This is a genomic window from Trinickia sp. EG282A, assembly GCF_040965455.1.
GTDB lineage: Bacteria > Pseudomonadota > Gammaproteobacteria > Burkholderiales > Burkholderiaceae > Trinickia > Trinickia symbiotica.
The window spans coordinates 455,018-908,819 of record NZ_JBFRCC010000003.1 but is presented as its reverse complement, the minus strand read 5'-3'; the positions used below and the strand labels follow the sequence as shown (position 1 = coordinate 908,819).

The following is a 453,802-nucleotide window of genomic DNA, read 5'->3' as shown; positions in this document are numbered from 1 at the left end:
TCGAACGCGAGCGTCGTGAGCGAGTCGAGCACGCGGAAGTTGCCCATGTAGCGGCCGTACATCGTTTCGACGCCGATGATGCCGACGACGATCTCGGGCGGCACGCCGTACTGTTCGTAGGCGCGTTGCAACGTTGCCTGGTTCTCGCGCCAGAACTTGACGCCCGCATCGATCCGGATCGGATCGAGAAAGCGCGACTGATAGGCGGCCCAGTTCTTGATGCCCGGCGTAGGCGCGGGCGTCACGAGCTTCACGATCGTTGGCGAATAGTTCGCGCTCGCGAAAAGCGCGTGCAAGGCTGCCGGGTCGAAGTCATAGCGCGCGACCATGTCGTCGACGAACGAGTTGACGTCTTGATTGTTCGCATAGCGCTGCGGCTCGATCGGCTCCTCGCTCGTGCCGTTGCTCGGCCCCTGCGGCGGCTGATTGTTGGACGCGAGTGTGACGCGCTTCTTGGCGAGCGTGTGGGCGGCGGCGATCTGAGGCGCGCTGCCGCAAGCCAGGGCGGCGGCAGCGATCAGGAGCGCGGCGGCTCGATGCAACCTCTTGGTGGGGCTCGTTGCGATGTTGACGGTCATGTTCTGTTAGGGAAAAGCGGCTCGGCGCAGTATAGCGAACGGGCGTGGCGCGCGAAACCGCGATTTGGCGTGCCCAATCGCCTCTGATCGCCGCCATGTGCGGTGTGGTAACGTAGTTGCTGAGCCGATACAGGAGACATGCCGTACGCGGCAGGCAAACGACCATGGCGACAGCTGTCTATTCACATCCCGACTGTGCCTGGCACATGATGGGCCGGGGGCACCCCGAGTGCCCGGAGAGGCTGCAGGCGATCGAAGACCAGTTGATTGCGAGCGGCATCGCGCCGCTGATCGTGCACGAGGAAGCACCGCTCGCGCAAATCGAGGATCTCGCGCGCGTGCACAGTGCCGAGCACATCGCTTACATCGAAGGCTGCGCGCCGAGCGAAGGCTACGCCTGGATCGACCCCGATACGGCGATGAATCCGCACAGCTGGAAAGCAGCGCTGCGTGCCGCAGGGGCGGCGGTCGCGGCGACCGACGCGGTCATCGAGGGGCGCTACGACAATGCGTTTTGCTCGGTGCGGCCGCCGGGCCACCACGCGGAGCCCGCGCGCGCGATGGGATTTTGCTTTTTCAACAACGTCGCGATCGCGGCGCGCCGCGCGCTCGACGTGCACGGTCTCGAGCGCGTCGCCATCGTCGATTTCGACGTTCATCACGGCAACGGCACCGAGGCGGCATTCGCCGGAGACGAGCGCGTGCTGATGTGCAGCTTTTTTCAGCACCCGTTCTACCCCTTTTCAGGCGCCGAGCATCAGGCGCCGAACATGCTCAATCTGCCGATGCCGGCGCGAACGAAGGGCGACGTCGTCAGAAGCGCGATCGAGACGACCTGGCTGCCGCGTCTTGCGGCGTTCAAGCCGCAAATGATTTTCGTCTCGGCCGGATTCGACGCGCATCGCGAGGACGACCTCGGCAATATGGGGCTCGTCGAGGACGACTACGCGTGGATCACCGACCAGATTCGGCTCGTCGCCGAGCGTGACGCGCGCGGACGGATCGTGAGCTGCCTCGAGGGCGGCTACAACCTGTCGGCACTCGGGCGAAGCGCCGTCGCGCACGTGCGCGCACTGGCGGGCATTTGAAGAAAGGCGCCGTGCCCGAGCCCGCGTGATCGACGGTCGCGAGCACGGGCGCGGATGCGAAGAGAAGTCGGCGGGGAAACGCCAACGCGCAACGGACGAGACGCAAAGGAGCCGCATATGGATGCGAACCAACCTCTATCGTCATCTTCATCGTCGTCGACGCCGGCAAGCGGAGCGGGCGTCCTCATCGTCGAGCATGGCGCCTACGGCCTGCCGGGTGTCGTCCGTCTCACGCTCAATCGCCCCGACGCGTTCAACGCGCTGTCGGAGCAGCTTATCGCCGAGTTGCACGCGGCGCTCCGGACGATCGAGAAGTCTGACGCACGCGTCGTCGTCATCGCGGCCGCGGGTCGCGCTTTCTGCGCGGGGCACGACCTCAAGGAGATGCGCGCGGCGCCGTCGCTCGAATACTATCGAGCGCTTTTCGCACGCTGCTCGGAACTGATGATGACGATCCAGCGCATGCCGCAACCCGTCATCGCGCGCGTGCACGGGATGGCAACGGCGGCCGGGTGTCAGCTCGTGGCCATGTGCGATCTCGCCGTGGCGGCCGACACCGCGCGTTTTGCCGTCTCCGGCATCAACTACGGTCTCTTCTGCGCGACGCCGGCCGTGCCGCTTTCTCGCAATCTTTCACGCAAGGCCGCTTTCGAAATGCTCATGACGGGCGATTTCATCGACGCGGCGCAGGCTCGTGAAAAGGGGCTCGTCAATCGGATGGCGCCGCTCGATGCGCTCGATGCCGAAATCGCCGGGCTGGCCTCGAGCATTTGCGCGAAGCCGGCCGCGGCGGTTCGCGCGGGCAAGACGCTGTTTTATCGCCAGGTCGAGCTGGACATCGAAGCCGCCTATCAGCTGGCCGCGCAAACGATCGCCTGCAATGCGATGGATGAGGCCGCGCTCGAAGGCATCCAGGCATTCATCGAGAAGCGGAAGCCGAACTGGCCGACGAACGGTGCTTGATCCAATCGATCAACGCTTCGATGACGCGCTCGCGATCGAGATCGTTCATCGTCTCGTGGTAGCTGCCTTCGTAAATCGTCAGGGTGCAATCGGGCGAGCCGACTTGCGCGGCAAACGCGCGGCTGCCCTGCGGCTCGGTGAGCTCATCTTCGCTGCCATGATAGACGAGCACCGGTAGCCGCAGCGCGGCGCGGCCACGCTCGATGCGCGCCATCGCGTCGAGAATGCCGGCCCCCGTGCGAGCCGGTATATTGCCGTGATGGACGAGCGAGTCGCGACGATTCGCTTCGACGACGGTTTCATCGCGCGCGAGCAGCGCCGGTTCCACTTTCATCGCCGGAAAGCTCGGCCAAACGCGGCTGATGAAGCGGCTCGCCGCGATCTTCCAGCGCGGCAGGTCACGGCCCGGCGCCAGAGCCGGGCTCGAGAGGATCAGGCCGGCGAGCGGCCCGTTGCGCTCGCCGAAATCGGCGAGCCGCTCGACGGCGAATAGCGCCGCGATCGCGCCACCCATGCTGTGGCCCATCAGGAAGAGCGGCGGCTCCGAGCCGTCGCTACGCTCGGGGTCGCCAGCGGCGTCGAGCAGCGCCTGCGCATCGGACAAATAGTCGTCGATCCGAGCGACCCACGTGCGCTTGCCGGGCGAACGTCCGTGGCCGCGCAGATCGATCGCCACGAGCTCGATGCCGGCCGCGTTCAGGCATTCGGCGAGCGGGGCATAACGGCCGGCGTGCTCGGCGAGGCCGTGCAACAGCGCGACGGTCGCGCGAGGACGCGGCTCCCGGGAAGCAGCGGTGGCAGCAGCCGAGGCTGCGGGCCAGCGGTAGCAGGCGAGTTCGACTCCGTCGGCGGTGCGAACGGTGCCCGTGTGTCCGCGTCGCCCGGCTTGATGCGGCGCTCCGATTTGATGGGCGGGCGAGCGCTCGACGCTGCTGACCATGGGGCAACCTTTCAAGTGGTGCTTGGGGAACAGATATTAGTCGGGTTCGCGCGGGCCGACGCGCACACGCCTCGGACGATGGCCTCTAATTACTCATAGTTATTTTGATCGAATGATTACTTATTAATGGTCATTTGCCGCATTGCGATAAAATAAGCGCCTTTACCAGTGAGCCACGGCGGCCGGCTGTCGACAAGCGCGAGGCACGCGCTCCGACAGTCTCCGCCGTTTTACTTTTTGATGATCGAATTACGCAACGTTTCGCAGCGCTACCCCGGACCACAAGGATGGGTCGATGCGCTTCAAACCGTCAATCTGACGATCCCGGCTGGCGAGATCTTCGGCATCATCGGCCGCAGCGGCGCCGGCAAGAGCACGCTGGTGCGCACGATCAATCTGCTTTCGCGGCCGAGCGAGGGGGAGGTCATCGTCGCCGGCCGTACGCTGACGGCGCTGCCGGCCGATCAGTTGCGCGAGGCGCGCCGCGAGATCGGCATGATTTTCCAGCATTTCAACCTGCTCAACTCGCGCACGGTCTTCGAGAACGTCGCGCTGCCGCTCGAGCTGGCCGGCATGAAGCGGGCCGCGATCGAGGCGGCCGTGCTACCGCTGCTCGAACTCGTCGGGCTCTCCGCTCAGAAGGACCGCTACCCGGCGCGAATCAGCGGCGGGCAAAAGCAGCGCGTCGGTATCGCCCGCGCGCTCGCGAGTAAGCCCAAAGTCCTGCTTTCCGACGAAGCGACGTCGGCGCTCGATCCCGAGACGACGCGCTCGATCCTCGAGCTGCTGAGAAGCATCAATCGGAAGCTCGGCTTGACCATCGTCCTGATCACTCATCAGATGGAAGTCATCAAGCAGGTGTGCGACCGCGTCGCGGTGCTGGACGCGGGCCGGGTCGTCGAGCAAGGCAGTGTCGTCGATGTATTCCTGAAGCCGCGTCACGAAGTCACGCGCGCGCTGCTCGGCGACGTCATCGCGCACGAGCTCCCCGACGCCGTGAAAGCGCGCGTCGCCAAGCATCTCGAGACGGGCGAGGGGCGACTGTTGCGGCTCGCGTTCGCCGGCGCGAGCGTCGATCGGCCCGTGCTCTCTGAGACGATCCGGCGCTGCGCCGTCGACATGAACATCCTGCACGGCCAGGTGGACGACATTCAGGGCCGCGCATTCGGCTCGCTTGCCGTGCTGGCCGGCGGCGAGCCGGCGCAGCTTGGCGCTGCGCTCGACTTTCTGCGTGAGCAAGGCGTGGTCGTGGAGGCACTCTCGCATGTTTGACGAAATGCTCTCGATGTTTCTCCAGTCGTTCTGGGAAACGCTCGTCATGGTCGGTATCTCGGGGACGCTCGGCGCGCTTGTCGGACTACCGCTCGGCGTATTGCTGCACCTGACCGAGCGCGGCGGAGTGCTGGAAAACGTCTCGGCCAATCGCGCGATGGGCTTGACGGTCAACGCCGTGCGCTCGACGCCGTTCATCATCCTGCTCGTAGCCGTGATTCCCCTCACACGCCTCGTCGTCGGGACCTCGATCGGCACGGCCGCGGCCGTCGTCCCGCTCACGATCGCGTCGGCGCCGTTCATCGCGCGCCTCGTCGAGACCGCGCTGCGCGAGGTCGATCGCGGACTCATCGAGACGGCGCAAGCGCTCGGGGCGACGACGCGACAGATCGTCTTCAAGGTGCTGCTGCCCGAAGCACTGCCGGGCATCGTCGCGGGGCTCACGATCACGTTCGTTTCGCTCGTCGGGTATTCGGCGATGGCGGGTGCGATCGGCGGAGGCGGGCTCGGCGACCTCGGCATCCGCTACGGCTATCAGCGCTTCCTGCCGCAGGTGATGCTCGCCGTCGTCGTCATCCTGATCGTGTTCGTCCAGCTCGTTCAGTCGTTCGGCGATTGGCTAGTGCGGCGGCTCAGCCATCGCTGAGCGAGCGCCGCAAGGCAGAAAAGCGGAAAGACCGGATACGCCGGCTGCGGCCGGCGTCGGTGCACGTTAGTAGAGGCGTTCGTCGACTAACGGGACTTGGCGTCCAGGTCCTCGTCTCATTAAAATAAAACGATCGTTCGTTATTGCCGCGTGCACCATCGGAGGAGAGACCCTTCGGCTTCGCAGGCCGGCGCGGTGGCTTGAAGCGCCGTCGTTATAATGGCCGCTAGGTTAACGTAATCGTCACTTTGGAGCGTGTGCATGAAAGTTCTGGTTCCAGTCAAGCGCGTGGTCGACTACAACGTGAAGGTCCGGGTGAAGTCGGACGGCACGGGTGTCGACATCGCGAACGTGAAGATGTCGATGAATCCGTTCGACGAAATCGCCGTCGAGGAAGCGGTGCGCCTGAAGGAAGCGGGCGTGGCGACCGAGATCGTCGCCGTCTCGTGCGGCGTGGCGCAGTGCCAGGAAACCTTGCGCACGGCGCTCGCGATCGGTGCGGACCGTGCGATTCTCGTGGAATCGAGTGAAGAGCTGCAGCCGCTCGCGGTGGCGAAGCTCTTGAAGGCGCTCGTCGAGAAGGAGCAGCCGCAGCTCGTGATCCTCGGCAAACAGGCGATCGACGACGACTCGAACCAGACGGGTCAGATGCTCGCCGCGCTGGCAGGCCTGCCGCAGGCGACGTTCGCGTCGAAGCTGACCATTGCCGATGAGGGCGGACAAAAGCGGGCGACGGTGGCGCGTGAAGTGGACGGCGGCGCCGAGACGCTCACGCTGACGCTGCCGGCCGTGGTGACGACGGACCTGCGTCTGAACGAGCCTCGGTACGTGACGCTGCCGAACATCATGAAGGCGAAGAAGAAGCCGTTGGAGACGATCAAGCCCGAAGACCTCGGTGTCGATGTCACGCCGCGTCTGAAGACGCTGAAGGTGACCGAGCCGCCGAAGCGCAGTGCCGGTGTGATGGTGCCGGACGTGAAGACGCTGGTCGAGAAGCTGAAGACGGAAGCCAAGGTGCTGTAAGCGCGAGCGGAGCAACGAGAAATGACGATTCTGGTAATTGCCGAACATGACAACGCGACCGTCAAGGGCGCGACTTTGAACACGGTGGCCGCGGCTCAGAAGATCGGCGGCGATATTCACGTGTTGGTGGCGGGGCACGACGCGCAAGGCGCGGCCGATGCGGCCGCGAAGATCGCCGGTGTCTCGAAGGTGCTGCTGGCCGACGCGCCGCAGCTGGCCGAAGGGCTCGCCGAGAACGTCGAGGCGACGGTGCTCGGCATCGCGAAGGACTACTCGCATATCGTCGCGCCGGCGACGGCGTACGGCAAGAACATCGCGCCGCGCATCGCGGCCAAGCTCGACGTGGCGCAAATCAGCGAGATCACGGCGGTGGTCTCGCCCGATACGTTCGAGCGCCCGATTTACGCGGGCAACGCGATCGCGACGGTGCAATCGAGCGATCCGATCAAGGTGATCACGGTCCGTGCGACGGGCTTCGACGCGGCAGCGGCGGAGGGCGGCAGCGCGCCGATCGAAAAGATCGAGGCGAGCGCCGATCGCGGCATTTCGCAATTCGTGAACCGCGAGGTGACGAAACTCGATCGGCCGGAGCTGACGAGCGCGCAAATCGTCGTCTCGGGCGGACGCGGCCTCGGCAGCGGTGAGAACTACGAGAGCGTGCTCGTGCCGCTCGCGGACAAGCTCGGCGCGGCGTTAGGCGCCTCGCGCGCCGCGGTCGATGCGGGCTACGTGCCGAACGACTATCAGGTCGGGCAGACGGGCAAGATCGTGGCGCCGCAGCTCTATGTGGCCGTGGGTATCTCGGGCGCGATTCAGCACCTCGCGGGCATGAAGGATTCGAAGGTGATCGTGGCGATCAACAAGGACCCGGAGGCGCCGATTTTCAGCGTGGCTGACTATGGCCTCGTCGGCGATCTGTTCTCGCTCGTACCCGAGTTGGTTGCCGCGCTTTGACGTGACGCGTGAAGCGCTGCGATGAGCGGCGCCTGACGGAATAGTGGGGGCGCGACGCGCCCCTTTTTTTTATACGCTTGGGACGGAGGAGACAATGAGCTACATCGCGCCTATCAAGGACATGCTGTTCGTGATGAAGGAGCTGGCCGGCTTCGACGAAATCGGCAAGCTGCCGGGCTTCGAAGAAGCGACGCTCGACACGGCGCAGGCTGTGCTCGGCGAATCGGCCAAGCTTTGCGAAGAGGTGCTCGCTCCGCTCAACGTCGAGGGCGACCGCAATCCGAGTGTCTGGAACGAAGGCGCCGTCACCGCGACCCCCGGTTTCAAGGAAGCGTTTCGTCAGTTCGTCGAAGGGGGCTGGCAAGGGGTGCAACATCCGCTCGACTATGAAGGTCAAGGCTTACCGAAGCTCATCGGTACGCCCTGCATCGAGATGCTCAACGCGGCGAACCTCTCGTTTTCGCTTTGCCCGCTGCTGACCGACGGCGCGATCGAAGCGCTGCTCACCGCCGGCAGCGAGGAGCAGAAGCAGCGCTATGTGCCGAAGCTGATCGGCGGCGAGTGGACGGGCACGATGAACCTGACCGAGCCGCAGGCCGGCTCGGACCTCGCGCTCGTGCGCACGCGAGCCGAGCCGCAAGGCGACGGCACTTATCGGCTCTTCGGCACCAAGATTTTCATTACGTGGGGCGAGCACGACATGGCCGACAACATCGTCCATCTCGTGCTTGCGCGCACGCCCGACGCGCCCGAGGGTGTCAAAGGCATTTCGCTTTTCATCGTGCCGAAGTTTCTCGTCAACGACGACGGTTCGCTCGGTGCCCGCAACGACGTGCATTGCGTTTCGATCGAACACAAGCTCGGCATCAAGGCGAGTCCGACGGCCGTGCTCCAGTTCGGAGACCATGGCGGCGCGCTCGGCTATCTTGTCGGCGAGGAGAATCGCGGTCTCGAATACATGTTCATCATGATGAATGCCGCGCGCTTCGCCGTCGGCATGCAGGGCATCGCCGTTGCCGAGCGCGCTTACCAGAAGGCCGTCTCCTACGCGAAGGAGCGCGTGCAGAGCCGGCCTGTCGACGGTTCGGCGAAAGAGGCGGTGACGATCATTCATCATCCGGACGTGCGCCGGATGCTCGCGACGATGCGTGCGCTGACGGAAGGCGCGCGTGCGCTCGCCTATGTGGCGGCCGCCGAGAGCGACATCGCGCATCGTCATCCCGACGAAGCGAAGCGCGCCGAACACCAAGCCGTCTATGAATACCTCGTGCCGATCGTCAAGGGATGGAGCACGGAGCTTTCGATCGAGGTCGCGAGCCTCGGTGTGCAGGTGCACGGCGGCATGGGGTTCATCGAGGAAACCGGCGCGGCCCAGTACTATCGCGACGCGCGCATTCTGACCATTTACGAAGGCACGACGGCGATCCAAGCGAACGACCTCGTTGGTCGCAAGACGCTGCGCGACGGCGGCGCCGTGGCGAAGCAGCTGATCGACCGCATCGGCGAGACTATCCAAGCCCTTTCGGCGCACGATGGCGCCGCCTTCGTGTCGATGCGCGATCGACTCGAGGCCGGTGCGCGCTCGCTTGCGGCCGCCGTCGACTTCGTCCTATCCAATGCGAAGCGCGATCCCAACGCGGTGTTTGCCGGCAGCGTTCTCTACCTGCAACTCGCGGGAATCGTGCTCGCCGGTTGGCAGATGGCGCGCGCGATGCTCGCGGCGGCCGCGAACGAATCGACCGATCCTTCGTTCTATGGCGCGAAGATAGCCACGGCGCGCTTCTATGCGGAACATGTCTTGCCGCGAGCCGCGGCGCTCGAGGTGGCTGTCTTGAGCGCGAAGGGCGGCGAGGGTGTGCTGGCGTTGTCCGAAGATCAGTTTTGAGCGCCGCGCGGCGGAAATGAAGAGGACGCCTCTTGGAGGCGCCTCCTGCCGTTACGCGTAGGCGGGACGCGGCGTGGAGCTGAGATCGCCGATGTATCGATGCACGGACAGATCGTCGGCCTTGATCGCGGGCCGCTTGCCCGAGATCAGGTCGGCCAGCAATTGCCCCGAGCCGCACGACATCGTCCAGCCTAGCGTGCCGTGGCCCGTGTTGAGGAAGAGGTTCGGCAACGGCGTGCGGCCGACGATCGGCGTGCCGTCGGGCGTCATGGGGCGCAAGCCCGTCCAGAACGGCGCCTGCGACGTGTCGCCGGCGCCCGGAAACAGATCGTTCACGCACATCTCGAGCGTCTCGCGGCGGGCTTGGCGCAGCTTCTTGTCGAAGCCGACGATCTCGGCCATGCCGCCGACGCGGATCCGATTGTCGAAGCGCGTAATCGCGATTTTGTAAGTCTCGTCGAGCACGGTCGAGACAGGCGCGGCCTCGGCGTTGACGACAGGCGCGGTGATCGAATAACCCTTCAGCGGATACACGGGAATCTTCACGATGTCGGCGACGAGCTTCGTCGAGTACGAGCCGAGCGCCACGACGTACGTATCGGCGCGCAGCACTTCGTCGCCGCAGCGCACGCCCGCGATGCGACCCGACGCCATCAGCAGTTCGTCGATCGACGTGCCGAAGCGGAACTTCACGCCAAGCCCGGCGGCCATCGCGGCGAGGCGTGTCGTGAAGAGCTGGCAGTCGCCCGTTTCGTCGCCGGGCAGCCGCAAGCCGCCCGTCAGCTTGTGCGAGACGGCCGCGAGCGCCGGTTCGGCGCGCGAAAGCTCGGTCGCGCTCAAGAGCTCATAAGGAACGTTCGCCTCTTTCAGGACGGCGACATCCTTTGCTGCGCCGTCGAGCTGCTGCTGAGTGCGAAAAACCTGCAGTGTGCCGCCGGTGCGGCCTTCATATTGAATGCCGGTCTCGGCGCGCAGCGCTTGCAGGCAATCGCGGCTGTACTCGGCGAGGCGGACCATGCGGCCCTTGTTGGTCGCATAACGCTCGGCGGTGCAGTTGCGCAGCATTTCCCACATCCAGCGCAACTGGAATTGTGTGCCGTCGAGCCGGATCGCGAGCGGCGCGTGTTTCTGAAACATCCACTTGACGGCTTTTAGCGGCACGCCGGGCGCGGCCCACGGCGCGGCGTAGCCGGGCGAGATCTGCCCGGCGTTGGCGAAGCTCGTTTCCAGCGCGGGCCCTGCCTCGCGATCGACGACGGTGACTTCATGACCGGCGCGCGCCAAATAATAGGCGCTCGTCACGCCGACCACGCCGCTGCCCAGAACGATGACTCGCATAGCTGTCCCTCAAGACGGAAGATCCAGTTCTTGGCGCTATACTATTGTGACAAAAGCAGTTTTTGTTACTGTAATTTTTCAAATTTTGGTGAAAAACATGCGCACGCAACGGCAACCCGTACGCAAGCTGGACAAGCTCGATCACCATATCCTCAAAGTGCTGCAGGAAGACGGTCGCATCGCGATGAAAGACCTCGCCGAACGCGTCGGCCTGACGGTGACGCCTTGCATCGAGCGGGTCAAACGGATGGAGCGCGATGGCGTCATCACGGGCTATCACGCGCGCGTCGATCCGTTGCAACTCGGTGCGGCGCTGCTCGTCTTCGTCGAAATCACGCTCGATCACAAGAGCGGGAACATGTTCGACCAGTTTCGCCGTGAAGTGCAGAAGATTCCCGAAGTCCTGGAGTGTCACCTGGTGTCGGGGGACTTCGACTACCTGATCAAGGCCCGCATCGGCGAAATCGCCGACTACCGCAAATTGCTCGGCGACATCCTGCTGCAATTGCCGGGTGCGACGCAGTCGAAAAGCTATGTCGTCATGGAAGAAGTCAAGGAGACGCTCACGATATACGTCGGCGATTGACGCGAACGGCCGTGCTCGTCGGCCGTCCGGCGCGGGTTGCGGCGCGCGCGCATTTCCTCCGACTTTCCCGCTTGATCGGTCACTCGTCCGGGAACCGCTTTTGCTGACCCTTTGATCGGGGATGCCGGCGCCGTCGACTGGCGGCATCCCGCCGCGTTGCCGCGTGCGAGATGGGCGAGATGCTTTCCATCCGCATCGACATTCGCCGCGCCGCCGTCATCGGCCGATACAACAGGGAGGAAGTGATGAAACGCAACTGGTTTTTGGCGCTTTTGCTGCCGTTTTTTATCGCGGGCTGCTTCTCTTACACCAAGAGCCAGCCACCGAAGGAGAATACGACCGTCGTGGTGCCACAGGGAACGCAGACCGTGCCCGAAGAACGCAACACCATCGTGACGCCCCCGGGCACGACGACATGCGTCGCGCCCTGCTGAGCTCGCTCACCCCCGCGTCGTATTGAGGCTCGAGAAGTCGGCACCGCGATCGACGAGTTCGACGATGAGCGGTGACGGCTTCCAAAAGAGGGGGTCCTCCTTCTCGAAGCGACGCAAACTCGCGAGCACGTTCGCGAGGCCGAGCGTGTCCGCATATTTCATCGGGCCGCCGCGATAGCGCGGAAAGCCGTAGCCGTGCACGAGCGTGACGTCCACGTCCAACGGGCGTAGCGCAATGCCTTCACGGACGATGTTCGCCGCTTCGTTGACGACGGCCGTCATCAGGCGCTCGACGATTTCCTCGTCGGTGAAGCTGCGGGGCGTGATGCCGCGCAGCTTGCGCTCGTCTTCGATGAGCGCCTCGACCTCGGGATCGCGTACGCCCGTGCGTGCGCCGTCAGGATAGAGGTAAAACCCGCGCCCCGTCTTCTGTCCGAACCAGCCGCGCTCGCAGAGGCGGTCCGCGATCTCGACGTAGCGCAGGCGCGGATCGCGCGTCGGCGCGCGCCGCTTGCGAGCGGCCCAGCCGATGTCGCCGCCCGCGAGATCGATGACCTGGTACGGTCCCATCGGATAGCCGAACGCGCGCATCGCCTCGTCGATCTGATAGGGCGATGCGCCGTCCTCGAGCAAATAGTCGGCCGCGGTCCGGTAGACGGCGAGGAGCCGATTGCCGATGAAGCCATCGCAGATGCCGGCCCGCACGGAAACTTTCGACAGTCGCTTGGCGAACTCGAACGCGGTCGCGACGACATCGGCCGCGACGCGCGCGGGCACGACCACTTCGAGCAGCTTCATCACGTTGGCCGGCGAGAAGAAATGCAAGCCGATGACGTCGGCGGGCCTTGAGGTCGCGCCGGCGATTTCGTCGATGTCGAGATACGACGTGTTCGTCGCCAACACGGCGCCGGGTCGGGCAACGCGGTCGAGCTCGGTGAAGACGGCCTTTTTGACGGCCATGTCCTCGAAAACCGCCTCGATCACGAGGTCGACGTTCGCCAGCGCCTCATACGAAGTGCTGCCCGTGAGGCGCGCCATGGCATCCGCCTTCGCTTTCGCGTCGATGCGCCCTTTCGCGACGAGGCCGTCATAGACGCGCTCGACGTGTGCGCGCCCGCGGCCGAGCGCGGCTTCGTCGCGCTCGATCAGCGTGACGGGCAGGCCCGCATCGAGCACGGCGACGGCGATGCCGGCACCCATGGTGCCGCCGCCGACGATACCGACGCTCGCAATTGCACGCGGCTTAGCCGCGCTCGCCTCGGGCACCTTCGCCGCTTCACGCTCGGCGAAGAAGGCGTGGACGAGCCCGGCGCGCTGCGGGCTGTCGAGGCATTCGAGAAAGAGTCTGCGCTCGAGTGCCAAGCCTTCGTCGAATGGCCGCTCGAGCGCGGCTTGCACGGCCTCGACGATCTTCAGCGGCGAAAAGAGCCCGCGTGAGCGCGTTGCCGTCTCCTTGCGTGCCGCTTCGATGGCGGCACGGCTCGCCGCTTCGTCGGCGAGTCCGTTCGCCGCGCGCGTCGGCCGCGTGCCCTGGCGCGTGGCGACGAGCTCGCGCGCGTAGGCGAGCCCCTCGATGAGGATGTCGTCGGTCTTGGAAAGACGATCGACGAGGCCGAGCGTCAGCGCTTCGTCGGCGCTCGCGTGGCGGCCGGAGAGCATGAGCTCGAGCGCCGCTCGCGCACCGATGAGCCGCGGGGTGCGCTGCGTGCCGCCCGCGCCCGGCAATAACCCGAGCTTCACTTCGGGCAGGCCGAACTTGGCACCCGCCGCGGCGATCCGATAGTGGGCCGCGAGCGCGACTTCAAGCCCGCCGCCGAGCGCGGCGCCGTGAATCGCGGCCACGACGGGCTTGGTGCTTGCCTCGATGCGATCGCAGACGGCTGGCAGATGAGGCGGCTGCGGCGGCTTGCCGAACTCGCGAATGTCGGCGCCGGCGATGAAGTTCCGGCCGACGCCGACGATGACCACGGCTGCGACTGCGGCGTCGGCGTCGGCCGCTTCGATCGCTTCGAGAAGGCCGCGTCGGACTTCGACGCCGAGCGCGTTGACGGGCGGATTGTCGATGGCGATGACGAGAACGTCGCCGTGCAGCGTTCGAGTGACGGCGTGCGAGTCTCCGCCAGCCGAGGAAATCGGGGAGGGGGAAGACGCGGAGGCGGCTGAATGGGTCATGTCTCTCTCTCTGCGGATTTTGTCGATGCGAATGAGCATGCGCGCGCTTTCGCGCTTGTCGTTGTCGCGCGATTGTCGCATGCATCGCCGACGGGGCTCGCCGCTTTACGCAAGCGGCGGCCCACCCGGCATTCACGAGGGAGAGGCGGTCTTGACGATGGAAGGGGTGGGGGAGGCGGCGTCTTCTCCGTGCTCGGCGGCCGTGCTGGTCCGCTCCTCGTGCTCGATGAGCGGCGCGAGCGTCGGGCCGAGCGACTTCAAGAGCTGCACGGCCATCGCACTCGTGTAGCTGTAGCGCGCCGCGTACGGCTCGTGCGTGAAGGCGGTCAAGGAGCCGAAGAAGCGGTTGTCGATGACGAATACGAACGTCGCCGTGCGATTGACCTTGCGCGATTCGATGAGCCTGTGACCGCTCGCGTAGACTTCGAAGCGCTGATCGCCGGTCCCGGTCTTACCGTACACGGTCAGCGTGTGACCGTCTCCGAGCGGCAGGCCGCTCGCGAGGCGCGCGCCCGTGCCGCCCTGCACGACGGAGGTGAGCAGACCCTGGACGACCTCGGCAATCTCGGGCGATACGACCGGACCCTGCTTGCTCGGCACATGCGCGAAGTGCGTCTCGAACGGTGTGCCGGCCGCGAACTCGAGCGAGTCGATGCTTTGCAGCGGCAGCATCCTGCCGTTGCTCGCGATCGTGCCGATCAGCTGCGCCAGGGCGTCGGGACGATCGCCCGAAGCGCCGACGGCCGCGGCATACGAAGGCGTCACCGTCTCGAACGGATAGCCGAGCGCGCGCCACGCCTGCGTGATCCGCCCGTACGCCTCGAGCTCGACCATGCGACGGATGCGGCGGTCCTGCGTCAAGTGATGCCGGGTCTTGAAGAGCCACGCATAGGACGTGAATCGCGCATCTTTGCTCGCCGCGCGCAATTCGTTTTCGGATGCGTTCGGGTGCTTGCGCAGATAGTTGAGCATCCAGAGCTCGATCGGGTGAACCCGCGCGATGTAGCCTCGATCGTTGAGGTTGAACTTGTCGATGCCGTACTTGGCATAGAGCGCGGCGAGGTCGCCATCGGTGAGCCACTGATCGGGCGTGCCTTTCAAAGCGGCGCGCATGCGCCCGCCGAACCACGGAAGCGGCTCCTCGGGCGCGACGCTGCGCAACGCTGTCGCGACCTTCGGCGCGGACTTGTGCATGCCCGCGATCAGCGTATCGAGCGCCGCATCGGGCGTCTTGCCCTCGTACTTCTTGTAGAAGCGATGCAGATAGACGAGGCTCTCCTGATCGACGAACTGCTTGAGGTAGCGCTGCCTCAGCGCGGGATCGTCGGTCCAGCTCAGCGACGGCCCGGCGGCCTCGATCATCTCGTGGTGGACGATGTCGCGCATGAGCCTCACGAAGACGAGGTTCACCGAGTGCTGGAACGCCTGGCTGACCGTGAGGATGCGGCCGTTGTCAGACTTGTCGAAATTCGTGAACGCCTGCATTCCGCCGCCCGTCGAGAACAGCTCGCCGGGGCTCGCCGAGTACTTGCGCTCGACGGCGGCATCGAGCATTGCCGAAAGCGATCGGTCGTTCGTATGCGAAAGGTAATCGACGGCCCAGCGCGCGAGATTGTCGAGCGGGTCGGGTTGCACGCGCTTGAGCTCGGCTGTCGACATCGACGCATAGCGCGCATGCAATCTCTCGACGATCTGCAGATACGTGACGATCGTGCGCAGCTTGGCCGTCGAGCCGAGGTTGAGGCGCGCGCCGTGATTGATGTCGAACGGCTGATTGACGCTGTCGGTCTGCACGCGCAGCAGATTCTCGCCGCCGCGGCGCTCGAATAGCGTGAAGCTGAATGCGATCTTCGACGGATCGTCGCCCGGGCGCAGCATTTCGAAGCCGTAGAGGCCCGCGGCCTTCGCGCCATCGACGGTGGTCGCGCGCGCGAGCGCCTCGCTTACGCTTTCCTGCAGGCTCTTGTCGAGCGTGGCATGCGCCGTCAGGTCGAGCCGGTCCAGATCGTAGTAGCTCGCGACGCCGAGCGCATTCATAAGATGCGACCGCAAAAGCGTGACGGCTTTGCGCGCGACGTACGATTCGCCGACCGGCTGCGGCGCGGAAGCGCGATTGAGCACGAGCCGTTCGGCGAGGGCGGCGTCGCGCAGCGGCTGCGAGATCACGCCGTTGGCCGCCAGCACGCGCAAATAGCTGTCGGTCAGTCGATCCAGCGCCGCGGGATTGCGCACGAGGTAATACGAGGGGGCGCGCTGCGCGATGAGCAACGACAACGTTTGCTTGAACGCGAGCGCCTGCTTGGCGAGGGTCTCGGGCGATACCTCGCCGCTCGGGCCTTGCAGGCTCGCCTGCGCGAGCAGATTGTTGACCTCGTTGAAGTCGCGGCCGTACCAGGCGGTGAGTCCGTCGCCAAGACCGGAAATTTCGCCGACGCCCGGCTGCGCGGCAAGCGGCACCGTGTTCAGGTAATGCATGACGATCGTCCGGCGCGCCGGCATCGTATCCTCGCCGCCGAGATAAGCGCGTACCGATGCCGATGCGATCTGGCGCAGCTTTTCGGGCGGCGTCGCGGTGCGGCCGCCCGGCGAGTGGCGAAACTTCTCGATCTGCGTGGCGAGCGTGCTGCCGCCCGGCGTCGATTGATGGGGATTGACGAAGCGCAGAGCTTGATCGCCGAGTGCGCGCGTGAAGCGCCCCCAGTCCATGGCGGGATTGCGGTAGGGCTCGCGCGTATCGAGCAGGTACCGATCCTCGATGAACGTGAGCGCACTCACGACGAGCGGCGGAATCGCATCGAAGCTCGGGTAGGCGAGCGCCGGATAGCGCGCGCTGAAAAGCGGCTCGTCGTTCATCGCGAACAATTTCAGGCCGCCTTGATCTTTCTCCGCATAAGGTACGAAGAGGCCATGATCGGCGATCGAGGTCATCGTCGATGAATCGCGCGCCTGCTGGGTGACGACATAGCCGCGAGCGAGGAGGCGCTTTTCGAAATCGGGGAGGCGCGCGTAGCCGAGCCGGATGTCGTACGGCCCGCTCAAAGACGCCGAAGGAAAACGGATGCTGTTGCTCGGGCCGGGCTCGAGCGAGAATGAGACGTCGCGATCGAGCCGGGCGAGGTAGCGTGCCTGCAGCCGCGAAGTTTGTATTTCAATCGAGGCGAAATAGGCGAGGACGCCGAGTAATCCTGCCGCGACGAACCCGAGAAGCCACTTCCAGCGGGCACCGGGCGACATCGTCGTGATGACGCGCAGCGGCATCATGCGGCCGAGCGGGCGATTCATTGTTAGGCTCCTCTGGTGCCTCTACGTGACGGCGCTTGAAACACTGCGGCCACCACGATTAGTTTAACCACAGCAAATGGTTTGCGCATTAAAACGGCGTGGCGTGACGCACGAATTGCCGACACTCGCGCCACACGAATGCAAAACGTCTGACGTCTTCTGTCAACACTGCAGAACGAGCAATGAGCCTGCCTGAAAACGTCGGTAATTTATTCATTTTTCGACCCTACTTATTTTGCGCGCCATTCGCTAGCTGCTTTTAAGGTTTTCGGCTGCGCCGATGAATTCTTTAAGCTCAGACGAATATCGACTGCCGGGCGGCACCCGCAGTCATAAACGATAATTGCGGCGAATCGTGGCAATGTCGTTACGGAACGCCGTAACAACGCTTCTCTTTACGCCGAGAGGGAGAGAGGACGATCAAAGGGTGGGGTTTCGCGCGGGCGCATCTTCATCTCGCAAGACGTCGAACGATACGGTCGCGCTTGCGCCCTGGGCGGGCGCCCGGGCGCCGCTTGCCGAATTCCATCGGGCAAGCGCTCGTCAAACCGCCGATTCATGGATTCTCGAAAGGCGGCATGCTCGGGGCGAGGTGCCCGAGAGGCTTCATGAATCGCCGCTGTCGGACCCCTCTTTCTCCGGCTCTTTGCGGACCGCGTCGGCAAAGCGCGCGAGCGCGGCGAGCGAGCCGCTCACGCTCACGTACTCTTCCCGGCCGATCCTGGCGTCCAACAGCACGGCCATGCCGGATTCTCTTGCAAGTTCGATCAGATCCATCTGTCGCTGTCCTTGAATTTCTCGAGTCTCTCGCGTTTTAGTCATGATCAAGCGGTTCGTTTCATTCGATGGAGGTGAGTTGCGGCGATGGCCGCGACGCTTCCTCTCGGCAGTCGCAGCACGCGCCGCGTCGATCGCTTTGCCGCGTCCTGCCTTTGCCTCTAACAAAGCACACCTCGTACCTAGCGTTGTTTCCACTCATTCGATGCCCGCGCGCACGCCGGTAGTGCGCACCGTTCATCGTGTCTCCGCCAAACCACCCATTGCAGTGCGCCACGCTCGCCTTTTTGGTGCGGCTCGCGGCTCCTCGGTAGCAGTCCGGTTCGCCGATTCGGCCATTCTCTTGCATATGTCTAGACAACCTCAGCCCTCGCGGTTCAACGAAGCCTGCTAGGTCGAGGACCTGCGGAGCCGCCAACAACGATCTGTCACTTGAACGACCATGCGGGCGTCCGTATGCCGTACAGGTCTGCCGCACGCGCTTCGCCGCATGTAATGGAAATCCCTTACATGCGGCTTGTAAAAACGAGTTGTATATACAAGGCGGCCGGACTAGACTGCCACGTCATCGACGAACGACTGATGCAACAGGAACCTTTCATGATGATTCTCACGCCTGGCCATTTGAATCTGGCCCAACTGCGTCGCATCGCCCGTGAGCCCGTCACACTCACGCTCGACCCGGCAAGCCATGCCGCCATCGACGCCGGTGCGCGGGCGGTGGCCGAGATCGCCGCCAAAGGCGAGCCCGCCTATGGAATCAATACGGGGTTCGGCCGCCTCGCGAGCACGCACATCGCGCACGATCAGCTCGAACTGCTGCAGCGCAATCTGGTGCTGTCGCACGCGGTCGGTGTCGGCGAGCCGATGGCGGCGCCCGTCGTGCGGCTCTTGATCGCGCTGAAGCTCTCGAGCCTCGGCCGCGGTCACTCAGGGATCCGGCGCGAGGTCATGGACGCGCTCGTCGCGCTCTTCAACGCCGACGTGTTGCCCGTCATTCCCGTCAAAGGCTCGGTTGGCGCCTCGGGCGATCTCGCGCCGCTCGCGCATTTGTCGGCCGCGCTGCTCGGCATCGGCGAAGTGCACGCTCGCGGTGAGCGGATGAGCGCGGCACAAGGACTCAAGCTGGCCGGCCTCGCGCCGCTGACGCTGCAGGCGAAGGAAGGGCTCGCGCTGCTGAACGGCACGCAGGCGTCGACGGCGCTCGCGCTTTACAACCTCTTCGCGATCGAAGACCTCTTTCGCACCGCGCTCGTCACCGGTGCGCTGTCGGTGGATGCCGCGGCCGGCTCCATCAAGCCGTTCGATGCGCGCATTCACGAGTTGCGCGGCCATCGGGGACAAATCGACGCGGCGGCCGCTTATCGCGCGCTGCTCGAAGGCTCGGGCATCAACCTCTCGCATCGCGACTGCGGCAAGGTTCAGGATCCGTACAGTCTGCGTTGTCAGCCGCAGGTCATGGGCGCGTGTCTCGATCAGATGCGTCACGCAGCCGACGTGTTGCTCGTCGAAGCGAATGCCGTTTCCGACAACCCGTTGATCTTCCCGGATACCGGCGAAGTGCTCTCGGGCGGCAACTTCCATGCGGAGCCGGTTGCGTTCGCCGCCGACAATCTCGCGCTCGCGGCCGCGGAGATCGGCGCGCTCGCCGAGCGACGGATCGCGCTGCTCATCGACGCGACGCTTTCGGGCTTGCCGCCGTTCCTCGTCAAGGATGGCGGCGTCAACTCGGGCTTCATGATCGCGCACGTGACGGCGGCCGCGCTCGCTTCGGAGAACAAGACGCTCGCGCATCCGGCGTCCGTCGATTCGCTGCCGACCTCGGCGAATCAGGAAGACCACGTCTCGATGGCGACGTTCGCGGCGCGCAAGCTCGCCGACATCGCCGCGAATACGGCGAACATCCTTGCGATCGAGTTGCTCGCGGCGGCTCAGGGCATCGATTTGCGCCTGCCGCATCGCACGAGCGCGCCGTTGCGGCGCGTGATGGAAACGCTGCGCGCGGCGGTGCCGCACTATGAGCTCGATCGCTACTTCGCGCCCGACATCGCCGCCGTCGAGCGGCTCGTGCGTGACGGCACGATCGCCGCGGCAAGCCCGTTCTCGTTCGCATCCGAGGGGCCGGTGCCCAGAGCGAAATGAACGCTTCCGCTCCCGCTTATCAGGGCATCAAGGACTTCATCCTCGCGCGCATCCATTCGGGCGAATGGGCCGAGGGCGATCAGGTGCCTTCCGAGAACGAGCTCGCGCGCGAATTCAAAGTCGCGCGCATGACGGTGAACCGCGCGCTGCGCGAGTTGACGGCCGAGCAGGTGCTCACGCGCGTGCAGGGCGCGGGGACGTTCGTCGCACGGCCCAAATACGAATCGACGCTCGTTGCGATCCGCAGCATCTCCGACGAGATCGGCGCGCGCGGTCACCAGCATCGCGCGAGCGTGCTCGCACTGGGCGCGGCCGTTGCCGATGCCGCGCTGGCCGAGGAGATGCAGGTCAGCCCGGGCAGCCCGATCTTTCATTCGCGGCTGCTGCATTTCGAAAACGACGAGCCGGTGCAGCTGGAGGAGCGTTGGGTGAATCCCGCTGCCGCGCCCGAATACGCGCTGCAGGACTTCACGAGAATCACGCCGAATCAGTACCTCGTGCGCGTCGCGCCGCTCTCGCGCGTCGAATATCGAATCGAGGCGGCGCTGCCCGAGCCCGAGACGCATGCGCACCTCGCGATGGCCGAGGGCGAGCCGTGTCTCGTGCTGCATCGACGCACCTGGACGCGCACGCTCGTCGCTTCGGTAGCCAATCTATGGCATCCAGGCAACCGTTATCGATTCACGGGCCACTTCTGACTTCTGAACTGACGCCGACCGAATCAACGCATACGAATCCCCGAGGAGGACCGCATGAACGACCCGAAGTTTTCCGATCCGCGCTTCGATCCGACGCGCACCGTGCGTGCACCGCGCGGCACGGAGAAGACCTGCAAGAGCTGGCTCACCGAAGCGGCCTACCGGATGATCCAGAACAACCTCGATGCGGAAGTCGCCGAGCATCCGCATGCGCTCGTCGTCTACGGCGGCATCGGCCGCGCGGCGCGCGATTGGAATTGCTTCGACCGGATTCTCGAGACGTTGAAGGACCTCGGCGACGACGAGACGCTGCTGATTCAATCCGGCAAGCCCGTCGGCGTGTTCCGGACGCATGCCGATGCGCCGCGCGTGCTGCTCGCGAACTCGAACCTCGTTCCGCATTGGGCGACGTGGGAGCACTTTCACGAGCTCGATCGCAAGGGGCTCATGATGTACGGCCAGATGACGGCCGGCAGCTGGATTTATATCGGGAGCCAGGGCATTGTGCAAGGCACCTACGAGACGTTCTATGCCGTTGCGAACCAGCATTTCGGCGGCAATGCGAAAGGCCGCTGGGTCTTGACGGGCGGCCTAGGCGGGATGGGCGGCGCGCAGCCGCTCGCCGCGACGATGGCGGGGTTCTCGATGATCGCCGTCGAATGCGATGAGACGCGCATCGACTTTCGCTTGAAAACGCGCTACCTCGACAAGAAGGCAACGACGCTCGACGAGGCACTCGCGATGATCGAGGCGGCGAAGGGGAGCGGCAAGGCCGTTTCCATCGGACTGCTGGGCAATGCGGCCGACGTCTTCGCCGAATGCGTTGCACGCGGCATCACGCCCGATTGCGTGACCGACCAGACGAGCGCGCACGATCCTATCAACGGCTATTTGCCGCAGGGCTGGACGGTCGCCGAATGGCGCGAGCGCCAGCGAGTCGATCCGCAAAGCATCGTCACCCCCGCGAAGCAATCGATGGCGGCCCAGGTGCAGGCGATGCTCGCGTTGCAAAAGCGCGGCGCGGCGACGCTCGACTACGGCAACAACATTCGTCAGATGGCGCACGACATGGGCGTCGAAGACGCATTCGACTTTCCCGGCTTCGTGCCAGCCTATATCCGCCCGCTCTTTTGCGAAGGCAAGGGGCCGTTCCGCTGGGTGGCGCTATCGGGCGACCCCGAGGACATCTACAAGACCGATGCCAAGGTCAAGGAGCTGATCCCCGACGACGCCCATTTGCACAACTGGCTCGACATGGCGCGCGAGCGAATCGCTTTTCAGGGATTGCCCGCGCGCATCTGCTGGGTCGGCGTGAAAGACCGCTATCGGCTCGGCCTCGCTTTCAACGAGATGGTCGCGCGCGGCGAGCTGAAGGCGCCCATCGTGATCGGCCGCGACCATCTCGACACGGGCTCCGTCGCGAGCCCGAATCGCGAGACCGAGGCAATGCAGGACGGCTCCGATGCCGTCAGCGACTGGCCGCTCCTGAATGCGCTGCTGAACACCGCCGGCGGCGCGACCTGGGTGTCGCTGCATCATGGCGGCGGGGTCGGCATGGGCTTCAGTCAGCATGCCGGTGTCGTCATCGTCTGCGACGGCACCGAAGCCGCCGCGCGCCGCATCGAGCGCGTGCTGTTCAACGATCCGGCGACGGGCGTAATGCGACATGCCGACGCCGGTTACGACCTCGCGCGACGCACGGCGCAAGACGTCGGGCTCAAGCTGCCGATGCTCGGGCGATGAGGTGAGGGCGATGGTTGCACTTCAGACTAGTGCGTTGGATTTGATCGTCCCAGGGGCGAATTTCGCTTCGGGGAGCGTCGTGCGCGGTGCCGAGGTCGTCGCTTCGCCATGGAAGAATGGCGGCGGTCTGACGCACGAGATCGCTGTATACCCGCCGGGCGCCGGGTTCGACGAGTTCGTCTGGCGCGTGAGCGTCGCCGATGTCGAACGTTCGGGGCCATTCTCGCGTTTCTCGGGTATCGATCGGACGCTCGTCTTGCTGTCGGGCGCCGGCATGCTGCTCGCCGACGAGCGCGGCATGGCACAGACGGCGTTGAGCGAGCCGTTCGCGTTCGCTCGCTTCGCCGGGGAGCTCGTCGTCAATGCTGAACTGCTCGACGGGCCGACGCGCGACTTCAATCTGATGGTCCGGCGCAGCGAGGCGAGCGGCACAGTCGAGCTCTGGCGGGCAGGAGACGAGCACCGGCTCGATGCCGATGCGGCGCTCGTCTTTTGCGCCGAAGGGATGGTCGACCTGACGGTCGCCGGGGCGGAGCCGGTGCGCCTCACGGCGATGGACTCGCTGCATCTCGATCGACCGCGTGGCTTGTCGTGCATCGTGTCCGGTGAAGGCACCGCGCTCGCCGTCGGCATTCGCTATTTCGATCGACGGGTCGATAAAACATGAGCGAGCGGATCTGGCGGCATCTGCATCTTTGCCCGAGCGGCGACCCGGACGGCACGATCGTCGATGCAGCGCTCGCCGTGCGCGACGGCAACATCGAATGGTTCGGCCCAGCGTCGGATCTGCCGGCCGAGCTATCGTCGTGGCCGAGCGAGGATCTCGGCGGCGCGTGGGTCACGCCTAGCCTCGTCGACTGTCATACCCATATCGTTTTTGGCGGCCATCGCGCCGATGAATTCGCCATGCGGCTCGCGGGCGTCGGCTACGAGGAAATCGCGCGGCGCGGCGGCGGGATCGTCTCGACGGTGCGCGCGACGCGGGCCGCCGATGAGGCGACGCTACTCGACGATGCGGCTCGCCGGCTCGAGCCGCTGATTGCGGAAGGCGTCGCGGCGATCGAAATCAAATCGGGCTATGGCCTCGATCTGGCGACCGAGCGCAAGATGTTGCGCGTGGCACGCGAACTCGGGCGCCGCTATCCCGTATCGGTCTACACGACGTTTCTCGGCGCACATGCGTTGCCGCCGGAATTCGCTGGCCGCCCCGACGACTACATCGACGAGGTCTGTGAGCGGATGCTGCCGGCGCTGGCCGATGAAGGGCTCGTCGATGCGGTCGACGTCTTTTGCGAGCGCATCGGATTCTCGCTCGCGCAAAGCGAGCGGGTGCTCGATGCGGCGGCTCGCCGCGGCTTGCCAGTCAAGATGCATGCCGAGCAGCTGAGCGCCAACGGAGGGACGGCGCTTGCAGCGCGCTACGGGGCGCTCTCGGCCGATCATCTCGAATTCCTCGACGAAGCCGGCGTGGCAGCGATGAAGGAGGCGGGCACGGTCGCCGTGCTTTTGCCGGGCGCTTACTACTTCATTCGCGAAACGCAGCTGCCGCCCGTCGATTTGTTGCGGCGATACGGCGTGCCGATCGCGCTCGCGACCGACTGTAATCCGGGGACCTCGCCGTCCACGTCGCTGCTCGCGATGTTGAACATGGGCTGCACGTTGTTCCGGCTGACGGTCACCGAAGCATTGCAAGGCGTAACTTGCCATGCGGCACGCGCGCTTGGACGGAGCGACCGCCACGGCGTGATCGAAGTCGGGCGGCGAGCGGATTTCGTCGCGTGGTCAGTCGAAACACTCGCCGAGCTCGCTTATTGGATCGGACGGCCGCTTGCCTCGCGCGTTGTGCGCGCGGGCGTCACGGTGTTCGAACGCGGTTCCTTTCTTCCCCGCGCCATCGGCGACGGGCCATGACGGATTCGATGCAAATGAGCATAACGCCCGATTCTCGAACGCCGCGCGCGTTGTTCGCCGAGAACGCCTGGCTTCCAGCCGGGTGGCAACGCAATGTGCTGCTCGAATGGGATGCCGGCGGCGCATTGACTGCCGTCACGCCGAATACGCTGCCATCGCCCGATGTTGCACGCGCGGCGGGCCCGCTCATGCCGGGTATGCCGAACCTGCATTCGCATGCGTTCCAGCGTGCCATGGCGGGGCTGGCCGAGTATCGGGCGAATGCGAGCGATACATTTTGGAGCTGGCGCGAGCTCATGTATCGGTTCGCGGCGCGCGTCACCCCTGAGACGCTGGCGGCCGTCGCATATTGGCTCTATGTGGAGATGCTGAAGGCGGGCTATACGTCGGTCTGCGAATTCCACTATGTTCATCATGCGCCCGATGGCGGCCGCTATGCGAATCGTGCGGAGCTTGCCGAACGCGTCGTCGATGCGGCCATGCGCGCGGGTATCGGCATGACGATGCTGCCTGTGCTCTACCAATACAGCGGGTTCGGTGCGCGGGTGCCGCGCGACGACCAGCGGCGCTTCATCAGTACTCCCGACGAGTTGCTCGATTTGATCGATGGGCTTCGCAAGGCGAGGCCTGAGCATGGCGCGCTCGCGTATGGCGTTGCCCCGCATTCGCTGCGGGCGGTCTCGGAGCAGTCGCTGCGAGCGCTCATCGACGGGCTTTCGAGCGACATGCGTGGCGCACCGGTGCACATCCATATCGCCGAGCAGACGGGTGAAGTCGACGAGTGCATCGTTGCGACAGGGGCGCGCCCCGTTGCATGGCTGCTCGACCGCTTCGATGTCGATGGCCGCTGGTGCCTCGTCCATGCGACGCATGTCGACGCCCGGGAAGTCGCCGGGCTTGCGGCGAGCGGGGCCGTCGCCGGATTGTGTCCGACGACGGAGGCGAATCTTGGGGACGGCATCTTTCCCGCGCGCGATTACCTCGACGCGGGAGGGCGCATCGGCATCGGATCGGACAGCCATGTGGCCGTCGACTGGCGTGCCGAGCTGCGTCTGCTCGAATACGGACAGCGTCTCGCGCGTCGCGAGCGCAACGTGCTCGCGGGCGAGGCAAGGCCGCAAGTCGCCGATCGACTCGTCGAGGCGGTGCTCGCGGGTGGTGCTGCCGCGACCGGCCGCCTCACGGGGGCTTTGCGCGCGGGCTGCCGGGCCGACTGGATCGTGCTCGATCCGAGGCATCCGTGTATCGATGCGCACCCGCGTGAAAGCTGGCTCGCCGGCATCGTATTCTGCGAGCACGGCGCATCGCCCATTCGCGAAGTCTATGTCGGTGGTCGATGCGTCGTGCGGGATGGCAGGCACGCCGACGAGGAGCGGGCCTTTGCGGCGTATCGGGAAGCGATGGGGGAGCTGCTGCGCTAAGATGGGCGGCTGTTCCTTCTCATATTGACACTCCATCAAATGAACACCTCGCATGAGCGGCCCGTTTTCTCGGTCCACCGCGGGCACTTGCCGCTGCTGATTTCGATGCCGCACGTCGGTACTGAAATTCCCGAAGAGATCCGGGCAACGATGACGGATGTGGCCGAGTATGTCGACGATTGCGACTGGCATCTCGAGCGCCTTTACGGGATTGCGGCGCGGCGCGGCGCGTCGCTGATCGTGCCGACCTATGCACGCTACGTGATCGACCTCAACCGCCCGCCCGACAACGCGAGTCTCTACCCGGGACAGGACACGACGGGCTTGCTGCCCGTCGATACGTTCGACAAGGAGCCGCTCTACCATCCGGGCGGCGAGCCGACGGACGAGCAGGTCGCCCGGCGCCGCGCGAAGTACTGGCAGCCGTATCACGATGCGCTCGTCGAAGAGATCGCGGCATTGAAGGCGCGGCACGGTAAGGTGCTGCTATGGGAGGCGCATTCGATTCGCTCCCGCGTGCCGCGCTTCTTCGAGGGGCGCTTGCCCGATTTCAATTTCGGCACGGCGGGCGGTGCGAGCGCGGCGCCGGGGATGGCCGAGGCGTTGGCCGAATGCGTGACGCGGGACGGGGCTTTCACGGCCGTCGCAAATGGGCGCTTCAAGGGTGGCTATATCACGAGGCAGTACGGAAAGCCGGAGGAGGGGATCCATGCCGTGCAGCTCGAGCTGTCGCAGATTACGTATATGCAGGAGACTCGTCCGTATGCCTATGACGAAGCGCGGGCCCGGAGGGTAGAGCCGTTGTTGGAAGCGTTGATCGACGAGGCGCTCGCGCGAATCGGCTAAAGCGCGTCTTTTCGCCGTGCATCCGGCGCGACAACCGCCACTTGTCGGTTGACGAATCCCCGCTTCGTCGATAAGGTTTCGGCCCATGGCCGATTCCGACTTCATTCATCCCGGCGCTATCGTGCGCCAGACTTGCCTCGAGCGGTTCAACCTGACCGTGACGCAGGGGGCGACGGCGCTCGGTGTGAGCCGCCAAGCGCTGACCAACCTGTTGAGCGGCAAGGCAGGGATCTCGCCCGAAATGGCACTGCGGCTCGATAGAGCATTCGGCGGCGGCGCCGAGACATGGCTGCAAAGGCAGCTGCTGCACGATCTCGCCAAGGCGCGCGAGAAGTTCGATGGCTTCGATGTCGTGCCGGTGAGTCAGCAGCGGCAAAAGTCGTTGTTTTAGGACTTTGGCGTCGACCACATCGTTGTACTTGCGACCGCCGCAGCCAGGCAGAGGCATAATAGAGCGCTTGAACTAAGCTGGAGCTGTACGCGATGGCAGCACTACCGATCGAAAGACTGGAAGACATGACCCCTGCCGGACTGCATCGGCGCCTGCTGCTCTCCCGCGAGGATGGCATTACACGTCACGTCTCACGGAATTTGACTCGTTGGATGATCGAGGCGTTGCCTGCGGCGATGCTTCGCCGATAGCGGGACTAGACTGGGGCATCGAGCGATGCGCATTCTCGGTAGTCGCTCTGGTACGATTGAGTACTGGATTGCTGCCACTCAAACCCGCAGTTCTCCCAGAATCTGCTCGGCCAAGAAATCGCATTCCGCGCGATTGGATCCGGCGCTGCGTGCGAGCACGATTTCTAGCGGCGGCAACGGCGGCAGCCCTTGCGGTCGACCAAGTTGAACGAATCGCTCGGGTAGCGCGCAACGCGCGACGGGCGCCACGGCGAGTCCCGCTTCGACCATACTGAAGAGCCCAAGCAAGCTCGGACTCTCATACGAAGTCCGATAGGCGATGCGCGCACGCTGCAGCGCGCGGATCGCGTTGGCGCGCGCGACGCTGCCGGCTGCGAAGACGGCGATCGGCAGTGGCCGCTCTTTCCATATCGGGCCGCCACGCGCCGCGCCGGCCCAGACCGTCGGCTCGAGGCGGATTAGTTCGCCGCGCACGCCTTTCATGCGTGTCATGCAGGCGAGATCGATTTTGTTGTCCTTCACGAGCGGCACGAGCGCATGGCTCGGCAGGCCGACCACCTGAATCTCGACCTTCGGATAAGTCGCCGAGAACTTTCGCAGCACGCCGGGCAGCAGCGATGAAGCATAGTCGTCGGGCACGCCGATCACGACGCGCCCCTTGATCTCGGGATGCACGAGCGACGCCCACGCCTCATCGCGCAGCGCGAGCATTCGGCGCGCGTACTCGATGAGCAGATACCCCTCTTGAGTCGGCACGACGCTGCGCGCCCTGCGCACAAAAAGCGTCTTGCCGAGCGCGCCTTCGAGCGCTTTCACCTGCATGCTGACTGCCGATTGCGAGCGATGCACGAGTGCGGCGCCACGCAGGAAGCTACCGGCATCGGCAACCGCGACCACCATCGAGAGGACATCGAGATCGAGGGTCTTCATCGCGTCGTATCTATCAGAAAAGCTGAACGAAATGTTCAATATAACGCGTTTGTCTGAATCCTCCCATATCGGCATACTTCACTCGTCAGCCCCCATTTCATTTCGGAATGACTCGCGGAGAGAACACATGCCGATGACTTACGACGACTTTGCCCGCTTGGGCCTCTCGATCGATATGACTCGCGGCAAGCCCGCACCCGAGCAGCTCGACCTATCTCGCGGACTGATCGACGAAGCCGGGACAGTCGGACATCTTTCACGCGACGGCATCGATTGCCGCAACTACGGTCATCTGCTGGGCCTACCCGAAGCGCGCGAGCTCGGCGCAGAGCTACTCGGCCTGTCGCCGAGTCAAGTGGTTTCGGCCGGCAATTCGAGCCTCGAGCTGATGCACGATGCGCTCTCGTTCGCGATGTTGTTCGGCTTACCGGGCGGTGAACCGTGGCACAAACTGCCAAGGGGAGCAGCCGTTCTTTGTCCAGTGCCCGGCTACGATCGCCACTTTGCGATCTGCGAGGCGCTGGGCGTCCGGATGATCGCGGTGCCCCTCGGCGACGACGGCCCCGACATGGATTTCGTGGAGGCGCAGGTTGCGGCCGATCCTTCGATCAAGGGCATCTGGTGCACGCCGCTTTACAGCAATCCTACGGGAACGATCTATTCGGAAGACGCCGTGCGGCGCCTCGCCTCGATGCCGACTGCCGCGCCCGATTTCAGGCTCTTCTGGGACGATGCTTATCGTTTCCATCACCTGACCGAGCGCAGGCACGCTAGCCCCGATATCGTCGGAGCCACGCTGAAGGCGGGCTATCCCGATCGCGCGCTCGTCTTCGCGTCGTTGTCGAAAGTGACATTGGCCGGCGGCGGGGTCGCCTTTCTCGCATCGTCGCCGCGCAACATCGATTGGTGGCAGCGCCACGTATCGGTGCGCACGATCGGCCCTGACAAGCTGAATCAGTTGCGGCACGTGCGGTTCCTGCGCGATCGCGCGGGGCTCGAGCGATTGATGGAAAGGCATCGCGCGCTGTTACGGCCGAAGTTCGATGCGGTCGCGGCGACTTTCGAAGCGATGCTCGCCGATGCCCCCGGCGTTTCGTGGTCGACTCCGCAGGGCGGCTACTTCGTGAGCCTCTACACCCCGGATGGACTCGCCAAGCGTACGGTCGCGCTTGCCGCCGAGGCCGGCATCGTGTTGACACCCGCGGGCGCGGCGTTTCCGTACCGCATCGATCCGCGCGATACGCATCTGCGCATCGCGCCGAGCTTCCCGAGCCTCGCGGATATCGAGCGTGCCGCAAAGGGCATCGCGCTCTCGTTGCGGCGGGCCATCGATGAGCGCGAGTGATGCCCTACGGGCAATGACCAGAGGCGCATAGAGCCGCCGAACGCGCACGTGCTCGCCGCCTCGTTCAACCCTCCACGCGCGTCGCAAGAAATTCGCCTTCGACGAACCAAGTCGCCCCATCGCGATCGAGCGCTTCGCCGATCCAATGAAAACCGCGGGACGTGATTTCGGTGAAGCGCCAGCGCGTGGCTTGACCATCGGGACGCGCCCCCGTTTGCACAATCTCGTTTCCAACGCGCCGGCCGATCTGCGTTTCGCGGTGACGTCGCGCCGGATTCGTCCATGAAATGCGCCAGGCGCGCAAATCCGGATCCCAGCTGCGCAGCGTCGTCCCATACATGTTGAATTCCGGATCTTTCGGCGGGGGGGCGCCAAGCGGCGGCATGATCCATACGTCCCCGATGGCGCGGCCCTCGAGCACCCAGCCGAAGTGCGCTTCGGCCATCATGCCTTTGCCGCGCAAATCGACGCCGCGATAGCGCACTACTTCGAGCGACCAGCTGCCGACGAGCCAGCCGTAGAGATCGTCGGCCTCTCCGATGTCGGCGGCGCGGCCCGGAGCGGCGAGGGCCGACAGGAATGCACGCGATGCCTCATTTTCGATACGATTCACGTTGAGTCTCCTTTCTAGATCGAATTCGCTTACCGGCTGACCGCGCCTGATCGTGCCGGCGCGGTCTTCGGCACAGCGGGCGACGGGTCTGCGATCCGCCCGCTCGGCCACGAGGACGATACTAGGCAACGCGGCGAGGTGAAGCTTGGCAAAAATTGCGGCCGGTCTGGATGAGGCGCTCGCGCTGCGGCGCGAGGCGGGCGCGCGCGGACGTGTCGCGCCGCGTGTCATCGCGGCCGGTCCGGGCTGGGACGTCGCTGACGTGCTTTGTACGCATGGGCCCGGCGACTGGCCATTCGAGGAGCGCCATCAGCGGGTACTGATCGCGCTCGTAGCGGCCGGCGCGTTCGAGTACCGATCCGTGCCTGGAAGAGGGCTGATGACGCCCGGTTCGGTCATGCTGGGCAACGCGGGCGAATGCTTCGAGTGCGGCCATCACCACCGCGCGGGCGACCGTTGCGTCGCGTTCCGCTTCACGCCCGAGTGCTTCGAGCGAATCGCCGAGGATGCCGGGCTGCGCCGAGCTCGCGCGAGGTTTTGCACGGCGCGCATCGCGCCTTCGCGAGCGCTCGCGCCGTTCGTCGCGGCGGCCGCGGCCGGTGTTGCCGCGCGTGCCTGCGTTGCCTGGGACGAACTGGCCTTTGCACTTGCCGCCGCCGTGCTACGAGAGACGACCGAGCAACGCGTGCAAGCGGGCAACTCCGTTCCGGCCGCGGCGCTCGAGCGCGTGATGCAAGTGCTCCGGCTGATCGACGAGTCGCCGGACGGCGATACCAGGGTCGATGGTCTGGCCCGGCACGCGGGTTTGAGCCCTTATCATTTTCTGCGCACGTTCGAGCGGGTGACGGGTACGACGCCGCATCAATACGTCGTGCGCGCGCGATTGCGCGCCGCTGTGGAGCGCCTGGTGGATGGCCCCGCGAAGGTCATCGACATTGCCCTCGATTGTGGCTTTGACGATGTCTCCAACTTCAATCGCGCGTTCAGAAACGAGTTCGGAATGAGCCCTCGCGCCTATCGCGCGCGGATGGGAAGCCGCGGTTCCTGAACCGCAGCCCCGGTCGGGCGAGCTGCGACGGCGGGCCGTTGTTGCTCGCCGCGCGGCGCTCGCGCCGACAACCGCATCAAATGCCGCAGGGCCATCATCGCCCCGATCGCTTCGAGCACTGCCGCCGGCACCCACATGATGAGGCCGCCGAGGCTCTGGTCGAGCACTGGCGGGATCGACGTGAACGCGCGGCCGCACAGCGTGAAAACCGGATAGAGATCTTGCGACGAGAACGTGATGATCGCGCCGACGAGAATCTGCGGCGTCATCGTGATGACGGGCGACAGGACTCTCAAGCCGGGACGCGTGCGGCTCGGCGGGGCGGGACGGTGATCGAGCAGCATCCACCAGTAGAGCAGTCCGCTCGCGGCCACGGACCAGTTCATGAACGTATAGATGCGCCAATCGAGCATCGCCACGAACTGTATCGACGGAACCAGCCAGAACACGACCGAAACGACGAACGCGAGCGAAATGAACGTTGGGTTGAGCAGGACCGCGGCGGCCATGCGCGCGGCCGTGCCGCGTTGCCATCGCCGCAGCGACATGCGCCAGCGCAAGGGCAGCCCCGCGCGGAGGACGCCGCCCGGATAGCCGGCCATCACGATCAACGGCGCGAGATGGTGCAGCACGAGATGCTGCAGGCGGTGAACGAAGAACTGGTGCTCGGCGTAGTAGTCGAGCCGCGTATGCAATGCCATGTAAAAGAGAGCAAGACCGGACCAGAACGCGGCCCGCCGCGCGAACGTCACGGAAATGCGCCGCGCGCCGCGCGCATAGAGCAAGGCGGCGGCAATGAAAACGGCCACGAGCGCGAGGGAGGGCTCCCACGGATCGAGCAGGCTGAACAAAGACATGACGAATCGTTGGACGGTGATGCGGCGTTGAGCGAGCCCTGTGGGCCGGCGGATTGGAGTCGGATGTTATCAGGTGCGAGGATGCGGCGCCGAGCCGTCCGGCCATTGAAGCCGCCGGTTAATTGCGTACGCTTTGCGCGAGTCGGGCATCGTTCGCGCGGCGAGCCGTCTCGTGCACGAGTAGAATCGACCGACTAGCTCGAGGGATTGAGAGATGTTGAGAGTGCTCGAACCGGGTGACTACTTCGGTAAGAACATTCCGCGGCACAGCGGCGCGGGGCTGTCGATCGTCGAGACGGATTTTGCGACGGACCTGATCATTCCTCGCCACGAACACGTCAATGCGTTTTTCTGCTTCGTGCTCGGGGGCCGTGCGACGCGCGCGTGGCCGGGGCGCACGGGCGACGAAGCGCCGATGTCACTGACGTTCTTTCCCGCTGCGCTGCCGCACGAGAACTGCTGGCATGGGCCGGGCGGCCGTGTCCTGCATGTCGAGTTTGCTTCATCCTGGCTGGAACGGCTTGGCGGCCGCGCCAATCTCTTGCTCGATCCCGGTGATTTTGCAGGCGGGGCGCCCTTGTCGCTGATGCGGCGACTCGTCTATGAATGCAGAGAACCCGATGCCGCCACCCCGCTTGCCGTCGAAGGGCTGGTGCTCGAATTGCTCGCGGCGTGCCAGCGCACTGGCATGGGAAGGAGCGCATATGCTCACATTCTTCCGTCGCCGTCCGCGACGCCTGTCGGCGCTCAGGGCGTGACCGCGAGCCGGATGGTTGGCGGCGCTCGCACGCGCCGCTGGCTCGACCGGGCCGAGGCGTTGCTGCGCGAGCGATGCTGCGAGCCGCTTTCGCTGGAGGCGATCGCAGCCAACTGCAATGTGTCGGCGGACCATCTGGCGCGCGCTTTCAGGAAGCATTTCGGCTGCACGGTAGGCGAGTACGTGCGCCAATTGCGGCTCGACGTCGCGAGCCGGCTGCTGCTCGACGTCGATCGGCCGCTGGCGCAGATTGCCGAAACCACGGGCTTTGCCGATCAAAGCCATTTCACGCGCGTCTTTCGCCGCCAGTTCGGCGTGACGCCTGGGGCGTACCGCGCGCTCCGCGCACAAGGCCGTTTCCGTTCCAACAGTTGACGGTCTCGTTCAAGACGGCCTCGGCGAGCGGCGCATACAGTTGTCGCGGTGTTGCGCGTTCCCGTTGCGCAACGTTCTCCGGAGACGCTCGTGAGCACTGAAACGCATCCTTATCTGACTCGCCTCGACGTACTGCACGCTGCTGGTGAATTGATCGATATCCCCTCGCTCGTCGCGGCAAACGCCCATCCCTGGTACAACCAGACGCTTTGCCAGGTGAACGATTCAGTGGTGCGTCTGGGCGTCGTCCAGGGCGAGTATCACTGGCACAAGCACGATTCGCTCGACGAGTTTTTCTATGTTGTCAGCGGACAGTTTTTGATCGACCTCGAGCAGCGATCTGTCGACCTGCGCGCAGGCCAGGCGTTTGTCGTGCCGAAGGGCGTGCTGCATCGCCCCCGTGCGCCGGAGAAGACCGTGATCCTCATGGTGGAGGGGGCAGATATCGTCCCGACGGGAGACGCGTGAAGCGCGTCGGGCAGGCCGCACGCCGAAGCCGCAACCGTCGCCTCCTAACGGAGCCCCTTGCTTGGGGCCCCTCAGGAAGCAATGCGGTGTGTGAATGAGTCGCGGTTAGCTCCGCGAGATCACTCCGCGCTCTTCGTGACGACCGTCACCCATTGGCCGTTCTTGACTTGATACATCGTCGACGAGGCGCCCTTCAGCGAGCCGTCCGGATTGAACGCGATATGTCCCGTGATGCCATCGAAGCTGATGTCTTTCAGCTTCGCACGGTAATCATCGGGCTTGGCTGAGTTCGCCGCCTGCATCGCCTTGATTGCGGTCCAGGTCGCGTCGTAGCCGAACGGCGCATAGGAGAGCACATCCACGCCGAACTTCTTCTTGAAGTTGTCGGCGAAGGTCTTGCCGACGGGCGTGCTGTCGAGCGGGCGCCCATACTCCCATGCCTCGGCGTTTTCGGCGTCGTCGCCAGCAAGCTTGATGAAGTCGATATCCTTCACGCCGCCGCCGCCGACGTACTGCGCCTTCATGCCGAGCTGGCGCATCTGCTTCATGATGCCGGCGGCCTGCGGATTGAGCGCGCCCACGAAGATGAGATCGGGATTCTTGCCTTTGAGGCTCGTGAGTTGCGTCTTGAAGTCGGTGGCGGAATTGGTCGTGTATTCGCGCCCGACGATATTTCCGCCCGCCTTCTTGACCGCCTTGGCGAACTCGTCCGCCTCGCCTTGTCCGAACGCCGTGCGGTCGTCGATGATGGCGATACGCTTGGCCTTCGTCACCTCCACGGCATACGTGCCCGCCGTGCCGGCGTTTTGGGCATCGTTGGAAATGACCATGAACATGTTCTTGAATCCGCGGCCGCTGATGGTCGGATTCGTCGCGGCGGGATCGATATCGGGGATGCCGGCCTTCTCGTAGATCACCGAGGCAGGGATCGTCGTGCCGGAGTTGAAGTGGCCGATGACGACATTGACGCCTTCATCCACGAGCTTTTGCGCGACCTGAGTGCCGGTGCGCGGGTCCGCCTGGTCGTCTTCGGAGACGAGCTGGAAGTCCACTGTCTGACCATTGATCTTGATACCTTGGGCCTTCGCGTCGTCGAGGGCCATCTGCACGCCGTTCTTGAGGTCAGCGCCGTAGTTCGCGTTGGGGCCCGTAAGCGGCGCGGCAAAGCCGATTTTGACTGTCATGTCCGCCGAAGCGGTGAGCGGCACAGCGGCGAGAAGCGTTCCAACGGCAACTGCGATAGGGGCGATCGTCTTCGCAATACGCATGTTCTTTCCTTTGTCGGCAAACATGGAAAACGGCTACGGCGTGCATGCCGGCTCTCGCAAAGACACTCCCAACCCCGATCCGAGTGGACCCGAGCCGGCGCACGGCTCTAATGTGTTTCTAGTTATTCGATGACGCGCTCGTGTGGCGGGACCTCCTGGCGTTCGTGGTTTTCCTCGACATGCCGCAGGCGCCCAAGGGGCGGTTCGGGCGCGGGTTGACGCCCGGCGGCAGCCATTCGACGCGAATATAGGAAGCCAATATGCGTGCGTCTTGACCGTTCGCGTCGCTCCGCATGCGCATTTCGGCACAGGCGACCGGCGCGGGCAATCAGGGCAAACACGCTCGCCACGCCGGATTTTGGCGAGATAAGGGATTACGCTAAGGGCGTCTCGAGGGGCTTTCCGCCGGTGGCGGTGATTCAGCGGTCTAGCAACGGTTCGGCGCGCAAAGCCGCGCGACGCTAGGCCGTTTCGGCGAGCCAGGCACCGAGCCACTCGCGCGGCTTGGCGATATCGTCCTGCGCGGCGACGAGCTCGAGCTCGTAGCGACCGGCGTCGAAGGTCGCCTTCAGCACAGCGTGGACGGCGGACACCGTGTGTTCGAGTGCCGTGCGCACCGTGTCGCCGAGAAGCCGGCGCGCGACGAAGATCGCGCTCGTCAGCTCAGCCACGCCGACAGGCTGCCGCGCGAAAGGGTAGCGCGTATGTTGGCACAGCCATGCTTCGTCATGCGTCACCGCGAGCAGATTGATGCGGTCGGCCGGGCTGTTGCGGTCGCGCAACTGCTTGACGCAGACGACCTGCGGCCCGCGCCGGATCAGCTCGCGGCACGCCACGACGGCTTCGTCGACGGTCTCGATCGTGCGGCCGGCCAGCTTCTGCAACGCATCGTGCGTGGGCGCGAGGCCGTCAGCGATGTCGGGGATCTTCTCGAGCAGATACTCGTCGACGCTCGAGCCGGCGCCCGCGCCGATGACAGGGGTCGCGAAGTGCCAGGCGGCGGGGTTCGTCGCTTTGACCGTGCGCACGATCTCGACGACGGCATCGATTTGCGAAGTCGAGCCGAGATAGCCGGACAGAACGGCGTCGCAGCGCCGCAGCATGCCGATCGTGCCGATGCCTTCGACGAGCTCGGCCATTTGCGGCGCGTCGATTGCGCTGCCCGCCCAGTGGCCATACTGCATATGATTCGAAAATTGCATCGTCTCGAGCGGCCAGACGTTCACGCCGAGGCGCTGCATCGGAAACACCGCCGCACTGTTGCCTGCATGGCCGAAGACGACATGCGGCTGAATGCTGAGGACGTTTTTCATGATGGGCTTCGGTTCGCGCGTCATGCAGATTTGGAATTACGATACATGAGTTGTTGCGTCGCGTCATCGTGCGATCCCGCCCCCTGGCGCGAAAAATCGCCGCGGCAGGCGCGCTTGTTGCATAAATGCTGCTTTCCGGCGACGAGATCCCTTGCGGGAGCCCGTTTCAAAGCGCTTTGCGACTCTCGCTGATACAATTGCCCGTTTGCAAAACAGATTACGGTTTGCGTACAGTCGGCCGATAGCGCCAATCGCAAGGGCGGCGCGCGCGATCGACGATAACAACGCACGGGCAGTGCGTCGGGTGCGGTTCTCGAGCGGTATTCGGGGGACTTCCGGAGTCCGCCGGGATACCTTCGTTCCCGTTTCCGCCGTCCGAGCGAACGCGAAAGGCCCGTACCGGACCCGTGCGGCGAGCGCCACTGACCGATCCGCGCGCGCCGGGCTGGGCGGCGGCCCGGGCAGCCCGGTGGCCGCTCGGGGATGAACGAAGGAGTAAGAAACGTGCCAGCTAGTGTCTTTTCATTCCGGTCGTCCGCGATCCGAACGGCCGCGCTCGGCTTTCTGGCCGATTCCATGCCTTCGAGCGGCGCCGCACGGTGACGATCGTGACGACAATGACGACATCGCTGATTTCGGATTGGTTGCTCGTCGCGCTTTGCTGCATCGCGGCGGCTTATGCGCTGGTGGCGGCGGTCGCCATGCCGTTCGCACCGAGCGCCAGGCGGCGCCGCGACACGCACTGCGCGCAGGGCGCCTCGCGGCCGGTATGGCCGTGGGGCGAAGCGGTCAGCGTGCTGAAGCCGCTTTGCGGCACCGAGCCGCGGCTCTTCGAAAATCTCGCGACGTTCTGCGAGCAGACGCATCCTTGCTATCAACTGCTCCTCGGCGTCTCCTCGCCGAAGGATCCGGCCATTGCCGTCGTGCGGCGGCTCCAGGCGGCTTATCCGCAGCGCGAGATCGAACTCGTCGTCGATCCGCTCGTGCACGGGCACAACCTGAAGGTCAGCAACCTGATCAATCTCGCCGCGCACGCGAAGCACCCGCTCATCGTGCTGGCCGACAGCGATATCGCAGTCGAGCCCGACTATCTCGAATCGGTCACGGCGCCGCTGGCCGATCCGCGGGTCGGGATCGTCACGTGCCTTTACAAGGCGCGCAGCGTCGGCGGCTTCTGGACGCGCGTCGGCGCGCTCTTCATCAACGAGTGGTTCGCGCCGTCGGTGCGCATCGCTCATGCGGCCGGCTCGCGTCAGTTCGGCTTTGGCGCGACGCTCGCGCTGCGCGCCTCGACGCTTGCCGAGATCGGCGGTTTCCACGCGCTCAAGGACTGTCTCGCCGACGATTACTGGCTCGCCGAACACACGCGCAAGCTCGGCTTGACAACGGTGCTCTCCGAGGTCGTCGTCGATACGGACGTCATCGAATCGGAGTTCTCGTCGCTTTGGACGCGCGAGACGCGCTGGCTGCGCACGATCCGTTCGATCAATCCGCTCGGCTTCGCATTCCTCTTCATCACGTTCACCTCGCCGTGGCTCGTGACGGCGGCGCTGCTCGCGCTCGGGCACGGCGGCGCATTCGTGCACGACGCCGCGCTCGTCGGCTCTGCGGCCGTCGGCACGCTGGCGCGGCTCGGCTTGCATGCGCGCGGTTCACGCAATGCGCGTGAGTTCTGCCTGGACTTGCCGCTCGTGCCGTTGCGCGACGCTTTGCTCGCGGTGCAATGGCTCATCGCGGTGTTCGGCTCGCACGTCACCTGGCGCGGCGCGCGCATGCCGGTCGTCGCGCGCGTGGCGGAGGGGTCCGATGGCCCCTGAAAGAATCGGTTTGGAAGCACATCGTCGGGAGCGCACCGCTTCACGCGCTCTCCCCATTTGACATCAGCATCCATACAGGTTGCCGGAGCATTCATGAAAACCCTGTTCTTGCAGGCCCCCTCGTTCGACGGCTTCGATGGCGGAGCCGGCTCGCGCTATCAAGCCAAGCGCGAAATCCGTTCGTTCTGGTATCCGACGTGGCTCGCGCAGCCGGCGGCGCTCGTGCCGGATAGCCGCGTGCTCGACGCGCCGGCCGACGGCGTTTCGGTCGAAGCCACGCTCGACATCGCGACGCAGTACGACCTCGTCATCATCCACACGAGCACGCCGTCGTTTCCGAGCGACGCGCTCTTCGCCGAGCACCTCAAGAAGAGGAAGCCTTCGGTGCTGATCGGCATGGTGGGCGCGAAGGTCGCCGTCGATCCGCACAACTCGCTCACGGCCACCGAGGCGATCGATTTCGTCTGCCGCGAAGAGTTCGACTACACCTGCAAGGACGTCGCGGACGGCAAGCATTTCTCCCAGATCCTCGGCTTGAGCTACCGCGCGAAGGATGGCTCGATCGAGCACAACGGCGCGCGTCCGATGATCGAGAATATGGACGAGCTGCCGTTCGTCGCGCCCGTCTACAAGCGCGACCTGAAGATCGACAACTACTTCATCGGCTACCTCAATTATCCGTACGTGTCCATCTACACGGGCCGCGGCTGTAAATCGCGCTGCACGTTCTGCCTTTGGCCGCAGACCGTGGGTGGCCACCGCTACCGCGTGCGCTCGGTCGAGAATGTCCTCGCCGAAGTGAAGTGGATCAAGGAGAACATGCCCGAGGTCAAGGAGATCATGTTCGACGACGACACGTTCACCGACGACGCACCGCGCGCCGAAGCGATTGCGCGCGGGCTCGGCAAGCTCGGCGTCACCTGGTCGTGCAACGCGAAGGCGAACGTGCCGTATTCGACGCTCAAGGTGATGAAGGAAAACGGCCTGCGCCTCTTGCTCGTCGGCTACGAGTCCGGCGACGACCAGATCCTCGTCAACATCAAGAAGGGCCTGCGCACCGATTTCGCGCGGCGCTTCAACGCCGACTGCAAGAAGCTCGGCATCAAGATCCACGGCACCTTCATTCTCGGCCTGCCCGGCGAGACCGAAGAGACGATCAGAAAGACGATCGAGTACGCGAAGGAAATCAACCCGCACACGATTCAGGTCTCGCTCGCCGCGCCGTATCCGGGCACCTTTCTCTACAACCAGGCGGTCGAGAACGGCTGGCTCGAGGAGAACAAGACGATCAACCTCGTCAGCAAGGAAGGGGTGCAGCTCGCGGCGATCGGTTACGACCATTTGTCGCGCGAGCAGATCTATCACCATCTCGAGAAGTTCTACAAAGAGTTCTATTTCCGTCCCTCGAAGATCTGGGAAATCGTGCGCGAAATGCTGACGAGCTGGGAGATGATGAAGCGGCGCCTGCGCGAGGGCGTCGAGTTCTTCCGTTTCCTGCGCGCGCACGAGGCATGATCAATTGACCCCACCGGCGGCGCGCGCGCTCATCTTCACGGCCGACGATTTCGGGCTCGATGAGCGCGTGAACGCGGCCGTCGAGCGCGCGTATCGCGACGGCGTGCTGACGTCCGCGAGTCTCATGGTCAGCGCGCCGGCCGCGCGCGATGCTGTCGCGCGGGCGCGCTGGCTGCCGGGTTTGCGCGTGGGTCTTCACCTCGTGCTCGCGGACGGCCGCGCGACGCTGCCGGCTAACGAGATCCCGGCGCTCGTCGGCGCCGACGGCCGCTTCGGCGATGCGATGGTGCGCGACGGCTTTCGCTTCTTCTTTCTTCCGACGGTACGCGCACAGCTCGCGCGTGAAATCCGCGCCCAGTTCGAAGCATTTGCGGCGACGGGCTTGCCGCTCGATCACGTCAATGCGCACAAGCACTTCCATGTGCATCCGACGGTACTCTCGCTGGTTCTCTCGATTGGCCGCGAGTATGGCCTGCGCGCCGTTCGCCTGCCGTTCGAGGCGCACGCGCCGTGGTGGCTCACGCCGTGGATCGCGCTCATGCGCTCGCGCCTGGCGCGGGCCGGCATTGCCCATAACGATTACGTCGTCGGTATCGCCCGCACCGGTGGCATGGACGAGGCTGCGATGCTCGACGCGCTGGCTCGCTTGCCGGCCGGCGTCGGCGAGATCTACTGTCACCCGGCCGAAGGAGGCGAGGCGCCGCTCACGCCGTCGATGCGCGACTACCGTCACGCCGATGAGCTCGCCGCACTCGTTTCGCCCCGTGTGGCGGCGGCGATCGCGGGCATCGCGCGCGGCGGTTTCATGGACGTCTGCGGCACGGGCGATGCTCGTTTTCCCCGTGGGGTCGAGCGAGGGGGCGGCCGGTTATGACGAAATGGCTGAAGTGGGCCGGATGGCCGATCGGCGTGGCGATTCTGCTTGCGCTCGTCGTGCACGAGGGCGTGGGCGACGTCGTTCATGTGATCGGGGAAGCCGGTTTCGCGTTGCTTTGGCTCGTACCGTTCCATGCGCTGCCGCTGCTGCTCGATGCGGTCGCCTGGTACGTATTGCTGGGCCGGCGTGCGCCGCTCGCCTTCCTCTGGTGGATCGCATCGGTGCGTGAGGCGGTGAGCCGCCTCTTGCCCTCGGTCGGCGTCGGCGGCGAAATCGTCGGCATTCGCCTCGCGCGCTGGCGCGTGCACGATGCAAGCGTTGTCAGCGCATCGGTGATCGTCGAGGTGCTCATCACGATCGCCGTCCAATATGCGTTCTCCGCGCTCGGGCTCGTGCTGATTCTCGCCACGACCGACGGCGGCGGCGTCAAGACAATCGCGCTGGCGCTCGGCTTGTCGCTGCCGTTGCCTGTGCTCGCGGTCGCCCTTTTGCGGCGCGGCGGCGTCTTCCATGCGATCGAGCGTTTCGCGGCGCGCGCGCTCGGCAACGAGCATCAATTGCTGCAGGGGATCGACGGCAAGCGCCTCGATGGCGAGATCGACGCGCTGATGTCCCACCCCGGCACATTGCTGCGCGCTTTCCTCTGGCAGTTCGCGGGGTATCTGCTCGGCGCGCTCGAGACATATTGGGCGCTCACCATGCTCGGGCATCCCGTCTCGGTGAGCGGCGCGGTCGCCATCGAAGCGCTCACGCAGGCGGTCCGTCATGCTGCGTTCATGGTGCCGGCGGGCCTTGGCGTGCAGGAAGCGGCCGTCGTGCTGCTTGCGCAGATGTTCGGTGTCGATCACGAAGTCGCGCTTTCGCTCGCGCTCGTCAAGCGGATGCGCGAGGTCATTTTCGGCTCCATCGCGCTCGGATCATGGCAGCTCGCCGAGCTTGGGCGGGCTCGCCGCCAGATGCATCTTCGGCGCGCACCGGCCGTGGCCAATTCAACGACCGAAGCATCGGCGCATGGGGATGCCATGCGCGAGCACGAACCAGACAAAGCGCGCGATCAGGACCTCGTGCGATAGCGCTTTGGCGCGCCGCGCATGGCGTCGCGCCTCATAAAGAATTGCCGGCCGGCCGATCATTGCAAGGTGACGGCCGGTTTTTCGCTTTTCTGCTCCAAGCGAGAACCACGTCGTGTTCTTGTCCGACGATACCAACAGGTCGCCACGCGAGCGTCGGCCGCCGAATATCGAAAAAGCGACGCGAAATTTGTGCAATGGCACCTGGCCGATCGGCTGGCGCGCGGCGACGATGCATCAGGAAACCCGGCTTGCCGCGGCATCGAGCTTCCGGCCATCGGATATTGCAGTGCAACAGACTGCGACGCCCCCATTTGAACAAAGTTTTTGCGATTGCGACGATCGGCCCCGAATGACGAACGAGTCAAGAAACGGAGACGCGTGTGTTCCTTTACGGTTTCGGCCCAATCCTCCTGGCGGGCGCGCTGCGAACGGTCGAGCTTTCGCTGCTGTCGCTCGGCGTTGCCGTCGTGCTCGGACTGGCCGGCGCGCTAGCTAAGCTTTCTCGTAGCCGGGCCATGACGGCTGTTGCAACGGCCTATACGACATTGATCCGTTCGGTGCCTGACCTCGTGCTGATGCTGCTGCTTTTCTACAGCATCCAGATCGGCGTCAACCAACTGACCGACGCGCTCGGGATGGCGCAGATCGACATCGACCCGTTCGCGGCCGGTGTGTTGACGCTCGGCTTCATCTACGGGGCCTATTTCACGGAGACGTTTCGCGGCGCATTCCTGGCCGTGCCGCGCGGCCAGCTGGAGGCGGGCATGGCATACGGCATGAACGGGGCGCGCGTCTTCGCGCGGATCCTCTTTCCGCAGATGATGCGCTTTGCGCTGCCCGGCATCGGCAACAACTGGCAAGTGCTCGTCAAGGCCACGGCGCTCGTTTCGATCATCGGCCTCGCCGACGTGGTGAAGGCCGCGCAGGATGCGGGCAAGAGCACGTTCAACACGTTCTTCTTCCTCCTCGTGGCGGCGCTCATCTATCTGGCGATCACGACGGTTTCGAACGTCGCGCTCGCGTGGCTCGATAAACGCTATTCGATTGGTGTCAGGCAGGCGGATCTATGATTGAGATTCTTTCCCAATTCGGCCGTGCCTTTCTCTATTGGGACGGCCAGAGCGTGTCCGGCCTCGCCATGACGCTGTGGCTGCTCGTTGCCTCGCTCGCGATCGGCTTCGTCATGGCGGTGCCGCTCGCGGTGGCCCGGGTGTCGAAGAACCGCTGGCTCTCGCTCCCCGTGCGCTGCTATACCTACGTCTTCCGCGGCACACCGCTCTACGTACAGTTGTTGCTCATCTATAGCGGTGTCTACAGCCTCGCGATCGTGCGCGCGCACCCGGTAGCGGGCGAGTTTTTTCGAAGCGGCCTGAACTGCGCGATTCTGGCGTTCGGGCTCAACACGGGTGCTTACACGACCGAGATCTTCGCCGGCGCGATCCGCTCGATCACGCATGGCGAGGTGGAGGCCGCGCGCGCCTACGGCATGAGCCGCATGACGATGTACCGTCGGGTCATCCTGCCCTCGGCGCTGCGACGCGCGCTGCCGTTGTACAGTAACGAGGTCATCCTGATGCTGCATGCGACGACGGTGGCATTCACCGCCACGGTGCCCGACATCCTGAAGGTCGCGCGCGACGCCAACTCGGCGACCTACATGTCGTTCCAGGCGTTCGGCATCGCCGCGCTGATCTATCTTGCGGTATCGTTCGCACTCGTCGCGGCGTTCAGGCGCGCCGAGCGGCGCTGGCTTGCGTATTTGGCCGTCGGCCGTCACTGATCAGGCTCCAGGGAGAGCATCGTGCTCCAACAGACTTCTCAATCCGCCGCCGCCAAGCTCGCGGCGCTCGACGTCCACAAGCGGTACGGCGACAACGAAGTGTTGAAGGGCGTCACGCTCGAGGCGAAGGCCGGCGACGTCATCAGCATCATCGGCGCGAGCGGATCCGGCAAGAGCACGTTCTTGCGCTGCATCAACTTCCTCGAGCGGCCGAACGCGGGCCAGATCGTCGTCGACGGAGAAGCGGTGCGGACGAAGCCGAATCGCTCGGGCGATCTCGAAGTCGCCGACCACAAACAGCTTCAACGGATTCGCACGAAGCTCGCGATGGTCTTCCAGCACTTCAACCTGTGGGCGCACATGACCGTGCTCGAAAACGTGATCGAGGCGCCTATTCATGTGCTCGGACTCTCGCGCCGCGAGGCCGAGGAGCGCGCGCGAACGTACCTCGAAAAGGTGGGCCTGGCGCCGCGGCTCGAGAAGCAATACCCGTCGCATCTGTCGGGCGGGCAGCAGCAGCGCGTGGCAATCGCGCGCGCCCTCGCGATGCATCCCGACGTCATGCTCTTCGACGAGCCGACCTCGGCGCTCGATCCCGAGCTCGTCGGCGAAGTGCTGAAGGTGATGCAGAAGCTCGCCGAAGAAGGCCGCACAATGATCGTCGTCACGCACGAGATGGGCTTCGCGCGCAACGTATCGAATCACGTCATGTTCCTGCATCAGGGGCGTACCGAAGAGGAAGGCGATCCTTCGATCGTGCTGACGCAGCCGAAGAGCGAGCGCTTGAGGCAGTTCCTCTCCGGCAGCCTCAAGTAAGGCGAATGCGCGCGCGCGAGGCCGCCGTGCTTCCCGCGGCCCCTTCCTCCACGCGGACGTTCGACCGTTCGTCTGCCCCGGTCCGTGCAACCGAAGTCGCGATCGTCGCGTTGCCGCCGGTCTCGATGTCAGGCATCGGATCGATCGTCGACGCATTGACGCTCGCGAACGAAATCGACGGCCGCTTGCTCTATCAGGCGCGAGTCTATTCGTGGGACGGACGCCCGGTGCCGCTCTCCGGCGGCGCGCTGTTGCCGGCCCACGGTGCGTTTGGCGATGGCGTCGCCTGCGACTGGCTCATCGTCGTGACCGAGCGCTTTCAGCAGTTCGCCGATTACCGGCTTTTTCTGGCGGCGCTCTCGCGCGTCGGTCAGCGCACGCCGTTCGTCACCGGCATTCATCACGGCGTCTGGTGGCTTGCGATGGCGGGCCAGCTGTCGGGATACCGCGTCAGCGTGAACTGGGAGACCTTTCAGCAGTTCGCCGAGGAGTTCGAGCGCTCGATCGTCACGCAACAAATCTTCGAGATCGATCGCGACCGCGCTACTTGCGTCGGCGGGCAGGCGAGCGCCGACTTCATGCTCGCAATGATTGCCCGCGATCACGGTCCCGAGCTCGCCCACCGGATCGCGGATGCGCTCGGCCTCGGGGCGCTGCGCGCCGGCGAGGAACGTCAGCGCATTCCGTATGTGACGGCTCCGGGCGAGCGCCATCCGCGGCTGAACGACGCGTTGAAGCTGATGGAGGCCAACATCGAGGATCCGCTGACGACGGACGAGATCGCCGAGCTCGTCGGGGTTTCGCGCCGGCAGCTCGAACGGCTCTTCCGTCAATACCTCGCGGCCATGCCGTCGAAGTACTACCTCGGTCTGCGCTTGACGAAAGCGCAGATGCAGTTGCGGCGCACGAGCAAATCGATCGTGCAGGTAAGCCTTGCCTGCGGGTTTTCGTCGGCGGCGCACTTTTCCAATGCCTATCGTGAGCGGTTCGGCATCACGCCGCGCGAGGAGCGCCGCAGCTGGATCGCCAAGCAACAGGGGACGGGTGCGCCTTTTGCGGCGGAACCGCCTGTCGGCGCCCTCATCGAGCCGCTCGATGCCGAGCCGCGCGGGGCGACGCGGAACGAATAGGGTGCGGCGAACCCCGATAAATCGCGTCGCGCATGAGCAAGACGGAGCCGCGAACGTTTTCTAAACTATCGCCATTACCTCAACGAGGAATCTGCCATGAACGAATTCGCTGTGGACCGCCGGACGTTCGACGACGTCATGGTGCCCGTGTTCTCGCCCGCGCCTTTCATTCCCGTGCGCGGCCAAGGTTCGCGCGTATGGGACTCACAAGGGCGCGACTATGTCGACTTCACGGGCGGCATCGCGGTGACGGCGCTCGGCCACGCGCATCCCGAGCTCGTGCGCGTGTTGCGTGAGCAGGGCGAAAGGCTCTGGCACGTCAGCAACGCCTATACCAATGAGCCGGTGTTGCGCCTCGCGAAGCGCCTCGAGGCGCTCACGTTCGCCGAACGGGCGTTTTTCGCCAATTCGGGCGCCGAGGCGAACGAGGCGGCGCTGAAGCTCGCACGGCGCGTGGCCGTCGAGCGGCATGGTGCCGAGAAGTTCGAAATCGTCTCGTTCGCGCAGTCGTTTCACGGGCGCACGCTCTTCACGGTCAGTGTCGGCGGCCAGCCGAAGTACGCGGAAGGGTTCGGCCCGGTGCCGCCCGGCATCCGCCATCTGCCTTACAACGACATTGCGGCGGCGCGTGAGGCCATCGGCCCGCAGACGTGCGCCGTCATCGTCGAGCCGATTCAGGGCGAGGGCGGCGTGATCCCGGCCGATCCGGCGTTCTTGCGTGCGCTGCGCGAGGCTTGCGACGCGCATGGCGCGCTGCTGATTTTCGACGAAGTGCAGACCGGTGTCGGCCGCACGGGGCATTTCTATGCCTATATGGACACGGGCGTGACGCCGGACATCCTGACGACGGCCAAGGCGCTCGGCAATGGCTTTCCGATCGGCGCGATGCTGACCACGAAAGAGCTCGCCGCGCATTTCAAGGTCGGCGTGCACGGCACGACATACGGCGGCAATCCGCTCGGCGCCGCGATCGCGGACAAAGTCGTCGAACTCGTCAGCGACCCGGCGCTGCTCGAAGGCGTCAAGCGGCGCGGTGCGACGCTGATCTCGCGGCTCGATGTGCTCGGCAAGCGCTTCGGTCTCTTCAAGGAGATTCGCGGCAAGGGCCTCTTGATCGGCGCGGAGCTGACTACCGCCTACGAAGGCCGCGCGAAGGATTTCGTCAACGCAGCGGCCGAGCACGGCCTGATGCTGCTGATCGCGGGGCCGAACGTTCTGCGCTTTGCCCCGTCGCTCATCATTGCCGACGCCGACCTCGACGAGGGGCTCCGGCGGCTCGAGAAGGCGATCGAGCAGGTTGCCGGCGCGAGCGCCGAAGCAAGCCAAGCCGCGAGCGCGACGAACGTCGCGGCGCGTTGACCGGGCACGCCACCGAGACTGGAACGACGATGCTTTTCGTACGCCCCGGAAGACTCTCCGACCTCGACGCGCTCGAGAAAATGGCCCGCGCGGCGCGCCCCGTGCTGCATTCGCTGCCGCACGATCGGCAGGCACTGGAAGCGCGTGTGGCGCTCTCCGAGGATTCGTTTCGCGCGGACGTGGACTTCCCGGGCGAGGAGTTCTATCTCTTCGTGCTCGAAGACAGCGCGACGGGCGAACTGCTCGGCACCTCGAGCATCGTCGCCTCGGCCGGCTACGCGGCGCCGTTTTACGCCTTTCGCAACGACGCGTTGATCCATGCGTCGCGAGAGCTTCATGTGAGCCGCAAGGTTCATGCGCTCACGATGTCGCACGAGCTGACGGGCAAGAGCCGGCTTGCCGGGTTCTATCTCGACCCGTCGGTGCTGGACGGCGGTCACGCGCGAGCGGAAACGCTCCCCCCGCGAGCTGCCGCCGCGGCGGCACATCTGCTCTCGCGCGCACGAATGATGTACGTCGCCGCGAATCGCCGGCGCTTTACATCGGAGGTGTTTTCGCTGCTGCTGGGCGTGACCGACGACGCGGGTGTGTCACCGTTTTGGGAGGCGGTGGGCCGACGGTTCTTCGGCCGCGACTTTCCTGAAATCGAGAAGATCTCGGGCGGACGCAGCGCGACGTTCATTGCAGAGGTCATGCCGTCTTATCCGCTTTACGTGCCGCTTCTGCCCGAAGCCGCGCAGCGCGTACTCGGCGAGCCCAACCCGAAGAGCTTGCTGGCTTACGACATTCACCTCGAGGAAGGTTTCGAGCCGGATCGCTTCGTCGACATCTTCGATGCGGGGCCGGTGCTGACCGCGCACGTCGATCGCAGCGCGTGCGTGACGCACAATGAAACGCGCATGGTGCGCGAGACGGCCGAGCCGAGGCATACGGACGGCGCGCCGCGGGCGCCCGAGACGGCGGCCGAGTCGGCGGGCGCAGCCGCGGCTGCGGCCGGCGCGCCCGACACTACGACCTATCTCGTCGCCAGCAACCGCGAAGGCGAGTTTCGCTGCCTGTTGGCCGAACTGCCCGCCGACGAAAGCGAGGGCGCGACGCTCGCGTCGGCGGCTCGTGCCGTGCTCGAGGTCGTGCATGGCGATTTGGTTCGCTGCGTGCCGCTGCATCGGCGCGCGGCCGATCGAGGCGAGGCGGCGGACGATGACGCCGATCTCTATGAAGAACCGGCTTCCGGTCGCGGTTCATCCAGTTCCGCATCCGCTGCGCAAGGAGCTCGCCGATGATCGTCGTTCGCGCCGTCACGACTGGTGACATCGACGCGCTCGTCGCGCTCGCGCAGGAAACGGGCCCCGGCCTCACCACGTTCAAGCCCGATCGCGATGCGCTCGTCGCGCGCATCGAGCGATCGAAAAGGACGATCGAGGGCCGCGCCGCGCCGCAGGAATCGGGCTACTTCTTCGTCATGGAGGATTCCGCGACGGGCGATGTGGCCGGCGTCTGCGGGATCGAGACAGCAGTCGGCCTCGATCAGCCGTTTTACAACTACCGCGTGAGCACGGTCGTGCACGCGAGCCAGGAGCTCGGCGTCTGGACGAAGATGTCGCTGCTCAACATCGCGCACGATCTCACGGGCTATGCCGAGGTTTGCTCGCTGTTCCTCTCGCCGCGCTACCGCGCGCACGGCGTGGGCGGGTTGCTGTCACGTTCGCGCTTCATGTTCATCGCCCAGTTCCGCGATCGCTTCCCCGATCGTCTTTGCGCCGAGTTGCGCGGGCATTTCGACGCGGAGGGCACGTCACCATTCTGGCGCGCCGTGGGCGTGCATTTCTATCAGATCGACTTCAACGAAGCCGACTATTTGAGCGCGCACGGCCGCAAATCGTTTCTCGCCGAGTTGATGCCGCGCTATCCGGTCTATGCCGATCTGCTGCCCGAAGAAGCGCGGCTCGCCATCGGCAAGACGCATCGCGACACGGCGCCCGCGCGCAAGATGCTCGAAGCGGAGGGGCTGCGCTACGAGAATCATGTCGATATTTTCGACGCCGGCCCCGTGCTCGAATGCCACATCGACGACTTACGCACGATGCGCGAGAGCGTCGTCGTACCGGTCGTCATCGATGACTCCGCGGCCGCACGCCTGAGCGACTCGGAGGGCGTTGCCGGAGCACCGCGCGCGCTCGTGTCGAACACCGTGCTCACCGATTTTCGTGTCGGCACGGTGCCGGGCGCGGCCGAAGGGGGCGCGATGCGTCTCGCGGCCGCCGACGCCGCCGCGCTACATGTGCGCGACGGTGATGCCGTGCGCGTGCTCGCGCTCACAAGAAACAAGCAGGGATGATCGAAATGACAGGACTCTTCATCGATGGCGCATGGGTCGCGGCGAACGGCCACGCGTTCTGCTCACGCAATCCCGGGACGGGCGAGATCGTCTGGGAGGGCAAAAGCGCGACGGCCGACGACGTCGAGCGCGCCGTCATGAGCGCGCGGCGCGCGTTCGCGAGCTGGTCATCGACGTCGCTCGAAGCGCGCTGCGAGATCGCGCGCCGTTTCGCCGCGATCCTCGCCGAACGCAAGGAAGCGCTCGCTCACGCGATCGGCCGCGAGACTGGCAAACCGTTGTGGGAGGCGCGAACCGAAGTCGCGTCGATGGCGGCGAAGGTCGACATCTCGATCGCGGCCTATCACGAGCGCACGGGCGAGAAGCGCACGGCGATGGTCGACGGCGTCGCGGTCTTGAGGCATCGCCCGCATGGTGTCGTCGCCGTTTTCGGCCCCTACAACTTTCCCGGCCACCTGCCGAACGGACATATCGTGCCCGCGCTGATCGCCGGCAACTGCGTCGTCTTCAAGCCGTCGGAGCTCGCGCCGGCCGTGGCGCACGCAACGGTCGAGGCGTGGCGCGACGCCGGGTTGCCCGCGGGCGTGCTGAATCTCGTGCAAGGGGAGAAGGAGACGGGCATCGCGCTCGCCCAGCATCGGCAGATCGACGGGCTCTTCTTCACGGGCAGTTCCGATACGGGCACGCTGCTCCATAAGCAGTTCGGCGGACGGCCCGAGATCGTGCTCGCGCTCGAGATGGGCGGCAACAATCCGCTCGTCGTCGCTGAGGTGGCTGACCTCGACGCGGCCGTTCATCACACGATTCAGTCCGCGTATCTGTCGGCCGGACAGCGCTGCACCTGCGCGCGTCGAATCTTCGTACCGCGTGGAGCGTTCGGCGATCGTTTCGTTGCTCGCTTCGTCGACGTGACTTCGCGCATTGCCTACGGACGTTACGACGCTGAGCCGCAGCCTTTCATGGGCGCCGTCGTATCGGCGCGAGCGGCCGCGCGCCTCGTCGCGGCGCAAGACAAGCTCATCGAGCGCGGCGCGCATGGATTGTTGCGGATGGAGCAGCGCGACCCGGAGCTCGGTTTCGTGAGTCCCGCCGTTCTCGACGTCACGGAAGTGCGCGATCTGCCCGACGAAGAGCACTTTGGCCCGCTTGCGCAGATCGTCCGTTATGCGACGTTCGACGAGGCGATCGAGCGCGCGAACGATACGGTCTACGGCCTCTCGGCCGGTCTGCTGGCCGATGACGAGGCGGCGTGGACGCAGTTTCACCGCACGATCCGTGCGGGCATCGTGAACTGGAACCGGCCGACGAACGGTGCGTCGTCCGCGGCGCCTTTCGGCGGCACGGGACGCTCCGGCAATCATCGGCCGAGCGCCTATTACGCGGCCGATTACTGCGCGTATCCGATGGCCTCGGTCGAGAGCGCGCAGCTGCGGATGCCGGCGAGCGTGCCGCCGGGGCTCCATTTCTAGAAAACTGGATAAAACGGAACGACGAAGGATCGACGATGCAAGCACGGGAAGCCAATTTCGACGGGCTCGTGGGGCCGACGCACAACTACGCGGGACTGTCGTTCGGAAACGTCGCCTCGCAAACGAACGAGAAGACGGTCGCCAATCCGCTTGCCGCGGCAAAGCAGGGTTTGCGCAAGATGAAGCGGCTTGCCGATCTCGGCTTTTTGCAAGGCGTGTTGCCGCCGCAAGAGCGGCCGTCGCTGCGTCTTTTGCGCGAGCTCGGATTTTCGGGGAGCGACGCGCGCGTAATCGAGCGCGCGGCCAAAGAGGCGCCCGAGCTCCTTGCCGCGGCGAGCTCCGCGTCCGCGATGTGGACGGCCAACGCCGCAACGGTCAGCCCTTCGGCCGATACCGAGGACGGGCGCGTGCATTTCACGCCGGCCAATCTGACGAGCAAGCTGCATCGCGCGATCGAGCACGAAGCGACGCGCCGCACCTTGGCGGCGATCTTCGCTGACGAGCGGCACTTTGCCGTGCACGAGGCGCTGCCGGGTACGCCCGCGCTCGGCGACGAGGGGGCGGCCAACCATACGCGTTTTTGCTCGCAATACGGCGAGCGCGGCGTCGAGTTCTTCGTCTACGGCCGCAGCGAATATCGGCGCGGGCCCGAGCCGCGGCGCTATCCGGCGCGCCAGACGTTCGAGGCGAGCCGCGCCGTCGCGCAGCGCCACCGTTTGCGCGAAGACGCGACGGTCTATGCGCAGCAGAACCCCGAGGTGATCGACGAGGGCGTGTTTCATAACGACGTGATCGCCGTCGGCAATCGCGAGACGCTTTTTTGCCACGAACGCGCGTTCGTCGATCAGGCGGGCGTATACGATCGGTTGCGCGCACAACTATCGCCGCTGGATGCGACGTTCAATGTGATCGAGGTGCCCGAGGCGCGCGTGACCGTATCCGACGCCGTCTCGTCGTATCTCTTCAACAGCCAGCTCCTGACGCGGCCCGATGGCCGCGACGTGCTCGTCGTTCCGCAGGAGTGCCGTGAGAACCCGCGCGTGTCGGCCTATCTCGACGACCTCGTCGCCGGTGGCGGGCCGATCGGCGAAGTGCTCGTCTTCGAATTGCGTGAAAGCATGAAGAACGGCGGGGGGCCCGCTTGCCTGCGCTTGCGCGTCGTTCTGGACGAGGCGGAACGCGCGGCGGTGAAGCCGGGCGTCTGGATCGACGATGCGCTGTTCGCGCGTCTCGATGGATGGATCGGCAAGCATTATCGCGACCGGCTCGCGCCCGACGATTTGTCCGATCCGGCGCTGATCGTCGAATCGCGGACGGCGCTCGATGAGCTCACGCAGATTCTCGGCGTGGGATCGCTCTATGACTTCCAGCGCTGAATCGAAGCTGCCGCCGATGCTCGCCGATTTTCTCGGCTTCACGCTGTCGGGAGCGCAGCCCGGCGCGGGAGAGGCTGTCGGCGAGTGCGCCGGCCTACGGTACACGTGGCGCGGCGGCGGACTGCTCGAGCTGGAACCGACGTCGGCGGATCCGGCGGCACGCGCGGAATGCGTTCCGGCGAGCGTGCTCCTTTCGGCCGGTATACATGGCGACGAGACCGCACCGATCGAGCTCCTTTCGCGGCTCGTTGCCGATCTGGCGGCCGGGGCGCTGCCGCTCGCCTGCCGGCTTCTCGTTGTACTCGGCAATCTCGACGCGATGCGCGAGGGTTGCCGCTATATCGACGATGATTTGAATCGGCTTTTTTGCGGGCGGCACACGCTCTTGCCAGAAAGTCACGAGGCGCCGCGCGCGATGGCGCTCGAGGCGGCGGCCGAACGGTTTTTCGAGCCGGGCGCCGACGCTGCCGCACCGCCCGCTCAGGCGCGTTGGCATATCGACATGCATACGGCCATCCGCGCCTCCGTCTTCGAGCAGTTCGCGCTGCTGCCGCACACGGAAGCGCCCCGTTCGCGGGCGATGTTCGATTGGCTCGCGCGGGCACGAATCGCCGCCGTATTGCTGCATACGGCGAAGGGCAATACCTACACGCAGTTCACGGCCGAGACTTTCGGCGCAACGGCTTGCACGTTGGAGCTCGGCAAGGTCCGGCCGTTCGGGCAAAACGACTTGACGCGTTTCGCCGCGGCCGATGACGCCGTGCGCGCATTGATATCAGGCGCGCCGTTCCGCGGCGAATCGCCGATGCCGCGCGCGTTTACCGTCGTCGATCAGATTACGAAGTTGAGCGACGCGTTCGAACTGAACCTCGCCGCCGACGTGCCGAATTTCACGCCGCTTGCGAAAGGGACGCAGCTTGCCGTCGACGGGGACTATCGCTACGTCGTATCGCGCGACGAAGAACGTATCGTCTTCCCCAATCCAACCGTGAAGCGTGGATTGCGCGCGGGACTGATCGTCGTGGAAACGACCTCGGAGACACTCGCTGAGCTAACGTCCGATAACGGCTGAGAGAAGTCCGACTATTTATAAATGCTTTCTGTAAATGGTTCTGTGTCGGGTCGCAGGATTGAGCCGATTGCATGCAAAATAGTCGGACTAGTTAAGGGTATACATCGATTATTAGACGATACTGGGCTGAGATAGCATTTTCAGGCCCCGCCGCCTGCTGCGGAACCATCTGGCGCGTACGTAGCATTCACGGTGGCGCACGGTTGTGACGCTGAGCGCTCGCGTTCTCCGCGGGCGCTTTCTTTCTCGACTTGAGGTGACGTTCAAGAAACAAAAATAGGAGGCCGTCATGGCGGAAAAGCCCGAAGAGATGGAAGAAGTAAGCGGTACACGGCGCGGACTACTACAGGGCGCAGGTCTGGCGACGGCCCTGGCTCTACTGGGCGGAGCGATCACGCCAGCCCAGGCGGCCGAGGGCGAGCCTTTTCCCGCCCACAAACGTTGGAAAATCGTCTTCGTCAACCATGTGACGACGAATCCATTCTTCGTGCCGACGCAATACGGCATCCAAGACGCCTGCAAGATGTTCGGCATGGACTATCAGTGGACGGGATCGGCCAACGCCGATGTCTCCGAGATGGTGAACGCACTGAACGCAGCCGTCGCCGCGAAGGCCGATGCGATCGCCGTGCCGATCGTCGACCCGAATGCCTTCAACGCGCCGATTCAGAAAGCGCTCGACGCCGGCATTCCGGTCTTCGCCTACAACGCCGACGCTCCCGCAGGCAAATCGAATCCGCGCCTCGCCTATATCGGCCAGGATCTATATCTGTCCGGCTACCAGATGGGCGAGCGGATCGCCAGCATGATCGATAGCGGTCTCGTCGCGCTTTTCATTGCCACACCGGGTCAGCTCAACATCCAGCCGCGTCTCGATGGGGCGAAGGACGCCATCAAGAAGTCGGGCAAGAATATCGATGCGCAGCAGATCGCGACGGGCGCGACGGTCAACGAGGAGCTCTCGAAGATCAAGTCGTTTTACCTCGGGCACCAGGACCTGAAAGGCATGTTCGCCGTCGATGCCGGCAGCACGCAGGGCGTCGCCGAGGTGATGAAGGAATCGAACCTCAAGTCGAAGGGCGTGCATGGCGGAGGCTTCGATCTGCTGCCGCGCACCGTGCAGCTCATTCACGAGGGCGTGCTCGACTTCACGATCGACCAGCAGCCTTATGTCCAGGGCTTCTATACTGTTCTCGAGGCATTCGTGTTCCTGGCGTCCGGCGGGCTCGTCGGGCCGGCCAACATCAACACGGGCCTCAAGTTCGTGACGAAGGACACGGTCGAGCCCTACCTCAACACTTCGACGCGCTATGAAGGCAAGAGCACCAAGGCGCAGATCGTGCCTCACAGTGGGGCGATCAAATCGTGATGTCTTCCATCGCTGACTCCCGCAGCGCAGGCCAGCGCCTGAAGCTGCGGGCGGGTAAAGTCGCGCGCTCGGCCGAGCTTCGCATCCTCGTGGTGGCGCTGCTGCTCGGCGCTTACTTCGAGGTCGTCAATCACGACTTTCTGCTCACGTCCGCGAGCCTCACGAACCTGTCGCAGTTCATCGCGCCCGCCGCGATCATCGCCTGTGGCGAGATCATGCTGATGATCGGCGGCGAAATCGATCTCTCGGCGGGCATGGTGTTCGCCTTCGCGCCGTTCATCATGCACTTCGCGAACGAGGCGGGGGCGCCCGCCTGGGCGGCGCTGCTGATCGGCATTCTCGCCGCTGCGGTCGTGGGGTTCGTGAACGGCGCGCTGACGGTTTATCTGAGGATTCCGTCGTTCGTCACCACGCTCGGCACGCTCTTCTTCGTCAACGGCTTCACCCTGACGATTTCGCAAGGCACGCCCGTCACGCCGCCCGAAAACGAGGCGTTCGCATCGTTCATGGGGGCCTGGGGCTATAGCGAAATCCTCTGGGCGGTCGTCATCGCCGCCGCGATGCACGTCTTGCTGCGGCACACGCGCTGGGGGCTCCATACGATCGCGGCGGGAGCGAACGCGCTGGGCGCCAGCGAAGCGGGCATTCAAATCCGCACCCTCAAGCTCGGCAACTTCATCCTCGCGGCCGTCCTTGCCGGCTTCACGGGCATACTCGAAGGCTTTCGTATCACGTCGATCGATCCGCAGGCGGGCGGCAACCAGATCATGTTCCTCGCCGTCGCCGCCGCCGTGATCGGCGGCACGCCGCTCGCGGGCGGCTCGGGCACGATCATCGGCGGGTTCATCGGCGCCGCGGTGCTCGGCATTCTGAACGATGGCTTTACGCTCGTCGGCATCAATGCGTTCACGTTCAACATGATCCTCGGCGCGGCCATCGTCGTCGCGATGATCATCAACATTCACCTCATGCGTCTCGCGCGCAAGGGAGAGCCGTGATGTCGGGGGCAGGGGGGGAGGAAGCGCTGCGCGTCGAGAATATCGTCAAGCGCTTCGGCGCGGTGACCGCGCTCGACGGCGTGAGCATCACCTTGCGGCGCGGCGAGATCCTCGGGATCCTGGGCGACAACGGCGCGGGCAAGTCGACGTTGATGAAGATCCTGACGGGCTTCCATCAGCAGACGAGCGGCAAGCTCTTCGTGAACGGCGCCGAGACGATGCTGCGATCGGTCGATCATGCACGCGCGCTCGGCATCGAGTGTGTCTACCAGGACCTTGCGCTCGCGAACTCGCTCAGCATTTATCACAATATGTTTCTCAACCGCGAGATCGTCCATCGCGGGCCATTCCGACTCTTGAACAACCGAGCGATGCGGCAGCGCGCGGCGGAATGTCTCGAGGACATCGGGGTGCATGTTCCGTCCGTCGATCTGCCCGTCGAGCAGCTTTCGGGCGGTCAACGGCAGGCGATCGCCGTTGCGCGCGCGGTCAACTCCGACGCGCGCATTTTGCTGCTCGACGAGCCGCTTGCCGCGATGGGCGCGCGCGAAGCGGGTCTCATCATCGACCTCATCGTCCGTCTCAAGCAGAAGGGCGACCTGTCGATCGCCATGATCATGCACAACTACGCGCAGACGCTCGATATCGCCGACCACATCGTGCTGATGCAGCGTGGCCGCGTCACTTACGAGAGCGAGGCGGCGAGAACATCGGTGCCGGAGTTGATGGACATCGTGCGGCGCGAGTATCGAGACCTGCGTAACGGCCGGCAGTGACGGGCGCGAGCCGGGTTCAGTTCGCGGCCGGCACGGGACGCCAGCCCGCGGGGCAGGTGGTGACGTACGGATAGTATTGCTCGGCCGACTGGCAGTAGTACCAATAGCGCCCGCCGGCCGGCGGGCGCGCCACCAGCGGCGGCACGAACGGGTCCGGGTACGGATGGACCGGCCCCGGATAGTAGTACCAGAGGCTGCCGACCACCCACCACCATGCGAGGCGGCCGCCGTGCCTGCGGTGGCGCCAGTGGCCGCTTTGCCACAGACGCATGTCGTGCTGGCGAAACTGACTGATGTCGCCATGCCAGTGGGGCCCTAGCGCCACGCTCGGCGCGCCATGATCCGCTTCGTCCGGCTGGCTCGCCGAGGGAGCGCCATGGCTGCCGACGAGCGCAGCCGCGGCAAGTGCGGTCATCGTCCGTCTCGGGGTGGACGGCATGAGAGGTCTCGCAGTCTTCTTCGGTCTTTCAGCATACGCGTCGCGAGCAGGCGGCGCTCCAACAGGCTGCTGCGTTGTGTGCGCATTCGCGCGGTCCCGTTCGCCCTATCGCCATCGCCGACCCCATCGTATAATCCGCCGAAATCCGCTCCGGTTTTGAGCTGTCGCGGCCGGAAGCGATAAAAAGAACGTAAGCGCATCGAAAGGGGCAGAGGCTGATGGGGATCACGAACGATACGGGGGTGAGCTTGCAGGCGGGCGGCCAGGCGCGGCTGGCTGAGGGGCACCCGCAGATCTTGCATCCCGCGCGGCAGCCTCTGGTCGACGCCGATGGCCTCTTGCACGGTTTCGAGCTGATCGCGCGCGAGCCGAGCCGCGTGGCGGACACCGCCCTCGACGATGAGGGCGAGCGCAAGCCCCACGCCGAAGCCGATGCGGCCGCGGCGCAAACGTTGGCCATGCTCGGCGCGAGCGGTGTGCGCGCCGCGCTCGGCGCTCACCGCGGCTATCTGAACGTCAGCCGTGCATTACTTTTGTCGGATGCGTTCGCGCGCATATCGCCCGATCGCTTCTTTCTCGAGCTGCCGCCCGACATCGAGGCCGATACCGAGCTCGTCGCGCGCCTCGTCTCGTTGCACGCGAAGCGTCACCGATTCGTGCTCGATCACGTGACGCAGCCGACCGCGACGTTCGCGAAGCTCTTGCCCTACGCCTACGCGATCAAGGTCGAGGTCGACCGAACGGACCCGGAGTTGCTCGCCAAACTGTCCGGCGCGCTGAAGTCGGCCGGCAAGATCCTGATCGCGCTCGGCGTGGAATCGCAGGAGACGTTCGAGCGGGCGAAAGCGGCGCATTTTGATCTGTTCCAAGGGTATTTTTTCGCGCGCGGCCACAAGCAGGCCACGCGGCGGGCTAGCGCGCCGCGCCAGGCGCTATTGAACCTGCTGCGCCTCTTGACGGCGGATCCGACCGTGACCCAGCTCGAAGCCGAACTGAAGCTGAACCCCGTTCTCGTCATGCATCTCATGCGTCTCGCGAACTCCGGGGAGGCGAGCATCGGCCGCAAGGTGGAGACGCTGCGCGATGCGATCACGGCAACGGGCACCAACCGCATCGCGCGCTGGACACAGTTGCTGCTCTATGCCGACGGCCGCAAGGTACGGCTCGAAGACGACCCGCTCGTGCAGATGGCCGCGACGCGCGCACGATTCATGGAGATGTCCGTTGCCCGGCTTGCAAAGGCGGATCGCAAGGTCGTCGACGGCGCGTTCCTGACCGGCGTGTTCTCGCTCGTCGATGCTGTTTTCGGAGGCTCGCTCGAAGAGACGCTGGAGGCGCTCACGCTCTCCAGTCACATCCGCGCGGCCATCCTGCATCGGACGGGCACGCTCGGCACATTGCTCGATGCGATCGAGGCATTCGAGCGGGCCGACTGGGCCGCGCTCGATCGCGCCAGTGCGACGCTCGCGCCGTTGAGCGCGAGCGAGCTCGCGGAACTCGCCACGGCCGCCGCGGCATGGGCGAGCTCCGCCGACCAGAGCGAGGAGCACGCGGGGCTCGACCATTTCGAGGATTGAGAGCGCTCCCGAATCTGGCGCCTCGCGTCACACCCCCCCGAGGGACGCACGCAAGGTTGCGGTGCGTTGCTCAGAGCGTTTCAACCTCGCGTGTCGGCGCGCGGTTGAAGAAGCGGCCGAGTTCGCGCGCCAGCTCGTTGAGCGCGCTCATTTCGACTTGCGAGATCTTGCGCGGCTCCTCCTCATGGAGCCAATCGCCGTAGAGCAGCGCGACAGTCGACTGGTTCGCCGCGACAGGCAGCAGCACGAACGCGCGGGCGTCCGCGAACGCCTCGCGGTACCACGCGGGCAATCGCACGACGATCTTCGAATCGTGCGCGTTTTCGATGAAGATCCCGACTGAATTCGCGATGGCGAGATGGAAGACGTCCGGTTCGAAGGCCTCGTCGAACTGGAGCATCGGCAGGACCTGATCGACGTTGCGCCCGAAGCCGAGCCGGGCTTTGAAAACGCCCGTGGTCTGGCGCACGAAGACGACGGTGCGCGCGAAGCCGAGGCTCGCCAGCACGGTTTCCGAGGCGAGGGCGAGCACGGGCGCGAGCGCATTCTCCGAAGGTAGCGCGCGCAAATCCTCGATGCCGGCCGCGATGCGCGTCTCGGCGTCGACGGAGGCCCGCGCGATCGTCGCGGCGCTCGCCCGCAGCTCGTCGATCTCGCGCATGACGCCTTCGCCGGCTTCTTCGCGCGCAAGCGCGATACTCGTGGCGACGAGCGCTTCCGGTTCGGTCGACAGTGCGTGACCATAGCGCTGCGCGAGCTGCGCGAGCCGCGCTTCGACACTATCCGCAGCCGTGCTCGGCGCGGTGAGCGCGTCGGCCACTTCGGTCGAGAAGTTGGTGACGGCGCGCAGCCACTGAACCTGCGGCGGTTCATCCGCTTCCGGCTCGTAGGTGCCCATGCCGGCGCGAATCATGTCGGGCAGCCGCCAGCGCGTGGCGGCCTCCAGGCCGATCTCCTCGAAGCTCACGCCGAGTACGGCCGAACAGGCCGCGCTTTCGTCGAGCGTGCCGCTCTCGGCCTCGCGGCGGATCGCATCCCATTCGGCTTCCAGGTAGCAGACGACGAGCAGCTTGCCCACCTGCCGCATCAGCGTGCAGACGACGGCCTCTTCGCCGGCGCGCAAGTCGATGCGCTCGGTCAGCTTGCGCGCCACGCAACCCGAAAGCATCGTGCGGCTCAACTCGAGCTTGGCGTCGATGCGATGCGGCGCGCTTTGATGAAAATGATCGACGATTTTGAGACCGACGACGAGATGGCCGACGGCATCCATGCCGAGCACCATGAGCGCTCTCGTCACCGTGGTGATGTTGCCGCCAAACGCCATGTACATCGCCGAATTGGCGAGCCGCAGGACTTTTTGCGTCAGCGCGAAGTCGGACAGCACCACCTGCACGAGGGCCGTCAAGTCGAGATCGTCGTTCTTCATCGCGGCCATCGTCGTGCGCAACGACTGCGACAGCATCGGGAAGTCGCCGCGCTCGCTCATGCGCGCCCACAACTTGTCGAGCAGCGCGGCCTTTAACATGTCGTCGATCTCGTCAAAACCATATGCAACTTAGTGTTATATGAGGCAACGCTCGCGAACCGCTCGCGCGCGTTGCCGCGTGACGCCTTTATATCAACGCGTCGGCTTCGTGCAGGCGCAACGTCCGCGATGTGAAGCGCTGAGCGAGCTCCTCGGAAGGCAGCGCCTTGCAGATGAGCCATCCCTGGATATGGTTGCAGCCCATCTCGGTGAGGAGTTCCCGCTGCGCTTCCGTTTCCACGCCCTCGGCCACGAGCTCGAGTTCGAGCGTTTGCGCGAGCCCCACCAAGGCCGATACGATCGCCTGATCGTTGCGAGAGGTTAGCAGGTTCTCGACGAAGCTGCGGTCGATCTTCAATTTGGCGAGCGGAAAACGTTGCAAATAAGCAAGACTCGAGTAGCCCGTGCCGAAATCGTCGACGGCGAAGCGGATGCCGGCCGTGGTCAACTCCTCGAGCAGCACCTTCGCATGGGCGGGGTCCTGCATCAGCAGGCTCTCCGTGATTTCGAGCACGAGCCGGCGAGCGTCGAGCCCGGTGAGCGCAAGCGCGTCGCGCACGTTTTGCGTGAAATTCGGGTCGCGGAACTGCTGCGGCGAAACGTTGACGGCGACGTATTTCAGCGCGATGTCTTGAGCGTCCCATTGCACGAGCTGCATGCAGGCGGCCTTCAGCACCCAGTTGCCGAGATAGTTGATGAGGCCGATCGATTCGGCGAGGGGGACGAACGTCGAGGGCGGCACGAGCCCATGCACGGGATGATGCCAGCGGATCAGCGCCTCGACGCCCACGACGCCGCCACTCGTGCTGCTCGTGATCGGCTGAAAATGCAGCGCGAACTCGCCGTTGCGCACGCCGTCGTAGAGGTCGGCCTCGAGTTTCAGGCGCTCGGCATCGGCCGGATCGGCGCTCGGCGCATGGAACGCCAGGGTGTTGCTGCCCGAAGCCTTGGCCTGCACGAGGGCATGATCGGCACGACGCAGGAACTGGGCGTGATGGCCGGGCCGCGTATCGTCGGCGCCGGGTTCCGGATAAAGCGCGATGCCGATGCTCGCCGAGAGATGCACGGGCTGGCCGTCGAACGTGTAGGGCTGCTGCACGGCCGTCATGAAGCGGCGACCGAGCGCCTCGGCGGCGGCCGCGGCGTCGTCGCGCGTGGCCGCGCGCAACAGCACCGCGAACTTGTCGCTCGTCAGGCGTGCGAGCGTCTCGCCCGGCGAGACGAGCCCGGCCAGCCGCTGCGCCGTATCGCGCAGCAGCGCGTCGCCGGCGTCGTAGCCGAGCGCGCGGTTGACGCGCTGATAATCGTCGAGATCAACGAGCAGGAGCGCCGCGGCGGTGCGCTTAGCGTCGGCTTCTTCCTGCGCGAGCCGGATCCGTTCGGCGAGGGCCGTGCCGTTCGCCAAGCCCGTCATGCGGTCGTTGTGGAGCTCGTAGATGAGGCGCTCTTCGTTGGCGCGCCAACTCGTCACGTCGAACGCGCAGACGGCAAAGCCGGGCGTGCCTTCGTGCGTGCTCGGCACGATGCGCAGCTCGACGGAGATCGGGTACGTGAGCGACTTCATCAGGTGCAGCGTTGCCCGCTCGACCTGGCGTGTCTGCGACGCGCGCGCGACGAGCGCGTCGAACACCGCCACATCGCCCGCCGCGACGAGCTCGTGCAGCGTCACGGCTCGCAGGTACTCGCGCCGGTAGCCGATGAAGCGCAGGCTTGCCTCCGAGACGTAGACGAAGCGCAGATTCGAGTCGACGTGGGCGAGAAAGTCGACCGTACCGACGATGTGCTCGAGCCTGGCCACGAACGCGTTGCCCTGATCGCTCCCGCTCGTCTCGCCGCCACGGGCGACTATCCGCGCCGCGCCGCCACGGCGCAGCAGCAGATCGATCGCCGCGCGCAGCGTTGGGCGGCGGGGGGCGCTGGTGTTTTTCTCTTGCATTGGTTCTCGTAGACGACTGGGTCCGGGCTGGGGGCGCGAAGTCGAGCGCTCGACGCGATGCCTTCCAACAGCGGAATTATCGGCGCTGTGGCGGGTTTCTTTAGAGATTTTGCCCGAATGGAAGGATTTGTAAGGCTAATTCGGCCCGGAGTTCGCTCCGGAGTGCGCTCCGCAGTCGAGATGCCAGCGAAGCCTCATGACCGGTAGATGCGCTGGCGGTGATCAAGCAGTGGGCGGACAAGCATCCATCGTCGGCCCCTGATCGTTGACGCGCAATAAAGTCCCGCGCCGACGGGCGTGAGAGCCGCCGGGCGCGTGACGGGGAGGGGGCGTGCGGTCAGTATCCGCGTGGCGGAGGGGGCGGCGGCGGAGTATCGGGGGGCGGCGGCACGTAGTTCGGCGGCACGGCCGCCTGCGGGGGCCCTTGATATTGTTCCCGGTAGGTGACGGCGCCGCGCGGCATCGGCACCCGATCGCCGGCCGCGTACATGCATTGAACGTACGCGTAGTCGTAGCGGCGCTGGATGCCGTAGGCGGAACCTTGGGCATTGCCGGCGCCGATCGCGCTGCCGCCGAGCAGCCCCGCGCCCGCGCCGATCGCAGCGCCTTGACCGCCGCCGAACGCCGCGCCGGCCGCGGCGCCGACCGCCGTGCCCACAACGGCGCTGCCGACGGCGCTGTTGTTCGCGGCTTGTTGCGTGCTCACGCCGCCGACTTGCTGAAACGCATATTGACGGCACGACGCGTCGTCGGCCCGGAATTGATCGAACGTCTTGCCCGTGCCGGGCAGGGCCATGACGGTCGGACCGGAAGGCATGACCGTACAGCCGGCGAGGGCCGCAAAGCCCGCTGCGCCAGCGAGCATGGCGAGCGCGACCGGTGGGGAGCGCTTCGCGCGCGGGGCCAGGGAGTGCATGGTCGTTTTGCTCATGTCAGCGGGTCGGTGCGGGCGGCGTGGCGGGCACCTCCTGCCAGTCGCTCGCACACTCCTTCACGTAGGGATAGTACTTTTTCGCGGTCGGGCAGTACCACCAGGTCCCCGACGACGAGCCCGGTGCGGCGCCCTCGTTCTGCGAGCGCTCGACATAAACGTCGGGCTGCTGCTGCACGACTACGGGCGGTCCGTAGACGACGGGCGGCGGGTAGTAGTAAGGCGGTGGCGCGTAGTAATAAGGTCCCGGTCCGTACCAGACCGGCCCGCCCACGAAGACCCCGACACGCCAGCGCGCCGCTTCCGCCGTTCCGCTGAGACATACGGCCGCCATGGCCGCAAGCGTCAGCGCAGCGATTCGCCATCGCACGATCCTTCTCCTTTTTCGATGAGCTGTGCGCTTTCACGTCGCGCACCCAATGCTTAGGCAGGCGTATCGAGCCGAGAATTCCCGATTTTTGTCGGGGGACGAACCTCGAGAACAGCCGCCTGGCACAGTTGAAGGCTATGCCAATCTCCCGAGCGGCGCCATAACCGGCCGCTTCACAATTGTTTCAACTGCTTACTTTTTGAGAAAACGAACGAGTGCGCTGGGAAATTCCGTGCGGGTTCAGCTCGTTTGCCCGCGCGCGAGCGAGCCGCCGCGGCGGCTTTGCCGCCAGACGCGCAGGCGATCCATGTAGAGATAGACCACGGGCGTCGTATAGAGCGTGAGGACCTGACTGACGATGAGCCCGCCGACGATCGAGATGCCGAGCGGCGAGCGCAGCTCGGCGCCTTCGCCATTGCCGAACGCGAGTGGCAGCGCCCCCAGAATGGCCGCGCAAGTGGTCATGAGGATCGGCCGGAAGCGCAACAGACAGGCGCGATGAATCGCGTCGCTTGACGAGAGCCCTTGGCGCGACGCTTCGATCGCGAAGTCGATCATCATGATCGCGTTCTTCTTGACGATGCCGATGAGCAGAATCACGCCGATGAGCGCGATGATGCTGAACTCCGTGCGAAAAAGCAGTAGCGCGAGCAGCGCGCCGACGCCGGCGGAGGGCAGCGTCGACAGAATCGTGATCGGGTGGATGTAGCTCTCGTAGAGGATGCCGAGCACGATATAGACGGCGGCGAGCGCGGCCAGAATGAGCAGCGGCATATCGGTCAGCGACTGCTGGAACGCCTGGGCCGTGCCCGAGAAGCTGCCATGGATCGTCTGCGGCATGCCAATGGCGACCATCGTTTCGTCGATGGCGCGCGTCGCGTCGGAGAGCGACTTGCCGGGCGGCAGATTGAACGAAATCGTCGCCGCGACGAACTGGCTCTGATGGTTGACCGCGAGCGGCGTGTTGCCGGGACCGAACGAGGCGATGGCCGATAGCGGAACCATCGTCTCCTGTGAAGTCGAGACGGCCGCGCCCGTCGACGCGCTCGAATGGCCGCTCGCCGCGATCGAGTTGTTGGCGAGATTGCGCGCCGTGTCGGCCGCGATCGAAGCGGCCGACGTCGAGCTGCCGCTTGCCGACGACGACCCCGCCACCGTGCCGGCGACGAATCCGCTCGACTGCGTGCCGCTCGCCTGCCCGCCAGAAGTGCTGACATAGATCTGGCGGAGCATGTCGGGGCTTTGCCAATAGCGCGGCGCCACTTCCATCACCACGTGATACTGGTTGAGCGGATTGTAGATTGTCGATACCTGCCGCTGGCCGAACGCATCGTAAAGCGTGTTGTCGATCTGCGACGGCGAGACCTTCAGACGCGCGGCGCTCGTGCGATCGATCTGCACGAGCGATTCGAGCCCCCCTTGCTGCTGGTTCGAGTTGACGTCGGCAAGCTCGGAGCGATGCTTGAGCGCCTCGGTGAGTAGCGGCGCCCACTTGTAAAGTTCGGCCGTCGAGTCGCCGAGCAGCGTGAATTGATATTGCGCATTCGATTGCCGGCCGCCGACGCGAATGTCCTGCACGGCCTGCAGGAACGTCTGCGCGCCCGCCACGTGCGAGAGCGGCCCGCGCAACTGGGCGATCACCTCGTCCGCGGAAAGCTTGCGCTGGCTCTTGGGCTTGAGCGAAATGAACATGAACCCGGAGTTCGTCTGGCGGCCGCCCGTGAAGCCGGTGACCGTGTCGACGGCGGGATTGCGCTTGATGATCTGCATCATCTCGCCGAACTTGACCTTCATGAGCTGGAACGATGTCGCCTGATCGGCGACGAGGCCGCCGATCAGGCGACCGGTATCCTGCTGCGGGAAGAATCCCTTCGGCACCGCGACGTACAGATAAACGTTCAACGCGATCGTGGCGAGCAGAATGGAGACGACGAGGCGCGGGTGCGCGAGCGCCCAGCCGAGCGTGCGCGCATAGCCGCGCGCGAGCCGCTCGAAGCCGCTCTCGAGCCGGCGCGCGAGCCGACCCTCCTCTTCGCGCGGCCGCGGCGCGCGCAAAAGCCGCGAGCACATCATCGGCGTCACCGTCAGCGAGACCAGCAGCGAAACGCCGATCGCCAGCGAAAGCGTGACCGCGAACTCGCGGAAGAGCCGGCCGACGATGCCGCCCATCAACAGAATGGGCAGGAAGACGGCGACGAGCGAGATGCTGATCGAGAGCACCGTAAAGCCGACTTCCCGCGCGCCGAGATAGGCGGCCCGCATCGGCGGCACCCCCTCCTCGATATGCCGCGAAATGTTTTCCAGCACGACGATCGCGTCGTCGACGACGAAGCCTGTCGCGATGATGAGCGCCATCAGCGAAAGGTTGTCGAGCGAGTAGCCGACGAGGTACATCGCCGCGAATGTGCCGATGATCGAGATGGGCACGGCGACGCTCGGGATCAGCGTCGCGCGCCAGTTGCGCAGGAACAGGAAGACCACGGTCACGACGAGCGCGACGGCGATGAGCAGCGTGCGCTCGGTGTCTTTGAGCGACGAGCGGATCGTGATCGATCGATCGGAAACCGGCGTGACGTCGATGGCCGCGGGCAGCGAGGCCTTCAGCTGCGGAATCATGCCGATCACCCGATCGACGGTCTCGACGATGTTCGCGCCGGGCTGCCGGTAGATGATGACGAGCACCGAGCGCTGGCCGTTCATGAGGCCGAGATTGCGCAAATCTTCGACCGAATCGACGACTTCGCCCAAATCCGACAGCTTGACGCCCGCGTGATTGCGATAGGCGACGATGAGGTCCTTGTATTGCGAGGACTGCGAGGCCTGATCGTTCGTGTAGAGCTGCACGCGGCGATCGCCGAAGTCGATCGAGCCTTTCGGGCTGTTCGCATTGGCGGATGCGAGCGCCGCGCGCACATCCTCGAGGCCGATGCCGTAGTGAAAGAGGGCCTGCGGCTCGAGCTCGACCCGCACCGCGGGATTCGCCGAGCCCGAGACGTCGACCTCGCCGACGCCGTCGACTTGCGAGAGCGCCTGCTGCAGCACGGTGGAGGCCGCGTCGTAGAGCTTGCCGGCCGGCAGCGTCGGCGAGGTGAGCGCGAGAATCAGAATCGGCGCGTCCGCCGGGTTCACCTTGTGATAGGTCGGATTGCTGCGCAGGCTCGTCGGCAGATCCGCGCGCGCGGCGTTGATGGCGGCCTGCACGTCGCGCGCGGCGCCATCGATATTGCGGTTCAGGCCGAACTGCACGGTGATCCGCGTGAAGCCGACCGAGCTTTGCGACGTCATCTCCGAGACGTCGGCGATCTGCCCCAAATGTCGCTCGAGCGGGCTCGCGACACTCGTCGCCATTGTGTCGGGGCTTGCACCGGGCATCTGCGCCTGCACCGAGATGGTGGGGAAGTCGACCTGCGGCAGTGGGGCCACGGGCAGCTTGCCGAATGCGAAGATGCCCGCGAGCGCGACGCCGAGCGCGAGCAGCGTCGTCGCGACGGGACGGGAGATGAAAAGCCGCGAGAGGTTCATGGCGTCGCCTCGCGCTAGACGTCGCTCGCACCGGCCGCGGGCCGATGGCCGAATCGCTCGCGCAGACGGCGTGCGACCGAATCGAAGCCGAGATAGATGACGGGCGTCGTGAAAAGCGTCAGCAACTGGCTCACGACGAGGCCGCCCGCGATCGCGATGCCGAGCGGATGACGGAGCTCGGAGCCGACACCGGTGCCGAGCATCAGCGGCAGCGCGCCGAGCAGAGCGGCCATCGTCGTCATTAGGATCGGCCTGAAGCGCAGGAGACACGCCTGGTAGATCGCTTCGCGCGGCGACTTGCCTTCCTCGCGCTCGGCTTCGAGCGCGAAGTCGATCATCATGATCGCGTTCTTCTTGACGATGCCGATCAAGAGCACGATCCCGATGATGCCGACGATGTCGAGGTCGTGCCCCGAGACGATCAGCGCGAGCAGCGCGCCGACGCCGGCCGAAGGCAGCGTCGAGAGGATCGTGATCGGATGCACGAAGCTCTCGTAAAGTACGCCGAGCACGATGTACATCGTGACGACGGCCGCGAGGATCAGGAATAGCTCATTCGAAAGCGACGCCTGGAACGCGAGCGCCGCGCCTTGAAAGCGCGTCTGGAACGAGGCGGGCAGGCCGATATCGCGCTCGGCTGCCTCGATCGCTTTGACGGCGGCGCCGAGCGACGCGCCCGGCGCGAGGTTGAACGACACCGTCGTCGCGGGGAATTGCCCGAGATGCGAGACGAGCAGTGGGGCGGGGCGCTCGATGAACTTGGCGATCGCCGTGAGCGGCACCTGGCCGTTCGCCGCCGTCGACGAAGGCAGGTAGATCGATTTGAGCGCATCGGTGTAGTGCTGCATGCGCGGGTCGGCTTCGAGAATCACACGGTATTGGTTCGACTGCGTGAAGATGGTCGAGACGATGCGCTGGCCGAATGCGTCGTAAAGCGCGTTGTCGACCGTGGCCGGCGTGATGCCGAACCGTGCCGCGGTGCCGCGATCGATCTCGATGTAGACGGACTGGCCGCTTTGCTGCAGATCGGTGGCGACATCGGCGAGCTCGGGCGCGGATTGCAGGCGCTGCACGAGCTTCGGCACCCAGGCCGCGAATTCGTCCGGGTTCGGGTCGGTCAGCATGAACTGATACTGCGTCGGGCTCACCGTCGAATCGATCGTCAGGTCTTGCACGGGCTGCATGTAAAGCGTGATGCCCGTCACGCTCGAGACGTCGCCCTCGATATCGCGGATGATCTGCGTCGCGTTTTCGCTGCGCTCGTTGTGCGGTTTCAGATTGATCAGCATGCGGCCGCTGTTCAGCGTGATGTTCGTGCCGTCGACGCCGATGAACGACGTCAGGCTTTCGACGTTCGGATTGCGCAGGATCGCGCTCGCGAGCGCTTCCTGCCGCTCGGCCATCGCGCCGTACGAAATCGACTGTGGCGCTTGCGTGATGGCCTGGATGACGCCGGTGTCCTGCACGGGGAAGAAGCCCTTCGGCACGAAGACGTAAAGGATGCCCGTGAGCACGAGCGTGAGCGCGAAGACGACGAGCGTCGCGCGTTCGTGCGCGAGCACCCATCGGAGCATGACGCCGTAGCGCGCGATGATCGCATCGATGACGGCATGCGCCTTCGCCTCGAATCGGCGGCTTTCGGGCGGCGGCGTATGGCGCAGAAGCTTCGCGCACATCATCGGCACCAGTGTGAGCGAGACGACGGCCGAGATCACGATCGTGACGGCGAGCGTGATCGCGAACTCGTGAAAAAGACGGCCGACCACGTCGCCCATGAAGAGCAACGGAATCAGCACCGCGATCAGCGAGACCGTCAGCGAGATGATCGTGAAGCCGATCTGCTTCGAGCCCTTCAGTGCCGCCTCGAGCGGCGTATCGCCGTCCTCGACGTAGCGCGCGATGTTCTCGATCATGACGATCGCATCGTCGACGACGAAGCCGGTCGCGATCGTGAGCGCCATCAGCGAGAGGTTGTCGAGCGAGAAGCCGCAGAGGTACATCACCGCGAGCGTGCCGATCAGCGACAGCGGCACCGAAAGGCTTGGGATGATCGTCGCATAGACGTTCGCGAGGAACAGGTACATGACGAGCACGACGAGCACGACCGACATCGCGAGCTCGAACTGCACGTCGCGTACCGACGCGCGAATCGTCGTCGTGCGGTCCGTCACGACCGAGACATCGAGCGAGGCTGGCAACGACGCCTGCAGCTGGGGCAGCAGGCGCTTGATGCTGTCGACGACCTGAATCACGTTCGCGCCCGGCTGTCGCTGCACGTTGAGCAGCACGGCCGGCTCGACGCCCTGCGGCGTGCCGACCCACGCGCCGAGCTTCGTGTTCTCGGCGGCATCGACGATTTTCGCCACATCGGTGAGCATGACGGGCCGGCCGTTGCGGTAGGCGACGACGGCATCCTGATAGGCGTTGGCGTCCGTCAGCTGATCGTTCGCGTTGATCGTGTAGTTGCGCGTCGGGCCGTCGAAATTGCCCTTCGGCGTATTGACGTTCAGGTTCGAGATCGTCGTGCGAAGGTCATCCAGGTTGAGCCCGTAGGAGGCCAAGGCGAGCGGATTCGCCTGGATCCGCACGGCGGGGCGCTGGCCGCCGCTGATGCTGACGAGCCCGACGCCCGCCACCTGCGAGATTTTTTGCGCGAGCCGCGTGTCGACGAGATTTTCGATGTCGGTGAGCGGCATCGTCTTCGAGGTGATCGCGAGCGTCAGGATCGGCGCGTCGGCCGGATTGACCTTCGCATAGATCGGCGGGGCCGGCAGATCGGAGGGCAGCAGGTTGCCGGCCGCATTGATCGCGGCCTGCACTTCCTGCTCCGCCACGTCGAGCGGCAGGTCGAGACTGAACTGCAGCGTGATGACGGACGAGCCCGCCGAGCTTTGCGACGCCATCTGATTGAGCGACGGCATCTGGCCGAACTGCCGTTCGAGCGGTGCCGTCACCGACGACGTCATCACCTCCGGGCTCGCGCCCGGATAGAACGTCTGGACCTGGATCGTCGGATAGTCGACCTCGGGCAGCGCCGAGATCGGCAGGAAATGGAGCGCGACGAGGCCGACGAGCATGATCGCCGCCATCAGCAAGGCGGTGCCGACCGGGCGCAGGATGAAAGCGCGGGAAGGGTTCATGCGGCGACGGCGCTCACTTTACTGACCGGGTGGGTGCGCATGCCGGCGCTGGCCGTGCGCGTGCGACGCACCCGTTTCGGCCGCGGCGCCGGAAGCGGCTCGCACGCCCGATGCCCCCGATGCCGCGGGCGGATGCTCGGCGGGGATCGTGATCTTGGCGCCTTCGCGCAGACGATCCGAGCCGTCCGTGACGACACGCTCGCCGACGGCAAGTCCCGAAGCGATGCTCGTGCGCTCGCCGTCGACGGGACCGACCTTGACGGGGCGCACGGTGACGGTTTCGTCGGGCTTCACGACGTAGACGAACTGTCCCGACGCGCCGTTCAGCACCGCGGACGTCGGCACGATGACGGCGTCATGGAGCGTATCGACGAGCAGCCGCGCGTTGACGAACTGGTTCGGAAAGAGCAGTAGATCCTTGTTCGGAAACATCGCGCGCAGCTTGATCGTGCCCGTCGACGTGTCGATCTGGTTGTCGAAGGTATCCAGGTAGCCGGTCTCGAGCGGCGCCGTGTTGTTGCGGTCGTAGGCCGTCGTCGAGAGTTTCACGCCGCCCCTCATCTGCTTCACGATCTGCGGCAGGTTGTCTTCGGAGGTCGTGAAGATGACGCTGATCGGCTGCAACTGCGTGATGACGACGATGCCGTTGGCGTCCGAGGGCGTCACGTAATTGCCGGGATCGACCTGGCGCAGGCCGACGCGGCCCGAGACGGGCGCCGTGATGCGCGCATAGGTGAGATCGAGCTTGTAGGTGTCGATGTTCGCCTGATCGGACTTGACCTGGCCCTCGTACTGTTTGACGAGCGACGCCTGCGTATCGACCTGCTGACTCGCGATCGAATCCTGGGCGAGCAGCGTCTGGTAGCGCTTCAGATCGATGCGCGCTTCCTGAAGCAGCGCCATGTCCTTGGCGAGCGCGCCTTGGGCGTTGGCGAGCGAGTTCTGATAAGGGCGCGGATCGATTTGCGCGAGCACGTCGCCTTGTTTGACCATCTGGCCTTCGCGGAACTCGACGGCTTGCAGGTAGCCGGCGAGCTGCGTCTTGACGGTGACGGTCGCGAGCGGCGTCACGGTGCCGAGCGCGGTCAGCACGATCGGCATTTCGCCGGCCTTCGCGGTCGCTACTTGGACAGGCTGCGGCATGTTCGCGAGCCGGCCGGGGCCGCCGCGGCCCGCGCGCGCGCCACTCGCCGCACCCGGTCCGGCTGCGTTCGGGCTCGTGCGGCTCCACGGATGCCACCAGAAGAGCAGCAGCAGGGCGATCACGATCGCGGCGACGAGCGCGCCGAGCCTGCCGCGCGTCGGCCTCGCGCGGGCGGAGGCGGGCTCGCCTTCCGGCTGCTGCGTGGGGCGTGCGGGAGCAGGGCGGGTGTCGGTCGGATTGTCTTGTTCGGCCATCGATTGAGCGAGCGCAATGGTATTGAGGGGGGCGCGGCGGATTCAACGCACCGACAAGCCACCTGCCCCGCGCCGCTGACCGCGCGTCGTTCATGAGGCGCCGTGGCGCCGCTGCGAATGCAAGATGCTACGTCGCGCCGCGTTCGATCGTCCAGTTACGTTTCTTTCGACAGGTTACGGATACGTTTCGATCGTGGGCGCGCGTGCGGTCGTTTGGCGAGGCTACGAGTCGCGCAGCCGACGCGCCTCGCCGATTCGGGCAATGCTAGCGGTGAGCCGAAAGTGGGGCAAGGCAAAAGCCAGTGGGCGGTTTATTGCATCGTCTGCCAATATGGGCGATGGCTCGTTGCGTCATTGGGTAAAAATTACCGAGTGCCGCGAGTGTAAACGTTTCCTTAAAGCCTATCCCTGTCAGCAATTCGGTAAAATTTTTCTTGACTTAGCGGACGGAAAGAGAAAAAATGGAATCACATTTCGGAGCGACGCCTCGTCAAGGCGAAGTGCGATGGTTCCGAAATACCGTCTCTCAGGTTCTAGCACGGCCCTCGGAATGGCTAGAACTTCTTTACGACGCCACTTCGGTGGCGTCTTTTTTTTGTCCGCCGTTTGCGAGTGGTCTCGCCGGCGGGTGGCGTGGCGGCCGTCTCGACGACGGACGGATGGACGCGTGAGCGAAGGAGGCGGCAGTTTTAGCGCGCTTCTGCTATCGTCGCTGTCCATGCAACCCATTCTGACCATCACTCACCTCTCGAAGACCTATGCGACGGGCTTCACGGCGCTGAAGGACGTGAACCTCGAAGTGCGTCGCGGGGAGATCTTCGCGCTGCTCGGCCCGAACGGCGCGGGCAAGACCACATTGATCGGCATCGTCTGCGGGATCGTCAATGCCACGAGCGGGAGCGTGGTCGTCGACGGCCACGACAACGTCCGGGATTTTCGGCGCGCCCGCGCGATGATCGGCCTCGTGCCGCAGGAGCTGACGACGAACGCGTTCGAAACCGTCTGGGCGACGGTCTCGTTCAGCCGGGGGCTCTTCGGCAAGCCGGCCAACCCCGCGCACATCGAGAAGGTGCTGCGCGCGCTCTCGCTCTGGGACAAGAAGGACAGCCGGATCATTACGCTTTCGGGCGGTATGAAGCGGCGCGTCCTGATCGCGAAAGCGCTCGCGCACGAGCCGTCGCTGCTCTTTCTCGACGAGCCGACGGCGGGCGTCGACGTAGAGCTGCGCCGCGACATGTGGGAGCTCGTGCGTACGCTGAAGGAAAGCGGCGTGACCATCATTCTCACGACGCACTATATCGACGAAGCGGAGGAGATGGCCGATCGCATCGGCGTCATCAACCGTGGCGAGATCATTCTCGTCGAGGAAAAGACGCAGCTGCTGCGCAAGCTCGGCAAAAAGCAGCTCACGCTGCAGCTCGATGCACCCCTTGCGGCCGTGCCCGCGCCGCTCGCCGGCTACGCGCTCGAGCTTTCGGCCGACGGTTCGTCGCTGACTTACACGTACGACGACACGCGCTCCGAGCGTGCGGGGATCGTCAGGCTGCTGAAGGATCTGGAGGACGCGCGAATTCGCTTCAAAGACCTTCAGACGACGCAAAGCTCGCTCGAAGATATCTTCGTCGACCTTGTCAGGGACAAGGCGGCGGCGCGAACGGAGCAAGAAACGCAATGAATATCTACGCGATCCGCGCGATTTACTTCTTCGAGATGGCGCGCACGTGGCGCACGCTGATGCAAAGCATCATTTCGCCCGTCATCTCGACCTCGCTCTACTTCGTCGTTTTCGGCGCGGCGATCGGCTCGCGCATCCGCGAGATCGACGGCATCAGCTACGGCGCCTTCATCGTCCCGGGGCTCGTCATGCTTTCACTGCTCACGCAGAGCATCACGAATGCCTCGTTCGGGATCTACTTCCCGAAGTTCACGGGCACCGTCTACGAACTGCTTTCGGCGCCGGTCTCGTATCTGGAGCTGATCGTGAGCTTCGTCGGGGCCGCCGCGACGAAATCGATCATGCTGGGGCTCATCATCATGGGCACGGCCGCGCTCTTCGTGCCGCTGCGCATCGCGCATCCGGCCTGGATGCTGCTCTTTCTCGTCCTCACGTCGGTGACGTTCAGCCTCTTCGGCTTCATCATCGGCATCTGGGCCGACGGGTTCGAGAAGCTGCAGGTGATTCCGCTCTTGATTGTCACGCCGCTCACGTTTCTCGGCGGCAGCTTCTATTCGATCGGCGTGCTGCCGCCAGTCTGGCGCACGGTCGCGCTCGCCAATCCCGTCGTCTATTTGATCAGCGGCTTTCGCTGGAGCTTCTACGACGTGGCCGACGTCCACGTCGGCGTCAGTTTCGCCATGACGGCATTGTTTCTGCTGATCTTCACGGCCATCGTCGCGTGGATCTTCAAGACCGGGTATCGGCTGAAGTCCTGACGACCGAACGCGAGTCGATTCGCCGGCCGATCGCCTGAGCGGTCGATGCCGGCGCATCGGCGCCCGCCTCTCCGTATTAGTCCCTATCTCGCGGCGCTTGCCATTCCAGTCGTCATGCATCAAGAATGTAGCGGCTAGATGTAATCGATTACATCCGGAGACGCGCCGATGGCCCGCAAGCAACGACCCGAAAACGGAGCGGTGGTGGACGACGCAGCGGCCGACGTCTCGATCGGCGACGTGGCCGCGCGGGCCGATGTCTCGGTCGCGACGGTCTCGCGGGTGCTGAACGGACACGCCAACGTGCGGCCGGCTACGCGCGAACGCGTGCTGGCGGCCATTGCCGCAAGCGGCTATCGCGTGAACGAGCTGGCGCGCAATCTGCGGACGGCCGAGAGCCGTCTGCTGCTGACGATGGTGCCGGACTTCGGCAACCCGTTTTATGCCGAGATCGTTCGCGGCATCGACAGTGTCGCCCGTCAGCACGATTACTTCACGTTGCTCTGCGATACGGGCGCCGATCCGGGTCGTGAACGCAATTACTTCGATCTGCTGCGCCGCCGCCGTGCCGACGGTGCCATCTGCCTCGATCCGGCCACGGCGCAACGCGCGTTCGCCGAAGAATCGGGCGCGCTTCCGTGGATCTCCTGCTGCGAGTTCGATCCCGAAATCGGCGTGCCTTACGTCGGCATCGACAACCGTCGCGCGGCCGGCGACGCCGTACGACATCTGATCGCGAGAGGGCGCCGGCGCGTTGCGCTGATCAATTCGGACACGACCTACCTCTACGCACGCCAGCGTGAGCAGGGCTATCTCGATGCACTCGTCGAGGCAGGCATCGCGCCCAATGCCCGCTTGCAAGCCGAAGTCGGCGGGCTCGAATACGACGCCGGCGCGCGCGCGGCCTGCGCGCTGATGCAATCGAGCGATCCGCCCGATGCCATCTTCGCCGTATCGGACACGCTCGCGATCGGCGTCATCGCGGGACTGCGCGCTTGCGGCAAGCGGGTGCCCGACGACGTCGCCATCGTCGGCTTCGACGATATCTCCCTCGCCGCACAGATCGATCCGCCGCTCACGACCGTGGCGCAACCGATGCGCGAGCTCGGCGAGACGGCGGCGCGGCTGCTGCTGACGCGCCTCGCGAATGCGGGCAAGGCGGTGCCCGGCGTGCTGTTGCCGCATCGTCTCGTCGTACGGCGGAGCGCCTGAGCGATGGACGACATGAACAGCCCCCGCGCTCACGATCGTTCGCTGCCCCCGGACGGGGCGCCTGCTTCACTTGGGGCTGAACCGGCCCCCGGAGGAAGTCCCGTTGGGGGACGTGAAGCCGTCTCTGTCCGATTCGAAAACGTAGTCAAAGACTTCGGCCCCGTGCAGGTGCTGCGCGGCGTGAGCTTCGAGCTTGCGCCGCGGCGCGTCCATGGTCTGCTCGGCGAGAACGGCGCGGGTAAATCGACGCTGATGAAGATCCTCGCCGGATACGAAGCCGCGACAGCGGGCGAAGTAAGGGTGAACGGCGAGCCGTGCCGCTTCTCCGGCTCGCGGGAGGCGGAAGCCGCAGGCATCGTCCTGATCCACCAGGAGTTCAATCTCGCCGAGCATCTGTCGATCGTGCAGAACATGTACCTCGGTCACGAAAAGCGCCGAAGCGGCGCGCGCGGGTGGCTGCTCGACGAAGCGGCGATGCGCGCCGAAGCGCGACAGTATCTCGCCGAGGTCGGCCTCGCGCGCGATCCCGATACGAAGGTGCGCGATCTGATCGTCGCGGAAAAGCAGCTCGTCGAGATCGCCAAGGCGCTCTCGCGGCGCGCGCGCTTGCTCATCATGGACGAGCCGACGGCCACGTTGACCCCTTCCGAAACCGAGCGCCTTTTCGTGCTGATCGCGAAGCTCAAGGCCGACGGCGTGACGATCGTCTACATCTCCCACAAGCTCGACGAGGTCGAACGCGTGACCGACGAGGTGATCGTCATGCGCGACGGCCGCTTCGTTGCTCAAAGCGCGACGGCGGACCTTTCGCGTCGGCAGATGGCGAACCTGATGGTGGGGCGCGACGTCCTCGACATGTTTCCGGAGAAGGTGCCGCCCCGGGCCGATGCGCGCGTCGCATTAAAGGTGGAGGGGCTCGTCGTGCCGGGCTGGGTGCAAGCCGACGGCGGGCTCGGCTTCGAGGTCCGAGCGGGCGAAGTGCTTGGCTTCGCGGGGCTCGTCGGCGCGGGCCGCACCGAGGCGTTCGAGGCCATCGTGGGGCTGCGGCGCCGTACGGCCGGCACGATCGAGATCGAGGGCAAGCCCGTGACGCTGAAAAGCCCCCGCGACGCGATGCGCCACGGTCTTACCTACCTCAGCGAAGATCGCAAAGGCAAGGGATTGCACGTCGATCTGAGCCTGGAGGACAACCTCACGCTGATGACGCTCGAACGCTATGCGCGTCCGCTCATCGACGTGAAGGCTTGCCGCGCGGCGCTCGAAAAGTCCGTGCGCGAATTCGGGATTCGCACGGGCGACCTGGCGAGCCGCGCGCGCATGCTATCGGGCGGCAATCAGCAGAAGCTCGCGCTCGCCAAGTTCCTGCATCCCGATCCGCGCGTGATCGTGCTGGACGAGCCGACGCGCGGCGTCGATGTCGGCGCGAAACGCGACATCTACTTCCTGATTCACCGGCTCGCTGCCGAAGGGCGAGCCGTGATCGTGATCTCGTCCGAGCTGATCGAGCTCATCGGGCTCTGCCATCGCGTTGCGGTCATGCGCGCAGGGCGGCTCATGGCGACGCTCGGCATGGAGCATCTGACCGAAAAGGAGTTGATCGCTCATGCAACCGGTACGCAGTGAAGCGGGGAAAGCGGGCGAGACGGGCCGCGCATGGCGCTTCGCACGGTACGCCGCCGGCCTTGGCCCGGTCGCGGGACTGCTCGCGCTCTGCGTGCTCGGCACGCTGCTCAACCGCGATTTCGCCACGGTCGACAACCTGATGAACGTGCTCACGCGCACGTCGTTCATCGGCATCATCGCGGTGGGCATGACCTTCGTCATCATCTCGGGCGGCATCGACCTGTCCGTGGGCTCGATGGCCGCGCTGATCGCGGGCACGATGATCTGGACGATGAACGGGCTCGCCACGGGCGCGCTCGGCCACCTGTTGCCGCCGCTCGCGATCGTGCTCGTCGGCATATTCCTTGCGCTGGTGCTCGGCGCCGCGTTCGGCTGCGCGCATGGACTGCTCATCACGAAAGGGCGGATCGAGCCCTTCATCGTGACGCTCGGCACGCTCGGCATTTTCCGCGCGGTGCTCACCTGGCTGGCCGATGGCGGCGCGCTGACGCTCGACAACTCGCTCGCCGATCTCTACGGTCCGGTCTATTACGCGAGCTTGCTCGGTGTGCCCGTGCCGGTCTGGGTCTTCCTTGCCGTCGCCGCGGGGGGCGCGCTGATTCTCCAGCGGACCGCGTTTGGCCGCCACGTGCAGGCGATCGGGTCGAACGAACAGGTCGCGCGCTACGCGGCCATTCGCGTCGATACCGTGAAGATCGTCACCTATGCGCTGCTCGGCGTCTGCGTGGGGGTGGCCACGGTGCTCTACGTGCCGCGTCTTGGCTCGGCCACTCCGACCACGGGCTTGTTGTGGGAGCTCGAGGCGATCGCATCGGTGGTGGTGGGAGGCACGGCGCTCAAGGGCGGCGAAGGCCGCGTGCTCGGCACGGTCGTCGGCGCGGTCCTGCTTTCGGTGATCGCCAATATCCTCAACTTGACGAGCATCATCAGCGTGTATCTGAACGCGGCGGTGCAGGGCATCGTGATCATCGTCGTCGCGTGCTTGCAGCGTGGGCGGCGGTGAACGGCGGTAGTTGACGGTAAGCGGCGGTAAGTGGCGGTCAGCACTGGCAATCGATGGGAAACGGCTTCACGACAACGGGCGAACATTCGCGCCCTCACAATCAGGAGACACGACCATGAAGCAGGTTATACGAGCGTTTCGCAGCATCGGCGCCGGCATGCTGGCGCTTTCCGTGGTGGCCGCGGCGCTCGGCGCCGGGGCGGCGCGCGCCGACGAGAAGGTGACCCTCGGCGTCGCGATTCCGACCGCCGATCACGGCTTTACGGGCGGCATCGTCTGGTGGGCGAACAAGGCGAAAGCGGATCTGGAAAAGGCGCATCCCGATCTGAAGATCATCGTGAAGACGGCGGCGAACGCGCCCGAACAGGCGAATCAGCTGCAAGACCTCGTCACGGTCAACAAGATCAACGCGCTCGTGATCTTCCCCTATGAATCGGCGTCGCTCACGCAGCCCGTCGCACAGGTGAAGAAGAAGGGCGTCTATGTGACGGTCGTCGACCGCGGACTCACGGACACAAGTGCTCAGGATGCCTATGTCGCGGGCGACAACACGGCGTTCGGGAAGATTCCGGCCCAGTATCTCGCGAAGGAACTCGATGGAAAGGGCGACATCGTTGCGTTGCGCGGCATCCCCACCACGCTCGATAACGAGCGATGGACGGCATTTACGGGCGTAATGAAGAACTATCCCGGCATTCACATTCTCGATGCGAAATATGCGAACTGGAATCGCGACGATGCATTCAAGGTCACGCAGGACTATCTGACGCGGTTCCCTCACATCGACGCGATCTGGGCGGCCGATGACGACATGGCCGTGGGCGTGTTGAAGGCGATCGATCAGGCCAAGCGATCGGACATCAAGATCGTGTTCGGCGGCGCGGGTTCGAAGGGGATGGTGAAAAACGTCATGGACGGCGCGCCGCTCATCAAGGCTGACGTGTCGTACTCGCCGAAGTTCATCTATGACGCGATCAAGCTGACGGCCGAAGCGCGGCTCAAGGGGGAACGGCTGCCGGCCACGACGATCATTCCGTCCGTGCTGATCACGAAGGACAACGCGAAGGAATTTTATTTCCCGGACTCGCCGTTCTGATTGCCGACGGTTTCCCGGACTAGCATCGGAGCGGCGCGCGCGGTCGGCGCGATGTCGCTTGCGCGCTCCCGTTCCCACACCTTCAAAGGAGCTCTCGCGGATGAAAACGATCAAGGGGCCGGCGATCTTCCTCGCGCAGTTCGTCGGTGACGAAGCGCCTTTCGACAGCCTTGCGAATCTCGCCGCATGGGCCGCGGGACTCGGCTTCGAAGGCATTCAGGTGCCGGCCGATCCACGCCTTGTCGATCTCGAGCGCGCGGCGTCGAGCGACGCATACTGCGACGAGCTTCGGCGAACGACCGAGGATGCGGGCGTCGCGATTACCGAGATTTCGACGCATCTGCAAGGGCAGCTCGTGGCGGTGCATCCCGCGTATGACGCGCTCTTCGACGGCTTTGCGGCTCCGCCGGTGCGCGGCAACCCCGAAGCGCGCACCGCGTGGGCGATCGAGCAATTGAAGCTGGCGGCGCGCGCCTCGCGGCGCCTCGGGCTCGATACGCACGTCACGTTCTCGGGCGCGCTCGCGTGGCCTTATTTCTATCCCTGGCCGCAGCGGCCGCGGGGCCTCGTCGAAGCGGCTTTCGCCGAGCTCGGGCGCCGCTGGACGCCGATCCTCGATGCGTTCGACGAGGCGGGCGTCGACGTCTGCTACGAACTGCACCCCGGCGAAGATCTGCACGACGGCGTGACGTTCGAGCGCTTTCTCGATGTGGTCGGCAACCATCCGCGCGCGAACATTCTTTTCGACCCGAGCCACTTCGTGCTGCAGCAGCTCGACTACCTTGCATTCCTCGACACGTATCACGAGCGCATCCGCGCGTTTCACGTCAAGGATGCCGAGTTCCGCCCCGACGGGCGGCAAGGCGTCTACGGCGGTTACAGCGACTGGATCGAGCGAGCGGGGCGCTTTCGCTCGCTCGGCGACGGACAGATCGACTTCGGCGCGATCTTCTCGAAGATGGCGCAATACGACTATCCGGGCTGGGCAGTGCTCGAATGGGAGTGCGCGCTGAAACATCCGGAAGACGGCGCGCGCGAAGGCGCCGAGTTCATCCGGCGGCACATCATCCGCGTCGCCGATCGCGCGTTCGACGATTTCGCGGGCAGCGGTGCCGAGCCCGAGCAGATGAGGCGCATTCTCGGCATTTGAGGCTTCTCTTCCCGGAGATGAGACAGCATGGAGCGGAAACTGAGGCTCGGAATGGTAGGTGGCGGACAAGGCGCGTTCATCGGCGCCGTGCATCGTCTGGCTGCACGCGTCGACGACCGGTTCGAACTGGTGGCGGGCGCGTTGTCGTCGGATCCGCAACGGGCGCGTGAGAGCGCGCTCGAACTCGGCATCGGCATCGACCGTGCATATGCCGACTGGCGGGAGATGGCGCGCGCCGAAGGGATGCATGAGGACGGCATCGACGCCGTCGCGATCGTCACGCCCAATGACCTGCATGCGCCTGTCGCGACGGCGTTTCTCGAGGCCGGCATCCACGTCATCTGCGACAAGCCGCTTGCCGTGTCGCTTGAAGAGGGTGAGGCGCTCGCTAAGCTCGCGCGCGAAAAACGCAAGCTCTTCGCGCTCACGCATGTCTACTCGGGCTATCCGCTCGTTCGCCACGCGCGCACGCTCGTCGAGGACGGGGCGCTCGGCGAGATTCGCATCGTGCACGTGGAGTACGCGCAGGACTGGCTCGCCGAGCCTGTCGAGGCGGGCGGCGCGAACCGTCAGGCCGCGTGGCGCACCGACCCGCGGCGGGCGGGCCCGGCCGGCTGCCTCGGCGACATCGGCACGCACGCCTACCATCTTGCATCGTTCGTGTCGGGCATGATGCCGAACGCCGTATCGGCCGAGCTGCACACGTTCGTGCAAGGGCGTCAACTCGACGATCACGTGCAGGCGCTGCTGCGCTACCCGAATGGTGCGCGCGGCATGCTATGGGCGAGCCAGGTCGCGAGCGGCGCCGAAAACGCGCTGCGCCTGCGCGTCTATGGCACGGAGGCCAGCCTCGCGTTCGACCAGGAAATGCCGAACGAGCTCTGGCTCACCATGCGGGGCGGGGCCGCCCAGCGGCTCACGCGCGGCCGCGTCGACAGCATGGACGCCTTGCATGCCACGCGTGTGCCGGCGGGACATCCGCAAGGCTATGCGGAAGCATTCGCGCAGCTCTATCTCGACGCGGCGTTGCAAATCGAAGCGATGGACGCTGGCCGGCCGCCGCCTGCGGAAAGCCGGTTGTTGACGACGGTCGACGATGGTGTCGCCGGCCTGCGCTTCATCGAGGCCGTGCTGGCGAGCAGCGCCGCCGATGGACGATGGCGCGACCCTTCGATGATTGCCTGTGCAAGCGTCCTCCGAGCTCGCGCGCTTTGTCATTCGGGTCAAACGCCGACATAATGCTCGGACTGCCGCGCGCTTTGGCGCCGGGCTCCGAAATCGATAGCACTACCGAGCATGAGACTGACAACCAAAGGGCTGTTGCTTATTGCGATTCCGACGGTATTCGAACTCGTGCTGCTCTCAGGGCTCGTCAAGGCGCAGGCCAACGCGGAGCAGGCGGAGCAATGGGCGCTCCATAGCAAGGATGTGCTGCGTCAAACAAGCGCGATTCTCGAGCCCGTGCTGATCGAAACGGTACGCATGCGCGGCGCCGTGCTCAGAAACGATCGCGATGCGTCGACGCCGGTCACGCTATGGGTCGACGTCGATCGCAACATCGACAGACTGGTCGATCTCGTCGCCGACAATCCCGCGCAAGTCGAGCGCGCGGCCCAGATCCGCCAGACGGTGCAGTCTTATCGGCAATGGTCGGACCGCGTCCAGGATCTGATGCGCACGGGCCGCACGGACGACGTATTCGAGCGCTTTCGCGCTCAGGCGGACGCCGACGTGATCGACCGCTTCCGTCAGCAGGTGGCCGACTTCGGCGCCGAAGAGCTGCGCATCGATACGATGCGATCGGACGCGGCGGCTGCGGCGCTGCTCCACGAACAGCGGCTCACGGCCGCGGCGGTCGTCGGCTCATTGTTCTTGACCGCATTGGCGGTTTTCCTGTTCACGCGCGGCCTGCAGGGCCGACTCGCGCGCCTTTCCGAGAACGCGGCGCGGCTCGGCGACAATGAGCCGCTCGCGCCGCCCGTGCCCGGTCATGACGAGATTGCGCAGCTCGACTCGATTCTGCACGAGACGAGCCGGCGCCTGCGGGAATCGGAGCGCTTGCAAACGCGCTTTCGCAGCGACCTGGAGCGCCGCGCCGACGAACTCGCGCGCACGAACGAGACGCTGCATCAGCAGACGCAGGAAAACGAGATGTTCATCTATAGCGTCTCGCACGATCTGCGCGCACCGCTCGTCAACCTGCAAGGCTTCTCGAAGGAGCTGACGCATGCCTGCAACGAGCTGCGCGAGGCCGTGAGCGGATCGTCGCTCGAGCCGCACGAGCGCGAGCGCGTCGAGCGCGTCATCGAGGAGGACATCGGCGAGGCATTGCGCTACTTGCAAAGCGCCGTGCTGCGCGCGGCGCACATCATCGATTCGCTGCTGCGTCTGTCGCGTGTCGGGCGCGTCGAGTATCGCCGCCAGGAGGTGGACATCGGTACGGTCGTGCAGCGCGTGCTCGACGCGATGCAGGCCTCGATACGCGCTCGCAACGTCGAGATCGTCGTCGACGGGCTGCCACCCGTCTGGGGCGATCCGACCGCGCTGGAGCAAATCTTCGCGAATCTGATCGGCAATGCCGTCAACTATCTCGATCCGGGACGCCCGGGGCGCGTGGAGATCGGCGTGCTGCCCGCGCCGCCGGGCGTTCAATCGCTGCGTATTTTCTTTGTGAGGGACAACGGGCTCGGCATTCCGGCCGTCGCGATGCCGCGCCTTTTCAACGCTTTTCAGCGGCTTCACGGCAACGTGGCGGCCGGCGAGGGCATCGGGCTCGCGCTCGTGCGCCGCATGGTCGAGCGGCATGGGGGCCGCGTCTGGGCCGAATCGAAGGAGGGCGAGGGGACGACCTTTTATTTGACGCTTCCGGAGGCGACGGAGCAGGTCGCCGCATAGCGCATCGGCAGATCCGAGAAAGTTGAGAGGAACGAACAATGCATACAGGACTGGGACCGGCGGGGGGGCAGACCGTCAGCATCATCCTCATCGAGGACGACGACGGCCACGCGACGCTGATCGAACGCAACTTGCGCCGGGCGGGGCTGACGAACGGCTTCATACGGCTCGCGGACGGTCAGCAGGCGCTCGATTATTTCTTCGGGGACGATGCGCGGTTCGTGCTCGAGCCGCCGCCGGCGTCCGTCATCCTGCTCGACCTGAAGATGCCCCGGATCGACGGGCTCGAAGTGCTGCGGCGTCTGAAGGCGGACAAGCGCACGGCCTCGCTGCCCGTCATCGTGCTGACGACGACGGACGACCCGCGCGAAATCGAGCGCTGTTACGAGCTCGGCTGCAACGTCTACGTGACGAAGCCCGTCGAGTACGACGCCTTCATCGAGGCCGTGCGCCGGCTCGGCTTCTTCCTGCAAGTCGTCAAGCTGCCGACGGGAGCGGGCGGACAATGAATCCGCACGCGCTCGTCGTCGACGACGATGTCGGCCTGCTTCGGCTCGCATCGCGTTCGCTGGCGCGAGCCGGCTATCGAGTCAGCATCGCGGCGAACACGGCCGAGGCCCGGGCGGCGACGGAGGGCGACACGCCGTACGGCATGCCGGACGTGCTCGTCGTCGACTATGCGCTCGGCGGCGCGGAGACAGGTCTCGACTTCCTGCGCGCGCTGCGCGCAAGCGGGCTCGCGTTGCCGGCGATTCTTTGCACGGGCTTTGCCGACGAGGCGCGCGTCGTCGAGGCGATGCGCTCGGGCGTCGCGGATGTGGTTCCGAAGAGCGAGGGCTACCTCGACTATCTGCCCGAAGCGATCGAGCGTGTGCTGCGCGAGCGGCGCGTCGAGCGAGAACTGGCCGAGGCGATGCGCGCGCGGGAGCGCGAAGCGCACTTTCGGGCGCTCGCCGAAGAGCGCGAAGGGCTGCTGACCGCGGAGCGGGCGGCACGCGCGGAGGCCGAGCGCGCTTCGAAGATGAAGGACGAGTTCGTCGCGATGCTTTCGCACGAGTTGCGCACGCCGCTCAATGCGATCGTCGGCTGGACCCAATTCCTGCTGCGCGATGCGAGCGCTTCCGAGTCGATCCGCAAGGGGCTCGACATCATCGATCGCAACGCGCGCGCTCAGGCGCGCATGGTCGACGAACTGCTCGACTTTTCGCGCATTCTCGCAGGCAAGTTCAGGCTCGAGGCGGAGCGCGTCGATCTGGTCGATATCGTGGAATATGTGATCCGCTCGGTCGGACCGGCCGCCGAGGCGAAGGATATCCGCATCGTCTCCGCGCTGGAGCCGGGCGGTGTGGTCTTCGCCGATCCGGCGCGGCTGCAGCAGATCGTCTGGAACCTGATGTCGAACGCCGTCAAGTTCACGGGCAAGGGCGGCACCGTGGAGGTGACAGTGCGCCGCGCGGCCGGCGAAGTCGAGCTGATCGTCGCGGACAACGGGCAGGGCATCACGCCCGAGTTCCTTCCGCACGTCTTCGAGCGGTTTCGTCAGGAAGACGGCAGCATCGCGCGTCAGCACGGCGGCCTCGGGCTCGGTCTCGCGATCGCCCGGCAACTCGTGGATCTTCACGGCGGCTGCATCGAGGCCAGGAGCGCCGGCGCGGGGCTCGGTGCGACTTTCATCGTCAAGCTGCCGGCTACCGAGGCCGCCGCGCTCGTGCGCTCGTCCGACGAGCCGTTGGCGGGCGTCACGCCGCCCGAGCTCGCCGGCCTGCGTATCGCGATCGTCGAGGATGAGCCCGATGCACGCGAGCTGGTGCGCAGCGTGCTCGAGGAGCGCGGCGCGAAGACAGCTGTGTTCGACGCGGCGCTCGAGGCGCTCGAAGCCTGTACGGCCGTGCCGCCCGACGTCATCGTCAGCGATATCGGCCTGCCCGGGGTCGACGGCTATGAGTTCATCCGCCGCTTGCGCACGTTCGAGGCGCCGCGCGGACGCAAGACGCCAGCGGCTGCCCTGACCGCGTTCGCGCGTGCCGAAGACCGGCGCCGCGCGCTACTCGCGGGTTTCCAAGCGCATGTGTCGAAGCCGATCGATCCCCTCGAGCTCGTCGTCGTCATCGCGGCCCTCGCGGGGCGGACGACGACGGATGCGGGTGCCGACGCTGCCGAACGATGAGCGGCCGCTTGTCAGTCACATTGCATAAAGCGACAGTGAATCGCGATGCAAAGGGTTCTAAAAATAGTGTTCTCGTGCGAGAGGCATGATCGGTTCACGTCCGTCGCTCATCGATGGGATACACGCACAACATCGTTGACGCGCGTTGACACCTCGTCGCCGGCCACACCGTACACGTGCAAGGATATCGCGCGCGCCGGGCCGGCATTGCCGAGGCGATGAATACCGCCGAGGCCGGCGCGCGTGTACGAGATTGCGCCGGGTGCTCGAGCGTGCGTTCGCACCGGCTTTGCCGAGCCGAGCGACTCCTCCCACTGGTAGAGCGTTTCGGTCAGCGTGCCCGAGAGGATGGCATAGCCGCACCATGCATGATGGCCATGCACGGGGCTCGCCTGCCCCGGGTGCCAGACGAGCGCGACGACCGCGTAGCGCCCCGAAGGATCGGCGGCCAACAGGTGTCGACGGTAGCACTCGGAGGAGCCTTCGCACTGCGCGGGCGCGAGCAGCGTTTCGTTCGCCGCGGCCTCGGCAAGCGCCGCGCGCACGCGGCGGACGAACGCCGGACAGTGCGATGGCTCGGTGGCGCCGCCGCCAGCTTCGAACGCCGCATCGAGCGCATCACACAATTGCGCGACACCGTCGCCGCGACGAGTCTCGATCGCGAACCGGTCGAGGACCGGACCCGCGTCGCGCCGGAAAACGACATGGGTACCGCGCGCGGCAGGGCTGAGAAGGTTGTTTTGTTGTTCGTGGCTCATGGCGAAGAAGGGGCGGTGACCGGCGGCGAATTGCCACGGTCGACGTCTTATTTATAGCGAATCGCGCGCGAAAAGAGTTTGCGTCGTTTGCGCTGATCTCGCCGATGAGTAGAAAATTTTTGCGGGTTTTGCTCACAATCCGGCGATAGGATCGCGCCAGAACGGCCAGTCCTCGACGCGCGTAGAATGCCGGCTTCTCTCACCTCGTCATTCGCCCGAAGCCGTCGTGGCTTCGCTTGGGAACGCGCCATGAACACCCCCCGCAACAAACCCAATCCCACTACGCGAGTCGCGGCGATCATCGTCGTCGCCGTCCTGATCGCGGTCGCCACGTTGGTCTACAACGCGCTCAAGAGCAAGCGCGAGTACGACGCGGAAAAGGCGTCGGCGCCCGCGAGCGGGGCGTCGATCGGCGCCGCCAGCTCCGCCGCCCCCGGAGCGGGCGCTTCGCAGTAGGAGCAGCGTAGCGCTCCGCCGCGGCGCTTAAGCGGGCAAGCGGATCGCCCCTGCGTCCTTGCGAATCAGAAACGACGCCGCCAGCATCTGCTTGCACTGAAGCACGAGCATCTTGATTTCGTGAACGAACTCGGGCGGCCGCGTTCCCGCCTTTTCGATTTCCGTCACCATCGAATCCAGCTCGCGCGTGAGCTGCTTCGTCGTCTCCGCTTGATCGGCGGGAGGAGGCTCGCCCGCCTGCGCGCGGGCGAGGTTATCGCGCACGGTGGAGAGCGCGCGTGCCAGCGCCGCCGGCGCATCGTTCCCCTCGTCTGCGAAGTTGCGCACGAGCGCCGCCGCCGTCGCGATCTGCGCGGCGAGCACATGGCTTTGCACGAGCAGGTCGTTGATCTCGGGCACGAACTTCTGCTGTGGCTTCGGCTCGAGCATCATGCGGCGGAATGCCTGCCCCAGGTTCGCGAATGCGACATGCGCGTTCTTGCGCGCCAGCCGGAAGCGGATGTCGGGATCGGCGGCGCTCGTGCTCGTATCCGGCGCCCTCGTCGCAGACGCACCCGACGCATTCCCGCCGTCCGCGCTCGGCTTGCCGCCGAACGACAAGACAGTTTCGAAGTATTGGCGCATCGCCGACAGCAGGTCCGCGACGAGCTTTCCCATCACGCGATATTCCCAATACGGGAAGAAATGGCTGGCCGCGATGGCGAGGGCGCATCCGATGACCGTATCGATCGCGCGCTCACCGATGATGCGCAGGCTGCCCGGCGCCAGCAGGTGAAAGAGCATCAGCACGTAGGACGACGTAAAGACGACGCTCGCCGCATAGTTGAAGAGCAGCAGGCTGTAGCTCATCACCATCGAGCCGAACATGACGGCGAGCAGGATCTTGGGCGAATGCACGGTGAAGATCAAAGCGACGCTGACGGCGCAGCCGATCGCGGTGCCGACGATACGCTGCGTGTTACGTTGCTTCGTCAGCGAATAGCCGGGCTTCATGATGATGAGCGTCGTCATGACGATCCAGTACGCATTCGTGAGCGGCAGAATGCGGCCCAGCCAGAAGCCGATGGCGACGGCGATCGTCACGCGCAGCGCATGACGAAAGCTCGGGGACGACATCGTCAGATTCGAGAAGATCTGCCGCAACGGCACGCGCCGCCCCGAGAGAAAGCGCCTCAGGCCCGGGTCGATCCGTATCTCCGTGCTGCTTGGCGCCGCCTCGCTCGACAGGCTTTTCTTCATCTTGTCGATGAGACGAATGCCGCTCCAGATGCGCCGAAACGAAGTCGTCGCCGCCGCATAGGCCTCGGGGTTCGCTTGCGCGCTGTGCCCTTTGCGCACGAGCTCGAGCTCGTATTCGATCGCGCGCAACTCGGCCTTGACGTTGATGCGCGAGTCCGGCGCACGGTTCTGCAGGACGGCAAGCCCGACTTCCTCGAGATCGCGCGCCGCTTTGCGGATCAGGTCGCGATAGAACATCATGAGGTCCGCATTGCCGAAGGTCCGGCGCAGCAGCGGGTAGTCGGTATGGGCGCCGACGAAAAGCTCGTGCAAGTCGACCGAATTGATGAAGAGGTTAAAGAGCGCAACGCGGCGCGGGTCGAGCTTGCCGCGCCTGAGCTTCGGCAGGTTGCGCAAAACGATCGCGCGCGCGGCGTCCTGCATTTCGATCGCCGCGATTTGTTTTTCGACGAGGTTGGCGTAGCAGGCGTCGAGATCGGCATCGACATCATAGAAATCGGCGCGCGCGAGCAGATAATCGGCACCAGCGAACACGCACTCGGCGAGCGCTTGTTTCTCGACACGGTAGGCCTGCCATTGCAGCAGCAGCGTGGCCCAATAGGTGTACCAGAGGCCGCCGGCGAGAATCCATGCGGCGTTGACGAGCGCATGCACCGGCGTCAGGTGTTCCTCGAGCGTCACGACCATCATGAACAGCGTCGCGAATCCGATTTGCGGCCAGCGATTGCCGTAGACGACGGTCAGCGAGAGCGCGAACGTCAGCGCGACGACGGTCGCCCAGAGCACGAACACGTTGAATGTCGCGAGACCCGTTGCGAGCGCGGAGAGAAAGCCGAGCACGCTGCAAACGAGCATCTCGTTGTGCTTGTACTTGAGCGGGCCGGGCATGTCGACGACGCAGGCGCCGAGTGCGCCCGTCGCGATCGTGAAGCCGAGATCGGCGTTATGAAAAACGATGAGACAGAGCACGGCCGGCAGCGAGATGCCGACCGCCATGCGCAGTCCACCGAAGAAATATTGGCTATAGAGAAATTTCTTGATTTCGATCGAATAGCGCATCGGGACCATACGGGCGGCGGGTGGGGCCGTCGGGCCCATCGGTTCGGATTTTGCGACGAGTCTATCGTATTCTGTTTGTTTTGTTACCAGAGCGCGTCCCATGATGTTTCGCCATACCGTTTCGCCTGCCGAGGTCGAGCTGACGGCTGTGCGCGCGCAAGGCGCCGGCGGCCAGAACGTGAACAAGGTATCGAGCGCAATCCATTTGCGCTTCGATATTCGCGCTTCGTCGCTGCCCGAGCCCATCAAGATGCGACTGCTCGCGCTCCATGATCATCGGATCACGCGCGACGGCATGGTCGTCATCAAGGCGCAGGAGTATCGGACTCAGGAAATGAACCGCGCCGCCGCGCTCGCGCGGCTCAACGAGTTGATCGCGAGCGTCAGCGTCGCGCCGCGCGCGCGGATTCCGACGAAGCCTACGCGCGCCTCGGCGGTCCGGCGGCTGGAAAGCAAGACGCGCCGCGCCGGCATCAAGGCAGCGAGAGCGCGGATCGTCGACCGCGAGCGCTGAAGGGGCGTACTCAACTCTCGTCGAAGAGCCGCACGGACGATCCGTTCGGCGCGAAATCGACACAGAAGACTTGCGTCACGCCGCCGACTTCGATGGCGACGGCCGCCGTATAGCAGTCTTTCCCTTCGGTCAGCGAGTAATGCGGGCCCATCACGGCGACGCGCCCGGGGGCCGCCAGCGCGCGCCGAAAATAAGCGCGGCGCGACCAATTGCTGTAGGTGTCGGGGAACAGCGGCCAAAGGCGCGCGGGTTTCGGCGCGGTCTCGTGCGCAATCGAGGGCTGATGCTGTTCGCCGTCCGCATCGAGGACGAACACGCGGCGCGCCGGCGACCGTGCGAACGTTTCGCGGGCCGCGAGCGCGAGGTCGCGCGTGTCCGCATAGACGCGAGCGCCGGCGAGCACGGTCGCCTCGAATTCGGCGAAATCGGCGGGCACGCGCGGCACTGTGCCCGCGTGCGCGCGAAATCGCTCCCACATGGCATCGATCGCCGGCGCCGCCGCGCGGCCGGCCGCATCGAGCGAAGCGCCCGGCTCGCCGAGCCAGTACCCTTGGATGAAGTCGGTATCGGCCTCCATCAGCGTCAGCATTTCCGCTTCGTTCTCCACGCCTTCGCCGAGCACGAGCGTTCCCGCGCGGTGAAGCATCGTGACGAGCTGCGTCGCGAACTGCGGATCGGCTCCGGGCGTCGCCATGCGCGCGACGAGCGAGCGATCGAGCTTGACGATGTCGGGCCGCACGTGCCAGATGCGGTCGAAATTCGAGAACCCGGTGCCGAAATCGTCGATCGCGATCAGCAATTGGCGCTCACGCAACGCCTCGACGGTGCGCATGAAGAGCCCCTCGTCGGCGGCGGGCTCTTCGATCATCTCGATGACGACGCGCCACGGCGGCAAGCCGAAGTGGTCGCAAAGCTCGTCGATGAAAGACGTGTAGGACCAGCCGGTGCGGAAAAGGCGCGGCAGCGCGTTGACGAATAGCCAGCCGCCATCAGTGCGCGCCGGGCCGCCCCAAGCGCACTGATCGCCCCCTTGGGGGGCAGCGAGCGAAGTGAGCGTGGGGGCTACTGTTCTAGTGTTCTGCTCGGCAAAATTGGCGAAATGGACACAGCGTGCGAGGCGTTCGAACGCGAGCGCGGCGCCCTTGCCGGGGGCGCGCGCGAACACCGTATCGGGCCGGAGCGCACGGCCGCTCTGGTCCGTTGCGCGCAGCAGCGCTTCATAGCCGACGATGCGCTTGTGCGTGATCGAGACGACGGGCTGGAATACGCTACGCAGCGTCAAGCCTTGATAGACGATGTGCCAACCCGCGTCGTCGCGTCGCAGGTGGGACAGGATGCCGCCGAGCGTCAACTCCCGTTGCGATGCCATGGCGATAGCGCGATCAGCGCGAGTAAGCGTTGCGGAGCCGGCTCGGCGGCGCGCAAGACGTGGGAACGGATCGTGTCCGCCGCGCACGCGCGGTTGCGCGGGGCGGGGCGAACGGGGAGGCCGGACATGCCTGACTGTACCCATACGAAAGAATGCCAGTGTAGCAAACGCGCGGATGCACCTTGGTCGCGAGCCTATGCCCGCGACCGTGCACCGCTATGTTCGATGGGGTACGGTGGGAGGGAGTTGGCGTACGCACGCGGTCATCCGGCGTGAGCCGCCGAACATTGCCGACGCGCGAACGCCACGTGCGCGTTGACTGGCGCTATTGCCGCTGATAAATCTCCGCGCCGCTCTTGACGAACTCGACGGCTTTCACTTCCATGCCCTTCTTCAACGCGGCGTCTTCGGATACGCCTTGCGCCGCCGCGAACTCGCGCACGTCCTGCGTGATCTTCATCGAGCAGAAATGCGGGCCGCACATCGAGCAGAAGTGCGCGACCTTGGCCGATTCCTTCGGCAACGTTTCGTCATGGAATTCGCGCGCCTTGTCGGGATCGAGGCCGAGGTTGAACTGGTCGTCCCAGCGGAACTCGAAGCGCGCCTTCGAGAGTGCGTTGTCGCGCACCTGCGCGCCCGGATGACCCTTCGCGAGATCGGCGGCATGAGCCGCGAGCTTGTACGTGATGATGCCTTCCTTGACGTCGTCCTTGTTGGGCAGCCCGAGGTGCTCCTTCGGGGTGACGTAGCAGAGCATCGCCGTGCCGAACCAGCCGATCATCGCCGCGCCGATACCCGAGGTGATGTGGTCGTAGCCGGGCGCGATATCGGTCGTGAGCGGTCCGAGCGTATAGAACGGCGCTTCGTCGCACCATTGCAGCTGCAGGTCCATGTTCTCCTTGATGAGCTGCATCGGCACGTGACCCGGGCCTTCGATCATCACCTGGACGTCATGCTTCCACGCGATCTGGGTCAACTCCCCGAGCGTCTTGAGCTCGCCGAGCTGCGCTTCGTCGTTCGCGTCGTAGATCGAGCCCGGACGCAGGCCGTCGCCTAGCGAGAAGCTCACGTCATAGGCCTTCATGATTTCGCAGATTTCCTCGAAGTGCTCGTAGAGGAAGCTCTCCTTGTGATGGGCGAGGCACCACTTCGCCATGATCGAGCCGCCGCGCGAGACGATGCCCGTCATCCGGTTCGCCGTGAGCGGCACATAGCGCAGGAGGACGCCCGCGTGGATCGTAAAGTAGTCGACGCCTTGCTCGGCCTGCTCAATGAGCGTATCGCGGAAGATTTCCCAGGTGAGCTCTTCGGCCTTGCCGTTGACTTTCTCGAGTGCCTGATAGATCGGCACCGTGCCAATCGGCACCGGGCTGTTGCGGATGATCCACTCGCGCGTTTCGTGGATGTGCTTGCCCGTCGACAGGTCCATGACCGTGTCCCCGCCCCAGCGGATGGCCCACGTCATCTTGTCGACTTCCTCGCCGATCGACGACGTGACGGCCGAGTTGCCGATGTTCGCGTTGACCTTCACGAGGAAGTTGCGGCCGATGATCATCGGCTCGCTCTCCGGGTGGTTGATGTTGGCGGGAATGATCGCGCGGCCGCGCGCCACCTCCTCGCGCACGAACTCGGGCGTGATCTCGCGCAGCGCATTCGCGCCGAACGCCGCGGCACCGAACGCCTGCCCCGGATGCTGCCGGCTCATCATCTCGGCGAGCTTCGCGCCGTTCGGGCCGCTCGCGCGCAGGCTCTCGACGTACTCGGCGCGGCGCTGGTTTTCGCGGATCGCGATGAACTCCATCTCCGGCGTGATGATGCCCTGGCGCGCGTAGTGCATTTGCGTGACGTTGGCGCCGGCCTTCGCGCGCCGCGGCTTGCGATGCAGGCCGGGAAAGCGCAGCGAGGCCGTGTTCGCATCGGCGGCACGCTCGCGGCCGTACTCGCTCGTGAGGTCGGCCAGGACCTCCGTGTCGCCGCGCGCCTCGATCCAGCGCTGGCGCAAGGCGGACAGGCCCTGACGGATGTCGATCTTCACGTCCGGATCGGTGTAGGGGCCGGACGTGTCGTACACGAAGATCGGCGGATTCTTCTCGCCGCCGAAGCCGCTTGGCGTATCCGACTGCGTAATCTCGCGCATCGGCACGCGAATGTCCGGCTGCGAGCCCGTCACGTACACCTTGCGCGAGTTCGGTAGCGGCGCGACGGCGGCGGCATCGACGTGCGCGTTGGCGGAAATGAACTTGGGGTTGGCATTCATATTCGAATCTCCTGGCTTGAGGCGCTAATGCAGGAGCAGGAGACGGGGAAGGAGGCCGGGCGGCGAAGGATTGCCTGAAACCCGTACGCTTCCCTGCGCTGGCATTATCCAGATCAGGTTCAAAGGGTGTTTCTCACCCGCGCGGCGCTACTCGTACGAAAGACTGGAAACGACGATCGTCGAGACAGCGCAACGCAGGACCCCCGCGTTAGCACCGGAGAAGATACACCGGCATGGCGGACCTGGCAACCGCGCAAGAAGCGCGCCGCGCGCCAGGCTTTGCTGCGTGGCGCACGTTGTCCGACGAGACGGCCTTCGGGGCTACGCCGGTGCGTCCCGGCAGGGCATTACCCGGCGAGCCCCTTGGGGCGCCGGCCTTGATCGGGCAGGTGCCGGAGCAGGGCGAGCAAGGCGAACGCGAAGCCCGCCGCGCTGACGCCCGTCCAGCCGAAGTGGCGCCACGCAACCGCGCCCACGGCCGAGCCCGTTGCGCCGCCGATGAAGTAGCAGACCATGAAGACCGTGTTGACGCGGCTTCGCGCCTCGGGCTTCAGCGCATAAATGCGCGACTGATTGGAGATCTGCGCGGCCTGCACGCCGATGTCGAGAACGATCACCCCGATCACGAGCCCGACGAGGCTCGTTGCTGAAAGGGCGAAGACGACGAACGAGATCGCGACGAGCACGATCGAGAGCGAGACCACGGCGCGCGGCCCGCGCTTATCTGCCGAGCGCCCGGCGAGCGGCGCCGCCATCGCGCCCGCCGCGCCGACGATGCCGAAGAGGCCGGCCGCCTGCGGCCCGAGGTGGAACGGGGGTCCGGCGAGCAGCAGCGTCAACACGGACCAGAACGCGCTGAATGCCGCGAAGAGCGCGGCGCCCGTGAACGAGGCCTGGCGCAGCCCCGGAAGCTCGACGGCGAGGTGCCACATCGACGCCAGCAGCTTGCCGTACTGCAGTGTCGACGTCGGCTGGCTTTTCGGCAAGCGCAGCACGACGACGGCGGCGAGCGCGAGGAGCGCCGCGACCGATGCCGAGAAGACCGTGCGCCAGCCGAAGTACTGTGCGACGACGCCCGCCGCCGTTCGCGCGAGCAGAATGCCGAGCAGGAGTCCGCTCATCACGGTGCCGACCGCATGACCGCGCTCAGCGGGCGGTGCGAGCTCGGCGGCGAACGGGACGGCTTGCTGCGCGATCGTCGAGAGAATCCCGATGGCGAGGCTCGTGCAGGCGAGCACCGCGAGCGTCGGCGCAATCGCGGCGATCACGAGCGCCAGCATGAGGCCGGCCGTTTGCAGCAGGATGATGCGGCGGCGGTCGAACCGGTCGCCGAGCGGCGCGAGGAACAACATGCCGGCGGCATAGCCGAGCTGGGTCGACGCCGGCACGGCGCCGACCCAGGCCGCCTCGGCCGGATAGCTCGCTCGCAGACTGTCGAGCAACGGCTGGTTGTAGTAGATGTTCGCGACCGAGACGCCTGCCACCGTCGCGAGCAGCAACAACATGCCGCGCGAATAGTGATCCGCCTGTCCGGCGGCGCTCGAACGGCTATCGGCGGAAGAAGACACGATTGGCCTGACCTAAGAAGCGGTGGCGAGAGAGAAGGAGGTGCCCGTCAGTCGATGAGCTTGCCGTCCGGCTCGTAGAACGGGTAGGGCCCTTCCCCTTCGTCGACATAGGCGTGGTGAGTCACGAACCCCGTGGCCTCGTCGTAGCGATGCAGCGCGAAGGCGGGCGGCTCGAGGCGGAATGCCGAAGGCCCGTCCTCGCGCAGATCGAGCGCGACCTGATGCGCCGGGGCGGGCACGGCCGATGCCACCGTCCCGCCGAATCGCGTGAACATCGGCCGATGAACGTGCCCGCAGATCACGCGCTCGACGTTGGGATGCTGTCTCACGATCGTGGCCAGCTGCTCGCTCGAGGCCGCGTCGAGCCGCTGTCGGTCCATATGGCCGATTCCGGAGACGAACGGCGGATGATGAAGCGCGATGACGACGGGCATGCCGCGGGCTTTCTCGAGCTCGGCCGAAAGCCACGCGAGCCTCGTCTCGCAAAGCGCCCCCGCGCTGGCTCGCGGCACTTGCGAATCGAGCGCGACGAGGCGAAGCGGGCCGACATCGACGGAGTACTGAACGAACGCTTCACCCGAATGCAACCACGGCTGCTCGCCGAAAGCGTCGCGCAAGGCGCCGCGATCGTCATGATTGCCGACGAGTAGATAGTACGGAATGGCGAGCGGCGCGAGCAGCCCGCGCAGATGCTGGTATTCCTCCGCGGTGCCGTAGTCGACGAGATCGCCGGTTATGACGACCGCATCGGGGCGTGGCTCGAGTGCGTTGAGCCGCGCGATGCAGCGCGCGAGGGCAGCCGCCGTATCGACGCGCCGATAGGCGAGCGCGCCGGGGCGCTTGATATGCAGGTCGCTGATTTGTGCCAGCAGCATGAACGATTCCGTAGTAGTCGAGGTTGTGTCGTTGTATCGATGCGTGTCCAACATGGGTGCCGGCGCGAGCCGGAAACGGTGCGCCCGCCGCCCGTTTGAACGGGCGGCGGGCGCGGCCGTCGCGGCCGATCAAGCGAGCGCGATGAGGCCTTCGAGCGCCACGTCGATGCCGACGGCTTGGCCGCGCGTCAGCTCAATGCGCCCGGGCGCGTCGATGACGAGCGTATCGGCGGCCGCCCCGCTCACCGTCACGCGCGTGCGCTCGCCGAGGAACGAGATGCCTTCGACGGTGCCGACGAGCGAGGCCGCGGCCGGCTCGACGAGCCGGGCGTCCTCCGGCCGGAAGAAAAGCTCGCTGCCAGCCGCCGGCACGAGCGCGGGCGGCAACTTGATCGTGCCCCCGGCGGTCGCGAGCGCGCCGTCCCGCCATTGTCCCGCGAGACGGTTGATCGTGCCCACGAACTGCGCAACGTGCCTCGACGCCGGCCGATAGTAGATCTCGCGCGGCGTGCCGACTTGCTCGATACGTCCGGCGCTCATGACGACGATCCGGTCTCCGAGCTCCATCGCCTCGGCCTGATCGTGCGTCACATAGACGGTCGTCACGTTGAGCCCGCGCAGCAGGGCGTTCATCTCGCGGCGCAGCGTATCGCGCAGGCGCGCGTCGAGCGCCGTAAGCGGCTCGTCGAGCAGCAGCACGCGTGGCTCGCGCGCGAGCGCGCGGGCGAGCGCGACCCGCTGACGCTGCCCGCCCGAAAGCTGATCGATCGGCTTATCGCCATGCGCTTCGAGCCGCATCATCGCGAGCAGCTCGTCGACGCGCCGCCGTGCCTTGGCGGGCTCCGCCTTTGCGATCTTCAAGCCATAGCCGATGTTCTCGCGTACGTTGAGATTCGGAAAGAGCGCATAGCTCTGAAACACCATGCCGACCTGCCGGCGTTCGATCGGCAGCCGCGTCACGTCGTCGTCGCCGAACGAAACCGTGCCGCCCGCATCCGGCGTCTCGAGGCCGGCGATGATGCGCAGCGTCGTCGTTTTGCCGCAGCCCGAAGGGCCGAGCAGGACGATCGTTTCCCCGGCGCCGATCGCGAGGTCGAGCGGCTCGAGCACACGCGTGCCTTGAAACGTTTTCGCGCAGCGCGACAGGGTGATGGGAACGGGAGTGAGCTTCATGGCATTTCGGCGAGAGAGACGAAGAAGGTCGGCCGACGCACTAGCCGCGCTTGCGCCGCAGTGCGCGCTGGCCTGTCGCATCGACGCCGAGCCACTGCATGGCGACGAGCAACGGCATCGTCATGACGAAGAAGACGATCGTGTAGGCGCTGCCGATCTCGATGCGCAGCGACGCATAGGTATCGGCGAGCCCGACGGGGAGCGTCTTCGTATCGGGAGTGTGGAGCATCCAGGTGAGATTGAACTCACCGATCGAAAGCGTCACGACGGCGAGCGCGCCCGCGAGGATGCCGGGCCGCAGATTCGGCAAGACGACGGTTCTGAATCGTTCGAGAAACGTTGCGCCGAGGCTGGCCGCCCCCTCCTCCAGCGTGCGCAAATCGACGCTTGCGGCCACGGCCGCGACCGCGCGCACCATGAACGGCAGCGTGAAGACGACGTGACCGGCGACGATGAACCAAAGGCTCATGCGAAACGCCGTGAAGCCGCCGTAGACGACGATGAGCGCGAGCGCCGAGGCGAGGCCGGGCAGCGCGATCGGCAGCACGAGCAGTTCCTCGACGAAGCGCGCCGCCCGGGTCTTGCTGCGCGCGAGCGCGTATCCGGCCGGCACACCGGTGATGAGCGTGACGACGAGCGTGGCGGCCGCGACTTCGAGCGAGAGCAAGACCGACGCGTGGTATTGCGTCCAGACTTCGACGAGCCAGCGCACCGTGAGACCACTCGAGACGCCGCGGAAATAGTTGACGGTGAGGCCGGCCATCACCGACATCACGACGGGAACGATGAGGAACGCGCAAAGCGCGAGCGTGACGGCCCATTGGCCAAGGGCGATGAGGCGCCGCGGCATGAAGAGATGGGCGATGCGTCGAGCCCCGTGCCCGTTGCCGGCGGTCGTATCGACGATGACGTTCATGGCGAAATCCTGACGCGCATAGGGAGGCTCATGCCGTTGCAGCGACGGCCGAGCCCGTCGCGCTGCGTGCGAGTGCCAGCACGATCCATGTCACGATGCCGAGCACGACCGAGAGCCCGGCTGCCGTCACCATGTTGGCGTTCAGCGTGAACTCGGTATAGATCGTCATCGGCAGTACGTCGATGTCGGTGGCGAGCGTGAACGCCGTGCCGAACGCACCCATCGCCGTCGCGAAGCAGATTGCGCCGGCTGCGACGAGCCCCGGCGCGAGCGCGGGGAGGATCACGTCGCGCATGATCCGCCACGGCGACGCCCCGAGCGAGCGCGCCGCCTCCTCGAGCGAGCGATCGAGTTTCGAGGCCGAGGCCATCACGGTCACTATCACGCGCGGAATCGAGAAATAGAGGTAGCCGCAAAAGAGCCCGGCCATCGAGTAGGCGAAGACCCACTTGTCGCCCGTGAGCTTTTGCGTGATCGCGCCGATGAGCCCTTGCCGGCCCGCGAGCATGATGACCATGAAGCCCACGACGACGCCCGGGAACGCGAGCGGAAACGTGAGCAGCGCGACGAGCGTGCGCTTGCCGGGGAATTCCCGGCGCGCGAGCAGAAGGCCCGCGATTACCGAAAGCACGAGCGTTGCGATCGTGACGGCCGCCGAGAGCGCGACGGTCGCGCCGAGGCTGCCCATATAACGGGCATTCGTGACGAGCGCGCGATAGGTCGCGAACGCATGACCATTGCCGCTTACGTCGACAAGCACGCCCATCGGCAGCAGCCAGAACGCGACGAAGACGGCGAGCGCGGGCGCGACGAGCGCGACGCGCCAGCGCAGCGGGAAGGTGATGTCGTGCATGGTGAAAACGGGCCGGTTGCCTGGCGTCAATGCATGATCTTCAAATATTCCTGGCCGAACTGCTGCTGCTGAGCGGCCATCTTCGCGAAGTCGACGGGTTTGGCGCGCGCGTACTCGCTCGCCGGCAGGAACTTCGCGGACGCTTCCTTGCTCATCGCGCTCGCGCGCACGGGGCGCAAGTACGCATTGGCCCAGATCTTCTGCCCCTCGTCGGAGAGCACGAAGTCGAGCACCTTCTTGCCGTTCGCTTCATGCGGCGCGCCTTTGACGAGACTCATCACGTAGGGCACGGAAATCGTGCCTTCCTTCGGAATCACGAACGCGACGTTCGCGTGATCCTTGTACTCGGCGCGATAGGCGTCGAAGTCGTAATCGATGAGGATCGGAATCTCGCCCGACAGAACGCGTGCATAGGCCGTCTGCTTCGGCACGATCGGCGCGTTCTTCTTGAGCGCCTCGAACCATTTGAGCCCCGGCTCGAAGTTGTCGAGCGTGCCGCCCAACGCCTGGTTGACGGCGACGGCGCCCGCATAGCCGACGAACGCGCTCGACGGATCGAGGTAGCCGATCATCCCCTTGTATTCGGGCTTGAGCAGGTCGGCCCACGAGGTCGGCACAGGCTTGCCCTCGAGCGCGTCCTTGTTGACGAAAAAGCCGAGCGTGCCGGAATGGATGGCGAACCAGTAGCCTTGCGGGTCCTTCAGGCCGGCGGGGATATCGTCCCAGTTCTTCGGCTTGTAGGGTTGAATGACGCCCTTGTCCTTCGCCTGGAACGCCGACGAGACGCCGAGGTACACCACATCGGCTACGGGGCTCTTCTCCTCGGCGATCAGTTGCGCGATGGCTTGCCCGGAGTTCTTGTTGTCGGACGGCACGTGAATGCCCGTCTTCTCCTGGATGGCTTTGAGCTCGCTGGCCCAATCGGCCCACTCCGGCGGGCAGTTGTAGCAGATCGCGGTGTCTTCGGCATGGGCCGTGCCGGCGAACGGCAGGGCCGCGGCGAGCGCCGCCGCACTGGCGCAGACGAATCGCGCAAAACGCGCGCGGACGGAAGATGAACGGCGTGTCACGTGAGGGTCTCCTTCGGTGCTGGGATGGGACGTCGGCGGACGGCGCCCCGCCGAGGGCGGAGTCGCCGTCCGAAGTACGGATTGCTACGGTTGTTCGCTGCGCCGCGCTTTTTCGATCGGCATTCAGACGACAGGCTGCGCGGGCAATGCCGGGTCGGCCGCGCCCGACAGCGCCCCGATCGTCGCGCCCTGGCGCAGCGTGTGGGGCAGCCTGAACGACAGCGATTCGCCATCGTCGGCGCCTGCGATGCGGGCCATCAGCCGCCGCCACGCGGAGCAGCCGATCTCGCGGTTCGGCGTCGCGACGCTCGCGAGCGGTGGCGAAAGCAGCTCGCTGACGGCGAGGCCGTCGAAGCCGAGGATCGACATATCGTCGGGGACCGAGTAGCGCGCGCGGCGCAGGCCGCGCATGACGACCATGGCGAGCAGATCGTTGCTGCAAAAGAGCGCGGTGGGGCGCTTCGGGCCCGACGTCAGATGAGCGAGCACGGACGGGGCGAGCTCGTCCGCGTTGAAATCCACTTCGAGCGCCGGCACCGGCTCGAGCCCCGCTTGCTGCATGGCTTCCGCGTAACCGCGGTAGCGCAGTTGCGCGCGATCCGATTCGGCGAGGGTGCCTGCGACCATCGTCACGCGTCGGTGACCGTGCTCGATCAGCATGCGCACGCCGTCGAACGCGGCACGCCGATTGTCGACCGAGACCGACGGGCGCCGCGCGGTATCGTTGTGCATGAGAACGTAAAGCATGCCTTCGCGCTCGAGGTCGTCGAGCAGCGGATGCGTGTTGGCGTCGGCGACCGTCATGATGAGCCCTTCGACTCGCTGCGCAAGCAGCGTCTCGATCGCATGGCGCTCGCGTGCGGCATCGTACTGGGTCGTCATCAGCATCAGGCGATAGCCCTCGCCCGAGGCGAGGTCGTCGATGCCTTGCAGGCATTCGGCGAAGACCGGGTTCGCGAGCGTCGGCAGCATGACGCCGATCAGACCCGTGCGTTCGCCGCGCAACTGGCGGCCGAGCGGACTCGGGCGGAACTGCAGCGCTTCGATCGCATCGCGGATCTTCGCGAGCGTCACGCGGTTGACGGTGTGCGGCGCGTTGATGGCGCGCGAGACCGTCGCGATGGAGAAGCCGGCATAGGCGGCGACATCCTTGATGGTGTGTTTCATCGCAGTCTGTACAGTCCGGTAGTGCTGGGAATGTAAACGTTTACGTCGCAACGATTATCCTGGCCGATTATGACTGACACATGACACTTTTGCCCACATTGCGGGCTGAAAAAGTCTACCTTGCGGCTTGGCGAGTCCCGTGCCCGTAGGCATAATCGTCGCGGTTCGGCGCGGCGGCCCCGGGTGGGTGAGCGCTTTTTTTCTTCGAACCCCACTTTCATAGCAAAAAAGGATCGACGCGTGAGCCTTTGGTTTTTGGTTTTTCTAAGCGTACTGCAAGGCGTGACCGAGCTTTTTCCCGTCAGCAGCCTTGGGCATACGCTGTTGGCGCCCGCGCTGGTCGGCATGCATATCGATAAGCATGCGCCGCAGTTGATCCCGTTTCTCGTCGCACTCCATTTGGGCACGGCCCTTGCGTTGTTATGGTATTTCAGGAAGCGCTGGATCGAGCTCGTGAGAGGGTGGTTCGGCACGCTCGCCGGCCGGCCGAGCGACGAGGGCCACATGATGTGGGCGCTCATCATCGGGACGATCCCGGCGGGGCTCGTCGGTCTTCTGCTCGAAAAGCGCCTCGAACAGGTGTTTCACGACCTGCGCATCGTGGCGCTGGCGCTGATCGTGAACGGCGCGTTGCTTTGGTTCGGCGACAGGCTCCAGCGCATGCGTGCGCACCGTCCGCCCGAGAAGCTGACGTTCAGGCAGGCGTTTCTTGTCGGGCTTGCCCAGGTCGGGGCGCTCGTGCCGGGGTTCTCGCGCAGCGGGCTGACGATGATTGCGGGCAATGCGGCGGGGCTGACGGCGGAAAGCGCGGCGGAGTTCGCGTTCCTGCTCGGCACGCCGATCATCTTCGCGGCCGGTGTGCTCGAGGTGCCGAAGCTGTTCAAGGGGGCGCCAGGGCAGCTCGCCGACGCGGTGCTCGGCGGGGTGCTGACGGCGGTCGCCGCCTATCTGAGCGTGCGTTTCCTGATGCGCTACTTCGAGGGGCGCGGCCGGCTCGCCGCGTTCGGCGTCTATTGCATCGTGGCGGGCGCGCTTTGCCTCGTTTGGTTCATGACGCATACGCAGCCGGTTTGAGGGCCTGTTTCAGAAAGCCGGGGTCTTCCAGGGGCATGGCTCGCCGGACGGCGCTTAGCCCGACGCTGTGCCGACCGGCGAAAGGCGATCGGTTATAATCCGGCCCCCGGCATGAGCGGGTGACGCGTGCTCCGTCAGCCCGCCCGCCGTACAATTTCCGCGATGCCTCCCCATAGTTCAACGGATAGAACACGGGTCTTCTAAACCTGAAATCGAGGTTCGATTCCTCGTGGGGGGGCCAACAGCTTTTGCAGTGATGCAATAGCTGCCCTCAATTCCCCGCCAATCATCATTCGGCGTTGCGATCGGTCGATCGCGGAGCTTTCCTCCCAGACTACTTCTTCGATCCGGGCATCGGCCAGTCCGGCCGGTATGGCTTGGGCGTCCCAGACGCGCCGAGCTATCCCAAATGGCCAGAAATCGACGAGCACGGGCCTAAGGGCGCTTTTAGTCAGAGAAAATGAGGCTCGCTTCGCCGACGTTATTCGACGTCGGCGCAATTTCTCTGTTGCTAAACCCTACGCAGTTAGCGTATAGTCACCATGAAAGCAATCTTCGTCGAGCTTCCCCCGTTCCGTAGGGTTCGCGAGAACTATCTCGCGGATGATGAGTATCGCGCTCTCCAGGTCGAACTCATGGGCAACCCGGAAGCAGGCGACGTGATTAAGGGAACCGGTGGTCTGCGCAAGCTGCGATTTGGCGACAAGCGCCGCGGCAAAGGCAAGCGTGGTGGGCTCAGGGTGATCTATTACTACTGGGTCAAGGGCCCCGAATTCTGGTTTTTTACGCTTTACGGCAAAGACGAGATGGACGACTTGTCGGAGGCTGGACGCGAGGCTTTCTCTGAGCTTCTGCGGGATGTTCTCAGGCTGGTGGATCGCTGATGGGAGTGCATGATGAAACGTAACTTGTTTGCCGAGCTGAAGGAAGGCATCGACGAACTGAAGGCGGCGCATGAGGGAAAAGCGACGCTTCGAACGGTCAGCGTCGAGATTCCGGACCGGGTTGAAGTGACCGCGGAAGAAATCCGGACTGTACGAGAGGCCATCAAGGCGTCTCAAGCCGTCATGGCCCGCCGCCTGCGGGTGAATGAGCGCACATATCAAAACTGGGAACAAGGTCGAGCCAAGCCGAACGCGCAGGCCGCCGTACTGATCAAGTTGGTCGAGAAGCACCCGGAACTGATGCAGATGCTCGAAACCCTCTAGGCTCGGCTAAATTCACGTCCGCCCGCCCAGCGCGGGCTCGCTCATGTTGTCGTGTAAGTCCTTCTCCTCACCCCGCTTTCCGGTCGGCTGCCTATTGACACCGGGCATCGATCCGGGCCGCCGCCGCGCCGAACTCGACGCGCACTTCCAGAATATCCTCGGTTGAGTTGCCCCTAGCGAGACACAGGCGCATGCGCTTGCGCCACGAAAGACGCCTACAAACCGGTTCCTATCCCCATCGATATCGATACCAGTCACTACCCTAGACAAGTTTCGCTGTTTTTGACAAGCATAAAAACTCGCCGAATTGAAAATTAACACCAAATTTTAGGACTAAAAGAAGTGCCATCCGTTGGCTTCTTATTTTTGAGATAAACGTCGCTGGTCAGCCTGTTGTTCGCCACTTCCCCATCGGCTAGAATCGATCGCCCGAGGAGGGGCGATGGAGGCGTATCCCGCGATGTTCGTTGTCGGTCTTACGCAAGGCGCATGTGGGCGCAGACGGAAGCAGGATCAGCAATTTATCGAATCCACGGTGCGGATGGTTTGGCATTCATCCGCTATCGACAATTCCAAGAAAATTCTCATATCAATTAATAGGTATTTGAATGCCCGATCGTCGTCATCGAATCCTCACGGAGATCGATTGAATCAAAAAGACAATACAGAGAGGGCCGATTTGCATGAATTCCCGGAAAATCCTTTTGTTGTCCCGCCCCAAGCATCGCATCAACGTGGCGATGCTGGACGATCATCCGATCGTCGCGCTGGGCGTGGCAACCTTCCTGCACGGATTTGCCGACTTCGATGTCACAGCGACTGTCACTGCGGCCGAGGATCTGATGACCGAGCTCGCAAACAAGTCATACGACGTCGCGATCGTCGATTACTACTTGCCGGAGGATCGTGTCGACGGCGCCGCGTTCGTCAGGCGTCTGCGCACGGCTTTCCCGTCTCTCTCGATCGTGGTGCTTTCCGCCGCGCGCGCGGTCGATGCGGAATGTATCTGTCATCGCGCCGGCGCCAATGCATTTCTCGAGAAAGCCACGCCGTTGCCGTTGATCGCCGAAGCAATTCGCAATACGGTCGCCTGGCCGCGCAAATTCTTCGCCGTGCGTGATGGAGAAGTCGTACCCCTCGTGCCGATTCCACGCGAAGACACGCTGTCCTCGGCGGAACTCGAGATTCTGCGCTACATCGCCGAGGGGTTCTCGGTATCCCAGACCGCGCAACGTTTGCGCAGAAGCAAGAAGACCGTCAGCACGCACAAGCGAAGCGCGATGCGCAAGCTGCAGGTCGCGGACGACCTCGGCCTTGCACTTTATCTCAGGGAAAAGTTTCGCAGTTGAGTGACCACCGATGCTGCTACGTCTTCTAGCCGCGATTGCCTTCGCCGCCAGCGTTGGCGCGACGGCCGGTGCCGGCACCGCGATCAGCGCGACCCGCACCGAAATCCCCAATGCGCGAGTGACCGCTGATTCGGCGGCAGCGACCGCACTCGGCAACGGAGTTGGGACCGCTGACTTCGCGAACGTCCTGCGCGTCGGCACCTACACCGGCGATGAAAGCCTCCTCGACCACGTCGACCGTTTCGGCATACGGCATGGCTTCGCGGCCAGTGCGCTGCATGCGATCGCCGATCCCCACGGCGTCATCCTCGTTTATCGCCGCTTCGCCTCGATCGGCGCGGCGTTGGCTGCATTGGACGCCGGCCGCATCGACATCTTGCCCGCACGGTGCACGGTTGCGGTCGAAGACAGGCGCTATTGGGTCTCCGATCCTTATGCGTTGCCGCGGGCCGGCGCAGTCGTCAGGCGCGAGCGTGCGAAGCCTCGCGCGTTGGACGACCTGGCGGGGCTGCGGGTGGCGATAGAGCAGGGCGAAAGTGGCCGCTTTGTGAAGCCGTGGCTGCCTGGCTCCGAAATCGTCGAGGCCGACGGTCTACGAAGCGGCGTGCGGATGGTGGCGCGCGGGAGCGTCGACGCGTTCGTCGGCATTCACGAAGCAAACGCGGAAATCATTCAAACGCGGGGTCTTCACGCGCTCGAATCCGTACCGTTGCAACTCGCCGTGCCGCTCTGCTTCATCGCGCATCGAGAGAATTTCGCCGCGGCTTCCTTCATCGCGCGCGGCCTTGCGCGGCTTTCTCCGGCGCAACGGCGAGAGATCGAACTGCAGCCGCTACCGTCTTCGATGCCGGCGATGCCCGTGCGGACCTTCTCTCTGACCGACGAGGAGCGCGCCTGGGCAAGCGTTCACCCCGTCGTTCGTGTCGGTATGGAGCGGCTTCACCGTCCTTACGACTTCCTCGACGAAGAAGGCGAGTGGCAGGGGGTGGGCGCCACGCTGCTGAAAGGTCTGGCGCCGATTGCGCATATCCGCTTTGAGCCGGTGCTGATCGGCGATGCACAAACGTTGGCCGACGCGCTGCGCGAAGGGGCGATCGATCTCGCGGCGTCGTTTCCACTCGGCTCCTCGGCAACGGAGCCGCGGGATCTTGTTTTGACTGGACCGTACGACACCTTTCCGTGGTCTCTGGTCCGATTCGGCGATGCGGCGGCGCCGCCGGGTCGCATCGCAGCGAACGCATGGCGTCTGCGGCAAGTAGTGCCCGGCGACGCCTGGGCCGACGCGGCGATCGTCCCGCGCGAGCGCGCCGTCGATGCGCTGCGCGCCGTACTTGCCGGCAATGCCGACGCGGCGCTCGTGAACACCATCGCGGCCGACGATCTGCGCGACCGCTACCCCTATGGCCGCTTGAGCACCGACGCCGCCATCGCCGGCGTCGAGCGGATCGGCTTCGCCACGGCCGCGAGCAATGCCGTGCTGACCGACATGATTGACCGCTATCTGACGTCTCACACTCCGCGCGAGCTGGCGCGCCTCGCTAGCCGTTCGCGCCACGTCTCGCTGCAAATCGGCTACGACAAGAGCATGGTGATTCTGCTTTCGGTTTGCGCCGCGGCAATCGTCGTCACGGTGCTTTCGACGCTGCTCATGGCCTATTGGCGCACGCGGGCGGCGCGCCATGCGGCCGACGCCGCGCGTCTCGACGCAATCGCATCGCGCGAGCGTGCCGAGACGGCCGATCGCGCGAAGTCGGCATTCGTCGCGATGATGAGTCATGAGATTCGTACGCCGATGAACGGTGTCATCGGCGTGCTGGACTTGCTTGAAACCACGACGCTCTCGGAGCAGCAGCGGCGCCATATCGAGACCGCGCAGCGCGCCGGCCGGCTGATGCTGCGCGTGATCGACGACACGCTCGACTACCTGAAGCTCGAGCAGGGTGCGATCTCGCTCGACGCATTGCCGTTCGACATCCTCGGCCTCGTCGGCGCGGCGGTCGAACTTCATGCGCCGCTCGCCGATCGCAAGCGCTTGCCGGTCCATCTGGCCGCGATGCCTCATTTCGACCGATACGTGGTCGGCGATGAGGCGCGCCTCAATCAAATCGTCACGAACCTGCTCAGCAATGCTATCCGCTTTACGGATGACGGTCATGTGCTCGTCGAGTTGCGGCACTGGCTCGAACGCGGGCGCAGCCAGCTCGAGCTGGTCGTGGCCGACACGGGGCGGGGCATTGCCGAACATTATCGATCGCGGCTTTTCACACCGTTCACGCAGCAGGACAGTTCGACGACGCGCCGCTATGGCGGTACGGGGCTGGGGCTCTCTATCGTCAAGCGGCTCGTCGACGCGATGGGCGGCACGATCGACGTCGCGAGCGTCGTCGGCGTCGGCACGCGCATTGGCGTGCGCGTGCCGATGGAATGGGGGGAAACGGTTCGTCGTTGGCCGAACCTCTCGCCGATGCGCGCGCGGGTCGCTGTGCCGGTACGGGCGATGGCGGCGTCGATCCGCGCGATGCTCGCGAAGATGGCTGTGGTGCGCGTGCGTGGCGACTGCGCCGAATATGATGTGGACATCGCCCTCGAGCCGGCCGGAGCGATCGTCGTCAGCGCACCAGGGCGCCTCGAGCGGCGCGTGCGGTCCATCGACGAATTCGTCGATGCCATGGAGCGAGTCGATCCGCGTCGTTCTCATTTCGCCGACGCAGGGATCTCGCCTGCCGCTTTGGACGAGATTGGCTTGCCAAGCGTGCCGTATAGCTGCGGCGGCAACCGCGGCGTCGGTGCGGCGCTTGTCGTCGAAGACAACGAGATGAACCGCGACATCATCGTGCGTCAGCTCGCCTTGCTCGGCGTGCCCGCGAGCGAGGCGTCCGACGGCATTGCCGGATACGCCTCGTGGGAGCGGCTCCGCCCCACGTTCCTGTTCCTCGATTGCCACATGCCGGGCATGGACGGTTACGAGTTGGCACGACGCATCCGGGCTCGCGAAGCCGGCGAGCGGTGTCGGGGCCATGCCGTGGCGCGCACGGCGATCGTCGCGATCAGCGCGAATGCAACGATCGAAGACCGCGACGCATGCCGCGCGGCCGGCATGGATGAATATCTGACCAAGCCGATCACGCGTGAAAAGTTCGTCCGCCTGTTCGAAAAGTGGAAGGAGTCAAACCACGATGTCGCGACGCCGGAATGAGCAAACGGGGCACGCAGCGATTCACTTCGATCTGTGCGAGCTTCTCCCGCTATACGAGCGCGCGGACTTGCGATGCTTGATCGTCCGCGCACTCGCGGAATTCGACAACACCATGAGCGATTTCGACGCATACCTTGCCGCGGGAGCGTACGCAAACGCGGCTGGCGCGTTGCATCGCATGAAGGGCACGGCGTCTTTCTTTCGTGGCGCCGAGGAGGCGATCGTGGTGCTGCATGACGCGGAGCGCGCATTGAAGCTTTGCGATGCCAACGTACTGCCATCCATCTTGCCGCAAGCGCGCTCAATTCTTGCTGTCCTGTCCACTGCGCTGTCCGGGGCGCTCGCCGATCTCGACGGCGCCCGGCCTTCGGAGACAAAGCGTTGAGCGTCGAGCACAGCTCGGCGGCACCTGAGCACGTTATTCACGACGTAATCTCGTCCGGAATTGAGATCCGCCTCGCATCGACCGAACGGATTTGAAGCACTGTTGCGGCTCCGTTTCGATCCGCCCAGGCGGGTGTCAACAAGGAGAGTCAGCATGCGCATTGCGATCACAGGAGCGTCCGCGTCGGGATTGGCGTCGAACGCAAATTTCGAGGAGGTCGATCAGGAAACGGCTGCGGCCGAGCCCGCCGTCGAACGTTCCGATGCGGGCGGCGTGCCCCCCGAGCGCCACCAATGGGCCGACCGCGCGATAGCGGACAGGCTGCGCCGCTCCATCGCGACCGAGACCGCGACGGAACTGGTCCGCGTCGCTGTCCCGCCTGGCGACTCCGCCTCGGCTTCAGGCGCGCGAGGCGAAGCCCTGCAGCGGCAGGCAATCGACTCGACGCTGCGCGAATGGGTCGATCTCGAAAAGGCGGTACTCTATACCGAGAGCCCGAGCCAGCTGCTTCGCGCCGTTTCCGACCACGACCATCGACCGATTTCCCCCGAGTTCGAGCTGAGCCTCGATCCTTCGCTGCTTGAAGACGAGCGCGTCATCGACATCGCTGCCGTGCTCTACCATCAGCTGCGAAAGGGCGCCGGTGCCGGCCAGGGCGGGTCCGCGGCGACAGTTCCGCTTGCCACGTTGCGATCGGAGTTCGTCGCGGCGTTGCGAGAAGACTATGCGAAGCGGCGCGCGCTGGACGCGCTCGCCGCACCTCCCGCAAAGACCGGGCACAAGACGCCGTTTTTCGACGGCTTCGCGATTCGTCACGCACGGCACAAAACTTTCGATGAGCTGGCGGCCCTGCCGAGCATATCGGCCGATCCTGCGTTCGCTTTGCTTACTGTCGAAGAGAAGCGGCGCCTCCTCGAAAAGAAGTTCACGCAAATGGGCGAAAGCACCGCTTACCCGATCGGTACGCCGGAGCATTCGCTCGCCACGGCGCTGCTTCGCCTGCAAAGCTATCGCGGCAAGCCGTCCCCGATGCGATTCGAGAGCCCTGCGGCCTTGCTGAAGGCGTTTCAACAGGCAGAGCGGGATTGGGCCGCGGATCGCTCCTATCCCTATCATCCACGGCTTCTGTATGCGGCCCATCTCGCCCGCACTGACGGTATCGAACTGATGAGCCCCGGCAACGACCAGCGGTCGCGCCTGGATGCGCTGATCGCGTATGGCAACGAGCGATTGCTCGCGGTGTTCGGCGCGGCCCCGCGGTTCGCTCGCCACGAGGCCGCGGCCGAGATCTTGCGCGGACACGGCCTGACCGACGACGAGATCGACGAGTCGCGCAACTATGTCATCGCGGGGGACAACCCGAATCTGACGAAGACTGCGTATGGCGATCGGATCGACGAGTTTCTCGATCGGGCCGACTGGAGTGGGCTCGTCGGATCGCGGATGAGGCTGGCCGCGGACGTCCAGATCGTGCCGCGCGACGAGCTGCAGCGTGCCGAAGAGCGGTTCAACGAAGGCCTCGCAACCGATGCGTGGGTCGTCGCGAGAGCTCGCGAGAACCTGTGGGCGAAAGACCTGCGCCCTACCGCGCAAGCGCTGGGTGAGGAGGTGCGGCGGATCGCGAGCGGCCTGCAAGCGGAGACGGAATCGCACCGTGCGTGGGTGAGGGGGGCGGAGACCTGGATCAACATGGTACCCGTCGCAGGGCCGATCTATAACATCGAAGAGGGAGTGCGTCATCACGACGCGGCGCGTGCGGCGTTCGGGGTCCTCTTCCTCGGCATCGATCTGTTCGACTTGGGCATGGGGGCTGGCGGCGATGCCGCCGCATTGCGTCGCACGCATCCTGTCGTTCCGAAAATGAGGCATGTCGTATCGCGACTCGATGGTTCGATGGTGGATGTCACCACCCATCCGCTCATGGTCGACGCCGCGGCGGATCCGGTCGACATCGCTGTCGAGGACGGCGACATTCCCCTCGTTCATCGAAGCCTCGCGAAGCGTGTTCGCAACGGAGAACGACATGTCAAATGGCGCGACTACGACGTGGTTCATCTCGAGTATGAGAACCGCATCGTGCCGGTGACGAGCGATGGCGACGCCTCTTACGAAGTGGGATGGCGCTCGGGCCGTCGCCTGCACACGCGCGCGCCGCTCGAACGCGATCCGCTGTCGGGCAAGCTGAGGCCGCGTAACGAACCGGTCGAGCGCATGAGCGGCGACACAACCGCGATTCGTGGTGCCGATCCCGAAGCGCGACTGACGGTCAACAGCGTCAAGGATATCGTCAAAAGGGCGAACAGTCTGGAGCCGCGCCACTTCGACCGAATTTTCGATTCGAACTTCGAATATCGATCGGCGGGCTCGCAGGCTTCGGCGTTCGACTTCAAAGCGTTTTGCCGCAAACTGTACGACAGGAGTCCTACGTTCAGACGACTCGTGAACCGGTTCGACGATGTGAATGGCCGCGCGAGCAACAACACGCGCAACGCCTTCACAAAATGGGAGGTACGGGTCGGTGAGGTCGGCCCGCTTGGCTCGCCGACGAAGGCTTATACCGACTTCGAACATAAGCGGATCTACATGCCGAGGGACGAGACGCTCGAGACCATGGAATACATGACGGCAAGCGGGCTTCGGCCGATGTCCCGGGAGCAGATCTATCTGCATGAAACGATCCATGCGCTGACCGAAGCGCGCGATCCCGAGCGCATGCTCGACATGCTGAACCGGGGCCCGGTCGTCTATTTGACCGACAAGATCCTCAGCGAGGGCGGCTATGCATTCGCCGAGCAAGTCATGTATCGTCGGCAGAACTCGCTGCCCGGCATGGAGCCGCGCGAAACGATCGAATACCATCGCGACACAGCCATGCATGCGGCGCATGCGGAGAACCGCTATCTCGATCCGTTGCTGGACGGCAAGCCGCGGTCGGTGCCCGAGGACAGTCTCGTCGAGGGTGTGCCGGTCACTTCGCGTGTGACCGTGCGCGGGGCGAGAGAAACGGTGCTCGACGTCGCGGCGGGGGAGGACGATATCTTTTTCTTGATGGATGAATTCGAAGCGAAGTTTGCGCGCAACTTCGGATTCTTTGCCGACCCGAGCACCTCGGTCGAGGTAGCAGCCTCCGACGCCAAGACGGTGATCGACTTCTATCGGCGCCTTTACCACAAGAGTCCCACGTTCCGCCACTTGTTCGATCGGATGCCGGTCATCGATTCGGCGGCGGACGCGCCAGCGATCTGGCGAATCATGCTCGACAGCCATGTGCCCGCCGATACGATCGCGCAAGGAGCGTCGCGTCAACCCGTGTCTGCCGCCGCGAAGGAGATCTATATGCGCGACGGCGAGATGCGGTATTTGAGCTCGCTCGGAGTGCGAGACGTCGAGTTCGAGCGCAAGCTGACGTACGACATGGTTCGCGCAATCGGCGGCTTCGACACGTTGGCGCCCGGCGAGACATATACGAATCGCGGCGCGGCCGTCTATCTGACCGATGCGGTGCTGGCGGAAGCGGGTTTCCACTACCCGCGGCAGCTCGCGGCGGCGCTCGCGACCGCCGGCGACAGCGCTGCCGAGGCACGCTTGGCTGCTTATCAAACGTCGGCTGCGCGTAGTGCGGCGATCGAAGACAAATACCTGAATCGTGGCTGATTCCGGTCACCGCCGAACGATGAGGGCGCACGTTCCCGCCTTCGAATGGGCCGCGCGCGTCTTCGAGCCGGCGAGCCGCTGGCTCGCTCGCATCGGCGAGCGCAGCGATGCGGTCGTCGCCGTTCTCGTTGCGCTGGTGATATTCATGATGGTCTTGCCATTGCCGACGCTCGTCATCGATGCGCTGATCGCAGTCAATGTCACCGCAGCCGTGCTGCTGGTCGCTCTGGCGCTTTACGTGCCGAGCGCGGTCGCGTTCTCGAGCTTTCCAGTGGTGCTGTTGTTCACCACGCTCTTTCGTCTCGGAATCGAGATCAGCACGAGTCGCTCGATCCTGCTCTCCGCGGACGCGGGCGCGATCGTGGAAACCTTCGGCCGGTTCGTTGCGGGCGACAACGTCGTCGTCGGCGCGATCGTCTTTCTCGTCGTTGCGGTCGTGCAGTTCCTCGTCATTACGAAAGGCGCGGAACGCGTGGCCGAAGTCGCCGCGCGTTTCTCGCTGGACTCGATGCCGGGCCGACAGATGGCGATCGATGCCGATGTGCGTGCGGGATTCGCGAGACCGGAGACGGCGCAGCAGCTGCGCGGCGAGCTCGCGCGGGAAAGCCGCATGCACGGCGCGATGGATGGCGCGATGAAGTTCGTCAAAGGCGATGCGCTCGCGGGATTCGTCATCGTCTTCGTGAATTTGACCGCCGGCGTGACGATCGGTGTCGCGCAGAACGGCCTCGCCCTCGCCGACGCCTTGCAGCGCTACGCGATTCTGACGATCGGCAACGCGCTCGTGGCGCAAATACCGGCGCTATTGATTTCGATCGCCGCAGCCGTGTTGATCACGCGCGGCGGCGAGGACGCGGCGCGGTCGCGGACGGTGGGCGGCGAAATCGTCGAGCAGGTTCGTGCGGCCCCAGCGGCCTGGATTATCGCGGGCTGCATCGCCGCTCTGTTCGCCGTGGTGCCAGGTATGCCATGGCCTATGTTCGTTGCACTCGCGGCGGCGCTGTTGCTCGCGGGGGCGGCACGCCTGCGTCGCGACGCGGCCGCGCGCCGGCGCGTCGCCACCGCGTCCCAGGCGGGGCTCGGGGCGGCGAGCGCGGCTTCGGCCGCGAGCTTGGGGCGTGCCGAAATGCCGATTCCCGACGAGTACGATGTGCGCGAGATCATCCCGATCCGCCAGATCGTCGTCTCTTTCTCGCCCGCGATCTCGCGCGACGAACGCTTTGCCGCGCTTATCCGCGCGGTGCGCCGCACGCGCAATGAGGTCGTGATGCGCTACGGCTTGACCGTGCCCCAGCTCGAGTTCCAGGGGGTGGCTCGACTCGACGGCGATGCCTACGAAATCGCCGTTCAGGAGGTCGTCGCGGCGCACGGGTGGCTACGGTGGGACTGCCTCTGCGTGTCGGAAAAGAGCCTCGACGAATCGCTTCGCGCTCACGCTCAGCGCCAGACCTACCCGCTCATCGAAGGCGCCGTGTGGGTCGAGCGAGCACGTCTTGCCTCTCGAGAATCCGTCGCCAATGAGAGCATCGGCGCCATCGAATATTTCTCGCGGCTCGTCGCGCAGCTTTTGCAACGCCACGCGGCGCAGTTCGTAGGCGTTCATGAGGCGCAGCTCTTGTTCGGTTGGCTTCAATGCGAGATGCCGGCCGCCGCCAAGGAGCTCGCGCAGGCACTGTCGCTGCCTCGTTTCGCCGAAGTGCTGCGCCTCCTCGTATCGGAGCGCGTTTCGTTGCGCAACGTGAAGCAGATCGTCGAAACACTCGTGAGTTGGGCTCCGCGGGAAAAGGAATCGCCGATATTGGCCGAGCATGTACGCCAGGCGCTTTCCGGTCAGATCTGCCAGGAATTCGCCGAGAACGGTGTACTTTACGCGCTGCTTCTCGAACGCGATCTGGAGGACAAGCTGCGCGCTTCGCTGCGGCAAACGGCGCAGGGAGCCGTCCTTGCCGTGGACCACGAGACGTTGGAGTCGCTGTCCATGCAGGCCAGGACGTTCGCGGCCGCGGCCGGCCGGCATCGCTCGGCTCCCGTCATCCTGACGGCGCAGGAGCTGCGGCGCCCGCTGCGTCAACTGGTTCGTGACACTTGGTTCGATCTGCACGTGCTCAGCTATACGGAACTGACGGCGACGCAGCGAGTGCGCTCGATCGGCATGCTCAAGGTGGACAGCAACGAGTCGGCAACGGAGGGACAATAACCTGTGCGGTGAGCCGGCCGCGGCATCGCCCCTCAGCCCGCACCGCAATCCGAGCTCGCGAAATCGACGGTTGGAACGCCATCATCGAAGAGCGCATCGTCGATTTCGACCGGATCGACGGCGCGCACGCCTAGCGATCGCATTTCGTCGGCGAGCCGATAGACGATTGCGATGGTCCGGTAGCAGTCGGGCGGGATCATCGAGTTCGTCGTGCCATGCTCGTAGAGATGGCGGGCAAGCTTTCTGAAGCGGAAGATGGGCACGTTCCGCGTTCCAGCGGCCTCGGCCATGCGCTCGGCTGCGGCGCCGGCGCCCTTCTCGAGGATGACCGGGGCCGCCCGCTCGTCGCCTTGATAGTAGAGCAAGACCGCGAGGTGCTCGGGATTCGTGACGAGTACGCAGCCCGTCATCGTGTTGGTATCGACGGGTTGCACTGCCGTTGCCGATTCGAGCCGCGACGCGCGTTGACGTGCGCGCACGAGGGGATCGCCGGCAGTCTGCTTGAGCTCCTCGTTCGCCTCGTGATACGACATGCGCAACCGGCGCAGGTAGTGGCGCTTGGCGACGAGCGCACTGATGGCCGCCGGCGCGACCGATACCGCGAGCAGCGTGCGCACCAGCGCGTGCAGGGTATCGATGCCCGCTCGCCAGCCGTGTTCGGCCGATTGCCAGTCGAGCATGGCGAGGAATAGCGGCATCCGATGGACGAGAGCGGCGTACGCGACGAGACCGATCGCGAGCGCGGTGATAAGTGACAACAGGACGTCGATCAGATACTTTGCCGAAAGCATCTGTCTAAAGTGCGTCAGCGGGTTCATGCGCTTTGACGAAGGCTTCAACGCTTTCGGGGCAAAGCGAAGGCCGCCCCCGCTTACCCATGCCGCGACGATAGCGCCGATCACGGCGGAGCCGGCTACGACGGCAAGCGCGCTCGCGAGGAGTCGCGCGCCGTTCGTCGCTGATCGCGCAACGGCAACGACGATGTGAGGCTCCTCGAGCGCGTCGAACGTCGAATGCATGATGTCCAACAACGCGCCGCAAGCGATGTCGAGCGAGGCGAACACGGCCTCGATGGCCAACGCCATGGCGAACCACGCCGTGAGCGGCTCGCTGCGCGGTACGTCCCCCTTGTCGCGAGCATCCCGCAGCCGCTTTTCGGTTGGCGGAAGAGGTTTTTCGCTCATTTCGAGGTGGCGTCTCGAGCGGCTCGATCGATTGCGCCGGCCTGGCCGGCGACGACGTCATGCACGGCTTGTAGCGCCGTTGGCAGGCTCAACGCGACGAGCAACAGCGCCGCGACGCTTTTGAACGGCAGCGCGGCCACGTACGCGGGAAAGCGCGGATTCGCGCGCGCGAGCAGTGCGAAGGAGCCCTCGATGAGACCGAGCGCGAGCAAATAAGGCAGCGCGAGCGTCGCCGTGAAACCGACAAGGGCGCGCAAGAGCGGCTCGACCGTTTGCGATAGGTTGTCCGGGAACGAAGGCACAAGCTCGAGCGGCGGCCAAACGGCAAAGCTGGCATAGACCGCGCCGAGCAGCGCATGAAAGGCGCCCGCCTGCATCAGGTAGACACACGACGCCCGCTGCAGGATAAGCGCTGTCGTCGACGCGTCGGGCGATGCGGCTGGGTCGAGCGCTTGGGGATTGGCGCCGCGCTGATAGTCGACATAGACGCCGACTGCTTCGATGGCCCATAGGGGGATCGCGAGCGTCACCGCAAGGAGGAAACCGAGGGCGAGCTCTTTTCCCGCAAGGAGGGCGAGCAGCACCGATGGCGGTGGCGCTGCTTGGAGCAGGGGCAGCATCGACGGTGCGACAGGCAGGGCGAGCGCGAGGGCGATGGCGCCGCGCGTGGATACCGACAACGCTTGCGGCGAGAAAGCGGGAACGAGTATCAGCGCCGGCACCCAGCGCGCGGCGGCGAGGCCGAGCGAGAGGACGTAGGGAAGAGCGACGGCCGCGAACTCGATCATCATGGCGAAACACCCGACGAGGCCACGAGCGCGAACGCCTGCTCGACGATGCCGAGCATTTCGTAGCCGACCGACCGGGCCGCGGCCGCGAGCCCCACGCACACGACGATCAGCTTCACCGCGAACGGCAACGCCTGATCCTGGATCTGAAACGCGGTCAGCACGACCGACGTCGCGATTCCCGCGCAGGCGGCTCCCAGCACGAGCACGAGCGAGACCTTGAGCGCGAAGAAGAGTGACTGCTCGAGAAGCATGAGTGTCTCGGACAAGGGCTCAACTCCGGTAAGAAATCGCGAGCGCGTGCAGCAGCTTGCCCCAGCCGTCGGCGACGACGAAGAGCAGCAGCTTGAGCGGCAGCGAAACCATGATCGGCGGCACCATTTGCATGCCCATCGCCAATAACACGTTCGAGACGAGCAAATCGACGACGAGAAATGGCACGAAAAGGAGCAAGCCGATCTCGAATGCCGCCTGAAGCTCGGATACGACGAAAGCCGGTACAAGGATGCTCCAGTCGTCGGCGCGCGCGGATGGTTTCGTCGAGGCGGGCGAGCCACGGCGCGCGATGTCGAGAAAGCGCTCGCGTTGCTCGGGCCGCGTATTGCGCAACATGAACTGGCGTAGAGGCTCCGCGACGGCGAGCGCATAGGCCACTTGCTCGCGGCCCGTCGATTGCGGTGCCCCGCCGCGCGCGATCGCGAAGGACGCCTCGAACGTCGGCGCCATGACGAACATCGTGACGGCGAGCGCGATCGCGTTGAGCGCCATCGTGGGCGGCGCTTGCTGCACGCCGAGCGCATGTCGAACGAGGATCAGCACGACCGATATCTTAAGAAAGGACGTCGTCGTGATCGCGATCAGCGGCAACAGCGATAGGACGCCCAACAGAACGAGCAGGCCGAGCGGATGCTGGTCGAATGTCATGGCGATTGCGGCCCGGAATCCACCCGCGGCCATTCGACGATTTCGACGGCGAGCCGGCCATCGAGGTCGACGAGTTCTCCGTAGCCGAGCGGCACACCGTTTGCCTCGATGCGCACGCTCGGCGGCAAGGCACCTTCGAGACGCAGCACGGTACCGGCGCGAATGGCCGCGACTTCGCCCATCGGCAATGACAATGCGCCGAGCGAAAACGAAAGGCGTACCGGCAGAGCGGTCATGTCGGCACCGGCGTCGGCCGGCGCTGTCTCGGCGTGGTGAGCCGGAGGGGAGGGGGTGTCTTCTGGCGACATTCGTTGAACCTCGAAGCAATGGCGGTCGTCGAGCCACCGGACCTCGGCAAGACGATCGAAGATGCGAATCCGACCGTTGCCTGCAACGTCGAATGCGCTGTCAGGCAGGACGATCACGTCGGCGCGTCGTAGCTGCGAGAATCGCGTGGCTGGCAGCGTCAGCTCGCCCGCGACGACGCGCGTGCGACTTGGAAGCGCGATCAGCCAGGCGGGCGGCGTCGTCGGTGCGGGACGCCATGGCCCATGTTCGATCAACGCGAGCAAAGCGTCCGCGCGGATCAGGAGCCGCATCGCGAGGCGGATCGATTTCGTTTCACAGCGCAGGCTCGCGACGATCGGCGCGTCAGGAGGCAGGCCGTGCGCGTCGCCTTCGACGAGCGGCTCGCCGAGGGCGGTGAATAGCGATTCAGGTAGCGACGCGACCGCATAACGGACGAATGCGGTGCGCGCGGATGGAGTGGGTGCGGCGTCGATGTCGATGCCCGTGAGGGCTAGCAACAGCGCGCGATAGTCGAGCCAGATCGTCGGGCCGAAGCGCGTCGACACCGGCAGGCCGGGATCGTGCGCGGTGCACTGCGCACGATCGGTGGACAAATGCCACCGGGTGATCGTGCCGTCTTCGAGCGCGAGCTCGGTCCAATACGTCCGCAGCAGGCGGCGCGCCGACAGCGTTGCCGTATCGACGCGTCGTGGCGCGAGCCGTCGATAGCCGGTCGTCCTCATGATGCGACTCCAACACGGAGTCGGCTCAGCGCCAATCGATATTTCTCGCGGCGGCGCAGCAGCGGAGCCAGCCTTGCCCGCGCGTCTTCCAGCGTCCGGCACGCATTGTCATGAGCCGTCCGAGCGTCGGCGAGCTTCGCGCGAGCGGCATCTCTCATCCGCTCGAGGCTCGCGTAAGCGTCAGTGGCGCGATACAAGTCGGCGCGCTGAAGGAAGTCGCGGCGCGCACGCATGCCGCGTTCGATCTCGCGCCGCCGCTCGCTCGCTTCGTGCGCGGCTTGCTCGAATGCGGCGCGCGCCGCATCGAGTGAGGCGAGCGCGGCTGCTGACGCGCGCGCGGCCGCCGCCACGCTTTGGCGTGCTCGGATCAAGCGCGCCTCGTTGCGTGCACGCAGGGCTCGCCAGCAATGAATCTCAGCGACGGAGTGCGGCATCCAATCGCTCCAGTGTGTCGTTCCAGGAAGACGGACTGCCGAGGTCTTGCCGCAGAAATTCGATGAGGCGAGGATGCCGCGCTATGGCCTCGTCGTTTTGATCGTCGTGGCCCACCTCGTATTCGCCGAGCGCCAGCAGCAACTCGAGCTCGTGATAGCGCGCAAGCAGCGCTCGCAGACGTTCGGCATCGCGCCTTTGCGCCTCGTCGACGACCGCGTTCATCGTGCGGCTCAGGCTCGCGAGAATGTCGATCGCGGGGAAATGACCCTTCGCGGCGAGCTCATGCGAGAGCACCAGGTGTCCGTCGAGCAAGGACCGCGCTTCCTCGGCGATCGCGTCGGACGCATCCGATTCGACGAGCACGGTGTAGATCGCCGTAATGGAACCGCTTGGCGTATTCCCCGCTCGTTCGACGAGACGCGGGAGCATCGAGTAGACGGAGGGCGGCAATGCTTGACGCCCGGGCGGCTCGCCGGCGGCGAGGCCGATTTCGCGTTGCGCGCGGGCGACGCGCGTCAGCGAATCGACGAGCAGCAGCACCTGCTTTCCCTCGGCGCGAAAGCCGTCGGCGATGGCCGTCGCGGTGAATGCGGCGCGGACCCGCTCCATCGGCGCACGATCGGCACTCGCGCAGACGACGACGGAACGCGCGGCGAGCGCGGTATCGACTTCACGCTCGACGAATTCGTTGAGCTCGCGGCCCCGCTCGCCGACGAGCGCGAATACGACGATATCGGCCTCGATCCCGCGCGCGAGCGCGCCGAGCAGCGTCGTCTTGCCGCACCCGGGGCCCGCGAACAGGCCGACCCGCTGGCCGCGTCCGAGCGTCAGCAGGGCATCGATCGCGCGCACACCCGTCGTCACGCGCTCGGCGATAAGCGGACGCGAGCTTGCGAGGGGTGCGTCGGCGAGCACGGGCACGCGTCTGCATGGGCAGGCGGAGACCGACTCGATGCAGGGTTCGCCGAGCGGACGCCCGAATCCGTCCAGCACGCGCCCGATGAGGCCCGCCCCGACGGCGACTTCATGCGGCTTGCGCAGCGAGTGTACGAGCGCATTCGCGGCGAGGCCGTCGGTCGACGCGAGCGGAGCGAGCTTTGCGTGCGGACCGTCGATCCCGACGACTTCCGCGAGCATTGGCTCGGCGCCGCCGCGTGGCGAACCGATCAGTTCGCAGAGATCTCCGATCCGGGCCCCGGGCATGCGTGCGACGATCAGCGTGGCACTCGCGCGCTCGATGCGGCCGAACGCCTCGATCGGGCAGGCGCTGTCGAGGCGTCGGCGCGCGGACGCGGTCCACGCGGCGAGCCGCGGTTCGACGTCGAGCGTCGGCGGGAGACGTGAAACGGTGACCCCGAAGGGCGTCAGATCGCGTGTCACCATGACAGTTCGGCAGGATGTGGACCGGAGAAGACAATGCGGTGCGACTCGATCCGGTCGAGCGTGAATTGGCTCAGGACGTTGCCCGGCACGAGCACGTGCCCGTCGTCGGTCACGATGAACCCGTGAGCGCCGCCGCGCACGCTGACGACGCCGAACGGCGGCGAGGCGGCGCTCGCGGGTGCCGGATGGAGGACGGCCCGCACTTCGCGCACGGCGGGCCGCGACGCCGCGGCCGCGGCGTCCTGCCCGCCGGAGCGGCTGGCCGATTGAGGGGCGACGGAGCCATTGGCGGCGGGCCCACTGAGGATGGCGACCAGCGCCGCCGCAGCAGCGAATGCGAAGAGCGCGGCGAGGCTCGCTAGCCGCGCGGCCGTCCGGTTTGGAGCCGCAGCACCATCGATCGAGATCGATAGCGCCGCATCGCTGCGCCAGGGATCGTTCTCCTCGGCGAATCCGACGAGCACGGGACCGACCTCGATCTGCATCCCGGCGCCGATCGCGGCGGCCGACTCATGGCTTTCGTCGAGACGGCGCAAGGTCCATCCTTCTTCGGCTTGCCTGCGAAGCTCGATGCCATGCTCTGGCATGCCTGGGTCGGTCAGGATGATGTCGTTCGCGCTCCCGCTGCCGAGGCGGATCGAGTCGCCATCGAGCGGCAAGGCGGCTCCGCGATGCAGGCCGCTGAGTATTCTGAGTTCGAGCATGGGTTCGGGGTTCGTCGCGTCGTGCTGGCGGTTATCCGTGGTGTTGGCCGTGTCCGTGCGCCACTAGAGCGCGCCGGCGCTGATGAAAATCGCGCGCTGCCGGTCGCGCGACGTCGCCACGGGGTAGCTCGTGAGGAGCCGCGGCGCGCCGCCGCCTTCGAGGGCGACGGCCGTTCTCAGCCGGACGCTCGTCGTGGTGCTCCACTCTTGCCCGGGCAGGCCGGTCGGCTGTGCCATGAGGAGTCTCACATCGACGGCAATGGCCGAAGGCCCCGACGGCTGCGCCGGCAACGGGCGGGCGACCAGATCGAGCGCGTCGCCGCGATGACCTGCACGGCCGCTGGCGTTGTCGTCGAATTCCCCGGCGGCGTCTCCCCCGCGCAACGGCGAGCGGCGATGCGATTCCTCCGCACCGAGAGCGAGCGTGACGTGTTGATTGGCGAAGCCGACAAGGGTCTGGCGATTGAGCACCTTGGCGCGTTGAGCCTCGAGCGCATGCGATAGCTTCGCGTCGAAACCGGCTCTCGAGCGTTCGGTGTCGATTTCGTCCGCGTCGGCCCAGCGGTGCGCGGGGCCTTGCGCGAGTGAACGTAACGTCTCATCGTCGGTCTCGAGCACGAGCACTTCCATCGAGACCATCGGCATGGGCTGATCGAGCGCTTCGACGATGCGCTCGAGGGGGCCGCGCAACGCCGGATCGCCCCATACGATGACGGTGTTGCTGCGCTCGTCGCCAATCACGACGGCATCGGCGTCGCGCGCGGCCGTTGCGCGCGTCGCCGGGAGCCGCATCGACGGGGAGCGCGACGACGGCAGCGGCGGCAAAGCCGGCAAGGGCGGCGAGACGCCGAACAAGTGGGCGAGCCCGTCGACGCTCGCGGACGCTGGCTGGCGGGCACCGGCCGCGGACGCCGGTTCGAGCAACGGCATGAAAAAGGCCGGGGCGTCGTCGGCTGCGTCGCGACCGACGAGCTGCCGGATGATCGACGCGGCGCCGGGTCTCGTTCGGTCGCCTGCATCGAAGCCGTCCGCGTCCGTCGCGGGCGCGTAGCGCAGCGGGAAGATCATCGGCTCCGCGCGCGCCGCGGCCGCGCTCTGCGCGGATCGAACGGAGAGAAAGCGCCTCACGAGCGCGACATATTCGCGAGGACCGGAGACGAGCACCGCGTCTTGCGCGGCCAGCGCACCCCAGCCGAAGCGTTCGTCGTAAAGCCCGACGGCCGCGAGCGCTGCCCGCGCCGTCTCGGCCGGGATGCCGTGAAGTGGGATCCGCTCGACGATCGAATCGGCGCGCGCGCTGACATACAGCGTCCGGTTGGCGACGAACCAATCGAATCGGTGGGCGCTCGCGAGCTGTTCGAGAAAGTCGCGTCCGCTTTCCGCGCGAATCCAGCCGTCGAGACGGGCACCGTTCCATGCTACTGGCGCGCGGCCGTTCGCCGCTGGCGCGACACGCAGTGAAAGAGCGTGATCGCCGGCGAAGTGCCGCAATATCTCCAGCGGCGAGCGGTTCGTTGCCCGATAGGCATAGGGCGCCGACAGACCGGCGCTTGCCGTGCCGGCTGTATGCGTCGATTCGGTCGCGCTTGCGATCCCGGCCGTCATGCCGAATGGAGCGACCAGCAAGACGGCGACAATCGCGGCGAGCCACCAGGCTGACCAGCGCGGCAGGGAACGCGTCATGTCGTGCGCCAGCGCCATGTTCAGCGGATCTCGTTCAATACGCTGCGCAGCAGCGCGAACCGCATCTGCACGTCCGTCGTCGCGCTCCAGTTCGCGAGCGAGACGCCGCGCAATGCTTCGACGTAGCGCTGCCACTGCCGGACGTCGGTCGGCGACATCGAGTGGCGGACGCGATCGGCGTGCTGCATCGCGCGTAGCAGTTGAAGTTCCGTGAGATTGATGTCCATGGTCGACGAGAGAGAAAAGAAGTGGAATGTGCGAGCGCGGCCGGCCGGGCGATCGATCGAGCCGGGCTTGCTCGCAGCTCAGGCAAAGTGCTTCTCGAACTTGGCGCGCAACCTCGAAAGTCGCGAGCGAACCGTGCCGACGGGGATCCCGAGCATGGCGGCGACTTCGACATAGCTGACGTCGTCGAGAAAGAGCAGCTCGATCATCCGTTGCTGCTCTGGCGGCAGAGACTGCGCGAATTCGAGAAATCTGGCGAGGCTCTGTTTGACTGACAGGCGCAGTTCGGGACCGCGCGTATCGACGAGCGCTTCCTCGTGGTCGTCGATGCGCTCGACGACGAACCGATAATCCGAAGCGCGGCTCACGTGGTTGCGCGCCACGTTTAGCGCGATGGCGATGAGCCATGTCCTGGGCTGCGCCGTGCCGCGATACGACGCGCGATTCTCCCAGGCGCCGAGGTAGGTGGACTGAAGGATGTCCTCCGCGTCCTCGGTGCTTCGCACGCGCCGCGCGATGAACCGGTAGATCGCCTGCCGGTGCGCGCGGTACCAGTCGTCGAATTCGACAGACGCGTCAGCGCCGGCAAAGCGACGGGTCCCATCCGAAAGCGTCGAAATCATGTTGGATCGAGCCTCGATCAAGCTGCAATGGCGCAATGATCGAGACGTCGCGCTCTCGTGCGTCAATTTTGATATAAAAATCGGACGACATTACGTTCGGCTCGCCGTTCAGCTCGCCTTTTGGATCGCCGCGCCGGATCGGGCTCGCGCGATCGGCCGAAGTGTTTCGCCGCTATGCGGAACCGCTCCGTCATCTGCCGTTACTAACGCTCCAATTCCGCGCCGGTATCGCGCCGGCGTCGGAAGAGTGCCGAGTTTTCTCTTTCGTCAAGGGGGTCCATCATGACCATTGCAGCCGTTGTTCCCGCTTTGCAGACGGTCGGCGCGTTGGCGTCGCTGGCCGGTACGGTCGTCTCGGCGATCTCGGGATCGTCGCAATCGGCGGCGTCGACGCATGCCGCCGGTGCCGATTCCGCGAAGGCCCTGGATCAAATGCAGGGCCTGTTGCGACGTCAGCAGGAAACGCAATTGCAGACGATGGAAATGCAAACGGAGGCCAATATTCAAAAGATGTTGGCCGACACCGCGAACAGCATCGCGAGCGGGCACCTCGATTCGGGCAACAAGGTGCAAAACGCCGTCCATAAGGCGGCCCAGGGCATTCAGTTCTAAGGCAGATTCGGCATGACATCGGCGGATGCATGAACTCGAGCATGCATCCGTCATCGACGGATGGGTTGGAGGTTCAATGATGATCGACAGTTTGCAATCGATGGCCGCGCGCAGCGTCGGCCAGGTGTATGCGGTGGACGAAACGATGCGGGCGGGTCTCGAGTTCGCGCTCGAGAAGCGGCGAGTCGACGCGGGCAACGCACTCGAATCGGCGCACGGCCGGATGACGACCGAGCTCGTCAATTCGCTTCGTCAACTGACAGCGCAGCTCAAGCCCTGAAGGCCGAAGAGGCAACGCGTGGACCGTCTTCGACTTTTCTCGCCGCCGTTATCCGGAACATCCACGGACGCTGGCGTCTTGGCGGGCGCGGCTTTCGCCGACGCGCTGACATCGATCGATGAAGCCCCGGCTTTGCAGATGCTCGTGCGCGGCCTCGACGAAATCGAGCGCGGCCGTCGACGCGCAGCCGAGCTGCCTGGCCAAATCGCCCATGCGCACGCGCACGGTGCGTCGGGCCCCGAGGTCGTGCTTGCCATGCACAGGCAGGCGCGCCTCATGGCCGCCTACCAGATCGACGTCATGTGCGCGGCGCGAGTCGTCGGCGCGACCGCCGCGGGACTCAAGCAGTTGGTCACGGCGGCATGACGCGCCGGCCGTTCGCCGCGCGCTGCCGGCGTCGTGCGATTGCGACCGCCGTCCTGCTGGCGCTTTGCGCGTGCTCCAAGCGCATCGATCTGCATATTGCGCCGGACATGCAAAGCGCCAACGAAACGGAAGCGGCCCTGCGCCAGCGCGGCATCGCCGTCGCGCGCAGGCAGGGCAAGGAGGGCGTCGTGCTCTCGGTGGCCGACGCCGATTTCGTCGATGCCATCGCGGCGCTGCGCGACGCGGGGTTGCCGCGACACGCGCGTTCGCGGCTCCCTGATGCTTTCGGCAAGAAGGGCGCGATGTCGACGCCGCTCGAAGACCGTGCACGCTACATCCATGGGCTCGAGAAGGAAATCGAAAACACGATGCTCGACATCGACGGCGTCGTGGCGGCGCGCGCTCGCGTCGTGCCGCAAGAGCGGCCCGCGCCCGGCATGCCGCTGACGCCGGCATCGGCTTCGCTGCTGATCAAGCATCGAAGCAACATCGACCTGGCTCCGCTCGTGCCTGGCATCGTGCGGTTCGTCAAGAACGGCGTGCCGGGGTTGGCCGGCGAAGACGACGGCCGGATCGCGGTGGTCCTCGTGACCGAGCACGAAGGCTCTGGGGCGGTCGCAGCGGCGCTGGTGTCGTCGCGTCGGCCGGTGTGGCTGTTCGTCGGTGTGCCGGCGCTCCTTGCGCTCCTATTCGGCGCGGCGGCTTGCGTCCTGTACTGGCGGCAAAAAACATGAGCACTGCTTGGCCGCGATTCTGGTTCGAACCTTGGCATTGGGCCGATCACGGTTGGCATCTTCGATACGGAGCGCCAGTCGCGCCCGCAGGTAGTCCGGCCGCGCGTCTTGTCTTTGGCGGTTGGATCGGCGCGTTCGGCCTCGAACGAGAGTGGGACGCGCCGCCGGACCCGCGCTGGTTGCAGCTCGTCAGCTTCTCGCCGGCTCTGCTTCGTGAACTGGCAGGCGTGCTCGGCTGGATCGCGGTGCTGCGTGCCTCGGGAGGATGGCGTTTCGCTCGCGGCTGCGAAGGCCCACCCAGGCGTTGGCCGACGCACGATCCGTTGTGGCAGTGCGCGCTTCGTTATCGAGACGTCAACTGCCTCGAGTCGCGGATCGTCGAATCGCGCACCACGACCGCCTACGACGCACGCACGGCAGGCTTGCGCCTATTGCAGCAGGCAGCCGCGATGCAATGGCCCGATATCTCCGGCCGCCTTCTGATGATGCGCTCGCCCGATGAACGGCACGGCGAAGAGCCCTCGACGATCGCGTGCGCCGCCGGCGGACATTCCTGTTCCGGCGATCCGCCCGAACCGGTTGCCACGGCTCCGCTCGCGATCGCTCGCATCGATGTTGGGCTCTGCCTGGCCGTCGCCCTTGCAACAGCTCGGCGGCTCGCCGCTACCCACGCCGCAGCCGGCTAGTTTCGCAATGACTTTCGTCGCCCGCCGCATTTCGCGCGCACCAGGACTCGATGCTTGGCCCGTGCAGCTAATCTATCGAGCGAGTGAAGTGGCACAACTGCATGAGCTTGCCGCGTATTTGGAGGCGGCAAGACGGACCGCGGACGCCGTCGTCGAGCGTGCGCATCGTACGGCGGCAGAACACGAAGCGCGCATTGTGCGCGATGAGGCGCAGCGTCGCCGCGACAGTGATGCCGCATTGCTGCGTCGAGCCGTTGCCTTGGAAGCCGCCTACCGTTCTTGCCGGCAAGCGCTGCTGGCTCGCCTCGAGCCGGTGTTGGATGCTGCTTTGGAGGCTGCTTTGCAACGAATAGCCGTGCGCATGCCGGCAGATCAGCGCGTTGCGATCGTCGTCGATGAGTTGCGCAAGCAAATCGACCCGGGGCTGGGGGCTCAGCTCCATCTGTCGGCCGGCGACGAAGCGGCGACGCGGGCCATGGGTCTCGCGTTCGCATGGCCCATCGAAGTCGACGAGGCCCTTGCGGCGGGAGCGTGTCGGCTTTCGTCCGGGGAAGGCGAGTGGCTGCTTTCGTTCGACGCCCTCATCGAAAGCATATCGAACGCCGCTCGCTGAATGCGCGAAACACGCCTCTTTTCCCACACTTTGACGATTCGGCATGGAATGCGAAATAGCATGCCGTGTGCTCGATGGAAGTTCTTTGCAATTCCAAGAATTTTCGTATTATCGAATGCAGTCCTTCTCGCTAGCATTTCGAGTTTCCTCGAACGCAAGCAATTAAAAGAATGCTGCGCGCAACACCGCGTTCGAGTCGTCGTCGCGTCGTTGTTGTTGGCATCGGATCAGGGGCACAGGGGCACCATGAACAAGCTGCTGCGTATCATCATCGCGGACGATCACGCGGTCGTCCGCTACGGCATCCGCACTGCGCTCGAGGCCAATGGGATGGCCGAGATCGTGGGGGAGGCCGGCACTGCCGACGAGCTCATAGCCGCGGTCAAGGCCGTGCCCTGCGATCTGATCGTCACCGACTACGCGATGCCGGGTGGGCGCACGCAAGACGGCGTCGCGCTGATCGATCGCCTGAAGAGGATCAAGCCGGATATGCCCATCGTCGTCATTACGGCGCTGCGCAATGCGGCGATTCACAACAAGCTGATGGCGAAGGGCGTGAAGGCGATCGTCGAGAAAGCGGGTGGCGTACAGGAGTTGAGTTTCGCCCTGCTTGCGGCTGCCCAGGGCCGCACCTATCTGAGCCCGGGGCTCGAATCGTTGCTGGCGAGCGCGAGCATCGTCGGGCCGCGCGTGGGCCACGTCGCTGAGCTGACGACGGCCGAGCTCGAGGTGATTCGTCTTTTCGCCTATGACGGCCTGACCGCGACGCAAATATCGCAGCGCTTGAACAGGAGCCCGAAGACGATCAGCCGCCACAAGATCAATGCGCAGCGCAAGCTCGGGCTTTCGACGAACCAGGAACTGCTCGAATACTGCCGCAATAACGACCTTTCTTCGGCATGAGTCGTATGGCGCGCGGGAGATCGTCGAACAAACAGATGGGGTTGCCATTGCGCTCGCGCGCGTTCGCGGCAGTGCTCGCGTGGCTGCTGGCTTCGTCGCTGCTCGCGGCGCTGGCCGGTTGCGAGGCCTCCGACGAAGCGCCGCGCTTGCCGCGCGCGAGCTGGGACTTGCACCTGTCGCTCTCGCCCGAAGAGCGATCGTATCTTGCGTCGCTGCCGGAGCTGCGCATCGGCACTGACCCGCGCTGGGCGCCGATGGCCTTTGTCGACGATACGGGCCATTTCGAAGGCATTTCCGCCGATTACCTCGATTTCATACGCGAGACGCTCGGCGTACGAGTCCGTATGGTGCCGACTCAGTCATGGAGCGAAACGATCCGGCTCGCCAACAGCGGCGGGCTCGATCTCGTCGTGGCGGCATCGCGTTCCGATGGCCTCGTCGCGGGCTTCAACTATTCGCGGCCTTACGTCCGCTATCCGCTCGTCATCGTAACGCGCGAAACGGCACCTTTCATTGGTGGGCCGAGGGATATCGCCGGAGCTGAAGTGGCCCTCGTCAAGGATTCGGAGGGCATGCGCGCCGAAATGCCGGGCCTGGACAAGATGCGGACGATCACCGTGGCGCGGACAGCGGATGGGCTCGACGCCGTGGCGAGCGGCCAAGCGTTCGCGTACATCGGCAATCTCGGCGTCGTCGATCGGCTGGTGCGGGAAAAATACGCCGGAATCCTGCGCATCGCCGCGCCGACGGGGCACTTCGAGGACCTCTCTTTCGGCGTCGCGCCGCGTTTCGCGGCCCTCGTGCCTTTGATCGATCGCGTGCTTGCGTCGATCCCTGAGCGCGAGCGCGAACACATCCAGCATAGTTGGCTGTCGACGCGCTTCACGTTCGGCATTCCGCCGCGCACGCTATGGATCGTCCTGACCCCCGTCGTCGCCGTCACGATCATTTTTCTGGCCGTGCTCTGCGGCTACATGCTGCGGCTGCGCAATGAGGTCAGGCAGCGGCGCTGGACCGAGCGTCAACTCGTCCTGGAGAAGGCCGCGCTCGTCGCCGCCAAATCCGATGCCGAAGAGGCCTCGCGCGCGCGCGATGCTTTCCTTGCCACCGTGAGTCACGAGATTCGCACTCCGATGAGCGGCGTGGTCGGCATCTTGCAACTGCTCGATCACGGCCGGCTTTCGAGCGACGACCAGTATCTGCTCAACATGGCGCGCAACGCCGCCGAAATTCTGCTCCGGATCCTCAACGATATCCTGGACTTCGCGAAGAGCGAAAACGGCGATCTGACGCTGACGTCCGCGCCGATGAACCTGAGTGAGCTCGTCGAGCGAACGGCCGGCATCGTCACGCCCGAGATGGAACGCAAGGGCTTGCGTTTCAACGTCGATGTATCGCCGGCGCTCGCGCCTCGCCATATCGGCGACGGCCAGCGGCTCGGCCAAGTGCTGTTGAACCTCCTCGGCAATGCGTCGAAGTTTACGGATCGTGGGGCCGTCTCACTGTCGGTCGACGTGCTTGCCACGACCGAAAACGGGCAGCGCATCCTCATTCGCGTGGCCGATACGGGCATCGGCATCGCTCGCGAGGACATGGCGCGGCTCTTTTCGCCGTTCGTCCAGGCTCGCAGCGCGGCGACCGCCGGCTATGGCGGCACCGGCCTCGGGCTCGCGATCTGCAAGCGACTGGTCGAATCGATGGGCGGATCGATCACGCTCGAGAGCGAGGCCGGGCGCGGCACGACGGTGTCGATCGAGCTGCCGTTGCCCATCGACCGAAGTGCTGCGCCACGCGGGGGTGAAGCGCTCGTCGCCACCCCCGACGCGGCCGCGCCGGCACGAGAAGGATCGTCGCGGCGCATTCTGCTCGTCGAGGATCAGGACATCAATCGCGAGGTCCTGAAGCGTCAGGTCACGAATCTTCGTGTCGCCGAATGCGATTGCGCGAGGAACGGCCTGGAGGCGCTCGAGGCGCTCAGGCGCCGGTCCTATGCCATGGTCATCACCGATTGCGCGATGCCGGTCATGGGCGGAGTCGAGCTGATGCGGCAGATTCGTCAGCGTGAAGCCGGCACGGGCGCACGCACTGTGCTCGTTGCGCTGACAGCGAATGCCCTGCAGCAGCAACGTGACGAATGCTTTGCCGCCGGCGCCGACGAGGTATTCGTCAAGCCTGTCGAACCTCAGCAATTGCGTGCGCTGCTCGAACGCTACGGCACGACGGCGCCGCCCGCTTACGCGCTCGAGCAGGCGGGCATTCCGGCCGAGCGGCACGCCGACTTGTGGGAAAGGCTGCGACAAACGCTGACTGACGAGACTGCCGAGCTGTCGTCGCTATCGATCGATGAGGACGCCGAGCAAATGAGGGAGATCGTCCATCGCATCGTCGGCACTGCGTCGTGGTTCCACCTCGAAGAGATCGCAGGGGTGGCGCGTCGGCTCGAGCAAAGTCTGCTGAACGGAGAGGCGACGTGGCCAGACGTGAAGGCGCTGCAGTCGGCCGTGGCGCGCGTCGCGGGCGAATCGTCGCCGCCGCGCTCAGCGCGCGCTTCGTAGAACGGGTCCCGAGCGCGATAGGCCGGCGGAACACGTAGCCCGAGCGGTAACAGTCCGTCGCTGCAATCATTCCGCGCTCCAATAGAATAAAAAAGGCCAATTTTCAGCAAAGCTTCAAATATTGTTAAATCGAGTGGAAACAAGCTTAATTCGCCTTGAATTGCGGTTTCGCCTCGCTTAGTATCCTCGTACCTCATTACCTGGGAGAGGGCTCATGTTCAGGCGACTCGCGGCCGAAGCATTCGGCACGTTCTGGCTCGTGTTCGGCGGTTGCGGCAGCGCGGTGCTTGCCGCGGCATTTCCTCAATTGGGTATCGGCTTTGTCGGCGTGGCTTTGGCGTTCGGGCTCACCGTGCTGACGATGGCCTATGCGGTCGGTCATATTTCCGGAGGGCATTTCAATCCCGCCGTGACGGTCGGTCTTTTTGCGGGCGGGCGTTTTCCCGGTCAAGAAGTCGTCCAATACATCGTGGCGCAGGTGATTGGAGGCATCCTCGCAGCTGGTGTGCTTTATTTGATTGCCAGCGGCAAGGCGGGATTCGATGCATCGGCGAGCGGATTCGCGTCGAACGGCTACGGGGAGCATTCACCTGGCGGCTATTCGTTGCAAGCGGCCATCGTCGCCGAATTCGTGCTCACCGCTTTTTTCGTTTTCATCATTCATGGCGCCACGGACAAGCGTGCGCCAGCGGGTTTCGCGCCGATCGCGATCGGGCTCGCTTTGACGCTGATTCACCTCATCAGCATCCCGGTCACGAACACGTCGGTGAATCCGGCGCGCAGCACGGGCGTCGCTCTCTTTCAGGGCGGCTGGGCGCTCGGCCAGCTCTGGGTTTTCTGGGTCGTTCCGCTCATGGGCGGCGCGGCGGGGGGTGCCGTGTATCGGTTCTTGCTCGAGGAGCGGCCGGCGGCGATCGCGGCGAGTCGTCCCGCTACCACGTGATCGCGGACTTGGGCCATCACGTTGTTCTTGGGTGGTAGCGGCGAGAAATACGGATTCGCCCTCGTATCCCGCTTGATTGCCTGCCCCCGCGTACGCGCGTTCCGCGGTACGCTCGGGGAGTGCGAGAGAGGCGAATACGATGAGCGAGCGAACAGTTTCATGCGGGGTCATCCTGCTCGATCCGAATGGGCGTGTGCTGCTGGCGCATGCCACGGATACAACACATTGGGACATTCCGAAGGGGCAGGGTGAGGAGGGCGAATCGCCGTGCGACGCGGCGCTTCGCGAATTGCGCGAGGAGACCGGCATCGCGCTTGCGCCCGAGCGTCTCAAGGACCTCGGGCGTTTTCCTTATCGGCGCGACAAGGACTTGCACTTGTTTGCCGCGCGTGTGGCCGAAGGCGAGGTCGATCTCGCGCAATGCGTCTGTACATCGATGTTTCCGAGCCGCAAGGATGGATCGATGATTCCCGAGATGGACGCATTTCGTTGGGCAGCGCCGCTCGAATTGCCCCAATACGCGAGCAAGAGCCTCACGCGGCTTTTCGAGACGGCGTTGTCGCTGACTGATCTGCACGGATCGCTCCAGGGCCGGCCGTGACTCGAGTCGATCACCCGCACCGCGCCGGGGAGACAAGCGAAGCCGAGTGGCTGGAGGCCGACGGGCTCGGCGGCTTTGCGTCGGGGACGGCGGGCGGAGAGCGGACGCGGCGCTATCACGCACTGTTGCTCGCGGCGACGCGGCCGCCGACTGGCCGTGTCGTGCTGGTCAACGGCATGCAAGCATGGATCGAGTCGGCTGGCGGAGCCCACTATGCGCTCACGCGGCATCTATACTCGCCGCGCACGATGTATCCGGACACCACGATCGAACTCGCGGAGTTCGATACCACGCCGTGGCCCACATGGCGCTTTCGGATCGACGACTATTCATACGTTACGGTCGAGATCTTCGTCGTACGCGATTCAGCGGAGACTGTCTTGCGCTGGCGGCTGCAAAGCAGTGCGCCGATTAGCCGAGCGCTGATGCTGCACGTCCGCCCTTTGATTTCCGGGCGCGACTATCACGCGCTCCATCACGAAAATCCCTTATTCGACTTTACGCCGCATCAAGCGGACGGCCGCGTCTGGTGGCGGCCGTACGGCGATCTTCCCGCGATCGCCATGCGGCACAACGGTGCGTACACGCATGCGCCGGATTGGTATCGCAACTTTTGCTATGTGCGCGAACAGGAACGCGGGCTCGACTACACCGAGGATCTCGCGACGCCGGGTGTTTTTTCGTTCGATCTGACGCGCGGTGAAGCCGTGATGATTCTGAACGCATGCTCGGGCGACGCGCTAGAAGCGATGGTGCCTGCCGTCATGCCTGCCCTCGATTCCGTTGTCGATCTCGCGGACTGCGAGCGGCGGCGCCGAGCCGCATTCGCGAGCCGCCTGGAACGATCCGCCGACGCCTATCTCGTCGCGCGCGGCGACGGTCAAACGATCATCGCGGGCTATCCGTGGTTCACCGATTGGGGCCGCGATACCTTCATCGCCATGCGCGGGTTGCTGCTTGCAACTGGGCGATATCGCGAAGCGGAATCGATTCTGCTCGAATGGACAGGAACGATTTCGGAGGGCATGCTACCCAATCGCTTTCCCGACGACGGCGCCGCACCCGTCTACAACGCAGTCGACGCATCCTTGTGGTTCGTCGTGGCAGTCCACGAGTACCTCGGGAAGGCGTGCGCGTCGGTGGCGACACGCGAGCGCTTGCGGTCCGCGATCGACGCCATTCTCGAAGGCTATGCGCGCGGAACGCGCTTCAACATCGCGGCCGACGGCGACGGCCTGCTGCGCGCGGGCGAGGCCGGCGTGCAACTGACGTGGATGGATGCGAAAGTGGGCGAGTGGGTCGTCACGCCGCGGATCGGCAAGCCGGTCGAGGTGCAGGCGCTGTGGATCAACGCATTGCGCATCGCGCTCGAATGGGATGGGCGTTGGCGCGAACTGGAAGCGCGCGCCAGCGCTTCGTTTGCCGAGCGCTTCGTGAATCCGCTGACTGGTGCGTTGTATGACGTCGTCGACGTCGACCATGAGCCGGGCCGCGTCGACGCAAAAATCCGCCCGAACCAGATCTTCGCGGTAGGCGGTCTGCCGTATGCCATCTTGGACGGCGAGCGCGCGCGCGCTGTCGTCGAGCAGGTCGAAACGCAACTGCTCACGCCGCTCGGCCTGCGTTCGCTTGCAGCGAGCGACCCCGATTATGTCGGCCGGTATGAAGGATCGCCGCTCGAGCGTGACGGCGCCTATCATCAAGGGGCAGTCTGGTTGTGGCTGATCGGGCCGTTCGTCGAGGCCTGGTTGCGCGTGCAGCGGGACGCGGGCATTTCGGACGCGACCCGCTTCGATCTGGCGCGCAAGCGCTTTCTCGCGCCGTTGCTTGCGCATCTCGAACGAGTCGGGCTCGACCACCTCAGCGAGATTGCGGACGGCGATGCGCCGCACGTTGCTCGGGGCGCGCCGTTTCAGGCGTGGTCGCTCGGCGAGCTGTTGCGAATTGAAAGGATGCTCGCGGCATAATAGGCGAGAAGCGGCGTGCCGTTGCAGCCATCGCGGCGAACCCGCGCTCGTGCGCCGAACCCGCCGCGCTCGGACTTTCGATCGGAGGTCTCATGTCGCCACCGCGTACCGTGGATCCGCTGAAATCGGCTGAATGGGCTCGCCTTCATGGTCCCGAGCGCGATCGATGGCGGCGCTGGGGGCCCTACCTGAGCGAGCGGCAGTGGGGAACCGTTCGCGAGGACTACAGCGAGAACGGCACGGCCTGGGACTACTTTCCGCATGACCATGCGCGCAGCCGCATGTATCGGTGGGGCGAGGACGGCCTGGCCGGGTTCGGCAACGATCCGCTCGATTGGTGCCTATCGCTCGCGCTATGGAACGGGCACGATCCGATCATCAAGGAGCGCCTCTTCGGCTTGAACAACGCCGAGGGCAATCATGGCGAGGATGTAAAGGAGCTCTACTTCTACCTCGACGGCACGCCTACGCATTCCTACATGCGGATGCTCTACAAGTATCCACATGGCGCCTACCCCTACGACGATCTCGTCGAGGAAAACCTGCGGCGCGGCGCGGACCAGCCCGAATATGAAGTGCTCGACACCGGTGTATTCGACGACGACCGGTATTTCGACGTTTACGTCGAATACGCCAAACGCACACCCGACGATGTCGCGATGCGCGTTACGGTCGAAAACCGTGGAGCGCAGCCGGCGGCACTGCGCCTATTGCTGCAATTCTGGGCGCGCAATCGGTGGGCGTGGTCGGGCAAGGGCGGCAAGCCGACGCTCACGCTCGAGCCGCAAGAGGGCGGCGGCATGTGCGTTTCCGCGCGCAACCCGGCGCTCGAACCGTTGATCGTGACGGCGGCGGCGCAACAGCCGATCGAATGGTTGTTCTGTGAGAACGAAACGAACGTGCGCCGCATCTTCGGCATCGATGGTAATGGGCCGTTCAAGGATGGCTTCAACGACTACATCGTCCACGGCGACGAGCGGGCAATCAGACGCGACGCGGGCACGCGCGCGGCGGCGCATGTTCGTCTCGACCTTGCCCCGCATGAGCGCTCCGTGTCGTACCTGCGCTGGCGTCCAACGCCGCTCGTCGCCGAGGCGCCGCTCGACATGGAGGCGCTCTTCGCGCGCCGGCTCGCCGAGGCTGATGAATTCTATGCGGCGTTTCAGCACGATATCGCCGATGCCGATGCTCGACTCGTTCAGCGGCAAGCGCTTGCCGGGATGCTCTGGTCGAAACAGTATTACCAGTTCGACGTGACACGCTGGCACGATGGCGATCCGGGGCAACCGAAGCCGCCCAAAGCGCGTCGGCGTGGCCGCAATGCCGACTGGCGGCATATGTGCAACGGCGACGTCGTATCGATGCCGGACAAATGGGAATACCCGTGGTATGCATCGTGGGACCTGGCGTTTCATGCGGTTGCGCTGGCACTGGTCGATCCCGAGTTCGCCAAGAATCAACTGCTGTTGCTCGTCAAAGAGCGGTACATGCATCCGAATGGACAACTGCCGGCCTACGAGTGGGCGTTCGGCGACGCCAACCCGCCCGTGCACGCCTGGGCGGCATGGCGCGTGTACGAGCTCGATCGCGAGCAGACGGGCGTCGGCGATCGCGAGTTTCTCGAACTCATCTTCCATAAGCTGCTGCTGAATTTCTCCTGGTGGGTGAATCGCAAAGACGCCGAGGACCGCAACATTTTTCAGGGCGGCTTTCTCGGTCTCGACAACGTCGGAATCTTCGACCGGTCTTCGCGATTGCCGGCGGGCGACCGCATCGATCAGGCGGATGGCACGGCCTGGATGGCGGCGTACGCGCTCGATCTCATGCGGATCGGACTCGAGCTGGCCACGACGAATAAGGCCTATGTCGACATCGCCGTGAAGTTCTTCGAGCATTTTCTCTATATCGCGGAGGCGGTGAGTTGCTCCGACGGCTGCGATACCGGCTTATGGGACGAAGAGGACGGGTTTTTCTACGACGTATTGCACTTCGCCGGCGGTTGCCGCTTGCCGATGCGAATCCGTTCGATCGTCGGGCTGATCCCGCTCTTTGCCGTTCACGTTCTCGAGGAGCGGTTGCATGGACATTTGCCCGGATTGCGCGAGCGGCTCGATTGGTTCCTCGGTCATCGGCCGAATCTGGCGAAGCTTGTTTCGCGCTGGACCGAACCCGGCTCGGGCAATACGACGCTGCTGTCGCTGCTGCGCGGACATCGCATGAAGGCGCTGTTGCGGCGCGTGCTCGACGAAAGCGAATTCCTTTCCCCTCACGGCGTGCGCGCGCTGTCGCGCGTGCATCGCGATGCACCCTATGTTTTCGAGCATGACGGCGCGAGCTTTTCGGTCAAGTATCAGCCGGCCGAATCGGACTCCCGTGCGTTTGGCGGCAATTCCAACTGGCGGGGGCCGATATGGATGCCGGTGAACTACCTGCTGATCGAGTCGCTGTACGAGTTTTATCGCTATTACGGCGACGACTTCAAGGTGGAATGCCCGACGGGTTCGGGAAAGAACGTCTCGCTGAAGGAGGTCGCGGACGAACTTGCGCGACGCATGACGACTTTATTTCTGAAGGATGACGCTGGGTTGCGCCCCGTCATGGCGGCCTACCCGATGCTGCAGGCGGATTCCCGTTCGCAGGACCTCGTCCTGTTTCACGAGTATTTTCACGGAGACAACGGCCGCGGTGTGGGCGCCTCGCATCAGACTGGCTGGAGCGGACTTGTTGCGCTGCTGCTCCAGCCGCATCGGATGATGCCGTCGGGCATGTTGCCGGCGATGGCGCCGACGGCCTTGGAGAGCGCACCGACCGAAGCGGCGACGCGCTAGCGCCTGGACTCGAAGACTCGATTCGATCGAGATGCCGCCTCGCGACGACAGGGGCGCCTTGCGCGCCCCGTCATTCAGGCCGGCTTGCCCCAACTATCGCGCAGGCCGACGATCCGGTTGAACACCGGCTTGCCCGGCTTCGAGTCGTAGCGATCGGCGACAAAATATCCATGCCGCTCGAATTGACACCGGTCCTCGGGCTGCATCGTCTCGGCGCCCGGCTCGAGATAGGCCTGCACCACGCGCTTCGAGTCGGGGTTCAGCGCCTCGAGGAAGTCGCGCCCGCCCGCGTCAGGCTGCGCTTCCTTGAAGAGGCGATCGTAGAGCCGCACTTCCACGGGCAGCGCATGCGTCGCGCTGACCCAGTGAATGTTGCCCTTCACCTTGTAGTTGTTCGCGCCTTCGGTGCCCGACCTGCTGTCGGGGAAGTAGTTGCAGTGAACGGCGACGACGTTGCCGTGCTCGTCCTTCTCGGCACCCGTGCATTCGATCACGTAGCCGTAACGCAAGCGCACCTTGTTGCCCGGGAAGAGCCGGAAGTACCCCTTGGGCGGTGTTTCCATGAAATCGTCGCGCTCGATCCAGAGCTCGCGCGTAATCGGGAACGTGCGCTCGCCGCGCTCGGGATGGTGCGGATGGACGGGCGCCGTGCAGGGTTCGGCGAGATCGGCCGGGAAGTTGTCGATAATGAGCTTCACCGGATCGAGCACCGCCGCCGTGCGCGGTGCCTTGTCGTCGAGGTCGTCGCGCAGCGCGCCTTCGAACACGCTCATGTCAATCCATGAATCGACCTTCGTCACGCCGATGCGATCGCAGAACAGCCGGATGCTGTCAGGCGTGAAGCCGCGCCGCCGCACGCCGACGATCGTCGGCATGCGCGGATCGTCCCAGCCGTCGACGTGCCCCTCGGTCACGAGTTGCAGCAGCTTGCGCTTGCTCGTGATCGCATAAGTCAGATTCAGCCGCGAAAACTCGATTTGCTGCGGCAGCGGCCGCGTGAACACGCCGGCGTCCGCGAGTTCGTCGAGGATCCAGTCGTAAAGCGGGCGATGGTCCTCGAATTCGAGCGTGCAAAGCGAGTGCGTGATGCCCTCGAGTGCGTCCGAGATACAGTGCGTGTAGTCGTACATCGGATAGACGCACCAGCGGTCGCCCGTCCGGTAGTGATGCGCGAAGCGAATGCGGTAGAGCACCGGGTCGCGCATATTCAGGTTCGGCGAGCTCATATCGATCTTCGCGCGCAACACGTGCGCGCCTTCTTCGAACTCGCCGGCCTTCATCCTGCGAAAGAGGTCGAGGTTTTCTTCGGGCGTGCGATCGCGATAGGGCGACGGTGTGCCCGGCTCGGTCAGCGAGCCGCGCGTTGCGCGCATTTGCTCCGCCGACTGGCTGTCGACGTAGGCCTTGCCGCGCTCGATCAGCAGCTCGGCGTATTCGTAGAGCCGGTCGTAGTAGTCGCTCGCATAGTAGAGATGGGTCTTGCCGTCCTTCGCCCAGTCGAAGCCGAGCCAGCGCACGGCGTCGACGATCGACTCGACGTATTCGACGCTCTCCTTCTCCGGGTTCGTATCGTCGAACCGCAAATGACATACGCCGCCGTAGTCGCGGGCGATGCCGAAGTTCAGGCAGATGCTCTTCGCATGGCCGATGTGCAGATAGCCGTTCGGCTCGGGCGGAAAGCGCGTCTCGACACGGCCGCTCCACTTCGAGTTGCGGTTGTCTTCGTCGACGATGTTTCGGATGAAATTGGACGGTGCTGCCGCCGCGGCGTCGTTACGTTCGGTGTTCATGCGCAAGAGTTTGGTCGGCTTATACAACGCGGGACGCGCCCGCTCGATCCAGCCATTCTACCTGAGCGGCTTCCGAGGCGGCCCTGTCGGGCGCCTGCCGCCTTTCGCGCGCGCAATCCGGCCCTGGCGATGGCTTACAGGCATTGCGACCCTGTTAGCGGCGTAACAGGCGGTAAATCGGTTTGCGCGCGGGGCGCAGTGGTCTTTACGATGCGACCCGTATTGCATCGAGCGCCGCAAGCAGGTTGCCAAGCATGCTGCGGCGCTCATTCGTCAACTCGCGTATCCGGTCAAAAAATGAAGACTTCGACCATTGCCAAGCTCACTGTCGTCGCCGCGCTCGTATCGAGCATGACGGCCTGCGGATCGATGTCGCGCACGCAAACACACGCCGCCGTCGGCGCGGCCGCGGGCGGCGCGCTCGGCTACGTGCTGACGGGCGGCCCGATCGGCACGATCGCCGGCGCGGCCGCGGGCGGCCTCATCGGCGCGGGCACCGCGCGTCGCTGAGCTCAAACGACGCCACGCGCCCGTAGTTCCGCGATCTTGGCGTCGTCATAGCCCAACAGCTCGCGCAGCACGGCGTCGGTATGCTCGCCGAGCATCGGCGGCGCCGAGCGCACCTCGGGCGGCGTGGCGCTCATGCGGATCGGGCTGCGCACGAGCGCGGCCGTCCCGCCGCTCGGATGCGGTACCTCGACGCGCAGGCCGCGGGCCTCGACCTGCTCGTTTTCGAAGACTTCGCCGAGATCGTTGATGGGCCCGCACGGAACGCCGACCGCTTCGAGCGTCGCGATCCAATCGTGCTTGCCGCGTGAGCGGACCATCTCGGCGATGATCGGGACGAGCGTATCGCGATGGCGGACGCGCTCGGGATTCGTCGCGAAGCGCGCGTCGTCGGCGAGCTCCGCGCGTCCGCCGGCCTCGACGAACTTGCGGAACTGCGCGTCGTTGCCGACCGCGACGATGATCCACCCGTCGCTCGTCTGGAATGCCTGATACGGCACGATGTTCGGATGGGCGTTGCCCCAGCGCACGGGCGGCTTGCCGCTCGCCAGATAGTTCGAGCCCATGTTGGCGAGCATCGCGACCTGCACGTCGAGCAGCGCCATGTCGATGTACTGGCCCACGCCGGTGCGGTCCCGGTGCGCGAGCGCGGCCAGTACGGCGACGGTCGCGTACATGCCCGTCATCAGATCGGCGATGGCCACGCCCGCCTTTTGCGGACCGCCGCCCGGCTGGCCGTCTCGCTCACCCGTGATGCTCATGAATCCGCCCATGCCCTGGACGATGAAGTCGTAGCCGGCGCGCTCGGCGAGTGGCCCGGTCTGGCCGAAGCCCGTCACCGAGCAATAGACCAGATCGGACTTGATCGCGGCGAGCGACGCGTAATCGAGGCCGTATTTCCTCAGTTGGCCGACCTTGTAGTTCTCGAGCACGACGTCGCTCACGCGCGCGAGCTCGCGAACGATGCTCTGGCCTTCCGGCGTGCCGATATCGACTGTCACCGAGCGCTTGTTGCGGTTCGCGCAGAGGTAATAGGCGGCCTCGCGCGTATCGGCGCCGTCGGGCGTCTTGAGGTAGGGCGGCCCCCAGTGTCGGGTGTCGTCGCCCGCGCCGGGGCGCTCGATCTTGATCACGTCGGCGCCGAGGTCGGCAAGCGTCTGCGCGCACCAGGGACCGGCAAGCACGCGGGTCAAGTCGAGCACGCGGATGTGGCTGAGCGCTCCCATAGGGCAATCTGTCTCCTGTTAACGGTGGCCATGGGCCGGCGTCGCGAGCAGCTCGAGCGCTTTTCGCGGGCCGGCCACCGGCGGGCGCGGCGGGCGCCCCACGGAACGGGGCGCCCGGCCGACATTTCCGTATAATGACTCGTTTAGGGTAAAAACGGCTGAGGCCCGCGCATCGCAGCGCGGGGCAAGCCGGATTCCTGTCGAGACCGTCTCCCAGTCCTTTATGAAAGCCGCCGAAATCCGCGAGAAATTCCTCAGGTTCTTCGAATCGAAGGGCCATACGATCGTCCGCTCGTCGAGCCTCGTACCCGCCAACGATCCGACGCTGCTCTTCACCAATTCGGGCATGGTGCAGTTCAAGGACGTGTTTCTCGGCGCCGAGTCGCGTCCCTATCGGCGCGCGACCACGGCGCAGCGCAGCGTGCGCGCGGGCGGCAAGCACAACGACCTCGAGAATGTCGGCTATACCGCGCGGCACCATACGTTCTTCGAGATGCTCGGCAACTTCTCGTTCGGCGACTACTTCAAGCGCGATGCGATCCACTACGCGTGGGAATTGCTGACGTCGGTCTATCACCTGCCGAAGGAGAAGCTCTGGGTCACCGTCTACCAGGAGGACGACGAGGCCTACGACATCTGGGCGAAGGAAATCGGCGTGCCGCCCGAGCGGATCGTGCGCATCGGCGACAACAAGGGCGCGCGTTATGCGTCCGATAACTTCTGGCAGATGGCCGACACGGGCCCCTGCGGTCCCTGCTCGGAAATCTTCTACGATCACGGGCCCGAAGTCTGGGGCGGCCCGCCCGGATCGCCCGAGGAAGACGGCGACCGCTACATCGAGATCTGGAATCTCGTGTTCATGCAGTTCAACCGCGACGCGCAGGGCAACATGACGCCGCTGCCGAAGCCGTGCGTCGACACGGGCATGGGGCTCGAGCGGATCGCCGCCGTGCTCCAGCACGTTCACAGCAATTACGAGATCGACCTCTTTCAGGCGCTCATCGAGGCCGCCGCGCGCGAAACGGGCGTCTCCGATCTCTCGAACAACTCCCTGAAGGTCATCGCCGACCATATCCGCGCCTGCTCGTTCCTCATCGTCGACGGCGTCATTCCCGGCAACGAGGGGCGGGGCTACGTGCTGCGCCGGATCGTGCGCCGCGCCATCCGCCACGGGTATAAGCTCGGCTGCAAGCGGCCGTTCTTCCACAAGCTCGTGGCCGATCTCGTCGCGCAGATGGGCGGCGCATATGCCGAGTTGCGCGAAGGCGAGGCGCGCGTCACCGACGTGCTGCGTCAGGAGGAGGAGCGTTTCTTCGAGACGATCGAACACGGTATGTCGATCCTCGAGGCGGCGCTCGCCGATCTCGAGAAGAAGGGCGGCAAGGTGCTCGACGGCGAGGTGGCGTTCAAGCTGCACGATACGTACGGTTTCCCGCTCGACTTGACGGCCGACGTCTGCCGCGAGCGCGGCGTGTCCGTCGACGAAGCGGCGTTCGACGAGGCGATGTCGCGCCAGCGCGAGCAGGCCCGAGCCGCCGGCAAGTTCAAGATGGCACAGGGGCTCGAGTACTCGGGCGCGAAGACGACGTTCCACGGCTACGAGGAAATGATCTTCGACGATGCGAAGGTCGTCGCGCTCTACGTCGACGGCTCGTCCGTCGATCAGGCCGAGAACGGCCAGCAGGCCGTCGTCGTGCTCGATCACACGCCGTTCTATGCGGAGTCGGGCGGCCAGGTCGGCGACACGGGCCTGCTCGCCAACGCTTGCGTGCGCTTTGCCGTGCATGATACGCAGAAGGTGCAGGCCGACGTGATCGGCCATCACGGCGTCGTCGAGCAGGGCACGTTGAAAGTCGGCGACGTCGTGAAAGCCGAAATCGATGCGATCCGCCGGGCGCGCACGGCGCGCAATCACTCGGCCACGCACCTGATGCACAAGGCGCTGCGCGAAGTGCTCGGCTCGCATGTACAGCAAAAAGGTTCGCTCGTCGATCCCGACAAGACGCGCTTCGACTTCGTTCACAACGCGCCGATGACCGATGACGAGATCCGGCGCGTCGAGGACATCGTCAACGCCGAGGTGCTGGCCAACGCGCCCGGCGTCGTGCGCGTGATGCCGTTCGACGACGCCGTGAAGGCCGGCGCCATGGCGCTCTTCGGCGAGAAGTATGGCGACGAGGTGCGCGTGCTCGATCTCGGCTTTTCGCGCGAACTCTGCGGCGGCACGCACGTGCACCGAACGGGCGACATCGGTTTGTTCAAGATCGTCGGCGAGACCGGCGTGGCGGCCGGCGTGCGGCGCGTCGAGGCGATCACGGGCGACAACGCCGTGCGCTATGTGCAAACGCTCGAAACGCAGCTGCAGGAAGCCGCGGCCACCCTGAAGGCGCAGCCGTCCGAGCTGACGCAGCGCATCGGCCAGGTGCAGGATCAAGTCAAGTCGCTCGAGAAGGAGCTCGCCGCGCTGAAGTCGAAGCTGGCCTCGAGCCAGGGTGACGAGCTCGTCGCGCAGGCGGTCGACGTGGCCGGGCTGCAAGTGCTTGCGGCGACGCTCGAAGGCGCCGATGTGAAGACGCTGCGCGAAGCCGTCGACAAGCTGAAGGACAAGCTCAAGCACGCCGCGATCGTACTGGCCTCCGTCGACGGCGGGAAGGTGAGTCTCATCGCCGGCGTGACGCCCGACGCGAGCAAGAAGGTGAAGGCCGGCGAGCTCGTCAATTTCGTCGCTCAACAGGTGGGCGGCAAGGGCGGCGGGCGACCCGACATGGCTCAGGCGGGCGGTACGGACCCGGCCAGGCTGCCGGCCGCGTTGGCTGGCGTGACGGAGTGGGTGCGGGCTCAAGTCTGATCGCCGCGCGGTGCCGGTGCCGGGAACGCGCAGGGCGAAGGCGAAGCCGATAAAATGAGCGGGTTTCTGCCTTCGCGAGCGCCGCTGCCGCACTCCCGTCACGACCCATGATCGACTATCAGTACTGCCCGCGCTGCGCGACGCCGCTCGTCGAGCGGTCCGATCCCGCCGAGGATGGCGGACGGCTTCGGCGGATCTGTCCCGACCAGGGCTGCGGCTTCGTGCACTGGAACAACCCCTTGCCTGTCGTCGCGGCCATCGTCGAATACGAAGGCAAAATCCTGCTTGCCCGCAACGCGGCGTGGCCCGAGGGGATGTTCGCGCTGATCACGGGTTTCCTCGAACACGGGGAGACGCCCGAGGCCGGCATCGCGCGCGAAGTGCGCGAGGAGACGGCGCTCGAGGCCGATACGATCGATCTCGTCGGCGTCTATGAATTCATTCGCAAGAACGAGCTGATCATCGCCTATCACGTGCGCGCGCATGGCACGATCGCGCTTTCGCCCGAGTTGCTCGAGTATCGGCTCGTCGAGCCGGCCAAGCTGCGTCCGTGGCGCGCCGGCACCGGCCAGGCGTTGGCCGAGTGGATGCGGCGGCGGGGCCTGCCGTTCGAGTTCGTCGATAGGCCCGGGCAATAGGCTACCGGCCGCCGGCCGCCTTCACTCTTGATCTCTTAACGAACGGCTGCACGCGCATGAACAAGCCCCTCGCACAACCGCGCTCCGCCTATCGCCACTTCCTTCCCATCACGACGCGCTGGATGGACAACGACGTCTACGGACACGTCAACAACGTCGTCTATTACAGCTACTTCGATACGGTCGTGAACGAGTACCTGATCCGCACCGGTGTGCTCGATGTCGAGCAGGGCGCGACGATCGGGCTCGTCGTCGAGACGCAGTGCAATTATTTCTCTCCGCTCGTCTTTCCCGAGCGCGTCGAAGCGGGGCTGCGCGTGGCTCGGCTCGGCACGTCAAGCGTGCGCTACGAGATCGGGCTCTTCAAGGAGGGCGCCGACGAAGCTGCCGCCCAGGGACACTTCGTGCATGTTTATGTCGATCGCGCGACGCGCAGGCCGGCCGCATTGCCCGAGGCATTGCGCGCGGCGCTCGCGCCGCTCGTCGTCGAAGACCAAAGCTGAGCGGGCATGCAGGCCTTCGTCGTCGATGCGCTGAACGGCATCAGCTATGGATTGCTGCTGTTCATGCTGTCGTCGGGGCTGACGCTGATCTTCAGCTTTCTCGGCGTGTTGAACTTCGCGCATGCAAGCTTTTACATGCTGGGCGCTTATATCGGCTGGTCGCTCGCCGCGAGCGTCGGCTTTTGGCCTGCGCTCGTCGTGGCCCCGCTCGCGGTAGCGGCGCTCGGCGCGCTCGTCGAGCGCCGGCTGCTGCGCCGAGTGCGCGCGCACGGCCCGCTGCATGAACTGCTGCTGACGTTCGGGCTGGCCTATCTTCTCGCCGAAGCGGTCAAGCTCGTTTGGGGACTCGGTGTGCTCGCGACGCCGGTACCTCCCGCGCTCGACGGCCCTCTCATCGCCCTACCGTTGCTTCCTGGCGCGACGCTGTCGCGCTATCGCCTCTTCGTGATGCTCGTTTCCGTCGCGACGCTCGCGGTGCTCTATGCCGCCTTGCGCTTGTCTCGCGCGGGCCTCGTATTGCGCGCCGCGCTGACACACCGGGCGGCCGTCGAGGCGCTCGGCCACGATGTGCCGCGCATCGGCATGCTCGTCTTCGCGCTCGGCACCGGGCTGGCGGCGCTCGCAGGCGTGATCGGGGCCCCACTGGCCGTCGTCGAGCCCGGCATGGCGGAGGCGGTCGGCTCGATCGTCTTCGTCGTCGTGATCGTCGGCGGTCTCGGCTCGCTCAGCGGCGCATTCGCCGGGTCGCTCCTGATCGGGCTCGTGCAGACGTTCGCCGTCGGCAGCACGCTTTCGCTCGGCAGGCTCGCGGCGGCCCTCGGCGTGCGCTTGCCCGTGGCATGGGCGGCGCTCAGCGTATCGCAGATCGCGCCGCTCGCGCCTTACCTGCTGCTCGTGGCAATGCTCGCCTGCCGGCCTGGCGGGCTTCTCGGGACGCGGGCCGACGATGCCTAAGCTCGCTCGCGAAGATGCGCCGATCGATGGCGGCGATGGCGAAGATCTCACGTCCGCAGTCAGCGCCGCGGCACCGTGGATCGCCCTCGCCGCGTATCTCCTCCTGCCGGTCTTCGTCGTGCATGACAGCGCGCTTTTCGCTTTCCTTGCGCAAAGTGCCGTCATGATTGTCCTTGCCCTCTCGTACAACCTGCTGCTCGGCCAGGCAGGTCTACTATCGTTCGGCCACGCGGCCTATGCGGGGCTCGCCGCGTTCGTCGCCGCCCACGTGTTCAATCGTGGCGGCATCGCGCTACCGTGGCTCCCCCTCGTGGGCGGTGCGGCGGGCGCCGCGTTCGGAGCGGTGTTCGGCTTCGTCGCCACGCGGCGCGCGGGAACCGCCTTTGCCATGATCACGCTCGGTATCGGCGAGCTTGCGTCGGCTGCGGCATTGACGCTGCCAGCCGGATTCGGCGGGGCTGCGGGCGTTTCGATCGATCGCGCGAGCGGGCCACCCTGGGGCGGATGGACGTTCGGGCCGACGCGCGAGGCGTTTGCGGTCATTGCCGTATGGGCTTTGTTGTCGGTCTTCGCCATGTTCGCGCTCACCCGCACGCCGTTGGCGCGCCTCTCGAATGCCGTTAGTGACAACGCGGCGCGTGTGGCGACGCTCGGTGTTGATCCACGCCGTGTCCGGTTTATCATGTTCGTCATTTCATCGTTCTTCGCAGGCGTCGCGGGGACGCTAGGGCTCATCGACATCGAGCTCGCGTCGGCGGATGGCGTCGGCATGGCGCGCTCGGCAAGCGTGCTGATCGCGACGGTGATCGGCGGCTCGGCGACCTTCTTCGGGCCTGTTGCGGGCGCACTCGTTTTGTCAATCTTCAGCGTCGTATTGGCAGGCTTGACGCGCGCCTGGCCGCTCTATCTCGGGCTCTTGTTCGTCGTGGTGGTGATGTTTGCGCCGGACGGCATTGCCCGATGTCGGGGCAGGTCCCGCTCGCGCGTCGCGCGGTATGGCTGGCGGAGGTCGTCCTTCGCCTGGATGCTGGCGATCATTAGCGCGCTTTCCTGGATAGCCGCACTGGTGGTAACGGTCGAGACGGTTTACGCACGCCGTTTTGCAGCCGATAGCGGGGGCCACTGGTCATTGGGATCAGTGGCGTTCGACATTGCCTCACCGTCGACGTGGGTGGCTGTGGCGGCCCTCTGTTGCCTCGGGGCCTTTGCTCGGCATAATGCGCGCCGACAACTGCCACAGCGAGAGGACGTTCGATGACGACAGGCGAGGCATTGCGGCTCGATGGCATTACGTGCCGGTTCGGCGCGACGCGGGTGCTTTGCGGGGTCGACTTGTCGGTTGCGGTGGGGGAACGGCGCGCATTGATCGGTCCGAACGGCGCCGGCAAGTCGACGCTCTTCAACGTGATCGGCGGCACCTTGCGGCCGGACTCAGGGCGCGTCGTGATCGCCGGCGACGATGCGACGGACAAGAGCCCTGATGCGCTCGCGCGCATGGGGCTCGGACGCAGCTTTCAGACGACGCGAATATTCGCCCGGCTCACTGTGCTCGATAACTTGCGCTGCGCGGCGCTATGCGGGCGCAGCGGTCAACGTGGCCGACTGCCAGGGCCGGGTGGGCTAGGGCGACTGTTCGCGTTATTGAGATCGTGGAGCCGCTCGCCGCCCGATATTGAGGAGCGCGCGCAGCACACGCTCGAGGCACTCGAGCTGAAACATGTGGCATTCGCCTTGGCGGGGACGCTCGATTATGGCACGCAGCGCCGGCTCGACCTCGGCATCGCGCTCGCGAGCGGCGCTCACACGTTGTTGCTCGACGAGCCGACTGCCGGCATGAATCTCGAAGAAGCCGCCCATGCGATCGCGCTCATGCGCGAGGTCAGCGTCGGCAAGACGCTCGTGCTGATCGAGCACGAGATGGATGCTGTTTTCGCTCTGGCCGACCGTGTATCCGTACTCGTCGCGGGCCGCGTCATAGCGACGGGAACGCCTGCGGAGATCCGTGCCGACGAGGCGGTGCAAGTCGCCTATCTTGGTGCCGCGAGCACAGGGGAGCCCCAGTGAACGCGCTCATGGATGCGCGCGGCGTGCGCGCCTGGTACGGCGAGGCGCAGGTTCTGCAGGGCGTGGACATGGGCATCGACGCGGGCGAGATCGTCGCCTTGTGCGGCCGTAACGGCTCCGGACGTTCAACGCTCGCCAAGGCGCTCGTCGGCCTCGTGCGGCGTGCGGGCTCGATTCGGTTTGCGGGCGAAGAGTCGATTGAGATGCCGACATTCGAGATCGCGCGGCGCGGGATGGGTTATGTGGCCGAGCAGCGCGATGTGTTTCCGACGCTGACGGTTGAAGAAAACCTTCGGCTGGGCGTTAAGCCGAAGGGTGCCGTGCGTGCGAATGTGACCCGTCTGCTCGATCAGGCATTCTCGCGGTTTCCGCTGCTTGCACAGCGGCGTAAGACGAACGCTGGTGCGTTGTCGGGTGGCGAGCAGCAACTGCTTGCGCTGGCGCGGGCGTTGATGGGCGAGCCGCGGCTCTTGATCGTCGACGAGCCGACAGAAGGGCTTGCGCCGCAGGCTGTCGCCGCGATGGCGGACTGCTTGCTGAACGTGCGGAAGCAGGGCGCATCTATTTTATTGATCGAGCAGCGATTGATGCTGGCGAGGGCAATTGCTGACCGCGTCGCCGTCATGGGGCATGGGCGCATCGTCCACGACGGGCCCATCGAAACGCTCGACGCCCGCATCGTCGAAGAATGGATCGCATTGGGCGGCGGTCGTTAGGAGCCTTCGGTCGCGGTGCGTGTCGATCCGTAGAAAGAGGGGGCTGGACCTTTATGGCGACGCATCGACGACTGCGCGAGGCCGCTGCAATGATTTCACCAAATCTTGTCCGCTTTCGATCAACTCGCGTGCGATCGGCGAGAGCAGGCCGTGCTTTTTAACAGTGGCAAACCCGTCATCCACGCTCGAGTGGTAGGTCCGGAGCAATGCGATGATTTCTGAGCGGTCGGCGTCAGTTAACGATGCATGCCCGAGCAGATGTGTAAGGCCGACGATGAGCCGCTGGATGACGAATGTTGCATGATAGATGCCGACCATATCTCGTGCGTCTTTTCGCAGTGGTGATGCGTGCACGGATCCTTCGGTATTCAGTACGAGCTCTTCACGGAGATTTATCGCGTAGAGGTAGGTGTGAGCGGCCTCGTGAATGATCTTGTCGATTAGGAACACCCAGCCCGGGTCGATCGTCCCGTTGATGAGGATCAGCGACTGAAATCGGTCGCACGTCAGTGACAATGCTCGTTCGTTGGTGGGGCCCGCTGAGTCGAAGAAGAGTATTGATTCGACAAGCGTGTCGACATGTGAGGCTAGTTGGGGATGCACTTCGGTGAGCTTCTCGATACCTTGCGCAGCCTGCCTTGAAACAATGAGCTCTGTTTCTTGATTGACCCGAGTCAGCGCGATGTGACTGTGGGTGGTACCCTTCTTTACTTGGTCGAAAATTACCGAAAGCAGGCTTGCGTCGATCGCGCCGCTTGCGACGAACTTTGGAAGGCACTGATATGCCTCGCTGGCGACCAATTTAACGAGACGGGCAGCCTCTTGGAAGTTGCTCTTTTCTGCCAGTTCGATACTGTAGTGGTAGACGAAGCAGTGGAAACCGTTGAAACGGCTGGCGTCAATGTCGTGAAAAAATTCAATCAATGGGTCCGAAAACAAACGGTGGTCATGCGAGTTTAATTGAACGAGCATGTCCACGTAGCTTTCTTTTAACTGTCGCTTGAAGCATTGATGCAGATCAGTTGTAACGTCTTGATTGGGTAGGAATTCGTATTTCATTGATCGGCTCTCATTTGAAAAGATTTTTGTTTGTTATCTTGTAGTAAGGGCTCGTGACGCTGCTGCCGGCATTAAGCATTTCGCGGAGCGATTTCGAAAAAATGATCGTCAGAACAGACGGCAAGAACAGCTGGCCACCTATCATTACGGTGTAATTGGGCGAAAAACGAGCTAGGGCGACGTTCGCCAGGAGGAGGCCGATTGGCACCGAAGCCGTGCAAAAGAAAAGCAATGTGGCCTCCATAGACGAACGGTACCCGTCCGGAATGCAAACGGCCCGTCGGACGTTGACCGTAACGTTGAACATTGTTAGCCCGGCACCCGCGACGATCGCCAAGGCGATGGAGGATGCGAGAGCGTTGGTCTTTGCAAAGGCAATCAGCGCAACACCAAGCGAAGCGATGCCAAGGCTAGCTATGCCATGCTCGGTCAGAAATTTCTGGCATGCCCGAATGACAAGGCTCGATGCGATCAAAACACCGACGCCAAAGAAAACTTCGACAATCCCCAGTTCAAGCATGGTAAACCCGTCACCAAGCAGCTTTGCAGGAAGTATCAGGTAAATAAACGGAACAAATAGCATGTTGGCTGACATGGAGGCGATCGCAATCGTTCTTTCTGCCTTTATGTTCAGCAATCGGATGATGTTTGTGCGAAGTCCTTGCATGACGCTGTTGCCAAGCGCACGTTGAGCAATCGAGATAGTCCTGCGCGCAAACGACATGGAAAACGTGACGGACAGGAGACACCCTATAACTGCGCTAGCTACGCAGAGAATCAACGCGGAGCTTCCACCGAAGGCTCCGATCAATAGGCCAGCAGAAGTCGGGCCCAGCAGCATATTCACGACAAACATGGCGGACTTCAGTCGCATGCCGAAGTGAATCTCCGACTCAATCTTGGTTATCTCGGGTAACAACGGCGTACCCAACGGAAACAGCAGCGCGGTAGCCGCGCTAGAAAGTATGCTGACGAGGATGAGGCTAAGTAAATGATGGAAACCTTGTGCTCGAATACCGAATACCGTCTGAGTGCCGACGGCGATGACCGCCGCTGCGATGGTAAAAATGCCCGCCATCACAAGGATGCGATCCTTTCTGATGCATTCTGCTACTGCTCCACATATCGGCAACAGCGCGGTACTGACGATCCATCCCGTGAGCAGAATGCTCGTTAGTGAATGTGTAGCAGCCGTGGCCTTCAGGAAAAGCCAGGTGCAGTATATTTGGAAAACGCGGGATGATACGTTCATGGCTGCATCAGCCGCAATGTATGTGAGGATCTGTTGGCGCGGTGTCAGGTACATTTGTCGTCTGACTTTATAAAATTGTCAGTGATAGATTTGAATATTCTCGCTGCGTTGAAGGCGCGAGCATTACCGGCAAAAACGGATACCTGAATAAATGCCTCGCGAACTTCGGTGGGGGTGATTCCAAGATGAAGCGCTGCCTCGAGTTGAAATCTCAATTGATTTTCGCAGTCACCGATTGCGCTGATTACTCCGAGGCTGATCAGGTGTCGGGTTTTAATGTCCAAGCCCGTGCGGCGGTAGGCGTACCCATAGATATCTGCGGCAATCTTCTCGACTAAATCCGGAAAGACCGGGAGAACCTTCTCCTGTGCTATGCGAACCGCGTCTGGATTGAATTTCTCCATCAAATCTCTATTTTCAATGATAGAGCTCATTTGCAAGTCCGTGAGGCATATCGACGAGCCAAGGCTCGTCGATATGATTAAAATAACGTTATCTTTTTACTTCAAGGCGATCGTGATGGCGTGAACGCTCGTTCCGGCCGATTTTAGTTGCATTTTGTTTTGAATCTTCATTTCGCGTTCTCCTATTGATGGGTTGGGTTATGCGGCTTGGCTTGTTGCGTGTGCGAACTCGAATTGCACACGTAGTTTCTGTGTTTGTAATGAATGTGTCAACACCATTTTTTTGTGAGATAAAATATGCGTAATGATTATTTTGATTATGCGAAATGGGTGATTGACGATTGGTGATGCTTGATAGGCTGAAAAGGTTTTTTCGGCAAAATGATATGCGGCCAGCGGATCACGCCTGCGTCTGAGCGTGTAGGGGATAACGGCAACCGCGATGCGACCGCGCGAACTTTGCGCCTTCCGATAGTCCGAATCTCGTCGCGATGATGGCGGCGAGACTGTCGGGCGGCCTAGGATCGTTCCGCTGCGTGAGGCGGCAGCGTGGATGCGACGACAGGCCTCAAGGCCGTGTATCGCCCCTCAACCTTCAAAGGAGAAACGCAATGAGCGATCCCACCTTGCATGTCACCAACCATTCGACCCGAGACGTCTTCATCGCGGGCGATCCGAACTGGGACGATCAGGAATTGATGGTCGACGGACGGCGAGCGAAAGGCGCGCAGCGTTTGGCCCCCGAGCAATCGGCGACGGTGAGCGTCCAATGGGGGCCGCAGGAGAATGGCGATGAGCATATGATGGGCGTCATCTTCGCGGACGGCCGCCGGTACCATTATGGCCCCGCGGGCGCCTATCAGATGTCGATCGGACAGCACGCGGAAACAGGCTTGCTCGGTGTCAGCGACGAGCACGTGGTCAAGCGTCCCGCGTTTCAATACGCGGCGACGAACCAGACGCCCTGGTCGATGGACGTCGAGTTCGTCGATGCCCGTGTGAGCGAGTCGCCGCGTAATCTCGCTTTTTAATTCGCCTAACGCGCATCCCGCTGCATGATCCAATCATGCGCGGGATCGTTCTTGAAATGCCAGACGCGCTGCGGGCCGGCCATGACGTTGAGATAGTAAGAGTCGTACCCATACGGCACGACGACCGGATGATAGCCGCGCGGCACCATCACGACATCGTGATTCTCGACCGCCATCGATTCGTCAATGTCGCGCAAATCTGTATAAACGCGCTGGAAGGCGAATCCTTGCGACGGATCGAGCCGATGGTAATACGTCTCTTCCAGCGCGCTCTCGAGCGGAATGTTGTCGGCATCGTGCTTATGCGGCGGATAGCTCGACGAGTGGCCGCCCGGCGTGCGCACCTCGACGACGAGCAGCGATTCCGCCGGCTCGGTCTGAGGCAGGATGTCGCAGACGTAGCGCGTATTGAGGCTCTTGCCGCGCACCGAGCGCTTTATCTGCGACGGCTCGATGAGACGCATACCGTAGCGGCCTTCCGCCGGCGCGCTGGCCACGCCGAGCTCGGCGTCGCGTTCCGCGCGCACCGTGGCGCGCACGTTCGGTGGCAGGTAGAGCGCATAAGGCGCCGCATCCTCGAATACGCTGTCGCGCGCGCCCAGGCTCGAGAAACGCTGGCCGTCGGCTTCGATCGCGACCGCACCCGTCAGCACGACGATGCAGGTTTCGCGCGCGGCTTCATGCACGTACAGCAGCTCGTCGCGGCCGAGCCGATACGCGGCGAACCCGACGTACCGCCATCCCGCCGATTCGGGCGTCACGCGCGCGATGGTCATGCCCTCGCGTTGGGCTTTGACTAGCAGAGTCATGCGTCCTCCTTGATGGCTTCTCGCTGTGCAAGCGGTGCATCGACGAGCGTGCGCAGGGTCCTGTAGCCCTTTTCCGCATACTCGTAGCTTGCGGCAATGACCGGGTCCTGTTCGGCTTCGACCACGAGCCAGCCGCGATAGCCGATCTGCTTCAGCCTGTCGATGACGGCGGCGAAATCGACCGCCCCGTCGCCGGGCACCGTGAACGCGCCGTTGATCACGGCCTCGAGAAAACTCCAGTCGCGATTGCGCGCGAGCTTGACGACGGCCGGGCGCACGTCCTTGCAATGCACGTGGCAGATGCGCGAGGCATGGGCATCGAGCGTCGCCAGCGGATCGCCGCCCGCGAACGTGATATGGCCGGTGTCGAGCAGCAGGCCCACGGCTTCGCTCGTGCGCCGCATCAGTTGATCGACGTCGGCCGGCGTTTCGACATAGGCGCCCATGTGGTGATGATAGGCGACGCGCACGCCCTGCGAGAGCGTGTAACGCGCGAACTTGTCGACGCGCTCCGCGTACCTTTCCCATTGCGCCTCGTTGACGAACCTGGGGCGCTGAAAAAGCGGTACCGGCGAGCCCTGGATCGTGCCCGAAACTTCGCCGTAGACCATGACGGTCGCTCCGTTTTTCGCGAGCAACTCGAGATGCGGGCCCACGGCTTCGATTTCTTCCTCGGCGCTGCGCTCGGCGAGCCGGCCCGAGTACCAGCCAGAGACGAGCGCGAGATCGTACTGGGCGAGCAGCGTCTTGAGCGCCTGCGGTTCGCGCGGGAACTTGTTGCCGAGCTCGAAACCGGCATAGCCGATCCGGCGCCCCTCGGTCAAAGCGACCTCGAGCGGCGTTTCGCCGCCGAGCGACGGCAGATCGTCGTTCATCCACGACAGCGGGTTGATGCCGATGCGGACTTCGAAGGCGGTCATGCTCAATCCTTTAATCAATGACGTGATGTTGCGTAGGGTGTCATGGCGGCGGCTTGCTGCCTTTCGTCAGCCTCGCTTGCGCTCCGCCACCTTCGTTTCGTATGTCGCACGGGCATCGCGCACCTGTTCGCGCGTCGATACGGCAGGAACGGCGACTTCCCACCACCAGCCGCCGTCCTCGGTCGTGCGGGCGGGATCGGTATCGATGACGAGCACGCTCGTCCGGTCCGATGAGCGTGCACGATGAAGCGCGGCCTCGAGCTCGGTGACGTTCGCGACGTGCTCGGCATGGGCCCCGAGCGAGCGCGCGTGCGCGGCGAAGTCGATATGGGGCGCGCCGAGCGGGCCTTGCAGACAATCGTCGAGCAGGTTGTTGAACGGCGCGCCGCCGCAAGCCTGCTGCAGCCGGTTGATGCAGCCGTAGCCGCGGTTGTCGAGCACGACAATGATCAGCTTCGCGCCGAGCATGACCGATGTGGCGATCTCGCTATTCATCATCAGATAGCTGCCGTCGCCGACGACTACGACGACCTCGCGCTCGGGCCGGGCGAGCTTGGCGCCCAGGCCGCCCGCGATCTCGTAGCCCATGCACGAGTAGCCGTATTCGACGTGGTAGGCCCCGGGGCGGCCCGCGCGCCACAGCTTATGGAGCTCGGCGGGGAGCGTGCCCGCCGCGCAGACGACGATGTCGTTCTCGGGCGAGCGTGCCGCCGAGCGCTGGATTGCGCCGATCACGTCGGCGTCATAAGGCAGGTTGCCCGGTTGCGGCTCCGCATGGGTGCGGCGTCGCACCGTCTCGCGCCAATCGATCGCGAGGGTGCGCGCCCGCTCGGCCCACGCATCGCTCGCGGTCCAATCGGCAAGACAGGCGCTCAGCGCATCGAGCGCGGCGCACGCGTCAGCCACGACGGGAAGCGCGCGATGCTTGATGCCGTCGAACAGGTTCGCGTTGACGCAAACGACATCGGCGTGCGCAAACAGCGTATTCGAGCCCGTCGTGAAATCCTGCAACCGCGTACCGATCGCGAGCACGCAATCGGCTTCATGCGCGAGCGCGTTCGCCGCGCTCGAGCCCGTCACGCCGACCGCACCGACGTTGAGCGGATGATCCCACGGGAGCGCGCCCTTGCCGGCCTGCGTTTCGCCGACCGGCACACCGTGGCGCTCGGCGAACTCGCGCAGCGCTCGCGTGGCGCCTTCGCTGTAAAGCACGCCGCCGCCCGCGACGATCATGGGGCGCGAGGCGCGCGCGAGCCGCTCGACGGCGACATCGAGCTCGACGGGGCTCGGCGCGGGAGCCGCGAAATGGGCGACGCGTGTTTCGAAGAACTCGACGGGATAGTCGAACGCCATGGCCTGGACGTCTTGCGGCATGGCGAGCGTGACAGGGCCGCACAGCGCGGCATCGGTCAGCACGCGCAGCGCGCGCGGCAGCGCTGTCAAGAGTTGCGCCGGGTGAACGATACGATCGAAATAGCGCGAGACAGGCTTCAGCGTATCGTTCGCCGAAATGCCGCCGTCCTGAAAGTCCTCGACTTGCTGCAGGACCGGGTCCGGCGCGCGCGAGACGAAGATGTCGCCCGGCAGCAGCAGGACCGGCAGGCGGTTCACGTGCGCGAGCGCCGCGGCCGTCACGAGATTGGTTGCGCCGGGGCCGATCGAAGTCGTCACGGCCATCATGCGCCGCCTGAAATGCGCCTTTGCGTACGCGATCGCGGCGTGCGCCATCGCCTGCTCGTTGTGCGCGCGCAGCGTCGGCAGCACTTCTCGATGTTGATAGAGCGCCTCGCCGAGGCCGGCAACGTTGCCATGGCCGAAGATCGCGAACACGCCGCCGAAGAGGGGGACCGTCTCGGAGGCGCCGCTGCAGTCGCCGAGCGCGACGCGCTGCGCGGCGAGATAGCGGACGAGCGCCTGCGCCGCCGTCAGGCGGACCGTGGTGCCCGCCGCCGCGGCCGCCACGCTTGTCGTGCCCTCGCTCACGGAGATGGCTGGACCGTTCATGCTGCCTCCTTGCGGACGCTGGCAGAGTGCGGCGGCGTGCCTGCGCGCGCCGCGCGCCATGCGCCTATCAGCGTTTCGAACGTGCCGCGCACGCTGGCGACGACCTCTTTGTCGTCGATCTCGCCGGCAAGCCACGCGCGGCTCGGCTCATGAAAAATCGTACGGCCGACGGTGAAGCCCCTGCAGGTCGTCGATGCGGCCGCTGCACGGAAGCCCTCGCTCAACTGATCGACAGCGGCGGACAGCCCAAGCAGCACGACACCGCGGCAATACGGATCGCGTTCCGCGATCAGCGCATCGATCGCTTTCCACTGCTGAGACTCCATCGGCGCGAGCTTCCACCATTCGGGCTGGATACCGAGGTTATAGAGCCGCTTCAGCGCGCGATAGACGGTGTCCGGCGCATCGGGCAACGAGGGCCGCTTCGGCGGGATGACCTCGAGCAGAAGCTCGTGGCCGCTTGCCTGGACGGCGTCGTAAAGCGCGCGCAGCTGCGCTTCCTGCTCGAGCCGTTCCTCGAGCGGGTGATCGGGGTGATAGTGAACGAGGCACTTGACGACATGATCGCGCGGCCAGCTGGCAAGCGTCGTGCCGATCGAACGGCCGTGATCGAAGACGAGCGGCATCGAGCCCGGCAACTCGACGGGTCTGCCGATCCACCATCCGCGGCCCGTGGCGGCATTGAGCGCGTCCTGGCCGTAGCGATCGTCGATGAGGACGCCGATACGGCCTTCGAGACCGAGCGAGCGTTCCGTTTCGCCGACGGCTTCGACGAAGAGTTGCTTCAGCCGCGGAATCCGGTCTTCGCTCGCGCCCGTTTGTTGCGCGAGCTCGAAGAACTGATTGCGATGATCGAATGCGAACCCGAGCACTTCGTCCCAAGCGCGGCGCTTCACGCTCACGCGATGCAGGCGCGCGAGCGTTGCATCGCGATCGGGCCTGCGCATCTTGAGCGGATCGCGCTCGGCCGCCGCGCGGAAGTAATCGAGCTCGGCCGGTGTCGGCATGGCCGGCGCGCAGCCATGCCGCGAGACGACGAGCGCGCCGCAAATGTTGGCGGTATGCGCGCAACGCTCGAGCGGCGCGTCGCGCAGCCACTCGGACAGAAACCCGGACGCGAACGCATCGCCGGCGCCGAGCACGTTGAGCACTTCGACTTCGACGCCGCGATGGGTCGGCGCGTCGTCGATCGAGGCGGGCACCCTGCCGTCGATGATCGTGCACCCGAGCGGCCCGCGCTTGACGACGAGCGTTGCGCTCGTCACCGCGCGCACCATCGTCAGCGCATCGATGAGTTCGTGCTTGCCGCCCGCGATGCGGAACTCTTCCTCGGTGCCGATCACGAGATCGAAGAGCGGCAAGATCCCCTGCAGGTGAGCGGTCACGCTTTCGCTCGCGACGAAGCGGGTTTCGCCGTCGGCCTTTCCGGTCAGGCCCCAGAGCACGGGGCGATAGTCGATGTCGAGCACCGTGCGCACCTGATTGCGGCGCGCGTACTCCAGTGCCCGGCGGCTTGCGCGGTTCACGCGCTCGGTGGAGAAGTGCGTGCCTGTGATCAAGAGTGCCTTGCTCGAGGCGATGAACGCTTCATCGAAGTCGCTTTCGTCGATCGCCATATCGGCGCAATTCTCGCGATAGAAGATGAGCGGAAATGTATCGCGGTCCTTGATGCCGAGCAGGACGAGGGCGGTCAGGCGGTCGGGATCGATGCGCGTATGGCTCACGTCGCAGCCTTCTTGCGTGAGCGTTTCGGTGAGGAAGCGGCCCATGTGATCGTTGCCGACGCGCGCGAGCATCGCCGAGGCGAGCCCCAGGCGCGCGCAGCCGAACGCGATGTTCGCCGAGGAGCCGCCCAGGTACTTCGCGAAGCTCGAGACGTCTTCGAGACGCGCGCCGATCTGCTGTGCGTAGAGATCGACAGCGAGCCGCCCGAGGCAGATGATGTCGCGCGTCCGGTTGGGCGCGAAGCGGCTCGCGTTGGGGGTCGCACCGGCAGGGGAGTCGTGGGAAGCAGCCATGGAAAGTCCTGAGTAAGCGGTATGCTTTTATCGCGCCGAAGCGTCAAATCGTGGCGCCGTCGAGCTCGGCGATCATCTTTTGCATCTCGGCGCCGCCGGCCATCATGTCGAGCACGGCGTCCTTGCTGATCGTTTCCTTCGTGAACGTGCCCATCGAGCGTCCGCGATTGAGCAGCGTGAACGAGTCGCCGATCGGGTAGGCGTGATGGACGTTGTGCGTGATGAAGATGACCGAGATGCCGCGCTCGCGCGCCTTATGAATCAGCTTCAGCACATTGAAGCTTTGCTTGACGCCGAGCGCGGCCGTCGGCTCGTCGAGGATCAGCACGCGCGCGCCGAAATGGATCGCGCGCGCGATCGCGAGGCATTGACGCTCGCCGCCCGACATCGTGCCGATCGGCTGGTTGGCATCGCGCACGTGAATGCCCATTTCGGCAAGCTTGTCGCGCGCCGTCGTCGCGGCCGTCTCGATGTCCATGACGTTGACGAGGCCGAAGCGCTTCTTTTGCGGCTCGCGGCCCATGAAGAAGTTGCGCGCGACCGACAGCAGCGGCACGAGCGCGAGGTCCTGATAAACCGTGGCGATGCCGCGATCGAGCGCGTCTTTCGGCGAGGCGAAATGCACGGGCTCGCCGTCGACGAGGTAGGCGCCTTCGCTCGGCTGATGGACGCCGGCGAGCGTCTTGATCAGTGTCGATTTGCCCGCGCCGTTGTCCCCGAGCAGGCAATGCACTTCACCGCGGCGCAGCCGCAGCGTCACGTCTTTCAATGCAATCACGTTGCCGAAATAGCGGCTGACGCTCTCGAGGGCGAGGATGTAGTCGGCTTGTTCAGGCACGGCTTCGACCGACGTCTTCGCCTCTTTCGCGGATTCCGTGTTCGGTACGGTGGTGGTCATGATGTTCTCCGTTACGTTCGACGTTCAACGTTCGGCGTTCAGCGCGAGGCGGCCACGCGGCTGCGGACGTAGTGATTGAAGAGCACGGCGAAGAGCAGCATGATGCCGAGGAAGACGCGGAACCAGTCTGAGTCAATGTTCGTGTAGCTGATGCCGATCTGCACGACGCCGAAGATGAGCGCGCCGAAGGACGCACCAACGACGGAGCCATAGCCGCCCGTGAGCAGCGTGCCGCCGATGACGGCCGCGATGATCGCCTCGAATTCCTTTTGCAGTCCGCGGTCCGCGGCGGCCGAGCCGATGTCGCAGACTTGCAGCACGGCGAACAGGCACGAGCAGAATGCAGTCAGCACGAAGAGGCGGATCTTGACGCTCTTGACGGGCACGCCGACGTTCTTCGCGGCATTTGCATCGCCGCCCACCGCGAAGATCCAGTTGCCGAAGCGGGTTTTGGCGAGCGTGAAGGCGCCGATCGCGGCGAGCGCGAACCACCAGACGATGACCTTCGGCACGCCCGGCACGAGCGGCTGGCCGTTGTCGAGCAGCTTCACGAGACCGATGTGGCCGAGCCACGTGAAAAAGCCGTGAAAGGCGACGCCTTGGAACAGCGCATGGGCGAGGGCGCTCTTCGCGGCCACGTCGCCGACACCCGAAATGATCGTGCGGTCGGCGAACATCACCGAGAGGGCGAGCGTGAGTCCGCGCAGAATGAAAAGGAACGCGAGCGTCACGATGAACGAGGGCAGTCTCGTGCGCATGACGAGGTAGCCGTTCAGCGCGCCGAGCGCCATCGATCCGGCGAACGCGAAGAGGATCGCGAGCTCGATCGGCCAGTGAAAATACATCGTCGGCAGCGCGACCATCATGCCCGCGAAGCCGATCATCGAGCCGATCGATAGATCGAACTCGCCCGCGATCATGAGCAGGCACGCGCCGACGGCGAGGATGCCGAGATAGGCCGCGACCTGCGACCAGTTCATGATCCCGTCGAGGTTGAACATGCCCGAATCGCCCGCGCCGATCGCGAAGACGATGAAGACCATGACCGTGCCGGCGAGCGCCGCGAACTCGGGGCGGCCGAGCAGGTGCTTGAACCACGATTCGCGGCGCAAGCGCTCGTCGGCGGCGGTTGGGACGGCAGGCACGCTGCCCGCCGGGGGGCTCGACTGCTCGGGCTTGCTCACGTTGCCGTGGTGGAAGTGGTCGACGACGCCCATCGAATGTCTCCTAAGCGCGCGGCGAACCGGAAGAGGCGCTCCCCGGCCGCCCGGTCCTCGCCGCGCTAAAGCTGGTTCAAAGTTGAAACTACGCCTGGCGGGCAAGCATGGCTGCCTGCTTCCTGCTTCAGCGGTACTGGCCGGCGAATTTGACGACTTTGTCGATGTTGTCCTTCGTGATGAAGCCGGGGCCCGAGCGGATCGTCGTCGGGTCATAGACGGGCTGGAGCCCATACTCCGCAAGGCGCTTCTTGAATTTCTCGTTGCCTTGCAGAATCTTTTCGATCTTGGCCGGGTCCGTCACGTGGTCCTTCTTCACGATCGCGAGCACGGCGACGGGGATATAGCCTTGCAGATACGGCTGCTGATCAATCGCGAACTGGATCGTGCCATCCTGAATCCCCTTCGCGATGTCATCCGAGAAGTCGAACGTCGCGAACCAGAGCTTGCCGGCCTTGCCCATGTTCTTGAGCGCCTTGATCGTCGGCTCCGCCGAATTCGGCCCGAGCGCCAGGACGCCGCCCGTGTCCGGGTGGTTGCGCAGATAGGCTTCGACCTTCGTCTGGATGCCCGTCGGGTCCGTGCCCGCATCGAGGGTCGAGCTCTTGAAGTCGACGCCGAGTGCCTCCGCAAAGCCGCGGCAACGTTCGAACGATGCGGGGTTCGTCGCGTAGTGGTTGACGCAGAGGAACGACTTCACGCCGGCCGCCTTCGCCTTCTCTCCGGCCGCATGACCGGCAGCATATTCGGGCTGGCCGATGTGCATGATGGCGCCCAGTTCCTTGCTCTGCTTCTCGGTGCCCGAGTTGATCGTCACGAGCGGGATGTGCTTGTCCGTCACCTTCTTGATCGCACTTTTCAGCACGTCGTAATCGGCGATCGTCACGATCACGCCGTCATAGTTGCGCGCGGCGGCTTGCTCAATCAGTCGCGACATATCCGAAAGATCGCCGTTCGGCGGGTTCCGGTAATCGGTCTGAACATTGAAGTCCTCGTCGGCCTGCTTGATCGCGTTCTTGATCGTGTTCCACCACGAATCGGAATCGGGCGCATGGCTGATCAGGACGAAGTGCGCGTCGGCAGCTTGCGCGGCCGGTGCGGTGAACGGGCCGAATGCGAGTGCGAGCCCCGAAACGAGCGTTGCGGCGAGCGTCTTCAGCGCGGCCTTGCGGTTGCCAAGTCTCATTTGTCTCCACCTGTTGGAAGTTATGTTGTCTCGAACGGCACGGTGAAACGGTAGGTGAGCCGTTCACGGAAAGAGTAGGCGAACTTCCGGTGAATTGCAAAGAAAATTTCATCGCGGAAAGAAATGGAAAATCCATTCCATTTCGTCGTGCCGTTGCCTATAATCGGCATCAATCGCTTCTCGCATGAGCGCCTTGCCGCGCGGTCCGAAGCGCATCGCGCGGCGAGCGCGACCGGGAACGGAGGCAATGGCGGGAACGATGGGGGCATATCAGCTCGGGCACCCAGGCGCGAGCGGACTGGCAGGGAAAGACGGGGAAGGGAAGCCATGCAGGAAGACAGCACCGACGAATTGCCGAGCGTCGACGAACTGATGCAGCGTGTCGCCGATTCCTACGAGTCGCTGCCGCGTCAGTTGAAGAGCGTCGCCTCGTATCTGGAGCAGCATCGCTCGAGCGTGATGGTGGACCGCACGAGCGATATCGCGGCGAGTTGCGGCGTGCACCCGTCCGCCGTCGTGCGGTTCGCGCAGCGCTTCGGCTTCTCCGGCTTCTCCGACCTGCAGGCCGTCTTCAAGCAGGCGTATACGGGGCAGAGTCCATCGGGGCAGACCTACAAGCAGCGCATCCGCAAGCTCATTGACGACAAGCCGGGACGCCTTTCAGGTCGCGCCGTCGCGCGCGAGTTCATCGTCGCGTGCAAGAACGGCCTCGACGAACTCGATTCATCGCTCGACGACGAGCTGTTCGACCAAGCCGTGACGATGCTCGAGCAAGCCGAAAACATCTATGTGGTCGGCGTGCGGCGCTCGTTCGCGGTGGCGAGCTACATCGCCTACGCACTCCAGCACACGGCCAAGCGCGTGCATCTCGTCTCGGGCTTCGGCGGCATGTATCGCGAGCAGATCCGCAGCGTGAAAAAGGGCGACGTCGTCATCGCCATCAGCTTCGAACCTTATGGCCGCGAGACGCAGTACTGCGTGCGTCTCGCCCATCATCACCAGGCGCAGACGCTCGTCATCACGGACAGCCGTCTGTCGCCGCTCGTGCGCTACGCAAGCGCGCCACTGTTCGTGAAGGAAGGCAGCGCATTCGCGTTTCGCGCGCTGACGAGCACGATTTGCCTGTGCCAGGCGCTCTTTATCGCATTGGCGTACAGGCTCGAACTCAAGGTTGAAGAGTCCAAGGACACCGGAGGATACGATGACTGAGAAGGGACACGGCGCGATGGACGTCGTGGTGTTCGGCGCCGGCCGCATCGGCCGCATTCATGCAGGCAATCTCGCGCGGCAGCCCGGCGTGCGGCTCAAGTACGTCGTCGACGTCAACCGCGAAGCGGCCGAAGCGCTGGCTCGCGAGCACGGCGCCGAAGCGGTCGAGGCCGAGGTTGCGCTCGCCGACCGCGCGGTTGGTGCGAGCGTCATTTGCTCGAGCACCGATACGCATGCCGATCTCATCGAGCGTTCCGCGGCCGTCGGCAAGCACGTTTTCTGCGAAAAGCCCGTCGACCTGACCGTGGCGCGCGCCCAAGCGTGTGCGCAGGCCGTCGAGCGGGCCGGGGTGGTCTGCATGATCGGCTTTCAGCGCCGTTTCGATCCGACCTTTGCCGCCGTGAAGGCCCGGCTCGATGCAGGCGAAATCGGCACGCCTGAAATGCTCGTCGTCACGAGCCGCGATCCGGGCGCGCCGCCGGTCGAGTACATCAAGCGCTCGGGCGGTATCTTCAAGGACATGCTGATTCACGACTTCGACATCTTCCGCTGGATTCTCGACGACGAAGCCGAGACCATCCACGCGACGGGCAGTTGCCTGACGGATCCGTCCATTGCGGAGGCCGGAGATGTCGATTCGACGGCGGTCACGATCCGCACGAAGCGCGGACGCCTCTGCCAGATCAATACGACGCGCCGCGCCGCCTATGGTTACGACCAGCGGTTCGAGGTGCTCGGCAGCGATGGAATGCTGCAGGCCGGGAACGTGCGGCCCACCGAGGTGACGGCGTATTTGGCGAAGGCGGTTTCCACCGATGTACCCGAGCCGTTCTTCCTGGAGCGCTATCGCGCGGCCTATGCGCACGAGATCACGCATTTCTTCGAGGCGGTGACGCGCGGCACGCCCGTGCGGACGACGATCGCCGACGGCGTCAAGGCGCTCGAGCTCGCCGAAGCGGCGACGCGTTCGTGGCGCGAAGGACGCGCCTTGCGAATCGGCGAAGGGGCTTGAGATCCATCTAGCCGGAAGACGAGAGACAAGACGAGGAGTGAGACGATGACGACGTCAGCCAAGCGCGCGCCCGTGCGAATCGGCGTGGTGGGGCTCGGCCGCCTGGGCAAGCGGCATGCGATGAATATTGCGTACCGTGTGCCGGGCGCGGTGCTCGCGGCGGCGTGCAGTCCGGTCGACGAGGAGCGCGCGTGGGCGCGCGATGCCCTGCCGGAGCCGCGCATTTATGAGGACTACGAAGCGTTGCTGGCCGATCGCGACGTCGATGCGGTCTGGCTCGTCACACCGTCTTCTCTCCATGCGGAGCAGATCGTGGCGGCTTTGCGTGCGGGCAAGCATGTGTTTTGTGAGAAGCCGCTTTCGCTCGACGTCGCCGAATGCGAACGTGTGATCGCCGTCGCGCGCGAATACCCGCATTTGCAGGCGACGATCGGGTTCATGCGCCGCTTCGATCCGAGCTATGTCGATGCCTATGAGAAGATGGCCGCCGGCGCGATTGGCCGGCCGTTCATGATCCGCTCGCAAACGACTGATAAGAACGATCCGGAAGGTTTCTTCGTCCGTTTCGCGCCGACTTCGGGCGGCATTTTTCTCGACTGCACCGTTCATGACATCGACGTGGCGCGCTGGTTCTTCGGCAATGCGCGCGCCACGCGCGTCTATGCAACGGGGACGATCGCTCTGCACGAAGGACTGCGCGAGTGCGGCGATGTCGATAACGGCGTGGCGGTGGTCGAGTTCGAGGGCGGGCGGTTGGCCGTCTTCTACGCATCGCGGACGATGGCGCACGGTAACGATACGCACAGCGAGGTGATCGGCACGGCGGGGGCGCTGGCGATCGGGCATTACCCGCGGGCGAACCGCGTCGATATCTACGATGCCGACGGGATCAAGAACGAGTGCACACCGACGTTCTTCGAGCGCTTCGAGGAGGCGTTCCTGCGGGAAGCGCAGGCTTTCGTCGAATCGGTGCGACGGCGAGGACGGGAAGGCGGTGCAACGCTCGGCGAGAACGATACGCAAGTCGGCGCGACGCTCGCTGACGCGCTTGAGGCGACCCGCATTGGACATGCGCTGCGCGAGGCCCTAACGACGGGTCGGCCCTCCTCGCTGTAGCCGTCGTGGGTTAATGAGTCCTAGATCCGCGAAGGTCGGTGCAGCGGTTCGGCGGCGCGCGTAGTTTCAAAACTTGTGCGTTTACAGGTTTTTGTAACTACGATAACATGGCAAGTGTCGAATTCGACTCAGGAAAGAGCGAGGCCAATTGGCGCAAGCACGGTATTCCACTGTCGCTGGCTGAAGTCATCGATTGGTCGGCCGTTTGGTGCAGGCCTGACTGCCGGCGCGACTACGGCGAACTGCGCGAGGTCGGCTACGTCCCGATTGAGGGGCACCTGTATTGCGTCGTCTTCACTCAGCGAGGCGATGCGTTCCGAGTAATCAGCCTGAGGAAGGCGAATTCACGCGAGGTCAAGCGCTATGTCCAACAAGCCTAAACTGTATGTGCCAACGCCGGAGGAAGATGCTGCGATCTTGCGCGGCATCGCAGAAGACCCGGACACGTACATCCCATCCGACGAGGAATTCGCTCAAATGAAACCGCGCGGCGGACGGCCTAAGCTCGCCAACCCGAAGGTCTCCGTGACGATCCGATATGACGCGGACATCATCGAGCGCTTTCGCGCGAGCGGTGAAGGTTGGCAAACGCGGATGAACGACGCACTGCATGATTGGCTCCGGACGCATCGCCTGCGCCCCTCGGAGGGTTGATCTGAGCTGTTCCGTGAGCGGCCGGCCAGCTGTGCCGGCGCGGTGCACGTGCCTGCGGTAAAATCAACGGTTCGTTCTTACCGCGCCAACCGTCAGTTTTCGGTGCAGCGGCAAGTCTCTCTTCGAAGGTCGATCGCCGATGGAAATTCACAAGGAAGTCGATGCGCGCGGACTCAACTGCCCGCTGCCGATTCTGCGCGCCAAAAAAGCGCTCGCCGACATGCAAAGCGGCCAAATCCTGAAGGTGCTCGCTACCGATCCGGGCTCTCAGCGCGACTTTGCGGCGTTTGCCAAGCAAACGGGCAACGAAATTGTCGAGAGCTCGACTACGTCCGACAAGACGTTCGTCTTTCTCATGCGTCGTCGCTAAGGCCGATTAGCGCCCCGGCGGGCAGTCCGCCCCCGGGGCTCTCGACATCAGCTATCCATTACGGGCGCGCGCGTGCGCAGGTAGTTCGCGAAATCTTCCGAGACTTCGGGGTGGCGCAACGCGAACTCGACCGTCGCTTTCAGATAACCGAGCTTGCTGCCGCAGTCGAAACGCGTGCCGTGATACTTATAAGCCAGCACTTGTTCATCGGAGAGCAGCGACTGGATCGCGTCGGTCAGCTGGAGCTCGCCGCCCGCGCCAGGCTTGATCGAGCGCAGATGCTCGAAGATGCGCGGCTTCAGCACATAGCGGCCGACTACGCCGAGATTCGACGGCGCCACGTCGGGCGCCGGCTTCTCGACGATGCCCGACATTTTGATGATCGCGTCTTCCCATTCCTTACCATCGACGATCCCGTACGATTTCGTTTCCTGCGGCGGGATCTCTTCGACGCCGATGACGGAGCTGTGGTAATGGTCGAAAACGTCGACCATCTGCTTCATGACGCTCGGCACGGCATAGAGCAAGTCGTCGGCGAGGATCACGGCGAACGGATTGTCGCCGACGAGCTTTTCGGCGCAGAGCACCGCGTGACCGAGCCCAAGCGCTTCGGGCTGGCGCACATAGAAGCAGTCAACGTGGCTCGGCTTGATGCTGCGCACGAGTTCGAGCAGCCGCTCCTTGCCGCGCGCCTCGAGCTCCGCCTCGATCTCATAGGACTTGTCGAAGTGATCCTCGATTGCCCGCTTGCTGCGTCCCGTCACGAAGATCATTTCGGTGATGCCGGCCGACATCGCCTCCTCGACGGCGTACTGGATCAGCGGCTTGTCGACGATCGGCAGCATCTCCTTGGGACTCGCCTTGGTGGCGGGAAGAAACCGTGTGCCGAGACCGGCCACGGGGAAGACTGCCTTGGTCACTTTTAGCATGGCATTACCCTGGTTTGTCGATTGCTCAGTCGTGTCGAATGCTCGGTTGGAATATATGACTCTTCTACCCTGCGTTATGCGGGCAACCGTGCCAGCTGCGCGCTCAGCTTGGCGACAGTATCGCGGTATTGTGACAGCCTTTTCTGCTCCTGCTCCACGACCGCAGCCGGTGCTTTTGCGACAAATGCCTCATTTCCGAGCTTTGCCGCACACTTGGCGATCTCGGCATCGAGACGAGCAATTTCCTTGCCTAGCCGTTCGCGCTCGGCGGCCACGTCGATCTCGACCTTCAGGACGAGCTTGTCGGAACCGGCAATCGCGATCGGCGCGCCATGCGCTTCGGCATCGAGCGTGGCTTCCTCGGCGATGACCCGCACTTCCGAGAGCCGCGCGAGCGCTTGCGCGTAGGGCGCGAACGTGCGCCATGCCTCGGCGTTGCCATGCACGAGCAGCGGTACCTTGGTCGCCGGCGAGAGGCTCATCTCGCCGCGCAGGTTGCGGCACGCATCGATCGCGGCCTTGAGCTCGTCGGCCCAGCGCTCGGCCGCCTCGTCGATCTTTTTCTGTTCCGCGCGCGGATAGCGCTGCACCATGATCGACGCCGCGCCCTCGGCAGTGTCTTGCGGCCATGCGTCCGTAAGCGGTGCAACCTTTTGCCAGAGCGCCTCGGTGATGAACGGAATGATCGGATGGGCAAGACGCAGAACGGTCTCGAGCACGCGCAAGAGCGTGCGGCGCGTGGCACGCTGCTGTTCGGGCGTGCCGCTCGTCAATTGCACCTTGGCGAGCTCGACGTACCAATCGCAGTACTCGTCCCAGACAAACTTGTAGATGGCGTTCGCGACGTTGTCGAAGCGGTAGTCGGCAAATCCTTTCTCGACTTCGGCCTCCACGCGCTGCAGCAGCGAGACGATCCAGCGGTCCGCCTGCGAGAAGTCCGTGTAGCCGCCCGGTCCGCAATCGCCGGGCGCGCACGGTCCCGGCTTGCTGAAGCCGCAGTCGTGTCCCTCGCAGTTCATCAGCACGAAGCGCGTCGCGTTCCAGAGCTTGTTGCAGAAGTTGCGGTAGCCCTCGCAGCGCGCGAGATCGAAGTTGACGTTGCGCCCGAGCGTCGCCATCGATGCCATCGTGAAGCGCAGCGCATCGGTTCCGAAAGAGGGGATGCCGTTCGGGAACTCCTTGCGCGTCTTCTTCTCGATCGAACTCGCCTGTTTCGGATTCATGAGACCCGTCGTGCGCTTGGCGACCAGCGCTTCGAGCTCGATGCCGTCGACGATGTCGATCGGATCGAGCGTATTGCCCTTGCTCTTCGACATCTTCTGGCCTTCGTGATCACGCACGAGGCCGTGCACGTACACCGTATGGAACGGTACCCGGTCCGTGAAGTGGGTCGTCATCATGATCATGCGCGCGACCCAGAAGAAGATGATGTCGAAGCCCGTCACGAGCACGGACGACGGCAGGAAGCATTCGAGATCCTTCGTCTGCGCCGGCCAGCCGAGCGAGGAGAACGGCACGAGCGCCGACGAGAACCAGGTGTCGAGCACATCCTCGTCACGCCTCAACGCGCCCGTGTAGCCACGCGCGGCGGCTTGCGCGCGCGCCTCGTCCTCGGTGCGCGCGACGAACACCTCACCGCTCTCGCCATACCAGGCCGGGATCTGATGGCCCCACCAGAGCTGGCGCGAGATGCACCAATCCTGAATGTTTTCGAGCCACTGATAGTAAGTGGCCGTCCAGTTCTCGGGCACGAATTCGATCTCGCCTTGCCGCACCACTTCGAGCGCGCGCTCGGCGATCGACTTGCCCGGGTGGAAGGTCCCTTCGGGCGCCGGCTTGCTCATTGCGACGAACCACTGATCCGTGAGCATCGGCTCGATCACGACCCCCGTGCGGTCGCCGCGCGGCACCATGAGCTTGTGCGGCTGCACCGATTCGAGGACGCCTCGCGCCTCGAGATCGGCGACGACCCGCTTTCTGGCCTCGAACCGGTCGAGCCCCCGGTAAGCGGCGGGTGCGTTGTCGTTGATTTTCGCGTCGAGTGTGAGGATCTCGATCTGCGGCAGACCGTGGCGCTGGCCGACCTGGTAGTCGTTGAAGTCGTGCGCGGGCGTTACTTTCACGACGCCCGTGCCGAATTCGCGATCGACGTAGTCGTCGGCAATGATGGGGATTTCGCGATCCGTGAGCGGCAGTTTCACACGCTTGCCGACGAGATGGCGATAACGATCGTCTTCCGGATGGACCATCACGGCGACGTCGCCGAGCATCGTTTCAGGGCGCGTCGTCGCGACGGTCAGGTGTCCGCCGCCCTCGGCGAGCGGATAGCGGATGTGCCAGAGGTGGCCGTTCTCTTCTTCGCTCACCACTTCCAGATCGGATACGGCCGTGAGCAGGACCGGGTCCCAATTCACGAGCCGCTTGCCGCGATAGATCAGCCCTTGCTCATAAAGGCGCACGAACACTTCGACGACGACTTTCGACATCTTCTCGTCCATCGTGAAGTACTCGCGCGACCAGTCGATCGAGGCGCCGAGCCGCCGGACCTGGCCCGTGATCGTCGAGCCCGATTCGCGCTTCCACTCCCAGACGCGTTCGAGGAACTTGTCGCGGCCGAGGTCGTGCCGCGAGACGCCCGCCTTGTCGAGCTGCCGCTCGACGACGATCTGCGTCGCGATGCCCGCGTGATCGGTGCCGGGCAGCCAGAGCGTGTTGTCGCCGAGCATCCGGTGGTAGCGCGTCAGGCCGTCCATGATCGTCTGGTTGAACGCGTGGCCCATGTGCAGCGTGCCGGTGACGTTCGGCGGCGGCAACTGGATCGAGAAGCTGGGGCGGCCCGGCTCGAACTTCGGGGCGGCGTAGCCGCGCTTCTCCCATTCGGGACCCCAATAGGCCTCGATCGTCCGAGGCTCGAAACTCTTCGCCAGCGTGGTGTCGCTCATGGTTCAAATCCGCCGAAAGATGCGTATAAAGATCGTGAAAAATGCGTCGAAACCTTGAATTATAAGCGCCCGGAGCCCGCATGAGCCGGGTCGGCCGTTCGGCCAAGGGCTTCGCGCGGCATCGCGCCGTATAATGGGCGCCGCGCCCCGCTTATCCGCTCTCCGAATGCCCGATCTGCTCGCCAACCTGAACCCCGAACAACTCGCCGCCGTGACGTTGCCGAACGAGCCGGCGCTGATTCTGGCCGGCGCCGGCAGCGGCAAGACGCGCGTGCTCATCACGCGCATCGCCTGGCTGATCCAGCAGCGCTTCGCCACCCCCGCGACGGTGCTCGCCGTGACGTTCACGAACAAAGCCGCCCGCGAGATGATGGGGCGGCTCACGGCCTTGTTGCCGATCGATACGCGCGGCATGTGGATCGGCACGTTCCACGGCCTTTGCAACAGGATGCTGCGCGCGCATCACCGCGACGCCGGCTTGCCCGCGACGTTCCAGATTCTCGATACGGCCGATCAACTCTCGGCGATCAAGCGACTCATGAAGGGCCTCGGCGTCGACGACGAAAAATGTCCGCCGAAGAACGTGCAGTACTTCATCAACAACGCGAAGGAACAGGGCCTACGGCCGGATCAGGTCGACGCGACGGACACTTTCAACCAGAAGTTCGTAGAGCTTTATCGCGCGTACGAGCAGCAGTGCCAGCGGGAGGGGGTGGTCGATTTCCCCGAACTGCTGTTGCGCTGCTACGAATTGCTCACCCACCACGCGCCGCTGCGCGCCCACTATCAGGCGCGCTTCAAGCACATCCTCGTCGATGAGTTCCAGGACACGAACAAGCTGCAGTATGCGTGGCTCAAGCTGCTGGCGGGGCCGTCGAACGCGATTTTCGCGGTGGGGGACGACGACCAGTCGATCTATGCGTTTCGCGGCGCGAACGTCGGCAACATGCGCGACTTCGAGCGCGAGTTCAACGTACGGCATCTCATCAAGCTCGAGCAGAACTATCGCTCGCACGGGCACATTCTCGACGCGGCGAACCAGCTCATCGCGAACAACGCGCGCCGGCTCGGCAAGAATTTGCGGACCGACGCGGGTCATGGGGAGCCCGTGCGCGTCTACGAGGCCGCGACCGATACGCAGGAAGCAGCCTGGGCCGTCGAGGAGATTCGCGCGCTGATGAACCAGGGCCTGGCGCGCGGCGAGATCGCGGTGCTCTATCGCAGCAACGCGCAGTCCCGCGCGATCGAGCACACGCTCGTCAGTGCCGGGATTCCTTATCGCGTCTATGGCGGCTTGCGATTCTTCGAACGCCAGGAAATCAAGCATGCACTCGCCTATTTGCGCCTGATCGACAACGAGAACGACGATACGGCTTTCGCGCGCGTCGTCAATTTTCCGACGCGCGGCATCGGCGCGCGCACGATCGAGCAATTGGCCGATGCGGCGCGGCTTTACAACTGTTCGATGGCCGCGGCCATCACGTATGTGACGGGCAAGGCCGGATCGAGCCTCGCCTCGTTCGCGAATCTGATCGCGAAGATGCGCGCGGAAACGGAGCGCATGAGCCTGCCCGAGACCGTCGAATACGTCGTGCGCACGAGTGGGCTTGCCGAGTTTTACGAGGGCGAGCGCGAGGGGCAGGACAGGCTCGAAAACCTGCAGGAGCTCGTCAACGCGGCGACGGCGTTCGTCAGCGAGGAGGGCTATGGGCTCGATACGCCCGCTCGCTCGATACCGCTGTCGCGCGGGGCGAGCGCCGCGCCCGAGATCGGCTTTTCTCCCGACGAAGGCGGCGATCCCGCGACGACGGTGCTCGATGCGCCCGGGCTCGACGAGCCCGCGCAGAATCCCGATCTCATGACGCCGCTCGCGGGCTTCCTTTCGCATGCGTCGCTCGAAGCCGGCGAAAGCCAGGCGCAGGCCGGCGAAGACGCCGTGCAGCTGATGACCGTCCACGCGGCGAAGGGGCTCGAATTCACGGCCGTCTTCATCACCGGGCTCGAAGAAGGTCTGTTCCCGCACGAGAACAGCGCGATCGAGCCCGAGGGGCTGGAGGAGGAACGCCGGCTCATGTACGTGGCGATCACGCGCGCGAAGGAGCGGCTCTACCTGTCGTTCGCGCAAAGCCGGATGCTGCATGGGCAGACGCGTTACAACATCCGCTCGCGGTTTTTCGACGAACTGCCGCAGGAAACGTTGAAATGGCTGACGCCGAAGGCGGAGGCGGGAGCTCGTTGGGGCGGCCGCTCCGACAATGCGGGCTGGGGGCGCGACTGGTTTGCGCGCCCCGATCGGCAGCAAGCGCGCTACGGTGGGAGCTACGGGGGCTATGCCGCCACGGAAGGCGCCGCGGCCGCGCTGCCCGCGTTCGCGAACGAGCAGCGCGAAGCCGATACAGGCTTTCGCGTCGGTCAGCAGGTGTTCCACACGAAGTTCGGCGAGGGTGCGATCACCGCGCTCGAAGGCAGCGGTGCCGATGCGCGCGCGCAGGTGCGGTTCAAGCGGCACGGCGAGAAGTGGCTTGCGCTGGCAGTGGCGAAATTGCAAGTGGTCGAGTGAGGATCGAGTGAGCGAGAACGACGGTAAGGCTAAGGCGACGCCCCCCTTGGGCATTTTGGCGGCGCTGCCGCAGGAACTCGGCGATCTCGTCGATGCGATGCGTGCGGAAGGAACGATGCGCACGGTCACGCTCGGCCGTCGTGACTACCATACGGGCACCGTGCACGGCGTGCCCTGCGTCGTGACGCTCGCGCGCGTCGGCAAAGTGGCGGCCGCGGCCACCGCCGGCGCGCTGATCCATGCGTTCGGCGTCGGCAAGATGGTCTTCACGGGCGTCGCCGGCGGCGTCGGGCGCGACGTCCGCGTCGGCGATATCGTGGTAGCGGATTCGCTGTTGCAGCATGATCTCGATGCTTCGCCGATTTTTCCGAAATACGAGGTGCCGTTGCTCGGACGTGCGCGGTTCGACGCGAACGGCGCTCTGGCCGACCGCCTCGCGGCAGCGTGCGAGCGATTCGTGACCGACGAAGGCGCGATACTGACCGAGCGGTTTCGCCTCGATGGCGTGCGCGTGCATCGTGGAATGATCGTGAGCGGCGATCGGTTCGTGTCGAGCGAGGCGGAGGTTCGAGCGCTTGCGCTGGCGCTGCCCGATGCGCTCGCCGTCGAAATGGAAGGCGCTGCGATCGCGCAGGTCTGCTACGAGCACGATGTGCCGTGCGCGGTCGTGCGCACGATTTCGGACACGGCAGACGATCATGCGCACATGTCGTTCACATCGTTTCTGACCGATATCGCCGGCACTTATTCTTCCGGCATTCTCCGGCGGTTTCTCGACCTGTACGCGGCGGCGTAAGACAAAACGGGCGCCGCCTGGCGCCCGTTTGCACGGATAGGGGCCTGACCAGAAGGCCTACGCCTTCGCGCGCTTGCTCTCGATGTTCGGCAGGAACACCGTCAGTATCCCGAGCAGCGGCAAGAACGAGCAGACCTTGTAGACATACGAGATGCTCGTCGCATCGGCGAGATCGCCGAGCACGGCCGCGCCGACGCCGCCGAGACCGAACGCGAAACCGAAGAAGAGGCCCGCCACCATCCCGACGTTGCCGGGAATCAGCTCCTGCGCGTAGACGATGATGGCCGCGAAGGCCGAGGCCAGCACGATACCGATCACGACGGTCAGCACACCCGTCCAGAAGAGGTTTGCGTAAGGCAAAAGCAACGTGAACGGCGCCACCCCGAGAATCGACACCCAGATCACATACTTGCGGCCGATTCGATCTCCGACCGGCCCGCCGATGATCGTGCCTGCCGCGACGGCCGCGAGGAACACGAACAGATGGATCTGCGCGGCCTGCACGCTCAGATGGAACTTGTCGATCAGATAGAACGTGAAGTAGCTGTTGATGCTCGCGAGGTAGAAGTACTTCGAGAATACGAGCAGCACGAGCACGCCGATCGCAAACGCAACGCGTTGCTTCGAGAGCGTCGGATGCGTGGCCCGGGCGCCGCTCTTCTTCTTCGTGGCCGGATGGCGGCTGTACCAGCGGCCGATGTTCGCGAGCACGACGATCGCGACGAGCGCCGCGGCCGAGAACCAGGCGATGCTGCGTTGCCCGTGCGGAATGACGATCATCGCGGCAAGCAGCGGGCCGAGCGATGTGCCCGCATTGCCCCCGACCTGGAACAGCGACTGCGCGAGCCCATACCGGCCGCCCGAAGCCATTCGGGCTACGCGCGACGATTCGGGATGAAAGACCGACGAGCCACAGCCGACGAGCGCGGCCGCCAGGAGCAACACCGGAAAATTGGGCGCAACCGACATCAGCACCAGGCCCGACAGCGTGAAACCCATGCCGACAGGGAGCGAGTAGGGCTGAGGCCGCTTGTCGGTATAGAACCCGACGAGCGGCTGCAGAAGCGACGCGGTGATTTGATAGGTGAGCGTGATGAGGCCGATCTGAGCGAACGAAAGCGAGAAGTTCGCCTTCAGCATCGGATAGATGGCGAGGATCAACGACTGAATCATGTCGTTCAGCAGATGCGAGAAGCTGATCGCGCCAAGCACCGGATAAACGGTGCGCTGAACGGTCGAGGCGCCAGCCGCGGACTGAGGCGGCATGGAGGTCGCGGCATTCGCCGCAAGGGCGTTTTTCTGCATTGCGAGCTTTCCCGATAGGAGAAATATGAATTTGACGCAGCGGCGTGGCAGTCAGGGTCACCCCATCGGCACTGCCCATGACCCGAAGCAAGCGCTGACGCGCCAACCACGGTGGCTATTGCGATCAGTTTAGTGTGTCGCGTGCGGACGTCTCAGACAATTTTTGTCGAGATCGAGACATCAGCATCATTCAGCAGATGATTTCGCGAAGCCGTTGTCCGGCCGGAAACGAAATCGAAAGCGTCGCCTTGGCCGGCGCCTTTTTGAGCCAATCGTTTTTTGTTTAGCTATAACCGTGCTCGCACGCGGCGAATGCACGTGGCTGCCAACGATTCGCATGCGGGTTTTACCCGGGGCCGCGGACACTAAAGCGGGCTGCGCCGCATGCCGTTAATGGAGGATAAGGCCGTATCCAGGCCGTCTGCGCGGCTCATGAGGCTGCGCGTCATAAGAAGGGGGTTCATATGAAGGCAGTTTCGCTCGGCAGGCGTTCGGCAGCCGGCTTCATCCCGAACGGCGCGGCGGCCGGCGGTCAATCGGGTCAATCGGAAGCCGGTGCGCAAAAAGGGGCGGTCAAGGCGTGGCAGGCCGGCCTGTCGGTAAAGGCATCGTTGCGGCTCGCTTTTGCGGTGCTGCTGGTGGGCACGCTCGCGATCGGCATCTTCGCGCTCGCGCAGATCAGCCGCCTCAATGCTTCGTCGAAGTCGATCTACGATCAGGGTCATGTCGCCAGCCGCGCCGCCGAGGAAGTGCGCGCGGGCGTTCTGCGCGCGAGCCGGGCGCAGAAGACGCTCGTCACCGCGACGACCGCCAAGGAGCGCGACGAGCTCGGCGCCGACATCGACAGGGGCCTCGCCGCGATCAACGGGGAGCTCGATACGCTGAAGCAGTACACGGACGCGTCGGACAGCGTCGCGCTCGCTCAACAGAAGAAGTTGGCCGATGCCGTGGCCGCCTGGGCGGGGCATCTGCGCGAGTTCGTGACGCTCGTGAAGGCGCAGCCTCTCGATCTCACGCAGATGAACTGGCAGGTCGGGACGCAGGACGTTTCGCTCCTCGTCGAGACCGGCAAGCTCGAGAAACTCGTCGACGAGCTCGTCGCGCAGCGCGGCGTCGAGGCAAAACAGACGATGTCGGCCGCCGCGTTCATCTTCAAGTCGTCGTTCGTGATGATGGCCGTCATGACGGCCGCGCTCATCGTCGTGGCGTTCGTCATCAGCGAGTGGGTCGTGCGACGGCTCACGCGTCAGCTCGGCGGCGAGCCGGCCTATGCCAAGGACATCGCGAGCCGCATCGCCGCGGGAGACCTCGCCTATCCGATCGCGCTCGGCAAGAAAGACCGCTCGAGCATGCTCTATGCGCTCGCCGAGATGCAGACGGGCCTGGCCGCGACGGTCGGCGAGATTGCCGCGAGCGCCGAGGCGATTGCTTCGGCCGCCGGCGAAATCTCGATGGGCAACCTCGATCTCTCCAAGCGCACCGAGGCGCAGGCCGTTTCACTCGAGCGGACCGCTTCGAGCATGGAAGAGCTGACCTCGACGGTGCGCCAGAACGCCGACAATGCCAAGCAGGCAAGCTCGCTCGCGAACAATGCGTCCGAGATCGCGTCGACGTGCGGCGAGGTCGTTTCGCGCGTCGTCACGACGATGGCCGACATCAACGACAGCGCGAAGAGCATCGGCGACATCATCGGCGTCATCGACGGCATCGCGTTCCAGACCAACATCCTCGCGCTGAACGCGGCGGTCGAAGCCGCGCGCGCGGGAGAGCAGGGGCGCGGCTTCGCCGTCGTGGCGGGCGAGGTCCGGTCTCTCGCGCAGCGCAGCGCCGGCGCCGCGAAGGAGATCAAGACACTCATCAATACTTCGCTCGAACGCGTGCAAAACGGCTCGGGCCTCGCCGAGGACGCGGGGCGGACGATGGACGAGGTCGTGAAGGCGGTCAAGCGCGTCACCGACATCATGGGCGAGATCTCGGCGGCCTCGTCGGAACAAAGCGCCGGCATCGAGGAGATCAATCGGTCCGTCACGCAAATGGATGCGGGCACGCAGCAAAACGCGGCGCTCGTCGAAGAGGCGACGGCCGCGGCGCGCTCGCTCGACGATCAGGCCAAGGCGTTGAAGCGCTTAGTCGGCCAGTTCAAGCTGCGCGGGCAGGGCACGTTCGCGAGCCTCTAGTCGCGGCGAACCGGCGAAAGGACCACGGTGCAGGTCGTCCCCGCCGCAAGCACGAGCCCGTCCGGCACTTCGTCGATATGGATGCGCACGGGCACGCGCTGGGCGAGCCGGACCCAGTTGAAGGTCGGATTGACGTCGGCGACGAGCTCGCGGCTTTGCGGATTGTCGCGATCGTAGATGCCGCGCGAAATGCTTTCGACGTGGCCTTTCAGGACGCCGCCGCTCATCAGCCGCATTTCGGCCTTGTCGCCGATCTTGACGCGCTCGAGCCGCGTTTCCTCGAAGTAGCCGTAGACCCAGAACGAATGGCTGTCGACGATGGCGAGCTTCGGCGTGCCTGCCGTCGCATAGTCGCCGCGATAGACCGAGAGGTTCGTCACGTAGCCGTCGACGGGCGAGACGACCGTCGTGCGCGACAAATTGAGCTTGGCCGCATCGAGCGCGGCCAACGCCTGCCGGTATTGCGCCTCGGCGCTCGCCGACGCCTGCAGCGCGTTTTCGCGGCTTTCCTTCGAGACGACGAGACTATCCATGTCGGCGCGCCTTTGCGCATCGGCGCGGCGCATCTGCCATTCCGCCTTGCGCGCGGCGACCGCGGCCTCGGCCTGCTCGACGGCGACTTGATAGTGCGACGGGTCGATGCGCATCAACACCTGGCCCTTGGTCACGAGCTGATCGTCGGCGACGGGTAGCTCGACGACGGCGCCCGAGACATCCGGCGCGATCGTCACGATCTGTGCACGCACGCGGCCGTCGCGCGTCCACGGCTCGTCCATGTAGTGGATCCAAAGCGCGCGCCCGATCGCGAGCGCGGCGACGAATATGATCGCCGTCGCAAGAAAGCCTATGAGTTTTCTCAGTATCATGGTTCAGCTCGAATGATTGGCTCGATCGGTGAAGGTCGATGTCAACGGTAGACGGCGAGCCCGAGCGTCCCGCAGACGATGACGAGCAGGCTCGCGCGAAAGAGCGCGGGGTGCCACACGACGCGATAAAGCCCCAACGCGCCGAGCAGCCGGTCGATGGCCCAGGTGAGTGCCGCGCCGGCGATCGATAGCGGCACCATGGCGGGGATGTAGGCGCCGAGCAGGGCAATGTCACGAGGCATGGGAAGCTCCGGTCTCGGATGCGCCGGCGCCAACGTCTTCATGGGCGGCCGGCGCGAAAGCGGCGAGCGGCGAATGCGGATCGATGAGCGCCGTGCGCACGAAATGCAGATAGCTGAGGATGCGCTGCAGCCGGTGGCGCTCGTCGCGCGGCGGCTCGAACGTGATCAGCGCCTGCTGCACGGCGGCGATCGCGTCGATGGTCGCGGCCAGCGCGGCGTCGAGGCTGCGCGCGCTCGGACGCTCGAAGAGCGCCACGAGCGCGCCGCGTGCCCTCGAAATGCCGCGCCGCCAGGGCATCGAGGCCGCGTAGCGCGGATCGGGCGGCAACGCCTCGAGCTCGCCACGCAAGTCGATGACGGCATGGCCGAACTCGAGCACGACGACGAGCCAGGCGAGCGCCTCGCGTGGCGCATCGCTCGTCTGCTGCTCGATCGCATGCGCCTGAAACGCGAGATCGCGCGCGCGGCTTTCGAACCGTCCGCGGACCCGCGCGAGCGGCGCGCGGCATGCGAGCACCACCTGGCGTCGCAGATCGGCGATGAAATGAGCGCGCAGCCACGGCGTCGAAGGCGGCACGATCAGCGCGAACGCAAGCGCACAGGCGAGCATCGACAGCACGAGCGCGAACGCGCTGTCGGCATAGCCGGAGGGATCGTAGCGCATGACGTTGTCGGGACCGGCCAGCGTACAGAAGAAGATGCAATAGCCGGCGCCGATACCCGCGATCTTGGGCCGGGTCGTCAGGAAGACGCCGAGTGCGAGCGGAGGCGTCAGCGCGACGCAGAGCATCGGCAAGCCGTCGATGTGCGGATAGATGCCGAACTCGACGACGAAGCCGACGATGGCGGCCAGCACCGTGCCGATGCTCATCTGCGTCGCCATCCGTGTAGGTGTCGGCGACGACGATGCGAGCGCGGCCGTCGCCGCGGCGACGAAGACGAGCGTCCCGCCGTTCGGCCAGGCCGTCGCGATCCAGAACGCGCTCAATGCCGCCATCAGCAGCGCGCCGCGTACGCCCGCGATCGCGGTCGCGACCGCGTTCGTCTTCGGCTCGTAGCGCTCGGGCGAGCGCTCGCGCTCGTGCGTCGCGGTGGCCAGCGACGCATAGGTGAGCGTGTAGGCATGCATGTCGTCGACGAACCGGTAGAGCAGTTCCGACGCGGTATCGAAGTCGAGCAGCGCGCAATCGGGTCGCGTTTCGATGAGCACGGTACGCGTTTGGCGCACGCGTCTCGGCAACTCCGACTTGTAGGTCTGCAGCGTTTGCGCCGCGCGCGAGGCGTCGGCCGCCCAAAGCACCGGTTCTCCCGGCGTTTGCATGAGCGTGCCCAGCTCCACGAAATAGGGTTCGAGCGCTTCCGTCGTCTCTGTCGCCTCTTGCGCGCGCAGGCGGTTCATGAGCTGATGCAACGCATGAAGCCGCGTGGATGCGGTCATGAACTCGCTGTTCAGCCGGGCGAGACGGTTGCTGCGCAGGCGCGTCTCGGGTCCTTCGAAGACGGCGATGCTGCGCATCGCCTCGAAGCCGACGAACTCTGCCAGAAACTGAGCGTTGGTGCGTTCGACGTGAGCGGGCTCGATGCGCCTCGCAAGCACGGCCGCGACATAGTCGACGAACCGTGAGAATCGCGCGCGCACGGCGCTGCGCATCTGCTCGCTCGCATGCTGCGGCATGACGAGCGCGCTGACGAAGCCGGCGCAGAGCACGCCGAGCGTGACTTCCGAGACGCGCGTCATGGCCGAAATGAACGCGCCGTTGGGCTGCTGCGCGGCTGGAATGCCGATCAGCGCCGCCGTATAGCCGGCCAGCAGGAACCCGTACGAGCGGAAGTTTCGATTGCGCGCCGCGCCGGCCGTGCAGATGCCGGTCCAGATCGCGAGGGCGCCGAGGAAAAGCTCAGAATGCTGCGAGAACAGCGCGACGAGCACGAGCGTCGCGACGAGACCGACGAGCGTACCGCCGATCCGGTAGAAGCTCTTCGCGAGCACGGCGCCGCTTTGCGGCTGCATGACGATGAAGACCGTCGTCATGGCCGTGCGCGGCTGCGGCAGGTCGAGCCGCATCGCGATGGCGAGCGCGAGAAAAGCGGCGGCGAGCGCCTTGAACAGGTAGATCCAGGTGAGGCCGTCGGTACGCCACCAGTCGACGAACGCCGCGCGCACGCCGGTGGCGGTCGAAGAGGCGGCACTTGCCGTTGCGGTGTCCGACATCGTCCGTGCCCTCCGTTCAGTGCGCGCCGGCGGCGGCCGACCCGGCCGCGGCCGGCGCGGCGCCGCCTGTTGCGTTCTTTGTCGCCGCGTCCGCGGAACGATGCGCGCCGAAGAGTCGCTGCGACGGTTCGAGGCCGGTCTCGTCGGGGCCGTCGGCGGGAACGGTGAGGCCGCCGCCGAGTGCGCTCATCAAAGAAGCATAGGCGGCGAGACGATCGGCGTGCACTTGCGCGATACGTTGCTTCGCATCGAGCCAGCGTGTTTCTTCGACGATGACGTTGACGTAGTCGGTGAGGCCACGCTTGAACCCGAGCGCCGAGAGTTGGTAGCTGCGTTGCGCGGCATTCACCGAGCGTTCCGCGTCGCTTTGCTGCTTGGCGAGCGAGCGCAGCGTCACGATCGCGTCGGAGATTTCCTTTAGCGCTTCGACGACCGACTGATCGTAATGGGCGACGGCTTCGTCGTAGCCGGCCGTCGCCGCGCCGAGCCGGCCGCGCAGCGCGCCGCCGTCGAAGATCGGCAGCGAGAGCGCCGGACCGCCCGTCCAGCCGCCGTTGGCGGCATGCAGGAATTGGAACAGCGGCCCCGCCACCGCGTAGCCGCCGAGCGAAGCGACGAGATCGATATTCGGATAGAAAGCCGCGTGCGCCACATCGATCCCGCGTGCCTGCGCCGCCACGGCCCAGCGTGCCGCGACGACGTCGGGCCGGTGGCCGATCAGCTCGGCCGGTACCGTGGACGGCAACGAGGCTGGGGCGGAAAGCGAGAGCGTGGGGCGAGCGAGTGCCGCACCCGCCCCGGGTCCTTTGCCGAGCAATGCGGCAAGCCGGTTGCGGGCGAGCTCGATCGCTTCGCGCCGGGCTTCTATCTGGCGCTCGTACTCGGGCAGCGGCGCCTCCGCTTGCGAGAGATCGAGCTGCGTGCCGATTCCGCCGGCGAGACGCCGCCGGGCGAGATCGGCCAGTTGCTTCTGGCGCGCGAACACATCGGTCGCGATGTCGAGCAGCTCATACTGCTCGGCGAAATCGACATAGGCGCGCACGACGTTGACTTCGAGCTCGAGCTGGGCGGCGCGCGCATCGGCCGCGCGCTGATGCGCGACGTCCAGGGCGCGCTCGGTGTCGTTCTTGTCCTGCCCCCAGAGGTCGAGGCGATAAGTCAGGCGCAACGCGCCCACGTTGTTCCAGGTAGTGGCGTTGGCGAGCGGGCCCGGGCCATAGTAGACGTTGTCGGGCCAATGCTCGCGCGTGACCGACAGGCTGCCTTCCAGTTGCGGCGATTCGGCGGCCTCGGAAACGCCGGCGAGCGCGGCGGCCTGGCGTACGCGCGCCGAGGCTGCGGCGAGTGTGGGGCTGCCGGAGGTCGCCGTCTCGATGAGCGCGTTCAATTGTGGATCGCCGAATGCCCGCCACCAATCGCTCGCGGGCCAGTGCGCGCTCGCGTCGGCCTCGCGTATGGCATGGCCGACGTCGAACGAGGTCGGATCGGGAAGGCGCGATTGCGGCGCGATGCCGTGAGTGCTCGCACAGCCGGCAATTATTATCGGCAGTGCAAGAAACGCGAGCACGACGCTTCGTTTCCGGGTGAGCAACTGCACGACTGTTCTCCTTGGGCGGCGGTATCGACTACCGCCGATTATATTTTTCGGCTGATTGTCGAATAAGTCGTAACGGTGTAAGGGATCTTTACAGTAATTGAGATAATCGACATTGCCGATCGTGCAACAATCTGCTTGCGTGGGATCAACAGGGGATAGTATGGACACGCTGCAAAACATGCGCGTTTTTGTGCGTGTCGTCGAGTCGGGAAGCTTCACCGCGGCGGCACAACACTTGAATACGACGACGGCCTACGCCTCGCGCGCGGTGTCCGATCTGGAAGCGCATCTGCACACGCGACTTTTGAACCGGACCACACGGCGTATTGCATTGACCGAAGCAGGCAAGCGCTACTTGCAGCGGTGCGAGCAGATCCTTGCCTACGTCGAGGAGGCGGAGGCGGAAGCGAGTGACGCGCATGCTCGTCCGTCGGGCAGATTGCGCATCCACGCCATGGCGAGTTTCGGCGGTCATTACATCGTTCCCGCCGTCGGCCGATACCAGCAGCGGTATCCCGACGTCTCGGTCGAGCTGACGCTGTCGCAGCGAATCCCGGATCTGCTCGACGAGGGTTACGACGTTTCCGTGGTGCTCGGCTACCACCTGCCCGACTCGGGGCTCGTCTCGCAGCGGCTCGGCAGCGCGTTCAGCATTGCCTGCGCGTCACCGGCCTACCTCGAGCGGCATGGCGTGCCGAAGACGCCGGGCGAGCTTTCGAATCATGTCTGCCTTCGGCTCGTCACACCGGGCTCGGTGTTCGACAAATGGAATTTCGACGGACCTCATGGCGTCGAGTCCTACACGCTGCCGCCGGCACCGTTCCAGGTCAACGGCGCCGATGCGATGGCGATTGCGGTGCGCGAGGGAATGGGCATCGCCATCTTGCCGACCTATACGGCCATGCGCTGGCTCGCCAATGGCGACTTCCTCTGGATCATGCCGGAATATACGACTGAGCCAATGACGATTCACGCGCTCTATTCGTCGCGCGAATACCTCGACGCGAAAATCCGCACGTGGGTCGATTTTCTGCGCGAGCAACTCCCTCAGACGCTCGCGGCCGAGGAGGCCGCATTGCGCCGGCATACGCGCGTCTAAACGACCCGCGGGTTCGAGAGAGAAGGGCGATCAGTGCTTCGTCCGGTGCCAGTCGAACATGTGATGGGCCGCGAGCCAGTGATGGATGAAGCCCTCGCCGTGTTCGCGCTTGTATGAGAGCGACTCGAAGACCGTCAGTGCAAAGAGTACGAGCAGCCCCACCGCGAGTCCGACCAGGCCGGCGATCGATTCAGCGTCCATGGCAATTCCTCCTTCCGCCATTGCCGGTGACGAAAATGCACGCCACCGCGGGCGACGAATACATATTAGGACACTCGGGGCGAGCTTTGCGGGCGACAGGAATCAGCATGAAAGCGCCACGCCGGATCGACCCGGACGACGTCGGCGCCTGATTCGATCTCTCCGCGCAGCGGCCCTTTCACGCGATGCCTTGACGGCGGCGTGAGGCGCATTTCGTTTAGACTCGCGGTTTCCCTTTGCGCGGAATGCTCATGAAACGATTCACTGTGGCGGCCGCGGCCGCCGTCTCCATGCTGGCCGGCTGTGGAGATGCAACCATCCATCACCATCGCGCTCCGCAGGATCCGCCCGATTATCAGGGCGTGCCGACGGACACGCGCCCGCCGGCGATGATCGATGCCCCCGGTGCGCCGGGCGCGACCCCACCGCAATAAAAGCGGTGCGATTGCGGTACGATGCGGCTCTCTCCTCCTGGCCGCTCGCCCGCGCGGCATCGGTCAGCGTGCTCGCGTAACGAATGGCAACGCCGCGCCATTACGTCGGTGGAATGCCGTGCGTTAAAATCGGCGCGTTTTCGCACCGACCGATCCACGAAACCGAGTACCTGCCGATGAGCTCAGCCGCCCTTTCCAAATACGATCCCTTCGCACGCCTGCTGCACTGGCTCATCGTCGTTCTGCTGGTGGCCCAGTACGTCGTTGCCTGGACGATGCCGGACATTCATCGCGGCACGCAGCCCGTCGGGCTCATTACCTGGCATCTGGAGCTGGGGACCGCCATCATCGCCATCATGATCGTGCGCATCGTCTGGCGCTTCATACGTCGTGAGCCCGATGTCGTCGAAGCGACGCCGTTCATGCGTCAAGTGGCGTGGCTGACGCACATCCTGCTCTACGTGCTCCTGTTCGTGGAGCCGGTCTTGGGCTGGATCAATGCTTCGTCGCGCGGCTGGTCCGTGACGCTTTTCGGCGCGATACCGCTCCCGCCGCTGTCGGCGACCGGTTCCGCCCTCGGTCACGCAATGGGCGATGTGCATCAGGTCGTCGCATGGGCGCTGCTGGGGCTGGTCGGGCTGCATGTGGCCGCCGCGCTCTTCCACCACTTCTTCCTGCGCGATGGCGTGTTGCGCCGGATGGCGTGAGCGCACGACCCGTCTTTGGTCCAATCGGGGATTCAAATCAATATGTGGGAATTGCTCCGATTCAATCCTCGGGTGTTTGAAATTCAGCCCGGACGCAGCGTCCTTTAGACCGGCTCCGCGAGGAAGTACTCGCGGACTGCGCTGACAAAATAAATCTGTAAATCCAGAAGAATCGCCGGCAATAAATCTGAAAATCGGGAGAATAACGATCGGCTCGGCTCGCGCAACCGTGTGTCTGCCCCAACAGACAAGGCAGAGCGCCGATGCGAAAGTGCATTCGAGTCAGTTGTCCGTTATGTGCGCTTTCCTCCATGAGTCTCTGACATTAGTTCGTCTCTGCCGGCCATTGGGTTCGAAAGACGAATTAATCGATTGTCGATTCCGTGCGAAGCGGCTAAATTCCTAATCGGCGCATGGCGAACCGGTCCTTTGCCTTAATGCGCCGAACCCCCGTTGGCCCGGCCTCGCCGGGCTTTTTTTTGCGCTGCGCCAATGTGTAACGAAACGCTGACACTTTGCGCAACGGCGTGCCCCGCGCAAGCGCTCGACGGCTCGGGGCGCCAATCGCTCCCTCAGCGAATTTTCCCATCCCGCGCGGCATTCCGAGCGCGGCGCGCCGCCGTTAGGCGCCCGGCACTTTCCTTGCGTGTCGCCGTCCCTTCCAGCAACCCAACCCTCCCCCACACTTTCGAAGGAGATTTCCCCATGGCAGTCGATCTGACCTTTCGCGCCGGCGAGGCGACCGTACTGGCCGCCGAAGGCCAAGCGACCGATGCGATGCCGGAGATATTGATCGGCCGCGTCGACGGCCCGGTCGGCCATGCGTTTGCGAGCATGATGGCGCAAAGCAAAGGGCACACGGCGATGTTCGCGATTCGCGCGTGCAATCAAATGGTACGGCCCGCCACCATGATCGTTCCCAAGGTCACGCTAAAGGATATGGCGACCGTCGATCTTTTCGGCGGCGTGGTGCAGTCCGCCACCGCGGACGCCGTCGTCGATTGTCTGATCGAAGGCATCCTGCCGAAGGATCTGGCGAACGAGCTCTGCATCATCAGCCTCGTTTGGATCGATCCGCGATGCGTGACGGACCCGAATCTCGACAAGAAGGACATGTACCGCACGAATTACGAGGCGACGAAACTCGCGATCCAACGTGCGATGAACAACGAACCGAGCGTCGAGACGTTGATCGCCAACCGGCATACCATCAAGCACGACATGGACGATTGGAGTTGATCGGCGGCGGCGAACGCCGCGGGCCGCTTGCGCGGGTTGTCCTTAGCAAGCGGCGCGTGTTGTCCGAATCGCGGCGGCCTCGAGCCTTGCCCTCAACGAGCGGGCAGATAGCGCGCCGGATCGATCGACTGCCCCTTGTAGCGCAGCTCGAAGTGCAGCGCGACGCGATCGTTGTCGGTATCGCCCATTTCCGCGATCTGCTGGCCCTGCGCGAGCGCTTGTCCTTCCTTGACGAGCAGCTTCCGGTTGTGCGCATAGGCCGTGAGGAAGTCGGCATTGTGCTTGACGATGACCAGGTTGCCGTAGCCGCGCAGGCCGTCCCCCGCATAGACGACGGTACCCGGTGCCGCCGCGACGACGGGCGAGCCCGCCGAGTTCGCGATATCGATTCCCTTTGAGCTGCCGCCGTCGAAGCCGCGCACGGTCGTGCCTTGCGTCGGCCAGATGAGCTTGATCGCATTGGCCGGTGCCGCCGGCACTGACCCGAACGCGGCGCGCGCCGCGTCGCGGTTTGCCGCGCCGGCGTTGGACGTCGTGCCGCGCGGCGTTGCTTCGGCCGACGCGCGCGGCCCGTTGGAGTTCGTCGACGCGACGTTGCCGGGCGGCTCGACGCGCAAAACCTGGCCGACTTCGATGGCGTTCGGATTCGACAGGTTGTTCCAACGGACGATGCTCTGGACCGACTGGCGATGCTCACGCGCGATTTTCGTCACGGTATCGCCGCGCTCGACGCGGTAGTACCCCGGTTCGACAGGCGCCGTGCCACATGCGGCGAGCACGGCCGCGAGCGGCAGGCAGGCGAGCCGCTTCATTGTTGTTCTCAGCATTGAACCTCGCTTGGACTTCGACTTCCACGATTGCTTAGATTTCGCTTCGCGCGCAAGAAGCCCGGGAGGGCGCGGCGAGAAAAAAACGTCTGATTTTAGCGGGTGCGAGCGTGCCGCCGCCGTTTGGGCCGAAATTTACCGGGCGCGGACGGGCGGCTCGAGCGGGCGCGCTCGGTTTTCAATCGATCGAACCGCCGAATGCCGGAACCGTCGGTCAAAAGACGCGCTCCAAGGGCCGTCAAAAAGCGACGCTCAAGGCTTAGCAGCCGTCAGCGAGACGCCGATTCTGAGCGCTGCCCGATCCTGCTCGCCGGGCGCGAGCCAGCGCAGGCCGAATCCGTTGTGAATGGCGTCGGGCAGCCCGAGCCACGGCTCCACGCAGTAGAAGTCGGAACGCTCGTTCTCCGTCCAGCTCGTCACGGCGTACCAAGGCATCGAGCCTGGCCGGTTCAGGTCGATTTCGATTCGCTTGCCGAGCGGCGCGCAGGTGAGCCGCACCGGTTGCTCAGGGACGCCTTGCAGACAATGAAAGCGGTCGTGGATGCGCGCTTCGTCGAGCGTATATCGCGGCTCCCCCGCCTCGGGCGCGCTGATCGACCCGTCTTCGAGCTGGCGGCGCCGCTCGGTCGGCGGCAGCTCGAGCGTCGTTTCGCCGCGCAGCGCGTGCGGCACGGCGAAATAAAAATGGTGGCCCGCGTAGTAGGGCAGCGGCGCATCGCCCGTGTTGGCGGTCGTCAGCGTGACGTCGAGCGTGCACGCATCGACGAGCCGGTACTCGGCTTCGAAGCGAAAGCCGAACGGGTATTGCTTGCGCGTTTCGTCGGTGTCGGCGAGCGTCATGCGGATGCCGCGGCCGTCGGCGTCGAGCGCCGGCAAGAACGGCAGGTCGCGGGCGAAGCCGTGCATCGGCAGCGCGCGGACCACGCCCGCCTTGTCGCGCCACTCGCCGATGCGGCCGTCGACGCGGTGACGCGCCAGAAACGGAAAGAGCAGCGGATTGCCGCCGCGCACGCGCGCGAGCTGGCTCCAGTCGGCTTCGTCGGGCCAGAAGACGATGGGCTCGTCGCCGATCGTCCACGAGAGGAGGCGGCCGCCGAATTGCGGAGCGACGCGCAGCAGCGAGTTGCCGTCTGCCAGTTCTACGATGTCGTGCTGTTGAAAGAGTGTCATTCGGTTCGGTTCTCGCGCGAAGTGGGTGATGGCTCGCTTCGGCCGTCCGCCGGACGCTCGGGCCGAAACCGTGATTGTGCGCGAGGTTGGGCTCCGGAAAAACCCTTGGTGGGGAAATCGTGGGTTTTATCCCCGGCGCGGACTCGCCGATAATGCGCCTTCGCGCCCGCTGTCTGTTCGCCGGGCCGCTTTTCTCGTTCACGCGTCCGCAAGGGCCGCGCCTCGTCAGGGGAGATGCATGGATCTGGCAATGGCAATGGGGCTCGCGTTGTTCGGCATGTTCGCCGGCAGCACGGTGCTCTTCTTTTATCGGGTGGGCCGGTAAGATCCCGGTTCGCGGGTCGCCTGGTTTCTCTCGGGCGAGCCCCTTGATCTCGCCGTCGGCGCTGCGATCGACAGGCGCGCTCGAGTCGCGTCTCTTTCTCGCTCCTTTCGTTTCCTTTCGGTTCGCGCCGAGCCGCCCGTCCCGAGCGATGCTCGATAGGCCAATTCGCGCGATTTCGGTGACAGTCTGTCCTGCGCGCCCGTGACAACCGACGGCTCTCGCGCTGCCCAGGTTCGCCATGCACCGGCGATCGATTCGCCGCGTGCCGGGGCGTGCCCGTCTGTCCTCGACGACGATCCGCATCGCGGCCCGTTGCGTCGTTGTACCCGCTCGGCATGAAGCCTGCTTAGCGCGTGAGAAGCTCGGCGGGCGGCCGGCGAGGAGACCGATCGATGGCATTGGGCGAGAAGCTGCAAGACTGGCGCGGCAACGCATTGCGCCTCGAGGACGAAGTCGGCAAGGTCGTGATCGGGCAGCAGCAGACGATCCGCCTCATCAACGTGGCGCTTTTCGCACGCGGCCACGTGCTGCTCGAAGGCGGCGTCGGTGTCGGCAAGACGACGGTGCTGCGTGCGTTCGCGCGCGCCGTGGGCGGCGAGTTCGAGCGCGTCGAAGGCACGATCGACCTCATGCCGGGCGATCTCGTTTACCACACCTACGTCGACGCCGAGGGCAAGCCGCGCATCGACCCGGGACCGCTTTTGCGTCACGGTGAGCGGCTCACCACGTTCTTCTTCAACGAAATCAACCGCGCGCGCCCGCAAGTCCAGTCGCTGTTGCTGAGGGCAATGGCCGAGCGCTCGGTCTCGGCATTCGACCGCGAATATCGCTTCCCGCACATGACGGTGTTCGCCGATCGCAACAAGGTCGAAAAGGAAGAGACGTTCGAGCTCGCATCGGCCGCACGCGACCGGTTTCTCTTCGAGCTCAACATGCCGACGCCCGCCGACAGCGCCGTGCGCCGCGCCCTCGTGTTCGATACGGCGTTTCACGATGCCGATGCGCTGATCGGCGAAGTGCGGCCCGGCGTTGTCGCCTGGGAAGAGCTCAATGCGATCGGCGCCGCGATCCAGCAATCGATCCAGGCGAGCGAGACGATCGAGCGCTATGTGCTCGACATCTGGGAGGCGACGGAGAATCCGCGGCGCTTCGGCATCGCGCTCGAGGGCGTCGAGATGGATCGGCTCGTTCTCGCGGGCGCGAGCCCGCGCGGCATGAGCGCGCTCTTGCGCGCGGCGCGTGTCAGCGCATGGCTCGCCGGACGCTCGCATCTCACGCCCGAAGATATTCATGCCGTGCTCGCCGCGGCACTCGGTCATCGCGTCTTCTTCACGCCGATCTACGAGTTTCGCCGCCAGGAGCTCGCACAGGCGCTGATCGAGCAGATCGTCGCCCGAGTGGCCGCGCCATGACGCAAGTGGGATCCTCGATGAGCGGACGATGAACGGAGCGCGCGAATTCCACTACCGGTTGCCGGTGCGCGCGAGCGGCGTTCGACCGGGGTCTCATCCGGGCACGAGCTTCGGCCCTGGCCAGGAGTTCGCGATGCACGCGCGCCTCGTCGACTATCCGGATCCGCGCCGGCTCGACTTGCGCGCGAGCGTGCAATCGGTGCGCAGCGAATGGCTTGTGCGGCTTCATTTGCAGCGCGTGGCGGTGCCCGTGCATGTGCTCGTCGATGTATCGGCTTCCATGTGCTTCGGGAGGTCTCGGCCGAAGCTCGACGTCGTGGCCGACTTCGTCGAGGCACTCGGATTCAGCGCGTTTCGCAGCGGCGATCGCGTCGGCATGACCGCCTTCGACGACGACGAGCGCGACGATCTCTTCGTGCCTGCCCGGTATGGCCGCGGCGCGGGCGAGGCCATGGCCGCCCTGTTGCGTGGGACGGCGGCTCGGCAGGCCGAACCGGCTGCCGTCGCGGCACGGGTACGCGGCGATGGGGCGCGCGGTCTCGCGCGCGCAGTCTCGAAGCTCGCGGGCCGCCAGGGGCTCGTCTTCATCGTCTCGGACTTCCATTGGCCGCTCGATGGGCTGCCCGCGACACTCGACATGCTCGTCCATGCGTGCGTCGTGCCGATCGTCGTTTGGGACGAGGCGGAACTCGCGCCGCCCGGCGACGGCGCGCTGCTCATGGTCCGCGATCTGGAGTCCGGTGCGAAACGCACCCTGTGGCTCTCGAAGCGCGTGCGCGCCCAGTGGCGGGACGCCGTCGCGCAGAGGCGCCGCGCGCTCACCGACCTGTTCGCGAAGCATGCGATGAAGCCGTTTTACCTCGTGGGCGACTTCGATCCCGACGAGCTCTCGCGCTATTTTCTGGAGCAAGGCGCATGATGCGGTGCGATCGATATCCGCTTCATGTACCTCGTCTTGCGCGCGCCATAGCGTCGCTCGCTTGCGCTTTCGCGCTTGCCGGTACGCCTGTGCGCGTCGCCGCGGCGGACCTGCAGGCGAAGGTCGATGAACCGCGTGCGTTCGGGCACACGATCGGCGACGTATTGACGCAGCGGATTCTGCTCGACGCCGGCGATCATGATCTCGGCCGCGTGGAGCTTCCGTCGGCCGGCCGGGTCGACGTCTGGCTGGAGCGCCGCGCCGCGCGCCTGGAGAAGGATGCCGAAGGGCGCCGCTGGATGATCGTCGATTATCAGGTCACCAATTCGCCGCGCGATATCACGCGGATCGCACTGCCCGCGCTCGCCTTGAAGACGGCCGCCGGCGACGTGCTGCACGTGCCGGAGTGGCCGGCGAGCGTCGGTCCGCTCGTGCCGGACGCCGGGACCGACGCCGCGGCGTTGCGCACCATGCAGCCGGATCGCGCGGCGCCGCCGACGGCGCTCGCGCCGATCGAGCGCCGGCTCGCCGTGACGCTCTCATTGCTCGCCGCCACCCTTGTCGCATGGGCCGTATGGTGGATTCTGCGTAACCGGCGCGAGGCCGCGCGGCTGCCGTTCGCGGTTGCGTGGCGGCAGATGCGGCGGCTGGGCCCGAGCGAGAAAGAGAGCGATGCCGCCTGGCGCGCACTGCACCGGGCGCTGAACGAGACGGCCGGGCGCGTCGTCCATGCGCGATCGCTGGCGGTTCTCTTTTTACGCGCCCCATGGCTGCTGCCGTTGCGGCCGCGCATCGAGCAGTTCTATCGGCACTCGGAAGCGCGTTTCTTCGCCGTGGTGGGGGCAGGGGACGACACGCGGCGAAGCGGGCACGCGCAGGCGAACCCTGTCGTAGCGAGCGATGCAGGTCGCAACGTCGAAGCAGGATCGAGCGGCGACGTCGGCGACATCCGCCCTATCAGCGAAGTCGGCGACGGCATCGGGGGCTCCCGCGACGGCGCCTCGCGCGGGCTGATGGCGCTCAGTCGCGCGCTGTTTCTAGCCGAGAGGCGCCGACACCCATGAGCGCGCCCATCGACTTCGCCTCGCCGTGGATGCTGTGCCTGCTGCCGCTCGCACTGCTGCCGCTCCTGCCGCGACGCGACGAAGCGCTGCCGTTCTCATGGTCGGCCTGGTTGCCGCCCGATCGCATCGGCCGAACGCTCGGCTGGGTCGCGCGCGCCGCGGCGGCGCTCGCGATGGCCGCGATCGTCGTCGGGCTCGCTGGGCCGGGTCGCTCGCATCTCGAGGCGCGGCGCACCGGGCGCGGCGCCGAGATCCTGATACTGATGGACCGCAGCGGCAGCATGAACGACGTGATGGCGAGCCGCGGCGTCAATACGACGGGCGATTCCAAGAACAAGGTGGCGCGCGTCGCGATCGGCGAGTTCGTCGACGGACGGCCGAACGACCGGTTCGCATTCATGATGTTCGGCATCGCTCCAATCCTCGCCGTGCCATTCACGTTCGATCACGCGATCATCCGCGCGGCGATCGACGGCACGCAAGTCGGCCGCGGCATGCCCGATACGCAGCTCGGACGAGGGTTGCTCGCGGCGATCCGCCAGTTCGACGGTCTGCCGTGGACGGGACACCGTGCGATCGTCATGGTGTCCGATGGCGGCGCGCAGCTCTCGCCCGATGAACGCCGGCTCATCGCCGAGGGGTTGGCGCGCAACCGGATCGCGCTCTACTTCATCTATTTGCGCAGCAGTATCTACAGCGCCGAGCTCGGTGCGGCGGTCGGCGCCGGCGACACTTCGCCCGAGGCGCAGCTGCATCGTTACTTTCTGACGCTCGGGACACCTTATCGGCTCTATCAGGCCGGCGATCCCCGCGCGATGGCCGAGGCGATGAACGAAATCGGCCGGCAACAGAGCTTTCCGATCGCATTCGACGAGCGTCTGCCGCGGCAGGATCGCAGCGACGTTTGCTACGCCGTTGCGCTGGCCTGCTGCCTGATCCTGCTCGCCTCGCGCATCGTTCAGGTACGGAGTTGGGCTTGAGACGCATATCGGTTCATACCGCATTTGCCGCCGTGGCGACGATCTGCGTCGCGCTCGCGGGTTACGACGCCGTGCGGCTCGGCACGGCAAGCCGCATCGATGACGAAGTGCGGGCGATTGCGAACTCGAAGCGCCCGACGGTTCACAACGAGCCCGTGGTTTCCGCGGTCTCGGCGAAAGGGCCGGCATTGGCGTCCGATACGGCGGGCGATCCCCCAGCCGGCGACCACGCGCCGCGCGCGGTCCAGCTCGCTCAGGCGATCGCGCTGTCGGCGGCCGGACAATATGCAGCCGCTGGGCGGCGCTTCGAGGCGCTCGTCGAAGATGGGCCGCGCGATGCGATCGGGCGCGCGGCGCTTTTCGATCTCGGCAACATGTACCTGCGCGAGGGGGCGGGGGAGACGGCCGATGCGGTTCGCTCGCTGCCGATGATCGAGCAGGCGAAAGCGCGTTACCGCGCGCTGCTGCGTGTGGCGCCCGACGACTGGGATGCCCGCTACAACCTCGAGCGGGCGCTGCGGCTTGCACCGGAGACGCAGGAAGACATGGATGCCTCCAAGGCGGTCACGAAGCATGGCGTCCGGCTGCGCGGCGCGCAAAGCGAGGATCTGCCGTGAAGCCGGGCGGGCTCGCGCGCGCACTGCTCGGGGGCCGCAACTGGGCGGTGGGCGCCGCATTCGCGCTACTCGCGGTCGCACTGGCGTTCCCGCGTGTCGAGCTGCCGCGCGACACGTTCGACTACATCGTGACGTTCGATATCACGCAGAGCATGTACACCGAGGACGTGAGCGTCGCCGGTGCACCGCTCAGCCGGCTCGCGTTCGCCAAGTCCGCCATGCGCGAGGCGCTCGGCACGCTGCCGTGCGGGTCGAGAGTCGGCTGGAGCGTCTTCACGGGACAAAATACGTTGTTGCTGGTGCCGCCGATCGAGGTTTGCCGCAGCTATGACGCACTGCTTGCCTCGCTCGACGCCATCGACGGGCGCATGCGCTGGACCAACTGGAGCCGTATCGCCGAGGGCGGCGTCTACTCGGCCGTGCGCGTCGCGCGCACCGTCGGGCGCAATGTCGACGTCGTCTTCATCACGGATGGACAGGAGGCGCCGCCGATCAGTCCATCGAACGCGCCGTCGCCCGACATCGCTTTGCCCGGCGTGACGGGCTGGCTCATCGGTGTCGGCGGGGATCAGCCCGCGCCGATCCCGAGGACCGACGCGAACGGCAATCGGATCGGCTACTGGAGCGCGTCCGAAGTGATCCAGGTGCCTCCCGCGCCGGGCGCTCCCGCCTCGTCGTCGAGCGGTTTGGATTCGTCTCGCGCGACGGCCGAAACCCACGAAGAGCTCTCGGAGCTGCGCGGCGAGTATCTGTCGGCGCTCGCCGAGCGCATCGGGTTCGGCTATCGTCGGCTCGTCGATGCCGCCTCGCTCGCCGCGGCGTTGCGCGACGCGCGCTTCGCTCACCGCACGCGCGTGCCGACCGACGTGCGCTGGGTGCCGGCGCTCGCCGCGTTGCTGCTGCTGGCCTGGCGGTACAGCGGCGGACTGAGGCGGCGCCGCGCCGCCGCGCTCGATTCGGGAAATACTCCCGGGCCCGCCACGGCCGGGCAGGTTCGCGATGGGCTAAGCTTTGTCAGATCCCATTCCGAGATCGATGGGGCTTAGCACACCGCGTGACGGCGCGCGGTCCCCGTGGCGCCGCTCGAAATACAAAGGAGAACTAACGATATGGTGGGGACATTCTTGCGAACCGCTCACCGAGAAAGGCGTGCGCCTCGCTTCCAGTGCCCGGCGAGCGGGTTGGCGCGTCGTTGCCTGCGGCCGATGGCGCTCGCCGCCGGCGTGATGCTCGCAGCCGGCGCGGCGCACGCTGCCTCACCCGTCGCTTACGTGACGAGTGAGAAGGCCGGCATCGGCGTCATCGATCTCGACAACCTGACACTCGAGAAAACTTTCTCGATCGGCGCGAGCGGTCCTCGCGGCCTGAGCCTCAACGAGGACGGCACGCGTCTCGTCGTCGCCGACAAGAACACGGGCGAACTCGCCGCCGTCGATACGCGCACGGGCAAGGTCGTCGAGCATGTCAAGGTCGGCAAGAACCCGGAATACGTCCGTGTGCACAACGGATACGCGTACGTGACGTACGAACCGGGCGAAACCGGGAAGCCGGAGGGCAAGCCCGGCGGCAAGCCGGGCGCGGACGACGACGATGCGGCGAAGCCCCCGGCCGAGATCGCGATCGTCGACATGAAGAGCTGGCGCGTGATTCACCGCGTGGTCAGCGGGCACGAGACGGAAGGCGTCGAATTCTCGCGCGACGGCAAGCAGATGCTCGTGACGAACGAAGGCGACGATACGGTCTCGGTCTACGAAGCGCGCAGCGGCAAGCCCATCACGGTCGTCAAGCTCGCGGCGGGCGGACGTCCGCGCGGCATCAAGGCCTCGCCCGACGGCAAGGAATACGCCGTCACGCTCGAGTCGCTGAGCAAGCTGGTGGTACTCGATGCAAACGACTTTCATGTGGTGAAGACGATCGACACGAAGCTCGGGCCTTACGGCGTCGTCTACGGGCCGTCCGGCAACCGGCTCTTCGTCGCGGCGGGGCGCGACAAGACGCTGCAGGTCTTCGACGCGCATACCTATGACCATCTCGCCGATGCGCCGATCGGCCAGCGCTGCTGGCACTTCAGCTTCACGCCGGACGACTCGAAGCTGATGTTCGCGTGCGGCCGCTCCAACGCCGTCTACGTGCTCGACGCGAAGACGTATGCGCCGGTCAAGCAAATCGGCGATTTGCCGCTCGCGTGGGGGATCGTCACCTATCCGCCGAGCGACGGGTCGATCGAATCGCGCTGAACCGAATCAATCCCATCGATAGCGCAGGCCGACCCAGACGCCGCGCGGCGCGCCGACGCCGACGAACTGCTCGGCGACGGGGCTCGCGCCGTTGAACGTCTGGTTCGGTCCCGTGAAGACGTTCTCTCCGAGCACGCCGAAGCTCGCGTAGCGTTTGTCGAGCAAGTTGGTCACGCGTGCGTAGACCTCGAGCTGCTTCGTGACGCGATAGGTCGTGTCGAGATCGATCAGGAAATAACCGGCGAGCTTGCCGTTCACGTCCTCGTTGTTTTCGTCGCCGCGCGCGAAAAAGGCGCTGCGATAGCTCAGGTTCGCGCCGATGTCCCATTGATGCGTCGCGCTGTAGTCGAGGCGCAGCTTGACGGTATGGGCCGGAATGCCGGGGATGTGATCGCCGGGCTTGACGGTGATGTCGCCGGCGGCATCGGCGCTCGAATTGGCCTCGACATGTTCGGTCCACGACGAGCGATAGGTGGCGTCGATATAGCTGTAGCTCGCGCCGACGGCGAGCGGGCCGAACTGCGTGCGGCCGGCAAGCTCGATGCCCTGGCGGCGCGTTTTGCCGACGTTCTGGAAGAAGCCCTGCGTACTCGCGGCGCTGCTGATGAACTCGATGTCGTCGTCGAGCGTCGTACTGTATGCGGCGGCGCTCCATGTCGTCGACGCGCCGATCCGCCCGCGCGCGCCAATTTCGAACGTCTTCGAAATGACAGGCTTGAGCGCAGGGTCGGCCAGGAAATCGTTCGGCAGCGAGCAGGGCGCATTCGGATCCGCGCAGGCGAGCTCGATCGCGGTTGGCGAGCGCATCCCTTCGTTGTAGGTCGCGTAGGCCGTCAGCGTCGGCGTCGGGTTCCAGTTGACGCCGACGGCCGGATTGAAGCGCGAGAAAACATGGCGTGCATTCAGCAGCGGCTGAGCCCCCGTTTGGTCGGCAATCTGCGCGCTCGACCAGTTGTAGCGTCCCGATAACGTAAGCGCCCATTGCTTCGTCAGCGAAAGCGTGTCCGTGAAATAGACGCCGTAGCTGGCGTTGCGCGTCTTCGCATCCGTGTTCAACGTGAAGTCGTCGATGCCGATCGCTCCGCGCGACGCATTGAAGACCGCATCTTGCGAGGATGCCGTGTAGCGCGAATTGGCGATATCGGCGGCGATGCCCGTGACGAATTGATTTTCCATGCCGGCGAGCTTGCCGAGCAGCGTCAACTGGAGGCTGCCGCCGTAGCTGTCCGTCGTCGCGACGGCTTGCTGGTTCGTCGCCTGGACGGTATCGACGGCGCCCGTCGCCGGGTCGATCGTGCCGAAATCGGTGTTCTGGTTGCTGGCGAAATTGCTGTTGCGATAGTGCCGGTAATAAAGGTTGCCCGAGAGCTCCACGTTGTCGCTGATCGTACGGTCGCCCGAGAACGTCAGGTACCCCACGCTGTTCTTGTTTTCGTCGGGGTAGGTGTACGGTTGCGAGGGATTGCCGAGGAACGAGCGCGGCAGCGTCTGCGCGCCGGAAAGCTGGTTGTCCGCGCCGCCCGCCGACAACGAGAGCGTCGTATCGGCGTCCGTATAGCGCAGCTTGCCGAATGCCTGGCGAACGCGGCTCCAGTTTTGTTGGGCCCACCCGTTGTCGTTCTGGGCGTTGGCCGTGAAGTAGTAATCGAGATTCGAGCCGATCGCGCCGCCTTGTGCGATCTGCGCGCTCTTGCGGCCCCATGAGCCCGCGCTCACTTCGGCTTCGCCACCGGGGCTCGTCTTGCCGTTTTTCGTCGAGATCGCGAGCGCGCCGCCCAACGTGTTGAGACCGTAGGTCGGATTCGAGCCGGGGATCAGTTGGATCGTGTCGATCGCTTCCTGAGGAATGAGGTCCCAGTTCACGACATCGCCGAACGGTTCGTTCACGCGAACGCCGTCGAAAAACACCGACAGGCCCTGCGGCGTGCCGAGGAGCGGCGAAGCGGTGAAGCCGCGGTAGTTGACGTCGACTTGATAGGGATTGCCCTGCGCCTCGTTGATGTCGACGCTCGGCAGGTTTTTCTCGAAGTAGTCGGTGATCGTCGCGCGATGCTGCCGATCGAGATCGCGCGCACGCACGGTCTGGACGTTGGCCGGCACCTGCGCGAGCGGCGTGCCGAGGCCGAGCAACGGTGTGGTGCCGATCACGACGACGGGCGCGAGGACATGCGCTGTATCCGCGCTCGAGGTGGGAGCCGGTGCGGCTTGGACCGATTGCGATGGCGTTGCCGTCGCGGGAGCCGGCGCCGAAGTCGAGGAGGCGGCGGTCATCGCGGACGCCGCGCCGGGTTGCGTCTGCGCGGAAACGGCGGCGGGCATGCCCGCGAGCGCGCCGCCGACAAAAAGGGCGACGCCGGCGCGTCGTTTGAACGGAGGCCCGCTGCGCTTGATACCCATTGTCTCCACTCCTGCCGGTTTGTTTTGGTCGTGCCAAGTTCTTTCTTCGTCGGCTTCTCGCAGGACATCTTGCGATGAGGCTGGCAATCGCTATGTTCGAAGCTTCGCATGCAGGGGGCGTAACAGACCCAGGAGGTTTTCCCGATCTGACGAGAGGGCGTCTCCCGCGTTGGCGATGGCCGTGTCCCGCGCCGCCGAGGCTCGGTACAATCGGCGCGTGAGCCCCTCCGAACGCGACCGCCCGAGCGCACCGCCGCCCCGCACGTCACCGCTGCCGCATGCCGCGGCCTGGCGCGATCTCGCCTGGGTCGTCGGTGCCACCGTGCTGACGCTCGCATTCAGTGCGATCTTCAACCTCGGCGAGCACCTTTACCGCTGGACGCGCGGCGTGGAGCGCCTTCAGCTCGACGAGATGCCCGTCGTCCTCTGCGTGCTCGCGGTCGGTCTCGCCTGGTTCGCGTGGCGACGCTATCGCGACGCGCAACGAGAACTCGCGTGGCGGCATACGCTCGAGCAGGAGGCCGAGCGCCTGCTCGCTGAAAACCGTCAGCTCGGCAGAGAGGCGCGCGATGCCGAAGAGCGCGAGCGGCGTCGTCTCGCGCGCGAACTTCATGACGAGCTCGGCCAATACCTGAACGCGATTTCGCTCGATGCCTCGCGCATTCGCGACTTGTCGGCGAGCGCGCAGCCCGAAATTCATCGGCTGTCGCTCGCCGTCGTGGAGAGCGCGATTCATGTCTATCGACAGATCGGCGGCATGATTCGCCAGCTAAGACCGGTCGGCCTCGACGAATTCGGCTTGCCGACCGCGATCGAGCACTGCGTCGACGGCTGGCGCGAGCGGCTGCCCAACGCTTCGTTCTCGCTCACGATCGACGGCGACTTCGCCGGGCTTTCCGACGCCCTGAACATCACGCTGTACCGGTTCGTGCAGGAGGGGCTCACGAACGTATCGAAGTTCGCCCGGGCGGCGAACGTCGAGATCTTCGTCGTGCGGGGAACACGCGAGACCGACGAAATCGTCGTTACGCTGACCGACGACGGTCCCGGCACGGACCTGAGCAACCCGCGCGGCGGGCTTGGGCTCATCGGCATGCGCGAGCGCGTCGAAGCACTCGGCGGCGAGTTTCACGTCGCGAGCCGGCCCGGCGGCGGCTTCTTCGTCTGCGCGCGCATCCCGGCTCAGGCGGGGCTGGCCGAACCGGTCAGGTGAAGCCCGAGGCGGCTCGCAATCTGGGCGAGCTGCACGCCGTTGTCGGCTCCGAACTTCTGCCGGATCGCCGACTGGTGATTGGCGACCGTCTTCTGCGAAAGACCGAGCTTTTCGGCGATCGTCGGCAGCGTATAGCCTTGCGCGAGCATGCGCAGCACTTCGAACTCGCGCGCCGAGAGCTGCCGCCCGGGTGGGCCGGCGGTGAACGAACTGCGCATCGCGAGCGCGCGCGACACGTCGGGGCTCAGATAGCTGCCGCGCCGAGCGACGGTGTCGACTGCTTCGACGAGCACGTCGGGAGCACTGGCCTTCGTCACGTAGCCGAGCGCTCCGGCATCGAGCGCGCGGCGCACGAAGAGCGCATCTTCATGGACGCTGAAAATCAGCACGCGCGCGTCGGGCTCGCGCGCGTGCATCCTGCGCATCGCCTCGATTCCGCTTGCGCCCGGCAGCGAGACGTCCATGACGACGACATCGGGACGCAGCGCGCAAAACCGCTGGTAGGCCTGCGCGGCGTCGGCGGCCTCGCCGCAGACGCGCACGTTGCCGCTGACTTCGAGCAGCCGGCGGTAGCCTTCGCGGACGACGGCGTGGTCGTCGACGAGCAGCACTGAAATGTCCTTGTTCATCGCCGTACCTCCGGCGTGGGCTCAATCGGGATCTCGCCTTGCGAGGCGAGCTTGCGCGAGTTGCTGTCGTTGCGGAAGAGGATCGGCTGCTCGTTGGGGGCGGCCGTCCCGGTTGCTTGTGCAGCGGCGGCTTCGCTCGCATCGCGCGCGCGTTCGACGAAGCGCACGACTTGCTCGTGCGCGGGCGACTTGTCGCAGACCGGATCGGCGTTCGCCGCATCGCCCGTCAGCAGATAGGCCTGGCAACGGCAGCCGCCGAGATCGTTCGTTTTCTCGTCGCAGCTGCGGCACGGCTCCTTCATCCAGTCGAAGCCGCGGAAGCGGTTGAACGCCGCGCTTTCGTACCAGATTTCCGAAAGCGGCATGTCCCTGACGTTCGGGAACGTGAGCCCCGGCAAACCGCGCGCCGCATGGCAGGGCAGCGCGGTGCCGTCCGGCGCCACGCCGAGGAATACGGCACCCCAGCCGTTCATGCAGCGCTTCGGACGCCGCTCGAAATAATCGGGTACGACGAAGAAAATCCGGCAGCGCTCGCCGTGCGTCTTGCGATAGCGCTCGACGACGGCCTCGGCGGCCTCGAGCTGCTCGCGCGTCGGCAGGAGTTGTGCGCGGTTGGCAAAGGCCCAGCCGTAGTACTGCGTGTTGGCGAGCTCGAGATACTCGGCGCCCATCGCAAGTGCCATCTCGATGATCTTGTCGACGTGCGGCAGGTTGTAGCGATGCAGCACGCAGTTCATCACCATCGGGAAGCCGTGCGCTTTGATCGAAGCCGCCACACGCCGCTTGAGATCGAACGTGCGTGTGCTGCTGAGAAAGTCGTTGAGCTGTTGCGTCGAGTCCTGAAACGAGAGCTGAATGTGATCGAGGCCGGCGGTCTTCAGGTCGTCCAGCCGTTTGTCGGTCAGACCGATGCCCGACGTGATCAGATTCGTGTAGAAGCCGAGTTTGCGCGCCTCGCCGACGAGGATTTCCAGATCGTCGCGCATGAGCGGCTCGCCGCCCGAGAAGCCGAGCTGCGCGGCGCCGAGCGCTCGCGCCTCGCGCAGGATACGGATCCATTGGTCGGTATCGAGCTCGCGCGCGTTCGTCGCGTAATCGACCGGGTTGTAGCAGAACACGCAATGGAGCGGGCAGCGGTACGTGAGCTCCGCGAGCAGCCAAAGCGGCGGGGCGACGCCTTCGGGCTTGCGCTCGGCGCTTGCGGTTGCCGCGGCGGTGGGAGAGGAGAGATCGGTCATGGCGCCTACTCCAGCCAGCCTCGAGTGCGCGCCTCCGTCACGAACGCGCGCACCTCGCCGCCGATGCCTGTCGTTTCGAACGCCTTCTCGAGGTCGGCAATCAGCATGTCGATATCCCGTGTGCCGTCGCAGCGCTTCAGAATCTCGGCCGCGCTCTGGTTGAGCTTCACCATCCCTTCAGGATAGAGCATGACGTAGGCGTTCTGCGCCTCTTCCCATTGCAGGCGGAAGTGCGATCGGAGGCGCAGGTGCGCCGATGGGGGCGTCGACGGCGCCGCATCGTCTGGCGTAGGGGCGTTCGGATTCGTCACGGGAAAGCCTTCTCGATAGAGTCGAGCATCGACCAGAGAATGTCGAGCTTGAACTGCAGGATCGTGAGTGCGCGCTCCTGCTGATCGCGCCGCCGGAAATGATCGAGCGTCACCTTGAGCCCGTGCTCGACGTCGCGTTGCGCGAGCGCGATGCGCGAACGGAAATAGGCGAGCCCTTGCGGCTCGATCCACGGATAATGCTCGGGCCACGATGCCAGGCGGTCCTTGTGAATCTGCGGCGCGAACATCTCCGTCAACGACGAGCAGACCGCCTCTTGCCACGGCGCGCGGCGCGCGAAGTTGACGTACGCATCCACGGCGAAGCGCACGCCGGGCGTCACCAGCTTGAGCGACCAGAGATCGTCGCGCGAAAGCCCGACCGCGTCGCCGAGCCGTGCCCATGCCTCGATGCCGCCCTCGTTGTCGCCGTAGCCGTCGTGATCGAGGATGCGCAGCACCCAGAGCCGACGCGTCTCGCGATCGGGGCAGTTGGAGAGAATCGCCGCATCCTTCAGCGGGATCTTGATCTGGTAGTAGAACCGGTTCGCAACCCAGCCGCGAATTTGCTCGGGCGACGCGCCGCCCGTATTCATCCGCACATTGAACGGATGATGGATGTGATAGGCCGCGCCCTTCGCGCGCAATTGCGCTTCGAATTCCTCGCGGGTCCAGGCCGGCTCGGTGGGGGCGACATCGCGCACGGGGGCGGTGCCGAATGTGTCGTTGAGGTCCATTGTTGGTTGTCTCCTCACAACTCGAACGTCATACCGTCGTAGGCTACTTCGATGCCGTGCTCGTCGAGCACGCGTCGCTCCGGGCCATCTTCGATCAGGATGGGGTTCGTGTTGTTGATGTGAATCAGCACCTTGCGGCGAGGCCGCTCGCGCGCGCCCGAAATCGAATCGAGCACGGCGATCATGCCGTTCTCGCCCGACTGCGCGAGATGCCCCATGTCGGCCGCCGTCTTCTTCGAAAAGCCGAGGCGGATCATTTCGTCGTTGGTCCACGTCGTGCCGTCGACGAGCAGCAGGTCCGCCCCGCGCATCGCCTCGAGCACGTGCGGCTCGAGCTGGCCCAAGCCCGGCGCGTAGAACGCGCGCCTGCCCGTTGCGAGGTTCGTCACGACGAGACCGATGTTGTCGCCGCGCTGCGGCGCCGCGCGATGCGGAGAATAGGGCGGTGCCTTGCTGAGGAGCGGCAACGGATCGATGCGCACGCCGGGCAGGGCGGGAATGTCGAGCGGGCGGCCGTCGAGCGCGATCGGACGATGCTCGACGCCGCAGTAATGCGAGAGGATCGGCCCGATCGGGAAGCCCGTGCCGAGATCGCCCCAGACGGCGTCGGTCGCATAGAGCGGAAGCGGCGCGCCGCGCTCGCGCAGCATCAAAAGACCGGTCACGTGGTCGATCTGCGCATCCATGACGAGCACGGCCGCGATGCCCGTGTCGCGCGCTTGCCGAGCCGGCTGCAGTTCCGGGTTCGCGGCGATTTGCGCGAGCAGGTCCGGCGACGCGTTGACGAGGAGCCAGTCCTCGCCGTTCGCGCTGACGGCGATCGACGACTGTGTGCGTGGCGTCGCTTTGACGGTGCCGCGTCGCACGCCGTCGCAGTTGCTGCAGTTGCAATTCCACTGAGGGAAGCCGCCGCCGGCCGCTGAGCCGAGCACACGAATCTTCATCGCGGCTGCCCCCGCATGTCGCTCGCAGTCGATTTCGCCCCGCGCGGCAACATTCTCGCGAGCGTGCCGTCGTGATCGATCAGCTCATGCTTCGCCACCCCGGCGATATGGAGCGCGATCAACGCGATCAGCGCGAAGGCGATCACGTGATGCGCGCCGAAGAAGATCGCGCGCAGCCCCGCATCGTCCCAGCCCCACTTCGGCAGCAAGATGCCCCAAAACCGCGTGCCGTAAGTGTTGAACGAGGAGCCGAGATAACCGGTGACCGGCATCGCGACCATCCCCACGTATAAAAAAACCTGCGTCGTGCGCGCGGCGGCGCGTTGCCACGGTCGCATCGGCGGCAGCGGCGGCCGGTGAACGGCCGCGAGCACCACGATACGGATAAGCACAAGCAGGAAAACTGTCAGCCCGAGCGACTTGTGCAGATTGATCAGCGTCGCTTTGACGGGCAGGCCTTTCGGCAGGCCGACCATATAGAGGCCGAGCGCGATCAGCGCGAGGATCGCGATTCCGATCAGCCAGTGCAGCAGGATGAGGGCCAGCGCGAAGCGCGCGGTGCCGCCCGCGTCTCTGTCGTCACGCGTCCCCTCGCGCTCCGGGCGCGATCCGCTTTCTCGCTTGGCGCGCGGCGCCGAATCGAGAAAGTCATGAGTCCTTCCGGCGGAGTTATCCACGTCATCCTCCTCGATCACTCGATTCCTTCGACTGTCACCACCGTATATGCTTACCTCATTGAGCGCCGCGGCGCACGCGAGTTCGATGCGCGGGCTCACTCCACGATCAGTATTTCCCCTCGTCCGTCCACCGCCAGGTCGCCCGCATAGCGGGTGGGAAGCCGGTTCGCGGCGAAGCGCGAGAACGGCGCCGGCGCGGTGGCGAGGCTACGCACGAAGAGCGCCCAGAACACCTCGAATCCGCGCCCGCCCTCGACGAACGTCGCCGGCAACGCGGCCGGCCGCGTGGCCAGCACGAGCGTGCCGCGCCGCATCCCATACGCATAGTGTGCGCCGAGCCGGCCGCCGATGCAGATCGTGCCGGCGACGAGGCGCGAGGCCGCGAACGCGCCGCAATCGCCGCCGACGAGCACGAGCCCGCGCCGCATCCGGTCGGCCAGCCGTTGGCCGGCGCTGCCGCCGATCGTGAGCGTGCCGCCCGTCATGCCTTCCATCTCGCCCGCGCGCGCGCCGGCCGCGAAATCGCCGCAGTCGCCGGCCACGGCGAGCCGGCCGCCGCGCATTTCACAGCCGACGAAGTCGCCGGCGTCGCCTTCGATCGTCAGCGTCCCACCGCGCATTTGCGCGCCCGCGTAGTCGCCGATCGCGCCGCGCACCGTGATCGTGCCGGCATCCACGCCTGCGCCGAGCCGATCAAGCCAGCGCGCGTCGCCTTCCATGACGACGGCCGGTGCCGCGGCCCCGCCCGCATGGGCGCCCGTCGTCGCCGGCGCGCCCCCTTCGGTGCGCGAAACGTCGAACAGGTCGGCGACGGCAAGCGTCTGCGAGCCGGCTCGCAGGGCGAGCCGCTCCACCGATGCGAGCGGCAGCGCATCGAGCCGCTCGGGCGTGAGCGGCGAGCCATCGACGGGAAAGGGGGGCGACGCCTTGACGCGCAGGATCGTCGTGCTCATGCGCGGTTGCCTCCGACGCCGGCGGAAAGGCGCCGCAGCGGAAAGTGATAGGGCCCGAGCTTGCCCCCGTAGTTGCCGGCCGAAATCCGCAGCACGCCCGCGTCGCGGCCGAGCGCGGTCGCGGCGACGATGCCGGCCGTCATGGCCGCGCCGACGTCGGCCTCGGTCAGCCCGTCGATCACGATCTCGAGCACGCTGCCGACTTCCGTCGTCAGCTCGGTGCGCGTCGTGAGCCCCGCCAGCGTCGGGCAGAACGCGTCGTTGGTCGACGCCGTCGCGCCCGCGTACTTCGAGCCGACCTTCGAGCCCGAGCGGACGATGCCGCCCGGAAACGGCATGATCACGTTCGGCAGCGCGCGCATGGCGGCAACGGCGGCTTCCGTCGCCGTGAGCGCCGCCTCGGTGTCGCGCGCGATGAGCAGCAGATTGCCGCCGCCGACGGCCTTGACCGTGGGCACCGTATCCTCGCAGACGAACTCGCCGTCCATGACGGGCACGCGCCAGTAGCGGCGGCCCTCGATCATCTTCGAGATCTGCCAGCCGTCGCCGAAAAACCGCAGTTGGCTGCCGAGATCGGCGTTGTCCGAGAGCGGTGCCTGGCTCGTGGCCGGGTCGATGCCGGCATAGACGGCCGTAGTCGGGCACGTGAGGACGCACTGCCCGACGCGGCGCCCGAGCTGCTTGGCGAGTTCCTTCGACGAAACCGCGAACAGCAGCACGGCGACGCCGGGCCGGCCGTCGGGCGTCTCGTCGGCGGCGCACTCGCGCTCGATGCCGGCCTCGCAGCCGCAACCGATCACCGACGTCGCAAAGCCGGCGAGCGAGTTCGCCGCGTGGCGCGCCCAGGTCGGCGTGTGCGCGGTAATGACGAGCCGCGTCGCCTTCATCGGGAAGGCTTCGGCGAACGTGTCGTCGATGACGGTGCCGTTGATTTCGAGGGGGCTCGTCATGGAAGAGTTCAACGCGAAGGTTGCGCCGTGCGTGGATGGGCGAGACATTCGACGGGCAGCAGGCGGCCGCCGCGGCAGCAGACGCATGCCTCATCGTCGCTGATCGCCGCATGCGCGAAATTCGTCGTCAAATGACGCTCGCTATAGGCGGCGATCGTCTTTTCGATGCCTCGGTCGAATTCCGGTGTGACGAAATGGATGCCCCCTGTCGGTGCGGCGGTTAGCGTGCCGTCGCGCGCGATCAGCTCGCCGTCCTTGAAGACGTAGGCCGGCATCGAGAACATGCGCTCGCGGTCGGCTTCGTCGCGATAGACGGCGATGTCGGCCGCCGCGCCCGCGCCGAGGTGTCCGCGATCGGTCAGGCCCAAGAGCCGCGCCGGCCCGGCGCGCGTGATAATCGCGATCTCGTAGAAAGAGAACTCGCGCGTCAGCTGCGGCAGTGTGCTCGCGACCTGCGCCTCGGGATGCAGCTTCGCGAGCTGCTCGGCGCGAAACGAGCGATCCATCAGCAGCCGGATCAGGTGCGGATAGCTCGTGAACGGTCCGCCGTTCGGGTGATCCGTCGTCATCGCGACGCGCCACGGGTCCTCGACGAGCAGGAAGATCTCGAGCCCGATGATCCATTGCAGCGCGTTCACATAGCTCTTTTCGCGATAGCGGAACGGCACGATGCCGCAGCCCGCGTCGCATTCAATCTCGCCGAGGATCCATTTGCGCGGCTTCGCGAGCGGCGCGTTGCGGAACTGCATCATCGTGTCGCCCGACGCGGTCACGGTCTGGCCGAAGATGACTTGCCCGACATCGATCGAAACGTTCGGCCGTGCGTTCACGGCTTCGGCGATCGCGTGCGCCCCTGAGGAAAACTTGCGCGGTCCTTCCGTTCCGTAGCTGTGGAACTGGATGTGGGTCAAATGGATCGGCAGCCCATCGGCCGCGTCCATCGTCGCGATCGTCGAAGCGATGTTGCCGGGCACGCCGAGATTACTCGAATGCACGTGCAGCGGATGCGGAACGCGCAGCTCGGTCAACGCTCGCGTGAGCGTGCGGACGACGTCGCGCGGCGTGATGCCATAGCGAGCGTGCGGCTCGTCGACATCGAGCGCGCGCTGGTTGAACTTGAACGCGGAGATGCCGCCCGGGTTCACGACCTTCACGCCGAGCGCCTTGCTCGCATTGAGCGTCCAGCCGACGTAATCGCGCAGACGCTCGAAGTCCTCGCCCGACGAGAGCAACTGCAGGAACAGCTCGTCGTTGCCGAGCATGACGTAGGCGCCGTGGTCGATGATCGGCGTATCGCCCATCTCGAGATGCGCGTGGCGCGCATTGCTCGGCAACATGGCGGGCTCAAACGCGGCGGTGTAGCCCATCTCGGCATAGCGGTAGCCCGTGGCGAGCGTGCCTGGCGCGCAGGTGCCGCACGACGGAAGGCGCAGGTAGCGGCCCGTCGCTTCCCGTTGCGATTCTTGTCCCTGCATGCCGCGCTCGGCACCGGCGGCTTCGATCGATTGGAGCGCTTCGTGCATTTCGCGCGCATCGCGCGTTTCGGCCGAAGTAGCCGCCAGCTCTCGACTCCGATGGTCTTCGGGCAGCAGGAGGCGCGAGAGATTCGTTTTCCCGCCGCCGATATGCGAGTGCATGTCGATGCCGCCCGCCATGACGATCATCCCGGTGGCGTCGTATTCGCGGTCGACGGGCGAGCCGTCCGGCAAGCTGATGATGCGGCCGTCGCGGAATGCGATGTCACGGCGCTCGCCGTTCACGCCGTTGGCGGGATCGTAGACGGAGCCGCCTTTCAAACGGATCGTCGTCATGATCGGGCCTTCCGCGAGAGTGCGGCGAGCCGCTCGTCGAGGCGCGAGGCGATCGTCGCGATCGTAGGCAGCGCGCTCGCGCGCGCCGCCGCGAGCGGCACGACGACGGTCGCGTCGAGTCGGAACAGATGGCCGTCGCTATCGATGCCCGGCGTGGCCGCGGGAATGAATACGGTTGGCGCGCCGCGCGCGGCCGCCTGCTCCGCGAGCGCCGGGTGGCCGACGACGATGGCCGGAACGTCGGCCGCCAGCGCCGGCGGCCAAGGCGAAGGCGCGAGCGAGGCGACCCAGAGCAGCGCGTCGATATGACGGTCCGCGATGAGGCGGGTCGTGCGATAGCGATGCGCGTCGTGATCGAGCGACGTTCCGCCGCTGCCGTCGCCGTCGTCGCGCGGGGCCGGCACGCGCAGCGGCAACGGCAGACCCGAGAGCCAAGTGACGGCCTGATTGACCGTCAGGGCGCCGTCGGCGCCGCCGAGTGCAAAGGAAGCCGCGCGCGTCTTGTCGTTGGTCGCCTTCACGATTCGCTGCAGCCCTTCGATCAGAAGCGAGGCGCCCGCCTGGCCCTGACTGCGCACTAGGGTCGCCGGCTCATAGACGAGCACGGCGTATTGCGCGGCCGCGATTTTTTCGGCAAGCGTCGAGAGCGCGTCGATTGCCTCGGTGCCGTCGTGGCGCAATGTGCCGAGCGACGAAGGCAACCGTCCGAGCGAGAGCGCGGACCAAAGCGCGACCAGATCGAACGGATCGGCGTGCGGCAGCATCGTTTCCGTGCGCACGTGCGGTGAATCCGCGGCGCCTGGGTCAGCCTCACAACCGACGAACACGTATTCGCGCGCGAAGTCGGTCGGGCCGAGCACGCGTTCGTAAAAGCGCGGATAGCCTTCGGACGGGCGGCAGCCGAAGAAGATCAACAAGTCGGCGCGCGTCCGGAGCTCGGAAAGGGTCGCGAAAAACGAGCCTCGGTCCTGGACGACGCGCGTGGCCGCGCTCATCGCTTCGCCCTGCAGATGATCGAGCGTCGCACCGCACGAGGCCGCGAGCGCGTAAAGCGCGCGTGCGCCGGCTACATCGGTGGCGAGCGCGCCGAAGAGCGGGTGGCGGGATGCGGCCAGTATCTCGGCCGCGCGCTCGAGTGCCGCATCCAACGCGACGGGTGCCCCGTCGACGAGAGCGGACGCTGCCTCGGTGGTGCTGAAGCCGGCGAGCGCTTGCGCAAGGCGGGGGCAGTCGTGCCCGGTCGCCGCGAGCGCGCCGTCGGGCTGCCCGGTGATCGCGAGGTCGTCGCAAAGCAGCGGGCAGAACGGGCAAGTCCAATCACGGACCGTGATGGGCGCAGCGGAATTCGATGCGCCTTGTGAGCCGGCGCTCGTCGGATCGTTGGGCGGAAATGACATGTCGCGGCTTCAGCAAGGTCTATGCCGGGGAGCGCCCGTGCGGACGGCAGAAACCGCTCGCGCGCGACTCATGGATCGGCGCGCGGCCGTTTCATCGCTGTGCGCGGCGGGCCGCCCTCATGGATCGTCAGCCCATCCTTCGCCCACTATGTGGTCCGACGATTGTTCTGACTAGTGCCGGCTATCGCAAACGCGGGCCGTGCCGTTCCTGTACAGGTTGTGTGTCGTTTTGGAGCAGAGTGTCACCCGCGAAGCCTTGAGCCTGATATCGGCCCGCCGTCCGTTTTCATCCTTCATCTGGCGGGCGCATGGCATGGAACTTGTGAGGAAGGTGTCCGTCGTGCAGCGCCGAGGCGATGAGCCAGCCTGTCGCGCCGGCCGCGGCAGCGGCATCGAGATCCGCCTGGTCGCGGATGCCGCCGGCGCCGATGACGGTCGTGCCGAGTGGCGCGCGCTCGCGGATTCGCGCGAACGTCGCGAGGTCGGGGCCTTGGTAGCTGCCCACTTGATCGAGCGTCATTGCGACGACGCGCGACGGCCACCAGGCCGAAGACCGATCGAGCGCTGCATTGCCGATCAGGCGGCCCGCGCGATGGTCGAGCGAAAGGATCGGTGCGAATCCGTCTGTCTCGGCCGCACGCAGAGCATCCGGATCGCGCAGCGATTCGGTGCCGAAGACAGGAACGAGCGGGGCGAGCGGTGCGAGCGGCGAATCGTCGCGAGATGCGGTGCGGCGATCGGCGGACTCGATCCGCTGGATTCGATCGAACAGCGCGCGCATCGCGGCATAGTCGGCGAAGCCAGCGTCGAGCCAGATTTCGATGTCGGGCAGCGTCGAGCGCAGCGCGGCGAGCTGCGCGGCATGGTCGTCGCGGCCGGGAGCGAGGATCGCGTCGAGGTCGGCGATGTAAAGGGTCGTCGCTCCGATCGCGGCGACGAGCGCGCGTGCGAGCGAAACCGGCTCGCTCGTGCCGGCGAGCGGCGAGCGGATCGGGCGGTAGCTCGCGCGTTCGCCGCGTTGGGCACGTACGGCGTGGCCGTCGAGCAAATCGAGAACCGGTATTACCTGCATGGGGCATTCCTTGGCCAAGATTTTTGTCTACGAGTATCTCACCGGCGGCGGCATCGATCCGGCGCTCGCGTGCCAAGGCAGTATCGCCGATCTGTCCGCGCTGATCGGCGAAGGGCGCATGATGCGCAACGCGCTTGTTGCCTCGCTCGCGTCGATCGATGGCCTGACCGTGACGTTCGCCTCGTCCCGTTTCGAGGCGTTCGATCGCGCCGCCGCGCATTACCGGCCGAACGCGGAGGAGGCCATTCCGGCGTTCGTTGCGCGCATGGCGCGTGAGCACGATTACGCCTGGGTGATCGCGCCCGAGTGTGACGGCTTGCTTGCGCAGCTTCACGATGCCGTCGGCGCCGAGCGCTGGCTCGGCTGCACCAAGGAGGCGATCTGTGTCGCATCGAGCAAGCGGGCGACGTCCGCGCGGCTCGCCGCGAGCGGCATCGCGACGACGGAAGCGCTCGACCCGCTGAGCTCCGCGGCGCCGGGCGGCGGGCATTGGGTCGTCAAACCCGACGACGGGGCGGGCAGTCTCGACACGTTCGTCTTCGATTCGTACGCCGCCGCGTGTGCCGACTACGACACGCGTATCGCCGCGGGCGGCAGGCCCGTGCTGCAGGCGTGGGTCAAGGGCGAGCCGCTGAGCCTCTCTCTCGTTTGCCGCGAAGACGGCGCGGAGCTCGTCAGCATCAATCGACAGCGGATCGATCTCATCGAGCGACACGCGCCGGGCGCGCATATGCGCGTCGTCGAGTTCTGCGGCGTGTTCGTCGACGCGATCGACCCCGACAGCGCTCGCGGACGAACGCTGGCAGCGCTCGCGAAGCGCGTGGCGGCGGCCATTCCCGGCCTGCGCGGATTCGTCGGTGTGGATCTCGTCTGGCATCCCGAGCGTGGGCCTGTCGTCATCGAGATCAATCCGCGCCTGACGGTGGCGTACGCCGGCCTCGTCGCGCAAGACGACGGCCGCGCCCGCCGTCTCACGGAGGCGCTCCTCGCCGCGCACGGTGTGAGGCTCGCGCGCTCGGCGGCGTCCGGTTGCTTTGTGATGCGGGCGGCGTGCGGAGTCGCCTCGTGAGCTCGGCCGACCCGCTGCTCGCCAAGGGCCCGTTCACGTTCGGCTGGGACGTGGGCGGCGCGCATCTGAAAGTGTCGCTGGCGGGCGCGGACGGCAGGGTGCTCGACGTCGGCCAATGGGCCTGCCCGCTCTGGCAAGGCCTCGATCATCTGAACCGCACGATCGATCTTGTATTCGCGCGCTGGCCGTCCGCACGCGGCGACGATGCCGAGCATGCGGTGACGATGACGGGGGAGATGGTCGACCTCTTTGCGAGCCGCGAAGACGGAGTTCGGGTACTGGCCGCCACGTTGGCCGAGCGCCTCGGGCCGCATCTGCGCGTTTACGCGGGCGCGCTCGGCTGGCTCACGTCGGAAGAATGCGCAGCCGGCTGGCGCAGCGTGGCTTCGGCGAACTGGCTCGCCACGGCCAGCCTCGTGGCAACGTCGCTGACGAGCGCGATTCTCGTCGACATCGGCAGCACGACGACGGACATCGTGCCGATCGCGGGAGGTCGCGTCGCGGCGCGGGCGGCCGACGATGCCGGCCGGCTCGCCACCGGCGAGCTCGTCTATCTGGGCGCGGTTCGTACGCCGCTTTGCGCGCTGGCGCAGCGCGTCGCGTTCGGCGGCGCCCAAGTGAATGTGATGAACGAGTGGTTTGCGACGACGGCGGACGTCTACCGGCTGACGGGCGAGCTCGATCCGGATTGCGACGTGCAGCCGAGCGCGGATCACGGCCCGAAGACGGAGGCCGGCAGCCGAGTGCGGCTCGCCCGGATGATCGGCCGCGATGCGGGCGACGCGAGCGATGACGATTGGCACGCGTTCGCGATGCAATGGCGTACGTTGCAACTGCACGAAACCGCGCTGAATCTGGCGCGTGTCGAGGCGGCGCATCAGGCGCTGTCGCATGCGCCCATCGTCGGCGCCGGTTGCGGGCGCTTTCTCGCGCGTGCGCTGGCGCGTGAGGAGGGGCGCGGCTATATCGACTTCGCGACGCTGGCAGGCACATCGGCGCGGCTCGCCGATTGGACGGCGACTTGCGCGCCGAGCGTGGCCGTCGCGTTGCTCGCCAGGCGGGAGCGGGCGGCGCGCGAGCAGAAGGCGGATCGCGACTTGCGAGCGGCGGGGTAGGCAGGCTGAGCGCCGCTGCGTGGAGGCGCGGCGGGGATGAACGATGGCGGGAAGAGAGACCGCGAAGTTCGCCGCGACTTGCGGTGGATGTTGGCGGCCCGAGGAACAGGCAGTCAATCGACGAGAGGATCCAGGTCATGTGGGTGGTCAAGATCGGGGGCAGTCTGAGTCACGACCCGACGCTGCGGATGTGGTTGACCGAGCTCGCCGAGGTGGGCGGCGGTCGCGTGGTGATCGTGCCGGGCGGCGGCGACTTCGCGGACAAGGTTCGTCAATACCAGGCCGAGTGGCGCTTCAACGATCTTGCGGCTCACAACATGTGCTTGTTGGCCATGACGCAATATGCGTTGCTGATGCAGGGATTGCGACCCGAGCTCGTGCTTGCGTCGAGCGAGGCGAAGATTCGCCGCGCGCTGCGCGACGGCCGCGTGGCCGTGTGGGTGCCCACGCCTTTGATGCGTGACACGCCGGACTCGATGAGCAATTGGGACACGACGTCGGACAGCCTCGCCGCGTGGCTTTCGACGATGCTGAACGCCGAGCGGTTGATGGTCGTGAAGTCGTGCCCGATCGACCCCGACGAGCCGCTCGAATCATTCGCGGCGAACGGGGTCGTCGATCGGCGGTTCGTCGATTACGTGAGGGACGCGAACTACCTCGTCGAGCTCATCAACAAGGACGACATCGAACTGATGCGCGACCGGCTGCTGAACCCGACGGCCGCGTGGGCGGCCGATCGGGCGGGGGGGATGGTCTAAGGGCGCGGCGAAAGCCGAAGGTCGTCCTGCGACGCCGCCTCGCCGACCGTACCCGCCGGCCGGTGCAGCGCTTCGGCCCATTTCGCGACGCGGCCCGGGTCGATCGCCGAGCGGCGCCCGTCGACGCAAAGCGCTCCCCGAAAACCCGCCACGTCGGGCGCGAGCGCCAGAATTCGATCGAGCTGCGCCCAGCCGAGCGAGCCCGCGATTCCGCTCATCGCGCCGCGTTTGCGCGCGACGTCGAGCCAGCGCCCGAGCGTGGCTTCGTCGACATGGTCGAAGAGCGTCCGCCCGTCCTTGCCCGCCGTATCGAACATGATGCCGACGAAACCGAGCGACGCCGCGTGGTCGACGAGCTCGCCGTCGAGGCCCCCATCGCAGAGCAGCACCGGGACGACGGCGGCCGGCAGGGTCGCGAGCTCATCGAGGCAGCGGCGCGCCGCATGCCCCGGCGTTACGCCGACTTTCACGTAATCGACTCCGGCGTTGCTGACGTCGAGAACGCGCGCGGCGATCTCGTCGAACGCCTCCGTTTCGACATCGCCTATCGTCGCGCTGAGCGGTTTCACGGGATATTGCGCCCGCAGCGTCGTCGCGATCCGGCCGATCCGCTCGATCGGCAGCCCGCCGAGCGCGCCGTCATGGGGTTCCTTCAGGTCGATCAGCTCGGCCCCGGCAGCGGCGGCGGCAAACGCTTCTTCTTCCGAGCGAACGCTCGCAAGCAATGCGGTCATATCAATCTCCCGAAGTCCGGCGATTTCAGTTTCAGTGCGAAGCGTGCTCGGCGGCCGCCGAGGCGCTCTGACGGTGGCGTGCGATGGCCGCGAGCAGCCACTCCCAGGCCGTGCGCTCGCGCTCGCCCGCCGTTTTGTCGATGGCAATCTGCAAATAGGCGATCTCTCGATCGACTTTCTCGGCCGGCAGCATGAAGAGCCGGCTCGCGAGCACGGCGCCTTCGACGACGGCTGCCTGTGCGCGGTTGAATCCGCGAAACGGCTCATGCTGTTCAGTGTGCACGCAGCGCATTCGCAGCACCGGACGCGTCTCGTCGTCGTCGAGGCGCTCGAGCTCGAGCTCGGTGTGCGCAAGCGATTCGGTAAGCCGCAAGCTTGCGACGCGGCTCGCCGCCACGGTGGGCCAATCGGTCGCCGAGCGCGTGACGCAGCCCGCGAAGACGCGCACGTCGGTCGTGAAATTGAGGACGGCCGCCCGCGTCGCCACGATATTGTCGAGCGTCACTGACGGCCGAAACGGGGAAAGGATCGCGAAATCGTCCTCGTAACGCACGCCCATCGGTGCGATATGAGGCCGGCCGTCATGCGCCGATGTCGTAACGATCGTCTCGAAGATCATGTCGGGAACGGTTACTCGGTAGCCTTCACCACCTGCTCGTCGCAGTGACGATCGGCCGGCCGGTTTCGCGAGGGGACGAGAGCCGCGAGCCGCGGCTCCCGAAACGGCTTAGCGAGTCGCGATGTACATCGTGATTTCGAAGCCGAAACGCATGTCGGAATAGCTAGGTGTCGTCCATTGCATCGATAGTCCCTCCATACGGTTTTGCGAGAAATACCGACCGCTCGCCAGGCGCGATGCCGGATCTCGATCGGCCCCCGCGGCTACGCAAGCTCCATGCCGGCTCTTGCGCCGCATTTCGCCGCCTCTCGCCGCTTGCGCGCTCGTGTCGCGCGAAGTTGAGTATGACAGGTGTTACGCAATCGTGCAGGGCGATCAAGCGACGACACCCCCGATTTCCCAGGTCGCTTCGTTGCGCTCTGTCCGCCGCCCTCACTCGCTCGACCTGTGTTACGAAAACGCAGCAAAGTGTGCCACCCGTCGCCGACACGACGAGCTTGCTTGTCACGCTTCGCTTTCAAATGCACTGCAACATGCGATGGTTCCGACGCTGTCGCGGACGATCGGCCCCGATTGACTCGATTGGACAGGCGTCGTTCGGTCATGACGGAACGACGAGGCCTTCTTCGAGTTTCTTCTGCATCCCGCAAACCCGCTCCGTCATCCGCAATCGATAAGGAGTCCTTTACTTTTCGCGAAGCAAATCGTGAATTTTCATTAGGGACGAGCTTGCTTACAGTGCGATCAAGCGCTTCGATTTTCCCTTCGATCTCTCGCTTACGAAGCGCATCCGTCACGAGGACACGTCATGAACGATTTCAGCAAGGCAGCCGTCCAGCCGGAGACCAAGAAACGCAATCGCTACGCCGCCGGCGTGCTGAAGTACCGCGAAATGGGTTATTGGCAGCCCGACTACACGCCGAAGGACACGGACGTCATCGCGCTCTTCCGCATCACGCCGCAAGAGGGCGTCGAGCCCGAGGAGGCGGCGGCGGCCGTGGCCGGCGAATCGTCGACGGCGACCTGGACCGTCGTGTGGACGGACCGCTTGACGGCTTGCGACATGTATCGCGCCAAGGCCTATCGGATCGAGCAGGTGCCCGGCTCGAGTGCCGCCGAGCCGCAGTACTTCGCCTATATCGCCTACGAGCTCGATCTGTTCGAGGAAGGATCGGTGGCCAACCTGACGGCCTCGATCATCGGCAACGTGTTCGGCTTCAAGCCGCTCAAGGCGCTGCGCCTCGAAGACATGCGCATACCTGTTGCTTACCTGAAGACGTTCCAGGGGCCGCCGACGGGCATCATCGTCGAGCGGGAACGGCTCGACAAATACGGTCGGCCGTTGCTCGGCGCGACCGTGAAGCCGAAGCTGGGCCTGTCGGGCAAGAACTATGGACGCGTCGTCTACGAAGGATTGAAGGGCGGGCTCGACTTCCTGAAGGACGACGAGAACATCAACTCGCAGCCGTTCATGCATTGGCGCGACCGGTATCTCTTCGCGATGGAGGCCGTCAATCGCGCGCAAGCGGAGACGGGCGAAGTCAAGGGGCATTACCTGAACGTGACGGCGGGGACGATGGAGGACATGTACGAGCGCGCCGAATTCGCGAAGCAGCTGGGCTCGTGCATCGTCATGATCGATCTCGTAATCGGATGGACGGCGATTCAGTCGATGGCGCGCTGGGCGAGACGCAACGACATGATCCTGCATCTGCACCGGGCCGGGCACGGTACGTACACGCGGCAACGCAATCACGGCATCTCGTTCCGGGTCATCGCGAAGTGGACGCGCATGGCCGGCGTGGACCACGTGCATGCGGGCACGGCCGTCGGCAAGCTCGAGGGCGATCCGCTCTCCGTGCAGGGCTATTACAACGTGTGCCGCGAGGCGCGCAACGAGGTCGATCTGTCGCGCGGGATTTTCTTCGATCAACCGTGGGCCGGCCTGCGCAAGGTGATGCCCGTGGCGTCGGGCGGCATTCACGCGGGGCAGATGCATCAACTGGTCGATCTGTTCGGCGACGATGTCATCCTGCAGTTCGGCGGCGGCACCATCGGACACCCGGCCGGCATTCAGGCCGGCGCGATCGCCAATCGCGTCGCGCTCGAGGCGATGATCAAGGCGCGCAACGAGGGCCGCGACATCGCGCACGAGGGGCCCGACATTCTCGAGGCGGCGGCGCGTTTTTGCACGCCGCTCAAGCAGGCGCTCGATACGTGGAAGGACGTGACGTTCAACTACGCGTCGACCGATACGCCCGATTACGCCGTCACGCCGAGCGTGGCTTGAAGTTGTCCGTTGCGACGCGTCGTCGCTTACCGCACCGATCGAAGGTGCCAATCGCCAGCTTTTGGGGAGCTTTGTCATGCGCATTACGCAAGGGACGTTTTCGTTTCTGCCCGATCTCACCGACGAGGAAATCCGCCTGCAGATCGACTATGCCCTGAGTCAGGGCTGGGCATGCTCGGTCGAATTCACCGACGATCCGCACCCGCGCAACACGTACTGGGAGATGTGGGGTCTGCCGATGTTCGACTTGCGCGACGCGGCCGGCGTGCTGCAGGAAGTGCGCGCCTGCCGCGCCGCCTATCCGAACCATTACATCAAGGTCAACGCGTTCGATTCTGTGCGCGGCTTCGAGACGATGCGGCTCTCGTTCATCGTCAACCGGCCCGTCGAGGAGCCCGGCTTCCGGCTGACGCGCACGGACGGCGAGGGCCGCGTGCAGCGCTACAGCATGACGAGCTACGCCGGCGAGCGGCCCGCCGGCGAGCGCTATGGCGTCAAGCGTTGAGGGAGCCATCATGTCCGAAGAAAGCGTCGATCTGGCCCGGCTCTATCGTGATTCGGGAATCGCCGAGGTGCTCGACGAGCTCGATCGCGATCTCGTCGGTCTAGCGCCCGTCAAGACGAGGATTCGCGAGATCGCGGCGCTCCTCATCGTCGAGCGTGCCCGCTCGCGGCTCGATCTGGCGAGCGGACCCCCGACGCTGCACATGTGTTTTTCGGGCAATCCCGGCACAGGCAAGACGACGGTCGCGCTGCGCATGGCCGAGGTGCTGCACCGGCTCGGCTATATCCGCCGCAACCACCTCGTCTCGGTCACACGCGACGATCTCGTCGGCCAGTACATCGGCCACACCGCGCCGAAGACGCGCGAAGTGCTCAAGCGCGCGATGGGCGGCGTGCTGTTCATCGACGAGGCCTACTACCTCTACCGCCCCGAGAACGAGCGCGACTACGGCCAGGAGGCGATCGAGATCCTGCTGCAGACGATGGAGAACCAGCGCGACGACCTCGTGGTGATTCTCGCGGGTTATGCGTCAAGGATGGAAACCTTCTTTCAGAGCAATCCCGGCTTTCGGTCTCGAATCGCGCATCACATCGAGTTTCCCGATTATGAAGAGTCCGAACTGCTCGAGATCGCCGAGCGCATGCTCGCCTCGATGCATTACGAGTTCGATGCCGAGTCGCGCAACGCGTTCGCCGAATACATCGCGCGCCGCACGCGGCAGCCGAACTTCGCGAACGCTCGCTCGGTGCGCAATGCGCTCGATCGCGCGAGGCTGCGGCAAGCGCGGCGCCTGTTCGCCGCGGCGCTTTCGAATGGCCGGCCGACCGATACGCACACGTTGATGCGGATCACGGCCGAAGACATCCGCGCATCGCGCGTGTTTGGCGGCGAAAGCGCGCCCGCCGAACCGCGGACGATTGCGCAGGCGGCTCGCAAAGGCGAGGCCGCCGCACCGCCCGGTCAGATAAGAGAACCTGCCTAGGAGAAGCGCCATGCAAGACGGACGTACGACCCTTTCGAAATTCCTCATCGACACACTCGACAGGCAGCCGTCGCCCGTCGCCGCCACCGGTTTGTCGGCACTTCTCATCGATGTGGCCGCCGCGATCAAGACAATCTCCTCGGCATTGACGCGCGGCGCGCTCAGTGGCAACTACGGCTCCGCGCAGACGGTCAACACGCATGGCGAGGAGCAGAAGAAGCTCGATGTCGCAACGAACGAGATTTTCGTCCAGCACTGCGAATGGGATGGATTGCTCGCGGCGATGGTCTCCGAAGAAATGGAGAGTGTCTATGCGATCCCATCCGCCTACCCGCGCGGCGACTATCTGCTCGCGTTCGATCCCCTCGACGGCTCGTCGAACATCGACATCAACGGCGTCGTCGGCTCGATTTTTTCGGTCTTGCGTTGCAAGGACGGCGAAGCGGGCGAGGCGGGTTTCCTGCGGCCGGGTCACGAGCAGGTGGCCGCGGGCTATGCCATCTATGGTCCCTCTACGATGCTCGTCCTTTCTGTCGGCAACGGGACGCACGGTTTCACGCTCGAGCGCGACGTCGGCAACTTCGTCCTCACGCATTCCGATATCCGTATCCCCGAGGAGACGAGCGAGTTCGCGATCAACGCATCGAACGAGCGGTTCTGGGAGGCGCCCGTGCGCCGGTACGTTCAGGAGTGCAAGGACGGCCGCACCGGCTGTCGCGGACGCGACTTCAACATGCGCTGGATTGCGTCGATGGTCGCGGAAGTTCACCGCATCCTGATGCGCGGCGGCGTCTTCATGTATCCGCGCGACTTCAAGACGCCTTCGATGCCGGGGCGGCTGAGGCTGCTCTACGAAGCGAATCCGATGAGCTTTCTCGTCGAGCAGGCGGGCGGCGCGTCGAGCACGGGGCGCGAGCGGATTCTCGACGTGACGCCGAATGCGCTGCACGAGCGCGTGCCCGTGATCCTCGGCTCGCGCAAAGAAGTCGAGCGGATCGCGCGCTACCACCGCGACTTCGACCGCGGCGAGGACAAGCCGTTCACCTCGCCGCTCTTTCAGCCTCGCTCGTTGTTTCTGCCCGAGGCGCCCGTTTGATGGCGACTCGAGGCCGCACCGAATATCAAGCAACCATTGGAGACACGAGGCATGTCAGTCAAGCATCCGATCATCGCCGTAACCGGCTCGAGCGGCGCCGGCACGACGACCGTCATGAAGAGCTTCACGCATATCTTTCGGCGCGAGCGCATCAATGCGCAGATCGTCGAAGGCGATGCGTTTCACCGCTACGACCGCCTTGGCATGCGCGAAGCAATGCAGCAGCGCGAGCGCGACGGGTTTCGCAACTTCAGTCACTTCGGCCCCGACGCCAATCTGCTCGAAGAGCTCGAGGGGCTCTTCGCCTCGTACGCCGAGAACGGCTCCGGCCGGTACCGCCATTACGTGCACGACGACGCCGAGGCTGCGCAGTACGGGCAAGACGCGGGAACGTTCACGCCGTGGCGCGACATCGATCCCGGCACCGACCTGCTTTTCTACGAGGGGCTGCACGGAGCGGCCGCCACGGATTCGATCGACGTCGGCCGGCATGCGGACTTGCTCGTCGGTGTCGTGCCGATCATCAACCTCGAATGGATCCAGAAGCTGCATCGCGACCAGACGATGCGCGGCTACTCGCACGAAGCCGTCGTCGATACGATCCTGCGCCGCATGCCCGATTACGTGAACTACATCTGCCCGCAGTTTTCGCGCACGCATGTCAACTTCCAGCGCGTGCCGACCGTCGACACGTCGAATCCGTTCACCGCGCGCGAGATTCCTCAGCCCGACGAGAGCTTCGTCGTCATTCGTTTCGCGCGGCCGAAGGGAATCGACTTCCAGTATCTGCTGACAATGCTGCACGACTCGTTCATGTCGCGGCCGAACGTCATCGTCGTGCCAGGCGGGAAAATGGGGCTCGCGATGCAGCTCATCTTCACGCCGATGATTCTCCAACTGATGGATCGGCGCGCGCGCGCATGACGCCCGCCGTGACTCCCGACGCATAGGGGCATCCCAATGAATGCCATAGCAGAACCGTCCCCCACGCTCGCGCCAGAGCTCATGGCCAATGCGCTGCGCATGCTTGCCGTCGATGCCGTACAGCAGGCGAACTCCGGTCATCCGGGCATGCCGCTCGGCATGGCCGAGATCGCGGTTGCGCTTTGGAGCCGCCATCTGCGGCACAATCCGCGCAATCCGGACTGGCCCGATCGCGATCGCTTCGTCCTCTCGAACGGACACGGCTCGATGCTGCTCTACGCGCTGCTTCATCTGACGGGCTATGACCTGCCGGTGGACGAGCTCAAGCGTTTTCGGCAGCTCCACAGCAAGACGCCGGGGCATCCGGAGGTCGGCGTCACGCCCGGTGTCGAGACCACGACCGGGCCCCTCGGGCAGGGCTTCGCGAACGCCGTCGGCATGGCACTCGCGGAAGCGCTGCTCGCGCGCGAGTTCAATCGACCCGGTCACCCGATCGTCGACCATTACACGTACGTGTTCCTCGGCGACGGCTGCCTGATGGAGGGGATCTCTCACGAGGCGGCGTCGCTCGCCGGCACTTTGAAGCTCGACAAGCTGATCGTGCTCTACGACGACAACGGCATCTCGATCGACGGTCACGTCGAGGGCTGGTTCGCCGACGATACGCCCACGCGCTTCGCGTCGTATGGCTGGAACGTCGTGCGCGACGTGGATGGGCACGACGTCGAGGCGGTCGATCGCGCGATCGATTCGGCGCACGGCGCCGGGCGCCCGACGTTGATCTGCTGCAAGACGGTGATAGGCCGTGGGTCGCCGACGAAGTCGGGCACGCACGATGTGCACGGCGCGCCGCTCGGGGCCGCCGAGATCGCGGCGATGCGCGACGCGCTCGGCTGGCCGTATCCGCCGTTCGTCGTGCCGGATGAGGTGCGCGCGCAATGGGATGCGACGGTGCGCGGCGCCGAGTTCGAAGCGCAGTGGGCGCAGCGCTTCGCGTCGTACCGACAGCACTATCCGCGCGAGGCCGCCGAGTTCGAGCGGCGCATGCGCGGTTCGTTGCCCGAAAGCTGGGCGGCCGCGGCGCGCATGATCGTGCATACGGCGAACGGCGCGGGGCAGTCGGTCGCGACGCGCAAGGCCTCGCAGCAGGCCATCGAGGCGCTCGCGGCAACCTTGCCCGAGCTGCTGGGCGGCTCGGCCGATCTCACGGGTTCGAACCTGACGGACTGGCCTGCGTCGGTGACCGTGCGCGCCGACGAGAGCGGACTGCATGGCGGCAACTACGTGCACTTCGGCGTGCGCGAGTTCGGCATGAGCGCGGTATTGAACGGTGTCGCGCTGCATCGCGGCTATTTGCCGTTCGGCGGAACGTTTCTGACGTTCTCCGACTATGCGCGCAACGCGCTGCGGATGGCGGCGCTGATGAAGACGCGCTCGATCTTCGTCTTCACGCACGACTCGATCGGGCTCGGCGAGGACGGACCGACGCACCAAGCCGTCGAGCATGCGGCGAGTCTCAGGTTGATTCCCGGGCTCGACGTCTGGCGGCCCTGCGATACCGTGGAAACGGCGCAGGCGTGGATCGGCGCTGTGGAACGGCCGGGGCCGTCATGCCTGTTGCTGAGCCGGCAGACGCTGCCGTTCGTCACGCGCAGCGATGAGCAGGTCGCTGCGATCGCACGTGGAGGGTATGTGCTGCGCGATTGGGCTTCCGCTTCCGCAGCGAATGAACCTGGATCGAGGGCGGCTCCGCAAACGGTGAATCCGGCATCGATGCGACGCCTCATTCTGATCGCCACGGGTTCGGAAGTTTCGCTCGCGCTAGCCGCGATCGAACCGCTGGCCGAGAAGGGCATTTCCGCTCGCGTGGTTTCCATGCCGTCTACGTCGGTGTTTGAGCGCCAGCCGCAGGGCTGGCGCGATGCCGTGCTGCCGCGCGGAGTGCCGCGCGTGGCCGTCGAAGCGGGCGTGAGCGCCTATTGGCGGCAATACGTGGGTTTCGACGGCGCTGTGGTCGGCATCGATACGTTTGGCGAATCGGCGCCGGCCGCCGCGCTCTTCACACATTTCAATTTGACGACGCAGGCCGTCGTGGATGCGGCATGTCGCGTAGCCGGCGATTGATGCGCTCGTGACGTCGCCGTTTCCTTCGGGCGGCGACGCGGCACGGCTCTGCTGCAAAGATTCCGATCAACTTCGCATCGCAATCCTGAGGAGTCCTAATCATGGCGTTCATTGCACTACGGCAATTGCTCGATCATGCGGCCGAACATGGGTACGGCGTTCCCGCGTTCAACGTCAACAACATGGAGCAGATCCACGCGATCATGCAAGCGGCGGAGGCGACCGCGAGTCCCGTGATTCTTCAGGCCTCGGCGGGCGCGCGCAAATATGCGGGCGAGCCCTATCTGCGGCATCTCGTTCTGGCGGCACTCGAGGCGCATCCCGACATTCCGGTCGTGCTGCATCAGGATCATGGCGCGAGCCCGTCCGTCTGCCAGCAGGCAATCCGCTCGGGGTTTACTTCGGTCATGATGGACGGCTCGTTGATGCCGGATCAGAAGACGCCGGCGAGCTACGACTACAACGTCGAAGTGAGCCGGCGCGTCGTGGACGCGGCGCATGCGGTGGGCGTTTCGGTCGAGGGCGAGCTCGGCTGTCTTGGGTCGCTCGAGACGGGCGAGGCGGGCGAGGAGGATGGCGTCGGGGCGGGCGGCAAGCTTTCGCGTGAAGAGCTGCTGACCGATCCGGAGCAGGCACGCGCATTCGTCGAAGCCACGGGCGTCGATGCGCTCGCGATCGCGATCGGTACCTCGCACGGTGCATATAAGTTCAGCCGACAGCCGACCGGCGACATCCTCGCGATCGATCGCATTGCCGAGATTCACGAGCGGCTGCCCAACACGCATCTCGTGATGCATGGGTCATCGTCGGTACCGCAGGAATGGCTCGAGGTGATCCGCGAGTACGGCGGCGAGATCCCGACGACCTACGGCGTGCCCGTCGAGGAGATCCAGCGCGGCATCGCGCACGGCGTGCGCAAAGTCAACATCGATACCGACATCCGGCTCGCGATGACGGGCGCGATGCGCAAGGCGCTCGCGCAGGCGCGCTCGGAGTTCGATCCGCGGCAGGCACTAAAGGCCGCGACGGCGGCGGCCAAGGGGGTTTGCGTCGAACGGTTCGAGGCATTCGGCTGCGCCGGGCAGGCGCGAAATATCAAGCCGCTGCCGCTCGAGGCGATGGCGCAGCGATATCACTGAATGCGCGAGCGCGGGGTGCACTATTGGTGAAACAGATCAATGACAGGCGCAAACGGTACTGCTTGCATTGAGATTTTGCGAATGCCCGCACCGATCTCTATGGCTTCGAAAGCAGCGCCGCGACGCCATGCGAGCCCGTTTGCGCAGCGATATCAGCCGCCGTCATGCCACGGTTGTCGCGCAGCGAGGGATCGGCGCCGCGTGCGAGCAGCAGTTTGACGGTATCGGCCTGATCGTAGCCGGCCGCCCACATCAGCGCAGTCAGATCGTTCTTGTAGCGCGTATTGACTTCGACTCCCGCGTCGAGCAGTCGCTGCACGACGGCCGTATGTCCTTGCCCCGCCGCGTAGACCATCGCCGTCTTGCCGACCTGATCCGTCGCGCCTGGATCGGCCCCATGCTCGAGCAGCAGTTCGACGACTGCGTCGTGCCCCTCGAAGGCGGCGGCCAGCAGCGGAGTGATTCCATGGACGTCGGCCTGGCGCACGTTCGCGCCGTGCTCGATCAGAAGACGCGCGGTTCCGGTCGCACCTTTCCTGCAGGCGGTGATGAGCGCGGTATCGCCGAGTCGATCGCGCGAATCGACCACGGCGCCTTCGTCGAGCAATGCTCGCACGGCATTCTCATCCCCGGCTTTTGCCGCAACGAGCAGCTGCTGGTTCAAGGGCTTGTCCCCTTCGGCGAACGCGCTCGTCGGCGCGAGCGCCGCCAGTGCAATGACGGATGCGCCAACGAAGATCGATGCCTTTGCTTGCCACCGCCGTCCAACCATCGGTCTCATAGTCGATACTCCTACTGCAGGTTCGCGATATAGGCGGCCAGGTTCTCGATATCTTGATCCGACAACCCCTTCGTCACACTCGTCATATTCCCTGCATCGTTGGTCCGCCGGTGCGCGCGAAAATCCTTCAGCTGTTTGACGATGTACTGGGGATACTGCCCGGCCACGCGAGGAATTTCGTTCTGCCCTTTGAACTCGCCGAGGTGACACATCGTGCAAAGCGTGTCCGCGGCCTTCTTTTGCCCGGCTTCAATTTGCGCCGCGTCGGCTTTGACGGTCACCGGCGCCGGCTTTTGAGCGGCGAAGTAGTCGGCGAGATCGAGCATGTCCTCGCGCGAGAGGCCGGCCGCGATCGGCGACATGCGCGGATCGCTGCGGCGCCCCTCCTTGAAGTCGCGCAATTCGAGGTACAGATAGCGCGCCGTTTGCCCGGCGAGAATGGGGTAGTCGGGATTCGTCGAATTGCCCATCGGGCCATGGCAGGCGGCACATGTTGTCGCCTTGGCCTGTCCGGCCGCCGCATCCGCGCACGCGTCCGCCGAAGCCAGCGAAGCCACCCCCATGCAGAGCAGCAAGCTCGCCCGCGCGAGGCGTGCCCCGCTGATCGGGCGAGGGGGAGCGGTCGATGGCGCCGGCTTTCGCCGTGTAGTCATGGCAAGGCGAAGACGATGATGGCGTTGCCGCGCTTGTAATCGAGCTGAGTGTTGCCGCCGGCGGCGACGGCCACGTATTGCTTGCCGTTCAACATGTATGACGTGGCGGGCGCATTCACGCCGGCACCGCATTGGAACTCCCAAAGCTTCTTGCCCGACGCCGCATCGAATGCACGGAAATAGCCGTTGCCCTCGCCGTTGAAGACGAGGCCGCCCGCCGTGGCGAGCACGCCGCCGATCAACGGCTGGTCCGTCTTGAACGACCAGGCGATCTTGCCGGTATCGACGTTGACGGCCACGAGCTTGCCCCACTGCGCTTCCGAAGGAATGACCTTGAACGCACCGCCGAGCCAAAGCTTGCTGCCGCCCGGATAGGGCGTCTCCTCGACTTGATAGGTCATCGGCTGATGCAGGTTCGCGGCATAGGCGAGGCGTGTCTTCGGGCTGAACGCCATCGGCGACCACTCCACGCCACCGTTCGCCCCGGGAAGCATGCGCGCGCCTTCCGGAGTCGGCAGCGTCCACATGTTTTCCTGCGGAATCATGGCTTCCGAGAAGCGGATCAAATGCCCGGTCTTGCGATCGTGGACATAGACGTGCCCGGTCTTTCCCGCTTCGATCACGCCCGGAATCATCTGGCCGTCCGGCCCGCGCACGTCGATCAGAATCGGCGGGCTCACGGCGTCGAGGTCCCAGACGTCGTGCGGGATGTACTGGTAGTGCCACTTGTATTGGCCGGTGTTGAGGTCGATCGCGACGAGCGAGTCCGTATAGAGGTTGTCTCCGGGTCGGATCGCGCCGTAGAGATCGGGAGAGGGGTTGCCGACGGCGAAGATCGCCGTGTTCGTCGCGCGATCGATCGCGGGCGTCATCCATACTCCGCCGCCGAGCGTCTTGTAGAAGTCGCCGCCTTTGTCGGCGAGCTGCTTCTTCTCGGCGTCGATATCGCGGTGCAGGTCGCGGCCTGTTGCGTCCTTCGTGGCCCAGACGCCTTCCTGGCCCGTTTCGGGAATGGTGTAGAACGTCCAGAGCGGTTTCCCGGTGCCGACATCGAAGGCTTTCACGAAGCCGCGAATCCCGTACTCGCCGCCATTCGTGCCGATGAGGACTTTATCGTCGACGACGACGGGCGCCATCGTCTCCGAGTAGCCGAGATCGGGATCGCCGATCTGCGTTTCCCAGAGCAGGTTGCCGGTTTTCGCATCGAGCGCTATGAGCTTCGAATCGAGGGTGCCCAGGAAAAGCCGGCCGCCCGACACCGCCACGCCGCGATTGTTGGGCCCGCAACAAAACGTGATGATCTGCCCCATTTTGTGCGTGTAATGCCAGAACTCCCGGCCCGTCGCCGCATCGAGTGCGTAGACGTGGTCGAACGACGTGGTGATGAACATAATCCCGTCGACGACGACGGGAGCGGTCTCCATCGATTCATTGAGCGCCGTCTGGAAGATGAACGCCGGCTTCAGCCGCGAGACGTTCCCTTTGTTGATTTGTGCGCCGGGGTAGTAGCGCGTCTGCGCGTACGAGCCGTTCGCGGAGAGCCAGTCGGCCGTATTGCGCCATGAAGAGTCGAGCCGCTCCTGCGTCACGGGCTGCAGTACGTCGGGCATCTGCGCCGTGGTGGTCGTGGTGGTTGCGCGGTTCAGTACTTCTTGTTGCGCGAAAGCCGCCGGCGCCGTCAACATCAGCGCGAGCATCGTGAGACGAACGGGCAGGGTTCCGAACGGCGTTTTCATGGGCGTCTCCTCGCTTGTTTTTAGGCGTTTGGCCCACGTCATCCCGCGCGTGACGGCCATGCCTGATTCAGCGTAGGCGAAGTGCCCCTCTTTTTTCGGACAGGGTAAAGTCGATTACGCCGATCGATGGCGCGGCGACGCTATCCTCAGACGTTCAGGACTGCTCAGCTTTTCTCCTGGCGCTTCGTCATCGTCGTGCCCGGCGCGCAGTAGGCGCCGAGATCTTCTTCCGTCCGCTCGACAGCGCATCCCCATTCGAGCGGCGTGTCCTGATTGAAGCGCTTGCCCAGTTGCCACGCGATCTCGGCCCGCCCGAGTTGAACACCCATATAGAAAGCATGACCGACATCGGTGCCGAACTGGAGATTCGGATAGAGCGCGAACGGATCGATATCGCGCCAATGGCCGTCGCGGTTGTAGACGTGCAGACCATCGGCCGCCACCTGCACGCGAAAATTCGGGTCGCGCACGCCGCTCGCGAACTCGTCGATCTCGTCGGCGCTGTAGGGAAATGGCCGCCTTTCATGTACGGTTGCGAGGGCGCTGCCGATACCCCCCATTCCCTTGGGTAGTGTCTGAGCCTCGCGCGCGGCGTGCATGACGCGGCGCGCCACGTCGGCTTCGCGCACGGCGCGTCGCGCATGCAGACTGACAGACGTCGTCAGCACGGCGCTAACGCGAAGCTCGGCCGCCATGCCGAGCAGCACCGCGTTGATGCCGCTCGTGTCCGCTTCGGTCAGCTCCGTCACGTTGCCGATGCCCATCATGATGGGCACGTCCGGATACCGCTCACGCAATGCGACGTATCGCGCGATTGAAGTCGCGAGCCCGAACGGTATCGGATCGAGGATCGGATCAGCGAGAAACGTGCGCCCGCGTGCGGCGAGCGCGTCGATCGCCGCATCGAGGGAGGCCATATCGCCGGGCTCGCGCGCAACGAGGATCGGCGTCGACGGCACTTCGTCGGCCACCCACAAGGTGTCGACGTTCAGGCTCATCAAATAGTCGGCGCCCGCGCGTCCGCCGCGCAGCAGCTCCTCCGTGCGCATCGAGTCGACGCTCACTCGGAATCCCTCAGACTTGAGACGGCGGACCGCGTCTTCGAGATGCGGAAACGGCGTTTCCGGCAGACAGCCGACGTCGATCACATCGGCGCCCTGCGCCGCATAGACCCGCGCGCGTTCGACGATGCCCTCCAGGTCGAGCCTCGGGGCATCGACGATTTCGGCAAAGATCTCCGTCTCATAGCGAGACAGATCGACCGCCCGCTTGTTCTGACCGAAGAACTGCGGCAGGTCCTTCACTTCCTCGGGGCCGCGCTCGACGGGCACGCCATAGTGCGCGCTCAGCGCCTCGAGATCGCCGCGGCAGCGTCCCGGCACGATCACGCGCTGCGCCGAGAGGGGGGAGGGTAGGCGCCGCCGGATCATATCGGCCGTCATCAACGCGGCGACCTGCAGACCGAGCTCGTGGATTTCCCACGTGAACGCCGTCGGCGCCATGCTTTCGAGCACGCGCGTGAGACTCGGCTGCGCGAGGCGGCCCGTCAGGAAGAGGATGTGGTCCATGCGAGATCGAGCGACGCGAGCCGTTCATCGAGCGCGGCCTCGAGGCCATCGAGTGAGCGCACGAGCGTCGTATGCGCGAAGCGCGCGAGACGCTCGACGTTCTCGAGCTCGATCGCACGCGGTCTCAGTTCCACCCACTCGTCGGGTGCCTGCGTGACGACGGTCGGTTCGGTGTCGCAAGCATAGACGATGCCGGGAATGCACTGCTTGCCGGCTTGCGCGTACATGTTGGTCGGCAACGTGTCCGAAATTCCGAATGCGCACTTGGCGACGGTGTTGCTCGTGGCCGGCGCGATGACGACGGTGTGATAGAGGCCGTGATACAGCATGCCGACGGGCACGCCGCTCGCGCTGTTGTCGCGCACCACGCGAAAGTGCTGCCTCAGCCGCTCGAGCGCCCACCCGTAAAGCGGCAGCACCTCCTCGGCGGCCCTCGAGAGAAAAAGATCGGTGCGCGGCAACCGCAGCGCAAGCGCAAGCGATTCTTCGAGCATGTGCCCTGAGCCGGTCACGCACCACGCGAATCGAGCGTCGGGCTTGAATTCGGTGAGACGGCGAGCGGGCTCGTGACTCATGCGTCGAACGTGACCGGCGAGCCGTCGTGCGAGAGGCGGATATGCAGTCGATGCATCTTCCGATAAAGCGTATTGCGACTGATGCCGAGCGCCTTCGCGACGTTGCTGACGTTCCACCGATGCTCGTCGAGCATGGCGAGCACGGTCTCGCGCTCGTTGAGCTGGATCGCGTTGAGCGAGGAGATATCGGCATCCTCGGCGAGGTGCGGCAACTCGGGTGCCGCGATGCGCGACGGCGCGGCAGGCGTCGCCGCAGTGCTCGCCGGAGGTTGGCTTGCCTGCAGCACCTCGGGCGGCAGGTGCGCGCACTCGATCGGATGGCCGTCACAAAGCGCGATCGCCATTTTCAGCACGTGGCGCAACTGCCGGATGTTGCCGGGCCACGCGTAGCCGAGCAGCGCGCGTTGCGCCTCGGGCGTGAGCTCGGGCGCGTCGTTGCCTTCGCACTCGGTCTCGAGCAGGTGATGAATGAGCGGCAGCTTGTCGATGCGCTCGGCGAGCGCCGGCAGGTTGATCTCGATGCCCTTCAGTCGATAGTAGAGGTCCTCGCGAAACTGTCCGCTCTGCACGAGTTCGAGCAGATTGCGGTGGCTTGCGCTGATCAGCTGGAAATCGACCTTCACCGTCGTTTCCGCGCCGAGCGGCGTGACCTCGTGCTCCTCGATGACGCGCAAGAGCCTGGCTTGCAGCGCGAGCGGCATATCGCCGATTTCGTCGAGAAAGAGGGTGCCCCCGTTGGCTTGAACGATTTTGCCGCGCCGGCCTTCGCGCTGCGCGCCGGTGAAGGCGCCCGCGCGATAGCCGAAGAGCTCGCTTTCGATCAGGTTCTCGGGCAGCGAGGCACAGTTCACGGGCACGAACGGACCATTGGCAAGCGGGCTGATGCCATGCAACGCCTGCGCGAAGACTTCCTTGCCCGTGCCGGTCTGGCCGCGCAGCACGATCGGGATCTTGCGCTGGATCACGCGTGCAGCCAGTTGAATTTGCGACGCCATGCGCGGATCGCCGAACTCGAGGTGCGAAATCTTGTCGAGGCGGCTCGCCGTCGCAGGCGCATGGGGCTCGCGTGCTGGCCGGCGCACCGTGGGATCGGTGACGAAAACGCGCGTCGTGCTTGCGGCGCTGCCGGCTTGCGCCGTCTGCGCGACGAGGAAAAAGCGATTCGTGCCGCTCGCGCTATAGACGGTGATCGGATGGAACGAGCCGCGTATGCTGCGCGCGATCATCTCCTCGATCGACGCGTTGAAGGCTTCGTCGATCCGCTTGCCGCGCAACTCTTCGAGCGAGCGGCAGCCGAGCTGGAAGGCCGCGCTGCGGTTCGCGGCGAGCACCGTGCCGTCGTCGTCGACGGCGATCTTGCCGCCGTGCAGCGTGCCGACGAACTCCGGTCGACTGTGAAACTGGATGATGTTCGCGTGGCGGTAGCGCGAGGAGAGCAGCCGATTCTCGATCATCTGCCTCGACATGCCGACGAGCACGAGGGAATGTTGCTGTAAGAGCTTCGAGCGGCTCGTCACATCGAGCACGCCCGCGATCTCGCCGCGATCGTCGAAGATCGGCGCAGCCGAGCAGGTGAGCGACGTATAGCGCGCATAGAAGTGGTCCTGCTGGCAGACCGCCACGCAATCGCGTTCGGCGATGCTGGTGCCCATGCCATTGGTGCCGGCTTCGCGCTCGCTCCACAGCGCGCCGATCCGGAAGCCGTCCACGGCGACCGCCTCGGCGAACGGCGTGGACGATACCTGATGGACGATCACGCCGTCGGCGTCGACGAGCACGACCGCGAGCTCGGGATCCGCGAGCTGCTGGTAAAGCGTCGTCATCTCGAGCTTCGAGCACGCGATCAAATCACCGACCGCTTCGCGCCGCGTCGCGAGCTCGTGCTCGGTCAGCACGGGCGGCGTCACGAACCGGCCGGGGTCGAGGCGAAACTCGTTGATGCAACGCGCCCACGATTGCGCGACGGGCTCGCTCATCGGACGGGACGGCAAGTGGTGATTGACTACGTTCAGTACTTCTCTGACGTGCGCACTGCTGTCAGCGAGCAATGACATGGGGTTGTCTCCACGGCGTGCAACATCGCAGGGTACGCGGACAAGATGCATGGGCCGCTGCGAGTGCCGCTCTATTTAACGTTGTCCCCTTCGCACCGCGGTTCATCCTCTACCGCGCGCGCCACGGCTTCGGCCTGCTTCGCCCCTTGCGGCGGGTCTGATCAGGCGTCTTGCGATCGGTCGAAACATCCGATCTGTCTCAAAAACTTTACCCTCGATGGCGCGCCTGTTCAATAAGTAGTCGCATTATGTGAGACACCACGCGCGCGATTCTTGCTTTACTTGCCGGACGTGTCTCGCGTCGCCGCCACGGCCCGCCATTGTTGCAGGTTCGGCACAAGCTGTCGCGCGACCGAGATTGTTCTGTTTTTCGTCCCCTATTGCCGAACCACGGCGGAGCCTCAATCATGGATCGAATCGACACCGCTCGGCTTGCGCCGTTTCCGTCCGGACCCAATACGCAAGAGCCGGCAATCGCCGGATCGCCGCAAAGCCGGCCGGCCGTCGCCCAAGCGCTCGATATCGTTTTCATCGAAGGCTTCGTGGGACAGACGGTGATCGGAATCGACGCCCCCGAGCACCACGCGCCGCAGCCGGTGCGCATGGACCTCGCCGTCGGCGTGCCGATGCTCAAAGCCTGCGTCACCGACCGCATCGAAGATACGATCAATTACGCCGAGGTGCGAGGCGCGCTGCATGCGCTGCTCGCGTCGCACGGCGTCGAGCTGCTCGAGGCGCTTGCCGAGAAGGTTGCGCACTTGCTGATCCGCGACTTCGGCGCGCATTGGGTCCGTGTCTCGATTGCCAAGCCGGCCAAGTTCGACGATGTCACCGCGGTCGGCGTGACGATCGAGCGGCGCCGCGGCGCGCTGCCGGGCGTCGCCGGTACGTGGGCCGCACTCGGGGCGGGGCTCGTTCCGAATTGAGCCTGGCCGGGGTATCGCCGCTCGAGAGGGCTCGAGAGCGCGGAGCCGAGGCCCGTGCCGTCGAGCCGGTTATCGCTGTGGCAGACCGCAAGCGCGATAGGCGTCGGCCTGCAAAGTCTTGAACGACTTCGTCTGATGCCTCGCCGTATCGGTGCGGAACTCGGCACCGCCTTCACCGCCTAGAGCCGCATACTTCGCGAACGTCGATTCGTCCACGAACTCGTCGTACGGAATGACCGCGGCGATCTTGTCAATCACGCACGAGCATTTGTAGACGTTGGCGAAATCGTGCCCGTTGTCGTCCATGCAAGTCAGCACGTATTCGACGCGGCCTTGCGTCGGATAATCGTAGCCCCCGTGAGCGGCACGCGGGTCGACCGTATCGCTGCCGGCGGCCAACGCATAACCGCCCCATGCGAGGCAGGCGCCAGCAATCAATGCGCGACATCTGGTTCTCATCTTTGCCGCCTCTTTCGGTTGTCTCCTCTTTCCACGATATGCATAACCGTTGCGGGTGTCGATTGGAGTAAACGCTCCGAAGAAATCCCGATGCGAGAGCGTTCCGGGGGGCACGCGACCCCCCGGCCGGAACGAGCCATGCACGCGTGCTCGCCTCGAAAGTGGGACGCGTTACTTCGGCGAGAACGGGTGGTGGACGGATGCCTTTTGAGAAACCACGTCGGCCGCGGTCGGCGTGCCGGCTATCGCGCGCTCGATCGATTCCTTCGTCGCCCGGTAGTTGAAGTCGAAGATCTTGTTGTCGTCTTCGGCCTGCCAGTGGATGAACACGCCGACACAGATGAAGATGTCGTCGGCTTCATCCTTCGGGATCGTACCGGCTTCGACGCAGTCCGCCACGGCGCGCGCGACGGCGGCTTGCGCCGGACCAAACATCTGCACCGCTTGCTTCGCGCCTTTGATCGTCACCTTGTTGAACAGCACCGTATTTGGCTTGGTGGGCAGGTTCGGGGCGACAACCGCGAGCAGCGTCGTGAAGCCGTCTTTGTTGTTGGTCAGTGCGTTGCAGAACGCGGTCTCCGCGGCCGAGCCGCGCGGTCCCATGATGAGGTCCACGTGCGCAACCTCATTGCCGTCGCCGATGAGCGACTCACCTACCAGGACGCGATTGATCTTGGCCATGCTCTTCCTCCAATCGGTGGATATGGACTTTCTGTATGTTGGGCGCCCTCGAGCGATTTGTGCGGCGCGCCGTTCATGCGAGGGCGCATGCCGGGCGCGTGTTTGTCGAATCGATGCACGGTGGCGTTACCTAACAGTTTTCATGCCAGTCGGGGCACGATCGCCGCGGCGCCATGTTCCGCTTGGCTCATGGACTCGCGGCGCTCAACGCCACGAACATCGTGGCCACCGCGAGGTCCGCGCTGGTGCCCGGGTTCAGTCCGCGCGTCTTCAGTTCGGAGTCCCAACGATCGAGCTCCACTGCAGCCGCCGGCTCATCATTCGTCAGCGCGTTGCGCCAGCGCACATGCTGCGAGCGCGCCGCGAGCGTGACACTCTGCGCCAGCGGCTCGCCGTGCTTGCGCACAATGTGCGAATCGGGCCAGCCGCTCAGATACGTGAAGAAGGCTTCGAGAATCGCGAGCTCGCGGTGTTGCTCCGGCAGTTCGAGCACGGCGGGCAGGCCGCGCTCGAAGATATCGGCGAACCCGTTCGCATACTGGCGTGCGATGCTGTCGCGCTCCGCCGCGAGCGCCATCGCCGTTCGCAGATCGACGGTCGGCTCGGCGTGGACGGATTGCTCGGGCGCGTCGCCGAGTCCACCCGGGTTCGCCAGCGCGATCGCGCGGTAGGCCGCGCGCGCGTCGTCGACGGTGAGCCGCGCGAGCGTGCGCTCCAACTCGGCGCGCCAGGCGCTCGCGCGCGGCGGTGCCGTGAACGCGTCGAGCGCGGCGGCCAGCGGCGCCACGAGCAGGACGATTCCAAGGTTCGTGTTGCAATCGACGGCCGCGCGCGTCGCGCGGATCGCTTCGAAAATGCGTGTGCCGACGGACGCGCCGCTCGTGAAAAGCGGGCCAGCCGACGCCTTGGCGCTCGCGATGAACTGCGCGGCGACCATGCCGTGCCCCGCGCTTTGCGCGCTGACGTTGCCCGGTTTGGCAACCTCGACGTCGAGCCGGCAAGCCTCGAGAAACGCGCTATATGCTTTCGCGAGCAAGGGTTGGTCGGAATGGAGCGCTTCAACCATGACGCGGAGGGAGTGTCATGATGTCGGCGCCGTCGACGCCCGTTTTGCCACGAATCGCCGCGAGTTTCCGATCGAGCAGATCGTCGACGAGTGCGCGGGCGATGTCGACTTCGACGACCGATTGCAATCCGCGCCAGGCCGCGACGCCGTTGACTTCGAGCACGAGCGGTTCGTCGGCTCGATCGGGGTTCGGAATCAGGTCGACGCCGGCATAGTCGAGCTCGAGCGCGTGGGCGGCGCGTATGGCCGTTTGCGCGAGCGCCGCGTCGAGCTCGGCGGGCTCGCATCGCGCACCGCGTGCGAAATTGTGGATCCAGCCCTTGCCGCCGACCCGCCGCATCGCCGCAACGGCCTTGCCGCCGATGACGAGCACGCGCCAGTCGAACCCGGCGCCCCGGCGTGCGCATTCCACATATCGCTGCATGTAGGCAACCTCGTGATAAGCCGCGAGCGATGGCAGCGGTGCAAGCTGCCCGGCCGACGGCCCACCGCGCTTCGCACCGACGCGCCGCAAGCCACGGCCTTGCGACCCGAACAGCGGTTTGACGACGAGACGCCGCCCCGCGGCGGCTTCGCGCATGACGAGCCTTTGCGCGAACGCGCTCGATTCCGACGCCCAGGCTGCCGGCGTCGGCACGCCGTGACGATGCAGCAGAAAGCTCGTCATCGACTTGTCGACGCTGCGCTCGATCGCGCGCGCATCGTTGTAGACGGGCACGCCGAGCTCGCGCAGCGCGTGCAGAATACCGAGCCTCAGCGTCACCTGCTCGAAGGTGCCGCCGGCGATGGCCCGTACGAAGACGGCGTCGGGCAGGCCGTGACCGAAGCCGGGCACGGCGAGCCCGTGCGGCGCCCAGGTCGTATCGATGCGGCAGTCGGACAGATCGACGCAACGCGCTTCGACGCCGCGCGCGCGGAGCGCTTTCTTCAGGCGGCCCGTGTGCCAGCCGGTCTCGTCGGTCATGATCGCGACACGCAGACTGCTCGGCGTCGATATCGTATCGAGATCGGGGAGAGCAGCGATCGTCACGATGCGTCGGCGGGGCCGCTCCATTGCTCATGCAGCAGGCGGGCGTCGACGCGCCCGCCGTGCCAGGTCGCGCCGCTTTCAAGGCTGCTGACCCAGACTTCGGCCGGCGCGAACAGAGCCGGATCGATCTGATAGAAGTCGTAGTTGAACGACGTGAAGATCTCGGCGAAGGGGCGCCCGTAGTCGCGCGAGTTCGACGCGGGCAATTGCTGCGCGAGCGCCTTCGCGGCGGCGTCGGTCTTCACCGTGAGATGGACGCGTCCGCCGTAGAGAATCGCGTCGTTCGTGCGGCCCATCGCCGCGATGCCGTCGGGCGCCGGCGGCGGCAACGGCGCCGAGCCCGACCCTTCGACCACTTCGGCGAGGTCGATGCCCAGCACATGCGTTTTGTGCAGCGCGACTTCGACCACGCGCGCGACGACCTGCACCGTGCCGGCGATGGAGTGCGTCGGCGTCGTCACGATCGTCAGGTCTTCGGGCGCGAGACCGCAGTCGAGCGCTACCTTGTCGATGACGACCTGCGGCGGCAGACGATCGACCTCGAGCACGAGTACGCCGCGCGCATGACGATCGCGGTAGCCGAGCTCGGCGAAAAGGGGCTCTTTCACGGCGAGCGCGCGCGCGGGCCCGGAACCCAGCGAGAAGAACTTCTTGCCGCCAGTCTGCTCCTTCGTCGCCGAGAGGCTCCAGCCCGCGTACTGGCTTCCGAGGCACGACAGCACGGGCCACGAGGTCTGCACGTCCACCATCGTCGGCCAAATCGGCGCGCTCTCGAGGCTCGAGCGCACGGCGACGTCACCGAGTCCGCCCATGCAGATGCGCGCGACGAGCACGCCGGCCTCGATGCCGCCCGCCGCGGCGACCCCGGCATCGACTAGCACCGTGCCGGCTTCCGTCCGAGTCGACGAGACTCGCAGGCGCCCCGCTTCGTCGAGGAAACGCGCGACGAGAGGCTCGCTAAGGGCGTTGACGCTGAGCGTCGCAAGGCCGTCAGGGCCGCTAGCCGTGCTTGACGAGGAGGACATGATCAGGCTCTTCAAAGGTGTCGATTCGTTCGAGCATGCGCTCACGCTCGTCGTTGAGGGCTTGCTCCACCGCGTCGCGCGACGCCGCCGTGGCGACGAGCGTGACGATTGGCTGGCCTGCTTCGATGCGCGTGCCCGGCATCGGCACGTCGCGGCAGCCCGGGTCCGCCGCGCAGGCGTCGCTGAGCGCGGTGGAACAGGTGAGCGCACGCGGCGCGAACAAGACCTGCTGACCCGTGCAGCGCGCGGCGCGGCCGCGAGGCGCGTTCGGCAGCCGCCCGCGCAGGCAGGCGTCGAGATGACAGGCGATGAGGCCGAACGGCCAGTGTTCGCGCCAGGCGGCCTCGTAAAGCGCCATCGTCGACGACGGGCGCGCGTTGATTTCGAGCAGGGAGAAGTCGTCTCCATCGAGCAGAAAATCGCAGCTGTTCAGCCCCGTGAGACCGGCATGCGCGGTGACGGCGGCGATGGCGTCGCGCAGCCGGCGCGAGAGCGCCTCCGGCAACTCGACAGGCCCGATCGAGCCCGTATGAACGAACGGCGAAGCCCCGATCGCCGAGGTCAGCTGCTCGGCGAAACCCAGCACTTGCGCGCGGCCGCGCGCGGCCACGAACAGCGCGGAAAACGGTCGCCCGTTCGCCCGGCGCTGGAAATAGCCCTGTCGCGCGCCCGGCTCGGCCCACCGCGGCGCATTCGCGGCCGGCACCACATGCGTGCCGCCGCAGCCATCGGCCTCTTTGAAGAGCCACCCCGGATCGGCCGGCCGCGTCGTCGAGATCGGCGGATGCGCAATGCCGAGCGTGTCGAGCAGCGGAAAAAACCGCGACGGATCGCGTACCGCGGCGGCCGCCTGCGCGTCGTTGCCGATCAGCGTGGGGAGGCCGCGCATTTCGCTCAACTCGTCGATGAACGGCTCGGTCCCGCTGCCCGCGATCCAGCCCACGACGCGCGGCAGGCGTGCGACGCGCCGCAGCGAGGCGACGAGCCGCTCGCGATCGATCGAGAGCGTCTTGCCGCCGACGTCGAACCAGAGCGACGACGCGGCGCGCGTATCGCGATCGCCGAACAGGTCGAGCGCGGCCACGCGCAGACCGGCCTGCCTGGCGGACTCGGCGAGCATGCGGGCGGAAAGCGCCGCGACGGCGACGAGCGGCGCCGCATTGGAGGGAGCGAGCGAAACCATCTGCATCGATGCCTGTGAAGCGCGAGCACGAGCGGGCATGGGCGTCAGCCGAGGCCCGCGGCGACGGCGCGCGCTTCGTCGAACGCCTGAGGGAAGCCGAGATAGACCGGCTTTTTGCTCGTCCGCATTTGCACGAAGAGCCGATGCTCGACCTGGTATTTGACGTTGCCGATCGCCAAGGCGCCGATGCCGATCGGGCTTGCATCGCCGTTCGGGCCGATCGGCTTGCCGTCGTTCATCACGTTGACGCCGGCGATGCCTTCCGGCGGCACGGCGTTGACGTCGGCCGCGACGAGCAGGCGTCGTGCGTGCGCGAGATCGTCCGCGCTCGCCACTTGCACGCCGGCCGTGGCCGTCGCGAGCAGAATTTCCGTGTCGGCGAGCGCGCCGCGCAGCGCCTCGGGCGATTCGACGCCGACCGCCGTCGTCGCGATGCCGAAGCGCTCGTTGATCTCTTCGCTGACTTGCCGCGCGCGAGAGAGCGACGCATGGCTCGCGAGCGTGACGTCGGCACCGAGCGAGGCGGCCATCGCCGCCGCCACCCGGCCGACGGCGCCCGTGCCGCCGAGAATCAGCACGCGCTTGCCGCCGAGCTCCATCTCGTGCGCGCGCTTCAGATGCCGCTCCACGAGCGCGACGAGCGCGGCGGCCGTCGTATAGGAGCCGCTCGGATCGGCGAACACCGAGACCTCGAACGGCGGCACCATCGATTTGCGCGCGATCTCGAGCATGTCGGCGGCGAGCATCACGTCGCGCCCGCCGATGAAGATGCCCGTGCGCGATACGCCTTTCGGCCCGCGCGAGAAGATGGCGTCCTGCGTGAGATTGGTGACCATGCCCGCGTCGACGCCGCAGTACGGAACGATGACCTGGTAGCCGGCATCGGCCGCCATGTTGACGTCGAACGGACTCATCTGCGGCGTGGCCGTGAGCATATGGAGGATATAAGGCCTTTCAGTGGCATCTGACATGGCGGAGCACTCGCGTTTCTGTCTTGGGTTTTGGTGGTGGTCGCTCAGGCGGCTCCGATGCGCGCTTCGTGCATGCCGGCGCTCCGGACGACGGCGCCGCGATTGCGGCCGGTCACGAGCGAGCATTCGATATGGCGCTTCGCGCTCGCCGCGTTGCGCGCCGTCAGCAGTGCCGCTTCGGCTTCCTGCGGATCGGGCAGGAACGCGAACCCTGTCGGCCCCCACGATGTCTGTCCGATTCCGGCGCGGTGGCGAGCCGCCACCGCACGCAGCGCTTCTTCGACGTCGGGGCTCGAGAACACGCCACCCTGCACGGGCGCGAAGTACTGGCCGATCGTTTGCTGCATCTCGGTGATGCCGTGCGCGAACGCGTCGAAGTCGCATTCGGCGGCGCCCGGCAAGATCTGCATCAGCACGAGGTGGCAGAGATGGGCGGCAAGGGCGCGCGGAAACGGCGGCAATGCCGCCAGGCCCCGGCGCTCGGCTTCGCCCGAGAGGCCCTCGCGCGAATGGTCCGTCACGAGCAGCACGCGCCAATCGTCGGGGAACGGCTGGCGCGCGACGAGCGGCGGCAAGCCGCGGGCATTCCTGGCGGCGCTGGCTCCCCCGTCGACGATGAGCCCGCCCGAATCGAAGCCGAGGATGCCGATGCCGGAGCGGCGCCCGCGGCCCAACAGCTCGGCGAGCTCGGCTGTCGTCGCGGCTCTTCCCGCGAGGCGGACGTAGGCCGTGCCGATGGCGAGCGCGAGCTGGGTGCCGGACCCGAGGCCGCTATGCGCGCGCGGCGCGCGCACGACATCGATAGCGACGGGCGTTGCGCCGTATTCGGTCCGCAGCCGGTCGAGGGACAAGGCGATACGCTCTCGCTCTTCGATCGAGCACCTGCCGCCGATCATGTCCGATTCGGCGATGCGCGCATCGATCTGCGTACCGAGGCCGTCGACCACGAGCCCGATGCTGCCAAAGACGCGACCGAGCGAGCCGCTGGGATCGAGAAAACCGAGGTGCAGCCGGGCGGGCGCCTCCACGGTAACGGTGGTGAGATGAGCGGGACGACGAAAATGAAGCGGCATCGCGAGGATCCTCGTAGGGGGCTTGAAGCCGGCGGATGCCAAGCATGAGCCGTACCAATCCTCGAGCCGCCCGCCCCGCCGAGCGGCGGCGCGGTTCGCCTGTATGCGGTTTTGACGGCCTCGCGCACCGTGCGACGCATTGGCCTAAGCGTTTTGTGCCGGGCGAGGCGCACTCTGTCACCGCTTGCGGGGCTTTCCCGCCGGTCGCTCGAATCAGGCCACCGGCTGGCGCCGGCCGCGAGCGGCTCGTCGGGCAAAGCCGAGCCAGGGAAGCCGGCAGGTCCCGCCGCAGGGCAGAGGCCGCGGCTGCGGCTGCGGCTGCGGCTGCGGCGAACCGTGGATCAGCCTTGTCACGGATTGTTTTTGGGTGCGTCGTACTTGATATAGCGAAAACGCTGATCGTCGGCCGGCGTGCCTTCGAGTGGCCCGCCTTCGCGCCCCGGTTGCCACTGAATGACCTCCTCGATCTTCTTGGCGAGGGCGAAGTCCTTGTCGGTGATGCCCTTGGCCGTGTGCGTCATCAGCTTGACGATGACGAAGGCATAGGAAACCGTGAGATCCGGATGGTGCCAGGCTGCCTCCGCAAGGTGGCCGACGGTGTTCACGACCATCAACGTTCCTTTCCAGCTTTCCGTGCGGTACTTGCGCCGCAGCCAACCGTCTTCGAAATACCAGTGTTCGAGCGGACCGACGAGACGCTCGCGAATTTCTTCCTCCGAATAGACGCGCTCCTGATTGGTCATGGCTTTCGCTCCTCGTTTAGGACACCAAAGAAAGATTAGGACACCAAAGAAAGACCGGGTCCGCAAGCGGCGGACCGATGATCCATACGTCGAGGCGCGGCGACCGGCTGTCGCTGTCGCAACGCTCGTCCGAGCGGCCTGCCGCGCCGCTATCGCGGAATTGACACAGTATGTCTCGCTTCGGGACGAGCGGTCCGGCACGTTTCGTTGCGACGATGGTTGCGACGCTCGACCGGAGCAACATGACGCACGCTCGCCGCCCACACGCGGCAACTGCTCGAGAAGGCCGTACGGTACGGCTTTGCCTCGTCCGGTTCGAACTTGCTGCGGTGCGAGAAGCCTGGACCGGCATGGAATATGCATTGCCCCGCCATACGCCATGAAGCCTGCCGCCCAAAGCGCAAGCGGCAAGTCGAGCAGCAGCGATGAGCATAACGGAACGGCTCTCACGCAGCACGGAGCAGGAGAGAGCCGACAAAAAGAAGCAGGTGAGCGGCGTGGATCGTTACCCGCATCCGTGATGGCGCGCCCGGTGCGATGAGGTAGCGTGGGTCATTCGTTCGTGAGTTGAACAGCAAGACAATTCTGGAGGAGACATGAACTTACGCACCATGGTTCTTGGGCTCGCGATCGTCGTTACCGCGGGCCTCAATTCGATGCTGGCGCAAGCCGATCCCGATCTCGATGCAGCAATGAAGAACACGTCGAACTGGGCTTCCCAGGCCGGCGACTACGCGAATCACAGGTACAGCACGCTCAAGCAGATCAACGCGAACAACGTGAAGAACCTGCAGGTCGCGTGGACGATGTCCACGGGTGTGCTGCGCGGTCACGAAGGCTCGCCGCTCGTCATCGGCGACACGATGTATATGCATACGCCGTTTCCAAACAAGGTGACAGCGATCAGCCTCAAGGATCAGACGTTCCTATGGGTGTACGAGCCGAAGCAGGAGGACCAGGTCGTTTCGGTGATGTGCTGCGACACGGTCAATCGCGGTCTCGCCTATGGCGACGGCAAGATCTTCCTGCAACAGGCCGACACGACGCTCGTCGCGCTGAACGCGAAGACGGGCGACGTCGTCTGGACAGCGAAGAACGGCGATCCGAAGAAGGGTGAAACGAACACGAACGCTCCGCACGTATTCGGCGACAAGGTGCTGACCGGCATCTCGGGCGGCGAGTTCGGCGTGCGCGGCCGTGTCGTCGCCTACAACATCAAGGACGGCAAGCCGGCCTGGACCGCGTACAGCACCGGTCCCGACAACGAGATGCTGATCGACCCCGAAAAGACGATGACCTATTCCGACGGCAAGATGGTGCCGGTCGGTGCGGACTCTTCGTTGAAGTCGTGGAAGGGCGATCAGTGGAAGCTCGGCGGTGGGACGACCTGGGGTTGGTATTCGTACGATCCGAAGCTGAACCTCGTCTACTACGGTACGGGCAACCCCGGTACGTGGAACCCGACGCAGCGGCCGGGCGACAACAAGTGGTCGATGTCGATCTTTGCTCGCGATTTGAATACGGGCGTAGCGAAGTGGGTCTATCAGATGACGCCGCATGACGAATGGGACTACGACGGCGTCAATGAAGTGATCCTGGCCGACCTGACGATCAACGGCAGCAAGGTGCCCTCGCTCGTGCACTTCGACCGCAACGGCTTCGGCTATACGTTGAATCGAGAAACAGGCCAGTTGCTCGTCGCGCAGAAGTATGACCCGGCCGTCAACTGGGCCTCGAGCATCGACATGAAGAGCGGTCTTCCGGTGCGCGTTGCCGCCTATTCGACGCAAGCTGCCGGCGCGGATCACAACGTCAAGAATATCTGCCCGTCGGCGCTGGGCTCGAAGGACGAGCAACCGGCTTCGTTCGATCCGCAAACGAACCTCTTCCTCGTGCCGACGAACCACGTCTGCATGAACTATGAGCCGTTCGAGGTCGATTACACAGCTGGCCAGCCGTACGTCGGGGCGACGCTCGAGATGTTCCCGGGGCCGAGCGATCCGGGCAAGGGCGGGCCGAACGCTGGCAAAACGATCGAAAACTCGATGGGCAACTTCATCGCGTGGGATGCGGCGAAGGGCAAGATCGTCTGGTCCAAGCCCGAGAAGTTCTCGGTCTGGTCCGGTGCGCTGACGACGGCGGGCGGCGTGGCTTTCTATGGCACGCTCGAGGGCTACCTCAAGGCAGTCGACGTCAAGACCGGCAAGGAGCTCTGGAAGTTCAAGACGCCTTCGGGGATCATCGGCAACGTCTTTACCTATGAGTATGACGGCAAGCAGTACGTCGGCGTGTACTCGGGCATCGGCGGGTGGGCCGGCATTGGTCTCGCCGCGGGTCTGAAGAAGTCGAGCGAAGGTCTCGGCGCCGTGGGCGGCTATCGTGAACTCGCGAAGTACACCGCGCTCGGCGGCACGCTCTTCATCTTCGCGCTGCCTTCGGCCGAAAAGAGCTGAAACCGGCGCTAGCCGGCAGGAGTTGGAAGTCGTTGGACGCCGCGCGTCGCCGGCCGCTTTGAGGCGGCCGGCCGCGCGGCGGCCGGTGTCCTGATGGCGAGTTCGCGGCTCGCTGCACCGGCATCGTTTTTTACTCGCGCCCGCGCAAAGCCAAGTGTGTCAGGGCATCACAATGAAGGAGACGTTGGTATGAAAGGCCGCTCAATCTTGTTGCTGACGACAATGACTGTCGCCGTCGTCGCATTGCCGGTTGTCTATGCGCAGTCGAAACCGGCGATGGCCGAACAGGTGGCATACAAAGTCGAAGGCAACGCGGTCGACAAGAAGACGTTCGACGGCTGGCATACGTGGCGAGCCCTCGATTGTGAGCGCTGTCACGGCGCTCAGCAGCAGGGAATGGTGGGACCGTCGCTCATCGACGCACTGAAGCAGATCGACAAGAACGAATTTCATCGCACGGTTTTCGGCGGCCGTGTGGCCAAGGGTATGCCCGACTTCAGCTCGAGCGAGAGGATGCAAAAGAATTGGGAGAATCTCTACGCCTATCTGAAAGGGCGTTCGGACGGCAAGATTCCTCCCGGCGATCTGAAACTGCTCGACGACGGAAAATAAACCCTGCGCCGAATGCCTGCGCCCCCGTTGCGGATGTGACGGAGCGGGCGGCGCGCGGATGCGAGCATAGGGTTGTCCATCTTTGCGGAGGTCATCGATGCGTCACAGCAAACGAATATCCGCGCATACCGCGCTTTTGATCGTGGCGCTCGGCGCCACCGCGCTTGCGAGCGCGGCTGTGCGCGCGGACGGCCCAACGTTGCCGAACAACGACGGCGCGGACGGCGTGCTGAGAGTTTGCGCCGATCCGAACAACATGCCGCTCTCGAACGACAAGGGCGAAGGCTACGAGAACAAGATTGCGGCCGAGATGGCCCACGATTTCGGCTACAAAGTCGAGTACACCTACTTCCCTCAGCGCATGGGCTTCGTGCGCCATACGCTGCGCGAAAAGCTGCCGAATAGCGAGCGCTTCAAGTGCGATCTCATCATCGGTGTGCCGAAAGGCTATGACCTGACGGCGACGACGCAGCCCTACCTGCATTCGACGTACATCATGGTGGTGCCCAACAAGCCGGAGTATGCCAACATCAAGACGCCCGACGATCTGTTGCGGTTGCCTCCTGATGAACTGCACAAGCTGCACTTCGGCATCTTTTCGCAGACGCCTGCGGTGGACTGGCTGCTCGCGCACAACCTGATCGATCAGGCCTACTCGTATCAAGTGCAAAGCGGCGATCCGGCGGCTTATCCCGGCGAGCTGATCGAGCGTGACCTCACGGCCGGCAAGATCGACGTCGCATTCATCTGGGGGCCCATCGGCGCTTACTTCGCGAAGCGTGCCGGCGATGCGGTCAGGGTCGTTCCGTTCCCGCCGGAAAAGGACATCCACTTCGACTATCGAATCTCTATGGGGGTGCGCCACGGCGAAAAGGCGTGGCACGACAAGGTCGATCAATGGATCGGCGCGAACCAGGACAAGATCGACCGGATTCTCACGAGCTACAACGTGCCGCTCCTCAAGCCGATCGATACGCCCGACGAGAAAAAGGCAGGCGACTAAGCGATGAAACGCGTACGGCGGCCGTTGAGCCGCATTTCCCGCGCAAGCGCGTTCGCGTCGCTGCTGGCGCTCGCCGTAGCGGGCGCACTGGGCCCGCTCGCCGCGCGCGGCGCGACGAACGAGGCCGCCTCCGCGGCGTCGCAGCCGTCGACCGAAATCACGCCGGCCGAGAAGCTCATTTTCACGACCGACCATCTGCACGATGTCGCGCCGCAGACGGAGCTCGACTACGCGATGGAAGCCTCGGGGAAAGACGCGGGCGCGGCAGACGTCGTGCGCGTGCTCGTCACGAGCCAGGGCAACACGAAGGGCGACGCGAAAGTCTCCGATCACAGCGGCGCGGTGCCGTTGCCGACGAGCGGGCTGCCGTGCAACCCGGTCATCATTTACTTTCTCGAGCGCGACATCACCGAGATGCAAACGCTGACCGGCGGGCAGAAGCGCTACTTCCAGCAGCGCTTGCGGCTCGCGCTCGCGCAAGGGCCGAAGATCGCGTCGGCGATGAGCCGCATCGGCGGCAAGCCCGTCGCCGTGCGGCAGATCGTCGTCCAGCCCTATCTCGACGATCCGAACGCCGATCGATTCCGGCAGTACACCGGCAAACGCTATACCTTCGAGCTCGCCGATGCATTGCCGGGCGGGGTCGCGCGGATTCGCACCGAAGTGCCGGGCCCGAACAACGACTTCGTGCATCCGCTGAGCACCGAGACGTTGACGTTCCAGGCTGCCGTGCGCAAGTTGCCCGAGTCCGGCAAGACGGCACCCGAGAAGTCTTCCGGCGCGCCGCGGGCGAGCCGATAGCCTCAGCACGCGGGTGTCCGCTTGGCGGTGCCCGCGGCGGTTCGGCCCGCGCGCCGTCGCTTCCCCTCCCTGCACGATGTAAGGGCCGACCGTGAACTTCATTCGCTCGCTGACTCTGCGGCAGCTGCAAATCTTCATCGTCGCGAGTCGCCACGCAAGCTTCGCGCGCGCGGCGGAGGAGCTGCATCTGACGCAGCCCGCGATATCGATGCAGATTCGTCAACTCGAGGAGGCGATCGGGCTCGCCTTGTTCGAGCGCGTCGCGCGCAAGCTCACGCTGACCGAGGCCGGTGAGCGTCTCACGCATCACGCGAGCCGCATCCTCGGCGAGATCAAGGATGCCGAAGACGCGATGATGTCGCTTCAGCTTGCCGACAGCGGGTCCATTGCGGTCGGCATCGTCAGTTCCGCGACTTACTTCGCGCCCAAGCTGCTCGCGCTCTATTCGAAGCAATATCCGAAGGTCGACGTCCACTTCTCGGTGGGCAATCGCGAGATGCTGCTGCGCCTGCTGCAGGACAATGCCATCGACCTCGCGCTGATGGGGCGGCCGCCCGCCGAGCTCGATACCGTGACCGAGCCGCTCGCCCGGCATCCCCAAGTCCTCATCGCGCCGCTCACACATCCGCTCGTCGGCGCGCGGCGCTTCGACCTGCAGGAGTTGCGCGGCGACACTTTCCTGTTGCGCGAGCCGGGCTCCGGCACGCGCATGGCGGCCGAGGAAATGTTTCGTCAGCACCTTTTCACGCCAGCGAAGATCGTCACGCTCGGCAGCAACGAGACGATCAAGCAGGCCGTCATCGCGGGCATGGGCGTGAGCCTGATTTCGCTGCACACACTGCTGCTCGAGTTGCGTTCGGCGGAGCTTGCGCTGCTCGACGTGAACGGCACGCCCATCGAGCGAACCTGGCAGATCGTACACATGCGCACGAAGCAGCTTTCGCCGACGTGCGTGCTGTTCAGACGGTTTCTGCTCGAGCATGCGGCGCCTGCCCTCGAGCGCGAGTATGGTGGATTCGTTCCCCAGAAGAAGGCGGCGCGCGTGGCGGCGCAGGAAGTCCCTTCGAATGGCGCCGACGAGGGATGAGCGAGGTCTGAGCTAGACTGTCGGATGCCCGCCTCTGGATCCGCCTTCGACATGGACACGCTGGAAACGCTGGACACGCCGGTATTGCCGTTCACCTACGATGAAATCGATCGATGGATCGCTTCGCTTCAGCCCACCCTGGCTCGCGAAGCATTTGCCTGCGCGATCGGGGTCTTGCGCGGCGGAGCGCCGCTGGCGCTGATGGTGTCTCACGCCACGGGCGTCCCGTACTCATCGTTGCGCTATGAACGCGCGACGCGGCGGGTCTCGTGGGATTCGTCGATTCCGATTCCGCCGCCCGGCAGCAAAGTGTTGATATGCGAGGACATCGCCGGCGCTGGCCACACCCTTGTCGATTGCATTGATTTCCTCCATGGGCACGGTCTCGACGTCAAGACGATGACGGTCGCCTACGACGATCTGAGCCGCATCCGGCCCGATTACGGCATCGACGGCCGCGGCTATTTTCCGCTGATGCCGTGGGAGCGCCATGCCTATACCGACGCCTATCGCGCGAGCTGGCAACGCACGCGGGCCGGCACCGCAGGCCCCATCGGCGAGGACCATGAGTTCGCCGTCTACGCGATCGATCTCGACGGCGTGCTGCTGCCCGACGTGCCGCCGCATCGCTACGAGGCCGACCTTGCCGCGGCGCTCGCCGAGCGGGACGAGCTCCCGCCCTATGCGCACCTTCCCGAGGTCGATTTCGGGCGCACGAAGGCGATCGTGACGGGCCGGCCCGAGATGGACCGCGCGCGCACGGTCCGCTGGCTCGCGCGCCATGGGTTCGACGGTCCGCGTCTCGTCATGCGCGACCCCTCGACGCATGACGACAGCCCCGAGCAAGTGGCGGCACACAAGGCGCAGGCCGCCGTGAGGCTCGCCTGCACGCATTTCGTCGAGAGCGATCCCGTACAAGCGATCTTCATTGCGCAATATGCGCCGCTGTTGAGAGTCGTCTGGTGGGACGCCGGGCGCAAGGCCGCGCGATTGATCGCGGCGCAATCATGGCGCGTCGCCGCGACCGACGTCGAATGACGGCGGCCATGGTGGGCGGCGAACGCGCGTCGGAGCGCCGCGCGCGCTCACTGGCTAAGCAGGGGCCCGAGCGTCCTGCGTCGGCGCACGGTAGCGATAGATGGCGGCGAGTCCCGTGCGAGAAGGCATCCGCTCCGCAGGCAGCACGATGACTTCGCCGCCGTTGCGCAGCACCTCCTGCGCGACATCATTGAGCAACGTATCCACTTCGCGATGACCGCGGTTCGTCGGCTCGGCCAATTGCTCCTCCGTCTTGGGCTGCCCGTTAGGTAGCCGGTCGGTTTCGACGAGCAATGCATCGACGCGGCCCTCATGGGCGGCTTCGACGACTTCCGCCGCTACGTCGGTTGCAAGCGCTTTCTGCGTGGCCTCGCGATATTCTTCGAGACGCGCTTCGACGGGCCGCTCGAAACGGGAGGCGAGCGCACGCGCGGCGACGGCCGCCAGCTCGTCAGCCTTTGCATCGCCGAGATATCGGTCGATGCGTTCCTGCAATAAATGGGGGTTCGTCGTTACGCGTCGGAACAGCGCCTGATGCTCGGGCGTTGCGGCGAGCAACAGCGGCAGCCGCGAGGGTTGTGAATGGTGTTCGCATACGCCGCGCGCCACGGCGCGGAAGAAGCGTTCCTCGTCCTCGTTGACGACGTCGTGCTTCGAGCCGCCGCCGTGATGCGCCGTGTAGCGGTCGCCGCGGTTTTCGCCGCCTTTCGCGCCTTGCGCGCGATCCTCGCTTTCGGGCATCGTGGTCGGCACGTCCAGCGCGCTGCGCGGTATCGATCGATGGAGCTCAACCGGCGCGAGGTGACGGGTAGTGCCTTCGTAAAGCGCCGCGCGATGGCGCGACAACAGCAGCAACTGGAACGGGTCGGCGAACTGGAATTGCTCGATGAGCGGCTTCAGATAGAAGGTATCGGCTACCACCGCGCGCTCGGGCACTTCGTCCGCAAGCTTCACGACATGGAAGAAGCCGGGCGCACCGTAGATGGCGACACCTTTGAACGTATGGTCCCAGAAGCCGCGCTCACTGATGAGCGCATCGAACCGCGCGATGATGGGATCGACGATCGCGCGCGGATGCCGGGCGTTGGCATTCTCGCGCATCCGCCCGAGGAGAGTCCGATAGCGGAGCACGTCTTGCTTGCTGTCGGGAAACGAGCCGTGCACCGGTTGACAGAGGGTGAAGCAGGGGCCTTGTCGCGGTGAGAGCAGCGTGGCGATGTCGGGATGACGGCGTAAATCCATGCGATGCTCCTCGAGAGGTGGGACATGCGTTTGAGCGTCGCAACGCATGTGCCCGGCGGCCACGCCGCGCGTGGCGCGCCGAGACGGACGACGGCGCTCGGCGCACAGCTACGGAAGACCGAGTTGTTTCGCCGTGGCATCGATCGCCGTTTTGGCCTTCGCGACGATCTCGTCGATCTCATCATGCGTGACGACGAGCGGCGGCGAGAGCACCATGCGGTCGCCCGTGGCGCGCATGATCAGATTGCCGTTGAAGCAGAAGTCGCGGCAGAGCAGGCCCACTTCCGCACCGTTGGCAAAGCGCTTGCGTGCGCGAGGATCTTCGGCGAGCTGCAGCCCGGCGACGAGCCCCGCGCCGACCACCTCGCCGACGATCGGGTGGCCGCCGAAGGCCTCGCGCAGACACCGCTGAAAGTAGGGCCCTGCCTCATGCCGGACACGTTCGACGATCCCTTCATCGCGCAAGAGCTTCAGGTTCGCGATCGCGACGGCCGCCGCGACGGGGTGTCCCGAGTAGGTCAGACCGTGATTGAACTCGCCGTTGTCGATGAGGGCGCGCGCGATGCGATCGTGGATCGCCACCGCACCCATCGGCACATAGCCGCTCGTCAGACCCTTAGCGAGCGTCATGAGGTCGGGCGAGACGCCGAAGTATCGGTGAGCGAACCATTCGCCGGTGCGACCGAACCCGCCGATCACCTCGTCCGCGACGAGCAGTACGTCGTACTTGCGGCATATGCGCTCGATCTCGGGCCAATAGCTCGATGGCGGAAAGATGACGCCGCCCGCGCCTTGAAACGGCTCGCCGATGAAGGCGGCGACGTTCTCGGCGCCGAGCTCGAGAATCTTTGCCTCGAGTTCGCGAGCGCGCGCGAGACCGAATGCTTCGGGCGTCATATCGGCCGGCGCTTCGCCATAGAAGTAGGGCTGACCGATATGCACGATATGGTCGACCTTCGCGCGCATCTGCTCATGCATGTAGTCCATGCCGCCGAGCGTCGCGCCGGCGATCGTCGAGCCGTGATAGGCGTTCCTCCGCGAGATGACGTACTTCTTGTCAGGCCGCCCCTGCGTCGCCCAATACCGATGGACGATGCGCAGGACCGTATCGTTTCCCTCCGAGCCGCTGTTGCAATAGAAGAAGTGATTGAATGGCTCGGGCGCGAGGTCGGCAAGCAGTGCCGAGAGCTCGATGACCGGCGGATGTGTCGTCTTGAAGAACGTGTTGTAGTAGGACAGCTCACGCATCTGCCGATAGGCGGCGTCGGCGAGCTCCTGCCGTCCATAGCCCACGTTGACGCACCAGAGGCCGGCCATGCCGTCGATGATGCGATTGCCGTCGGAGTCCCACAGGTAGACACCGTTCGCTTTGACGATGACGCGACTGCCGATCTGATTCAGCGTGCCCATGTCGGAGAACGGATGGAGATGATGCGCGGCATCGAGTGCCCGATACTCGGCCGTGCCGCGCGTATGGGTCGTGGCCGCTTGCGGGAGTCCGGCGAGCTTCGCGCGGGCCATGGCGATATCGGCGGCATCGGCCTCCGAGCGCGCGGCACCGGCGCGCTGCGGCGGGCAGGCGGAGGTTTCGAGTTCGTGGCTCATTTGGGTTCCTTCGCTTAGACGTTGAGCAGCAGATGCCTGCGTTCCCAAGAGCTGATCACGCGGAAGAACGCGTCGTACTCGGTCTCCTTCAGCACCAGATAGGCTTTGACGAACGGCTCGCCGAGGATCCCCGCGAGCGGCTCGCATGCGGCCATCAGCGTCAGGCCTTCCTCGAGGTTGCGCGGCAGCTGATAGGGCATCCGATAACCATTGCTCGCAAGCGGCTCCGTCGGCGTGAGACGCTGCGTGATGCCGAGATAGCCGGCCGCAAGCGTGGCCGCGATCACGAGATAGGGGTTGCAGTCCACGCCCGGTATCCGATTCTCGATCCGGCGCGCCGCCGGCGCCGAATGTGGAATGCGAAAGCCGACGGTGCGATTGTCGTAGCCCCATTGCACGTTGATCGGTGCTGCCATGAAGCGAGACAGGCGGCGATACGAGTTGATGTAGGGCGCGAAAATCGGCATGAGCGCGGGCGTGTACTTTTGCAGGCCGGCGAGGTAGCTATAGAAGATATCGGTCGGCTCGCCGCCGCCTCCGGTAAACAGGTTGCGTCCGGTCTCCTTGTCGATGAGGCTTTGATGCACGTGCATCGCGGAACCGGGCTCGCCTTCCATGGGCTTGGCCATGAACGTCGCATACATGTGATGACGCAATGCCGCCTCGCGCACGGTGCGCTTGAACAGGAATACACGGTCGGCGAGATGGAGCGGATCGCCATGAAGGAAATTGATTTCCATCTGCGCCGCGCCTACCTCGTGAATCAGCGTATCGACCTCGAGCTCCTGGATCTCGCAGTACTCGTAGATATCTTCGAAGAGCGGATCGAACTCGTTGACGGCTTCGATCGAATAGGCCTGCCGCCCGGTTTCCGCTCGACCCGTGCGACCGACGGGCGGGCGCAGCGGCAGGTCCGGGTCTTTGTTCATGTCGACGAGATAGAACTCGAGCTCCGGCGCGACGACGGGCCTCCAGCCCTTCGCTTCATAGTGCTCGAGCACGCTTCGCAACACATGACGCGGCGAGATCGCGACCGGCGTGCCGTCGAAGTGGACGCAGTCGTGGATGACTTGCGCGGTCGGGTCGACGGCCCACGGAATCATCCGAATCGTCGACGGGTCGGGCACACAGACCATGTCGGGGTCCGTTACGCCGGTGAGGCTGCTATCGTCCGGGTAGTCGCCCGTGACCGTCTGGATCATCACGGCCTGCGGCAAGCGCATCGCCTCGCCCGACTCGAACTTGCTGCGCGGGATGATCTTGCCGCGTGCGATGCCAGCCATGTCGGGGATGATCGCCTCGATCTCGGTGACGTGGTGCTTTCTCAGGAATTCATCGATGTCGTACATGATCGTTCTCGTTGGTTTGATGGTGCCGGCTCGCATCGCCCAAGGCCCTGAGGCCGAGCGTGGGGCGACGCGACTCCGCGGCAACGCGCGAAACGCGTGTTGCCGGGAAGAGGAGCATGCACGCCGCGTCAGCGGACGGTGCCGCGTGTGGCGAAAAGCCAGACGTTCGGCACGGATCGATCGCGCCGGCTGGCGGTCAGGCGATGTGCGCGCCGATGCCCATGCGCCGGGCGTGCAGCGAAGGGAAGGGGGGTGGCGAAAGAGACGCTACGGCAGCAGCGAGGCGACGCCGTCCTTATCGACGGCAACGAATGCGCGGGACGAAACGACGTTGAGGCGCCGCACGCAGCGACGGGACAGGACGGTGGAGACGGACGAACACCGGCGAAACTCAAGCGTGCCGCCGCCACCGTCGGCTGTGGCGCAATCACCGCGAAGATACCTCGCTGGCTGAGTGCGATTCCATCTAATCAAAGGACCTCGGGCTCTCACGATGACCTCGACTAAGGCAACGTATTTGGAGCATATACGAGCTCTAAAAAACTCGTCAAATACGTTGTGGGAGAAAACGTTGCCAAGTGTCTGCTGAAGCTGCTACAGACTCCTCACGGTCCGACGTGCCGAGGAAAGAAATGCGCAATTAAATTCGGGAGTCAACATGAAACGTCGCATCTCGCATTGGCGATATTTCGATTTTCTTGATCGCTTCGACGATTAAATAGCCGCATTAGACTGGATGCATTGACGCGTCGCTTGGCGCGAACGTCTCGCGCCGAAACGTGACGTCGAAATCAGATCGGCGCGCGCGCGACCGCATTGAACGCCCCGTCGGCCGCGCAAGCCGCGAAGAGCCAGCGCCGGAAAGCCGGCGCCGCGGGCGCTTCGGGGCGCGCTGGAGGGCAGACCAGAAAATATCCCCGCGGCGTCGTAACAGGTGTATCGAAGAGCGCCACGAGCTGGCCGGTCGCAATGAGCTCATCGACGAGCGGCGACCAGCCGAGCGCCACGCCTTGGTGGGTCAGTGCCGCGTGCATGACCAGCGCGTAGCTGTTGAACGTCAAGCCATGTTCGTCGGGCGGCGCGGCAATGCCATAAGCGTTGAACCAGCCGTTCCAGTCCAGCCAGCGCTTGGGCTCGGTCGGCTGCACATGCAGCAACGGAAGGGCGCGCAGATCCGCGGGTGCGGCGAGCGACGAATGTGCCGCGCGAAACGCGGGCGAGCAGACCGGAATCACCTGCTCGGGAAAGAGGCGCGTCGCCGTGCAGGGCGCCCAATCGCCGTCCCCGAACGCTATCGCGACGTCCGCGCGGTCGCGGCGAGGGTCGAACGCATGCTGCGATGTGACCACCTTCACGTCGAGATCCGGCATCGAGCGCCGCAGGCCGGTGAGGCGCGGCATCAGCCAGTAAGTGGCGAAGCCGGCGTCCGTGAGGATCGTCAGCGCGCCCTTGGCGCGCCTCGATCGAATGTCGGCCACAGCATCGCGAATCGTCGTGAAGCTGTGGCGGACGGCCTCGTACAGGCGCTCACCCTCGGGCGTCAGCGTTACGCCGCGGTGACCGCGTTCGAATAGCGGCGCGCCGAGGTCCGCCTCGAGCTGGACGATGCGCTGGCTGACCGCCGGCTGCGTCGAATCGAGCTCACGCGCGGCGGCGGTGAAGCTTGCCAGTCGCGCCGCGGACTCGAATACGGAGAGCGCTTGCATCGGCGGCAAACGATCGTGTCCAGACATAAGCGCACCTAATAGGGCCATAAGTTGTGGGCGACTTCACACGCAATTAATGAGCCGACATATTCGATCTCACTCGCTCGGGACGCAGCGCGGATCGAGCGGCGGGCGCAGTCCCCAGGCACGGCAAAGACTGCCCGCGAGTGCACCCCGTTTCGCAACTGATTCTAATCGGCCCCGTTCATGAATCCCAGCGCGAGAAAAAATATCCTCATCCTGATGGCGGACCAGATGACGACTTCGTCGTTACGGTCGTATGGCAACACCGTCTCGAAGACACCGCGCATCGATGCGCTCGCGCGCGGCGGCGTCGTGTTCGACTCGGCCTACTGCGCGAGTCCGCTTTGCGCGCCGTCGCGCTTTGCGCTAATGGCTGGCAAGCTGCCGTCGAAGATTGGCGCCTACGACAACGCCGCGGAATTCCCCGCCCAAACCCTAACGTTCGCCCATTATCTGCGCGCGGCCGGCTACCGCACCGTACTGTCCGGCAAGATGCATTTCTGCGGCCCCGACCAGCTACACGGTTTCGAAGAGCGCCTGACGACCGACATTTATCCCGCGGATTTCGGCTGGGTGCCCGACTGGGACCGGCCCGAAGCTCGGCCGAGCTGGTACCACAACATGAGCTCGGTGCTCGATGCCGGTCCGTGCGTGCGTACCAACCAGCTCGATTTCGACGACGAAGTGACGTTCACCGTGCGCCAGAAGCTCTACGACATGGCACGCGAACGTCAGGCAGGCAGCGATCTGCGGCCGTTCTGTCTGGTCGCTTCGCTGACGCATCCTCACGATCCGTACGCGATTCCATTGCCGTTCTGGAACCTCTATCGCGACGAGGACATCGATCTGCCGCGCGTGACGCTCGGCTACGACGAGAGCGACGCGCATTCGAAGCGGCTGAGACACGTCTGCGAGAACGACCGTACACCGCCCACCGAAGTTCAAATCCGCCATGCACGCCGTGCGTACTATGGAGCGCTTTCATACGTGGATGCGCAGTTCGGCGCGATGCTCGACGCACTCGAGGCAACGGGATTTGCCGACGACACCATCGTCATCGTTACGTCGGACCACGGCGACATGCTCGGCGAGCGAGGCCTCTGGTACAAGATGACGTTCTTCGAGAACGCGGCGCGCGTACCGCTGATCGTGCACGCGCCGACGCAGTTCGCGCCGCATAGGGTGGCCGAATCGGTCTCGACAATCGATCTGCTGCCGACGCTCGTCGAGCTGGCAACCGGTGCGCGCGAGACTGCATGGCCCGATCCGGTGGACGGCCGCAGCCTCGTACCGCATCTGCGCAACGACGGCGGACATGACGAAACATTCGGCGAATATCTCGCCGAAGGCGCCATCGCACCGATCGTGATGATCCGACGCGGGCCGTACAAGTTCATCCATACACCGGCGGATCCCGATCAACTGTTCGACGTCGAGGCCGACCCGCTCGAGCTCGTCAATCTGGCGCGGAGTCCGGCGCACGCGCCACGCGTCGCGGCATTCCGCGCGGAAGTCGCGCAGCGTTGGGATCTCGACGCGTTGCATCGGGAGGTCAGCGTGAGCCAGCGCCGGCGGCGTTTCCATTACGCGGCGACGACACAAGGACGAATTCAGTCGTGGGACTGGCAGCCGTTCACCGACGCGAGCCAACGCTACATGCGCAATCACATTGAACTGGACACGCTGGAAGCGATGGCGCGCTTTCCTCGCATCGTGCGCGAGTAAACGACCGCCGGCCACAACGGAACCCCAATCTAGACGCAGTCAAAGCAACCCCACGCAGGAGCGGAAATGAAACGAAACGAACGCCATTGGGCGAGGAGCATCGTATCCACGATATTGTTCGTGGCCGCGGTGTTGCCCACGCTCGCGACGCGCGCGGCGGAGCCGGGCAGTTGCACCGAAGTTCGCATGGCCGATCCCGGGTGGACCGATATCGACGCGACCAACGCCGTGACAGGTGTGCTGCTGAAGGCGCTCGGTTATCGCCAGAGCGTCGCCAACCTTTCGGTGCCGATCACCTACGAAGGCTTGAAGAAAGGGCAGGTCGACGTGTTCCTCGGCAACTGGATGCCGGCACAGGCCCCACTCGTGAGACCGTTCATTGCCGAGCGCTCGATCGATGTGCTGCACGCCAATCTGACCGGTGCAAAGTTCACGCTCGCGGTACCCGATTACGTCGCGGCGGCCGGGGTCCATTCGTTTGCCGATCTCGCGAAGCATGGCGAGCAATTCGGCAACAAGATCTACGGCATCGAGCCGGGCGCCCCCGCCAACCAAAACATCACGAAAATGATCGGCGACAAGGCGTTCGAGCTCGGCGGTTGGTCGCTCGTCGCGTCGAGCGAGACCGCGATGCTGACCCAGGTCGCACGCGCGGTTCGCGACAAGAAGTGGATCGTGTTTCTGGCGTGGGAGCCGCACGTGATGAACACGAAGTTTCGTCTGGCCTACCTGTCGGGCGGCGACGTGTATTTTGGACCTGATTATGGCGGCGCGACGGTGAACACGGTGACGCGCGCCGGCTTCGCGGGGCAGTGCGCGAACCTCGGAAAGCTGTTCAGGCAATTGACGTTCAATGTTGAGCTCGAAAATCAGATCATCGCCGACGTGCTGTTGAACAAGGTCAACGTGAACACTGCCGCCCTCGATGCCCTCAAGACTCATACGAACCTGCTCGGACCTTGGCTCGACGGCGTGACGACGGCCACGGGCGCCGACGGATTGCAGGCAGTCAAGGCTGCGCTTGGCGAGAGCAAACAAAAATGAATAGACTACCTGCCCCGATATCATTCGGCCTTGCATTGGCCCTGGCATCCATACCGACTTTTAGCCACGCCCAAAGCAGCGTCACGCTGTACGGCATTCTCGACGCCGGTATCACCTACGTGAACAACAGTGGCGGCTCACATGTGATCAAGTTCGACGATGGGGTTTCATACGGCAACCGCTGGGGGCTGACAGGCACCGAAGACCTCGGCGGCGGCCTCTCCGCGGTGTTCGCGCTCGAAAGCGGCTTCAAGCTCGGCACCGGCAAGCTCGCGTTCGGCGGTGCTGAGTTCGGGCGACAAGCCTATGTGGGCCTATCGAACCGGTGGGGCACCTTATCGCTCGGCAATCAACTCGATATGACTGAGGAGATGGTATTCCTCTACAACGTCTCCGCCTGGGCAAGCGGCTACGCCATCCATCAGGGCGACTTCGACCGGTTCAACGGCGATCGGCTGCCGAATTCGATCAAGTTCCTCTCGAAGGACATCAGCGGCCTGAAGTTCGGAGGCATGTGGTCCTTCGGCGGCGTGGCGGGCAACTTTCACGAGGATAGCGCGTACAGTGTCGGCGCCCACTATGCGCACGGAAACTTCACGATCGGTGCGGCCTACACTCAGTTGAACAATCCGCATGGCATTTACGCGTTCGATCCTTATGCGATGATCGGCACGCACACGTTCCTCGGCAAACCGACGGTCAGCGTCGATCCCGCGACCGGTGCCATTACCGATTTGTACTCGAGTACGTCTTTCCCGGTGGACAAGCAAGGCACGTTCGGAATCGGTTCAAGCTTCGCGCTCGGTGCCGTGACCCTGATGGGCAACTTCTCGTACACGACGATCAAGGGGTTCGGCGAATCATCGCACATGCAGGTGCTCGAAGGTGGTGCGTCCTGGCGAGTGACGCCCGCCTTCAGCGCGATCGGCGGCTATCAGTACACACGCTTCGAAGGGCACCACTGGAACCAGGTTTCGGCCGGAATGCACTACCTTCTGTCGAAGCGCACCGACGTCTATGTTTCGGGCGACTACCTGAAGGCATCGAGCGGCGTGGACGCGGTGATCGGCTACAGCTTCGCGCCGTCCACCACCTCGACGCAGGCGGATATCCGAATCGGCATGCGTCACTCCTTCTAGTCGATCTGCGCGTAGTCTGCGCTCGGAGTGCTATCCCGCCTGCTTCACCTGGAAGATCCGCACTGCTTCGGCGAGCGTGCGAGACTGCTCCTGCAACGAGCCGGCCGCGGCCGATGCCTGCTCGACGAGCGCCGCGTTTTGCTGCGTGACGTTATCGATCTGCGCGATCTCGACGTGAATCTGCTCGATGCCCGAGCGCTGCGCGGCGCTCGCGGTGCTGATCTCGCCCATGATCTGTGCCGCCTCCTTCACGCTCGTCACGATCTGTTCCATCGTCTTGCCGGCGACGTCGACGAGTCGCACGCCGGCTTCGATTTGCTCGACGGACTTGCTGATGAGCTCGTTGATCTCCTTCGCGGCGGTCGCGCTGCGCTGAGCGAGCGCGCGCACTTCCGTCGCGACGACGGCAAAGCCGCGTCCCTGCTCGCCGGCGCGCGCGGCTTCCACGGCCGCGTTCAGCGCGAGAATGTTCGTCTGAAACGCAATGCTGTCGATGACGCCGATGATGTCGCCGATTTTGGTCGCGCTGGAGTTGATCTCGCTCATCGTCGTCACGACCTCCGTCATCGTGCGTCCGCCATCGGTCGCGACCTGACTGGCGAGCGCAACGAGCTCGTTGGCCTGCTTGGCATGATCGGCATTGTGCTTGACGGCGTCGGTCAGCGACGCAACCGAGTGCGCCGTGCGCTGCAAGCTGAGCGCCTGCTGCTCGGTGCGCGAGCTGAGGTCGTTGTTGCCCGCGGCAATTTCATTGGAGGCCTGCGCTACAGTCTCGGCCGACTGCCGCACGTCGGCGATCGTCGTCTGCAGTTTTTTGCGCATCTGGTTCAGCTCGTAGTTGAGCCAGGCGATCTCGTCGCGGCCCGACGACTCGATTTTGGTCGCGAGGTCGCCATTGGCAATGCGGCCGACCGTGGCGACGACGTTCTCCACGGGGACTTTGATGCTGCGCCGAATGCTCCAGCCGAGGAGTGCGCCGAGCGCGACGGCGATCGTGGAGCCGATGCCGACGACGGGCAAAAGCGCGTCGGCCATTCGCGCCCCGTCGGCGGCCGCCGCCGCGGCTGCGAGGCCCTTGACTGCCCATATGGCCATAGCGCTTGCGCAGAGCACGAGCAGCGTCATGATGGCGAAGCCCGCCGATATACGCGTCGTCAGGCGGAAGTTGGAAAGCTTGATCATCGTGACCTCGAAAGCTCGTGTTGCGTTGCCGGGCGGCGGCCCGATGGGCGTGTGCGCAACCGCGCTGCACCGGTCGCCGCTGCACGTATTTACGGCGCGCCGGTCCCCTTCTCCGCACGCGGGTTTACACGGGGAGAGCAACAGTTTTGCTAGGATTTTCGAGGCGATCGATAACGGATCGTTTAGGCAAATGCGGGACAGGGCACTAGTGTCTTTCCTTGTGCCGCGGCTTCATCAAGACCTTGATGGAATCGAGCGAGTTAGCGACCTTGATCGCCTCATCCCACTCTTCGAGCGAGAAGCCGTGCGTGACGATGCCTTTCGACGTCACTAGCCCGCGTGCGAGCAGGTCGATCGCGATCGGGTAGCAGTAGGGCCCGAGGTGCGCGCCTCGTAGGTCGAGCTCCTTGCGATCGCCGATGATGGACCAATCGACTGATGTTTGCTCGCCGAACACCGAGAATTCGACGAAGCGCCCGAGCTTGCGAATCATCTCCAGTCCTTGCGGAACGCCCGCCGGCGCACCCGTCGTTTCGATGTAGACATCGCACCCGTACTGATCGGTGATCGAGCGCACGATGGCGATCGCGTCGTCCTTGCGCGGATTGATGATGACGTCGGCGCCATATTCGCTCGCGAGCGCCAGCCGCTCGTCGACGAGATCGACGACGACGAGCTTTTTCGGCGTCTTCAAATGCGCCACCTGCGTCATCATCAAGCCGAGCGGGCCGGCGCCGGCAATGACGACGACGTCGTCGAGCTGAATGTCGCCGCGGTTGACCGTATGGATCGCGCAGGCGAGCGGCTCGATGATGGCGGCGTCTTCGAGCGAGATCCCGAGCGGAATCTTGTGCACGATCGCCGTGGCGGGAATTCGCATGTACTCGGCCATGCCGCCGTCCGCGACCTCGCGCTGAAAGCCGAAGATGTTGTGGACCTCGCACATCCAGTACTGGCCCGACTTGCAATATCGGCACTTGCCGCAAGGCACGATCTGCTCCGCGATCACGCGCTCGCCGATGCTCACGCCAAAGTGCTCGGCCGCGCCTTCGCCGAGCTCTTCCACGTAGCCGAAGAACTCATGCCCCGGAATCACAGGTGCCTTCACCCACGGGCTGGGCCCGCCCCAGAACATCTTCGCGCCCGCATAGCATTTGCAATCGCTCGCGCAAATGCCGCAGGCGGCAATGCGGATGACGATCTCATTACGGCCCGGCCGCGGCCGCTCGACGCGCTCGACGCGGTAGTCGTTCGGCGCATGACAGACGACGGCGGTCATCGGCGAGTTTGCTGGCGATTCGCTCATCGATCACTCCATGACGATCTGGACTTTGACGTCGGTCGGCTTGCCGCTCGCCGCTTCTTCGAACGCCTCGATGCCGCGCGAGAACGGGAACGAGCGCGAGATGAACGGTTTCACGTCGACGCGACCCGATGCGATCAACTGGATCGCGCGCGGGAACATGTTCGCGTAGCGGAAGACCGACTCGATCCGCGCCTCCTTGACTTGCAATGCGACGATATCGACGGGAACGGCGTGCTGCGGCATGCCGACGAGTACGAGGCAGCCCCCCGGGCAGAGCAGGTCGACGATCCCCTCGAAGGCCTTTTCGCTGCCGCTCGCCTCGAAAACGACGTTCGCGCCCCAGCCGTCGGTGAGCTCGGCGACGACATCGCGCACGCTTTTTTCGCGGATGTCGACGCAGGTGACGCCCGTTACCCCCCCGATCAGATCGAGCTTCTCGGGAACGAGATCGCAGACGATCGCGCGGCTGCAGCCGCCCGCGAGCGCGGCGAGCGCGCACATCATGCCGATGGTGCCGGCGCCGAGGACGACGGCGACGTCGCCCGGCTTGATCGACGCTTTCGTCGCGGCTTGCAGCCCGATCGAAAGCGGCTCGACGATCGCGCCTTCGGCAAAGCTCACGTTGTCGGGCAGCTTGTAGGTAAAGGCGGCCGGATGCACGACGAACGGTGCGAGACAACCGTGAACGGGAGGCGTTGCCCAGAAGCGCACCTTCGGATCGAGGTTGTACATTCCTTCGCGCACGGCGCGCGAACTCATGTCGGGGACGCCGGGCTCCATGGCGACGCGGTCGCCGACTTGCAGATGACTGACCTCGTCGCCGACTTCGACGATCGTGCCCGACGCCTCATGGCCGAGCACCATCGGTTCGTCGACGACGAATGGCCCGATGCGCCCGTGCTGGTAGTAGTGAATGTCGCTGCCGCAGATGCCGACCGTGTGAATGCGGATGCGGACGTCGTGGGGCCCGACGGTTTGCGGCAACGTGAAGGGGCGCAGCCGGATGCGGCGCGCTTCTTCGAGAACGAGGGCTTCCATTTTCTTCCTTTGCTGATGGGTACCGGCCGATCGAACGAACGGCCGGCGGGTTATCCGGCAAGAAAACCGCCGTCTACGGCGAAGCTGACTCCGTTGATCATGCTCGCGTCCTCCCCGAGCAGATAAGCGATCGTGCGCGCGACTTCATCGGGCTCCGCGAAGCGGCGCAGCGGAATGCGCGCGCGCATCGGCGCCGCCTTGTCCGGGTCGCTCCAGGCTTTGACCGCCATCGGCGTCAGCGTGACGACGGGATTGACGGCGTTGACACGGATGCCGTGCTCGCCGAGCTCGACGGCCATGACACGCGTCAGGCCGTCGAGCGCCGCCTTCGACGCGCAGTACGAGGCATGCAGCGGCAGGCCGATCTGCGCCGAGATGCTCGAGACGTTGACGATTGCGCCGCCCGCTTCACGCGCGATCATGCTGCGCGCGCATTCCTGCGCGACGATCAGCGCGGCGCGGACGTTGACGGCCATCGTCGAATCGAATGCGTCGACGGTCGTGTCGAGGAACGGCTGCAGCTCGACGGTGCCGGCATTGTTGACGAGCAGGTCGACGGGCTGGGCACGACGGGCGGCCTCGCGTGCCTCGTGCGCGTCGGCGAGATCGACGCAGAGCGTCTCGCAACCGATCTCTCGCTTCAGCGCGACGAGGTCCGCTTCGGTACGGCTTGCCGCGATCACGCGCGCACCGCGGGCGGCCATCAACAGCGCGGTCGCATGGCCGATTCCTTTGCCGGCCCCTGTAATCAGCGCCGTTTTTCCCGCGAACTCGCGGCTGCGGTCCATCGATGTCATCGCCATCTCTCTCAAGGTTCGTCGACAAGCCGACGCGCCATGTCTTCATCGGTGACGAGCACCGACACATACCGCCCCCGCAATGCGGCCCGCGTGACGAGAAACTTCTTGGCTCCGCCGCTGACGAGCACGACGCGTTTGATCTGGCGCAAGTCGTCGAGCGCGACCGCGACCGTGCGCCGGTTCAGCGGATGATTGATGAGCTTGCCGTCCTCGTCCATGAAATGGCCGAGCATGTCGCCGACGGCCCCCGTCTTGCGCAGTGTGCGCAGATCATCCGGATTGTTGATGCCGTACGTGATGACGAGCGATTCGGTCAAGTCGCCCGCTGTCAGCAGGGCCAGGTCAGCGTTGCGCGCGCGTTCGTATGCCTCGAGGATCGCTTCCTCCTGCAGGATGACGTCGCGCGCTTTCTGGCTGCTGACGTAGATCGGTGCCGCGAACAGATAGCCGTCGGCGTGGCAGAGGTTGGCAAAATCGGAGACGATGTCGAACGTATTGATGCTGGGACAGTGCGAAAGCCCGCCTTGCAGCGAGACGGCCGAGATCGTGCCGTACGCGCGCTGCGGCAATGCGCGCAATACGGCACGGATGGTGCGGCCCCAGCCGAGGCCGATCGTATTGCCGGACTCGATCTGCTTGGAGAAGTAGGCCGCGCCGCCGATGCCGAGCGCCGCCATGTTCGCTTCAGGCGTTGCCCCGCTCGGCACCACGACGGCTGCCGCGAGCCCGAAGCGCTGCACGAGCTGCGCTTCGAGCGCGACGCAAGGCGCGATGCGGCTGTTGATCGTGATCTGCACGAGCCCCGACTCGCGGCTCGCCGCAAGCAGTCTGTTCACGCGCACGCGGTTGCTGCCGATATGCTGCGCGATCTCCTGCTGCGTGAGATTGCCGACGTAGTAGTGCCAGGCCACGCGCGCTTGCAGCTCTTCCTCGGTATCGATCGAGTCTTCGGCTTCGACGAGCGGAGTGGGCGTTTCCGTCTTGCTCATGATGTTGGATCGGGATGATAGGAAACGGGCGGTTGTACCATTCGGGCATCATTTGACCGCGCCCATCGTGAGGCCTTGCACGAGTCGTCCCGACACGAGCAGCGCGAACACGATCATCGGCAGTACGATCAGCGTGCCGGTCGCCATGATTTCCCCCCAGGGCAACTCGTAACCACTCATGTAGCTCGTCGCGGCGACGGGGGAGGTGACGGCGTCCTCGCGCGTGAGAACGAGCGCATAGAGCAGATCGTTCCACGAGAAGATGAATGCGAAGATGGCCGACACGACGATGCCCGGCATCGCGAGCGGCAGGTTGATGCGCCAGAAGACGCGCCACGGCGACGCGCCGTCGAGCCTTGCGGCTTCGTCGAGCTCGACCGGAATGTTGCGGAACTGATCCGTGCAGATCCAGACGACGATCGGCAGCGAGAAGGTCAGATAGAGCAGGATCAGGACGATATGCGTATCGATGAGGTCGAGCTTCGTGGCGATCAGAAAGAACGGCACGGCGAGTACGATGGGGCTCACCATCCGGTTCGAGATGAACCAGAACCAGAGATCCTGCTTGCCGCGGAACTCGTAACGTGCGAGCGCGTAAGCGGCGGGCGTCCCGAGTAGTATCGCGAGCGCCGTGGTGCTGCTCGCAATGATCAGTGAGTTGACGAGGCTGCCGAGCACGTCGTGCTGGAAGAGGGCATCGGTGTAGTGGCTCAGCGTGGGCTTGAAGATCCAGCGCGGCGGGTAGGCGAGCGCATCCGCCCGGTCCTTGAGGCTCGTCGTGACCATCCAGTAGAACGGGAACACCGACGAAAGGAAGACGATCAGGAGACCTAAGAAATGCCAGATCGTTGCGCGCTGTCGCGCTGCGCGGGCGCGTTGGGAGCGTGACGTCACAGTCGTAGTCATCATGCCTCCCGGTAGACGAAACGGATATAAAGCCGCGAAAGAACGATCGTCAGGATCAGCAGCAAGATGGCTTGCGCCGAAGCCATGCCCTGATCGAACAAGCGAAAGCCGATGCGCTGGATGTAGACGCTGACGAACTCCGTTGCGGCGCCGGGGCCGCCGCGCGTCATCGTGAAGACGGCGTCGAACATCTTGAGCATGTCCGCGGAACGCAAAATCATGATCGCCGTCAACCCAGGCAGCAGGAACGGGCGCTGCAGATGCCAGAGCACCATCGTCCATCGCGGCGTTTCGAGTCGCGCCGCCTCCTCGGCTTCTTTGGGCACCATCGAAAGCCCGGCAAGGAAGATCAGCGCGCAAAACGGCGTCCACTGCCAGACGTCCATGATCATGACGGCGACGAAGGCGAGCGTCGGATCGCCGAGCCAGTCGAGCGGCCCGATGCCGAGAAAGCTCAGCAGGTAATTGGCGACGCCGAACTGCCGATTGAATACGAGCCGGCCGATGAGGCCGACGACGGCGTAAGTGGTCGCCATCGGGATCACGAGGCTGACGCGCGCGAGCGAGCGCATCCAGGCGAGCCCGGCGCGATGCAGCAGCAAGGCGGCGAAAAGCCCGAGCGCGATTTCGATGGGCAGGGTAAGGCAGAGAAACAGCACGGTGCGGCCGAGCGCGTCCCAGAACGACGGATCGGTCAGCGTCGCGACATAGTTGTCGAAGCCGACGAACGGCGTGCCGGCTTCGGGATTCGCGAGCTGGTATTGATGAAACGAGTTGTAGAGCGCGACGAGCAGCGGGTAGATTCCGATCACCGCCAGCGCGAAGATCGCCGGAAGCAGGAACCAGAACGCCGGCGAGCGCGGCAGCAGCCGCATGCGTGCGGCCGCGCGGGCCTTGCCCGCATCGGCGGCGGGCGAAGCGGTGCTGTTCGTCATGGTACCTCTCGAAAGTTGCGTCGGCCGCATCGCAATGCTGACTCCTTTATTTCAACAGGGGTTTCTTGCCGTCGTAATAGCCGGCCTTGTCGAGGATCGCATCGACCTTCGTATCGATCGTCTGTGCCCCATCCTTGACGGAAACCTGGCCCAACATCATCTTCGTGCCCCATTCGCCGATCACTTCGGAGATGGCGGGCCATTCCGGGAAGCGTGGACGATAGTCAGGCACGCCGCCTTGCCACGACTCGACCATGGGCTTCACGAACGGATATTTCTGCTCGATGGCCGGATCCTTGTAGAGGGACATGCGCGCAGGCACGCCGCCCGCCTCGAGGTACGGCTTGGCCATTTGCTCCGACGTGATCCACTGGATGAAGAGCCAGGAGGCCGCCTGTTTCTTGGCGCTCGATTTCGCGTTGACGGCGAGCGAGAATCCTCCGAGCGCGGGCTTGAGACCCGCTGCCCCGCGTGGCTCGGTGGCCACGCCGAGACATGAGCCGATCTTCGATTTGGTCGGATCGGTCAGCGTCGGGTAGAAGGCCGACCATTCGGTAATCATCGCGACCTGCCCTTGAGCGAGCGCATTGACGGCCTCGGCATGATCGAAATCGACGATGCCCGGCGGCATGTACTTCATCAGTTTTTGTCGATACTCGAGGCCTTCTTGCGATTGCGGCGACAAGAGATTCGCCTTGAATTTCGCATCGAGCAGGGAGCCGCCGTTGGGCCAGAGCACACGCATGAAGCTATCGGCCGACTGCGTCTCGCCGCGGCGCGATTGCAGCGCGAATGCGTACTGGTTCTTCGCGGGATTCGTGAGCTTCGGCGCATAGGTGTTGAGCAGCTCGTCCCATGTCTTCGGCGGTTCGCTGAAACCAGCGTCCTTCAGCATGCACTTGTTGTAGAAGAGCAAACCCGAGTAGTTATCGAACGGCAGGCCGTAGATGACCTTGTTCCAGGTGCCGAACGAATCGAGCAGGATGGGGAAGAAGTCCTTCAGGTTCAGGTTCGGGTCGGCGAGCTTCGGATCGCCGGTGAATTTGCTGATCGGCACGAGCCACTTGTTGCTCGCGAACTCTCCCAGCCAGACGACGTCGACGAGCACGATGTCCTGAGCTCCGCCGCTTGCGAAGTTCAGGACTTCCTTCTCGCGGGTGCTTTCGTAAGGAATCACGTCCCACTTGACCTTGATCCCCGTCTCCTTCTCGAACTGCGGGATCAGCTTTTCCGCGGCCGCATAGCCCGGCCGATCGAGAAAGATGGCGTTGATCGTCGTCCCCGAGTACGGCGCCGACGCTTCCTTCAGCGTCCACGCGGAGGCTTGCGCGCAAGCAAGGAGCGTCGCGGTTGCGACGCCCAACATCAAGGCCTTCTGCCGAAGGAAGCGTTTCTTCATTGCTGTCTCCTGGTTTGTTTTGTCGGTTGCACCGATCGCAAGCGTGTGCCGCCACGTCGCGGTTCTTGCTGAACGATGAAGCAGTGACTCGAGTCGACTTCGGATGGCTCCGTTTCACTTGTAATTTACGTTTTACAAATGTATATTTTGGCGAGCGGCAGATGTCAAGAAAAATGTGATCTAGGAGACATGCATGAGTGCGGTGCAGTTGCAGCAGATCCGCAAGACGTTCGGCGGCATGGAAGTGCTGAAGGGCGTCGACATCGAGGTCGCGGATCACGAGTTTCTCGTTTTCGTCGGCCCATCGGGTTGTGGAAAGTCCACGCTGTTGCGCACGATCGCAGGCCTCGAGCGTGTGGATTCGGGGTCCGTCATGATCGGCGGCGAGGACGTGACCGAACTCGAGCCTTCGCAACGCGGCGTGGCGATGGTGTTTCAGTCATATGCGCTCTATCCGCACATGTCGGTCTACGAGAACATTGCATTCGGCTTGCGCATGCTGAAGCTGCCGCGCGACGAAATCGAACGCCGCGTTCGCCGCGCGGCGGACATCCTGCAGATCGGTCAGTTGCTCGAACGGCGGCCACGCGCGCTATCGGGCGGGCAACGGCAGCGCGTGGCGATCGGCCGCGCGATCGTGCGCGAGCCGAAGGTGTTTCTTTTCGATGAGCCGTTATCGAATCTTGACGCGGCCTTGCGTGTGCAGATGCGGCTCGAGCTGATCAAGCTGCATAAGCAGCTCAATGCGACGATGATCTATGTCACGCACGATCAGACGGAGGCGATGACGATGGCGGACCGCATCGTCGTGCTCAATCACGGAAAGGTCGAGCAGATCGGCTCGCCGCTGGAGCTCTATCGGAATCCTCTCAATCGCTTCGTCGCGGGGTTCATCGGCTCGCCGAAAATGAACTTCCTCGAGGTCCGCTTACTGTCGCGCGAGCGGGGCAGTGTCACGATCGAATTGCCAGGCGGTGCGCCGCTCGCGGTCCCGTCGAGCGCCGACGACGTGAGTGCGGGGCAAACCCTGACGCTCGGCATTCGTCCCGAACATCTGATCGAGGAAGGCAGCACAATAGACGGCGGCTTGGCGGGAGAAGTGAATGTGATCGAGCATCTCGGCGGCGAGACGCTCTTGCACTTGCGTCTTGCCGACGACAGGACGATTCAGCTCAAGGCTTCGGGCGAATCGAAGGCCGCTGAAGGGCAGAGGATCACGGCGGGGTTCAGCATTCGCCACGTCCATCTCTTTCGCGAAGACGGCGCGTCGTTACGCGATACGCGCGCAGTCGCCGAACCCGCTGCCGCATGAGGGCATCGATCTGTCGGCGCGGAACCTTGCTAGCGAGACGACGATTCGACCTTTCCTGAAAGCTGCCGCATAGACGCCGAGCGCCGAGCGCCGAGCGCCGATGGCGCCCATGCAGCTGTTCATCTTCGATGTATGTTCGCCACACCGCTTTTTCGCAGCGTTCGCGCTCGCCGTTCGCGAAGGCACGGAACTTGCCCCCGGTCCAGCAACCGTTCACTTATTTTTCCGCCTTTCCCGTCTCCAGCGCGACTGCCTTGCAGATGTTCCAAACCGCGAACGAGCCGCGGACAAGCGGAGTGAAATCGCCGTCGAGGCGACGTCAGCAGGGGGGAGACAAATGAACGCACTGGATCAATGGCTGCTCTCGGTCATGTATCGCACAGCCGGCCACTCGCATGCGCTCGCTCGAGTGGCCGAAACGATCGTCAACATGTATTTGATCAAGGGCACGGTGTTGATCGCTTTGCTCTGGTGGATCTGGACCAGGCGTGAGCACGCAACGGCGGACAGGAGCGAGGAAAGGCGGCGGGACCGCGAGATCGTCGTGATCGCCGTCTTGAGCGGCCTCGTCGCGTTGCTCGCCGGACGCCTGCTGGCACACTATCTGCCATTTCGCCTGCGGCCCTTCTATGAACCCCAGCTTCGTTATCTGTATCCCGAGACGACGTCTCCGGACCTGCTGCCTCGGACCTGGAGCGCGTTTCCGAGCGACCATGCGATGCTCTGGTGCGCCATTGCGACCGCGATCTTCGTCGCTTCACGCGCCGCGGGCATCTATGCATTGCTGCATACGGCCATTCTCATTGGATTGCCGCGCATTTACCTTGGCCTGCACTACCCGACGGACGTCATTGCAGGCGCTGCGCTCGGCATCGTCATCGCATGCATTTTGAACTACGGGCCGATCCGCTCGCGCCTGGCGGCGCCCGTACTCGCATTGGCGAGGTATCGGCCCGGTCTCTTTCATGCCTTGGCTTTCGTGCTTTGTTTCGAGCTGGCGACGCAGTTCGATGAATTCCGCGCGCTGGCGCATGACATGTCCAGCGTGATGGCTGGCTTCGTCTGAGCGCTTTGGTCAGTCCAGCGTTCGTTCGGGCTACGTACCTGAAGGCCGCAGGACTTCACGGTCGTATTGCAGATTTTTTACAAACAGGCCCCTAAATTTTCACGCTGGGTCGGTTGATCGGTCGAAGGTGCTCTGTCAGCAACGCCGCACGGGAAATTGAGGGCGCACACTGGACCGGCTCGCCACAGTCACCGGCACAGGCGGCAGCCGCGCTACGCGGCGACGTTTCCCGGCCGGGACAATTCCCGCCCATTTGCCGGCGTGGCCGGCGTCTCGATCGGCGAGCAGGACCGCGCCGGCCAAGGGCAGGAAAAGTTTGTGATAATATTTGTACACATGGTACGCCGTACGGCTTATTAGTGGACAAATATGTCAGCTTTCTCATTGGCGCTTCCCGACGAGATATGCCGGGAATTGGGGCAGCGAGTCCGTGACCGGCGCGTCGGCATGAACCTGCCCGCATTGGAGCTGGCTGCCCGGATCGGCGTTTCGCATCGCACGGTCCTTCGCTTCGAGGCGACGGGGAAATGTACGCTGGATACGTTCGTGAAGATACTCGAGGCACTCGGTGCGATCGAGGATCTTCAGCCGGTTCTGGCGGCGCCGGTACAGTCCATTGCGGAGATGCGTGAACGCGCCACGGCCAGCACGCGCAAGCGCGCCTATCGCAAGGGAGCGCGTCAGTGAAAGAACTCCGCGTGATCTATCGGGGGTGGAGCGAGCAGTTCGACCTCGCGATTCTGGCTGACGACGGTCGCAACGTCCTATTCGAATACACGCCGCAGGCACTGGCCCGCGGTCTGGAACTTTCGCCGATCAACCTTCGGTTACGGCCCCAAGCCTACCCAGACCAGCAGTATCAGTATGTATCGATGCAACGCGTGCCGGGGCTGCTCCAAGACGCGCTACCTGACGCGTGGGGCTACCGCGTCATGGCAAGCCGGATGCGCGCGTACAACGTCGATTTCGCCACCACCAGCACCCTCGAGCGGCTGGCCTTTCTCGGTGAGCGCACGATGGGTGCACTAACGTTCGAGCCGGCTTCCGGGGATCCTGCCAGCATCCAGGGCGCTTCGCTGCACGAGCTGATTGACGATTACCGCGCGCTGATTACCGACGACAGCCACATTCTCCTGCCTGAAATCGCCCGAGCCGGCGCGTCCCCGGGCGGCGCACGTCCGAAAGCGATGGTGTGGTATCGAGCATCCGACAATCAGATGACGACGCGTGCGGGCGAACTGGCCGGCGCGGAGCCCTGGCTGGTGAAGTTCCCGGCCGAGGACGATGCCGAGGATAGCTGTGCGCTGGAAGCGGCCTATGCCGAGATGGCTCAGGTGGCTGGACTGGGCTTCATGCCGTTCCGGTTCTTCGACCTCGGCGGTCTCTGCGCTTTCGCAACCAAGCGATTCGATCTGATCGACCACCAGCGTGTGCACGTCCATACTCTGGCGGGATTGCTCCATGCGGACTTCAGGGTTCCCTCGGCCGGATACGGACTGTTTTTTCGGGCGGCGCGGCAACTTTCCCGTGACGTCCGCGAGGTCGAGAACGCTGTCAGGATCTGCGTCTTCAACATCCTGATGAACAATCGGGACGATCACGCAAAGAACGTGTCCTTCTTGATCGATGCGCAGGGGCAGTGGAAGTTGGCGCCGCCCTACGATCTGACTTACTGCCCGGGCTACCAGGGTGAGCACTTCATGGACGTCGCAGGAGAAGGCCGCAATCCCGGACGGGACCATGTTATTCGGGCTGCGGGGCAGGGAGGAATCGCGCCAGCGCGGGCCGAGCAGATTATCGACGAAATCCTCGAAAAAGCCGATTCGCAGGCATGGAACCGGGCCGTCTCGAACTATCCGGTGCGGCCGAGAACGGCCCGCGACGTGGGGGCGCGTATCGAGGCGAATCGGAGAATGCTGCAGAAGCGGAATGCTTGAATATGCGGCCTGTCTGGCTTGAAACGACACCGAATCGCAAGCTCGGGCGCGTCCCACTGGTTGAGCGAGTAACGGATCGCCTTGGCCAGACAAGCGCGGCGATAGCCGGCCGCTGACCGTTCCTTCCCACTTTTTACGCGTTTTTTATACGTCCGTCGTCACTCTTAGCGTGGCGTTTACCCGGACTCGCCTACGCTTCGCGTTGTCCTGATCCGCTAGGGGAGAACAAAGAATGGACATCGTATATATCGTCGGCGCCGCCGTCTTCTGCGGGCTCTTCGTTGGATTGGCCGCCGGGTGCGAGAAACTGCGCGGCCGTGCACCGGGAGGTCGTCCGTGATCGCGTGGATGATGTGGCTCGCAGCAGCCTCGACCCTCCTATTGCTCACGTACCTCGTGTACGCGTTGTTGCGTGCGGAGGACCTTGAATGATGAGCGCCAACGACTTTTTTCAGACAGCGCTGTTCATTGTCGTCCTGATCGCGATCGCCGTTCCGCTTGGCCGCTATATGACGGCTGTGCTGGACGGCTCGTCGGTCGTCGTCCGCAAGATCGGCAGACCGGTCGAGCATTTGATTTACCGACTCGCCGGCATCGACGAGCAGGCGGAAATGTCCTGGAAGACCTATGCGGTCGCCACGCTGCTTTTCAACGCGCTCGGGATATTGATCGTCTATGGCTTTCTTCGTCTGCAGCAGTGGCTGCCGGCGAACCCGCAGGGCTTGGGGCCGATGACGCCCGATGCGGCTTTCAATACGGCGGTCAGCTTCGTGACGAACACGAACTGGCAGGACTATACGCCCGAATCGACGGTCAGCTATCTGACGCAAATGGTCGCCCTGACGGTGCAGAACTTTCTCTCGGCCGCCACGGGTATTGCCGTCGTCGTCGCGCTGATCCGTGGTTTCGCGCGTCACACCGCAACGACGATCGGCAACTTCTGGGTCGATCTGACGCGCATCACGCTCTACATCCTCGCGCCGCTCTCAATCGTTCTCGCGGTGTTTTTCATCGGCCAGGGCGTGATCCAGAATTTCAAGTCGTACGAGGACGTCCCGACGCTGCAAGTCACGACCTACCAGGTGCCAAAGACGGATACACAAGGCAATCCGATCAAGGACGCGAAGGGCAACGCGGTTATGCAGGACGTGAAGGCCGACAAACAGACGATTGCCATGGGGCCGGTCGCCTCGCAAGAAGCGATCAAGATGCTCGGCACGAACGGTGGCGGGTTCTTCAACGCGAACTCGGCGCATCCGTATGAGAACCCGACGCCGCTTACCAACTTCGTGCAGATCCTCGCGATGCTCGCTATTCCCGCCGCGCTGTGTGTCGTGTTCGGCCGGATGGTCGGCGATCATCGTCAGGGCTACGCCGTGCTTGCGGCCATGACGATCGCCTTCGCCGTCGCATGCTGGGGCGAAATCTCGGCCGAGCAGTCGGGCAATCGGTCGTTCGACGCACTGCACGTCGACCAAACGGCTTCGGCGCTGCAAGCGGGCGGCAACGCCGAAGGCAAGGAAGTGCGGTTCGGCATCGCGCAGTCGGGCATCTTCACCGTGGCGACGACGGCGGCTTCGTGCGGTGCCGTCGACAATACGCACGATTCACTGACGCCGATGGGCGGCTTCGTGCCTCTCTTGCTCATTCAGCTTGGGGAGGTCATCTACGGCGGGGTCGGCTCGGGCCTTTACGGCATGCTCGTCTTCGCGTTGCTGGCGGTTTTCGTCGCGGGGTTGATGATCGGGCGCACGCCCGAATACGTCGGCAAGAAGATCGAGTCCTTCGAGATGAAGATGGTGTCGATTGCGATTCTCGTCACGCCGTTCCTCGTGCTCGTCGGGGCCTCGATCGGCGTGCTTTCGCCGCTCGGCACGGCGGGCATCGCGAATCCGGGGCCGCACGGATTCACGGAAATTCTCTACGCGTTCAGCTCGGCGGCCAACAACAACGGCAGCGCGTTTGCGGGGCTCTCCGTCAATACGCCGTTCTATAACGTGCTGCTCGCGATTGCGATGTGGTTCGGCCGCTTCTCGACTATCGTGCCCGTCCTCGCGATCGCGGGCGCGCTGGCGAACAAGAAGCGGATCGCCGTGACAGCAGGCACGCTGCCGACGCACGGGCCGCTCTTCGTCGTATTGCTCCTGGGTACGCTCGTACTCGTCGGCGCGTTGACCTATGTGCCGGCGCTTGCACTGGGCCCCGTCGTCGAACATTTGCAGATGATCTCGGGTCATTGATTTCGAGGAACTATGTCCAACATCAATCAAACGCCTGCCCATCGTTCCGACAATCTCGGGCAGGCACGGACCGCGGCACGCTCGATGTTCGATCCGGCGCTCGTGAAACCCGCGATCGTCGATTCGTTCAAGAAGCTCGCGCCACGTACGCAATTGCGCAACCCGGTGATGTTCTGCGTCTATGTCGGCAGCATCCTCACGACGATACTTTGGGTCGCGGCGCTGGCAGGCGAGGCCGAAGCACCCGCCGGGTTCATCGTCGCCGTCGCGCTATGGCTCTGGTTTACGGTGCTGTTCGCGAACTTCGCCGAAGCGTTGGCGGAAGGCCGCTCGAAGGCGCAGGCCGCTTCGCTCAGGAGTGCGAAGCATAACGTCATGGCCAAAAAGCTCGGTGAGCCGCACCCGAAGGCGCCGGTGCGCATCATCGCGTCGACGGATCTGCTCAAAGGCGACGTCGTGCTCGTCGAAACCGGCGATACCATTCCGGCCGACGGCGAGGTGATCGAGGGCGTCGCGTCGGTCGACGAGTCCGCGATCACGGGCGAATCGGCGCCCGTGATCCGCGAGTCGGGTGGAGACTTTTCGTCGGTGACGGGTGGCACCCGCGTACTGTCCGACTGGATCGTGGTGCGCGTATCCGTCAATCCCGGCGAGGCGTTCCTCGATCGGATGATCGCCATGGTCGAAGGCGCGAAGCGTCAGAAAACGCCGAACGAAATTGCGCTGACGATTCTGCTCGTCGCGCTCACGCTCGTATTGCTTTTCGCGACTGCGACGTTGTTGCCGTTTTCGATGTTCTCAGTGGCTGCGGCAAAGATGGGGCACGTGGTCTCGATCACGGCGCTCGTCGCCTTGCTCGTCTGCCTGATCCCGACGACGATCGGCGGTCTGTTGTCGGCCATCGGCGTGGCCGGCATGAGCCGGATGATGCAGGCGAACGTGATCGCCACGTCGGGTCGCGCGGTCGAGGCGGCCGGCGACGTGGACGTGCTGCTGCTCGACAAGACCGGCACGATCACGCTCGGCAACCGGCAGGCGTCGGCGTTCGTGCCCGCGCCAGGCGTGACGGAGGAAGCCCTCGCGAGCGCCGCGCAGCTTGCGTCGCTGGCGGACGAGACGCCCGAAGGCCGCAGCATCGTCGTGCTTGCCAAGCAGCGCTTCAATATTCGCGAGCGCGGCATGGCCTCACTCCATGCGCAGTTTCTCGGCTTTACCGCACAAACACGCATGAGCGGCGTCGACTTGTCCCCGAAGGGAGATCCCTCGGGTGCATCCCCGGAGGCAGCGCATGAAATCCGAAAAGGTGCCGCCGATGCGGTGCGTCGGTATGTCGAAGAAAGCGGCGGCCGCTTCCCGCAGGAAGTGCAAAAAGCGGTCGACGACGTCGCCCGCCGCGGCAGCACGCCGCTCGTCGTGGCCGAGAAGATCGGCGCGCAGGGCGCCGATCCGGGCGGCGCGCGCGTGCTCGGGGTCGTCGAGTTGAAGGACATCGTGAAGGGCGGCATCAAGGAGCGCTTCGCGGAGTTGCGCAAGATGGGGATCAAGACGGTGATGGTGACGGGCGACAACCGGCTGACGGCGGCGGCGATCGCGGCCGAAGCCGGCGTCGACGATTTCCTCGCCGAGGCCACGCCCGAGGCGAAGCTGACGACGATTCGTTCACATCAGGCCGAGGGACGGCTTGTCGCGATGACGGGCGACGGCACGAACGATGCGCCGGCGCTCGCGCAGGCCGACGTGGCGGTCGCGATGAACACCGGCACGCAAGCCGCGAAGGAAGCGGGGAACATGGTCGATCTCGATTCCAATCCGACGAAGCTCATCGAGATCGTCGAGATCGGCAAGCAGATGCTGATGACGCGCGGCTCGCTGACGACCTTTTCGATCGCCAACGATGTCGCCAAGTATTTTGCGATCATCCCCGCGGCATTCGCGACCACTTACCCGCAACTGCGCGTGCTCGACGTCATGCACCTTACGTCGCCGGCATCGGCGATTCTCTCGGCGGTCATCTTCAACGCGGTCATCATCGTATTCCTGATTCCGCTCGCGCTGAAGGGCGTTTCGTACCGTCCGCTCGGAGCAGCCGCGCTACTGCGTCGCAATCTCCTGATCTATGGCCTCGGCGGTCTTGTCCTGCCGTTTCCATTCATCAAGCTGATCGACATGGGGCTCGCCGCGATGGGTTGGGCCTGACTTCCTGGACTTGAACGACCATGAAAAATCTATTGCGACCCATGCTGGTCCTCTTTGCCGCGATGACGGTGATGACGGGCATCGTCTACCCGGTCGTCGTCACCGCGATCGGTCATGCCGTGTTTCCGCGGCAGGCGAACGGCAGCATCATCGAGAAAGACGGCAAGCCCGTCGGCTCGGAGCTGATCGGCCAGCAGTTCGATGCGCCGTATTATTTCTGGGGCCGGCTGTCGGCCACGACGCCGAATCCGTACAATGCGCAGAACTCGGGCGGCTCGAACCTGGGGCCAACGAATCCTGCGCTGGTTGATGAAGTGAAAGGCCGGATCCAGGCACTGCACGACGCCGATCCGACGAATACAGCGCCGGTGCCCGTCGACCTCGTGACATCGTCGGGTAGCGGCCTCGATCCTGATATTTCGCCGGCCGCCGCCGCTTATCAGGCGGCTCGCGTCGCGAAGGCGCGTGGCCTGCCACGCGAGCAAGTCGACGAGCTGATCGCGCGAAATACCTCGGGGCGCCAGCTCGGTCTGCTCGGCGAACCGCGCGTGAAGCTGCTTGAACTGAATCTGGCGCTCGACGCGATCAGACCGATGCATTGAACTGAGCAGTAAGGGCCGGGAAACCAAAGCAGGTCTGCGATGCAAAACATGGATGGATACCTGCCGTTGACTCGGCTCCATCGAATCGAGGGGCGGCTTACGTATGGAACGACCTGATCCCGACGCGCTGCTCGACAAGCTCCAGCGGGAAGAAGAGAAGCAGCGCCGCGGTCGGCTGAAGATCTTTTTCGGGGCGTCGGCCGGCGTCGGCAAGACATTCGCCATGCTGCAGGCGGCGCGGCGACGCAAGGAAGAGGGCGTCGACGTGGTCGTCGGGGTGGCCGAGACACACGGTCGCAAAGAGACGCTCGAATTGCTCGAGGGCCTGGAGATCGTCGCGCCGGCCAAGCTCGAGTATCGCGGCCGGCTGCTCGCCGAGTTCGACCTCGATGCCGCGCTGGCCCGAAAGCCCGGACTGATCCTCATCGACGAGCTCGCGCACTCGAACGTCCACGGCTCGCGCCATCTGAAACGCTGGCAAGACGTGCATGAGCTGCTCGATGCCGGGATCGACGTCTATACGACCGTCAACGTCCAGCACCTCGAGAGTCTGAACGACGTCGTGGGCCAGATCACCGGCATTCGCGTATGGGAGACGGTGCCGGACCGCGTGTTCGATCTGGCCGACGAAGTCACGCTCGTGGACCTCCCCGCCGAGGAACTACTGGATCGGCTTCGCGAGGGCAAAGTCTATCTGCCGCATCAGGCAGAGAACGCGGTTCGCAACTTTTTCCGCAAAGGCAATCTCATCGCATTGCGCGAACTCGCGTTGCGACGCACGGCCGATCGCGTCGATGCGCAAATGCGCGAGTACCGCGCCGATCAGTCGATCGAGCGGATCTGGCAGGCACGCGAGCGAATCATCGTGTGCGTCGGCGCCGGGCCGGAAAGCGGCACGGTCGTGCGCGCCGCGGCGCGGCTGGCGGCGAGCCAGAAGGCCGATTGGCTGGCGGTGTACGTGGAGACGCCGAAACTACAGCGGCTGCCCGACGCGATGCGCAAGCGAACGCTCGACGCGCTGAAGCTTGCGTCGGAACTCGGTGCCGAGGCGGTGACGCTTCAAGGCGAGGACGAGACGCAGACCTTGATCGCCTACGCGCGGATGCGCAACGTGTCGAAGCTCGTCGTCGGCGCGTCGGCTTCGTGGGGCCTGCATGCGCGGCTGCGGCGATCGACGGCCGAACGCCTGATCCGCGCGGCCCGCGATATCGACGTGACGCTCGTCAACACCGGCACGGTGCGTGACGAAGCGGCGCGTCGAGAGTCGGCAGCCCGCTTCGCGGGACTCGGTCTGGACCGCGGGCGTTCGAAGCCGACCGCGTATCTGTCTGCGATCGGCCTCTGCGCGGCGATCACGGTGCTCGCGAGCTTCACGCTCGACCGGATCTCGCTCGCGAATCTCGTGATGCTTTATCTGCTCGGCACGATCTTCACGGCTGCGCGTCTCGGCCGAGGGCCCGGCGTGTTGTTTTCATTTCTGGGCGTGGCGTCGTTCGACTTCTTTTTCGTGCCGCCGCGCATGTCGTTCACGGTCTCCGATACGCAGTATTTGCTGACGTTCGCGGTCATGCTCGTCACCTCGCTGACGATCAGCAATCTGACGGCGAGCCTGCGCAGGCAGGCGCGCGTTGCGACGATGCGCGAGCGCCGCACGGGCGCGATGTTCGCGATGACGCGCGAGCTCGGCGCCGCGCTCACGACGGCGCAGATCATCGAGATCGGGTCGCGCCATGTCGCGGAGGTTTTTCAGGCGCGCGTCGCGATCTTGCTGCCGGACAGCGGCGAGCAAGTCCGTCAGAAGATCGACAACCCCGACCCCGCCCTCGCGCTCGGCGAATCGGAGCTCGACAACGACATCGCGCAGTGGGTCTACGACCAGCAAAAGCCGGCCGGTTGCGGCACGGATACTCTGCCGGCCGCAACGGCGCTGTATCTACCGTTGAAGGCCCCCATGCGTACGCGTGGTGTCATTGCGCTCGTGTCGCCGCGCATGGAAGAGCTTCAGGTGCCCGAGCAGCGCACGATGATCGATACGTTCGCGGCGCAGATCGCGCTGGCGCTCGAGCGTGTTCACTACGTCGAGATCGCGCAGGACGCGCTCGTCAGTATGGAGTCCGAACGATTGCGCAACTCGCTGCTGTCCGCGATTTCGCACGATCTGCGCACGCCGCTGACGGCGATCGTCGGCTTCGCATCGATGCTCGCCGAAGCGCCGGGCCGGGCCGAAGCCCGCACGCAGAGCGGTGAAGAGCTGGCCGAAGCGATCCACGACGAAGCGCTGCGCATGACCGGGCTCGTCACCAATCTGCTCGATATGGCGCGCCTGCAGGAAGGCAGCATGCGGCTCAATCGTCAGTGGTCGTCGATCGAGGAAGTGGTCGGCGCCGCGCTGGCCGGATGTCGTCGCATGCTTGCGGGCCGAAGCATCGAAGCGCAAGTGCCCGCTGATTTGCCGCTCGTGCGGCTCGACGCGGTGCTCGTCGAAAGACTCTTCGCGAATCTCTTCGAGAACGCGTCGAAGTACACGCCGCCCGATTCGCCCATCGTCGTCGCCGCGGCCGTGGCGTACGAAGGGGGGCGGCGCTTCGTGAAACTGGACATTCTGGACAGCGGACCTGGGTTACCGGCCGGCATGGAGGCGCGTGTATTCGAAAAATTCACGCGTGGCGAAAAAGAATCGGCGAAGCCCGGAATCGGCCTCGGCCTTGCCATCTGCCGCGCGATCGTCGAAGCGCACGGCGGCAGGATTGGGGCGGCCAACAGGACGACCGCCGACGGCACGGTTCGTGGAGCGACGTTTTGGTTCACCTTGCCGGCCGATGAGACGCCGCCCGAGACGCCGCCGATCGACGCGGACGCTGCCGAGCAGGAGGCCCCGGCGGCGGCCCGCGAGCGCCCGGCGAGCGGGCAAGCACAACTTGCCCCGCCTGCCGGAACTCAGGCGCTGCCGCCTTACGCGGCGAAGAAGACGAACGGCAAAATCGAAACGAGGTAGATGACGAGGCCCGTGACGGCCATGCCGGCTACGATCGCCATCGCGGCAATCGCCGCGCCGATGAGGACGAGCGCCACGAGCTTTTGTCTTCGAGCGTGCCGTCGATCGAAGTCATGCAGGGGGAGCGGCGGGTCGACTTGCTCTTCGTCGCCTGCCGCGTGCTTCCATATTGTGATGCGAAGCATGACGTTCTCCACGGAACGACCGACGCTCGTAAACTGGACGTAATCATTGGCGAATAGCGGAGGTCGGCGCTGCTTACGCAAGTCCCGTGCCGAGCGCTTCCACACGCGCATCGAACGGGCCGCGCCGCCGCCGTACATCGTTCGCGCGGCTTGCGAGGCGCAGTGAGACAGCGCTGAGATAGCCGCCTACCAGTTTAGGTCAGCGCGTGGCCGCTTCATAGCAGTGCGTTGCGCACCTGCGCGGACCGTTCCACTGAGCGTACCCGGCGCGACGGCTTTACGCGGATTGATCGCGCGAATGCGCAGGGGTGGCATCGGCGATTGCTTGCGCGCTTGGCGTCGTTGGCTCCAGCGCATGGCTGTCGTCTTTGAGAGCAACGCCTGTGAGCCCCAAGCGCCGCGCTTGCATGAGCAAGTAATGGAGTTTGTGGGCGGCGCTATCGTATGCGAGCCCTTCGGGCCGCACGTTCGAAATGCAGTTGCGCTCGGCGTCGGTGCGGCCGATCCGCGGCTCGTAGGTGAGGTAAATACCGAGGCTGTCCGGCGAGCTGAGCCCGGGCCGCTCGCCGATGAGCATCACGACGAAGCGTGCACCCAGGATTTGTCCTATCTCGTCGCCGAGCGCGACGCGCGCCTGCCGCGCGACGACGATCGGCGCAAGTCGCCAGTCGTCGAGTTTCGGGCGCAGCGCGGTCAGCAACGTAACCGCATGCCTCGACGCAGCAAGTGCCGAGAGACCATCGGCGATGACGAAGACAATGTCGGGCGTGCCCGAGGCGCTGCGCGCGAGTCGATCGCGGCTCTCGTCCGACAAGCGGCGCCCGAGGTCGGGCCGCCTCAGGTAGTGCTCACGATCGATGGCGGCGCTATGCACGTCGAGCGATACGAAGCCTTGCTCACGTAGCCGCTCGTGCAGCGCCTCGGCATCGAGCGGCTGATGCACGGCATCGCGCGCCTGCGCGTGCGCCAGATTGAACGCAAGCAGCGGCTCGGTGGGGAGGCTCACGCCGGCGCGGCCGAGCGCGATGCGTGCCTGCGTGTATCGCCGCAGCGCCTGCCAGGGATTTTTCTCCAGGAATTCGCTCATAGGCCTCTCTTCTCGTGCACCGCGGCTATCGATCCACCCATTCGCGCACGCCCTCGATGAGCGGTTGACTGCCCGCGACCGGAAGCAGCGCGCCGTCGCCGTCGGCGATTTGCATCGATCGCAGCCACGCCTCGAATTCGGGCGCGCGGCGCAGTCCCAGCACTTCGCGGACATAGAGGGCGTCGTGAAACGAAGTGCTCTGGTAGTTGAGCATGACATCGTCGGCACCCGGCACCCCCATGATGAAGTTGACGCCGGCCACGCCGAGCAGGGTCAGCAGATTGTCCATGTCGTCCTGATCGCTCTCCGCATGGTTCGTATAGCAGATATCGCAACCCATCGGCACACCGAGCAGCTTTCCGCAAAAGTGGTCCTCGAGGCCCGCTCGTATGATTTGCTTGCCGTCATAGAGGTATTCGGGCCCGATGAAGCCGACGACGGTGTTGGTCAAGAGGGGCTTGAACCGGCGGGCGACAGCGTAGGCGCGTGCTTCGCAGGTCTGCTGATCGACGCCGTGGTGCGCGTTGGCGGACAGGGCGCTGCCTTGACCTGTTTCAAAGTACATCACGTTGTCGCCGATGGTGCCGCGCTTGAGCGAGAGTGCCGCGTCGCGTGCCTCGTCGAGCAGCGCGAGCGAAACACCGAAGCTCGCGTTGGCTTGCTCGGTGCCCGCGATCGATTGGAAGACGAGATCGACGGGCGCGCCTTTTTCGATTGCCGCAATCGTATTGGTCACATGCGTGAGCACGCACGACTGCGTCGGGACATCGTAGCGGCGGCGGAATTCATCGATCATGGCGAGCAGCGTCGTGATGGCCTGCGGGCTGTCCGTCGCGGGGTTGATGCCGATCACCGCATCGCCGCAGCCGTAGAGAAGCCCGTCCAGCATCGAGGCGGCGATGCCTTTTACGTCGTCGGTCGGGTGATTGGGTTGCAGGCGTACCGATAACCGGCCCGGCAGCCCGATCGTGTTACGAAAGCGTGTGACGACGGGCCGCTTGCGCGCGACGACGATGAGATCCTGATTGCGCATCAGTTTCGAAACGGCCGCGACCATTTCCGGGGTGAGGCCGTCGGTCACACGGACGAGCGAGTCGGTATCGGTCGTGCTCGAGAGCAGCCAATTGCGGAAGTCGCCGACGCTCAGGTGCGCGATTTCCGCAAACGCCTGCGCGTCGTGCGAATCGATGATGAGGCGCGTGACTTCGTCGCTTTCGTAAGGAACGACGGGCTCGTCGAGAAAGGCACGCAATGGCACCTGAGCGAGCGCCATTTTGGCGGCGACTCGCTCCTCCTCGCTCGCGGCGGCGACGCCCGCGAGCTGGTCGCCCGAGCGCGGCGGGCTCGCCTTGGCAAGCAGCGTCTTCAGGTCGGCGAACCGATAGGTGCGGGCGCCGATCGTCTCGGTACAGTTCATTCGGACTCCTGTCCGCCCGCCGAGGGGGCTCTAGGGACTCACTCTTCGAGTAGCGCGTCGACCGATGCAAGCTGTTGCCGACCGCGCGTCATGACGAAACGGTGGAACGCCTGCGTCGGGAACAACCCGGTTTGCCAACTCGATAGTACGACGCCATAAATCGGACGTGTTATCGGAAATCGGCATATTTGAGGCGGACTCGCGAGCATCGGAGCAGACCTCAATCGCGCGGTCTCCGGCACGCTCGGTGATATAAAGAAAGAGCCATCGTCACGGAGAAATCATGAGCAACGCTGCCATGCGGCTCGACGGAGTTCATCACATCGCCATTATTTGTTCGGACTACGAGCGATCGCGGCGGTTCTACACCGATATCTTGGGCTTTCCCGCGATGCGCGAGACGTGGCGTGCGGAGCGGCGCTCCTGGAAGCTCGACCTCGCCGTCGGCGATCATTGCCAGCTCGAATTGTTTTCGTTTCCCGACGCGCCGCCGCGGCCTTCATACCCGGAGGCGAGGGGCCTACGCCACTTGGCGTTCAGCACCGACAACATCGATCGGTGCGTCGACTGGCTCACCGAAAACGGGGTCATGGTCGAGCCCGTCCGGCTCGACGAGCTGACCGGTCAACGCTTTGTGTTTTTCAGCGATCCCGACGGATTGCCAATCGAGCTCTACGAGGAAGCCGTCGGCGGCTGCGCCGGCGGCGAACCGGGCTCAGCGGGCTGACCGGGGGCGGGCTCCGGCGTGCCGATATCGGGTACATCCTCCGGCTTGCCGGGCGTCGGAGGATTCGGAATCGTTGGCTGATCGGGGATAGGCGGATCAGATGACATCTGGCCTCCTGCGTGCGTGACGCCGCATACGCACCGGCGACATGCGGGCATTGTCGATATCGGGCGAGCATCGTCCGTTCCCGGCGGGTACGCGAAGTGTGCGTCGCTGTACGTATCGATCGCAAGCCCAGGCCCCAACCGCCGCAATCCATCGTCAGTACTGCGAATCATGGCTCACGCCGATGCCGTTGTCGGATTCCACAGCGAATGGGCGAGGGTAGGCGCGCTTCGCATGCATGCCGTCGCGGCGCCAGGCCCTCAGCGGCTCAAGGGTCTGCCGTTCGTCCTCGTGCACGGGCTAGGCCTCTCGCACGAGTACATGATGCCGACGGCGGAGTGTCTCGCGCGCAGGTTCGAGGTCTTTGTCCCCGATTTGCCCGGCTTCGGCGAAAGCGAGCATCCGGATCGCGTGCTCGACATCGGCGAGATGGCCGACGCGCTCGTCGCCTGGATGGATGTGACGGGGCTCGTGCGCGCCGCGTTGCTCGGCAACTCGCAGGGATGCCAGGTCATCATCGATCTCGCCGCGCGCTATCCAGAGCGCATCGCGGCGGGCGTCCTGCAAGGGCCCACCACCCCGCCCGAAGAGCGTTCATGGCTACGCCAGTTCATTCGTTGGCGACAGAACGCTCCGTACAATCCGCCCGAACTCGAGACGATCAGCCACGAGTCGTATCGCAAAAGCGGCTACCTGCGAATCCTGCGCACGTTCCAATATGCGCTCGACGATGCGCTCGAAACGAAGTGCCAACGCATTCGTGTGCCGATGCTCGTGGTGCGCGGACAGCACGATCCGATCTGCCATGAATCGTGGGCTGAAGACCTGGCCGCGCGCTTTCCGGCCGGCCGAATCGTGCTGATCCCGCGCCAGGCGCATACGATCGTCTATACCGGGCCGGCCGCGCTCGCGTCAGTGGCGGCTCAATTCATCGAGGAATGCATGGAGCCTGGACCCGGCCCCGAGCTGCAGGCGCGAAGGCGAGACGGTGCGGCGAGCGGCTCATGATCGCATCGCGCCCGAGCAGCCTAGCTCGCGCTGGCCCGTTCTTTCTCCTGCGTATCGAGCAGCACGCCGCCCGCCGCGGCGGCGAGCACGATCATGATCGTCCCGACGACCCAGGAGAAGTACCAGGCCCCGTAGTCCCCGACCACTACGCCGGCGACAATGGCGACGACAGCGGCCGCCATCAACATCACGAAATGAATAAATGTCTTCATTGAGCACTCCTAAATAAATATCGATTTGTCGGTGTATCGATTTGTCGGTGCGAATCAATAGGCATGTGGGTCCGAGGCGACGTGCCCGGCCTTGACCTTGCCGCGCATGACGTAGAAAGCCCAGCTCGTGTAGGCGAGAATCGCCGGCATGAAGACGCCGGCCCAGCCCGCCATCCAGATCAGCGTCGTGCGGCTCGACACGGCGTTCCAGATCGTCAGGCTCTGAGACGGGTTGCTCGACGACGGCATCAGGAACGGGAACATGCTCGCGCCGACCGAGCCGATCACGCCGATCCATGCGAGTGCGCCGGACCACCAGGCGAGCGTCGACCGATTGGCGCGCACCATCAGGAAGCCGAACATCATCGCGCTGAAGCCGAGCGCCGGCACGAGCCAAAGGATGGGCGCGTGGCGATAGTGATCGAGCCAGGCGCCCGCCGCGAGCTGCACGGTTTGTTGCAGCGGCGTTTGCGCGGCGCCGGGCGCCGGCGCTTGCGAGAGCTGGTAACCGGATAGCTGACTGACCCAGACGCCGCCGATCGCGAACAGCACGAGCGCGACGACGATCGCGATGCTCGCGGCGCGGCGTGCGCGCTGCTGCAAGGCGCCGGGTTCCGAGCGGCCGATGAGCATCACGCCGCCCATGTAGATCGACAGCGACAGTGCCAAGAGGCCGCAGAGGATCGCGAACGGATTCAGCAGGCTCAGGAAAGTTCCGGTGTAGAACGAGGTGAGATCCCAATCGAAGTGGAACGGCACGCCGAGCAACATGTTGCCGATTGCCGCGCCGTAGACGAACATAGGCACGACGCCGCTCACGACGAGCGTCCAATCCCAGACATTGCGCCATGTTGCGTCAGGGAGCTTGCTGCGGAATTCAAAGCCCAGCGGACGAACGATCATCGTCCAGAGCAACAACAGCATCACGACGTAAAGCCCCGAGAAAGCGGTGGCATAAAGCAGCGGAAACGCGGCGAAGACGGCACCGCCTCCGAGGACGAACCAGACCTGGTTGCCGTCCCAATGCGGCGCGATCGTGTTGATCGCGACGCGGCGCTCGGTATCGGTGCGGCCCACGAAACGCAACAGCGCGCCGACGCCCATGTCCATGCCGACCATCGTCGCGAGGCCCATCAGCAAGACGCCGAGCAGTGCCCACCAGATCAGCTTGAAGACGAGATACAGTTCCATTTCACTGCTCCTTGCGCAGGGAGACGAGCGCGGCGTGCGCGGTGACGAGCTCGCCCGAGAGCGCGGGAACCGGGCGGCGGGGCTTTTCGTCGGCATGGCCGCCGCGATCGCCGTGGTCTTCGGGACCTTGCCGGATTGCTCGGACCATCAGGTAAATTTCGACGACTGCGAAGATCGAATAGATCAGCACGAAGCCGACTAGCGAAAACACCAGATATTCGACGCTGTGCGTCGACGCCGACATCCAGGTCGGCAGCACGCCGAAGACCGTCCACGGCTGGCGACCAACTTCGGCGGTCAACCATCCCGCCTCGCAGGCGATGAACGGGACCGGAATCATCCAAGGCGCGAGCTTGAGAAACGTACGCTGTCGATCGACATCGCCGCGCAGCGAGAGGATCACGGAGATGACGAAGTACGCGAGCATCAGCAGGCCGCAGCCCACCATGATGCGGAAGACCCAGAAGATCACGAGGACGTTGGGGATTGCATCCTTCGATGCCTTCACGATGTCGGCCTCGGTCGCCTTCGAGACATCCTGGCCGGCCGCGTAACGCTTGACGAGAAAGCCGTAGCCGAGATCGGACTTGTGCGCTTCGAACTGCGCGAGCGCGGCCGCGTTCGTCGGATCGGCGCTGAGCACCTTCAATGCCTCGACGGCGGGAATCCCGTTGCGAATGCGCTTTACCGCATCAACCTCGATTCGATCGATGCCGGGTACGGTCTTGTCGAACGTATGGGTCAGAAGCGGAGTGAGCACATACGGGATCTGGATGCTCCAGGTGTTGCGCTGTTCTTTTTGATTCGGCCATGCGGCGACCGTAAACGGCGCGGGCGCCTTCTCGGTTTGCCACATGGCTTCCATCGCGGCGAGCTTCGACGGTTGAGCATGTCCCCCGACGAAGCCGAGTGCATCGCCGAGCGTAATGACGCCCGCCACCGAAAGCACGCCAAAGAGACTCGCGATGCGAAACGAACGCCTGGCGAGATCCATGTGGCGGCCGCGCAGCATGTAATAGGCGCTCACTGCCGTCACGAAGACGGCGGCCGTCACATAGCCCGCGATGCTCGTATGAACGAACTTCGTCTGCGCGTCCTCGCTGAAGAACAGCGCGCCGAAGCTCGTCAGCTCCAGGCGCATCGTCACCGGATTGAAGACGGCGCCGTTCGGATTCTGCATGAAGCTGTTGCCGACGAGGATCCAGAGCGCGGACAGATTGGAGCCGAGCGCGACGAGGTAGGTGACGATCAGATGCTTGCCCTTCGAGAGACGCTCCCAGCCGAACGCCATCAATCCGACGAAGGTGGACTCCATGAAGAACGCCATCAGGCCTTCAATCGCGAGCGGTGCGCCGAACACGTCACCGACGAAGCGCGAATAAAACGACCAGTTGGTGCCGAACTCGAACTCCATCGTGAGGCCGGTCGCGACACCGAGTGCGAAATTGATCAGGAAGAGCCGGCTCCAGAACTGCGTCATGTCGCGGTAGATCTTCCGGCCGGTGATGACGTAGACGGTCTCCATGACCGCGAGCAGAAACGACAGACCGAGTGTCAGCGGGACGAATAGAAAGTGGTATAGCGCTGTGACGGCGAACTGCAGCCGCGACAGTTCCACCACGGTGTCGCTAATCATTTGATGGGTGCTCCAATGCAAGCCGTTGTCGAAACGTGCGGATGGCGGGCGGCGGTCGTTTAAGGACAGCGATGGACGGTATCGCGGGCCGTCGCCGCCTGCGCCGAGGCGAACTTCTCCGATCGGCGTGGAAGCTCGAATGCGGGGGAGAGCCAACGTTGAGAATTCTAGTTAAGCGAGCGACGAATCATTGCGGCATACCGTCGCAACGAGATGGGCCAGGTTGTCGCAGGCCGCTGGAATCGCGAGGCTTTTTGTCGCGGCTTGCCACCCGTGCGACGAATTGCGCAGTCCGCGCGGCACGCGGTTCTGCTAACTTGCGGGCTGACCGCGGTCATCGGCAGGTCGGCTGGTATCAACCGCTCTCTCGCCTCTCTCAGCGAGAAGGACGCACGCGAAAAGCCGACAGTTTCCTTCGACGTCAGCTTCGCTTCACTATGAGCCCAAGCTTTACCTCCCAGCAAAAGAAGACCCTCGATGCGTGGCTCAGGCAACTCGCCGTGCGCATCCGTTCGCCGCTGAGGCTTTCTGTCGCGGCCGGATTCGTCGCTGGCCTGCTCGTCGTTGCGCAAGCCGCGTTGTTATCGTGGAGCGTGGAGAAAGTGGTCGTCGGCGGTGCGTCTCTCACGCAGGTGTGGCCCGTGTTGGCCGCCATGCTGCCGCTGATTGCGCTGCGTTTCGTTGCCATGCAGGCGGCGGAGCGTTTCGCTTTCGCCGGCGCCGCGACGATTCGCATACAGCTGCGCGGCGAGCTCCTGCGCAAGATTCACGCGCTCGGTCCGGCATGGCTGCAGCGCGAGTCGAGCGGCGCGCTGTCGAGCCATCTCGTCGGCGGCATCGAGGCCCTCGAAGGCTACTACGCGCGCTGGCTGCCGAACCGGGCGCTGACGGCGCTGCTGCCGCTCGCGGTGCTCGTCGTCGTTTTTCCCGTCGATTGGGTTTCGGGGCTCGTGCTCGTGCTGACCGCTCCGCTCATTCCCGTTTTCATGATCCTGCTCGGCAAGGATGCGGTGGCGGCGAACCAGCGCCAATGGCGCAGGCTCGCGCGGCTCAGCGCACGGTTTCTCGATGCGCTTTCGGGCATGACGACGCTGCGGCTCTTCAATGCCGGCCGCCGCGAGGCCGAAGTCGTCGCGCGCGTGTCGGAGGCCTATCGGCAAAGTACGATGTCGGTACTGCGCATCGCCTTCCTTTCATCGGTGGCGCTCGAGTTTCTTTCGACCGTCAGCATCGCGATCGTAGCCGTCCTCATCGGCTTCAATCTGCTTTACGGAAAGATGCATTTTCAGCCGGCGTTCTTCGTTCTGCTGCTCGCCCCCGAGTTCTATTTGCCGTTGCGCACGCTGGGTACGCACTATCACGCGCGCATGGAAGCGATCGGCGCGGCCGAGCGGATCGCGGAGATTCTCGCGATACCGGAGCCGCAACGTCGCGAGGCCACGCAGAACTTGAAAGCGGCACGCGGCTATCGCATTCGCTTCGAATCCGTTTCGTTTTCATACGGTAATGGCCGGCCAGCGCTGAACGGTCTCGACTTCACGGCGGAGTCCGGCAGCATGACGGCGCTCGTCGGCGCGAGCGGTGCGGGCAAGAGCACGGCCTTGAGCCTGTTGCTCGGCTTTGCGCACGCTGACAAGGGGCACATCTGGATCAACGACCAACGGCTCGAAGTCCTCGACGAAGCAAGCTGGCTAGCCAATGTGGCCTGGGTTCCGCAGCGCGCGCACGTCTTCGTCGGCAGTGTGCTCGACAACCTGCTGATCGCGCGCCCTGACGCCACCATGGCCATGGTGCGCGAAGCGGCTGCGCTGGCGGGCGCCGATGCGTTCATCGCGGCGCTTGCGCGCGGTTACGACACGCCGCTCGGCGAGCGCGGAGCGGGGTTGTCGGGCGGGCAGGTCCAACGCCTCGCGCTCGCGCGCGCGTTTCTGAAAGACGCGCCCGTCGTATTGCTCGACGAGCCTACCGCCCACCTCGATGCGCGCAATCAGGCCCAGATTCACGAGGTCTTGCGCCGCCTCGCGCATGGGCGCACGGTGCTCGTCGTCGCGCATCGTCTCGCGACGGCACGGCTCGCCGACAAGATCGTCGTGCTCGAAGCCGGGCGCGCCGTCGAAGCGGGCGCGCATGAAGCGCTGTTGGCCCGGCAGGGGGCCTATGCGCGACTCGTTCGTGCACATACGGCTGATCCTATCGGTGCAGAGTTCGCGACTTGCCTATGAACGACATGGGTGACAAGGATTTGCCACGCGATGCCGCGGCATGGCCGGAAAGCGACGGGAACGACGCGCGGACCGATCTCGCGCGCCTCTTCATGTTGTTTCGCCCCTACTGGCGCTGGATGGCCCTCGGGGCGGGTCTGTCGCTCGCCACGCTGCTCGCGAACGTCGCCTTGATGGCGATCGCCGGTTGGTTCATCGCTTCGATGGCGCTGGCGGGGCTGACGCATGCGGCGTTCGACTACTTCACGCCGGCCGCGGCGATCCGCGCCTGCGCGATCGTCCGAACAGCGGGCCGCTATGTCGAGCGGCTCGTCACGCACGAGGCCACGCTACGTCTGCTCGCCCAGCTGCGGGTCTGGTTCTTCGTGCGCATCGAGCCGCTTGCCCCGGCCCGACTGTCCGATCTGCGTGGCGCCGATCTTCTCGGCCGCATTCAGGCCGATATCGACAGTCTCAACCACGTTTATCTGCGCGTCTTCGTACCGGTGTTCGTGGCGGCGCTCGGCTCGCTCGTGATCGTGGCGGCGGCGGCAGTGGTCAATGCGTCCGCTGCTGCCGTGCTGCTCGTTTTTCTGATTCTTGCCGGTGTTGCACTGCCGGCGCTGATCTTCGCGCGCGCGAGCGGCCCGTCGCGCGCGGTCGTCGCGCTGCGTGCGCGAATGCGCGAGACGATCGTCGATAGTCTGCAGGGGCTTGGCGAACTGCGCGTCTATGGGGGCCGTCCTCTCTATGCCGAGCGCGTGGATCGCTTGTCCGAGCGTTTGGCGACGGCGCAAGGCGACGTGAGCAGGCTCAACGGCTTCTCGCAAGGCGTCCTCGCCGCATCGGCATCGCTCGCGATGGGGGGCACGTTGCTGCTGACGATTCCGCGCGTGAGCGACGGAACGATGCCGGGTGCCGATCTCGTCATGCTTGCGCTGTGGATGCTGGCGAGCTTCGAGGCCGTAACGCCCTTGCCGCTTGCCATGCAGGTGCTGGGCGAAAGCCTCGCGGCCGCGCGCCGTATCTTCGCGCTCGTCGATGCGAAGCCGGCCGTCGCGGATCCCGCGCACGCTGCTGCCTTGCCGGCGGGCAGCGATCTGTCGTTCCGCAACGTGCGGATGCGCTACGGCGAAGACGCACCATGGGCGCTCGACGACATTTCGTTCGATCTGCCGGCGCGCCGCCGTATTGCCGTGGTCGGCGAGAGCGGAGCCGGCAAGAGCAGCGTCGCGAACGTGCTGCTGCGATTCCACGGTTATCAGGGAGGCAGCATCCGCTTGGGCGGCGCGGAGCTGCGCGAGTGCGCGGGTCATGAAATACGCGCGCGCATCGCCGTCGTTGCTCAGGACACCTATCTTTTCAACGCGACGATTCGCGACAATCTTCTGGTCGCCCGGCCCGATGCGGATCAGGCGATGCTCGAAGCGGCTTGCCGCAGTGCTCAACTGCACGATTTCATCGCGGCGCTTCCAGAGGGCTACGACACGGAAGTGGGTGAGGCCGGCGCGCGACTCTCGGGCGGCCAGGCGAGGCGCCTCGCCATTGCCCGCGCATTGCTGACGGACGCAGCGATCCTCGTGCTAGACGAGCCCACCGAGGGGCTTGATGCCGTGACGGAGCGCGCGCTGCTAGCCGCGGTCATCAAGCTGATGGAGGGGCGCAGCGTGCTTCTGATCACGCATCGGCTCTGCGGGCTGACCGAGTTGGTCGACGAAGTGCTCGTGATGGAGGGGGGGCGCATCGTCGAGCGGGGCGCGCCGGCTGTGCTGCTCGCCGGCGAGCGATCGCTTCTTCCGCATTGATCGCGCTCTCGCGCCGCCGTTCTCCGAGCGGGTCCGCTGCCGGCCCGAGACCTCACGCATTGGGCGGCGGGGCTTCGAGCGCATCGGCCGCGCGCATTGGTTGCGCCACGACGCGATTGCGGCCGGCCAGTTTTGCCTCATAGAGCATGCCGTCCGCCTGCTTCAGCAGGTGCGCGACATCGGCGCCGTCCTTCGGCTGCGCAAAGGCAATGCCGAAGCTTGCGGTCATGCGGAAGCTCGTGCCGGAATCGGTCGGGAGCGCGATGCGGGCGATGTCCTCGCGCAAGCGCTCGGCGGCATCCCGTGCGTCGCTACAGGTGCGCACGCGAGTGATGACGGCGAACTCTTCGCCGCCGATGCGCGCGACGATTTCCGAGCGATCGAAATGCCGGCGGCTCGCGCGCGCCACGAGACGCAGCGCTTCGTCGCCCACCGCGTGGCCGTGGGTGTCGTTGATCCGCTTGAAGTGGTCGATGTCGAACATGATGAGCGCGATCCACGTTGCATCGGTCCGCGGTTCGCCGCAAAGCGCTCGCGCCTGCTTTTCGAAAGCGCGACGGTTGAGGAGGCGCGTGAGCGAATCGGTCTCGGCCATGAGCGCGAGTTCCTGCATCAGGCGGACCCGTTCCGCTTCGAGCCGCGAGCGCTCGACGCTCGTGACCTTCAGCACCTGGATGGCGTCGAACATTTCCCGGACTTCGCCGTGCACGGACGGCACCACGACCTCCTTCGTGAGATCGCCGCTGGCGATCGCGCGAATGGCCGTCGTGGCTTGGGCGAACGGACTGACTACCTCGCGGCGCAACTTGCGCACGATCCAGCCGAGTACGGCAAGTAGCGCGAATTCGCCGATGCCGGTCGCGGCGAAGGCCCACAGGCTCAACGCGCGGTTGCGTCGCAATTCTTCCTGCGCAGCATCGAGGACTGCATCGCGAAACGCAACGATCGAGCTCATGTCCGGGACGTAGTGCTCCGCGAACGCGGCGGTCGTGATCTCCGCGCCGCCAGGCCGGCTCGCCAGCGCTTCGATCGTTCGGAAGTAGGTCACGCCCTCGCCGAAATACCGGATATGCATCGTATTGAAGGCTTGCGTCGCGAGATCGGGGTGGTCCGCCATGCGCAAATCCAGCATGGTCTGCAATTGGTCGATCCGCCCGCGCGTGTGCTCGATCGTGAGCTTCTCGTCGAGCGTCAAAGGCCGACGCATGGCCAGCGCGCCCGTCAGATGCGAGCCGAGACGTCCTGCCTGCTCCCGCAGCTCGGCCGTGAGCCTTGCCATGATCAGACAATTGAGCGCGCCCGAGTCGCCGCGAGCGACGGTCGTCGATTCCGACAGCAGCAAAGGCGCGATGCCGTCGACGACGGCGAACATCTGCCGCACGGCCGCTTGCACGGCGTCGTCCTGGCGAAGCGCGCGAGGCTGGCGGGCGAGACGGTCGACGTTGGCGCGCGCCTGTGCGAGCTGTGCTTTCCATTTCGTCACCATCGTCAGCGCGGCGGCGCACTGACGGCATTCGATGGGCTCGAGCGTGGCGGTCAACTCGGCGATCGACTCGTCGCTGGCGAGGCGTGCACGCGAAAGGGCGACCGCCTGGGGGGCGGGTGTGGGCGCATCCTCTCCGAGCACGGCGTTCATCGGGCCCCGCTCGGCCGACACTTTTTCCATGACGACGAACGTCGCGCGCAGCGATACGAAACTGTTTTCGGATCTGTCCGCCACGACGAATGCCGACCATGCGTGCGCAAGCAGCCAATAGCAAAGCGCGAGGATCGGCACGAGCGCCAGTGCGATCACGACGTTGAAGCGGCGCCCCATCGGCATCCGCGCCAGCAAGGTATTTAGCATGATGAATCCGGCATGGGCGGCCCGGGGGAAGCGCGAGAGGGTGTTGCGCGAATCCACCGCGGCGCGCGCCTCATGCCGTCGGCTGTTGTCGCGTTCTCGCGCTCGGGGCCGCTTCTGCCGGTCTTATCGGCCATTGGCGCCGGATCTTTAGGACAACCAAGCTTTTTCCATTCTGGATTAGGGAATTCCTTACAGCCGAACGGGGCGCGTTATGGCATTTTCCTATCCGCATCGCGGACGTTTCTTGCGATGCATCGTCCCGCGGCCCCGCTCGCGGCCATGGAGTTCACGCAGGGACGCGTTTTCCGCCGGCTCTACCGGCCGCCCGATTTTGAATTGCCTCATGCATATCACCCGAGTCGTCCGTCATCGTTGCGCCGCCGGCGTTCGACCGAGCGGGGCATGCCGCCGGCATGCCTGGCTCGCGCTGATCGTTTCACTGCTGGTGATGGCGTCGCCACCCGCGTTCGCGGAGCACTTCAGGATCGTCTACCCGCGCGCGTCGAACCGCGTGGACGGGAGAGCCGAGTTCGTCAAGGCCCTCATTCAGCTCGCGATGAGCGAGACGCATTCGGATTGCACGATCGAACCCTCGCGCGATGTCATGGAGCGGTCCCGCGCGCTGCGAGAACTCGCCGAGGGCAAGACCGTCAATCTCCATTGGGCGAGCATGTCGGCGAGCGACGAGGCGAACTTGCGACCGATTCGCATTCCGTTGTATCGCGGCCTGATCGGATTGCGCGTCTTCATCATACGAAAGGACCGTCAGCCCGAGTTCGATCGTATCGACGATCTCGATCAGCTCAAGACGTTGACGGCTGGACAGGGCTTCAGCTGGGTGGATGTCGGCATTCTCAAAAACGCGGGCCTCAAGGTCGAGACGTCGACCTACGACTTGCTCTTCAACATGACGGAAGCGGGACGGGTCGACTATTTCCCTCGCGGGCTCGTCGAGGCCGACGCCGAGGTGGCCGACCGGCGCGCAGCCGACCCGGACCTCGTCGTCGAAGACCATCTGCTCCTCGCTTACCGCTCCGACTTCATCTTCTATACGAACAAACAGAACGAGCGCCTTGCCGAGACGCTCGAAAAAGGGCTCGCGGCCGCCTACGAGGACGGCTCGTACATGCGGCTCTTCAACAGCGACCCCTATGTCCAAAACGCGCTTGCTGTGACGGAGCCCGCGCGGCGCAAAATCATCTGGCTCCCAAATCCGTATCTCTCCGCCGCCGATCGGCAAATCCCCGACAAGTACTGGATGTCGTTCAGCGAATGAGTGCGCGGGGAATGCGGGTAAGGATTTTCTGACGCGATATTCATCGTTTTGCGCGGCCGTTTGACAGAATTTCCTGACCATAGGCGCGAAAGCGGTGCCATGAACACGTGCAAAATACGGGCGATGCATACCGGTTTCTCCGCGAACGGAATGATGAACTTCAACGCGCTAGCCGCTGCCCGCGGGCCGTTTGCACGCCTGCGCGGTAGTGTCGTCGTGCGGCTCCTTGCGATCGTCTTCGTGTTCAGTTGCGCGGTGACGGTGCTGCTGACGGCCGTGCAACTCGATCGCGACTATCACAAGGGCGCGGCGCTCGTCGAAGAGCGGCTATCTGACATCGGCCGCAGCTATGGTGCGAGCCTGGCCGAGGCGCTCTGGCGGCTCGATCGCGCGCAACTGCAGCTCGAGGTCGACGGCATCGCGCGTCTTGCCGATATCCGCGCCGTCGAGGTACGCGAGATCGGTCCGTCGCCCATGGTGGTCGCGAGCGGCACGCGCGGCGGCGCGGCCGTCTTCTCGCGCGACTACCCTATCGTGCGGCACGTGCAAGGCGGCACCGATCGCCTGATCGGCACACTCCACGTCGAAGCGACGCTGGACGATCTCTACCGGTCGCTGACGCGAACCGCCGTGCTGATTCTCGTCAACCAAGCCGCGAATACATTCCTCGTGGCGCTCCTCATCACCTTCCTGCTCGATCGAATCGTCATGCGGCATCTGACGGCGCTCGCGCGCAGGGTCGATCGCTACGACTATCGTTATGCGCCGAGCCCGCTCGTGCTCGATCGCAGGCGTCCCCCCGTGCCAGATGAGCTGGAACGTGTGGTGACGGCGTTCAATGCGATGGGCGCGCGTCTTCATCGTGCTTATCTGGACGAGCGCGATGCGGCGACGGAGCGCGAGGCGCGTCGCACGGCCGAGGCGGCAAACAGCGCGAAGGGCGCCTTCATTGCGAACATGAGCCATGAGTTGCGTACGCCGCTCAACGGAATTCTTGGCTACGCGCAAAATCTCAAGCGCGACAGCACGCTTTCCGATTCGCAGCGCGAGTCGGTGTCCGTGATCCTGCGTTGCGGCGAGCATCTGCTCGGGCTGATCCATGACGTGCTCGATTTCGCCACGATCGAAGCGGGCAAGCTTCGTGTGGACATCGGCGAGGTCGAGCCCGCCGCAGTCGTCGCATCGATTCACGGCGCCATCGCCATGAAGGCTGCCGACAAAGGGCTCGCATTCGTGTGCGAAATCGCGCCCGACGTGCCCCGCTGCGTGAGAGCCGACGAACGGCGCTTGAGGCAGGTGCTGCTCAATTTGCTGACCAATGCCGTCAAGTTCACCGCGCGCGGCGTCGTGGGTCTCCACGTGACATGCACGCCCTCGGGCAGCGTGCGCTTCGCGGTGCGCGATACGGGCATCGGCATCCATCCCGATCAAGTGGAGACGATCTTCCATCCGTTCGAGCAAGTGGCGAGCACCGGCGGCCGCGATGCCGGCATCGGTCTCGGACTCGCGATCAGCCGCCAGTTCGTGCGTGCGATGGGCGCGGACATCGAAGTCGAGAGCAGCGTAGGCGAAGGCAGCGTCTTCCGCTTCGATCTTCCGGCGGCGGTGGAAGCGGGCCGCGGGGAGCCGCGCGATGGGACGCCGCTCGAGCGTTCCCGCTTGCCGCTCGAGCGGTTGCCCACGCCCGGCGTCGAGCGAATGAATGAGCTTCATTGCCTCGCGCGGATGGGCGACATGCGCGGCGTGCGTCGCTGGGCTGAAGCGATTGCCGCCGCGGACGCACGCCACGCCTCGTTTTCGGCGGCCCTCGACGCATTGGCGCAGGCCTATCAGTCGAAACAGCTGCTGGCCTTCGTCGAGCGGCACCTCGATACAGGGAGCGAGCCATGACGGCCATCGCAATGACGGCGCAGTCTCCCCCGGCTTCGCTGCTGATCGTCGACGATGCGCCCGCGAACCTCGGCGTCGTCGTGGACAATCTGACGGACCGCGGCTTTCGCGTCCTGATCGCGCTCGACGGCGAGGAGGCGGTCGAGCGCGCCCGCTTCTCGCTGCCGGACCTCATATTGCTCGACGTCAAAATGCCGGGCATGAGCGGATTCGAGACGTGCCGCAAATTGAAGGCCGATTGGCGCACGCGCGACATTCCCGTGATCTTCATGACGGCGGCCGACGACATCGACCATATGGTCGAAGGTTTCGATGCGGGCGGTGTCGATTATGTGACCAAGCCCGTGCGGATCGATGAAATGATGGCACGCATCAACGTTCACCTGGAGATGCGCGCGATGCACAGGACGCTCGTCGAGAAAAACCGGCGCCTCGAGAACGAAGTGGCCGTGCGAGAGTGTGCCGAGCGCGAACTTTCGCGCATTCGGGATGAGCTCGAGGCACGCGTCGCCAAGCGGACCCAGGAGCTCGCGCGGGCTAACGTGGACCTGCGCGCGCAGCAGCGCGAACTGCTCGACTCGCGCGAGCAATTGCGCGAGCTCGGCGCGCACATGGAAGCCGTTCGCGAAGAAGAGCGCAAGCGCATCGCGCTCGAGGTCCACGACGAGCTGGGGCAACTGCTGACCGCGCTCAAGATGGATGTGTCGCTGCTGAAGATGCAGTTGACCGATTCCGAACTGCTCAGGAGGGTCGCTGAGATGCGCGAGCTCGTCGAGAAGACGATTCTGATGGTCCGCAATGTGGCCAACCATCTTCGGCCCGCCGCGCTCAACTTCGGCCTCGCGTCGGCGCTCGAATGGCTGGCCGAGGATTTCGGCAAGCGAACGGGCATACCATGCCAGTTCCTTATGAACGCATCGGAGCCGGTGCTCTGCGACGCGCATGCGACGGCGGTTTTTCGCGTCGTGCAGGAATCGCTCACGAACGTCGCGCGCCATGCGCATGCGACTCGTGTGCATGTGACCGTGACGCGCAACGACGCGGGTTTCGAGCTCCATGTGAGCGACAACGGCCGCGGCTTCGATCCCGCGGTCGCCGCCGGCAAGCACGATTCATACGGCTTGCTCGGCATGCGCGAGCGCGCCAGGCTGATCGGCGCCTCGTTACAGATCGACAGCGCCCCGAAGTCGGGCACCGTCGTCTCGATCAGCGTTCCCTTCAACACCCATAGCGGAAAGCAACATGATCAGAATCTTGATCGCCGATGATCACGCCGTCGTGCGTAGCGGACTGAAGCAGATCGTCGCCACGGCGGCGGACACCATCGTCGTAGATGAAGCGGCGAGCGGCGCCGACGTGCTGGCGAAGCTGCGCGCGAACGCGGTCGATCTGCTGACATTGGATATGACAATGCCCGGCATCAGCGGCGTCGACCTGATCCGGCGCGTGCATGCCGAGTATCCGGCGATGCCGATCCTGATTCTCAGCATCCATAACGAAGCGCAGGTCGTTTCGCGCGCGCTGCGCGCGGGCGCCTCTGGCTACGTGACGAAAGACAGCGATCCCGAGATTCTGCTGGCGGCGATCCACAAGCTTGCCGCGGGCGGGCGGTTCATCGATCCGCAGCTCGTCGACGCCATCGTATTCGAGCGACACTCGGGCGACACACCGCCGCACGGGATTCTGTCCGATCGAGAATTCGAAGTTCTGCGCCTCTTGGCGGCGGGAAAAAGCATCAACGAGATCGCCGACGCGTTCGCGCTGAGCGCAAAGACGATCAGCACGCACAAGCGCAGGCTGATGCAGAAGTTAGGGCTCAGCAACAGTGCGGAGCTGATTCGCTATTCGATTCGGCATGGGCTCGTCGCCGAGTAGCATGAGGTCGAAGCAGGGCAGGGCGGCCGGCCGTAGCCGAGCGCCCGCCTCGTGGAACACATCGGCTTTCGCTCAGGGCACTAGTGCAGTTTGCCGAAGATGACGTCGGCCCCTTCACCGGGCGTGAGTCCAACTTGGAAATAGCCTTCGAGTCGCTCGGCCGTCGCATTGTCGAGCTCGTATTCCGGCTCGACGTAGCCCTCGCTGACGGCGAAATGGTACCAAGTCATGATCCATTGGCGCAGAGCGGTCTCTTCGGGCAGCAGTTCCCAAACTTCGTGATCGACGGCGCAGGTGTTCATGTCGACGCTCCGGTAGGTTAAGGGACGATGATCGTTCGGCATCGCAGCCGCGAGGCGCGGCGGCCGCGCCGGCCCGCCACTCGTTTGCCTCGAGATTCATCCTACGCGGGTCACCTGGGTTCTTCGATAGGAAGACGCGGATTGTCGAGTAGGGATAGGTTGCGTCGTTTGTAAGGATTTTCTGGCACGGTGTCGGCGCTCGAGTGGCGGCGCGCTCCGCTCGCCGCCCGCGCCGTGCCGGCGCGCGTCCTTCCACGCGGCATCGCAATCGCTTCGACCCAGGCTACGGAATCAACCAGAGAGCGGCGCCGTAAATCAACAGCGAAACGACGAACGTGATCGCCGTATAGCCCATCACGCGCTGAATCTTGATGCCCGCGATCGCGACGACCGGCACGGCCCAGAACGGTTGCAGCATGTTCGAGACGTTTTCCGCCATCGCCACGCCCATCGCCGTATGCGGCAGCGAGGCGTTCAGGCTCAGCGCGGCGGGCAGGACGAACGGACCCTGTACGGCCCAGTGGCCACCCGCGCTCGGAATCAGAAGCGTGATGATGAGCGAGCTCAGATAGCTCCAAAGCGGCAAAGACGCAGGCGTCGCGATTGTGACGAACGTTCGAGCGATCGTCGACGCAAGCCCGGTGCCGATCATGATGCCCATGATCCCGCCGTAGATCGGGTACTGCAGCAGCATCGAGCCGGTCTGCCGCGCGGCGCGCCGGATCGCATCCGCATAAGCGATCGGGGAGCGCTGCAGCGCGAGCCCCGCGAGCAGAAAGAGCAGGATCGTCGTGTTGATGTCGAGCTCGAAGCCCTTCTTGTACCACGTCGTTCCGAGGTAACCGCAACCGAGCGCGAGCAACAGCAGCGTACCGAGCACCGAGCGCTCGGCGCGCGCCGCGAACGATGTCGCGGGAGCCGTGCGGCCGTGCGCGTCGTGTTCGGGCGCGGCGGCCGGCTCGTCGGCGGTGAACGCGACGACGTCCTCCGCCTTCGGATGCATCCGTACGAAGATAAACGCCATCACGACGACAACGAGCACCGTCGGCACGTAGACGAACGGCGCGAACACCGTTTCCCTCAAGCCGATGACATGGCCCGTCGCCTTTTCGACGAGGTTGAGCGCGTTGCCGTGCGACGCCTGCGAGAGCGCGATCGAGCTGGAGAGCCCGCTGTTGCAGACGGACCAGGCCGAATAGCTGCCCGCGACGAGCCAGGCGAAGTCGACTTTCACGCGCCGCGCGATCTCGCGCGCGAGCAAAGCCCCGACCACGAGGCCGAGACCCCAGTTGAGCCAGGCCGCGAACCCGACGACGGGGAAGACGAGCAAGGCAGCGCGGGCCGGTGTGCGCACGGCCGAGGCGAGCGCGCGCAACCCGCGCTGGACGACGGGCGCATCAGCGATCGCATAGCCGGTGGCCAAGATGAGAATCATCTGCAGCGCGAAGCCAAGGATCTTGAACGTTCCCTCATACCAGGAATCGAGGATGGTTTCGATCGAGTGCTTCGGTGCGAGACCCAGGGCGAGAAGAATGACGACGAACGTCAGCCCGAGCGAAAGCACGAACGGGTCGGGCATCAGCCGCTCGAACGCATAGACGAGCCCGGCCACGATGCCGCGCCGCGGCGCCGCCGATTGCGCCACGTCCGCCTTGAAAGAAGTCTGCTTCATGTCTCCGTTTCCATTGCATGGCCGCTCGTCGAGTGTCCGCGAGCGCACCGCCGTTGCCGGAACACGTTCGAGGGTCGACGAGCGGGGCGGGATCGAGCGCGCTGTTCGGTTACCGAACAATCATCCGGTTTTCGGCCATCCAATGTAGGCGGCGGACGGGGGGCGAGTCAATCAGGAGTCCTGAAATTGCGTGCGGTGACCGGACATGGCCGCTCGGTCGTCGATCGACGATCCATACGGCGAACGCACAAGAACGCTATGAACACCCGTTTTTTTTAATAAAGGCGCCATGCTCGAAATCGTCGAACGCAACCTCGAGTCTCTCGAAGACGGACCGACCATTCTCGATAAGGCCTGCCGGCCGATCAGCTCGCCAGCTTCCTGAAGGTCTCGAGCACGGCCTCGCCTTTGAACGGCTTCACGATCCAGCCTTTTACGCCGGCCGCCTTGCCACGATCCTTCATGGCCGGGCTGCTTTCCGTCGTCAGCATGATGACGTTGACCGCGGTATTGCCGAGCTCGCCGCGGATTTTCTCGACCATCGTGAGGCCATCCATGTTCGGCATGTTGACGTCGCTGACGACGAGCTTGATGCCGGGATTCGTCCTGAGCTTCGTGAGGCCGTCCTTGCCGTCGACGGCGGTGTCCACCTCGAGTCCGCTCTTGCGCAGGAAGCCCGCCACTTCGTCGCGGACGGTGCTCGAATCGTCTACGACCAATATCTTCGCCATGTTTTTCCCTTCCTTTCCCAATAGTGCGTTTCGATCGTCAGAAAAGCTCGAGTTCGCCGCTCGTCTGCAGTTCGCTCGACGATGTATCGGCGACGAAATCGATCGTGTCGTGCGCTGAGACGCAAAGCGTCGCCGCCAGCCGCACGCTGCCCTCGATCACGATGTCGTAAAGCGTCTCGAAGGCAGGATGCAATTGGTCGAGATGCCCGATGCAGGCGCTCGCGAGTACATACGGCGTCGACATTCCCATGTCCGGAAAATGCTCGACGAGCGCCTGATTGATCGCCCCGCAGCAGAGATTGGCCACTTCCATGAACGCGTCGGCCAGCGGCCGCTCGTCGTCGCCCTTCACGAAGTATCGGCGCGTCGCCTCGTCGTCGCTGAAATGCAGGCCGAGCAGCAGGCGAAACGAGATCGAGGAGATCGTCAGCACGACGACTTTCTCGTTCTTGCCGATCTTGTGTGTGCCCGGCTCGGCTCGCTCGACCTGGCAGAGATGGCTATCGTCGGCGACGAGGCGCGAGCGCGCGGCGCGCTCGAAGATGCGCTCAAAGCTGTCCTTCGCTTGACTGCTGATCACGTCGATGCCTGCAGGATCTTCGATTCGAGTTGGCTCGCGAGCGCATCGACGCTGCCGAGCGATGCGGTGATCATCTTTCCGCCGGCCTGAATGTCCTGAAACGTCGCCGTCGTGATGAGGTCGTTGCGATTCAGGCTGTTCTGATAACTCTTCGAGAGCTCTTGGGAGCGGGTCGCGAGCGTGCGGACTTCGCTCGCGACGATCGAGAACCCGCGCCCGGCCGTGCCGGCCCGCGCGGCCTCGATCGATGCGTTCAACGACACGATCAGCACATGCGCGACAATCGCGGAGAGCTCCTGATTCTTCTTGTGCATGTCGTGATTTTGCGTCATCAGCGAGATCATCTGCTCGTGCCAGCGCTCGAACGTAACCGAAAGGCCGCGCAGGCGCGCGGCCTCGCCGGCGAGCCGGCGCGCGTCGTCGAGCCAGGCGGCCTTTTGCGCCTCGGCGTTCGCGAGCGCGGTGCCGAGCTCGCTCGCGTTCCCGATCGCCCTGGCGAGCTCGCCTTCGAGCTCGGCAATGCGCGAGCCCGCCTCTTGCAGTTGCCCCTCGTATTGCTCGATTCGTTGGCGCTCACGCGTCTCGGCGACTAAGAGGGCGGCTTGGCGCTGCGCGTCGACCTCGGCACGGAGCCGCGCGGCCGAGCGTTTGGTCGCCCAGGCATGCCAGGGGAGGGCCCCGATCAGCGCGACGACGCCGCCGATCAATGCTGCTGCGATATGACTTGCGTTCACTGCTCGTTCCTTGCTCCGTTCATTCGGCTAGCGCGTCGAAGCGAAACTGCCCGGGGCGAGTGGAATCGCGATCGAGGCTGTCGACGGCGAAGCGCTCGGGCAGCGAGACGATCGTCTGGAAGTGGCGATAGGGCGCACCCTTGCGATCGTCGGTGAAGCGCAGCTCGATCGACCCGTGTTCGCGCTTCACGAAGCTGCGCACCGCATCCATGCCGACGCCGCGTCCCGACACCTCGGTCACTTGACCCGCGGTCGAAAAGCCGGGCTGGAAGATGAGCTCGGCGATTGCCTCGTCGGTCAGCGCCGCATCGGCCGCGATCAAGCCCTTCTCGGCGGCGAGACGCCTGATGCGATCGAGCGCGAGGCCGCGGCCGTCGTCGCTGAGCGTGATCTGGAGCGCGCCATTGTCGATGCCGAGTTCGATGTCGATCACGCCCGCCGCGGGCTTGCCTTGTTTCTCCCGCTCGCTTGCGGGTTCGATGCCGTGATCGAGCGAGTTGCGCAGCAAGTGCGTGAACACATCCTTGAGCAACCCGGCAACTTGATTGCGCATGCGATAGCCGTTGTCGTCGATCCGCACCTCGGGCGTCTCTTTGCCGAGCTCCTTCGCGAGCGAGGGCAGCGACTCGAGCGGACCCGAGAGCGCGTGGCCGATCGTTTCCGTGCCGAAGAGACGCAACGACTGGCGCAGCGAATCGCGCATCGTCAGCAACTCTCGGACATTGGCCGGGTCGGCCTGATCGATGAGGCGCAGGCTGTCATGGATGTGCGCCTCGTCGACGACGACATAGCGGTCACGCTTGTGGTTCGCACCAGGCCCCTTGCGGCCGAGGCTCACTTCGCTGATTCGCGCGTAGTGTTCGATCGCTTCGCGCACGCGCGCGAGGTCTTGCATCAGGGCCTGCTGATCCCAACCGTCGGCCGCTTCGGAGCGGCGCAATTCTTCATAGGCCTGTTCGGCTTCGTGCACGATGTTGGTCAGATGCTGAAGACTGTAGGTGCGAGCGTTGCCCTTGATCGTATGCATATTGCGGAACAGCTCCGCGATGGCAGACCCGTTCGGCTGCTCGTGCTGGCGGATGATCCGCTCGTTTTCGCTGATGAAGCGCGTGGAGCTTTCAACGAAGTGATGGAACTTGTCCTGGCTCACCGACAGGATTTCCCCGATGATCTCGAGCCGCCGCTTTTGCTCGCTCGCTTGCGCGGCGAGCTTGCGCAGCTCGGTGACGTCGCGCACGCAAAGCATGAGGCGCACGATCGTATCCGTCTCGTCGGTAATCGCCGACCAACTCAGGTCGAGAATCTTTTCGCGCCCGTCCGGCATTCGCTTCGTGATTTCGTTCACGAGCAGGTGCTGATTGAACTCGAAGTTGATGCTGTCTTCGCCGAGACATGCGTGGATCGCCGCATCGATCTGCGAAAGCGCGTCCGGGCCGAGTTCCGTCTCGTCGAAGACGAGATCCATCAGCGGTCGGCCCGCGATCTCGTTGGTCTCGAATATCGTTTCGAGGTAGACCGAGTATTCGGCATGAACGACCGCGCCCGCCACCGCCGTCAGGATGCCTTGCGGCATGTTCTGCAGCATTGCCTGGATGTCGGCCGTCTTTTGCTTGAGTTGCGCCGAGCTCAACTGGATCTTTTCGATCATCTCGTTGAAGGCGACGATCGACCGGCCGATTTCGTCCATGCGGCCCACGGGCACGCGCCGCGTGAAGTCCTGGCTCGATGCGATTTCGCTCATCTCTTGCTGCATGCGGCTCAATGGACGCGTGATTTGACGGTAGAGCAGCAAGCCGATAGCGGTCAGCAGGATCACCGCGCCCGCGGTCACGCCGGCGATGGCCGTCGTCGTCGTGGCGAGCATGCCGTTGAGTGCATCGATGGCATCGTCCTTCTGGCGATTCTTCTCGATGCGCAGCGTCTCGACGATGCCTTCGAGCTCGTCGCGGTACTGGGCGACGTTTGCGAAGAGATACGCTTGCGCGAGTGCGTCCTTGCCATCGGCTTTCATCTTCGCCGTGTCGGCGATCGCGGCGAAGTAGTTGTCGAGGCTTTCGCGCGCCTGCGTCACGAGCCCCTGCTGAGCATGGCTCGCCGCGGCCTTCGCCTGCAAATCGAGCCCTTGGCGAAGCTGGGCCTCCTTCGCTTTCAACTGGTCCTGAGCTTGAGCGACCATGTTCGCATCGGGCGCGTAGACGAGCGTCATCGTGGCGATCTGGACATCCTTCACCGCGGAGACGAGGTCCGCGGAGGCGAGCGCGCTGGGCACGATGCCCTGGGTCACCTGTTTGACGTTGACCGCGCTCGTGCGCGTCTGATACACGGCGTAGATGCCGATCGCCGACAAGGCGACGAACATCAAGACGACCAGCAAGGTAATACGATGCCGGATGCTCATGTGCATGATCCCCGATGCAAAACTGCAATTCATTGTGACTTCATGTCATGTCAGTGCGCGCCGCCCGCTTGTTCTTGGGAGCGGTTCGCGGCGCGCCGGCGATTATGCCGGGGCGAATGTGACCCGGCGATGACGGGCGGCCCTTGGAGTTAACGGTCTGTCAACGCAAGCTGGCTTGGCCGATGTTGGCCCATCGGCGCCACACGAGTCGTTGCTGGGATGTTTGGCATACACATTGCGTGACCGTGATCGCCCTACGGACATTTCGAGGAGAGCCATCATGCCCGAGCGGAAAACAGTCGCACGTGCCCAAGCCGACAAGCGTGCGGGCAAGGCGCCGACCACGCAGGCCGGCGAGTTCGTGAAAGAGGAAGTCGATCATGTGCGTGCCGGCAAGCACGGTGTGAGATCGGCCAAGCAAGCCGTGGCGATCGGGCTTTCGAAAGCGCGGCGCGCGGGCGTGCCGCTGAAGCCGCCGAAGAAGGGAGCGACGAGCGAAGCGACGCGCAAGAAGGCGGAGAAGGACACTGCCGCGGGACAGCACGGCACGCCGAAGCATTCGCCGAGCAAAGAGACGAAGGCCAAACGTGCGCGCACGTCGGAAGGCGTGCTCAAGCGCGAGAGCCGCGCGGGCGCGTCGAGCGAAGCGATGTCGAAGCAGGCGAAGTCGGCCGCGGCCAAGCGGCCGGCGGCGAGCCGTTCGGCGGCGGCAAAGAAGGCCGCCCATACGAAGGGCGCTTCGACTCGTTCGGCCGCCGCGAAGAAGGCCGCCGATACCAAGGGGGCCGCGGCTCGCTCCGCCGCGGCGAAGAAGGCGGCGAAAACACGTGCCGCTCGCGCGCATCACTAACGCCCACATGATCATGTGCGATTGGATGAGGCGCCAGCGGGCATCGCCCGACTGGCGGACAATGGAGATTCGACGAAACCCGGAGCAGAGATGACCGCGTATTCCCAAACCGCGCCGGCGCGCGCCGAAGTCGACGCGCTGACCGGTGCGACGATCCTCGAGTTCGGTACCGATTGGTGCGGCTACTGCCGTGGCGCGCAGCCGTTGATCACGGAGTCGCTCGCGCGCATTCCGCAAGCGCGACACCTGAAGATCGAGGACGGTCCCGGCCGGCCGCTCGGCCGATCGTTCAAGGTCAAGCTGTGGCCGACGCTGATCTTTCTGCGTGACGGCGTCGAAGTGGCGCGCGTCGTGCGCCCGCCTGACGTCGCGTCGGTCGACGCAGGCGTGGCCGCGCTTACGGCCGCTGCTTGATTGACGCGGATGTTCCCGCCGCGCAGGCGACGTTCGAGATTCGCTCGAACGGCCGCGGCAGCGGTTTTCACGCGCACACCGCCGCGAGAGGCACGCGGCGACCTATTCGGGCGTCGTCTCCACTTCTCTCGCGGTCCAACTCACGCTCGAGACACCCTTTTCCATGCTGATCCGGCTGGCGATGTGTTCGAGTCTTGCCTGGTCCTTCGGATGGGTGCGACAGGTCGCCGTGACCTCGAGACGCGGAGGCTCGCCTTCGCAATCGCGGCTCGTGAGACTCTGGAACGACAGCGGTTCGGCATACATCGCATTCGACAGCACGGCTCGGATGTGCACTTCGTCTTCTTCCCGGCAGACGACGGTCAGTTCGTACTCGCGGATGAGATCGGCGTTGCCGACGGGCGCGGCATTGATCGCGCGGCTGAGCTCGCGCAGCACCGTGTTCGTCCCAAGCACGACGATCGTCCCGGCGATGGCGGCACCGTAGAACCCCGTGCCGGCCAGCACGCCGACGGCGGCCGAACACCAGAGCGTCGCCGCGGTGTTGATCCCCTGGATCGAGCCCTTCTCGCGCATGATGACGCCGCCGCCGAGAAAGCCGACGCCCGAGACGACATAAGCGGCGATCTGCGTGACGCCGGTGCCCATCAGCGTGCCGAGCGAGACGAAGAGGCAGGCGCCGCTCGCGACGAGCGTGATCGTGCGCAACCCGGCCGTGCGCTGGCGCATTTGTCGCTCGATGCCGATTGCGACGCCGCACGCGAACGCGGCGAGGAGCCGCCAGACGAAGACCTGGGTCATGGGCAGGAAATAGGAGGGGACCTCTCGGATCCGTGCGCCAGTGCCAGGCGCGAGGGTGGCGTGATTCTAGTGGGCGCCGCCGCGCCCAGTCAAAGTTGTTGTGCTGCTGCAACGCATGAGGTCAGCGAAACGGGATAAACCAGGGCACTGGCAAAAAATTGCTGCATTGCACTAGACGAGGCCTAGGGAAAACCCTAGAATTCAACTCAGGGAAAACCCGTACTCAATTGGGAGTCGCCATGAGCTTTGTTCTCGCCTTGTTCCAGAAGATCAACGATCTTTTCGCGTCGCCGCATCTGCCGCTCGACTCCGACTACTCGTTCCAGGCGCGCTATCGCGAAGCCGAGCGCATTCGCACGGCGCGCGCCACGGTGCTCGGCATCCGTCTCGTCGACTGAGCGAGCGAACCGAAGGTCGACAAGCTTGCCGCGCGAAAGCGCGCGGCCTGCGGTAAACACCATCGGAAATGCAAAGGGACCTCGCGGGCACCTGACGGTGCCGGAGGTCCCTTCTTTCATCAGCCCGCCGCAAAGCGGGCTTTTTCTAGTTTATTGCCCCGTGTATCCGAGGGGCGCCGTCGCGTTCGCCTTCGCAACGGTGGCGTTCGTGGACACCACGTAGATCGGCGATTCCGTCAGCTTGAGCGTCGCGACGCCGTTCGAATACGGCACGGTGCTCGCGTTGCCCATGACATCGAGGACGGTCACGTTGCCGCTCGTGCCCGCCGAGTCGACCTGCAGCCCATAAGACGTGCTGTACGTCGAGCTATACGAACCCGACGACGTCGGCCACTGCGCGTTGTTGTGCGTCCAGAGGGCGGTAATGACCTTGCCGCCGTTGAGCTGTTGGAACGCGTAGCCGTACACCATCGTCGGCAGGCCGTTCACCCGTCCGAGCGTCTGCGTGCCGTCGACGATTCGCGTCATTGCGGCGAACGCCATCGCTTCGGGCTTCGGGCTCAGGTTCGTCGCACCGTATGCGCCTTGTGCATCGGAGAGGTCGAAGAACGATCCATAGCCAACTTCATCCGGATAATCCGGGCCATAGAAGAAGTACGTCACCTGCGCGCCTTCGCCGAGAATGATCAGGTGGGCGCGTGCCGCGATCGCAGCCTGAGCGTAGAGCTGGTTCGACGACGGCGAGTTCGCACCGTACGAGATACCCGGGTCGTAGCTGATGCCGAGTTCCGTCGACCACAGCCGCATGTTCGGCTTGACCGATTGCATTTGCGAGCGCAGCTGCTGCATCTGCTTATCGAGCGCATTGGCCACGTTCGCCGGATTCGGATCCGTGTCGTAGAGCTCGGGCGGATGCGACGGGTACGTGCCGGCGTTGTAGTAGCCGTGCGTCGTGATGCCGTCGATGTACTGACCGAGGCCCAGCGCCGCGAACGTCTGCAGATAGCCGCTCGTGCACTCCGTCTGACAGTTCGCGACGAGCGGATTCGTCGTGCCCATCACCACCGCGTTCGGATCCGTCGAGTGCAAGCCCGTGTAGACGGCCTTATACATCGCGACGAAGTTCGACTGCGAATCGGTCCACTGCGGCTCCCACGTCACCTGGTAGTAGTCGTTTTGCTGGGTCGGGAAGTAGGTCTTCCGGACGTTGGCCGTATCCGTGCCGACGCGCGCCATGTAGTTCTGGTAGTAGCTCAGATCGGACGGCGCGTGCGTGTCGTCCTGGAAGCCGCCGGTCGGGCTCGCCCAGGCCGGGATGCCGTCGAGGCGGACGAGGCGCATGGTCTTGCCGCTCGTGTACGACGGGTCGAGGTTAGAGAGCGACGGCGTCCAGGTATTGGGACCGTTCGGCTCCATGGCCGAAAGCTCACGATCGTCGATCGTCTGCGAAATGCCGAGCGCCGCGAGCGCCGCCGCGTTGCTGTTGAAGCCCTGCATGCCGAAGCGGTGCTGTTCCTGATGCGCGAACGAGACCGCCGGAATCACGCCCGAAACGTTGGGCAGAACGCCGAACGTCGCAATGCCCGTCGGACGCGTGCCGGCTTGCGGCAGCGTGCCGCCGGCCTTCGAGAGCGTCGCCGTCACGGCGAAGTAGCCGCCGACCGTCGATTTGCACGAAAGCGTGTTCGTCTGCGTGCCGCTTGCCACCGCGAAGGTGCCGCTGCCCTTGACGTTGCCCACGTGATCCTGGATCGACCAGACGACGTTGTCGGCCGCGGGAGCCGCCGTCACGAAGGACAGGTTGAACGAGCTGCCTTGCGCGAACAGGCGCGTGCCGTCAGCCGTCTTGACGTCGGCGCTGACGAGGCCGTTTGCGGAGCCGCCGGAGGAGGCGGTCGGCGTCGAGCAGCTGATCGTGCCGCTGGCAGAAGAGGTGGACGTCGAGCTGCTCGTCGAGCTCGTCGACGAATTAGCGCTCGTCGACGTCGAGCCGGACGTGGAGGTCGTGCCCGAAGTCGAAGTCGTACCTGAGGTCGAAGTGGTACCGGAGGTTGAGGTGGTCCCCGACGTCGATGTGGTGCCGGCGGTCGTGCCCGTCGTGGACGTCGACGCCTGGATCCAGCAGTACTTCGTCGAGCCGTAGGCCGGGTCGTTGCCGAACGAACCGTTGTTACAGGCAACGCCGTTCGTGAAGATCGCCGACATGTTGTTGGCGGTCGTGCTCGACCCGTAGAGGACCGTCTTCGTTCCGGAGAACGAGCAATTGCCGCCTTCGGTCGCACATTGGGTCCACGCCCCGGACGTGCTCGTCGTGCCGGACGTGCTCGTTCCCGAGGTGCTCGTCGTGCCGGACGTGCTGGTGCCGGACGTCGTGCTGGCATACCAGCAGGACTTCGTGTACCCGTAGGCCGGATCGGTTTGGGAAACGACGCCGTTCGAGCAGCTCACGCCGTTCGTGAACGGGCCGTTGATGTCGTACATCGTTGCAGTGCCGAAGACGACCTTCGCGCTGCCGCTGAATGAGCAGAAACTATTTTCCGATGCGCATTGCTTGTAAGTCACGCCGCTGATGGTCAGCGTACTTTGTGCATGCGCACTCGAGGGCCAAAGGCCCGCAAAATTAAATACGACCCCGAAAGAAATGAGTATCCATAGCCGTAATTTATACATCGGTTCGGCTGATTTTGGGGGTGAAGATGGAAAAAAGGAAACAAAAGACCGCACTGTGTGACCTCGCTTCGTCCGTGTTGAAGGCTGACGAATTAAGCCTGTAGGGCACGTGCGAAAACTTGATCTGGATCAATGAAAAAAATGGGGACGCGCAAAAACCGGCAATAAATACGATGAAAAAAGGAAAAGATAGTGTGGTCGGCTTCCCTTTTCCGCCAAATCGATTCTCGAAGTGCCGATTTCGGCAGGTAAATGGTGCCGGTGAGCAATTTTGAAATGCCGCTGCTTTTCTGGTTGACAGTCATCGGCAATTATGCCTCGGGGCGGCATCTAACACGTGAGGTATGACTGCAAAAAGTGCGCAGCTTGAGTGCATGAAGCCCTGCCTTAGTGCATTGCAAGCACCGAATGTGTGCGACTTCCCGATGGCGTTAAGCCTGCTGCCGTGAACTCGGATGGTGCGCGGAACGCGCCGTGCAAGGCGCGAGCACCGAAATAGTACACAGAATCCCCCATTTTGGTACGATCCTTGCTCGCTTTGCCCATTTTTTGCGCAAACATTTGTTCCTATGAATGAGCTGAAATCGGGCGCCGATACCTTGTTCCTGCTGCTTGGCGCCGGAATGGTGCTTGCCATGCACGCTGGATTCGCGTTTCTCGAGCTTGGCACGGTCCGGAAGAAGAACCAGGTCAATGCCCTAGTGAAGATCCTCGTGGACTTCGCCGTTTCCACGATCGCGTACTTTTTCATCGGCTACACGATCGCGTACGGCGTCGAGTTTTTCGGCGATGCGACGACGCTCGCCGAGCACAACGGATACTCGCTCGTGCGGTTCTTTTTTCTGCTGACGTTCGCCGCCGCGATACCGGCCATCGTCTCGGGTGGGATTGCCGAGCGGGCGAAGTTCAATCCGCAGCTTTGCGCGACGTTCTTGCTGGTTGGCTTCGTCTATCCGTTTTTCGAAGGCATCGCCTGGAACGACCGGTTCGGATTGCAGACCTGGCTGACCGCTGTGGCGGGGGCGCCGTTTCACGATTTCGCCGGCTCAGTCGTCGTTCATGCGTTCGGCGGCTGGGTGGCGTTGCCGGCCGTCCTACTGCTTGGCGCGCGACGCGGCCGATATCAACGCGATGGCCGCATTGCGGCTCATCCGCCCTCGAACATCCCGTTTCTCGCGCTGGGGGCCTGGGTGCTTGCCGTAGGCTGGTTCGGGTTCAATGTCATGAGCGCGCAGACCATCGACAAGATCAGCGGACTTGTTGCCGTCAACTCGCTGATGGCGATGGTCGGCGGCACGCTGACCGCCTGGCTCGCGGGACGCAACGATCCGGGCTTCAGCTACAACGGCCCGCTCGCGGGGCTCGTCGCCGTCTGTGCCGGCTCCGATGTCATGCATCCGATCGGTGCGCTCGTGACCGGTGCCATTGCCGGGGGACTCTTCGTCTATATGTTCACCTGCGTGCAGAATCGCTGGCGTATCGACGACGTGCTCGGCGTATGGCCGCTGCACGGTCTATGCGGTGCATGGGGCGGCATTGCCGCCGGCGTGTTCGGATTGAAGGCGCTTGGCGGGGCAGGGGGCGTTTCGTTCTTGGCGCAATGCGTCGGCACGATGGCGGCCATCGTGGTTGCCACGGCGGGCGGTGCGATCGTTTATGGCATTCTGCGGGCAACGGTGGGAATCAGGCTCGACGAGGAAAACGAGTTCGACGGGGCCGACCTGTCGCTTCACAAGATCAGCGCCACGCCGGAGCGGGAGACGGTCGTCTGATCGACGAACCTGCGCGAGGCGGCTGAGAACCTCGTTCTCCCGATCGAAAGGGATAGAAGGAGTCAAGCCTTGATCGCGCTATTTACCGATTTCGGTGCCGACGACATCTACGTCGGCCAAATGAAAGTCGCCCTGCTGCGCCATGCGGCAGCCGGCACGCCCATCGTGGATGTGCTGCATGAAGTTCCCAATTTCGATGCGCGGGCGGGCGCGCATCTGCTCGCCGCGTTGCGAGCCTGGTATCCCGACGGCACGGTGTTTCTCTGCGTCATCGATCCGGGCGTCGGCAGCGAGCGGGGCGCGGTCGTCGTGCAGGCGGACAGTCAGTGGTTCGTCGGGCCCGACAACGGATTGCTCTCGGTCGTGGCGGCGCGCGCATCGCGGGCTCGGATGTGGCGCGTGACATGGCGTCCGGCCGGACTCTCCGCGTCGTTTCATGGTCGCGATCTGTTTGCGCCGATAGCGGCATGGGTCAGCGTTGCCGGCGATGCCGCTCGGCTGCCGCTCGACAAGCTCGAAGCAATGTCTGAGCTCGATGTGCGGTTCGGAGAGGGCGATCTGGCGGAAGTCATCTATGTCGATCACTACGGCAATGTATTGACGGGGTTGCGCGCGAAAGCGCTGTCAACCGACGCGCGGCTGCGGGTCGGATCCACGGATGTCGCGTATGCACGCGTGTTCGCGGAAGTCGCGGCCGGCCAGGCGTTCTGGTACGTGAACTCGATCGGGCTCGTTGAAATCGCGGTCAATCGCGGCAGCGCCGCGGCATTGCCGGGGGTTCGCGTCGGGGACCTTCTGCGGGCCACCGTCTGACGGGGTGAATACGCGACCCGAGCAATCCATCGGCCGTTTGGCTAGCTTGTCTTTGGCGCTCGACACCCGCATACTAGCTAATGGTGATTAGCTAACCAGGGGATGCCAATGCTTACCGTCAACATGCACGACGCGAAATCAAAGTTATCGAGTTTAGTGGAGCGGCTCGAGCTTGGGGAGGAGAACGAGGTCGTCATCGCACGCAATGGCACACCGGTTGCGCGGCTGGTGCCCTTTACCGCGCCGCGGCGCATCGGCGCCGCGCGGCACTTGCTCGCCGGACTTGAAATACCGAGCACGGTCGAAGCATTCAATGCGGGCGACGAGTCGGTCGCCGCGGACTTCGAGGCGAGCGCGCGACGAGGGCTCGCGCCATGAGGGTGCTACTCGATACCCATATCGCGTTGTGGGCTGCGCAAGGCGCTCCGCAGCTATCGTCGGAGGCAATTCGCTTTATTGAGGATCCAACAAATTCGCTGCTGGTTAGCGCTGCGGCGATCTGGGAGATCGCGATCAAACATGCGAAGGGCAACCTGCGCGTGCATCCACATGACGCGCGCTCAGCGTTTCGGCTGGCCGGCTTCGCCGAACTGCCCATTGCGGGCGAGCATGCGGAGGCCGTGGCCGCGCTGCCGCTGCACGATGACCATGCGGACGCGTTCGATCGCGTCATGATCGCGCAAGCGCTGCACGAAGGAATCGCACTGTTGAGCGCTGACCCGAAAGTGTGGCGCTATCACCCCACCCTGATGATTCGCGCCTAGCTGGGCCGACATCAGTCTGCGCTTTTAGCTTTTTGTCTCGGATGTCTCCATCCGAGAGATCTTGCGCGACGGTCGGAATGGCTCTTTTCACAAAAGCGCATCCACCGCCTTACGAAGTAGTTATTGTCCAAGTCCCGTCGAGCGCGCCGGGCTGAGGCTATCCCGCTTGCCAGCATACGGCGCACCGGACCGCGGCGTTCCTCCTACTGAGTCGACGGCCAACTGCTGTTCTTTCCGGGCCGCGTCTTCAGCGGCCACTTTCGCCTCCGCTGCCTGAATGTCGGCAGGGTAGTAGGGATCGTTGTTGGCTGCGGGATTGTATCCAGCTTGTTCGATGCGCAAAAGATCGGCGCGCACCTGAGCCCGCGTGATCGGCGCCGATGGCGGCTCTGCGAACGCGGCTGAGAAGCTGGCGAGTGCGCCTACCGTCAGCATGCAAATTGCGACTTGCTTCATGATCTGTCTATCTCGCGAGAGGGGATTGGGCTTGCCCGATTCGTGGTGGGCAAATGTCTGGTCGAGCTACCGGTCAGGAGCCGAAATAAACGTTGCAAAAACTGACAGGTCCGGCGCAAACCGCAGGGTCCGCGATGGACCTATCGGTCGTGCCGGCATCGCTCTTACCGGGCATCGCACCGCCGGTACCGCTATCGCGCCGTTGACCCTTGAGCTTCGCGACTTGCTGCGCGAATAGCGGGTTGATCTCGGGATAAGAGGTGTCGGTGATGAAGTCGAGACCGTTTCTTTTCGCTTCAACGAGTTCCTGGCGGACTTGCTCGCGGGTTTTCTCTTGCGCCGATGCACTTCCGGCGAGGTTCGATCCGGCGAACATCATCACTGAAACGGAGATGATTGCGCTGCGCTTGATCATTTCGGACTCCTAATTAAATGGCGGACTGATGCGATGTGGAGTGAGCGCCCGGAGGGTTCTCATCTTCAGGATGCTCACGGGAAGCTATACCGAGGAACGCTCGCGGATATTCCGATGGCGCCCTCGCGCGGCTTTGGCGGGAGATGCGCCCGCGAAGGCGAATTGACGTTGTAAATCAAGGCGTTGGCGCCTACACTGAAGGAACGTCACATTGTGATCAATTGTCTCCTGGCAAAGCCCAATAATCAGAGGGAGCCTGATCCATGTTCCAGCAAGTTCTCAATCCCGCGGGCAACCTTTTCGTTTCCTGGCTGCTCGCCCTTGTGCCCGTCGTCGTTCTCCTCGTCCTCCTTGCCGTCTTTCGGGTTTCCGCCTGGATCTCCGTACTGATCGGTGCGATCGTCACCTTCATCATCGCCGCGGTGGTCTGGACGATGCCGGTGACGACGGGGATCAGGGTTTTCGCGTACGGGTCGCTGACGGGCATCTGGGCCGTCGACTGGATTACGTTCTGGGGCGTCATGCTGTTCAATTCCCTGACGCTTACCGGCGTATTTGACGATTTTCGCCGCTGGCTCACCACGCAGGGCACCGCGGACGTGAGAGTCCAGACGATCATGTTCGCCTGGGCATTCGGCGCGCTGCTCGAAGGGTTGGTCGGCTTCGGCTATCCGTGGGCGTTCGTGGCTCCGATACTGATCGGGCTCGGCATTCCGGACCTCGACGCGATCCGCGTCGCCGCGCTCGCCAATAACGCGCCTGTTTCATACGGCGCGCTCGGCGTGCCGATCATTGCGCTCGGGGCCGTGACGGGCCTTCCAGTGCTCGCCCTTTCTGCCTCGGTCGGGCACATCGTGGCCATCCTCGCGTTGCTTCCGCCGTGGGTCCTGATCTATCTGGTTACCGGCCGAACGGGTCTGCGCGACGGTTGGCCGCTCGCCGTGGTCGGCTCGCTCGCCTATATCGCGGGGCAATATCCGGTCGCGGTATTCCTGGGCCCCTATTTGCCCGATGTGACGGGGTCGATCGTCTGCTTTGCGGCGCTCTTCGTGCTGCTCAAATTCTGGCGCCCGAAACGGACGCTTGGCTATGGCGGAAAGCCGATCGAAGCGGAGGCCGCCAGGGTCGCCGGCGAGGCGCATGGGTTGACGAGCGGGCAACTGTTGCGTGCGTGGCTGCCTTTCATCGTGCTTATCGTCGTGGTGGTGCTTTGGACCGGGCCGTGGTCTCCGTTGCCGAAGATCGTCTGGGTCAAGCTCTCGGCGGCCGCCGGCTCGTCGATCCACCCCGGTACGCAAATCAGCGCGGTCTTCTCGTTTGCGCCATTCATCGGCGGCACGGCGATCTTCGCGGCTTGGCTGATCACGGCATTGCTGATCGGCATGAAGCCGGCGCAGTACGCCGAAGCGTTCAGCCGGACCTGGCATCAGATGTGGGGCGCTTTGCTCGTCGGCATCTTTATTTTCGGCCTCGCCTACGTCTTCAATTTCTCGGGCATGGCGGCCTCGCTCGCCGAGGGATTTTCGAAGATCGGGATCGCTTATATCGTCGTCGCGCCGATTCTTGGCTGGATCGGTGTCGCCCTGTCCGGCAGCAATACGTCGACCAACGCCATGTTCGGCTTCTTCCAGGTGACGGTCGGTCGCTTGCTCGGCTTTCCGATTCTGCTGCTACCGTCGCTGAACTCCATCGGCGCCGAGGTAGGGAAGCCCGTCGCGCCCCAAACGACGAGCGTCGGCGTATCGACGAGTCGTTTCGTGCGCAACGAAGGCGAGGTCATTCGTCACAACATGGGATGGACGTTCATCCTATTGGGCTATCTCATCATCATCGGCGTGGGGTTCTATCTGTTGGCGCCAAGGGTCATGACTCTGGCGGCGGCAGGCGGTTAGCGGCAGCCCGAGCTTGCCGCCATTCCATTAGATGCTGCCGAACAGCGCTCGCGGCCGATCACGCAATGTGTGAGCGAGGATCTGCAGCGCTCTCGTCAGCTGTTCTCGCGACGCGGCACACGCCAGGTTGATCCGCACGCCGTGCTCGACCGTCGAGCGATCCACCGCAAACGCCGATGCCGGCATCGTGTTGACGCCGCGCGCGAGCGCGTTTGCTGCGAAATCGTCCGAGCGCCACGGCGGCGGGACCCGCAGCCACACGAACATGCAAGCCGGATCGCTCGCCAGATGCTCGGCCGGCAACAGCTCGCTCGCGAGCGTCTGACGCGCCGCCAGTTCGGCGCGCTGCGCGTCGAGGATCGTCTGGGCAGTCCCGTCCTCGATCCAACGCGTGGCGATCAGCGTCGATAGCGGCGCCGGCATCCAGGCCGTCGTGCGGACGGCCTCGGCCGCAAGCGCGGCACCGTGCGGCGGCGTCAGGAGGTAGCCGATGCGCAGTCCGGGCGCCAGGATCTTCGACGTCGACGTGACATGAAACGTCAACTCCGGGCACAGGCTCGCGATCGTCGGCAAGCGCGTGCGCAACAACGGGCCGTAGACATCGTCCTCGATGATCGCGATGTGATGGCGCCGCGCAACGTCGACGAGCGCCGCGCGGCGCGCGAGGCTCATCGTGGTGACAGTCGGATTTTGCAGGTTCGGCACGACAAAGATTGCCTTCACCCGCATGCGCTTGCAAGCCGCTTCGAGGCGATCCGGCAGCAGCCCCTCATGATCGCTCGGGATGCCGACGAGCTCGAACTGGAACACCGGCGCGAGCGCCTTCAGGCCGTAATAGGTGAGCTGGTCGGAGAGGATCACACCCTCGTGTCCCATCAGACTGCTTAGGACTGCATAAAGACCGTGCTGAGCGCCGCTGGTGACGACGACGTTATCGGGGAGCGGCGCGAATCCCGGCGCGGCAATCCATTGCGCGCCCGCGGCTCGCGCCCACTGAGGCCCCTGCGGCGGCTGATACTCCTGCGTTTCAGAATAGCGAGGGTCGCGCGCGATTGTCGCCATCGTTCGCGCGAGCTGCGAAAGAAATTCGCCGGTCGCGGGCCGATTGACTGTCAGATCGATCACCGCGTTCGGGCTGACCGTGCTCCCATTGCTCTCCGCTCGCGTGTGCACCGCTGGCATCGCGCCGCCGGTCACGATCGAGCCGCGCCGCTTGCTCGCCACGATGAGCCCGCGCGCCTGCAACTCCTTGTATGCCCGCGAGACGGTCGACACGTTGATACCGAGCTCCAGCGCCAGGTCGCGCTGCGGCGGCAGCCGGCTGCCGGGCGGGTAAAACCCGCTGCGGACTTTCTCTTCGAGGTTGCGCGATATCTCGAGATAGGTGGCTTCGCGTCCTTTTGTACGCGGAACCTCTGCACCGTTTGTGTGGTTCAAGTCGATCTTCATTCGGGCGGTGTCTTCACACAAAGTACTCAGCGGGGCGGCTCAAAACTGTCTGTTGGAAGGTGGTTCGTCTGCACGGATCACATACTAAACCCTTTTTGAATGCCGTGCGAAGCCCGATTCTTCTGGAGAGAATCGGTGATCCGTTGCTCCGTCGGGGAAAGCACCTACCTCCACACAAAGATAAATCAATTGCGGACAAAAAATCTTTGTGTGAGTATGGTTGCGTCGTTTGTGCGGTGCCGTCGGTTGCCGAGCCTGAACGCGACTTCGGCGCCGCAATGTTAGCGAATCCGACGCAGCCACGGCCGCCTGCATACCAATTCCGATATCGATCTCGAGCCCGATCGCCCGCGTCGCTTTCCACCACCGCAGCAGTCTGCACCGAAGAGGACGGACATCATGAAACGCCGAAACCTTGTTGTCGCACTTGCATTTGGGGTCCTGTGCGCGCATGCGCCGTCGTATGGCGCGGAGCCCGAGATCGTCAAGATCGGATTCGCGGGACCGCTGACGGGACCGGTGGCCCGCGTCGGCAAGGACCTCGAAAACGGCGCGCAGCTCGCCATCGACGAGGAGAACGCGAAGAACCCGACGATCGGCGGCAAGCCCGTGAAGTTCGTGCTCGACGTGCAGGATGACCAGGCCGATCCGCGCGTTGCCGTCCAAGTGGCGCAGAAGATGGTCGATGACGGCGTGGTCGGTGTCATCGGACACTACAACTCAGGTTGCAGCATTCCGGCGTCGGCGGTCTACCACAAGGCAAACGTCGCGATGATCACGCCGGGCTCGACCAATCCGGCGTTGACTCATCAGGGCTTCGCCAACGTGTTCCGCACGATGGGACATGACGGCATCGGCGGGGTGATCGCCGGCGAGTTCGCGGTGCAGCAGTTGAAGGCCAAGCGGATCGGCATCATCGACGATCGCACCGCTTTTGGCCAAGGCCTTGCGGATGCGTTCGAGAAAGGCGCCAAGGGCGCGAACGGCAATGTCGTCGATCGCGAATTCACCAACGACAAGGCCGTCGACTTTCGCGCCATCCTGACGACGCTCAAGCAGAAGAACGTCGACATGATCTTTTTCGGCGGGCTCGACGAGCAAGGGGCGATGCTCGTCAAGCAGATGCGCTCGCTCGGCATGCCGGCCCATCTGTTTGGCGCGGGCGCGCTCAAGAGCAATGCCTTCGTTCAGATCGCCGGTTCGGCGGGAGAAGGCACGCAAGACCTCGAGCCGGGTCCCGCGTTGGACAAGCTGCCCTCGGCTCAGGCATTCGCGAAGCGTTACAAGGCGCGCTTCAACCAGGACGTCGAGCTCTATGCGCCGTTTGCCTATGACGCCGCGCTTGCCATGCTGAAGGCGATTCACGATGCCGACTCGCTCGATCGCGCCAAGATCGTCGCGGCTTTTCCGAAAGTCACTGTCACGGGCGTCACGGGCAAGATCGCATTCGACGGGAATGGCGATTTGATCAAGCCGCCGTACACGCTCTTCGAAGTGCAGCAGGGGCAATGGAAGAGTCTGCGGACGGTGGGCGGCAACGGCGTCTGACGCGTTGGGCGCAAGCAAGATCACACGAATGGCTCAGATCCGCGCAATCGCGAACTTGCCGATGCAGCCGCTCAGCGACGCGGAAAAGGCGCGGTTCGGCGAGATCTTCGGGGCTTCGCGGGCATTATTCGACTTCCCTGCGCAGGAGTTCACCCATTGAATGCGATTCCCGCATCGGCTTCTTCGCGCACGCGGCCAGCCTTGAAGGAGACCGCCATCGTCGTGGGCGGCGGAATCGTTGGTGTCTGCTGCGCGCTCTACCTTCAGCGTGGCGGATACTCGGTCACGATAGTGGACCCGGCCGCGCCTGGCGACAGCACCGCGAAATGGAGCTGCGGTCAAATGGCCGTTAGCGAAATCATTCCACTGTCGAAACCCGGCATCTTGATGAAGGTACCGGGCTGGCTGATGGATCAGAAGGGGCCGCTCGCGTTGCGGCCGAGTGCGCTGCCGGGCATCCTGCCTTGGTTCTTGCGGTTCGTCTCGTGCGCACGCCATTCGAAGATCGAGTCGATCGCGCGAGCGATGGCAACGCTCACGCACGATGTCTACGCGGACTATGCGCCATTGCTGGAAGCCTGCGGCGACAAGGCGCTGATGGGCGAGCAGCCCGTCATCGAAGTCTTCGACGATCCGGACGGCATCGCGCGCGAAAAGCCGCATCTGGATTTGCGCACGTCGCTGGGGTTCGAGTCGCGGCGGCTCGATGCGGCCGAGATCGGCGATCTCGAGCCCGCGCTCGCCGGACGCTTCTCTCACGGTCTACTGTTCCCGGACTGGCGCGCGGTGAACGATACGGAGGGATTCCTCGCCGCGCTCACCGACAGCTTCGTCGAGCAGGGCGGGCGCCGCGTTCGCGCCGAAGCGGCCCGGATCGATGAGTCGTCCGGGCGTGCGACAGGTGTGACCCTCATGAATGGCGAGCGTCTGGCCGCAACGCAGGTTGTCGTCGCGGCGGGAACCGGGTCTCGTCGATTCTTCGACGCGCTCGGCGTGCGCGTCCCGCTTGCGGGCATCGCGGGCTATCAGGCCTTGCTCCCCAACCCAGGCGTGGAACTTCGGCATTCGGTCATCTATGCCGACGGCGGCTTTTGCTTCAGCCCGTTCACACGTGGCCTGCAAATCGGCGGCACTATAGAATTCGCGGGGCGCGATGCGAAGCCGAACTTCAAGCGAGCAGAAATCATCCTCGAGAAGGCGAAGCGGGTTCTGCCCGAACTGCGCACGGAAGGGCTCGAGTATGGCGTCGGCTACCGACCGTTCCTGCCGGATACCAAGCCAATCATCGATCGCTCGCAACGGTTGAGCAATGCATTCATGGCTTTCGGCCACGGCCAACTCGGGCTGACGCTCGGTGCGACGACAGGACGTTTGATCGCCGAGATGGTGGCCGGCCGGCCGACAAAGCAAGACCTCGCGCCGTTCAGCGCATACCGGTTCTGATCGAGGCCGTAGACGACTAGCTGACGACTCACGAGGTAGTAGAGGGACGTTTTCGAGCTATGTGCACGAACGGCGCGGTGGCGCCGCTAGTATCTCGACCTCCCCTGGCGCAAGCTCGAAGCTCCCCGCAGACACTCGTTCGCCGGAGAGCGCACTCGTCCATTCACTCCCATGGACGGTCACGCGCTTGCGCTCTTTCGTCAGGTTCAAGATGAATCGAAGGCGTGTCGTGGCCGAGCTTCGGACGGCTGTCTCCACGCCTTCGGGTAGATCGGGCATGCAGTCGACATTCAGATCGGCCGCAATCCGACCGAGCAGACGCTTGGTCGCTTCATCGTCCAGCACTGTTCCAACGTAATAAACGGTGCCCTTACCGCAGACGTTTCTCGTCACGGCCGCGCGGCCCGCGAAATACTCGCTCGAATAGGCCGCCAACGTTTCGGCTGTGGTTGGCGAAAGGACGTCGCACCACTGCGCGCATTCGAACTCACCGCCGATATCGAACTTAACGCGCTGCCGGTCCTTGCCGACAGGATCGTATTCGTCCACGACAACGCCTGCGAGCTCCGTCAGCAAGTTCGGCAAGCGGTCCGGCAGGCACACGTTGTTCATATTCTTCACACCCGAGCGCGTCGTTAGGACGAGCGTACCGCCTCGCTCGACATACTCGCGCAGCCGAGCCGCGATGTCGTCATCGATGAGATAGAGCATCGGCGCGACGACGAGCTTGTAATTGCCGAAATCGTCCTTCCAGTTGATCGCGTCGGTGCCGATACCGATTCGCACGAACGCCGAATGCAGCCGCTTGAAGTTGCCGAGGTAATCGAAGCCATCCGATTGCGGCTGAATCTGAAACGCGTTGAGTTGCTCGTGCGAAAAGAGCATGGCCACATCGTGGTCCAACGTCGTGCCCTCCAGCAGCGGAGCGAGCTTCGCCGCTTCGCGACTGAACTGCACGAACTCCTCGAAGCGGCGGCCCGGTACGCCATGATGGTCGAGCAAGCCATGCCAGAACTGTTCGGCGCCGATGCGGGCCGAGCGCCATCGGAACTGGACCACTGCGTCGGCCCCACGGGACACGCTTTGCCACGCATGCGCGCGGATCATCCCAGGAAAAGGCGTCCGCGACATCGGATACCAGCACCCGGGCGTTCCGCTCAGTTGCTCCATCACCCAGAAGTTCTTGCGCTTGACACCGCGCGTCAGATCCAACGTCAGCGCGCCGTGATACATCCTCGACTTCGAGTCGTCGACGAGGTCGGTCGCCGGATAATAGTCGACAGATGCAAAGTCCATGCTGTCGAACATATCGTAGTAGTCGGCCGTGACCGGGTAGCCCCACAGGTTGTGCGTCACGAACTTGCGCGGACTGTTCCGGCGAATGATCTCGGCCTGGAACCGGTTGAATTCGGCGACCGAATCCGAGCAAAAGCGGCGGAAGTCCAGCAGGAACGACGGATTGAGATGAGGCGAACCGCCCAGCGGCGTGCTGACCTGCATCCAATCGCTGTACTCGCCGCTCCAGACGACGGTACCCCACTCGCGATTGAGATTCTCGATCGTTTCGTACTTGCTTCGAACCCAGGACCGAAAGCGTCGCGTGCAATGCTCGCAATGGCAGTCGTTGGCCGCGAGCTCGTTGTCGGTTTGCCAACCGATCACGGCGGGATTCGCACCGTAGTGCTTCGTTAGCCGGTCTATGATCCGCTCGCCGAATTGACGCAACGAAGGGCTGTTGTAGCAGCGGTGAAGGCGCACGCCCGGGTAATGCGTGTGCCCCTTGTTGTCGACGGGCAGTACGTCAGGATAGCGGTGCGTGAGCCAGACGGGAGGCGTCGCCGTAGGCGTACCCAGCACGATGCCGATGCCATGACCCGAGAGGATATCGATAGCTTGGTCGAGCCAGTCGAAATCGAATGTGCCTTCGGTGGGCTCGAGTCTCGACCATGCGAATTCGGCGAGGCGCACGATCGTGATGCCGGCATCCTTCATTTGCTGCGCGTCCTGCTCCCATAATGCGCGGTCCCAGTGCTCGGGGTAGTAGTCGACTCCGACTTTCATTGAATTCATCCTTTCATTTGAAATGGCAGACGCAAGCGATCTCGCGAGGGAGTCGAGTCGACTCGCTCGCGGCACCTGATCTGGAGATTCGTTTGCTCAGCCCTTCGTTGCGCCGAACGTCAGCCCGGCGACGAAGTGTTTCTGCATCGCGAAGAACAGCACGACGGATGGCAGTGCAGCCAGCAACGACCCGGCCGAGACGAGGTTCCACGCTGTAGTCCATTGCCCCTTCAGCGCGGCGACACCGACGGTGATCGGTGCTGCCTCGTCACCCTGTGTCAGGCAAAGCGCCCAGAAGTAGTCGTTCCACACGAACGTGAAAACGAGGATCGAGAGCGCGGCGAGTGCGGGCGCGATCAACGGCAGGATGATTCGGCAAAAAAGCTGCCACTCGTTGGCGCCTTCGATACGGGCGGCTTCGACGAGCTCGTACGGCAGTTCCTTGATGAAGTTGCGTAAAAACAGCGTGCAAAAGCCTGTCTGAAATGAGAGATGGAAGAGAATGAGCCCCCAAACAGTGTTATAGAGCCCGAGATGCAGCGTCAATTGGCGCACGGGGATCATCAACACCTGGATCGGTACGAAGTTGCCGGCCACGAACGTTCCCAGAATCGCGGGGTTGCCCTTGAACGGATACGTCGCGAGTGCAAACCCGGCCATCGCGGCCAGAGCGATGGCCCCGGTCACTGATGGAATCGTAATGAGGCAGCTATTGAGGAAGTAATGCAACATCGGTGATCCGAAGAGCACCGTTCGGTAGTTTTCGATCAAGCCGAAGTGCCTGGGCCAGCCCCAGTAGTTTCCAATCATCAATTCGCTCGTCGAGCGAACCGAAGTGACGACCACCGCGATGAGCGGCAGCAGCCAGATGGCGAGCGCGATCGGCAACGATATCTTGTAGAGCGTTCGTCCGACCGGACTCCATCTGTCGATGGGCGTGGGATACATGGCGGGTTTTCCTCGTTACCGGTCCGTATGGAGCAGGCGGCGCAACTGATAGACGATGAACACGAGCATGATGAGAAAGAGCACGACCGCGATCGCCGCCGAGTAGCCGTATCGGAAGTACTTGATCGCCTGGTCGTACATGAAATAGGCGAGCACCGTCGAACTGTCGAATGGTCCGCCGCCTGTCATGACCGCGATGAGGTCGAAGCTGCGAAGCGCGCCGATGACGGTCAGGACGACCGATAGAAAGGTCGCGGGCCGCAGCTGAGGCAAGACAATGTGCCACAGCAGCGACCAGCCGGTCGCGCCTTCGATGCGGCCGGCCTCGATGATTTCGGGATTGATGCTCGTGAGATTCGTCAGATAGAGCAGCATGCAAAACGGGATTTGCGGCCACAACGCGGCTCCTATCACGCCGAGCGTCGCGTAGCGCTCGTCGCCGAGCACGGGAATGCCATGTCCGATGATGAGCTTCAGGAGACCAAAGGCCGGGTCGTAGAACCAGCTGAAAACGAGGCCGACCACGACGCCCGACAAGACGAACGGCGAGAAGAACAACGATTTGACGAGCCGAATGCCGCGCACTTTCTGGTTGAGATACAGCGCGAACGCGAGGCCGATCGGCGGCGCCAGCAAGAAGAGCACGAGCCATAGCAAGTTGTTCTTCAGCGCCGTATAGAACGTGTCGGTATGCAGGAGCTCCTGGTAATTCGCGAGCCCGACAAAGACCTTGTCGCTCATGCCGTCCCAGCTGTAAAAACTCAGCCAGACGCTGCTGATGATCGGATAGATCACGTAAATGCAGAACATCGTGCAGGCAGGCAGCAAAAACAGGATCGCGGCCCGCTTGCGTCGGCTCGCGAGCGGGGCCGACCGCTTGGATGTCGAGACGTGACGGATCGAATAAAACGAGTCTGCTGGCGAACCGTTACTGACCGATGTTCTCGTTTCGGCGGGAGCCATGGCCGAGCCTCATGCGGTTACGACAGGTGGTAGACGCGCTTACGCGTCTCTTCCAGGTGCTGCAGAATCTCGTCGAGCTTCGCCGGGTCGGTGATGAATCGCTGCATTCCCTTCATCCCTTCGTCTGCCATTTCCTTCGTCATGTCGCGGTCATAGAATTGCGCGACACCGCCCGTGGTATTCGAGAGAATTTGAAATCCGATTTTCGCGATCGGATCTTCGGGCATGGGGGCCTGTTTGTTGGCGGGCAGCGTCCCGATGCCTTTTGCAAGCTGTCCATCGATGTCAGGACGACCGATAAAGGCCAGGAACTTACGGGCATCCGGTTTGTTTGATGCGCGAGCGGGAACGTTGAGGCACTCCGCGGACCCATCCTCTGCCGCCGAAATCTTGGTGTCGATCGTCGGAAAGCGGAAAAAGCCCGTCTGCGCTTTCGTCGCCGGCGGCAGGCCAGGCGACAGGAAGGTCCCCATCAGCATCATTGCGGCCTGGCCCTGGATGTAGAGCGGTTGGACGGAATCGAGGCTGTACGAGAGCGGATTGTCGATGAAATACTTGTCGTCGATCAGCGTCTTCCACGCCTCATAGACCTTCTTCACGCGCGCATCCGTATAGGGAATTTCCCCGTTCATGAGTTGCATGTGGAAGGCATAGCCGTTGATGCGAAGGTCGAGGTAGTCGAACCATGCCGCAAGCGTCCACGAATCGCGGCCGCCCACCGCGATCGGCGCGATCCCGGCGGCCTTCAGCTTGCGGCAGGCTTCGAGGAATTCGTCCCACGTGGCGGGCTCATGCTTGATCCCGGCTTTCTCGAACAAGTCTTTCCGATAGTAAAGACCCCACGCAAAATACTGCGTGGGCATCGCAAATTGTTTTCCTTGGTAAGAGGAAGGCGTTTTCAATGAAGCAAACTGCGAATTCCATCCGTTCCTTTGCCAATCGGTCGACAAGTCTTCGAGCAAGCCACGGCGGGCGTAGTACGCCATACGTTCGCCCTCATGCCAATTGATGACGTCCGGGGCGACCGAAGTCAGCCAACTGGGAAGCTGGACTTTGTACGTCTCCTCTTCGACGAAAGACACCTTTGCCGTGACATCCGGGTTCGCCTTCTCGAATTGCTGGATCAATTGCTCCCATACCGCGCGCTGCTCGCCGCCCTTGAATGCGACGTTGAGCTGAAGCGTGCCCGCATGGGCGGCACTGGCAAAGGAAAGGGCGATAGCGAAAGCCGAGAGCAAAGGCAGTCGTTTCATGGATGTCTCCGGATGTCGTTTATCGAAGTCTCGGCATTACGCGGCCATCGGCGCTCGATACGCCTGCGTCACGCCTTTCAGTGTGATGCCGCCATGTCTCCGCTTCGTTGGTTTAACGTTACACCACAAGTGTTTAAAAAAAGGCCGGAGGGCCTGACCTGGAGCAACGCTACTTGCATTTGCGCTAGACTCTACGCCCGACAAGCCACATGCGCAAGCGCTTTTCGAGGGCGAGGGGGAAGCGGCGTACTCGGCGGCGGATCGCATAACATTAAAAACGACATGTTGTCGTTCCCATCGACGAGTGTGCTTCGGATGAGCAGCAAACTATTCAACCCTGCCGCGACCATCAAGGACGTGGCGGCGCAAGCGGGCGTTTCGGTCATGACCGTTTCGAACGTGCTGCGCGGCCGCGGCCGTGTCAGCGAGGAGACGCGACGGCGCGTGCTCGAGACGGCGGAGCGCCAGGGTTATCGGCCTAACCTGACGGCGCGCGCGCTCGTTGAACGCAAGGCGCCGACTCTGGCCTTGATGCTGAGCTGCATCACGAACCCCTTCTATCCGGAATTCGCACTTGCGGCGAACTTGCAAGCGCTAAAGCACGAGCGTCATTTGCTCGTCTGCAATACGGATCATGAACCTGATAGAGGCACCGGGTTTCTCGAGCAGGTCGCAGGATCGCTGTCGGACGGCGTCCTCGTGGCAAACAACGCCGACCTGCCGATCGATGAACTGCGCGCGCTTCAAGAGCGGGGTATTCCCGTGGTCATCAGCGTTTGGGAGCGGCCCGACGAGCCGCCCGGCATACCTTGCGTAACGTTCGATTCGGAAGGCGCGGGCAAGCTCGCGGCTCAGCATCTCGTCGAGTACGGACATCGACGTATCGGGGCGATTGTCGGCAGTCCGAAACATGGCATCCATGGCGGACGATACGCCGGGTTCCGCGAGGTCGTGCGAGCGGCGAAGATTCGTCAGTCGACGGCTGACGAGCGCTTCACGGAGGACTCGTTCGAGCATGGCTACGAGGCGGCGAAGGATCTGCTCTCGGCGCGCCCGGACCTGACCGCGATCTTCGTTTCCAACGATCTTCCCGCTTTGGGTGTGTTGAACGCGGCGAGCGATCTCGGGTTCTCGGTGCCCGGCGATCTATCGGTCGTGAGCATTACCGATATCATCCCGGCCCGCCAATCTCGCCCTGGCCTGACGACCGTCGCGATACCCACGGCCGAAATGGCGGAGAAAGGGGTCAATCTGCTCGTCGAGCTCATGGCGGGACGCGCGACCGAAGCGACGGTCGTGCATACGTCCGCACCAAAGCTCGTCGTTCGGGGGTCCACGGCCCGGTTGCGGTGAGCGCGAAGTCTCGGCGTCACCATCCCGACATGAAAGGAAGCCATGGAAATCAAGTGGATCGAGGATTTCATCGCGCTAGCTCAATATCAGAGCTTTTCGCGGGCAGCGGAATTCCGCAACGTCACTCAGTCAGGCTTTAGCCGTCGAATCCAGTCGCTCGAGCAATGGGTCGGCGCGGAGCTCATCGACCGCAGCGGTTTTCCGCCTGTCCTGACGCCGGCGGGACAACTGTTTCGCGAAGCGGCGGAAGATGTCCTCGCCAAGCTGTACGACACGCGAGCCATCATCCGGACCGAACAGCGAATCGCCGGCAAGAGTCTGCAGATCGCGGCAGGTCATACCATCGCGCTGAATTTCCTGCCGGGCTGGCTGAAGGCGCTCTCGACGCATTTCGGCGAGGTGCGGGCGCGTGTCATTCCGACGAACGTTCACGACTCGATCTTGATGCTGGTGAACGGAAACTGCGAACTGATGTTCGCCTATCACCACCCCGAGCTTCCGCTTCACCTCGACCCCGAAAGGTATGAGCACGTCACTGTCGGGATCGACACGTTGATGCCCGTCAGCAAGCCGAACTCGCGTTCGGCACCTGCCTTTCGCCTCCCGGGCACCAGGCAACAGCCGCTGCCGCTCATTTCATACACGGAGACCAGTTACTTCGGGCGTTGCCTCGCGTTGCTTCTGGACCGGGCGGCAGAGCCCCCCGCGCTGCAGTTGCACTACGAGTCCGATATGGCCGAGGTGCTGAAGAAACTCGTCATCGAGGGGGAAGGGGTCGCCTGGCTGCCGCAAAGCGCCATTGCCGCGGAACTCGCGGCCGGGGATCTGGTGCCGGCGGGAACCGCGACATGGAAGCTTCAAATCGAGCTACGCGTGTATCGCGATTCTTCCAATCGCAACGATCTCCTGAACGCACTTTGGCAGCATCTGCGCGCGAGCTCGGCTTCGCTCGGGTAAGCGTTTCGCGCAGGTTATGCACGATTCGCATATGGCGATGCGGTAAAAGCATCGCCGTTTTTTTGACTCTCCGTACCATCCCGTCTGACGGTCGAAAGCGGCGATTACCTCCTGCGGCTTTCAGCCTTTATCTTGCGCATGCCGGGCACCTTCTGCCCGTTCAGCGCAGCCTGAGGACGGATGCATATGAAAAATCGCCTTACCCTATCGATCGCGGTCGGCATGATACTGGGCGTCGTTGCCGGCTATGCCTGTCACGCAAGTATTTCGGACCCGGCTTCGCTCAAGACAGTGGCGGGCTATTTCTCGATCGTTACCGACATCTTCCTGCGGCTGATCAAGATGATCATCGCGCCGCTGGTGTTCGCGACGCTCGTCTCCGGCTTGGCCGGGATGGACAGCGGCCAGGACGTGGGCCGTATCGGTTTTCGCTCGGTAGGATGGTTTCTCTCAGCGTCTCTGATTTCGCTTTGCCTCGGCCTCGTCATGGCCAATTTGCTGGAGCCCGGCACGGGCCTGCATTTGACTGCGAGTGCCAGCGAGGCGAACACGGGTCTCAATACATCAGCCTTGAACGCCAAAGACGTCATTACGCACGCGTTCCCGACGAGCCTGCTCGATGCGATGGCGCGCAATGACATTTTGCAGATTCTCGTGTTTTCGGTTTTCCTCGGGATCGCGCTCAGCGCGCTGAGGCGTGACGCGCGCGTCGGCATCGTCATTCAGGCGATCGATGGCTTGGTGCCCGTGATGCTGAAATTGACGAACTACGTAATGCGCGCCGCACCGATCGGCGTATTCGGGGCGATTGCATCGGCGGTCACCTTGCGCGGTCTCGACGTGCTCTATACCTATGGAAAGCTGATCGGTTCGTTTTACCTCGGATTGCTCATCCTGTGGGCGATCCTGATCGGGGTGGGTTCGCTGTTTCTCGGGCGACGTGTCGGCAGCCTGCTCAAGGCGGTGCGTGAACCCGCGCTCATAGCCTTCTCGACGGCGAGTAGCGAGGCGGCTTATCCGCGCCTCACCGAGCAGTTGGAAAAGTTCGGCGTGGACAAGAAGGTGGTCGGATTCACGCTTCCATTGGGCTACGCCTTCAATCTCGACGGCTCCATGATGTATCAAGCGTTCGCGGCGATTTTCATCGCGCAAGCCTTTGGTATCCAAATGCCGCTCACCGAGCAGATCTTCATGCTGCTCGTTCTGATGCTGAGCAGCAAGGGCATGGCGGGCGTGCCGAGGGGATCGGTGGTCGTGGTCGCCGCTGTTGCGCCGTTGTTCCATTTGCCCGCATCGGGCGTGGCGATGGTCCTCGCGATCGACCAGATTCTCGACATGGGCCGCACGATGACGAACGTCATTGGCAATGGCATTGCTACCGCCGTCATTGCGAAATGGGAAGCTGCGCGCCAGTCGAATGTGAGCGAAGCGTCATTCGCACAACCGGAGCTCGACGTAAGATGATCTCGGTGGTTGGGCAAAGCCGGCGCAAGTATGGCGTGATCGGTGGGCTGGGACCGCTGGCGAGCGCCGACGTGTTCTTCAAGCTCATCAAAGCTACGCCGGCGTCATCCGACGTGGAGCATGCCGACGTCATATTCGAGCAGCACCCGTTCAGAGGTTCAGGGGCGGGCAGTATGGCGACGACGGAACGCAAGCTCTACGTGTTCGACATGATCCGAGACTTCGAGCGGCGGGGCGTGACGACCGTCGTGCTGCCATGCTTTCTCAGTCATACGTTTGTCGACGAGCTGAAGGCGAACACGAGCTTGACGATCGCGGATATCGTCGAGGCCGTTCACGCTCACGTGCAAAAGAAGTATCCGGACGCGAAACGCATCGGTGTGCTGACATCGGACTATATGCGGGAGAAGCGGCTCTTCGAGCGGTACTTTGCCGCGCCGCAATTCGAAGTCGTCCACCCGCGACGTGTCGATGATATCGATCTTGTGACCGACGCGGTGTATGGGGCGGGCGGTATCAAGTGCGGAAATCTTCGCGGCCATCCCGTCGAGTTGTTGCGCAGGGCCTGCGACGACCTCGCAGGGCAGGGCGCGGAAGTCATCGTTCCCGGCTTGACTGAGATTGCTCTCGTCGCGGACGAACTCGGGCTGACCGAGGTACCGCTTGTCGACTCCAACTTGGCCTACGCGCAGTTTGTCGTGTCGGGCCGATTCGATTCTTCGTCGCCGGTTTTCAAAATCGGTGTCGTGGGTGGCGTAGGGCCGGCTGCGACGGTCGATTTTCTCGGCAAGATCGTCGGCAATACGCCTGCGTCGCGCGACCAAGAGCATATCAAGCTGCTCGTCGAGCAAAACCCGCAGATCCCCGATCGAACCGAGAATCTCATCGGCGACGGAGCGGACCCGACCGTTTCCTTGTATGCGACGTGCAAGAAGCTCGAAGACGGCGGCGCGGATCTCATTGCGATCCCTTGCAATACGGCTCACGCGTTCGTCGAGCGAATTCAGCCCTATCTCGGGATACCTATCGTCAATATGCTCACGGTCACGGTCAGCTATCTGCGCGAAGCATTTCCCGATGTTCGAGATGTCGGCTTGTTGGCAACGTCGGGCACGATCGAGAGCGGAGTCTACCGGAAGGCGCTCGCGTCCCACGGATTGCGGCACGTTGTACCGGGGCCGGCGCTGCAGATGCGGGTCATGGAAGCGATCTATGGAAAGCAGGGAGTCAAGGCGGGCTTCAAATCGGGGCAGTGTCAGGAAGATATTCGCGCCGCCGTCGAGGGGCTGATCGAAGAGGGCGTCGGCGTCATCGTCCTCGGGTGTACGGAACTTCCCATCCTGCTTACTAGTGGCGAGTTCATCGGCAGCCGCGGTACACGCGTGCAATTGGTCGATCCGACGGAAGTGCTTGCGCGAAAGTGCGTTGGCTACGCCAAGACGCGTGGGGCTGAACCGACGCCCCATCGCGTTCAATAGGCAAGGGTAGGCACTTAGCTGTTGTTCGCCGCATCGTTCTTTACGCTCGGCCTCGTCTCGCTGATATCCGGACCAATCGCAACCGAGGCCGCGCCCGCCGGGATGGTCTCGACTTCGATGGGCATCGTCGTGGGAGCAAGCGAAATTTTCGGCGGCCGCGTCGCACCGGCACTGGCTGGATTCGTAGCCACTCGTTTTGGTATTCAAAACTTCATATGGTTGCCGGTGTGCGCAGTGGTGCTGGGCATCGGTGTCAGCCTGCTCCTCCAGGAAACCGCACCGGCCAGGATGCGCCGGCCGAGTTCGGCTGCGGCCGAGTTCGTACCTAGTGAAAATCCCGAGTGAGTGAACCGCGAACCGCCCGTTGCAGTCACCAATTACCTAGGTAATCGACACGTATAGACCTAAGTAATTTGAGGACCTACTCTCGTTTCGACATCGGACTGCAACCGAACACGCGAAAGGGGGAGGACCATGCCGAATCAAGCAACGCGAGAAGTCGATACCGCAACGCTGCGACGCGTCATCGCGGCCGCTTCGATAGGCAACTTCGTCGAATGGTTCGATTTTGCCGCATACGGATTCCTCGCCACTATTCTGACCCGTGAGTTCTTTCCGAGCGGCGATCCAACGGTCGGGCTTTTGAAGACGTTCGCGGTCTTTGCGGTCGCGTTCGCGTTTCGCCCGCTCGGCGGGCTCTTCTTCGGGATCGTCGGCGACCGGATCGGCCGCAAGCGAACGCTCGCTTTCACGATCTTGTTGATGGCGGGGTCCACCACGCTGATCGGCCTCGTTCCGACGTATGCCCGCATCGGCTATTGGGCGCCGTTGTTGCTCACCATCATTCGCTGCGTCCAAGGGTTTTCCGCGGGCGGTGAGTATGCGGGCGCTTGCGCTTATGTGATGGAACATGCACCGCGCCGGCGCCGGGCTTTCTTCGGCAGCTTCGTTCCGGTTTCGACTTTCTCGTCGTTTGCCTCCGCGGCGGTCGTCGCCTATGCACTCGAGTCCTCGTTGTCATCGGCAGCGATGGTCGATTGGGGGTGGCGCATTCCGTTCCTGATCGCGGCGCCGATCGGCCTCATCGGTGTCTATCTGCGCGTCAGTCTGCACGAGACACCCGCGTTCCGGGCGCTCGAGGGAAGGAAGGAAGTTGCGCACGCGCCCCTGATGGAAACGCTGCATTCGCAGTCGTGGAACATCCTCAAGCTCGGTGCCTTCATCTCCGTGACGGCGCTCTCGTTCTATACGTTCACGACTTATTTCGCGACGTACCTTCAGGTGGTCGGCCATTTGTCGCGCGGCACGTCGCTCTTGGTGACGGTGCTCGCGCTCTGCTTTGCCGCGGCCTTGTGTCCGCTCGCCGGCCTCTTCTCCGACCTGGTAGGCCGCCGCATGACGGTCGCGAGCACGTGCGTCTTCATCATCGCATCGGTTTATCCGGCTTTCTCGCTGGGTGGATCGGGTGATCTGTCGCACTTGTTGCTCGGCGTCGCGCTGCTCGCGATCGGCGCCGTGCTCTCGGGCGTCGTCACGGCACCGCTTTTGTCGGAAGTCTTCGCGACGAAGACGCGATATACCGCATCCGCGATCACGTACAACCTTGCCTATACGATTTTCGGCGGCACCGCGCCGCTCGTCGCGACATGGTTGATTTCCGTGACCGGAACGAACCTGTCGCCTGCGTACTACCTGATCGCAGTGTCGATCTTTGCCATGATCGGTGGCCTCTCGCTGAGCGAAACGTCCCGCACCGCGCTCGAGGAAGCCGGTGCCACAGCCGAACGCGCCAGCGCCGCAAAATCTGTCAAAGACGCTTTCGAACGATCGATTTGAGCGGGCGGCTCGCGCGTGCGCGCTTACGCAAGGCTCAACGATAAGATGCGCGGGCAAACGTCGAAAATGCCGAACATGACCGAGACGATGTCCAACCTCGATTAGGAGGATCTCTTCAGGCATCTGCCCGTCGCTGTCATCGTGGCCAGAGAGCGCATCATGGTGGACTGCAATGCAAGAGCCCTGGAACTGTTCAGGGCCGCTCGCAGCGACATCATCGGTCATTCGTTCTCCAAACTCTACCCACAACAGAAGGACTTTACGACGATCGGTCAGCGCCTCGCGCCGCTCATCGCAAATCGGGCGGTGCTCAACGATAACCGCATCATGCGGCGCATCGACGGAACCCATTTCTGGGTCACCGTTTGCGGCTTTGGCTATAACCCAAAGCGGCCTTTCGAGCTGGCGGTCTGGACCTTTGCCGACCTATCGGAGAGCGGGAAGCAGCCCGACGTCGCGAGCACGTTGACGGAGCGCGAGCGCGACGTCGCGGCATTGCTCGTCCATGGCTTGACGAGCAAGGAGATCGGCAAGGAGCTCAACATCAGCCCGCGCACGGTGGACATCCATCGAGCAAGCCTCCTGCGAAAATACGGCGTGCGAGGGACCCCCGACCTCATCGCGCGGCTGCTTGCCTGAGTCCTGCGCCATGCGCTGAGAGGACGGAAGCAAGCTCGCCGAGGCTGGCATGTCGTTATGAGGTGGCGCGGTCGCATTCAGCGCGAAATGGATCGCCGCGCCCGTAGATTCACTTTCGTGGTGAAACGCCGAACAACTGAAAGACCACACCACGCAGCCAGCGATTCCCGGCCTCATGGTGATACCGCGCGTGCCAATGTTGGCGGACGGCGAAGCCGTCCACCGGAATCGGGCACGGATGGACGGCCAGATCGTTGCCCCGCGCGAGCGTTTCGCCGATGTGACGAGGCAGCGTGGCCACGAGATCCGTGGTCTGGACGATCGTCCCGAGTCCGAGGAAGCCCGGCAACTGCAGCACGACGTCACGCTCGATGCGTGCACGGGCCAGCGCCTGTTCGAGCAATTGCGCACCCGTTCCCGATTCGATGGCGACGTGACCCTCCGAGCGGTACTGCTTCAAGCCGAGCCGCGAGCGAACGCGCGGGTGATGCCGGTTGGTCAGGCACACCCAGTCCTGTTGGTAAAGCTGCTGCTGATAGATGCCGCCGCTGAGCCAGGGCACATAGCCAATCGCGAGGTCGGCTTCGCCCGACTCGAGCGCGCGTTCCGTGTTGCCGTCGATTCTCGCCGCCTCGAGCCGGACGCCTGGCGCCTGAGCACGCACATGCGCGAGCATTCTGGGCAGTAGCGTGATGTGGCTCGCGTCCGTCATGCAGATGCGAAAGCGCCGCTGCGCCGTGGCGGGATCGAACGCGATTTCCCACGCGAGGAAGCGCCTCAGCGATTCGAGAATTGCGCGGCACGGCCCGATCAACGCGTCGGCCTGCGGCGTTGGTGCCATACCGCCGGGTGTCCGGATGAAAAGCGGATCCTGCAGATGCTCGCGCAACCGCCCGAGCCAGATGCTGACGGTCGGCTGACTCTGACCCAATTGCTCAGCGACACGCGTGACGCTGCGCGTGTCGTAGAGCAGGTCGAACAGTTGCAGCAGTTTGAGGTCGGGCAGGTCGGTCGGTATCATGGCGATAGATGAGTTATTGCAATATGCAATGACGACATTGTACTCATTGCATTGCGGATATGAATGGCAGCTCCTATCGTGTCACTACACGTCAAGGAGGAGCCAAGTGAAGATTGCGATTCTCGGCGCCGGCGCATTAGGCTGCGCGATCGGCGCCGCTCTCACGGAGGGCGGCCACGAAACGTGGCTGCTGGGCCGTTCGCCCGCACATGTGGAAACGATGCGCCGCGACGGCCTTCTGGTCGACGATGCCAACGGTTCGCGGCGCATTGCCGTGCGCGCCACGACTCAGGCGAATGAAGTCGGCGTGGCTGATGTGGTCGTCGTACTGGTCAAGTCCTTTCACACCGACGCCGCGATGCGCGGCGCCCTTACGCTGGTCGGGCCGCCGACGGTTGTGCTTTCGCTGCAGAACGGACTCGGGCACGAGGACATCCTCGCCGAAATCGTCGGCCGCGAGCGCGTGCTGGCGGGCAAGACGTATGTCGGCGGCGTGCTGCAAGGTCCGGGACATATCCAGTCGGGCGTCACCGGCAAGCTGACCTACATCGGCGAGCTCGACGGTCAGTTCACGCCCCGCGTGCAAGCCGTCGCCGGCGCGTTCAATGCAGCCGGCCTGATCACGACAGTCAGCGACAACATCATGGGCACGATGTGGGACAAGCTGCTCGTCAACGTCGCCACGGGCGCGCTCACGGGCATCACGCGGCTCACTTACGGACAACTCTACGAAGAGCCGCTGCTCAAATCGACCGCCCTGGCGGCCGTATCCGAGGCGATCTCGGCGGCACAGGCGGCTGGCGTCAGGCTTTCGATGACTGATCCCGAGCAAGCCTGGACGCTCGCGGCCGAAGGCCTCTCTCCGGCGTTCAAGACTTCAATGCTGCAGAGCCTCGAAAAAGGCTCGGTAACGGAGGTCGATTTCATCAACGGCTCGGTGGTGCGCTGGGGACAAAAGCTCGGCGTGCCGACGCCCGTCAACGCGACGCTGCTCGCATGTATCAAGGGCATCGAACGCGCGATGGCCGATCAACAACGCAAGGAGGCAACGGCATGAGCGGCTCCAAGGCTTATCTGGAACACGTGGCCATCTGGGTGAAGGACATCGGCTGGCACATCCGCTTTTTCGAAGACGTGCTCGGCATGACGATGCGCGAAGTCGACGGCACCGTCGACGCGCCGCGTCAGTACTGGACGCTCGGCGGCCTGCAGTTCATTCACGCGCCGCAGTACGAGGGCCCAGAAGGCCGACTCGCGCATCTCGGGATCATGTGCGAAGACCTGGAAGCGGCACTCGCCGCGGCTCGACCCTATGCCGTCAGCGAGATGCCCCAAGGGCGCAACTGGCTGCGCCTGCCCGACGGACTCGCCATCGAGCTGATCCAAGCCAGGCCCGCGTCCTGCGTCGCGCAGGCGCTGGGAATCGACCCGCGCGCGGAGGCATGACCATGACCATCATCGAGAAGTACTGGGACGACGCCCGCGAAGGCGACGAGTGCGTAAGCCCGAGTTACACGGTGACGAAGGAGCGCATCCTTGCCTATGCCGACCTGACGGGCGACCACACGCCCGTGCACGTGGATGAGGCGTATGCCAATGCGAGCCACTTCGGTTGCCTCGTCGCGCATGGGCTGTTCGGGCTGTCGATTGCCGACGGCCTCAAGACGCAGAGCGACTATCGCTTCCTACCTGGCATGTCGCTCGGCTGGACCTGGGATTTCCTGCTGCCCATCAAGGTCAACGACGTCCTGCACGTGAAGTTTCGCATCGGCGCAATGCGGCCGAGCAACAGCCGTCCCGGCTGGGGCATCGTCGTCTTGCCGTCCGAGCTGATCAATCAGGATGGACAGATCGTTCAACGCGGCGAGCATCGCCTGATGGTGCCGCGCCGACCGGGAGCCTATTGATGCAGCAGACCCGTCCCCTCGAAGGCATACGCGTCGTCGACTATAGCCACTTCCTCGCCGGCCCCTACGTGGGGCGTTGCCTCGCGGCGCTCGGCGCCGAAGTCATCAAGGTCGAGCGTCCCGGCAGCGGCGACGCCGGCCGCCAGCACGCGACGGTGCTCGACGACCAGCAGAGCGGCTATTTCCTGCAACTCAACATGGGCAAGCGCGGTGTCAGCGTCAACATGAAAGACCCGCGCGGCAAGGAATTCATGCGGCGCCTGTGCGACTCGGCGGATGTGTTCGTCGAGAATTACCGCCCCGGCGCATTGGATAAGCTGGGGCTGGGCTACGCTCAGCTATCCGCGAGCAATCCGGGCCTCGTCTACTGTTCGATCTCGGCGTATGGCCACACGGGCCCCGATGCGCATCGTGCAGGCTTTGGCCTAATCGCGGAAGCGAAGAGCGGCATCATGCAGATGGTCGGCACGCCGGGCGAGCCGCCGCCGCTGCTGCGGATATCGCTCGGCGATATGTACACGGGCATTCACGCCGTCGCCGCGATCAACGCAGCGCTGCTCGGGCGAGTGAAGAGCGGACGCGGACAGCACATCGACATGGCGCTGTACGACACGCTCGTCTCCATGCACGAGTATGCGGTGCAATGCTACACGCTGCGAGGCGTGCTGCCGGAGCAGACGGGCCACGATATGCCGACGTCGACCCTCTATGGCGTGTTTCGCGCGGCGGACGGCGACCTCGTGATCGCGGCGCAGGTGGACGATGCATGGAAGCGCTTCGCCGCGCTGATCGAAACGCATGGCGGGCCCGCCGGATTCGGCGGCGATGCGCGCTTTCACGATAGCGCGGGCCGCAACGCGCATCGGCAGGCGATTCTGTCCGTCGTGCAGCCGTGGGTCGCCGCGCGCCCGGTCGCTCAGGTGCTCGAACTGCTGGACGGCATCGATGTGCCGTGCGCGAAGGTGCAGCGCATCGACGAGGTGCTCGACGATCCGCAGATTCAGGCGCGCGGCATGGTGGTCGAACAGCACCATCCGCGTTACGGGACACTGCGCCTGCCCAATCTGCCGTTCCGCTTCTCTGATTGCGATACGACGATCCGCGAGGTCGCCCCCGATCTCGGACAGCACAACGCGGAGGTCGCGCAATCGCTCGGCTTTTCCACTGCGGAGATCGACGCGATGCAAACCGAAGGCGTTCTTTACGCGAAGTGAGACATCATGAGTGACCAGTATGCAGTGATCGGCAATCCGATAGCACACACGAAATCTCCGCTGATCCACGGCCTCTTTGCCGAGGCGACTCGGCAGCAGATGTCATATGTTGCAATCGAAGGCCCGCTCGATCCTGACGATGGCTTCGAGCGGATCGTGCGTGGGTTCGCCGCCGACGGCGGCAAGGGCATGAACGTCACTGCGCCGTTCAAGCTCAGGGCGTTCGCGCTCGCCGACGAGCGCAGCGAGCGCGCGAAGTTGGCGGGCGCCGCCAATGCCCTCAAGTTCGAGAACGGCCGGATCGTTGCAGAGAACTTCGACGGCATCGGACTCACGCGCGATATCGAAGTCAATCTCGGCGTGCCGCTTACCGGCAAACGCGTGTTGATGCTCGGTGCGGGCGGTGCCGCACGCGGTGCGCTGCTGCCGTTTCTCGCCGCGGGTCCCGCCGATCTGGTCGTTGCCAACCGCGACGTGTCGAAAGGGGAGGCGCTGGTAGCCCAAGTCGGCCCGCACGACGCGGGATTGCATGCGTGCGGCTACGGCGATCTCGCGGCGATGGGGCGCTTCGATGTCGTCGTGAACGCGACCTCCGCAAGCCTGACAGGTGAACTGCCGCCCGTGCCACCGAGCGTCTTCAGCCCCTATGGCACCGCCTACGAGCTTGCGTACGGCAAGCGGCTCACGCCGTTTTTGCGGCTTGCCCGCAACGCAGGCGTGCTCGGTGTCGCCGACGGCGTCGGCATGCTCGTCGAGCAGGCAGCCGAAGCGTTTGCATGGTGGCGCGGTGTGCGTCCCGAGACGAGCGCGGTGATCGATCGTCTCACCGTGCCGCTCGACTGAGTGCGCAAAGGGAGAAAGAAAATGAAGAGCATCCTGATGCTTCACGGCATCAATCACAACATGTTCGGCAAGCGCGACCCCGCGCAGTACGGCACGGTCACGCTAGCCGAGATCGATGCGAGGCTGCAGGCACTGGGCGCGGAACTGGGCGTGCACGTCGAATCGTTCCAGACGAACAGCGAGGCGGCGATGTGCGAGCGCATTCATCGTGCGTTCGAAGAGGGCAAGGACGCCGTGCTGATCAACGCCGGTGCGTGGACGCACTACAGCTACGGCATTCGCGACGCACTCGCGATCCTCACGTGTCCGATCGTGGAACTGCACATGTCGAACATTCATGCGAGGGAAGCGTTTCGGCACCATTCGGTGTTCGCCGATATCGTCAAAGGACAGATCTGTGGCTTCGGGGTTGACAGCTATCTTCTCGCATTGCGGGCGGCCCATGCTGCGCTCCGCGATTGAGCGACGCACGAGGATTGCAATGAGGCTAGGACACTAGGCGCAACGCCCGAAAAAAAAGCGCCGCGGGCGTTCAGCCCCCGGCGCCATGGCATCGCGCTACGACGAATACCTCACGCGGCAGCCCAACAGCGTGCTTACATATTGACGGTGTCGGCCACTTCCTTGAAGTCTTCGATCTGATCGAAGTTCATGTATTTGTAGATCTTGTCACCGTTGGCGTTGATCACGCCGATGTCGGCCATATACTCGTCCTTGGTCGGTATCCTGCCCAGGCGCGAGCAGATGGCCGCCAGTTCCGCCGAGCCGAGGTACACGTTCGTGTTTTTGCCGAGCCGGTTCGGGAAGTTGCGCGTCGAGGTCGACATGACCGTGGCGCCTTCACGCACCTGCGCCTGGTTGCCCATGCAAAGCGAGCAGCCTGGCATTTCGGTACGCGCACCGGCGGTGCCGAAAACACCGTAGTGACCTTCTTCGGTCAACTGCTTCTGATCCATCTTGGTCGGTGGGGCCACCCACAGCTTGACGGGGATATCGCGCTTGCCTTCGAGCAGTTTCGACGCCGCACGGAAGTGGCCGATATTGGTCATGCACGAGCCGATGAACACTTCGTCGATCTTGGCACCGGCCACGTCCGACAGCGTCTTCACATCGTCTGGATCGTTCGGGCAGGCCACGATCGGCTCGTGGATGTCCGCAAGGTCGATCTCGATGACGGCTGCGTACTCAGCGTCGGCATCGGGCGACAGCAGTTGCGGATCGGCCAGCCACTGCTCCATCGCCGTGATGCGGCGCTGCAGACTGCGCGGGTCCTGATAGCCCTGAGCGATCATCCACTTCAGCAGCGTGACGTTGCTGTTCAGGTATTCGATGATCGGCGCTTGGTTCAGATGGACCGTGCAACCGGCGGCCGAGCGCTCGGCGGAAGCATCCGACAATTCGAACGCTTGCTCGACCTTCAGATCGGGCAGACCTTCGATTTCGAGAATGCGGCCCGAGAAGATGTTCTTTTTGCCTTGCTTGGCAACCGTCAGCAAGCCTTGCTTGATCGCGTAGAGCGGGATTGCGTTGACCAGGTCGCGCAACGTCACGCCCGGCTGCATCTTGCCCTTGAAGCGGACCAGCACCGATTCCGGCATGTCGAGCGGCATCGTGCCGGTGGCGGCCGCGAAGGCGACGAGGCCAGAGCCTGCCGGGAAGCTGATGCCGATCGGGAAGCGCGTGTGCGAGTCCCCGCCAGTGCCCACGGTGTCGGGCAGCAGCATGCGGTTGAGCCACGAGTGGATCACGCCGTCGCCCGGGCGCAGCGCGATGCCGCCGCGCGTGCTGATGAAGTTCGGCAGCGTCTGGTGGGTCTTCACGTCCACCGGCTTCGGATAGGCGGCGGTATGACAGAACGACTGCATGACGAGGTCGGCCGAGAAGCCCAGGCACGCCAGGTCCTTCAGTTCGTCGCGGGTCATGGGGCCGGTGGTGTCCTGGGAGCCGACCGAGGTCATCTTCGGTTCGCAATACGTACCCGGGCGGACGCCCTGGCCTGCGGGCAGGCCGCAGGCGCGGCCGACCATCTTCTGGGCCAGCGAGAAACCCTTGCCGCTATCGGCCGGCTGCTGCGGCAGACGGAAAAGCGTCGACGGGGGCAGACCCAGCGCTTCCCGTGCCTTGGCGGTCAATCCGCGGCCGATGATGAGGGGAATGCGGCCGCCGGCGCGCACTTCATCGAACAGCACGTCGGACTTCACCCGGAATTCGGCGATCACCTCGCCGTTCTTCAGGGCCTTGCCTTCGTATGGGCGCAACTCGACCACGTCACCCATTGCCATCTTCGAGACGTCGAGTTCGATCGGCAGGGCGCCGGCGTCTTCCATCGTGTTGTAGAAGATCGGGGCGATCTTGCCGCCCAGGCACACGCCGCCGAAGCGCTTGTTCGGAACGAAGGGGATGTCTTCACCCGTGAACCACAGCACCGAGTTGGTGGCCGACTTTCGCGAGGAGCCCGTGCCGACGACGTCACCCACGTACGCGACGAGGTGACCCTTTTGCTTCAGCGATTCGATGAACTTGACCGGGCCACGCTTACCGTCCTCTTCCGGGGTGATGCCGGGACGGGCGTTCTTCAGCATCGCGAGCGCGTGCATTGGAATGTCCGGACGCGTGGTGGCATCAGGGGCGGGGGAGAGGTCGTCGGTGTTGGTTTCGCCCGTGACCTTGAAGACGGTGATCGTCAGGCTTTGCGGCACTTCGGGCCGGCTGGTGAACCATTCCGCGTCGGCCCAGCTTTGCATGACGGCGCGGGCGTTGGCATTGCCCTTCTCGGCCAGTTCCTTGACGTCGTGGAACTGATCGAACATCAGGAGGGTTTTTTTCAGCGCGTCGGCGGCGACGGGCCCCACTTCGGCGTCGGACAGCAGTTCGATCAGCGGCTGGATGTTGTAGCCGCCCAGCATCGTGCCGAGCAGTTCGGTGGCGCGGGCGCGCGAGATCAGCGGGCAGGCCGTCTGGCCTTTGGCCACGGCGGCAAGGAAGCCCGCCTTCACGCGAGCGGCTTCGTCCACGCCGGCCGGGACCCGGTGGGTGATGAGATCGAGCAGGGTCTGCTCTTCGCCCGCGGGCGGTTTCGTCAGCAGTTCCACCAGCTCGGCGGTCTGCTGAGCCGTCAGCGGCAGGGGAGGAATACCGAGCGCGGCGCGTTCGGCCACGTGAGCACGAAAGTTTTCAAGCATGGGGGACCTGCTGTTTTTTGCGGTTCAGGGGAAGGCTTATCAGGCACTCCGGTATAGCGGACACTGCTTCGGATCGCGATTCTAATGGCAATGGCATGCGGCGTCAAATGTCTTATATCTTATATAAGAGTAGGGTATGCGTACCACCCCCTACGTTGTCGCCGTTTCTCCCGACATGCGTTTTATCGAGCGGCGCTCTCCACGGCGTCTTGCGCAAACTGCGTCGGCGGTACGCCGACATGACGCGCGAACGCGACACTGAATGCGCTGGCCGAACTGTAGCCCACGCGCGCCGCGATCGTCGCGATGCTGAATGTGTTCTGTCGCAGCAGGTTCTTCGCGATGGCCATACGCCAGGAGAGTAGATACTCCATCGGCGCGACGCCGACTGCGCGGCTGAAGCGGTCGAAGAAAGAGGAGCGCGAGAGCGCCGCTATTTTCGCCAGTTGTGCGACTGTCCAGTGCTTTGCCGGATTTTCGTGCATCTCACGGATGGCGAGCGCAAGACGGACATCGGAAAGACCGCGGACAAGTCCGGGCGATGCACCCGTTTGCACCGATCGCAACGCTTCGATGAACAGTACTTCGAGCAGGCTCGCCAATACGACTTCGCGTGCGGGCCGCTGCGCACGCGATTCGTCCCGCACGAGTTTGACGAGGATCGAAAGCCGGCGATCGCCACGCACAAGGACGAGTTCGGGCAGCAGCGAAACCAGCAAGGCCGCGTCGGGCGAACCAAACGCGCACATACCCGCGAGCCATTGCGCATCCGGCGCGGTGGACGCATCGCCAAAACGAAAGCTGCCATCGGGTAGCGCTGTCGGCGCATTATTTGATAGGCCGTCACCATCCGGCGGATCGATGCTTGTTATCGTGAAGCTGAACACTTCGGGCACGAGGACGAAGTCGTCGGCCTGGAGAATGAGCGGGTCCCGGCCATTCACGGACAGACGAAGCGATCCATCCAGTACCACGCAATAAAACGGCTGTCCGATTTCCGTGCGGCTCGCGCGCCAGCGCCCTGCGCCACTCAGCACTTTCGAGAACGTCGGAGTCGGCTGGAGCAGCATGACGACATCAGCGAGAGGATCGGTCATGATCGGACGAACACAAATGGAATGTGGACGTTCGATTGTAGCCAGTCCAGCCTGTCCCGACGTATCGTGCTGAGACTGTTACCACACAGGAGTCGACATGAAGACGGTATTGATCACCGGCTGCTCGTCCGGTTTTGGCCTCGAGGTTGCGCGACATTTTCTGGATCGCGAATGGCGCGTGATCGCCACGATGCGCACGCCGCGGGAAGACGTGTTGCCACGTTCCGATCGTTTGTCCATCCTCGCGCTCGACGTGAAGGATCCGCAGAGCATCCGTGGGGTCATCGATGCTGCCGGCCCTATCGATGTGCTTGTCAACAACGCCGGCATCGGCTTTCTCAACGCGCTTGAAGGCACGCCGATGGACACTGTGCGCGACATCTTCGAAACGAACACGCTCGGCACCATCGCGATGACACAGGCGGTATTGCCGCAGTTTCGCGAGCGCCGGGAAGGCGTGATCATCAACGTCACATCGACCGTCACTTGCAGACCGCTGCATCTGCTATCGGTGTATACCGCCAGCAAATCTGCGGTCAACGCGTTCAGCGAATCGCTCGCGCTCGAACTGGAGCCGTTCAATGTGCGCGTACGCGTGGTGCTGCCGGGACGTGCACCATCCACGCGCTTTGGCGAGAACGCGCAAGCACGCATGAAGGACGGTTTTCCCGAGCCATACAGCGCAATCGTGCAGCAGATCTTCGCGAACTGGCAGAAAGAGACGACTGTCACGCATGCAGCGGATGTCGCCGAAGCGGTGTGGCTCGCCGCAAACGACGCGTCGAGTCCGTTCATGATTCCAGCCGGCGAAGACGCCATCGAGTGGTACGACGCGCGGTCTCGATAGCGCGCCGGCCAGGACGAGGGACCGCTGAGATCGGTCCATACCGTGCCGTACCGAGCTTCGGTACGCGCCCCGGGTAATGCATGGTCGGGTGACCGCTCGCCCGCGCGACTACTCAAACGGCCTGAGCTGCGACTCTGGCACGTCGATGCGCAGGTCCTCCATCAGCACCGTCTCGATCGGCTCGTGTGACGCGCCCTCGCTCGCGACCTTGATGGGCAGCCCATGGCTGACATCGAACCACAGCTCATAGCGGAACACGCCCGTCGCTAAGTGCCCGGGCCTGCACGTCACGATTACATGTGACGCTTGACGTATGCCGATCGTTTCAGCGCCGACGACCTGCGTGTCGCCATGCAGTTGAAGCTCATGGACGTTGACGAGCAGTGCGCCGATATCGGACTGATCGACGCGATGACCCTGCGGGCTCAGGATCATGCGATTGTCGGGACTGAGCGCTAGCGTCGGAATGGTGTCGAAACCAAATGGCCAGAGCTTTACCTTCCGGCTTTCAGGGTTGTAAGTGAGTGTCGCGCCGGCATGGGGACGGATGAAGTCCATGCGAACGAAACCTGGCTTGCGGTAGCCATAGAGTATCTCGACCGGTTCCGCCCCCGCCGATATGGATTTGAGCGTGACCTGATAGTTTTCGAGCGCATCGAAGCGTGATTGCGCATCGGAAACAAAATCCCGGTCCGGAAGTGGCGCGTTCGTCATCGGGTGATTTTGGCGCATTGCTCCGCACCAAGCAATGCTCGCGCGGGCGAACCTGCATGCGCCTGGGCCGCCCTGCGAATATGCGGAGCGCGTCGCAAACAAGGAGGAAGAGCACCTGGTGACCATCGACGTGCGCGGCCAAGCGCTTTGCGCTGGAGGCAGAGGCCAGCGACGCGTCGACAAATCGTGATGTACAGCGGCAAACCGCGATAAGTGCAACAATCGAACTCGTCAGCGTGCTTGCAAGGCAACCACGCGAACGTGAGCCAGACGACGGGCCGTCCGGGCGGAGTCTGGCTTTCCGAATCGAGCACCGAACTCTGCTGCGCTAACGGTTCGGCGCGGCGAGTCACAACGGCGATTGAGGGAGTGACGGCCCATGATGCTGACGCTCGCCAACGTGTCGAAGCACTACGCAGGCACCACGCCGCGCAACGTTCTGCGCGGTGTAAATCTCGAACTGCGGGCAGGCGAATGCGTCGCGATCATGGGCGAATCGGGGGTCGGCAAATCGACGCTGCTCAATCTCGCGGCCGGACTCGACCGGCCGGATGCCGGTCAAATCGTCTTTGACGGACAAGATCTCGCCGTGCTCGACGACGACGCTGCCACGCTGCAGCGCCGCCAGAAAATGGGCTTCGTGTTCCAGGCGTTTCATGTGCTGCCGAACCTGTCGGCGGCGCAGAACATCGCGTTGCCGCTGCTCTTGAACGGCATGCGCGCGAAAGACGCGCCCGCGCGCGTGTCGCGCCTACTGCTCGCGGTCGGGCTCGGCGGACGCGAGCGCGCGCTGCCGCGCGAATTGTCGGGCGGCGAATTGCAGCGGGTCGCGATCGCCCGTGCGCTCGTGCATCAGCCGCGTCTCGTGCTGGCCGACGAGCCCACCGGCAATCTCGATTACGACACGGCGATGCGCATCCTCGCGCTTTTGCGCGAGCTGGCGCAAAAAAACGGCGCGGGCGTGCTGCTCGCGACGCACTCGGCGGCCGTGGCAGCTGCCGCCGACCGCGTGTTGCGGCTCACGCCCGACGGGCTTGGGCCGTACGCGCGGGGCGCGGGCGGAGCATAGCGGCGATGCGATGGCCTGGCGCCGTACGTCCATCGCGGGACTCCGCTTCGCCGCGCTCATCGCGCCGCCCGGGCAATCGCATGCCGGCTGGCGGAGTCGGCGCGGCGCTCATCGCCGGCGAAATGCGCGGGCATCCGCTGCGCACGTTGATCGGCATTCTCGCGATTGCCGCGGGTGTCGCCATGGGCTACGCCGTGCAGCTGATCAATCGCGCGGCACTCAATGAGCTGTCAGCCACCGTCAATTCGCTGATGGGCAACGCCGATATCGAGCTGCGCGGCCCGCGCGCGGGCTTCGATGAAGCGCTGTTCCCGCGCATTGCCAACTTGCCCGAGGTCGCGGTGGCAAGCCCAGTCACCGAGGTCGATGCGCGCGTCGCGGGACGCGACGAGTCATTGAAGCTGCTCGGCGTCGATGTGTTTCGCGCAGGCTACGTCACGCCGAATCTCGTCGGGCGCGTGGAGCAAACGGATCGCGCCAATCGTTCGAAGGGCACAAAGGGGACGAAGGGCACGAAGGGCACCAGCCTCGATCTGCTCGACCCGGACACCGTCTTTCTCTCGCCTGCCGCGCTGACCTGGCTCTCGCTCAAGCCCGGCGATTCGCTGACAGTGCAGGTCGGGCTCGCTTCGATCGCGCTGCGCGTCGCGGGCGTACTGCCGGCATCAGGCGACGCGGTGCGCGTCGGCGTGATGGACATCGGCGCCGCGCAATGGCGCTTGCAGCGGCTCGGCACGCTTCAGCGCATCGACATCAAGCTCAAGCCAGGCGTTGACGCCGAAGCGTTCGCGCATTCGATTGCAGCGCTTTTGCCTGCGGGCGTCGCCGCCGTCACGCCAGGTGACAACGCACACCGCACGTCGATGCTCTCGCGTGCGTATCGCGCGAATCTCAACGTACTCGCGCTCGTCGCGCTGTTCACGGGCGCATTCCTCGTTTTCACGATGCAGGCCTTAGCGGTACTGCGGCGCCGCGCGCAGTTTGCGCTGCTGCGCGCGATTGGCGTGACTCAGCGTGGCGTGCTTTGGCTCGTCGTCGCGGAGGGGGCATTCCTCGGCATGCTCGGCGCGGCGGCGGGTCTCGCCATCGGCTTTGCGCTCGCGGCCGCCGTGCTTCATTATGCGGGCGGCGATCTCGGCGGCGGCTATTTCGAAGGCGTTCAGCCGCGCGTGCATTTCGATGCGCTGCCCGCGGCGATTTTTTGGGGGCTGGGGGTGAGCGCGTCGGTGCTCGGCAGTTTCGCGCCGGCGCTCGAAGCGGCGCGGGCGCGGCCCGCGCGAGCGCTGAAGGCGGGCGACGAGGAAGCGCCGACCGCACGGCTGCGCGCGAAGCGGACCGTCGCGGCGGCGCTGCTCGCGATCGGGGCCGGGCTCGTAGCGGCGCTATTGCCGCCCGTGGCCGGCTTGCCGGTATTCGGGTATCTCTCGATCGCGCTGTTGCTCCTGGGCGGCGTGCTCGCGATGCCGGCCGTCGCGCGCGCCGTGTTCGTCTTGCTGCCCCGCCCGAGCCATGCATTGCCGCAGCTCGTGCTGTCGCAGCTGGCCAATGCCCCCGGCCGCGCGACGATCGGCTTGGCGGGTATCGTCACGAGCTTTAGCCTGATGACGGCGATGGCGATCATGGTGTCGAGCTTTCGTGTCGCGGTCGACGACTGGCTGCAGCTGCTGCTTCCCGCGCCGCTCTATCTGCGCGCTTCGTCCGGCGGCGACAGCGCATTTCTATCGCCGGGCAATCAGGCGGCCATCGCCGCCACACCCGGCGTTGCGCGCGTCGAGTTTCTTCGCGCCACGCAAATATCGCTCGACGCTCGCCTGCCGCCCGTCAGCCTGCTCGCGCGACCCATCGATCCTCGCCATCCCGCCGCTCGCCTGCCGCTGACGACTGCGCCTCTCGTGCCGCCAGCCGGCGATCCGCCGCCGGTGTGGATCAGCGAGGCGGTCGCCGATCTGTATGGGATGCATCGGGGCCAGCGCATCACGTTGCCGCTGGCGGGGCAGCGTTTGCCGTTCACGGTGGCCGGCATTTGGCGCGACTATGCACGCCAGTTCGGCGCCATCGTGATCGACGCAAGCGACTATCGCCGGCTGACTCACGACACACGCGTGACCGATGCCGCCTTGTGGCTTGCCTCGGGCGTGGCACCGGCGCAAGCGATCTCACGCTTGCGCGCCAGCGTGCCCGGTGGGCAGCGTCTCGAGTTCGCGCAGCCTGGCGATATCCGGGCTGCAAGCCTGCGGATCTTCGATCGCAGCTTCGCCGTGACCTATTTGCTGGAAGCGGTAGCGGTCATCATCGGACTATTCGGCATCGGCGCGAGCTTCGGCGCGCAAGCGCTCGCCCGCAAGCGCGAGTTCGGCATGCTGCGGCACATCGGCGTCCTGCGGCGCCAAATCGCGGTCATGCTCGCGATGGAAGGCGCGCTCGTTGCGCTGCTCGGCGTGCTCGCCGGCCTGACGCTGGGCTACGGTCTCGCGATCGTGCTCGTGCACGTTGTCAACCCGCAGTCGTTTCATTGGACGATGGGCGTGCATATGCCGTGGGGGTTGCTGGCCGCGCTGGCGGCGGCGGTCGTCGTTGCCGCCGCGCTCACGGCGCTCTTGAGTGCTCGCGCGGCGATGTCGGTCGATGCGGTGCGCGCCGTGCGCGAAGACTGGTGACGCGATGAGAAGGCGCACGTTCCTGTTATGGCCGCTAGCCGCGCAGGCGTTAAGCGCTGCGTGGGCGCGCACGCCGGAGTTTCCAATCGTGGTGAACGGACAGCCGCTGGTGTTCCCGCGCGACTATGGCGCGCATTCGAGCTATCGCAACGAATGGTGGTACGTGACCGGCTGGCTGCAACCCGATGCCAACGCGGCAGCGGATGCCACGCCGAGCGCCGCCGCGGACGCATCAATGGGCTTCGAAGCGACGTTCTTTCGCTCGCGCCCGGCTCTCGACGACGCCAATCCGAGCCGCTTCGCGCCGAATCAATTGCTGTTTGCCAACGTGGCGCTGAGCGATCCGCGCGCGGGCAGCCTTCAGCATGATCAGCGCGCTGCGCGCCGTGGCTTCGGTTTGGCCGACGCGAGCGAGACGGACACCGCCGTTCACATCGACGACTGGTCGCTCGAGCGCAACGCGGACGGCCGCTACCGCTTGAACGTCGCCACCTCCGGCTTTGCGTTCGCCTTCACTTTAGAGCCGACGCAACCGGTGCTTCTCAACGGTGCAGGCGGGTATAGCCGCAAAGGTCCGCTTGCGAGTGAGGCCAGCTACTACTACAGCGAGCCGTGGCTGCGAGTCGACGGCGTGCTCAAGCGTAGCCGTCATTCACCCGGGAATGGTGAGCGCGTACGCGGGCGGGCGTGGCTCGATCACGAATGGTCGTCGGCACCGCTCGCGGAGGTTGCGGTCGGCTGGGATTGGATCGGCATCGATCTCGATGACGGCGGGGCGCTGATGGCCTTCCAGATCCGTGACAAGGCAGGCCGCAAGTTCTGGGCAGGCGGCACGCTGCGCGCCGCCGATGGAAGCACGCATGCCCTATCCCCGGACAGCGTGAGCTTCACGCCGCTACGCCGTTGGCGTTCGCCGCATACCGGCGCGGATTATCCGGTGGCGATGCGCGTCGATGCGCAGGACCTGCATCTGATGCTCGTACCGCTCATGGACGATCAGGAATTCGACAGCCGGGCGAGCACCGGCGCAGTGTATTGGGAGGGAGCCGTGACGGCGTTTCAAGCTGGTGCGGCAATCGGCAATTTCGATTCGGCAAGAACAAGCGCTGCAAAACCGGTAGGACGTGGCTATCTCGAGCTCACGGGATATGTTCAGCGAGTCGAGCTATAGCGACGGGTTTATATTCAGGCAATCGGGAGGCGAGCGGAGGTCACCGTGAGGCGTGTTTTCCTTGGCATCGTACTCATGACTGCATTCCTGACGTCATGCGAACATGTGGCGCCGCGATCGTGGGACTTACCGCCTGACGTCAAGGTCCTACAGGTGAATGGCTACCCGATGGCCTATGTAGAAAGCGGGCAGGGCATACCGCTGATCCTCGTGCATGGGACGCTTGGCGATTATCGAAACTGGGAGCCGGTTATCCCATTACTATCGAAGCACTACCGGACAATTTCAGTCAGCCTCCGGCATTCCTACCCCGAGCCGTGGAATGGTCAGGACGACGATGCCACGCTCGGCCAGCATGCGGCCGATCTAGCTGCATTTATCCGGGCGCTTGGCGCCGGCCCAGTTCATTTTCTCGGACATTCGCGCGGCGGCGCGGTAGTCCTCCTCACGGCGTCTGCACATCCCGAACTGGTTCGTACCGTTGTTCTGGCAGACCCCGCACCCCTGAATACCCTATTGGCAAGTCGACCGGAAGTTCAAGCCGCCGTGGACGAACGCACCGCGCTAGTTCGATCGATGCAGGATCGCTTCCGCGAGGGTGATTTGGATGGCGGGGCTGCCCTCTGGATCAATGGCGTCGGAGGCCCTGGCGCATGGACTGCCGCATCCGAGACCTCACGCAACGTCTGGCGGGCAAACGCATGGACCGCAAAAATGCTATTGGATGACGACCGTCAGCCATTTCGTTGTAACGATGCGGCCCGGATTCTCGCGCCGGTTCTGCTCGTCACCGGCGATAAGAGCCCAGCCATCTACGGCTACATGCAAGAGTCCCTGCGCCCCTGCTTGAGATCGGTCACGAACACGGTAATTCCGAACGCAGGTCATGGCATGTTTCGCGCCAATCCTCGCGTATTCAGTGAGCGCGTGCTTGACTTCCTGGCAGCGCACTCATGAAGCGGGCGTCGGGCCAAATCGGGCTGACGCATGCCAATCATCGCGATGGCGGCCTCGAAGGCGAAGCCGCCCCACGTGACTTTCGCCATCTTCTTCGGCGATCAAGCGTTGAAACCGCCGTCGATGGTCAAGCTCGCGCCAGTGACGGTGGTACGCGGAGCAGGGGCCGATATCGCTCTACTACCCGAACAAGAAGCTCTTGCCGGCGAGAACGCGCGTGTTCATCGACTTTGTCGTCGACGCGTTTGACAGGCACAATCTAGCGGCCAGATTCGACGGCCGATGACACAGATCCGCACAAGTCGGTAGTCTGCGATGTTTCAGTGAACCAACAGCCTCGCTGCCTGAATGCAACCACTCGGACGACCTCATGACTGAGCCTCGTCTCAAACGCCAAAAAGCCCGCAACACGGGCGCGCAAGATCGAAGAGTTCATCGGCATGCTCAATCGCGGCGAAACTATTTATCCCTAGATCGAACCGTCCGATGAAACGCAAGCTGGCAGTCGTGGGCGGTGGCGTTCTACTGACGTTACCCGTCTACCTTGTTCTGGCGAATTTCCAGCCACTTGAAGACCTGTTCCTGTATCACGGCGCGTGGAAAGCTTTCAAACCGCTGTTCCTCGCGGGCAACGCGATCGGAATACACGGGGACGGCGCGATCGTGGAAACGGCGATGTTCGTTGTGAGCTTCCTTATCGCGGTCGCTATCGTCGCTTTACTCGCCCGCGGCATCGCGCGCGCAAGACGAGAGCGAAACAACGCGTAAGAGTGAGACGCAGGAGCAGAAACCGCATCTCTCCTCGGGGGGCGCCTAGCACAAAGGTCCGTGGCCGCATCGTCCGTGCCGAGGCATATCCGTTGCTGATCAAAATGCGCGAAAACCACGGATAGGAGCATGAAATGGCAGGCGACAACTCTTTCAAGCCGGGCGAGATCGTCAAGACGTCTGGCATCTATTCTGTCGTCCGCGACGACGGTAAAGGTACTTTCGAAGTGACGTGCGTCGAGGGAGAGCATTTTCCGCCAACCAGAAGCGGAAAGGGTGCCCATTACGAGCTGAAGTACGCGGCGACACACTCACGCAAGCATGGAGAACTGAAGGGCGACGCCGCCTGATGACGCCGCGTACGCTCGGTCATCTTTTGCGGCTTGCCGAAGCAACCGCCGATTCCCGGTTGACCGCACGAGGCGGCTTGTCTTCCCTGATTCCCTCGAACGACGCATGCCGGATCTCACCGGTCGGCGTCCACTCGAGAAAGGAAACCTCGGCGACGACCTCGGGCTTCAGCCATGAAAACTCCTGGTCACGATCAGGTGCTGGCGCGTTGCGAAATGGCGAACGCACGCGCTTTATCCGCTCTATTCGAGCTTGGAAGGACGCGCTTTGACGCGGCGTCAGATGGGGTCGCACGTGGCCCGCGTACCGTAACGCTCCGTCCGGTTCGTAGACACCGAGCAGCAGCGAGCGGACGCCGGCTTTTGCGCCCTTCGTACGCGCGATGCCACCGATGACAAACTCTTGCCGCAAGTGGCATTTGATTTTGATCCAATCGGTGGAACGGCCGGACCGGTAGAGCGAGTCGCCGCGTTTGCCGATGATGCCCTCCAACTTCATCTTGCACGCCGCAGCAATAAGAGATTCGGGGTCTTGGGCGAAGTCTTCCGAGTACCGCAGCAGTGGCGTTTGGATGCTATCCATCATGTCGTGAAGGACGCGCCGCCGCGCGCGGAGAGGTTCGTCGCGCAGATCTCGGCCGTTGAGCCATAGCAGGTCGAAGACGAACAGGATGATGCTTTGCGTCCGATGCCGATCGAACGCATTCTGCAGAGCGTTGAAGTCGGGTTTTCCGTCGGCGTCGAGTACCGTTGCCTCTCCGTCGAACCATGCATTGTCGACGGCGATCTCGGCGGCGACGTCGCGCAGATGAGGCAACCGAGCCGACCAATCATGTCCGTTGCGAGTGAAGAGCCGCGCTTCTCCGTGCTCGATTCGCGTCAGCATCCGGTAGCCGTCGAATTTGATCTCGTACGACCAATCGCCATAGCCCGGTGCCGCGCTAACGAGTGTGGCGAGCTCGGGATCGATGATTGACGGCATTTCACCCGGTACGTCAGGCGATCGTTGAGCGGGTCGCGGACGAGCCTTGCTCCATCTCCCCATGCGCTTCCTCCTGACACACGCGCCACAACGTGTAGGCCGTCCCGCGTACATTGCGCACCAACTGTGCCCGGCACATCGCCCCGGTCGGTTACACGCTTGCCTTCGGCGACAGTTGCGCGATATCGACTGTCTGGTTAGACGAACGGATCACCTTCATGGCGACCCACGCGACGAGGTAAGCCGAACCACAGATCACGAAGAGGATGTTATAGCCCGCGTTGATGTGCCCGAGCGCCTTGAAGTGATCGAGGACGGCGCCGACAAAGAGCGGGAAGAGCGTTGCGCCGAGCGCACCCGCGAGTCCGCCGATACCCACCACCGAGCCGACCGCTGCCTTGGGGAACATGTCCGAGGCCGTCGTGAACAGGTTGGCCGACCATCCCTGATGGGCGGCGGCGGCGAGGCTCAGAAGCGCAACCATCGCCCACATATCGTTGATCCATGGAGACATCGCAATCGGCGTGACCAGGAACGCGAGTACTAGCATCGTCGTCTGCCGTGCTTTCGTGACCGACCACCCGCGACGGATCAGCGCCGAGGAAACCCAGCCGCCACCGATGCTACCCATCGACGTGGAGATGTAGACGATGACCAAAGGAAGGCCAAGATTCTTGAGATCGAGGTGGAAACGCGAATTGAAGTACGACGGCAGCCAGAACAGCATGAACCACCAGATCGGGTCGGTCAGCAGCTTGCCCGCGAAAAAGGCCCATGTCGGGCGGAGCTTGAATAGCGAGACCCAACGTACCTTCGCCGGTTCGACGGTGGAAGGCGAAGCGGCGTCCTCGCTGATGTATTCGAGCTCTGCCTTCGTGACCTTCCTATGCTTCAGCGGCGCCTGGTACATGACGCACCAGAAGCCGAGCCATACGAAACCCGTCAGACCCGTCACGAAGAAAGCGGCCTCCCAGCCGTATGTAGCCGCCAGCCACGGGACGACCGCGGGCGCTGCGACGGCGCCGATGCTGGTTCCCGCCGTCAGAATACCGACGGCGAGCGCCTGCTCCTTGCGAGGAAACCATTCGGAGACGCTTTTGACGGCACACGGGAAGCTTCCGGATTCCGAAATGCCCAGGAGTGCGCGCATGACACCGAAGCCCAATGTGCTACGCACGAGCGCATGGCCGCAAGCTGCGATGCTCCAAAGCAGGACACATACACCGTAGCCGATCTTCACGCCGACTTTGTCGACGAGCTTGCCCGAGAGCAGCATCCCGATCGCGTAGCAGGCCGTGAACACGACGACGATGTAACTGTATTGTGTCTCAGTCCAGTTGAACTGAAGCGCAAGCGAGGGCTTCAACAATCCGAGAACCTGACGGTCGAGATAGTTGATCGTCGTTGCGAAAAATAGCAGCGCGCAAACGCGCCAACGATATTTCGAAAGTTCCATGTCTTACTCCTGTCTCCTTGAACGCGCCTGATTGCGCTTGCATCGAGCCGATATGCCGGTTCTTTGAGCATCCTGTGCCGGCAGCCACGGCCTTAACGAACTAGGCCAATAAACCTCGCCATTTGCCGAACGGAACTGAGAAGAAGATGTCGGCCAGGGTGTGTCCTTAGACCGAGAGCAGAAGCCTGCTGAAGAAGGAGGGTTTGCTCCGGCTTCATGATCAGGTCTGCGACAACGGCGTTCCTCTTGGAATTCGATAGGTCGATCGGCATGGAATCCGATGGACTCATGCCGACCGGGGACGCATTGACGATCAGGTCGTCGGCGGGATTCGCGCTGGCTTCTGCCAATTCGATAACCACGTGCCGATACCGGCTTCGAAGTTCAGCCGCCAGGACATCTACCGCTTCCTCGCGAATATCGGCGAGCCTCAGCACCGCAACTTGTGCCGCGCATAACGCGTTCGCGAGAGCGCGGCCCGCACCGCCGGCTGCACCGACGACAAGGACCTGCCGCCCGGACGCAGATAGACCCTGCTGTTCAAGGCCAATGACAAAGCCTTCTCCATCGAAGTTGTCCGCGAGCCAACCTCCGTCTCCCAGCTTCCGGAGGCAGTTCACCGCTCCAATTGCCGCGGCACGCTCAGTCATCCGCACGTCAGGCAATGTACCTGCCGTGACTTTATGGGGAACCGTAATCACGACGCCCGCCAGGTTTTTTAACGCTGCGAAGCCCGAAATGGCCTCATGCAGTCGGTCGGGCGTGACGTGCGCGGGCACCAGAACAGCATTGATGCCTTGCTGTGCGAAATGCGAATTGAGGAACTGCGGCGACTTCACCTGTGAGATCGGGTCGGCGACGATCACCACAATCCTGGTATCGCCGTCGATCCATCCGGTCGAGCGTGCACAGCCCGCGGTAGCCGGATCAACCAAAGTTTGCATGACGCTTCTCGCGGAATGCAGCAACACCTTCCGCGGCGTCCGGTGACGCCTTGCAGACTGATGCTGCGAGCTCATGTGCGTATTCGCGCTGCCCCGACTCCATCATCCGGACGAGTCGCTTGCCAACTGAGAGGGAAGTGGTTGACCGCTTCTGCAGCGTCGCGCAAACGGCGTCTACCCGAGCTGCGAGTTCATCCGCTGGGAGCGCTTCGTTGACGATACCCCACTGAGCCGCTATGGCTGCCCCGACCGGCTCGCCCAATAGAATCAGTTCGCGGGTGCGCGTGGCACCGACAAGTTCGGAGAGGCGGGCACAGCCCATCCAGCCAGGAATCGCGCCGACCGCCGCTTCCGGGAAGCCGATTCGCGCGTCGACGCTTGCGTAGCGGAAGTCGCAGGCTAACGCGAGTTCGAATCCGCCGCCCAGCGCGCTGCCCGAGAGCACCGCGATCGTGGGCTTATCAAGCTCTGCGATCCTTCGGAAGACGCGATTCCCATCACGAATGAATCGCGTGCCCATCTGTTGCGGGTCGATGTCGCCCCATTCGTTGATGTCGGCGCCGCTGCAGAAGAATCGTTGACTGTTCGAAGTGAACTTGAGCACGCGCAGTTCGTCATTGCGTTCGACGGTCGCGACGTACCGATCAATGTCGTCCAGCATGCCCGTCGTCAGCGCGTTATGTCGCGCTGTCCGATTGAGCGTGATCGATGCAACCGCGCCTTCGATGGCGAAAATGACGTCGGATTCCTGCTGCATGAGAGATACCTCTGGATTCGGCTAAAGGCCAGTACGGTTCGCAGTTCAATGGGCGATTGACGCTTCGAGAAGGTGCTCATCGACCAAGGGAGCGAACTCCATCCGGGCAAGCACGTCCTTCTGCAAATCGATGCCTTTGGCTACCTCGATCAGGCGCACACCAAGCGGGTCGAGCTTGAACACGGCGCGCTCGGTAACGTAGAAAACCTCTTTGCCGTCGAGGCGCGCCTGAAGACCGCTGAACGTCACGTGTCGAACGGTCTTCACTGCCTTGGGGACCGAGCCGGGCGAGACGATTTCGAGCGTGTCGTCGCTCTTTCTCCGAACGCGCAGGCCTTTTGCTTCGAATGCGCCGCAGAAGACGATCTTTCTGGCGCCTTGGGCAATGTCCATGAACCCGCCAGGGCCAACCACGGTGCTACCCAGTTTGGAAACATTCACGTTTCCTTCTTGGTCGAACTCGCCCATGCCGAGGAACGTGATATCGATGCCGCCCCCGCTGTAAAAGTCGAACTGATCAACGCTCGGCACGATCGCATCAGCATTGCGCGCGGTGCCGAACATCGGGCCATCGAGCATGGCCCCACGATGGATGCCCTGTTCAACCGAGCCCCAATATTCCGAGCCGCGACCTTGCTGCGCCAGCACCGCGGGGATGGCGCCGGGGAACCCGAATCCGAAATTCACTGACTGATTCGTGCCAAGTTCCTGCGCTGCACGCTCGGCAACGATCAGGCGCATACCTTCGGGCATGTCCGGGTCAGCTGTCTCGCCGAGCGATTCGCCGCTGAGCGTGGCGTCATAGTCGCTGATTGCGCACTGCCGTTGAGCGGGGGTTTCAACCGTGACGTCTACCATGACACCCGGCACGCGAACGAGACGTGCGGGCACGTGACCTGCGGACTTGCCTTTCACTTGAGCAATCACCTTGCCGCCACTGTTGTGCGCGGCAAGTGCAACGGCGTAGATGTCGAGGTCGGCGGGTTCACGGCGCGTGGACAGATTCCCGCGATCGTCGGCGGACGATGCCATGACGATGGAGAAGTCGATCTTGATGGGCTTGAAGCGCAGATACTCATCGCCGCCAATCTCGATCAGTTCGACGAGGTCTTCAGTGGTGACCGCGTTGAGCTTGCCTCCACCCAGTCGGGGATCGACAAAGGTCCTGAGTCCAACCCGCGTGATAACGCCCGGACGCCCCGCGCCGATCTCCCGGAACAGCGTGGCGATCACTCCGCCCGGAAAGCTGTATCCCTCGATCTGCCCCGATTCCGCCAGGGCCTGCATGGCGGACGACCACACCCAGTGGCCGCCGATGACGCGCTTGACCATGCCTGCGTGCGCGAACCGGCCAAGACCGCTGCCCTGGCCATCGCCGACACCCAAGGCATGAACCACCGTGAGATTGCAGGGGTGGCCCGTCTGTAGAAAGCGCGCTTCGATTGCGGCCAGCACGGCATCCGGTTCAAGGAGACCGCCACCGGAGCCGGTAATCGCGATCGTTGCGCCATCAGGAATCGAAGCCGCCGCCGCTTCTGCGCTCATCCACTTGTTCACATCGCCTCCTTATCCTCGACACCCCGGTTCATTCTCTTAAAACCGAACCGGTTCGTTACTTAACGCAAATGATGTCACGCGATCTCGAGGTCTTCAAGGGTTCGTGAGCGATAATCGGGTTTACGATAGTGGGCGCGTGCCTCGAAGGGGGCGTGACATGGAACCGCCAATGCCGCTGCAGTCGGTCTGCAGTTACCGTTCAATTTTTTGGGTTGAAGAGACAAGATGCCAACGACGACAGTCGACGGACTCAGCGAAGCACCCGTTGCCGGAAAGTTGCCGCAGCGCGCGAAGCGGACGCGCGACCCCATCGCGACACAGGCGAAGATCATCGCCGCAGCGAAAGCAGAATTTGCCAAGGTCGGCCTTGGCGGCGCTCGGATCGAGTCGATCGCGGAAAAGGCGGGCGTGAACAAGCGGATGATCTACGAGTACTTCAAGGGAAAAGAAGAGCTGTTTACGACCGTTCTTGAAGAGGCGTGGACGGACATCCGGACCGAGGAACAGAAGCTCGCACTCGATCATCTGCCGCCTGTAGAAGCCATCCGCACCCTGATGACCTTCACTTGGGAGTATTACCTGAAGAACCCCGAGTTCATGTCGCTGGTCAACAGCGAGAACCTGCATCGGGCGCGCCACATCAAGAAATCCCGTCGGTTCCGCGAGCTGCACCGAGGGTTCATCGACATGCTCCAGCGGATTCTGGACCGGGGAGTGGCATCGGGCGACTTCCGGCCCGGCGTCGATGCAAGTCAGCTGCATCTCACACTGGCCGCCATCGGGTACTACTACCTGACGAACCGTTTCACCGGCGAAGTCATCTTTGGCTTCGACTTCGTTTCGAAAGAGGCGCTTCAGAAGCGCCTCGAATTCAACATCGACACGGTGTTCAGCCTCCTGCGCCCGCGCTGATCGCGGCGACATCGACCTCCTTCCCTTTTGCCTCAGCTTTCGTTCTCGCAGGGTTTTCCGCTTCGGTAAGGGAAAACCCTTTTTTGACTTCGTGCGGTGCCGAGTGTTAAATAACGAACTGGATCGTTACTTAAGGATTTCGGCCGCACCGCGAAGAAATCCGTAGCGCGTGACGTACCAGATGCCAATGCAGGAGAGAGACATGAAGCAACGCCAGGTCGCGCTGGTCACGGGATCGCGCCGTGGAATAGGACGAGCGATCGCGCTCGAATTAGCAGATGCCGGGTTCGACATCGCGATCACCGACGTCGAACATTCGGACGAGCTCGAAGCCACGCGCTCCGACATCGAGCGCGCCGGCGTTGGATGTATGGCGCTGACATCGAACCTCGCGGACATCGCGCAACACGACGCGCTGCTCCAGACTGTCGAGGATTCGCTTGGCGCCGTTACCTGTCTCGTCAATAACGCCGGTGTTTCCGTCATGTCGCGTGGCGACCTACTCGACGTTACGCCCGAGAGCTATGACCGCTGCCTCAACGTCAACACCCGCGGCACGTTCTTCCTGATGCAGGCGTTCGGCCGGCGAGTTGCCAAAGGGCGGCAGGGCGGTGTCAGTCGCTCGATCATCACGATTACTTCGTCCAACGCCGTTGCAGCGTCGCCCCAACGCAGCGAGTACTGCGTTTCAAAGGCAGGCCTTTCGATGGCGACCACGCTGTTCTCCCTGAGACTCGCCGAGCTTGGCATCGGCGTCTTCGAGGTACAGCCGGGCCTGATCGAAACGGAAATGACCGCTCCGTCCAAAGCCCGCTACGACGCGCTCATGGAAAACGGGCTGACCGCCATCAAACGATGGGGCACGCCGAGAGAAGTCGCGGTCGCGGTACGCACGCTTGCGACGGGCGGCTTGCCGTTCAGCGTTGGCCAGGCGATCCGTGTCGATGGCGGCCTTCTCGTTTCCAAATACTGACTTCGAGAGTCAAGTCATGCAAATCAAACTTCCCACGCGGGACGGCGCGCTTGTTGACTACCGTGTGACTGGCACGCCGCTGCAAGTCGTGAAGCCGGTCGCACCATTCAACCGCATCGCATACTCCGCTGCGCACGTCGTGGCGGACCCTCTTCGCAGCGGCGAACTCGGGCAGGCTTGCGCGATTGACTGGGAGCGGACCATCGAATATCGCCGCTACCTTCTCGAGCAGGGTCTGGGCATCGCGGAGGCGATGGACACCGCCCAACGCGGCATGGGTCTGTCGTGGGAATCGGCGAAAGAACTGATCGTCCGCACATTGAACGAAACGCGCGACATCCCAGGGGCGCGGGTCGCGTCCGGTTGCGGCACCGATCATCTGCCCGCCAGCGACGCGCGCTCGTGCGACGATGTGATCAAGGCCTATCTGATGCAGATCGAGAGCGTCCAGCGCGCCGGCGGCCAGATCATCCTGATGGCGAGCCGCGCGCTTGCGCGTGTGGCGCATGGCGCGGGCGACTATATCCGTGTCTATCGGGAAGTGCTGGCGGCCTGTGACAAGCCGGTCATCCTTCACTGGCTCGGCGAAGCATTCGATCCGGAACTGGCTGGCTATTGGGGCCACTCCGACTGCGAAAGCGCTGCAAAGGTGTGTCTCGAAGTCATCGCCTCGAACGAGGCAAAGGTGGACGGAATCAAGATATCGCTGCTGGACGACGCAAAAGAGATCGAATTCCGCCGTCGCCTTCCCGCATCCGTGAAGATGTACACGGGCGACGACTTCAATTATCCCAAGCTCATTGCTGGCGACGAGGTCGGTTACTCACACGCTCTCCTTGGCATTTTCGACGCGATCGCTCCCGCCGCATCGCAGGCACTTTGCGCGCTGGCAGCAGGTGACATGACGCGCTACGACCAACTGCTTGCACCGACGGTCCCGTTGTCGCGACACATCTTCCGCGCACCTACCCAGTACTACAAGACGGGGGTCGTCCTTCTCGCCTATCTGAACGGCTTCCAACCTCACTTCTTCATGCTGGGCGGACATCACGGCATGAGGCCTCCCGTCTATCTGGCGGATGTCTTTCGGCTCGCCGATCAGGCCAACCTGCTGCGCGACCCTGAACTGGCGGCAGCGCGAATGCAAGGGCTGATGGCTACGCTCGGCTGCACTGCGTAGAGACGAAAATGCGCTTCCGGCGCCACGGGAATTGAGTAACCGGTCGAGGCGGAAATGGACACTTTGCGGGGAAAGCTGGACCGTTGCGCGATCAACACCGCAACGCTGGGGCATCGCGAGCCGTTGCACGTGACGATCGATCGCATTGCGAGGGCGGGGTTTGGTGGCATCGCCCCGTGGCGACACGAAGTGGAGGCAGCGGGTGTCTCGCAGATTGCGCGTCAGATTCGTGCCCTCGAACTCAAGGTGACGGGCTATTGCCGTTCGACGTATTTCCCGGCCCCGTCGGCTGAGGAGCGGGCGGCAAACGTCCAGTCGAACATTCGCGCGATCAATGACGCGGCCGAACTGGGCGCGGAATGCTTCGTCATGGTTGTGGGTGGACTGCCTGCGGGCAGTCGAAACCTCTCCGCGGCTCGTGAAATGGTCTCTGATGGAATCGCCGCGTTGATGGCCGAGGCCAGGAACGTCGGCGTACGACTCGCTGTTGAACCGCTTCATCCCATGTATGCCGCTGAGCGTTCGGTGATCAACACCGTCGGACAGGCGCTGGCCGTTTGTCGGCAACTCGACCCGAAAAACGAGTCTCTCGGCATTGCGGTCGACGTCTACCACTGCTGGTGGGACCCTCTGCTCGCAGAGACGGTTTCCGCGGCCGGGAGCGAGGCACGGATCGCCGCATATCACGTGTCTGACTGGCTGACGCCGACCACGGACATGCTTCTCGATCGCGGAATGATGGGGGACGGCGTGATCGGTCTGAAAGAGATCAGACGCCTGGTTGAAACGGCGGGATACAGCGGCATGACCGAGGTTGAGATCTTCTCTAGAAACATTTGGTGGAAAGCGCCGCCGGATGACGTTCTCAAATGTTGCGCGGATCGGCTGCAAAGCGTCTGCTGAAAGACAGAGGTCGAAGCTGGGTCGGTCGGCTCGACGACACGCGTAGCAGCTTCGCCGTTCGAATGCGTCTCTGCGTCGCGTCGAAATCGGCCCGAATAAGGTCTACCATTCGAGACGAGATAGGCGCTCATCATTGGGGAGGAGCCGCCCTGGAGTTACAGGGCGCGGGACGCGCAACGGCGCGTTCACCTGTCGCAAGAATGTGGTCTGACGAGACCGATCGTTCTTCAGCGTAATGCGACCATGTCACATCTCACCCAAGTACCCCCGGAAACGGTTAGGAAGTGGCAAGAGATTGTCAATCTACTCGCTGAAATCATGCGCGTTCCTTCCGCCTTGATCATGCAAGTAGAGCCTCCGAACATCAAAGTCTTCGTATCCAGCGAGTCCACGGGGAATCCTTACGAGCCGGCCGAAACCGCGGCTTTGAACACGGGTCTTTATTGCGAGACCGTGATGAAGACGGGTCAACCGCTGCTTGTCCCTGACGCTCTGCAGGACGAAGCGTGGAAATCGAACCCTGATATCAAACTGGGGATGGTTTCTTACTTAGGTGTCCCGATCAGTTGGCCAAACGGCGAGATATTCGGAACCATCTGCGTTCTTGACAGGAAAAAGAACAGTTACAGCAAGGTTTTCCTCAGACTTCTGCTCATGTGGCGGGACGTGTTGCAGGCTGACTTGAGAACGTTAGCGACACTGGACAGGCAACTCGAAGAGCGCGACGCGAAGATCCGGCGCCTATTCGACGCTGACATTATTGGGGTCTTCATCTGGGACCTCGAAGGCCGGATCATCGAGGCCAATGACGCGTTTCTGCGCATCGTGGGCTACGAGCGTGAGGATCTCATATCGGGTCGCGTCCGCTGGACAGAGCTGACGCCGCCGGAATGGCTCGACCGCGACGTCCACCAATGGGTGCCCGAATTCAAGCGAACCGGCCACTTGCAATCGTTCGAAAAGGAGTATTTCCGGAAAGACGGCAGCCGGGTGCCCGTGTTGATCGGCGCGGCGAGCTTCGAAGAAGGCGGGGACCAAGGTGTCTCTTTCGTGCTCGATTTGACCGAGCGCAAGCGCGCGGAGGCCGAAGCACGTGAAAGCGAGCGCCGCTACCGCGAGATCCAGACCGCGCTGGCGCACGCAAACCGCGTGATGACCATGGGGCAGCTCACAGCCTCGATCAGCCATGAAATCAGGCAACCGATCGGCGCGTGCGCCACCAACGCCGAGGCGGGTCTACGCTGGCTGAGCGCACCGTCGCCGGATCTGGAGGAGGTTCGGCAGGCGTTTGAACGTATCACCAAAGACGCAAGGCGGGCTAGCGAAGTGATGAACCGCATTCGAGGGCTCGTCAGAAACGCCCCGACGGATAAGGAGTGGGTGCAGATCAACGAGGCGATTCGCGAGGTCATTACCCTGACGCGCGTTGAGGCCGAGAAAAACAGCGTTTCTGTGCGGATGGAGCTTGCGGAGGACCTACCGCTCGTTCAAGGCGATCGAGTGCAACTGCAACAAGTGATGCTGAACCTGATCATGAACGCCATCGACGCGATGAGCGCGGTGGACGACGGACCGCGCGAACTGACGATAAGCACCGGCAAGGATGAGCCGAATGCGGTCCTCGTTACGGTGTGCGATTCGGGGCCGGGTGTCCGCCCCGAAAACGTCGAGCGCCTCTTCGAGCCGTTCTATACGACGAAGGCGGGCGGAATGGGCATGGGTCTGTCCATCTGTCGTTCGATTGTGGAATCGCACGGGGGAATGCTACGGCTGAGCGCGAACGTGCCTCGGGGCGCCGTTTTTCAGTTCACCGTACCCGGCGAGCGAGACGGCGCATCTGGGCCAAGCGCGGCTCAGGAAGGGGCGCTGAGCAACAAAAGTGACAATGACTCGCGTCAACCACAGTGCCCATAACAACCAGGGTCCGGTGCCGAGGTCACGATGTGAGACCAAGGCAATTGTGCAACGGCCTGCTGCACAATTGAAAAGTCGGTTGCCGAAAGGGCGGCACCGTATCTGTCCGACGGCGTGTTCAACGTCCCGGCGCCCGCCGTCCTGGCTTTCGCCCGGAAGCCGGCCAGCGCTGTCAAGAGGTAAAGCGCTACCAAGCTCGAGCCTCCGACTTCCGTGTTTTGCTCCTGCCATGTCTGGGCGGTTGAAAGGTCTATCATGGGAGCTGTGAGGTTGCCATGCGTTCTCAGGACCAGAGCATCTAATGAAGCCACCACGCAATACCGACTCCGTGCCAGGGGAGTGGTACATCGACACAGCGTGCATCAATTGCGGTGCATCGCGTCACGTCGCGCCTGGGCTCATTGAGGAACGAAACGACAAGAGTGTCTTCATTCGGCAGCCCGTCGCGCCGGAAGAGCAGCTTGCTGCCTGGCGCGCGGTGTTGGTATGTCCTACGGCATCGGTACGCAGCGAAATGAAGCAGCCTCGCCCGAGCGTCGCGATCTTTCCGCAGCAGATCACATCGGGTGTGTGGCGCTGCGGATTCAACGCTCGGTCGTCGTTTGGCGCACATTCTTATTTTGCCGAGAGGCCGGACGGCAATCTACTAATCGACTCACCGAGGTATGCCGCGGAACTGGTGGATTGGTTTGATGCTTCGGGTGGTATTGCGCACATCCTTTTGTCGCATCGTGACGACGTCGCCGACGCAGACAAATACGCGCGCCGATTCGGAGCTCGTGTCTGGATCCACCGCGAGGACAGGTCGGCTGCCCCATATGCCACGGATCTGCTCGATGATGGGTCAGCAGTGAGCATCACGGCCGGCGTGCGGGCAATCTCGGCGCCCGGGCACACTCGGGGTAGCGTTGTGTATCTGCTTGATGATCGAGTGCTCTTCTCGGGTGATTCGCTTGCCTGGAGCCCACGCGAGCAGGACCTCTTCGCGTTCAGGGACGCGTGCTGGTATTCATGGACCGAGCTCACCGAATCGCTCGGCAAGCTGGCCGCGTATCGTTTCGAATGGTTGCTTCCTGGTCACGGCTGGCTCGCGCACTTGCCGGCCAAGGAAATGAGTGCTCGCTTGCTCGCGTTGGTAGCACGCATGCGAAAAGGCTGAAGGGACGAGGTGGAGGAGCATTGAAATGCCGTTGCAGTCATCGCATCGATCGGCGGACAAGTCGTTATCTCCCATCACCATGAGCAGCGAGTTTCGAGTTCTCTTTGTTGGCAATAGCTATACAACGAGAAACGATATGCCGACGATGCTTGCCAGCCTCATTGAGGCAAGCTTTGCCGGCATGCAGGTGAAGACAGATGTGATCGCATTTGGCGGAGCATCTCTTGCGGCGCATTGGAACCGAGGCGAAGTTCAAAAGCGTCTAACTGCCCAGAGATGGAATGCGGTCGTGTTGCAGGACCAAAGCACTCGACCGCTCCGTGCATTGAAAAGCATGCAAGAACATGTGCGAAGATTCGTCGATGCGATTCAAGTTGCTGGTGCGAAGCCATATTTGTACATGACATGGGCTCGGAAGAATGATCCGGCGTCGCAGGCAAATATTGTTACCGCGTTTCGGGGTTTGGCTGAAGCGACCGGAGCTAGAGTCATTCCAGTCGGCCTGGCTTGGGATCAGTTCCGCAGACTCCGACCTGAAATCGACCTATATGAACCTGATGGAAGTCATCCATCGATGGTAGGGTCATATTTAGTGGCGTGCACTCACCTTTTTTCGTTTGCCGACATTGAGGCAGTCCCCGAAACGTCAGCCGAAAATACCTTGAGTACGATCGACCGGAATTTACTCCATGAGGTATGTAGGACGACCGCAAGCCATGCCGGCCGCTAATTAGCTCAACGACACAGTGTCTAAGCAGCGCCGAGCCGCAAGAGCGGAAAGCGTGCAACTGCGCGTCGAATGGTAGTTTTAGGTTTGCGAAAAGCCAGCTAAGGATCGGCTCTGCCGACCGCATGAGACAGGAGTCGGCCATGAGCGGTCAACCGACATCAACCTCTGGATAGTTGACAATCAATCTTTAATTTGTGATGCAATTAATTGACATCGATCAAACAGGGGTCTCGGGAATTTGCAATCTCACTCATTTAACTAACCTAACAACCCCAAAAAGCACGGGTAAATTTATGTCCATGAAAAACAATCCTGGAATTGCGTCGATCTCCGTCAGCAATCAAGCTTGGCCCGAAGTGGAGCGGAATAGACCAATAGTAGCCTTCGTGCTATCCCTGCTCTTGATGTTTTCCGGCTGCGCCCACACGGGTCGAGGGTATGTAACAAATATAAACAATGCACCTGATGACAAGGGGATTGCTCTCTTTTCTACATGTGCTCGTGAAACACGATCAGTCGTATCGACCACACTCTGGTTAGTCAACGGGGAGTCGCGAAAAAAATATGATCAAGTGCTAATTAACTTGGACTATCCATTCCCGTCCGACTTCAATGGTGAGCACTGCAACCTAAGAACGCTAAGCCTTCCGGCCGGAACGTACTACTTCGTCCCTCATTCAGGGAATGCTTATTTCAATGTGACCAAAGCACCAATATATCGGTTCTCAGTCAAGAATGGAGAAATCGCTTATCTGGGCGGGCTGAATTTGATTAGTGAGGGCCGAAATTTTCGGCTCTTGTTTTCCACAAATCATAGCGAAAAAGACCTCGATTTATTTCTTTCTAAAAATCCCGGCATCAGTAGAGGCAACATCATCTCACGATACATGGAACTCGACTCACAGCCAGAAAACTTCGCTATTCGAGGGTTGATCTTTGGCCTTCCGTGACTGAGGCGTAACGTCCCGCGTGCGGGATCTGGCCATGTTCAATCTCGCCATCGTGCCGTTTGGATCAGAATCGCGCCCGAGGAGTTCACCGCGCTCGGTCGTCGGACGCTAGTCGGCCATCGTGGCCCATACATCGGAAGGCTCCCTCGCAGAATCGGTCGGGCTGTGCCTTTTGCATGAGACACGCACCCGACAGGATCGTCGCGCACGACCGTGAGTCAAGGTGCGGGCCAGAAGGGGACATCGCCGCGATGACTCATGGAGCCGCGAAGGTGTTTGTGAAGACAGGAGCGCCAGCGCAAACTCGAGACAGGCGTCCAGGCCCTTATCGGGCCAGGTAGAAGTCCATGGGGATAAGCTCGACGGCCCATCCGACTTCTTCGCCCAGCGTGGCGGCCGGGTGCATGGACGCGATGCGCAATGCCTCGTCACGGCTATCCGCTTCGATGATGAACAGGCCGCCCACGACTTCCTTGGACTCGGTGTAAGGCCCGTCGGTGACGTGCGTCTTGCCACTGCGCGGGCGAAGCGTCCTCCAGTTGTCCAGATCGCCAAGCGACGCGGAAATCAGAACCTTGCCGGTAGCGCGCATTTTCTCGTCCAATGCAGGGCATTGGCTCACCAATTCCTTGACGTCGTCTGACGCCATCGCGGCGATTTTTTCGGGGGTGAAGTAGGCCAGGCCGAGGTATTTCATGGGAGGTCCTTTGGGTGGGGATGTACTGACGACGAAGCTGATGATCGGAAATCGACAATGCTCGGGAAAAGTTTTGTAATGTGTCTCGCAAGCCAGTTCGCTTTGGGTCGGGTCATGCCTCGTGCATGAGATGCGTGCCCGACACGATCGCCGCGCACGACCGTGGGGCAAGGTGCGACCAACAGACGACCTTCGCGGGCAACGGGGTTCTGACATTCAGACGTCCGTTGCGCCCTGGAGGCGGCCATTTAAATCGCGAGTACAGCCTGAGTGCCCCCCGATGGATGGCTGGCAAGCAATGCAGCGCAGCGCTCCCGCAAGAAAGCATGCAACGCGTTAATCGCCGGCGACAGTTGCGCACGGTGAGCACAAATCAAGTGCAGCGGCGCGAGCTCGCAATACTTTGGGGGAAATAACTCCACCAGTCGGCCTGCCTTCAAATCCTCGATGAGATCCAGTCGCGACTTGTAGACAATGCCTTCCCCGGCTATCGCCCAGCGCCGAACGACATCGGCATCGTCGCTGATGCGATTGCCCGTTACTGCCACAGTGCGTTCGCCACCAGGCGGCGTAAAGCGCCACCGTTCGTGTATCTGCTCGCTCCAGACGTACCGGAGGCAGTTGTGTCGCCGCAGGTCCTCGACTTTGACCGGTGCGCCATGCCGTTCGAGGTATGACGGTGCGGCACACAATGCGCGTCGATTGTTGTCGACCAGTTTCAGAGCCAGAAGCGACGAATCGGGCAGCGCTCCGTAGCGCACGACTGCATCGAGCGGCTGTCGGATCAGGTCGGCCGCACGGTCGCTCATTTTGACGTGCAGCGACAAGCCAGGGTGCAGGTGCTGAAATTCATCCAGCCACGGCAACAGCAGGTTTCGACCAAAGTCAGACGGAGCGGACAGCCGCAGCGGTCCATTTAACGCCCCCCGGCCGCTTGCCAGAGCCTGCTCACCCTGCTCCAGCGCGCCAATCATGACGCGTGCATGCGGCAGGTAACGCTCCCCGGCCTCCGACAGTTGCATGCTTCGCGTAGACCGCGTGAACAGGCGCGTGTCCAACGCCTTCTCGAGCCGCTGCACAGATGCACTCGCATGTGCGGGCGCGATATTCAACTGGCGCGCCGCCTCGGAGAAGCTGCCGTAGTCCACCGTGTGCACGAAGATCTGAACGTCATCGAGTCGGATCATTTTCATTGAAATGCAGAAATTGTTTGGTCTCTGCCGGTATTTATCCGCATATCGGTGAAAGATAACATGGTCCCATACCCCTTTGGAGATCACGTGTATGAAAGCGATCGGCTTCTATCAGAACCACCCCATCAGCCACCCGCAGGCGCTGCAGGACATCGAGCTGCCCACGCCGGAACTGCGCGACCACGATCTGCTGGTGGAAGTGAAAGCGGTGTCGGTCAACCCGGTCGATACCAAAATCCGGCGCGGCGGAGATATTCCGGAAGGCGGCGCGCGCATCGCCGGCTGGGACGCGGCGGGAATCGTCCGCGCGACCGGTCCGCTGGCCGCACGCTTCAAGCCTGGTGACCGTGTCTGGTACGCCGGCGACATTAAGCGGCCAGGCAGCAACAGCGAACTGCACGCCGTCGACGAACGCATCGTCGGCCCCATGCCGACATCACTGGATTTCGCTGAAGCCGCTTCGTTGCCGCTGACCACGATCACCGCATGGGAGCTGTTGTTCGACCGTCTGCGTGTTCAAGCGGCGGATCCGACCGACAACAACGTGCTGCTCGTAATCGGAGCGGCGGGCGGCGTCGGCTCGACTCTGACCCAACTGGCGCGCGAGCTGACAGGGATGACCGTCATCGGCACGGCCTCGCGCCCGGAAACCCGCGAGTGGGTGCTGGATCATGGCGCTCATTATGTCCTGGATCACCATCAGCCCTGGGGAGCCCAGCTGGCCGCGCTCGGCATCGAGCACGTCACCCATGTTGCCGGGTTGAACAACAGCGCCGCCTACGTGCCTCAGATCGCCGCCATGCTGCGCCCGGAAGGCCAGTTTGCCCTCATCGACGACCCGGTGGGTCTGGACATCGGTCCGTTCAAGGGGAAATCGATCTCGATTCACTGGGAGCTGATGTTCACCCGCGCAATGTTCACCACCGACACCATCGCACAGCAACATGCCTTGCTGCGCCGCGCGGCGCAGCTGGTTGACCAGGGTCGCCTCAAGCACACCCTGACCCGACGCATTGACGGCATCAACGCCGCAAGTCTCATCGAAGCGCACGCGCTGGTCGAGGCCGGCAACATGATCGGCAAGGTCGTCGTCGCCAACCACTAAGCCCTTTTTGACAAGGAGCATCAACATGACATCGCCAATCATCAGCACGACCACGATCAGTCTGGAAGCCGCACAAGCATTGATGGCCGAAGCGCGCCGCGCGTGTGACGCGCGAGGGTTCGCCGCGACCATCGCGATTACCGATACAGGCGGTCACTTGCGCGCGTTCGAGCGGGCGGATACCGCCCCGTTCCTGACTGTTGACGTCGCCATCGATAAAGCATGGACCGCCGCGTCGTTCGGCATGTCCACGCACCAATGGAATCAGTACATGGCCGAGCCCGCCGTTGCTCCGCTCGCGCACCATCCGCGACTGACGCCGGTCGGCGGTGGCGTACCGATCTTTCACGAAGGGCGTCTACTCGGGGGCATCGGTGTTTCTGGCGGAACATCGGCTCAAGACCACGAGGCCGCTGAGGAAGCGCTGCGCCACGCCGGGTTTAACCAGTAAGCCTTGGCCGATGAGCGATCGCCTTGGCTAGGCGAGATTTCATGCGCGTTGCGATCAGAAGTCCAGGTTACATCGCTTCCGTGCGAGTTTTTTCAGTCCTCCGTGCGAGCGGCATATCGAAAGTCAGGGGCTGTCGTGCGGCGCAGGGTATACAGATCGAACGGCGGCCGCCTGTGCGCCACCGAACGAAATTCCTGAGTTGGTAGGCCGCAGGGCCGGCGATGCGGCGACCGGCCTGTCCTGGCCGGGAGTACGCGACCAGTAGTCCGCCGGGCAGCTGCCGTTGATGATGCTGACGGCGGCTCTTAGCACGTCGATCGCAATGGAGCTATCGGCCAGTTGCCGCCGTTCGACAACCGCACGCGGATTGTCGACAATTATCAAACGATAAGGGTCGATTCGTGGCGCCCCTGTCAGTGCATGCAGTCAGTTGGCATCGAAGAATGTCACATGCACTGCGTGCTCGATCTGGACCGGGAGAGGCGTCGCGGCGCCCGTTACGCGCACCGTGGCATACACGCCTGCCTTGTCCGTTGGAGCTGCCGCGTTGAACCACGGAGAGTTCCCGACCGGAACAAATCCTCCACCGGTCATGTGCTCGATCACGTGCGGATCGGGGAAAGAACCCTGCTCAATCACCACATCGAGAACCTTGTGAAAGTCACCAACGTCAGGCTTCGGGGACGGCACCGTGACAGCGTTGCCTGCTTCGGGCAAATGGATGTTGGTGCCGGTTGATCCGACTTTATTCGCTTGATTTGATTTTTCTTTCCCTGACGTTTCCCCATACACGCGGACGGTGGGCTTCGAGCCAGGGAGCAGTTCGTTCTCGATTAATACGTTGCGGAACAAGGCGAGATGTATCGGTGTAGTAGGTCTGCGAAATAGCTTGCTGTGCTGCCGACAGCCCGACAAAGAAGATCAAGATTGATCGTCGGATCATAGGCTCCCCGATTTCAGAAGGCGCGCGCGAAAATTTAATTTAATGAACATTCGGAGGAAGGAAAGTTGTCGCGGAAATATCACATGGGCCGGGGGATCGGTCAACGATGCATGTGCGAAATCGCACATCGTTAGCGGCTATTTGCCGGCGGATAGGTGGTATCCTACGCGCGCGCCGAAATGACAATGCAAGCGGCGCGATCCAACAAAAACCATTTGAGAGAGCTTATGGGCCAAACAACCTGCAAAGTCTTCTATCCGGTTTTCAAAGAAAACATGGAAGCGATTGGCTTGACCGCACCGTCCAATCTGTTTTCGACGCAAACAAGCACGCTAGGCGTTATCGGGCAGCTTGCGGGCATCGTTCATACGATGGGCATGAAAGTCACGCTTCGCGACCTTGCCGGCGCGGGCACGCTGCCATCCAGAGTTGTTTGATTTGTCATCGCCGCAACGTAAGAGCTACGGACTTCGTGCCCGCGCGGGCACAGGGTTGTAGCCATGAAAGCATGGCTCATCGATCGGGGCTTGCTACTCCTTTGCGCCATAGGGTTCATCGCGGGCGTGATATTGCTGTCGCGATGGATCGGAAACGATAACGTGTATTCGTTGGTCGTGACAATCACTGCCGTCGGGCTTTGGTTCAGGGTTGCGCGGCTCACGAAGCTAATGCGCCAACATGGCATCGACCCGGACGAAGACACGAAGTTGGATCGATGAGACAGGGATGGATCGAGCAGCGACAACCCTCCGCCTGGAATGGATCGATGTCGCCGAAGCGCTGCCTCAGTCTGTGCGCTCCGGCGATCCGTGGCGACGGCGGTTCTTTTCCCAGCATAGAAGCAGTCCGATCGTCGGCTGATCGTTGGTTTGCTTGACCTGCGCGTCGACGGCTGACAGGTAAAAATTGAGCTGGCCTGCGTATTCTGGTTTGAATGGTGTGGTCTTCAGTTCGACCACCACATAGCAACGCAGCTTGAGGTGACAGAACAACAAGTCGACGAAGAGCTCATCACCGCCGACCTCCAACCGGTGTTGGCGACCCACGAACGCGAAACCGGAGCCGAGTTCGATCAGGAAGCGGGTGATGTGCTGAGTCAGTGCACGTTCAATGTCGCGCTCCTGCGCGTCGTCGGACAAGCCGAGGAAATCGAAGATGTACGGATCATTGAGCGTTTCTCGAGCCAAATCCGACTGAGGTGACGTCAAGCTGTGCCGAAAATTGGTGAGCGCGCTGCCTTGCCGCTCATGCAGGCGCGTTTCAATTTGCATGGCCAAGATGTTGCGTGACCAACCGTGCTCGACGGCTTTTGTCGCGTACCATTCGCGTTCCGCGTTGTCCTTTAATTTATCGAGCAGCATGCACAGATGTAACCACGGCATTTGTGCAGCAGCTTGCTGCACAAATGTACCGTCTGGCTTGGCCTCAGAATCGCATGCCATGGGACCTTCTCGTTATCGAAGAAGCGGTACGCCGCTATCGTTTCGCCCCAACCCTGGCATGCCTGAGGCACGCTGGCCGTCGGGTCGGCCGCCATCCTTTCCATCAAAAGCCTCGCTTGCTTGTTCAGGAGGCGCGCGTCGCCCAGGTCCAGTTGCTCGAATTCCGTTTGCGTCCAGGGCGTCGATTCGGTGACCAAGGCGTCCGCGCAAAAGCGGAGAGTAAACGACATCCGCCGACAGTTTAGAAGCGCTGCTCTATATGTTGAAAGTAAACGGCCTTTCTCGCCGCCGTGAACCGGCGGGGACGTTGTGTATAACGACATGGGTTTAGCCACAGGGTGCTATTGAGGCGCCCCCAGGATCGAGGCGGCTCAACTGGTCGGTGTACTGAACATGCAGATCTCGTTGACGACGATTTGCAGTGGCTGTCCAAAGCCCAGTTGGCGCAGGATCACCACCGAAGCGACAATCGAAAAACGCCCAGTCGCCTTAGTGAATGACAAAATCGGTAAAGTGGCAATTCCGGTTGGGGATATTCGGACTGTTCCTTCTGTACGGCCGCCTGAGAAGGATACGCCCGTTTTGTCGTCATCGACGATCTTGAAGGTCATCGATGTTGGAAGAGTGTCGCCGCGTCCGACGGTCACCTTGGCCGACAGCCTTCCTGGGAACTGAGGGAATGGCTCCAATTCCTTCGATGGGTCGGCGTCGAACACCAATTCGCACGGCATTACTTTAGCTTGCCCCAAAAGGTGTCGTATTTGCTCCCTGTAAGTGTAAAATCCGTAGGCAATGGACTCCGCATGCCCTGCGCCCTGCACCTCTAGCCTGTCCTTCGGAGACCCTCCGTACGTCTTGTAGATGATGTCCGTAGAGGAAGCAAGGCCGGCATCGTTCGTTCCGTGTATGACGAGCAAAGGCAGCATTCCGTCTTTCAGGTCACTCATTGACAAGCCGTCCGCCATGCGGGCCGCTTGTCGTTCGTACAGCATGGTGTCTACCTGAGCGAAAACGGAAAGCGCGTCGACATCAGGGTGGTTCTGTTTGATCTCATACAAGATCGACGCACCCAGATCTGCGTAGCCGCAATCCTCGACAATTGCAAGGGCATTATTGGGTAAGAGCCCGGTATACAGCGTTGCCTGAAGCGAGGTCGATGCACCGAGCGAATAACCATGGAGGACGATCTCCTGATCGGTGCTGGTAATTTCCTTAATTTTATCTATCCATGAAATGAGGTCGCGCGAGTCGTATATACCCATATTCCGGTCCTGCTGTGTCAGAGGGACTTCCGGAATGATATTGCTACCATGACCTCGCAGATCTGGTGTGAATACATTAAACCCCATATTGTAAAACGCCATCACCCACGGGCCCACGTTTCTATGATGACTCCACGCGCCATGTACCACAATGGCCGTTCTTTTTGATGGAAGCGGTTGTTTCAATAAAAAACCGTTAGCGGTTCCTGGTTTTGGGTCAATGTAACTATGTGATATTTTCGTTAATGCTCCAGAGTCCTCGAGGTTGCGGTACCAGTCCACATAGGCCGCCATTTTTTGCCCCTCGCTGCCTTGCACCGGTTCGTTATATGTGGTCTCGGCTGTAAAAAACGTGTCATAAATGTCTGTTGCGGCATCGAGAACATCGCGATCAGCGGGTTCTAGAGACTTATCAGTTTCTTTCGTGCGCATGCGGCCTCCACGTTTAATCGTTACTGTTTTGCGCTCTCGAACTGTGAGCGCGCGAATCAATTGCATGATAGTGCGCGCATGTACGAATCACCCTATCGAATTTGCTAGGATGGACCCCGGTTCGCTTTTTGAGACGAGCCGGTCCTGGAACCCGACCGGCCCATCGTCGATGCTCACCCTCGTCGTCGAGCGCGACTGCTTCGAACGTATTGCCGGCGTTCAACCGCATCCTGCACCACGCCCACATCATCCAGATCAAAGGAGACAGCTACCGACTTAAACAGCAACGGAAGGCTGGGCACGTCCCGGCATCGAAGAAGTAACGACTGGCTCACTTTTACTTTGCGCGCTCACGCGCGAAGTGGGTCAGATTTCAAATGCGCTTGACAACGGTCGGTCCATCTACCGGCGGGAGGGCTCGATTACCCGATTGGATAACCCAGTCGAGCCCAGCTTTCGTGACGGCGCAGCGAAAGGACATGCCGTAGAGGACACCATGCCTGCCGCCCCTCCCGCAGGACGCAAAGCCGTCATTCGAAGTAATCACGGGTGCGACGACTGCAGAGCAAACTATAGCGGACCTTGGCCGGCGCTCGGGCCAATGACCGCAATGGCCGATTTGCGGCCGCGAGCTGGTACAGGCGCATCTCGCTTGACCTGGAAACCCTCCATTGCCATGAAACAGAGCGAAGCGGCGAGGGCGGAGGGCGGACGTGCGTCAAGGTCAAAGATAACGAATGGCTGCATGCCGGTGACCCGATCCGGTCGGTTAGTCGCTAGCGCGGAACTTCGCGAAAACGCCACGGGTGTGCCGTCGGGTCCTAGTGCCGAGCGCGATTTACGCCATCCTCATTCGACGTCGGGCAGATCGGGGCCGACTTCCGCCTCCATGTGGTCGATCGACGGCAAGCCTGCTTCCAGCGGCGCCGGCACCTGACGGAGAAGCTGGTATTCCGCAACGCCCATCGGATTCGTCATCCCGCGCAGTGCGACTCTGCGACCAGCCGGTTTTTTTCGCGGTATAAGAGCAAGCCGATCGTTGGCTGATCCTCGGGCCCCTTCAGTTCCGCGTCGACCGCGGACAGATAAAAGTTGAGTTGGCCCGCGTATTCGGGACGGAAGGGCGTCGCCTTCAATTCGACCACCACGTAGCTGCGCAGCTTCAAGTGATAGAGCAACAGGTCGATGAAAAATTCGTCGCCACCGACGACGAGCCGATACTGGCGACCAACGAACGCGAAGCCGGCACCCAGCTCGAGCAGAAAACGCGTGATGTGGCGCGTGAGTGCAGTTTCGATATGGCGCTCCTGAGCGTCTTCCGTCAGCCCCAGGAAATCGAATACATACGGATCCTTCAATGCTTCGCGCGCCAGATCGGATTGTGGAGGTGGCAGTCGCGCATCAAAATTGGTGATCGCGGCACCGGCACGCGAATAAGCGTGGGTATCGATCCGCATCGCAAGCACGTTGCGCGACCAGCCGTGCTCGAGCGATTGGGCCGCGTACCAATTGCGTGCGCCCGGCTCCTTGAGCTTGTCCAGCAAGGTCACGATATGAGACCAAGGCGATTGTGCAACGGCCCGTTGCACAATCGCCGGCGTCGGCCAGGCTTGGGCCAACGCCCGCATGTACTTGAGATTGCGCGGTGAAAACCCTTGCATCTCGGGAAAAGCGGCCTTTAGATCACGTGCGAGCCGATCGCGTCGATGGGTTGCGCCTGCTAATCCGCCGCTGGCGTGAATTTGAGGTGAGGCTTGAGGTCAGGATTCGAGACCGCCAACAAATTCAGCGTCGCCGCGCCGAATCGGCGCACAAACTCATCGTCGAGGTTGTAGCTATAGTCGGCAAGCGGAAGCTCCATCGGGAAAAGACGCTGAGTGACCGCCAGCACGCGTTCCACTTCGAGTGTGTACGAAATCAGCGCCTGCTTCTCCTCTGACCACATAACCACCACACATTTTTTTTCGGGATGCTTAACCATCAGTAGCCTCGACACTGTTGATAGTTCATGAAGGCGCGTTGAGAGCAGGCGTCCATAAATCGAGCCCCGCCCATCGCGGCCCGATAGGCCGTGCATTCCTCCATATCTCTTTCGTACTGCTCGTAGCATTCTGCCTCGTCGGCCTCGCTGATGCCGCGCGCCGCAATGTTCGCCGAGTCCTCCGATTTAAAAGCGCGGCCGACATCGAATGCTTCTGCATTCCCCAGAGGCGTGGTCTGCTCGGTGCCTTGAGCGGTCGTTGCAGCCGCGCCGCCAGCGTCGCCTGCTGTATTACCGATAACGCTCTGAATGTATTTGATCAGATCGTCAGCGCTAACGTCGTCGTAGCTTTGCATCCAAGAGTGAGACGCAGGAGCAGAAACCGCGTCACTGAGCGTCGCGGACGTGCGACTTCCGCGCTCCGCCATCTCGGCGAACGACAGTCGAGATGGCTCGATTGCGGTGCTGCGCCGCGTCGGCTGAGGCGCACTGACGCCGGCGCCCGAACGCGCCGTAGCACGCTCTATCACGACCATCACTCTGCCGCTCTTCACTGCTGACCGAAGCAAGGCGATTGTATCGCTCGGATTCACACCGGGTGGGTTGTATGCGACATGGAGCCCGAGTTGCCGGAGGTATTCGCGCGCCTGATGGATTGAGCGCGTCTGCGGCCAGCGCCGCAAGAATTCGTCCGCGTCCCGCTGTTGCTTCACGGCAGGTACCCGCGAGTCAGCTCGCTCGGAAAGCATTGCTTGGTCGCCGAAACCCAATTCGATTTTGACTGAGGCCATCGACCAATGTCCTCTATGTGGAACGAGATGCGAAAATCGTAGCATCCCCGCAGCGAGACAAAGCTGTATGGTCGACCTAAATGAGGCCACTAATCTACATTCCGGGCTCCATTGGGCCAGTACGCCCGGCTTGCAAGGAACTCCGCCTGAATCGTTCGGCCAGAATACTCAATTCGCATCTTGTTCCTCTGAGTGCTTGAGAATGGGCACGGAATTTTTGTATTGGTGCCGCGATCAGCATCAAAAATTTCTTGCTATCGCTTTATGCGGCTCAGAACGTCGACTGACGCGATGCCATCACAGTGCGCTAATCGGCGAACGGCGTGCGTCATCCCCAATTCCGACGCCGAAGTCGTTGAACGGACGGGGAAATCTTCTGTGTTACCTCCGGGTGGTCACGGCCGGCAACAGGAAAAAGCAGCGTTCTGCTAAGCGTTTGGCTTGTGACTCTTTGTTTATCTAGTTGTGACCGGCCTCGGAGTCTCGCTGCGCCGTTGAGCAATACCGCTTTGAGGCCGCTCCGCGTGGCTGCGTTACTCTAGTTACCTCTTTCCGGAGCCCAAATTGCGGCGGTCCTCTGACGATCCTTGTGCTCGGCAGCGCCGTTGATCGTCGTATCGGCGACGTGCTGAACGCGCGTCATGTCACTACGACAGACTTACGCCAATCGCCCGGAATTTTTTAAAAATCAAGGCATTAGACCGTAATTCTGGTGCCCGGGACCGGACTCGAACCGGCAAGCCTTTCGGCGGCGGATTTTCATCACACTGCATCTTTCGATGCCGGCTTTGATCACGCGGTCGCGTCATCGCCGTTCGTGCGCTGGACTATGCCTTCGCCATCGCGACAGACAGCACGTGTCTGCCTCGCCGCATTAGGCGCCCCCCGTCTAGTCTCTACACCTTCCGCGACGCGCGCGGCGACAACCGCGTGCGACGGGCTTGGCTCGGCGTTGCCTCGGCACGATCGCGCGCGCTTTCGCTCTCGCGAAGCGTTGCACGAATGTGAGCCAGGGGGTTCGCCGAATTTGAAGGGTTCTACACCGACCGTTTCCGGCCGGGCACTCAAACGCTTTAAGTCCGCTATGTTTACCAATTTCATCACCCGGGCAGGGTGGACGCGATTCTACCATCGGTCGAGCGACCATCATGCACCTACGCGGGCTACGTTAAAATGGCCGCCGCCCAAGAACGCGACCCCTTCATGAAGAAACCTTCCATTGCATCGTTCTGCTCCGTGCTGCTCGCCCCGTTTTTGATAGCTGGCTGCTCGCTCTACAAGAATCCGAGTGCTTGCGAGGCGCGAATGCGCGAGACAGTCGCTCGGAATTTGCCGAACGACGAGCTTTCGGTATCGCACGTCGGCGTGGGAATCCGCGGCTCGCGCGTGGTGGTGGAGGGCACGGTCGAAGGACCGCCTGTGGCGGCATCGGCGGCCACTGCGGCGAGTGCACCCATCGCAGCTTCCGCGCCAACCGCCACCTCGTCGGCTGTCGCTGCGAAGTCCAAGAAAATAAAGCGTCCCGCCGCGGCGGAATGCCTCTTCGACGGCGAGTCGTTGACGTCCATGCGTTGGTTCAATCCCCCGGAACTAACCGCGTCCTCCGCTGGCGCCGCGTCCGCTCCGTAACCAAGCAACGCCAACCGGAGGCTCGCGCGCAACAGCCTTGCCTAGTCCAGGAGCGCCCCGACCAACCACACAGACGCGCGGCAATCGAAGCATCGACACCGCACACCGTGCCCGCCCCACGGTGCTAGCATCATCGCGTCGGCCACCCACATGACGGAGGCAAAAATGGACGGCTTCGTGAGACACCGGATAGAAGGCGTATCGGTCGACGTCGAGGTCATCCCCGCCGCGCCGCAAGGGTTCACGGCCCGCTTCAGGATTTTCGGCGATGCCGGCGATGAGCCGGACTGGCATGCCGTTCACCTGACGCAGGGGCCGTTCTCAACGCGTCGGCAGGCCGAAGAGGCGGCGAAATCAGCCGCACTCACGCGAATTCTCGAGCACGGATCGCAGGGACATTAACGGCGAGCGCGACCGCATCGGCGGATGAGCTTGCAGTCCTCAGGAGAGCGAAGAAAACGAGGGAAGCGGCAGTCGCGAAATATAGGGGAACCCGCGATTTTGCACACGGGTCCCCGGGACCGGTAAAATGCGCGGCTGATCCACGGCGATGCGACCGTGGCACGAAAGCGGAAGGATTCCCTCGACATGACTGATCTTCGTTTTACCTCGCGGTTCGCAGCCCTCGTTCTGGCCGGAGGCCTCGTGGCTGGCTGCAGCTCGCCGTCGCCCACGCAGGTCGACTACAAGAGCGATTCGAAGTCGAAGCAGGCCTCGCTCGCCGTGCCGCCGAACCTGCTCGAGGAAACGTCCGATCAGCGTTCGCTGCCTCCGCAAGGCGGAGAAGCCTCTCTTTCTTCGCTGCAGAAGGTTCAAAAGGCGGCGCCGCCCGAAAACGCCGTCATCCCGCCTGTTGCCGGCATGCATCTTCAGCGCGATGGCAGCGAGAGCTGGCTCGTCATCGACAACAAATCGCCCGATCAGGTCTGGCCGCAGGTGCGCCGTTTCTGGCAGGAGCAGGGCTTTTTGCTCGTCGTCGATCAACGCGACAAGCATGTGATGGAGACCGACTGGAACGAAACGCGTCCGCAAGTGAACCAGGGCCTGATCCGCAATACGCTCACGAAGGCCATGGGCAACTCGTACGTGGCGGCCGAGCGCAACAAGTACCGCACGCGCCTCGAAGCGTCCCCGAACGGCGGCACGTATGTCTTCGTCAGCCAGAAAGGCATGGGCGAAGCGCTCGAGGGCGTCCACAACGATTCGACCAAGTGGACGCCGAAGCCCAACGATCCGGCACTCGAAATGGAGTATCTGAAGCGAATCATGGCGACGCTCGCGCTGGCCGATTCGCGCGGCGGCTCGGCCGGGCAGCAAGCGGCGAACGACTCGGCTGCAAGCCCCGACGCCACCAAGGTTGCCGCCGATAATGCAAACACGAAGAGCGATGCGAAAGCCGCGGCCGTCGCTGCGCAAAATGTGACGCAATCGGCGCAATCGGGTCGCGGGCCTGGCGCTGCGATGGATGTCCAGGATGCGCTGACGGAGCTGACGCTTTCCGAGCCCTATGACAACGCATGGCTGCGTGTCGGTATTGCGCTCGATCGAAGCAATTTCACCGTTGACGACAGAGACCGCACGCGTGGCCTCTACTTCATTCGTTACGTCGACCCGAAGGACCTGAGCTCGGAGGAGCAGGGCTTTTGGAGCCAGGTCTTCCACGGCCACAAGGAAAAGGTCGCGAAGGTCTACCGCGTCAACGTTCGTGCGATAACGCAGGACCAGACGCGTGTCGCAGTCGTGGACGACAAGGGCGCCGTCGATTCCTCGGCGCCGGCGAAGCAGATCATGGCGCTGCTCGTCGACCAATTGCGTTGATGACTGACGGCGGCTTCACGCCGCCGCAGATTCGATCATCCCGGACCCGCCGCACAGGCGGGTTTTTTCTGGTCGCCAGCCGTCTTCCGCCGACATACAGCCCGTTGTGTAATGTCTATGCGATGCCTCTCAACGAAATGCGAATTCCAGCGTATTTTTATCGATAGAGATTAATATCGCATTGGAGGTTGCTGCGGTTTTCAATTGGTCATTTCACGGGTGCATTTTTGCTAAAGTAAATCGTCTTGCTACCTGCATTCGCAAGCGATGAGGCGACCAAGCCATCCGTGAACCAGCCACAGCGATCCTCACGGTCGTGCAACCGCTCCGTGTCTTCGCGATGTCACGTGACGTTACGCCGTAACACGCGCGTACGGCGCGATGCGCGCACAGCGCACCACAGCCTTTTTTCCTTTACGAATCAGCGGCTTCGGGTGCCGCACACCGCTTGGCACACAAGCTGCTCTTTCAGCCCCCAACCAGCAAAACACCGGGGAGGGCGGAGGGCTGAGCTCGATTGGCTTAATGCGGCAACGGCGCTCAGACGATAAAAGGCCGGTGATTAGAAAGAACTCCGAACTATTTCGCGGTCCGGTCTTTCAACGATCATGGCTCACGCGTGACGCGTAAGAGCCCCGCTGGCCCCGTCGCCTATCCTCGTAGGGCGACGGTTTCGCCCGCGTTCTTCGGAACGCGGGTCTTTTTTTGGCACCGAAAGGGAAGCGCGGAGTGGACGGTCTCGTTCGAAGACCGCCTCCTCAATGCGCCGAGTTCGGCAGATCGAGAATCAGGATAATGGTCCAATCCGCATCGCCATCGTGATGGTATTGCCGTTCCACTACGACGAACGGCTGCTGCTTGCCCGCCGGTCCCAAAAAGAGCACGTCGCCTTCCATCGGCAGGCATTCGATCGGCGGCAACGCGAGAAATGCGTCTTGCGAGCCTCGCGGCATCAGCTTTTCGATCTTGCGAGAAGCGGCCTCGGTCCATTCGATATCGAGCTGGATGTTGCTCATTGGGTCCTCCGCACCGAAGTGCGCTTGTTGAATTGCGGGAAATCGTCGGAGCGCGACTTTAGCATACGGGGTTTTGGGCGGAAGCCGATAAAAAAGCCGAAGCCGGCGGAGCCGGTTTCGGCCTTATCAAGACGCTGTTACTCGAGTGCCTGTTGCGACGCTGACTCCGATCTCATGCGAAGCACGGGCGGCGCCCGCATAAGCGCGCTCGTCAACGCCTCACTCGGATTTCGGCGCGGCCTTGTGGTGATGGCGCATGCCCTTCTCGTGATGCATCGTCTTGTGCGCGGGCATCTCCTCCTCGGGCTGCTGTTCCTGTTGTTGCTGCAGTGCCTGCGCGCGTTGTTCGACTTCGGCGGACTTCGCCGGATCCGTGCTTACCGTCACGCCGCCTTCTTGCGCGTACGCGGCGCCGGCCAGCACCGAGAGGGAAACCAAGACAGTCAGGGACACTTTGTTCATTATTTGCCTCCGTGCGATGAAGTGGATCGATCGTGATGGCCCGACGCTGCGGTCCCGCGGGACACTGAATTCTATCGGGCCTCTTTCGTTGCCGGGCTTTCATATGCGACAAAAGCGACGTTTCGTAACGTGCTGTTACATATGATTGCCGCTACTCGTCACTATCGGTCAGTCTTCCGCAATCATCAGAACGCGCGATTCTTCTAGAACCAGCCGAACGCGCGATAGACATGGAATTGCGCGCGGCCGATCACCTCGTGTAAAGCGATGTTCGCGTTGACGAGATTGGCGAGGCGAGGAATAACGCCCGTCCTATTCTTGCGTGCATTCGAAACGACCGGCTGCGGGGCGAGGCCGAAGCGATCGAAATCGAGCATGGCACGCTGCATCTGATACGCGGATGTGACGAGTATCAACGAGTCGTAATGTTTGGCGCGCAAAATTCGGGCCACGTGCTCGGCGTTCTGATAGGTGTTGAGGCTGGTCCTCTCGAGCAGCAGATCGCTGGGTGCGACCTGAAGGCGCAGCAGATAGGGCGCGTAGTTGTCGGCCTCGCTGGTCTCGTGTCGTTGGGGATTGCCGCCGCTGACGATGACCGTGCATTGCGCACTCGGCGCGCTGCGTTTGCAGGCGTCGTAGAGCGCTGCGGTTTTTGCAATGCGAATGAGGGCGTCGGGCTTCGGCACGAGCACGCCTTCATCGTTGTGCTCGGTGCCCGTTCCTAGCACGACGATGACGGTGTCGTGACCGAAGCGGACGTGCGGCGTGTTTTGCGCGCCGCGCTGCGCCCAATCGAGGAGCGGGTTGGCGAGCCAGCCCGCCGCGAGCAGCCAGAAAACGGCGGCTGCCGAAACGGCGACTGCGATGCGTGCGCGGCGCCAAAGTAGAAAAAGTGCGAAAAAAAGCGCGAATAAAGTGAATACGATCAATTCGGATGCGGTAACGTATGGGTTCTGGATAGAAGAGCGAGCCGGCACCTGCGCCGGTCGCGGCGCATCGGACAACGTCCGATTGCGGGGGGCCGCGACAGCTCCGAATCTCGAGTTAGCGATAATACGGCGGCGACTGGTGGGAAGGGTTGCCGCCGCGATTCATTGCCGGCGCTTTAGGCGGCGGCTCGGCCACGGCTCCGCCGTGACCGTTCTGCATCATATCCGTATTTGAATGAAGAAAGGGTCGAGATGACCATGTATTCGAACGAAGCGGTACTCGAGGCTCTGCGTCGTGTTCAATATCGTCAGGTTCCATGGGCGCGTCGCCCAGGTGTCTTCGAGTATCTGCGCGGCCTCGGTTTAATGGAAACGGCGCGCCAGCGCACCGTTTCTCCCGGCGCTGGCTTTCATGCGCCGGTCGACATCGCCGTCTTGACCGAGCGGGGTCGCGCGGAATTTGCCCGGCTCGCCCGCGAGGAGCGGTCGGTTGCCTGGTCGTCGCACCGGGCCGATGGTTACGTTTGCCGGGCCGAATTGGCGCTCTAGCGCTGTTCTCACCTCGTTCAGAGTCGATCGAAGCTCGCGCGAGCGTTGACTTCGACGCCTCGCCGTGGCTGATCGTCCTCAGCGTTCTCGCGCGGCCTGAAAAAAAAGCCCGTACCCTTTCGGGCACGGGCCGTTACCGGTGCATTTCTGCTGCCACGCCGTGGTCATGGCAATTACTCCGACTGGCTAGCCGCGCGGCGGTTCCCTGCGTTTGCGGCTTCTTGCTCGCAGAAACGCCGAATGCCCTCCGCGCTGAATGCGCGGCGGTCGCTCAACGCGCGTTTTGCCTGGGTCTCATCGGTGGAGGTGGCCGCTCGTTGCCGCCGCGTGGCGCCTCCGGGTGCGAACGTACGTTGTTGACGATGTCCCCGCGCAGATTGCCGCGGGGCACGTCGGTCGCGGAGTGACTTCGCTCGCCTGCGCCCGGCTGGCTGGATAATGCGCTGCGAATCGCGGCTGCTTGCGGATCAGCGGCGGCCGCGAGCTGGGCGGTGGCTGCGACGACGAACGAAACGATCGCACCCGAAACCATCCAAGGTGCTCGCTTCATAGTGGCGCTCCAGGCAGAGCCGCCGATGCGGCTCGATTGCATGGAATCACCCTACGCGGACGCGTCGTGCTCCGCTGTAATGATTCGTAAATGGATGTTTCGCCGGACGGCGACGATCGAACGCGCATCGCCTGCCGTCCGGCGGCGAACCTTGCCGGCAGCGGCGATGCGACTGAATGAGGCTGGAGGGTGGAATCAGGCCATTTTGACGGGGGCGCGCCACGATTCCGGATTGGTCCAGAACGCGCCGCGCAGGCGGTCGCGGCTCGGCGGCGCGGGCGGCTTGACCGCCGCCGTGCCGATGCGGCCGCGCAGCGAGATCTGGCGTCCGCAGCCGCTGAGGCGCTTCACGATTTCGGCGAGCGTGCCGTCGGCCTGCCACTCGTCGAACCGGCGCCGACACGTCGGCGGAGAAGGATAGCGGCCCGGCAGCTTCGACCAACCTTCACCCGTCGAGAGCACCCAGAGCACGGCGTTGACGACTGCGCGCGCTTCCACGCGAGGGCGTCCGCGCCGCTCGGCCCGTGCCGGCTCGGCACAGAACAACGCCTCGACCAGCGCCCATTCGTTATCTCTCAAATCGTCGAACAGCATCATGTCCTCACCTCAGCGAAACTAACCCCGGTGCGCCGCCCCGCGCCGCGCACTCCCGAGACATTCGATGTACGAACGTCCCACGAGCCGGCTCTTGCCGCGAACGATCGGGTCGCGGATCATGCCGGCGTCGCGCCGAGCAACGCAGGAAGCGTGCCACTTATGAAGCAAACGCCGTAAAGCCGCGTCGCATCAAGCCCGACGGGATGTCAGCTAGGCGCGTATCTGACTTCAAAATGCGTGCCCCGAAAATCAGGGCAATCACCAATCTTGTGCGGTCAGCCCGTCGCGGGTGCGCGCGCGCTCGAATATTGCGACGCCGCAAGCAGGGTGGGCGACGCATCGCCGCGGTCGCCGTCAGCTTGGTGAAATGGAGAGACAGCCGGCTCGAAGACGCCTTTGCGCTTGCAGCATGGGAGCGACTCGGGCGCTGCGTCGAAAAATATCGGTCGGCGCTTCGAAGAGAGGTTTTGACGGCAGGCGCGGGCGCCGCCGGAGCGGAGATTCGCGCGGCAGGCGCGTGCAGTGGCACCGTGGTGGCGTGGTGCGGCACGGTATCGGCATTGCGGCGTTCGGCTTCCCCCGTTTACGGAGCCTCGGATTTTGCGTAAGATGACGTTCAATCGCGCGGCGACTTCCACGGAATACCGCCGCCCCGTCCGGCTGGGCATGGTTCGATTGCTGTCCGATTCGCCGCCCCCCGGTCCGTGCTCCCATCAATATGACCGATCAAAATCGGGCGAGCGCGTCTTCAGTTCCATTTCGTCTGTTTGATCCGGTTCTTTGACCACACAGGGTCTGGCCTAGCTGCATGAATACCCAAGAGGCGAAGATCGTCCTCGAGACTGCTTTGATTTGCGCGCACGAACCGCTGAAGGTCGGCGACTTGCGCAGGCTTTTCGCCGACGGCGTTTCGGCGGATACGGTCCGTGCGCTGCTCGAGGATTTGAAGAACGAGTGGTCCGGCCGCGGCGTCGAACTCGTCGCGTTGGCGTCGGGCTGGCGCTTCCAGAGCAAGCCCGCGATGCGCGGCTTTCTCGACCGCCTGAATCCGGAGAAGCCGCCGAAGTACTCGCGCGCCGTGCTGGAGACGCTCGCCATCATTGCCTATCGGCAGCCCGTCACACGCGGCGACATCGAAGAGATTCGCGGCGTCACGGTGAATACGCAGGTGATCAAGCAGCTCGAGGATCGCAACTGGATCGAGGTCATCGGGCATCGCGATGTGCCGGGGCGACCGGCGCTTTACGCGACCACGAAGCAGTTTCTCGACGATCTCGGCCTGAAAGCGCTCGACGAGCTGCCGCCGCTCGAAGACCCAGCGCGCCAGCTCGATGCGAGTCCGCTCGCGCAGCATGCGATCGACTTCCCGAACGACGGCGCCGACGGCGGCTTCGGTGGGGAGACCGCCGAAGGTGGAGAGACCGCCGAGGCGCCGCTCGATGCCGCGCAAGAAGATCAGCAAGAGGATCCGCAACAAGCCGAGCACGGTTCGTGCGACGTTGCCCCGGGCACGCCGGACCAGACCGAAGAGGCTGCGTCGCAAAACGACGATGACGACGCTAGCGCCGCGCAGGATGCGGTGGACGCGGGCGTCGGCGAATTGGGCGAGCGTGCACATCTGCTGCACGTGGTCGAGCCGCTTCCGGTCCGTATGAAACACGACGATCCCGCCGGCGGTGCGGACGAGGATGACGATACGTTCTCCGATGACGAAGCCGAATCGCGCCGTGCGTGATCGCCGCGAAATTTTTTCGCGCCCGAGACGGGCGCGCGCCATCTAACATCGAGGTTGTTTTGACTGATACCCACGATACCGAATTGTCCGCATCGGGGCATGCCGTCGAAGCCGCGGGCCGCGAAGAGGCGCCCGGCGCGCACGAGGCGCAGGCTGCCGGCGAGCGCGAACCGCACGCCCAAATCGCGGAAGCGGGCGATCAGGAACGCCCGCGCCGCGGGTTGCGGCGCGGGCCGCGCAGTTTGATCGCGCGTCGGCGCGCGGCGGCGAAGACGAAGGGCGAGCAAGGCGCGCAGGCGCAGCCCGCCGAGGCGGCGGAAGCCCCCGAGACCGAAGGCGACGCCGCGCCTGCGCAGGCCCGCGGACCGAAGAAGGGCCCCGGCAAAGGCGGGCGCAACGGCACGGCGCGCCGGCCCGAGCGTGCGCCGGCCGAGGAAAAGCGCGGGGACGCGCCCGGCGCCGAGGACGATCTTTTCTCCTACGTGACTTCGCCGGCTTTCGATGCCGACAACAGCACGACGGGCGGCGTGCGCGCGCCGATGCTGAGGCGCGGGCGGCCGGCCCCGGGCAAGCGCGTGCTCGCGCCGGACGACGACGCGCCGAAACTGCACAAGGTGCTGGCCGAGGCCGGCCTGGGATCGCGCCGCGAGATGGAGGAGCTCATCGTCGCGGGCCGGGTATCGGTGAACGGCGAGCCCGCTCACATCGGGCAGCGGATCATGCCGACCGATCAGGTCCGCATCAACGGCAAGCCGGTCAAGCGCCGGGTGCAGACAAAGCCGCCGCGCGTGCTCATCTACCACAAGCCGGCCGGCGAGATCGTGAGCCATGCCGATCCGGAGGGGCGTCCGTCAGTGTTCGACAAGCTGCCGCCGATGAAGAGCGCCAAGTGGCTGGCCGTCGGCCGTCTGGACTTCAACACCGAAGGTCTGCTGATGCTGACGACCTCGGGCGATCTCGCGAATCGCTTCATGCATCCGCGCTACAGCGTCGAGCGCGAGTACGCCGTGCGCGTGGTCGGCGAGCTCTCCGAAAGCTCGCGCCAGAAGCTGCTGCAGGGCGTCGAGCTCGAGGACGGGCCCGCCAATTTCCTGCGTATTCGCGACGGCGGTGGCGAAGGCACGAATCACTGGTACCACGTCGCGCTGGCCGAAGGGCGCAACCGCGAGGTGCGCCGGATGTTCGAGGCGGTCGGTCTCATGGTGAGCCGGCTCATCCGCACGCGGCACGGTCCGATGGCACTGCCGCGCGGCTTGCGGCGCGGCCGCTGGGAAGAACTCGACGACAACGAGGTCCGCGGCCTCATGGCGGCGGTCGGCCTCAAGGCGCCAACCGAGGATAAGGGCGCCCGGCGCCCGACGCAGGAGCGGCGCCAGCCGGATCCGATGCAGACGTCGATGGGCTTCATCAGCCGCGAGCCGGTATTGACGGCGCACGGCCGCTTTGAGCAGCCGGGGCGCGGCCCCGGACGGCGCGGGCCCGGCGGCGGCTTCGCGGGCGGTGGCGCGGGCGGCTTCGGCGACGCTCCCCGCGGCTACGGCAACCGTGCCGCCGCAGGCGGGCCCGGCAAGAAGGGGGCACGCCCGCCGCGCGACGTCGACGGCAATCGGGCTGCGCCCGCGGGCGGCAAGCGCAGTTTCGGCGGCAACGCGAACGGCAACCGCGCCGGCAATCCGGGCGGACAGCGGCCGGGGCCGCGCAATCGCACTCGCGGCCGGTAGCAGCCGCCGTGGCGCCGGCAGCCGCCGGCCGGTACCGCCGTTTGCCGCGCCTCGCCGTGCGAGAGCCGGCGCGGGGGCGGGAAGGCGCGCTGAGCGCCGCCCGCCTCACGATCGCGCGCACTGCACCGAGCGCGGCTTGCGGGGCCACTTCGCTTTGCAAGCAATCTCAGAAAATGCTAGAATCACAAAGTCGCTGGGCGTACGGCTTCACTTGTGCGGCTCAGGTGGCGACCACCGGTAAGAAGATGGGCGTTCAGCCCATTTTTTTTTGGCGTTAAGCGTTGACAATCCGGGTTCGGCATCTCGGGTAGCACGTCTTTCTCCGTGCGCCGGCAAGGCGTGCGGCCCCGTGAGGTTTCGTGTGGCGCGCGCGAACACCTTAGAGGGCACAGTGCAACTGACGGAACTGATAGAAACCACGGTCTCGGGCATGGGCTACGAGCTGGTCGACCTCGAACGGACCGGACGGGGCTCCCTCTGTGTCTACATCGATCAGCCGTCGGGCATCGCCATCGAGGACTGCGAAAAGGTCACGCGTCAGCTCCAGCACGTTCTGACGGTTGAAAATATCGACTACGAACGGCTCGAAGTATCGTCGCCGGGGCTCGATCGGCCGCTCAAGAAGCTGGCGGATTTCGCGCGCTTCGCAGGCAGCGAGGCTGTCGTTACGCTGAAAAAGCCGTTGGACGGACGCAAGACGTACCGGGGCATTCTTCATGCACCGAACGGCGAAACGATCGGTTTGGAATTTGAAGGGAAGGAGGGCGCCGCGATGCTCGATTTCACGCTCGCGGATATGGATCGTGCACGCCTCGTCCCGCACGTTGACTTTAGGAGCCGCAAATAATGAGTCGCGAAGTGTTGATGCTGGTGGATGCGCTGGCGCGCGAGAAGAACGTCAACAAGGATGTCGTGTTCGCTGCGCTCGAAGCCGCCCTTGCTTCGGCCACCAAAAAGCTCTTCGAGGAAGACGTCGACATTCGCGTGCACATCGATCGCGAGAGCGGCGAGCATGAAACGTATCGCCGCTGGCGCGTCGTTCCCGACGAGGCTGGCCTGCAAGAGCCGGACCAGGAAATTCTCCTGTTCGAAGCACGCGAGGAGCAGCCCGAGATTCAGATCGACGAATACATCGAAGAGCCGATTCCCTCGATCGAGTTCGGCCGGATCGGCGCGCAGGCCGCCAAGCAGGTCATTCTGCAGAAGGTGCGCGACGCCGAGCGCGAGCAAATCCTGAACGATTTCCTCGAGCGCGGCGAAAAAATCATGACGGGAACGGTGAAGCGCCTGGACAAAGGCAACTTCATCGTCGAGTCCGGCCGCGTCGAAGCGCTGTTGCGTCGCGACCAGCTCATTCCGAAGGAGAATTTGCGCGTCGGCGACCGCGTGCGTGCCTATATCGCCAAGGTCGACCGCACCGCGCGCGGCCCGCAGATCGAGCTTTCGCGCACCGCCCCCGAGTTCCTGATGAAGCTCTTCGAGATGGAAGTGCCGGAGATCGAGCAAGGGCTGCTCGAGATCAAGGCCGCGGCCCGAGATCCGGGCGTGCGGGCGAAGATCGGCGTCGTCGCCTACGATAAGCGGATCGACCCCATCGGCACCTGCGTCGGCATCCGCGGCTCCCGCGTGCAGGCCGTCCGAAACGAGCTCGGTGGCGAGAACGTCGACATCGTGCTATGGTCCGAAGATCCCGCCCAGTTCGTGATCGGCGCGCTCGCGCCGGCAGCGGTCCAGTCGATCGTCGTCGATGAGGAAAAGCACTCGATGGACGTCGTCGTGGACGAAAGCGAGCTTGCGGTCGCGATCGGCCGCAGCGGCCAGAACGTCCGACTCGCCAGCGAGCTGACCGGCTGGCAGATCAACATCATGACGCCGGACGAGTCTGCGCAAAAGCAGAACCAGGAGCGCGGTCTCTTGCGCGACCTGTTCATGGCGCGGCTCGACGTGGACGAGGAAGTGGCCGACATTCTCATCGACGAAGGCTTCACGAGCCTCGAAGAGATTGCCTACGTGCCGCTCAACGAAATGCTTGAGATCGAGGCGTTCGACGAAGACACCGTCCACGAACTGCGCAACCGCGCGCGCGATGCGCTGCTGACGATGGCGATCGCGAACGAGGAGAAGGTCGAAAACGCGTCGCTCGACCTGAAGAGTCTCGAGGGCGTCGATTCGGACCTGCTGGCGAGGCTCGCGGCGCACCGGATTCAAACGCGCGACGAGCTGGCGGAGCTTGCTGTCGACGAATTGGTCGAATTGACCGGAATGGAAGAGGAAGCCGCGAAGGCGTTGATCATGAAAGCACGTGAACATTGGTTTCAGTGAGTGAACGACTATGACGCACTGAAACGTAAAGCGGCCGCAGTCAGAACGATCTCTGTCATCGCGCACGATCGTTCGCTGTCCCCGAGAGGCTGGCCGCACACCCCGATGCTAACCGCAAGGAATCGGTCCTTGCACTAAGAGGAATGAATGGCGAGTAACAACGTAGCCCAATTTGCCGCGGAACTGAAAATGCCTGCTGGAGTGCTCCTCGAGCAGCTTCAGGCAGCGGGTGTACAGAAAGCGAGTGAAGACGATGCCCTGTCCGAATCGGACAAGGCGCGCCTGCTCGACCACTTGCGCAAGGCACACGGTTCGACCGATGCGGACAAGCGCAAGATCACGCTGACCCGCCGGCACACGTCGGAGATCAAGCAATCCGACGCGACGGGCAAGGCTCGCACCATTCAGGTCGAAGTGCGCAAGAAGCGCGTCTTCGTCAAGCGCGAGGAGCCGGGCGAAGCGGCCGCGGCGGATGTCGCCGGCCAGGCGGACGAAAGCGCCGAGCTGCAGCGGCGTGAGGAAGAAGCCCGCCGCGAAGCGGAGCTGCTCGAGAAGCAGGCGCAGGAATTGAAGGAGCGCCAGGAACGCCTCGAGCGCGAGGAAGCCGAGCGTCAGGCCCGCGAACAGGCCGCGGAGGCCGAGCGCCGCCGCGCCGAGGAAGAAGCGGCGCAAAAACGCGCCGAAGTGGCTGCGCGCGAGCAAGCCGAGCGCAGCGCGGCCGAGGACGAACGCGCCGCGGCCGACGAGCGCGCCGCCGCCGAGCGTGCGGCCGCGGAAGAGCGTGCCGCCGCAGAGCGGGCCGCGCAGCGCGAGGCTGCGAAGAAGGCCGAGGATGCGGCACGCGAAGCTGCCGAGAAGGCGCGCGCCGAGCAGGCGGAAATCGCCAAGCGTCGCGCGGCGGCCGAGGCCGAAGCGCGCGCGATTCGCGAAATGATGAATACCCCGCGCCGGGCCCAGGTGAAGGCGCCCGAGCCGGCACCGGCGGCGAAGCCCGCTGAAGCAGCGGCGAAGACGGCCGAAGGCAAGGGCACGCTGCACAAGCCCGCGCGCCCGGAAGGCGCCGCGGCGTCCCGTCCGGCCGCGCGCAAGGCGGCACCGGGTGCGGCTCAGACGCCCGCTCCGGCGGCTCAGCCGTCCGCGGACAAGAAGAAGCCCGGCGGCAAGGGCGGCTGGCAGGACGACGCCGCCAAGCGGCGCGGCATCAAGACGCGCGGCGATTCGAGCGGCGGTGTGGACCGCGGCTGGCGCGGCGGCCCGAAGGGGCGAGGCAAGCATCAGGAAGCGGCGACGTCGTTCCAGGCGCCGACCGAGCCGATCGTCCGCGAGGTGCACGTGCCGGAAACGATCACGGTCGCCGATCTCGCGCACAAGATGTCCGTGAAGGCGTCCGAGGTCATCAAGATCATGATGAAGCTCGGCCAGATGGTCACGATCAATCAGATGCTCGACCAGGAGACGGCGATGATCGTCGTCGAGGAACTCGGGCACCATGCGGTCGCGGCCAAGCTCGACGATCCGGAAGCGCTGCTCGTCGAAGGCGAGGCGAGCGACGCGGAGCAACTGCCGCGTCCGCCCGTCGTCACGGTCATGGGCCACGTCGACCACGGCAAGACGTCGCTGCTCGACTACATCCGCCGCGCGAAAGTCGCGGCCGGCGAGGCGGGCGGCATCACGCAGCACATTGGCGCCTACCACGTCGAGACGCCGCGCGGCGTGATCACGTTCCTCGATACGCCGGGTCACGAAGCGTTCACGGCAATGCGTGCCCGCGGCGCGAAGGCGACGGACATCGTCATTCTCGTGGTGGCGGCCGATGACGGCGTCATGCCGCAGACGAAGGAAGCGATCGCTCACGCGAAGGCGGGCGGCGTGCCGATCGTCGTCGCCATCAACAAGATCGACAAGCCGGAGGCGAACCCCGAGCGCGTCAAGCAGGAGCTCGTCACCGAAGGTGTCGTGCCGGAAGAGTACGGCGGCGATTCTCCGTTCGTGCCGGTTTCGGCCAAGACGGGCGATGGCATCGACGATCTGCTCGAGAACGTTCTGTTGCAGGCCGAAGTGCTCGAGTTGAAGGCGCCGGTCGAGGCGCCGGCGAAGGGTCTCGTCATCGAGGCGAAGCTCGATAAGGGTAAGGGCCCTGTCGCGACGATTCTCGTGCAGTCGGGCACGCTCACGCGTGGCGACGTCGTGCTCGCAGGCAGCGCCTACGGCCGTGTCCGCGCGATGCTCGACGAAACGAGCAAGGCGACGAAGACGGCGGGACCATCGATCCCGGTCGAGATTCAAGGGCTTTCGGAAGTGCCGGCGGCGGGCGAAGAGGTCATGGTGCTGCAGGACGAGCGCAAGGCGCGCGAGATCGCGCTGTTCCGCCAGGGCAAGTTCCGCGACGTGAAGCTTGCGAAACAGCAGGCCGCGAAGCTCGAGAGCATGCTCGAGCAGATGGGCGAAGGCGAGGTCAAGAACCTGCCGCTCATCGTCAAGGCGGACGTGCAAGGCTCGCAGGAAGCGCTCGTGCAGGCGCTGCAGAAGCTCTCGACCGACGAAGTGCGGGTGCAGATCGTGCACAGCGCCGTTGGCGGCATCAGCGAATCGGACGTCAACCTCGCGACGGCATCGAAGGCGGTCATCATCGGCTTCAACACGCGCGCCGATGCTCAGGCGCGCAAGGTTGCCGAGTCGAACGGCATCGATATCCGTTACTACAACATCATCTACGACGCCGTGGATGAAGTGAAGGCGGCGATGTCGGGCATGCTCGCGCCGGAGAAGCGCGAGGTCGTCACGGGCATGGTCGAGGTGCGTCAGGTGTTCCGCGTGCCGAAGGTCGGCAGCGTTGCCGGCTGTATGGTGACGGACGGTGTCGTGAAGCGTACGTCGTCGGTGCGCGTGCTGCGCAACAACGTGGTCATCCACACGGGCGAGCTCGATTCGCTGAAGCGCTTCAAGGACGACGTGAAGGAAGTGAAGCAAGGCTTCGAGTGCGGCATGTCGATCAAGAACTTCAACGACATTGTCGAAGGCGATCAATTCGAGGTGTTCGAAGTGACCGAAGTCGCACGGACGCTGTAAGCCCGGCGCGCTGAAAGAAGGTTGGGGCGGGATGGGCTTCGTGGCCCGTCCCGCCCGTTGCTTTTGTGGCGGCTGCGAGTCGGCGCGGGCTGCATGAAAACCGGAACGCCGCCGAGTGGCCGAACGGCCGAACAGCCGAGCGCGCATCGATCGAATCAGGAATTGGCATCAGGAATTCGCCATGTCGAAGAAACGTAATACCCCGAACCGCAATGTGCAGATCGCCGATCAGATCCAGCGCGATCTGTCGGAACTCATCATGCGGGAGGTCAAGGACCCGCGCATCGGGCTCGTCACAGTCCAAAGCGTCGAGTTGACGCCCGACTATGCGCACGCGAAGGTTTACTTCACGACGCTCTCCGGCGACCCCGACGCGACGCAGGCGGCGCTCAACCATGCGGCGGGACACCTGCACAATCTGCTTTTCAAGCGGTTGCACATCCACACCGTTCCGACGCTGCATTTCCACTACGACAAGACGATCGAAAAGGCCGTCGAAATGTCGCGCCTCATCGATCAGGCGAACGCGACGCGTGCGAAGGACGACTGATCTCGCACGCTCCGCCCTCGCCATGAACCAACCTCAACGCCCGCGCGTGCCGCGCCGCGCGCTCGACGGCGTACTGCTGCTCGACAAGCCCGTCGGGCTCTCGAGCAACGACGCGCTGATGGCCGCCAAGCGCATTTTTCTCGCGCAGAAAGCCGGTCATACTGGAACGCTCGATCCGCTTGCGTCGGGTCTGCTGCCGCTTTGCTTCGGTGAGGCGACGAAGTTTTCGCAGGACTTGCTCGACGCCGACAAGACCTACGAGGCGACGATGCGCCTCGGCATTCGCACCTCGACCGGAGATGCGGAGGGCGAAGTGCTCGAAACGCGCGCGGTCGTCGATGTCGACGACGCTTCGCTTGCGGCCGCGTTTGCGCGCTTTCGCGGCGAGATCGTTCAGGTGCCGCCGATGCACTCGGCGCTAAAGCGTGACGGTAAGCCGCTCTATGCGTATGCGCGGGCGGGGCAGGTCGTCGAGCGCGAGGGCCGCACTGTGACGATCCGCTCGCTCGAGGCGCTCGGTTGCGCGCTGCCCGACATCACGTTTCGCGTCACCTGCAGCAAGGGCACTTATGTCCGAACGCTCGCCGAGGATATCGGCGAAGCCCTCGGCTGCGGTGCGCATCTCGTCGCCTTGCGGCGCACGGGCGTCGGCGCGCTGACGCTCGAGCATGCGGTGACGCTCGACGCGTTGTCGATGATGGAAGCCTCCGCGCGCGATTCAGTGCTGCGGCCCGTCGACGCCTTGCTGTCGACGTTCGTGGCGGTTCGGCTGGGAGAGGAAGAAGCGCGGCGCTTTCAGCACGGTCAGCGGCTGCGCCTCGCCGAAACGTCTCAGCTCGTCGGCTCGACAACGGAAGGCGATCCGGCCGAGGGCGCGCGGGTTCGCGTGTATCGGGCCGATGACGGCGCGCTGCTCGGCGTGGCGCGCGCCGTGGCGGGCGTGCTGGCGCCGGAGCGCCTCATCACGGTGAAATAAATCTGAACCGCAGCCCCCAACGCTCAGTACGCTCGTTGAAGGGGCTGTCTCGGTCCCCTCGGTGCGCCGCCTCTGTGCGCCCTAATCAGTGCGCCGCCGATGCCGCCGCGCTGGCGGAGCCGCCGCCGGCTCGCTCCGGCCGTGTGATCCAGATGAGGCCGATCAACACGATAAAGATGACGGCCGACAGATAGAAGAGGTCGTTGACGGCGAGCTGCGCGGCTTGCTGCGTCACGAGCCGATCGAACAGCCCGTACTGCTGCGAAGGATCCGTGCCCGTTGCCGCGCCCATCTGCGCCATCGATTGCGTGAAGGTCGGATCGAACGTGCTCGCGCGCTCGGTCAGTTGCGCGTGATGGAAGCTCGTGCGATGGTCCCAAGCCGTCGTGAAGATGGACGTGCCGATGCCGCCGCACATGATGCGGACGAAATTCGACAGCCCGGAAGCGGCCGCGATTCGATGACCGGGCAACCCGGACAGCGTGATGGACACGAGCGGAATGAAGAACCCGGCCATGGCGATCCCTTGCACGAGCGTCGGCAGTGTGAGCGACCAGGTATCGACACCCGTCGTGTAGCGTGAGCGCATCCAGAAGCAAAGCGCGAACACGCAGAAAGCGGCCGTCGCGATCCGGCGTGGATCCATGCGCGGCAGGAGCTTGCCCGTCAGCGGAGACAGCATGATCGCGAAGACGCCCACGGGTGCCATGACGAGGCCGGCGTCGGTCGCCGTATAGCCGATGTCGGTCTGCAGCCAGAGCGGCAGCAGCACAAGATTGCCGAAGTAGAGCCCATAGCCGATCGAGAGCGCGACCGTGCCGCCCGTGAAATTGCGCTTCTTGAAGAGCGACAAATCGACGACGGGATGCTCGGCCGTCAGCTCCCAGACGACGAAGAACGCGAAGCCGATCAGCGCCGTCAGCGCGAGGGCGACGACCGTCGCCGACGAGAACCAGTCGAGGTCCTTGCCCTTGTCGAGCATGACTTGCAGCGAGCCGACCCATACCACGAGCAGCGCGAGCCCCACCGTATCGATCGGTGCCTTCTTGATGAGCGATTCACGCTTGCGGAAGATCGCCCACGTCGCAATGGCCGCGACGACGCCGACGGGAATGTTGACGTAGAAGATCCACGGCCACGAGATATTGTCGGAAATCCAGCCGCCGAGAATGGGGCCGGCGACGGGCGCGATCAGTGTCGTCATGGACCACATCGAGAGCGCGAGCGGCGCCTTCGCGCGCGGATAGCTCGCGAGCAGCAGCGTTTGCGAGAGCGGAATCATCGGCCCGGCCACGGCGCCCTGAATCACGCGCGAAACGAGCAGGAACGGCAGCGTCGGCGAAAGGCCGCACATCCACGAGGAGACGACGAACAGCACGATCGATGCGAGGAAGAGCCGCACCTGGCCGATGCGATCGGTCAGCCAGCCCGTGAGCGGCACCGAGATCGCGTTGGCGACGGCGAACGACGTGATGACCCACGTGCCCTGGTCCGACGAAACGCCGAGGTCGCCCGAGATGGTCGGGATCGACACGTTCGCGATCGACGTATCGAGCACGTTCATAAACACGGCGAGCGAGACGGCGACAGTGCCGATCGCGAGTTGCGCACCGCTTAGCGGCGGATGCGTGACTTGCTGCTGAGCCATTGCGCTTTCTCTTTCGATAGAAGTTCGTTCGCGCGCTTACATCAACGACGCGCCGCTCGCGACCTTGGCGGCCGTGCCGCGCGCCGCGGGCACCTTCGCTTGCGCGGCCGGCACGTTCGCGTTCGGGCCGGCATTCTCGGCGATGATGCGCGCGATTTCGGCATCCGCCTGATCGCCGTACTTCTTGAATACGTCCGTCTGATAGATCGTGTTCAGCGCATTGCCGAGCTGGCTGCCGTTGTCGTTCTTGATGTCGACGTCGACCTGCATCGAAAGGCCGATGCGCAGCGGATGCGCCTGCAATTCCTTCGGGTCGAGCGCGACGCGCACGGGCAGGCGCTGCACGACCTTGATCCAGTTGCCGGTCGCGTTTTGCGCGGGCAGCAGCGAGAACGCCGAGCCCGTGCCGGCCGAGAACCCGACCACGGTGCCGTGATAGACGACGGACGAGCCGTAGACATCGGCGGTCAGCGTCACGGGCTGGCCGATGCGCATGTGTTTGAGCTGCACTTCCTTGAAGTTCGCGTCGACCCAGAGGGAGCTGAGCGGCACGATGGCCATGAGCGCCGTGCCCGGCGACACGCGCTGGCCGACCTGGACCGAACGCTTCGCCACATAGCCGGTCACGGGCGCGGGCAGCACGTTGCGCGCGTTGTTCAAATAGGCGTCGCGGACCCTCGCCGCGGCGGCGAGCACGTTCGGGTGCGTGGCGATCGTCGTGTTCGCGGTCAGCGCGCGGTTCGAGGCAAGCTGTTGCTGGGCCCCGTCGAGCGCGGCCTGCGCGGCTTTCACGGCGTCGCGCGCGTGCGAGATTTCCTCTTGCGAGACCGCACCCGTCTGCGCAACGGTCAGACGACGGCGCAAGTCGTCCTGCGCGCGCGAAAGATCGGCCTGGCGCTCGGCCACCTGCGCCCGGTATTGATCGTTGTTGACGAAAACGCCGCGAACCTGGCGCACGGTCTGCGCAAGATTGGCCTCGGCCTGCTCCAGCGCGACGCGCGCATCCGCGCCGTCGAGCACGACGAGCGGATCGCCGACCTTGACGTTTTGCGTATCGTCGGCATTGACGGCGATGACGGTGCCCGTCACCTGTGGCGTGATCTGGACGACGTTGCCGTTCACATACGCGTCATCGGTCGCCTCGTGGTAGCGGGCGACGAGGAAGTAGTAGAGGCCGTACGCGATCGCGGCGACGATGATCACGCCGACGAGCAGCAACATCAAAAATTTTCGCTTGCCGTTGCCCGACGGCGGCGTTTGCGCTTGAGTGGGCGCGGCGGTTTGTTGGGTCTCGCTCATGGAAATGCTCTCCGGTTCTCGGGTCTCGCCTCGGGCCTTCAGGCCCTCTTGCTCTGAGGTTCGAGTGGTCGAATTTCAGTTATCGATCTTGGGTTCGTATCGTTCGCTCGTCGGCGACGGGGACGGCCACGCCGGCCGCCTGTGCGTCGAAGCCGCCGCCGAGCGCCTTGATCAAGGCGAGCTGCAGGTCGCGACGCCGCATCTTCAGGTTCGTCACTGTCTGCTCCGCGGCGAGCCGGTTGTCGTCGGCCGTCAGCACCTGCAACTGCGGCGACAGGCCGGCCTTGTAGCGAATCACGGCGAGCCGGTACGCCTCGCTCGACGCGTCGAGCGCCCGCTGCGCATCGCCCATCTCACGATCGATCGCACGGATCGACGCGACTTGCGTCGCCACGTCCGAAAGCGCGTTGACGAGCGTCTGGTTGTAGTTCGCCACGTCGAGGTCGAAATCGGCGTAGCGCCCCTTGAGTTGCGCGCGCAACTCGCCCGCGTCGAAGATCGGCAGGTGAATCGCGGGACCCGCCTGGATCTGGCGGCTTCCGGCCGTCAGAAAGCGGCTCCACCAGAACGTGTCGAAGCCGAGCGTCGCGGCCAGATTGATGTCGGGGAAAAACTCCGCTTTCGCCTCCTTGACGTCGTGCAACGCCGCTTCGATTTGCCAGCGGGCCGCGACGATGTCGGGCCGGCGCGAGACGAGATCGGCAGGCAAATTGTCGGGCAGCGTCACGGCGCCGCCCGGCGACAGCACAGGCTCGGCGATCTGCAGCCCGCGGTCGGGCCCCTTGCCGAGCAGCGCCGCCAACTGATAACGCACCGATGTGATCTGGCCGTCGAGATCGGAGAGGTTGGTCTGGCTCGTCGCGATGTTGCCGAGCGCGGTCTGCTTTTCGACGTTCGTGTCGAGGCCGGCCGTGACGCGCCCGTTCGTGATCGCGCTGACGTCCTTGCGATTGGCGATTTCGCGCACCGCGATGTCGCGCAATGCATAGAGCTGTGCCAACTGGTTATAGGCCCTCGCCACCGACGAAGCAAGCGTGATGCGCGCTTCCTGCAAATCCGCCTCGGCGGCTTTTTCCTGCGAGACGGCCGATTGGAGCCGCGCACGATTCTTGCCCCACAGATCGAGATCCCAGGACGCGCTTGCGAGCAGGTTGTTTTCCGAGAACCAACTTCCGCCGTAGGGCGGGGGATAGAGGGCGTTAGCGGAAAGACGTTCGCGCGTGTACGAATAGCTCCCGTTGACTTTCGGGGAGAGATTCGAGCGCGAGCTCTCGATGAACGACTGCGCCTTCGCGATACGAGCCTGCGCCTGAGCGATCGTGGGATTGCCGTCGAGCGCCTCGGCGATCAGCTTCGGCAACTGCGGATCGCCGAACTGGCTGGCCCAGTCGAGCGACGGCCATTGCCCGCCTTCGGACGGCAGGCTTTGCCGCGTCTCGAAGCTCGTGGCCGGCTGAGGGGTCTTGTCGCTCTTGATGCCGGCGTAGTTGGCACAGCCGGCGAGCACGAGCGCCGCTATCGCCGCGGCCACCCCGCCGCGACGGCCGAATCGACTTGACGAACGCCGAAGAGATGTCATTGCACCGCCTTTTGTTGGAATTGAAGTCATGGACATTGCTCGCCCGTGTTCGCGAGGATGCGTCTCAGCATGGTCTTCAGAAATCCGACTTCCTCGGACGTGAAGCCGGCCAGCGCTTTGTCGGTCACCTCGCCGAAGAGCTCGGGCATGCGCGCCGCGATCGCATAGCCTTCGGGCGTGAGCTCGAGACGCACGGCCCGGCGGTCCTCGCTGCTGCGCACGCGCGAAATGAGCTTGCGCTTTTCGAGGCGGTCGATGAGCCGCGTGACCGCACTCGCATCGATGCCGTAGTGACGGGCGAGATCGGCGGCGAGCTGGCAGCGGCCCGTGCCGATCATGAAGAGCATGCTGCCCTGCGTGCTCGTGATGCCGAGCTCGCTCATCGTACGCTGCGTCACGAGGTTCGAGAGATTCGACTTGGTGCGTGCGAGCAGGTAGCCGACGGCCTCCTCGAGCTGGAAGTCGCATACCACGCGCGGCACGGGGTTCGGCGAATTCGTCATGTCAGTTTTCATGAGATTGCAATAGTTGCCTAGGCATGATTTTAGTCAAAAAAAACCTGCCTCGGCAACTATTTCGTTGCACGAGCACAGCGAGGGACGACCTCCGCGGGCCACCCGGCGCATTAAACGAACGCGGAGAAGGCGTATTCTCGCAGCTCGCGAAAAAGTCTGCTCGCAACTGCGCATCAATGGAGTGGGGTCGGCGGATCACGCCGCAGCAATTCTCATCATCCGAGCGTGCTATACTTTCCAGTTCTCCAAAGTGCGTGCTCAGTCGTGCGCGCCACCTTCAGATCCGCCTCCTATGACTCGCGCCCTCCGCAACATCGCAATCATTGCCCACGTCGACCATGGCAAGACCACGCTCGTCGACCAGCTGCTCCGCCAATCGGGCACGTTCCGCGACAATCAGCAGATCGCCGAGCGCGTGATGGACTCGAACGACATCGAGCGTGAGCGCGGCATCACGATCCTCGCCAAGAACTGCGCGGTCGAATATGAGGGCACGCACATCAATATCGTCGACACGCCGGGCCACGCCGATTTCGGCGGCGAAGTCGAGCGCGTCCTCTCGATGGTCGATTCGGTGCTGCTGCTCGTCGACGCCGTCGAAGGCCCGATGCCGCAGACGCGCTTCGTGACGAAAAAGGCGCTCGCGCTCGGCCTGAAGCCGATCGTCGTCGTCAACAAGATCGATCGGCCCGGTGCGCGCATCGACTGGGTCATCAATCAGACTTTCGACCTCTTCGACAAGCTCGGCGCGACGGAAGATCAGCTCGACTTTCCGATCGTCTACGCATCGGGCCTCAATGGCTATGCGTCGCTCGACCCGAGCGCGCGCGAGGGCGACATGCGTCCGCTCTTCGAGGCGATTCTCGAGCACGTGCCGGTGCGCCCGGCCGATCCCGATGCGCCGTTGCAACTCCAGATTACGTCGCTCGACTACTCGACCTACGTGGGCCGCATCGGCGTCGGCCGCATCACGCGCGGGCGGATCAAGCCGGGCCAGCCGGTCGTCGTGCGCTTCGGCCCCGAAGGCGAACTGCTGAATCGCAAGATCAATCAGGTGCTGTCGTTCAGCGGGCTCGAGCGCGTGCAGGTCGAAGAGGCCGAAGCGGGCGATATCGTGCTCGTGAACGGCATCGAGGATATCGGCATTGGCGCGACAATCTGCGCGCCCGATACGCCGGAAGCGCTGCCGATGATCACGGTGGACGAGCCGACGCTGACGATGAACTTCCTCGTCAACTCGTCGCCGCTCGCGGGCAAAGAGGGCAAGTTCGTCACGAGCCGGCAGATTCGCGACCGTCTGATGCGCGAGCTCAATCACAACGTGGCGCTGCGCGTGCGCGACACGGGCGACGAGACGGTTTTCGAAGTCTCGGGTCGCGGCGAGCTGCACCTCACGATCCTCGTCGAGAACATGCGCCGGGAAGGCTACGAGCTCGCCGTTTCGCGTCCGCGCGTCGTCATGCATGAAGTCGACGGCGTCAAGCACGAACCGTACGAGCTGCTGACCGTCGATGTGGAAGACGGCCACCAGGGCGGCGTCATGGAGGAACTCGGCCGCCGCAAGGGCGAGCTGCAGGACATGGCTTCCGATGGCCGTGGCCGCACTCGGCTCGAGTATCGGATCCCGGCGCGCGGCCTGATCGGCTTTCAGGGCGAATTCATGACCCTCACGCGCGGCACGGGCTTGATGAGCCATGTGTTCGACGAATACGCGCCGGTCAAGGACGGCTCGCTCGGCGAGCGGCGCAACGGCGTGCTGATTTCGCAGGACGACGGCGCGGCCGTCGCCTATGCGCTCTGGAAGCTGCAGGACCGTGGCCGCATGTTCGTGAAGCCGGGCGACGCGCTTTACGAGGGCATGATCATCGGCATTCACAGCCGCGACAACGATCTCGTCGTCAATCCCATCAAGGGCAAGCAGCTCACCAACGTCCGCGCCTCGGGCACGGATGAGGCGGTCCGGCTCGTGCCGCCGATCCAGCTCACGCTCGAATACGCGGTCGAATTCATCGACGACGACGAACTCGTGGAAGTCACGCCGCAGTCGATTCGTCTGCGCAAGCGCTACCTGAAGGAGCACGAGCGTCGCCGTGCGAGCCGCGAGGCCGTGCTCGACTGATCGTCCACGTTTCACGCAACGATGAAGAAAATGACAAAAAGCCGCTCATTGAAGCGGCTTTTTGTCGTTCGAGCGGCACAGTTGTCCCGATATGGAACACCCTTCTGTGCTATGCTGCGCGTTGCTAGTTTTAGGTCCTTCCAAGCAAGACTTGATTCGCGCAATCCGCTAAACGGTCAGGCCGTGTCGCGGAAGGTTGAGTAACCCGCTATTTCTCGAGAAGCTCGAAGAAAAGTGAGCGTAAACATGATGAAGCAATTTCAGCTGAACTCGTATCTGTTCGGCGGCAATGCTCCGTACGTCGAAGAACTGTACGAGCAGTATCTGGACAATCCGGCATCGGTGCCGGAGAACTGGCGCGGATATTTCGACGCGTTGCAAAACGTTCCCGCCTCGGACGGCACGAACGCGAGCGACGTGGCCCACGGCCCCATCGTCGAATCGTTCGCCCAGCGCGCCAAGGCCAACGCGTTCATCCCACGCGAAGCCGGCGAGAATCTCTCCACCGCGCGCAAGCAAGTCCACGTTCAGTCCCTCATCAGCGCCTATCGCTTCCTCGGCTCGCAATGGGCCAATCTCGATCCCCTGAAACGGCGCGAGCGCCCCGCGATCCCCGAACTCGAACCCGCGTTCTACGACTTCACCGAAGCCGATCTGGACCAGACGTTCAGCGCCGGCAATCTCTATTTCGGCTTCGAGCAGGCATCGCTGCGCGAGATCGTGAAGGCGCTGCGGGACACCTACTGCGGCACGATCGGCGCCGAGTTCATGTACATCGGCGATCCGGAGCAAAAGCGCTGGTGGCAGGAACGGCTCGAATCGATCCGCGCCACGCCGAATTTCCCGGTCGAGAAGAAGAAGCACATTCTCAACCGCCTGACGGCCGCCGAAGGCCTCGAACGTTATCTGCACACGCGCTACGTCGGCCAGAAGCGCTTCTCGCTCGAAGGCGGCGAGAGCTTCATCGCGGCCATGGATGAAGTGGTTCATCACGCGGGCGCGAAGGGCGTGCAGGAAATCGTCATCGGCATGGCCCACCGCGGCCGACTGAACGTGCTCGTGAACACGCTCGGCAAGATGCCGTCGGATCTGTTCGCCGAATTCGAAGGCAAGCATGTCGACGATCTGCCGGCCGGCGACGTGAAATACCACAAGGGCTTCTCGTCCGACGTCTCGACCGAAGGCGGCCCGGTGCACCTGTCGCTCGCGTTCAACCCGTCGCACCTCGAAATCGTCAATCCGGTGGTCGAAGGCTCGGCGAAGGCGCGCATGGACCGCCGCGGCGACGACCAGGGCGCGCAAGTGCTGCCCGTGCAGATTCACGGCGACGCCGCGTTCGCGGGCCAGGGCGTCGTGATGGAAACGCTGAACCTCGCGCAAACGCGCGGCTACGGCACGCACGGCACGCTGCACATCGTCATCAACAACCAGATCGGCTTCACCACGTCCGATCCGCGCGATGCGCGCTCGACGCTCTATTGCACGGACGTCGTCAAGATGATCGAAGCGCCCGTGCTGCACGTGAACGGCGACGATCCCGAAGCCGTCGTGCTCGCCACGCGCCTCGCGATCGATTTCCGGATGCAGTTCCAAAAGGATGTCGTCGTCGACATCGTCTGCTTCCGCAAGCTCGGCCACAACGAACAGGACACGCCGGCCGTCACGCAGCCGCTGATGTACAAGAAGATCGCCCAGCATCCGGGCACGCGCGCGCTCTACGCCGAAAAGCTCGTGCAGCAGGGCGTGATCCGCGCCGAAGACGTCGATGCGTTCGTCAAGGCGTATCGCGAGGCGATGGACCAGGGCCATCACACCATCGATCCGGTGCTCTCGAACTACAAGAGCAAGTACGCGGTCGACTGGGTACCTTTCCTGAACCGCAAGTGGACCGACGCGGCCGATACGGCCGTTCCGCTTGCCGAGCTGAAGCGCCTCGCCGAGCGCATCACGACGGTTCCCGACAACTTCAAGGTCCATCCGCTCGTCGAACGCGTCATCAACGATCGTCGCGCGATGGGTCGCGGCGACGCTCCGCTCGATTGGGGCATGGGCGAGCACCTCGCCTATGCGTCGCTCGTGGCGTCGGGCTACGCGGTGCGCCTCACGGGTCAGGACTCGGGCCGCGGCACGTTCACGCACCGTCACGCGGTGCTGCACGATCAGAACCGTGAGCGCTGGAACGACGGCACGTACATCCCGCTGCAAAACGTCGCCGAGGGTCAGGCGAAGTTCGCCGTCATCGACTCGGTCCTCTCCGAGGAAGCCGTGCTCGGCTTCGAATACGGCTACTCGACGGCCGAGCCGAATACGCTCGTCGCCTGGGAAGCGCAGTTCGGCGATTTCGCGAACGGTGCGCAGGTCGTGATCGACCAGTTCATCTCGTCGGGTGAAGTCAAGTGGGGCCGCGTGTCCGGCCTGACGATGCTGCTGCCGCACGGCTACGAAGGTCAGGGCCCCGAGCACTCGTCGGCGCGCATCGAGCGCTACTTGCAGCTTTGCGGCGAGAACAACATGCAGGTCGTGCAGCCGACGACGCCCGCACAGGTGTTCCACCTGCTGCGTCGCCAGATGATCCGCCTCTTCCGCAAGCCGCTCATCGTCTTCACGCCGAAGTCGCTGCTGCGCCACAAGGAGGCCATCTCGGATCTGTCGGAGCTCGCGAGTGGGGCGTTCCAGACCGTCATCGGCGAAGTCGATGCGGGCATCGACGCGAAGAAGGTGAAGCGTGTGGTCGTCTGCTCGGGCCGTGTCTATTACGACCTCGTCGCGCATCGCCGCGAAGCGAAAGCGAACGACGTCGCGATCGTTCGTATCGAGCAGCTTTATCCGTTCGCGCACAAGCAGTTCGAAACGGAAATGAAGAAGTACGACAACGCGACGGAAGTGGTGTGGGTGCAAGACGAGCCGCAAAACCAAGGCCCGTGGTTCTACATCGAGCATCACTTGAGAGAAGGCATGAAGGAAGGGCAGAAGCTGGCCTACAGCGGACGTCCGGCTTCGGCCTCGCCGGCGGTCGGTTACTACGCGAAGCACTACGAGCAACAGAAGGCGCTCGTCGAAGGCGCGTTCGGCCGCTTGAAGAGCGCATCGATCGCTAAATAACGAAATGAACCGGATCGGGAAAGCGTTACGACGCTTTCCCGTGTCGTTTGGCGTATCCGCTAATGAGCGGGCGCAAACGCCACGGATCCGATTCGCGCACCCACACTAGATACGAGTTTCAGGAAAATCAAATGGCTATTGTTGAAGTCAAGGTCCCGGTCTTCTCGGAGTCGGTTTCGGAAGGCACGATGCTGCAATGGAAGAAGAAGCCGGGTGAAGCCGTCTCGCAGGACGAAACGCTCGTCGAGATCGAGACCGACAAGGTCGTGCTCGAAGTGCCCGCTCCGTCGGCAGGCGTTCTTTCCGAGGTCGTCGTCGGCGATGGCGAGACCGTGACCTCGGAGCAATTGCTCGCGAAGATCGACACGGAAGCGAAGGCCGGCGCCGCCGCCGCGCCCGCAGCCGCTGCTGCGCCGGCCGCAGCCGCCGCGCCCGCCGCCGCACCGGCGCCGGCCACGGCAGGCGCGCCCGCGTCGCCCGCCGCGAACAAGCTGATGGCGGAAAACAACCTGTCGGCTGGCCAGGTCGCCGGCACGGGCCGCGACGGCCGCATCACGAAGGGCGACGTGCTCGCCGCGAATGCACCGGGCGCGGTCACGGCCGCCCGCGTCGCACCCGCTCCCGCGCCGGCCGCGCGTGCCGCCAAGCCGTCGCTGCCGGACGTGAAGGCGCCCGCTTCGGCCGAGGCCTGGCTCCAGAACCGCCCCGAGCAACGCGTGCCGATGTCGCGTCTGCGTCAGCGCATCGCCGAGCGTCTGCTCGAGTCGCAGCAAACGAACGCCATTCTGACCACGTTCAACGAAGTGAACATGGCGCCCGTGATGGAGCTGCGCAACAAGTACAAGGACAAGTTCGAAAAGGAGCACGGCGTGAAGCTCGGCTTCATGTCGTTCTTCGTCAAGGCCGCCGTTCACGCGCTGAAGAAATTCCCGCTCGTCAACGCGTCGATCGACGGCACGGACATCGTCTATCACGGCTACTTCGACATCGGCATCGCCGTCGGCTCGCCGCGCGGCCTCGTCGTGCCGATCCTGCGCAACGCCGACCAGTTGAGCCTTGCCGAGATCGAAAAGAAGATCGCCGAGTTCGGCCAGAAGGCCAAGGACGGCAAGCTGTCGATCGAGGAAATGACGGGCGGTACGTTCTCGATTTCGAACGGCGGCGTGTTCGGCTCGATGCTCTCGACGCCGATCATCAACCCGCCGCAGTCGGCGATTCTCGGCGTGCACGCCACGAAGGAGCGCGCGGTCGTCGAAAACGGCCAGATCGTGATTCGCCCGATGAACTATCTCGCGCTGTCGTACGACCACCGCATCATCGACGGCCGCGAAGCCGTCCTGTCGCTCGTCGCGATGAAGGATGCGCTCGAGGATCCTGCCCGCCTGCTGCTCGACCTGTAAAAGAGGATACCCATGTCCCAACAATTTGACGTCGTCGTGATCGGCGCGGGCCCCGGCGGCTATATCGCCGCCATCCGCGCGGCGCAGCTCGGCAAGACCGTCGCCTGTATCGAAAAGTGGAAGAACCCGGCCGGCGCGCTGAAGCTCGGCGGCACGTGTCTCAACGTCGGCTGTATTCCGTCGAAGGCGCTGCTCGCGTCGTCGGAGGAGTTCGAGAACGCCTCGCATCATTTGGCCGAGCATGGCATCGGCGTCGCGGATGTCAAGATCGACATCGCGAAGATGATGTCGCGCAAGGACGGCATCGTCGAAAAGATGACGAGCGGTATCGAATACCTCTTCAAGAAGAACAAGATCACGTGGCTGAAGGGCCACGGCAAGTTCGTCGGCAATAGCGACGCCGGCTTGCGGATCGAGGTGAGCGCCGAAGGGGGCGAGCCCGAAGTCGTCGTCGCGAAGAACGTCATCATCGCGACAGGCTCCAAGGCGCGTCACCTGCCGAACGTACCCGTCGACAACAAGATCGTGGCCGACAACGAAGGCGCACTGGCTTTCGACGCGGTACCGAAGAAGCTCGCCGTGATCGGCGCGGGCGTGATCGGGCTCGAGCTCGGCTCGGTCTGGCGCCGGCTCGGCGCGGAGGTGACGGTGCTCGAGGCGTTGCCGCAGTTCCTGGGCGCCGCTGACGAAGCGGTCGCCAAGGAAGCCGCGAAGCTCTTCAAGAAGCAAGGCCTCGATATCCATCTCGGTGTCAATATCAACGAGGTGAAGACGACGGGCGAGGGCGTCACGATTGCCTATACCGATAAGGATGGCAACGCGAAGACGCTCGAAGCCGATCGGCTGATCGTCTCCGTCGGGCGCGTGCCGAATACGGACAATCTCGGCCTCGAATCGATCGGGCTCAAGGCGAATGAGCGCGGCTTCATCGACGTCGACGATCACTGCCGCACGACAGTGCCGAACGTCTACGCGATCGGAGACGTCGTACGCGGGCCGATGCTCGCGCACAAGGCGGAAGACGAGGGCGTGATGGTGGCCGAGCTCATCGACGAGCAAAAGCCGCATATCGATTACAACTGCATCCCTTGGGTCATTTACACCGAGCCTGAGATCGCGTGGGTCGGCAAGACCGAGCAGCAGTTGAAAGCGGAAGGCCGCGAGGTCAAGACCGGACAGTTCCCGTTTTCGATCAACGGCCGCGCGCTCGGTATCGCCAAGCCTGACGGGTTCGTGAAGATGATTGCCGACGCGAAGACGGATGAGTTGCTCGGCGTGCACATCATTGCGGCGAACGCCTCGGACTTGATCGCCGAAGCTGTCGTGGCGATGGAGTTCAAGGCGGCCTCGGAAGATATCGGGCGTATTTGCCATCCGCATCCCTCGCTGTCCGAGGTGATGCGCGAGGCGGCGCTCGGCGTCGAGAAACGCTCGCTCAACAAGTAAGCATCTCTCATAGGCGTGTGGCGGCGTGTGACGGCGGCTCGAGGGCCGCTGCACTCGCCCGCGTCTTCATTGTTGCTGCGCGCGAAGGCGGGCGGGGTGCTTCCCGTTCGCCTTCGTTCTTTCCAGTGCGCGATGAACGTCACCAAATATTACGAAAACGAGCTTACGCAGCGCGGCTATAGCGCCGATGACGCGCAGCTACGAGCCATCGAGCGCCTCCAGCGATGCTATGCCGAATGGGTGGCCTACAAGGCGCGGCGTTCGAACGCATTGCGCAAGCTGATCCTGCATCCGGATTTGCCGCGCGGCGTCTACATGTGGGGCGGCGTAGGGCGCGGCAAGAGCTTCCTGATGGATAGCTTCTACGCGGTCGTACCGCTGCAGCGCAAGACGCGCCTCCATTTTCACGAATTCATGCGCGAGGTGCATCGCCAGCTCGAGGAATTGAAGGGGCAGGCCGATCCGCTCGACGAGCTCGCGCGACGCGTGGCGAAGCGCTATCGGCTCATCTGCTTCGACGAGTTCCACGTCTCGGACATCGCCGATGCGATGATTCTGTATCGGCTCTTGAAGGGGCTGTTCGAGAACGGCGTGCAGTTCGTCATGACGTCGAACTACGAGCCCGACACGCTCTATCCCGACGGCTTGCACCGCGACCGCGTGCTACCCGCGATCGAGCTTCTGAAGGCGCAGCTCGACATCGTCAACGTCGACGCGGGCGTCGATTACCGCCGGCGCACGCTGGCGCAGGTGGCCGCCTACCATACGCCGCTTGGGGCCGCTGCCGACCGCGCGCTGCGCGCCGCTTTCGCGCAATTGGCCGCGGTGCCCGACGAGAGCCCGATTCTCCATATCGAAAAGCGCGAGCTGAAGGCGTTGCGGCGCGCGGACGGCGTCGTATGGTTCGATTTCGCGACGCTTTGCGGCGGCCCGCGTTCGCAGAACGATTATCTCGAGCTGGCGACGCGCTTCCATACGGTCATCCTCTCCGAAGTGCCGCAGATGTCGCCGCGCATGGCATCGGAAGCGCGCCGCTTCACGTGGCTCGTCGACGTCCTCTACGACCACAAGGTCAAACTGCTGATGTCGGCGGCCGTGCCGCCCGAGGTGCTTTATGTCGACGGGCCGATGGCGAACGAATTCGCCCGGACGGTGTCGCGCATCCTGGAAATGCAATCGCGCGAGTATCTCGAAGCGCCGCGGCGGCTCGTCGATACGTCGCTGACCTGAGTTTGGAGGAGCGCGCGGCGAACGCGGCGCGCCGAGAACGGCTTACGCCGATTTGCACATTCAGAATATTCTGATACTCGCCGGCGCGGTCGGGGCATATCTTGCTTCCTGTTCTCACGGAGGAGGCGCTCATGACCCCTTATCGCGATATAACCGACGAACAGTGGCACGGCGTGGTCGCGCTGTTTCCTGAGCTTCAGCGGCGCGTGCAATCGCGCGGGCGTCCGCTTGCCGATACGCGCGCGGTGCTCAACGGCGTCCTTTGGGTGATTTACAGCGGCGCGGCCTGGTCTTCGCTGCCGAGCCGTTACCCTTCCTACCAGACGTGCCACAGGCGCTTCAAGAGCTGGTATCTGTCCGGCGTCTTCAGGCGCGTGCTCGATCAGCTCTACGGCGATGCCGCGAAGGTTCTCTGCGAGTCGATGCAGTTGCGCATGCGCGTGAACGTCAAGCCACGGAACGATGCTGCGCCGGCTTTTACGAGAGTCGATCCCTCGACGATTGCGTATCTCACTTCCATGCAGCAGGCAGCTTGAGGGCACGTACCACATGGTTTCGAGCGGAGCGCGGCGCTGCCGGTGCGAGCGCCGCATTCGAGACTTGCTCGCGAATGGTCAGTTTTGCGCCTGCGCCGCGGCGCTATCGCTCTGGCGGTTCCATGTCTGCGAGCGGCCCAGCAGCGAGACGCCAATGTAACCGCGGACGACGAGCTTCTGGCCGCCCTCCTCGAGGTGCATCTTGCAACGGTAGACCTTCCCATTTTCCGGATCGAGGATGTTGCCGCCGTCCCACTGGTCGCCGTTCTGTTTCATCTCCTTGATGATTGTCATGCCGAGGATCTTCTGATCCTTGCGGTCATCGGTGCATTCGGTGCAGCGGCGATCGGGCGAATCGGCCGGGTTGAGCCCCTTGATCACTTTGCCCGACAGTGTGCCGTCGTCGTTCTTCGTGATCTGGACGAGTGCTTTCGGCTGGTGAGTGTGATCGTCGATGGTTTGCCATACGCCGACGGGGCTATCCGTCGCCGTGTCGGCAAACGCCGCGGCGGTGCTCGTCAGCAGCAAGCCAGTGAGTGCTACACCTAAGCCCATGCGCCGCATTGCGGCAAGCGCGGTTGCTTCGCCATCGTTTTTCCAATGTGCCATGTCTTCCTCCCTTGGGTCGATCCTTTGTCAGGGCTGCCGCGCGCCAGCTCATCGGCTGCCACGCGGCGCTTCTCTTCTTTTCATTTTTGCTTCGAATGTGCGCAGGATACGCGCTGGCGATCGGTCATCGGCTAAAGTGGATGCTCTAATCTGATCTCGATTGTGCTCGCACGGGCACGCAGTTGCGGGCGATCGGGCACGATTGCCGGCGCCACTGCGATCAAAAGAGCTGATAAGAAAACGTCGCATTGGCGCGCGGGCTGCGTGACGGGCTCTCGATCGGCGCATCGGCGACGGCTTTCGCAATCGAGAGATCCAGGCTGTAGTGCTTGCTGTCGCTGATGCGCAACCCGAGCGAGACCGACGAGAGCTTGCTCGGCGACGGCGCGCCGGAGTGCAGGTAAACGCGCGCCATATCGAACGAGACATAGGGCGTGAATGTCTGCAAGTAACGCATGCCGATTGCGATGGGTCGATTGACCTCGAATGAGGCGCCCCAGCCGGAATCGCCCGAGGCTTCACCCGGCTGATAGCCTTGCGCGAAGCGTTGAGCGCCGAAGGCGATCTGTTCCGACGTCGGTAGCGAATCGGGGCTGTATTGGCCCGTGAAAGATACGGCGGTTCCAATTTTCAGCGGCCACTGATTCGTCTCGGAGAAACTCACGCCGGTGCGCACGAATGTCAGCGATACGGGATTCGTCTCGATAGCGCCCGGAACGTTCGTGTCGCCCGACTTCGAAGCGCCCAGGATGTCGAATGCCTTCGCGACGTTCAGGCTCGCACGCCGTACTTGATTCGTCTCGACTTCGGTGTAGTCGATCTGGGCCTGCACGACGCGGACTTGCGAGCGCAGTCCGATTTCGGCGCCGTTGATTGTGTTGTGGTAGCTGTTCTCGTCGTGCGAGGCATAGCCGCTCACCGTGCCGATGACTATGTGCGCGCTGCTGAGAAAGAGCGGATAGGCGGCCGACACCCCGAGCTTGTCGTTGACGACGGTGCGTTGGACGTATGACGGCAAGCCCGGATTGTCGACAGGGTTCCCGTGGTAGTGCGATGCGTCGACGCGCGCAACGAGGCCGTTGCTCCCAATCGGCAACGCGCCGCTCGCGGCGTAATACGTTTGATTGTCACGCCCCTTCGGCACGAGCGCCGACACGCTCAACTGCTCCCCGAGCGAGGTGAGGCTCGTCTCGGTGGCCGTGACGAGACCCTGTACGCCGGGATGGTGGAAGTCGATCCCCGTGCCGACGTTGAACGGTTTGCGATCGACGTTGAGATCGAGCGTCGTCGCGCCGTCCGTCGTTTTCGGCGGGGGCACCGTGGCCGCGACGGTGATGCCCGGCAGCAGTCCGAGCGTATTGATATAGCGCTCGAACGTCGCGCGCCGCAATGGACGCTCGTTGCGAATGTGTTCCGCGATCTCGCGGATCTTGCGCTCCGCGCGGCCCGGCTTTCCCGTCACGTTGATCGAGGCGACGTATCCTTCGACGACCGTCACGCGCACGACGCCGTTTTCGAACGTTTGCGCGGGAACGAATGCGAACGAGAGCGCGTATCCGCGCTGCTGATAGAGCTTCGTGACATCGTTGGCCGTCTCGATCAACTGGCCGACCGTGATGTCCTTGCCAACGAGCGCCGCGAAGCGTTGAGCAACGTCGGAGAACGGGATCGCCTTTACGCCGTCGATTTGAATCTTCGAAGGCGTCAGATGCGTGGCGAGCAACTGCTGAAGCTGAGACGTTTGCTTTTCGACCTGAACGGTCACGTTCGGCGATGTCCGTGGCTCGGTGACCTGCGGCAGCGCCTGCAGCGGATTGCCCGTGACCGGCGTGCCTACCGTCGGCGTGCCGGTAATGCCGCCCGGCAAAGCGCCGCCCGGCGCCGGCCTCGTTTGTGCATTCGCCGTCATGGTTGCGCTCGCCGCTATCAGCACTAGCGCGATCATTTGATTAGTGTTCCTAACCATTTTTATTCCTCGTTTGGCCGTATTTTTGTCGAGTCTTCTTTGTTCGTTCTTTGCTCTCTCGGCTCCGGCACTGGTGCGGAGCCCGTGCGTGCTTCGCTCGCTCTTGCGTCGCGCGAAGTAAGCGCGCTTCGTCGCCAGCCTTGCCGGCACGCGAGAGAGCGGCGTGCCGGCTGCAGCGCTGTCCAGCGTTACCCGAGCATCACGGCAGTTTGCCGAGCGGCAGGCCGTTGCCGAGCAGTGAGCCGAGCACGCCGCCGACGCTCGATCCGCCACCCGAGGCGGAGCCCGTCAGCGAGCCCACCGCGCTCGTGAGACCGCCGAGCGGATTCGATCCGCCCGCCGAGCCTCCGCCGATCGGCGAGGTGACCGCGCGCGGGCCGCTGCCCGAGCTGCCGAGCAGCCCGCCAACCAGCGGTAGCGACGCGCTCGCTCCCGTGCTCGACGTGGTGCCGGCGGGGACCGTCGTATTGGAGCTGCCGACGAGACTCGTGATCAGCCCGGGGATAGGCGCGACACCGTTCGGCGCCTGCGGATCGACGAGCCCGCCAGCATTCGTCACCGTCTGGCCGACGCTCGTCACGAGTTGACCGAGGTCGCCGCCGAGCAGGTTCGGCGAGGTGGCGCTGCTCAATTGCGCGCCCGCGGCCTGCACGGCGCCGCCGATTTGACCGAGGAGATTGGCGGTCGGCGCACCGAGGCCGGTCGTCGTGCCGACGGCCTGGGTCGTCTGGCCGAGCGTGATGACGAGCGGGGTGATGGCGCCGCTGACGGGCTGGGTGACCTGCTGGATGGCCGGCGAGGCGAGCTGGCTGCCGAGGATTTGACCTGCGGCATTGACGCCATTGGCGACCGTGTAAAGGGCCCCGGCGGTCGGCGTCGTGACCGGCGAGAGCGCCGACAGGTTGCCGGTGCCGAGCGCATCGACGGCCGCGGCCGCGCCCGCGATCACGCCGCTCGTCGAGCTGACGGTCGAACCCAATCCGGCCGCCGTAGTGCCGACTGGATCAGGGACGGTGCCCGTTTGCCCGAGGCCGCTCGCGAGCGCGTTGGCGGCGCTGTCGATCACCGAGCCCGTCGCGCCGACTGAGTTGCCGAGGCCTTGGGTGACGCCGGGGCTCACGCCCGGAATCGTCGTCGCCGCGATCGTGCTGCCGAGATCGGTGGCCGTCTTGCCGATCGTCGTCACCGTGCCCTTGGTGCCTTGCGAATTCGTCGTCTGCTGCGAGCCGCCGCCGCTGTTGCTGTTCGTGCTCGGGCCGGTGGAAGCAGGCAAGCTGGTGCCGTCGTCGGCGCATGCGGCGAGCACGCAGGCGAAGGCGATAGCGGTGAGCGGCGCGCGCCACGCCGTGGTGCGTCCGGCGCGAACGAATGAACGATGCGGTTTGAACATGATGTGCTCCTCGTGGTCGTGCTCTGCTGCGCGTGCGTTGCTTGATTGGGCGCACGCGGGGAAATGTCGGGCTTCGTCTTTCGTGCTTCGTGCCCGCCGAAGGCCGGATGTGCCAGGCCGCAAGCGCCTCGCGGCCCGGCGGCTCGCGCGGCCGCTACTTCTTGCCAAGGCCGCCCGTCAGCGCTCCGGTCAGCGACGTCAGGCCCGAAAGCGGGTTCGTCTGCCCCGTGGCGCCTGCGCCGACCACATTCGTCAGCGCGCCCGTGACGGTCGACAGCAATCCGGTGACGGGCGCGAGCGGCGAACCGCTCTTCGAGGCGCCGCCCGCAGCGCCGCCCACTGCGCTGCCCAACGGGCTCGTGAGCGCCGTAACGGTGCCCGTGACCGGTGCAAGCAGGTTGCCTCCGCCTGCCGCTCCGCTGCCTGCTGTGCTCGTGATCGATGTGACTGCTCCCGTGACCGGGGCGAGAAGATTGCCCGCGCCACTCGTGCCGCCGAGCGCACCGCTCACGCTCGAAAGCGTGGTACCGAGCGCGCCCAACGGATTCGCGCCCGTTGTTCCTCCTGTCAGTCCGCCCAGCGCGCCGGTGATCGGCGCGAGCGGGTTGCCGCTCGTGCCGCCCGTGGTGAGGCCGCCGACCGCCGCTACCGTGTTGCCCGCCGCCGACAGCACGCCGCCGACGCCGGTGGTCACGGCGTTGCCGCCGCCCGCGGCCGCGACGGTAGCGCCCGCCTGAGTGAGTGCATTGCCCGTCGTCGTCAAAAGGTTCGAGAGTTGCGGGCCGACGCCCGTCGTCGTTCCTACGTTCTGCGTCGTTGTGCCGAGCGTCGACGTGATGGGCGTGATCGTCGTGCTGAGCTGTTGCGTGAGTTGCTCGACCGGGCCGGTCGACAACGCGTTGCCGAGCGTCGCGCCCGCGTTCGTGACGGCGCCGCCGGCGGTCGACAAGGCGGTGCCCAGCGGCGTGGTGACGGGTGAAAGCGGCGACAGCGCACCGCTCGAGCCGAGGCTCGTCACGAGATTGCCCGCATCCGTGACGGCATTGCCGAGCTGGCCCACCGTGGGACCTGTGCTCGCGACGGTGGTGCCGATCGGATTCTGCGTTGCGCCGAGTTGCCCGAGCCCCTGCGAGACGCCGTTGCCGAGCGTCGACACAGCGGCGCCCACGCTCTGGACGACGCCGCCGAGGTCTTGCGTCGTTTGTGGGCTGACGCCCGGCAGGCTCTGCGAGCCGATGGTCGAGCCGATGCCCGAGACCGTGGAGCCCGCGGCGCTCACGATCCCGCCTGCATCGCCGACGGCTTTGCCGACTGCATTGGCTTGAGGCGTGGGTGTCGGCGTCGGTGAAGGCGAAGGAGACGGGGAAGGCGACGGGCTGGGCGATGGACTCGGCGCCGGCGATGGGTTGCCGTTCGCGCCGCCGGTCGTCGAAAGCGTTTCTCCCGCTCCGCCTCCATTTGCACCAAGACCCTGGCTCAAACTGCCCGAGCCTCCGCATGCCGTGAGAGTCAATGCGACGGCTATGGCCGTGGCCGTCGATGTAATTCTGAGTACCCCGTCACTCGTTGGAATCCGCATAATGTCGCTCGCTTGTCATTGGTTGAGATTGCTGCGAGCCCCCGGTCTGCAAGCCCTATGCCAATCGCAGATATAAACGATGCACCGAAAAGCGAGGACCGAAGCTGTGCCCGTCGTTAAAGGCTTTGAAGGATAAAAAGCGTAGCGGGATGAACGGGGTGAGCGACTCGCGGCGGCCGTTTTTATGGGCTCGTTTGGATGCTCGTAACGTAACGACCTAATAGCCGTGTTACTAGCCAGGAACGTAACGTCGTGGAGGGGCTAGGCACAGGGCACTAGTAATTTAGTGGTTTTAATCTAAACTGGCGTCACTCCCAACTTAGGGGGTGCCAAGCCGCGATACAGAAGGGTAAAGTCGCGATGTATCGTTTGCCGCAGGCCGGATTCGCCCGAGCAAGGGTCCTGATAGAACGGAGGCTGCTATCGATTCCTTTCATTTGTGATGCTTCGACTAGACCTGAACCACCAACCATCCATAAGCGGTGGGGCGTCGACAAGAATTCGCATGATGGGTTAACACCAGCGGAGGCGTAGCGCGCGTGAAGTGCGTCTGGCCGGCGGGGACGCGCCCTTAAGAATCGATTTCGCACGCCCACGGCAAGATTTGCGAGGAAAGCAGAATGGCCAGCGTGATCCGTCGGTTTATCAAGGAAGAACGCGGTGTCACCGCGATCGAATACGCTCTGATTGCGGGGCTGGTCGCAATAGCGATCGTTACCTCGTTGGGTACGCTTAGTTCGAGCCTATCCACCGCATTTACAAACATCGCGGGCTACATTACCGTGCAGGCGAAAAGCTCAGGGTCCGGTTCATGATCCGGTTTCGGCACCGCACAATGATCGGGTAAGTCGATCAATCCCAAAGAATGGGGTGCAGCGGACGTTTCATGGCATTGTCGATTACCGCTTCTCCGTTTATTTTTCGTTTATTGAGTTTGATTAAATGCCGATCGCGCCCGGAGCTATGGTCTTTACCGCGTGGGCCGCGGCCGTTGCGATTTGGGATTGCCGGACACGTCGCGTTCCCAATGCATTGACGGTCGCTGGTCTCGCGGTTGCCTCGGCTTGCTCGCTCCTGCGGATAAGTCCGTTCGGCATCGCCGCCGCGCAAGCGGCGCAAGGAGCGGCGCTCGGCTTTGTCGCGGTGTTGCCGTTTTTTCTGATGCGTGTGATGGGGGCGGCGGACGTCAAGGTGTTCGCCGTGCTCGGCGCGTGGTGTGGCGTTTCCGCGCTCATCGATCTTTGGTGCATGGCGAGCATCGCTGCCGCGCTGCATGCGGTGGCGCTGCTCGTTGCGGCTCGCATGCCAGTTTCGGCGCTTTGGCGTCGCGGCCAGCCGACGTTCACGGTCGGAACGCGGCGCGGGGCCCCTTACGCGGCGCTGCTCGTGGCCGCCGCCGCACTGATGATGATCGGTCATCGGTTTCCCGGGGGGCACGCATGAGGCGCCTGCGACGGGATAGCCGTCATCCGGCGGCGGCGCGCGGTTCGGCGGTCGTCGAATTCGCGCTCGTTTTTCCGTTGCTCTTCGCGATGCTCTATGGCCTCGTCACGTACAGCGTGATTCTCGTCGCCCAGCAGAACCTTACGCTCGCGGCTGAGGAAGGCGCGCGCGCGGCGCTCAACTACCAGAACGCCTCGGACGCGGCTGCGGCGCTCACGGCACGCGGGCAGAACGCGTGCAAGGTGGCGAACAACGTGGCCGCCTGGGGTGCCGCCAACGCAACTTGCTCGACACAGGCGAGCGCATGCAGCTACGACTCGAGCATGGACTGCATTGAGGTCACGCTCAGCTACGACTACGCGAGCCATCCGCTCGTGCCGACGCTGCCGCTCCTCGAGCTCGCGGTGCCTCAAAAGCTGACGAGTGTGGCGACGGTGCAGATCAATCCGGAAAACCTACTTTGAAGCCCGCGACATGGTGAACGTCACGAAGATTCTTGCCGGTGTACTGATCGCGGCCGCACTCGTTCTCGCGCTATTCGCATGGACGTTGAGCCGTCGCACCGTGCAGCCGGCGCCTGTCGCGCGTGTCGCGCCGACGGCGCAAGTCACGTTTCCGGTCGTCGTCGCGGCTCGCCGGTTACCGGCCGGGCAACCGATCGGCACCGATGCGCTTCGGATCGAACGGCTGCCTGTGCGGCCGAGCGGCACGTTTGCGGAAACCGATCTGCTGGCGAAGCGCGTGCCGCTCGCCGATATCGAGCCCGGCACGCCGCTCTTCGAGGTTCAGTTGTCGTCTGGCTTCGCCGAACAGATCGAGCCCGGCCAGCGCGCGGTGGCCGTGCGCGTGGACGATGCCAGTGCCGTCGGTGAACGCGTGCGTCCTGGCAATTTCGTCGATGTCTTTCTGACGCTGAAGCGCGAGAGCGGCGGGGGCGACGCACATTCGGAAATCACGCGCTCGCAAGCGCGGCTGCTTCTTTCTCGAGTGCGCGTCCTCGCGTACGGCGATGCGCTGCCGGGCGGCGGCAATCCGGGCGAGCGCGCGGTCCATTCGCGGACCGCCGTGCTGGCCGTGCCGACGGCCGCGGTGGACCGCCTCGCGCTTGCGGATAGCGCGGGCCACCTGCTGCTTGCGTTGCGTAATCCGCGCGATGAGGAGATTGCCGATCCGAAGTGGTTCGCGCAGCCCGGGACGGGGTTAGGGGCAAGGGGGCGCGCGGACCCGACGCCTTCGTCGCTCGCGGCGGCCGGCATCACGCTGAGCGCACTCTCGGCCAGCGAGGGAGCGCGGGCGGCCCAGCCGGCGGTTCGTCACGCGGCCGGCGCCGGTGAGCGGCAGATCGAAGTGATACGAGGGGGGCGCGCCGAAACGCTCGCTTATTGAGGCGAGCGAGGCGGACGGCGGCGCGTGCGCCGGGACGGGCGGCACATGGGTGGCGGGATTCGAGGACCCGCGCCGATTCGACGGCGGTCGACGAAGAACACTAAAACAGCAAAAGGCCTGACGCGAGGGGCCGATTACATGGCAAGCATATTGGCGGTAAGCAGGCGGCGCGCGTCCGCATGCGTCTTCATATACGGAATCGCATTCGCGTTCGGCCCGAGTGTGGCGGGCGCGGGTTCGCTCGCGGGCACGGCGACGCAAGCAGAAGAGGCAATGGAGACAACGGGCGCGTCGGGCGCATCCGGCGCATCGGGCGCGGGCGCCAGCGAAGTCGCCGAAGCGGCGCGGCGGACGATCTCGCTCACGGTGGGAGACCAGCGGCAGATCGGAACGGGAGGACCGCTCGCGCGCGTCGCAATCGGCGATCCGACAGTGGCCGACGTCCTCGTCGTGAAGGGCGGTGCGCAAAACGGCGCCGTCTTGCTCGTCGGCAAATCGGCCGGTACGACGAATTTGATGCTGTGGACCAAAGGCCGCCCGGCCCCGACGACTTATACCGTCGAGGTCCGCCCGCGTGTGGCCGCGGCGCTGCTCGACAGTTCCACGCCGCGAGTGAGAACGCTCGGCGCCGAGACCCTCATTTCGGGTGCAACGCCGACGATGCAGTCGCATCAGCGCGCGCTCGCCACGGCGAGGGCGGCGAAGGGCAAGGCGGATGGGAACGTGACCGACATTTCGACGATCGCGACGCCGGGCGTCGTCCAGGTCGATGTGCGAGTCGTGGAGTTCAGCCGGACGGTGCTGAAGCAAGCCGGGTTCAACTTCGCTCACCAGAACAACGGCTTTTCGTTCGGCACATTCAGTCCATCGACGCCGACGAGCGTGACGGTTCCGCCGACGCAGGTTTCGCCGGCGACGAGTACGCAGATTGGCCCCGCGATCACGTCGTCGATTTCGTCGGCCTTCAATCTCGTTTTCAGCTCGGCGACGCACGGCATTTTTTCGGATTTGAGTTTGCTTGAAAGCAACAACCTCGCGCGTGTACTGGCCGAGCCGACGCTGGTCGCGCTTTCCGGGCAGAGCGCGAGCTTTCTCGCAGGCGGCGAGATCCCGGGGCCGGTACCCGAAGGACTCGGCACAACATCGATCGAATACAAGCCGTATGGCGTCGGGCTGATGCTGACGCCGACCGTACTGAGCCCCACGCGCATTGCCCTGAAAGTGGCGCCTGAAGCGAGCGAGCTCGATTTTCAGAACGCCGTCACGATCAACGGTGTTTCGGTGCCCGCCATCACGACGCGCCGCGCCGATACGACGGTCGAGCTCGGCGACGGCGAAAGCTTCGTCATCGGCGGACTCGTCGATCGCGAGACACGCTCGAACGTCAGCAAGGTGCCGCTGCTCGGCGATCTGCCAATCATCGGCGCCTTCTTCAAGCAACTCAACTATTCGCAAAGCGACGAGGAGCTCGTCATCATCGTCACGCCGCATCTCGTGTCGCCGCTGGCCAAGGGCGCGCGTTTGCCGGCGACGCCGGGCGAGCAGTCGGAGCAGCGCAACGCGCCAGTCTGGCGCAGCTATCTCGGCGGCGCGCTCTCGCGCGATGCCGGGCCGGGGTTTTCGGAGTAACGCGGCGCTATGAACGTGCGTCGAACGAGTCCCTGAACCTGAAGGGAAGCATCGCATTGGGCGACAGGAGAACGGCATGAATGCACGGGCTGAACCGTTGACCGAGAGGGACGTCGTCGATCATTTCGTTTTCGCGTCGTCGCACGAGTCGAACGCACGTTGGCTGGCCGACACGCTGGCGGCGGCCGGACGGCTGGAACAGGTATCGCTCGAGCAGGCGGCGCTGCTTCCACGGATCGCCGCGCTCCATCCTTCGCTCGTCTTCGTCGATTTCTCCGGTAGCGACGTCGATGCGGCCGCATCCGCGGTGCAAGCGGTGCGCGCGCATTCGCCGCAGTTGCAGATCGTCGCCGTCGGCACGGTCGCGGAGCCCGAAGGCGCCATCGCCGCGCTGCGCGCCGGCGTGCGCGATTTCATCGACGTGCGCGCCGGCCCCGAAGAGGCCATCCGGATCGCGCGTCACGTGCTCGAGAACGTGACCGAGCCGCAGGCGCGGCATGGCCGGCTCACGGTGCTGCTCGGCGCGCGCGTTGGCGTCGGCGTGTCGACGCTCGCCGCCAATCTGGCCGTGTTGCTGCAAAAGCAAGGCGCCGCTGCCGGCAAGCATGCGGCGATCGTCGATCTCGGCCTGCCGGCCGGCGACTCGATGCTTTATCTCAACACGCGCAGCGAATTCGATTTCGTCGAAGCCGTGCGCAACTTGCGGCGCTTCGACAAGACGTTCGTGCATACGGCGTTGACGCGTCATTCAAGCGGACTCGCATTGACGACACTGCCGCCCGACCTGTCGCTGTTGCGTACGGTTTCGTTCTCGTCGGCCGTCGCACTGCTCAATCGGCTGCGCGCCTTTTTCGATCGCCAGATCGTCGACCTCGGCGGCTTTTCGAACAACGACTTCATCGCTCAAGTCGCACGTGCGGCCGACGACATCTGGCTCGTCTGCGACCCGTCGATCGCATCGGTCGTCTCCGCGATCGATCTGCTGCGCGAGCTTGCCGACGCGCAGGTCGATACCAGCCGTTTCGGGCTCGTCGTCAACCGTTTCGATCCGCGGCTCGGGCTCGCGGCGGATCAGATCGCCTCGCGGCTCGAGCTGCCGCTCGTCGCGACGCTGCCCTCGCGGCCGGTGCCGCTTGGGCGTGCGGCGAACCAGGGCAAGCTGATCGTGGACGCCGTCGAGCGCGATCCCTACGTACGCGCGATCGCCGCGCTCGCGCAACGGCTCTCGACGCGAACGAACGAAGGCGGCGCCGACCCGGGCGGCGAGCATGAAGTTCGTCGCGGCAGCGACAGCGACCGTGCGATCGTCGGCCGAATGCAGGCGGCGGCGACCCTCGCGCGCATCAAGCGTTTCCTCCACCTTCCACAGAAGCGGTCATAGACGATGTCAAACGAGATCCAATTCGCCGACGACGCCTCTTCGTTCATCCACACGCAGCAGTTTCACGACGTAAAGAATGCGGCGCACGAGCACTTGCTCACGCGCATCGAGGAGTTGGGCGCCGAGTTCGGCCGATGGTCGCGCGGCGCGATCAATCAGTTCGTCGACCTGGAAATCGACAGCTTCGTGCGACTGCGCCATATCCCGATCAACGAGAGCGAAGTGCGGCTCATCGCTCAGGCGCTGACCAAGGAGCTGGCCGGATTCGGTCCGATCGAGGATCTGCTCAACGATCCGGCTGTCGAAGACATCCTCGTGAACGGCTACCGCGACGTCTACGTATCGCGCCACGGCATCCTCGCGAAGATGCCCGTGCGCTTCACCGACAACGCGCACCTTCTGCGCATCGTGCGCCGCATTCTCGCGCCGATCGGCCGGCGGCTCGATGAGTCGAACCCGATGGTCGATGCGCGCTTGCCGGACGGCGGGCGTGTCAATGTCATCATCGAGCCGCTCTCGCTCGACGGGCCGATCGTCTCGATTCGCAAGTTTCGCAAGGACCCGCTACGGCCATCGGATTTGCTCGCCAACGGCACCTATAGCGCGGAAATCGGCGCGCTGCTCGAAGCCGCGGTTGCCGCGCGTTGCAACATCCTCGTCTCGGGTGGCACGAGTTCCGGCAAGACATCGCTGCTCAACGCGCTCGCGTTTCATATCCCCGAGCCCGAGCGCGTCGTGACGATCGAGGACACCGCCGAGCTTTCGCTGAATCATCCGCACGTCGTGCGCCTGGAAAGCCGGCCCGGCGGCTTCGACGGCGCCGGGCGCGTCACGATCCGCGATCTGCTGCGCAATTCGTTGCGGATGCGGCCCGATCGCATCATCGTCGGCGAAGTGCGCGGCGGTGAAGTGCTCGAGATGCTGCAGGCGATGAATACCGGCCACGACGGCTCGATGGGCACGGTCCACGCGAGCTCGCCGCGCGAGTGCCTGTACCGGCTCGAGATGCTGGCTGGCTTTGCCGGCTTTCAGGGCACGGAGTCGAGCTTGCGGCGGCAGATCGCCAACGCGATCGACTTCATCGTGCAGATCGGCCGCTTGTCGAACGGCAGACGGCGGATTCAGTCGATCACCGAAGTCACCGGCCTGTCCGATACGATCATCGCGACACAGGAGCTCTATCGCTACGAGCCGTTCGTCGATGAGCAGGGCGAGGAGGTCGACGACTGGGTATCGCTCGGCATTCACCCGCATTCGCCGAAGCTCGCTCGCTTCAGGCAGGTGCTCGGCGGTGCCGGCCCGTTCGACGGCGGCTTCGAGCGGGACGGGGGCTTCCGTGTCTAGCCTGCTCGCAGGGGTCGCCGCGCTCGCGCTGTTTTGCGCGGCGATGGGCATTTTGCTTTGGCAGCGCAGCTCGCGTTCGCAGCACGAGGCCCACGCCGCTCGCTTTATCGAGAGCAGCGTCGTTGCGCCGAAGTCGGCGGTTGCCCAACGCACGAGTACGACTACGGCGGATACGCGACGCACGACCGCCGACGCGCGGCTTCCGACGACAAACGTCAGCGAGCCTCGAATCGGAGCGCAAGCGGCCGCACGCATCGCCCGCGCGTTCGACGATGTCGCCACGCGCGCCGGCCTTGGCGACGCGCGCAAGCTCGCCGTCTCACTGTGCGCGGCGACAGTCGCGATTTCGGCATGGGTGGCCCTCGATGCCGGCGCACTCGCGGCAACGGCGGCCTCGGTGGCGTGCTTGTCGGCGGCATGCTTCGTAATCAGCGTGCGCATGCAACGCCGCCGGCTCTCGATCGTGCAGCAATTGCCGACCTTCCTCGACGGCATCGTGCGGCTCGTGACATTGGGCAACAGCGTTCCCGCCGCATTCCAGGCCTCGCTGCAAACGACGGAGGCGCCATTGCGCGAATGCATGGACCGCATCTCGCGCGCGATGCGGGCAGGCATCGAGATCGACCGCGCGTTCGGTCAGGTCGCGGCGCTTTATGGCGTGCGCGAGTTCGAATTCGTCGGCTCGGTGCTGCGCTTGTCGGTCAAGTACGGCGGCCGGGCCGACGTCATGCTCGAACGAATGTCGCTCTTCATGCGCGACCTCGAGCAGGCCGAGCGCGAGCTGGTTGCGATGTCGGCCGAGACGCGCATGTCCGCCTGGGTGCTCGCCGTGCTGCCTCTCGCGATCGGCGGCTTTCTGATCGCCTCGAATCCGACCTACTTCGGTGGCATGTGGGCGGATCCCACGGGCCGTGCGCTCGTCTACGTCGCCTTCGGCCTGCAGATGGCGGGAGGCTACATGCTGTACCGCCTGACGCGGTTGAGGTCTTGACATGCCAGCCGATCGCCTCGCCGCTCTCGCGTTCGCGCTTGCCGCGCTCGGCCTGCTGATGTTCGCGGCCGTCATCGTCGCGCAGCTCGTCGCGGCGCGTCGCGGTGCACGCGTATTGGCCAAAGCGCTCGAAGACCGCGCGTTGTCCATGGCGGCGCGAGCCGCGGCCGATGCCGCGACGGCGGCGCGTTCCGCTTCGCCGGCATCGCAGCAGGGCGGGGCGTCGTCGCGCAGCGCGCCCGCCCAGCTCGAGCCCGGTGCCATGGCCCGCGACAAAGGCGGACAGCAAGGCAATGCGAGCACGGCCAACGCGCGGACTCTGAAACGCCGCCAAACGCTGCTCGAGCGTTTGGGGCGGCTTGGTGCGCGCTGGCTCGATACGCCGCTCGGCAGGCATGCCGTCGAGCAAGAGGACAGGCGGTTGCTCGATCAATGCGGTTTCGTCGATGCCAACGCACGCGGTCTCTTCCTGATGTCGCGGCTCGGCGGTGCCGCCGTACTTGCGGTTGCCGCTGGCTGGTGCACGGGCGTGCGTGGCGGACCGTGGCTTGCCGCCGCGGCCGTAGCGCTCACGGTGGGCTTCATGCTGCCGAAGCTCGTCCTCGCGCGCAGGGCGTCGCTGAGACGTCGAAGCGTCATCGAGGAATTGCCCGGATTCGTCGATTTGCTAAGGCTGTTGCAAGGCGTCGGCCTCTCGCTCGATCAAAGCCTGCAAGTGATGGCCAACGATTTTCGCTCGATGCTGCCCGTGCTGTCGCGCGAGGTCGAGATCGCGCAGCGCCAGTTCGTGGCGGGGCGCACGCGCGAGCAGTCGCTGCAGCGGCTCGCCGCGAGCTTCGGCAACGAGGACTTGCGCGCCGTCGTACGCCTGATGATTCAGGTCGACCGGCACGGCGGCGCGGTGCAGGAACCGCTCAAGCAATTCGGCGACCGGTTGCGCGAGACGCGCCGCGCGATGCTGCGCGAGCGGATTGGACGCCTCACCGTAAAGATGACGGGCGTCATGATTTTGACGCTGCTGCCGGCGCTCTTGATCGTGACGGCGGGGCCCGGCGTGGTCACGGCCACGCACAGTTTGAGGACGCAACGACATTGATCGATGCGAGAGACGAATCAAGCGCGGGTGGCGATACGGATGAACGACGGACACTGATTGGAACGGAGAAAAATGAAGCGACTCCTACGCGTGCGTATCGAGACCAGACATCGAACGAGGTATTCCCGCTATTTCACGCTCGCGGTGTGCGCGATCGCGACGCTTGCCGCCAGCGCTTGCGCGTTCAAGGAATCGGGCTACGGGATCGGCCCGCAGGCCGAACGCGCCGCGGCCTTGCAAACGGCGGCAAACGCGCAGCGGGAAAGCAAGCCCGACACGCCCGGCGTCTATCTCGCGCTGATCGACCGGATGCAGGCGGAAGGGCTCTACTATGCGTCGCTCGCGCATATCGATGCCTATGAGAAGCAGTACGGCGCGACGCCCGAATCGACGCTGCTGCGTGCCGACGCGCTGCGCATCACGGGGCAATCCGATGCGAGCGCAAGCGCTTACCGGTCGCTGCTCGGGACGCCACTCGCGGCGCGCGGATACCGCGGTCTCGGGTTGCTCGCGGGCGCGGCGGGTGACTTCTCCGATGCCGGCCGTGAACTCGCGCATGCGAGCGAACTCGCGCCGACCGATGCAACGCCACTGTCGGATCTCGGCTATGCACGTCTGAGGGATGGCGATGTCGCGGGGGCGCGCGTGCCGCTGATGCAAGCGGCGGAGCTCGACGCGCACAACGCGCGCATTCTGTCGAACATCGCCTTGCTGTTGCTTGCGCAAGGCAACACGCGCGAGGCGCGCGCGCTGATGGACGAGCAGCATTTCTCGCCGGACGTGCGCGACGCCATTCGAAGCGATGCGTCAAGGGTGGCTGCCGCCGAGCGCGCACGTCGCTTGGTAACGCAAACGTCGTCGGCCAAGCGACAGCAACGGCCGGAGAGCCGGCAAGACTCGACGATGCTGGCGCGCACGCACGCCGATGCCACGGTGGCCGACTCACTGCGAGGGTCCGCTGCCGCGCCGATCGATCAAACGACGCCTCCGTTGTTGCAACATTCGCACAGTGACGAGCCACGAGGAGGAGCAGCCAATGAAACGAAAGACTCTCGATGTTATTCGCACTGGAGCCCGGATGCCGCTGTTTGCGATTGCCGTCGTCGTCGCGGCTGCTGCCGCCGCGACCGTGGCAACGTCATCGCCGAGTGCGGCTGAAGAGACGCCGCCGCAAGCCGCGGACAGGGCACGTGCGAGCGAAGTCGGCGACGCGACGAGCGCGTGGCTCGAGCTACAGCGCAGCAACCAAGCGGCGGCGCCCGCATTGCCGACCCTCGGCGCCGAAGCGGGCCTCGCCTACGATCGCTACCTCGACTCGTTCAAGACGAAGATTCCGGCATCGTTCGCTTCGCCGATCGAAACGCGAGGTCCCTCGTTGGGCGACTACGGGAACGGAGGCGGCTCCGCTGCCGGTGCCTCGACAAATTCGAATTGACGAGTCCCGAAAGTGGCGCCTGAGCGCAATTTCCCGACGCTATCCGGCTGCAAGCGAGCGGCGGCCTCCGCGCGCATGCGCGCGGTCCGGTCATCGGCCGCCCGGCGTCAGCGCGGCTCGATCGTCGTCATGGTGACGCTCTTTCTGACGATCGCCATCGCGGCGCTCGGCGCGCTCGACGTCGGCAACGTCTTTTTCGCGCGGCGCTCGCTGCAGCGGATCGCCGACCTGGCCGCTCTGGCCGGTGTGCAGACGATCAGCGGCGGTTGCGGCGCGGCTAGCGCGAGCGCAACGGCGAACGCCGCGGCGAACGGCTTTCCGACCGACGGGTCAGGCGCCGCGACGATCACCGTCGCATGCGGCCGATGGGATACGAAAACCAATGGCGCGCCGAGCTACTTCGCGAGCACGAACGCGGGAGCGCCGCTCAATGCGCTACAGGTGACCGCGACGCGCCAGGTGCCGTACTTCTTTCTCGGACCGGTCCGCACCGTCAGCGCAACGTCGACGGCGCAGGCGACGAACATCGGCGCATTTTCCGTCGGTACGGCACTCGCGCAATTGCAAGGCGGAGCCGTCAACGGCCTGCTGAACGCACTGCTCGGAACGAACCTCGATCTCTCGCTCGTCTCGTATGAGTCGCTCGCGAATGCGCGCATCAAGATTGGCGATCTGATGGCGGCGGCTGGAGTCGGGACCGTCGATCAGTTGCTAGCGACACAGGTCGATGTTCGGCAGCTCGCGCACCTGATGTTGACGGCGCTGTCGCGCACATCGCTGGCCGATGCGAACTTGCAGACCGATGTGGCCACGCTGCAGACCATCCTCGATGGCGGTATTTCGGACACCTTGACGTTCCCGCTCGGCAACACGGCGGGCACCGCGGGCCTGTTGTCAGTCGGCGTATCGAATGCGCAAAGCGCCGTCGATGCGACGATCAGTCCGCTCGATGCGCTCATCGTCGCGGCCGAAATCGCTCATGCGGGGCAGCCCGCGATCGATATCACGACGGGCGTGAACCTGGGTGCGCTTGCCAGTGCGACGGTCAAGGTGCAAATCGTCGAGCCGCCCGTGCTCGCCGTGGGCGAAGCGGGAAGAGATCCGACGACGCAGGCATGGCGGACCGAAGCGAGCGCCGCGCAAGTGCGGCTTTACTTGATGCTCGCCGTGGCCAACATCAGCGTGCCGATTGCACTCGAAGCGGCGCAAGGTCAAGCGTGGCTCGAATCGACGAACTGCACGTCGTCGCAGGCGACCAGCAATTCGGTCGTAGGCGGGCAGACCGGGATTGCGAATCTTTGTATCGCCGCTCAGGCCACGAATCCTCAAGCCGCCTCACAGGCATTTAGTTGTCCTACGCAACCGGCGACGATCCTCGAGGTGGCGGGCATCCCCGTTGTTACCGCGCACTCTTCGACTTCGTTGACCGGCAACCCGATCGATCCTCCCTTGACGTTCGCCGCGAGCGGCGGATACCGCAGCTTCGGAACAGGTATCGGCGAGGCGCTCACGAACGCGCTGTCGAGCAGCTTGCAGGTCGACGGCATCGACATGTCGATCGTGACTTCCGCGCTCGAGCCGCTTCTCGAGGGGATTGCCGATATCGGCATCGATCCGCTGCTGCAACTGCTCGGCGTGCAAGCCGGCGTGACGACGATTCATGACCTGTCGCTGACTTGCGGCGTGCCGAAACTGGTTTACTGACAAGACATTCGAAATCGAACAATGAGAGCCGCCAACAATACGATCGAGGAACTGGACATCTATGTCTGGGAGGGGAAGGCCGATATCGTCGAGCGCGTGATTCGCTGCATGGCGAGCTTCGACGTCGAGGTCATCCGCGCCGACGGCGCGACGGCGCCCGAACGCAGCAGCCCCTCGCGCGCCGCGATGGCGATCATCAGCGTGAGCGTGATCGATGGCGGCTCGCGCGCGCTGCACGAATGGCAGGCAACGAGCGGCATGCCCGTCATCTGGGTCGGCGCGGTGCCGCGCGAGCGCGATCCCGCCACTTATCCGCCCGAATATTCGCATGTGCTGCCGCTCGATTTCACGTGCGCCGAGTTGCGAGGCATGGTGACGAAACTCGCCGCCCAGTTGCGGGCGCATACGGCCGGGACGGCCGCGTCGACGGAGATCGTCGCGCATTCCGAGCCCATGCAGATGCTGCTGCATGAAGTCGATACGTTTGCCGATTGCGACACGAGCGTGCTCATTCGCGGCGAGACGGGCGTAGGCAAGGAGCGCATTGCGCAACTGCTGCACGAAAAACATTCGCGCTACCGGCATGGCCCGTTCGTACCCGTCAATTGCGGCGCCATCCCCGACGGCCTTTTCGAGTCGCTGTTCTTCGGCCATGCGAAGGGCTCGTTCACCGGCGCGATCGGCGCGCACAAAGGGTACTTCGAACAAGCGGACGGCGGCACGCTGTTTCTCGATGAGATCGGCGACCTGCCGCTCTATCAGCAGGTGAAGCTGCTGCGCGTGCTCGAAGACGGCGCCGTTACGCGGATCGGCTCGGCCACGCCGGTCAAAGTCGATTTCCGACTCGTCGCCGCGACCAACAAGAATCTGCCGCAGCTCGTCAAGGACGGCACGTTTCGGGCTGACCTCTTTTACCGGCTGGCCGTCATCGAGTTACCGATTCCGTCGCTCGAGGAGCGCGGCGCTGTCGACAAGATCGCGATCTTCAATGCCTTTATCGCTTCCGTGGTAGGCGCCGACCGGCTCGCCACGCTCCCCGAGATTCCGTATTGGCTGGCCGATTCCGTTGCCGACACTTACTTTCCCGGCAACGTGCGCGAGTTGCGCAACCTGGCCGAGCGCATCGGCGTGACCGTTCGGCAGATCGGCAGCTGGGACGCGCCGCGACTCAAGCGCTTGCTCGCCCACGCGCGCAATGCGCAGCCGGTACCGGCTGAAAGCGCGAGCGAGCTCATCGTGGACCGCAGCAAGTGGGACATGGCCGAGCGCAGCCGCGTGCTCGCCGCGCTCGCGACCAACGCATGGCGACGCCAGGATACCGCCCAGTACCTCGGCATCAGCCGCAAAGTGTTGTGGGAAAAGATGCGGAAATACCAAATATTCGATGAGGAGCCCGAAACAAGAGAAACTGAGTAATAATGACGCGCTGAAGTAGCCTGTTCCAATTAGAACTACTAGCGCCAGGAATTGACAATGAGGAATTTTTCTCGTATGCGGGGGACAGCGCTTGCCGCGCTTGTCGTCATCGGGGGAATCGGGATGGTGGGCTGTGCCGGTGCACAGTCGGCCGCGGACGTCGCATCGGCCACGCCGTCGCTATCGGCGCCTGCCGTGGCTGCATCGGCGGCCGTCGTAGCGGCCGCGCCTGCGCCGGTTGTCGCTTTATCGGCCGCGACAACGATTGCGCCGGATCAATCGGCTTCGGCTTCGGCTTCGGCTTCGGCGGCGACGGCCGACGACGCGAAAGAGGCGCAGGGCAACGTTGCCGAACTGCGTCACCTCATGCGCAGCAACGAGCTAACGGAGTTGCGCACGAGCTATAACGGCAGCTACGGGGCGAGCCTGTTGCTCCACGGCGACGATTTGACGTACTACATCGCGCTCTTTCAGCAAAAGAACTTCTGGCGCGTGATCAAGACGCACGACGACGCGCGTGCCGAACAGATCTACGCCGACTTCGTCAAGAAAAGTGCGCAGCTTGCCGATGTCGAATTGCGTCGCGCGAAGCTCGCCGCGCAAAAGGCCTACACCGAGCGGCAGATCGCGCTGCAGCAGGCGCGCGCCGATCGCTTGCAAGCCGATCTCGACGTCGCGCATCAGCAACAGACGCTCTTCGCGAGCCGCCAGAAAGAAACGCGCGAGGAAGCGGCCGCGCTCGACATGCAGAAACGCGCCGCGCAGGATCAACTCCGCGATTTGCGGCGCCAGGTTCAGTCACTGCAACGCGAGACCGAGCAGGGATTGCCGCACAGCATTCACTGATTTATTAATTTACTGAAAACGGCCGATTCGGCCACGGCGCCGCGCCGTCCTTAGAGGGCAACGTGGCGCCGTGCACCACAATCGAGCAATAGGGTCAGTCGTCCCACTTCGCCAGGCAAGCCTTGTCCGGCGAAACATCGGCATTTCCGTCCTTGATCGCTATCGAGCGGGCGGCGGCGGCCGCTTTGCTTGGGGCTCCTTATCTTTCGCCGAGCCGCCGGCTCGAGCGGTCTTACCGTGCTTCGCTTCACCTTCCGGCTCCGCCGCATCGACAGCGATGGGATCGCTCGCGGGGAACGTCTCTCCTAGCGCCTCGTCGAGCCTTTCATCGGATGATTCGATAGGACGAGGGGCGGGCGGGTGAGTCTTGGACATGACGGTCTCCGCTTGACGAGAAGTGAAGGACCAGCATATCGCACCGATGCGATTGCTGCTGCTTCCGCCATCTTCTCTGCATAATCTGCAGCTACCTTGTAATTGCTGCTTGCTTCCGCCTAATCTTCCGACTATTTGTCGACGGCTTGGATCGGGGCGAAACGCCCGCCATCTATACAACCTAGTCTTCTTGCGCCGCTGAAGGCACCAAATTTGCCACTACTCTCGCGTCTTCACTTTTGGGATAGCAATGGGAATTCAGCAGACGGAACAGCCCCGCAGGGTGCATGCGCTACATCTTGTCGATGCCGACCTCGATCATCTCGAGCGAGCGATCCGCGAACCCGACAATCGCATGCTCAACGCCCAATACTGGGAACGCCGCGTCCTGTCGGTCCGGCATCAATTTGAACTGACGCGCGAGCAACGCGCGCGCGTCGAGGCAATTCTTGAAAGGCTCGCCCAGCGCAACGGGGAACCTGCCTTGTAGGCACTGCGGCGAGCGTCGTCTCGGGGGCCTGCCACGAGTGTGAGCAGGCCCCTACGCTTTTTACTCGTTGTTGCTGCTGTCGCCGCCGTTGTTGCCGTGCTCACCGTTATGGGGCGCGGTACTGAACGGTCGGCGCCGGCGCGTCACGACGACGGGGCCTTCGTTGGTCGTCCGATCCGAATGAGAAGGCGTGGGCGCGCCGTGCGCTTCGCGCGGTTCGCGCGGCTCGCGGGGTTCGCGCGACTCGCGGTACGGTCCCGAGCCCTCGCGCGGGCCATGCCGCTCGCGCTCGCCGTGTCCGCCCGGGCGGGGGCCGCGCGGGCCGGGACGGGTGCCCGTATCGAGCTGGATCGTCGAAATGGCCCGTTTGTAGATGCCTTGCAGCCCCACGGGCGTGCGCAGCATGACCAGATATTGATCGAACGATTCGATGCATCCCGTCAGGCGAATGCCGTTGACAAGATAGATTTCGACGCGCTTGCGTTCTTTGCGCGCGGCATTCATGAAGTCGTTCTGCGGATGCGATTCTGACGGATTCGGCATTGCAAGGACGGCAGCGCAAGCTGCTCCAGTTGAGTTAGTGAGGGGCGCGACGAGGCGCGCGATTCCGGGCTGGCCGCGATTTTAACCCGTGTCCGGCGAATAAGGGCCGGTGGACCCACATTCGCTCGATGCGACACGTGACCGACGCGAGTTCGATAGAGGCTGAACGCGCGGCCGAGTTCCGCCCTCCGTTCGATGGCGGCTGCACACGGTTTCTCCCCGACCGGTCGATATTCGCGGGTCGGGGCGTCGCTTTCGTTCGTGGGACAATCTGCTCGTCAATCCGCGGTTGGTCAGTCCGTATCGGCCGATCGGCGATGGTGCGTTGGCGCACCACGACAGTCCGGCCTCAGGTCGAACATCGATTCGATGCTCGACTTCCACACATTAGGCCGTAATGTTCGCGAGAGCCAGATGAAATCGAAAATTTCGGACGAGCGGCAACGACCATGAAAGTCCTTCCCCCGAATCTCTCCGAGTCTCGTTTTCGCGCGGCGTTGGACGAGTTGGCGTCGATCGTCGGCAACGCGTACGTGCTCGCCAGTGAGGACGCGCTGAGCGAGTACGCGGATCCGTTCGTGCCGGGGCCGCGGGAGCAACGGTTCGCGGCGTCGGCGGCCGTATTGCCGAGCAGTGTCGATGAAATCCGCGAAGTGTTGCGCGTGGCGCGAGCGTATGCGCTGCCGCTCTGGCCGGTCTCGACCGGTCGCAACTTCGCGTACGGCGGCGCCGCGCCGCGCTTGACCGGTTCGGTCGTTCTCGATCTCAAGCGGATGAACCGCGTGCTCGAAGTGAACGAGACGCTTGCCTATGCGCTTGTCGAGCCGGGAGTGACGTATTTCGATCTTTACGCTCACTTGCGCGAGCGCGGCTCAAAGTTGTGGATCGATCCGGCCGCGGCGGGGTGGGGGAGCGTTGTCGGAAATGCGCTAGAGCGGGGCTTTGGCTACACGCCCTACGGCGATCACGCGGCGATGCAGTGCGGGATGGAAGTCGTGCTCGCAAACGGCGACGTCATTCGGACCGGCATGGGGGGCATCGAGATTGGCAGGGCGTGGCAGCTTTACAAGCCCGGGTTCGGGCCTTCCTACGATGCGATGTTCATGCAGTCGAACTTTGGAATCGTGACGAAGCTCGGGATCACGTTGATGCCGAGACCGGCTTCCTATCTGCTCGCACATGCGCGATTTCGTGAGGAAGCCGACCTCGAGGCGATCGTCGATGCGTTGCGCCCGTTCAAGCTCGATGACACGATCCGCAATCATGCCGTCATCGAAGGGGCGATCCGTTTTGCCGCCGGCGTTTCGTCGCGCTCGCAGTGGTACCAAGGCAGCGGGCCGATGCCCGACGGTGCCGTGGCCGCGATGGCGAAGCAGCTTGGCATCGGCTGGTGGAATCTGCGGTTCGGGCTCTACGGCGCGCCCGAGGTCGTCGAAGCGCAGTATGCGATCGTGCGGCGTGCGTTGCTGCGTGTGAAAGGCGCTGAGATCGACGCGGCACGGTATTCGGGTGACCAAGAGCCCGCGGCCGGCGGCGACCGCAACATGGCCGGCATTCCGACGATGGCCGCCTTTCGGATGCTCGATTGGCGCGGCGGTAATGGGGCGCATGTCGATTTTTCGCCGATCTGTCCGTTCACGGGGGGCGATGCGATGCGCCAGTATCTGGTCGCCAAGACGCGCGCGGTAGAGTATGGGTTTGATTACTACGGTGGATTTACAGCCGGCACGCGCCATCTTCATCACATCATGGCAATCATTTTCAATCGCGACGACGCGCTCGAAAGCGATGCGGCCGAGGACTTGCTGCGTGTGCTGATGAGCGACGCGCGCGCTGAAGGGTATGGCGAGTATCGCGCGCACCTGGCGTATATGGATTTCGCCGCCGCACAATACGATTTCAACGACGGCGCGTTGTTGCGGTTTTCGGAGACGATCAAGGATGCGCTCGATCCGCAAGGGATTCTCGCGCCGGGCAAGTCGGGGATTTGGCCGCGTATGTGGCGTAGCAGGCGCGGTTATACCTAACGCGCGAGGCGATGTAGAGGGCGGGGGCAGCATGAATCGACGCATCTTCCTGATGGCAAGCGCCGGGCTGGCGGCTAGCGGAGGGTTCGGGCACGCCATGGCGTCGGGCGATCGACATTCAGTAGCCGCTGGCCCTGTCGTCGCCATCGTCGATGCGACGCTCGATGAAAGCGTCGAACGGGCGCGGTCTGCCATTGCGCATGGCGCATCGGTGATCGATGGCGGCGATGACGTCGGTGCGCTTTGGTATCGGGCACTGATAGGCGCGCGCATGTCCGTGGTCGGTGCGTTGCGTGCATCCGATTTTTTCGTGATTCGGCATCTGGCGCGAAGCGAGGGCCGAATGGTAATCCGTGAATCTGGCAGCGCGGGCGTCGTAGCGTTTCGCATCGACGCTTTGTCCTGAGCAACAGCAGGAGTCGTGGCGGATCAGTTGTTGAGATTCATTCAACGTCGAACTGACACCTGCGGCAGCACGGGCATTCGAGGCGGGCGCTTCGGTGAACGTTGAACCGCTGATCCCTCTAACTTCGAACGTTCTGGCGCTTGGTTCATTTAATGTTGAACTTTCTGGCATGCTGGCCGCGATCTGTTCATGACGATGGCCGTCAGTCTACGGGTAGTTCCGCCGCCGGCCATCTGCGGTCAGTCGCAAATGCCTATCCATTGACGTGCGAATGTCGGCTTGTGCTGCACGCGGACGCGCGAAAGCATGCCGCCGGGCGCGTCGTCGGGCATCGCGATCACCGGGCGCGCTGTAGTTCTGGCATTATTAGCGCTACTTCGTCTCGGCCGCAGGATTGAGAGACCGAGGCATCAGTTAATAACCCATACATAACAGACGCAATGAAGAGCGCTATTTTTTTGCGCGGTATAAAGCTAAGAAACTTTCGGGGGTTTGGCCCCGGCCGACAGACGCTCGCACCGTTCAGGTCATTCAACTTCTTCATTGGCGCCAACAATTCCGGCAAGTCAGCAGTCCTAGCCGCCATCGAGAAGTATCTGCCGCTTCCATCGCTGAAGGAATCGTCGTATAGCCATTCACAGCCGCAGAAGGCAGAAATACCGCCGCTTGATTTTCACGGCAAGGGACGCGCAATTTTTGAGATATCGATGGCGATACCAGTAGGTACTTTCGTCGAAAATGCGGAGACGGCTGCTGCACAAGACCGGAGGCAGCATGTCCGCCCCTTGTTGAAAAAAATTGGCGAGACGGCCTCAAGTGATGGATTTGTCTGGGCCCTAGCGGCATCGCCTTTTAATGGTCCGAGTAGGATGCCCAGTCTTGACGACGATTCGGTGAGACGTTCAATCGGACACCAAGAGTGGCTTTTGCTGTGGCAGGCTTTCAAGCCAGGTTACTCGGGCGGAGACCTGAACACTTACATTCGCGATTGCCTACAAATCATACGGGATCGCCAGTCGTTCGATTTACCCAGGGTCTGCCTAATTCCCGGGATTCGAGAAATCGGGCCACACGGACAGCCGTTTGACAACAGTGGCAAAGGATTGATTGATCGGCTCGCGGAGCTCCAGAACCCAGACCATGATCGACTGGAAGACCGGGATACTTTTTCGCTCATTAACCGGTTCGTTGCGAACGTAACAGGCATACCCTCGGCACGAATCGAAATACCCCATGACAGGCGGCACATACTGGTTCACACCGATACCATTACACTACCACTGCAGTCTCTGGGAACGGGTATTCACGAGGTAATCATGCTGGCCTCGCTGTGTACCCTCAATTCGCGCATGATTATCTGCATGGAAGAACCCGAGATACATCTCCATCCTCTGTTGCAGAGGAAGCTGGTCCTATACCTGCGTGCCCATACGAGCAACCAATATTTTATCTCCACCCACTCTGCAAGTTTCATCGACACTCCTGACGCAGCCATCTTCCACATCTGGAACGACGGACAGGAATCGACCGCCAAGCGGAGCCTGCTCAATCGCGACAAGTTCGAAATCTGCCAAGAATTGGGCTACAAGGCCTCCGATTTGCTACAGGCTAATGCCATCGTATGGGTCGAAGGGCCTTCCGACCGAATTTACATCGAACATTGGATTAGCGTCGTCGCTCCGGATCTGCTCGAAGGGGTCCACTACAGCATAATGTTTTACGGGGGGCGCCTCCTTAGCCACCTGAGCGCAGGCGACGAAGAAATGAATGAGTTCATCTCCCTGCGCACGCTTAACCGCAACGTCGCGCTGGTAATGGACAGCGATAAAAACAATGCAGATGACGAAATCAACGGTACGAAAAAGCGTTTGATCGAGGAGTTCGCTAAGAATGGTGGCGTCGCTTGGCTTACGGACGGACGGGAAATCGAAAACTACGTCGAACCGGATTGTCTCCAAACTGCAGTCAGAGCCGTCTATCCAGAGAGATATGTCAAGCCGTACAGGCTGGGCACCTTTGAGCATTCCTTCTACTTTTATCACCGAAAGAAAACCGAGAGCGGGAAAGTCGAACTTTTCAAAGACGTAGATAAAGTGAAAGTTGCGCGGCAAGTTTGCTCTAGCGATAACTCCGTGGACCGTCTTGGATTGAGGACGCACCTTGAAAGAGTAGTCGCGATGATCCGGCTCGCTAACGGTTTGTCTATCGATACATCAGGTGTTCTGACGCAAGGCGTTGGCGATGACACCAACCAATTGGGAATTGCCGTTCCTGTCGATTAGCTCTCTACCGTGACGGGGCCTGCGAATGGCTGTCCTACACTCCAAGCCGCCTCTGAGTCCGGGCGATCTCGGACGACCGCTCAGGGTCAGGCTGTGACGTCCGCGCGACACCGAGTGTCGAGACACTATCGTCGGTCGGAGTGCGGCCACGAACGGACGGTCGAACAAAAGATCAAGATCGTCGGGCCGGGCGAGTCAACCGGAACAGTCCTCCTTGATAACGCCACCCTTGCTTTCAAAACGCTGCGTAGCCCCGTCAGATGGCTTTCACCAGTGATGTCCTGTGAGCGCCCCCGAATTGGGTGGAAAGGGCGATTTATCGGCTCACGGATTCGCAGGACGGGCAAGTTCGAGCGTCCCTCTTGGGCAAAGAAGTTCCCAAGCACCTCGTCCTGATCGCTGTGCTGAACGAAACGGTGTACGTCGCATGTTTATGTAGGCTGAAGGGGTGTTAATTTTCGTTCTTCAAAGTATCATCCATCTGACTCTGTGGAGAGTCTCTTGTCTTGTGAGGAAGTGAAGGGCCGAATTTCCGCGGGTGTCGTGATCTGAGGCTTATTTTGAAGTGAACAGAAAACGTAATTTCGTCGATAAAAGAAAAGGATAGAGTGAATGGCGGAAGAAATTATCGGTTGGATTCTCGACGAAAAGGTCAAGCCGGGGCAAAATCTTAATCAGGGCGACTTGATAGCGTTCGCGACGGAAGAGAATCCTCTACGGAAAGCAGGCTTGGTTGTTACTGCGGATTGTGATCTCGAAAAGCGCAAGCATGGTCTTCTCATTACACTGGTACCAGTGGTTCCTGTAAGAGTGATTTTGGAGCGCTACCTGCTTATTGAGGCGTGTGAGAAGCAGCGTGCAAATATATTCCGCTATGTATGCGATGAATTTTCGATCGAATTTCGTGACGACGAGAATTTTGCGGCGGCGGAGTTGCGCGACAAAGTCGAGGCCCAAGAGAAGGCCGACCTCGACGAAATAAAAAAGATAGCGGCGTATTTTATTTTGAATCAGCTTGAAGTTCTAACATGGTCGAACTATAAGGCTTTGATGATTGCCATAAAAGGTGGTGAAAAGGGTGCTTCGGCTCTCGAATCCCAGCTAAAAGGTAAGGGCGATATTATGACTTTACCTAGCCCCAGTAGGCTCGGTGTCGAGGGTGATATCGCCTGGGTTAGGCATATTTGGCAGGTTCCCTTGGGTAAAATTGCAATTAAGACGTCAGATGTAAAAAACAATCCGGGCGAGCGTGTTGCGAGGCTGGATTCGCCTTTTCGCTATCGACTTACTCAAATCATGGCGCAAGTATTCTCGGATATCGGTCTGCCGGATATTCAGAGAAGCTTCAAAGAAGACATTGATAGGGTGATTAACAATGAATAACTTTTCACACATTTTGATTACCGAGGCGGCGCTGGACTTGATGCTAATACATAACATCAAGGACGAAGACAGTATGCCAAAGGTCGACGTGACCGTAGGCATCGCTTCCGCTGCGCTCGGAGATACTATCTGCGGCTTTTTCACTGCGTCCGACACCGAGAATTCATATTCGGCGCTGATCGATATAGCCGCCCTGCATGCGCTTTTGGGCGAAGCGACTGGCGACCGCATGGACGCTTACAGACGAATCGCGCGTGTTGTTAAGGGGCTGAGGAATCCGCCCATTCATTTGCCGCGCCAATGGTCCGAGTATCATCACAAGAACCTCATCGCGTTTTTTGCGCTGCCCAAAAGCGCGTCTGACTACCGATGGATCGCGGAAGCGGACGGAGAAAACCGCTGCATCAGATTCGAAAATCTGAGTTCTCGATCTTCGCAGGTGGACTTAGTTGATTTTCGCCCGAAACCATGGCCTGCTGAATTTGCCACTGCCATCGAGAAACTTGCTGCCATCGAAGTGCCCTCCTCCAGCGAAAGCGCGGGGCGGAGCGTTCTGGCGGAGGAAGTGGACCTTCAAGCGATCGGAAGCGGATCCGTAGTGAGGAACCGTACGTATGAAGAATGGTCGACGTTCCTCTCAGAATCACAGAAAAAGGTTCTCGATCAGCAGCTTAATGCGTCGGTTCGAATTGTTGGACCGGCAGGGTCAGGTAAAACGCTCGCGCTCTGCCTGCGTGCTGTGCAGATTGCACGAAACGTGGATGTGCAGTCGACGGGAAAGCGAGTCCTCATCGCGACTCACAGTTGGGCGATGGCCGAGCGCATCGATGGTGTGCTCGCCATTCTCAACGGTGGAGTCGCAGTCGAAGGAATAACGGTATTTCCGCTGCTCTCGCTGCTGCAGATGCATGCGGGAAATATCGGTCAACAGCGAATTGAGGTGATCGGAGATGACTCGACAAGCGGGCGAATAAAGGCAATAGACATTATAAAGGACATCGTTTCTGCGGGGCGTATTGAGACAAAGAATGTCTCAAAGTGGATTGAGGATGGATTGGCTGCGCCGGACAACAGTAAGGCAAGATTGGAGTTGTTGTTTAATATCTACGAAGAGATCTCTGGCGTGCTGACTGCCTCGGCGGTTGCCCTCGACGACCCGGAATCGGTTCGTAGCTACTTGAAGGGCGTACGCGAAGATTGGATGCCGCCGTTTGTTGCTTTCGCAGATAGAGTCTTTGTAATTGGAGTATATCGAGATTTTATTCGTGCTCTTGTAGATCGCTCTTCCATAACGACAGATCAGTTCGTTTTGGATTCGATCAGAGTTCTTGAGACCTTCACGTGGAGGATGCGAAAGGAAACGGATGGGTACGACTACATCTTGGTGGATGAGCTTCAATTATTCGATTCGCAAGAGCGCGCAGCATTGGAGCTTTTGGGGCGATCAAGAAAGGGCGTTCCATTTATTACGGCGGAAGATCCATCACAGGGGGTTTTCTCCAGCCTCCATTCCAGTCGCGGTTTGCTAGGAGGTCAAACGTCTGTTTATCTGGAGACTGTACATCGATTCGATAAAAAGATATTTGACTTAATAAGCTTTATTTATCAAAAATTTCCACTCAATTCATTGCCGTTAAAGATTGACGCAGCAAAACTGAACGACTCTGATGCCCCGCGGTTGCATCTATGTGAGGGTGACCATAAATCAGTGGATTTGGCAGTCAAGCTGATTGAACAACTGTTGAGTGCCGGTTCCTCAAACAATCGAATTTGCGTGGCAACGCTTGGTGATGTGGACGAAGAGATTTGCAGTCGCCTGGACGCTAAAAAGATAGCGGCCACGCGTTTGGCAAGTTTTGATGACGTCGAGCAACTTGCCTATCGCAAGCGCTCTGTGATTGTTGCACCATGGCAGTTCATCGGAGGGACGCAATTTAGTCACGTCATCGTCGTTGCGACGGGCCTTCAGTCCGCACAGACGGGTTTCGGAAGGCTGAGGGAGCTAACGGCGGTCTATCTCGCGTGCAGCCGCGCAACAAAGTCCCTTAACGTCGTGTGCGCAGGCTATGTGCCTCAAGTCCTCCGAGACGCTAAGGAGCACGCCTTGATCCAGCAAATTGACTAGGGGGCGTAAAGCCTGCGGCGCAGATCGACGCCGCAGGTTTGACACTCCTCCAAGCAGCGCGCCGGTCTCCGCAAGCGCCTTATCATGCCGAGACCGGCCCTCAACCATCCGTTGGGCCGGTATACCTGATTGGCTTTGCCATTCACGTCGCGCTGACCAGTGGCTTGCGTCGCTTCACGCGCCGAACTGTTGCCCAGATCGCGTGGCGTATGACCGCTTCTTGGAGAATTGAGTGTCGCTTGTCGGAAATCGCGACTGTCGCCTCAGGGTCGGGCAGCGCCCATTGCTGCCGACACACACTGGATCTCCCTTCAACCGAAAGGAGATTGTCATGAACACGTTAGCCAACACCGGTTCGTCGCGGGTACCGTGGAACAAAGGGAGATTGACCGGCCAAAAGCCACCGCTGAAGCTCAAGGAGATTTGGGCGATCCGCGTGCGCCTGCAGCTTTCGTCCCGCGTGCGGGATCTGGCCATGTTCAATCTCGCCATCGACAGCAAGCTGCGGGCGTGTGATCTGACGAAGCTGCGGGTGCGGGACGTCTGTCACGGGGAGCACGTCGCCATCCGCGCGACGATCATGCAGCAGAAGACGCAACGGCCGGTACAGTTCGAGATTACCGAGCAGACCCGCGACAGCGTGGCGGCATTGATAAGGCATGCGGGGCTGCATCCAACCGACTTCCTCTTCCAGAGCAGAATTCACGACTCTCCGCACTTGTCGACGCGACAATACGCCCGGCTGGTGGTTCATCGGTGGATCGGCTCGATCGGCCTGGACGACACCGCCTACGGTACCCACACGATGCGCCGGACCAAGGCGTCGTTGATCTATCGTCGCACCAAGAACCTCCGGGCTGTCCAGTTGTTGCTAGGCCACTCGAAACTTGAAAGTACGGTCCGCTACCTCGGCATCGAGGTTGATGATGCACTCGAAATGGCGGAACAGACCGAGGTGTAGGATGGCAGGCCGGTTAGCGAAGGGACGTTGACCGGCCAACAACGGTCGCCCGGGTTGCAGTTGTTGCGGGCACCCGGACGTCCACTGACGACTCAGGAACGGACATCAAGTTTGCGTCTCAGTACATTCCCAAGAGGATCTTGACCGTAAAGTCTGTTTCGACTAGCGAATACGAGTGGTAGCTGGAATGCAGTGGTAGAAACTGCAGAAATTGACGTATGGGCCTCGATCACAGGTCCTGGGGTCGCCTATTAGATGCCCCGAGTTGTCAACATTTCGCGCCGGCGATTGCCCTGGCTTGTGTGACCATTTATCGTTGTTGTCCTGCCGGTACCAATGAAAGTCGTACCCTGCCCATATAACTAGGGCTATGAAATGCCCTTGTGCGGGAGTGGTCGACGGTGGGCCGACCTGCGACTGTCCATCACGTTGTGAAGCACTCCCAACGTTGCCGCAGTCGAAGGCAGTGTACATCACGCCACTACCTAGGCCCGGCTGTGCAAACGTGTTTGTGATTTTATCGTTCGCATAGTTGTAGCAGTTATTATGCTGTCTGATGTTTGGATCATTGTTCCATTTTCCAGGATCAAAAGGCGGCACGGAGAATGGCGAAAACGGAGTACTTAATCCTTTCCAGACGCTGCGCGAAAACTCCGATTGCACTACCTTAACGACGTCATCAGGAACTGTGAGTCCAGCCGTGGATAAAAGCCATGCCTCGAGGTCATGATTATCCTCAATCAAGTTAATGTTGAACCGGTCCAAATCTACTATCCCGTCATGGATATAGATATGCGGGTCCAGGGATTTTTCCCGAACCGCGACAACCGAAAACCCACGGTAGCCAAGAAGACCCGTTACACCGATCGGCTTTAATAGCGTCGTCTTGCTTATTTTTTTTATTCGGTCCGCAAGTTCTCTGATCTGAGCGTCGCTTAGCTCCCAGCTTGGATCTGCTCGACCTGAAAATATATGAAGCGTGATCGTGACTGTCATGACCTGCTCCTTTAAAAGGCTGCGCGTCCGCAACAATTTTTGGGGAAAATTTAAACGAAATGCGATTACAAACTTTTTGTCGCTATCGAAGTACTTCGAAGCGCGCAAACTCACGAAGCAGAAGCGCAACGTCTGAGTGTGACAGAGCACAAAGAGATAAAATCTCATCGATTTCGAACTCTTTATGGCTTCTGATATACATAACGATCGGGACCGCCGCGCGAGGAATATCGATAAACCCCCCTGGAAACGAAACGCGTGCCCGAGTGCTGTTATATCGGAGGGCGATCAGATTCTTTTCGACCAAGCGCCTCCATCGTCTAGTTTTTTCAAACCGTTGTTGAGGCTCGCCGTCTTGATGGTCCCATAGCCCAATCGACCGCTTCTGTTCCATCGAGAACCGCTCGCGCATCTCCCATAGCACATCTTTGATATAATCGGGCTTTACGTTTGTCAGAAGTGCGGGAATTAGTTCGATTAAAGTTTCATACGGGTCAGGGGCGGAGGACTGGTTGGCTTTGCGATGTAGAAAAATCGGCTGGCGCAGCCGAGTATCACGAGCAGTAATGCGCTGCAAAGCAACTAGAAGTGCATCGAAGACGCGAAAGTGATGGATCCCAAAGGTAAGATGAATCGAATAATCGCCGGCCGTGGATGCCTGATGCACGCAGCCTGCAGGTATGTAGATCATCATCCCCGGCTTGATGGTAAATTCGGTTGGATTAACAAAACCTAGGTTACTCGAACGGAGCAATGCAGCGTCTCCTTCGTTCGGAGTAGGCCAACCACTGGAGTAATCTAAGACTTCATGAGGAAGCAACGTGCGCGGACGCATCGGGATTTCACTAACCTCAGAGTCTATAACCCAGTTTCTATTTCCCACTGCCTGCACTATTAGTACGTCGTGATCGTCGACATGGGGCTCGCCAAGACCTCGCGACATTTTTGGATGCATATAAATGTTCACAAATGCAGGGCACCTGAATTCGCGCTCGAGCGCAGCGCACATCCGATGTAGATCGCGACTGAAGCGCTCTGCTTTATTGAGGCGGATCGAAAATCCCGCCCTTGTCCATGCTTTCAAAGCATTAACTGGCGTATTTTTTTTTGGATGTTCTACATTGAAATTGCCGATTTCAACATTGAAAATATCGATATCATCCGGAGCGGACTTTATAGCGGCCTCCAGCATAAACCCCAAGTTCAAAGAGATCTCTGCTATGGTGTCGATGTCGAGCCGCGTAAACTTCGGCGTAAATTTTGGCATCCGATCGAACACCCAGCCTCTGAGGGTCGCATCGACGCCAGAGGAGGTCGAAAATCTGGTTATGGTCGCACACATATTTGCTAAGGTTCTGTACCGCGCTTTACCGAGAGGAACCAAGAGTCCGGCATTTCACGAATTGAGGCGTCACTCCGAGCATACGCGGAAACGGGCAAGACAATATATATGTTATCAGGGTCTTCCTGAACGACATGCACGTTCACGCTCCGTCGAAACTTGTGTCCTAAAAGTTTTTCAACCGATTCTTTGGGATTTTTTAATAGACCTTCTCTGAACTCGGGTTCAGAAACCGCCTTTTTGATGACGATTTTTCTTGTTGGTTTGCTAAAACTCTTTTTCTTGCGTTTCTTGGGTGCCATTTTCGTCTCGAATAATTAAGGTTGCAAGGTCGTCAAAGCCCTTTCGGCGATCTGATGAACTTTCATACTATGCGAGTTGGATGAAACGTAGTTAATTATTGTAAGCAAAACCTTGACGATTTCCTCCGCACGGGCGAACGGATTTTCAGCCAACACATGAAATGCGCTGCGAACAGTCGGAGGGAGTTGCAAATTTCTGGTCTGTCGCACCAAACCTTTCATTCTGAAATAACCAAACTGGCCAGCGATACCGAAAAAAGCGCTTGCGGTGCAAAACGCCAATCTGGCTATGAAGACCGCACGCGCTATGTATTCACACCTTCTATCAAGTCTCGCTAGCTCGGAGAGCGAGGGATAGTTCAGCCCTTCTACGATCATTGCTTCGCAGACTTTGGGGATCGGCGCGCGCGCGACTTCAGTCAGAACGCGCTGACCCTCGCAGGCACGCTCCCACAACACTATCGAGTCTTTAGCCGACTGCAGAAATGTGTGCGCCTGATAGTCAATGCACGTGTCTTTTCTAGCTTTGAAGCATCCATTCTTTATGTCGCCGAGCACATGGAATCGGACATCAAATTCGCCAAAGCTAGTTGCACCTTTGAGTGCTAGCCCGGGAAAATCGTATGTGGTGCTGCATGACGATACAGTGCTGAACTTGGAAAAAGTTTCGAGTAGCGTCGGCTGACCGCATCGCAATTCTTCACGTAATACCAGAATTATGTCGATATCAGACTCGGCGATTTGCTGACCCCGAGCATGCGATCCCCATAGCAGTATCGAAGACAACTTCGCTATCGACGGTAGAGAGCAAAGTAGCTCGCTGCAAAAACGTTCGACAACCTTAGGATCGCACGCGTGCTTCGCAACTTCGGTCATGAGTTTGTCCCTTTATGCTCAGGAAAACGAAGAACAGCGAACAACCTCTCCAGTCAGCATAGAAAACTTGAGACGTCTTATCAAGACAATGCCTAGGTGCGAAGTTCGTCAGTTGGCGGGAAGCCTTACACTCCTGATGACCCGCATCCACTTGTAAGCAGCCCCTTTCCACATGCAAAACCCGCGGATGGCGTCGCGGAAAACGAGTTGCCATACGGTCTATCGATTATGCTCACGACGCTGTTCGGCACTGAGAGAGTTCCTCGCGACGCAGGCTGTTCGGCCGCACCCGGGTCGAGACCGTCGAGACAGTTGAGACACGTTCTTCACCGCGCTTCAAATCGACGAAGTGGAGATCTGCGTTTCTTATGCGCCGTAACCTCGACCCGTTTCAGGAGCGCCAAAAATTGGGCGGTTTGCGATGAACGAAAATTTGGAATGGCAGGTCGGTCAATTGTGCCGTTAGCCTTTTCAGTCGTGACAAGGACAAGCGGCAGACGAGCGCTATACTTTGAGACCGGCCGTTGCTGTCACGGCGATCCGAATGACGGCAACGGGTCGAGGCCGTGTGGAAACGCAGATTCATCCGAAGCACACTCGGCCACCTGCGCGTCTTGCCTTGTTTTACTGTTTCCGCTGTCAATTTGGCGCTGACGAACTCTGAACGGCTCTGTTGTCTTCTCGACCGTCGTCTTCGGTCCGCTTGGCAGGCACAACGGGCGGGTGCTTACGCACCCGCCAGCCGCATCGCTTTCATTGTTCTCGAGAACCCCAGTATTTTCAGTACTCTCTTGAGGTTGTAGGCCAGCACGTGCAGACTCATCTCGGTCCCCACGTTGACCAGCCTGCGCGTCAAGAAGTGCGTGTAGCCCATCCAGTGCTTGAACGTCCCGAAGACATGTTCGACGGTTCGCCTACGAATCGTCATCGCGTCTGGGGTCTTGTCGAGCCGAAGTTGGACTTTCTCCAGCACCGACTCATGCTCCCATCGTGAGATTCGTCGTTGCGAACTCGGCGTGCACTGCGGCTTCATGGCGCACTGAGGACAAGCACTGCTCCAGTAACGGCGCAGTTGCAGGCCGTGTTCTTCCCGAGTGTAGCGGTAGATCGCACGTTCGCCAGCAGGGCATTGGTATTCGTCGTCGCGTGCAATGTAGATGAAGTCTGCCCTATCAAATCGGCCGTGATACTTCGCGCTCGACGTCGTGGGTTTAGGCAGCATCACTGCAATACCGGCATCTGCGCATGCCTTGATTTGCGGAGCGTTGTAATAGCCACGATCAGCTATCGCCCGGAGTCTGGTCCTGCCCATCGCATCGCGTGCAGCTTTTGCTATGGGGCTGAGCTGCGCCCGGTCGCTGCCAGAGTTGGTGACCTCGTGAGCGACGATGAGATGGTGCTTTGCGTCTACTGCGACCTGCACGTTGTAGCCCACCATCCCTGAGCCTTTTCCGCTCGTTGCCATGGAGCGCGCATCGGGATCAGTCATGGAGAGTTGACCGTCAGGCTGCGTCCTGAGTTGCTCCTTGATTTGATCGAGGCTTTGCATCTGTTCGCGCAATCGAGCGATCTTGTGTTGCAGCCGACTTGTCTTCGCTTCCACCTCTGCAGGCTGCGTGCGATCAGCGGTCTCCAAGGCGTTCAGGTAACGCTGAATGCTTTCCTCGATCTGCTGCTGACGCTTATCGATCTTGCCCGATGTGAAGTTGCGGTCGCGTGTGTTGACCGCTTTGAACTTGCTGCCGTCGATGGCAACCAGCGCTTGTGAGGACAACTTGAGATCACGACAAAGAACAACGAACCGGCGACAGACGTTGCGAATGCCTGCGCCGTTATCCCGGCGGAAGTCAGCAATGGTCTTGAAGTCCGGCGCCAGGCGGCCCGTGAGCCACATCAACTCAACATTGCGTTGGCATTCGCGCTCCAGACGGCGACTCGACTGGACGCGGTTGAGGTAGCCATAGATGTAAATCTTCAACAGCACTGCCGGATGATAGGAGGGGCGGCCTGTAGCTGAAGGCGTCGCGCCATCAAACCCGAGCGATCCCAATTCGAGCTCTTCGACAAACGCGTCGATGATCCTGACGGGGTTATCCTCGGCGATGAAGTCATCGAGGCACTCTGGAAGCAACGTGACTTGCTTGCGGTCTTCGCCCTCGATGAATCTCTTCATCCAGTCACCCGAGCATGAATACGTTGATCAAGTTTAGGCGATCGGCGCGTTTTCACACACCCTAGGTCGACAGCGGAAGTTCCGGGCCGTGCTGGGAAGATCGATCGTCGTTCAATGATGGGCTTCGGCGTTCGGGCAGAAGCCGCTGGGAGGCGGCCCGCGCCTCCAGCCCGAGGAGTTCCAAATTAGGCGAACAAGTTTCAACGTTGAGTGAAGCTCGACATCAGTGTTGATCGATATTCATTGAACTCGATTGCTCTGCGGGCGCCAGTTTTCGCGGGCGGCGCTGATGCCGACGCTGTTGCTATTGCTATTGTTTGTTGATCCGGCACTCGTGCCGAAATCGGCAGGGAAGTCATCGACCTTCACGAACGCGGCGCCATCGCGTGCATACGTGTCCAGCGCCGCGCTCGATCGTGTCGATGTATCCGTCGCGCTCCGCCGCAGCCGCCCATGCCGACAGGTCGGCGAGGCTCTGCGGCATCGCTGATACCCGCCCCTCGCGCACGGCCCGGCGCAACTTGAACTCGATTGCCGCTACTTTCGGCGCGAGCCGTAATAATCGCTCGCCGCAATTGAGCGGATCTGTTTCGTCGGCCGATACATACGAGTCGGCGAGAAGTCGTTCGCGCGTCGGCGTTGGCGCTTGCAGCAATCGGGCGATATCGGCCGTGAGCGCATCTCTCGGTGCGGGGCGGCGCAAATCGAACGGAAACGTGAGCATGCGCAACAGGCCCGCGATGAAACGATTCGGGCAGTTCGCAAAAAGGCCTTCGAAGGCCTCATGCGCGCGCCGAAGCGCATCTTCGAGTCCCCATCGCACGAGCGAGCAGATCTGCCTCGGGCCGCCCCTCATCCTCGAAGCGCTTGAGCGTGGCTGAAATCAGCACCCATTGCGAGAGCACATCGCCGAGCCGGGCCGAGAGGCGCTCGCGGCGCTTTAGCGAGCCGCCGAGTAGCAGCAGCGAAACATCGGCGACCAAAGCAAAAGCGATCGCGAGCCGCGTGGCCGCGCGGTAAAACCCGAGAGCGCCGGGGTTGCGGTTTTCGGCACCGCGATCAAAAGGCCGCCCGTCAGCGAGTGAAGAAAGCTGCGTAGCGCATTCGATGCGGTGAAGCGCGTGTGACGGAAAAGGGCATCGTCGAAGGCGGCCAATCCCATTTAACGATCCGGGGCCCGGGCGGCAGTGCCGTCATCGACGATCATGCGCGCGCGCTCAGTCACGTGGTACTTGGCGATCGCCGAGAGCACGGCCGGCTTTTCGCCGAGGTCGGCGGCTTGCGCGCAAAACTGCCGCATGCGTCGATCACATAGAGATGTCCGCCCATGCGGCCGAGCGGTTCCTGGACTCCTTCGAATGAGCCGATCGGTACCTTGAATTGTCGACGCGCCGCCGTGTAGGCGCTGACGCCGCGCACGGCCGACTTCGCCAAGCCGACATTGGAAGAGGGCAGCGAGATAGAACGGCCGGCCGCGAGGCATTCCAACAGCACGCGCCAGCCAATTGCCGATCTGGGTTCGGCCGCCGATCACTCAGTCAAGCGGGATGAACACGTCCTTGCCTGAAGTCGGCCCGTTTTGAAACACGGCGTTGAGCGGCCTGTGACGGCGACCGGTCGATAAGCCCGGATGCATGGTGGGAATGAGCGCGCACGTGATGCCGAGTTCGAATTCCTGGCCGAGCAGGCGATCAGGGTCACGCGCGCGAAATGCGAGGCCAAGCACTGTCGCGATGGGGGCGAGCGTGATGTAGCGCTTTTCCCACGTCAGGCGAAAGCCGAGCGTCTCTTGGCCCTCGAAGTTCTGCCGGCAGACGATGCCGACATCGGGAATCGCCGCAGCATCCGAGCCCGCATAGGGGCTCGTCAACGCGAAACAGGGGATATCCTCGCCTCGTGCGAGCCGCGGCAAATAGTGGGACTTTTTGCGATTCGGTGCCGTAATGAAGCAGCAGCTCGGCAGGACCCAGCGAGTTTGCCATCAACACCGATACGGCGGCCGTCGGCGATCTCGACGCGAGCTTCATGACCACCTGCGACGGGCGTATGCCCTGAACGCCATGCCACTGTGCTGCTTGCCGATGATCATGCCTAGGAAGCCGTTTTCTTTGATGTACCGCCATGCGGCTTCCGGCAGATCCTGCACAACGGTGGTGACTTCTCAATCGTTCATAAGTTCGACAAGTCGTTCGCACTCCTCATCGATGAAACGACGCTCCTCGCCGGTGAGCTTCGGCGCGCCGTGGGCGAGCAGTGCATCCCAGCGCGGGCGCCCGTGAAGATTTCGCCCTCCCACCAGACGCTGCCGGCTTCGATGGCATCGCGCTCCGTCTGCGGCATATCGGGTAACGTCTTGGGCAGCGCCGCGAGGGTCGGCCCGGACAGTATGCGACGGCGCAGCGGCTTCGCGAGCAACAAGCATGCGATCAGTCCCGCAACGACGAGCGCGATGACGAGCCATCCCATGTCCGTTTCTCCTCGCCATGCGCTTCATCGGTGCATGGCATTGCATGGCATGGCTTGCCGCACGGCCGACTGAATGCCGATCGATGCGGCTCCGTGCGGCTCGATGCGGCAATACGCTTGTGCGCTGCTCGGCCGCCGCTGCCGAAGCCATCTCAGTGCGTTTGACGTGCCTCCGTTGGCACTTGCGTGACGACGGGCCGCGTCGCCGCTGCGGGCTGGGACGGTGCAGCACTACCTATGCCGGCATCGGCGCGTGGTTGCCGGTCCAGTGCTCCGCAAGCGCTAATGCCGGCGGCCGCATCGCTGCCCTCGGCGGCCTCGCCGAGCACGGCCGCGAACGCGTTCAGCTGCGCCGGGTCCTGCAACGGCGCTTTGAGCGCGGCAACCATCAGTGAAGCGAGACGCGCGATCAACTGCAGATCGTTCATCGACCGCCCTTGCGAAAACTCGGCGAGCAGGTTGTCCGTATCGGCGCCCGCGAGCACACCTGAAAGAGCGCCGATCGCGAAATGAAGACGCCAGCCGAGCTCTTCGCGCGGCAGATGCGGCAACGCTCGCTGGAACGCTTCGAAGAATCGCTCCGCAACCGAGGCGTAATGGCGAGCGAGGAAATCGTGAATGAAGGCGGACGGGTCCGTATAGGCTCGACCGAGCAGCTTGAGGAATGCGCGTCCGCCCGCGTGCGGATCACGAGAGAGGCGCAACGCCGGAATGAACATCGCACCGAGCACGTGCTCACAGGTGAGCCGCGCGCCGAGTTGAGCGTCGAAGCGATCGAGCAGCGCGAGCCGCTCTTCGTTGAGCCGATCCAGGCGCCGCGCGAGCATCGCGTGAATGAGCGCCTCTTTGCTGCCGAAGTGATAGTTGACGGCGGCGAGGTTCACGTCGGCACGCGACGTGATCTGCCGCAGCGACATCGCCTCGAAACCGAGGTCGACGAAGATGTCTTCGGCCGCATCGAGTATGCGTGTTTTGGTATCGCCGGTGGTCCGGCTCGTTGTACGAACTGCCATGTGCGCCTCCCATGCCGGTGGCCCGGCCGCGAACAAGCGATCGATTCAAGTTGTTGATTGAAACTCTTTTTATTCCGGCAACGATAAAAACAGGCTGTTGCCGCGGCAAGCATTCTTTGTGGATGGACTCCTCTAGTGGGCGTACGTCTGTGCTTTTTCGAATCTTAGGCGCTGGCGCCCCTTTTGTGCGCGGAAGTTTCGTTGTGACAAGTGCGAGGCGCGTGGATTGGGGCCGGACGAGCCACTGGCTGCGGAGCCAAGGCGTCGGATTGCGACGCCTTGGCAGGGCGATCGATGATTCGCCGATTATCGGACCGGTTCGCCGATTTGCGCGGCGGAGCTGGTCATGTCCACACCGCGGCGTTCGCGCCCGAAGAGAATCAGGATGGCAATGACGATGGCCGCCACACCCGCCACGACGGCGAGCGCGAAAGCGTAGTTGTTGCCGTGGCTCACCGCGACGCCTGCTTGCAGCGTGGCGTTGACCGACGCGATCAGGTTGCCGAGCTGATAGACGAACCCGGGGAACGTGGCTCGAACTTCATCGGGCGAGATTTCGTTCAGATACGCGGGGATAACGCCCCATGCGCCTTGCACCGAAATCTGCATGAGGAAGGCACCGATGGCGAGCGCAATGGCACCGCTCGAGAACGCCCATAGCGGCAGTACGGGCAGGGCGATGAGGGCGGCGATGCAGATTGCCTTGCGGCGGCCGATTTTCTCGGAGACGGCGCCGAAGAAAAGACCGCCGATGATGGCGCCGATGTTGAGCACGATGGCGATTGCCGAGACGGTGTGCGGATCGAACTTGTGCTGCTCGCGCAGGAAGGTCGGATAAAGGTCTTGGGTGCCGTGCGAGAAGAAGTTGAAGGCTGTCATCAGGATGATCGAATAGACGGCGAGCGCCCAGTTCCGCTTCAGCGTATCGCCGAGCCGCGGGCGACCGGTTTTCTCCATCGCCTGCCAGGCTGGCGATTCGGGAACGTTACTCCGGATGTAGAGCACGAGCAGTGCGGGGACCACGCCGACGAAGAACATCCCGCGCCAGCCGACGTACTGGTAGAGCACGCCGAATACGATCGAGGCGATCAGGTAGCCGCTCGGGTAGCCCGCTTGCAGCAAGCCTGACACGATGCCGCGCGAGTGCGCGGGAATCGTCTCCATCGTCAGCGCCGAGCCGACGCCCCATTCGCCGCCCATCGCGACGCCGAAGAGTGCGCGCAGGACGATGAGCGTCGCGAGGTTGGGGGAGAAGCCCGAGACCAGCTCGAGCAACGAATAGATCGCGATGTTGACCATCAGCGTGGGCCGACGGCCGAAGCGGTCGGCGAGGCGGCCGAAAATCAGCGCGCCGAGCGGACGCATGGCGAGCGTGAGCGTGATGGCGAGTGCGACTTCGGGTATCTTCGTATTGAATTCGGCTGCGATATCTTTCAGGACGAAAACCATCAGAAAGAAATCGAATGCGTCGAGCGTCCAGCCCAGGTAGGCGGCGATCGTCACATTCCTCTGTTCGCGTGTCCAAGCCATTGTTTCTTCTCCTGTGTCTCCAGAATCTTCCGCAAGGCCGACCTGCGCCCCGCGGGCACCCCCGTTGGGTTGGCTAGGCGAGTTTACAGGGTCTTTAAGCAGGTGCAGGGTTAAGTGCGCCTTTGAAGGGGTAATCCCTTAGCGCCTGCGCATAGCGCCATCCGTCACTGGGTATCTTAGTTAGTAGTCGAAACGAAAGAATTGTGAAAGTTGTTTTATTGAGCGGGGGCAAACTATCAGCAGAGATCTCCGCGTAGATACGCTGCGACTGCCCCTGTTAGCGCGATGCCGTCAAACTCCTCCGGCGATGGAGGATGCGCGCCGATGATCTCGCGGTTATCAAGTCGCAACCCAGGTATGAATCGAGGTGACCGTGATAGAGTCGAGCGTCATTCTTTCCCGCGTAGCCTTATGCCGCCACGCATTGAGCTTGGGCCCGTCGATTCGGCAGGCCATCAACAGGGCATGGAAAGCGCCGACGAGGCGCACAGTGTGAACACGCAGATTCCGGCGATCGTTCCAGCGCAAACCGCTCTTGTGGTCATGCACTATCAGACCGACATCCTGCGCTTATTTCCATCGGTCGCACCAACCTTGCTCGCCAATACGCGCGAGCTGTGCGACGCTGCGCGGGCCAAGCGCGCCAACGTCTATTTCGCGAAGATCCACTTTAGTCCGGGGTATCCGGAGGTCAGTCCATTGAACCGGAACGGGCAGGGGATGAAGCAACTGGGTCTTTTCGTCGACGACCAGATCGCGCCTGAGCTCAATCAGCAGCCCACTGAACCGCTCATCATCGCGCATCGTGCCAGTGTGTTCTTTGGTACCGACTTGCAGGCACGGCTCTTGGCGGAGGGTATCGATACACTGATCATGGTGGGCATCGCGTCGACGGGTGTCGTGCTGTCGTCGGTGGCGTACGCGAGCGATGCGGACTTTCGCTTGTTCACCGTCAAGGACTGTTGCTACGACCCTGATCCGATCGTGCACGACCATCTTTTCTCAACGGCGTTCGACTCCCGCACAACGGTGCTGTCGCTCGCTGATGCCTTATCGTTGCTTGCTTAGTCGCGCCTGGCATCATTCGATCGGTAGCAATTGGAATTTTGGAAGTAGAGCGGGAATTTTCGAAGTACACCGGTCGTTTACGCTTCTCTGCTGCTTACTCGCGGAGCAATTCCTCAGCAGTCAGACGAAGGAGGGGCGTCATGTGTCAGGTGTCTTGGGGTCTCAAAACGGCGGCCGCACTTGTCCTCGCGGCCGGTTTCTCGATCGGGCACGCCGCTGACGATGATGTTTATGTCGTCACGCCACTTGTGTCCAACTTGGCAGGCGCTGCCCCGAAAGTCGACGGCGTACTACAGAACGCCTGGGGTATCGCCTTCAGTCCCGCGGGAAGCCCATTCTGGGTCAACGACAATGCGACAGGCTGCGCCACGCTGTATGACGGCGAGGGGACGAAGGTGGCGCTACAGGTGTCCATCCCGCTGCCAGGCAATGTCATACCGGCCAGCGCGTGTCATCCCTTCTTCCCGAACAATCCACCGCAAACGGCACCCGCGGCGCCGACCGGGATGGTATGGAATCCCTCACCGGCGTTTCTCGTGCCAGGCACCACGATCCCTGCCGTATTTATCTTTGCGACCGAGGACGGCACGATTTCCGCTTGGGCCGGCGGTCTGAATCCGGCGACCAACGCCGTGATCGCGGTCGATAATTCTTCCGTTCCATCCGCCGACAATGGGGCGGTATACAAGGGTCTCGTCTTCGGCGTGAACGCAAAAGGCGGGTTCCTGTTTGCGACGAACTTCCGCTCTGGGCATATCGATGTGTTCGGGCCAAGCGGCGGCACGAAAGGCCTTTTCACGCCGGCAACGACGGACGGTGGCTTCGTCGACCCGCACATCCCTGCCGGATATGCTCCGTTTGGCATCGCCAACATCAATGGTGACCTTTTCGTCACTTATGCAAAACAGAACAAAGAGAAGCACGACGACGTCGCTGGCAACGGTAACGGCTTCGTCGATGTCTTCGATACGGACGGTCACCTGCTGCGCCGCTTCGCCAGCCGAGGGAAGCTCAACTCACCATGGGGAGTCACGCGCGCGTCGTTTGCATTCGGCCGCTTCAGTGGAAAAATCCTGATCGGCAACTTCGGCGATGGCCGAATCAACGTCTTCAACAATGACGGCACGTTCGTCGATCAGCTGGAGGATGCAAACGGCAATCCAATCTCGATCGACGGCTTGTGGACGCTCACACTCGGTGGCGGCCGCAACTCGAGCTCGGACGCGTTGTATTTCTCGGCCGGTCCCAATAAGGAGGTCAATGGGCTGTTCGGCACGATAAGTCCGGTGAACGCCTCCAAGGCACACGCATCGACCGATTCGAGGCAATAGCGGGCACTGCGGCTCGAGACGCCGAGCTATCATGGACGCTCGAACCAGGAGGGCGACCATGTGCTATTCGGCGCAGATCAAGGCGGACTACCGGAAATTCCTCAGGACTTTCGGCGCACGCATCGATCTGCGAGAGTTCGTCCAGCTCTATTGGGAGCGAGAGCAGGGAAGGGCGATCTCGATACCGAAAGCGATCGATGCGATGTTCGATGAGCCGCAGACGAATGAAGAGCAGCGCATCAAGGAGATGATCGCGCGTTTCGACAAGGCGCAGGCGGCGAAGCTGGAGCAGGAGATCTTCAAGCAGCGCGCTCGCCTCGCCGATGCGGAACGCAGCCTCCAGGCCAAGGCGACAAAGGCCGCAACCGAAAGCAAGCGAATTGCGACGAACAAGATCGAGGCTGCGCTCCAACGGCTCGATGATCTGCGCCGGACTGAGCTGAACGGAGAACGGGACGCCCGAATATTTCCGGGCCACTACGCACCGGTCGTCGTCCTGGAGGGTGGGGAGCGCGTCGTGAAGCCCATGCGATACCAGTGTCGTCTGGCTGGAAAGCCCGCTTTCTACGACACGAAATATCCCGGGACATACATCGCTCGGCGCGACAACCTCGAAGGGTTCTGGAAAACGCTCTTCGGGTACTCGCATGGTCTCTTGGTTGCAACCGCCTTTTATGAGCATGTCAGCAAGGCACGGCTCGAGCGGCGCGAACTGAAGGCGGGCGAGCGAGACGAGAATGTAATTCTCGAGTTCAAACCGAATTCCGGTGAGGACATGCTGCTCGCTTGCCTCTGGTCGCGCTGGGAGGGAAAGGACGAACCGAGTTTGCTGTCGTTTGCCGCGATTACTGACGAGCCTCCCCCCGAAATCGCCGCTGTCGGCCACACGCGCTGCATCATCCCGATCAAGCCGAATAACGTCGATGCATGGCTTCGCCCTGACGCCGCCGATCTCGCGCAGTTCTATGCCGTTCTCGATGACCGTGAACGGCCGTACTACGAGCACTTGCTGGCGGCGTAACGGGCGGTGTCCGCGACGCTGGGCATATCGCCGCTGCGCGAGCGCGCGGGTATCGGCGATCCCAGCAACATTCGCCAACTGCACAATGAGCTGCGCTATACATGCGCGGTTGGACACCCTCGCGTCCTCTGTCACGCAAACGTCACCATAATTCCGCAAAGATATCGCCCCAAAGTATGGGCGGGTTGGCCGTTGGCGGGCGCCCGGGCCTTACACTACCGCTCTGCTTGGCCTAGGCCCGGAATCCGACCGGCACCATCGACGATTTCACAACGAACGGAATACGAATGAAAAAGCCTGAACAGCCGACTTCCCACCCCGAGGACAAGGACTCCGAGCCCACGCAAACACCGCAGCGCCCCAGCCGGCGCCACTTTTTGGGCGGCGTCGCAGCCGTCGCGATGGGCGGCGGGTTGGCAGGTTGCGCGGTGCCTTCTACGCCTCGCAACGCCGCCGTCACTGGCGTCGGGGTGGGCCCGGAGTTCGACCACCCACTACGCAACAAGGTGAAGACAGTCGTCGTGATCTTCGCGGAGAATCGTAGCTTCAATAATCTTTTCGGCGACTACCCGGGCGTCGAGCGTCCGCTCTCAGCGCTGAAGCCGGAAGACTATCTGCAGCGCGATCGCGACGGCACGACGGTGTTGCCGAAGCTGCCGAAAGTCCCTGGCGGCTGGCTTTTGAAGGACCAGGTCGCGGACGGCGTCACCTACAAAGCCGGCGAGCAGTACCAGCTCGACCTGCCGAACGCACCGTTCGCCCTCAAGGGCCCACAGGGCGAAAACCTGCCGCTGTCGCTCGTCACGCACGACCTCTGGCACGTGTTCTACCAGAATCAGATGCAGATCAACGGCGGCAAGAACGACATGTTCGCCGCTTGGGCGGACTCGGGCGGCTTCACGATGGGCCACTATGCGAACGCGAGCTACGACTTGAGGATGTGGGACCTCGCGAGCGAGTATGTCCTTTGCGACAACTTCTTCCAGGGCGCATTCGGCGGCTCGTTCCTGAACCACCAATACCTCGCCGCGGCGACGCCGCCGGTCTACCCAGACCCGGCGCGTAGCATCGCGAAGCACCAGATTGCGACGACCGTCAGCGGACGGCCGGACGACCCGAACCTGAAGCCGCTCGACGTATCGCCGAAAAGCGCGATGGAGGGCATCCCGAAGTTCGGCCCAAGCGCGCTGACGCCGCCGGAGGCGATCGCCGACGGCCGTAGCGTCAGCTACGCGGTCAACACGATGATGCCGCCGTTTGCGCCCACGCCCTATCCGGTCGATGCGGACGGCGTAGTCGACCTCACGCGCGACAGCAATGCGATGGTCGTACCGCCGCAGACGCACGAGCACATTGGCGACAAGCTCGACAAGCGCGGAATCGACTGGGCGTGGTACGCCGGTGCGTTCCAGCAGACGCTCGAGATGCACGGCAAGAACCTGACCGACGGCACGCCTTTAATTCCGAACTTCCAGTATCACCATCAGCCGTTCAACTACTTCGCGAATCTCGGGCCCGGCACCGCCGCGCGCCAGAAACATCTGCGCGACGCTGGCCTCGGCGACGATGAGAGCACGAACCGCTTTCTTGCCGACGCGCGTGCGGGCCGCTTACCACCGGTTACGTTCTACAAGCCCCAGGGCAACCTCAACATGCACGCGGGCTATACGGACGTCGCCTCGGGCGATCGCCACATCGTGCATGCCGTGAAGGCGCTGCGCGCGAGTCCGCAATGGGAGAACATGGTCGTCATCGTGACGGTCGACGAGAACGGCGGATGGTGGGACCACGTCGCGCCGCCGAAGGGCGACCGCTGGGGGCCGGGCACGCGTATCCCGGCGCTCGTGGTGTCGCCATTGGCGAAGAAGGGCTATGTCGACCATACGATCTACGACACGGGGTCGATCCTGCGCTTGATCACGCGCGTGTTCGATCTCGAGTTGCTCGACGGTCTGCGCACGCGCGACGCGGCGATGCGCGAGCGCGGCCAGGCGCCGATGGGCGATCTGACCAACGCGCTCAATTTGTCCGCTTGAGGGAGTGAGCGCCACCGTTAGGGGTCGCCGGCGGCACTATGCCACCGGCGCTTGACAGCGATGGCGTGGAACGGCAAAGCAGAACGTCTGCCATCATATTGGCGTTCTGTTACCGCTCGCGCTTCGTCCTCGAATGCCATGCCGATCCGTCTCGCTCGCCTGCCGTCGCTCGACACACCGCGTCTTCTTATCCGACAACGCACACTCGAAGACGTGGATGCCTGCATGGAGATGGATCGCGATCCCGCAGTGACGCGGTACATCGCGGGCCCCTGGAACGATCCGATCGCGCATCGGCGCTTGATCGAATGGCGCACCACGCGCCCGTACCCACCGGGACTCGGCTACTGGACGATTCGCGAGACGAGTTCGCCGAGTCGATTCCTCGGTTGGGTCTTGCTGATTCCCGACCATGGCGACGGCCCCGAAGTCGAAATCGGATGGCGGCTCGTTCGCCAGGCGTGGGGAAGAGGGATCGCAACGGAGGCGGCGAGGGCGTTGCTGCGGCATGCGTTCGAGACGGTGTTTTTGGATGACGTCATCGCGGACATCGCCTCGGAGAACGTCGCGTCCCGTCGTGTCGCCGAAAAGATCGGCATGAAGCAAGTGACGGACATGAGCGGCGGCGAAAGCGACTACGAGCGCTATCGCATTCGCCGTGGTGACGCTCCGGGCTAGCGCCCTGGCCACGTTCGATTGTTAGCGCAACCGCAACGGTGAATTCGTTCCAATCGGCATAGATTTACGATAGTAAAGGCCTAAACTCACTTCTAACGTTGTGTCGACGCATTGGATCGACGTTGCGCTCGAAGCGCGACGGATGCGGCGTCGGCATCCCGAGCCGAGCCTCGTCAATGCGGGGCGAGCTTTATCTACGAATGAATGTGAGGTGGCGGAATGCTAACGATTGTGAAAGGTTTCGAAGGTCTCGCTCTGCTTGCGGCGCTCAGCTTCTACTTGGCGCCTTCGATCTTGGCGGACGCCAACGAGCGCGACGACGCGCTGGCGATTACGCTCGTCAATGTTCTGCTCGGTTGGACCGTCATCGGATGGGTCGCGGCGTTCGTATGGGCCCATCGCCCGGTGAGTGACCGCCCGATCGCGCAAGTGGTCGCGCGGCGCCGCCAGGCATGGGCGCGCACGACGATCGCCAAGCTCGTCGCCCATGCGAAGAGCGGCGTGGCGCTCACCGGCGGACTTGCCCGGAGCCCACTCTCGCACCAACCGGTGCCTGTGACGGTGAACGCTGGCCGCGAGCACGCTCGACAAAAGTAAAGCAGGTCCTGAAACCAAACCGTGTTGCGCCCGCATGATGTTTTGTTGCGGGCGCAACGATCAGAGCGGAAAGCCATCGGCAAACGCCGAGCGCAGATAGGCAATGAAAAGCGCCACGGCCTGCGGCACGTGATGAGCATAAGGCCGCACGATATAAAGCTGCTCGGCGAACGCACCCAACGTGCGCCACTCGGGCAGCACGACGACCAACTTTCCCGACTGCACGGCCGCCTGCGCGCTGAAGTCGGGCAACAACGCGATGCCGAGATCGCCGAGCGCGGCATCGCGCAGCGCTTCGCTGTTGTTCGCCGAAAACGGACCATTGACGGTGACGGCGACGGGCTCCCCCGAACTCTTTCTTGCTGTGCCGCGCTCGAACGACCAAACGGCCGGACCCGATCCCCTCGGATAGAAAAGGCAGTCGTGCTTGGCGAGATCGTGAGGCGTCTCGGGCAGGCCGCGCCGCTTGATGTAGGCGCGGGTTGCGGCAAGCACCGACTGCGTCTTGCAAAGCTTCCAGGCGACATGGGTTTCCGGCGGACGGGCGCTGTGCCGGATCGCGAGATCGAAGCCTTCCGTCGCAAGCGAAGCGAGCCTGTCCGATACTTCCATTTGCACGCGAATCTGAGGATGCTCGTTGAGAAACGCGGACAGGCGAGGCACGATTTGCTGGCGCGCGAGTGAGACCGGCGCGGTCAATCGGATCAATCCGCGCGGCAGTCCCGCCATGTCGCGCACGGATTCGAAGCTGCTTGCGATCGTTTCATAGTGCGCGCGCGTCGCCTCGACGAGCCGCTGGCCCGCCTCGGTAAACCGCACGCTGCGCGTGGTGCGCTGCACAAGCGCCACGCCCGCCGCGCGCTCGAGCTCGGCGATACGCTGGCTCATCGCTGCTTTGCTGACGCCCAATCGATTGGCCGCGGCCGTATAGCTGCCTTGGTCGGCAAGCACGGTCAGCCAGTGCAAATGCACCCAGAGCCCCTCCACCTTTTGCGTATCCATATCCCCATTGTTCACGAATGAAAACAATCATTTCAATGTTACCGCCTTTGCGGCTGAGGCTGCGGTTCTTAAACTTTGGGGCATAGATCAACTCAACTGGAGGGGCGCAAATGAAAGCCTTCAACGATACGGCTGACGTCACGCATTTCATCGGCGGAAATCGGGTTCGCGGCGCGGCGACGCGCACGCAGGCGGTCTTCAATCCCGCGACGGGCGCCGAGGCCCGCAAGCTGATCCTCGGCGAATCGGGCGATGTGGCCGCGGCGGTCGAGTCGGCCAAGGCCGCGTTCCCGAAGTGGAGCGATACGCCCCCGATCCGCCGTGCCCGCGTGATGCTGCGTTTCCTCGAGCTGATGAACAAGCGTCGCGACGAGCTCGCGGCCATCATCACGGCCGAACACGGGAAGGTGTTCTCGGATGCGCAAGGCGAAGTCGAGCGCGGCATCGACGTCATCGAGTTTGCGTGCGGGATTCCGCAGCTGCTGAAGGGCGACTATACCGAGCAGGTTTCGACCGGCATGGACAACTGGACGATGCGCCAGCCGCTCGGCGTCGTGGCCGGCATCACGCCGTTCAACTTCCCCTGCATGGTGCCGTGCTGGATGTTCCCGGTCGCGATCGCGGCGGGCAATACGTTCATCCTGAAGCCTAGCGAGCGCGACCCGTCGGCATCGCTCTTCATGGGCGAGCTGCTGAAAGAGGCCGGCTTGCCTGACGGCGTGTTCAACGTCGTGCAGGGAGATAAGGTCGTCGTCGATGCGCTGCTGACGCATCCGGACGTCAAGGCGGTCAGCTTCGTGGGCTCGACGCCGATCGCGAATTACATCTACGAGACGGGTGCGAAGCATGGCAAGCGTGTGCAGGCGCTCGGCGGTGCGAAGAACCACATGGTGGTCATGCCCGATGCCGATCTCGACAAGGCCGTCGACGCGCTGATCGGCGCGGCCTACGGATCGGCCGGCGAGCGCTGCATGGCGATCTCAGTGGCCGTGCTCGTCGGCGACGTCGCCGACAAGATCATTCCGAAGCTGGCCGAGCGCGCGCGCTCGCTCGTCATCAAGAACGGCATGGAGACGGATGCCGAGATGGGGCCGCTCGTGACACGCCAGGCGCTCGAGCGCGTCGAAGGGTATGTGGCACTGGGTGTCGAAGAGGGGGCGACGCTCGTCGTGGATGGCCGAGGACACAAAGTGCCGGGCCATGAAAACGGCTTCTTCACGGGCGGCACGCTGTTCGACCATGTCACGCCGCAAATGCGCATCTATAAGGAAGAGATCTTCGGGCCCGTGCTCAGTTGCGTTCGCGTGCACGACTTCACCGAGGCCGTCGACCTGATCAACGCGCACGAGTTCGGCAACGGCGTGTCGTGCTTTACGCGCGACGGCAATATCGCGCGCGAGTTCGGTCGCCGGATCGACGTGGGGATGGTCGGCATCAACGTGCCGATTCCGGTGCCGATGGCGTGGCAGGGCTTCGGCGGCTTCAAGCGCAGCCTGTTCGGCGATATGCACGCGTACGGCGAGGAAGGTGTGCGTTTCTACACGAAGCAAAAGTCGATCATGCAGCGTTGGCCCGAGAGCGTAGGGAAGGGCGCCGAGTTCGCGATGCCTACCGCTCGCTGAGCGCGATCGATGAGGCATT

392 protein-coding genes, 1 tRNA gene, 11 pseudogenes and 1 riboswitch (1 of these 405 only partly in view) are annotated in these 453,802 nt (G+C 63.9%); of the genes and pseudogenes, 233 read left to right on the top strand and 171 right to left on the bottom strand.

From position 1 onward, the window contains the following. Positions 1-578, bottom strand: partial view of a lytic murein transglycosylase B gene (gene mltB, locus AB4Y31_RS18585; RefSeq protein ID WP_368675170.1) — the start only. It extends 619 nt beyond the left edge of the window; only the first 578 of its 1,197 coding nucleotides appear in the window; its start codon is at positions 576-578; the stop codon falls past the left edge of the window. Positions 579-742: 164 nt separating this feature from the next. On the opposite strand from mltB, the gene AB4Y31_RS18580 reads away from it, so the two are divergent. Both AB4Y31_RS18580 and AB4Y31_RS18575 read left to right on the top strand, forming a co-directional pair. Next, complete coding sequence (locus AB4Y31_RS18580) at positions 743-1,666, top strand: histone deacetylase family protein (protein WP_368675169.1); 924 nt, start codon at positions 743-745, stop codon at positions 1,664-1,666. A gap of 117 nt (positions 1,667-1,783) precedes the next feature. Continuing rightward, positions 1,784-2,629, top strand: coding sequence for an enoyl-CoA hydratase (locus AB4Y31_RS18575; RefSeq protein WP_368675168.1), 846 nt, complete (start codon positions 1,784-1,786; stop codon positions 2,627-2,629). Here AB4Y31_RS18575 and AB4Y31_RS18570 read toward each other — a convergent pair. Beyond that, a complete protein-coding gene (locus AB4Y31_RS18570; RefSeq protein ID WP_368675167.1) occupies positions 2,586-3,569 on the bottom strand; it encodes a lysophospholipase in 984 nt (327 codons plus the stop codon). The genes AB4Y31_RS18575 and AB4Y31_RS18570 overlap by 44 nt on opposite strands. 240 nt (positions 3,570-3,809) lie before the next feature. Between AB4Y31_RS18570 and AB4Y31_RS18565 the strand changes: the two genes are divergently transcribed. The 5 genes from AB4Y31_RS18565 to AB4Y31_RS18545 all read left to right on the top strand — a co-directional run bounded on the left by AB4Y31_RS18565 (position 3,810) and on the right by AB4Y31_RS18545 (position 9,349). Then, the gene (locus tag AB4Y31_RS18565) at positions 3,810-4,841 is read left to right on the top strand and encodes a methionine ABC transporter ATP-binding protein (protein WP_368675166.1); all 1,032 of its coding nucleotides are present in this window, start codon (positions 3,810-3,812) and stop codon (positions 4,839-4,841) included. After that, a complete protein-coding gene (locus AB4Y31_RS18560) occupies positions 4,834-5,487 on the top strand; it encodes a methionine ABC transporter permease (RefSeq protein WP_368675165.1) in 654 nt (217 codons plus the stop codon). Before AB4Y31_RS18565 ends, AB4Y31_RS18560 begins: the two co-directional genes overlap by 8 nt. 261 nt (positions 5,488-5,748) lie before the next feature. Next, positions 5,749-6,510 (top strand): electron transfer flavoprotein subunit beta/FixA family protein, encoded by a 762-nt coding sequence (locus AB4Y31_RS18555; protein WP_368675164.1) that lies wholly within the window; start codon positions 5,749-5,751, stop codon positions 6,508-6,510. Between the two features lie 21 nt (positions 6,511-6,531). Next, positions 6,532-7,464 carry an electron transfer flavoprotein subunit alpha/FixB family protein gene (locus AB4Y31_RS18550; protein WP_368675163.1) on the top strand — a complete coding sequence of 311 codons (933 nt, stop codon included), beginning with the start codon at positions 6,532-6,534 and terminating at the stop codon, positions 7,462-7,464. A gap of 94 nt (positions 7,465-7,558) precedes the next feature. Further along, complete coding sequence (locus tag AB4Y31_RS18545) at positions 7,559-9,349, top strand: acyl-CoA dehydrogenase (RefSeq protein WP_368675162.1); 1,791 nt, start codon at positions 7,559-7,561, stop codon at positions 9,347-9,349. A 51-nt stretch (positions 9,350-9,400) separates the two neighbouring features. On the opposite strand, the gene AB4Y31_RS18540 is transcribed toward AB4Y31_RS18545, so the two are convergent. Beyond that, the gene (locus tag AB4Y31_RS18540; protein WP_368675161.1) at positions 9,401-10,687 is read right to left on the bottom strand and encodes a D-amino acid dehydrogenase; all 1,287 of its coding nucleotides are present in this window, start codon (positions 10,685-10,687) and stop codon (positions 9,401-9,403) included. Positions 10,688-10,784: 97 nt separating this feature from the next. Between AB4Y31_RS18540 and AB4Y31_RS18535 the strand changes: the two genes are divergently transcribed. Next, on the top strand, positions 10,785-11,273 hold the full coding sequence (locus tag AB4Y31_RS18535; protein ID WP_368675160.1) for an Lrp/AsnC ligand binding domain-containing protein: 489 nt from the start codon (positions 10,785-10,787) through the stop codon (positions 11,271-11,273). A gap of 170 nt (positions 11,274-11,443) precedes the next feature. Then, positions 11,444-11,707: a hypothetical protein gene (locus AB4Y31_RS18530; protein WP_368675159.1), complete on the top strand. Its 264-nt coding sequence runs from the start codon at positions 11,444-11,446 to the stop codon at positions 11,705-11,707. Positions 11,708-11,713: 6 nt separating this feature from the next. Here the strand turns inward: AB4Y31_RS18530 and AB4Y31_RS18525 are convergent, their stop codons facing one another. The 3 genes from AB4Y31_RS18525 to AB4Y31_RS18515 all read right to left on the bottom strand — a co-directional run bounded on the left by AB4Y31_RS18525 (position 11,714) and on the right by AB4Y31_RS18515 (position 17,983). Continuing rightward, positions 11,714-13,879 carry a 3-hydroxyacyl-CoA dehydrogenase NAD-binding domain-containing protein gene (locus AB4Y31_RS18525; protein WP_368675158.1) on the bottom strand — a complete coding sequence of 722 codons (2,166 nt, stop codon included), beginning with the start codon at positions 13,877-13,879 and terminating at the stop codon, positions 11,714-11,716. A 132-nt stretch (positions 13,880-14,011) separates the two neighbouring features. Then, positions 14,012-17,161 carry a transglycosylase domain-containing protein gene (locus AB4Y31_RS18520; protein ID WP_368675157.1) on the bottom strand — a complete coding sequence of 1,050 codons (3,150 nt, stop codon included), beginning with the start codon at positions 17,159-17,161 and terminating at the stop codon, positions 14,012-14,014. 606 nt (positions 17,162-17,767) lie between these two features. Next, the gene (locus tag AB4Y31_RS18515; protein ID WP_368675156.1) at positions 17,768-17,983 is read right to left on the bottom strand and encodes a hypothetical protein; all 216 of its coding nucleotides are present in this window, start codon (positions 17,981-17,983) and stop codon (positions 17,768-17,770) included. A 555-nt stretch (positions 17,984-18,538) separates the two neighbouring features. Between AB4Y31_RS18515 and hutH the strand changes: the two genes are divergently transcribed. From hutH to AB4Y31_RS18475, 8 genes are all read left to right on the top strand, one after another. Continuing rightward, positions 18,539-20,080 carry a histidine ammonia-lyase gene (hutH, locus tag AB4Y31_RS18510; RefSeq protein WP_368675155.1) on the top strand — a complete coding sequence of 514 codons (1,542 nt, stop codon included), beginning with the start codon at positions 18,539-18,541 and terminating at the stop codon, positions 20,078-20,080. After that, a complete protein-coding gene (gene hutC / locus AB4Y31_RS18505; protein WP_368675154.1) occupies positions 20,077-20,778 on the top strand; it encodes a histidine utilization repressor in 702 nt (233 codons plus the stop codon). Before hutH ends, hutC begins: the two co-directional genes overlap by 4 nt. Positions 20,779-20,832: 54 nt before the next feature. Further along, the gene (gene hutU, locus AB4Y31_RS18500; protein WP_368675153.1) at positions 20,833-22,521 is read left to right on the top strand and encodes a urocanate hydratase; all 1,689 of its coding nucleotides are present in this window, start codon (positions 20,833-20,835) and stop codon (positions 22,519-22,521) included. 10 nt (positions 22,522-22,531) lie between these two features. Beyond that, positions 22,532-23,188 carry a HutD family protein gene (locus tag AB4Y31_RS18495; RefSeq protein ID WP_368675152.1) on the top strand — a complete coding sequence of 219 codons (657 nt, stop codon included), beginning with the start codon at positions 22,532-22,534 and terminating at the stop codon, positions 23,186-23,188. After that, positions 23,185-24,432 carry an imidazolonepropionase gene (gene hutI / locus AB4Y31_RS18490; RefSeq protein ID WP_368675151.1) on the top strand — a complete coding sequence of 416 codons (1,248 nt, stop codon included), beginning with the start codon at positions 23,185-23,187 and terminating at the stop codon, positions 24,430-24,432. Before AB4Y31_RS18495 ends, hutI begins: the two co-directional genes overlap by 4 nt. 14 nt (positions 24,433-24,446) lie before the next feature. After that, positions 24,447-25,853 (top strand): formimidoylglutamate deiminase, encoded by a 1,407-nt coding sequence (locus AB4Y31_RS18485; RefSeq protein WP_368675150.1) that lies wholly within the window; start codon positions 24,447-24,449, stop codon positions 25,851-25,853. Positions 25,854-25,892: 39 nt separating this feature from the next. Next, positions 25,893-26,699, top strand: coding sequence for an N-formylglutamate deformylase (hutG, locus tag AB4Y31_RS18480; RefSeq protein WP_368675149.1), 807 nt, complete (start codon positions 25,893-25,895; stop codon positions 26,697-26,699). An 85-nt stretch (positions 26,700-26,784) separates the two neighbouring features. Then, positions 26,785-27,090: a HigA family addiction module antitoxin gene (locus AB4Y31_RS18475; RefSeq protein WP_018439067.1), complete on the top strand. Its 306-nt coding sequence runs from the start codon at positions 26,785-26,787 to the stop codon at positions 27,088-27,090. A gap of 329 nt (positions 27,091-27,419) precedes the next feature. Here AB4Y31_RS18475 and AB4Y31_RS18470 read toward each other — a convergent pair whose 3' ends face one another. After that, entirely contained in the window at positions 27,420-28,271 is an 852-nt protein-coding gene (locus AB4Y31_RS18470) for a LysR substrate-binding domain-containing protein (protein WP_368675148.1), read from the bottom strand. Positions 28,272-28,398: 127 nt separating this feature from the next. Between AB4Y31_RS18470 and AB4Y31_RS18465 the strand changes: the two genes are divergently transcribed. Further along, positions 28,399-29,616, top strand: coding sequence for an aminotransferase class I/II-fold pyridoxal phosphate-dependent enzyme (locus AB4Y31_RS18465; RefSeq protein WP_368675147.1), 1,218 nt, complete (start codon positions 28,399-28,401; stop codon positions 29,614-29,616). Positions 29,617-29,680: 64 nt separating this feature from the next. On the opposite strand, the gene AB4Y31_RS18460 is transcribed toward AB4Y31_RS18465, so the two are convergent. Further along, the gene (locus AB4Y31_RS18460; RefSeq protein ID WP_368675146.1) at positions 29,681-30,229 is read right to left on the bottom strand and encodes a hypothetical protein; all 549 of its coding nucleotides are present in this window, start codon (positions 30,227-30,229) and stop codon (positions 29,681-29,683) included. 145 nt (positions 30,230-30,374) lie between these two features. Between AB4Y31_RS18460 and AB4Y31_RS18455 the strand changes: the two genes are divergently transcribed. After that, on the top strand, positions 30,375-31,277 hold the full coding sequence (locus AB4Y31_RS18455; RefSeq protein ID WP_368675145.1) for a helix-turn-helix transcriptional regulator: 903 nt from the start codon (positions 30,375-30,377) through the stop codon (positions 31,275-31,277). On the opposite strand, the gene AB4Y31_RS18450 is transcribed toward AB4Y31_RS18455, so the two are convergent. After that, positions 31,244-32,134, bottom strand: a complete 891-nt coding sequence (locus tag AB4Y31_RS18450; protein ID WP_368675144.1) for a cytochrome c oxidase assembly protein — start codon at positions 32,132-32,134, stop codon at positions 31,244-31,246. The genes AB4Y31_RS18455 and AB4Y31_RS18450 overlap by 34 nt on opposite strands. A 214-nt stretch (positions 32,135-32,348) precedes the next feature. Between AB4Y31_RS18450 and AB4Y31_RS18445 the strand changes: the two genes are divergently transcribed. Together AB4Y31_RS18445 and AB4Y31_RS18440 are read left to right on the top strand one after the other, a co-directional pair. Continuing rightward, the gene (locus AB4Y31_RS18445; protein WP_368675143.1) at positions 32,349-33,266 is read left to right on the top strand and encodes a helix-turn-helix domain-containing protein; all 918 of its coding nucleotides are present in this window, start codon (positions 32,349-32,351) and stop codon (positions 33,264-33,266) included. Positions 33,267-33,356: 90 nt separating this feature from the next. Beyond that, positions 33,357-33,734: a cupin domain-containing protein gene (locus AB4Y31_RS18440; protein ID WP_368675142.1), complete on the top strand. Its 378-nt coding sequence runs from the start codon at positions 33,357-33,359 to the stop codon at positions 33,732-33,734. Between the two features lie 119 nt (positions 33,735-33,853). Here the strand turns inward: AB4Y31_RS18440 and AB4Y31_RS18435 are convergent, their stop codons facing one another. Both AB4Y31_RS18435 and pdxY read right to left on the bottom strand, forming a co-directional pair. After that, positions 33,854-35,002, bottom strand: coding sequence for a branched-chain amino acid ABC transporter substrate-binding protein (locus AB4Y31_RS18435; RefSeq protein ID WP_368675141.1), 1,149 nt, complete (start codon positions 35,000-35,002; stop codon positions 33,854-33,856). A gap of 461 nt (positions 35,003-35,463) precedes the next feature. Then, positions 35,464-36,315, bottom strand: a complete 852-nt coding sequence (gene pdxY, locus AB4Y31_RS18430) for a pyridoxal kinase PdxY (protein WP_026229365.1) — start codon at positions 36,313-36,315, stop codon at positions 35,464-35,466. Positions 36,316-36,932: 617 nt separating this feature from the next. On the opposite strand from pdxY, the gene hpnI reads away from it, so the two are divergent. From hpnI to AB4Y31_RS18340, 18 genes are all read left to right on the top strand, one after another. After that, a complete protein-coding gene (hpnI, locus tag AB4Y31_RS18425) occupies positions 36,933-38,132 on the top strand; it encodes a bacteriohopanetetrol glucosamine biosynthesis glycosyltransferase HpnI (protein WP_368675337.1) in 1,200 nt (399 codons plus the stop codon). A 93-nt stretch (positions 38,133-38,225) separates the two neighbouring features. Beyond that, entirely contained in the window at positions 38,226-39,647 is a 1,422-nt protein-coding gene (gene hpnJ / locus AB4Y31_RS18420) for a hopanoid biosynthesis associated radical SAM protein HpnJ (protein WP_368675140.1), read from the top strand. Between the two features lie 4 nt (positions 39,648-39,651). Next, positions 39,652-40,521 carry a hopanoid biosynthesis-associated protein HpnK gene (hpnK, locus tag AB4Y31_RS18415; RefSeq protein WP_368675139.1) on the top strand — a complete coding sequence of 290 codons (870 nt, stop codon included), beginning with the start codon at positions 39,652-39,654 and terminating at the stop codon, positions 40,519-40,521. After that, complete coding sequence (locus AB4Y31_RS18410; protein WP_368675138.1) at positions 40,518-41,597, top strand: lysylphosphatidylglycerol synthase domain-containing protein; 1,080 nt, start codon at positions 40,518-40,520, stop codon at positions 41,595-41,597. Before hpnK ends, AB4Y31_RS18410 begins: the two co-directional genes overlap by 4 nt. A gap of 18 nt (positions 41,598-41,615) precedes the next feature. Then, a complete protein-coding gene (locus AB4Y31_RS18405; RefSeq protein WP_368675137.1) occupies positions 41,616-41,912 on the top strand; it encodes a hypothetical protein in 297 nt (98 codons plus the stop codon). Positions 41,913-41,977: 65 nt separating this feature from the next. Further along, entirely contained in the window at positions 41,978-42,667 is a 690-nt protein-coding gene (locus AB4Y31_RS18400) for an ABC transporter permease (protein ID WP_368675136.1), read from the top strand. After that, the gene (locus AB4Y31_RS18395; protein WP_368675135.1) at positions 42,664-43,377 is read left to right on the top strand and encodes an ABC transporter permease; all 714 of its coding nucleotides are present in this window, start codon (positions 42,664-42,666) and stop codon (positions 43,375-43,377) included. The genes AB4Y31_RS18400 and AB4Y31_RS18395 overlap by 4 nt, the downstream gene beginning before the upstream one ends. Positions 43,378-43,398: 21 nt before the next feature. Beyond that, complete coding sequence (locus AB4Y31_RS18390; RefSeq protein WP_368675134.1) at positions 43,399-44,193, top strand: ABC transporter ATP-binding protein; 795 nt, start codon at positions 43,399-43,401, stop codon at positions 44,191-44,193. 5 nt (positions 44,194-44,198) lie between these two features. Further along, positions 44,199-45,323 carry a GlxA family transcriptional regulator gene (locus AB4Y31_RS18385; RefSeq protein ID WP_368675133.1) on the top strand — a complete coding sequence of 375 codons (1,125 nt, stop codon included), beginning with the start codon at positions 44,199-44,201 and terminating at the stop codon, positions 45,321-45,323. Between the two features lie 96 nt (positions 45,324-45,419). Continuing rightward, on the top strand, positions 45,420-46,682 hold the full coding sequence (locus AB4Y31_RS18380) for an aspartate aminotransferase family protein (protein WP_368675132.1): 1,263 nt from the start codon (positions 45,420-45,422) through the stop codon (positions 46,680-46,682). A gap of 29 nt (positions 46,683-46,711) precedes the next feature. Next, positions 46,712-47,965: an arginine N-succinyltransferase gene (locus tag AB4Y31_RS18375; protein WP_368675131.1), complete on the top strand. Its 1,254-nt coding sequence runs from the start codon at positions 46,712-46,714 to the stop codon at positions 47,963-47,965. Beyond that, positions 47,962-49,020 carry an arginine N-succinyltransferase gene (gene astA / locus AB4Y31_RS18370; RefSeq protein ID WP_368675130.1) on the top strand — a complete coding sequence of 353 codons (1,059 nt, stop codon included), beginning with the start codon at positions 47,962-47,964 and terminating at the stop codon, positions 49,018-49,020. Before AB4Y31_RS18375 ends, astA begins: the two co-directional genes overlap by 4 nt. 5 nt (positions 49,021-49,025) lie before the next feature. Further along, positions 49,026-50,489 carry a succinylglutamate-semialdehyde dehydrogenase gene (gene astD / locus AB4Y31_RS18365; RefSeq protein WP_368675336.1) on the top strand — a complete coding sequence of 488 codons (1,464 nt, stop codon included), beginning with the start codon at positions 49,026-49,028 and terminating at the stop codon, positions 50,487-50,489. Between the two features lie 35 nt (positions 50,490-50,524). Next, complete coding sequence (gene astB, locus AB4Y31_RS18360; protein WP_368675129.1) at positions 50,525-51,865, top strand: N-succinylarginine dihydrolase; 1,341 nt, start codon at positions 50,525-50,527, stop codon at positions 51,863-51,865. After that, positions 51,849-52,937 (top strand): succinylglutamate desuccinylase, encoded by a 1,089-nt coding sequence (gene astE, locus AB4Y31_RS18355; RefSeq protein WP_368675128.1) that lies wholly within the window; start codon positions 51,849-51,851, stop codon positions 52,935-52,937. Before astB ends, astE begins: the two co-directional genes overlap by 17 nt. Before the next feature lie 289 nt (positions 52,938-53,226). Further along, complete coding sequence (locus tag AB4Y31_RS18350; protein WP_368675127.1) at positions 53,227-54,306, top strand: sugar ABC transporter substrate-binding protein; 1,080 nt, start codon at positions 53,227-53,229, stop codon at positions 54,304-54,306. Then, a complete protein-coding gene (locus tag AB4Y31_RS18345) occupies positions 54,306-55,304 on the top strand; it encodes an ABC transporter permease (protein ID WP_368675126.1) in 999 nt (332 codons plus the stop codon). Before AB4Y31_RS18350 ends, AB4Y31_RS18345 begins: the two co-directional genes overlap by 1 nt. After that, a complete protein-coding gene (locus tag AB4Y31_RS18340; RefSeq protein WP_018439036.1) occupies positions 55,304-56,080 on the top strand; it encodes an ATP-binding cassette domain-containing protein in 777 nt (258 codons plus the stop codon). The genes AB4Y31_RS18345 and AB4Y31_RS18340 overlap by 1 nt, the downstream gene beginning before the upstream one ends. Positions 56,081-56,096: 16 nt before the next feature. Here the strand turns inward: AB4Y31_RS18340 and AB4Y31_RS18335 are convergent, their stop codons facing one another. Beyond that, entirely contained in the window at positions 56,097-56,495 is a 399-nt protein-coding gene (locus tag AB4Y31_RS18335; protein WP_368675125.1) for a hypothetical protein, read from the bottom strand. A 242-nt stretch (positions 56,496-56,737) separates the two neighbouring features. Here AB4Y31_RS18335 and AB4Y31_RS18330 point away from each other — a divergent pair, with 242 nt between their 5' ends. Then, complete coding sequence (locus AB4Y31_RS18330; RefSeq protein ID WP_368675124.1) at positions 56,738-58,096, top strand: EAL and HDOD domain-containing protein; 1,359 nt, start codon at positions 56,738-56,740, stop codon at positions 58,094-58,096. 70 nt (positions 58,097-58,166) lie between these two features. Here AB4Y31_RS18330 and AB4Y31_RS18325 read toward each other — a convergent pair whose 3' ends face one another. The 7 genes from AB4Y31_RS18325 to AB4Y31_RS18295 form a co-directional block, all read right to left on the bottom strand. Beyond that, on the bottom strand, positions 58,167-59,621 hold the full coding sequence (locus AB4Y31_RS18325; protein WP_368675123.1) for an HDOD domain-containing protein: 1,455 nt from the start codon (positions 59,619-59,621) through the stop codon (positions 58,167-58,169). An 88-nt stretch (positions 59,622-59,709) separates the two neighbouring features. After that, a complete protein-coding gene (locus tag AB4Y31_RS18320) occupies positions 59,710-61,557 on the bottom strand; it encodes a putative bifunctional diguanylate cyclase/phosphodiesterase (RefSeq protein WP_368675122.1) in 1,848 nt (615 codons plus the stop codon). Positions 61,558-61,894: 337 nt separating this feature from the next. Further along, complete coding sequence (locus AB4Y31_RS18315; protein WP_368675121.1) at positions 61,895-62,488, bottom strand: YMGG-like glycine zipper-containing protein; 594 nt, start codon at positions 62,486-62,488, stop codon at positions 61,895-61,897. 1 nt (position 62,489) lies between these two features. Continuing rightward, positions 62,490-62,858 (bottom strand): hypothetical protein, encoded by a 369-nt coding sequence (locus AB4Y31_RS18310; protein ID WP_368675120.1) that lies wholly within the window; start codon positions 62,856-62,858, stop codon positions 62,490-62,492. Between the two features lie 240 nt (positions 62,859-63,098). Next, positions 63,099-66,380: an efflux RND transporter permease subunit gene (locus AB4Y31_RS18305; protein ID WP_368675119.1), complete on the bottom strand. Its 3,282-nt coding sequence runs from the start codon at positions 66,378-66,380 to the stop codon at positions 63,099-63,101. 14 nt (positions 66,381-66,394) lie between these two features. Then, positions 66,395-69,520, bottom strand: a complete 3,126-nt coding sequence (locus tag AB4Y31_RS18300; RefSeq protein ID WP_368675118.1) for an MdtB/MuxB family multidrug efflux RND transporter permease subunit — start codon at positions 69,518-69,520, stop codon at positions 66,395-66,397. 18 nt (positions 69,521-69,538) lie between these two features. After that, positions 69,539-70,918, bottom strand: a complete 1,380-nt coding sequence (locus AB4Y31_RS18295) for an MdtA/MuxA family multidrug efflux RND transporter periplasmic adaptor subunit (RefSeq protein WP_368675117.1) — start codon at positions 70,916-70,918, stop codon at positions 69,539-69,541. A 718-nt stretch (positions 70,919-71,636) separates the two neighbouring features. On the opposite strand from AB4Y31_RS18295, the gene AB4Y31_RS18290 reads away from it, so the two are divergent. From AB4Y31_RS18290 to AB4Y31_RS18240, 11 genes are all read left to right on the top strand, one after another. Beyond that, positions 71,637-72,593 carry an ABC transporter ATP-binding protein gene (locus AB4Y31_RS18290; RefSeq protein ID WP_368675335.1) on the top strand — a complete coding sequence of 319 codons (957 nt, stop codon included), beginning with the start codon at positions 71,637-71,639 and terminating at the stop codon, positions 72,591-72,593. Next, positions 72,590-73,351, top strand: coding sequence for an ABC transporter permease (locus tag AB4Y31_RS18285; protein WP_368675116.1), 762 nt, complete (start codon positions 72,590-72,592; stop codon positions 73,349-73,351). The genes AB4Y31_RS18290 and AB4Y31_RS18285 overlap by 4 nt, the downstream gene beginning before the upstream one ends. A 168-nt stretch (positions 73,352-73,519) precedes the next feature. Further along, positions 73,520-74,563, top strand: a complete 1,044-nt coding sequence (locus AB4Y31_RS18280; RefSeq protein ID WP_368675115.1) for a LacI family DNA-binding transcriptional regulator — start codon at positions 73,520-73,522, stop codon at positions 74,561-74,563. Positions 74,564-74,575: 12 nt separating this feature from the next. Continuing rightward, entirely contained in the window at positions 74,576-76,186 is a 1,611-nt protein-coding gene (locus AB4Y31_RS18275) for a sugar ABC transporter ATP-binding protein (protein ID WP_368675114.1), read from the top strand. Next, the gene (locus AB4Y31_RS18270) at positions 76,167-77,189 is read left to right on the top strand and encodes an ABC transporter permease (RefSeq protein WP_018439022.1); all 1,023 of its coding nucleotides are present in this window, start codon (positions 76,167-76,169) and stop codon (positions 77,187-77,189) included. The genes AB4Y31_RS18275 and AB4Y31_RS18270 overlap by 20 nt, the downstream gene beginning before the upstream one ends. Before the next feature lie 115 nt (positions 77,190-77,304). After that, positions 77,305-78,285 (top strand): substrate-binding domain-containing protein, encoded by a 981-nt coding sequence (locus AB4Y31_RS18265; protein WP_368675113.1) that lies wholly within the window; start codon positions 77,305-77,307, stop codon positions 78,283-78,285. A gap of 100 nt (positions 78,286-78,385) precedes the next feature. Beyond that, the gene (locus tag AB4Y31_RS18260) at positions 78,386-79,435 is read left to right on the top strand and encodes a sugar phosphate isomerase/epimerase family protein (protein WP_368675112.1); all 1,050 of its coding nucleotides are present in this window, start codon (positions 78,386-78,388) and stop codon (positions 79,433-79,435) included. Positions 79,436-79,486: 51 nt separating this feature from the next. After that, the gene (locus AB4Y31_RS18255; RefSeq protein WP_368675334.1) at positions 79,487-80,674 is read left to right on the top strand and encodes a Gfo/Idh/MocA family protein; all 1,188 of its coding nucleotides are present in this window, start codon (positions 79,487-79,489) and stop codon (positions 80,672-80,674) included. A gap of 57 nt (positions 80,675-80,731) precedes the next feature. Continuing rightward, positions 80,732-82,330: an ATP-binding protein gene (locus tag AB4Y31_RS18250; RefSeq protein ID WP_368675111.1), complete on the top strand. Its 1,599-nt coding sequence runs from the start codon at positions 80,732-80,734 to the stop codon at positions 82,328-82,330. A gap of 38 nt (positions 82,331-82,368) precedes the next feature. Further along, positions 82,369-82,839, top strand: coding sequence for a response regulator (locus AB4Y31_RS18245; protein ID WP_018439017.1), 471 nt, complete (start codon positions 82,369-82,371; stop codon positions 82,837-82,839). Beyond that, positions 82,836-84,497, top strand: a complete 1,662-nt coding sequence (locus tag AB4Y31_RS18240; RefSeq protein ID WP_368675110.1) for a response regulator — start codon at positions 82,836-82,838, stop codon at positions 84,495-84,497. Before AB4Y31_RS18245 ends, AB4Y31_RS18240 begins: the two co-directional genes overlap by 4 nt. Before the next feature lie 107 nt (positions 84,498-84,604). Here the strand turns inward: AB4Y31_RS18240 and AB4Y31_RS18235 are convergent, their stop codons facing one another. Next, positions 84,605-85,255: a cysteine dioxygenase gene (locus AB4Y31_RS18235; RefSeq protein WP_368675109.1), complete on the bottom strand. Its 651-nt coding sequence runs from the start codon at positions 85,253-85,255 to the stop codon at positions 84,605-84,607. A 249-nt stretch (positions 85,256-85,504) separates the two neighbouring features. On the opposite strand from AB4Y31_RS18235, the gene AB4Y31_RS18230 reads away from it, so the two are divergent. Continuing rightward, positions 85,505-85,711 (top strand): hypothetical protein, encoded by a 207-nt coding sequence (locus AB4Y31_RS18230; RefSeq protein WP_368675108.1) that lies wholly within the window; start codon positions 85,505-85,507, stop codon positions 85,709-85,711. A gap of 27 nt (positions 85,712-85,738) precedes the next feature. On the opposite strand, the gene AB4Y31_RS18225 is transcribed toward AB4Y31_RS18230, so the two are convergent. Then, positions 85,739-88,009, bottom strand: a complete 2,271-nt coding sequence (locus AB4Y31_RS18225) for an FUSC family membrane protein (RefSeq protein WP_368675107.1) — start codon at positions 88,007-88,009, stop codon at positions 85,739-85,741. 100 nt (positions 88,010-88,109) lie between these two features. Here AB4Y31_RS18225 and arfB point away from each other — a divergent pair, with 100 nt between their 5' ends. Next, a complete protein-coding gene (gene arfB / locus AB4Y31_RS18220; RefSeq protein WP_368675106.1) occupies positions 88,110-88,523 on the top strand; it encodes an alternative ribosome rescue aminoacyl-tRNA hydrolase ArfB in 414 nt (137 codons plus the stop codon). A 10-nt stretch (positions 88,524-88,533) separates the two neighbouring features. On the opposite strand, the gene AB4Y31_RS18215 is transcribed toward arfB, so the two are convergent. The 9 genes from AB4Y31_RS18215 to AB4Y31_RS18175 all read right to left on the bottom strand — a co-directional run bounded on the left by AB4Y31_RS18215 (position 88,534) and on the right by AB4Y31_RS18175 (position 99,771). Further along, positions 88,534-89,892 (bottom strand): EAL domain-containing protein, encoded by a 1,359-nt coding sequence (locus AB4Y31_RS18215; RefSeq protein WP_368675105.1) that lies wholly within the window; start codon positions 89,890-89,892, stop codon positions 88,534-88,536. A 325-nt stretch (positions 89,893-90,217) separates the two neighbouring features. Next, the gene (gene thiC, locus AB4Y31_RS18210) at positions 90,218-92,149 is read right to left on the bottom strand and encodes a phosphomethylpyrimidine synthase ThiC (RefSeq protein ID WP_368675104.1); all 1,932 of its coding nucleotides are present in this window, start codon (positions 92,147-92,149) and stop codon (positions 90,218-90,220) included. A gap of 72 nt (positions 92,150-92,221) precedes the next feature. Continuing rightward, positions 92,222-92,364, bottom strand: a riboswitch (TPP riboswitch). 132 nt (positions 92,365-92,496) lie between these two features. Continuing rightward, positions 92,497-93,720, bottom strand: coding sequence for an MFS transporter (locus AB4Y31_RS18205; protein WP_368675333.1), 1,224 nt, complete (start codon positions 93,718-93,720; stop codon positions 92,497-92,499). A gap of 44 nt (positions 93,721-93,764) precedes the next feature. Then, positions 93,765-94,592, bottom strand: coding sequence for a phosphodiesterase (locus AB4Y31_RS18200; protein ID WP_368675103.1), 828 nt, complete (start codon positions 94,590-94,592; stop codon positions 93,765-93,767). Positions 94,593-94,721: 129 nt separating this feature from the next. After that, positions 94,722-95,765, bottom strand: coding sequence for an ABC transporter ATP-binding protein (locus AB4Y31_RS18195; RefSeq protein WP_368675102.1), 1,044 nt, complete (start codon positions 95,763-95,765; stop codon positions 94,722-94,724). A gap of 40 nt (positions 95,766-95,805) precedes the next feature. Continuing rightward, positions 95,806-96,615, bottom strand: coding sequence for an ABC transporter permease (locus AB4Y31_RS18190; protein ID WP_368675332.1), 810 nt, complete (start codon positions 96,613-96,615; stop codon positions 95,806-95,808). A 94-nt stretch (positions 96,616-96,709) separates the two neighbouring features. Beyond that, a complete protein-coding gene (locus tag AB4Y31_RS18185; protein WP_368675101.1) occupies positions 96,710-97,534 on the bottom strand; it encodes an ABC transporter permease in 825 nt (274 codons plus the stop codon). Between the two features lie 26 nt (positions 97,535-97,560). Next, a complete protein-coding gene (locus tag AB4Y31_RS18180) occupies positions 97,561-98,604 on the bottom strand; it encodes an ABC transporter substrate-binding protein (RefSeq protein ID WP_018439004.1) in 1,044 nt (347 codons plus the stop codon). Between the two features lie 123 nt (positions 98,605-98,727). After that, complete coding sequence (locus AB4Y31_RS18175; RefSeq protein ID WP_368675100.1) at positions 98,728-99,771, bottom strand: substrate-binding domain-containing protein; 1,044 nt, start codon at positions 99,769-99,771, stop codon at positions 98,728-98,730. 240 nt (positions 99,772-100,011) lie between these two features. Between AB4Y31_RS18175 and AB4Y31_RS18170 the strand changes: the two genes are divergently transcribed. The 9 genes from AB4Y31_RS18170 to sctV all read left to right on the top strand — a co-directional run bounded on the left by AB4Y31_RS18170 (position 100,012) and on the right by sctV (position 112,834). Beyond that, on the top strand, positions 100,012-100,845 hold the full coding sequence (locus AB4Y31_RS18170; RefSeq protein WP_368675099.1) for an undecaprenyl-diphosphate phosphatase: 834 nt from the start codon (positions 100,012-100,014) through the stop codon (positions 100,843-100,845). A gap of 166 nt (positions 100,846-101,011) precedes the next feature. Beyond that, positions 101,012-101,086: transfer RNA gene (locus tag AB4Y31_RS18165), tRNA-Arg, on the top strand. Positions 101,087-101,387: 301 nt separating this feature from the next. After that, positions 101,388-101,729 (top strand): toxin, encoded by a 342-nt coding sequence (locus AB4Y31_RS18160; RefSeq protein ID WP_368675098.1) that lies wholly within the window; start codon positions 101,388-101,390, stop codon positions 101,727-101,729. 12 nt (positions 101,730-101,741) lie between these two features. Continuing rightward, the gene (locus AB4Y31_RS18155) at positions 101,742-102,053 is read left to right on the top strand and encodes a DNA-binding transcriptional regulator (protein WP_026229355.1); all 312 of its coding nucleotides are present in this window, start codon (positions 101,742-101,744) and stop codon (positions 102,051-102,053) included. A 683-nt stretch (positions 102,054-102,736) separates the two neighbouring features. Further along, positions 102,737-103,402 carry a response regulator gene (locus AB4Y31_RS18150; protein ID WP_368675097.1) on the top strand — a complete coding sequence of 222 codons (666 nt, stop codon included), beginning with the start codon at positions 102,737-102,739 and terminating at the stop codon, positions 103,400-103,402. A gap of 10 nt (positions 103,403-103,412) precedes the next feature. Further along, on the top strand, positions 103,413-106,598 hold the full coding sequence (locus AB4Y31_RS18145) for an ATP-binding protein (protein WP_368675096.1): 3,186 nt from the start codon (positions 103,413-103,415) through the stop codon (positions 106,596-106,598). After that, on the top strand, positions 106,579-106,983 hold the full coding sequence (locus AB4Y31_RS18140; protein WP_368675095.1) for a hypothetical protein: 405 nt from the start codon (positions 106,579-106,581) through the stop codon (positions 106,981-106,983). The genes AB4Y31_RS18145 and AB4Y31_RS18140 overlap by 20 nt, the downstream gene beginning before the upstream one ends. A gap of 153 nt (positions 106,984-107,136) precedes the next feature. Then, positions 107,137-110,637 carry a hypothetical protein gene (locus AB4Y31_RS18135; RefSeq protein WP_368675094.1) on the top strand — a complete coding sequence of 1,167 codons (3,501 nt, stop codon included), beginning with the start codon at positions 107,137-107,139 and terminating at the stop codon, positions 110,635-110,637. A 19-nt stretch (positions 110,638-110,656) separates the two neighbouring features. Beyond that, positions 110,657-112,834 (top strand): type III secretion system export apparatus subunit SctV, encoded by a 2,178-nt coding sequence (gene sctV, locus AB4Y31_RS18130; protein ID WP_368675093.1) that lies wholly within the window; start codon positions 110,657-110,659, stop codon positions 112,832-112,834. Positions 112,835-112,866: 32 nt separating this feature from the next. Here the strand turns inward: sctV and AB4Y31_RS18125 are convergent, their stop codons facing one another. From AB4Y31_RS18125 to sctQ, 5 genes are read right to left on the bottom strand one after another with little or no spacing between them, the layout of a single operon-like run. Then, entirely contained in the window at positions 112,867-114,018 is a 1,152-nt protein-coding gene (locus tag AB4Y31_RS18125; protein ID WP_368675092.1) for a flagellar biosynthesis protein FlhB, read from the bottom strand. Beyond that, positions 114,015-114,809, bottom strand: a complete 795-nt coding sequence (locus AB4Y31_RS18120; RefSeq protein WP_368675091.1) for an EscT/YscT/HrcT family type III secretion system export apparatus protein — start codon at positions 114,807-114,809, stop codon at positions 114,015-114,017. The genes AB4Y31_RS18125 and AB4Y31_RS18120 overlap by 4 nt, the downstream gene beginning before the upstream one ends. Then, positions 114,806-115,075 (bottom strand): EscS/YscS/HrcS family type III secretion system export apparatus protein, encoded by a 270-nt coding sequence (locus AB4Y31_RS18115; protein WP_368675090.1) that lies wholly within the window; start codon positions 115,073-115,075, stop codon positions 114,806-114,808. The genes AB4Y31_RS18120 and AB4Y31_RS18115 overlap by 4 nt, the downstream gene beginning before the upstream one ends. Before the next feature lie 4 nt (positions 115,076-115,079). After that, the gene (gene sctR, locus AB4Y31_RS18110; protein ID WP_368675089.1) at positions 115,080-115,730 is read right to left on the bottom strand and encodes a type III secretion system export apparatus subunit SctR; all 651 of its coding nucleotides are present in this window, start codon (positions 115,728-115,730) and stop codon (positions 115,080-115,082) included. Then, the gene (sctQ, locus tag AB4Y31_RS18105) at positions 115,727-116,761 is read right to left on the bottom strand and encodes a type III secretion system cytoplasmic ring protein SctQ (RefSeq protein ID WP_368675088.1); all 1,035 of its coding nucleotides are present in this window, start codon (positions 116,759-116,761) and stop codon (positions 115,727-115,729) included. The genes sctR and sctQ overlap by 4 nt, the downstream gene beginning before the upstream one ends. Before the next feature lie 110 nt (positions 116,762-116,871). On the opposite strand from sctQ, the gene AB4Y31_RS18100 reads away from it, so the two are divergent. Further along, positions 116,872-117,072 (top strand): hypothetical protein, encoded by a 201-nt coding sequence (locus AB4Y31_RS18100; protein ID WP_368675087.1) that lies wholly within the window; start codon positions 116,872-116,874, stop codon positions 117,070-117,072. A gap of 103 nt (positions 117,073-117,175) precedes the next feature. Here the strand turns inward: AB4Y31_RS18100 and AB4Y31_RS18095 are convergent, their stop codons facing one another. The 5 genes from AB4Y31_RS18095 to AB4Y31_RS18075 all read right to left on the bottom strand — a co-directional run bounded on the left by AB4Y31_RS18095 (position 117,176) and on the right by AB4Y31_RS18075 (position 121,814). After that, positions 117,176-118,579, bottom strand: coding sequence for a FliI/YscN family ATPase (locus AB4Y31_RS18095; protein ID WP_368675086.1), 1,404 nt, complete (start codon positions 118,577-118,579; stop codon positions 117,176-117,178). Next, positions 118,573-119,283, bottom strand: a complete 711-nt coding sequence (locus AB4Y31_RS18090; RefSeq protein WP_368675085.1) for an FHA domain-containing protein — start codon at positions 119,281-119,283, stop codon at positions 118,573-118,575. The genes AB4Y31_RS18095 and AB4Y31_RS18090 overlap by 7 nt, the downstream gene beginning before the upstream one ends. 63 nt (positions 119,284-119,346) lie before the next feature. Then, a complete protein-coding gene (locus AB4Y31_RS18085; RefSeq protein ID WP_368675084.1) occupies positions 119,347-120,966 on the bottom strand; it encodes a secretin N-terminal domain-containing protein in 1,620 nt (539 codons plus the stop codon). Between the two features lie 20 nt (positions 120,967-120,986). Further along, positions 120,987-121,193: a hypothetical protein gene (locus AB4Y31_RS18080; protein ID WP_368675083.1), complete on the bottom strand. Its 207-nt coding sequence runs from the start codon at positions 121,191-121,193 to the stop codon at positions 120,987-120,989. 78 nt (positions 121,194-121,271) lie between these two features. Beyond that, positions 121,272-121,814, bottom strand: a complete 543-nt coding sequence (locus AB4Y31_RS18075; RefSeq protein WP_368675082.1) for an RNA polymerase sigma factor — start codon at positions 121,812-121,814, stop codon at positions 121,272-121,274. A 282-nt stretch (positions 121,815-122,096) separates the two neighbouring features. Between AB4Y31_RS18075 and AB4Y31_RS18070 the strand changes: the two genes are divergently transcribed. The 12 genes from AB4Y31_RS18070 to AB4Y31_RS18015 all read left to right on the top strand — a co-directional run bounded on the left by AB4Y31_RS18070 (position 122,097) and on the right by AB4Y31_RS18015 (position 134,902). Then, the gene (locus AB4Y31_RS18070; RefSeq protein WP_018438981.1) at positions 122,097-122,426 is read left to right on the top strand and encodes a hypothetical protein; all 330 of its coding nucleotides are present in this window, start codon (positions 122,097-122,099) and stop codon (positions 122,424-122,426) included. A gap of 76 nt (positions 122,427-122,502) precedes the next feature. Continuing rightward, complete coding sequence (locus tag AB4Y31_RS18065; protein ID WP_368675081.1) at positions 122,503-122,706, top strand: hypothetical protein; 204 nt, start codon at positions 122,503-122,505, stop codon at positions 122,704-122,706. An 18-nt stretch (positions 122,707-122,724) separates the two neighbouring features. Further along, complete coding sequence (locus tag AB4Y31_RS18060) at positions 122,725-123,072, top strand: hypothetical protein (RefSeq protein ID WP_368675080.1); 348 nt, start codon at positions 122,725-122,727, stop codon at positions 123,070-123,072. Further along, positions 123,069-123,806, top strand: a complete 738-nt coding sequence (locus tag AB4Y31_RS18055) for a hypothetical protein (protein ID WP_368675079.1) — start codon at positions 123,069-123,071, stop codon at positions 123,804-123,806. Before AB4Y31_RS18060 ends, AB4Y31_RS18055 begins: the two co-directional genes overlap by 4 nt. After that, positions 123,803-124,492 carry a hypothetical protein gene (locus tag AB4Y31_RS18050; RefSeq protein WP_368675078.1) on the top strand — a complete coding sequence of 230 codons (690 nt, stop codon included), beginning with the start codon at positions 123,803-123,805 and terminating at the stop codon, positions 124,490-124,492. Before AB4Y31_RS18055 ends, AB4Y31_RS18050 begins: the two co-directional genes overlap by 4 nt. Before the next feature lie 88 nt (positions 124,493-124,580). Further along, positions 124,581-125,105, top strand: coding sequence for a hypothetical protein (locus tag AB4Y31_RS18045; protein WP_368675077.1), 525 nt, complete (start codon positions 124,581-124,583; stop codon positions 125,103-125,105). A 246-nt stretch (positions 125,106-125,351) separates the two neighbouring features. Next, on the top strand, positions 125,352-126,008 hold the full coding sequence (locus tag AB4Y31_RS18040; protein WP_368675076.1) for a response regulator: 657 nt from the start codon (positions 125,352-125,354) through the stop codon (positions 126,006-126,008). Between the two features lie 35 nt (positions 126,009-126,043). Next, positions 126,044-128,563: an ATP-binding protein gene (locus AB4Y31_RS18035; protein ID WP_368675075.1), complete on the top strand. Its 2,520-nt coding sequence runs from the start codon at positions 126,044-126,046 to the stop codon at positions 128,561-128,563. Between the two features lie 214 nt (positions 128,564-128,777). Beyond that, positions 128,778-129,506, top strand: a complete 729-nt coding sequence (gene aqpZ / locus AB4Y31_RS18030) for an aquaporin Z (RefSeq protein ID WP_368675074.1) — start codon at positions 128,778-128,780, stop codon at positions 129,504-129,506. Between the two features lie 139 nt (positions 129,507-129,645). Continuing rightward, entirely contained in the window at positions 129,646-130,107 is a 462-nt protein-coding gene (locus tag AB4Y31_RS18025; protein WP_018438972.1) for an NUDIX hydrolase, read from the top strand. Continuing rightward, entirely contained in the window at positions 130,104-132,074 is a 1,971-nt protein-coding gene (locus AB4Y31_RS18020) for an amylo-alpha-1,6-glucosidase (protein WP_368675073.1), read from the top strand. The genes AB4Y31_RS18025 and AB4Y31_RS18020 overlap by 4 nt, the downstream gene beginning before the upstream one ends. Positions 132,075-132,166: 92 nt before the next feature. Then, the gene (locus tag AB4Y31_RS18015; RefSeq protein WP_368675072.1) at positions 132,167-134,902 is read left to right on the top strand and encodes a glucosidase; all 2,736 of its coding nucleotides are present in this window, start codon (positions 132,167-132,169) and stop codon (positions 134,900-134,902) included. A gap of 74 nt (positions 134,903-134,976) precedes the next feature. Here the strand turns inward: AB4Y31_RS18015 and AB4Y31_RS18010 are convergent, their stop codons facing one another. Beyond that, positions 134,977-136,692 carry a glutamine--tRNA ligase/YqeY domain fusion protein gene (locus AB4Y31_RS18010; RefSeq protein WP_368675071.1) on the bottom strand — a complete coding sequence of 572 codons (1,716 nt, stop codon included), beginning with the start codon at positions 136,690-136,692 and terminating at the stop codon, positions 134,977-134,979. A 297-nt stretch (positions 136,693-136,989) separates the two neighbouring features. On the opposite strand from AB4Y31_RS18010, the gene AB4Y31_RS18005 reads away from it, so the two are divergent. Continuing rightward, complete coding sequence (locus tag AB4Y31_RS18005; protein WP_018438968.1) at positions 136,990-137,202, top strand: hypothetical protein; 213 nt, start codon at positions 136,990-136,992, stop codon at positions 137,200-137,202. A 2-nt stretch (positions 137,203-137,204) separates the two neighbouring features. Here the strand turns inward: AB4Y31_RS18005 and AB4Y31_RS18000 are convergent, their stop codons facing one another. Next, positions 137,205-138,425 (bottom strand): CaiB/BaiF CoA transferase family protein, encoded by a 1,221-nt coding sequence (locus AB4Y31_RS18000; RefSeq protein ID WP_368675070.1) that lies wholly within the window; start codon positions 138,423-138,425, stop codon positions 137,205-137,207. Positions 138,426-138,648: 223 nt separating this feature from the next. Here AB4Y31_RS18000 and alaS point away from each other — a divergent pair, with 223 nt between their 5' ends. The 7 genes from alaS to AB4Y31_RS17965 all read left to right on the top strand — a co-directional run bounded on the left by alaS (position 138,649) and on the right by AB4Y31_RS17965 (position 146,148). After that, on the top strand, positions 138,649-141,273 hold the full coding sequence (gene alaS / locus AB4Y31_RS17995; RefSeq protein WP_368675069.1) for an alanine--tRNA ligase: 2,625 nt from the start codon (positions 138,649-138,651) through the stop codon (positions 141,271-141,273). Positions 141,274-141,380: 107 nt separating this feature from the next. After that, positions 141,381-141,911 (top strand): NUDIX domain-containing protein, encoded by a 531-nt coding sequence (locus tag AB4Y31_RS17990; RefSeq protein WP_368675068.1) that lies wholly within the window; start codon positions 141,381-141,383, stop codon positions 141,909-141,911. Between the two features lie 56 nt (positions 141,912-141,967). Next, positions 141,968-142,414 (top strand): acyl-CoA thioesterase, encoded by a 447-nt coding sequence (locus AB4Y31_RS17985; RefSeq protein WP_368675067.1) that lies wholly within the window; start codon positions 141,968-141,970, stop codon positions 142,412-142,414. 6 nt (positions 142,415-142,420) lie between these two features. Then, positions 142,421-143,368, top strand: coding sequence for a branched-chain amino acid ABC transporter permease (locus tag AB4Y31_RS17980; RefSeq protein WP_368675066.1), 948 nt, complete (start codon positions 142,421-142,423; stop codon positions 143,366-143,368). Continuing rightward, positions 143,361-144,626: a branched-chain amino acid ABC transporter permease gene (locus tag AB4Y31_RS17975; protein WP_368675065.1), complete on the top strand. Its 1,266-nt coding sequence runs from the start codon at positions 143,361-143,363 to the stop codon at positions 144,624-144,626. Before AB4Y31_RS17980 ends, AB4Y31_RS17975 begins: the two co-directional genes overlap by 8 nt. Further along, complete coding sequence (locus AB4Y31_RS17970) at positions 144,623-145,432, top strand: ABC transporter ATP-binding protein (RefSeq protein WP_368675064.1); 810 nt, start codon at positions 144,623-144,625, stop codon at positions 145,430-145,432. Before AB4Y31_RS17975 ends, AB4Y31_RS17970 begins: the two co-directional genes overlap by 4 nt. Continuing rightward, positions 145,429-146,148, top strand: coding sequence for an ABC transporter ATP-binding protein (locus AB4Y31_RS17965; protein ID WP_368675063.1), 720 nt, complete (start codon positions 145,429-145,431; stop codon positions 146,146-146,148). The genes AB4Y31_RS17970 and AB4Y31_RS17965 overlap by 4 nt, the downstream gene beginning before the upstream one ends. Before the next feature lie 51 nt (positions 146,149-146,199). On the opposite strand, the gene AB4Y31_RS17960 is transcribed toward AB4Y31_RS17965, so the two are convergent. From AB4Y31_RS17960 to AB4Y31_RS17950, 3 genes are read right to left on the bottom strand one after another with little or no spacing between them, the layout of a single operon-like run. Continuing rightward, entirely contained in the window at positions 146,200-147,207 is a 1,008-nt protein-coding gene (locus AB4Y31_RS17960; protein ID WP_368675062.1) for an HEXXH motif-containing putative peptide modification protein, read from the bottom strand. A 10-nt stretch (positions 147,208-147,217) separates the two neighbouring features. Next, positions 147,218-148,513, bottom strand: coding sequence for an MFS transporter (locus tag AB4Y31_RS17955; RefSeq protein WP_368675061.1), 1,296 nt, complete (start codon positions 148,511-148,513; stop codon positions 147,218-147,220). Continuing rightward, a complete protein-coding gene (locus AB4Y31_RS17950) occupies positions 148,504-148,893 on the bottom strand; it encodes a carboxymuconolactone decarboxylase family protein (RefSeq protein ID WP_368675060.1) in 390 nt (129 codons plus the stop codon). Before AB4Y31_RS17950 ends, AB4Y31_RS17955 begins: the two co-directional genes overlap by 10 nt. A 581-nt stretch (positions 148,894-149,474) precedes the next feature. Between AB4Y31_RS17950 and AB4Y31_RS17945 the strand changes: the two genes are divergently transcribed. After that, the gene (locus AB4Y31_RS17945) at positions 149,475-149,894 is read left to right on the top strand and encodes a hypothetical protein (protein ID WP_368675059.1); all 420 of its coding nucleotides are present in this window, start codon (positions 149,475-149,477) and stop codon (positions 149,892-149,894) included. Positions 149,895-149,899: 5 nt separating this feature from the next. Here the strand turns inward: AB4Y31_RS17945 and iolB are convergent, their stop codons facing one another. The 7 genes from iolB to AB4Y31_RS17910 all read right to left on the bottom strand — a co-directional run bounded on the left by iolB (position 149,900) and on the right by AB4Y31_RS17910 (position 158,946). After that, positions 149,900-150,703: a 5-deoxy-glucuronate isomerase gene (iolB, locus tag AB4Y31_RS17940; RefSeq protein ID WP_368675058.1), complete on the bottom strand. Its 804-nt coding sequence runs from the start codon at positions 150,701-150,703 to the stop codon at positions 149,900-149,902. Further along, positions 150,700-151,623 carry a myo-inosose-2 dehydratase gene (gene iolE / locus AB4Y31_RS17935; protein WP_368675057.1) on the bottom strand — a complete coding sequence of 308 codons (924 nt, stop codon included), beginning with the start codon at positions 151,621-151,623 and terminating at the stop codon, positions 150,700-150,702. Before iolE ends, iolB begins: the two co-directional genes overlap by 4 nt. A gap of 66 nt (positions 151,624-151,689) precedes the next feature. Next, positions 151,690-153,627, bottom strand: a complete 1,938-nt coding sequence (gene iolD / locus AB4Y31_RS17930) for a 3D-(3,5/4)-trihydroxycyclohexane-1,2-dione acylhydrolase (decyclizing) (protein WP_368675056.1) — start codon at positions 153,625-153,627, stop codon at positions 151,690-151,692. Continuing rightward, the gene (gene iolC / locus AB4Y31_RS17925) at positions 153,624-155,645 is read right to left on the bottom strand and encodes a 5-dehydro-2-deoxygluconokinase (RefSeq protein ID WP_368675055.1); all 2,022 of its coding nucleotides are present in this window, start codon (positions 155,643-155,645) and stop codon (positions 153,624-153,626) included. The genes iolD and iolC overlap by 4 nt, the downstream gene beginning before the upstream one ends. Before the next feature lie 43 nt (positions 155,646-155,688). Then, the gene (locus tag AB4Y31_RS17920; RefSeq protein WP_368675054.1) at positions 155,689-156,543 is read right to left on the bottom strand and encodes an ATP-binding cassette domain-containing protein; all 855 of its coding nucleotides are present in this window, start codon (positions 156,541-156,543) and stop codon (positions 155,689-155,691) included. 38 nt (positions 156,544-156,581) lie between these two features. After that, entirely contained in the window at positions 156,582-157,760 is a 1,179-nt protein-coding gene (locus AB4Y31_RS17915) for an ABC transporter permease (RefSeq protein ID WP_018438953.1), read from the bottom strand. A gap of 127 nt (positions 157,761-157,887) precedes the next feature. Further along, a complete protein-coding gene (locus AB4Y31_RS17910) occupies positions 157,888-158,946 on the bottom strand; it encodes a sugar ABC transporter substrate-binding protein (RefSeq protein WP_368675053.1) in 1,059 nt (352 codons plus the stop codon). Positions 158,947-159,273: 327 nt separating this feature from the next. Between AB4Y31_RS17910 and AB4Y31_RS17905 the strand changes: the two genes are divergently transcribed. From AB4Y31_RS17905 to AB4Y31_RS17880, 6 genes are all read left to right on the top strand, one after another. After that, a complete protein-coding gene (locus AB4Y31_RS17905) occupies positions 159,274-160,155 on the top strand; it encodes a MurR/RpiR family transcriptional regulator (protein WP_368675052.1) in 882 nt (293 codons plus the stop codon). After that, positions 160,148-161,167, top strand: a complete 1,020-nt coding sequence (gene iolG, locus AB4Y31_RS17900) for an inositol 2-dehydrogenase (protein WP_368675051.1) — start codon at positions 160,148-160,150, stop codon at positions 161,165-161,167. The genes AB4Y31_RS17905 and iolG overlap by 8 nt, the downstream gene beginning before the upstream one ends. 45 nt (positions 161,168-161,212) lie before the next feature. After that, the gene (locus tag AB4Y31_RS17895; protein ID WP_368675050.1) at positions 161,213-162,283 is read left to right on the top strand and encodes a Gfo/Idh/MocA family oxidoreductase; all 1,071 of its coding nucleotides are present in this window, start codon (positions 161,213-161,215) and stop codon (positions 162,281-162,283) included. A 107-nt stretch (positions 162,284-162,390) separates the two neighbouring features. Continuing rightward, positions 162,391-162,663: a BrnT family toxin gene (locus AB4Y31_RS17890; protein WP_368675049.1), complete on the top strand. Its 273-nt coding sequence runs from the start codon at positions 162,391-162,393 to the stop codon at positions 162,661-162,663. Then, on the top strand, positions 162,647-162,937 hold the full coding sequence (locus tag AB4Y31_RS17885; protein WP_368675048.1) for a BrnA antitoxin family protein: 291 nt from the start codon (positions 162,647-162,649) through the stop codon (positions 162,935-162,937). The genes AB4Y31_RS17890 and AB4Y31_RS17885 overlap by 17 nt, the downstream gene beginning before the upstream one ends. A 139-nt stretch (positions 162,938-163,076) precedes the next feature. Further along, positions 163,077-163,307, top strand: a complete 231-nt coding sequence (locus tag AB4Y31_RS17880; protein ID WP_018438946.1) for a sulfurtransferase TusA family protein — start codon at positions 163,077-163,079, stop codon at positions 163,305-163,307. Positions 163,308-163,354: 47 nt separating this feature from the next. Here AB4Y31_RS17880 and galU read toward each other — a convergent pair whose 3' ends face one another. Both galU and AB4Y31_RS17870 read right to left on the bottom strand, forming a co-directional pair. Next, complete coding sequence (gene galU / locus AB4Y31_RS17875; RefSeq protein WP_018438944.1) at positions 163,355-164,236, bottom strand: UTP--glucose-1-phosphate uridylyltransferase GalU; 882 nt, start codon at positions 164,234-164,236, stop codon at positions 163,355-163,357. Between the two features lie 74 nt (positions 164,237-164,310). Further along, complete coding sequence (locus AB4Y31_RS17870; protein WP_368675047.1) at positions 164,311-167,178, bottom strand: valine--tRNA ligase; 2,868 nt, start codon at positions 167,176-167,178, stop codon at positions 164,311-164,313. A gap of 166 nt (positions 167,179-167,344) precedes the next feature. On the opposite strand from AB4Y31_RS17870, the gene AB4Y31_RS17865 reads away from it, so the two are divergent. Together AB4Y31_RS17865 and AB4Y31_RS17860 are read left to right on the top strand one after the other, a co-directional pair. After that, positions 167,345-169,738, top strand: coding sequence for a UvrD-helicase domain-containing protein (locus AB4Y31_RS17865; protein WP_368675046.1), 2,394 nt, complete (start codon positions 167,345-167,347; stop codon positions 169,736-169,738). Positions 169,739-169,745: 7 nt separating this feature from the next. Continuing rightward, entirely contained in the window at positions 169,746-170,534 is a 789-nt protein-coding gene (locus AB4Y31_RS17860) for a 5'-methylthioadenosine/adenosylhomocysteine nucleosidase (RefSeq protein WP_368675045.1), read from the top strand. A 57-nt stretch (positions 170,535-170,591) separates the two neighbouring features. Here the strand turns inward: AB4Y31_RS17860 and AB4Y31_RS17855 are convergent, their stop codons facing one another. Beyond that, a complete protein-coding gene (locus AB4Y31_RS17855) occupies positions 170,592-171,800 on the bottom strand; it encodes an MFS transporter (RefSeq protein WP_368675331.1) in 1,209 nt (402 codons plus the stop codon). Positions 171,801-172,303: 503 nt separating this feature from the next. On the opposite strand from AB4Y31_RS17855, the gene AB4Y31_RS17850 reads away from it, so the two are divergent. Continuing rightward, positions 172,304-174,016 (top strand): methyl-accepting chemotaxis protein, encoded by a 1,713-nt coding sequence (locus AB4Y31_RS17850; RefSeq protein WP_368675044.1) that lies wholly within the window; start codon positions 172,304-172,306, stop codon positions 174,014-174,016. Here the strand turns inward: AB4Y31_RS17850 and AB4Y31_RS17845 are convergent. From AB4Y31_RS17845 to AB4Y31_RS17830, 4 genes are read right to left on the bottom strand one after another with little or no spacing between them, the layout of a single operon-like run. Beyond that, the gene (locus AB4Y31_RS17845) at positions 174,013-174,882 is read right to left on the bottom strand and encodes an efflux RND transporter periplasmic adaptor subunit (RefSeq protein ID WP_368675043.1); all 870 of its coding nucleotides are present in this window, start codon (positions 174,880-174,882) and stop codon (positions 174,013-174,015) included. The two genes, AB4Y31_RS17850 and AB4Y31_RS17845, sit on opposite strands and share 4 nt — an antisense overlap. Positions 174,883-174,923: 41 nt before the next feature. Continuing rightward, entirely contained in the window at positions 174,924-175,124 is a 201-nt protein-coding gene (locus AB4Y31_RS17840; RefSeq protein WP_368675042.1) for a DUF1656 domain-containing protein, read from the bottom strand. Further along, positions 175,114-177,336 (bottom strand): FUSC family protein, encoded by a 2,223-nt coding sequence (locus AB4Y31_RS17835; protein WP_368675041.1) that lies wholly within the window; start codon positions 177,334-177,336, stop codon positions 175,114-175,116. Before AB4Y31_RS17835 ends, AB4Y31_RS17840 begins: the two co-directional genes overlap by 11 nt. A 16-nt stretch (positions 177,337-177,352) precedes the next feature. Further along, positions 177,353-178,933 (bottom strand): efflux transporter outer membrane subunit, encoded by a 1,581-nt coding sequence (locus tag AB4Y31_RS17830; protein WP_368675040.1) that lies wholly within the window; start codon positions 178,931-178,933, stop codon positions 177,353-177,355. A 160-nt stretch (positions 178,934-179,093) separates the two neighbouring features. Between AB4Y31_RS17830 and AB4Y31_RS17825 the strand changes: the two genes are divergently transcribed. Continuing rightward, entirely contained in the window at positions 179,094-180,032 is a 939-nt protein-coding gene (locus AB4Y31_RS17825) for a LysR family transcriptional regulator (protein WP_368675039.1), read from the top strand. 30 nt (positions 180,033-180,062) lie between these two features. Here the strand turns inward: AB4Y31_RS17825 and AB4Y31_RS17820 are convergent, their stop codons facing one another. Then, the gene (locus AB4Y31_RS17820) at positions 180,063-180,233 is read right to left on the bottom strand and encodes a hypothetical protein (RefSeq protein WP_018438933.1); all 171 of its coding nucleotides are present in this window, start codon (positions 180,231-180,233) and stop codon (positions 180,063-180,065) included. A 251-nt stretch (positions 180,234-180,484) separates the two neighbouring features. Between AB4Y31_RS17820 and AB4Y31_RS17815 the strand changes: the two genes are divergently transcribed. The 3 genes from AB4Y31_RS17815 to fae (AB4Y31_RS17805) all read left to right on the top strand — a co-directional run bounded on the left by AB4Y31_RS17815 (position 180,485) and on the right by fae (AB4Y31_RS17805) (position 182,613). Beyond that, positions 180,485-180,667: a hypothetical protein gene (locus AB4Y31_RS17815; RefSeq protein WP_368675038.1), complete on the top strand. Its 183-nt coding sequence runs from the start codon at positions 180,485-180,487 to the stop codon at positions 180,665-180,667. A gap of 176 nt (positions 180,668-180,843) precedes the next feature. Beyond that, on the top strand, positions 180,844-181,374 hold the full coding sequence (locus AB4Y31_RS17810; RefSeq protein WP_368675037.1) for a cytochrome b: 531 nt from the start codon (positions 180,844-180,846) through the stop codon (positions 181,372-181,374). Positions 181,375-182,079: 705 nt separating this feature from the next. Next, complete coding sequence (gene fae / locus AB4Y31_RS17805) at positions 182,080-182,613, top strand: formaldehyde-activating enzyme (protein WP_368675036.1); 534 nt, start codon at positions 182,080-182,082, stop codon at positions 182,611-182,613. A 92-nt stretch (positions 182,614-182,705) separates the two neighbouring features. Here fae (AB4Y31_RS17805) and AB4Y31_RS17800 read toward each other — a convergent pair whose 3' ends face one another. Both AB4Y31_RS17800 and AB4Y31_RS17795 read right to left on the bottom strand, forming a co-directional pair. After that, a complete protein-coding gene (locus AB4Y31_RS17800) occupies positions 182,706-183,440 on the bottom strand; it encodes a peptidoglycan DD-metalloendopeptidase family protein (RefSeq protein WP_368675035.1) in 735 nt (244 codons plus the stop codon). Between the two features lie 252 nt (positions 183,441-183,692). After that, positions 183,693-184,610, bottom strand: coding sequence for an aldose epimerase (locus AB4Y31_RS17795; protein WP_368675034.1), 918 nt, complete (start codon positions 184,608-184,610; stop codon positions 183,693-183,695). Positions 184,611-185,327: 717 nt separating this feature from the next. Between AB4Y31_RS17795 and AB4Y31_RS17790 the strand changes: the two genes are divergently transcribed. The 7 genes from AB4Y31_RS17790 to AB4Y31_RS17760 all read left to right on the top strand — a co-directional run bounded on the left by AB4Y31_RS17790 (position 185,328) and on the right by AB4Y31_RS17760 (position 192,164). Further along, the gene (locus AB4Y31_RS17790) at positions 185,328-186,347 is read left to right on the top strand and encodes a MoxR family ATPase (protein ID WP_020565994.1); all 1,020 of its coding nucleotides are present in this window, start codon (positions 185,328-185,330) and stop codon (positions 186,345-186,347) included. A 28-nt stretch (positions 186,348-186,375) separates the two neighbouring features. Then, on the top strand, positions 186,376-187,266 hold the full coding sequence (locus AB4Y31_RS17785; RefSeq protein ID WP_368675033.1) for a DUF58 domain-containing protein: 891 nt from the start codon (positions 186,376-186,378) through the stop codon (positions 187,264-187,266). Next, complete coding sequence (locus AB4Y31_RS17780) at positions 187,263-188,330, top strand: calcium incorporation protein MxaA (protein ID WP_368675032.1); 1,068 nt, start codon at positions 187,263-187,265, stop codon at positions 188,328-188,330. The genes AB4Y31_RS17785 and AB4Y31_RS17780 overlap by 4 nt, the downstream gene beginning before the upstream one ends. Next, on the top strand, positions 188,327-189,310 hold the full coding sequence (locus tag AB4Y31_RS17775; protein WP_368675031.1) for a VWA domain-containing protein: 984 nt from the start codon (positions 188,327-188,329) through the stop codon (positions 189,308-189,310). Before AB4Y31_RS17780 ends, AB4Y31_RS17775 begins: the two co-directional genes overlap by 4 nt. Then, the gene (locus tag AB4Y31_RS17770; protein ID WP_368675030.1) at positions 189,307-189,927 is read left to right on the top strand and encodes a hypothetical protein; all 621 of its coding nucleotides are present in this window, start codon (positions 189,307-189,309) and stop codon (positions 189,925-189,927) included. Before AB4Y31_RS17775 ends, AB4Y31_RS17770 begins: the two co-directional genes overlap by 4 nt. After that, positions 189,924-190,973, top strand: coding sequence for a vWA domain-containing protein (locus tag AB4Y31_RS17765; protein ID WP_368675029.1), 1,050 nt, complete (start codon positions 189,924-189,926; stop codon positions 190,971-190,973). Before AB4Y31_RS17770 ends, AB4Y31_RS17765 begins: the two co-directional genes overlap by 4 nt. A gap of 159 nt (positions 190,974-191,132) precedes the next feature. Continuing rightward, positions 191,133-192,164, top strand: a complete 1,032-nt coding sequence (locus AB4Y31_RS17760) for a beta-propeller fold lactonase family protein (RefSeq protein WP_368675330.1) — start codon at positions 191,133-191,135, stop codon at positions 192,162-192,164. Positions 192,165-192,170: 6 nt separating this feature from the next. Here the strand turns inward: AB4Y31_RS17760 and AB4Y31_RS17755 are convergent, their stop codons facing one another. Beyond that, on the bottom strand, positions 192,171-194,561 hold the full coding sequence (locus AB4Y31_RS17755; RefSeq protein ID WP_368675028.1) for a TonB-dependent receptor: 2,391 nt from the start codon (positions 194,559-194,561) through the stop codon (positions 192,171-192,173). 175 nt (positions 194,562-194,736) lie between these two features. On the opposite strand from AB4Y31_RS17755, the gene AB4Y31_RS17750 reads away from it, so the two are divergent. Then, positions 194,737-195,774 carry a histidine kinase gene (locus AB4Y31_RS17750; protein ID WP_368675027.1) on the top strand — a complete coding sequence of 346 codons (1,038 nt, stop codon included), beginning with the start codon at positions 194,737-194,739 and terminating at the stop codon, positions 195,772-195,774. Here the strand turns inward: AB4Y31_RS17750 and AB4Y31_RS17745 are convergent. The 11 genes from AB4Y31_RS17745 to AB4Y31_RS17695 all read right to left on the bottom strand — a co-directional run bounded on the left by AB4Y31_RS17745 (position 195,744) and on the right by AB4Y31_RS17695 (position 206,490). After that, complete coding sequence (locus AB4Y31_RS17745) at positions 195,744-196,403, bottom strand: response regulator (protein WP_368675026.1); 660 nt, start codon at positions 196,401-196,403, stop codon at positions 195,744-195,746. The two genes, AB4Y31_RS17750 and AB4Y31_RS17745, sit on opposite strands and share 31 nt — an antisense overlap. Then, a complete protein-coding gene (pqqE, locus tag AB4Y31_RS17740; RefSeq protein ID WP_368675025.1) occupies positions 196,400-197,641 on the bottom strand; it encodes a pyrroloquinoline quinone biosynthesis protein PqqE in 1,242 nt (413 codons plus the stop codon). The genes AB4Y31_RS17745 and pqqE overlap by 4 nt, the downstream gene beginning before the upstream one ends. Before the next feature lie 5 nt (positions 197,642-197,646). Then, positions 197,647-197,889 carry a pyrroloquinoline quinone biosynthesis peptide chaperone PqqD gene (pqqD, locus tag AB4Y31_RS17735; RefSeq protein ID WP_368675329.1) on the bottom strand — a complete coding sequence of 81 codons (243 nt, stop codon included), beginning with the start codon at positions 197,887-197,889 and terminating at the stop codon, positions 197,647-197,649. 59 nt (positions 197,890-197,948) lie between these two features. Continuing rightward, positions 197,949-198,686 carry a pyrroloquinoline-quinone synthase PqqC gene (gene pqqC, locus AB4Y31_RS17730; protein ID WP_368675024.1) on the bottom strand — a complete coding sequence of 246 codons (738 nt, stop codon included), beginning with the start codon at positions 198,684-198,686 and terminating at the stop codon, positions 197,949-197,951. A 14-nt stretch (positions 198,687-198,700) separates the two neighbouring features. Beyond that, positions 198,701-199,630 (bottom strand): pyrroloquinoline quinone biosynthesis protein PqqB, encoded by a 930-nt coding sequence (gene pqqB / locus AB4Y31_RS17725; protein ID WP_368675023.1) that lies wholly within the window; start codon positions 199,628-199,630, stop codon positions 198,701-198,703. Further along, positions 199,627-200,175 (bottom strand): cytochrome b, encoded by a 549-nt coding sequence (locus AB4Y31_RS17720; protein WP_368675328.1) that lies wholly within the window; start codon positions 200,173-200,175, stop codon positions 199,627-199,629. The genes pqqB and AB4Y31_RS17720 overlap by 4 nt, the downstream gene beginning before the upstream one ends. A 227-nt stretch (positions 200,176-200,402) precedes the next feature. Then, on the bottom strand, positions 200,403-201,260 hold the full coding sequence (locus AB4Y31_RS17715; protein WP_368675022.1) for a formylmethanofuran dehydrogenase subunit C: 858 nt from the start codon (positions 201,258-201,260) through the stop codon (positions 200,403-200,405). Further along, the gene (fhcD, locus tag AB4Y31_RS17710) at positions 201,257-202,210 is read right to left on the bottom strand and encodes a formylmethanofuran--tetrahydromethanopterin N-formyltransferase (RefSeq protein ID WP_368675021.1); all 954 of its coding nucleotides are present in this window, start codon (positions 202,208-202,210) and stop codon (positions 201,257-201,259) included. The genes AB4Y31_RS17715 and fhcD overlap by 4 nt, the downstream gene beginning before the upstream one ends. Before the next feature lie 8 nt (positions 202,211-202,218). Next, on the bottom strand, positions 202,219-204,021 hold the full coding sequence (locus AB4Y31_RS17705) for a formylmethanofuran dehydrogenase subunit A (RefSeq protein WP_368675020.1): 1,803 nt from the start codon (positions 204,019-204,021) through the stop codon (positions 202,219-202,221). After that, positions 204,018-205,418 (bottom strand): formylmethanofuran dehydrogenase, encoded by a 1,401-nt coding sequence (locus AB4Y31_RS17700; RefSeq protein ID WP_368675019.1) that lies wholly within the window; start codon positions 205,416-205,418, stop codon positions 204,018-204,020. Before AB4Y31_RS17700 ends, AB4Y31_RS17705 begins: the two co-directional genes overlap by 4 nt. A gap of 286 nt (positions 205,419-205,704) precedes the next feature. Then, the gene (locus tag AB4Y31_RS17695) at positions 205,705-206,490 is read right to left on the bottom strand and encodes a HisA/HisF-related TIM barrel protein (protein ID WP_368675018.1); all 786 of its coding nucleotides are present in this window, start codon (positions 206,488-206,490) and stop codon (positions 205,705-205,707) included. Between the two features lie 10 nt (positions 206,491-206,500). Here AB4Y31_RS17695 and AB4Y31_RS17690 point away from each other — a divergent pair, with 10 nt between their 5' ends. The 3 genes from AB4Y31_RS17690 to AB4Y31_RS17680 all read left to right on the top strand — a co-directional run bounded on the left by AB4Y31_RS17690 (position 206,501) and on the right by AB4Y31_RS17680 (position 209,432). Then, positions 206,501-207,559, top strand: a complete 1,059-nt coding sequence (locus AB4Y31_RS17690; RefSeq protein ID WP_368675017.1) for an ATP-grasp domain-containing protein — start codon at positions 206,501-206,503, stop codon at positions 207,557-207,559. Further along, positions 207,556-208,674, top strand: a complete 1,119-nt coding sequence (locus tag AB4Y31_RS17685) for a hydantoinase/oxoprolinase family protein (protein WP_368675016.1) — start codon at positions 207,556-207,558, stop codon at positions 208,672-208,674. The genes AB4Y31_RS17690 and AB4Y31_RS17685 overlap by 4 nt, the downstream gene beginning before the upstream one ends. A gap of 137 nt (positions 208,675-208,811) precedes the next feature. Next, the gene (locus tag AB4Y31_RS17680; RefSeq protein WP_368675015.1) at positions 208,812-209,432 is read left to right on the top strand and encodes an aspartate kinase; all 621 of its coding nucleotides are present in this window, start codon (positions 208,812-208,814) and stop codon (positions 209,430-209,432) included. Here AB4Y31_RS17680 and AB4Y31_RS17675 read toward each other — a convergent pair. From AB4Y31_RS17675 to pqqA, 3 genes are all read right to left on the bottom strand, one after another. Continuing rightward, on the bottom strand, positions 209,429-210,166 hold the full coding sequence (locus AB4Y31_RS17675; RefSeq protein ID WP_368675014.1) for a (5-formylfuran-3-yl)methyl phosphate synthase: 738 nt from the start codon (positions 210,164-210,166) through the stop codon (positions 209,429-209,431). The two genes, AB4Y31_RS17680 and AB4Y31_RS17675, sit on opposite strands and share 4 nt — an antisense overlap. Before the next feature lie 31 nt (positions 210,167-210,197). After that, the gene (locus AB4Y31_RS17670) at positions 210,198-210,785 is read right to left on the bottom strand and encodes a DUF447 domain-containing protein (RefSeq protein ID WP_368675013.1); all 588 of its coding nucleotides are present in this window, start codon (positions 210,783-210,785) and stop codon (positions 210,198-210,200) included. 108 nt (positions 210,786-210,893) lie between these two features. After that, positions 210,894-210,968 carry a pyrroloquinoline quinone precursor peptide PqqA gene (gene pqqA, locus AB4Y31_RS17665; protein WP_035468154.1) on the bottom strand — a complete coding sequence of 25 codons (75 nt, stop codon included), beginning with the start codon at positions 210,966-210,968 and terminating at the stop codon, positions 210,894-210,896. A 625-nt stretch (positions 210,969-211,593) separates the two neighbouring features. Between pqqA and AB4Y31_RS17660 the strand changes: the two genes are divergently transcribed. The 7 genes from AB4Y31_RS17660 (at position 211,594) to fba (ending at position 219,845) form a co-directional block, all read left to right on the top strand. After that, the gene (locus AB4Y31_RS17660) at positions 211,594-213,075 is read left to right on the top strand and encodes a form I ribulose bisphosphate carboxylase large subunit (RefSeq protein WP_368675012.1); all 1,482 of its coding nucleotides are present in this window, start codon (positions 211,594-211,596) and stop codon (positions 213,073-213,075) included. Positions 213,076-213,151: 76 nt separating this feature from the next. After that, positions 213,152-213,580: a ribulose bisphosphate carboxylase small subunit gene (locus tag AB4Y31_RS17655; RefSeq protein ID WP_107149651.1), complete on the top strand. Its 429-nt coding sequence runs from the start codon at positions 213,152-213,154 to the stop codon at positions 213,578-213,580. A 10-nt stretch (positions 213,581-213,590) separates the two neighbouring features. After that, positions 213,591-214,562, top strand: coding sequence for a CbbX protein (gene cbbX / locus AB4Y31_RS17650; protein ID WP_368675011.1), 972 nt, complete (start codon positions 213,591-213,593; stop codon positions 214,560-214,562). A gap of 10 nt (positions 214,563-214,572) precedes the next feature. After that, complete coding sequence (locus AB4Y31_RS17645; protein WP_368675010.1) at positions 214,573-215,658, top strand: class 1 fructose-bisphosphatase; 1,086 nt, start codon at positions 214,573-214,575, stop codon at positions 215,656-215,658. A 51-nt stretch (positions 215,659-215,709) separates the two neighbouring features. After that, positions 215,710-216,582, top strand: a complete 873-nt coding sequence (locus AB4Y31_RS17640) for a phosphoribulokinase (RefSeq protein ID WP_368675009.1) — start codon at positions 215,710-215,712, stop codon at positions 216,580-216,582. Between the two features lie 36 nt (positions 216,583-216,618). Continuing rightward, positions 216,619-218,706 (top strand): transketolase, encoded by a 2,088-nt coding sequence (gene tkt / locus AB4Y31_RS17635; RefSeq protein WP_368675008.1) that lies wholly within the window; start codon positions 216,619-216,621, stop codon positions 218,704-218,706. Positions 218,707-218,807: 101 nt separating this feature from the next. Next, positions 218,808-219,845 (top strand): class II fructose-bisphosphate aldolase, encoded by a 1,038-nt coding sequence (fba, locus tag AB4Y31_RS17630; RefSeq protein ID WP_368675007.1) that lies wholly within the window; start codon positions 218,808-218,810, stop codon positions 219,843-219,845. Positions 219,846-219,942: 97 nt separating this feature from the next. Here the strand turns inward: fba and AB4Y31_RS17625 are convergent, their stop codons facing one another. The 6 genes from AB4Y31_RS17625 to AB4Y31_RS17600 form a co-directional block, all read right to left on the bottom strand. Then, on the bottom strand, positions 219,943-220,617 hold the full coding sequence (locus AB4Y31_RS17625) for an ankyrin repeat domain-containing protein (RefSeq protein WP_368675327.1): 675 nt from the start codon (positions 220,615-220,617) through the stop codon (positions 219,943-219,945). Positions 220,618-220,637: 20 nt separating this feature from the next. Further along, positions 220,638-221,189, bottom strand: coding sequence for a cytochrome c (locus tag AB4Y31_RS17620; protein ID WP_368675326.1), 552 nt, complete (start codon positions 221,187-221,189; stop codon positions 220,638-220,640). Positions 221,190-221,275: 86 nt separating this feature from the next. Next, the gene (locus AB4Y31_RS17615; RefSeq protein ID WP_368675006.1) at positions 221,276-223,015 is read right to left on the bottom strand and encodes a pyrroloquinoline quinone-dependent dehydrogenase; all 1,740 of its coding nucleotides are present in this window, start codon (positions 223,013-223,015) and stop codon (positions 221,276-221,278) included. 164 nt (positions 223,016-223,179) lie between these two features. Continuing rightward, positions 223,180-224,583, bottom strand: coding sequence for a DUF6513 domain-containing protein (locus tag AB4Y31_RS17610; protein WP_368675005.1), 1,404 nt, complete (start codon positions 224,581-224,583; stop codon positions 223,180-223,182). Then, positions 224,562-225,158: a flavoprotein gene (locus AB4Y31_RS17605; RefSeq protein ID WP_368675004.1), complete on the bottom strand. Its 597-nt coding sequence runs from the start codon at positions 225,156-225,158 to the stop codon at positions 224,562-224,564. Before AB4Y31_RS17605 ends, AB4Y31_RS17610 begins: the two co-directional genes overlap by 22 nt. Continuing rightward, positions 225,155-227,212: a sigma-54-dependent Fis family transcriptional regulator gene (locus AB4Y31_RS17600; RefSeq protein WP_368675003.1), complete on the bottom strand. Its 2,058-nt coding sequence runs from the start codon at positions 227,210-227,212 to the stop codon at positions 225,155-225,157. The genes AB4Y31_RS17605 and AB4Y31_RS17600 overlap by 4 nt, the downstream gene beginning before the upstream one ends. A 407-nt stretch (positions 227,213-227,619) precedes the next feature. Here AB4Y31_RS17600 and AB4Y31_RS17595 point away from each other — a divergent pair, with 407 nt between their 5' ends. Continuing rightward, on the top strand, positions 227,620-228,138 hold the full coding sequence (locus AB4Y31_RS17595; RefSeq protein ID WP_018438886.1) for a dihydroneopterin aldolase: 519 nt from the start codon (positions 227,620-227,622) through the stop codon (positions 228,136-228,138). A 69-nt stretch (positions 228,139-228,207) separates the two neighbouring features. Here AB4Y31_RS17595 and AB4Y31_RS17590 read toward each other — a convergent pair whose 3' ends face one another. From AB4Y31_RS17590 to AB4Y31_RS17550, 9 genes are all read right to left on the bottom strand, one after another. Beyond that, positions 228,208-228,597, bottom strand: a complete 390-nt coding sequence (locus AB4Y31_RS17590) for a hypothetical protein (protein ID WP_026229334.1) — start codon at positions 228,595-228,597, stop codon at positions 228,208-228,210. 171 nt (positions 228,598-228,768) lie between these two features. Then, on the bottom strand, positions 228,769-229,278 hold the full coding sequence (gene fae / locus AB4Y31_RS17585) for a formaldehyde-activating enzyme (RefSeq protein ID WP_018438884.1): 510 nt from the start codon (positions 229,276-229,278) through the stop codon (positions 228,769-228,771). 187 nt (positions 229,279-229,465) lie between these two features. Then, entirely contained in the window at positions 229,466-230,344 is an 879-nt protein-coding gene (locus tag AB4Y31_RS17580; protein WP_368675002.1) for a triphosphoribosyl-dephospho-CoA synthase, read from the bottom strand. After that, positions 230,337-231,398, bottom strand: a complete 1,062-nt coding sequence (locus tag AB4Y31_RS17575; protein ID WP_368675001.1) for a RimK family alpha-L-glutamate ligase — start codon at positions 231,396-231,398, stop codon at positions 230,337-230,339. The genes AB4Y31_RS17580 and AB4Y31_RS17575 overlap by 8 nt, the downstream gene beginning before the upstream one ends. Continuing rightward, positions 231,371-232,399, bottom strand: a complete 1,029-nt coding sequence (gene mch / locus AB4Y31_RS17570; protein ID WP_368675000.1) for a methenyltetrahydromethanopterin cyclohydrolase — start codon at positions 232,397-232,399, stop codon at positions 231,371-231,373. Before mch ends, AB4Y31_RS17575 begins: the two co-directional genes overlap by 28 nt. Then, on the bottom strand, positions 232,374-233,582 hold the full coding sequence (locus AB4Y31_RS17565) for an ATP-grasp domain-containing protein (protein ID WP_368675325.1): 1,209 nt from the start codon (positions 233,580-233,582) through the stop codon (positions 232,374-232,376). The genes mch and AB4Y31_RS17565 overlap by 26 nt, the downstream gene beginning before the upstream one ends. Before the next feature lie 44 nt (positions 233,583-233,626). Next, positions 233,627-234,553: an NAD(P)-dependent methylenetetrahydromethanopterin dehydrogenase gene (locus AB4Y31_RS17560; RefSeq protein WP_368674999.1), complete on the bottom strand. Its 927-nt coding sequence runs from the start codon at positions 234,551-234,553 to the stop codon at positions 233,627-233,629. A 44-nt stretch (positions 234,554-234,597) separates the two neighbouring features. Continuing rightward, positions 234,598-235,626 carry a beta-ribofuranosylaminobenzene 5'-phosphate synthase family protein gene (locus AB4Y31_RS17555; RefSeq protein ID WP_368674998.1) on the bottom strand — a complete coding sequence of 343 codons (1,029 nt, stop codon included), beginning with the start codon at positions 235,624-235,626 and terminating at the stop codon, positions 234,598-234,600. 350 nt (positions 235,627-235,976) lie between these two features. Then, entirely contained in the window at positions 235,977-236,369 is a 393-nt protein-coding gene (locus tag AB4Y31_RS17550) for a 4a-hydroxytetrahydrobiopterin dehydratase (protein ID WP_368674997.1), read from the bottom strand. A 611-nt stretch (positions 236,370-236,980) separates the two neighbouring features. Here AB4Y31_RS17550 and AB4Y31_RS17545 point away from each other — a divergent pair. The 6 genes from AB4Y31_RS17545 to AB4Y31_RS17520 all read left to right on the top strand — a co-directional run bounded on the left by AB4Y31_RS17545 (position 236,981) and on the right by AB4Y31_RS17520 (position 243,363). Further along, a complete protein-coding gene (locus AB4Y31_RS17545; protein WP_368675324.1) occupies positions 236,981-238,822 on the top strand; it encodes a methanol/ethanol family PQQ-dependent dehydrogenase in 1,842 nt (613 codons plus the stop codon). A gap of 189 nt (positions 238,823-239,011) precedes the next feature. Then, positions 239,012-239,434, top strand: coding sequence for a c-type cytochrome (locus AB4Y31_RS17540; protein WP_018438874.1), 423 nt, complete (start codon positions 239,012-239,014; stop codon positions 239,432-239,434). A gap of 97 nt (positions 239,435-239,531) precedes the next feature. Then, positions 239,532-240,437, top strand: coding sequence for a substrate-binding domain-containing protein (locus AB4Y31_RS17535; protein WP_018438873.1), 906 nt, complete (start codon positions 239,532-239,534; stop codon positions 240,435-240,437). Positions 240,438-240,440: 3 nt separating this feature from the next. Continuing rightward, positions 240,441-241,238 (top strand): hypothetical protein, encoded by a 798-nt coding sequence (locus AB4Y31_RS17530; protein ID WP_368674996.1) that lies wholly within the window; start codon positions 240,441-240,443, stop codon positions 241,236-241,238. 91 nt (positions 241,239-241,329) lie between these two features. Continuing rightward, positions 241,330-242,325: a LysR family transcriptional regulator gene (locus AB4Y31_RS17525; RefSeq protein ID WP_368674995.1), complete on the top strand. Its 996-nt coding sequence runs from the start codon at positions 241,330-241,332 to the stop codon at positions 242,323-242,325. 69 nt (positions 242,326-242,394) lie between these two features. Then, on the top strand, positions 242,395-243,363 hold the full coding sequence (locus AB4Y31_RS17520; protein WP_368675323.1) for a phosphoribosyltransferase family protein: 969 nt from the start codon (positions 242,395-242,397) through the stop codon (positions 243,361-243,363). A gap of 54 nt (positions 243,364-243,417) precedes the next feature. Here the strand turns inward: AB4Y31_RS17520 and AB4Y31_RS17515 are convergent, their stop codons facing one another. The 5 genes from AB4Y31_RS17515 to AB4Y31_RS17495 form a co-directional block, all read right to left on the bottom strand. Then, positions 243,418-244,605 (bottom strand): hypothetical protein, encoded by a 1,188-nt coding sequence (locus AB4Y31_RS17515; RefSeq protein WP_368674994.1) that lies wholly within the window; start codon positions 244,603-244,605, stop codon positions 243,418-243,420. A gap of 108 nt (positions 244,606-244,713) precedes the next feature. Further along, positions 244,714-246,126, bottom strand: coding sequence for an aspartate aminotransferase family protein (locus AB4Y31_RS17510; protein ID WP_368675322.1), 1,413 nt, complete (start codon positions 246,124-246,126; stop codon positions 244,714-244,716). 98 nt (positions 246,127-246,224) lie between these two features. Next, positions 246,225-247,559, bottom strand: a complete 1,335-nt coding sequence (locus AB4Y31_RS17505) for a glutamine synthetase family protein (protein ID WP_368674993.1) — start codon at positions 247,557-247,559, stop codon at positions 246,225-246,227. A gap of 267 nt (positions 247,560-247,826) precedes the next feature. Continuing rightward, a complete protein-coding gene (locus AB4Y31_RS17500) occupies positions 247,827-248,051 on the bottom strand; it encodes a hypothetical protein (RefSeq protein ID WP_368674992.1) in 225 nt (74 codons plus the stop codon). 299 nt (positions 248,052-248,350) lie between these two features. Continuing rightward, on the bottom strand, positions 248,351-249,292 hold the full coding sequence (locus AB4Y31_RS17495) for a LysR family transcriptional regulator (protein ID WP_368674991.1): 942 nt from the start codon (positions 249,290-249,292) through the stop codon (positions 248,351-248,353). A gap of 180 nt (positions 249,293-249,472) precedes the next feature. Here AB4Y31_RS17495 and betC point away from each other — a divergent pair, with 180 nt between their 5' ends. The 3 genes from betC (at position 249,473) to AB4Y31_RS17480 (ending at position 253,197) form a co-directional block, all read left to right on the top strand. Beyond that, positions 249,473-251,014, top strand: coding sequence for a choline-sulfatase (betC, locus tag AB4Y31_RS17490; RefSeq protein WP_368674990.1), 1,542 nt, complete (start codon positions 249,473-249,475; stop codon positions 251,012-251,014). A 66-nt stretch (positions 251,015-251,080) separates the two neighbouring features. Further along, entirely contained in the window at positions 251,081-252,058 is a 978-nt protein-coding gene (gene choX / locus AB4Y31_RS17485) for a choline ABC transporter substrate-binding protein (RefSeq protein WP_368674989.1), read from the top strand. Then, a complete protein-coding gene (locus AB4Y31_RS17480) occupies positions 252,055-253,197 on the top strand; it encodes a porin (protein ID WP_368674988.1) in 1,143 nt (380 codons plus the stop codon). The genes choX and AB4Y31_RS17480 overlap by 4 nt, the downstream gene beginning before the upstream one ends. Before the next feature lie 30 nt (positions 253,198-253,227). Here AB4Y31_RS17480 and AB4Y31_RS17475 read toward each other — a convergent pair whose 3' ends face one another. From AB4Y31_RS17475 to AB4Y31_RS17440, 8 genes are all read right to left on the bottom strand, one after another. After that, positions 253,228-254,379 carry a methyl-accepting chemotaxis protein gene (locus AB4Y31_RS17475; RefSeq protein ID WP_368674987.1) on the bottom strand — a complete coding sequence of 384 codons (1,152 nt, stop codon included), beginning with the start codon at positions 254,377-254,379 and terminating at the stop codon, positions 253,228-253,230. Positions 254,380-254,584: 205 nt separating this feature from the next. Then, entirely contained in the window at positions 254,585-255,685 is a 1,101-nt protein-coding gene (locus AB4Y31_RS17470; protein ID WP_368674986.1) for an alcohol dehydrogenase catalytic domain-containing protein, read from the bottom strand. Between the two features lie 3 nt (positions 255,686-255,688). Beyond that, entirely contained in the window at positions 255,689-256,723 is a 1,035-nt protein-coding gene (locus AB4Y31_RS17465) for an NAD(P)-dependent alcohol dehydrogenase (protein ID WP_368674985.1), read from the bottom strand. 50 nt (positions 256,724-256,773) lie between these two features. Continuing rightward, positions 256,774-257,520, bottom strand: coding sequence for an SDR family oxidoreductase (locus AB4Y31_RS17460; RefSeq protein ID WP_368674984.1), 747 nt, complete (start codon positions 257,518-257,520; stop codon positions 256,774-256,776). Positions 257,521-257,531: 11 nt separating this feature from the next. Continuing rightward, positions 257,532-258,512, bottom strand: a complete 981-nt coding sequence (locus AB4Y31_RS17455; RefSeq protein WP_368674983.1) for a sugar-binding transcriptional regulator — start codon at positions 258,510-258,512, stop codon at positions 257,532-257,534. A gap of 48 nt (positions 258,513-258,560) precedes the next feature. After that, a complete protein-coding gene (locus AB4Y31_RS17450) occupies positions 258,561-259,421 on the bottom strand; it encodes a carbohydrate ABC transporter permease (RefSeq protein ID WP_368674982.1) in 861 nt (286 codons plus the stop codon). Continuing rightward, positions 259,418-260,353 (bottom strand): carbohydrate ABC transporter permease, encoded by a 936-nt coding sequence (locus AB4Y31_RS17445; RefSeq protein ID WP_368674981.1) that lies wholly within the window; start codon positions 260,351-260,353, stop codon positions 259,418-259,420. The genes AB4Y31_RS17450 and AB4Y31_RS17445 overlap by 4 nt, the downstream gene beginning before the upstream one ends. A gap of 46 nt (positions 260,354-260,399) precedes the next feature. Beyond that, positions 260,400-261,752 carry an extracellular solute-binding protein gene (locus AB4Y31_RS17440; RefSeq protein WP_368674980.1) on the bottom strand — a complete coding sequence of 451 codons (1,353 nt, stop codon included), beginning with the start codon at positions 261,750-261,752 and terminating at the stop codon, positions 260,400-260,402. A gap of 193 nt (positions 261,753-261,945) precedes the next feature. On the opposite strand from AB4Y31_RS17440, the gene AB4Y31_RS17435 reads away from it, so the two are divergent. The 9 genes from AB4Y31_RS17435 to AB4Y31_RS17395 all read left to right on the top strand — a co-directional run bounded on the left by AB4Y31_RS17435 (position 261,946) and on the right by AB4Y31_RS17395 (position 274,100). Next, positions 261,946-263,064, top strand: coding sequence for an ABC transporter ATP-binding protein (locus AB4Y31_RS17435; protein ID WP_368674979.1), 1,119 nt, complete (start codon positions 261,946-261,948; stop codon positions 263,062-263,064). A gap of 337 nt (positions 263,065-263,401) precedes the next feature. Then, positions 263,402-264,130 carry a phosphatase PAP2 family protein gene (locus AB4Y31_RS17430; RefSeq protein WP_018438852.1) on the top strand — a complete coding sequence of 243 codons (729 nt, stop codon included), beginning with the start codon at positions 263,402-263,404 and terminating at the stop codon, positions 264,128-264,130. A 369-nt stretch (positions 264,131-264,499) separates the two neighbouring features. Then, complete coding sequence (locus tag AB4Y31_RS17425) at positions 264,500-264,817, top strand: helix-turn-helix domain-containing protein (RefSeq protein ID WP_368674978.1); 318 nt, start codon at positions 264,500-264,502, stop codon at positions 264,815-264,817. Continuing rightward, positions 264,814-266,067 carry a type II toxin-antitoxin system HipA family toxin gene (locus AB4Y31_RS17420; protein WP_368674977.1) on the top strand — a complete coding sequence of 418 codons (1,254 nt, stop codon included), beginning with the start codon at positions 264,814-264,816 and terminating at the stop codon, positions 266,065-266,067. The genes AB4Y31_RS17425 and AB4Y31_RS17420 overlap by 4 nt, the downstream gene beginning before the upstream one ends. A 348-nt stretch (positions 266,068-266,415) precedes the next feature. Beyond that, positions 266,416-266,499 (top strand): potassium-transporting ATPase subunit F, encoded by an 84-nt coding sequence (locus tag AB4Y31_RS17415; RefSeq protein WP_368675321.1) that lies wholly within the window; start codon positions 266,416-266,418, stop codon positions 266,497-266,499. Continuing rightward, on the top strand, positions 266,499-268,307 hold the full coding sequence (gene kdpA / locus AB4Y31_RS17410; protein WP_368675320.1) for a potassium-transporting ATPase subunit KdpA: 1,809 nt from the start codon (positions 266,499-266,501) through the stop codon (positions 268,305-268,307). Before AB4Y31_RS17415 ends, kdpA begins: the two co-directional genes overlap by 1 nt. An 84-nt stretch (positions 268,308-268,391) precedes the next feature. Next, positions 268,392-270,503: a potassium-transporting ATPase subunit KdpB gene (kdpB, locus tag AB4Y31_RS17405; RefSeq protein ID WP_368675319.1), complete on the top strand. Its 2,112-nt coding sequence runs from the start codon at positions 268,392-268,394 to the stop codon at positions 270,501-270,503. Between the two features lie 20 nt (positions 270,504-270,523). Next, on the top strand, positions 270,524-271,105 hold the full coding sequence (gene kdpC / locus AB4Y31_RS17400; RefSeq protein WP_368674976.1) for a potassium-transporting ATPase subunit KdpC: 582 nt from the start codon (positions 270,524-270,526) through the stop codon (positions 271,103-271,105). 103 nt (positions 271,106-271,208) lie between these two features. Beyond that, on the top strand, positions 271,209-274,100 hold the full coding sequence (locus AB4Y31_RS17395) for a DUF4118 domain-containing protein (protein ID WP_368674975.1): 2,892 nt from the start codon (positions 271,209-271,211) through the stop codon (positions 274,098-274,100). Here the strand turns inward: AB4Y31_RS17395 and AB4Y31_RS17390 are convergent. From AB4Y31_RS17390 to AB4Y31_RS17380, 3 genes are all read right to left on the bottom strand, one after another. Further along, complete coding sequence (locus tag AB4Y31_RS17390; RefSeq protein WP_026229323.1) at positions 274,058-274,285, bottom strand: hypothetical protein; 228 nt, start codon at positions 274,283-274,285, stop codon at positions 274,058-274,060. The genes AB4Y31_RS17395 and AB4Y31_RS17390 overlap by 43 nt on opposite strands. A gap of 277 nt (positions 274,286-274,562) precedes the next feature. Beyond that, entirely contained in the window at positions 274,563-275,372 is an 810-nt protein-coding gene (gene eutC, locus AB4Y31_RS17385) for an ethanolamine ammonia-lyase subunit EutC (protein ID WP_368674974.1), read from the bottom strand. A 25-nt stretch (positions 275,373-275,397) separates the two neighbouring features. Beyond that, positions 275,398-276,789 (bottom strand): ethanolamine ammonia-lyase subunit EutB, encoded by a 1,392-nt coding sequence (locus AB4Y31_RS17380; RefSeq protein WP_368674973.1) that lies wholly within the window; start codon positions 276,787-276,789, stop codon positions 275,398-275,400. A gap of 283 nt (positions 276,790-277,072) precedes the next feature. Between AB4Y31_RS17380 and AB4Y31_RS17375 the strand changes: the two genes are divergently transcribed. Together AB4Y31_RS17375 and AB4Y31_RS17370 are read left to right on the top strand one after the other, a co-directional pair. Next, on the top strand, positions 277,073-277,516 hold the full coding sequence (locus AB4Y31_RS17375; protein ID WP_368674972.1) for a VOC family protein: 444 nt from the start codon (positions 277,073-277,075) through the stop codon (positions 277,514-277,516). A gap of 339 nt (positions 277,517-277,855) precedes the next feature. Further along, positions 277,856-278,629 (top strand): alpha/beta fold hydrolase, encoded by a 774-nt coding sequence (locus AB4Y31_RS17370; protein WP_368674971.1) that lies wholly within the window; start codon positions 277,856-277,858, stop codon positions 278,627-278,629. Positions 278,630-278,649: 20 nt separating this feature from the next. Here AB4Y31_RS17370 and AB4Y31_RS17365 read toward each other — a convergent pair whose 3' ends face one another. Genes AB4Y31_RS17365 through AB4Y31_RS17355 form a run of 3 tightly spaced genes read right to left on the bottom strand, consistent with a single transcriptional unit; the run spans position 278,650 to position 281,668 of the window. Further along, complete coding sequence (locus tag AB4Y31_RS17365; protein WP_368674970.1) at positions 278,650-278,841, bottom strand: hypothetical protein; 192 nt, start codon at positions 278,839-278,841, stop codon at positions 278,650-278,652. 54 nt (positions 278,842-278,895) lie between these two features. Then, the gene (gene cydB / locus AB4Y31_RS17360; protein ID WP_368674969.1) at positions 278,896-280,032 is read right to left on the bottom strand and encodes a cytochrome d ubiquinol oxidase subunit II; all 1,137 of its coding nucleotides are present in this window, start codon (positions 280,030-280,032) and stop codon (positions 278,896-278,898) included. A 1-nt stretch (position 280,033) separates the two neighbouring features. After that, positions 280,034-281,668, bottom strand: a complete 1,635-nt coding sequence (locus AB4Y31_RS17355; RefSeq protein WP_368674968.1) for a cytochrome ubiquinol oxidase subunit I — start codon at positions 281,666-281,668, stop codon at positions 280,034-280,036. A 437-nt stretch (positions 281,669-282,105) separates the two neighbouring features. On the opposite strand from AB4Y31_RS17355, the gene cydD reads away from it, so the two are divergent. Both cydD and cydC read left to right on the top strand, forming a co-directional pair. After that, positions 282,106-283,890, top strand: a complete 1,785-nt coding sequence (cydD, locus tag AB4Y31_RS17350) for a thiol reductant ABC exporter subunit CydD (RefSeq protein ID WP_368674967.1) — start codon at positions 282,106-282,108, stop codon at positions 283,888-283,890. Then, a complete protein-coding gene (cydC, locus tag AB4Y31_RS17345) occupies positions 283,887-285,674 on the top strand; it encodes a thiol reductant ABC exporter subunit CydC (protein ID WP_368674966.1) in 1,788 nt (595 codons plus the stop codon). The genes cydD and cydC overlap by 4 nt, the downstream gene beginning before the upstream one ends. A 52-nt stretch (positions 285,675-285,726) precedes the next feature. Here the strand turns inward: cydC and AB4Y31_RS17340 are convergent, their stop codons facing one another. After that, entirely contained in the window at positions 285,727-287,520 is a 1,794-nt protein-coding gene (locus AB4Y31_RS17340) for a diguanylate cyclase (protein WP_368674965.1), read from the bottom strand. 343 nt (positions 287,521-287,863) lie between these two features. On the opposite strand from AB4Y31_RS17340, the gene AB4Y31_RS17335 reads away from it, so the two are divergent. The 4 genes from AB4Y31_RS17335 to AB4Y31_RS17320 all read left to right on the top strand — a co-directional run bounded on the left by AB4Y31_RS17335 (position 287,864) and on the right by AB4Y31_RS17320 (position 292,561). Then, positions 287,864-288,796: a substrate-binding periplasmic protein gene (locus tag AB4Y31_RS17335; protein WP_368674964.1), complete on the top strand. Its 933-nt coding sequence runs from the start codon at positions 287,864-287,866 to the stop codon at positions 288,794-288,796. 99 nt (positions 288,797-288,895) lie between these two features. Beyond that, entirely contained in the window at positions 288,896-290,686 is a 1,791-nt protein-coding gene (locus tag AB4Y31_RS17330) for an ATP-binding protein (protein WP_368674963.1), read from the top strand. Then, a complete protein-coding gene (locus tag AB4Y31_RS17325; protein ID WP_368674962.1) occupies positions 290,683-291,954 on the top strand; it encodes a response regulator in 1,272 nt (423 codons plus the stop codon). Before AB4Y31_RS17330 ends, AB4Y31_RS17325 begins: the two co-directional genes overlap by 4 nt. After that, a complete protein-coding gene (locus AB4Y31_RS17320) occupies positions 291,929-292,561 on the top strand; it encodes a response regulator transcription factor (RefSeq protein ID WP_018438832.1) in 633 nt (210 codons plus the stop codon). Before AB4Y31_RS17325 ends, AB4Y31_RS17320 begins: the two co-directional genes overlap by 26 nt. Before the next feature lie 80 nt (positions 292,562-292,641). Here the strand turns inward: AB4Y31_RS17320 and AB4Y31_RS17315 are convergent, their stop codons facing one another. From AB4Y31_RS17315 to AB4Y31_RS17290, 6 genes are all read right to left on the bottom strand, one after another. Continuing rightward, positions 292,642-292,863, bottom strand: coding sequence for a hypothetical protein (locus AB4Y31_RS17315; RefSeq protein WP_368674961.1), 222 nt, complete (start codon positions 292,861-292,863; stop codon positions 292,642-292,644). Between the two features lie 283 nt (positions 292,864-293,146). Then, positions 293,147-294,535 carry a TIGR00366 family protein gene (locus AB4Y31_RS17310; RefSeq protein ID WP_368674960.1) on the bottom strand — a complete coding sequence of 463 codons (1,389 nt, stop codon included), beginning with the start codon at positions 294,533-294,535 and terminating at the stop codon, positions 293,147-293,149. A 365-nt stretch (positions 294,536-294,900) separates the two neighbouring features. Beyond that, complete coding sequence (locus AB4Y31_RS17305; RefSeq protein WP_368674959.1) at positions 294,901-295,266, bottom strand: response regulator; 366 nt, start codon at positions 295,264-295,266, stop codon at positions 294,901-294,903. Between the two features lie 37 nt (positions 295,267-295,303). Then, positions 295,304-295,846, bottom strand: coding sequence for a hypothetical protein (locus AB4Y31_RS17300; protein WP_368674958.1), 543 nt, complete (start codon positions 295,844-295,846; stop codon positions 295,304-295,306). Further along, on the bottom strand, positions 295,843-296,580 hold the full coding sequence (locus AB4Y31_RS17295; RefSeq protein ID WP_368674957.1) for a methyl-accepting chemotaxis protein: 738 nt from the start codon (positions 296,578-296,580) through the stop codon (positions 295,843-295,845). The genes AB4Y31_RS17300 and AB4Y31_RS17295 overlap by 4 nt, the downstream gene beginning before the upstream one ends. Before the next feature lie 19 nt (positions 296,581-296,599). Beyond that, entirely contained in the window at positions 296,600-298,978 is a 2,379-nt protein-coding gene (locus tag AB4Y31_RS17290; RefSeq protein ID WP_368674956.1) for an ATP-binding protein, read from the bottom strand. A gap of 280 nt (positions 298,979-299,258) precedes the next feature. Here AB4Y31_RS17290 and AB4Y31_RS17285 point away from each other — a divergent pair, with 280 nt between their 5' ends. Together AB4Y31_RS17285 and AB4Y31_RS17280 are read left to right on the top strand one after the other, a co-directional pair. Continuing rightward, entirely contained in the window at positions 299,259-299,828 is a 570-nt protein-coding gene (locus AB4Y31_RS17285) for a DUF6496 domain-containing protein (protein WP_368674955.1), read from the top strand. Positions 299,829-299,918: 90 nt separating this feature from the next. Next, complete coding sequence (locus AB4Y31_RS17280) at positions 299,919-300,242, top strand: thioredoxin family protein (protein WP_368674954.1); 324 nt, start codon at positions 299,919-299,921, stop codon at positions 300,240-300,242. Positions 300,243-300,344: 102 nt separating this feature from the next. Here the strand turns inward: AB4Y31_RS17280 and AB4Y31_RS17275 are convergent, their stop codons facing one another. Then, positions 300,345-301,043, bottom strand: a complete 699-nt coding sequence (locus AB4Y31_RS17275) for an MgtC/SapB family protein (protein ID WP_107149586.1) — start codon at positions 301,041-301,043, stop codon at positions 300,345-300,347. 239 nt (positions 301,044-301,282) lie between these two features. On the opposite strand from AB4Y31_RS17275, the gene AB4Y31_RS17270 reads away from it, so the two are divergent. Continuing rightward, on the top strand, positions 301,283-301,441 hold the full coding sequence (locus tag AB4Y31_RS17270) for a hypothetical protein (RefSeq protein ID WP_368674953.1): 159 nt from the start codon (positions 301,283-301,285) through the stop codon (positions 301,439-301,441). A gap of 150 nt (positions 301,442-301,591) precedes the next feature. Here AB4Y31_RS17270 and AB4Y31_RS17265 read toward each other — a convergent pair whose 3' ends face one another. Beyond that, positions 301,592-303,232: a hypothetical protein gene (locus AB4Y31_RS17265; RefSeq protein ID WP_368674952.1), complete on the bottom strand. Its 1,641-nt coding sequence runs from the start codon at positions 303,230-303,232 to the stop codon at positions 301,592-301,594. Positions 303,233-303,242: 10 nt separating this feature from the next. Between AB4Y31_RS17265 and AB4Y31_RS17260 the strand changes: the two genes are divergently transcribed. The 6 genes from AB4Y31_RS17260 (at position 303,243) to AB4Y31_RS17235 (ending at position 307,460) form a co-directional block, all read left to right on the top strand. Beyond that, positions 303,243-303,584, top strand: coding sequence for a hypothetical protein (locus AB4Y31_RS17260; protein WP_368674951.1), 342 nt, complete (start codon positions 303,243-303,245; stop codon positions 303,582-303,584). A gap of 120 nt (positions 303,585-303,704) precedes the next feature. Next, positions 303,705-303,848: a hypothetical protein gene (locus AB4Y31_RS17255; protein ID WP_368674950.1), complete on the top strand. Its 144-nt coding sequence runs from the start codon at positions 303,705-303,707 to the stop codon at positions 303,846-303,848. Positions 303,849-304,680: 832 nt separating this feature from the next. Next, positions 304,681-305,883 carry an ammonium transporter gene (locus AB4Y31_RS17250; RefSeq protein ID WP_368674949.1) on the top strand — a complete coding sequence of 401 codons (1,203 nt, stop codon included), beginning with the start codon at positions 304,681-304,683 and terminating at the stop codon, positions 305,881-305,883. Positions 305,884-305,952: 69 nt separating this feature from the next. Then, positions 305,953-306,696: an S-adenosyl-l-methionine hydroxide adenosyltransferase family protein gene (locus AB4Y31_RS17245; protein WP_368674948.1), complete on the top strand. Its 744-nt coding sequence runs from the start codon at positions 305,953-305,955 to the stop codon at positions 306,694-306,696. A gap of 108 nt (positions 306,697-306,804) precedes the next feature. Beyond that, entirely contained in the window at positions 306,805-307,074 is a 270-nt protein-coding gene (locus tag AB4Y31_RS17240) for a type II toxin-antitoxin system Phd/YefM family antitoxin (RefSeq protein WP_020565984.1), read from the top strand. Then, the gene (locus AB4Y31_RS17235; RefSeq protein ID WP_368674947.1) at positions 307,071-307,460 is read left to right on the top strand and encodes a type II toxin-antitoxin system VapC family toxin; all 390 of its coding nucleotides are present in this window, start codon (positions 307,071-307,073) and stop codon (positions 307,458-307,460) included. Before AB4Y31_RS17240 ends, AB4Y31_RS17235 begins: the two co-directional genes overlap by 4 nt. A gap of 120 nt (positions 307,461-307,580) precedes the next feature. Here AB4Y31_RS17235 and AB4Y31_RS17230 read toward each other — a convergent pair whose 3' ends face one another. Then, positions 307,581-307,916: a DUF4148 domain-containing protein gene (locus tag AB4Y31_RS17230; protein ID WP_368674946.1), complete on the bottom strand. Its 336-nt coding sequence runs from the start codon at positions 307,914-307,916 to the stop codon at positions 307,581-307,583. A gap of 73 nt (positions 307,917-307,989) precedes the next feature. Next, positions 307,990-308,331: a DUF4148 domain-containing protein gene (locus AB4Y31_RS17225; RefSeq protein WP_368674945.1), complete on the bottom strand. Its 342-nt coding sequence runs from the start codon at positions 308,329-308,331 to the stop codon at positions 307,990-307,992. Between the two features lie 263 nt (positions 308,332-308,594). On the opposite strand from AB4Y31_RS17225, the gene AB4Y31_RS17220 reads away from it, so the two are divergent. Further along, complete coding sequence (locus AB4Y31_RS17220) at positions 308,595-310,223, top strand: L-lactate permease (RefSeq protein WP_368674944.1); 1,629 nt, start codon at positions 308,595-308,597, stop codon at positions 310,221-310,223. A gap of 27 nt (positions 310,224-310,250) precedes the next feature. On the opposite strand, the gene AB4Y31_RS17215 is transcribed toward AB4Y31_RS17220, so the two are convergent. Further along, a complete protein-coding gene (locus tag AB4Y31_RS17215; RefSeq protein ID WP_368674943.1) occupies positions 310,251-311,672 on the bottom strand; it encodes a PLP-dependent aminotransferase family protein in 1,422 nt (473 codons plus the stop codon). Positions 311,673-312,071: 399 nt separating this feature from the next. Between AB4Y31_RS17215 and AB4Y31_RS17210 the strand changes: the two genes are divergently transcribed. From AB4Y31_RS17210 to AB4Y31_RS17200, 3 genes are read left to right on the top strand one after another with little or no spacing between them, the layout of a single operon-like run. Further along, positions 312,072-313,220 (top strand): branched-chain amino acid ABC transporter substrate-binding protein, encoded by a 1,149-nt coding sequence (locus AB4Y31_RS17210; RefSeq protein WP_368674942.1) that lies wholly within the window; start codon positions 312,072-312,074, stop codon positions 313,218-313,220. 28 nt (positions 313,221-313,248) lie between these two features. Further along, positions 313,249-313,380: a hypothetical protein gene (locus AB4Y31_RS17205; protein WP_368674941.1), complete on the top strand. Its 132-nt coding sequence runs from the start codon at positions 313,249-313,251 to the stop codon at positions 313,378-313,380. After that, on the top strand, positions 313,377-314,663 hold the full coding sequence (locus AB4Y31_RS17200) for an NAD(P)/FAD-dependent oxidoreductase (RefSeq protein WP_368674940.1): 1,287 nt from the start codon (positions 313,377-313,379) through the stop codon (positions 314,661-314,663). The genes AB4Y31_RS17205 and AB4Y31_RS17200 overlap by 4 nt, the downstream gene beginning before the upstream one ends. Positions 314,664-314,720: 57 nt before the next feature. Here AB4Y31_RS17200 and AB4Y31_RS17195 read toward each other — a convergent pair whose 3' ends face one another. From AB4Y31_RS17195 to AB4Y31_RS17180, 4 genes are all read right to left on the bottom strand, one after another. After that, positions 314,721-316,724 (bottom strand): beta-galactosidase, encoded by a 2,004-nt coding sequence (locus AB4Y31_RS17195; RefSeq protein ID WP_368674939.1) that lies wholly within the window; start codon positions 316,722-316,724, stop codon positions 314,721-314,723. A 96-nt stretch (positions 316,725-316,820) separates the two neighbouring features. After that, on the bottom strand, positions 316,821-317,672 hold the full coding sequence (locus AB4Y31_RS17190; RefSeq protein WP_368674938.1) for a carbohydrate ABC transporter permease: 852 nt from the start codon (positions 317,670-317,672) through the stop codon (positions 316,821-316,823). A gap of 15 nt (positions 317,673-317,687) precedes the next feature. Continuing rightward, positions 317,688-318,635, bottom strand: a complete 948-nt coding sequence (locus AB4Y31_RS17185) for a carbohydrate ABC transporter permease (RefSeq protein ID WP_368674937.1) — start codon at positions 318,633-318,635, stop codon at positions 317,688-317,690. A gap of 17 nt (positions 318,636-318,652) precedes the next feature. Next, a complete protein-coding gene (locus AB4Y31_RS17180; protein ID WP_368674936.1) occupies positions 318,653-319,888 on the bottom strand; it encodes an ABC transporter substrate-binding protein in 1,236 nt (411 codons plus the stop codon). Between the two features lie 315 nt (positions 319,889-320,203). On the opposite strand from AB4Y31_RS17180, the gene AB4Y31_RS17175 reads away from it, so the two are divergent. The 7 genes and pseudogenes from AB4Y31_RS17175 to AB4Y31_RS17145 all read left to right on the top strand — a co-directional run bounded on the left by AB4Y31_RS17175 (position 320,204) and on the right by AB4Y31_RS17145 (position 327,615). Further along, complete coding sequence (locus AB4Y31_RS17175; RefSeq protein ID WP_368674935.1) at positions 320,204-321,241, top strand: LacI family DNA-binding transcriptional regulator; 1,038 nt, start codon at positions 320,204-320,206, stop codon at positions 321,239-321,241. 42 nt (positions 321,242-321,283) lie between these two features. Continuing rightward, on the top strand, positions 321,284-322,198 hold the full coding sequence (locus tag AB4Y31_RS17170; protein WP_368674934.1) for a LysR substrate-binding domain-containing protein: 915 nt from the start codon (positions 321,284-321,286) through the stop codon (positions 322,196-322,198). A 186-nt stretch (positions 322,199-322,384) separates the two neighbouring features. After that, entirely contained in the window at positions 322,385-323,662 is a 1,278-nt protein-coding gene (locus AB4Y31_RS17165; protein WP_368674933.1) for a dicarboxylate/amino acid:cation symporter, read from the top strand. Then, positions 323,659-325,140 carry an aspartate/glutamate racemase family protein gene (locus AB4Y31_RS17160; protein ID WP_368674932.1) on the top strand — a complete coding sequence of 494 codons (1,482 nt, stop codon included), beginning with the start codon at positions 323,659-323,661 and terminating at the stop codon, positions 325,138-325,140. The genes AB4Y31_RS17165 and AB4Y31_RS17160 overlap by 4 nt, the downstream gene beginning before the upstream one ends. An 18-nt stretch (positions 325,141-325,158) precedes the next feature. Continuing rightward, a pseudogene (locus tag AB4Y31_RS17155) lies at positions 325,159-325,485 on the top strand (MFS transporter); the annotation flags it as partial. Positions 325,486-325,614: 129 nt separating this feature from the next. Beyond that, a complete protein-coding gene (locus AB4Y31_RS17150) occupies positions 325,615-326,976 on the top strand; it encodes an MFS transporter (protein ID WP_368674931.1) in 1,362 nt (453 codons plus the stop codon). Positions 326,977-327,099: 123 nt separating this feature from the next. Next, positions 327,100-327,615, top strand: coding sequence for a LuxR C-terminal-related transcriptional regulator (locus AB4Y31_RS17145; RefSeq protein WP_368675318.1), 516 nt, complete (start codon positions 327,100-327,102; stop codon positions 327,613-327,615). A gap of 109 nt (positions 327,616-327,724) precedes the next feature. On the opposite strand, the gene AB4Y31_RS17140 is transcribed toward AB4Y31_RS17145, so the two are convergent. After that, on the bottom strand, positions 327,725-328,636 hold the full coding sequence (locus AB4Y31_RS17140; protein WP_368674930.1) for a LysR family transcriptional regulator: 912 nt from the start codon (positions 328,634-328,636) through the stop codon (positions 327,725-327,727). Positions 328,637-328,742: 106 nt separating this feature from the next. On the opposite strand from AB4Y31_RS17140, the gene AB4Y31_RS17135 reads away from it, so the two are divergent. From AB4Y31_RS17135 to aroQ, 6 genes are read left to right on the top strand one after another with little or no spacing between them, the layout of a single operon-like run. Further along, positions 328,743-329,693, top strand: coding sequence for a ketopantoate reductase family protein (locus AB4Y31_RS17135; protein ID WP_368674929.1), 951 nt, complete (start codon positions 328,743-328,745; stop codon positions 329,691-329,693). Continuing rightward, a complete protein-coding gene (locus AB4Y31_RS17130; protein ID WP_368674928.1) occupies positions 329,690-330,082 on the top strand; it encodes a VOC family protein in 393 nt (130 codons plus the stop codon). The genes AB4Y31_RS17135 and AB4Y31_RS17130 overlap by 4 nt, the downstream gene beginning before the upstream one ends. 2 nt (positions 330,083-330,084) lie before the next feature. After that, entirely contained in the window at positions 330,085-330,543 is a 459-nt protein-coding gene (locus AB4Y31_RS17125; RefSeq protein ID WP_368674927.1) for a MaoC family dehydratase, read from the top strand. Then, the gene (locus tag AB4Y31_RS17120) at positions 330,543-331,757 is read left to right on the top strand and encodes a CaiB/BaiF CoA transferase family protein (RefSeq protein ID WP_368674926.1); all 1,215 of its coding nucleotides are present in this window, start codon (positions 330,543-330,545) and stop codon (positions 331,755-331,757) included. The genes AB4Y31_RS17125 and AB4Y31_RS17120 overlap by 1 nt, the downstream gene beginning before the upstream one ends. Positions 331,758-331,763: 6 nt before the next feature. Next, a complete protein-coding gene (aroE, locus tag AB4Y31_RS17115; RefSeq protein WP_368674925.1) occupies positions 331,764-332,600 on the top strand; it encodes a shikimate dehydrogenase in 837 nt (278 codons plus the stop codon). A 21-nt stretch (positions 332,601-332,621) separates the two neighbouring features. Then, a complete protein-coding gene (gene aroQ, locus AB4Y31_RS17110) occupies positions 332,622-333,062 on the top strand; it encodes a type II 3-dehydroquinate dehydratase (protein WP_368674924.1) in 441 nt (146 codons plus the stop codon). A 134-nt stretch (positions 333,063-333,196) separates the two neighbouring features. Here aroQ and acnB read toward each other — a convergent pair whose 3' ends face one another. Together acnB and AB4Y31_RS17100 are read right to left on the bottom strand one after the other, a co-directional pair. Further along, positions 333,197-335,782 carry a bifunctional aconitate hydratase 2/2-methylisocitrate dehydratase gene (acnB, locus tag AB4Y31_RS17105; RefSeq protein ID WP_368674923.1) on the bottom strand — a complete coding sequence of 862 codons (2,586 nt, stop codon included), beginning with the start codon at positions 335,780-335,782 and terminating at the stop codon, positions 333,197-333,199. A 182-nt stretch (positions 335,783-335,964) separates the two neighbouring features. Next, positions 335,965-336,879: an AraC family transcriptional regulator gene (locus AB4Y31_RS17100; RefSeq protein ID WP_368674922.1), complete on the bottom strand. Its 915-nt coding sequence runs from the start codon at positions 336,877-336,879 to the stop codon at positions 335,965-335,967. A gap of 97 nt (positions 336,880-336,976) precedes the next feature. On the opposite strand from AB4Y31_RS17100, the gene AB4Y31_RS17095 reads away from it, so the two are divergent. Continuing rightward, positions 336,977-337,726: an SDR family oxidoreductase gene (locus AB4Y31_RS17095; protein ID WP_368674921.1), complete on the top strand. Its 750-nt coding sequence runs from the start codon at positions 336,977-336,979 to the stop codon at positions 337,724-337,726. 108 nt (positions 337,727-337,834) lie between these two features. Here AB4Y31_RS17095 and AB4Y31_RS17090 read toward each other — a convergent pair whose 3' ends face one another. Next, on the bottom strand, positions 337,835-338,458 hold the full coding sequence (locus AB4Y31_RS17090) for a DUF1571 domain-containing protein (protein WP_368674920.1): 624 nt from the start codon (positions 338,456-338,458) through the stop codon (positions 337,835-337,837). Positions 338,459-338,822: 364 nt separating this feature from the next. On the opposite strand from AB4Y31_RS17090, the gene AB4Y31_RS17085 reads away from it, so the two are divergent. From AB4Y31_RS17085 to AB4Y31_RS17050, 8 genes and pseudogenes are all read left to right on the top strand, one after another. Beyond that, positions 338,823-339,509: an ABC transporter ATP-binding protein gene (locus tag AB4Y31_RS17085; protein ID WP_368675317.1), complete on the top strand. Its 687-nt coding sequence runs from the start codon at positions 338,823-338,825 to the stop codon at positions 339,507-339,509. 80 nt (positions 339,510-339,589) lie between these two features. Continuing rightward, the gene (locus AB4Y31_RS17080) at positions 339,590-342,166 is read left to right on the top strand and encodes an FtsX-like permease family protein (protein ID WP_368674919.1); all 2,577 of its coding nucleotides are present in this window, start codon (positions 339,590-339,592) and stop codon (positions 342,164-342,166) included. A gap of 88 nt (positions 342,167-342,254) precedes the next feature. Beyond that, a complete protein-coding gene (locus AB4Y31_RS17075) occupies positions 342,255-343,337 on the top strand; it encodes a lipocalin-like domain-containing protein (RefSeq protein ID WP_368674918.1) in 1,083 nt (360 codons plus the stop codon). Between the two features lie 75 nt (positions 343,338-343,412). Further along, positions 343,413-344,294 carry an alpha/beta fold hydrolase gene (locus AB4Y31_RS17070; protein WP_368674917.1) on the top strand — a complete coding sequence of 294 codons (882 nt, stop codon included), beginning with the start codon at positions 343,413-343,415 and terminating at the stop codon, positions 344,292-344,294. A 148-nt stretch (positions 344,295-344,442) separates the two neighbouring features. Further along, positions 344,443-344,580 (top strand): annotated as a pseudogene (locus AB4Y31_RS17065) (LysR family transcriptional regulator); the annotation flags it as partial. A 97-nt stretch (positions 344,581-344,677) separates the two neighbouring features. Next, positions 344,678-344,767: pseudogene (locus AB4Y31_RS17060) on the top strand (YdeI/OmpD-associated family protein); the annotation flags it as partial. A gap of 13 nt (positions 344,768-344,780) precedes the next feature. Further along, the gene (locus AB4Y31_RS17055; protein ID WP_368674916.1) at positions 344,781-345,062 is read left to right on the top strand and encodes a hypothetical protein; all 282 of its coding nucleotides are present in this window, start codon (positions 344,781-344,783) and stop codon (positions 345,060-345,062) included. A 134-nt stretch (positions 345,063-345,196) separates the two neighbouring features. Further along, the gene (locus tag AB4Y31_RS17050) at positions 345,197-345,412 is read left to right on the top strand and encodes a hypothetical protein (RefSeq protein WP_368674915.1); all 216 of its coding nucleotides are present in this window, start codon (positions 345,197-345,199) and stop codon (positions 345,410-345,412) included. A gap of 19 nt (positions 345,413-345,431) precedes the next feature. Here AB4Y31_RS17050 and ligD read toward each other — a convergent pair whose 3' ends face one another. From ligD to AB4Y31_RS17025, 5 genes are all read right to left on the bottom strand, one after another. Beyond that, the gene (ligD, locus tag AB4Y31_RS17045; RefSeq protein ID WP_368674914.1) at positions 345,432-346,394 is read right to left on the bottom strand and encodes a non-homologous end-joining DNA ligase; all 963 of its coding nucleotides are present in this window, start codon (positions 346,392-346,394) and stop codon (positions 345,432-345,434) included. A 151-nt stretch (positions 346,395-346,545) separates the two neighbouring features. Further along, complete coding sequence (locus tag AB4Y31_RS17040; RefSeq protein WP_368674913.1) at positions 346,546-347,850, bottom strand: MFS transporter; 1,305 nt, start codon at positions 347,848-347,850, stop codon at positions 346,546-346,548. A gap of 92 nt (positions 347,851-347,942) precedes the next feature. Then, on the bottom strand, positions 347,943-348,794 hold the full coding sequence (locus AB4Y31_RS17035; RefSeq protein ID WP_368674912.1) for a shikimate dehydrogenase: 852 nt from the start codon (positions 348,792-348,794) through the stop codon (positions 347,943-347,945). After that, a complete protein-coding gene (locus AB4Y31_RS17030) occupies positions 348,778-349,551 on the bottom strand; it encodes an enoyl-CoA hydratase/isomerase family protein (protein WP_368674911.1) in 774 nt (257 codons plus the stop codon). The genes AB4Y31_RS17035 and AB4Y31_RS17030 overlap by 17 nt, the downstream gene beginning before the upstream one ends. Positions 349,552-349,596: 45 nt before the next feature. After that, a complete protein-coding gene (locus AB4Y31_RS17025) occupies positions 349,597-351,108 on the bottom strand; it encodes an acyl CoA:acetate/3-ketoacid CoA transferase (protein WP_368674910.1) in 1,512 nt (503 codons plus the stop codon). Between the two features lie 225 nt (positions 351,109-351,333). Between AB4Y31_RS17025 and AB4Y31_RS17020 the strand changes: the two genes are divergently transcribed. From AB4Y31_RS17020 to AB4Y31_RS16985, 8 genes are all read left to right on the top strand, one after another. Further along, on the top strand, positions 351,334-352,020 hold the full coding sequence (locus AB4Y31_RS17020) for a TetR/AcrR family transcriptional regulator (RefSeq protein ID WP_368674909.1): 687 nt from the start codon (positions 351,334-351,336) through the stop codon (positions 352,018-352,020). Between the two features lie 202 nt (positions 352,021-352,222). Further along, on the top strand, positions 352,223-352,993 hold the full coding sequence (locus tag AB4Y31_RS17015; protein WP_368674908.1) for a 3-ketoacyl-ACP reductase: 771 nt from the start codon (positions 352,223-352,225) through the stop codon (positions 352,991-352,993). Between the two features lie 16 nt (positions 352,994-353,009). Beyond that, complete coding sequence (locus tag AB4Y31_RS17010; RefSeq protein ID WP_368674907.1) at positions 353,010-354,173, top strand: dihydrodipicolinate synthase family protein; 1,164 nt, start codon at positions 353,010-353,012, stop codon at positions 354,171-354,173. A 54-nt stretch (positions 354,174-354,227) separates the two neighbouring features. After that, positions 354,228-355,076, top strand: a complete 849-nt coding sequence (locus tag AB4Y31_RS17005; protein ID WP_368674906.1) for a sugar phosphate isomerase/epimerase family protein — start codon at positions 354,228-354,230, stop codon at positions 355,074-355,076. Positions 355,077-355,319: 243 nt separating this feature from the next. Next, a complete protein-coding gene (locus AB4Y31_RS17000; protein ID WP_368674905.1) occupies positions 355,320-356,990 on the top strand; it encodes an ATP-binding protein in 1,671 nt (556 codons plus the stop codon). A gap of 301 nt (positions 356,991-357,291) precedes the next feature. Continuing rightward, positions 357,292-358,149 carry an MBL fold metallo-hydrolase gene (locus AB4Y31_RS16995; protein WP_368674904.1) on the top strand — a complete coding sequence of 286 codons (858 nt, stop codon included), beginning with the start codon at positions 357,292-357,294 and terminating at the stop codon, positions 358,147-358,149. A gap of 25 nt (positions 358,150-358,174) precedes the next feature. After that, a complete protein-coding gene (locus tag AB4Y31_RS16990) occupies positions 358,175-358,879 on the top strand; it encodes an SGNH/GDSL hydrolase family protein (protein WP_368674903.1) in 705 nt (234 codons plus the stop codon). Positions 358,880-359,172: 293 nt separating this feature from the next. After that, the gene (locus tag AB4Y31_RS16985) at positions 359,173-359,829 is read left to right on the top strand and encodes a hypothetical protein (protein ID WP_368674902.1); all 657 of its coding nucleotides are present in this window, start codon (positions 359,173-359,175) and stop codon (positions 359,827-359,829) included. Between the two features lie 325 nt (positions 359,830-360,154). Here the strand turns inward: AB4Y31_RS16985 and AB4Y31_RS16980 are convergent, their stop codons facing one another. Together AB4Y31_RS16980 and AB4Y31_RS16975 are read right to left on the bottom strand one after the other, a co-directional pair. Then, positions 360,155-360,526 (bottom strand): YciI family protein, encoded by a 372-nt coding sequence (locus AB4Y31_RS16980; RefSeq protein ID WP_368674901.1) that lies wholly within the window; start codon positions 360,524-360,526, stop codon positions 360,155-360,157. A 248-nt stretch (positions 360,527-360,774) separates the two neighbouring features. Beyond that, positions 360,775-361,713 carry a LysR family transcriptional regulator gene (locus AB4Y31_RS16975; protein WP_368675316.1) on the bottom strand — a complete coding sequence of 313 codons (939 nt, stop codon included), beginning with the start codon at positions 361,711-361,713 and terminating at the stop codon, positions 360,775-360,777. Between the two features lie 97 nt (positions 361,714-361,810). Between AB4Y31_RS16975 and AB4Y31_RS16970 the strand changes: the two genes are divergently transcribed. Together AB4Y31_RS16970 and AB4Y31_RS16965 are read left to right on the top strand one after the other, a co-directional pair. Beyond that, on the top strand, positions 361,811-362,824 hold the full coding sequence (locus AB4Y31_RS16970; RefSeq protein WP_368674900.1) for a zinc-binding alcohol dehydrogenase family protein: 1,014 nt from the start codon (positions 361,811-361,813) through the stop codon (positions 362,822-362,824). A gap of 25 nt (positions 362,825-362,849) precedes the next feature. Beyond that, a complete protein-coding gene (locus AB4Y31_RS16965) occupies positions 362,850-363,275 on the top strand; it encodes a heme-binding protein (protein WP_368674899.1) in 426 nt (141 codons plus the stop codon). Between the two features lie 426 nt (positions 363,276-363,701). On the opposite strand, the gene AB4Y31_RS16960 is transcribed toward AB4Y31_RS16965, so the two are convergent. Next, positions 363,702-364,127 (bottom strand): hypothetical protein, encoded by a 426-nt coding sequence (locus AB4Y31_RS16960; protein WP_368674898.1) that lies wholly within the window; start codon positions 364,125-364,127, stop codon positions 363,702-363,704. A gap of 270 nt (positions 364,128-364,397) precedes the next feature. On the opposite strand from AB4Y31_RS16960, the gene AB4Y31_RS16955 reads away from it, so the two are divergent. Continuing rightward, positions 364,398-364,655: a hypothetical protein gene (locus AB4Y31_RS16955; RefSeq protein ID WP_368674897.1), complete on the top strand. Its 258-nt coding sequence runs from the start codon at positions 364,398-364,400 to the stop codon at positions 364,653-364,655. Positions 364,656-365,036: 381 nt separating this feature from the next. Here the strand turns inward: AB4Y31_RS16955 and AB4Y31_RS16950 are convergent. From AB4Y31_RS16950 to AB4Y31_RS16940, 3 genes and pseudogenes are all read right to left on the bottom strand, one after another. After that, a pseudogene (locus tag AB4Y31_RS16950) lies at positions 365,037-365,660 on the bottom strand (YhcG family protein); the annotation flags it as partial. After that, positions 365,639-365,812: pseudogene (locus AB4Y31_RS16945) on the bottom strand (transposase); the annotation flags it as partial. The pseudogenes AB4Y31_RS16950 and AB4Y31_RS16945, both read right to left, overlap by 22 nt. Before the next feature lie 219 nt (positions 365,813-366,031). Then, positions 366,032-367,420 (bottom strand): alpha/beta hydrolase, encoded by a 1,389-nt coding sequence (locus tag AB4Y31_RS16940; protein WP_368674896.1) that lies wholly within the window; start codon positions 367,418-367,420, stop codon positions 366,032-366,034. 155 nt (positions 367,421-367,575) lie between these two features. Here AB4Y31_RS16940 and AB4Y31_RS16935 point away from each other — a divergent pair. Further along, positions 367,576-367,677 (top strand): annotated as a pseudogene (locus AB4Y31_RS16935) (ATP-binding protein); the annotation flags it as partial. Between the two features lie 526 nt (positions 367,678-368,203). On the opposite strand, the pseudogene AB4Y31_RS16930 reads toward AB4Y31_RS16935, so the two are convergent. From AB4Y31_RS16930 to AB4Y31_RS16920, 3 genes and pseudogenes are all read right to left on the bottom strand, one after another. Continuing rightward, a pseudogene (locus tag AB4Y31_RS16930) lies at positions 368,204-369,054 on the bottom strand (YhcG family protein); the annotation flags it as partial. Positions 369,055-369,074: 20 nt separating this feature from the next. Further along, on the bottom strand, positions 369,075-369,335 hold the full coding sequence (locus AB4Y31_RS16925) for a hypothetical protein (RefSeq protein WP_368674895.1): 261 nt from the start codon (positions 369,333-369,335) through the stop codon (positions 369,075-369,077). After that, positions 369,335-370,084: a hypothetical protein gene (locus AB4Y31_RS16920; protein WP_368674894.1), complete on the bottom strand. Its 750-nt coding sequence runs from the start codon at positions 370,082-370,084 to the stop codon at positions 369,335-369,337. The genes AB4Y31_RS16925 and AB4Y31_RS16920 overlap by 1 nt, the downstream gene beginning before the upstream one ends. Positions 370,085-371,329: 1,245 nt before the next feature. Here AB4Y31_RS16920 and AB4Y31_RS16915 point away from each other — a divergent pair. From AB4Y31_RS16915 to bamC, 3 genes are all read left to right on the top strand, one after another. Then, a complete protein-coding gene (locus AB4Y31_RS16915; RefSeq protein WP_368674893.1) occupies positions 371,330-371,755 on the top strand; it encodes a hypothetical protein in 426 nt (141 codons plus the stop codon). A 165-nt stretch (positions 371,756-371,920) separates the two neighbouring features. Continuing rightward, the gene (locus AB4Y31_RS16910) at positions 371,921-372,157 is read left to right on the top strand and encodes a hypothetical protein (protein ID WP_026229303.1); all 237 of its coding nucleotides are present in this window, start codon (positions 371,921-371,923) and stop codon (positions 372,155-372,157) included. Between the two features lie 186 nt (positions 372,158-372,343). Beyond that, complete coding sequence (gene bamC, locus AB4Y31_RS16905; protein ID WP_368674892.1) at positions 372,344-373,573, top strand: outer membrane protein assembly factor BamC; 1,230 nt, start codon at positions 372,344-372,346, stop codon at positions 373,571-373,573. A gap of 758 nt (positions 373,574-374,331) precedes the next feature. Here the strand turns inward: bamC and AB4Y31_RS16900 are convergent. The 3 genes from AB4Y31_RS16900 to AB4Y31_RS16890 all read right to left on the bottom strand — a co-directional run bounded on the left by AB4Y31_RS16900 (position 374,332) and on the right by AB4Y31_RS16890 (position 375,980). Beyond that, entirely contained in the window at positions 374,332-374,589 is a 258-nt protein-coding gene (locus AB4Y31_RS16900; protein WP_018438737.1) for a hypothetical protein, read from the bottom strand. A 219-nt stretch (positions 374,590-374,808) separates the two neighbouring features. After that, positions 374,809-375,051, bottom strand: a complete 243-nt coding sequence (locus tag AB4Y31_RS16895; protein ID WP_018438736.1) for a hypothetical protein — start codon at positions 375,049-375,051, stop codon at positions 374,809-374,811. Positions 375,052-375,254: 203 nt separating this feature from the next. After that, complete coding sequence (locus AB4Y31_RS16890) at positions 375,255-375,980, bottom strand: YdcF family protein (RefSeq protein ID WP_368674891.1); 726 nt, start codon at positions 375,978-375,980, stop codon at positions 375,255-375,257. A gap of 252 nt (positions 375,981-376,232) precedes the next feature. Between AB4Y31_RS16890 and AB4Y31_RS16885 the strand changes: the two genes are divergently transcribed. After that, positions 376,233-376,529: a hypothetical protein gene (locus AB4Y31_RS16885; protein WP_026229302.1), complete on the top strand. Its 297-nt coding sequence runs from the start codon at positions 376,233-376,235 to the stop codon at positions 376,527-376,529. Between the two features lie 271 nt (positions 376,530-376,800). On the opposite strand, the gene AB4Y31_RS16880 is transcribed toward AB4Y31_RS16885, so the two are convergent. Both AB4Y31_RS16880 and AB4Y31_RS16875 read right to left on the bottom strand, forming a co-directional pair. Then, on the bottom strand, positions 376,801-377,079 hold the full coding sequence (locus tag AB4Y31_RS16880; protein ID WP_368674890.1) for a hypothetical protein: 279 nt from the start codon (positions 377,077-377,079) through the stop codon (positions 376,801-376,803). A 207-nt stretch (positions 377,080-377,286) separates the two neighbouring features. Beyond that, a pseudogene (locus tag AB4Y31_RS16875) lies at positions 377,287-377,673 on the bottom strand (transposase); the annotation flags it as partial. Positions 377,674-378,484: 811 nt separating this feature from the next. Between AB4Y31_RS16875 and scpB the strand changes: the two are divergent. From scpB to truB, 7 genes and pseudogenes are all read left to right on the top strand, one after another. Beyond that, a pseudogene (gene scpB, locus AB4Y31_RS16870) lies at positions 378,485-379,051 on the top strand (SMC-Scp complex subunit ScpB); the annotation flags it as partial. Between the two features lie 419 nt (positions 379,052-379,470). Next, complete coding sequence (gene rluB / locus AB4Y31_RS16865) at positions 379,471-381,132, top strand: 23S rRNA pseudouridine(2605) synthase RluB (RefSeq protein ID WP_368674889.1); 1,662 nt, start codon at positions 379,471-379,473, stop codon at positions 381,130-381,132. A 391-nt stretch (positions 381,133-381,523) separates the two neighbouring features. Beyond that, positions 381,524-381,979, top strand: coding sequence for a ribosome maturation factor RimP (rimP, locus tag AB4Y31_RS16860; RefSeq protein ID WP_018438728.1), 456 nt, complete (start codon positions 381,524-381,526; stop codon positions 381,977-381,979). Next, a complete protein-coding gene (nusA, locus tag AB4Y31_RS16855; RefSeq protein WP_368674888.1) occupies positions 381,979-383,454 on the top strand; it encodes a transcription termination factor NusA in 1,476 nt (491 codons plus the stop codon). Before rimP ends, nusA begins: the two co-directional genes overlap by 1 nt. Positions 383,455-383,601: 147 nt before the next feature. Continuing rightward, complete coding sequence (gene infB, locus AB4Y31_RS16850) at positions 383,602-386,523, top strand: translation initiation factor IF-2 (RefSeq protein WP_107149532.1); 2,922 nt, start codon at positions 383,602-383,604, stop codon at positions 386,521-386,523. Between the two features lie 181 nt (positions 386,524-386,704). Continuing rightward, complete coding sequence (gene rbfA / locus AB4Y31_RS16845) at positions 386,705-387,073, top strand: 30S ribosome-binding factor RbfA (RefSeq protein WP_107149531.1); 369 nt, start codon at positions 386,705-386,707, stop codon at positions 387,071-387,073. A 22-nt stretch (positions 387,074-387,095) separates the two neighbouring features. Then, positions 387,096-388,049 carry a tRNA pseudouridine(55) synthase TruB gene (gene truB, locus AB4Y31_RS16840; RefSeq protein WP_368674887.1) on the top strand — a complete coding sequence of 318 codons (954 nt, stop codon included), beginning with the start codon at positions 387,096-387,098 and terminating at the stop codon, positions 388,047-388,049. 85 nt (positions 388,050-388,134) lie between these two features. On the opposite strand, the gene AB4Y31_RS16835 is transcribed toward truB, so the two are convergent. From AB4Y31_RS16835 to AB4Y31_RS16820, 4 genes are all read right to left on the bottom strand, one after another. Then, positions 388,135-389,697: a DHA2 family efflux MFS transporter permease subunit gene (locus AB4Y31_RS16835; RefSeq protein ID WP_018438723.1), complete on the bottom strand. Its 1,563-nt coding sequence runs from the start codon at positions 389,695-389,697 to the stop codon at positions 388,135-388,137. Positions 389,698-389,733: 36 nt separating this feature from the next. Beyond that, complete coding sequence (locus AB4Y31_RS16830; protein WP_368674886.1) at positions 389,734-390,996, bottom strand: HlyD family efflux transporter periplasmic adaptor subunit; 1,263 nt, start codon at positions 390,994-390,996, stop codon at positions 389,734-389,736. 79 nt (positions 390,997-391,075) lie between these two features. Beyond that, complete coding sequence (locus AB4Y31_RS16825; protein ID WP_368674885.1) at positions 391,076-392,575, bottom strand: efflux transporter outer membrane subunit; 1,500 nt, start codon at positions 392,573-392,575, stop codon at positions 391,076-391,078. A 26-nt stretch (positions 392,576-392,601) separates the two neighbouring features. Beyond that, a complete protein-coding gene (locus tag AB4Y31_RS16820; RefSeq protein WP_051089957.1) occupies positions 392,602-393,078 on the bottom strand; it encodes a MarR family winged helix-turn-helix transcriptional regulator in 477 nt (158 codons plus the stop codon). A gap of 304 nt (positions 393,079-393,382) precedes the next feature. Between AB4Y31_RS16820 and typA the strand changes: the two genes are divergently transcribed. The 6 genes from typA (at position 393,383) to AB4Y31_RS16790 (ending at position 402,923) form a co-directional block, all read left to right on the top strand. Continuing rightward, complete coding sequence (gene typA / locus AB4Y31_RS16815; RefSeq protein WP_368674884.1) at positions 393,383-395,209, top strand: translational GTPase TypA; 1,827 nt, start codon at positions 393,383-393,385, stop codon at positions 395,207-395,209. Positions 395,210-395,455: 246 nt separating this feature from the next. Then, entirely contained in the window at positions 395,456-398,311 is a 2,856-nt protein-coding gene (locus tag AB4Y31_RS16810; RefSeq protein WP_368674883.1) for a 2-oxoglutarate dehydrogenase E1 component, read from the top strand. A gap of 131 nt (positions 398,312-398,442) precedes the next feature. Then, positions 398,443-399,711: a 2-oxoglutarate dehydrogenase complex dihydrolipoyllysine-residue succinyltransferase gene (odhB, locus tag AB4Y31_RS16805; RefSeq protein WP_368674882.1), complete on the top strand. Its 1,269-nt coding sequence runs from the start codon at positions 398,443-398,445 to the stop codon at positions 399,709-399,711. A 12-nt stretch (positions 399,712-399,723) separates the two neighbouring features. Continuing rightward, positions 399,724-401,157, top strand: a complete 1,434-nt coding sequence (gene lpdA, locus AB4Y31_RS16800) for a dihydrolipoyl dehydrogenase (protein ID WP_368674881.1) — start codon at positions 399,724-399,726, stop codon at positions 401,155-401,157. A gap of 132 nt (positions 401,158-401,289) precedes the next feature. Continuing rightward, on the top strand, positions 401,290-402,387 hold the full coding sequence (zapE, locus tag AB4Y31_RS16795; RefSeq protein ID WP_368674880.1) for a cell division protein ZapE: 1,098 nt from the start codon (positions 401,290-401,292) through the stop codon (positions 402,385-402,387). Positions 402,388-402,518: 131 nt separating this feature from the next. Then, on the top strand, positions 402,519-402,923 hold the full coding sequence (locus AB4Y31_RS16790; protein WP_020565974.1) for a transposase: 405 nt from the start codon (positions 402,519-402,521) through the stop codon (positions 402,921-402,923). 78 nt (positions 402,924-403,001) lie between these two features. On the opposite strand, the gene AB4Y31_RS16785 is transcribed toward AB4Y31_RS16790, so the two are convergent. From AB4Y31_RS16785 to AB4Y31_RS16770, 4 genes are all read right to left on the bottom strand, one after another. Then, complete coding sequence (locus AB4Y31_RS16785) at positions 403,002-403,487, bottom strand: DUF2147 domain-containing protein (RefSeq protein ID WP_368675315.1); 486 nt, start codon at positions 403,485-403,487, stop codon at positions 403,002-403,004. Positions 403,488-403,752: 265 nt separating this feature from the next. Next, positions 403,753-405,498, bottom strand: coding sequence for a ShlB/FhaC/HecB family hemolysin secretion/activation protein (locus tag AB4Y31_RS16780; protein WP_368674879.1), 1,746 nt, complete (start codon positions 405,496-405,498; stop codon positions 403,753-403,755). Between the two features lie 199 nt (positions 405,499-405,697). Further along, positions 405,698-406,888: a collagen-like triple helix repeat-containing protein gene (locus AB4Y31_RS16775; protein ID WP_368674878.1), complete on the bottom strand. Its 1,191-nt coding sequence runs from the start codon at positions 406,886-406,888 to the stop codon at positions 405,698-405,700. Between the two features lie 154 nt (positions 406,889-407,042). After that, positions 407,043-408,467, bottom strand: coding sequence for a collagen-like triple helix repeat-containing protein (locus AB4Y31_RS16770; RefSeq protein WP_368674877.1), 1,425 nt, complete (start codon positions 408,465-408,467; stop codon positions 407,043-407,045). A 620-nt stretch (positions 408,468-409,087) separates the two neighbouring features. Between AB4Y31_RS16770 and AB4Y31_RS16765 the strand changes: the two genes are divergently transcribed. The 14 genes from AB4Y31_RS16765 to AB4Y31_RS16700 all read left to right on the top strand — a co-directional run bounded on the left by AB4Y31_RS16765 (position 409,088) and on the right by AB4Y31_RS16700 (position 423,138). Further along, a complete protein-coding gene (locus AB4Y31_RS16765) occupies positions 409,088-409,282 on the top strand; it encodes a Flp family type IVb pilin (protein ID WP_368674876.1) in 195 nt (64 codons plus the stop codon). 127 nt (positions 409,283-409,409) lie between these two features. After that, a complete protein-coding gene (locus AB4Y31_RS16760; protein WP_368674875.1) occupies positions 409,410-409,910 on the top strand; it encodes a prepilin peptidase in 501 nt (166 codons plus the stop codon). Then, positions 409,907-410,374 (top strand): TadE/TadG family type IV pilus assembly protein, encoded by a 468-nt coding sequence (locus AB4Y31_RS16755; RefSeq protein ID WP_368674874.1) that lies wholly within the window; start codon positions 409,907-409,909, stop codon positions 410,372-410,374. Before AB4Y31_RS16760 ends, AB4Y31_RS16755 begins: the two co-directional genes overlap by 4 nt. 10 nt (positions 410,375-410,384) lie before the next feature. Beyond that, complete coding sequence (gene cpaB, locus AB4Y31_RS16750) at positions 410,385-411,296, top strand: Flp pilus assembly protein CpaB (RefSeq protein ID WP_368674873.1); 912 nt, start codon at positions 410,385-410,387, stop codon at positions 411,294-411,296. Between the two features lie 273 nt (positions 411,297-411,569). Further along, positions 411,570-412,925: a type II and III secretion system protein family protein gene (locus tag AB4Y31_RS16745; RefSeq protein ID WP_368675314.1), complete on the top strand. Its 1,356-nt coding sequence runs from the start codon at positions 411,570-411,572 to the stop codon at positions 412,923-412,925. 76 nt (positions 412,926-413,001) lie between these two features. Further along, positions 413,002-414,306, top strand: coding sequence for a fimbrial protein (locus tag AB4Y31_RS16740; RefSeq protein ID WP_368674872.1), 1,305 nt, complete (start codon positions 413,002-413,004; stop codon positions 414,304-414,306). A 3-nt stretch (positions 414,307-414,309) separates the two neighbouring features. Continuing rightward, positions 414,310-415,650, top strand: coding sequence for a CpaF family protein (locus tag AB4Y31_RS16735; protein ID WP_368674871.1), 1,341 nt, complete (start codon positions 414,310-414,312; stop codon positions 415,648-415,650). 43 nt (positions 415,651-415,693) lie between these two features. Continuing rightward, complete coding sequence (locus AB4Y31_RS16730) at positions 415,694-416,641, top strand: type II secretion system F family protein (protein ID WP_368675313.1); 948 nt, start codon at positions 415,694-415,696, stop codon at positions 416,639-416,641. 1 nt (position 416,642) lies between these two features. Further along, on the top strand, positions 416,643-417,737 hold the full coding sequence (locus AB4Y31_RS16725) for a type II secretion system F family protein (protein WP_368674870.1): 1,095 nt from the start codon (positions 416,643-416,645) through the stop codon (positions 417,735-417,737). Positions 417,738-417,809: 72 nt separating this feature from the next. After that, complete coding sequence (locus tag AB4Y31_RS16720; RefSeq protein WP_368674869.1) at positions 417,810-418,895, top strand: tetratricopeptide repeat protein; 1,086 nt, start codon at positions 417,810-417,812, stop codon at positions 418,893-418,895. Beyond that, the gene (locus AB4Y31_RS16715) at positions 418,867-419,172 is read left to right on the top strand and encodes a DUF3613 domain-containing protein (RefSeq protein WP_368674868.1); all 306 of its coding nucleotides are present in this window, start codon (positions 418,867-418,869) and stop codon (positions 419,170-419,172) included. Before AB4Y31_RS16720 ends, AB4Y31_RS16715 begins: the two co-directional genes overlap by 29 nt. A gap of 12 nt (positions 419,173-419,184) precedes the next feature. Further along, the gene (locus tag AB4Y31_RS16710; protein ID WP_368674867.1) at positions 419,185-420,876 is read left to right on the top strand and encodes a TadG family pilus assembly protein; all 1,692 of its coding nucleotides are present in this window, start codon (positions 419,185-419,187) and stop codon (positions 420,874-420,876) included. 21 nt (positions 420,877-420,897) lie between these two features. Beyond that, complete coding sequence (locus AB4Y31_RS16705; RefSeq protein WP_368674866.1) at positions 420,898-422,292, top strand: sigma 54-interacting transcriptional regulator; 1,395 nt, start codon at positions 420,898-420,900, stop codon at positions 422,290-422,292. Positions 422,293-422,349: 57 nt separating this feature from the next. Continuing rightward, positions 422,350-423,138 (top strand): DUF2968 domain-containing protein, encoded by a 789-nt coding sequence (locus AB4Y31_RS16700; protein ID WP_368674865.1) that lies wholly within the window; start codon positions 422,350-422,352, stop codon positions 423,136-423,138. Between the two features lie 159 nt (positions 423,139-423,297). On the opposite strand, the gene AB4Y31_RS16695 is transcribed toward AB4Y31_RS16700, so the two are convergent. After that, positions 423,298-423,513 (bottom strand): hypothetical protein, encoded by a 216-nt coding sequence (locus tag AB4Y31_RS16695; protein ID WP_083925474.1) that lies wholly within the window; start codon positions 423,511-423,513, stop codon positions 423,298-423,300. 250 nt (positions 423,514-423,763) lie between these two features. Here AB4Y31_RS16695 and AB4Y31_RS16690 point away from each other — a divergent pair, with 250 nt between their 5' ends. Continuing rightward, the gene (locus AB4Y31_RS16690) at positions 423,764-424,003 is read left to right on the top strand and encodes a hypothetical protein (RefSeq protein ID WP_018438694.1); all 240 of its coding nucleotides are present in this window, start codon (positions 423,764-423,766) and stop codon (positions 424,001-424,003) included. Positions 424,004-424,063: 60 nt separating this feature from the next. Here AB4Y31_RS16690 and hfq read toward each other — a convergent pair whose 3' ends face one another. Next, positions 424,064-424,546 carry an RNA chaperone Hfq gene (hfq, locus tag AB4Y31_RS16685; protein WP_368674864.1) on the bottom strand — a complete coding sequence of 161 codons (483 nt, stop codon included), beginning with the start codon at positions 424,544-424,546 and terminating at the stop codon, positions 424,064-424,066. 449 nt (positions 424,547-424,995) lie between these two features. On the opposite strand from hfq, the gene AB4Y31_RS16680 reads away from it, so the two are divergent. Then, complete coding sequence (locus AB4Y31_RS16680; protein WP_368674863.1) at positions 424,996-426,573, top strand: FAD-binding oxidoreductase; 1,578 nt, start codon at positions 424,996-424,998, stop codon at positions 426,571-426,573. A 118-nt stretch (positions 426,574-426,691) separates the two neighbouring features. Here AB4Y31_RS16680 and AB4Y31_RS16675 read toward each other — a convergent pair whose 3' ends face one another. Then, the gene (locus AB4Y31_RS16675) at positions 426,692-427,150 is read right to left on the bottom strand and encodes a hypothetical protein (protein ID WP_368674862.1); all 459 of its coding nucleotides are present in this window, start codon (positions 427,148-427,150) and stop codon (positions 426,692-426,694) included. Between the two features lie 269 nt (positions 427,151-427,419). Here AB4Y31_RS16675 and AB4Y31_RS16670 point away from each other — a divergent pair, with 269 nt between their 5' ends. The 4 genes from AB4Y31_RS16670 (at position 427,420) to AB4Y31_RS16655 (ending at position 433,730) form a co-directional block, all read left to right on the top strand. Then, the gene (locus tag AB4Y31_RS16670) at positions 427,420-429,261 is read left to right on the top strand and encodes an AAA family ATPase (protein WP_368674861.1); all 1,842 of its coding nucleotides are present in this window, start codon (positions 427,420-427,422) and stop codon (positions 429,259-429,261) included. 612 nt (positions 429,262-429,873) lie between these two features. After that, the gene (locus AB4Y31_RS16665) at positions 429,874-430,644 is read left to right on the top strand and encodes a hypothetical protein (RefSeq protein ID WP_368674860.1); all 771 of its coding nucleotides are present in this window, start codon (positions 429,874-429,876) and stop codon (positions 430,642-430,644) included. Further along, on the top strand, positions 430,637-432,769 hold the full coding sequence (locus AB4Y31_RS16660; RefSeq protein WP_368674859.1) for a UvrD-helicase domain-containing protein: 2,133 nt from the start codon (positions 430,637-430,639) through the stop codon (positions 432,767-432,769). The genes AB4Y31_RS16665 and AB4Y31_RS16660 overlap by 8 nt, the downstream gene beginning before the upstream one ends. A gap of 331 nt (positions 432,770-433,100) precedes the next feature. Beyond that, positions 433,101-433,730 (top strand): tyrosine-type recombinase/integrase, encoded by a 630-nt coding sequence (locus tag AB4Y31_RS16655; RefSeq protein WP_368674858.1) that lies wholly within the window; start codon positions 433,101-433,103, stop codon positions 433,728-433,730. A 162-nt stretch (positions 433,731-433,892) separates the two neighbouring features. Here the strand turns inward: AB4Y31_RS16655 and AB4Y31_RS16650 are convergent, their stop codons facing one another. From AB4Y31_RS16650 to AB4Y31_RS16610, 9 genes and pseudogenes are all read right to left on the bottom strand, one after another. After that, positions 433,893-434,726, bottom strand: a complete 834-nt coding sequence (locus AB4Y31_RS16650) for a hypothetical protein (protein ID WP_368674857.1) — start codon at positions 434,724-434,726, stop codon at positions 433,893-433,895. A gap of 82 nt (positions 434,727-434,808) precedes the next feature. Then, positions 434,809-436,005, bottom strand: a complete 1,197-nt coding sequence (locus AB4Y31_RS16645; RefSeq protein ID WP_368674856.1) for a cupin domain-containing protein — start codon at positions 436,003-436,005, stop codon at positions 434,809-434,811. 68 nt (positions 436,006-436,073) lie between these two features. Further along, positions 436,074-436,370 (bottom strand): NHLP leader peptide family RiPP precursor, encoded by a 297-nt coding sequence (locus tag AB4Y31_RS16640; RefSeq protein ID WP_368674855.1) that lies wholly within the window; start codon positions 436,368-436,370, stop codon positions 436,074-436,076. A 15-nt stretch (positions 436,371-436,385) separates the two neighbouring features. Then, a complete protein-coding gene (locus AB4Y31_RS16635) occupies positions 436,386-437,246 on the bottom strand; it encodes a hypothetical protein (protein WP_368674854.1) in 861 nt (286 codons plus the stop codon). A gap of 727 nt (positions 437,247-437,973) precedes the next feature. Further along, the gene (locus AB4Y31_RS16630) at positions 437,974-439,419 is read right to left on the bottom strand and encodes an IS1182 family transposase (RefSeq protein ID WP_368674853.1); all 1,446 of its coding nucleotides are present in this window, start codon (positions 439,417-439,419) and stop codon (positions 437,974-437,976) included. Between the two features lie 240 nt (positions 439,420-439,659). Continuing rightward, a pseudogene (locus tag AB4Y31_RS16625) lies at positions 439,660-441,885 on the bottom strand (acyl-CoA dehydrogenase). A 152-nt stretch (positions 441,886-442,037) separates the two neighbouring features. Further along, positions 442,038-442,898, bottom strand: a complete 861-nt coding sequence (locus AB4Y31_RS16620; protein WP_368674852.1) for a TetR/AcrR family transcriptional regulator — start codon at positions 442,896-442,898, stop codon at positions 442,038-442,040. Between the two features lie 306 nt (positions 442,899-443,204). After that, positions 443,205-444,428: an MFS transporter gene (locus tag AB4Y31_RS16615; RefSeq protein WP_368674851.1), complete on the bottom strand. Its 1,224-nt coding sequence runs from the start codon at positions 444,426-444,428 to the stop codon at positions 443,205-443,207. A 236-nt stretch (positions 444,429-444,664) separates the two neighbouring features. Next, positions 444,665-444,795 (bottom strand): annotated as a pseudogene (locus AB4Y31_RS16610) (NUDIX hydrolase); the annotation flags it as partial. A 98-nt stretch (positions 444,796-444,893) separates the two neighbouring features. On the opposite strand from AB4Y31_RS16610, the gene AB4Y31_RS16605 reads away from it, so the two are divergent. The 6 genes from AB4Y31_RS16605 to AB4Y31_RS16580 all read left to right on the top strand — a co-directional run bounded on the left by AB4Y31_RS16605 (position 444,894) and on the right by AB4Y31_RS16580 (position 451,159). Beyond that, complete coding sequence (locus AB4Y31_RS16605; protein WP_368675312.1) at positions 444,894-445,496, top strand: isochorismatase family cysteine hydrolase; 603 nt, start codon at positions 444,894-444,896, stop codon at positions 445,494-445,496. A gap of 140 nt (positions 445,497-445,636) precedes the next feature. Further along, a complete protein-coding gene (locus AB4Y31_RS16600) occupies positions 445,637-446,827 on the top strand; it encodes a TIGR03118 family protein (RefSeq protein WP_368675311.1) in 1,191 nt (396 codons plus the stop codon). 58 nt (positions 446,828-446,885) lie between these two features. Further along, positions 446,886-447,848 carry an SOS response-associated peptidase family protein gene (locus tag AB4Y31_RS16595; protein WP_368674850.1) on the top strand — a complete coding sequence of 321 codons (963 nt, stop codon included), beginning with the start codon at positions 446,886-446,888 and terminating at the stop codon, positions 447,846-447,848. A 401-nt stretch (positions 447,849-448,249) separates the two neighbouring features. Further along, positions 448,250-449,884: an acid phosphatase gene (gene acpA / locus AB4Y31_RS16590; RefSeq protein ID WP_368675310.1), complete on the top strand. Its 1,635-nt coding sequence runs from the start codon at positions 448,250-448,252 to the stop codon at positions 449,882-449,884. Between the two features lie 138 nt (positions 449,885-450,022). Further along, a complete protein-coding gene (locus AB4Y31_RS16585) occupies positions 450,023-450,562 on the top strand; it encodes a GNAT family N-acetyltransferase (protein WP_368674849.1) in 540 nt (179 codons plus the stop codon). A gap of 219 nt (positions 450,563-450,781) precedes the next feature. Next, positions 450,782-451,159 (top strand): superinfection immunity protein, encoded by a 378-nt coding sequence (locus tag AB4Y31_RS16580; RefSeq protein ID WP_368674848.1) that lies wholly within the window; start codon positions 450,782-450,784, stop codon positions 451,157-451,159. A 60-nt stretch (positions 451,160-451,219) separates the two neighbouring features. Here the strand turns inward: AB4Y31_RS16580 and AB4Y31_RS16575 are convergent, their stop codons facing one another. Then, on the bottom strand, positions 451,220-452,161 hold the full coding sequence (locus tag AB4Y31_RS16575) for a LysR family transcriptional regulator (RefSeq protein ID WP_018438677.1): 942 nt from the start codon (positions 452,159-452,161) through the stop codon (positions 451,220-451,222). Between the two features lie 110 nt (positions 452,162-452,271). Between AB4Y31_RS16575 and AB4Y31_RS16570 the strand changes: the two genes are divergently transcribed. Beyond that, complete coding sequence (locus AB4Y31_RS16570; protein ID WP_368674847.1) at positions 452,272-453,783, top strand: CoA-acylating methylmalonate-semialdehyde dehydrogenase; 1,512 nt, start codon at positions 452,272-452,274, stop codon at positions 453,781-453,783. Positions 453,784-453,802 lie beyond the last annotated feature (19 nt).

What these genes read in the sequence shown, in the direction of transcription:
- AB4Y31_RS18580 (WP_368675169.1), top strand. Translation starts at nt 743, where the DNA reads ATGGCGACAGCTGTCTATTCACATCCCGACTGTGCCTGGCACATGATG.
- AB4Y31_RS18575 (WP_368675168.1), top strand. Translation starts at nt 1,784, where the DNA reads ATGGATGCGAACCAACCTCTATCGTCATCTTCATCGTCGTCGACGCCG.
- AB4Y31_RS18570 (WP_368675167.1), bottom strand. Translation starts at nt 3,569, where the DNA reads ATGGTCAGCAGCGTCGAGCGCTCGCCCGCCCATCAAATCGGAGCGCCG.
- AB4Y31_RS18565 (WP_368675166.1), top strand. Translation starts at nt 3,810, where the DNA reads ATGATCGAATTACGCAACGTTTCGCAGCGCTACCCCGGACCACAAGGA.
- AB4Y31_RS18560 (WP_368675165.1), top strand. Translation starts at nt 4,834, where the DNA reads ATGTTTGACGAAATGCTCTCGATGTTTCTCCAGTCGTTCTGGGAAACG.
- AB4Y31_RS18555 (WP_368675164.1), top strand. Translation starts at nt 5,749, where the DNA reads ATGAAAGTTCTGGTTCCAGTCAAGCGCGTGGTCGACTACAACGTGAAG.
- AB4Y31_RS18550 (WP_368675163.1), top strand. Translation starts at nt 6,532, where the DNA reads ATGACGATTCTGGTAATTGCCGAACATGACAACGCGACCGTCAAGGGC.
- AB4Y31_RS18545 (WP_368675162.1), top strand. Translation starts at nt 7,559, where the DNA reads ATGAGCTACATCGCGCCTATCAAGGACATGCTGTTCGTGATGAAGGAG.
- AB4Y31_RS18540 (WP_368675161.1), bottom strand. Translation starts at nt 10,687, where the DNA reads ATGCGAGTCATCGTTCTGGGCAGCGGCGTGGTCGGCGTGACGAGCGCC.
- AB4Y31_RS18535 (WP_368675160.1), top strand. Translation starts at nt 10,785, where the DNA reads ATGCGCACGCAACGGCAACCCGTACGCAAGCTGGACAAGCTCGATCAC.
- AB4Y31_RS18530 (WP_368675159.1), top strand. Translation starts at nt 11,444, where the DNA reads ATGGGCGAGATGCTTTCCATCCGCATCGACATTCGCCGCGCCGCCGTC.
- AB4Y31_RS18525 (WP_368675158.1), bottom strand. Translation starts at nt 13,879, where the DNA reads ATGACCCATTCAGCCGCCTCCGCGTCTTCCCCCTCCCCGATTTCCTCG.
- AB4Y31_RS18520 (WP_368675157.1), bottom strand. Translation starts at nt 17,161, where the DNA reads ATGAATCGCCCGCTCGGCCGCATGATGCCGCTGCGCGTCATCACGACG.
- AB4Y31_RS18515 (WP_368675156.1), bottom strand. Translation starts at nt 17,983, where the DNA reads ATGACTAAAACGCGAGAGACTCGAGAAATTCAAGGACAGCGACAGATG.
- hutH (WP_368675155.1), top strand. Translation starts at nt 18,539, where the DNA reads ATGATGATTCTCACGCCTGGCCATTTGAATCTGGCCCAACTGCGTCGC.
- hutC (WP_368675154.1), top strand. Translation starts at nt 20,077, where the DNA reads ATGAACGCTTCCGCTCCCGCTTATCAGGGCATCAAGGACTTCATCCTC.
- hutU (WP_368675153.1), top strand. Translation starts at nt 20,833, where the DNA reads ATGAACGACCCGAAGTTTTCCGATCCGCGCTTCGATCCGACGCGCACC.
- AB4Y31_RS18495 (WP_368675152.1), top strand. Translation starts at nt 22,532, where the DNA reads ATGGTTGCACTTCAGACTAGTGCGTTGGATTTGATCGTCCCAGGGGCG.
- hutI (WP_368675151.1), top strand. Translation starts at nt 23,185, where the DNA reads ATGAGCGAGCGGATCTGGCGGCATCTGCATCTTTGCCCGAGCGGCGAC.
- AB4Y31_RS18485 (WP_368675150.1), top strand. Translation starts at nt 24,447, where the DNA reads ATGAGCATAACGCCCGATTCTCGAACGCCGCGCGCGTTGTTCGCCGAG.
- hutG (WP_368675149.1), top strand. Translation starts at nt 25,893, where the DNA reads ATGAACACCTCGCATGAGCGGCCCGTTTTCTCGGTCCACCGCGGGCAC.
- AB4Y31_RS18475 (WP_018439067.1), top strand. Translation starts at nt 26,785, where the DNA reads ATGGCCGATTCCGACTTCATTCATCCCGGCGCTATCGTGCGCCAGACT.
- AB4Y31_RS18470 (WP_368675148.1), bottom strand. Translation starts at nt 28,271, where the DNA reads ATGAAGACCCTCGATCTCGATGTCCTCTCGATGGTGGTCGCGGTTGCC.
- AB4Y31_RS18465 (WP_368675147.1), top strand. Translation starts at nt 28,399, where the DNA reads ATGCCGATGACTTACGACGACTTTGCCCGCTTGGGCCTCTCGATCGAT.
- AB4Y31_RS18450 (WP_368675144.1), bottom strand. Translation starts at nt 32,134, where the DNA reads ATGTCTTTGTTCAGCCTGCTCGATCCGTGGGAGCCCTCCCTCGCGCTC.
- AB4Y31_RS18445 (WP_368675143.1), top strand. Translation starts at nt 32,349, where the DNA reads ATGTTGAGAGTGCTCGAACCGGGTGACTACTTCGGTAAGAACATTCCG.
- AB4Y31_RS18435 (WP_368675141.1), bottom strand. Translation starts at nt 35,002, where the DNA reads ATGCGTATTGCGAAGACGATCGCCCCTATCGCAGTTGCCGTTGGAACG.
- pdxY (WP_026229365.1), bottom strand. Translation starts at nt 36,315, where the DNA reads ATGAAAAACGTCCTCAGCATTCAGCCGCATGTCGTCTTCGGCCATGCA.
- hpnI (WP_368675337.1), top strand. Translation starts at nt 36,933, where the DNA reads ATGACGACATCGCTGATTTCGGATTGGTTGCTCGTCGCGCTTTGCTGC.
- hpnJ (WP_368675140.1), top strand. Translation starts at nt 38,226, where the DNA reads ATGAAAACCCTGTTCTTGCAGGCCCCCTCGTTCGACGGCTTCGATGGC.
- AB4Y31_RS18410 (WP_368675138.1), top strand. Translation starts at nt 40,518, where the DNA reads ATGACGAAATGGCTGAAGTGGGCCGGATGGCCGATCGGCGTGGCGATT.
- AB4Y31_RS18405 (WP_368675137.1), top strand. Translation starts at nt 41,616, where the DNA reads ATGGCGTCGCGCCTCATAAAGAATTGCCGGCCGGCCGATCATTGCAAG.
- AB4Y31_RS18395 (WP_368675135.1), top strand. Translation starts at nt 42,664, where the DNA reads ATGATTGAGATTCTTTCCCAATTCGGCCGTGCCTTTCTCTATTGGGAC.
- AB4Y31_RS18385 (WP_368675133.1), top strand. Translation starts at nt 44,199, where the DNA reads ATGCGCGCGCGCGAGGCCGCCGTGCTTCCCGCGGCCCCTTCCTCCACG.
- AB4Y31_RS18380 (WP_368675132.1), top strand. Translation starts at nt 45,420, where the DNA reads ATGAACGAATTCGCTGTGGACCGCCGGACGTTCGACGACGTCATGGTG.
- AB4Y31_RS18375 (WP_368675131.1), top strand. Translation starts at nt 46,712, where the DNA reads ATGCTTTTCGTACGCCCCGGAAGACTCTCCGACCTCGACGCGCTCGAG.
- astA (WP_368675130.1), top strand. Translation starts at nt 47,962, where the DNA reads ATGATCGTCGTTCGCGCCGTCACGACTGGTGACATCGACGCGCTCGTC.
- astD (WP_368675336.1), top strand. Translation starts at nt 49,026, where the DNA reads ATGACAGGACTCTTCATCGATGGCGCATGGGTCGCGGCGAACGGCCAC.
- astB (WP_368675129.1), top strand. Translation starts at nt 50,525, where the DNA reads ATGCAAGCACGGGAAGCCAATTTCGACGGGCTCGTGGGGCCGACGCAC.
- astE (WP_368675128.1), top strand. Translation starts at nt 51,849, where the DNA reads ATGACTTCCAGCGCTGAATCGAAGCTGCCGCCGATGCTCGCCGATTTT.
- AB4Y31_RS18350 (WP_368675127.1), top strand. Translation starts at nt 53,227, where the DNA reads ATGGCGGAAAAGCCCGAAGAGATGGAAGAAGTAAGCGGTACACGGCGC.
- AB4Y31_RS18345 (WP_368675126.1), top strand. Translation starts at nt 54,306, where the DNA reads ATGTCTTCCATCGCTGACTCCCGCAGCGCAGGCCAGCGCCTGAAGCTG.
- AB4Y31_RS18340 (WP_018439036.1), top strand. Translation starts at nt 55,304, where the DNA reads ATGTCGGGGGCAGGGGGGGAGGAAGCGCTGCGCGTCGAGAATATCGTC.
- AB4Y31_RS18335 (WP_368675125.1), bottom strand. Translation starts at nt 56,495, where the DNA reads ATGACCGCACTTGCCGCGGCTGCGCTCGTCGGCAGCCATGGCGCTCCC.
- AB4Y31_RS18330 (WP_368675124.1), top strand. Translation starts at nt 56,738, where the DNA reads ATGGGGATCACGAACGATACGGGGGTGAGCTTGCAGGCGGGCGGCCAG.
- AB4Y31_RS18325 (WP_368675123.1), bottom strand. Translation starts at nt 59,621, where the DNA reads ATGTTAAAGGCCGCGCTGCTCGACAAGTTGTGGGCGCGCATGAGCGAG.
- AB4Y31_RS18320 (WP_368675122.1), bottom strand. Translation starts at nt 61,557, where the DNA reads ATGCAAGAGAAAAACACCAGCGCCCCCCGCCGCCCAACGCTGCGCGCG.
- AB4Y31_RS18315 (WP_368675121.1), bottom strand. Translation starts at nt 62,488, where the DNA reads ATGAGCAAAACGACCATGCACTCCCTGGCCCCGCGCGCGAAGCGCTCC.
- AB4Y31_RS18305 (WP_368675119.1), bottom strand. Translation starts at nt 66,380, where the DNA reads ATGAACCTCTCGCGGCTTTTCATCTCCCGTCCCGTCGCGACGACGCTG.
- AB4Y31_RS18300 (WP_368675118.1), bottom strand. Translation starts at nt 69,520, where the DNA reads ATGAACCCTTCCCGCGCTTTCATCCTGCGCCCGGTCGGCACCGCCTTG.
- AB4Y31_RS18295 (WP_368675117.1), bottom strand. Translation starts at nt 70,918, where the DNA reads ATGGCCGAACAAGACAATCCGACCGACACCCGCCCTGCTCCCGCACGC.
- AB4Y31_RS18290 (WP_368675335.1), top strand. Translation starts at nt 71,637, where the DNA reads ATGCAACCCATTCTGACCATCACTCACCTCTCGAAGACCTATGCGACG.
- AB4Y31_RS18285 (WP_368675116.1), top strand. Translation starts at nt 72,590, where the DNA reads ATGAATATCTACGCGATCCGCGCGATTTACTTCTTCGAGATGGCGCGC.
- AB4Y31_RS18280 (WP_368675115.1), top strand. Translation starts at nt 73,520, where the DNA reads ATGGCCCGCAAGCAACGACCCGAAAACGGAGCGGTGGTGGACGACGCA.
- AB4Y31_RS18275 (WP_368675114.1), top strand. Translation starts at nt 74,576, where the DNA reads ATGAACAGCCCCCGCGCTCACGATCGTTCGCTGCCCCCGGACGGGGCG.
- AB4Y31_RS18270 (WP_018439022.1), top strand. Translation starts at nt 76,167, where the DNA reads ATGCAACCGGTACGCAGTGAAGCGGGGAAAGCGGGCGAGACGGGCCGC.
- AB4Y31_RS18265 (WP_368675113.1), top strand. Translation starts at nt 77,305, where the DNA reads ATGAAGCAGGTTATACGAGCGTTTCGCAGCATCGGCGCCGGCATGCTG.
- AB4Y31_RS18260 (WP_368675112.1), top strand. Translation starts at nt 78,386, where the DNA reads ATGAAAACGATCAAGGGGCCGGCGATCTTCCTCGCGCAGTTCGTCGGT.
- AB4Y31_RS18255 (WP_368675334.1), top strand. Translation starts at nt 79,487, where the DNA reads ATGGTAGGTGGCGGACAAGGCGCGTTCATCGGCGCCGTGCATCGTCTG.
- AB4Y31_RS18250 (WP_368675111.1), top strand. Translation starts at nt 80,732, where the DNA reads ATGAGACTGACAACCAAAGGGCTGTTGCTTATTGCGATTCCGACGGTA.
- AB4Y31_RS18245 (WP_018439017.1), top strand. Translation starts at nt 82,369, where the DNA reads ATGCATACAGGACTGGGACCGGCGGGGGGGCAGACCGTCAGCATCATC.
- AB4Y31_RS18240 (WP_368675110.1), top strand. Translation starts at nt 82,836, where the DNA reads ATGAATCCGCACGCGCTCGTCGTCGACGACGATGTCGGCCTGCTTCGG.
- AB4Y31_RS18235 (WP_368675109.1), bottom strand. Translation starts at nt 85,255, where the DNA reads ATGAGCCACGAACAACAAAACAACCTTCTCAGCCCTGCCGCGCGCGGT.
- AB4Y31_RS18230 (WP_368675108.1), top strand. Translation starts at nt 85,505, where the DNA reads ATGAACACCCCCCGCAACAAACCCAATCCCACTACGCGAGTCGCGGCG.
- AB4Y31_RS18225 (WP_368675107.1), bottom strand. Translation starts at nt 88,009, where the DNA reads ATGCGCTATTCGATCGAAATCAAGAAATTTCTCTATAGCCAATATTTC.
- arfB (WP_368675106.1), top strand. Translation starts at nt 88,110, where the DNA reads ATGATGTTTCGCCATACCGTTTCGCCTGCCGAGGTCGAGCTGACGGCT.
- AB4Y31_RS18215 (WP_368675105.1), bottom strand. Translation starts at nt 89,892, where the DNA reads ATGGCATCGCAACGGGAGTTGACGCTCGGCGGCATCCTGTCCCACCTG.
- thiC (WP_368675104.1), bottom strand. Translation starts at nt 92,149, where the DNA reads ATGAATGCCAACCCCAAGTTCATTTCCGCCAACGCGCACGTCGATGCC.
- AB4Y31_RS18200 (WP_368675103.1), bottom strand. Translation starts at nt 94,592, where the DNA reads ATGCTGCTGGCACAAATCAGCGACCTGCATATCAAGCGCCCCGGCGCG.
- AB4Y31_RS18195 (WP_368675102.1), bottom strand. Translation starts at nt 95,765, where the DNA reads ATGAAGCTCACTCCCGTTCCCATCACCCTGTCGCGCTGCGCGAAAACG.
- AB4Y31_RS18190 (WP_368675332.1), bottom strand. Translation starts at nt 96,615, where the DNA reads ATGCCGCGGCGCCTCATCGCCCTTGGCCAATGGGCCGTCACGCTCGCG.
- AB4Y31_RS18185 (WP_368675101.1), bottom strand. Translation starts at nt 97,534, where the DNA reads ATGCACGACATCACCTTCCCGCTGCGCTGGCGCGTCGCGCTCGTCGCG.
- AB4Y31_RS18175 (WP_368675100.1), bottom strand. Translation starts at nt 99,771, where the DNA reads ATGAAACACACCATCAAGGATGTCGCCGCCTATGCCGGCTTCTCCATC.
- AB4Y31_RS18160 (WP_368675098.1), top strand. Translation starts at nt 101,388, where the DNA reads ATGAAAGCAATCTTCGTCGAGCTTCCCCCGTTCCGTAGGGTTCGCGAG.
- AB4Y31_RS18155 (WP_026229355.1), top strand. Translation starts at nt 101,742, where the DNA reads ATGAAACGTAACTTGTTTGCCGAGCTGAAGGAAGGCATCGACGAACTG.
- AB4Y31_RS18150 (WP_368675097.1), top strand. Translation starts at nt 102,737, where the DNA reads ATGAATTCCCGGAAAATCCTTTTGTTGTCCCGCCCCAAGCATCGCATC.
- AB4Y31_RS18145 (WP_368675096.1), top strand. Translation starts at nt 103,413, where the DNA reads ATGCTGCTACGTCTTCTAGCCGCGATTGCCTTCGCCGCCAGCGTTGGC.
- AB4Y31_RS18140 (WP_368675095.1), top strand. Translation starts at nt 106,579, where the DNA reads ATGTCGCGACGCCGGAATGAGCAAACGGGGCACGCAGCGATTCACTTC.
- AB4Y31_RS18135 (WP_368675094.1), top strand. Translation starts at nt 107,137, where the DNA reads ATGCGCATTGCGATCACAGGAGCGTCCGCGTCGGGATTGGCGTCGAAC.
- sctV (WP_368675093.1), top strand. Translation starts at nt 110,657, where the DNA reads ATGAGGGCGCACGTTCCCGCCTTCGAATGGGCCGCGCGCGTCTTCGAG.
- AB4Y31_RS18125 (WP_368675092.1), bottom strand. Translation starts at nt 114,018, where the DNA reads ATGAGCGAAAAACCTCTTCCGCCAACCGAAAAGCGGCTGCGGGATGCT.
- AB4Y31_RS18120 (WP_368675091.1), bottom strand. Translation starts at nt 114,809, where the DNA reads ATGATGATCGAGTTCGCGGCCGTCGCTCTTCCCTACGTCCTCTCGCTC.
- sctR (WP_368675089.1), bottom strand. Translation starts at nt 115,730, where the DNA reads ATGACATTCGACCAGCATCCGCTCGGCCTGCTCGTTCTGTTGGGCGTC.
- sctQ (WP_368675088.1), bottom strand. Translation starts at nt 116,761, where the DNA reads ATGAGGACGACCGGCTATCGACGGCTCGCGCCACGACGCGTCGATACG.
- AB4Y31_RS18100 (WP_368675087.1), top strand. Translation starts at nt 116,872, where the DNA reads ATGAGCCGTCCGAGCGTCGGCGAGCTTCGCGCGAGCGGCATCTCTCAT.
- AB4Y31_RS18095 (WP_368675086.1), bottom strand. Translation starts at nt 118,579, where the DNA reads ATGGTGACACGCGATCTGACGCCCTTCGGGGTCACCGTTTCACGTCTC.
- AB4Y31_RS18090 (WP_368675085.1), bottom strand. Translation starts at nt 119,283, where the DNA reads ATGCTCGAACTCAGAATACTCAGCGGCCTGCATCGCGGAGCCGCCTTG.
- AB4Y31_RS18085 (WP_368675084.1), bottom strand. Translation starts at nt 120,966, where the DNA reads ATGACGCGTTCCCTGCCGCGCTGGTCAGCCTGGTGGCTCGCCGCGATT.
- AB4Y31_RS18080 (WP_368675083.1), bottom strand. Translation starts at nt 121,193, where the DNA reads ATGGACATCAATCTCACGGAACTTCAACTGCTACGCGCGATGCAGCAC.
- AB4Y31_RS18075 (WP_368675082.1), bottom strand. Translation starts at nt 121,814, where the DNA reads ATGATTTCGACGCTTTCGGATGGGACCCGTCGCTTTGCCGGCGCTGAC.
- AB4Y31_RS18070 (WP_018438981.1), top strand. Translation starts at nt 122,097, where the DNA reads ATGACCATTGCAGCCGTTGTTCCCGCTTTGCAGACGGTCGGCGCGTTG.
- AB4Y31_RS18065 (WP_368675081.1), top strand. Translation starts at nt 122,503, where the DNA reads ATGATGATCGACAGTTTGCAATCGATGGCCGCGCGCAGCGTCGGCCAG.
- AB4Y31_RS18055 (WP_368675079.1), top strand. Translation starts at nt 123,069, where the DNA reads ATGACGCGCCGGCCGTTCGCCGCGCGCTGCCGGCGTCGTGCGATTGCG.
- AB4Y31_RS18050 (WP_368675078.1), top strand. Translation starts at nt 123,803, where the DNA reads ATGAGCACTGCTTGGCCGCGATTCTGGTTCGAACCTTGGCATTGGGCC.
- AB4Y31_RS18040 (WP_368675076.1), top strand. Translation starts at nt 125,352, where the DNA reads ATGAACAAGCTGCTGCGTATCATCATCGCGGACGATCACGCGGTCGTC.
- AB4Y31_RS18035 (WP_368675075.1), top strand. Translation starts at nt 126,044, where the DNA reads ATGGGGTTGCCATTGCGCTCGCGCGCGTTCGCGGCAGTGCTCGCGTGG.
- aqpZ (WP_368675074.1), top strand. Translation starts at nt 128,778, where the DNA reads ATGTTCAGGCGACTCGCGGCCGAAGCATTCGGCACGTTCTGGCTCGTG.
- AB4Y31_RS18025 (WP_018438972.1), top strand. Translation starts at nt 129,646, where the DNA reads ATGAGCGAGCGAACAGTTTCATGCGGGGTCATCCTGCTCGATCCGAAT.
- AB4Y31_RS18015 (WP_368675072.1), top strand. Translation starts at nt 132,167, where the DNA reads ATGTCGCCACCGCGTACCGTGGATCCGCTGAAATCGGCTGAATGGGCT.
- AB4Y31_RS18010 (WP_368675071.1), bottom strand. Translation starts at nt 136,692, where the DNA reads ATGAACACCGAACGTAACGACGCCGCGGCGGCAGCACCGTCCAATTTC.
- AB4Y31_RS18005 (WP_018438968.1), top strand. Translation starts at nt 136,990, where the DNA reads ATGAAGACTTCGACCATTGCCAAGCTCACTGTCGTCGCCGCGCTCGTA.
- AB4Y31_RS18000 (WP_368675070.1), bottom strand. Translation starts at nt 138,425, where the DNA reads ATGGGAGCGCTCAGCCACATCCGCGTGCTCGACTTGACCCGCGTGCTT.
- alaS (WP_368675069.1), top strand. Translation starts at nt 138,649, where the DNA reads ATGAAAGCCGCCGAAATCCGCGAGAAATTCCTCAGGTTCTTCGAATCG.
- AB4Y31_RS17990 (WP_368675068.1), top strand. Translation starts at nt 141,381, where the DNA reads ATGATCGACTATCAGTACTGCCCGCGCTGCGCGACGCCGCTCGTCGAG.
- AB4Y31_RS17985 (WP_368675067.1), top strand. Translation starts at nt 141,968, where the DNA reads ATGAACAAGCCCCTCGCACAACCGCGCTCCGCCTATCGCCACTTCCTT.
- AB4Y31_RS17980 (WP_368675066.1), top strand. Translation starts at nt 142,421, where the DNA reads ATGCAGGCCTTCGTCGTCGATGCGCTGAACGGCATCAGCTATGGATTG.
- AB4Y31_RS17975 (WP_368675065.1), top strand. Translation starts at nt 143,361, where the DNA reads ATGCCTAAGCTCGCTCGCGAAGATGCGCCGATCGATGGCGGCGATGGC.
- AB4Y31_RS17970 (WP_368675064.1), top strand. Translation starts at nt 144,623, where the DNA reads ATGACGACAGGCGAGGCATTGCGGCTCGATGGCATTACGTGCCGGTTC.
- AB4Y31_RS17960 (WP_368675062.1), bottom strand. Translation starts at nt 147,207, where the DNA reads ATGAAATACGAATTCCTACCCAATCAAGACGTTACAACTGATCTGCAT.
- AB4Y31_RS17955 (WP_368675061.1), bottom strand. Translation starts at nt 148,513, where the DNA reads ATGTACCTGACACCGCGCCAACAGATCCTCACATACATTGCGGCTGAT.
- AB4Y31_RS17950 (WP_368675060.1), bottom strand. Translation starts at nt 148,893, where the DNA reads ATGAGCTCTATCATTGAAAATAGAGATTTGATGGAGAAATTCAATCCA.
- AB4Y31_RS17945 (WP_368675059.1), top strand. Translation starts at nt 149,475, where the DNA reads ATGAGCGATCCCACCTTGCATGTCACCAACCATTCGACCCGAGACGTC.
- iolB (WP_368675058.1), bottom strand. Translation starts at nt 150,703, where the DNA reads ATGACTCTGCTAGTCAAAGCCCAACGCGAGGGCATGACCATCGCGCGC.
- iolE (WP_368675057.1), bottom strand. Translation starts at nt 151,623, where the DNA reads ATGACCGCCTTCGAAGTCCGCATCGGCATCAACCCGCTGTCGTGGATG.
- iolD (WP_368675056.1), bottom strand. Translation starts at nt 153,627, where the DNA reads ATGAACGGTCCAGCCATCTCCGTGAGCGAGGGCACGACAAGCGTGGCG.
- iolC (WP_368675055.1), bottom strand. Translation starts at nt 155,645, where the DNA reads ATGGCTGCTTCCCACGACTCCCCTGCCGGTGCGACCCCCAACGCGAGC.
- AB4Y31_RS17920 (WP_368675054.1), bottom strand. Translation starts at nt 156,543, where the DNA reads ATGACCACCACCGTACCGAACACGGAATCCGCGAAAGAGGCGAAGACG.
- AB4Y31_RS17915 (WP_018438953.1), bottom strand. Translation starts at nt 157,760, where the DNA reads ATGGGCGTCGTCGACCACTTCCACCACGGCAACGTGAGCAAGCCCGAG.
- AB4Y31_RS17910 (WP_368675053.1), bottom strand. Translation starts at nt 158,946, where the DNA reads ATGAGACTTGGCAACCGCAAGGCCGCGCTGAAGACGCTCGCCGCAACG.
- AB4Y31_RS17905 (WP_368675052.1), top strand. Translation starts at nt 159,274, where the DNA reads ATGCAGGAAGACAGCACCGACGAATTGCCGAGCGTCGACGAACTGATG.
- iolG (WP_368675051.1), top strand. Translation starts at nt 160,148, where the DNA reads ATGACTGAGAAGGGACACGGCGCGATGGACGTCGTGGTGTTCGGCGCC.
- AB4Y31_RS17895 (WP_368675050.1), top strand. Translation starts at nt 161,213, where the DNA reads ATGACGACGTCAGCCAAGCGCGCGCCCGTGCGAATCGGCGTGGTGGGG.
- AB4Y31_RS17890 (WP_368675049.1), top strand. Translation starts at nt 162,391, where the DNA reads ATGGCAAGTGTCGAATTCGACTCAGGAAAGAGCGAGGCCAATTGGCGC.
- AB4Y31_RS17885 (WP_368675048.1), top strand. Translation starts at nt 162,647, where the DNA reads ATGTCCAACAAGCCTAAACTGTATGTGCCAACGCCGGAGGAAGATGCT.
- AB4Y31_RS17880 (WP_018438946.1), top strand. Translation starts at nt 163,077, where the DNA reads ATGGAAATTCACAAGGAAGTCGATGCGCGCGGACTCAACTGCCCGCTG.
- galU (WP_018438944.1), bottom strand. Translation starts at nt 164,236, where the DNA reads ATGCTAAAAGTGACCAAGGCAGTCTTCCCCGTGGCCGGTCTCGGCACA.
- AB4Y31_RS17870 (WP_368675047.1), bottom strand. Translation starts at nt 167,178, where the DNA reads ATGAGCGACACCACGCTGGCGAAGAGTTTCGAGCCTCGGACGATCGAG.
- AB4Y31_RS17865 (WP_368675046.1), top strand. Translation starts at nt 167,345, where the DNA reads ATGCCCGATCTGCTCGCCAACCTGAACCCCGAACAACTCGCCGCCGTG.
- AB4Y31_RS17855 (WP_368675331.1), bottom strand. Translation starts at nt 171,800, where the DNA reads ATGCCGCCTCAGTCCGCGGCTGGCGCCTCGACCGTTCAGCGCACCGTT.
- AB4Y31_RS17850 (WP_368675044.1), top strand. Translation starts at nt 172,304, where the DNA reads ATGAAGGCAGTTTCGCTCGGCAGGCGTTCGGCAGCCGGCTTCATCCCG.
- AB4Y31_RS17845 (WP_368675043.1), bottom strand. Translation starts at nt 174,882, where the DNA reads ATGATACTGAGAAAACTCATAGGCTTTCTTGCGACGGCGATCATATTC.
- AB4Y31_RS17840 (WP_368675042.1), bottom strand. Translation starts at nt 175,124, where the DNA reads ATGCCTCGTGACATTGCCCTGCTCGGCGCCTACATCCCCGCCATGGTG.
- AB4Y31_RS17835 (WP_368675041.1), bottom strand. Translation starts at nt 177,336, where the DNA reads ATGTCGGACACCGCAACGGCAAGTGCCGCCTCTTCGACCGCCACCGGC.
- AB4Y31_RS17825 (WP_368675039.1), top strand. Translation starts at nt 179,094, where the DNA reads ATGGACACGCTGCAAAACATGCGCGTTTTTGTGCGTGTCGTCGAGTCG.
- AB4Y31_RS17820 (WP_018438933.1), bottom strand. Translation starts at nt 180,233, where the DNA reads ATGGACGCTGAATCGATCGCCGGCCTGGTCGGACTCGCGGTGGGGCTG.
- AB4Y31_RS17815 (WP_368675038.1), top strand. Translation starts at nt 180,485, where the DNA reads ATGAAACGATTCACTGTGGCGGCCGCGGCCGCCGTCTCCATGCTGGCC.
- AB4Y31_RS17810 (WP_368675037.1), top strand. Translation starts at nt 180,844, where the DNA reads ATGAGCTCAGCCGCCCTTTCCAAATACGATCCCTTCGCACGCCTGCTG.
- fae (WP_368675036.1), top strand. Translation starts at nt 182,080, where the DNA reads ATGGCAGTCGATCTGACCTTTCGCGCCGGCGAGGCGACCGTACTGGCC.
- AB4Y31_RS17800 (WP_368675035.1), bottom strand. Translation starts at nt 183,440, where the DNA reads ATGCTGAGAACAACAATGAAGCGGCTCGCCTGCCTGCCGCTCGCGGCC.
- AB4Y31_RS17795 (WP_368675034.1), bottom strand. Translation starts at nt 184,610, where the DNA reads ATGACACTCTTTCAACAGCACGACATCGTAGAACTGGCAGACGGCAAC.
- AB4Y31_RS17790 (WP_020565994.1), top strand. Translation starts at nt 185,328, where the DNA reads ATGGCATTGGGCGAGAAGCTGCAAGACTGGCGCGGCAACGCATTGCGC.
- AB4Y31_RS17785 (WP_368675033.1), top strand. Translation starts at nt 186,376, where the DNA reads ATGAACGGAGCGCGCGAATTCCACTACCGGTTGCCGGTGCGCGCGAGC.
- AB4Y31_RS17780 (WP_368675032.1), top strand. Translation starts at nt 187,263, where the DNA reads ATGATGCGGTGCGATCGATATCCGCTTCATGTACCTCGTCTTGCGCGC.
- AB4Y31_RS17775 (WP_368675031.1), top strand. Translation starts at nt 188,327, where the DNA reads ATGAGCGCGCCCATCGACTTCGCCTCGCCGTGGATGCTGTGCCTGCTG.
- AB4Y31_RS17760 (WP_368675330.1), top strand. Translation starts at nt 191,133, where the DNA reads ATGGCGCTCGCCGCCGGCGTGATGCTCGCAGCCGGCGCGGCGCACGCT.
- AB4Y31_RS17755 (WP_368675028.1), bottom strand. Translation starts at nt 194,561, where the DNA reads ATGGGTATCAAGCGCAGCGGGCCTCCGTTCAAACGACGCGCCGGCGTC.
- AB4Y31_RS17750 (WP_368675027.1), top strand. Translation starts at nt 194,737, where the DNA reads ATGGCCGTGTCCCGCGCCGCCGAGGCTCGGTACAATCGGCGCGTGAGC.
- AB4Y31_RS17745 (WP_368675026.1), bottom strand. Translation starts at nt 196,403, where the DNA reads ATGAACAAGGACATTTCAGTGCTGCTCGTCGACGACCACGCCGTCGTC.
- pqqE (WP_368675025.1), bottom strand. Translation starts at nt 197,641, where the DNA reads ATGACCGATCTCTCCTCTCCCACCGCCGCGGCAACCGCAAGCGCCGAG.
- pqqC (WP_368675024.1), bottom strand. Translation starts at nt 198,686, where the DNA reads ATGGACCTCAACGACACATTCGGCACCGCCCCCGTGCGCGATGTCGCC.
- pqqB (WP_368675023.1), bottom strand. Translation starts at nt 199,630, where the DNA reads ATGAAGATTCGTGTGCTCGGCTCAGCGGCCGGCGGCGGCTTCCCTCAG.
- AB4Y31_RS17715 (WP_368675022.1), bottom strand. Translation starts at nt 201,260, where the DNA reads ATGAGCACGACGATCCTGCGCGTCAAGGCGTCGCCCCCCTTTCCCGTC.
- fhcD (WP_368675021.1), bottom strand. Translation starts at nt 202,210, where the DNA reads ATGACGAGCCCCCTCGAAATCAACGGCACCGTCATCGACGACACGTTC.
- AB4Y31_RS17705 (WP_368675020.1), bottom strand. Translation starts at nt 204,021, where the DNA reads ATGACGACGATCCGTTTGAAAGGCGGCTCCGTCTACGATCCCGCCAAC.
- AB4Y31_RS17700 (WP_368675019.1), bottom strand. Translation starts at nt 205,418, where the DNA reads ATGTCATTTCCGCCCAACGATCCGACGAGCGCCGGCTCACAAGGCGCA.
- AB4Y31_RS17695 (WP_368675018.1), bottom strand. Translation starts at nt 206,490, where the DNA reads ATGCAGGTAATACCGGTTCTCGATTTGCTCGACGGCCACGCCGTACGT.
- AB4Y31_RS17680 (WP_368675015.1), top strand. Translation starts at nt 208,812, where the DNA reads ATGTGGGTGGTCAAGATCGGGGGCAGTCTGAGTCACGACCCGACGCTG.
- AB4Y31_RS17675 (WP_368675014.1), bottom strand. Translation starts at nt 210,166, where the DNA reads ATGACCGCATTGCTTGCGAGCGTTCGCTCGGAAGAAGAAGCGTTTGCC.
- AB4Y31_RS17670 (WP_368675013.1), bottom strand. Translation starts at nt 210,785, where the DNA reads ATGATCTTCGAGACGATCGTTACGACATCGGCGCATGACGGCCGGCCT.
- AB4Y31_RS17660 (WP_368675012.1), top strand. Translation starts at nt 211,594, where the DNA reads ATGAACGATTTCAGCAAGGCAGCCGTCCAGCCGGAGACCAAGAAACGC.
- AB4Y31_RS17655 (WP_107149651.1), top strand. Translation starts at nt 213,152, where the DNA reads ATGCGCATTACGCAAGGGACGTTTTCGTTTCTGCCCGATCTCACCGAC.
- cbbX (WP_368675011.1), top strand. Translation starts at nt 213,591, where the DNA reads ATGTCCGAAGAAAGCGTCGATCTGGCCCGGCTCTATCGTGATTCGGGA.
- AB4Y31_RS17645 (WP_368675010.1), top strand. Translation starts at nt 214,573, where the DNA reads ATGCAAGACGGACGTACGACCCTTTCGAAATTCCTCATCGACACACTC.
- AB4Y31_RS17640 (WP_368675009.1), top strand. Translation starts at nt 215,710, where the DNA reads ATGTCAGTCAAGCATCCGATCATCGCCGTAACCGGCTCGAGCGGCGCC.
- tkt (WP_368675008.1), top strand. Translation starts at nt 216,619, where the DNA reads ATGAATGCCATAGCAGAACCGTCCCCCACGCTCGCGCCAGAGCTCATG.
- fba (WP_368675007.1), top strand. Translation starts at nt 218,808, where the DNA reads ATGGCGTTCATTGCACTACGGCAATTGCTCGATCATGCGGCCGAACAT.
- AB4Y31_RS17625 (WP_368675327.1), bottom strand. Translation starts at nt 220,617, where the DNA reads ATGGTTGGACGGCGGTGGCAAGCAAAGGCATCGATCTTCGTTGGCGCA.
- AB4Y31_RS17620 (WP_368675326.1), bottom strand. Translation starts at nt 221,189, where the DNA reads ATGGGGGTGGCTTCGCTGGCTTCGGCGGACGCGTGCGCGGATGCGGCG.
- AB4Y31_RS17615 (WP_368675006.1), bottom strand. Translation starts at nt 223,015, where the DNA reads ATGAAAACGCCGTTCGGAACCCTGCCCGTTCGTCTCACGATGCTCGCG.
- AB4Y31_RS17610 (WP_368675005.1), bottom strand. Translation starts at nt 224,583, where the DNA reads ATGGACCACATCCTCTTCCTGACGGGCCGCCTCGCGCAGCCGAGTCTC.
- AB4Y31_RS17605 (WP_368675004.1), bottom strand. Translation starts at nt 225,158, where the DNA reads ATGAGTCACGAGCCCGCTCGCCGTCTCACCGAATTCAAGCCCGACGCT.
- AB4Y31_RS17600 (WP_368675003.1), bottom strand. Translation starts at nt 227,212, where the DNA reads ATGTCATTGCTCGCTGACAGCAGTGCGCACGTCAGAGAAGTACTGAAC.
- AB4Y31_RS17595 (WP_018438886.1), top strand. Translation starts at nt 227,620, where the DNA reads ATGGATCGAATCGACACCGCTCGGCTTGCGCCGTTTCCGTCCGGACCC.
- AB4Y31_RS17590 (WP_026229334.1), bottom strand. Translation starts at nt 228,597, where the DNA reads ATGAGAACCAGATGTCGCGCATTGATTGCTGGCGCCTGCCTCGCATGG.
- fae (WP_018438884.1), bottom strand. Translation starts at nt 229,278, where the DNA reads ATGGCCAAGATCAATCGCGTCCTGGTAGGTGAGTCGCTCATCGGCGAC.
- AB4Y31_RS17580 (WP_368675002.1), bottom strand. Translation starts at nt 230,344, where the DNA reads ATGGTTGAAGCGCTCCATTCCGACCAACCCTTGCTCGCGAAAGCATAT.
- AB4Y31_RS17575 (WP_368675001.1), bottom strand. Translation starts at nt 231,398, where the DNA reads ATGGAGCGGCCCCGCCGACGCATCGTGACGATCGCTGCTCTCCCCGAT.
- mch (WP_368675000.1), bottom strand. Translation starts at nt 232,399, where the DNA reads ATGTCCTCCTCGTCAAGCACGGCTAGCGGCCCTGACGGCCTTGCGACG.
- AB4Y31_RS17565 (WP_368675325.1), bottom strand. Translation starts at nt 233,582, where the DNA reads ATGGTTTCGCTCGCTCCCTCCAATGCGGCGCCGCTCGTCGCCGTCGCG.
- AB4Y31_RS17560 (WP_368674999.1), bottom strand. Translation starts at nt 234,553, where the DNA reads ATGTCAGATGCCACTGAAAGGCCTTATATCCTCCATATGCTCACGGCC.
- AB4Y31_RS17555 (WP_368674998.1), bottom strand. Translation starts at nt 235,626, where the DNA reads ATGCCGCTTCATTTTCGTCGTCCCGCTCATCTCACCACCGTTACCGTG.
- AB4Y31_RS17550 (WP_368674997.1), bottom strand. Translation starts at nt 236,369, where the DNA reads ATGACCAATCAGGAGCGCGTCTATTCGGAGGAAGAAATTCGCGAGCGT.
- AB4Y31_RS17545 (WP_368675324.1), top strand. Translation starts at nt 236,981, where the DNA reads ATGGTTCTTGGGCTCGCGATCGTCGTTACCGCGGGCCTCAATTCGATG.
- AB4Y31_RS17540 (WP_018438874.1), top strand. Translation starts at nt 239,012, where the DNA reads ATGAAAGGCCGCTCAATCTTGTTGCTGACGACAATGACTGTCGCCGTC.
- AB4Y31_RS17535 (WP_018438873.1), top strand. Translation starts at nt 239,532, where the DNA reads ATGCGTCACAGCAAACGAATATCCGCGCATACCGCGCTTTTGATCGTG.
- AB4Y31_RS17530 (WP_368674996.1), top strand. Translation starts at nt 240,441, where the DNA reads ATGAAACGCGTACGGCGGCCGTTGAGCCGCATTTCCCGCGCAAGCGCG.
- AB4Y31_RS17515 (WP_368674994.1), bottom strand. Translation starts at nt 244,605, where the DNA reads ATGGATTTACGCCGTCATCCCGACATCGCCACGCTGCTCTCACCGCGA.
- AB4Y31_RS17510 (WP_368675322.1), bottom strand. Translation starts at nt 246,126, where the DNA reads ATGGCCCGCGCGAAGCTCGCCGGACTCCCGCAAGCGGCCACGACCCAT.
- AB4Y31_RS17505 (WP_368674993.1), bottom strand. Translation starts at nt 247,559, where the DNA reads ATGTACGACATCGATGAATTCCTGAGAAAGCACCACGTCACCGAGATC.
- AB4Y31_RS17495 (WP_368674991.1), bottom strand. Translation starts at nt 249,292, where the DNA reads ATGTCTGGACACGATCGTTTGCCGCCGATGCAAGCGCTCTCCGTATTC.
- betC (WP_368674990.1), top strand. Translation starts at nt 249,473, where the DNA reads ATGAATCCCAGCGCGAGAAAAAATATCCTCATCCTGATGGCGGACCAG.
- choX (WP_368674989.1), top strand. Translation starts at nt 251,081, where the DNA reads ATGAAACGAAACGAACGCCATTGGGCGAGGAGCATCGTATCCACGATA.
- AB4Y31_RS17480 (WP_368674988.1), top strand. Translation starts at nt 252,055, where the DNA reads ATGAATAGACTACCTGCCCCGATATCATTCGGCCTTGCATTGGCCCTG.
- AB4Y31_RS17475 (WP_368674987.1), bottom strand. Translation starts at nt 254,379, where the DNA reads ATGATCAAGCTTTCCAACTTCCGCCTGACGACGCGTATATCGGCGGGC.
- AB4Y31_RS17470 (WP_368674986.1), bottom strand. Translation starts at nt 255,685, where the DNA reads ATGAGCGAATCGCCAGCAAACTCGCCGATGACCGCCGTCGTCTGTCAT.
- AB4Y31_RS17465 (WP_368674985.1), bottom strand. Translation starts at nt 256,723, where the DNA reads ATGGAAGCCCTCGTTCTCGAAGAAGCGCGCCGCATCCGGCTGCGCCCC.
- AB4Y31_RS17460 (WP_368674984.1), bottom strand. Translation starts at nt 257,520, where the DNA reads ATGACATCGATGGACCGCAGCCGCGAGTTCGCGGGAAAAACGGCGCTG.
- AB4Y31_RS17455 (WP_368674983.1), bottom strand. Translation starts at nt 258,512, where the DNA reads ATGAGCAAGACGGAAACGCCCACTCCGCTCGTCGAAGCCGAAGACTCG.
- AB4Y31_RS17450 (WP_368674982.1), bottom strand. Translation starts at nt 259,421, where the DNA reads ATGATGACTACGACTGTGACGTCACGCTCCCAACGCGCCCGCGCAGCG.
- AB4Y31_RS17445 (WP_368674981.1), bottom strand. Translation starts at nt 260,353, where the DNA reads ATGACGAACAGCACCGCTTCGCCCGCCGCCGATGCGGGCAAGGCCCGC.
- AB4Y31_RS17440 (WP_368674980.1), bottom strand. Translation starts at nt 261,752, where the DNA reads ATGAAGAAACGCTTCCTTCGGCAGAAGGCCTTGATGTTGGGCGTCGCA.
- AB4Y31_RS17435 (WP_368674979.1), top strand. Translation starts at nt 261,946, where the DNA reads ATGAGTGCGGTGCAGTTGCAGCAGATCCGCAAGACGTTCGGCGGCATG.
- AB4Y31_RS17430 (WP_018438852.1), top strand. Translation starts at nt 263,402, where the DNA reads ATGAACGCACTGGATCAATGGCTGCTCTCGGTCATGTATCGCACAGCC.
- AB4Y31_RS17425 (WP_368674978.1), top strand. Translation starts at nt 264,500, where the DNA reads ATGTCAGCTTTCTCATTGGCGCTTCCCGACGAGATATGCCGGGAATTG.
- AB4Y31_RS17415 (WP_368675321.1), top strand. Translation starts at nt 266,416, where the DNA reads ATGATGTGGCTCGCAGCAGCCTCGACCCTCCTATTGCTCACGTACCTC.
- kdpA (WP_368675320.1), top strand. Translation starts at nt 266,499, where the DNA reads ATGAGCGCCAACGACTTTTTTCAGACAGCGCTGTTCATTGTCGTCCTG.
- kdpB (WP_368675319.1), top strand. Translation starts at nt 268,392, where the DNA reads ATGTTCGATCCGGCGCTCGTGAAACCCGCGATCGTCGATTCGTTCAAG.
- kdpC (WP_368674976.1), top strand. Translation starts at nt 270,524, where the DNA reads ATGAAAAATCTATTGCGACCCATGCTGGTCCTCTTTGCCGCGATGACG.
- AB4Y31_RS17395 (WP_368674975.1), top strand. Translation starts at nt 271,209, where the DNA reads ATGGAACGACCTGATCCCGACGCGCTGCTCGACAAGCTCCAGCGGGAA.
- AB4Y31_RS17390 (WP_026229323.1), bottom strand. Translation starts at nt 274,285, where the DNA reads ATGCTTCGCATCACAATATGGAAGCACGCGGCAGGCGACGAAGAGCAA.
- eutC (WP_368674974.1), bottom strand. Translation starts at nt 275,372, where the DNA reads ATGAGCGAATTCCTGGAGAAAAATCCCTGGCAGGCGCTGCGGCGATAC.
- AB4Y31_RS17380 (WP_368674973.1), bottom strand. Translation starts at nt 276,789, where the DNA reads ATGAACTGTACCGAGACGATCGGCGCCCGCACCTATCGGTTCGCCGAC.
- AB4Y31_RS17375 (WP_368674972.1), top strand. Translation starts at nt 277,073, where the DNA reads ATGAGCAACGCTGCCATGCGGCTCGACGGAGTTCATCACATCGCCATT.
- AB4Y31_RS17370 (WP_368674971.1), top strand. Translation starts at nt 277,856, where the DNA reads ATGCATGCCGTCGCGGCGCCAGGCCCTCAGCGGCTCAAGGGTCTGCCG.
- AB4Y31_RS17365 (WP_368674970.1), bottom strand. Translation starts at nt 278,841, where the DNA reads ATGAAGACATTTATTCATTTCGTGATGTTGATGGCGGCCGCTGTCGTC.
- cydB (WP_368674969.1), bottom strand. Translation starts at nt 280,032, where the DNA reads ATGGAACTGTATCTCGTCTTCAAGCTGATCTGGTGGGCACTGCTCGGC.
- AB4Y31_RS17355 (WP_368674968.1), bottom strand. Translation starts at nt 281,668, where the DNA reads ATGATTAGCGACACCGTGGTGGAACTGTCGCGGCTGCAGTTCGCCGTC.
- cydD (WP_368674967.1), top strand. Translation starts at nt 282,106, where the DNA reads ATGAGCCCAAGCTTTACCTCCCAGCAAAAGAAGACCCTCGATGCGTGG.
- cydC (WP_368674966.1), top strand. Translation starts at nt 283,887, where the DNA reads ATGAACGACATGGGTGACAAGGATTTGCCACGCGATGCCGCGGCATGG.
- AB4Y31_RS17340 (WP_368674965.1), bottom strand. Translation starts at nt 287,520, where the DNA reads ATGCTAAATACCTTGCTGGCGCGGATGCCGATGGGGCGCCGCTTCAAC.
- AB4Y31_RS17335 (WP_368674964.1), top strand. Translation starts at nt 287,864, where the DNA reads ATGCATATCACCCGAGTCGTCCGTCATCGTTGCGCCGCCGGCGTTCGA.
- AB4Y31_RS17330 (WP_368674963.1), top strand. Translation starts at nt 288,896, where the DNA reads ATGAACACGTGCAAAATACGGGCGATGCATACCGGTTTCTCCGCGAAC.
- AB4Y31_RS17325 (WP_368674962.1), top strand. Translation starts at nt 290,683, where the DNA reads ATGACGGCCATCGCAATGACGGCGCAGTCTCCCCCGGCTTCGCTGCTG.
- AB4Y31_RS17320 (WP_018438832.1), top strand. Translation starts at nt 291,929, where the DNA reads ATGATCAGAATCTTGATCGCCGATGATCACGCCGTCGTGCGTAGCGGA.
- AB4Y31_RS17315 (WP_368674961.1), bottom strand. Translation starts at nt 292,863, where the DNA reads ATGAACACCTGCGCCGTCGATCACGAAGTTTGGGAACTGCTGCCCGAA.
- AB4Y31_RS17310 (WP_368674960.1), bottom strand. Translation starts at nt 294,535, where the DNA reads ATGAAGCAGACTTCTTTCAAGGCGGACGTGGCGCAATCGGCGGCGCCG.
- AB4Y31_RS17305 (WP_368674959.1), bottom strand. Translation starts at nt 295,266, where the DNA reads ATGGCGAAGATATTGGTCGTAGACGATTCGAGCACCGTCCGCGACGAA.
- AB4Y31_RS17290 (WP_368674956.1), bottom strand. Translation starts at nt 298,978, where the DNA reads ATGAGCATCCGGCATCGTATTACCTTGCTGGTCGTCTTGATGTTCGTC.
- AB4Y31_RS17285 (WP_368674955.1), top strand. Translation starts at nt 299,259, where the DNA reads ATGCCCGAGCGGAAAACAGTCGCACGTGCCCAAGCCGACAAGCGTGCG.
- AB4Y31_RS17280 (WP_368674954.1), top strand. Translation starts at nt 299,919, where the DNA reads ATGACCGCGTATTCCCAAACCGCGCCGGCGCGCGCCGAAGTCGACGCG.
- AB4Y31_RS17275 (WP_107149586.1), bottom strand. Translation starts at nt 301,043, where the DNA reads ATGACCCAGGTCTTCGTCTGGCGGCTCCTCGCCGCGTTCGCGTGCGGC.
- AB4Y31_RS17270 (WP_368674953.1), top strand. Translation starts at nt 301,283, where the DNA reads ATGAGCTTTGTTCTCGCCTTGTTCCAGAAGATCAACGATCTTTTCGCG.
- AB4Y31_RS17250 (WP_368674949.1), top strand. Translation starts at nt 304,681, where the DNA reads ATGAATGAGCTGAAATCGGGCGCCGATACCTTGTTCCTGCTGCTTGGC.
- AB4Y31_RS17240 (WP_020565984.1), top strand. Translation starts at nt 306,805, where the DNA reads ATGCTTACCGTCAACATGCACGACGCGAAATCAAAGTTATCGAGTTTA.
- AB4Y31_RS17235 (WP_368674947.1), top strand. Translation starts at nt 307,071, where the DNA reads ATGAGGGTGCTACTCGATACCCATATCGCGTTGTGGGCTGCGCAAGGC.
- AB4Y31_RS17230 (WP_368674946.1), bottom strand. Translation starts at nt 307,916, where the DNA reads ATGAAGCAAGTCGCAATTTGCATGCTGACGGTAGGCGCACTCGCCAGC.
- AB4Y31_RS17225 (WP_368674945.1), bottom strand. Translation starts at nt 308,331, where the DNA reads ATGATCAAGCGCAGCGCAATCATCTCCGTTTCAGTGATGATGTTCGCC.
- AB4Y31_RS17220 (WP_368674944.1), top strand. Translation starts at nt 308,595, where the DNA reads ATGTTCCAGCAAGTTCTCAATCCCGCGGGCAACCTTTTCGTTTCCTGG.
- AB4Y31_RS17215 (WP_368674943.1), bottom strand. Translation starts at nt 311,672, where the DNA reads ATGAAGATCGACTTGAACCACACAAACGGTGCAGAGGTTCCGCGTACA.
- AB4Y31_RS17210 (WP_368674942.1), top strand. Translation starts at nt 312,072, where the DNA reads ATGAAACGCCGAAACCTTGTTGTCGCACTTGCATTTGGGGTCCTGTGC.
- AB4Y31_RS17205 (WP_368674941.1), top strand. Translation starts at nt 313,249, where the DNA reads ATGGCTCAGATCCGCGCAATCGCGAACTTGCCGATGCAGCCGCTCAGC.
- AB4Y31_RS17195 (WP_368674939.1), bottom strand. Translation starts at nt 316,724, where the DNA reads ATGAAAGTCGGAGTCGACTACTACCCCGAGCACTGGGACCGCGCATTA.
- AB4Y31_RS17190 (WP_368674938.1), bottom strand. Translation starts at nt 317,672, where the DNA reads ATGTATCCCACGCCCATCGACAGATGGAGTCCGGTCGGACGAACGCTC.
- AB4Y31_RS17185 (WP_368674937.1), bottom strand. Translation starts at nt 318,635, where the DNA reads ATGGCTCCCGCCGAAACGAGAACATCGGTCAGTAACGGTTCGCCAGCA.
- AB4Y31_RS17180 (WP_368674936.1), bottom strand. Translation starts at nt 319,888, where the DNA reads ATGAAACGACTGCCTTTGCTCTCGGCTTTCGCTATCGCCCTTTCCTTT.
- AB4Y31_RS17175 (WP_368674935.1), top strand. Translation starts at nt 320,204, where the DNA reads ATGAGCAGCAAACTATTCAACCCTGCCGCGACCATCAAGGACGTGGCG.
- AB4Y31_RS17170 (WP_368674934.1), top strand. Translation starts at nt 321,284, where the DNA reads ATGGAAATCAAGTGGATCGAGGATTTCATCGCGCTAGCTCAATATCAG.
- AB4Y31_RS17165 (WP_368674933.1), top strand. Translation starts at nt 322,385, where the DNA reads ATGAAAAATCGCCTTACCCTATCGATCGCGGTCGGCATGATACTGGGC.
- AB4Y31_RS17160 (WP_368674932.1), top strand. Translation starts at nt 323,659, where the DNA reads ATGATCTCGGTGGTTGGGCAAAGCCGGCGCAAGTATGGCGTGATCGGT.
- AB4Y31_RS17150 (WP_368674931.1), top strand. Translation starts at nt 325,615, where the DNA reads ATGCCGAATCAAGCAACGCGAGAAGTCGATACCGCAACGCTGCGACGC.
- AB4Y31_RS17140 (WP_368674930.1), bottom strand. Translation starts at nt 328,636, where the DNA reads ATGATACCGACCGACCTGCCCGACCTCAAACTGCTGCAACTGTTCGAC.
- AB4Y31_RS17130 (WP_368674928.1), top strand. Translation starts at nt 329,690, where the DNA reads ATGAGCGGCTCCAAGGCTTATCTGGAACACGTGGCCATCTGGGTGAAG.
- AB4Y31_RS17125 (WP_368674927.1), top strand. Translation starts at nt 330,085, where the DNA reads ATGACCATCATCGAGAAGTACTGGGACGACGCCCGCGAAGGCGACGAG.
- AB4Y31_RS17120 (WP_368674926.1), top strand. Translation starts at nt 330,543, where the DNA reads ATGCAGCAGACCCGTCCCCTCGAAGGCATACGCGTCGTCGACTATAGC.
- aroE (WP_368674925.1), top strand. Translation starts at nt 331,764, where the DNA reads ATGAGTGACCAGTATGCAGTGATCGGCAATCCGATAGCACACACGAAA.
- aroQ (WP_368674924.1), top strand. Translation starts at nt 332,622, where the DNA reads ATGAAGAGCATCCTGATGCTTCACGGCATCAATCACAACATGTTCGGC.
- acnB (WP_368674923.1), bottom strand. Translation starts at nt 335,782, where the DNA reads ATGCTTGAAAACTTTCGTGCTCACGTGGCCGAACGCGCCGCGCTCGGT.
- AB4Y31_RS17100 (WP_368674922.1), bottom strand. Translation starts at nt 336,879, where the DNA reads ATGACCGATCCTCTCGCTGATGTCGTCATGCTGCTCCAGCCGACTCCG.
- AB4Y31_RS17095 (WP_368674921.1), top strand. Translation starts at nt 336,977, where the DNA reads ATGAAGACGGTATTGATCACCGGCTGCTCGTCCGGTTTTGGCCTCGAG.
- AB4Y31_RS17090 (WP_368674920.1), bottom strand. Translation starts at nt 338,458, where the DNA reads ATGCGCCAAAATCACCCGATGACGAACGCGCCACTTCCGGACCGGGAT.
- AB4Y31_RS17085 (WP_368675317.1), top strand. Translation starts at nt 338,823, where the DNA reads ATGCTGACGCTCGCCAACGTGTCGAAGCACTACGCAGGCACCACGCCG.
- AB4Y31_RS17080 (WP_368674919.1), top strand. Translation starts at nt 339,590, where the DNA reads ATGCCGGCTGGCGGAGTCGGCGCGGCGCTCATCGCCGGCGAAATGCGC.
- AB4Y31_RS17070 (WP_368674917.1), top strand. Translation starts at nt 343,413, where the DNA reads ATGACTGCATTCCTGACGTCATGCGAACATGTGGCGCCGCGATCGTGG.
- AB4Y31_RS17055 (WP_368674916.1), top strand. Translation starts at nt 344,781, where the DNA reads ATGAAACGCAAGCTGGCAGTCGTGGGCGGTGGCGTTCTACTGACGTTA.
- AB4Y31_RS17050 (WP_368674915.1), top strand. Translation starts at nt 345,197, where the DNA reads ATGGCAGGCGACAACTCTTTCAAGCCGGGCGAGATCGTCAAGACGTCT.
- ligD (WP_368674914.1), bottom strand. Translation starts at nt 346,394, where the DNA reads ATGCCGTCAATCATCGATCCCGAGCTCGCCACACTCGTTAGCGCGGCA.
- AB4Y31_RS17040 (WP_368674913.1), bottom strand. Translation starts at nt 347,850, where the DNA reads ATGGAACTTTCGAAATATCGTTGGCGCGTTTGCGCGCTGCTATTTTTC.
- AB4Y31_RS17035 (WP_368674912.1), bottom strand. Translation starts at nt 348,794, where the DNA reads ATGCAAACTTTGGTTGATCCGGCTACCGCGGGCTGTGCACGCTCGACC.
- AB4Y31_RS17030 (WP_368674911.1), bottom strand. Translation starts at nt 349,551, where the DNA reads ATGCAGCAGGAATCCGACGTCATTTTCGCCATCGAAGGCGCGGTTGCA.
- AB4Y31_RS17020 (WP_368674909.1), top strand. Translation starts at nt 351,334, where the DNA reads ATGCCAACGACGACAGTCGACGGACTCAGCGAAGCACCCGTTGCCGGA.
- AB4Y31_RS17015 (WP_368674908.1), top strand. Translation starts at nt 352,223, where the DNA reads ATGAAGCAACGCCAGGTCGCGCTGGTCACGGGATCGCGCCGTGGAATA.
- AB4Y31_RS17010 (WP_368674907.1), top strand. Translation starts at nt 353,010, where the DNA reads ATGCAAATCAAACTTCCCACGCGGGACGGCGCGCTTGTTGACTACCGT.
- AB4Y31_RS17005 (WP_368674906.1), top strand. Translation starts at nt 354,228, where the DNA reads ATGGACACTTTGCGGGGAAAGCTGGACCGTTGCGCGATCAACACCGCA.
- AB4Y31_RS17000 (WP_368674905.1), top strand. Translation starts at nt 355,320, where the DNA reads ATGTCACATCTCACCCAAGTACCCCCGGAAACGGTTAGGAAGTGGCAA.
- AB4Y31_RS16995 (WP_368674904.1), top strand. Translation starts at nt 357,292, where the DNA reads ATGAAGCCACCACGCAATACCGACTCCGTGCCAGGGGAGTGGTACATC.
- AB4Y31_RS16990 (WP_368674903.1), top strand. Translation starts at nt 358,175, where the DNA reads ATGCCGTTGCAGTCATCGCATCGATCGGCGGACAAGTCGTTATCTCCC.
- AB4Y31_RS16985 (WP_368674902.1), top strand. Translation starts at nt 359,173, where the DNA reads ATGTCCATGAAAAACAATCCTGGAATTGCGTCGATCTCCGTCAGCAAT.
- AB4Y31_RS16980 (WP_368674901.1), bottom strand. Translation starts at nt 360,526, where the DNA reads ATGAAATACCTCGGCCTGGCCTACTTCACCCCCGAAAAAATCGCCGCG.
- AB4Y31_RS16975 (WP_368675316.1), bottom strand. Translation starts at nt 361,713, where the DNA reads ATGATCCGACTCGATGACGTTCAGATCTTCGTGCACACGGTGGACTAC.
- AB4Y31_RS16970 (WP_368674900.1), top strand. Translation starts at nt 361,811, where the DNA reads ATGAAAGCGATCGGCTTCTATCAGAACCACCCCATCAGCCACCCGCAG.
- AB4Y31_RS16965 (WP_368674899.1), top strand. Translation starts at nt 362,850, where the DNA reads ATGACATCGCCAATCATCAGCACGACCACGATCAGTCTGGAAGCCGCA.
- AB4Y31_RS16955 (WP_368674897.1), top strand. Translation starts at nt 364,398, where the DNA reads ATGACAATGCAAGCGGCGCGATCCAACAAAAACCATTTGAGAGAGCTT.
- AB4Y31_RS16940 (WP_368674896.1), bottom strand. Translation starts at nt 367,420, where the DNA reads ATGCAATTGATTCGCGCGCTCACAGTTCGAGAGCGCAAAACAGTAACG.
- AB4Y31_RS16925 (WP_368674895.1), bottom strand. Translation starts at nt 369,335, where the DNA reads ATGGTTAAGCATCCCGAAAAAAAATGTGTGGTGGTTATGTGGTCAGAG.
- AB4Y31_RS16920 (WP_368674894.1), bottom strand. Translation starts at nt 370,084, where the DNA reads ATGCTTTCCGAGCGAGCTGACTCGCGGGTACCTGCCGTGAAGCAACAG.
- AB4Y31_RS16915 (WP_368674893.1), top strand. Translation starts at nt 371,330, where the DNA reads ATGAAGAAACCTTCCATTGCATCGTTCTGCTCCGTGCTGCTCGCCCCG.
- AB4Y31_RS16910 (WP_026229303.1), top strand. Translation starts at nt 371,921, where the DNA reads ATGGACGGCTTCGTGAGACACCGGATAGAAGGCGTATCGGTCGACGTC.
- bamC (WP_368674892.1), top strand. Translation starts at nt 372,344, where the DNA reads ATGACTGATCTTCGTTTTACCTCGCGGTTCGCAGCCCTCGTTCTGGCC.
- AB4Y31_RS16900 (WP_018438737.1), bottom strand. Translation starts at nt 374,589, where the DNA reads ATGAGCAACATCCAGCTCGATATCGAATGGACCGAGGCCGCTTCTCGC.
- AB4Y31_RS16895 (WP_018438736.1), bottom strand. Translation starts at nt 375,051, where the DNA reads ATGAACAAAGTGTCCCTGACTGTCTTGGTTTCCCTCTCGGTGCTGGCC.
- AB4Y31_RS16885 (WP_026229302.1), top strand. Translation starts at nt 376,233, where the DNA reads ATGACCATGTATTCGAACGAAGCGGTACTCGAGGCTCTGCGTCGTGTT.
- AB4Y31_RS16880 (WP_368674890.1), bottom strand. Translation starts at nt 377,079, where the DNA reads ATGAAGCGAGCACCTTGGATGGTTTCGGGTGCGATCGTTTCGTTCGTC.
- nusA (WP_368674888.1), top strand. Translation starts at nt 381,979, where the DNA reads ATGAGTCGCGAAGTGTTGATGCTGGTGGATGCGCTGGCGCGCGAGAAG.
- infB (WP_107149532.1), top strand. Translation starts at nt 383,602, where the DNA reads ATGGCGAGTAACAACGTAGCCCAATTTGCCGCGGAACTGAAAATGCCT.
- rbfA (WP_107149531.1), top strand. Translation starts at nt 386,705, where the DNA reads ATGTCGAAGAAACGTAATACCCCGAACCGCAATGTGCAGATCGCCGAT.
- truB (WP_368674887.1), top strand. Translation starts at nt 387,096, where the DNA reads ATGAACCAACCTCAACGCCCGCGCGTGCCGCGCCGCGCGCTCGACGGC.
- AB4Y31_RS16835 (WP_018438723.1), bottom strand. Translation starts at nt 389,697, where the DNA reads ATGGCTCAGCAGCAAGTCACGCATCCGCCGCTAAGCGGTGCGCAACTC.
- AB4Y31_RS16830 (WP_368674886.1), bottom strand. Translation starts at nt 390,996, where the DNA reads ATGAGCGAGACCCAACAAACCGCCGCGCCCACTCAAGCGCAAACGCCG.
- AB4Y31_RS16825 (WP_368674885.1), bottom strand. Translation starts at nt 392,575, where the DNA reads ATGACATCTCTTCGGCGTTCGTCAAGTCGATTCGGCCGTCGCGGCGGG.
- AB4Y31_RS16820 (WP_051089957.1), bottom strand. Translation starts at nt 393,078, where the DNA reads ATGACGAATTCGCCGAACCCCGTGCCGCGCGTGGTATGCGACTTCCAG.
- typA (WP_368674884.1), top strand. Translation starts at nt 393,383, where the DNA reads ATGACTCGCGCCCTCCGCAACATCGCAATCATTGCCCACGTCGACCAT.
- AB4Y31_RS16810 (WP_368674883.1), top strand. Translation starts at nt 395,456, where the DNA reads ATGATGAAGCAATTTCAGCTGAACTCGTATCTGTTCGGCGGCAATGCT.
- odhB (WP_368674882.1), top strand. Translation starts at nt 398,443, where the DNA reads ATGGCTATTGTTGAAGTCAAGGTCCCGGTCTTCTCGGAGTCGGTTTCG.
- lpdA (WP_368674881.1), top strand. Translation starts at nt 399,724, where the DNA reads ATGTCCCAACAATTTGACGTCGTCGTGATCGGCGCGGGCCCCGGCGGC.
- zapE (WP_368674880.1), top strand. Translation starts at nt 401,290, where the DNA reads ATGAACGTCACCAAATATTACGAAAACGAGCTTACGCAGCGCGGCTAT.
- AB4Y31_RS16790 (WP_020565974.1), top strand. Translation starts at nt 402,519, where the DNA reads ATGACCCCTTATCGCGATATAACCGACGAACAGTGGCACGGCGTGGTC.
- AB4Y31_RS16785 (WP_368675315.1), bottom strand. Translation starts at nt 403,487, where the DNA reads ATGCGGCGCATGGGCTTAGGTGTAGCACTCACTGGCTTGCTGCTGACG.
- AB4Y31_RS16780 (WP_368674879.1), bottom strand. Translation starts at nt 405,498, where the DNA reads ATGGTTAGGAACACTAATCAAATGATCGCGCTAGTGCTGATAGCGGCG.
- AB4Y31_RS16775 (WP_368674878.1), bottom strand. Translation starts at nt 406,888, where the DNA reads ATGTTCAAACCGCATCGTTCATTCGTTCGCGCCGGACGCACCACGGCG.
- AB4Y31_RS16770 (WP_368674877.1), bottom strand. Translation starts at nt 408,467, where the DNA reads ATGCGGATTCCAACGAGTGACGGGGTACTCAGAATTACATCGACGGCC.
- AB4Y31_RS16765 (WP_368674876.1), top strand. Translation starts at nt 409,088, where the DNA reads ATGGCCAGCGTGATCCGTCGGTTTATCAAGGAAGAACGCGGTGTCACC.
- AB4Y31_RS16760 (WP_368674875.1), top strand. Translation starts at nt 409,410, where the DNA reads ATGCCGATCGCGCCCGGAGCTATGGTCTTTACCGCGTGGGCCGCGGCC.
- AB4Y31_RS16755 (WP_368674874.1), top strand. Translation starts at nt 409,907, where the DNA reads ATGAGGCGCCTGCGACGGGATAGCCGTCATCCGGCGGCGGCGCGCGGT.
- cpaB (WP_368674873.1), top strand. Translation starts at nt 410,385, where the DNA reads ATGGTGAACGTCACGAAGATTCTTGCCGGTGTACTGATCGCGGCCGCA.
- AB4Y31_RS16745 (WP_368675314.1), top strand. Translation starts at nt 411,570, where the DNA reads ATGGAGACAACGGGCGCGTCGGGCGCATCCGGCGCATCGGGCGCGGGC.
- AB4Y31_RS16740 (WP_368674872.1), top strand. Translation starts at nt 413,002, where the DNA reads ATGAATGCACGGGCTGAACCGTTGACCGAGAGGGACGTCGTCGATCAT.
- AB4Y31_RS16735 (WP_368674871.1), top strand. Translation starts at nt 414,310, where the DNA reads ATGTCAAACGAGATCCAATTCGCCGACGACGCCTCTTCGTTCATCCAC.
- AB4Y31_RS16730 (WP_368675313.1), top strand. Translation starts at nt 415,694, where the DNA reads ATGGGCATTTTGCTTTGGCAGCGCAGCTCGCGTTCGCAGCACGAGGCC.
- AB4Y31_RS16725 (WP_368674870.1), top strand. Translation starts at nt 416,643, where the DNA reads ATGCCAGCCGATCGCCTCGCCGCTCTCGCGTTCGCGCTTGCCGCGCTC.
- AB4Y31_RS16720 (WP_368674869.1), top strand. Translation starts at nt 417,810, where the DNA reads ATGAAGCGACTCCTACGCGTGCGTATCGAGACCAGACATCGAACGAGG.
- AB4Y31_RS16705 (WP_368674866.1), top strand. Translation starts at nt 420,898, where the DNA reads ATGAGAGCCGCCAACAATACGATCGAGGAACTGGACATCTATGTCTGG.
- AB4Y31_RS16700 (WP_368674865.1), top strand. Translation starts at nt 422,350, where the DNA reads ATGAGGAATTTTTCTCGTATGCGGGGGACAGCGCTTGCCGCGCTTGTC.
- AB4Y31_RS16695 (WP_083925474.1), bottom strand. Translation starts at nt 423,513, where the DNA reads ATGTCCAAGACTCACCCGCCCGCCCCTCGTCCTATCGAATCATCCGAT.
- AB4Y31_RS16690 (WP_018438694.1), top strand. Translation starts at nt 423,764, where the DNA reads ATGGGAATTCAGCAGACGGAACAGCCCCGCAGGGTGCATGCGCTACAT.
- hfq (WP_368674864.1), bottom strand. Translation starts at nt 424,546, where the DNA reads ATGCCGAATCCGTCAGAATCGCATCCGCAGAACGACTTCATGAATGCC.
- AB4Y31_RS16680 (WP_368674863.1), top strand. Translation starts at nt 424,996, where the DNA reads ATGAAAGTCCTTCCCCCGAATCTCTCCGAGTCTCGTTTTCGCGCGGCG.
- AB4Y31_RS16675 (WP_368674862.1), bottom strand. Translation starts at nt 427,150, where the DNA reads ATGCCAGAAAGTTCAACATTAAATGAACCAAGCGCCAGAACGTTCGAA.
- AB4Y31_RS16670 (WP_368674861.1), top strand. Translation starts at nt 427,420, where the DNA reads ATGAAGAGCGCTATTTTTTTGCGCGGTATAAAGCTAAGAAACTTTCGG.
- AB4Y31_RS16665 (WP_368674860.1), top strand. Translation starts at nt 429,874, where the DNA reads ATGGCGGAAGAAATTATCGGTTGGATTCTCGACGAAAAGGTCAAGCCG.
- AB4Y31_RS16660 (WP_368674859.1), top strand. Translation starts at nt 430,637, where the DNA reads ATGAATAACTTTTCACACATTTTGATTACCGAGGCGGCGCTGGACTTG.
- AB4Y31_RS16655 (WP_368674858.1), top strand. Translation starts at nt 433,101, where the DNA reads ATGAACACGTTAGCCAACACCGGTTCGTCGCGGGTACCGTGGAACAAA.
- AB4Y31_RS16650 (WP_368674857.1), bottom strand. Translation starts at nt 434,726, where the DNA reads ATGACAGTCACGATCACGCTTCATATATTTTCAGGTCGAGCAGATCCA.
- AB4Y31_RS16640 (WP_368674855.1), bottom strand. Translation starts at nt 436,370, where the DNA reads ATGGCACCCAAGAAACGCAAGAAAAAGAGTTTTAGCAAACCAACAAGA.
- AB4Y31_RS16635 (WP_368674854.1), bottom strand. Translation starts at nt 437,246, where the DNA reads ATGACCGAAGTTGCGAAGCACGCGTGCGATCCTAAGGTTGTCGAACGT.
- AB4Y31_RS16630 (WP_368674853.1), bottom strand. Translation starts at nt 439,419, where the DNA reads ATGAAGAGATTCATCGAGGGCGAAGACCGCAAGCAAGTCACGTTGCTT.
- AB4Y31_RS16620 (WP_368674852.1), bottom strand. Translation starts at nt 442,898, where the DNA reads ATGGCAGTTCGTACAACGAGCCGGACCACCGGCGATACCAAAACACGC.
- AB4Y31_RS16615 (WP_368674851.1), bottom strand. Translation starts at nt 444,428, where the DNA reads ATGGCTTGGACACGCGAACAGAGGAATGTGACGATCGCCGCCTACCTG.
- AB4Y31_RS16605 (WP_368675312.1), top strand. Translation starts at nt 444,894, where the DNA reads ATGGAAAGCGCCGACGAGGCGCACAGTGTGAACACGCAGATTCCGGCG.
- AB4Y31_RS16600 (WP_368675311.1), top strand. Translation starts at nt 445,637, where the DNA reads ATGTGTCAGGTGTCTTGGGGTCTCAAAACGGCGGCCGCACTTGTCCTC.
- AB4Y31_RS16595 (WP_368674850.1), top strand. Translation starts at nt 446,886, where the DNA reads ATGTGCTATTCGGCGCAGATCAAGGCGGACTACCGGAAATTCCTCAGG.
- acpA (WP_368675310.1), top strand. Translation starts at nt 448,250, where the DNA reads ATGGGCGGCGGGTTGGCAGGTTGCGCGGTGCCTTCTACGCCTCGCAAC.
- AB4Y31_RS16585 (WP_368674849.1), top strand. Translation starts at nt 450,023, where the DNA reads ATGCCGATCCGTCTCGCTCGCCTGCCGTCGCTCGACACACCGCGTCTT.
- AB4Y31_RS16580 (WP_368674848.1), top strand. Translation starts at nt 450,782, where the DNA reads ATGCTAACGATTGTGAAAGGTTTCGAAGGTCTCGCTCTGCTTGCGGCG.
- AB4Y31_RS16575 (WP_018438677.1), bottom strand. Translation starts at nt 452,161, where the DNA reads ATGGATACGCAAAAGGTGGAGGGGCTCTGGGTGCATTTGCACTGGCTG.
- AB4Y31_RS16570 (WP_368674847.1), top strand. Translation starts at nt 452,272, where the DNA reads ATGAAAGCCTTCAACGATACGGCTGACGTCACGCATTTCATCGGCGGA.